The sequence below is a fragment of the Leifsonia sp. RCC_180 genome (genome assembly GCF_058138205.1).
The window spans coordinates 1,739,238-2,192,292 of sequence record NZ_CP200340.1 but is presented as its reverse complement, the minus strand read 5'-3'; the positions used below and the strand labels follow the sequence as shown (position 1 = coordinate 2,192,292).

430 protein-coding genes, 4 tRNA genes and 1 pseudogene (2 of these 435 only partly in view) are annotated in these 453,055 nt (G+C 69.2%); 264 read left to right on the top strand and 171 right to left on the bottom strand.

From position 1 onward, the window contains the following. From AB7E03_RS10810 to AB7E03_RS10800, 3 genes are all read left to right on the top strand, one after another. Positions 1-1,087, top strand: partial view of a zinc-binding dehydrogenase gene (locus AB7E03_RS10810; protein WP_489941414.1) — the 3' portion only. 77 nt of this gene lie to the left of the window's left edge; the window shows 1,087 of its 1,164 coding nt (coding positions 78-1,164); its start codon lies beyond the left edge, outside the window; the stop codon is at positions 1,085-1,087. Between the two features lie 9 nt (positions 1,088-1,096). Continuing rightward, positions 1,097-1,699, top strand: coding sequence for a uracil-DNA glycosylase (locus tag AB7E03_RS10805; protein WP_489941413.1), 603 nt, complete (start codon positions 1,097-1,099; stop codon positions 1,697-1,699). A gap of 65 nt (positions 1,700-1,764) precedes the next feature. Then, complete coding sequence (locus tag AB7E03_RS10800) at positions 1,765-2,388, top strand: TIGR00645 family protein (protein WP_489941412.1); 624 nt, start codon at positions 1,765-1,767, stop codon at positions 2,386-2,388. 24 nt (positions 2,389-2,412) lie between these two features. On the opposite strand, the gene AB7E03_RS10795 is transcribed toward AB7E03_RS10800, so the two are convergent. Continuing rightward, positions 2,413-2,934 (bottom strand): gamma carbonic anhydrase family protein, encoded by a 522-nt coding sequence (locus AB7E03_RS10795; protein ID WP_489941411.1) that lies wholly within the window; start codon positions 2,932-2,934, stop codon positions 2,413-2,415. A gap of 98 nt (positions 2,935-3,032) precedes the next feature. On the opposite strand from AB7E03_RS10795, the gene AB7E03_RS10790 reads away from it, so the two are divergent. Further along, positions 3,033-3,611 carry a PadR family transcriptional regulator gene (locus AB7E03_RS10790; RefSeq protein ID WP_441780853.1) on the top strand — a complete coding sequence of 193 codons (579 nt, stop codon included), beginning with the start codon at positions 3,033-3,035 and terminating at the stop codon, positions 3,609-3,611. An 11-nt stretch (positions 3,612-3,622) separates the two neighbouring features. Further along, the gene (locus AB7E03_RS10785; RefSeq protein WP_489941410.1) at positions 3,623-5,302 is read left to right on the top strand and encodes a DHA2 family efflux MFS transporter permease subunit; all 1,680 of its coding nucleotides are present in this window, start codon (positions 3,623-3,625) and stop codon (positions 5,300-5,302) included. A gap of 88 nt (positions 5,303-5,390) precedes the next feature. On the opposite strand, the gene AB7E03_RS10780 is transcribed toward AB7E03_RS10785, so the two are convergent. From AB7E03_RS10780 to AB7E03_RS10765, 4 genes are all read right to left on the bottom strand, one after another. After that, entirely contained in the window at positions 5,391-5,759 is a 369-nt protein-coding gene (locus AB7E03_RS10780) for a VOC family protein (RefSeq protein WP_489941409.1), read from the bottom strand. An 80-nt stretch (positions 5,760-5,839) separates the two neighbouring features. Next, entirely contained in the window at positions 5,840-6,718 is an 879-nt protein-coding gene (locus AB7E03_RS10775) for a VOC family protein (RefSeq protein ID WP_489941408.1), read from the bottom strand. A gap of 43 nt (positions 6,719-6,761) precedes the next feature. Beyond that, a complete protein-coding gene (locus AB7E03_RS10770; RefSeq protein ID WP_489941407.1) occupies positions 6,762-7,448 on the bottom strand; it encodes an RraA family protein in 687 nt (228 codons plus the stop codon). A 58-nt stretch (positions 7,449-7,506) separates the two neighbouring features. Beyond that, complete coding sequence (locus AB7E03_RS10765) at positions 7,507-8,418, bottom strand: phosphoribosylaminoimidazolesuccinocarboxamide synthase (protein ID WP_489941406.1); 912 nt, start codon at positions 8,416-8,418, stop codon at positions 7,507-7,509. Between the two features lie 79 nt (positions 8,419-8,497). Between AB7E03_RS10765 and AB7E03_RS10760 the strand changes: the two genes are divergently transcribed. Beyond that, a complete protein-coding gene (locus AB7E03_RS10760) occupies positions 8,498-9,871 on the top strand; it encodes an SGNH/GDSL hydrolase family protein (protein WP_489941405.1) in 1,374 nt (457 codons plus the stop codon). Positions 9,872-9,921: 50 nt separating this feature from the next. On the opposite strand, the gene AB7E03_RS10755 is transcribed toward AB7E03_RS10760, so the two are convergent. Continuing rightward, complete coding sequence (locus tag AB7E03_RS10755) at positions 9,922-10,236, bottom strand: SHOCT domain-containing protein (RefSeq protein ID WP_489941404.1); 315 nt, start codon at positions 10,234-10,236, stop codon at positions 9,922-9,924. Positions 10,237-10,246: 10 nt separating this feature from the next. After that, positions 10,247-10,699 (bottom strand): DUF6325 family protein, encoded by a 453-nt coding sequence (locus AB7E03_RS10750; RefSeq protein WP_489941403.1) that lies wholly within the window; start codon positions 10,697-10,699, stop codon positions 10,247-10,249. Positions 10,700-10,882: 183 nt separating this feature from the next. On the opposite strand from AB7E03_RS10750, the gene AB7E03_RS10745 reads away from it, so the two are divergent. Beyond that, on the top strand, positions 10,883-12,127 hold the full coding sequence (locus AB7E03_RS10745; protein ID WP_489941402.1) for an FAD-binding protein: 1,245 nt from the start codon (positions 10,883-10,885) through the stop codon (positions 12,125-12,127). A gap of 21 nt (positions 12,128-12,148) precedes the next feature. Here AB7E03_RS10745 and purD read toward each other — a convergent pair whose 3' ends face one another. Continuing rightward, positions 12,149-13,405 carry a phosphoribosylamine--glycine ligase gene (purD, locus tag AB7E03_RS10740; protein ID WP_489941401.1) on the bottom strand — a complete coding sequence of 419 codons (1,257 nt, stop codon included), beginning with the start codon at positions 13,403-13,405 and terminating at the stop codon, positions 12,149-12,151. A gap of 32 nt (positions 13,406-13,437) precedes the next feature. On the opposite strand from purD, the gene AB7E03_RS10735 reads away from it, so the two are divergent. From AB7E03_RS10735 to AB7E03_RS10695, 9 genes are all read left to right on the top strand, one after another. Further along, on the top strand, positions 13,438-13,794 hold the full coding sequence (locus AB7E03_RS10735) for a sterol carrier family protein (RefSeq protein WP_489941400.1): 357 nt from the start codon (positions 13,438-13,440) through the stop codon (positions 13,792-13,794). A gap of 52 nt (positions 13,795-13,846) precedes the next feature. Further along, the gene (locus tag AB7E03_RS10730; protein WP_489941399.1) at positions 13,847-14,248 is read left to right on the top strand and encodes a hypothetical protein; all 402 of its coding nucleotides are present in this window, start codon (positions 13,847-13,849) and stop codon (positions 14,246-14,248) included. Positions 14,249-14,277: 29 nt separating this feature from the next. Further along, a complete protein-coding gene (purF, locus tag AB7E03_RS10725; protein WP_489941398.1) occupies positions 14,278-15,849 on the top strand; it encodes an amidophosphoribosyltransferase in 1,572 nt (523 codons plus the stop codon). Positions 15,850-15,908: 59 nt separating this feature from the next. Continuing rightward, the gene (gene purM, locus AB7E03_RS10720; RefSeq protein WP_489941397.1) at positions 15,909-17,030 is read left to right on the top strand and encodes a phosphoribosylformylglycinamidine cyclo-ligase; all 1,122 of its coding nucleotides are present in this window, start codon (positions 15,909-15,911) and stop codon (positions 17,028-17,030) included. 60 nt (positions 17,031-17,090) lie between these two features. Then, positions 17,091-18,380 (top strand): Calx-beta domain-containing protein, encoded by a 1,290-nt coding sequence (locus tag AB7E03_RS10715; RefSeq protein ID WP_489941396.1) that lies wholly within the window; start codon positions 17,091-17,093, stop codon positions 18,378-18,380. Between the two features lie 111 nt (positions 18,381-18,491). Beyond that, positions 18,492-19,415 (top strand): ABC transporter ATP-binding protein, encoded by a 924-nt coding sequence (locus AB7E03_RS10710; protein WP_489941395.1) that lies wholly within the window; start codon positions 18,492-18,494, stop codon positions 19,413-19,415. Further along, complete coding sequence (locus AB7E03_RS10705; protein WP_489941394.1) at positions 19,412-20,155, top strand: ABC transporter permease; 744 nt, start codon at positions 19,412-19,414, stop codon at positions 20,153-20,155. The genes AB7E03_RS10710 and AB7E03_RS10705 overlap by 4 nt, the downstream gene beginning before the upstream one ends. A gap of 32 nt (positions 20,156-20,187) precedes the next feature. Continuing rightward, positions 20,188-21,381, top strand: a complete 1,194-nt coding sequence (locus AB7E03_RS10700; RefSeq protein WP_489941393.1) for a sensor histidine kinase — start codon at positions 20,188-20,190, stop codon at positions 21,379-21,381. Further along, complete coding sequence (locus AB7E03_RS10695) at positions 21,378-21,992, top strand: response regulator (RefSeq protein WP_489941392.1); 615 nt, start codon at positions 21,378-21,380, stop codon at positions 21,990-21,992. Before AB7E03_RS10700 ends, AB7E03_RS10695 begins: the two co-directional genes overlap by 4 nt. Positions 21,993-22,048: 56 nt before the next feature. Here the strand turns inward: AB7E03_RS10695 and AB7E03_RS10690 are convergent, their stop codons facing one another. Beyond that, a complete protein-coding gene (locus AB7E03_RS10690; protein ID WP_489941391.1) occupies positions 22,049-22,276 on the bottom strand; it encodes a DUF3073 domain-containing protein in 228 nt (75 codons plus the stop codon). 143 nt (positions 22,277-22,419) lie between these two features. Between AB7E03_RS10690 and AB7E03_RS10685 the strand changes: the two genes are divergently transcribed. Continuing rightward, positions 22,420-23,493 carry an NAD(P)-binding domain-containing protein gene (locus AB7E03_RS10685; RefSeq protein ID WP_489941390.1) on the top strand — a complete coding sequence of 358 codons (1,074 nt, stop codon included), beginning with the start codon at positions 22,420-22,422 and terminating at the stop codon, positions 23,491-23,493. Between the two features lie 28 nt (positions 23,494-23,521). Here the strand turns inward: AB7E03_RS10685 and AB7E03_RS10680 are convergent, their stop codons facing one another. Genes AB7E03_RS10680 through AB7E03_RS10665 form a run of 4 tightly spaced genes read right to left on the bottom strand, consistent with a single transcriptional unit; the run spans position 23,522 to position 28,994 of the window. Further along, positions 23,522-25,639, bottom strand: a complete 2,118-nt coding sequence (locus AB7E03_RS10680; RefSeq protein ID WP_489941389.1) for a glycogen debranching N-terminal domain-containing protein — start codon at positions 25,637-25,639, stop codon at positions 23,522-23,524. Further along, positions 25,636-26,553: a carbohydrate ABC transporter permease gene (locus AB7E03_RS10675; protein ID WP_489941388.1), complete on the bottom strand. Its 918-nt coding sequence runs from the start codon at positions 26,551-26,553 to the stop codon at positions 25,636-25,638. Before AB7E03_RS10675 ends, AB7E03_RS10680 begins: the two co-directional genes overlap by 4 nt. Beyond that, complete coding sequence (locus AB7E03_RS10670; protein ID WP_489941387.1) at positions 26,550-27,710, bottom strand: carbohydrate ABC transporter permease; 1,161 nt, start codon at positions 27,708-27,710, stop codon at positions 26,550-26,552. The genes AB7E03_RS10675 and AB7E03_RS10670 overlap by 4 nt, the downstream gene beginning before the upstream one ends. Before the next feature lie 30 nt (positions 27,711-27,740). Next, positions 27,741-28,994, bottom strand: coding sequence for a sugar ABC transporter substrate-binding protein (locus AB7E03_RS10665; RefSeq protein ID WP_489941386.1), 1,254 nt, complete (start codon positions 28,992-28,994; stop codon positions 27,741-27,743). Between the two features lie 326 nt (positions 28,995-29,320). On the opposite strand from AB7E03_RS10665, the gene AB7E03_RS10660 reads away from it, so the two are divergent. The 5 genes from AB7E03_RS10660 to AB7E03_RS10640 all read left to right on the top strand — a co-directional run bounded on the left by AB7E03_RS10660 (position 29,321) and on the right by AB7E03_RS10640 (position 35,071). After that, positions 29,321-30,364: a LacI family DNA-binding transcriptional regulator gene (locus AB7E03_RS10660; RefSeq protein WP_489941385.1), complete on the top strand. Its 1,044-nt coding sequence runs from the start codon at positions 29,321-29,323 to the stop codon at positions 30,362-30,364. A gap of 70 nt (positions 30,365-30,434) precedes the next feature. Beyond that, a complete protein-coding gene (locus AB7E03_RS10655) occupies positions 30,435-31,016 on the top strand; it encodes an antibiotic biosynthesis monooxygenase (RefSeq protein ID WP_489941384.1) in 582 nt (193 codons plus the stop codon). Positions 31,017-31,187: 171 nt separating this feature from the next. Then, entirely contained in the window at positions 31,188-32,021 is an 834-nt protein-coding gene (locus AB7E03_RS10650; RefSeq protein ID WP_489941383.1) for a DUF4097 family beta strand repeat-containing protein, read from the top strand. Next, positions 32,018-32,647 (top strand): PadR family transcriptional regulator, encoded by a 630-nt coding sequence (locus tag AB7E03_RS10645; protein WP_489941382.1) that lies wholly within the window; start codon positions 32,018-32,020, stop codon positions 32,645-32,647. The genes AB7E03_RS10650 and AB7E03_RS10645 overlap by 4 nt, the downstream gene beginning before the upstream one ends. A 243-nt stretch (positions 32,648-32,890) precedes the next feature. Beyond that, a complete protein-coding gene (locus tag AB7E03_RS10640; RefSeq protein WP_489942901.1) occupies positions 32,891-35,071 on the top strand; it encodes an APC family permease in 2,181 nt (726 codons plus the stop codon). Between the two features lie 34 nt (positions 35,072-35,105). Here the strand turns inward: AB7E03_RS10640 and AB7E03_RS10635 are convergent, their stop codons facing one another. Further along, entirely contained in the window at positions 35,106-35,840 is a 735-nt protein-coding gene (locus AB7E03_RS10635; RefSeq protein ID WP_489941381.1) for an MBL fold metallo-hydrolase, read from the bottom strand. 85 nt (positions 35,841-35,925) lie between these two features. Here AB7E03_RS10635 and AB7E03_RS10630 point away from each other — a divergent pair, with 85 nt between their 5' ends. Beyond that, on the top strand, positions 35,926-36,687 hold the full coding sequence (locus AB7E03_RS10630) for a MerR family transcriptional regulator (RefSeq protein ID WP_489941380.1): 762 nt from the start codon (positions 35,926-35,928) through the stop codon (positions 36,685-36,687). Positions 36,688-36,802: 115 nt separating this feature from the next. Here the strand turns inward: AB7E03_RS10630 and yczE are convergent, their stop codons facing one another. Continuing rightward, positions 36,803-37,696: a membrane protein YczE gene (yczE, locus tag AB7E03_RS10625; RefSeq protein WP_489941379.1), complete on the bottom strand. Its 894-nt coding sequence runs from the start codon at positions 37,694-37,696 to the stop codon at positions 36,803-36,805. A gap of 63 nt (positions 37,697-37,759) precedes the next feature. Here yczE and yczR point away from each other — a divergent pair, with 63 nt between their 5' ends. From yczR to AB7E03_RS10610, 3 genes are all read left to right on the top strand, one after another. Continuing rightward, a complete protein-coding gene (yczR, locus tag AB7E03_RS10620; RefSeq protein WP_489941378.1) occupies positions 37,760-39,238 on the top strand; it encodes a MocR-like transcription factor YczR in 1,479 nt (492 codons plus the stop codon). 144 nt (positions 39,239-39,382) lie between these two features. Further along, positions 39,383-42,796: an efflux RND transporter permease subunit gene (locus AB7E03_RS10615; protein ID WP_489941377.1), complete on the top strand. Its 3,414-nt coding sequence runs from the start codon at positions 39,383-39,385 to the stop codon at positions 42,794-42,796. 93 nt (positions 42,797-42,889) lie between these two features. Continuing rightward, on the top strand, positions 42,890-43,786 hold the full coding sequence (locus tag AB7E03_RS10610) for an arginase family protein (protein WP_489941376.1): 897 nt from the start codon (positions 42,890-42,892) through the stop codon (positions 43,784-43,786). Between the two features lie 108 nt (positions 43,787-43,894). On the opposite strand, the gene hutI is transcribed toward AB7E03_RS10610, so the two are convergent. From hutI to hutH, 3 genes are all read right to left on the bottom strand, one after another. Then, positions 43,895-45,052, bottom strand: a complete 1,158-nt coding sequence (gene hutI, locus AB7E03_RS10605; protein ID WP_489941375.1) for an imidazolonepropionase — start codon at positions 45,050-45,052, stop codon at positions 43,895-43,897. Next, entirely contained in the window at positions 45,049-46,731 is a 1,683-nt protein-coding gene (gene hutU, locus AB7E03_RS10600) for a urocanate hydratase (protein WP_489941374.1), read from the bottom strand. Before hutU ends, hutI begins: the two co-directional genes overlap by 4 nt. A gap of 128 nt (positions 46,732-46,859) precedes the next feature. After that, positions 46,860-48,392 carry a histidine ammonia-lyase gene (gene hutH, locus AB7E03_RS10595; protein ID WP_489941373.1) on the bottom strand — a complete coding sequence of 511 codons (1,533 nt, stop codon included), beginning with the start codon at positions 48,390-48,392 and terminating at the stop codon, positions 46,860-46,862. Positions 48,393-48,488: 96 nt separating this feature from the next. Between hutH and AB7E03_RS10590 the strand changes: the two genes are divergently transcribed. After that, a complete protein-coding gene (locus AB7E03_RS10590; RefSeq protein ID WP_489941372.1) occupies positions 48,489-49,247 on the top strand; it encodes an IclR family transcriptional regulator in 759 nt (252 codons plus the stop codon). Positions 49,248-49,259: 12 nt separating this feature from the next. On the opposite strand, the gene AB7E03_RS10585 is transcribed toward AB7E03_RS10590, so the two are convergent. After that, positions 49,260-49,739: a GNAT family N-acetyltransferase gene (locus AB7E03_RS10585; protein WP_489941371.1), complete on the bottom strand. Its 480-nt coding sequence runs from the start codon at positions 49,737-49,739 to the stop codon at positions 49,260-49,262. A gap of 34 nt (positions 49,740-49,773) precedes the next feature. Next, positions 49,774-50,361, bottom strand: a complete 588-nt coding sequence (locus tag AB7E03_RS10580; protein WP_489941370.1) for a Dps family protein — start codon at positions 50,359-50,361, stop codon at positions 49,774-49,776. Positions 50,362-50,545: 184 nt separating this feature from the next. On the opposite strand from AB7E03_RS10580, the gene AB7E03_RS10575 reads away from it, so the two are divergent. Next, positions 50,546-50,977, top strand: coding sequence for an Hsp20/alpha crystallin family protein (locus AB7E03_RS10575; RefSeq protein ID WP_441780893.1), 432 nt, complete (start codon positions 50,546-50,548; stop codon positions 50,975-50,977). Positions 50,978-51,015: 38 nt separating this feature from the next. Here the strand turns inward: AB7E03_RS10575 and AB7E03_RS10570 are convergent, their stop codons facing one another. Both AB7E03_RS10570 and AB7E03_RS10565 read right to left on the bottom strand, forming a co-directional pair. Continuing rightward, positions 51,016-51,456 (bottom strand): SRPBCC family protein, encoded by a 441-nt coding sequence (locus tag AB7E03_RS10570; RefSeq protein WP_489941369.1) that lies wholly within the window; start codon positions 51,454-51,456, stop codon positions 51,016-51,018. A gap of 4 nt (positions 51,457-51,460) precedes the next feature. After that, complete coding sequence (locus AB7E03_RS10565; RefSeq protein ID WP_489942900.1) at positions 51,461-53,002, bottom strand: phytoene desaturase family protein; 1,542 nt, start codon at positions 53,000-53,002, stop codon at positions 51,461-51,463. A gap of 265 nt (positions 53,003-53,267) precedes the next feature. Between AB7E03_RS10565 and AB7E03_RS10560 the strand changes: the two genes are divergently transcribed. The 4 genes from AB7E03_RS10560 (at position 53,268) to AB7E03_RS10545 (ending at position 56,568) form a co-directional block, all read left to right on the top strand. Beyond that, the gene (locus AB7E03_RS10560; RefSeq protein ID WP_489941368.1) at positions 53,268-55,340 is read left to right on the top strand and encodes a DEAD/DEAH box helicase; all 2,073 of its coding nucleotides are present in this window, start codon (positions 53,268-53,270) and stop codon (positions 55,338-55,340) included. 173 nt (positions 55,341-55,513) lie between these two features. Continuing rightward, entirely contained in the window at positions 55,514-55,804 is a 291-nt protein-coding gene (locus tag AB7E03_RS10555; RefSeq protein WP_489941367.1) for a WXG100 family type VII secretion target, read from the top strand. After that, on the top strand, positions 55,782-56,339 hold the full coding sequence (locus tag AB7E03_RS10550; protein ID WP_489941366.1) for a hypothetical protein: 558 nt from the start codon (positions 55,782-55,784) through the stop codon (positions 56,337-56,339). The genes AB7E03_RS10555 and AB7E03_RS10550 overlap by 23 nt, the downstream gene beginning before the upstream one ends. Further along, positions 56,320-56,568 (top strand): EsaB/YukD family protein, encoded by a 249-nt coding sequence (locus AB7E03_RS10545; RefSeq protein WP_489941365.1) that lies wholly within the window; start codon positions 56,320-56,322, stop codon positions 56,566-56,568. The genes AB7E03_RS10550 and AB7E03_RS10545 overlap by 20 nt, the downstream gene beginning before the upstream one ends. A 161-nt stretch (positions 56,569-56,729) precedes the next feature. Here the strand turns inward: AB7E03_RS10545 and esaA are convergent, their stop codons facing one another. Then, on the bottom strand, positions 56,730-59,522 hold the full coding sequence (esaA, locus tag AB7E03_RS10540) for a type VII secretion protein EsaA (protein ID WP_489941364.1): 2,793 nt from the start codon (positions 59,520-59,522) through the stop codon (positions 56,730-56,732). A 171-nt stretch (positions 59,523-59,693) separates the two neighbouring features. Between esaA and essB the strand changes: the two genes are divergently transcribed. The 11 genes from essB to AB7E03_RS10485 all read left to right on the top strand — a co-directional run bounded on the left by essB (position 59,694) and on the right by AB7E03_RS10485 (position 70,433). Further along, on the top strand, positions 59,694-60,827 hold the full coding sequence (gene essB, locus AB7E03_RS10535) for a type VII secretion protein EssB (protein ID WP_489941363.1): 1,134 nt from the start codon (positions 59,694-59,696) through the stop codon (positions 60,825-60,827). Then, positions 60,824-65,302: a type VII secretion protein EssC gene (gene essC / locus AB7E03_RS10530; protein WP_489941362.1), complete on the top strand. Its 4,479-nt coding sequence runs from the start codon at positions 60,824-60,826 to the stop codon at positions 65,300-65,302. The genes essB and essC overlap by 4 nt, the downstream gene beginning before the upstream one ends. After that, the gene (locus AB7E03_RS10525; protein ID WP_489941361.1) at positions 65,299-65,751 is read left to right on the top strand and encodes a DUF4176 domain-containing protein; all 453 of its coding nucleotides are present in this window, start codon (positions 65,299-65,301) and stop codon (positions 65,749-65,751) included. The genes essC and AB7E03_RS10525 overlap by 4 nt, the downstream gene beginning before the upstream one ends. Further along, the gene (locus AB7E03_RS10520) at positions 65,751-66,020 is read left to right on the top strand and encodes a hypothetical protein (protein WP_441780904.1); all 270 of its coding nucleotides are present in this window, start codon (positions 65,751-65,753) and stop codon (positions 66,018-66,020) included. The genes AB7E03_RS10525 and AB7E03_RS10520 overlap by 1 nt, the downstream gene beginning before the upstream one ends. Beyond that, on the top strand, positions 66,017-66,367 hold the full coding sequence (locus AB7E03_RS10515) for a hypothetical protein (RefSeq protein WP_489941360.1): 351 nt from the start codon (positions 66,017-66,019) through the stop codon (positions 66,365-66,367). The genes AB7E03_RS10520 and AB7E03_RS10515 overlap by 4 nt, the downstream gene beginning before the upstream one ends. Beyond that, on the top strand, positions 66,358-67,584 hold the full coding sequence (locus AB7E03_RS10510) for a V-type ATP synthase subunit E family protein (RefSeq protein ID WP_489941359.1): 1,227 nt from the start codon (positions 66,358-66,360) through the stop codon (positions 67,582-67,584). Before AB7E03_RS10515 ends, AB7E03_RS10510 begins: the two co-directional genes overlap by 10 nt. Then, a complete protein-coding gene (locus tag AB7E03_RS10505; RefSeq protein WP_489941358.1) occupies positions 67,581-68,390 on the top strand; it encodes a hypothetical protein in 810 nt (269 codons plus the stop codon). The genes AB7E03_RS10510 and AB7E03_RS10505 overlap by 4 nt, the downstream gene beginning before the upstream one ends. 25 nt (positions 68,391-68,415) lie before the next feature. Beyond that, positions 68,416-68,859: a hypothetical protein gene (locus AB7E03_RS10500; protein ID WP_489941357.1), complete on the top strand. Its 444-nt coding sequence runs from the start codon at positions 68,416-68,418 to the stop codon at positions 68,857-68,859. After that, entirely contained in the window at positions 68,859-69,389 is a 531-nt protein-coding gene (locus AB7E03_RS10495) for a DUF5085 family protein (protein WP_489941356.1), read from the top strand. Before AB7E03_RS10500 ends, AB7E03_RS10495 begins: the two co-directional genes overlap by 1 nt. Then, the gene (locus AB7E03_RS10490; protein ID WP_489941355.1) at positions 69,386-69,820 is read left to right on the top strand and encodes a hypothetical protein; all 435 of its coding nucleotides are present in this window, start codon (positions 69,386-69,388) and stop codon (positions 69,818-69,820) included. The genes AB7E03_RS10495 and AB7E03_RS10490 overlap by 4 nt, the downstream gene beginning before the upstream one ends. Positions 69,821-69,905: 85 nt before the next feature. Beyond that, on the top strand, positions 69,906-70,433 hold the full coding sequence (locus tag AB7E03_RS10485) for a DUF805 domain-containing protein (protein WP_489941354.1): 528 nt from the start codon (positions 69,906-69,908) through the stop codon (positions 70,431-70,433). On the opposite strand, the gene AB7E03_RS10480 is transcribed toward AB7E03_RS10485, so the two are convergent. Beyond that, the gene (locus AB7E03_RS10480) at positions 70,408-70,878 is read right to left on the bottom strand and encodes a MarR family transcriptional regulator (protein WP_489941353.1); all 471 of its coding nucleotides are present in this window, start codon (positions 70,876-70,878) and stop codon (positions 70,408-70,410) included. The genes AB7E03_RS10485 and AB7E03_RS10480 overlap by 26 nt on opposite strands. Positions 70,879-70,988: 110 nt before the next feature. Here AB7E03_RS10480 and AB7E03_RS10475 point away from each other — a divergent pair, with 110 nt between their 5' ends. After that, positions 70,989-71,219: a hypothetical protein gene (locus AB7E03_RS10475; RefSeq protein ID WP_489941352.1), complete on the top strand. Its 231-nt coding sequence runs from the start codon at positions 70,989-70,991 to the stop codon at positions 71,217-71,219. A 14-nt stretch (positions 71,220-71,233) separates the two neighbouring features. Here AB7E03_RS10475 and AB7E03_RS10470 read toward each other — a convergent pair whose 3' ends face one another. Both AB7E03_RS10470 and AB7E03_RS10465 read right to left on the bottom strand, forming a co-directional pair. Further along, entirely contained in the window at positions 71,234-73,066 is a 1,833-nt protein-coding gene (locus AB7E03_RS10470; protein ID WP_489941351.1) for a thiamine pyrophosphate-requiring protein, read from the bottom strand. A gap of 2 nt (positions 73,067-73,068) precedes the next feature. Beyond that, positions 73,069-74,415, bottom strand: a complete 1,347-nt coding sequence (locus AB7E03_RS10465; RefSeq protein WP_489941350.1) for an NAD(P)/FAD-dependent oxidoreductase — start codon at positions 74,413-74,415, stop codon at positions 73,069-73,071. 184 nt (positions 74,416-74,599) lie between these two features. Between AB7E03_RS10465 and AB7E03_RS10460 the strand changes: the two genes are divergently transcribed. The 5 genes from AB7E03_RS10460 (at position 74,600) to AB7E03_RS10440 (ending at position 78,617) form a co-directional block, all read left to right on the top strand. Further along, entirely contained in the window at positions 74,600-75,973 is a 1,374-nt protein-coding gene (locus AB7E03_RS10460; protein ID WP_489941349.1) for an NAD-dependent succinate-semialdehyde dehydrogenase, read from the top strand. A gap of 118 nt (positions 75,974-76,091) precedes the next feature. Next, positions 76,092-76,433 (top strand): hypothetical protein, encoded by a 342-nt coding sequence (locus AB7E03_RS10455; protein WP_489941348.1) that lies wholly within the window; start codon positions 76,092-76,094, stop codon positions 76,431-76,433. Positions 76,434-76,745: 312 nt separating this feature from the next. Then, complete coding sequence (locus tag AB7E03_RS10450; RefSeq protein WP_018192289.1) at positions 76,746-76,952, top strand: cold-shock protein; 207 nt, start codon at positions 76,746-76,748, stop codon at positions 76,950-76,952. Between the two features lie 167 nt (positions 76,953-77,119). Next, a complete protein-coding gene (locus tag AB7E03_RS10445) occupies positions 77,120-78,211 on the top strand; it encodes a fatty acid desaturase family protein (RefSeq protein WP_441780917.1) in 1,092 nt (363 codons plus the stop codon). Positions 78,212-78,284: 73 nt separating this feature from the next. Beyond that, positions 78,285-78,617 carry a DUF7882 family protein gene (locus AB7E03_RS10440; RefSeq protein WP_489941347.1) on the top strand — a complete coding sequence of 111 codons (333 nt, stop codon included), beginning with the start codon at positions 78,285-78,287 and terminating at the stop codon, positions 78,615-78,617. Between the two features lie 9 nt (positions 78,618-78,626). Here AB7E03_RS10440 and AB7E03_RS10435 read toward each other — a convergent pair whose 3' ends face one another. Beyond that, positions 78,627-79,502, bottom strand: a complete 876-nt coding sequence (locus AB7E03_RS10435; protein ID WP_489941346.1) for an aminoglycoside phosphotransferase family protein — start codon at positions 79,500-79,502, stop codon at positions 78,627-78,629. Between the two features lie 121 nt (positions 79,503-79,623). Here AB7E03_RS10435 and AB7E03_RS10430 point away from each other — a divergent pair, with 121 nt between their 5' ends. Continuing rightward, positions 79,624-81,021 (top strand): pyridoxal phosphate-dependent decarboxylase family protein, encoded by a 1,398-nt coding sequence (locus AB7E03_RS10430; protein WP_489941345.1) that lies wholly within the window; start codon positions 79,624-79,626, stop codon positions 81,019-81,021. A gap of 72 nt (positions 81,022-81,093) precedes the next feature. Here the strand turns inward: AB7E03_RS10430 and AB7E03_RS10425 are convergent, their stop codons facing one another. Genes AB7E03_RS10425 through AB7E03_RS10415 form a run of 3 tightly spaced genes read right to left on the bottom strand, consistent with a single transcriptional unit; the run spans position 81,094 to position 82,096 of the window. Beyond that, a complete protein-coding gene (locus tag AB7E03_RS10425) occupies positions 81,094-81,348 on the bottom strand; it encodes a DUF6458 family protein (RefSeq protein WP_441780921.1) in 255 nt (84 codons plus the stop codon). A 22-nt stretch (positions 81,349-81,370) separates the two neighbouring features. After that, on the bottom strand, positions 81,371-81,535 hold the full coding sequence (locus AB7E03_RS10420) for a hypothetical protein (RefSeq protein ID WP_167552371.1): 165 nt from the start codon (positions 81,533-81,535) through the stop codon (positions 81,371-81,373). A 51-nt stretch (positions 81,536-81,586) separates the two neighbouring features. Next, positions 81,587-82,096: a MarR family winged helix-turn-helix transcriptional regulator gene (locus tag AB7E03_RS10415; protein ID WP_489941344.1), complete on the bottom strand. Its 510-nt coding sequence runs from the start codon at positions 82,094-82,096 to the stop codon at positions 81,587-81,589. Between the two features lie 97 nt (positions 82,097-82,193). Here AB7E03_RS10415 and AB7E03_RS10410 point away from each other — a divergent pair, with 97 nt between their 5' ends. After that, positions 82,194-83,507 (top strand): serine/threonine-protein kinase, encoded by a 1,314-nt coding sequence (locus AB7E03_RS10410; protein ID WP_489941343.1) that lies wholly within the window; start codon positions 82,194-82,196, stop codon positions 83,505-83,507. Between the two features lie 74 nt (positions 83,508-83,581). After that, on the top strand, positions 83,582-84,520 hold the full coding sequence (locus AB7E03_RS10405; protein ID WP_489942899.1) for a diacylglycerol/lipid kinase family protein: 939 nt from the start codon (positions 83,582-83,584) through the stop codon (positions 84,518-84,520). A gap of 15 nt (positions 84,521-84,535) precedes the next feature. On the opposite strand, the gene gap is transcribed toward AB7E03_RS10405, so the two are convergent. From gap to AB7E03_RS10375, 6 genes are all read right to left on the bottom strand, one after another. Beyond that, entirely contained in the window at positions 84,536-85,534 is a 999-nt protein-coding gene (gene gap / locus AB7E03_RS10400; RefSeq protein WP_489941342.1) for a type I glyceraldehyde-3-phosphate dehydrogenase, read from the bottom strand. 141 nt (positions 85,535-85,675) lie between these two features. Next, positions 85,676-86,620, bottom strand: a complete 945-nt coding sequence (locus AB7E03_RS10395; RefSeq protein WP_489941341.1) for a GlxA family transcriptional regulator — start codon at positions 86,618-86,620, stop codon at positions 85,676-85,678. Beyond that, on the bottom strand, positions 86,617-87,048 hold the full coding sequence (locus AB7E03_RS10390) for a MarR family winged helix-turn-helix transcriptional regulator (protein ID WP_489941340.1): 432 nt from the start codon (positions 87,046-87,048) through the stop codon (positions 86,617-86,619). The genes AB7E03_RS10395 and AB7E03_RS10390 overlap by 4 nt, the downstream gene beginning before the upstream one ends. Before the next feature lie 45 nt (positions 87,049-87,093). Next, a complete protein-coding gene (gene argG, locus AB7E03_RS10385; RefSeq protein ID WP_489941339.1) occupies positions 87,094-88,527 on the bottom strand; it encodes an argininosuccinate synthase in 1,434 nt (477 codons plus the stop codon). Positions 88,528-88,567: 40 nt separating this feature from the next. Further along, complete coding sequence (locus tag AB7E03_RS10380; protein ID WP_489941338.1) at positions 88,568-89,158, bottom strand: M15 family metallopeptidase; 591 nt, start codon at positions 89,156-89,158, stop codon at positions 88,568-88,570. 97 nt (positions 89,159-89,255) lie between these two features. Continuing rightward, on the bottom strand, positions 89,256-89,732 hold the full coding sequence (locus tag AB7E03_RS10375) for a MarR family winged helix-turn-helix transcriptional regulator (RefSeq protein ID WP_489941337.1): 477 nt from the start codon (positions 89,730-89,732) through the stop codon (positions 89,256-89,258). Between the two features lie 59 nt (positions 89,733-89,791). On the opposite strand from AB7E03_RS10375, the gene AB7E03_RS10370 reads away from it, so the two are divergent. Then, complete coding sequence (locus AB7E03_RS10370) at positions 89,792-90,415, top strand: NAD(P)-dependent oxidoreductase (RefSeq protein ID WP_489941336.1); 624 nt, start codon at positions 89,792-89,794, stop codon at positions 90,413-90,415. Positions 90,416-90,422: 7 nt separating this feature from the next. On the opposite strand, the gene AB7E03_RS10365 is transcribed toward AB7E03_RS10370, so the two are convergent. Next, complete coding sequence (locus AB7E03_RS10365; protein ID WP_489941335.1) at positions 90,423-92,123, bottom strand: amidase; 1,701 nt, start codon at positions 92,121-92,123, stop codon at positions 90,423-90,425. Next, positions 92,120-93,160, bottom strand: coding sequence for an agmatine deiminase family protein (locus AB7E03_RS10360; protein WP_489941334.1), 1,041 nt, complete (start codon positions 93,158-93,160; stop codon positions 92,120-92,122). Before AB7E03_RS10360 ends, AB7E03_RS10365 begins: the two co-directional genes overlap by 4 nt. A 77-nt stretch (positions 93,161-93,237) precedes the next feature. On the opposite strand from AB7E03_RS10360, the gene AB7E03_RS10355 reads away from it, so the two are divergent. Next, positions 93,238-93,861 (top strand): TetR/AcrR family transcriptional regulator, encoded by a 624-nt coding sequence (locus tag AB7E03_RS10355; protein ID WP_489941333.1) that lies wholly within the window; start codon positions 93,238-93,240, stop codon positions 93,859-93,861. 54 nt (positions 93,862-93,915) lie between these two features. Here the strand turns inward: AB7E03_RS10355 and AB7E03_RS10350 are convergent, their stop codons facing one another. From AB7E03_RS10350 to AB7E03_RS10325, 6 genes are all read right to left on the bottom strand, one after another. Further along, entirely contained in the window at positions 93,916-94,968 is a 1,053-nt protein-coding gene (locus AB7E03_RS10350) for an alpha/beta fold hydrolase (protein WP_489941332.1), read from the bottom strand. Beyond that, positions 94,965-95,861: an alpha/beta fold hydrolase gene (locus tag AB7E03_RS10345; protein ID WP_489941331.1), complete on the bottom strand. Its 897-nt coding sequence runs from the start codon at positions 95,859-95,861 to the stop codon at positions 94,965-94,967. The genes AB7E03_RS10350 and AB7E03_RS10345 overlap by 4 nt, the downstream gene beginning before the upstream one ends. After that, the gene (locus AB7E03_RS10340; protein ID WP_489941330.1) at positions 95,858-96,604 is read right to left on the bottom strand and encodes a 3-hydroxybutyrate dehydrogenase; all 747 of its coding nucleotides are present in this window, start codon (positions 96,602-96,604) and stop codon (positions 95,858-95,860) included. The genes AB7E03_RS10345 and AB7E03_RS10340 overlap by 4 nt, the downstream gene beginning before the upstream one ends. An 84-nt stretch (positions 96,605-96,688) precedes the next feature. Beyond that, positions 96,689-97,669, bottom strand: coding sequence for a Gfo/Idh/MocA family protein (locus tag AB7E03_RS10335; RefSeq protein WP_489941329.1), 981 nt, complete (start codon positions 97,667-97,669; stop codon positions 96,689-96,691). Between the two features lie 63 nt (positions 97,670-97,732). Next, positions 97,733-98,218 (bottom strand): hypothetical protein, encoded by a 486-nt coding sequence (locus AB7E03_RS10330; RefSeq protein ID WP_489941328.1) that lies wholly within the window; start codon positions 98,216-98,218, stop codon positions 97,733-97,735. Between the two features lie 105 nt (positions 98,219-98,323). After that, positions 98,324-99,847, bottom strand: a complete 1,524-nt coding sequence (locus AB7E03_RS10325) for an ATP-dependent DNA ligase (protein ID WP_489941327.1) — start codon at positions 99,845-99,847, stop codon at positions 98,324-98,326. 58 nt (positions 99,848-99,905) lie between these two features. Between AB7E03_RS10325 and AB7E03_RS10320 the strand changes: the two genes are divergently transcribed. Then, positions 99,906-100,274, top strand: coding sequence for a cupin domain-containing protein (locus AB7E03_RS10320; RefSeq protein ID WP_489941326.1), 369 nt, complete (start codon positions 99,906-99,908; stop codon positions 100,272-100,274). Between the two features lie 4 nt (positions 100,275-100,278). On the opposite strand, the gene AB7E03_RS10315 is transcribed toward AB7E03_RS10320, so the two are convergent. Continuing rightward, complete coding sequence (locus tag AB7E03_RS10315) at positions 100,279-101,607, bottom strand: MFS transporter (RefSeq protein WP_489941325.1); 1,329 nt, start codon at positions 101,605-101,607, stop codon at positions 100,279-100,281. A gap of 182 nt (positions 101,608-101,789) precedes the next feature. On the opposite strand from AB7E03_RS10315, the gene AB7E03_RS10310 reads away from it, so the two are divergent. Next, complete coding sequence (locus AB7E03_RS10310; protein WP_489941324.1) at positions 101,790-102,371, top strand: TetR family transcriptional regulator; 582 nt, start codon at positions 101,790-101,792, stop codon at positions 102,369-102,371. A gap of 131 nt (positions 102,372-102,502) precedes the next feature. Here AB7E03_RS10310 and AB7E03_RS10305 read toward each other — a convergent pair whose 3' ends face one another. Together AB7E03_RS10305 and AB7E03_RS10300 are read right to left on the bottom strand one after the other, a co-directional pair. Then, entirely contained in the window at positions 102,503-103,201 is a 699-nt protein-coding gene (locus tag AB7E03_RS10305) for a DedA family protein (protein ID WP_489941323.1), read from the bottom strand. 54 nt (positions 103,202-103,255) lie between these two features. Continuing rightward, positions 103,256-104,803, bottom strand: coding sequence for a molybdopterin-dependent oxidoreductase (locus tag AB7E03_RS10300; RefSeq protein ID WP_489941322.1), 1,548 nt, complete (start codon positions 104,801-104,803; stop codon positions 103,256-103,258). A gap of 129 nt (positions 104,804-104,932) precedes the next feature. Between AB7E03_RS10300 and AB7E03_RS10295 the strand changes: the two genes are divergently transcribed. Continuing rightward, positions 104,933-105,592, top strand: a complete 660-nt coding sequence (locus tag AB7E03_RS10295; RefSeq protein WP_489941321.1) for a fasciclin domain-containing protein — start codon at positions 104,933-104,935, stop codon at positions 105,590-105,592. An 85-nt stretch (positions 105,593-105,677) separates the two neighbouring features. Then, complete coding sequence (locus AB7E03_RS10290; RefSeq protein WP_489941320.1) at positions 105,678-106,487, top strand: MBL fold metallo-hydrolase; 810 nt, start codon at positions 105,678-105,680, stop codon at positions 106,485-106,487. Between the two features lie 19 nt (positions 106,488-106,506). Here the strand turns inward: AB7E03_RS10290 and AB7E03_RS10285 are convergent, their stop codons facing one another. From AB7E03_RS10285 to AB7E03_RS10265, 5 genes are all read right to left on the bottom strand, one after another. After that, complete coding sequence (locus AB7E03_RS10285; protein ID WP_489941319.1) at positions 106,507-106,908, bottom strand: VOC family protein; 402 nt, start codon at positions 106,906-106,908, stop codon at positions 106,507-106,509. 29 nt (positions 106,909-106,937) lie between these two features. After that, positions 106,938-107,456, bottom strand: coding sequence for a hypothetical protein (locus AB7E03_RS10280; RefSeq protein WP_489941318.1), 519 nt, complete (start codon positions 107,454-107,456; stop codon positions 106,938-106,940). Positions 107,457-107,556: 100 nt separating this feature from the next. Next, entirely contained in the window at positions 107,557-108,933 is a 1,377-nt protein-coding gene (locus tag AB7E03_RS10275) for an LLM class flavin-dependent oxidoreductase (RefSeq protein WP_489941317.1), read from the bottom strand. 76 nt (positions 108,934-109,009) lie between these two features. Further along, the gene (locus tag AB7E03_RS10270; RefSeq protein ID WP_489941316.1) at positions 109,010-109,228 is read right to left on the bottom strand and encodes a hypothetical protein; all 219 of its coding nucleotides are present in this window, start codon (positions 109,226-109,228) and stop codon (positions 109,010-109,012) included. Positions 109,229-109,362: 134 nt separating this feature from the next. After that, entirely contained in the window at positions 109,363-110,292 is a 930-nt protein-coding gene (locus tag AB7E03_RS10265) for a cytochrome c oxidase assembly protein (protein ID WP_489941315.1), read from the bottom strand. 155 nt (positions 110,293-110,447) lie between these two features. On the opposite strand from AB7E03_RS10265, the gene AB7E03_RS10260 reads away from it, so the two are divergent. Beyond that, positions 110,448-111,152 carry a C40 family peptidase gene (locus AB7E03_RS10260; RefSeq protein ID WP_489941314.1) on the top strand — a complete coding sequence of 235 codons (705 nt, stop codon included), beginning with the start codon at positions 110,448-110,450 and terminating at the stop codon, positions 111,150-111,152. Positions 111,153-111,220: 68 nt separating this feature from the next. Here the strand turns inward: AB7E03_RS10260 and phoA are convergent, their stop codons facing one another. The 5 genes from phoA to AB7E03_RS10235 form a co-directional block, all read right to left on the bottom strand. Further along, positions 111,221-113,116 carry an alkaline phosphatase gene (phoA, locus tag AB7E03_RS10255; protein ID WP_489941313.1) on the bottom strand — a complete coding sequence of 632 codons (1,896 nt, stop codon included), beginning with the start codon at positions 113,114-113,116 and terminating at the stop codon, positions 111,221-111,223. Positions 113,117-113,233: 117 nt separating this feature from the next. Next, entirely contained in the window at positions 113,234-113,803 is a 570-nt protein-coding gene (locus tag AB7E03_RS10250; RefSeq protein ID WP_489941312.1) for a GNAT family N-acetyltransferase, read from the bottom strand. Positions 113,804-113,838: 35 nt separating this feature from the next. After that, a complete protein-coding gene (locus tag AB7E03_RS10245) occupies positions 113,839-114,960 on the bottom strand; it encodes an N-acetyltransferase DgcN family protein (RefSeq protein WP_489941311.1) in 1,122 nt (373 codons plus the stop codon). 208 nt (positions 114,961-115,168) lie between these two features. Continuing rightward, entirely contained in the window at positions 115,169-116,287 is a 1,119-nt protein-coding gene (locus AB7E03_RS10240; protein ID WP_489941310.1) for an endo-1,4-beta-xylanase, read from the bottom strand. 151 nt (positions 116,288-116,438) lie between these two features. Continuing rightward, on the bottom strand, positions 116,439-117,455 hold the full coding sequence (locus AB7E03_RS10235) for a nitrilase family protein (RefSeq protein WP_489941309.1): 1,017 nt from the start codon (positions 117,453-117,455) through the stop codon (positions 116,439-116,441). A 206-nt stretch (positions 117,456-117,661) separates the two neighbouring features. Between AB7E03_RS10235 and AB7E03_RS10230 the strand changes: the two genes are divergently transcribed. The 3 genes from AB7E03_RS10230 to AB7E03_RS10220 all read left to right on the top strand — a co-directional run bounded on the left by AB7E03_RS10230 (position 117,662) and on the right by AB7E03_RS10220 (position 122,627). Beyond that, positions 117,662-120,331, top strand: a complete 2,670-nt coding sequence (locus AB7E03_RS10230) for an Ig-like domain-containing protein (RefSeq protein ID WP_489941308.1) — start codon at positions 117,662-117,664, stop codon at positions 120,329-120,331. Between the two features lie 99 nt (positions 120,332-120,430). Beyond that, the gene (locus AB7E03_RS10225; protein WP_489941307.1) at positions 120,431-122,173 is read left to right on the top strand and encodes an MFS transporter; all 1,743 of its coding nucleotides are present in this window, start codon (positions 120,431-120,433) and stop codon (positions 122,171-122,173) included. Next, the gene (locus AB7E03_RS10220; protein ID WP_489941306.1) at positions 122,157-122,627 is read left to right on the top strand and encodes a MarR family winged helix-turn-helix transcriptional regulator; all 471 of its coding nucleotides are present in this window, start codon (positions 122,157-122,159) and stop codon (positions 122,625-122,627) included. Before AB7E03_RS10225 ends, AB7E03_RS10220 begins: the two co-directional genes overlap by 17 nt. Before the next feature lie 113 nt (positions 122,628-122,740). Here the strand turns inward: AB7E03_RS10220 and AB7E03_RS10215 are convergent, their stop codons facing one another. Together AB7E03_RS10215 and AB7E03_RS10210 are read right to left on the bottom strand one after the other, a co-directional pair. Further along, complete coding sequence (locus tag AB7E03_RS10215) at positions 122,741-123,607, bottom strand: EamA family transporter (protein WP_489941305.1); 867 nt, start codon at positions 123,605-123,607, stop codon at positions 122,741-122,743. Continuing rightward, entirely contained in the window at positions 123,607-124,170 is a 564-nt protein-coding gene (locus AB7E03_RS10210; RefSeq protein WP_489941304.1) for a dihydrofolate reductase family protein, read from the bottom strand. Before AB7E03_RS10210 ends, AB7E03_RS10215 begins: the two co-directional genes overlap by 1 nt. A 98-nt stretch (positions 124,171-124,268) precedes the next feature. Here AB7E03_RS10210 and recQ point away from each other — a divergent pair, with 98 nt between their 5' ends. Further along, complete coding sequence (recQ, locus tag AB7E03_RS10205) at positions 124,269-126,269, top strand: DNA helicase RecQ (protein ID WP_489941303.1); 2,001 nt, start codon at positions 124,269-124,271, stop codon at positions 126,267-126,269. 279 nt (positions 126,270-126,548) lie between these two features. On the opposite strand, the gene AB7E03_RS10200 is transcribed toward recQ, so the two are convergent. Continuing rightward, a complete protein-coding gene (locus tag AB7E03_RS10200; RefSeq protein ID WP_489941302.1) occupies positions 126,549-128,939 on the bottom strand; it encodes a lamin tail domain-containing protein in 2,391 nt (796 codons plus the stop codon). A 287-nt stretch (positions 128,940-129,226) separates the two neighbouring features. Between AB7E03_RS10200 and AB7E03_RS10195 the strand changes: the two genes are divergently transcribed. Both AB7E03_RS10195 and AB7E03_RS10190 read left to right on the top strand, forming a co-directional pair. Next, on the top strand, positions 129,227-129,709 hold the full coding sequence (locus tag AB7E03_RS10195; protein ID WP_489941301.1) for a DapH/DapD/GlmU-related protein: 483 nt from the start codon (positions 129,227-129,229) through the stop codon (positions 129,707-129,709). 249 nt (positions 129,710-129,958) lie between these two features. After that, positions 129,959-132,067, top strand: coding sequence for an acyl-CoA dehydrogenase family protein (locus AB7E03_RS10190; protein ID WP_489941300.1), 2,109 nt, complete (start codon positions 129,959-129,961; stop codon positions 132,065-132,067). Here the strand turns inward: AB7E03_RS10190 and AB7E03_RS10185 are convergent. Beyond that, positions 132,064-133,053: a malate dehydrogenase gene (locus tag AB7E03_RS10185; RefSeq protein ID WP_489941299.1), complete on the bottom strand. Its 990-nt coding sequence runs from the start codon at positions 133,051-133,053 to the stop codon at positions 132,064-132,066. The genes AB7E03_RS10190 and AB7E03_RS10185 overlap by 4 nt on opposite strands. Positions 133,054-133,118: 65 nt before the next feature. On the opposite strand from AB7E03_RS10185, the gene ypfJ reads away from it, so the two are divergent. Together ypfJ and pip are read left to right on the top strand one after the other, a co-directional pair. Continuing rightward, on the top strand, positions 133,119-134,009 hold the full coding sequence (gene ypfJ, locus AB7E03_RS10180; RefSeq protein WP_489941298.1) for a KPN_02809 family neutral zinc metallopeptidase: 891 nt from the start codon (positions 133,119-133,121) through the stop codon (positions 134,007-134,009). A 32-nt stretch (positions 134,010-134,041) separates the two neighbouring features. Continuing rightward, a complete protein-coding gene (gene pip, locus AB7E03_RS10175; RefSeq protein WP_489941297.1) occupies positions 134,042-134,998 on the top strand; it encodes a prolyl aminopeptidase in 957 nt (318 codons plus the stop codon). A gap of 56 nt (positions 134,999-135,054) precedes the next feature. On the opposite strand, the gene AB7E03_RS10170 is transcribed toward pip, so the two are convergent. From AB7E03_RS10170 to AB7E03_RS10155, 4 genes are all read right to left on the bottom strand, one after another. Further along, on the bottom strand, positions 135,055-135,354 hold the full coding sequence (locus AB7E03_RS10170) for a hypothetical protein (RefSeq protein ID WP_489941296.1): 300 nt from the start codon (positions 135,352-135,354) through the stop codon (positions 135,055-135,057). 2 nt (positions 135,355-135,356) lie between these two features. After that, positions 135,357-136,106, bottom strand: coding sequence for a hypothetical protein (locus AB7E03_RS10165; protein WP_489941295.1), 750 nt, complete (start codon positions 136,104-136,106; stop codon positions 135,357-135,359). A 205-nt stretch (positions 136,107-136,311) separates the two neighbouring features. Continuing rightward, entirely contained in the window at positions 136,312-136,734 is a 423-nt protein-coding gene (locus AB7E03_RS10160; RefSeq protein ID WP_441780969.1) for an FAD synthase family protein, read from the bottom strand. 105 nt (positions 136,735-136,839) lie between these two features. Then, on the bottom strand, positions 136,840-137,427 hold the full coding sequence (locus AB7E03_RS10155) for an arsenate reductase/protein-tyrosine-phosphatase family protein (protein ID WP_489941294.1): 588 nt from the start codon (positions 137,425-137,427) through the stop codon (positions 136,840-136,842). Positions 137,428-137,663: 236 nt separating this feature from the next. Between AB7E03_RS10155 and AB7E03_RS10150 the strand changes: the two genes are divergently transcribed. Further along, complete coding sequence (locus AB7E03_RS10150) at positions 137,664-140,312, top strand: right-handed parallel beta-helix repeat-containing protein (RefSeq protein WP_489941293.1); 2,649 nt, start codon at positions 137,664-137,666, stop codon at positions 140,310-140,312. 40 nt (positions 140,313-140,352) lie between these two features. On the opposite strand, the gene AB7E03_RS10145 is transcribed toward AB7E03_RS10150, so the two are convergent. Further along, the gene (locus AB7E03_RS10145) at positions 140,353-141,711 is read right to left on the bottom strand and encodes a lipopolysaccharide biosynthesis protein (RefSeq protein ID WP_489941292.1); all 1,359 of its coding nucleotides are present in this window, start codon (positions 141,709-141,711) and stop codon (positions 140,353-140,355) included. Then, positions 141,708-142,778, bottom strand: a complete 1,071-nt coding sequence (locus AB7E03_RS10140) for a glycosyltransferase family 4 protein (RefSeq protein WP_489941291.1) — start codon at positions 142,776-142,778, stop codon at positions 141,708-141,710. The genes AB7E03_RS10145 and AB7E03_RS10140 overlap by 4 nt, the downstream gene beginning before the upstream one ends. A 199-nt stretch (positions 142,779-142,977) precedes the next feature. On the opposite strand from AB7E03_RS10140, the gene AB7E03_RS10135 reads away from it, so the two are divergent. Next, positions 142,978-144,030: a glycosyltransferase gene (locus AB7E03_RS10135; protein WP_489941290.1), complete on the top strand. Its 1,053-nt coding sequence runs from the start codon at positions 142,978-142,980 to the stop codon at positions 144,028-144,030. On the opposite strand, the gene AB7E03_RS10130 is transcribed toward AB7E03_RS10135, so the two are convergent. Beyond that, a complete protein-coding gene (locus AB7E03_RS10130) occupies positions 144,020-144,733 on the bottom strand; it encodes a polysaccharide deacetylase family protein (protein ID WP_489941289.1) in 714 nt (237 codons plus the stop codon). The genes AB7E03_RS10135 and AB7E03_RS10130 overlap by 11 nt on opposite strands. Next, positions 144,730-145,680 carry a glycosyltransferase family 2 protein gene (locus AB7E03_RS10125; RefSeq protein ID WP_489941288.1) on the bottom strand — a complete coding sequence of 317 codons (951 nt, stop codon included), beginning with the start codon at positions 145,678-145,680 and terminating at the stop codon, positions 144,730-144,732. Before AB7E03_RS10125 ends, AB7E03_RS10130 begins: the two co-directional genes overlap by 4 nt. A 102-nt stretch (positions 145,681-145,782) precedes the next feature. Here AB7E03_RS10125 and AB7E03_RS10120 point away from each other — a divergent pair, with 102 nt between their 5' ends. From AB7E03_RS10120 to AB7E03_RS10095, 6 genes are all read left to right on the top strand, one after another. Continuing rightward, positions 145,783-146,700: a glycosyltransferase family 2 protein gene (locus AB7E03_RS10120; RefSeq protein ID WP_489941287.1), complete on the top strand. Its 918-nt coding sequence runs from the start codon at positions 145,783-145,785 to the stop codon at positions 146,698-146,700. Between the two features lie 176 nt (positions 146,701-146,876). Beyond that, the gene (locus AB7E03_RS10115; RefSeq protein WP_489941286.1) at positions 146,877-148,091 is read left to right on the top strand and encodes a DUF1972 domain-containing protein; all 1,215 of its coding nucleotides are present in this window, start codon (positions 146,877-146,879) and stop codon (positions 148,089-148,091) included. After that, complete coding sequence (locus AB7E03_RS10110) at positions 148,088-148,852, top strand: CDP-alcohol phosphatidyltransferase family protein (protein WP_489941285.1); 765 nt, start codon at positions 148,088-148,090, stop codon at positions 148,850-148,852. The genes AB7E03_RS10115 and AB7E03_RS10110 overlap by 4 nt, the downstream gene beginning before the upstream one ends. After that, complete coding sequence (locus AB7E03_RS10105) at positions 148,849-149,580, top strand: hypothetical protein (RefSeq protein ID WP_489941284.1); 732 nt, start codon at positions 148,849-148,851, stop codon at positions 149,578-149,580. Before AB7E03_RS10110 ends, AB7E03_RS10105 begins: the two co-directional genes overlap by 4 nt. A 28-nt stretch (positions 149,581-149,608) precedes the next feature. Beyond that, entirely contained in the window at positions 149,609-151,111 is a 1,503-nt protein-coding gene (locus tag AB7E03_RS10100; protein ID WP_489941283.1) for a tyrosine-protein kinase domain-containing protein, read from the top strand. 5 nt (positions 151,112-151,116) lie between these two features. Next, entirely contained in the window at positions 151,117-152,466 is a 1,350-nt protein-coding gene (locus AB7E03_RS10095; RefSeq protein ID WP_489941282.1) for a hypothetical protein, read from the top strand. 236 nt (positions 152,467-152,702) lie between these two features. Here AB7E03_RS10095 and AB7E03_RS10090 read toward each other — a convergent pair whose 3' ends face one another. From AB7E03_RS10090 to AB7E03_RS10080, 3 genes are all read right to left on the bottom strand, one after another. Next, complete coding sequence (locus tag AB7E03_RS10090) at positions 152,703-153,854, bottom strand: glycosyltransferase family 4 protein (protein WP_489941281.1); 1,152 nt, start codon at positions 153,852-153,854, stop codon at positions 152,703-152,705. Positions 153,855-153,859: 5 nt separating this feature from the next. Continuing rightward, the gene (locus AB7E03_RS10085) at positions 153,860-158,581 is read right to left on the bottom strand and encodes a PKD domain-containing protein (protein WP_489941280.1); all 4,722 of its coding nucleotides are present in this window, start codon (positions 158,579-158,581) and stop codon (positions 153,860-153,862) included. Positions 158,582-158,685: 104 nt separating this feature from the next. Then, the gene (locus tag AB7E03_RS10080; protein WP_489941279.1) at positions 158,686-160,203 is read right to left on the bottom strand and encodes a sugar transferase; all 1,518 of its coding nucleotides are present in this window, start codon (positions 160,201-160,203) and stop codon (positions 158,686-158,688) included. Positions 160,204-160,608: 405 nt separating this feature from the next. Between AB7E03_RS10080 and AB7E03_RS10075 the strand changes: the two genes are divergently transcribed. After that, positions 160,609-161,328 (top strand): SOS response-associated peptidase, encoded by a 720-nt coding sequence (locus AB7E03_RS10075; RefSeq protein ID WP_489941278.1) that lies wholly within the window; start codon positions 160,609-160,611, stop codon positions 161,326-161,328. 23 nt (positions 161,329-161,351) lie between these two features. Here the strand turns inward: AB7E03_RS10075 and AB7E03_RS10070 are convergent, their stop codons facing one another. Both AB7E03_RS10070 and mgrA read right to left on the bottom strand, forming a co-directional pair. Beyond that, complete coding sequence (locus AB7E03_RS10070) at positions 161,352-162,914, bottom strand: glycosyltransferase family 39 protein (RefSeq protein ID WP_489941277.1); 1,563 nt, start codon at positions 162,912-162,914, stop codon at positions 161,352-161,354. Positions 162,915-163,199: 285 nt separating this feature from the next. Continuing rightward, entirely contained in the window at positions 163,200-164,237 is a 1,038-nt protein-coding gene (gene mgrA / locus AB7E03_RS10065; RefSeq protein ID WP_489941276.1) for an L-glyceraldehyde 3-phosphate reductase, read from the bottom strand. Between the two features lie 102 nt (positions 164,238-164,339). Here mgrA and AB7E03_RS10060 point away from each other — a divergent pair, with 102 nt between their 5' ends. After that, positions 164,340-164,555, top strand: coding sequence for a hypothetical protein (locus AB7E03_RS10060; protein ID WP_489941275.1), 216 nt, complete (start codon positions 164,340-164,342; stop codon positions 164,553-164,555). Positions 164,556-164,789: 234 nt separating this feature from the next. Here the strand turns inward: AB7E03_RS10060 and AB7E03_RS10055 are convergent, their stop codons facing one another. From AB7E03_RS10055 to AB7E03_RS10020, 8 genes are all read right to left on the bottom strand, one after another. Then, on the bottom strand, positions 164,790-164,948 hold the full coding sequence (locus AB7E03_RS10055; RefSeq protein WP_489941274.1) for a hypothetical protein: 159 nt from the start codon (positions 164,946-164,948) through the stop codon (positions 164,790-164,792). A 58-nt stretch (positions 164,949-165,006) separates the two neighbouring features. Then, positions 165,007-166,038 (bottom strand): SIS domain-containing protein, encoded by a 1,032-nt coding sequence (locus AB7E03_RS10050; protein WP_489941273.1) that lies wholly within the window; start codon positions 166,036-166,038, stop codon positions 165,007-165,009. Positions 166,039-166,070: 32 nt separating this feature from the next. After that, positions 166,071-166,919, bottom strand: a complete 849-nt coding sequence (locus tag AB7E03_RS10045; protein ID WP_489941272.1) for a carbohydrate ABC transporter permease — start codon at positions 166,917-166,919, stop codon at positions 166,071-166,073. Next, positions 166,916-167,875 (bottom strand): carbohydrate ABC transporter permease, encoded by a 960-nt coding sequence (locus AB7E03_RS10040; RefSeq protein WP_489941271.1) that lies wholly within the window; start codon positions 167,873-167,875, stop codon positions 166,916-166,918. Before AB7E03_RS10040 ends, AB7E03_RS10045 begins: the two co-directional genes overlap by 4 nt. Further along, on the bottom strand, positions 167,872-169,173 hold the full coding sequence (locus tag AB7E03_RS10035; RefSeq protein WP_489941270.1) for an extracellular solute-binding protein: 1,302 nt from the start codon (positions 169,171-169,173) through the stop codon (positions 167,872-167,874). Before AB7E03_RS10035 ends, AB7E03_RS10040 begins: the two co-directional genes overlap by 4 nt. After that, complete coding sequence (locus AB7E03_RS10030; protein WP_489941269.1) at positions 169,170-170,108, bottom strand: N-acetylglucosamine kinase; 939 nt, start codon at positions 170,106-170,108, stop codon at positions 169,170-169,172. Before AB7E03_RS10030 ends, AB7E03_RS10035 begins: the two co-directional genes overlap by 4 nt. Before the next feature lie 119 nt (positions 170,109-170,227). After that, the gene (locus AB7E03_RS10025) at positions 170,228-171,463 is read right to left on the bottom strand and encodes an ROK family protein (protein ID WP_489941268.1); all 1,236 of its coding nucleotides are present in this window, start codon (positions 171,461-171,463) and stop codon (positions 170,228-170,230) included. Positions 171,464-171,523: 60 nt separating this feature from the next. After that, positions 171,524-172,165, bottom strand: coding sequence for a TetR/AcrR family transcriptional regulator (locus tag AB7E03_RS10020; protein WP_489941267.1), 642 nt, complete (start codon positions 172,163-172,165; stop codon positions 171,524-171,526). A gap of 63 nt (positions 172,166-172,228) precedes the next feature. Between AB7E03_RS10020 and AB7E03_RS10015 the strand changes: the two genes are divergently transcribed. From AB7E03_RS10015 to AB7E03_RS09990, 6 genes are all read left to right on the top strand, one after another. Next, positions 172,229-173,698 (top strand): MFS transporter, encoded by a 1,470-nt coding sequence (locus AB7E03_RS10015; RefSeq protein ID WP_489941266.1) that lies wholly within the window; start codon positions 172,229-172,231, stop codon positions 173,696-173,698. Positions 173,699-173,763: 65 nt separating this feature from the next. Then, entirely contained in the window at positions 173,764-174,186 is a 423-nt protein-coding gene (locus AB7E03_RS10010) for a hypothetical protein (RefSeq protein ID WP_489941265.1), read from the top strand. A gap of 103 nt (positions 174,187-174,289) precedes the next feature. After that, positions 174,290-174,679: an META domain-containing protein gene (locus tag AB7E03_RS10005; protein WP_489941264.1), complete on the top strand. Its 390-nt coding sequence runs from the start codon at positions 174,290-174,292 to the stop codon at positions 174,677-174,679. A 16-nt stretch (positions 174,680-174,695) separates the two neighbouring features. Then, entirely contained in the window at positions 174,696-175,313 is a 618-nt protein-coding gene (locus tag AB7E03_RS10000) for a TMEM175 family protein (protein WP_489941263.1), read from the top strand. 66 nt (positions 175,314-175,379) lie between these two features. Further along, positions 175,380-177,635: an FUSC family protein gene (locus tag AB7E03_RS09995; RefSeq protein WP_489941262.1), complete on the top strand. Its 2,256-nt coding sequence runs from the start codon at positions 175,380-175,382 to the stop codon at positions 177,633-177,635. 252 nt (positions 177,636-177,887) lie between these two features. After that, a complete protein-coding gene (locus AB7E03_RS09990; RefSeq protein WP_489941261.1) occupies positions 177,888-178,301 on the top strand; it encodes a hypothetical protein in 414 nt (137 codons plus the stop codon). A gap of 49 nt (positions 178,302-178,350) precedes the next feature. Here AB7E03_RS09990 and AB7E03_RS09985 read toward each other — a convergent pair whose 3' ends face one another. From AB7E03_RS09985 to AB7E03_RS09975, 3 genes are all read right to left on the bottom strand, one after another. Continuing rightward, on the bottom strand, positions 178,351-179,280 hold the full coding sequence (locus AB7E03_RS09985) for a bifunctional methylenetetrahydrofolate dehydrogenase/methenyltetrahydrofolate cyclohydrolase (RefSeq protein ID WP_489941260.1): 930 nt from the start codon (positions 179,278-179,280) through the stop codon (positions 178,351-178,353). Continuing rightward, positions 179,277-179,849 (bottom strand): cyclodeaminase/cyclohydrolase family protein, encoded by a 573-nt coding sequence (locus tag AB7E03_RS09980; RefSeq protein ID WP_489942898.1) that lies wholly within the window; start codon positions 179,847-179,849, stop codon positions 179,277-179,279. The genes AB7E03_RS09985 and AB7E03_RS09980 overlap by 4 nt, the downstream gene beginning before the upstream one ends. 64 nt (positions 179,850-179,913) lie before the next feature. Next, complete coding sequence (locus AB7E03_RS09975; protein WP_489941259.1) at positions 179,914-180,765, bottom strand: SDR family NAD(P)-dependent oxidoreductase; 852 nt, start codon at positions 180,763-180,765, stop codon at positions 179,914-179,916. A 370-nt stretch (positions 180,766-181,135) separates the two neighbouring features. On the opposite strand from AB7E03_RS09975, the gene AB7E03_RS09970 reads away from it, so the two are divergent. The 6 genes from AB7E03_RS09970 to AB7E03_RS09945 all read left to right on the top strand — a co-directional run bounded on the left by AB7E03_RS09970 (position 181,136) and on the right by AB7E03_RS09945 (position 187,319). After that, the gene (locus AB7E03_RS09970) at positions 181,136-181,417 is read left to right on the top strand and encodes a hypothetical protein (RefSeq protein WP_489941258.1); all 282 of its coding nucleotides are present in this window, start codon (positions 181,136-181,138) and stop codon (positions 181,415-181,417) included. Between the two features lie 196 nt (positions 181,418-181,613). Continuing rightward, positions 181,614-184,625, top strand: a complete 3,012-nt coding sequence (locus AB7E03_RS09965) for an FAD-binding and (Fe-S)-binding domain-containing protein (RefSeq protein WP_489941257.1) — start codon at positions 181,614-181,616, stop codon at positions 184,623-184,625. Continuing rightward, positions 184,622-185,722: an enolase C-terminal domain-like protein gene (locus tag AB7E03_RS09960; RefSeq protein ID WP_489941256.1), complete on the top strand. Its 1,101-nt coding sequence runs from the start codon at positions 184,622-184,624 to the stop codon at positions 185,720-185,722. Before AB7E03_RS09965 ends, AB7E03_RS09960 begins: the two co-directional genes overlap by 4 nt. A gap of 48 nt (positions 185,723-185,770) precedes the next feature. Further along, the gene (locus AB7E03_RS09955) at positions 185,771-186,064 is read left to right on the top strand and encodes a DUF5652 family protein (RefSeq protein WP_489941255.1); all 294 of its coding nucleotides are present in this window, start codon (positions 185,771-185,773) and stop codon (positions 186,062-186,064) included. A gap of 44 nt (positions 186,065-186,108) precedes the next feature. Continuing rightward, positions 186,109-186,960: a PHP domain-containing protein gene (locus tag AB7E03_RS09950; RefSeq protein ID WP_489941254.1), complete on the top strand. Its 852-nt coding sequence runs from the start codon at positions 186,109-186,111 to the stop codon at positions 186,958-186,960. A 110-nt stretch (positions 186,961-187,070) separates the two neighbouring features. After that, complete coding sequence (locus AB7E03_RS09945) at positions 187,071-187,319, top strand: CsbD family protein (protein WP_489941253.1); 249 nt, start codon at positions 187,071-187,073, stop codon at positions 187,317-187,319. A 41-nt stretch (positions 187,320-187,360) separates the two neighbouring features. Here AB7E03_RS09945 and AB7E03_RS09940 read toward each other — a convergent pair whose 3' ends face one another. Together AB7E03_RS09940 and AB7E03_RS09935 are read right to left on the bottom strand one after the other, a co-directional pair. Further along, entirely contained in the window at positions 187,361-189,238 is a 1,878-nt protein-coding gene (locus tag AB7E03_RS09940) for a cell wall-binding repeat-containing protein (protein ID WP_489941252.1), read from the bottom strand. A gap of 88 nt (positions 189,239-189,326) precedes the next feature. Continuing rightward, positions 189,327-189,731: a hypothetical protein gene (locus AB7E03_RS09935; protein ID WP_489941251.1), complete on the bottom strand. Its 405-nt coding sequence runs from the start codon at positions 189,729-189,731 to the stop codon at positions 189,327-189,329. Between the two features lie 336 nt (positions 189,732-190,067). Here AB7E03_RS09935 and cls (AB7E03_RS09930) point away from each other — a divergent pair, with 336 nt between their 5' ends. After that, positions 190,068-191,546 (top strand): cardiolipin synthase, encoded by a 1,479-nt coding sequence (gene cls / locus AB7E03_RS09930; protein ID WP_489941250.1) that lies wholly within the window; start codon positions 190,068-190,070, stop codon positions 191,544-191,546. Between the two features lie 100 nt (positions 191,547-191,646). Here cls (AB7E03_RS09930) and AB7E03_RS09925 read toward each other — a convergent pair whose 3' ends face one another. Then, positions 191,647-193,743, bottom strand: coding sequence for a carboxypeptidase regulatory-like domain-containing protein (locus tag AB7E03_RS09925; protein ID WP_489941249.1), 2,097 nt, complete (start codon positions 193,741-193,743; stop codon positions 191,647-191,649). 591 nt (positions 193,744-194,334) lie between these two features. Here AB7E03_RS09925 and AB7E03_RS09920 point away from each other — a divergent pair. After that, a complete protein-coding gene (locus tag AB7E03_RS09920; protein ID WP_489941248.1) occupies positions 194,335-194,547 on the top strand; it encodes an amidohydrolase family protein in 213 nt (70 codons plus the stop codon). A gap of 41 nt (positions 194,548-194,588) precedes the next feature. On the opposite strand, the gene AB7E03_RS09915 is transcribed toward AB7E03_RS09920, so the two are convergent. Then, positions 194,589-194,969, bottom strand: coding sequence for a MerR family transcriptional regulator (locus tag AB7E03_RS09915; protein ID WP_489941247.1), 381 nt, complete (start codon positions 194,967-194,969; stop codon positions 194,589-194,591). 56 nt (positions 194,970-195,025) lie between these two features. Between AB7E03_RS09915 and AB7E03_RS09910 the strand changes: the two genes are divergently transcribed. Continuing rightward, positions 195,026-196,234, top strand: a complete 1,209-nt coding sequence (locus AB7E03_RS09910; protein ID WP_489941246.1) for an MFS transporter — start codon at positions 195,026-195,028, stop codon at positions 196,232-196,234. A 154-nt stretch (positions 196,235-196,388) separates the two neighbouring features. Here the strand turns inward: AB7E03_RS09910 and AB7E03_RS09905 are convergent. The 3 genes from AB7E03_RS09905 to AB7E03_RS09895 all read right to left on the bottom strand — a co-directional run bounded on the left by AB7E03_RS09905 (position 196,389) and on the right by AB7E03_RS09895 (position 196,714). Next, positions 196,389-196,464: transfer RNA gene (locus tag AB7E03_RS09905), tRNA-Phe, on the bottom strand. Positions 196,465-196,526: 62 nt separating this feature from the next. Further along, positions 196,527-196,600 (bottom strand) — tRNA-Asp (locus tag AB7E03_RS09900). 41 nt (positions 196,601-196,641) lie between these two features. Next, positions 196,642-196,714: transfer RNA gene (locus tag AB7E03_RS09895), tRNA-Glu, on the bottom strand. Between the two features lie 450 nt (positions 196,715-197,164). Here AB7E03_RS09895 and AB7E03_RS09890 point away from each other — a divergent pair. Together AB7E03_RS09890 and AB7E03_RS09885 are read left to right on the top strand one after the other, a co-directional pair. Then, the gene (locus tag AB7E03_RS09890; RefSeq protein ID WP_489941245.1) at positions 197,165-198,340 is read left to right on the top strand and encodes a peptidoglycan DD-metalloendopeptidase family protein; all 1,176 of its coding nucleotides are present in this window, start codon (positions 197,165-197,167) and stop codon (positions 198,338-198,340) included. Continuing rightward, positions 198,333-199,649: a C40 family peptidase gene (locus AB7E03_RS09885; RefSeq protein WP_489941244.1), complete on the top strand. Its 1,317-nt coding sequence runs from the start codon at positions 198,333-198,335 to the stop codon at positions 199,647-199,649. The genes AB7E03_RS09890 and AB7E03_RS09885 overlap by 8 nt, the downstream gene beginning before the upstream one ends. A gap of 33 nt (positions 199,650-199,682) precedes the next feature. On the opposite strand, the gene AB7E03_RS09880 is transcribed toward AB7E03_RS09885, so the two are convergent. Then, positions 199,683-200,051 (bottom strand): VOC family protein, encoded by a 369-nt coding sequence (locus AB7E03_RS09880; RefSeq protein ID WP_489941243.1) that lies wholly within the window; start codon positions 200,049-200,051, stop codon positions 199,683-199,685. 61 nt (positions 200,052-200,112) lie between these two features. Here AB7E03_RS09880 and AB7E03_RS09875 point away from each other — a divergent pair, with 61 nt between their 5' ends. Beyond that, positions 200,113-200,577 (top strand): MarR family winged helix-turn-helix transcriptional regulator, encoded by a 465-nt coding sequence (locus AB7E03_RS09875; RefSeq protein ID WP_489941242.1) that lies wholly within the window; start codon positions 200,113-200,115, stop codon positions 200,575-200,577. A gap of 65 nt (positions 200,578-200,642) precedes the next feature. Here AB7E03_RS09875 and AB7E03_RS09870 read toward each other — a convergent pair whose 3' ends face one another. Further along, positions 200,643-201,131 (bottom strand): inorganic diphosphatase, encoded by a 489-nt coding sequence (locus tag AB7E03_RS09870; protein ID WP_489941241.1) that lies wholly within the window; start codon positions 201,129-201,131, stop codon positions 200,643-200,645. Positions 201,132-201,176: 45 nt separating this feature from the next. Between AB7E03_RS09870 and tilS the strand changes: the two genes are divergently transcribed. The 18 genes from tilS to AB7E03_RS09780 all read left to right on the top strand — a co-directional run bounded on the left by tilS (position 201,177) and on the right by AB7E03_RS09780 (position 216,190). After that, positions 201,177-202,268, top strand: a complete 1,092-nt coding sequence (gene tilS / locus AB7E03_RS09865; RefSeq protein ID WP_489941240.1) for a tRNA lysidine(34) synthetase TilS — start codon at positions 201,177-201,179, stop codon at positions 202,266-202,268. Positions 202,269-202,284: 16 nt separating this feature from the next. Next, entirely contained in the window at positions 202,285-202,836 is a 552-nt protein-coding gene (gene hpt / locus AB7E03_RS09860; protein WP_489941239.1) for a hypoxanthine phosphoribosyltransferase, read from the top strand. A gap of 80 nt (positions 202,837-202,916) precedes the next feature. Next, positions 202,917-204,920 (top strand): ATP-dependent zinc metalloprotease FtsH, encoded by a 2,004-nt coding sequence (ftsH, locus tag AB7E03_RS09855; RefSeq protein WP_489941238.1) that lies wholly within the window; start codon positions 202,917-202,919, stop codon positions 204,918-204,920. A 13-nt stretch (positions 204,921-204,933) separates the two neighbouring features. Continuing rightward, positions 204,934-205,512, top strand: a complete 579-nt coding sequence (gene folE, locus AB7E03_RS09850; RefSeq protein WP_489941237.1) for a GTP cyclohydrolase I FolE — start codon at positions 204,934-204,936, stop codon at positions 205,510-205,512. Next, complete coding sequence (folP, locus tag AB7E03_RS09845; protein ID WP_489941236.1) at positions 205,509-206,312, top strand: dihydropteroate synthase; 804 nt, start codon at positions 205,509-205,511, stop codon at positions 206,310-206,312. Before folE ends, folP begins: the two co-directional genes overlap by 4 nt. Beyond that, the gene (gene folB, locus AB7E03_RS09840) at positions 206,305-206,688 is read left to right on the top strand and encodes a dihydroneopterin aldolase (RefSeq protein WP_489941235.1); all 384 of its coding nucleotides are present in this window, start codon (positions 206,305-206,307) and stop codon (positions 206,686-206,688) included. Before folP ends, folB begins: the two co-directional genes overlap by 8 nt. Beyond that, positions 206,685-207,227, top strand: a complete 543-nt coding sequence (gene folK / locus AB7E03_RS09835) for a 2-amino-4-hydroxy-6-hydroxymethyldihydropteridine diphosphokinase (RefSeq protein ID WP_489941234.1) — start codon at positions 206,685-206,687, stop codon at positions 207,225-207,227. The genes folB and folK overlap by 4 nt, the downstream gene beginning before the upstream one ends. After that, positions 207,224-207,703: a DUF3180 domain-containing protein gene (locus AB7E03_RS09830; protein ID WP_441781081.1), complete on the top strand. Its 480-nt coding sequence runs from the start codon at positions 207,224-207,226 to the stop codon at positions 207,701-207,703. Before folK ends, AB7E03_RS09830 begins: the two co-directional genes overlap by 4 nt. Beyond that, positions 207,687-208,172 carry a PH domain-containing protein gene (locus tag AB7E03_RS09825; RefSeq protein WP_489941233.1) on the top strand — a complete coding sequence of 162 codons (486 nt, stop codon included), beginning with the start codon at positions 207,687-207,689 and terminating at the stop codon, positions 208,170-208,172. Before AB7E03_RS09830 ends, AB7E03_RS09825 begins: the two co-directional genes overlap by 17 nt. After that, positions 208,169-209,857 carry a PH domain-containing protein gene (locus AB7E03_RS09820; protein ID WP_489941232.1) on the top strand — a complete coding sequence of 563 codons (1,689 nt, stop codon included), beginning with the start codon at positions 208,169-208,171 and terminating at the stop codon, positions 209,855-209,857. Before AB7E03_RS09825 ends, AB7E03_RS09820 begins: the two co-directional genes overlap by 4 nt. After that, a complete protein-coding gene (locus AB7E03_RS09815; protein WP_489941231.1) occupies positions 209,857-210,696 on the top strand; it encodes a Rossmann-like and DUF2520 domain-containing protein in 840 nt (279 codons plus the stop codon). Before AB7E03_RS09820 ends, AB7E03_RS09815 begins: the two co-directional genes overlap by 1 nt. A 39-nt stretch (positions 210,697-210,735) precedes the next feature. Then, complete coding sequence (gene panC / locus AB7E03_RS09810; protein WP_489941230.1) at positions 210,736-211,608, top strand: pantoate--beta-alanine ligase; 873 nt, start codon at positions 210,736-210,738, stop codon at positions 211,606-211,608. A 41-nt stretch (positions 211,609-211,649) separates the two neighbouring features. Continuing rightward, on the top strand, positions 211,650-213,194 hold the full coding sequence (gene lysS / locus AB7E03_RS09805; protein ID WP_489941229.1) for a lysine--tRNA ligase: 1,545 nt from the start codon (positions 211,650-211,652) through the stop codon (positions 213,192-213,194). 33 nt (positions 213,195-213,227) lie between these two features. Then, on the top strand, positions 213,228-213,401 hold the full coding sequence (locus tag AB7E03_RS09800) for a hypothetical protein (protein WP_441781087.1): 174 nt from the start codon (positions 213,228-213,230) through the stop codon (positions 213,399-213,401). 62 nt (positions 213,402-213,463) lie between these two features. Then, positions 213,464-214,927, top strand: a complete 1,464-nt coding sequence (gene cls / locus AB7E03_RS09795; RefSeq protein WP_489941228.1) for a cardiolipin synthase — start codon at positions 213,464-213,466, stop codon at positions 214,925-214,927. A 275-nt stretch (positions 214,928-215,202) separates the two neighbouring features. After that, positions 215,203-215,496 (top strand): hypothetical protein, encoded by a 294-nt coding sequence (locus tag AB7E03_RS09790; RefSeq protein WP_489941227.1) that lies wholly within the window; start codon positions 215,203-215,205, stop codon positions 215,494-215,496. Further along, positions 215,493-215,951, top strand: a complete 459-nt coding sequence (locus AB7E03_RS09785) for a hypothetical protein (protein WP_489941226.1) — start codon at positions 215,493-215,495, stop codon at positions 215,949-215,951. The genes AB7E03_RS09790 and AB7E03_RS09785 overlap by 4 nt, the downstream gene beginning before the upstream one ends. Positions 215,952-215,962: 11 nt before the next feature. Further along, positions 215,963-216,190, top strand: coding sequence for a hypothetical protein (locus AB7E03_RS09780; protein ID WP_489941225.1), 228 nt, complete (start codon positions 215,963-215,965; stop codon positions 216,188-216,190). Positions 216,191-216,199: 9 nt separating this feature from the next. On the opposite strand, the gene AB7E03_RS09775 is transcribed toward AB7E03_RS09780, so the two are convergent. Then, entirely contained in the window at positions 216,200-217,174 is a 975-nt protein-coding gene (locus AB7E03_RS09775) for a pirin family protein (RefSeq protein ID WP_489941224.1), read from the bottom strand. Positions 217,175-217,223: 49 nt separating this feature from the next. Between AB7E03_RS09775 and AB7E03_RS09770 the strand changes: the two genes are divergently transcribed. The 4 genes from AB7E03_RS09770 to AB7E03_RS09755 all read left to right on the top strand — a co-directional run bounded on the left by AB7E03_RS09770 (position 217,224) and on the right by AB7E03_RS09755 (position 221,604). Further along, positions 217,224-217,655, top strand: a complete 432-nt coding sequence (locus tag AB7E03_RS09770) for a hypothetical protein (RefSeq protein WP_489941223.1) — start codon at positions 217,224-217,226, stop codon at positions 217,653-217,655. Positions 217,656-217,786: 131 nt separating this feature from the next. After that, entirely contained in the window at positions 217,787-220,309 is a 2,523-nt protein-coding gene (locus AB7E03_RS09765; protein ID WP_489941222.1) for an ATP-dependent Clp protease ATP-binding subunit, read from the top strand. Positions 220,310-220,395: 86 nt separating this feature from the next. Continuing rightward, positions 220,396-220,914, top strand: a complete 519-nt coding sequence (locus tag AB7E03_RS09760) for an amino-acid N-acetyltransferase (protein WP_489941221.1) — start codon at positions 220,396-220,398, stop codon at positions 220,912-220,914. 63 nt (positions 220,915-220,977) lie between these two features. After that, on the top strand, positions 220,978-221,604 hold the full coding sequence (locus AB7E03_RS09755) for a hypothetical protein (RefSeq protein WP_489941220.1): 627 nt from the start codon (positions 220,978-220,980) through the stop codon (positions 221,602-221,604). Here AB7E03_RS09755 and AB7E03_RS09750 read toward each other — a convergent pair. Together AB7E03_RS09750 and radA are read right to left on the bottom strand one after the other, a co-directional pair. Further along, a complete protein-coding gene (locus tag AB7E03_RS09750; protein WP_489941219.1) occupies positions 221,591-221,965 on the bottom strand; it encodes a YciI family protein in 375 nt (124 codons plus the stop codon). The genes AB7E03_RS09755 and AB7E03_RS09750 overlap by 14 nt on opposite strands. A 71-nt stretch (positions 221,966-222,036) precedes the next feature. Continuing rightward, a complete protein-coding gene (gene radA, locus AB7E03_RS09745) occupies positions 222,037-223,401 on the bottom strand; it encodes a DNA repair protein RadA (protein ID WP_489941218.1) in 1,365 nt (454 codons plus the stop codon). 139 nt (positions 223,402-223,540) lie between these two features. On the opposite strand from radA, the gene AB7E03_RS09740 reads away from it, so the two are divergent. Continuing rightward, entirely contained in the window at positions 223,541-224,470 is a 930-nt protein-coding gene (locus AB7E03_RS09740; RefSeq protein ID WP_489941217.1) for an alpha/beta hydrolase, read from the top strand. Here AB7E03_RS09740 and AB7E03_RS09735 read toward each other — a convergent pair. Beyond that, complete coding sequence (locus tag AB7E03_RS09735; RefSeq protein WP_489941216.1) at positions 224,456-225,247, bottom strand: SGNH/GDSL hydrolase family protein; 792 nt, start codon at positions 225,245-225,247, stop codon at positions 224,456-224,458. The genes AB7E03_RS09740 and AB7E03_RS09735 overlap by 15 nt on opposite strands. Positions 225,248-225,334: 87 nt before the next feature. Between AB7E03_RS09735 and AB7E03_RS09730 the strand changes: the two genes are divergently transcribed. The 4 genes from AB7E03_RS09730 to AB7E03_RS09715 all read left to right on the top strand — a co-directional run bounded on the left by AB7E03_RS09730 (position 225,335) and on the right by AB7E03_RS09715 (position 229,417). Beyond that, positions 225,335-225,424 (top strand) — tRNA-Ser (locus AB7E03_RS09730). A gap of 351 nt (positions 225,425-225,775) precedes the next feature. Beyond that, positions 225,776-226,309 (top strand): hypothetical protein, encoded by a 534-nt coding sequence (locus AB7E03_RS09725; RefSeq protein ID WP_489941215.1) that lies wholly within the window; start codon positions 225,776-225,778, stop codon positions 226,307-226,309. 282 nt (positions 226,310-226,591) lie between these two features. After that, the gene (locus tag AB7E03_RS09720) at positions 226,592-227,017 is read left to right on the top strand and encodes a VOC family protein (RefSeq protein ID WP_489941214.1); all 426 of its coding nucleotides are present in this window, start codon (positions 226,592-226,594) and stop codon (positions 227,015-227,017) included. 135 nt (positions 227,018-227,152) lie between these two features. Beyond that, a complete protein-coding gene (locus AB7E03_RS09715) occupies positions 227,153-229,417 on the top strand; it encodes a glycoside hydrolase family 3 N-terminal domain-containing protein (protein ID WP_489941213.1) in 2,265 nt (754 codons plus the stop codon). Positions 229,418-229,438: 21 nt separating this feature from the next. On the opposite strand, the gene AB7E03_RS09710 is transcribed toward AB7E03_RS09715, so the two are convergent. Next, positions 229,439-230,131 carry an ABC transporter ATP-binding protein gene (locus AB7E03_RS09710; protein ID WP_489941212.1) on the bottom strand — a complete coding sequence of 231 codons (693 nt, stop codon included), beginning with the start codon at positions 230,129-230,131 and terminating at the stop codon, positions 229,439-229,441. Beyond that, positions 230,128-231,198: an ABC transporter permease gene (locus AB7E03_RS09705; protein WP_489941211.1), complete on the bottom strand. Its 1,071-nt coding sequence runs from the start codon at positions 231,196-231,198 to the stop codon at positions 230,128-230,130. Before AB7E03_RS09705 ends, AB7E03_RS09710 begins: the two co-directional genes overlap by 4 nt. A gap of 163 nt (positions 231,199-231,361) precedes the next feature. Between AB7E03_RS09705 and AB7E03_RS09700 the strand changes: the two genes are divergently transcribed. The 3 genes from AB7E03_RS09700 (at position 231,362) to AB7E03_RS09690 (ending at position 234,565) form a co-directional block, all read left to right on the top strand. Further along, a complete protein-coding gene (locus tag AB7E03_RS09700) occupies positions 231,362-232,549 on the top strand; it encodes a sensor histidine kinase (RefSeq protein ID WP_489941210.1) in 1,188 nt (395 codons plus the stop codon). After that, positions 232,546-233,172 carry a response regulator transcription factor gene (locus AB7E03_RS09695; RefSeq protein ID WP_489941209.1) on the top strand — a complete coding sequence of 209 codons (627 nt, stop codon included), beginning with the start codon at positions 232,546-232,548 and terminating at the stop codon, positions 233,170-233,172. Before AB7E03_RS09700 ends, AB7E03_RS09695 begins: the two co-directional genes overlap by 4 nt. Before the next feature lie 139 nt (positions 233,173-233,311). Further along, complete coding sequence (locus AB7E03_RS09690) at positions 233,312-234,565, top strand: S1C family serine protease (protein WP_489941208.1); 1,254 nt, start codon at positions 233,312-233,314, stop codon at positions 234,563-234,565. Between the two features lie 7 nt (positions 234,566-234,572). On the opposite strand, the gene AB7E03_RS09685 is transcribed toward AB7E03_RS09690, so the two are convergent. Continuing rightward, positions 234,573-236,774 carry a cytochrome P450 gene (locus AB7E03_RS09685; RefSeq protein ID WP_489941207.1) on the bottom strand — a complete coding sequence of 734 codons (2,202 nt, stop codon included), beginning with the start codon at positions 236,772-236,774 and terminating at the stop codon, positions 234,573-234,575. Between the two features lie 235 nt (positions 236,775-237,009). Between AB7E03_RS09685 and AB7E03_RS09680 the strand changes: the two genes are divergently transcribed. From AB7E03_RS09680 to AB7E03_RS09645, 8 genes are all read left to right on the top strand, one after another. After that, positions 237,010-238,611 (top strand): DUF5597 domain-containing protein, encoded by a 1,602-nt coding sequence (locus tag AB7E03_RS09680; RefSeq protein WP_489941206.1) that lies wholly within the window; start codon positions 237,010-237,012, stop codon positions 238,609-238,611. Positions 238,612-238,691: 80 nt separating this feature from the next. Further along, positions 238,692-239,009 carry a hypothetical protein gene (locus AB7E03_RS09675; protein WP_441781138.1) on the top strand — a complete coding sequence of 106 codons (318 nt, stop codon included), beginning with the start codon at positions 238,692-238,694 and terminating at the stop codon, positions 239,007-239,009. A gap of 152 nt (positions 239,010-239,161) precedes the next feature. Beyond that, positions 239,162-240,655, top strand: coding sequence for an MDR family MFS transporter (locus AB7E03_RS09670; RefSeq protein WP_489941205.1), 1,494 nt, complete (start codon positions 239,162-239,164; stop codon positions 240,653-240,655). Between the two features lie 19 nt (positions 240,656-240,674). After that, positions 240,675-242,726 (top strand): C-glycoside deglycosidase beta subunit domain-containing protein, encoded by a 2,052-nt coding sequence (locus AB7E03_RS09665; protein WP_489941204.1) that lies wholly within the window; start codon positions 240,675-240,677, stop codon positions 242,724-242,726. Next, positions 242,723-243,661 carry a sugar phosphate isomerase/epimerase family protein gene (locus AB7E03_RS09660; protein WP_489941203.1) on the top strand — a complete coding sequence of 313 codons (939 nt, stop codon included), beginning with the start codon at positions 242,723-242,725 and terminating at the stop codon, positions 243,659-243,661. Before AB7E03_RS09665 ends, AB7E03_RS09660 begins: the two co-directional genes overlap by 4 nt. A gap of 3 nt (positions 243,662-243,664) precedes the next feature. Then, positions 243,665-245,146, top strand: a complete 1,482-nt coding sequence (locus AB7E03_RS09655) for a C-glycoside deglycosidase beta subunit domain-containing protein (protein ID WP_489941202.1) — start codon at positions 243,665-243,667, stop codon at positions 245,144-245,146. A 7-nt stretch (positions 245,147-245,153) separates the two neighbouring features. Continuing rightward, a complete protein-coding gene (locus AB7E03_RS09650; protein ID WP_489941201.1) occupies positions 245,154-246,068 on the top strand; it encodes an alpha/beta hydrolase in 915 nt (304 codons plus the stop codon). Further along, a complete protein-coding gene (locus AB7E03_RS09645; RefSeq protein WP_489941200.1) occupies positions 246,065-246,940 on the top strand; it encodes a nucleoside hydrolase in 876 nt (291 codons plus the stop codon). Before AB7E03_RS09650 ends, AB7E03_RS09645 begins: the two co-directional genes overlap by 4 nt. Before the next feature lies 1 nt (position 246,941). Here the strand turns inward: AB7E03_RS09645 and AB7E03_RS09640 are convergent, their stop codons facing one another. Then, the gene (locus AB7E03_RS09640) at positions 246,942-247,877 is read right to left on the bottom strand and encodes a LysR family transcriptional regulator (RefSeq protein WP_489941199.1); all 936 of its coding nucleotides are present in this window, start codon (positions 247,875-247,877) and stop codon (positions 246,942-246,944) included. A 231-nt stretch (positions 247,878-248,108) separates the two neighbouring features. Here AB7E03_RS09640 and AB7E03_RS09635 point away from each other — a divergent pair, with 231 nt between their 5' ends. The 17 genes from AB7E03_RS09635 to AB7E03_RS09555 all read left to right on the top strand — a co-directional run bounded on the left by AB7E03_RS09635 (position 248,109) and on the right by AB7E03_RS09555 (position 267,305). Continuing rightward, on the top strand, positions 248,109-249,398 hold the full coding sequence (locus tag AB7E03_RS09635) for an ABC transporter substrate-binding protein (RefSeq protein ID WP_489941198.1): 1,290 nt from the start codon (positions 248,109-248,111) through the stop codon (positions 249,396-249,398). 93 nt (positions 249,399-249,491) lie between these two features. Continuing rightward, positions 249,492-250,412, top strand: coding sequence for a carbohydrate ABC transporter permease (locus tag AB7E03_RS09630; protein WP_489941197.1), 921 nt, complete (start codon positions 249,492-249,494; stop codon positions 250,410-250,412). A 3-nt stretch (positions 250,413-250,415) separates the two neighbouring features. Then, positions 250,416-251,258, top strand: a complete 843-nt coding sequence (locus AB7E03_RS09625; RefSeq protein WP_489941196.1) for a carbohydrate ABC transporter permease — start codon at positions 250,416-250,418, stop codon at positions 251,256-251,258. A gap of 6 nt (positions 251,259-251,264) precedes the next feature. Next, positions 251,265-252,815: a family 43 glycosylhydrolase gene (locus tag AB7E03_RS09620; protein ID WP_489941195.1), complete on the top strand. Its 1,551-nt coding sequence runs from the start codon at positions 251,265-251,267 to the stop codon at positions 252,813-252,815. Beyond that, positions 252,812-254,977 carry a glycoside hydrolase family 3 N-terminal domain-containing protein gene (locus AB7E03_RS09615; RefSeq protein WP_489941194.1) on the top strand — a complete coding sequence of 722 codons (2,166 nt, stop codon included), beginning with the start codon at positions 252,812-252,814 and terminating at the stop codon, positions 254,975-254,977. The genes AB7E03_RS09620 and AB7E03_RS09615 overlap by 4 nt, the downstream gene beginning before the upstream one ends. Then, the gene (locus tag AB7E03_RS09610; protein ID WP_489941193.1) at positions 254,974-257,622 is read left to right on the top strand and encodes a glycosyl hydrolase family 2 protein; all 2,649 of its coding nucleotides are present in this window, start codon (positions 254,974-254,976) and stop codon (positions 257,620-257,622) included. Before AB7E03_RS09615 ends, AB7E03_RS09610 begins: the two co-directional genes overlap by 4 nt. Next, positions 257,619-257,990, top strand: coding sequence for a nuclear transport factor 2 family protein (locus tag AB7E03_RS09605; RefSeq protein WP_489941192.1), 372 nt, complete (start codon positions 257,619-257,621; stop codon positions 257,988-257,990). Before AB7E03_RS09610 ends, AB7E03_RS09605 begins: the two co-directional genes overlap by 4 nt. A 12-nt stretch (positions 257,991-258,002) precedes the next feature. After that, a complete protein-coding gene (locus tag AB7E03_RS09600) occupies positions 258,003-258,797 on the top strand; it encodes a TIM barrel protein (protein WP_489941191.1) in 795 nt (264 codons plus the stop codon). Next, the gene (locus AB7E03_RS09595) at positions 258,794-260,395 is read left to right on the top strand and encodes a GMC oxidoreductase (RefSeq protein ID WP_489941190.1); all 1,602 of its coding nucleotides are present in this window, start codon (positions 258,794-258,796) and stop codon (positions 260,393-260,395) included. Before AB7E03_RS09600 ends, AB7E03_RS09595 begins: the two co-directional genes overlap by 4 nt. Positions 260,396-260,425: 30 nt before the next feature. Then, positions 260,426-260,824, top strand: coding sequence for a C-glycoside deglycosidase beta subunit domain-containing protein (locus AB7E03_RS09590; RefSeq protein WP_489941189.1), 399 nt, complete (start codon positions 260,426-260,428; stop codon positions 260,822-260,824). Continuing rightward, positions 260,821-261,930: a sugar phosphate isomerase/epimerase family protein gene (locus tag AB7E03_RS09585; RefSeq protein ID WP_489941188.1), complete on the top strand. Its 1,110-nt coding sequence runs from the start codon at positions 260,821-260,823 to the stop codon at positions 261,928-261,930. Before AB7E03_RS09590 ends, AB7E03_RS09585 begins: the two co-directional genes overlap by 4 nt. Then, the gene (locus AB7E03_RS09580) at positions 261,927-262,979 is read left to right on the top strand and encodes a sugar phosphate isomerase/epimerase family protein (RefSeq protein WP_489941187.1); all 1,053 of its coding nucleotides are present in this window, start codon (positions 261,927-261,929) and stop codon (positions 262,977-262,979) included. Before AB7E03_RS09585 ends, AB7E03_RS09580 begins: the two co-directional genes overlap by 4 nt. A 16-nt stretch (positions 262,980-262,995) precedes the next feature. Then, the gene (locus AB7E03_RS09575) at positions 262,996-263,775 is read left to right on the top strand and encodes a nuclear transport factor 2 family protein (RefSeq protein WP_489941186.1); all 780 of its coding nucleotides are present in this window, start codon (positions 262,996-262,998) and stop codon (positions 263,773-263,775) included. A 12-nt stretch (positions 263,776-263,787) separates the two neighbouring features. Continuing rightward, entirely contained in the window at positions 263,788-264,204 is a 417-nt protein-coding gene (locus AB7E03_RS09570; RefSeq protein WP_441799582.1) for a C-glycoside deglycosidase beta subunit domain-containing protein, read from the top strand. Next, positions 264,201-265,385 (top strand): Gfo/Idh/MocA family protein, encoded by a 1,185-nt coding sequence (locus AB7E03_RS09565; protein WP_489941185.1) that lies wholly within the window; start codon positions 264,201-264,203, stop codon positions 265,383-265,385. Before AB7E03_RS09570 ends, AB7E03_RS09565 begins: the two co-directional genes overlap by 4 nt. Before the next feature lie 43 nt (positions 265,386-265,428). After that, a complete protein-coding gene (locus tag AB7E03_RS09560) occupies positions 265,429-266,436 on the top strand; it encodes a sugar phosphate isomerase/epimerase family protein (RefSeq protein WP_489941184.1) in 1,008 nt (335 codons plus the stop codon). Next, the gene (locus AB7E03_RS09555; protein ID WP_489941183.1) at positions 266,436-267,305 is read left to right on the top strand and encodes a ThuA domain-containing protein; all 870 of its coding nucleotides are present in this window, start codon (positions 266,436-266,438) and stop codon (positions 267,303-267,305) included. Before AB7E03_RS09560 ends, AB7E03_RS09555 begins: the two co-directional genes overlap by 1 nt. Here the strand turns inward: AB7E03_RS09555 and AB7E03_RS09550 are convergent. Together AB7E03_RS09550 and AB7E03_RS09545 are read right to left on the bottom strand one after the other, a co-directional pair. Then, a complete protein-coding gene (locus tag AB7E03_RS09550; RefSeq protein WP_489941182.1) occupies positions 267,287-268,606 on the bottom strand; it encodes a restriction endonuclease subunit R in 1,320 nt (439 codons plus the stop codon). The two genes, AB7E03_RS09555 and AB7E03_RS09550, sit on opposite strands and share 19 nt — an antisense overlap. Next, positions 268,603-269,823 (bottom strand): ROK family protein, encoded by a 1,221-nt coding sequence (locus AB7E03_RS09545; protein WP_489941181.1) that lies wholly within the window; start codon positions 269,821-269,823, stop codon positions 268,603-268,605. Before AB7E03_RS09545 ends, AB7E03_RS09550 begins: the two co-directional genes overlap by 4 nt. A gap of 272 nt (positions 269,824-270,095) precedes the next feature. Here AB7E03_RS09545 and AB7E03_RS09540 point away from each other — a divergent pair, with 272 nt between their 5' ends. The 16 genes from AB7E03_RS09540 (at position 270,096) to AB7E03_RS09465 (ending at position 285,718) form a co-directional block, all read left to right on the top strand. Further along, positions 270,096-271,115: a VOC family protein gene (locus tag AB7E03_RS09540; protein ID WP_489941180.1), complete on the top strand. Its 1,020-nt coding sequence runs from the start codon at positions 270,096-270,098 to the stop codon at positions 271,113-271,115. A 2-nt stretch (positions 271,116-271,117) separates the two neighbouring features. Then, positions 271,118-272,116 (top strand): cyclase family protein, encoded by a 999-nt coding sequence (locus AB7E03_RS09535; protein ID WP_489941179.1) that lies wholly within the window; start codon positions 271,118-271,120, stop codon positions 272,114-272,116. Between the two features lie 67 nt (positions 272,117-272,183). Continuing rightward, complete coding sequence (locus AB7E03_RS09530; RefSeq protein WP_489941178.1) at positions 272,184-273,317, top strand: FAD-dependent monooxygenase; 1,134 nt, start codon at positions 272,184-272,186, stop codon at positions 273,315-273,317. Next, complete coding sequence (locus AB7E03_RS09525; RefSeq protein ID WP_489941177.1) at positions 273,314-274,303, top strand: fumarylacetoacetate hydrolase family protein; 990 nt, start codon at positions 273,314-273,316, stop codon at positions 274,301-274,303. Before AB7E03_RS09530 ends, AB7E03_RS09525 begins: the two co-directional genes overlap by 4 nt. Continuing rightward, positions 274,300-275,100: an SDR family NAD(P)-dependent oxidoreductase gene (locus tag AB7E03_RS09520; RefSeq protein ID WP_489941176.1), complete on the top strand. Its 801-nt coding sequence runs from the start codon at positions 274,300-274,302 to the stop codon at positions 275,098-275,100. Before AB7E03_RS09525 ends, AB7E03_RS09520 begins: the two co-directional genes overlap by 4 nt. 20 nt (positions 275,101-275,120) lie before the next feature. Next, a complete protein-coding gene (locus AB7E03_RS09515; RefSeq protein ID WP_489942897.1) occupies positions 275,121-276,320 on the top strand; it encodes an alpha/beta hydrolase family protein in 1,200 nt (399 codons plus the stop codon). A gap of 16 nt (positions 276,321-276,336) precedes the next feature. After that, positions 276,337-277,500 carry a 4-hydroxybenzoate 3-monooxygenase gene (locus AB7E03_RS09510; RefSeq protein WP_489941175.1) on the top strand — a complete coding sequence of 388 codons (1,164 nt, stop codon included), beginning with the start codon at positions 276,337-276,339 and terminating at the stop codon, positions 277,498-277,500. A 9-nt stretch (positions 277,501-277,509) separates the two neighbouring features. After that, positions 277,510-278,289, top strand: a complete 780-nt coding sequence (gene pcaH / locus AB7E03_RS09505; protein WP_489941174.1) for a protocatechuate 3,4-dioxygenase subunit beta — start codon at positions 277,510-277,512, stop codon at positions 278,287-278,289. After that, positions 278,282-278,839 (top strand): protocatechuate 3,4-dioxygenase subunit alpha, encoded by a 558-nt coding sequence (pcaG, locus tag AB7E03_RS09500; protein WP_489941173.1) that lies wholly within the window; start codon positions 278,282-278,284, stop codon positions 278,837-278,839. The genes pcaH and pcaG overlap by 8 nt, the downstream gene beginning before the upstream one ends. Then, positions 278,832-279,956 carry a lyase family protein gene (locus AB7E03_RS09495; protein WP_489941172.1) on the top strand — a complete coding sequence of 375 codons (1,125 nt, stop codon included), beginning with the start codon at positions 278,832-278,834 and terminating at the stop codon, positions 279,954-279,956. The genes pcaG and AB7E03_RS09495 overlap by 8 nt, the downstream gene beginning before the upstream one ends. Then, positions 279,953-281,116 (top strand): bifunctional 3-oxoadipate enol-lactonase/4-carboxymuconolactone decarboxylase PcaDC, encoded by a 1,164-nt coding sequence (gene pcaDC, locus AB7E03_RS09490; protein ID WP_489941171.1) that lies wholly within the window; start codon positions 279,953-279,955, stop codon positions 281,114-281,116. Before AB7E03_RS09495 ends, pcaDC begins: the two co-directional genes overlap by 4 nt. After that, entirely contained in the window at positions 281,109-281,891 is a 783-nt protein-coding gene (locus AB7E03_RS09485; RefSeq protein WP_489941170.1) for a CoA transferase subunit A, read from the top strand. The genes pcaDC and AB7E03_RS09485 overlap by 8 nt, the downstream gene beginning before the upstream one ends. A 1-nt stretch (position 281,892) precedes the next feature. Next, positions 281,893-282,543, top strand: coding sequence for a CoA transferase subunit B (locus tag AB7E03_RS09480; protein WP_489941169.1), 651 nt, complete (start codon positions 281,893-281,895; stop codon positions 282,541-282,543). Further along, entirely contained in the window at positions 282,536-283,750 is a 1,215-nt protein-coding gene (locus tag AB7E03_RS09475) for an acetyl-CoA C-acetyltransferase (RefSeq protein ID WP_489941168.1), read from the top strand. Before AB7E03_RS09480 ends, AB7E03_RS09475 begins: the two co-directional genes overlap by 8 nt. A 9-nt stretch (positions 283,751-283,759) precedes the next feature. Next, a complete protein-coding gene (locus AB7E03_RS09470) occupies positions 283,760-285,562 on the top strand; it encodes a glycoside hydrolase family 3 protein (RefSeq protein WP_489941167.1) in 1,803 nt (600 codons plus the stop codon). Between the two features lie 30 nt (positions 285,563-285,592). Continuing rightward, complete coding sequence (locus tag AB7E03_RS09465; protein ID WP_489941166.1) at positions 285,593-285,718, top strand: hypothetical protein; 126 nt, start codon at positions 285,593-285,595, stop codon at positions 285,716-285,718. On the opposite strand, the gene AB7E03_RS09460 is transcribed toward AB7E03_RS09465, so the two are convergent. Further along, positions 285,719-287,098 carry an MFS transporter gene (locus AB7E03_RS09460; protein WP_489942896.1) on the bottom strand — a complete coding sequence of 460 codons (1,380 nt, stop codon included), beginning with the start codon at positions 287,096-287,098 and terminating at the stop codon, positions 285,719-285,721. Positions 287,099-287,287: 189 nt separating this feature from the next. Between AB7E03_RS09460 and AB7E03_RS09455 the strand changes: the two are divergent. From AB7E03_RS09455 to AB7E03_RS09445, 3 genes and pseudogenes are all read left to right on the top strand, one after another. Then, positions 287,288-287,482: pseudogene (locus AB7E03_RS09455) on the top strand (helix-turn-helix domain-containing protein); the annotation flags it as partial. Positions 287,483-287,525: 43 nt separating this feature from the next. Then, positions 287,526-288,197 (top strand): MmyB family transcriptional regulator, encoded by a 672-nt coding sequence (locus tag AB7E03_RS09450; RefSeq protein WP_489941165.1) that lies wholly within the window; start codon positions 287,526-287,528, stop codon positions 288,195-288,197. 74 nt (positions 288,198-288,271) lie between these two features. Beyond that, the gene (locus AB7E03_RS09445) at positions 288,272-288,820 is read left to right on the top strand and encodes a hypothetical protein (RefSeq protein ID WP_489941164.1); all 549 of its coding nucleotides are present in this window, start codon (positions 288,272-288,274) and stop codon (positions 288,818-288,820) included. Positions 288,821-288,929: 109 nt separating this feature from the next. Here AB7E03_RS09445 and AB7E03_RS09440 read toward each other — a convergent pair whose 3' ends face one another. Beyond that, entirely contained in the window at positions 288,930-289,598 is a 669-nt protein-coding gene (locus AB7E03_RS09440) for an SDR family oxidoreductase (protein ID WP_489941163.1), read from the bottom strand. Between the two features lie 80 nt (positions 289,599-289,678). Between AB7E03_RS09440 and AB7E03_RS09435 the strand changes: the two genes are divergently transcribed. Together AB7E03_RS09435 and AB7E03_RS09430 are read left to right on the top strand one after the other, a co-directional pair. After that, on the top strand, positions 289,679-290,068 hold the full coding sequence (locus AB7E03_RS09435; protein ID WP_489941162.1) for a winged helix-turn-helix transcriptional regulator: 390 nt from the start codon (positions 289,679-289,681) through the stop codon (positions 290,066-290,068). Positions 290,069-290,296: 228 nt separating this feature from the next. Then, positions 290,297-291,340 carry a lactonase family protein gene (locus tag AB7E03_RS09430; protein WP_489941161.1) on the top strand — a complete coding sequence of 348 codons (1,044 nt, stop codon included), beginning with the start codon at positions 290,297-290,299 and terminating at the stop codon, positions 291,338-291,340. Positions 291,341-291,347: 7 nt separating this feature from the next. On the opposite strand, the gene AB7E03_RS09425 is transcribed toward AB7E03_RS09430, so the two are convergent. Beyond that, positions 291,348-292,232, bottom strand: a complete 885-nt coding sequence (locus AB7E03_RS09425) for a helix-turn-helix transcriptional regulator (protein ID WP_489941160.1) — start codon at positions 292,230-292,232, stop codon at positions 291,348-291,350. A gap of 81 nt (positions 292,233-292,313) precedes the next feature. On the opposite strand from AB7E03_RS09425, the gene AB7E03_RS09420 reads away from it, so the two are divergent. Next, positions 292,314-293,258 carry an oxidoreductase gene (locus AB7E03_RS09420; protein ID WP_489941159.1) on the top strand — a complete coding sequence of 315 codons (945 nt, stop codon included), beginning with the start codon at positions 292,314-292,316 and terminating at the stop codon, positions 293,256-293,258. A gap of 65 nt (positions 293,259-293,323) precedes the next feature. Here AB7E03_RS09420 and AB7E03_RS09415 read toward each other — a convergent pair whose 3' ends face one another. Next, entirely contained in the window at positions 293,324-293,911 is a 588-nt protein-coding gene (locus AB7E03_RS09415; RefSeq protein ID WP_489941158.1) for a ClpP family protease, read from the bottom strand. Further along, entirely contained in the window at positions 293,911-294,537 is a 627-nt protein-coding gene (locus tag AB7E03_RS09410; protein WP_489942895.1) for a ClpP family protease, read from the bottom strand. The genes AB7E03_RS09415 and AB7E03_RS09410 overlap by 1 nt, the downstream gene beginning before the upstream one ends. A 244-nt stretch (positions 294,538-294,781) precedes the next feature. Between AB7E03_RS09410 and AB7E03_RS09405 the strand changes: the two genes are divergently transcribed. The 6 genes from AB7E03_RS09405 (at position 294,782) to AB7E03_RS09380 (ending at position 300,279) form a co-directional block, all read left to right on the top strand. Continuing rightward, complete coding sequence (locus AB7E03_RS09405) at positions 294,782-295,648, top strand: SDR family oxidoreductase (protein ID WP_489941157.1); 867 nt, start codon at positions 294,782-294,784, stop codon at positions 295,646-295,648. 129 nt (positions 295,649-295,777) lie between these two features. Further along, positions 295,778-295,981: a hypothetical protein gene (locus AB7E03_RS09400; RefSeq protein WP_489941156.1), complete on the top strand. Its 204-nt coding sequence runs from the start codon at positions 295,778-295,780 to the stop codon at positions 295,979-295,981. Positions 295,982-296,143: 162 nt separating this feature from the next. Beyond that, on the top strand, positions 296,144-296,857 hold the full coding sequence (locus AB7E03_RS09395; RefSeq protein ID WP_489941155.1) for a DedA family protein: 714 nt from the start codon (positions 296,144-296,146) through the stop codon (positions 296,855-296,857). After that, positions 296,854-298,098 carry a sensor histidine kinase gene (locus AB7E03_RS09390; RefSeq protein ID WP_489941154.1) on the top strand — a complete coding sequence of 415 codons (1,245 nt, stop codon included), beginning with the start codon at positions 296,854-296,856 and terminating at the stop codon, positions 298,096-298,098. Before AB7E03_RS09395 ends, AB7E03_RS09390 begins: the two co-directional genes overlap by 4 nt. After that, positions 298,095-298,766 carry a response regulator gene (locus AB7E03_RS09385; protein WP_489941153.1) on the top strand — a complete coding sequence of 224 codons (672 nt, stop codon included), beginning with the start codon at positions 298,095-298,097 and terminating at the stop codon, positions 298,764-298,766. Before AB7E03_RS09390 ends, AB7E03_RS09385 begins: the two co-directional genes overlap by 4 nt. A 139-nt stretch (positions 298,767-298,905) precedes the next feature. Further along, on the top strand, positions 298,906-300,279 hold the full coding sequence (locus AB7E03_RS09380; RefSeq protein WP_489941152.1) for an acyltransferase family protein: 1,374 nt from the start codon (positions 298,906-298,908) through the stop codon (positions 300,277-300,279). A gap of 225 nt (positions 300,280-300,504) precedes the next feature. Here the strand turns inward: AB7E03_RS09380 and AB7E03_RS09375 are convergent, their stop codons facing one another. The 4 genes from AB7E03_RS09375 to AB7E03_RS09360 all read right to left on the bottom strand — a co-directional run bounded on the left by AB7E03_RS09375 (position 300,505) and on the right by AB7E03_RS09360 (position 303,659). Next, a complete protein-coding gene (locus AB7E03_RS09375) occupies positions 300,505-301,263 on the bottom strand; it encodes an SDR family oxidoreductase (RefSeq protein WP_489941151.1) in 759 nt (252 codons plus the stop codon). A gap of 419 nt (positions 301,264-301,682) precedes the next feature. Further along, positions 301,683-302,141, bottom strand: coding sequence for a hypothetical protein (locus tag AB7E03_RS09370; protein ID WP_489941150.1), 459 nt, complete (start codon positions 302,139-302,141; stop codon positions 301,683-301,685). 157 nt (positions 302,142-302,298) lie between these two features. After that, the gene (locus AB7E03_RS09365; RefSeq protein ID WP_489941149.1) at positions 302,299-302,745 is read right to left on the bottom strand and encodes a GNAT family N-acetyltransferase; all 447 of its coding nucleotides are present in this window, start codon (positions 302,743-302,745) and stop codon (positions 302,299-302,301) included. 56 nt (positions 302,746-302,801) lie between these two features. Beyond that, the gene (locus AB7E03_RS09360; RefSeq protein WP_489941148.1) at positions 302,802-303,659 is read right to left on the bottom strand and encodes an alpha/beta fold hydrolase; all 858 of its coding nucleotides are present in this window, start codon (positions 303,657-303,659) and stop codon (positions 302,802-302,804) included. Between the two features lie 25 nt (positions 303,660-303,684). On the opposite strand from AB7E03_RS09360, the gene AB7E03_RS09355 reads away from it, so the two are divergent. Next, positions 303,685-304,308, top strand: a complete 624-nt coding sequence (locus tag AB7E03_RS09355; protein ID WP_489941147.1) for a TetR/AcrR family transcriptional regulator — start codon at positions 303,685-303,687, stop codon at positions 304,306-304,308. 71 nt (positions 304,309-304,379) lie between these two features. Here AB7E03_RS09355 and AB7E03_RS09350 read toward each other — a convergent pair whose 3' ends face one another. Further along, positions 304,380-307,262: an alkaline phosphatase family protein gene (locus AB7E03_RS09350; RefSeq protein WP_489941146.1), complete on the bottom strand. Its 2,883-nt coding sequence runs from the start codon at positions 307,260-307,262 to the stop codon at positions 304,380-304,382. A 426-nt stretch (positions 307,263-307,688) separates the two neighbouring features. Between AB7E03_RS09350 and AB7E03_RS09345 the strand changes: the two genes are divergently transcribed. Continuing rightward, positions 307,689-308,876, top strand: coding sequence for a metallophosphoesterase family protein (locus tag AB7E03_RS09345; protein ID WP_489941145.1), 1,188 nt, complete (start codon positions 307,689-307,691; stop codon positions 308,874-308,876). A gap of 19 nt (positions 308,877-308,895) precedes the next feature. Here the strand turns inward: AB7E03_RS09345 and AB7E03_RS09340 are convergent, their stop codons facing one another. From AB7E03_RS09340 to AB7E03_RS09320, 5 genes are all read right to left on the bottom strand, one after another. After that, positions 308,896-309,891 (bottom strand): LacI family DNA-binding transcriptional regulator, encoded by a 996-nt coding sequence (locus AB7E03_RS09340; RefSeq protein WP_489941144.1) that lies wholly within the window; start codon positions 309,889-309,891, stop codon positions 308,896-308,898. 123 nt (positions 309,892-310,014) lie between these two features. Next, positions 310,015-310,995: an NAD-dependent epimerase/dehydratase family protein gene (locus AB7E03_RS09335; RefSeq protein WP_489941143.1), complete on the bottom strand. Its 981-nt coding sequence runs from the start codon at positions 310,993-310,995 to the stop codon at positions 310,015-310,017. 48 nt (positions 310,996-311,043) lie between these two features. Further along, the gene (locus AB7E03_RS09330; protein WP_489941142.1) at positions 311,044-311,781 is read right to left on the bottom strand and encodes an SDR family NAD(P)-dependent oxidoreductase; all 738 of its coding nucleotides are present in this window, start codon (positions 311,779-311,781) and stop codon (positions 311,044-311,046) included. A 41-nt stretch (positions 311,782-311,822) separates the two neighbouring features. Then, positions 311,823-312,545 (bottom strand): SDR family oxidoreductase, encoded by a 723-nt coding sequence (locus AB7E03_RS09325; RefSeq protein ID WP_489941141.1) that lies wholly within the window; start codon positions 312,543-312,545, stop codon positions 311,823-311,825. Continuing rightward, positions 312,542-313,576 (bottom strand): LacI family DNA-binding transcriptional regulator, encoded by a 1,035-nt coding sequence (locus AB7E03_RS09320; RefSeq protein ID WP_489941140.1) that lies wholly within the window; start codon positions 313,574-313,576, stop codon positions 312,542-312,544. Before AB7E03_RS09320 ends, AB7E03_RS09325 begins: the two co-directional genes overlap by 4 nt. A gap of 113 nt (positions 313,577-313,689) precedes the next feature. On the opposite strand from AB7E03_RS09320, the gene AB7E03_RS09315 reads away from it, so the two are divergent. From AB7E03_RS09315 to AB7E03_RS09265, 11 genes are all read left to right on the top strand, one after another. Continuing rightward, positions 313,690-314,523, top strand: coding sequence for a sugar phosphate isomerase/epimerase family protein (locus AB7E03_RS09315; protein WP_489941139.1), 834 nt, complete (start codon positions 313,690-313,692; stop codon positions 314,521-314,523). After that, the gene (locus AB7E03_RS09310; RefSeq protein ID WP_489941138.1) at positions 314,520-315,506 is read left to right on the top strand and encodes a Gfo/Idh/MocA family protein; all 987 of its coding nucleotides are present in this window, start codon (positions 314,520-314,522) and stop codon (positions 315,504-315,506) included. The genes AB7E03_RS09315 and AB7E03_RS09310 overlap by 4 nt, the downstream gene beginning before the upstream one ends. A gap of 90 nt (positions 315,507-315,596) precedes the next feature. After that, the gene (locus AB7E03_RS09305; RefSeq protein ID WP_489941137.1) at positions 315,597-316,868 is read left to right on the top strand and encodes an ABC transporter substrate-binding protein; all 1,272 of its coding nucleotides are present in this window, start codon (positions 315,597-315,599) and stop codon (positions 316,866-316,868) included. After that, complete coding sequence (locus AB7E03_RS09300) at positions 316,865-317,824, top strand: carbohydrate ABC transporter permease (RefSeq protein ID WP_441781195.1); 960 nt, start codon at positions 316,865-316,867, stop codon at positions 317,822-317,824. Before AB7E03_RS09305 ends, AB7E03_RS09300 begins: the two co-directional genes overlap by 4 nt. After that, positions 317,817-318,686 (top strand): carbohydrate ABC transporter permease, encoded by an 870-nt coding sequence (locus AB7E03_RS09295; RefSeq protein ID WP_441781196.1) that lies wholly within the window; start codon positions 317,817-317,819, stop codon positions 318,684-318,686. The genes AB7E03_RS09300 and AB7E03_RS09295 overlap by 8 nt, the downstream gene beginning before the upstream one ends. A 20-nt stretch (positions 318,687-318,706) precedes the next feature. Continuing rightward, entirely contained in the window at positions 318,707-320,257 is a 1,551-nt protein-coding gene (locus tag AB7E03_RS09290) for an alpha-L-fucosidase (RefSeq protein WP_489941136.1), read from the top strand. Between the two features lie 20 nt (positions 320,258-320,277). Further along, positions 320,278-321,258 (top strand): zinc-binding dehydrogenase, encoded by a 981-nt coding sequence (locus AB7E03_RS09285; protein ID WP_489941135.1) that lies wholly within the window; start codon positions 320,278-320,280, stop codon positions 321,256-321,258. A 53-nt stretch (positions 321,259-321,311) separates the two neighbouring features. Continuing rightward, entirely contained in the window at positions 321,312-322,382 is a 1,071-nt protein-coding gene (locus tag AB7E03_RS09280) for an aldo/keto reductase (protein ID WP_489941134.1), read from the top strand. Next, positions 322,379-322,792, top strand: a complete 414-nt coding sequence (locus tag AB7E03_RS09275) for an RbsD/FucU family protein (RefSeq protein WP_489941133.1) — start codon at positions 322,379-322,381, stop codon at positions 322,790-322,792. Before AB7E03_RS09280 ends, AB7E03_RS09275 begins: the two co-directional genes overlap by 4 nt. A 53-nt stretch (positions 322,793-322,845) precedes the next feature. After that, positions 322,846-326,070 carry a glycoside hydrolase family 2 TIM barrel-domain containing protein gene (locus AB7E03_RS09270; protein WP_489941132.1) on the top strand — a complete coding sequence of 1,075 codons (3,225 nt, stop codon included), beginning with the start codon at positions 322,846-322,848 and terminating at the stop codon, positions 326,068-326,070. A gap of 32 nt (positions 326,071-326,102) precedes the next feature. After that, positions 326,103-327,731 (top strand): GH39 family glycosyl hydrolase, encoded by a 1,629-nt coding sequence (locus AB7E03_RS09265; RefSeq protein WP_489941131.1) that lies wholly within the window; start codon positions 326,103-326,105, stop codon positions 327,729-327,731. 16 nt (positions 327,732-327,747) lie between these two features. Here AB7E03_RS09265 and AB7E03_RS09260 read toward each other — a convergent pair whose 3' ends face one another. After that, the gene (locus AB7E03_RS09260; protein WP_489941130.1) at positions 327,748-328,320 is read right to left on the bottom strand and encodes a dihydrofolate reductase family protein; all 573 of its coding nucleotides are present in this window, start codon (positions 328,318-328,320) and stop codon (positions 327,748-327,750) included. Between the two features lie 148 nt (positions 328,321-328,468). Between AB7E03_RS09260 and AB7E03_RS09255 the strand changes: the two genes are divergently transcribed. Together AB7E03_RS09255 and AB7E03_RS09250 are read left to right on the top strand one after the other, a co-directional pair. Beyond that, positions 328,469-328,912 (top strand): YdeI/OmpD-associated family protein, encoded by a 444-nt coding sequence (locus tag AB7E03_RS09255; protein ID WP_489941129.1) that lies wholly within the window; start codon positions 328,469-328,471, stop codon positions 328,910-328,912. A 67-nt stretch (positions 328,913-328,979) separates the two neighbouring features. Next, on the top strand, positions 328,980-329,957 hold the full coding sequence (locus AB7E03_RS09250) for an alkaline phosphatase family protein (protein WP_489941128.1): 978 nt from the start codon (positions 328,980-328,982) through the stop codon (positions 329,955-329,957). A gap of 60 nt (positions 329,958-330,017) precedes the next feature. Here AB7E03_RS09250 and AB7E03_RS09245 read toward each other — a convergent pair whose 3' ends face one another. Together AB7E03_RS09245 and AB7E03_RS09240 are read right to left on the bottom strand one after the other, a co-directional pair. Beyond that, a complete protein-coding gene (locus tag AB7E03_RS09245; protein ID WP_489941127.1) occupies positions 330,018-330,710 on the bottom strand; it encodes a response regulator in 693 nt (230 codons plus the stop codon). Further along, on the bottom strand, positions 330,707-332,311 hold the full coding sequence (locus AB7E03_RS09240; protein ID WP_489941126.1) for a sensor histidine kinase: 1,605 nt from the start codon (positions 332,309-332,311) through the stop codon (positions 330,707-330,709). Before AB7E03_RS09240 ends, AB7E03_RS09245 begins: the two co-directional genes overlap by 4 nt. 161 nt (positions 332,312-332,472) lie before the next feature. Between AB7E03_RS09240 and AB7E03_RS09235 the strand changes: the two genes are divergently transcribed. From AB7E03_RS09235 to AB7E03_RS09220, 4 genes are all read left to right on the top strand, one after another. Further along, on the top strand, positions 332,473-333,324 hold the full coding sequence (locus AB7E03_RS09235) for an ABC transporter ATP-binding protein (protein ID WP_489941125.1): 852 nt from the start codon (positions 332,473-332,475) through the stop codon (positions 333,322-333,324). A 5-nt stretch (positions 333,325-333,329) separates the two neighbouring features. Next, complete coding sequence (locus tag AB7E03_RS09230; protein WP_489942894.1) at positions 333,330-334,205, top strand: ABC transporter permease; 876 nt, start codon at positions 333,330-333,332, stop codon at positions 334,203-334,205. A gap of 60 nt (positions 334,206-334,265) precedes the next feature. Next, positions 334,266-335,357, top strand: a complete 1,092-nt coding sequence (locus AB7E03_RS09225) for an ABC transporter substrate-binding protein (RefSeq protein ID WP_489941124.1) — start codon at positions 334,266-334,268, stop codon at positions 335,355-335,357. Between the two features lie 138 nt (positions 335,358-335,495). Then, the gene (locus AB7E03_RS09220) at positions 335,496-335,990 is read left to right on the top strand and encodes a DUF2127 domain-containing protein (RefSeq protein WP_489941123.1); all 495 of its coding nucleotides are present in this window, start codon (positions 335,496-335,498) and stop codon (positions 335,988-335,990) included. Positions 335,991-336,016: 26 nt separating this feature from the next. Here AB7E03_RS09220 and AB7E03_RS09215 read toward each other — a convergent pair whose 3' ends face one another. After that, a complete protein-coding gene (locus AB7E03_RS09215; RefSeq protein ID WP_489941122.1) occupies positions 336,017-336,913 on the bottom strand; it encodes a PfkB family carbohydrate kinase in 897 nt (298 codons plus the stop codon). Next, complete coding sequence (locus tag AB7E03_RS09210) at positions 336,910-337,905, bottom strand: LacI family DNA-binding transcriptional regulator (protein ID WP_489941121.1); 996 nt, start codon at positions 337,903-337,905, stop codon at positions 336,910-336,912. The genes AB7E03_RS09215 and AB7E03_RS09210 overlap by 4 nt, the downstream gene beginning before the upstream one ends. Before the next feature lie 214 nt (positions 337,906-338,119). Here AB7E03_RS09210 and AB7E03_RS09205 point away from each other — a divergent pair, with 214 nt between their 5' ends. The 6 genes from AB7E03_RS09205 to AB7E03_RS09180 all read left to right on the top strand — a co-directional run bounded on the left by AB7E03_RS09205 (position 338,120) and on the right by AB7E03_RS09180 (position 343,370). Next, complete coding sequence (locus AB7E03_RS09205; RefSeq protein WP_489942893.1) at positions 338,120-339,154, top strand: substrate-binding domain-containing protein; 1,035 nt, start codon at positions 338,120-338,122, stop codon at positions 339,152-339,154. A gap of 54 nt (positions 339,155-339,208) precedes the next feature. Then, positions 339,209-340,288, top strand: coding sequence for an ABC transporter permease (locus tag AB7E03_RS09200; protein ID WP_489941120.1), 1,080 nt, complete (start codon positions 339,209-339,211; stop codon positions 340,286-340,288). Positions 340,289-340,290: 2 nt separating this feature from the next. After that, the gene (locus AB7E03_RS09195) at positions 340,291-341,085 is read left to right on the top strand and encodes an ATP-binding cassette domain-containing protein (RefSeq protein ID WP_489942892.1); all 795 of its coding nucleotides are present in this window, start codon (positions 340,291-340,293) and stop codon (positions 341,083-341,085) included. Next, positions 341,078-341,374 carry a putative quinol monooxygenase gene (locus AB7E03_RS09190; RefSeq protein WP_489941119.1) on the top strand — a complete coding sequence of 99 codons (297 nt, stop codon included), beginning with the start codon at positions 341,078-341,080 and terminating at the stop codon, positions 341,372-341,374. Before AB7E03_RS09195 ends, AB7E03_RS09190 begins: the two co-directional genes overlap by 8 nt. A 134-nt stretch (positions 341,375-341,508) precedes the next feature. Further along, positions 341,509-341,994, top strand: a complete 486-nt coding sequence (locus AB7E03_RS09185) for a hypothetical protein (RefSeq protein ID WP_489941118.1) — start codon at positions 341,509-341,511, stop codon at positions 341,992-341,994. Positions 341,995-342,110: 116 nt separating this feature from the next. Continuing rightward, a complete protein-coding gene (locus tag AB7E03_RS09180) occupies positions 342,111-343,370 on the top strand; it encodes a DUF445 domain-containing protein (protein ID WP_489941117.1) in 1,260 nt (419 codons plus the stop codon). 45 nt (positions 343,371-343,415) lie between these two features. Here AB7E03_RS09180 and AB7E03_RS09175 read toward each other — a convergent pair whose 3' ends face one another. Next, positions 343,416-343,967, bottom strand: a complete 552-nt coding sequence (locus AB7E03_RS09175; RefSeq protein ID WP_489941116.1) for a TetR/AcrR family transcriptional regulator — start codon at positions 343,965-343,967, stop codon at positions 343,416-343,418. A gap of 80 nt (positions 343,968-344,047) precedes the next feature. On the opposite strand from AB7E03_RS09175, the gene AB7E03_RS09170 reads away from it, so the two are divergent. Then, positions 344,048-344,953 carry an alpha/beta fold hydrolase gene (locus tag AB7E03_RS09170; protein ID WP_489941115.1) on the top strand — a complete coding sequence of 302 codons (906 nt, stop codon included), beginning with the start codon at positions 344,048-344,050 and terminating at the stop codon, positions 344,951-344,953. Between the two features lie 16 nt (positions 344,954-344,969). Here the strand turns inward: AB7E03_RS09170 and AB7E03_RS09165 are convergent, their stop codons facing one another. The 7 genes from AB7E03_RS09165 to AB7E03_RS09135 form a co-directional block, all read right to left on the bottom strand. Continuing rightward, complete coding sequence (locus AB7E03_RS09165; RefSeq protein ID WP_489941114.1) at positions 344,970-345,260, bottom strand: DUF1330 domain-containing protein; 291 nt, start codon at positions 345,258-345,260, stop codon at positions 344,970-344,972. 34 nt (positions 345,261-345,294) lie between these two features. Next, positions 345,295-345,963 carry a GAP family protein gene (locus AB7E03_RS09160; protein ID WP_489941113.1) on the bottom strand — a complete coding sequence of 223 codons (669 nt, stop codon included), beginning with the start codon at positions 345,961-345,963 and terminating at the stop codon, positions 345,295-345,297. 95 nt (positions 345,964-346,058) lie between these two features. Beyond that, positions 346,059-346,823 carry an amino acid ABC transporter ATP-binding protein gene (locus AB7E03_RS09155; protein WP_489941112.1) on the bottom strand — a complete coding sequence of 255 codons (765 nt, stop codon included), beginning with the start codon at positions 346,821-346,823 and terminating at the stop codon, positions 346,059-346,061. A 62-nt stretch (positions 346,824-346,885) separates the two neighbouring features. After that, a complete protein-coding gene (locus tag AB7E03_RS09150) occupies positions 346,886-347,677 on the bottom strand; it encodes an amino acid ABC transporter permease (protein ID WP_441781215.1) in 792 nt (263 codons plus the stop codon). A 36-nt stretch (positions 347,678-347,713) separates the two neighbouring features. Further along, complete coding sequence (locus AB7E03_RS09145) at positions 347,714-348,592, bottom strand: ABC transporter substrate-binding protein (protein WP_441781216.1); 879 nt, start codon at positions 348,590-348,592, stop codon at positions 347,714-347,716. After that, entirely contained in the window at positions 348,589-349,749 is a 1,161-nt protein-coding gene (gene solA, locus AB7E03_RS09140; protein ID WP_489941111.1) for an N-methyl-L-tryptophan oxidase, read from the bottom strand. The genes AB7E03_RS09145 and solA overlap by 4 nt, the downstream gene beginning before the upstream one ends. Before the next feature lie 177 nt (positions 349,750-349,926). Then, positions 349,927-350,715 (bottom strand): DeoR/GlpR family DNA-binding transcription regulator, encoded by a 789-nt coding sequence (locus tag AB7E03_RS09135; protein ID WP_489941110.1) that lies wholly within the window; start codon positions 350,713-350,715, stop codon positions 349,927-349,929. A 143-nt stretch (positions 350,716-350,858) separates the two neighbouring features. Between AB7E03_RS09135 and AB7E03_RS09130 the strand changes: the two genes are divergently transcribed. The 5 genes from AB7E03_RS09130 (at position 350,859) to AB7E03_RS09110 (ending at position 355,732) form a co-directional block, all read left to right on the top strand. After that, positions 350,859-351,905 (top strand): 1-phosphofructokinase family hexose kinase, encoded by a 1,047-nt coding sequence (locus AB7E03_RS09130; RefSeq protein ID WP_489941109.1) that lies wholly within the window; start codon positions 350,859-350,861, stop codon positions 351,903-351,905. Continuing rightward, the gene (locus AB7E03_RS09125; protein WP_489941108.1) at positions 351,902-353,320 is read left to right on the top strand and encodes an FGGY-family carbohydrate kinase; all 1,419 of its coding nucleotides are present in this window, start codon (positions 351,902-351,904) and stop codon (positions 353,318-353,320) included. Before AB7E03_RS09130 ends, AB7E03_RS09125 begins: the two co-directional genes overlap by 4 nt. Positions 353,321-353,363: 43 nt before the next feature. Continuing rightward, positions 353,364-354,398: an aldo/keto reductase gene (locus tag AB7E03_RS09120; protein ID WP_489941107.1), complete on the top strand. Its 1,035-nt coding sequence runs from the start codon at positions 353,364-353,366 to the stop codon at positions 354,396-354,398. After that, positions 354,395-355,228, top strand: coding sequence for a class II fructose-bisphosphate aldolase (locus tag AB7E03_RS09115; RefSeq protein ID WP_489941106.1), 834 nt, complete (start codon positions 354,395-354,397; stop codon positions 355,226-355,228). Before AB7E03_RS09120 ends, AB7E03_RS09115 begins: the two co-directional genes overlap by 4 nt. A gap of 69 nt (positions 355,229-355,297) precedes the next feature. Beyond that, a complete protein-coding gene (locus tag AB7E03_RS09110; RefSeq protein WP_489941105.1) occupies positions 355,298-355,732 on the top strand; it encodes an SRPBCC family protein in 435 nt (144 codons plus the stop codon). Here AB7E03_RS09110 and AB7E03_RS09105 read toward each other — a convergent pair. Next, positions 355,729-355,941, bottom strand: coding sequence for a hypothetical protein (locus tag AB7E03_RS09105; protein ID WP_441781229.1), 213 nt, complete (start codon positions 355,939-355,941; stop codon positions 355,729-355,731). The genes AB7E03_RS09110 and AB7E03_RS09105 overlap by 4 nt on opposite strands. Then, positions 355,938-356,606, bottom strand: a complete 669-nt coding sequence (locus AB7E03_RS09100) for a sigma-70 family RNA polymerase sigma factor (protein ID WP_489941104.1) — start codon at positions 356,604-356,606, stop codon at positions 355,938-355,940. The genes AB7E03_RS09105 and AB7E03_RS09100 overlap by 4 nt, the downstream gene beginning before the upstream one ends. Positions 356,607-356,734: 128 nt before the next feature. Between AB7E03_RS09100 and AB7E03_RS09095 the strand changes: the two genes are divergently transcribed. Both AB7E03_RS09095 and AB7E03_RS09090 read left to right on the top strand, forming a co-directional pair. After that, a complete protein-coding gene (locus tag AB7E03_RS09095) occupies positions 356,735-357,883 on the top strand; it encodes a lactonase family protein (RefSeq protein ID WP_489941103.1) in 1,149 nt (382 codons plus the stop codon). Positions 357,884-358,006: 123 nt separating this feature from the next. Continuing rightward, positions 358,007-358,279 (top strand): nickel-binding protein, encoded by a 273-nt coding sequence (locus AB7E03_RS09090; RefSeq protein ID WP_489941102.1) that lies wholly within the window; start codon positions 358,007-358,009, stop codon positions 358,277-358,279. A gap of 10 nt (positions 358,280-358,289) precedes the next feature. On the opposite strand, the gene AB7E03_RS09085 is transcribed toward AB7E03_RS09090, so the two are convergent. After that, positions 358,290-361,181, bottom strand: coding sequence for a helix-turn-helix transcriptional regulator (locus tag AB7E03_RS09085; RefSeq protein ID WP_489941101.1), 2,892 nt, complete (start codon positions 361,179-361,181; stop codon positions 358,290-358,292). 174 nt (positions 361,182-361,355) lie between these two features. Here AB7E03_RS09085 and AB7E03_RS09080 point away from each other — a divergent pair, with 174 nt between their 5' ends. Both AB7E03_RS09080 and AB7E03_RS09075 read left to right on the top strand, forming a co-directional pair. Then, positions 361,356-362,441 (top strand): hypothetical protein, encoded by a 1,086-nt coding sequence (locus AB7E03_RS09080; RefSeq protein WP_489941100.1) that lies wholly within the window; start codon positions 361,356-361,358, stop codon positions 362,439-362,441. A gap of 71 nt (positions 362,442-362,512) precedes the next feature. After that, on the top strand, positions 362,513-363,925 hold the full coding sequence (locus AB7E03_RS09075; RefSeq protein ID WP_489941099.1) for an FAD-binding oxidoreductase: 1,413 nt from the start codon (positions 362,513-362,515) through the stop codon (positions 363,923-363,925). 7 nt (positions 363,926-363,932) lie between these two features. Here AB7E03_RS09075 and AB7E03_RS09070 read toward each other — a convergent pair whose 3' ends face one another. Then, a complete protein-coding gene (locus AB7E03_RS09070; protein ID WP_489941098.1) occupies positions 363,933-364,784 on the bottom strand; it encodes a G1 family glutamic endopeptidase in 852 nt (283 codons plus the stop codon). Between the two features lie 213 nt (positions 364,785-364,997). Here AB7E03_RS09070 and AB7E03_RS09065 point away from each other — a divergent pair, with 213 nt between their 5' ends. The 4 genes from AB7E03_RS09065 to AB7E03_RS09050 all read left to right on the top strand — a co-directional run bounded on the left by AB7E03_RS09065 (position 364,998) and on the right by AB7E03_RS09050 (position 368,140). Further along, positions 364,998-365,381 carry a PLDc N-terminal domain-containing protein gene (locus AB7E03_RS09065; protein WP_489941097.1) on the top strand — a complete coding sequence of 128 codons (384 nt, stop codon included), beginning with the start codon at positions 364,998-365,000 and terminating at the stop codon, positions 365,379-365,381. 11 nt (positions 365,382-365,392) lie between these two features. Next, the gene (locus tag AB7E03_RS09060) at positions 365,393-366,490 is read left to right on the top strand and encodes an FAD-dependent monooxygenase (protein WP_489941096.1); all 1,098 of its coding nucleotides are present in this window, start codon (positions 365,393-365,395) and stop codon (positions 366,488-366,490) included. Positions 366,491-366,564: 74 nt separating this feature from the next. After that, a complete protein-coding gene (locus tag AB7E03_RS09055; protein ID WP_489941095.1) occupies positions 366,565-366,885 on the top strand; it encodes a ferritin family protein in 321 nt (106 codons plus the stop codon). A gap of 112 nt (positions 366,886-366,997) precedes the next feature. Further along, positions 366,998-368,140, top strand: coding sequence for a glutathione-independent formaldehyde dehydrogenase (locus tag AB7E03_RS09050; protein WP_489941094.1), 1,143 nt, complete (start codon positions 366,998-367,000; stop codon positions 368,138-368,140). A gap of 4 nt (positions 368,141-368,144) precedes the next feature. On the opposite strand, the gene AB7E03_RS09045 is transcribed toward AB7E03_RS09050, so the two are convergent. Then, positions 368,145-368,627: a GNAT family N-acetyltransferase gene (locus tag AB7E03_RS09045; RefSeq protein WP_489941093.1), complete on the bottom strand. Its 483-nt coding sequence runs from the start codon at positions 368,625-368,627 to the stop codon at positions 368,145-368,147. A gap of 88 nt (positions 368,628-368,715) precedes the next feature. Between AB7E03_RS09045 and AB7E03_RS09040 the strand changes: the two genes are divergently transcribed. Next, positions 368,716-369,201, top strand: a complete 486-nt coding sequence (locus AB7E03_RS09040; protein ID WP_489941092.1) for a hypothetical protein — start codon at positions 368,716-368,718, stop codon at positions 369,199-369,201. 13 nt (positions 369,202-369,214) lie between these two features. Here AB7E03_RS09040 and AB7E03_RS09035 read toward each other — a convergent pair whose 3' ends face one another. The 9 genes from AB7E03_RS09035 to AB7E03_RS08995 all read right to left on the bottom strand — a co-directional run bounded on the left by AB7E03_RS09035 (position 369,215) and on the right by AB7E03_RS08995 (position 375,165). Then, the gene (locus AB7E03_RS09035) at positions 369,215-369,694 is read right to left on the bottom strand and encodes an SRPBCC domain-containing protein (RefSeq protein WP_489941091.1); all 480 of its coding nucleotides are present in this window, start codon (positions 369,692-369,694) and stop codon (positions 369,215-369,217) included. Next, complete coding sequence (locus AB7E03_RS09030) at positions 369,691-370,347, bottom strand: dihydrofolate reductase family protein (protein WP_489941090.1); 657 nt, start codon at positions 370,345-370,347, stop codon at positions 369,691-369,693. Before AB7E03_RS09030 ends, AB7E03_RS09035 begins: the two co-directional genes overlap by 4 nt. A 1-nt stretch (position 370,348) precedes the next feature. Then, the gene (locus AB7E03_RS09025) at positions 370,349-370,687 is read right to left on the bottom strand and encodes an ArsR/SmtB family transcription factor (protein ID WP_489941089.1); all 339 of its coding nucleotides are present in this window, start codon (positions 370,685-370,687) and stop codon (positions 370,349-370,351) included. 67 nt (positions 370,688-370,754) lie between these two features. Further along, a complete protein-coding gene (locus AB7E03_RS09020) occupies positions 370,755-371,372 on the bottom strand; it encodes a hypothetical protein (protein WP_489941088.1) in 618 nt (205 codons plus the stop codon). 10 nt (positions 371,373-371,382) lie between these two features. Beyond that, positions 371,383-372,207, bottom strand: coding sequence for an alpha/beta fold hydrolase (locus AB7E03_RS09015; RefSeq protein ID WP_489941087.1), 825 nt, complete (start codon positions 372,205-372,207; stop codon positions 371,383-371,385). A 108-nt stretch (positions 372,208-372,315) separates the two neighbouring features. Further along, entirely contained in the window at positions 372,316-372,690 is a 375-nt protein-coding gene (locus AB7E03_RS09010) for a cupin domain-containing protein (RefSeq protein WP_489941086.1), read from the bottom strand. After that, positions 372,690-373,418, bottom strand: a complete 729-nt coding sequence (locus tag AB7E03_RS09005; protein WP_489941085.1) for an alpha/beta fold hydrolase — start codon at positions 373,416-373,418, stop codon at positions 372,690-372,692. Before AB7E03_RS09005 ends, AB7E03_RS09010 begins: the two co-directional genes overlap by 1 nt. Positions 373,419-373,666: 248 nt before the next feature. Continuing rightward, on the bottom strand, positions 373,667-373,933 hold the full coding sequence (locus tag AB7E03_RS09000) for a LapA family protein (RefSeq protein ID WP_441781258.1): 267 nt from the start codon (positions 373,931-373,933) through the stop codon (positions 373,667-373,669). Then, entirely contained in the window at positions 373,930-375,165 is a 1,236-nt protein-coding gene (locus AB7E03_RS08995; RefSeq protein ID WP_489941084.1) for a multidrug effflux MFS transporter, read from the bottom strand. Before AB7E03_RS08995 ends, AB7E03_RS09000 begins: the two co-directional genes overlap by 4 nt. 119 nt (positions 375,166-375,284) lie before the next feature. On the opposite strand from AB7E03_RS08995, the gene AB7E03_RS08990 reads away from it, so the two are divergent. The 3 genes from AB7E03_RS08990 to AB7E03_RS08980 all read left to right on the top strand — a co-directional run bounded on the left by AB7E03_RS08990 (position 375,285) and on the right by AB7E03_RS08980 (position 378,166). After that, positions 375,285-376,352: an NAD(P)H-dependent flavin oxidoreductase gene (locus tag AB7E03_RS08990; protein ID WP_489941083.1), complete on the top strand. Its 1,068-nt coding sequence runs from the start codon at positions 375,285-375,287 to the stop codon at positions 376,350-376,352. 43 nt (positions 376,353-376,395) lie between these two features. Continuing rightward, positions 376,396-377,433, top strand: a complete 1,038-nt coding sequence (locus AB7E03_RS08985) for an alpha/beta fold hydrolase (RefSeq protein WP_489941082.1) — start codon at positions 376,396-376,398, stop codon at positions 377,431-377,433. Positions 377,434-377,500: 67 nt separating this feature from the next. Continuing rightward, positions 377,501-378,166, top strand: a complete 666-nt coding sequence (locus tag AB7E03_RS08980; protein WP_489941081.1) for a class I SAM-dependent methyltransferase — start codon at positions 377,501-377,503, stop codon at positions 378,164-378,166. An 11-nt stretch (positions 378,167-378,177) separates the two neighbouring features. Here AB7E03_RS08980 and AB7E03_RS08975 read toward each other — a convergent pair whose 3' ends face one another. The 3 genes from AB7E03_RS08975 to AB7E03_RS08965 form a co-directional block, all read right to left on the bottom strand. Then, entirely contained in the window at positions 378,178-378,351 is a 174-nt protein-coding gene (locus AB7E03_RS08975; protein WP_441781263.1) for a hypothetical protein, read from the bottom strand. A 112-nt stretch (positions 378,352-378,463) separates the two neighbouring features. After that, entirely contained in the window at positions 378,464-378,841 is a 378-nt protein-coding gene (locus tag AB7E03_RS08970) for a DUF2200 domain-containing protein (RefSeq protein ID WP_489941080.1), read from the bottom strand. A gap of 9 nt (positions 378,842-378,850) precedes the next feature. Then, on the bottom strand, positions 378,851-380,020 hold the full coding sequence (locus AB7E03_RS08965) for a toxic anion resistance protein (RefSeq protein ID WP_489941079.1): 1,170 nt from the start codon (positions 380,018-380,020) through the stop codon (positions 378,851-378,853). A gap of 172 nt (positions 380,021-380,192) precedes the next feature. On the opposite strand from AB7E03_RS08965, the gene AB7E03_RS08960 reads away from it, so the two are divergent. Further along, positions 380,193-380,705 (top strand): hypothetical protein, encoded by a 513-nt coding sequence (locus AB7E03_RS08960; protein WP_489941078.1) that lies wholly within the window; start codon positions 380,193-380,195, stop codon positions 380,703-380,705. A gap of 19 nt (positions 380,706-380,724) precedes the next feature. Here the strand turns inward: AB7E03_RS08960 and AB7E03_RS08955 are convergent, their stop codons facing one another. Further along, positions 380,725-381,210, bottom strand: coding sequence for a DUF805 domain-containing protein (locus AB7E03_RS08955; RefSeq protein WP_489941077.1), 486 nt, complete (start codon positions 381,208-381,210; stop codon positions 380,725-380,727). A 144-nt stretch (positions 381,211-381,354) separates the two neighbouring features. Beyond that, positions 381,355-382,230: a LysR substrate-binding domain-containing protein gene (locus AB7E03_RS08950; RefSeq protein WP_489941076.1), complete on the bottom strand. Its 876-nt coding sequence runs from the start codon at positions 382,228-382,230 to the stop codon at positions 381,355-381,357. Between the two features lie 165 nt (positions 382,231-382,395). On the opposite strand from AB7E03_RS08950, the gene AB7E03_RS08945 reads away from it, so the two are divergent. From AB7E03_RS08945 to AB7E03_RS08925, 5 genes are all read left to right on the top strand, one after another. Continuing rightward, entirely contained in the window at positions 382,396-387,171 is a 4,776-nt protein-coding gene (locus tag AB7E03_RS08945) for an ExeM/NucH family extracellular endonuclease (RefSeq protein ID WP_489941075.1), read from the top strand. A gap of 104 nt (positions 387,172-387,275) precedes the next feature. Continuing rightward, positions 387,276-387,896, top strand: coding sequence for a TetR/AcrR family transcriptional regulator (locus AB7E03_RS08940; protein ID WP_489941074.1), 621 nt, complete (start codon positions 387,276-387,278; stop codon positions 387,894-387,896). Between the two features lie 93 nt (positions 387,897-387,989). After that, a complete protein-coding gene (locus tag AB7E03_RS08935; protein ID WP_489941073.1) occupies positions 387,990-388,889 on the top strand; it encodes an NADP-dependent oxidoreductase in 900 nt (299 codons plus the stop codon). Positions 388,890-388,920: 31 nt separating this feature from the next. Next, positions 388,921-389,355, top strand: a complete 435-nt coding sequence (locus AB7E03_RS08930; RefSeq protein ID WP_489941072.1) for a GNAT family N-acetyltransferase — start codon at positions 388,921-388,923, stop codon at positions 389,353-389,355. Between the two features lie 2 nt (positions 389,356-389,357). Beyond that, positions 389,358-389,690, top strand: coding sequence for a hypothetical protein (locus tag AB7E03_RS08925; protein WP_489941071.1), 333 nt, complete (start codon positions 389,358-389,360; stop codon positions 389,688-389,690). A 4-nt stretch (positions 389,691-389,694) separates the two neighbouring features. Here the strand turns inward: AB7E03_RS08925 and AB7E03_RS08920 are convergent, their stop codons facing one another. Genes AB7E03_RS08920 through AB7E03_RS08905 form a run of 4 tightly spaced genes read right to left on the bottom strand, consistent with a single transcriptional unit; the run spans position 389,695 to position 391,956 of the window. Continuing rightward, the gene (locus AB7E03_RS08920; RefSeq protein WP_489941070.1) at positions 389,695-390,018 is read right to left on the bottom strand and encodes a CHY zinc finger protein; all 324 of its coding nucleotides are present in this window, start codon (positions 390,016-390,018) and stop codon (positions 389,695-389,697) included. Beyond that, positions 390,015-390,626 (bottom strand): energy-coupling factor transporter transmembrane component T, encoded by a 612-nt coding sequence (locus tag AB7E03_RS08915; RefSeq protein WP_489941069.1) that lies wholly within the window; start codon positions 390,624-390,626, stop codon positions 390,015-390,017. Before AB7E03_RS08915 ends, AB7E03_RS08920 begins: the two co-directional genes overlap by 4 nt. Next, a complete protein-coding gene (locus AB7E03_RS08910; RefSeq protein ID WP_489941068.1) occupies positions 390,620-391,309 on the bottom strand; it encodes an energy-coupling factor ABC transporter ATP-binding protein in 690 nt (229 codons plus the stop codon). Before AB7E03_RS08910 ends, AB7E03_RS08915 begins: the two co-directional genes overlap by 7 nt. Further along, positions 391,306-391,956, bottom strand: a complete 651-nt coding sequence (locus AB7E03_RS08905) for a biotin transporter BioY (RefSeq protein WP_489941067.1) — start codon at positions 391,954-391,956, stop codon at positions 391,306-391,308. The genes AB7E03_RS08910 and AB7E03_RS08905 overlap by 4 nt, the downstream gene beginning before the upstream one ends. A 102-nt stretch (positions 391,957-392,058) precedes the next feature. Between AB7E03_RS08905 and AB7E03_RS08900 the strand changes: the two genes are divergently transcribed. Continuing rightward, positions 392,059-392,625: a TetR/AcrR family transcriptional regulator C-terminal domain-containing protein gene (locus AB7E03_RS08900; protein WP_489942891.1), complete on the top strand. Its 567-nt coding sequence runs from the start codon at positions 392,059-392,061 to the stop codon at positions 392,623-392,625. On the opposite strand, the gene AB7E03_RS08895 is transcribed toward AB7E03_RS08900, so the two are convergent. After that, a complete protein-coding gene (locus AB7E03_RS08895) occupies positions 392,606-392,989 on the bottom strand; it encodes a DUF3566 domain-containing protein (protein WP_489941066.1) in 384 nt (127 codons plus the stop codon). The genes AB7E03_RS08900 and AB7E03_RS08895 overlap by 20 nt on opposite strands. 222 nt (positions 392,990-393,211) lie before the next feature. After that, positions 393,212-393,841: a ScbR family autoregulator-binding transcription factor gene (locus AB7E03_RS08890; protein ID WP_489941065.1), complete on the bottom strand. Its 630-nt coding sequence runs from the start codon at positions 393,839-393,841 to the stop codon at positions 393,212-393,214. A 104-nt stretch (positions 393,842-393,945) separates the two neighbouring features. Here AB7E03_RS08890 and poxB point away from each other — a divergent pair, with 104 nt between their 5' ends. Next, the gene (poxB, locus tag AB7E03_RS08885) at positions 393,946-395,679 is read left to right on the top strand and encodes a ubiquinone-dependent pyruvate dehydrogenase (protein ID WP_489941064.1); all 1,734 of its coding nucleotides are present in this window, start codon (positions 393,946-393,948) and stop codon (positions 395,677-395,679) included. Positions 395,680-395,691: 12 nt separating this feature from the next. On the opposite strand, the gene AB7E03_RS08880 is transcribed toward poxB, so the two are convergent. The 3 genes from AB7E03_RS08880 to AB7E03_RS08870 all read right to left on the bottom strand — a co-directional run bounded on the left by AB7E03_RS08880 (position 395,692) and on the right by AB7E03_RS08870 (position 398,656). Next, positions 395,692-397,419, bottom strand: coding sequence for an LCP family protein (locus AB7E03_RS08880; RefSeq protein ID WP_489941063.1), 1,728 nt, complete (start codon positions 397,417-397,419; stop codon positions 395,692-395,694). Between the two features lie 139 nt (positions 397,420-397,558). Further along, entirely contained in the window at positions 397,559-398,065 is a 507-nt protein-coding gene (locus tag AB7E03_RS08875; protein ID WP_489941062.1) for a MarR family winged helix-turn-helix transcriptional regulator, read from the bottom strand. A gap of 45 nt (positions 398,066-398,110) precedes the next feature. Further along, positions 398,111-398,656 carry a hypothetical protein gene (locus AB7E03_RS08870; protein ID WP_489941061.1) on the bottom strand — a complete coding sequence of 182 codons (546 nt, stop codon included), beginning with the start codon at positions 398,654-398,656 and terminating at the stop codon, positions 398,111-398,113. An 80-nt stretch (positions 398,657-398,736) separates the two neighbouring features. On the opposite strand from AB7E03_RS08870, the gene AB7E03_RS08865 reads away from it, so the two are divergent. Continuing rightward, positions 398,737-399,330, top strand: coding sequence for an NADPH-dependent FMN reductase (locus tag AB7E03_RS08865; RefSeq protein ID WP_489941060.1), 594 nt, complete (start codon positions 398,737-398,739; stop codon positions 399,328-399,330). A 58-nt stretch (positions 399,331-399,388) separates the two neighbouring features. Here AB7E03_RS08865 and AB7E03_RS08860 read toward each other — a convergent pair whose 3' ends face one another. From AB7E03_RS08860 to AB7E03_RS08850, 3 genes are all read right to left on the bottom strand, one after another. Next, positions 399,389-400,165: a DNA-formamidopyrimidine glycosylase family protein gene (locus tag AB7E03_RS08860; protein WP_489941059.1), complete on the bottom strand. Its 777-nt coding sequence runs from the start codon at positions 400,163-400,165 to the stop codon at positions 399,389-399,391. A 39-nt stretch (positions 400,166-400,204) separates the two neighbouring features. Then, a complete protein-coding gene (locus AB7E03_RS08855; RefSeq protein WP_489941058.1) occupies positions 400,205-404,935 on the bottom strand; it encodes an Lhr family ATP-dependent helicase in 4,731 nt (1,576 codons plus the stop codon). Positions 404,936-405,024: 89 nt separating this feature from the next. After that, a complete protein-coding gene (locus AB7E03_RS08850) occupies positions 405,025-405,675 on the bottom strand; it encodes an alpha/beta hydrolase (RefSeq protein ID WP_489941057.1) in 651 nt (216 codons plus the stop codon). 115 nt (positions 405,676-405,790) lie between these two features. Here AB7E03_RS08850 and AB7E03_RS08845 point away from each other — a divergent pair, with 115 nt between their 5' ends. The 3 genes from AB7E03_RS08845 (at position 405,791) to AB7E03_RS08835 (ending at position 407,890) form a co-directional block, all read left to right on the top strand. Further along, positions 405,791-406,372 carry an NUDIX hydrolase family protein gene (locus tag AB7E03_RS08845; protein WP_441781294.1) on the top strand — a complete coding sequence of 194 codons (582 nt, stop codon included), beginning with the start codon at positions 405,791-405,793 and terminating at the stop codon, positions 406,370-406,372. A 77-nt stretch (positions 406,373-406,449) separates the two neighbouring features. Next, positions 406,450-407,313: an alpha/beta fold hydrolase gene (locus AB7E03_RS08840; protein WP_489941056.1), complete on the top strand. Its 864-nt coding sequence runs from the start codon at positions 406,450-406,452 to the stop codon at positions 407,311-407,313. Beyond that, complete coding sequence (locus AB7E03_RS08835; RefSeq protein WP_489941055.1) at positions 407,306-407,890, top strand: TetR-like C-terminal domain-containing protein; 585 nt, start codon at positions 407,306-407,308, stop codon at positions 407,888-407,890. Before AB7E03_RS08840 ends, AB7E03_RS08835 begins: the two co-directional genes overlap by 8 nt. Before the next feature lie 80 nt (positions 407,891-407,970). Here the strand turns inward: AB7E03_RS08835 and AB7E03_RS08830 are convergent, their stop codons facing one another. Then, positions 407,971-409,548, bottom strand: a complete 1,578-nt coding sequence (locus AB7E03_RS08830) for a DEAD/DEAH box helicase (protein WP_489941054.1) — start codon at positions 409,546-409,548, stop codon at positions 407,971-407,973. A gap of 256 nt (positions 409,549-409,804) precedes the next feature. Between AB7E03_RS08830 and AB7E03_RS08825 the strand changes: the two genes are divergently transcribed. Beyond that, complete coding sequence (locus AB7E03_RS08825) at positions 409,805-412,036, top strand: HelD family protein (RefSeq protein ID WP_489941053.1); 2,232 nt, start codon at positions 409,805-409,807, stop codon at positions 412,034-412,036. Between the two features lie 70 nt (positions 412,037-412,106). Here the strand turns inward: AB7E03_RS08825 and AB7E03_RS08820 are convergent, their stop codons facing one another. Genes AB7E03_RS08820 through AB7E03_RS08805 form a run of 4 tightly spaced genes read right to left on the bottom strand, consistent with a single transcriptional unit; the run spans position 412,107 to position 415,040 of the window. Next, positions 412,107-412,805: a DUF1684 domain-containing protein gene (locus tag AB7E03_RS08820; RefSeq protein ID WP_489941052.1), complete on the bottom strand. Its 699-nt coding sequence runs from the start codon at positions 412,803-412,805 to the stop codon at positions 412,107-412,109. Further along, positions 412,802-413,368 (bottom strand): hypothetical protein, encoded by a 567-nt coding sequence (locus tag AB7E03_RS08815; RefSeq protein WP_489941051.1) that lies wholly within the window; start codon positions 413,366-413,368, stop codon positions 412,802-412,804. Before AB7E03_RS08815 ends, AB7E03_RS08820 begins: the two co-directional genes overlap by 4 nt. A 50-nt stretch (positions 413,369-413,418) precedes the next feature. Beyond that, positions 413,419-414,720, bottom strand: a complete 1,302-nt coding sequence (locus tag AB7E03_RS08810; RefSeq protein WP_489941050.1) for an RNA polymerase sigma factor — start codon at positions 414,718-414,720, stop codon at positions 413,419-413,421. Continuing rightward, positions 414,717-415,040 (bottom strand): YciI family protein, encoded by a 324-nt coding sequence (locus AB7E03_RS08805; protein WP_489941049.1) that lies wholly within the window; start codon positions 415,038-415,040, stop codon positions 414,717-414,719. Before AB7E03_RS08805 ends, AB7E03_RS08810 begins: the two co-directional genes overlap by 4 nt. Before the next feature lie 100 nt (positions 415,041-415,140). Here AB7E03_RS08805 and AB7E03_RS08800 point away from each other — a divergent pair, with 100 nt between their 5' ends. From AB7E03_RS08800 to AB7E03_RS08775, 6 genes are all read left to right on the top strand, one after another. After that, the gene (locus tag AB7E03_RS08800; protein ID WP_489941048.1) at positions 415,141-415,638 is read left to right on the top strand and encodes an EVE domain-containing protein; all 498 of its coding nucleotides are present in this window, start codon (positions 415,141-415,143) and stop codon (positions 415,636-415,638) included. Next, positions 415,635-416,270, top strand: coding sequence for a 2-phosphosulfolactate phosphatase (locus AB7E03_RS08795; RefSeq protein ID WP_489941047.1), 636 nt, complete (start codon positions 415,635-415,637; stop codon positions 416,268-416,270). The genes AB7E03_RS08800 and AB7E03_RS08795 overlap by 4 nt, the downstream gene beginning before the upstream one ends. A 42-nt stretch (positions 416,271-416,312) precedes the next feature. After that, positions 416,313-416,615 carry a DUF427 domain-containing protein gene (locus tag AB7E03_RS08790; protein WP_489941046.1) on the top strand — a complete coding sequence of 101 codons (303 nt, stop codon included), beginning with the start codon at positions 416,313-416,315 and terminating at the stop codon, positions 416,613-416,615. Between the two features lie 15 nt (positions 416,616-416,630). Then, positions 416,631-417,797, top strand: coding sequence for a PQQ-dependent sugar dehydrogenase (locus AB7E03_RS08785; protein ID WP_489941045.1), 1,167 nt, complete (start codon positions 416,631-416,633; stop codon positions 417,795-417,797). Between the two features lie 140 nt (positions 417,798-417,937). Next, positions 417,938-418,411 (top strand): hypothetical protein, encoded by a 474-nt coding sequence (locus AB7E03_RS08780; protein WP_489941044.1) that lies wholly within the window; start codon positions 417,938-417,940, stop codon positions 418,409-418,411. Between the two features lie 48 nt (positions 418,412-418,459). Continuing rightward, positions 418,460-418,957, top strand: a complete 498-nt coding sequence (locus AB7E03_RS08775) for a SprT-like domain-containing protein (protein WP_489941043.1) — start codon at positions 418,460-418,462, stop codon at positions 418,955-418,957. Between the two features lie 20 nt (positions 418,958-418,977). Here AB7E03_RS08775 and AB7E03_RS08770 read toward each other — a convergent pair whose 3' ends face one another. Beyond that, positions 418,978-419,586 (bottom strand): GNAT family N-acetyltransferase, encoded by a 609-nt coding sequence (locus AB7E03_RS08770; RefSeq protein ID WP_489941042.1) that lies wholly within the window; start codon positions 419,584-419,586, stop codon positions 418,978-418,980. Between the two features lie 102 nt (positions 419,587-419,688). Here AB7E03_RS08770 and AB7E03_RS08765 point away from each other — a divergent pair, with 102 nt between their 5' ends. The 4 genes from AB7E03_RS08765 to AB7E03_RS08750 are packed head-to-tail and all read left to right on the top strand — an operon-like array spanning position 419,689 to position 422,619. Further along, positions 419,689-420,306: a CGNR zinc finger domain-containing protein gene (locus AB7E03_RS08765; protein WP_489941041.1), complete on the top strand. Its 618-nt coding sequence runs from the start codon at positions 419,689-419,691 to the stop codon at positions 420,304-420,306. Positions 420,307-420,341: 35 nt separating this feature from the next. Continuing rightward, positions 420,342-421,103: a LamB/YcsF family protein gene (locus tag AB7E03_RS08760; protein ID WP_489941040.1), complete on the top strand. Its 762-nt coding sequence runs from the start codon at positions 420,342-420,344 to the stop codon at positions 421,101-421,103. After that, positions 421,100-421,717 carry a 5-oxoprolinase subunit PxpB gene (pxpB, locus tag AB7E03_RS08755; RefSeq protein WP_489941039.1) on the top strand — a complete coding sequence of 206 codons (618 nt, stop codon included), beginning with the start codon at positions 421,100-421,102 and terminating at the stop codon, positions 421,715-421,717. The genes AB7E03_RS08760 and pxpB overlap by 4 nt, the downstream gene beginning before the upstream one ends. Further along, positions 421,714-422,619 carry a 5-oxoprolinase subunit C family protein gene (locus tag AB7E03_RS08750; protein ID WP_489941038.1) on the top strand — a complete coding sequence of 302 codons (906 nt, stop codon included), beginning with the start codon at positions 421,714-421,716 and terminating at the stop codon, positions 422,617-422,619. Before pxpB ends, AB7E03_RS08750 begins: the two co-directional genes overlap by 4 nt. A 5-nt stretch (positions 422,620-422,624) precedes the next feature. On the opposite strand, the gene AB7E03_RS08745 is transcribed toward AB7E03_RS08750, so the two are convergent. After that, positions 422,625-423,506 carry a spermidine synthase gene (locus tag AB7E03_RS08745; protein WP_489941037.1) on the bottom strand — a complete coding sequence of 294 codons (882 nt, stop codon included), beginning with the start codon at positions 423,504-423,506 and terminating at the stop codon, positions 422,625-422,627. A gap of 131 nt (positions 423,507-423,637) precedes the next feature. On the opposite strand from AB7E03_RS08745, the gene AB7E03_RS08740 reads away from it, so the two are divergent. The 20 genes from AB7E03_RS08740 to AB7E03_RS08645 all read left to right on the top strand — a co-directional run bounded on the left by AB7E03_RS08740 (position 423,638) and on the right by AB7E03_RS08645 (position 449,678). After that, positions 423,638-424,156, top strand: coding sequence for a hypothetical protein (locus AB7E03_RS08740; RefSeq protein WP_489941036.1), 519 nt, complete (start codon positions 423,638-423,640; stop codon positions 424,154-424,156). A gap of 7 nt (positions 424,157-424,163) precedes the next feature. Continuing rightward, a complete protein-coding gene (locus tag AB7E03_RS08735) occupies positions 424,164-425,312 on the top strand; it encodes a sensor histidine kinase (RefSeq protein ID WP_489941035.1) in 1,149 nt (382 codons plus the stop codon). Further along, positions 425,309-425,992, top strand: a complete 684-nt coding sequence (locus AB7E03_RS08730; RefSeq protein WP_489941034.1) for a response regulator transcription factor — start codon at positions 425,309-425,311, stop codon at positions 425,990-425,992. The genes AB7E03_RS08735 and AB7E03_RS08730 overlap by 4 nt, the downstream gene beginning before the upstream one ends. 143 nt (positions 425,993-426,135) lie before the next feature. Further along, positions 426,136-427,179, top strand: a complete 1,044-nt coding sequence (locus AB7E03_RS08725; RefSeq protein WP_489941033.1) for an SDR family oxidoreductase — start codon at positions 426,136-426,138, stop codon at positions 427,177-427,179. 310 nt (positions 427,180-427,489) lie between these two features. Next, entirely contained in the window at positions 427,490-430,987 is a 3,498-nt protein-coding gene (rpoB, locus tag AB7E03_RS08720; RefSeq protein ID WP_441781316.1) for a DNA-directed RNA polymerase subunit beta, read from the top strand. Positions 430,988-431,033: 46 nt separating this feature from the next. Further along, the gene (gene rpoC / locus AB7E03_RS08715) at positions 431,034-434,909 is read left to right on the top strand and encodes a DNA-directed RNA polymerase subunit beta' (RefSeq protein WP_489941032.1); all 3,876 of its coding nucleotides are present in this window, start codon (positions 431,034-431,036) and stop codon (positions 434,907-434,909) included. A gap of 84 nt (positions 434,910-434,993) precedes the next feature. After that, complete coding sequence (locus AB7E03_RS08710; RefSeq protein WP_489941031.1) at positions 434,994-435,218, top strand: hypothetical protein; 225 nt, start codon at positions 434,994-434,996, stop codon at positions 435,216-435,218. Between the two features lie 264 nt (positions 435,219-435,482). Beyond that, positions 435,483-437,144, top strand: a complete 1,662-nt coding sequence (locus AB7E03_RS08705) for a GspE/PulE family protein (RefSeq protein ID WP_489941030.1) — start codon at positions 435,483-435,485, stop codon at positions 437,142-437,144. A gap of 8 nt (positions 437,145-437,152) precedes the next feature. After that, positions 437,153-438,733 carry a type IV pilus twitching motility protein PilT gene (locus tag AB7E03_RS08700; RefSeq protein ID WP_489941029.1) on the top strand — a complete coding sequence of 527 codons (1,581 nt, stop codon included), beginning with the start codon at positions 437,153-437,155 and terminating at the stop codon, positions 438,731-438,733. After that, positions 438,734-439,960 carry a type II secretion system F family protein gene (locus AB7E03_RS08695; RefSeq protein WP_489941028.1) on the top strand — a complete coding sequence of 409 codons (1,227 nt, stop codon included), beginning with the start codon at positions 438,734-438,736 and terminating at the stop codon, positions 439,958-439,960. 177 nt (positions 439,961-440,137) lie between these two features. After that, on the top strand, positions 440,138-440,596 hold the full coding sequence (locus AB7E03_RS08690; protein WP_489941027.1) for a type II secretion system protein: 459 nt from the start codon (positions 440,138-440,140) through the stop codon (positions 440,594-440,596). Between the two features lie 101 nt (positions 440,597-440,697). Then, entirely contained in the window at positions 440,698-442,128 is a 1,431-nt protein-coding gene (locus AB7E03_RS08685; RefSeq protein ID WP_489941026.1) for a type IV pilus modification PilV family protein, read from the top strand. Positions 442,129-442,136: 8 nt separating this feature from the next. After that, positions 442,137-442,832 carry a type IV pilus modification PilV family protein gene (locus tag AB7E03_RS08680; RefSeq protein ID WP_489941025.1) on the top strand — a complete coding sequence of 232 codons (696 nt, stop codon included), beginning with the start codon at positions 442,137-442,139 and terminating at the stop codon, positions 442,830-442,832. A 2-nt stretch (positions 442,833-442,834) separates the two neighbouring features. Beyond that, a complete protein-coding gene (locus AB7E03_RS08675; protein WP_489941024.1) occupies positions 442,835-444,613 on the top strand; it encodes a hypothetical protein in 1,779 nt (592 codons plus the stop codon). Continuing rightward, positions 444,610-445,461 (top strand): prepilin peptidase, encoded by an 852-nt coding sequence (locus tag AB7E03_RS08670; protein WP_489941022.1) that lies wholly within the window; start codon positions 444,610-444,612, stop codon positions 445,459-445,461. Before AB7E03_RS08675 ends, AB7E03_RS08670 begins: the two co-directional genes overlap by 4 nt. 14 nt (positions 445,462-445,475) lie before the next feature. Continuing rightward, positions 445,476-446,525 (top strand): type IV pilus assembly protein PilM, encoded by a 1,050-nt coding sequence (gene pilM / locus AB7E03_RS08665; RefSeq protein WP_489941020.1) that lies wholly within the window; start codon positions 445,476-445,478, stop codon positions 446,523-446,525. Continuing rightward, complete coding sequence (locus AB7E03_RS08660; protein ID WP_489941018.1) at positions 446,522-447,181, top strand: hypothetical protein; 660 nt, start codon at positions 446,522-446,524, stop codon at positions 447,179-447,181. The genes pilM and AB7E03_RS08660 overlap by 4 nt, the downstream gene beginning before the upstream one ends. A gap of 1 nt (position 447,182) precedes the next feature. Then, a complete protein-coding gene (locus tag AB7E03_RS08655; RefSeq protein WP_489941016.1) occupies positions 447,183-447,941 on the top strand; it encodes a hypothetical protein in 759 nt (252 codons plus the stop codon). A 126-nt stretch (positions 447,942-448,067) separates the two neighbouring features. After that, positions 448,068-449,171, top strand: coding sequence for a cation:proton antiporter (locus tag AB7E03_RS08650; RefSeq protein WP_489941014.1), 1,104 nt, complete (start codon positions 448,068-448,070; stop codon positions 449,169-449,171). Positions 449,172-449,183: 12 nt separating this feature from the next. Continuing rightward, on the top strand, positions 449,184-449,678 hold the full coding sequence (locus tag AB7E03_RS08645) for a DUF6121 family protein (RefSeq protein WP_489941012.1): 495 nt from the start codon (positions 449,184-449,186) through the stop codon (positions 449,676-449,678). A 45-nt stretch (positions 449,679-449,723) separates the two neighbouring features. Here AB7E03_RS08645 and AB7E03_RS08640 read toward each other — a convergent pair whose 3' ends face one another. Further along, positions 449,724-453,055, bottom strand: the 3' portion of a protein-coding gene (locus AB7E03_RS08640) for a type VII secretion EssC family protein (RefSeq protein WP_489941010.1). It continues 1,183 nt past the right edge of the window; only the last 3,332 of its 4,515 coding nucleotides appear in the window; its start codon lies off the right edge, out of view; it ends in the stop codon at positions 449,724-449,726.

Genomic DNA, 453,055 nt, shown 5'->3' with positions numbered 1-453,055 from the left:
CGCCACGGCGATGGTGTGGCCGGGCGAGGGACACGCGCACGAGGCGGTAGCGGTGCCGGGGGTCCGCCTCGCACCCGGCGATGTGCTCGTGGAAGTGGAGCTCGCGACGGTGTGCGGATCCGACATCCACACGGTGCTCGGCCACCGGCAGGCGCCCGCGCCGCTCGTGCTCGGCCACGAGCAGGTGGGCCGCGTCGTCGCGCTCGGGCGGGGCGGGGCGAAGACGACCGACGGTCACCGGGTGGCGCTGGGTGAGCGGATCGTGTGGTCCGTCGCCGTGCCGTGCGGCCGGTGCGTGCGTTGCCGGCGCGGCCTTCCACAGAAGTGCCTGAGCCTCCAGAAGTACGGCCACGAGCGGATGCGCCGCGGCTGGGAGCTGTCGGGCGGCTTCGCGACGCACGCGCACATCCTCGACGGCACGCCGCTCGTGCGGGTTCCCGATGACATCCCGGCCGAGGTGCTCGCGCCGGCGTCCTGCGCGACGGCCACGGTCGCCGCCGCGCTGGACGCAGCATCGGTGATCGTTCCCCTCGAGGGTGCGCTCGTGCTCATCGCCGGCGCCGGGATGCTCGGCCTCACCGCTTCGGCGATGGCGGTGGAGGCGGGCGCGCGCGTCGTCGTCAGCGACCCCCTGCCCGAGCGGCGTGAGGCGGCCCGCGCGTTCGGCGCCTCCGCTGTCGCAGACCCCCGTGCGGCCCCGGGCTCGCCTGCGGGGCTCGCCGCCGTGCTCGCGAAGACGGGCGGCCGTTCCCCGGCTCCGACCATCGCCCTCGAACTCTCGGGCAATCCCGCGGCCGTCCGCTCGCTGTTCAGCGCCGTGGATGTCGGCGGCGTTCTCGTGCTCGTCGGTTCGGTATCGCCCGGCCCGGAGCTCGACATCGCGCCGGAGCAGCTGGTCCGCCGGCTCCTCACCATCCGGGGCGTCCACAACTACGCTCCCCGCCACCTGGAGCAGGCGGTCCGCTTCCTGGTCGGCGCGTGGCAGCGCTATCCCTTCGCCGAGCAGGTGGGCGAGACCTTCCCGCTCGCAGAGGTGGATCGGGCGCTCGCCGCAACCGGGCATCCCCGTGTCGGTGTTCGGCCGTAGCCTGGTCGGGTGTTGGACGACTTCTTCGGCATGATCCGGGCGGTTCCGGTGCCCGACGACGCCGAGCTGCTCTACGGTGCCGACGAGCTGAGTGGGCTTCGCGAACGCAACCTCCGCCGCTACCTCGAGATCGAGCACGCGCCCATCCTGCTTCTCGGCGAGGCTCCGGGATGGCGCGGCATGACGGTCACCGGGGTGCCGTTCACGTCGGTGCGCGAGGTGGAGGCCGGGGTGCTGCCGGGGCTGGAGCTCCCGCCGCAGCCGCAGGCGCCGTGGGAGGCATCCAGCCGCGTGGTGTGGGAGACGATGCGCGACTGGCGCGGCCCGCTGCCGCTGTCGTGGCCGATCTACCCGCACCATCCCTTCATCGCCGGGCGTCCGCAGACCAACCGCACCCCGCGGTCCTCGGAGGTGCGGCAGGGCGCTCCCGTCGCGCTCGAACTGATCCGCGCTCTGGGCGTCGAGACGATCGTCGCGGTGGGTCGAAAGGCCCAGGGGGCGCTCGCCGAAGCGGGCATCGAGGCGCCGGCGGTGCGGCATCCGGCGCAGGGTGGTGCCCGGATGTTCGCCGAGCAGCTGATCGCCCTGAACCGGGCGATGCTCGACGCCTGAGCGTTCTCTCAAGAATATCTCTCTAGGCTGTGGTGGCCCCTTGCCCCCACAACGCTGAGGACACCGTGACCGAGCTCGTCGACGCACCTGCCCCGCCTTCCGCCGCCCATCCGACGCCGAGCGCACCCGCCGGCAACCGCCCGGTCCGCAGCGGGATCGCCGCGCTGATCTTCGCGAGCCGGTGGCTGCAGGCGCCGCTCTACCTCGGCCTGATCGCCGCGCAGCTGATCTACGTCTGGGTGTTCATGACCGAGTTGTGGCATCTCGCCGAGGATGTGATCGCGCATCCCGGCGCGATCAAAGAGGCGGACGTGATGCTCGCCGTGCTCGGGCTCATCGATGTCGTCATGATCGCCAACCTGCTGATCATGGTGATCATCGGCGGGTACGAGACCTTCGTGTCCCGGGTCAAGGTCGAGGGTCATCCGGACCAGCCGGAGTGGCTCTCGCACGTCAATGCGAACGTGCTCAAGGTGAAGCTGGCGATGGCGATCATCGGGATCTCGTCCATCCACCTCCTGAAGACGTTCATCGCTGTCGGCGACCTCGGGATCGCGGGTGGCGGGGCTCTCGGGTCGGAGCGCTACACCTCGGAGGGCGTGTTCTGGCAGGTCGTCATCCACACGATCTTCATCCTCTCCGCGGTCGCCCTGGCGTTCATCGACAGGATGTCGAAGCCCCGTCACTGACCGCGTGAGCAGGATTCGGCGGCGTCAGTCGAGCGCCACCGCGGCGCGGTGCTGAGCCGTCTTCTCCAGGTAGACGGCCGCGTTCAAGGCGATGCCGCGCACCTCCTCGTCGGTCAGCTCCCTGCGCACCTTCGCCGGAATGCCTGCCACGAGCGAGCGCGGCGGAATGACGGCGCCCTGCGTGACGACCGCCCCCGCGGCGACGAGCGACCCGGCTCCGATGCGGGCGCCGTTCAGGACGGTGGCGCTCATCCCGATCAGCACGTCGTCCTCGATGGTGCAGCCGTGCAACACCGCGTTGTGGCCGACGGAGACGCGTTCCCCGACGGTGAGTGGGAAGGCGGGGTCGGCGTGGGCGGACACGTTGTCCTGCAGGTTGGAGTCGCGGCCGATGACGATCGGGGCGTTGTCCGCCCGCACCACCGCGCCGTACCAGACGCTCGCGCCGGCCTGGAGTTCGACCTCCCCGACGACAGTCGCGCCCGGCGCCACCCAGGCGTCGTCGGCCACCTTGGGCGAGCGTTTCCCCGGGAGGGCGTAGAGCATGGCCGGTCCTTCCTGTCGACGACCTCACGCTACTTGACGCGGATTGGTCCGTGCCGTATATTCCTCATGGAATAATCAACACGGAAGCACGAAAAGGTATGTCCGAACCCCGCACCCTCACCCCACTCGCCGTCGCCGCGCTCGCGCTGCTCGCCGAGCGTCCGTCGCATCCGTACGAGATGTACCAGACGCTCATGCAGCGCTCCGAGGACCGGCTGGTCAAGGTGCGGCCGGGCTCGCTCTATCACACCGTCGACCGGCTGGAGGCGCACGGATTCGTGCGCGCCACCGGCACCGAGCGCGAGGGCAACCGGCCCGAGCGCACCACTTACGAGATCACCGACGCGGGCACGCGCGTGCTCGGTGAGCGCATCACCGACATCATCGGCACGCCCATCAACGAGTACCCGGAGTTCCCTCTCGGGCTCGGCGAGGCGCACAACCTGCCGATCGAGACGGTGATCGCGCTGCTCCGCAAACGCGTGTCCCTCATCCGCGCCGACACGACGGTTCTGGATGATGCCGTCACGCAGCTGACCGAGCGAGGAGTTCCCGCCAAGTACTGGCTGGATGTGCGCTACCAACGAGCCCTCGCCGCGGCCGACGCGGCACTGCTCGAATCCCTGATCGCAGACCTCGAGACCGGCGTAGTGTCCTGGTCCGAGGACAAGCACTGAGAGAAGACCTTATGGAACGCCAACTGAAGCCGTGGCCCGCCCTGTGGGCGCTGGTCATCGGATTCTTCATGATCCTGATCGACACCACCATCGTGTCGGTCGCCAACCCGTCGATCATGGAGGGCCTGAACCTCGGCACCGACTACAACGCCGTCATCTGGGTGACGAGCGCCTACCTGCTCGCCTACGCGGTGCCGCTGCTGATCACCGGCCGGCTCGGTGACCGCTTCGGACCGAAGAACCTGTACCTCATCGGCCTGGTGATCTTCACTCTGGCATCCGCCTGGTGCGGGTTCGCCGGCTCGATCGGCTTCCTCATCGCCGCCCGAGTCGTGCAGGGACTCGGCGCTGCGCTGATGACGCCACAGACGATGGCCGTCATCACCCGCATCTTCCCGCCGGAGCGCCGTGGTGCGGCCATGGGCCTCTGGGGTGCCGTCGCCGGTGTCGCTACGCTGATCGGCCCGCTGCTGGGCGGCGTGCTCGTCGACAGCCTCGGCTGGGAGTGGATCTTCTTCATCAACGTTCCGGTCGGCATCGTGGCGTTCATCCTCGCGATGCGTCTCGTGCCGAAGCTCCCGACGCACTCGCACAGCTTCGACATCCTCGGCGTGATCCTGTCGGCCGTTGGCATGTTCCTGCTCGTGTTCGGCATCCAGGAGGGCGGCACCTACGACTGGGGCGTCATCTGGGGCCCGATCTCGGTCTGGGGACTCATCATCGCCGGCATCGTGGTGCTCGCCGCGTTCGTCGTCTGGCAGGCCGTCAACAAGAAGGAGCCGCTGCTGCCGCTCCCGCTGTTCCGCGACCGCAACTTCTCGCTCTCGAACGCCGCCATCACCACGGTCGGCTTCGCGGTGACCTGCATGGCGCTGCCGCTGGTGTTCTACTTCCAGACCGTGCGCGGCCTCACCCCGACGCAGTCCGCGCTGATGCTCGCGCCGACCGCGGTCTTCTCGGGTGTGCTCGCGCCGTTCGTCGGCCGCCTGATCGACCGGGTGAACCCACGCAACATCGCCACTCCGGCGCTCGTGCTGTTCGCCTTCTCGCTGTTCCTCTACTCGCGGATGCTGTCTCCGGACGTCAACATCTTCCTGCTGCTCATCCCGAGCGCGCTGATGGGCATCGCGATGTCGGGCGTGTGGGGTCCGATCTCCACCACGACCACGCGCAACCTGCCGATGAACCAGGCGGGCGCCGGCTCCGGCGTGTTCAACACCACGCGTCAGATCGGTGCGGTGCTCGGTAGTGCCTCCATCGCCGCGCTTATCTCGGGCCGGCTCGCCGCCGACCTGCCGAAGGCGCCCGGAGGGGCCGCCAACGCCGCCGGCGCTACCTCGGGCACCGAGCTGCCCGAGTTCCTGCACGCCGGGTTCACCCAGGCCATGTCGGAGTCGCTGCTGCTGCCCGCGATCGTCGCCTTCCTCGGCGCCCTGATCGTCGTCTGGTGGGAGCGGCCCAAGCCGCCCGCGTGGGCAGGCCAGGCCGGCGCCGCTCAGGGTACGCCGGAAGGAGCGGCCGCGCCCGACGCCGTCGGCGCCTCCGCCGCCACGCATGGCGCGCATGCTGCTCCGGTCCCGGTGGATGCGACCGTGCACGGCTCGCACGCGGCCGACCTGCCGCCCGCGACGGATGCCGCCCCGGGCGAGGAGCCGCCGCACGGCGTCCACGCCGCGCCCGTCACCGACTGACGCATCCCGCAGCATCGCGCGCGTCGAACACCCGAGACGCCCCCGGCCGCCCGAACAGGGCCCGGGGGCGTTTCGCTGCGCGTCCGGTTCAGCCGGCGGGGCGACTGAACAGGTTGACCAGGTTGCCGTCCGGGTCGCGGAAGAGCGCCGACCGGTTGCCCCACGGCATGACCGTCGGCTCGAGAACGACGTCAGCGGGGCTCACGCGTGCGAACTCCGCATCCACGTCGTCCACCTCGAATTCGACGATCACGGAGGCGTTCGACGCCGGCTGCGGAGCCGCGGCACCCAGCATGGCGACCGTCTCGACCCCGCCGATGGCGATGGTGCCGCCCGGAAGTTCGAACTGGGCGAACACCGGCGCAGGGCGAAGTGGAGTGACGCCCGTCACGTCCTCGTAGAACCGTGCGAGACGGTCGACGTCGGACGTGACGATGCGGATGGATGCGAAGCGCATGTGCTCCTCCTGAGCGACGGGGGATGTGTTGTCTCGACCAGCCTGGCGGGCACCTCCGACATCGGGTCCCCAGGGAGAGGTCAGGCGACCACGCGCACTGCGTTCGCCCACGGGTCGTCGAAGGCGAGCGTCCGTCCGTCGTCGCGGGTCTGCACGCCGTAGTGCCGCATCCGCTCCTCCAGGGCGCCCACGTCGTCTGTGGAGGGCAGCCGGATCTCGACCTCCCCGAGCCCGAGGGCGAGCCGGCGACGGCCGGCGCCCCCGCTGTTCCAGGTGTTCATCGCCATGTGGTGGTGGTAGCCGCCCGCGCTGACGAAGAGCGCGGACCCGCCGAGCGCCGCCGTCGCCTCGAACCCGAGACGATCGACGTAGAACTCGCGGGCCGTGGCGACGTCGCCCACAGAGAGGTGGACGTGCCCGACGGCGGCGTCACCGAAGACGGCCGTGTCGTTCGTCGTGGAGTCGGCGAGCGCGGCCCCGCGCTCCGTGAGGTGCTCGGACAGGAATGTCTGGGGGTCGAGGAAGAGCGTGGCCATCTCGACCTGGCCGTGCGTCCAGCTCCACAGGGTCCGGTCGCGATCCCAGTACAGCTCGACGCCGTTGCCCTCGGGGTCGGTGAAGTAGAAGGCCTTGCTGACCAGGTGATCCGCGCTTCCGGTGAAGGTGCCGGGCGCGCGCCGGGCGACCGAGTACACGGCCGCCGCAAGTGCTTCTTCGCTGTCGAAGAGGATCGCGGTGTGAAACAGCCCGGCCTCGCCCGGCGCGGCGTGCTTCAGCTCCGGTGCGTGCTCCAGCACGACCGCGGGTGCGGAGCCACGGCCCAGAACCACCCGGCCGCCCTCCGAGGCGAGGACGCGCAGCGTGACCGCGTCGCGGTAGTACGCCGTCATCCGGTCGAGATCGGCGACGCGGAGGGTCACGGCACCCATCGTCGAAGCGGCGGGGAGGAGTTGGTCCATACACACTCCAACCGGCGAGCGCGCTCCGATATTTCGGGACCGATCAGGTCTCGATCGCCCCACCGGTCTCGGCGAGATAGCGGCGCAGAGTGAGGGTGGGGTCTTCTGCCTGCATCCGGCGGTAGCGCGCGAAGTCGAGCTGGTCGCGCAGGGACGCGCCGGCGCGCATCCGCTCGGCCTGGGCGCCCTCCACCGATTGGATGCGCGCGGCCTCGGCGAACAGAGCGTCGCGGTCGGCCGCGTCCAGCACCAGGACGCCGTCGTCGTCCGCGACGATCCAGTGCGCCGGGCTGACCGCGACGCCGTCCAGGAACGCCGAGCGCATCGCCGTGCCCGCCGGCGGGACGCGCCGCGGACCGAAGGGATGCGCACCCCGGCTGAACACCGGCAGCCCGATCCCGCGCAGCTGCGCGGTGTCCCGGTGCCGCCCCCAGATGACCGCGCCGGACATCCCGGCCGTCGCCGCCTCCAGCAGCATGAGGTCCCCGACGCAGGCCTCGTCGTCGCGGCCGCCGTTGTCGACCACGAGGACGGCGCCGAAAGGCGCATCGTCGATCGTCTCGAGCAGCACATCCACGCTGCCCAGATGCGTCACCGGGGCTGCCGGGCCGGCGAACGGGCGCCCGGGAAGCAGGGCGACGAGGTCGACCGGGGCCGTATGGACCGCGATGCCCAGGCGCACGGCGGCGTCCGCGATCGCGGCGGTGGCGGGAGGGGGTGCAGCGTCCATGAGGCGACGCTATACCGCGGGTCATGCGCCATGGCGCATGCGCCAAGGCGCATGCGCCCTACTCGCCGGTCAGGCGCTCCAGAAGCTCGCGGTAGCGCTCGGCCGTCCGTTCGACGATGTCGGCCGGCAGCGCGGGCGGCGTGCCCGTCTTGTCCCAGTTCGCCGCGAGCCAGTCGCGCACGATCTGCTTGTCGAAGCTCGCCATCCGCTCCTCCGGTGTGCTGCCCGCTGCGTAGGCGGCTGCATCCCAGTACCGGCTGGAGTCGCTGGTCAGCACCTCGTCCGCGAGCGTGATCTCCCCGGTCCTGCGGTCCGCGCCGAACTCGAACTTTGTATCGGCGATGATGACGCCGCGGGCTTCGGCGATGGCCGATCCACGCTCATAGACATGCAGGGATGCGCGCCGCAGCTCTTCTGCGACGTCGGCGCCCACCAGCTCCACCGTGCGCTCGAAGCTGATGTTCTCATCGTGCTGACCCAGCGGGGCCTTCCACGCGGGGGTGTAGATGGGCTCCGGCAGGCGGTCGCCGTTGCGGAGCCCCGACGGCAGGGGGATGCCGCACACGCTCTGCGATTCGCGGTACTCCGCCCAGCCGCTACCCGTGAGATAGCCGCGGACGACGCACTCGATCGGAAACATGTCGAGCGGCTTCACGAGCATCGAGCGCCCGGCGACGTCACGAGGGATGCGCTCCACCACGCGCTCACCGGCCAGGGTGTGGTCGGGGATGAGATGGTTCGGAACATCGTCGAGCTGGTCGAACCACCACAGGCTCAAGGTGGTGAGTAACTCGCCCTTACCCGGGATTCCTGGCTCGAGCGCATGGTCGAAGGCGCTGACACGGTCGCTGGCCACCACCAGCACGCTGTCGGTGTCGTCGAGGCCGTCGCTCCCGGCGGGGACGAACAGGTCGCGCACCTTGCCCGAGTAGACGTGGGACCATCCCGGAAGTTCGCTCACCCGGTCCATCGTAGAGGGATGCCGTCATGACTCCCGATCACGTCCGTCTTTCATAACGAATGGATTATGCACAACGGATGGAGGCACTGTGAAGTGCATCAGAATCATGGCGACCGCGTTCGCGGCCGTAGCACTTGTCGCGGGTGGAGTATTGGCTGCGGCGCCCGCGTCCGCCCTGTCGTCCGGGCAGCTCACCGGCTCGTATGTGGCACTGGGAGATTCGTACGCGTCGGGCAACGGTGCCGGCGGCTACCTCGCAGAGAGCGGCGAGTGCCACCGCAGCTCCAACGCGTACTCGGCGGTCTGGGCGAAACCGTACGCGGGGGTCAGCTCCACGTCGTTCGCGTGTGCGACTGCGACCACCGAGACGGTGCTGACCGCGGGCGGCACCGCGGCACAAGTGGATGCGGCGCTCGCCGGCGCGACGAAGGTCACCTTGACCGTGGGCGGTAACGACATCGGGTTCACGGACGCGCTCACCACGTGCCTCCTCTCGGCGGACGACGGATGCTCCGCCTACGTGCAGAGCACCGTGGCGGCTGCAGTCGCGGCCCTTCCCGTGAAGCTCGACACCGTATACGCGGCCGTGAAATCGAGAGCTCCCCACGCTGACGTCGAAATCGTCGGCTACCCCCGGCTGATGGAGGCGTCCATCCCGTGCACCTCGTGGTCCGTGGCCAAGCGCCAGAGCCTCAACACCATGGCGGACACGCTGTCCGACACGATCGCGGCTCGGGCCGCCGCAGCGGGCTTCACGTACAGGGATGTCCGTGCGCACTTCGCCGGACACGGCGTGTGCTCGTCCGAGCCGTGGATCAACAACGTCTTCGTGGGCGCGTCCTGGGAGTGGATGCACCCGACCGCCGCGGGCCACGCGCGCATCGCCGCGCTCGTCGCCGCACCGAGGCCGCCGGTCCAGGTGTCGGCCTCGAACGGACGGCTCATCGTCTCCCTGACGCGCCAGCTGCACGCATCGAGCAGCCGCACGGTGATCTGGGTCAATGGCCGCTACGCCGCCGAGACGTACCGAGGATCGTCGTACTACTCGTCCGCCTCCGAGTCACCCAGCACGATCGACGTCGTCCCCGGGGTCTCCGTGGCGGCCAGTGACCGGGTGCAGGTGGGGATCGTTCCCGGAGCCCCCGGCGGTGCGCTCCCGTCGTCGTCATCGCTACCGCTCCTGGTCGACACACAGGTCGATTCCCTATACAGCGCCGTCCTGACCGGTGATGGTCACCTTGCGGTACACCTCGCCACGGCGTTGTTCCGATCGAGCGGCACAGTGACGGTCATGGTGAACGGCGTCTACCGCGGCTCGACGGCCTCCGGCACGGGCTACTACCTGGGCGGCTACTCGGCGAACGACGGCATCCATTTGACGACCTCCGACGGCGGGTTCGTCCACGGCGACCACGTGACGATCACTCTGGGGTCGCAGCCGATCTACGACGGCGTGCTCTGACGGCTTCGGTCGTGCTCCTCGCCCGGGCGGGGAGCACGACCGACCGCCGATCAGGCGAGGAGCTTGGCCTTCGCGGCCGCGAACTCCTCGTCGGTGAGGACCCCTTGTGAATGCAGAGTGGCGAACTGCTGAAGCTGGGTCATGATGTCGTCGGCGGGCGGTGCGGCCGGCTGCGCTGGGGCCTGCTGGGCCATCTGCGCCTGCTGTTGCTGCTGCTCGTACTGCTGCTGCTCGTACTGGCCCTGCGCCTTCTCCTGCTGTCGGCGCTGCACGTTCCCGGACACCGCCGTGGCGGTCCCGGCAACGACCGCCGTGCGCGCTGCCATCCCGATCAGTCCCGGGCGTCCCATTCGTCTCATCGGCATGGTGTCCTCCTCAACTCTCCGCGATCTGTTCTGCTTCGTCCTCGTACGCTTCCGCAGCCACCGCGTTCACGATCGGCGCGGGGATGCGCTCGCTGTGCACGACGACGCCGCCAGACTCGAAGAACCGGCTCGCCAGCGTCTTCGCCCACAGGTGCTCGATCACGAGGACAGCGCCGGTCGATCCGGGTTCGATCGCCTCGGCGATCTGCTCCACATCCTCGTCGCCGGCGATGCCGCTGGCTTCCAGGCTGATGTCGGTGATCCCGATGTCGTCGCCGATCTCCTCCAGCTCGATGATGTCGACGCTCCCGTCGTCATGGCGTTCCACGAAGACCAGATCGAGCAGTCGGACGGTTCCGTTGTCCACGAGGTCGAGGATCGCCTCGACCACCCCCGGAGACGGCCGGTCGGTGTCGAACTGCGCGACGATGAACTCCGCTGGACCAAACTCGAATTCGGCCATGTCAGCCCCTTTCCCGCGGTCCACCCCGCGTTCACGCGCACCATACTGCGCGGCGTCGCGGCCCGGCAATGCATCATTTCGGCGCCCTCGCCCCTGGCAGGATGTGTCCGGTCACATTCCTAGAATGGGACTATCGACCGGAGCGGACCGCCGCTCTCGGAGGCCGACCGAAGGAGCACCGGCATGGGCGAGAAGAATTGGGCAGGCAACTACGAGTACCGGGCGGAACGCATCGCCCGGCCGACGTCCGTAGAGGAGCTGCGCGACCTGGTCGTCGCCTCTTCGGCGGTGCGGGCTCTCGGAAGCAGGCACTCCTTCAACGACCTCGCGGACACTCCCGGACTGCTCGTCAGTACTGCGGACCTTCCCGGACCGGTGCAGATCGACGAGGCCGCACGGACCGTTACAGTCGGCGGCGGAGTGCGTTACGGCGACCTCGCGCGCGAGCTGCAGGATGCCGGCTGGGCGCTGCACAATCTCGCCTCGCTCCCGCACATCTCGGTCGCGGGCGCCATCGCTACGGCGACGCACGGTTCGGGCGACCGCAACGGCAACCTGGCCACCGCCGTCGCGGGCCTGCGCATCCTGAACGGCTCCGGCGAGCTGGTCGAGCTCCGCCGCGGCGACGACGGATTCGAGGGAGCGGTCGTGAACCTCGGCGCCCTGGGCGTGGTGACCGAAGTCACCCTCGACATCCGTCCCACTTACGATGCCCGGCAGCGTCTCTTCGGAGGGGTGCCGTGGGATGCGGTGCTCGGCCGGTTCGATGAGGTGACCTCTGCCGCGTACAGCGTCAGCCTCTTCACCACGTGGGATGAGGAAGCCGTGTCGCTCGCCTGGCTGAAGGAGCTCGACGGGGTGGAGACGCTCATCCAGGACGACTTCTTCGGAGCCCCGGCCTTGACCGAGGCGCGCCACATGATCCCGACGATGGATGTGCGAAACACCACCGAGCAGCTGGGGGTGGTGGGCCCCTGGAGCGAGCGGCTGGCGCACTTCCGGTTCGAGTTCACTCCGTCGAACGGCGCCGAGATCCAGTCCGAGTACCTGCTTCCGCGGGCGCGCGCCGTCGAGGCCATCGAGGCGGTGCGGGCGCTTGCGCCCGTGGTCGCCCCGTTGCTGCAGGTCTCCGAGATCCGCACGATGGCGGCGGACGACCTGTGGTTGTCCGGCGCGTACGGGACGGACGCAGTCGGGCTGCACTTCACCTGGTTCCGCGACCAGGCCGGGGTGGAGGCGGTGCTTCCTCAGCTGGAGGCGGTGCTCCTCCCGCTCGGTGCCCGGCCCCACTGGGGCAAGCTGTACGTCGACCGCGACGGCGTGGTGCCGTCGCTGTATCCGCAGCTCGACGACTTCAGCGCGCTCGCGTCCCGGTTCGACCCCGTGGGCCGCTTCCGCAACCCGTTCCTCACCCGCCTGCTCGGCTGATCCTGCCGCACGGACCGCGCGTCAGACGACGCGCGCGGCGATGTCCGTGCGGTACTGGGCTCCGTCGAGGTGGATGTGCCCGAGCGCCTCGTAGGCACGGTCGCGCGCCTCGGCGAAGCCGGTGCCGCGCGCGACGACGGAGAGCACCCGGCCGCCCGTCGCGAGCAGCTCCCCGGTCGCCTCGTCGCGGGCGGTCGCCGCGTGGGCGATGGTCACCTCGGGTACGCCCGCAGCCTCCGCCAGGCCGGTGATGGGTCGCCCGGTCTGAGGCGCCTCGGGGTATCCCTCGCTGGCGAGGACGACGGTCACGGTCGTGTCGAGCGCGAACTCGGGCCGCGGCAGGCGGCCCAGCCCGCCCGTCGCGGCGGCGAAGAGCAGGGACGAGAGGGGGGTCACGAGCCGGGGGAGCACGACCTGCGTCTCGGGGTCGCCGAAACGTGCGTTGAACTCGATCACGCGGATGCCGCGCGCTGTGAGGATGAGGCCGCAGTAGAGCAGGCCGATGAAGGGCGTCTGCTCGCGCGCCATCGTGCGCACCGTCGGCAGCGCCACGGTCTCGATGACCTCGTCGACGAACCCGTCCGGCAGCCAGGGGAGCGGGGAGTAGGCGCCCATCCCGCCGGTGTTCGGGCCGGCGTCGCCGTCCAGCAGCCGCTTGTAGTCCTGTGCGGGCGAGAGGGGCAGCACGTCGTGACCGTCGCTCAGAAGGAACAGGGAGACTTCCTGCCCGTCGAGGAACTCCTCGATCAGCACACCGCCGTGGTGCAGCCAGTGGGTGGCGTGCTCGCTGGCCGCCGCACGGTCCTCCGTCACCAGCACCCCCTTGCCCGCAGCCAGGCCGTCGGCCTTCACGACGTACGGCGCTCCGAAGTCGTCGAGCGCCTTCTCCGCCTCGGCGAGCGTCTCGGCGCGGACGGCACGGCCTGTCGGAACCCCGGCCAGCTCCATGATGCGCTTGGCGAACGCCTTCGAGCCCTCGAGCTGGGCCGCCGCCCTACCGGGGCCGAACACCGCGATGCCCCGGGTGCGCAGCGGGTCGGCGACGCCCGCGACCAGCGGAGCCTCCGGTCCGATGACGACCAGTTCGATGCCGTTCTCGATCGCGTACTCGGTGACCGCCTCGCCGTCGAGCGGATCGAGGCCGAGCTCGACCCGGACATCCTGGGCGATGCCGGCGTTTCCGGGGGCGGCGACGATATCGTGCCGCTCCTCCTCGGCGAGGAGCGCGGTGATGATGGCGTGCTCGCGGGCACCGGAACCGAGGACGAGAATCTTCACGCCCCCAATGCTAGAGGGGTAAGGATAGAGGCATGGCGAGAGCGAAGATCCCGGACGAGGTGGGCCGACCGGCGACTCGGACCGCCGTCGCCGGCGGAGCGGACCGGAACACCACCGCGACGGCCGTGCGCTACCTCCTGCAACTGCTGGCGGAGCGGGCGCCGGGCAACACCGTCGAGGTGCGCGTGCCTCCCTTCGGGGCCGTCCAGTGCATCCCCGGCCCCCGCCATACGCGCGGGACACCGCCGAACGTCATCGAGACGGATGCCGAGACCTGGCTGGCTCTCGCCTCCGGCGGTCTCTCCTGGGATGAGGCCCTGGCCTCCGGCTCGGTGCACGCGTCCGGGCAGCGCGCATCCCTCGAAGGGCTCGTACCGCTGCGCTACTGACGCCCTCCTGACGCCCGACGGCCCCTCAGCTTCCGTCTGGGAGAATGAACGCATGAGCGACACTCCGGCCGACGACACCCCTCCCGAGGAGACCGTCACGCCCGCGGAGGTCCGGGTGCGGCGCTCGCCGCGCTACTTCCGCTTCATGATCACCGGCGCCGTCCTGTTCGCGATCATCGCGCTCATCCTCACCTTCGCCTTCCCGGAGAATCCCACCTACGATCGTGGATCCGTCTTCGGCTTCCTGCTGGCGATCTGCGCGACGATCGGCGTAGCCGTCGGCGCTGTCGTGGCTCTTCTGGTCGACCGAGCGACGGCCCGTCGAGCGCGGAGCGTGCAGGCGGATAGAATCGACGTGCGCATCCCCGAACCCGGCTCGTCGCCCGCGCGGCGCGAGGGTTCGAAGCCGGAGCCCGGCACGCAGAACGACAGCACGAGCGACACCCAGAGCTGAACATCCCGACTTCCTGAAAGGGGTCCGCTGTGGCCGGAGGCGACGGTCTTCTCAGTCACGATCTGCTTCCCGGCGAGAAGGGGCCGCAGGACGCCTGCGGCGTCTTCGGCGTCTGGGCCCCCGGTGAGGAGGTCGCCAAGCTCAGCTACTTCGGGCTCTACGCGCTCCAGCACCGCGGCCAGGAGTCGGCAGGCATCGCGACGAGCGACGGGGACAAGATCCTCATCTACAAAGACATGGGACTCGTGTCCCAGGTCTTCAACGAGAACGCGCTGAACTCGCTTCCCGGCCACATCGCCGTCGGTCACACGCGCTACTCCACCACCGGCGCCTCCAGCTGGCAGAATGCGCAGCCGACGCTCGGGTCCACTGCGAGCGGCACGGTCGCCCTCGGCCACAACGGCAACCTGACCAACACGGCCGAGCTGATGCAGCTCGTCCACGAGCGCTACCCGCAGCATGACGGCGAGCTCTCGCGCGGGAACACCACCGACACCGCCGTCGTGACCGCATTGCTCACCGGCGACCTCGACCACACGCTTGAGGCGACTGCGCTGGAGGTGCTCCCGCGTCTGCGCGGCGCCTACTGCCTGGTCTTCATGGACGAGCACACCCTGTATGCCGCCCGCGACCCGCAGGGCGTCCGCCCGCTGGTGCTCGGCCGCCTGGAGCGCGGCTGGGTCGTCGCCTCCGAGACCGCCGCCCTCGATATCGTCGGCGCGAGCTTCGTCCGCGAGGTCGAGCCGGGCGAGCTGATCGCCATCGACGAGAACGGCTTCCGCAGCCAGCGCTTCGCCGCAGAGATGCGTGCGGGCTGCGTCTTCGAGTACGTCTACCTGGCGCGTCCCGACACCACGATCGCCGGTCGCGGCGTCTACGAGGCACGCGTCGAGATGGGCCGCCGCCTGGCCCGGGAGCACGAGGTCGAGGCCGACCTGGTCATCCCGACGCCGGAGTCCGGCACGCCTGCCGCCATCGGCTACGCGCAGGCATCCGGCATCCCGTTCGGTCAGGGACTGGTGAAGAACTCGTACGTCGGCCGGACGTTCATCCAGCCGTCGCAGACCATCCGCCAGCGGGGTATCAAGCTGAAGCTGAACCCGCTCAAGGAGGTCATCAAGGGCAAGCGCCTGATCGTCGTCGACGACTCGATCGTCCGCGGCAACACGCAGCGCGCCCTGGTGTCGATGCTCCGTGAGGCGGGCGCCGCCGAGGTGCACGTGCGCATCTCCAGCCCGCCCATCACCTGGCCCTGCTTCTACGGCATCGACTTCGCCTCGCGCGCCGAGCTCATCGCAACGGGCCTCGGCGTGGACGAGGTGCGCCAGTCGATCGGCGCTGACAGCCTCGGCTACCTGTCGGAGGACGGGATGATCGAAGCGACCGAGCAGCCGCGCGAGCGCCTGTGCACGGCGTGCTTCACCGGCGTCTACCCGATCGAGCTCCCCGACGCCCACCACCTCGGCAAGAACCTGCTGGAGCGCCCGGTCGTCGCCCCCACCGACGACGGATCGGATGCGACCTCCGACGGTTGCGAGCCGGGCCCCGACTCCGAGCTCGAGCCGCTGCTGAGCTTCGGCGACCCCGGCCGCCAGGAGTAACCGCCCTCGCCGGGTCGGCTGCTTTTCGCCTGCCCGCGACCCGCCGATACGATGGAGCCGTGACCGACTCCACCGCCTCCTCGTCCGCCTCCTACGCCGCAGCCGGCGTCGACACCGCGGCGGGCGACCGGGCCGTGGAGCTGATGAAAGCCGCCGTCGGCCGCACGCACGGTCCGCAGGTCCTCGGCGGAGTCGGCGGCTTCGCCGGCCTGTTCGACGTGTCCTTCCTGAAGGACTTCGACCGGCCGCTGCTGGCCACGTCCACCGACGGCGTCGGCACGAAGGTCGCCATCGCCCAGGCCCTCGACAAGCACGACACCATCGGACAGGACCTGGTGGGAATGGTCGTCGACGACATCGTCGTGGTGGGCGCGCGCCCGCTCTTCATGACCGACTACATCGCGTGCGGCAGGGTGGTCCCGGAGCGGATCGCCGCGATCGTCGAGGGCATCGCGCGGGCCTGCGAGCAGACCGGCACGGCCCTGGTCGGCGGCGAGACGGCCGAGCATCCGGGTCTCCTGGGCCCGGATGACTACGACGTCGCGGGCGCTGCGGTCGGCGCCGTCGAGGCGGATGCCGTGCTGGGCGCGGAGCGCGTGCGCGACGGGGATGTCGTGCTCGCGATGGCCTCCTCCGGGCTGCACTCGAACGGTTTCTCGCTAGTCCGCCACATCCTCGCGGCCCGCGGAATCGGGTTCACCGACCACTCTGAGGAGTTCGGCGGAATCGTCGGCGAGGCGCTGCTCGAACCGACCCGGCTCTACACGGCCCCGCTGCTGCGGGTGCTTCAGGATGCGTCCCTTGCCGGCGCCATCCACTCGCTCAGCCACGTGACCGGTGGCGGCATCGCGGCCAACCTCGCTCGTGTCCTGCCCGTCGGCTCGTGGGTCGAGGTCGACCGCTCGACCTGGTCGCCGACGCCGGTGTTCCGCATCCTGAGCGACCTGGCCGGCACGTCGCTGGAATCGAGCGAGGGCACCTGGAACCTGGGCATCGGGATGTTCGCGGTCGTAGCGCCGGAGGCCGCGGAGGCGGTGGCTGCGGCGATCACGGCCGACGGCATCCCCACCTGGCGCGTCGGGACGGTGTCCACCGCATCCCGCGAGCTGACCGGCTTCGAGCAGGGCGCCAAGGGCGTCGACGGCGGCGCTGTGCGTCTCGTCGGATCGTACGCGGGCTGAGCCCACGTCACCCGTTTTGGTCGGAGCGCGGAAGGCCGGCGCCCGGCTAGAGTGACGCGTGTGAGCCGACCGAACGCCCGCCTTCGCCTGGCGTTCGCGATCACCTTCGCGGGGTTCGCGGCTCTCGCCGCCGCCCTTTCGGCCGCTCCCGCCGCCTTTGCGGCTCCGACCGCGCCGGCGGCGTCGGTCGCTACCCCGGCCGACGCGCTCACGCCCCTGGTCGACTGTGTTCAGGATGCGCCGCTCGGCGCCGTCTCCTCCCGCACGGTCGTGCTGGGGTACCGCTCGTCGGCAGCCGCCCCGATCTCCGTCGCGCCCGGATCCGGCGTCAACGACCTCACCGCGGGCGTGCCCGAGCGCGGACAGCCGTCATCGTTCGACCCGGGCGAGCACCACGGCGTGTGGCTGCTGACGGTGGATGCCGCGGCCGAGCCCGACCTCGCGTGGCGTCTCGGCAGCACCGAGGCTGGCTTCGATGCCGCACCCGCGTGCACGGCGACGACGGCTGTCACGGTCAGCGCACCGTCGACGGTTGCGGCGGGCGCCACGGCCGCGGTGACGGCGACCGTCACGCGGATGCTCCTCGCCGCGCCGAGCACCGGCGCGGTGGCCTTCGCACTCGACGGTGGCGAGCCGGCCGTGGTTCCCGTCTCCGCGGCGGGCGTCGCCCGGGCCGACCTCCCGGTCTCGAGCGCCGGTCCGCACACGGTCACGGCCACCTACCAACCGGTCTCGGGATCCGGGCTGCTTCCCGCTGCCGGCACGGCGACCTTCGGCTCCAGCGCGCCGAGCGCCCCGCTCCGCATCGCCGCGGACTCGGTCGTCGCCGGGAGCACCAGCGTGTCCATCGCGGTGGCACGCCCGTCGGCGGAGGGCGTCGCGACGGTCGACGTCGTCACCGCCGACGGCACCGCGCGTTCCGGGAACGACTACACGGCGCTTGCCACCACCGTGCGACTGGGCGAGGGACAGAGCACCGCCACCCTCCGCGTTGCGCTCCCCTCGCGGCCGCCGGGTTCGCCGGCGGCGACGTTCTTCGTGCTGCTGCAGCGCGCATCCACCGCCGTGACTTCCGCGTCGGCCACGATCTCGCTGCCGGCCGTTCCCGCCGCCTCCGCTGCAGCCGCAGCACCGGCCGGCCCCTCGACGCACGGAGGCGCTGGCGGCGCCAGCGGCGTCGCACTCGCCTCCGCACTCCCGGCGGGCGACCCGACCGCGGCGAGCACGGCCTCGGCTCTCGCCGGCGCGGACCTCGCCATGATGCTCGGCGGCATCCTGCTCACCGGCGGCGGCATCGTCGGCGTCGTCGGACTGGTGCGCGCCGCAGGCGGGCGCGCGGTCCGCGCCTGACGCTGAGAGCACTGTCGCTGAGGGCACCGTCGCCGAGGCATGACAAACGTCACACTCGGAACCTGACACCTGCTCTGGGTGCGGAACCGCGCGCCTCGCCATCCTGAAAAGGTGAACGAGACACCAGCCATCCGCCTCACCGCCCTCCGCAAGAGCTTCGGCGCGCTCACCGCCGTCGACGGTGTCGACCTGGACATCCGCGCGGGAGAGGTCGTCGCCCTCCTGGGCCCCAACGGCGCGGGCAAGTCGACCACCATCGACCTCGCGCTCGGACTTGCCCGGCCCACGTCCGGCACCGCGCAGCTCTTCGGCGGGCCGCCGCGCGACGCCATCCGCGACGGCCGCGTCGGCGCGATGCTCCAGGGCGGAGCGCTGCTGCCGACGCTCACCGTCGCCGATTCCGTCGCCCTCGTCGCTGCGGCGCACCGTCACCCGCTCTCGGTTGCCGAGGCGCTCGAACGCGCCCGGTGCACCGAGATCGCCCGCCAGCGGGTCGCGAAGCTGTCCGGCGGTCAGCTCCAGCGCGCCCGTTTCGCCGTGGCCGTCGTCTCCGACCCGGACCTCCTCTTCCTCGACGAACCGACCGCCGCGATGGATGTGGAAGCCCGCCGCACGTTCTGGCAGTCGATGCGCGAGTTCACCGAGGCCGGCCGGACGGTCGTCTTCGCAACGCACTACCTCGACGAAGCCGACGAGTACGCCGATCGCATCGTGATGATGGCGCGCGGACGGGTCGTCGCCGACGGCACGCCGACCGAGGTCAAGGCGGTCGTCTCCGGCCGGCGGATCCGCGCCACCGCCGCCTTCGCCGCCACCACTGAGACCCAGAACGCGCTGGCGAACCTCCCGGGAGTGCGCTCGGCCGACCGCCGCGGAGACCAGCTCACCCTCGTCTCCGACGACTCCGACGCCACCCTGCGTGCGCTCCTCGCGACGCATCACGACATCCACGACATCGAAGTCACCGCGCACACCATGGACGAGGCGTTCCTCGCCCTCACGGAAGCCCGCGAATCCGAAGGAGCACGCTCATGAGCATCGCCTACCTGGGGCGCGAGTCCCTCCGCCAGCTGAAGAACATGCGCTCCATGGTCTTCACCCTCGCCGTGCCGCTCGTCATGCTCGTTGCGTTCGGCGGCACGTTTGGCGGCGCCGGACAAGTGGATGCGGTGACGCACCTGCCCTGGATCGTCGTCACCACCGTGCAGGTCGCGGCGTACGGCGGCATGATGTCGGCGCTGTCTCAGGCGTTCCAGATCGTCACCGAGCGGTCGATCGGCTGGAACCGTCAGCTGCGCATCACGCCGCTGAGCGGCACCGGGTACCTGGTGTCCAAGCTGGTCGCGGCGCTCGCGCTCGCGCTGCTCAGCATCCTCGTCATCGTGGGGGTGTCCATCGCTCTGTACCACCCGGACCTCGCGGCCGGCAGCTGGGTGCTGGCGGGGCTGGCGATCTGGTGCGGCGTCATCCCGTTCGCTCTGCTCGGCATCCTGATCGGCCAGTTCGCCAAGCCGGAGTTCGCGCAGCCGATGTTCATGGCGGTGTTCATGGGCATGGCGGTGCTGGGCGGCCTGTGGATTCCGCTGCAAATCTTCCCCGCGTGGGTGGCGGATGTCGCCAAGGCGGTGCCGTCGTACTGGCTGAACCGGGTGGGTCAGCTCGGCGCGCTGCAGAGCGGCGACGCCGTCACCCCCGCGATCGTCCTCGCGGCCTGGACGCTGGCGCTGGGAGCCCTCATCGTCTGGCGGTATCGACGCGACGCCGCCCGCGGCTGAGCGACCCGGCCGCGCTGACCTAAGGTAGCAACGTGTTCTCGAGCCAGGTGCCGGACGCCCGCCCGATCGGATGGTGGGCGCGGCTCACGCATCCGTCCGCGTTCCGCTGGTACCCGGGTGCTGCGATCGGACTGCTCTACCAGATATCGGTGCTGGTCGGACTGTGGACCTCGAGCATCCCGCTTCCGGGGAAGCTGCTCGCCACGGCTCTGCTGGCTGTCGTCTATGTCGGCTTCCTGGTGCTCCCGCCTCTGCTGTGGTGGATGGACGACCGCACCCGGCTGGTCGGTGTCATCCTCTACTTCGCCCTGACGCTGACCCTCTTCCCGCTGATCGGCACCATCGCCTGCTGGACCTGGGTCTACGTCGCCTGCGTCGCCGGGATGGTGGTGGCCCGCAGCGCGATCGCCGTCACGATCATCTGCGCGCTCGGCGGGCTCCAGCTCGTCGTCTTCGCCGTCGACGGCACGGTCGCGGACTACTGGTTCATCGCGCTGGTCACCGTCTCCATCGGCGTCATGATGAGCGCCTTCGCCCGGCAGATCGACACCCTCCGCCGGCTGCGGAACGCGCAGAGCGAGATCGCGCGGCTCGCCGTCATCGAGGAGCGCGCTCGCTTCTCGCGTGACATGCACGACGTGCTCGGCCACACGCTCACCGTCGTCACCGTCAAGTCGGAGCTGGCCCGGCGACTCGTGCCGGCCGACCCTGGGCGTGCGACGGAGGAGATCGCCGACATCGAGCGGCTGAGCAGGTCGGCTCTCGCGGACCTGCGCGCGGCCGTGGCCGGATACCGCGAGATGAGCCTGTCGACCGAGCTCGCGTCCGCACAGGCCAGCCTGGCGGCGGCGGACATCCACGCCCATCTCCCGCGGAATGGGGAAGATGTCGACCCGGAACTGCGCGAGCTCTTCGGGTGGGTGCTGCGCGAAGGGGTCACGAACGTGATCCGGCACTCCGGGTCGCGCAACTGCTGGGTCACGGTGGGCCCCGACCGGTTGGAGATCGAGGACGACGGGCGTAGCGCTGGCGCCGCCGGGGACAGTGCGGCTGTGGCGAGCTGGGTCGTCCCGGCCCCGGTCGGTTCGCTCGTGAGCGCCGCGGCTGCCGCGGGAGGGTCCGGACTCGCCGGACTCACCGCCCGTGCCGCCGCAGTCGGCGCACAGCTGACCATCGGAGCGGGGCCCCGCGGTGGCACGCTGCTGAGTGTGCGGAGGTCGGCGTGACGGGCAACATCCGGCTCCTGCTGGCGGACGACCAGGCACTGGTGCGCGGGGCGCTCGCGGCCCTGCTCGACCTCGAACCCGACCTCGAGGTGGTCGCGCAGGTGGGGCGCGGCGACGAGGTCGTCGCAGCGGCCCAGTCGTCGCTGGCCGATGTCGCGCTCCTCGACGTGGAGATGCCGGGGGTCGACGGCATCGAGGCGGCCGCGGCCCTGCGGACGGCCGTTCCGCACTGCCGATCGCTGATCGTCACCACGTTCGGGCGTCCCGGCTACCTGCGACGGGCGATGGAGGCGGGCGCTTCCGGATTCGTCGTCAAGGACACACCGTCGGGTGAACTCGCCGACGCCGTCCGCCGGGTCGCCTCGGGGTTGCGGGTGGTCGATCCAGTTCTGGCCGCGGAGTCGCTGGCGTCCGGAGCGTCGCCGCTCACGGTCCGGGAGGCGGAGGTGCTGGAGGTGGCGGGCACCGGCGGATCGATCTCCGACATCGCGCGCCGGCTGCACCTGAGCGAAGGGACGGTGCGGAACCATCTCTCGAGCGCGATCGGCAAGACCGGCGCACGGAACCGTTCGGAGGCAGTGTCGATCGCCACCCGCCAGGGCTGGCTCTGAGCTGTGGCTCTGAGCTGCTGGGCCGCGGTCAGGCGGTCACAGCTGGACGGACAGCGCTACGCGCGCTTCGGAGTGCCCGTCTCCTCGTCCTCATCCTCGTACTCGTCTTCCGACTCGCTCTCGCCGTCCGCGTCGTACTCGGCCCACTTGGCGTATTGCTCGTCTTCGCCATGGGAGTGACCGGTCAGCTCACGCTCCAGGGCGTCGTAGTTCACATTGGGACTGAACGACTTCAACTGCCGCGCGATCTTGGTGTGTTTTGCCTTCTGACGGCCGCGCCCCATGCGTGACCCCCTTTTGGTCCCAGCCCGGGCGAGGGAGGCTCCCCGGGGATCGAATAAGAACAGTGAAAACTAGCATGGAGTTTAGCATGCGGACATCACCGACCCCCGAGTTCCCGCACAGCGATGAGTGATGGGATGAGCGTGTGAGCGCGAGTAGGACCGACACCCAGGTGGTGGTGATCGGCGCGGGCCAAGCGGGCCTCGCCGTCGCGTACTATCTTCGGCGGTTCGAGCTGACTCCTGGCGTCGATTTCATCGTCTACGACCGGGGTCCGCTGACCGGCGGAGCCTGGCAGCACCGGTGGGATGCGCTGAAGCTCGGCAGCGCACATCACGTCAACGACCTCCCGGGAATGGCGGAGCTCGGTTTGAGCTTCGATACGGCCGACCGCTCGCTCCCCGCACGTGACATCGTCGCCGGGTACTACCGGCGGTACGAGGAGCACTTCGGTCTCCACGTGCACCGCCCGGTGTCGGTGCACGCCGTGCGCGACCGCGGCGCCGACCTCATCGTCGAGCACAGCGCGGGTGAGACGGCCACGCGCATCGTCGTGAACGCGTCCGGCACCTGGGGCTCCCCGTTCATCCCCTACTACCCGGGGATGAACGCATTCGCCGGCCGGCATGTCCACACCTCGACCTACCAGTCGGCGGCCGAGTTCGCCGGCCAGTCGGTGGTCGTGGTCGGAGGCGGTACGAGCGCGATCGGATTCCTGCTCGAGCTGGAGGGCGTCGCCGAGTCGCTCACCTGGGCCACCCGTCGGCCGGTGGACTTCCGCGACGAGTCGGAGCTCACCATCGAGGGCGGTGTGGCGGCCGTCGCCATGCAGGATGCCGCCGCTCGCGCAGGCGAAGCGCTCCCGTCGATCGTCAGCGGGACGGGTGTGCCCCGCACGCGACGGATCGCGGCGGGCATCGAGCGCGGAGTGCTGACAGAACGACCGATGTTCACGCGCATCGAGGAGCACGGCGTCCGCTGGCCGGACGGCTCGTTCACCCGGGCCGACGCCATCATCTGGGCGACGGGCTTCCGCCCGGAGCTGCGGCACCTCGCGCCGCTCCGACTCCGCGAGAAGACGGGCGGTCTGGCGGTCGGGGCGGGAGCATCCTGGCACGATCCGCGCATATTCCTGGCCGGGTATGGCCCGCAGGCGTCGACGATCGGTGCCAACCGTGCCGGCCGCATCATCGCGCGCCAGATCATGGCACAGCTCTAGGTCCGCCCGCCGGGCGTGCCGGCATACCTCAGACCGTGACGTCGCGGGGTTCGCCCGCGAAGCGGATGCCCGAGACGTGGATGCTGCCGGTGCCGGGCTCCGGGTCCGTCGTGAAGAGGCCCCGCGGGGCGTCCGCGCGCAGACCCAGGCGCGAACTGAGAACGGCGACCGCGGCCGCCGCCGACCAGGCCTGTGGGCGGCACGCCGCCGGGTACGGCACGGGCGAGGACGTGTCCGGTGCGTTGTCGCCTGAGTGCAGCTCGGGCATGCGGTACCCGAAGCCGTCGGCGGCGGTGAGGAGGCCGTCGGCGAGCCGCCCGGCCTCCGCCCGGAACCCTTCCCGCGCCAGGCCACCGATCGCGATGGCCGTGTCGTGCGCCCAGACGCTGCCGCCGTGGTAGCTGAGCGGCCAGTAACCCGCCGAGTTCGTTGACATGGTGCGGAGGCCGAAGCCGGATGACAGCTCGGGCGAGATGAGTCGGCGTGCGACGAGTTCGGCCTGCTCGCGGTCGAGGATCCCCGTGCCGAGCAGGTGCCCGATGTTGCTGGTGACCGTGTCGACCTTGCGCTTCGCAGCGTCGAGCGCGACGGCCGGGTATGCCCCTGCCGGGTCGTCGATCCAGAACTCGGCGGCGAACCGGGTCTTTAGCTCCGCCGCCCAGGACCGCCACTCTTCGGCGCCCGGGCGCCCGAATGCCTCCAGCAGTGCCGCTCCACCGATCGCCGCTTCGTAGGCGTACCCCTGCACCTCGCAGAGCGCGATCGGGCCTTCGGCGAGCGTACCGTCGCGCCACTGGATGGAGTCGCCCGAGTCCTTCCATCCCTGGTTGGCGAGCCCGTGTCCGGTCGTGTCGATGTACTCGAGGAAGCCGTCGCCGTCGCTGTCGCCGCTGTCGCGCATCCACGCCAGTGCTGCTTCGAGGTGAGGGAGAAGTGGCTCCACCTCGTCGCGGGGCATGCCCCATTTCCAGGCATCGTGCAGCAGGCAGATCCAGAGAGCGGTCGCGTCCACGGTCCCGTAGTAGAGAGGTGGCAGCACCACCCCTTCGCCCGGGATGGTGAGGGCCGCCGGTCGCAGCTCGTGCATGATCTTCCCCGGCTGCTCGGCCGTGGCGGCGACGTTCTGCGTGCCCTGGTAGTGGGCGAGGATTCGCAGGGTGGAGGCGGCGAGCTCGTGGCCGAGCGGCAGCAGCATCCGGGCCGCCCAGATCGAGTCGCGCCCGAAGAGCGTGAAGAACCATGGTGCCCCTGCGGCGAGGAAGACGTCATCGGGATGCTCGACCGTCGACATGCGCAGGGCCTGCAGGTCGCCCACCGCCCGGCCGAGCCAGGAGGCGAGTCGCGAGTCGCCGGTGGTCGCACGGAACGCCGACCAGTTCTCCGACGGCGCTGCGCCGGCGACGACCGCGGTCGGATCGAAGACCTCGACCCGCCACGTCAGCGCGAGTTCGTCGTGCGCAGGGACCTCGATCTCCCACCGGAGGAACACGGTCTCCTCCGTCACCTCGACGTCGGCTCCCTCGGCCCTGACGCGCGCCGACACGGGTCCGCTTCGCAGCACCGCCTCTGTCGCCGAGGTCGAGGTCGCGATGACCGGATGCTCCGGACCCGCAAGACCGGCCTTGATCATCTGCATGGGGGTGAAGTCGGCGCGGAGTTCGACTTCGACCGTGGTGCGGATCGCCGTCCCCAGCGCGTTCCGCAGCACGATTCTCTCGGCCAGGGACCCGGCGTTGACCGTCCGCGTCTGGTCGACACGCACTCGCGGGTCGGCCGTCGCGTCATCGAGTCCGCGGGCCAACGCAGTGAACACCGCCGTCGCCGCATCGGGACCCGCGGTCGCGATGTGCTCGGGCACAGCGCCGCCGACGCTCAGGAGCGCCCGACCCAGCACCCGGACATCGGAGTGATAGAACCCGTGGATGCCGTGCCCATCGATCCGCCCGTCGGGCGCCGACCAGGCCTGGGAGGGAGCGGTCAGCACCACCACGCTGTCGTGGAGGAGCGGCTGGAGCGGCAGGAGCGGCTGGGTCATCGTGAGGGTCGTGCCTTCGTGTTCGTCGGTCGTGCGGGTCCGGGACAGGGTGCTGAAGCGATCGGGGTCGTGGGAGCGTTGAAGGTCGTGGGGGCGTTCGGCGCCGGTCATTCCTTCACCGCTCCTTCGCTCGAGTTCATGATCCGTCGCTGGAAGACGAAGAAGAGCACCGCCACCGGGATCGTCATGATCGCTGCCGCAGCCAGCTTCAGCGGATACTGGCTGCCCTGGCTGAGTTGTCCGCTGGCCAGCCCCGCGACGCCCTTGGTGAGCGTGGTCAGCGAGGGACTCTGCGTCGACACGATGAAGTGGGCGAGCTCGTTCCACGAGCCCTGGAACGACAGGATGATGATCGTGATGAGCGCCGGCCGCGCCATGGGAAGCACGATGGACCAGAACACCCGGAACGTCCCCGCGCCGTCGATGCGCGCTTGTTCCTCGACGCTCGCCGGAATGGACTCGAAGAAGTTCTTCATGATGAAGACGCCCGCGGCGTCCGTCAGCAGCGGCACGATCATGCCGGTGTACGAGTCGTAGATGCCGAGCTGGTTGATGACGAGGAACTTCGGGATGAGCAGCACCACCATCGGAACCGACATCACGGCGATCAGTGCGGCGAAGACCACCGTTCGCCCGCGGAAGTGCAGCCGCGCGAGCGCGTAGCCGGCGAGCGAGTCGAAGAACACGCGGCCGAGCGTGACGAGAACCGTGACGACAGCGGAATTGGCGAACCAGACAGGGAAGTCGGAGCTCAGGAAGAGCTTCGCGTACGCGGCCGTCGTGAAGGTCTGCGGGATCAGCGCCACGGGGTTGGCGCTCGCCTCGGCGTCGGTCTTGAACGATGTCGCCAATTGGATCAGGAACGGCATGATGTAGACGACGGCCAGGGCGATGAGGATCGCGTAGGTGATCGACGTCGCGACGATCGTGCCGGTCGAGCGTCGGCGCCGACGGTGGCCCGTCGGCGAGGGGGCGGGCTCCGTGGTGGCGTGAGGCCGGCCGGTTTCCACGGTGGTGGAGGTCATCGGAGCTCTCCCTTCTTCCCGGACTCGTCGCTCCCGCTCGCGGGGACGCTGCTGGGCGCCCCACCCGCGCCCGTACCCGCGGCCAGGGCCGGCTGGTACAGCCGCATCCGGCGCTGGGAGACCGCGCGTTCGCGCAACACCCAGCGCTGGAAGAGCGTGAAGACGACGATGATCACGAAGAGGATGAAGGCGATGGCTGCGCCCTGGCCCCACTCCTGGTTGACGAACGAGGTCTGGTACGACAGGTACGCGGGCGTCAGCGTGGTCTTGCCGGGAGCGCCCTGGGTGCCGGTGTAGATCTGATCGAACACCTGCCAGCAGCCGATCAGTCCGAGGGTGAGCACGGTGAACAGCGTCGGGCGCAGCTGCGGCAGCGTGACCCCCCAGAAGCGCTGCCAGCCGCTGGCGCCATCCATCATCGCGGCCTCGGTGACATCGCTGCCGAGGTTCTGCAGGGCGGCGAGGAACAGCAGCATGAAGGTGCCGCTCGTGGTGAACACGGCCATGATGATGAACGCCGTCATCGCGACGGAGGGGCCACCCAGCCAGTCCCACCACGAGACCCCGAGCGCGGTGTTCTGCGTCAGCGCGGCCGGCCCCTGGGTCACTCCGAAGGCGCTCAGCAGCCCGTGGATGATGCCGGTCGGGTCGTTGAACCAGTTCGGACCGTGGATGCCCACCCACGAGAGCACTTTGTTGACCGCGCCACTCGTACTGAAGAGGAACAGCCACAGGACGGTGATGGCCACGGAGCTCGTCACGGACGGGAAGTAGAAGGCGGTGCGGAAGAAGCCGCGCCCGCGGAGGATCGCCCGGTTGACGAGCACCGCCAGACCGAGTGCGACGGCCGTCTGGAGGGGCACGACAAGCAGCACATACCAGGCGTTGTTCTTCAGCGCCATGCCGAAGTCCTGCTCGGCGAGCCCACCCCCGGTGAGCAGTTTGGAGTAGTTGTCGAGACCGACGAAGTTCACATCGGACGCGAAGGGGCTCCCGCGCCCGCCCCAGTCGGAGAAGCTGACCCAGAGTGCCATCAGCACCGGGACGACGAGGAAGACGCCGAGCAGGAGAATGACCGGGGCGGTGAACAACCACCCCGAGGCGGTCTCGCCGCGCCGGATTCCGGTGCGACGAGACCGACTCGTGGTTGCATACATGGCGGGTGCCTTCCTCTTCTCCGGCGCCGGCTACTTCAGCAGCGCTTCGAGGTTCTTCTGCGTGGCGTCGAGGATCGTCTTCGGGTCACCGGTGGCCAGCGACTCGAGCTTGCTGTTGAGGTCGGTGACCACGTCGGCGGAGCCCTTCGCGGTCGGGACGCCCTTGGCGTAGTCCGCCGCGGCGAGGAACGGCACGAGGTCGGGGTTGGCCGACTTCCACTCGTCGGCGGCCGACTTGATCGACGGCATCGGACCGAACGCCTTCGAGAACTCGAGCTGGTCGCTCTTGCTCGTCAGCTTCTCGACGAGCTTGAGCGCGGCAGCCTGGTTGGGGCTGTCGGCGGCGATACCCCAGCAGTTGGTGAACTGCAGGGTGCCCTGGCCGGCCGAGCCCTTCGGCAGCTCGGCGATCCTGTACTTGATGTTCGGGAAATCGGACTTCAGGGCACCGGTGATCCAGTTGCCCTCGATGGTCATCGCCGCCAGGCCCTTGCCGAACGCCTCCCCGCCCCAGCCGGCGCCGAGGTCTTTCGCGTACTTCAGCTCGCCGCCGTTGAGCATCTTCTTGACGAAATCGAGCGCCTGAACGTTGGCATCACTGTTGGCCGTGGCCTTCGTGCTGTCGTCGTTCATGAGGTTGCCGCCCGCCTGCACCATGAAGGAGCCGATGCGCGCGTACTCACCCGAGATGCCGAGACCGACCTGGCTCCCGGTGGTGAGCTTCTTGGAGACCGCTTCGAGCTGGTCCCAGGTCTTCGGGACGTCGGCGTCGGTGAGTCCGGCGGCCTTCCATGCGTCGGTGTTGATGATCAGCTGCAGGGTCGAGAAGTCTTTGGGGGCGCAGTAGAACTTGCCGTCATAGGTGAACGACTTCACCAGGGTCGGGTAGAAGTCGCCCTTGTTGCTCAGCTGGTCGCCGTACGCCAGCAGCGAGCCGTTGGAGGCGTAACCGGCGAGGGCGTCGGCCGAGAGGTAGAACACGTCGGCCGGCTTCTTGGCGGCGAAGCCCTGCGCGAGCTGCTGGTTGAGGTCGCTCGCCGCGACGACGCTCGCCTTGGTGCCCGAGCTCGACGCCCAGTCGGAGACGGCCGACTTCACCGCCGCGGTCTCTGCGTCGCCCGAGGAACCGATCATGACCGTGAGGGCCTTGTCGGATGACGTCAGTTTGCCGGTGTCGTCGCCGCTGCTGCCGCCGCCGAAGCCGGAGCCGCAGGCGGTGAGGGTGAGCGCGGCCGCAGCGGCGACGGCGCCGCCTGCGAGCCAACGGTGTGTGATCTTGCGCATTCGTGTCTCTCCTTGATGTGAGTGTGCCCGGGGGAGGGGGCGCACGCGTGCAGGGATGGGTTGGTCGTGGACAACCCGTGTGGTGGTGCCGAGTGTGAGCGACTTCAGGGCAGAGCGAGGAGCGGTGCCGATGCTGCGCGGCGATGCGTGCATCCGACCTCCTCTGGTCTCCAATGGGTCCGTCACTCCGAGTTTGATCGATCAAATCAACAACGGTTACGGTACATTTGAACGATCAAACCGGGATGCCTGCCACAGTAGCCACGCGGTTACATGGGTGTCAAGCGCACCAGTAGGGTCATATCCAGTCGAGGGGAGGACACGCCATGGGGGCTCAACCGACCGTCACCGACGTCGCCGGCGCCGCCGGAGTGTCGCGCCAGACCGTCTCCAACGTGCTCAACGCTCCCGAACTCGTCCGGCCCGAGACGCGAGAGCGCGTCCAGGCGGCGATCCGCACGCTCGGCTACCGGCCACACGCGTCCGCCCGCCGGCTGCGCACGCAGAAGAGCTCCACCATCGGTATCCGGCTGGATCCGATCACCCAGGACGGCATCTCGGGCAGCATCCTCGACCGCTTCCTCCACGCGCTCACCGAGCTGGCCGACCGTCAGGGCCTGCGCGTCCTGCTGTTCACGGCCGACGATCCTGTGGGCGAGATCGAGCAGTTCCGTCGGCTCTCGGACGGCGCCGACGTGGATGCGTTCGTCCTGACCTCCACTTTCCACGGCGACACGCGCACCGAATGGCTGATCGACCACGGCCAGTCGTTCGTGACGTTCGGCCGACCGTGGGGCATCGACGACATGACCGACCCGGAGCACCTGTGGGTCGACGTGGATGGCCGCTCGGGTCTCCGGGATGCGACGGCCCACCTGCTGTCGACCGTCGGCAACCGGATCGGCTTCCTCGGCTGGCCCGCTGGATCCGGTACCGGCGACGACCGCCGCGAGGGATGGCTCGAGGCCATGCGCGACAGCGGGCTCTCCGAGTCCGAGCTCCGCAGTCTGGAGGTGACGGCCGAGGATCGCGTGCCGTTCGGCGCGGATGCCATCCGTCGGCTGGAAGCCCAGGCGAGCGGGATCGACGGAGTCGTCTGCACCTCCGATTCGCTCGCACTGGGCGTGCTGACGGCGACCGGCGGCCGCATCCCGGTGGTCGGCTACGACGACACCCCGGTCGCCGCTTCACTCGGCTTCTCCAGCGTGGCCCAGCCGCTCGACGAGGTCGCCGCAGGCGTGCTCGAGTTGCTGACCGGAGTCCACGGCGGCCGGGTGCAGCCCGGAGGCGACGTCTCCGATCCGCGGCACCGGCTGGTCGCTCCCCGGCTGGTGGTGCGCGACGGGCCGCCGCTGATCTGGTCCCGCTGACCCGGCGACCCGGCGGAAAGAGAGGAGTGCGCGAAATCCGCACGTAACGCGCCTCGGAGAAAATAGGAGCATGTCTCCACAAGAGCCCCTGCTGGATGCGTCACGAGCGCGTCGCCTCCCCGTCACCGTCTCGATCACCCGCCGCGTCGTCGGCGACCGCCTCCCGGAGGTCACCCACTGGGTTCAGGCCGGCGTGAATCTGGCGAACACGTACGAGGGGTTCCTCGGCTCGGGATGGGTGCGTGCGCACGCCGACTCGGAGGAGTGGCACATGCTGTACCGCTTCGCCGACGCGGACACTCTGGAGGCCTGGGAGGCGTCGGACGATCGCGCGGACTGGCTGTACGAGGGCCGGGAACTGGTGGAGGTGTCCCGAGTGGAGAGGCGGACCGGCATCGAGGGCTGGTTCGACCAACCGCAACCCGGCGTGCCGGCCGCCCCGCCGCGCTGGAAGCAGGCGGTGACGATCTGGCTGGGCTTCTTCCCGCTGTCGCTCGCGTTCACCTACCTGGTGACGACGTTCGTGCCCGGCTGGCACCAGCTGTGGCCACTGGCCACGGTTCTCATCACGACCCTGTGCCTGACTCCGACGATGACGTACCTGCTCCTCCCGTTCGTGACGCGCATGCTGCAGCCCTGGCTGCGCCGCTGAATCGCCGCTCTTCGGGGTTCTCCCTGAGACGACCCTGAACTTCCTCGATCTCGCCGTGAAACGGGTTGCATCCGTCACACTCGCGATATATCGTGATCTTCGTCAACAGTCGCGATATAACGCGAGTCATCGCAGGTCCCGGCACAGCCGGAAGAGTAAGGAGCAGGAAGCATGGCACAGGAGAAGTGGCTGATCCAGCCCGGTGAGAGCCGCACGATCGACCTTGAGGTCGTCCGCGCGCTCAAGGTCGGATTCATCGGCGGCCAGATCGATATCGTCGGCCACGATGAGCCGGGCGCACGGATCGAGGTGCACTCGGTCGCCGGCCGCGATCTCAAGATCGTCATCGACGGCGACCGGCTCGAGATCGACCACCCGCAGCTGCGCTGGGATAACTTCATCGAGGTGTTCAAGTCCATGCGTTCGAGTGCCCGCGCCGACGTCAGCGTTCTCGTCCCGCGCGATGTCGAGCTGAAGCTCGGCGTCATCTCGGCGACCGCGCTCATCTCGGGCCTGCACACGGATGCACGCCTCAGCACCGTCAACGGGGATGTCGTCGCCGACGGCCTGACCGGAGACATCGAGCTGAACTCCGTCACCGGCGAGCTGTCGGTCCGCGACCACACCGGCCGCATCGTCGCTCATACCGTCTCGGGGGATGTGACCGCCTCCGGCGCCCTGGACCGCTTCTCCGCCGACGGGGTGTCGGCCGCCGTCATGATCGACGTCGCGGGCACGCCCGACGAGATTGCCATCAACACCGTCTCGGGCGACACCACCATCCGCATCCCGGAGGCCATCGGCGCGCGCTACCGCGTCAACACGGTCTCCGGCCGCGTGCAGCTGGACAACATGACGATCGTCGGCGGGATGGGCAAGGGCTACACCGGCACGTCTGGTTCGCTGGACGGCCGCTGGGTCGAGATCAGTGTGAACTCGGTGTCCGGCGACGCGTCCGTGCTCCGTAGTGCGGCCGCCCAGCGGAACGCGGAGGCGTCGGCGTGACTCCCGTGTTCTCCCACGGCAGCCTCCGGCTGTACCTCTTGAGCCTGCTCGATGAGTCGCCACGGCACGGGTATGAGCTGATCCAGGCGCTCACCGAGCGTTTCGGCGGCACGTACAGCCCGAGCGCCGGCACCATCTACCCCCGGCTGGCGAAGCTGGAGGAGGAGGGGCTCGTCACGAAGAGCGCCGACGGCCGCAAGACGGTGTACGCGATCACTGATGCCGGTCGAGCCGAACTGGCCGCACGGCGGCCGGAACTCGACGCGATCGAGGATGAGGTGACGGACTCGGTGCGCCGGCTCGCCGACGAGGTGCGGGCGGGCGTCGACGACGCCATGCGCACGCTCCGCGCGGAACTCGCGTCGGCGGCCCGCGAGGCGAAGCGCAACTCGTCGCGGGTCGACCCGCGCCAGCAGGCACGGGACGCCGGACGGGATGCCCGCTCTACCGCGAATTCGGCGGCCCGCGACGCGGAAGCGGTGCTGAACGAGTTCCGTCAGGACCTCCGGACGGACCTCCGCCAGCTGGCCGCCCGCGGCATCCTCTCGACCGACGTCGTTCCTCTTCTCAGGAGTGAGCTCGAGCGGGTGCGCCGGGTGATCGTCGAGGCCACTGCCCGCCGCTGACGCACGCCGTCGGCTCGGGGAAGGCTTTTGGAAAGAGTAGGCGAATGCTCATCTCGCTCCCAGTGAGGCCGCTACTGGTCGCCCCGCCGCGCGAATCCGCGGCGGAGGCGCCACCGGCGGTGCGACCCCCAGTGTTTGCAGAAGACGTGCCGGACCCGCGCCCGACGCGCCGACTTGACAGTGCATTGCCAGCGAGTATGCTCGCACCTCGTGACAACTGAGGGGAGATCCCCGAAGCGCTGGTTGATCGGCGACCCGCTTCCGAGCGAAAAGCTCGAGGGACAACTGCTCCCGAAGCACCTTGCCCTACCCATTTTCGCTTCCGACGCGCTGTCGAGTGTCGCGTACGCTCCGCAGGAACTCCTGATGATCCTGCTGCTCGGCGGCCTGGCGTTCCTCAGCTTCGCCCCGTGGGTCGCGGCGGCCGTCGTCGTTCTGCTCGTCACGGTGGTTCTCAGTTACCGCCAGCTCGTGAAGGCCTACCCGTCCGGCGGCGGCGACTACGAGGTCGCCCATAAGAATCTCGGCGAGAAGGCCGGCCTCATTGTGGCCTCAGCCCTGCTGGTCGATTACGTCCTCACCGTCGCGGTGTCGGTCGCCTCCGGCGTCGACAACATCATCTCCGCGCTGCCCTTCCTTGCGCCCTGGCGCGTCGAGCTCGCGGTGCTCTGCGTCATCATCCTTGCCGCCGTCAACCTCCGCGGCGTGCGCGAGTCGTCGAAGGCGTTCGCACTGCCGACCTACATCTTCATCGGCAGCATCCTGCTGATGATCGTGACGGCCCTCATCCGCACCGCGTTCGGCGACGCACCCGTGGCCGAGTCTGCCGGCTATCAGGTGCAGACGACCGGCTCTCTCACCCAGGCCGCCGTGGTCCTCCTGCTGTTGCGGGCGTTCTCGAGTGGATGTTCGGCTCTGACCGGTGTGGAGGCCGTCGCCAACGGCGTCCCGGCGTTCCGCACCCCCAAGATCCGCAACGCGCGCGCGACTCTCGGCATGATGGGCGGAATCGCGATCACGCTGTTCGCCGGGCTCACGGCGACGGCGCTGATCAGCGGCGTCCACTACGCCGAGAACCCCTGCGATCTGCAGGGATGGGCGCAGTGTGCGACGGATCCGCAGCGCAGCCTCATCGCGCAGATCGCGGCCGCCACCTTCGGCAACAACACGATCCTCTTCTTCCTGATCCAGGCCGCGACCGCGATCGTCCTGCTGCTCGCGGCCAACACAGCGTTCAACGGGTTCCCGCTGCTCGGCTCGGTACTCGCCCGCGACTCGTACGCGCCCAAGGCGCTGAACACCCGCGGCGACCGGCTCGTGTACTCCAACGGCATGATCGTGCTGGCTCTCGCGGCCACCGTGCTGCTGGTCGTGTACCAGGCCAATCTGACCCAGCTCATCCAGCTCTACATCATCGGCGTGTTCGTGTCGTTCACCCTCGGTCAGTCCGGGATGGTGAAGCACTGGATCAGTCTGCTGCGCACCGGAGGACAGACGGGCCGGGAGCGCAGCGGCATCGTCCGCTCGCTCTGCATCAACGCGTTCGGCGCCTGCCTGACCGCGATCGTGCTGATCGTCGTCACGATCACCAAGTTCACGCACGGCGCGTACCTGGTCTTCATCTTCATGCCGATCCTCTGGTTCCTGATGCTCGGCGTGAACCGGTACTACCGGGATGTGGAGAAAGAGGTCGAGGTCGACCCGGTCACGACCTTCGGCAGCGTCGGCGACCACGCCGTCGTCCTCATCGGCAAGATGCAGAAGCCCGCGCTGAAGGCGCTGGACTACGCGATCGCGGCCCGGCACGACTCCATCGAGGCGGTGCACGTCTCCATCGACGAGGAAGCGACGCAGAAGTTGCAACGGCAGTGGGTGGAGCAGAACATCCACGTGCCGCTGACCATCATCGAGTCGCCCTATCGCGACTTCGGCATCCCGCTGGTCAAGTACCTGAAGCACCGGCGCGAGGAGCACGGCTCCGAGGTCGTCACCGTCTACCTGCCGCAGTACATCGTCGGCCACTGGTGGGAGGGCATCCTGCACAACCACCGCGCCCGCCGCATCAGCAAGCAGCTGATGCTGTGCCACGGCGTGACCGTTGCGCTGGTGCCGTGGCTGCTCGACTCGTCGTCGCTCATCTACGGGCGCCGCTCCCGTCCGCTGCCCGGCCAGGACCGTCGCGGCGAGCCCGTGCGCCCCGTGGCGCGCCGGCCGCTAGTGCCGGCGTCGCGGGTGCACACGCGCATCCACATCCACGAGGTCCCGATCACGATCGGCGACCCGCAGGAGAGCGCGGAGTCGGTGGCCGCGACCATCCCGGAGCCGCAGCCGCAGGGGACTGCGCCGGGGTCGGCACCGCAGGGCAGCCAGCCCGCCGCGTCCGGGACGCCGCAGAAGAAGGTGCCCGCCCGGGCGAAGCGCTAGGGCGCCGCCGTCATCCCGCCGGGTGCCTCGGGCGTCACGGGCGCGCGCTCTCCGGGAACACCACCAGCGGTCCGTGGCCCGGCAGCACGAGGGCGGCGTCGCACAGCACCAGCCGCCGAGCGCTGAGTGCGGCCTCGTCGGCGTCGTGCTGGAAGAACGCAGGCAGTTGCTGCAGTTCGCCGCTCTCGCGCAGCAGCGGGTGGCCGGTGACGATCGCGTCGCCGGTGAGCAGCGCCCGCGACTCGGGTTCCAGGAAGCACACGCTCCCTGAGGTGTGCCCCGGCGCCGGCACCATCGTCAGGGTGTGGCCGGTGCTGAGGGGCACCTCGTCGCCTTCCAGCGCAACGGCGCCAGGCACTCCCACGTCCCCGAGGCCTCCCGCGCGGATCGCCGCCGCAGCCCAGCGCACCGTGCCGCGCTTCAGGGCGGAGGGCAGCAGCTCGGCCACGGTCACCTGCTCGGTGACGTCCCTGCGAACGTTCGGCAACTCCGCCGGCGCCGCGGCGACCATCACACCGCGCTCGGCGGCGAACTGCGCGCTCGCGCCGAGGTGGTCCGAGTGGCCATGGGTGATCAGGACGCGCTTCAGGTCGGCGGGGTCGGCTCCGGCGAGGCGGATCGACTCCTCGACGAGCGGCCGGTCGGCCGGGTAGCCGCAGTCGACGAGCTCGACGGCGCCGTTCCCGTGGAACACCGTCCAATTCGAGAGCGGACCCTCGACGAAGAGGATGCCGGGGGCGACGCGGGTGGTGGACCGGATGCTGCGCACGAGGTCACTGTAGCCTCCTCGCTTGACCTTGACGTAACGTCAACTCCTAGCGTGGATGACGCACCGCACGAAAGGAGGGAACGATATGGACTGGTCCATCCAGGACATCGCGCGGATCGCCGGCACCACCAGCCGTACGCTCCGCCACTACGACGCCATCGGGCTGCTGAAGCCCAGCCGCGTCGGCGGTAACGGCTACCGGTACTACGACCGCGACTCCCTCGTGCGGCTGCAGCGCATCCTGCTTCTCCGGGAGCTCGGCCTCGGCCTCGATGCCGTCGGCCGGGTGCTCGACGACCGCACGGATGCGGCACCCGCCCTGCGCGACCACCTGGAGTGGCTGCGGGCGGAGCGGGAACGGCTGGCGCGGCAGATCGCGTCGGTCGAGTCGACGATCCACGCAGTGGAGAAAGGAGAGGAGATCGTGGCCGAGCAGATGTTCGACGGATTCGATCACACCCAGTACAAGGACGAGGTCGAGCAGCGCTGGGGGAAGGACGCCTACGCGGCGTCCGACCGCTGGTGGCGCAGCAAGACCCCGGAGGAGCGGACGGAGTGGCAGCAGCGGCAGGCGCAGCTCGCCGCCGACTGGCAGGCCGCCGCCGCGAGCGGCGTGGCGCCCGATTCGGACGAGGCGCAGGCGCTTGCCCGGCGTCACGCCGAGTGGCTGGCCGATATCCCGGGCACCCCGGGATACGGGACGGGCGCGCCGAGCGCCGCGTACCTGACCGGTCTCAGTGAGATGTACGTCGCCGACGAGCGGTTCGCCGCGAACTACGGCGGCACCTCCGGCGCCGCCTTCGTGCGCGACGCCCTCCGCACCTACGCCGCCGCCCACCTCGCCTGACCGCCCGTCCCGCCCCTCTCGATCCAAGCCGACAGCTCCTGAGTTTTTCGGACTGAATCGCACGATTCGCCCGAAAAACTCAGGAGCTGTTGGTGTGTGTGGCGGGATTCGGGCGTCAGGGGTGGCGCGGGCGGCGGGTGATGCGGTCGTCGAGCCAGTGGGCGGCGATCTGCCGGGACGGGCGCTCCTCGCGGTCCGGGACCGGCGGACGCGGCGCCCGGTCGGGCTGCGGGCCGCGCACGAAGGGGGAGTCGGCGCGTGCGCCACGGTCGTGCGCCGCACGGTCGGATTCGAGCAGGATGCCGTCGCGCACGTCGAAACGGACGGCATCCTGCTCGACCTCGAGGCCGGCCGACTGCTCGGCCGTTCCCTCGAGTTCGCTCTCCACTCCCGCCGCAGCCGTTGCAGCGTCCTGCGGCAGGCGGATCGCGAAGAAGGGGAGGGTGAGGCTGCACAGCGGACCGACGAGCAGCGCGAACGCGAGCGTCCCCACTCCGACGTTTCCACCGAGTGCCCACCCGATGATCAGCACGGTCACCTCGATGCCCGTGCGCACCATCCAGATCGGCCGGCCGGTGCGTGCGTGGAGGCCCGTCATGAGCCCGTCGCGCGGGCCCGGCCCGAGGCGCGGGCCGATATACAGGCCGGTGGCCACCGCGAGCAGCGCCAGGCCGGCCGCGAAGAACAGCACCTGCGCCCACAGCTCCGTCTGCTGCGGGAGCAGGTCGAGTCCGAGCTGGGCGCTGGGTCCGACCAGCAGCACGTTCAGGATGGTGCCAAGCCCCGGGCGCTGCCGGAGCGGGATCCAGAACGCCAGCACGACCAGCCCGATCAGGTTGGTCACGAAGCCGAACGGGATGCCGGTCTTCAGCGAGACGCCCTGCGCCAGCACATCCCACGGCGACAGGCCGATGCCGCCGCGGACCATGAGTGCGATCGCGATCCCGTAGAGGAAGAGCCCGATCAGCAGCTGCACGAGGCGGCGGGTGAGGAGAAGCGGAGCGTCCATAGCCCAATCCAATCGCGAGGATTGGACTCGCATCAAGATACCAATCTGACTAAAGTGGACTGCATGTCGGATGCGCAACTCACCGCCCGCTCGCTGGAGCACCTCCTCGGCGCCTGGCGGAACGCCGGCGCGAGCTACCAGGCGCTCGCCGACCGCATCCGGCTTCTCGTGCTGGACGGCCGCATCCCGATCGGCACCCGGCTGCCCGCCGAACGCGACCTGGCCGCGCGGCTGGAGCTCAGCCGCACCACAGTCGCGGCCGCCTACCGCCAGCTGCGCGGGGCCGGCTTCATCGACAGCATCCGCGGTTCCGGAAGCGTCACGCGCCTCCCCGGCCGTGCCCTTCCGTTGCCGGCCGTGGGCGGCGAGGGGATGCTCGACTTCACCAAGGCGTCACTCCCCGCGGCTTCCTCGCTGCCGGCGGCCGCGCGTGCCGCCGCGGAGGACCTCCCGCGCTTCCTCCCCGACCCCGGCTACGACCCGGTCGGGCTGCCGCACCTGCGGGCTGAGATCGCCGAGCGCTACACCCGCCGCGGCCTGCCGACGACGGCCGACCAGATCCTCGTGACCGTGGGCGCCCAGCAGGCGATCGCGCTGATCGCCCGGACGTTCCTGAGCCGAGGCGACCGGGTCGTCATCGAGGTGCCGACCTACCCGCACGCCATCGAGGCGATCCGGCTGGCGGGTGCGCGACTCGTCCCGATCACGGTGACCGCGCCCGAGGAGGGGCCGCACCGGCTGGGCGAGGAGACCGACGGCTGGGATATTGAGGCGATCGAGCAGACGTTCCGCCGGGCGAATCCTGCTCTTGCGTACCTCATCCCCGACTTCCACAACCCGACCGGCGCCTCGATGTCGCCGGAAACGCGGGAGCGGGTGCTCGCCGCCGCGGCCGGCCACGGGGCGATCGTCGTCGCGGACGAGACCACCGCCGAACTCGACATCGACCGGGTCGGTGAGTATCTGCCGCTGCCGCGCTACGCCGCTGCCGCCTCCGCCGGGGCTCCGCTGATCATGATCGGATCGGCCAGCAAGACGCTGTGGGGCGGTTTGCGCATCGGGTGGATCCGTGCCGAGCGGTCGCACATCCAGCGCCTGATCGCCGCGAAGCCGGCCACGGATCTCGGCACCCCGGTGCTCGAGCAGCTGGTGGTGGCGAGGATGCTGCCGCAACTGGAAGCGATCATGGAGGAGCGGCGCGAGCAGTTGCGGCAGGGCCGTGACACGGTTCGCAGGCTCGTCAGCGAGACGTTTCCCGACTGGACCGTGCCCGTGCAGCACGGCGGCCTCACCGCCTGGGTGGGGATCGGCGCGCCGGTCAGCTCGGCGTTGGCCCTCGCTGCGCGCAGTCACGGTCTGCTGATCGCTGCGGGCCCGCGGTTCGGGATCGACGGCGCCTTCGAGCGCTTCCTCCGCATCCCGATCACCTACACGCCGGAGGAGTACGCGCGGGCGTTCGACGCGCTGTCGCGGGCATGGGCGGTCGCCGCGAACGAGCCGGTGCCGTACTTCGACGCCGGGGCGCTGCCGAGCGTGGTCTGAGCGAAACCGTCCACAGGCGCACTCCCCCGGGAGTAGTGGGATGTCGTACCCAGGCATGAAGCTGCCGCCCACTCCGGAATGGGATACTTCCCCTGCGCCAGCGTCGGCGTTGTCCTGCAACCCGCCTTTCCCGAGGGGAACCCTGTGCACTTCCTCGCCGTCCTGAGCATGAAGAACCGCGCTCTGATCGCGCTCGTCACGATCGTCGCAGCGGTCTTCGGCGGGCTCGCGCTGACCAACCTCAAGCAGGAGCTCGTCCCGTCGATCTCCTTCCCGCAGCTGGTGGTGCTCTCCAGCTACCCGGGTGCCTCTCCCGAGGTCGTCAACAACGACGTCAGCACTCCGGTGGAGGCGGCGATCCAGGGGGTTCCGGACCTCGACAGCACCAGCGCGGTCAGCAGCACGAACCAGTCGATCATCACCGCGAAGTTCACGTACGGTACTGACCTCGCCACCGCCGAGCAGAAGATCGACCAGTCGATCAACCGCATCAAGTCGACGCTCCCCTCCGGGGTCGAGCCGCAGGTGCTCTCCGGCAGCATCGACGATCTGCCCGTCATCCAGCTCGCGATCAGCGGCGGGGGCGACCAGCGAGCGCTCGGCGACGACATCACCAAGCTGGTGCTGCCGGACATCAAGAACCTGAAGGGCGTCAACGACGCCCAGCTGGTCGGCGAGATCGGCCAGCGCATCACGATCACGCCGGACCCGGCGAAGCTGGCGGCCGCGGGCGTCTCGTCGTCGGCGATCAAGGATGCGCTGCAGCAGAACGGCGTGCTCATCCCGGGCGGCGCGATCACCGAGAACGGGAAGACACTGTCCATCCAGTCGGGCACGCAGCTGTCGTCGGTGGAGGGCATCGCGGGGTTGCCGCTGGTGCGGTCGGCGGGGGCCGGGGCCGGCGGTGCTGCTGGCGGTGCGGGTGCTGCTCCCGGCGCGGGTGCTGCTGCCGGCGCGGGCGCCGCTGCCGGCGCCGCCTCCGCTGCTCCTGGCGCGGCAGGGGCTCCGCCCACGATCGGCGAGGTCGCCGCGGTCGCGGAGACGGACGACCCGACCACCTCCCTCTCGCGTGTCGACGGCAAGCCCGCGCTCACCGTGGCGGTCACCAAGCTGCCCTCGGCGAACACCGTCGAGGTCTCGCACGCGGTGACCGATCTCATCCCGGACCTCAAGAAGAAGCTGGGATCGGACACCACGATCACGGTCGTGTTCGACCAGGCGCCTTTCATCACCCAGTCGATCAACGCGCTCGCCGAGGAGGGCCTGCTGGGCCTCGCGATGGCGGTGATCGTCATCCTGGTGTTCCTGATGTCGATCCGATCGACCCTCGTCACGGTCGTGTCCATCCCGACCAGCGTTCTCATCACCTTCATCGTGATGTGGGCGACCGGCTACACGCTCAATATCATCACGCTCGGCGCGCTCACGATCGCGATCGGGCGCGTGGTGGACGACTCCATCGTCGTGATCGAGAACATCAAGCGACAACTGGTCGCGGGCTCCGACCGCGCCGTCAGCATCGTGCGTGCCGTGCGGGAGGTCGCGGGCGCGATCACCGCATCCACCATCACGACGGTCGCTGTGTTCCTGCCGCTGGCATTCGTCGGGGATGTGACGGGCGAGCTGTTCCGGCCATTCGCCCTGACCGTGACGATCGCGCTGCTCTCGTCGCTGCTCGTCGCGCTGACCATCGTGCCGGTGCTGGCCTACTGGTTCCTCCGTGCGCCCAAGGCGCACAAGCACGAGGGCGGGCAGGACACCGAGACGGCGCACCTCTCCGTCGAGGAGGCGGCCGCAGCCGGCGTCGACGAGCTGGAGCACCCCTCGCGGCTGCAGGCGGGCTACCTGCCGATCATCCGGTGGACCCTCAAGCACTCCTGGCTGACCGTGGTGGCTGCGGCGATCGTCCTCGTCCTCACCGCTTTCGCCCTCCCGTTCGTGAAGACCAACTTCCTCGGTTCCAGCGGACAGAACTCACTTACCGTCACCCAGACCCTCGACCCGGGCGCCAGCCTGCAGGCGAAGGACGACGCCGCGAAGGTGGTCGAGCAGAAGCTTCTCGACACGAAGGGTGTCAAGACCGTCCAGGTCTCGATCGGTTCGAGCGGATCGTCGCTCCGCGACGCCTTCACCGGCGGCAGCGGCGGTACCACCTTCTCGATCACCACCGACCCGGATGCCAACCAGGAGAAGCTGCAGAACACCATCGAGGACGAGCTCGCCGGAATTACGGACCAGGGCGAGATCACGCTCTCGGCTTCCAGCGGCTTCGGCGGCTCCACCGACATCCAGGTGAACGTCACGGCGACCAGCAACGCCGACCTGCAGAAGGCGACGGATGCGGTGGTCGAGCAGCTGCGGAAGAAGTCGTCACTGAAGCAGGTCACCGACAACCTCAGCGCGTCCCTGCCGTATGTCGCCGTCGATGTGGACCGCAGCAAGGCCGCGGCCGCCGGGCTCAGCGAGGTCGCGGTGGGTACCCTCGTGTCGCAGGCGATGCAGCCGACACAGGCGGGCTCCGTCGCGATCGAGGACACGACGCTGAAGATCTACCTGCAGAGCGACAACCCGCCCACGACCGTGGCAGGGCTCTCGGTGCTGCCCATTCCGACCGCCGCCGGCATCGTCCCGCTCGACACGTTGGCCTCGGTGAAGGAGGTCAAGGGGCCGGCGACGGTCACGACAGAGCGCGGACTGCGGACGGCGAGCGTCACGGCGACCCCGGCGACCGACAATCTGGCCACCGCCAACGCGGACGTCACGGCCTCGCTTAAGGCCGTGGAGCTTCCGGCGGGCGCGACGGCCAAGGTCGGCGGCGTCACCTCCAGCCAGTCGGACGCGTTCAGCCAGCTGCTCATCGCGCTGCTGGCGGCCATCCTGATCGTGTACATCGTGATGGTGGCGACGTTCCGCTCGCTGCTCCAGCCGGTGCTGCTGCTCTCGTCCGTGCCGTTCGCGGCGACGGGCGCCATCCTGCTGCAGATCGCGTCGGGCATCCCGCTCGGCGTCGCATCCCTCATCGGACTGCTGATGCTCGTCGGCATCGTGGTCACCAACGCGATCGTGCTCATCGACCTCGTCAACCAGTACCGCAGGCGCGGGCTGAAGGTGGCGGACGCGGTCGCGCACGGCGCCTCCCGACGTCTGCGGCCCATCCTGATGACCGCGCTGGCGACCATCGCGGCGCTGACGCCGATGGCGATCGGCCTGACCGGGCACGGCGGGTTCATCTCGCAGCCGCTGGCGATCGTCGTCATCGGAGGTCTGATCTCGTCGACGGTGCTGACCCTCGTCGTGCTCCCGACGCTCTACAACCTCGTCGAAGGCTGGCGGGAGCGCCGGGCGCTGCGGAGGGCCGCGAAGGCGGCGGCTGCGGGCGGAGACGGACCGGACGCGGGTGGCCCGGGCGCCGGTGGGCCGGGCGGCGGCGATGGTCCCAGGGGCGATGGTCCCAGGGGCGATGGTCCGCGCGGGGACGGCTCTGCCGGCGAGGTTCCTTCGCGGGAGGTGCTCGAGCCGCCGGTGTTCACCCGGCCGGCGGGCGGTTCGCAGGTCTGAACTTCGGCGTGGGCGTCCCGCTGTCCGGGATGCCAGACGGCGGGCGCCGGCGGACCGGTCGTTCCCGGGCCTGACCTCGCTAGTGTCGCGGGTATGAGCGCCCAAACCCTCTCAGCCGATCCGTTGTGGCCGCGAGCGGGAGGCTGGCCGCCTCTTGGGCCGGACGGCGCCGATCTGACGCTGCTTGGCATTCCGACGCACGAGACGTCCCTGTCGCCGACCGGCGCCCACGAGACTCCGGCCGCCGTTCGGGATGCGCTCCGGCGGTACTCCGCGTTCGCTGCCGGGCTCGACGTGGAGGTCCTGCGGTTCGCCGACGCGGGCGACGTGGCCACACCCGACGGCCCCGCGGGACGCGAGCGCGCTCGTGCTGCCATGGCCGACGCGGTGGGCCGCTCACGCCTGACCGTCGCCGTCGGCGGCGACAACTCCCTCACAGTACCGGCGGCGCTCGGAGCCTTCGGCGACGACCTCGGCCGGGCGGGACTCATCACGCTCGATGCCCACCATGATCTGCGGGACGGGTCGTCGAACGGATCCCCGGTCCGTGAGCTGATCGAGGCCGGCCTCGACGGCCACCGGGTCGTCCAGATCGGCATCGCCGACTTCGCCAACTCCGCCGCCTACACCCGCCGCGCAGCGGAACTCGGCATCACCGTGGTCACCCGCGATGCCCTGCACACGCGCCCGCTCGACGACGTCATGGCGGAGGCGCTGGACATCGCGGGCGCCCGGCGCGGCCCAGTGCACCTGGACCTGGACGTCGACGTCTGCGACCGCTCCGTCGCGCCCGGCTGCCCCGCATCCGTCCCCGGCGGGCTCGCCGCTTGGGAGCTGCGCCGGTTCGCGCGGCTGGCGGGCGCATCCCCGCTGGTCCGCTCGATCGACATCGCCGAGGTGGATGCGACCGCCGACGCCTCCGACGCGCGCACGGTCCGCCTCGCGGCCCTGCTCATCCTCGAGGCCGCCGCCGGCCTCGCGTCCCGCTGACCCGCCCCAGCCCCATCGAGTCCGCACAGATTGCACGCCTCATGGGCGCGTCGCGTGCAATCTCTGCGGACTCGACGGCGGGACTCGACGGTGGGACTCGACGGCGGGCTAAGCGCGGAGGGTGCGCGCGACGAGCGGGACGCCGGGGCGGTAGGCGAGGTGGATGTGGCTGGGCGCGTCGAGGACGACGAGATCGGCGTGCGCGCCCGGACGCAGGTGCCCGACGTCATCGCGGCGGAGGGCCGCCGCGCCGCCCAGCGTCGCCGCCCGCAGCGCCTCGCCCGGCGTCAGCCCCATCTCGCGCACGGCCAACGCGATGCAGAACGGCATCGACGAGGTGAACGACGAGCCGGGGTTGCAGTCGCTCGCCAGCGCGACCGTGGCACCCGCCTCCAGCAGCCGCCGCCCGGACGGATACGGATGCCGCGTCGAGAACTCCACCCCGGGCAAGAGGGTCGCGACCGTCCGTGAGGCGGCCAGCTGCTCCACATCGTCGTCGCTCAGGTAGGTGCAGTGGTCGACGCTGGCCGCATCCAGCTCGACCGCCAGGGCAACGCCCTCGCCCGGCCCCAGCTGGGCGGCGTGCAGTCGCACACCGAGTCCGCGCCTGGCGCCGGCGGTGAGGATGCGGCGCGACTGCTCGACGGTGAAGGCGCCGGTCTCGCAGAAGACGTCGATCCAGCGGGACTGCGGCGCGCAGGCGTCCAGCATCGGGCCGGTGACGAGGCTCACATACGCCTCGGGGTCGTCGGCGTACTCCGCCGGAACCACATGCGCCCCCAGGTAGGTCGTCTCCTCCGTCACCTCGCGCGCCAGACGCAGCAGCCGTTCCTCGTCGGCAACCGTCAGTCCGTAGCCGCTCTTCACCTCGAACGTCGTCGTCCCCTGCGCGTGCAACTCTGCGACGAACCGCGCCAGGCGGTTACGCAGCTCGTCCTCCGTCGCGGCCCGGGTCGCCGCCACCGTGGACCGTATACCGCCCGCGGTATACGGTCGCCCCGCCATGCGCGCCTCGAACTCCGTGGCCCGGTCACCGCCGAAGACGAGGTGGGTGTGCGAGTCGACGAAACCGGGGATCACGGCCGCGCCATCGACCTCGACGATCTCGTCCGCATCCTCGCGTGGTGCCGTGGACGCCGGACCGGTCCAGGCCACGCGTCCGTCCACCGTCAGCACCGCAGCATCGCGGACGATGCCGAACGGCGCGGGATGCACGGGGTCGAACGTGACGAGCTCACCGATACCGGTGATCAGCGTGGCGGTCATCTCTCGGCGGCCGCTTGCGCAGCGGCGTTCTCGCGCATCGGGATGCGGAGCCCGCGCTCCTCCGCGACCTCGACTGCTCGGGGGTAGCCCGCATCCACATGCCGCATCACGCCGGTGCCCGGGTCGTTGATCAGCACGCGCTCGATCTTCTCCGCCGCAAGGGGCGTGCCGTCGGCGACGACCACCTGTCCGGCGTGGATGCTGCGCCCGATCCCGACGCCACCCCCGTGGTGCAGCGAGACCCAGGTCGCACCGGATGCGGTGTTCAGCAGAGCGTTGAGGAGCGGCCAGTCGGCGATGGCGTCCGAACCGTCGGCCATCGACTCGGTCTCGCGGTAGGGCGAGGCGACCGAGCCGGAGTCCAGGTGGTCGCGCCCGATGACCACCGGAGCCGAGAGCTCGCCGGAGGCGACCATCTCGTTGAACTTGAGGCCCGCGAGGTGCCGCTCCTTGTATCCCAGCCAGCAGATGCGTGCCGGCAACCCCTCGAAGTGCACCTTCTCGCCGGCCTGCGTGATCCAGCGGCGCAGGTGCTCGTCCTCCGGAAAGAGTTCCAGCACGGCACGGTCGGTCGCGGCGATGTCGGCCGGGTCGCCAGAGAGGGCCGCCCAGCGGAAAGGTCCCTTGCCCTCGGCGAAGAGCGGGCGGATGTACGCCGGGACGAACCCGGGGAAGGCGAACGCGCGGTCGTAGCCGCCGAGCTGCGCCTCGGTGCGGATCGAGTTGCCGTAGTCGAACACCTCGGCGCCCGCATCCTGGAAGCCGACCATCGCCTCCACCTGCGCGGCCATCGAGCGGCGCGCGTCATCGGTGAAGCCCTCGGGGTCGGCGGCGGCGCGCTCGCGCCACTCCTCCACCCCGTACCCGATCGGCAGGTAGCTGAGCGGGTCGTGGGCGCTCGTCTGGTCGGTGACGATGTCGATCGGGACGCCGCGGCGCAGCAGCTCGGGGAAGACCTCGGCAGCGTTGCCGACCACGCCGACCGACACGGCACGGCGCTCGTCCTTGGCGGCGAGCGACTGCGCGACGGCGTCGTCCAGGTCGTCGGCGAGCACATCCAGGTAGCCATGGTCGAGGCGGCGCTGCAGCCGGGAGCGGTCCACATCCACGATCAGCACGGCACCGCCGTTCATCGTTACCGCGAGCGGCTGTGCGCCACCCATGCCGCCGCAACCTCCGGTGAGCGTGAGGGTTCCGGCGAGGGTGCCGCCGAACCGCTTGCGAGCCACCGCGCCAAAGGTCTCGTACGTGCCCTGGAGGATGCCCTGCGAGCCGATGTAGATCCAGGAGCCGGCGGTCATCTGCCCGTACATCGTGAGCCCCAGCGCCTCCAGGCGGCGGAACTCGGGCCAGGTCGCCCAGTCGCCGACGAGGTTCGAGTTCGCGATCAGGACGCGCGGCGCCCACTCGTGCGTGCGGAAGACGCCGACGGGCTTGCCGGACTGCACCAGCAGGGTCTCGTCGGACTCCAGGTCGCGCAGGGTGCGGACGATCGCGTCGAACGCCTCCCAACTCCGAGCGGCACGGCCGGTGCCGCCGTAGACCACCAGGTCGTCGGGGCGCTCGGCGACGTCCGGGTCGAGGTTGTTCATGAGCATGCGCAGCGGGGCCTCCGTCTGCCAGCTCTTGGCGCTGAGCTCGGTGCCGTGCGCGGCGCGGACCGGTCGTGCTCCATCCATCGGTGTGATTCCTCTCTGTCGCCCAGCCATCCGTTGCTGAGTTTTTCGGGCTATCAGCGGCGATTCGGCCGAAAAAGTCAGGAGCTGTTGGCTTGGGGGCCGGGATTGGGGGTCGGAAGGGTGAGGGGTTAGGGGAGGCGGGCGGCGGCGCGCAGGGCGCCGGAGGTCACGAGGGCGTACGCGGCCTCGATCTCGGGCGCGAGGTGGCGGTCGGGGCCGGGGCCGGGCACGGTCTCGCGCAGGGCGGCGATGACGGCGCCGGTTGCGAGGCCGGGCTGCAGCGGCGCCCGCAGGTCGGTGCCGCGGGCGGCCGTCATGACCTCGATCGCGAGGACGCGGGCGAGGCCGTCGATCGCACGGCGGAGCTTCCGGGCGGCGGCCCATCCCATCGACACGTGGTCCTCCTGCATGGCAGACGACGGGATGCTGTCCACCGACGCGGGCGCGGCGAGCCGCTTGAGCTCCGAGACGATGCCGGCGGCGGTGTACTGGGCGATCATGAGTCCGGAGTCCACGCCGACCTCGTGCGCCAGGAACGGCGGCAGCCCCTGGTTGCGGGCCGGGTCGAGGAAGCGGTCGGTGCGGCGCTCCGACATGCTGGCGACGTCCGCGACGACGATGGCCAGGAAGTCGAGCACGTACGCGACGGGCGCCCCATGGAAGTTGCCGTTCGACTCGACCCGGCCATCCAGCGTGAGGACGGGGTTGTCGACGGCGGAGGCCAGCTCGCGGTCGGCGATGAGCTCTGCGTGGGCGACGGTGTCGCGGGCGGCCCCGTGCACCTGCGGCGAGCAGCGCAGCGAGTAGGCATCCTGCACACGCGTGCACTCCGGTCCCTTGTGGCTGGCGACGAGGGGGGATGCGGCGAGGAGCGCACGCAGGTTGGCGGCGGAGATCGCCTGCCCGGCTTGGGGCCGCAGTCGCTGCAGGTCGTCGGCGAAGACGGCGTCGGTGCCGAGCAGCGCCTCCACGCTCATCGCGGCGGCGATGTCGGCGTCGGTGAGCAGACCGTTGAGGTCGTGGATGGCGATCGCGAGCATCCCGAGCATCCCGTCGGTGCCGTTGATGAGGGCGAGCCCTTCCTTCTCGGCGAGCACGACCGGGCGGATGCCCGCGGCGGCCAGCGCGTCGGCCGCATCCACCAGCTCCCCGTCGACACGCACCGTTCCCTCTCCCATCGCGGCGAGTGCGCAGTGGGCGAGCGGCGCGAGGTCGCCCGAGCAGCCGAGCGACCCGTATTCGTGCACGATCGGGGTGATGTCGGCGTTGAGCAGGGCGGCGTAGGTCTCCACCGTCTCCGGCCGGGCCCCGGTGCGTCCGGTCATGAGGGTGGAGAGCCGCAGCAGCATGAGCGCCCGCACGACCTCGCGCTCGACCTCGGGTCCGGACCCAGCCGCGTGCGAACGCACGAGGCTCGCCTGCAGCTGCGCGCGGCGGTCGGCCGGGATGAACGTGGTGGCGAGCGCGCCGAAACCCGTCGAGATGCCGTAGTGCGGTTCGGTGTCGTCGGCCAGGGCTTCGACGATGGCGCGGGAGGCGGCGACGCCGTCGAGTGCGGCAGGGTCGAGCTCGATGCGGGCGTCATGCCGGGCGACGGAGACGACGTCGGCGATGGTGAGGGGTCCGGCGCCGACGGTGACGGAGGTCTGGGTCTGGAGCATGTTCCGATCCTCGCGCCGGGCGTTCTGGTGCGCCTCCGCTGTAGGCTCCTCAGTGTCCGGTATCCCAGACAAAACGAGCGGAGCGGAGGGGATGCGATGAGCAAGGTACCCGCCGCCGAGAACACTCTGCGCGTGCTCGCGTACCTCGGCGCGCAGCGCGGGCCCGCTCCCGCCGCCGCCATCGCCACCGCTCTCGGGCTCCCGCGCTCGACGGTCTACCACCTGCTCGCCGTGCTGACCGAGCACGGTTTCGTGCTGCACTTCCCGGAAGCCCGGCGCTACGGTCTGGGTGTCGCCGCCTACGAACTGTCGAGCGCGTTCTCCCGACAGCAGCCGCTGAGCCGGCTCGGCCGGCCGATCGTCGCCGCACTCGTCGACGCCATCGGCGAGTCCGGCCACGTCGCCGTGCTGCACGGCCGGGACGTCGTCTACATCGTGGAGGAGCGCGCGCCACGACGGCCGCGGCTGGTGACCGACGTCGGCGTACGGCTCCCGGCGCACCTCACCGCGAGCGGGCGGGCGCTGCTCGCGACGCTCCCACGGGAGCAGTTGCGCGCGCTGTACCCGGATTCGGACGCCTTCGAGGACCGCACCGGCTCGGGCCCGCACTCGTACGCCGAGCTCCGTCGCGTCGTCACCGAGGCGCGCGAGCGCGGCTACGCGACCGAAGACGGCGACGTCACGCCCGGCTTCGCCTCGGTCGCAGTGTCCGTCCGCGACCACGCGGGCTGGCCGGCCGCGGGAATCGCCGTCACGTTCCCGCGCGACAACGTGCCGCCAGGGGGATGGGATGCGCTCGCCGCGCGCGTGCGCGAGGCGGCCGCCGAGCTCTCCCGGCGCATCCGGGGCAGCTGACGGCCCTCCCCGTCAGTGGGTCGCGACCGCCAGCGCTTTCGCGTAGCAGACCGAGAACTCGTCGCCGACGTACGGGCCGAAGTTAGGGATGCGCGCATAGCCGGCGCGCTCGTACAGAGCGATCGCGGCGTGCTGCAGCGGGCCCGTCTCCAGACGCAGTTCGGCCACGCCTACATCCGCGGCAGCCGACTCCAGCGCACCCAGCAGCGAGCGCGCGAGCCCGCGACCGCGAGCATCCTCGTGGACGAACATCCGCTTGAGCTCGCCGCTCGGCTCGCCGTCGGCCGCGCTCACGACCAACGCGGCCATCCCGAGCGCCCGCCCGTCGGTACGCGCGACGAACACCGTGACTCCCGGCTTCTCGAGCTCTGAGACGTCGAGGAGGTAGCAGCTGTCGGCGGGATACAGCGCGAACGCGAACTCATCGCTCAGCCTCAGCAGCTCCTCCACCTCAGGCTGACGCGGAGGCTCCGGCCGGATCTCGATCGACATGCATCGATCGTATCCGCGCCGTGTTTCGCTCAGATCACGCCCGCGCGGGAGTGCGATTCTCGGCGCTGACCATCCACGCGAACTGCTCGAGCCGCTCGATGATCGCGTGCAGGAGGTCCGCCGAGGTCGGGTCCTCCTCGTCGACATCGTCGTGAACGTCGCGCATCGTCCGCACCACCGATTCGAGCCGCTCGGTGATCAGGTCGACCGTCTCGGTGGTGTCCACCTCGCCGTTCGGGAACTCCGGCAGGCTGGTCTGCTCGGCGACCGTCGCGCTGCGCCCGTCCGGCGTCGCATGCAGGGCACGGAGGCGCTCGGCGACGTCGTCGCTGAACTCGCGGGCGGCCTCGACGATCTCATCCAACTGCAGGTGGAGGTCGCGGAAGTTGCGCCCGACCACGTTCCAGTGCGCCTGCTTGCCCTGAAGGTGCAGCTCGATCAGGTCGACGTGCACGCGCTGGAGGTTCTGGGCGAGTTCGGTGGACGCGACGAAGCCGCGCTCGGCGTGCTCGCGGCGGGTGGACGCAACGCCCACGGCGGCGGTGCGGCGCACCGCAGCGGTCTTGGGTGCGCCCTTCGGCGCGGCCTTCTTGGCGCTCGTCTTCGTCTGGCTGGTGGCCACGATGGGTCCCTTCTGTTCGATGGACAACGCAGACGATAGGCCGCGGATGGCGCTTGCGGAACCGGGTTGACAGTGTCGGAAAACTCTTGGCACTCTCCGGTCAAGAGTGCTAACATCTCTGGTCGAAAAGGGAGCGCAAAGGCGCTCCCACCAGCAGTTACTCGAGAAGAGAGGGGTACATCCAATGGCCATGTCGTTCGATCCTTTCTCCCAGCTGGACCGGATCGCACAGAGCGTCTTCGACACCAGCCGCCAGCCGCGCCTCATGCCGGTCGACCTCTTCCGTGAGGGGGATCGCTACGTCCTGAACGCCGACCTGCCCGGCGCCGACCCGGCGTCGGTCGACATCGACGTCGACGGCCACCTGCTCACCATCCGTGCGGTGCGCAGCGCGGCCGACCGCGACGGGGCGCGCTGGCTCGCCCAGGAGCGCCCGTACGGTGCGTACATGCGGCAGTTCACGATCGGCGACGACGTCGACCCGGACGGCATCACCGCCTCGTACGACAACGGCGTGCTCAGCGTGATCATCCCGGTCGCCGAGCGGGCCAAGCCACGCAAGATCGCGGTGGAGTCGTCGCACGACAGCGGTGCGAAGGCGGTCTCGGCCGGCTGATAGCGCGCACCACCGGATCAGCGCACAAGGGCGCGTCGTCAGCTGGCGGCGCGCCCTCGCGCCACCCACTCCAGCCGCCGCAGCGTCTCGGCGTTGCGTACGTGCAGGAGGGCGTCGGCGATCGGGCCCGGGATCAACGTGACGAGCCCGGTGAGCGGGTACTCCTCCATCCGTACGATGCAGCCGCCCGCGCGCGGCTTGACGTCGACGATCACGCGTTCGGAGCCGAACGGGCGCGTCTTCGCCTCCAGCACCATCCGGCGCGGCGGATCCCACTCGTCGATGCGGGTCGCGTCGTTGAGGACGAGCGGCCAGACCCCGATGGAGTGGTGCAGGCGGGAGCCGACGGCCGGGTAGCGGCTGTCCGCGGCGCGCAGGCGGGACGCACCCACCACCCACGTCGGGTACACCCAGGGGTCGGCGAAGACGGCGAAGACCTGCTCTGGCGTGCAGGCCATACGGCGGACGTTGACGGACATCGGATCACTGCTCCCGGCTGGTGGGCGGATGGAGGGAATCGGGGACGAGCGGCGGCGTGGCGGAGGAGAAGGTCTGATCCGGCCCGGGTGCGAGGTCGGGCATCCGGCCGATACCGAACTCGTGACGCAGCGCGCTGCGTGCGGCGTAGTAGCCGCCGAGTCCGTGGACGCCCGGCCCCGGCGCGGCGGACGCGGAGGCCAGGTACAGGCCGCGTCCCGGCATCCGCCAGGGATCGGGGGAGAGGACGGGACGCGCGATCAGCTGCGCGAAGTCGGGCGCCCCCGCCGAGATGTCGCCCCCGATGTAGTTCGGGTTGTGCTGCTCCATCTGGACAGCGTTCATAGTCGACGTCCCGATGATCAGGTCGCGGAACCCCGGGGCGAACTGCTCGATGCGGCGGATGATCGCCTCCGTCTGGTCCTCCGTGGAGCCGCGAGGGACGTGGGTGTAGGTCCACAGCACGTGCTTGCCCGCCGGAGCCCGGGTCGCGTCGAACAGCGAAGGCTGTGAGACGAGCACATACGGAGGGTTGCTGTGGCGGCCGGCCGCGACCTCCCGCTCGGCCCGAGCGACCTCCCCCTGGGAGCCGCCGAGGTGGACGGTGCCGGTCTCGAACAGTTCCGGGTTCGTCCACGGCACCGGGCCGGACAGCGCGAAGTCGGCCTTGAAGACGCCATTGCCGTCGCGGAACCGGGACACCTTCGCCAGGTATCCGGCCGCGAGCCGATCCTCACCGAGGCGGGCCGCCGTCTTGACATGCGTGTCGAACACGACGACGCGGGATTCCGGCAGCTCCGCCAGCGAGTCGACCGGCGTATCTGTCACGATCTCGCCCCCGTGGGCCTCGATGTCGGCCACCATGGCATTCGCGATCGACTGGCTGCCGCCGACCGGGATGGGCCAGCCGCGGGCATGCGCGTACGTCGCCAGGGTCAGTCCGGCGGCGGCGCCGGCCACACTCGGCAGCGGAAGGGTCGTGTGCGCGAAGACTCCCGCGAGCAGGGCGCCGGGAGCTTCGGTGCGGAATGGGAGGTCCCACCACGGGCCGCCCAGGGCGAGCGCGCTCAACCCGAACCGGGCAGCGACGAGAGGATGCCGGGGCAGCTGCAGCAGCGCCGATCCGGTGAACTGGGCCACTGCGTCCGCCTCGCGGACCAGCGGACCGAGGAGCGCTCGCCATGCCGGTCCGTCCACTCCGAGCCCGTCGACGGTGCGCTCCAGATCGAGGTACGCCATCGCCACACGGCCGCCCTCGAGCGGATTGCCGTACGACGCCGTCGGAACCACGAAGCGCACGCGCTTGTCGAGGCCGAACCGGCGGAAGAAGCCGGATGCGAACGCCAGCGGATGCACGGCGGAGCAGATGTCGTGCCGGAACCCGGGCAATGTCAGCTCCTCGGTGCGGAGGCCGCCGCCGATCGTGGCGTTGCGCTCGTACACCCGAACGGAGAGTCCGGCGCGGGCCAGCGTCACGGCAGCGGAGAGCCCGTTCGGGCCCGAACCGATCACGACGGCGTCGAGCCGGTTCGCCGAGGATGACGTCATACCCCCTGTATACCCCGTCGCCGCATCCGCGCCGAGGGCGATGGGCAGCCCGTTCTCAGCATCCATGGAGTATCGTTGGAAGGTCGGCTCTTGACACTGCGCGATCTGCGTAGATGGGTTTGTAAGTCAAGTGGGCCGGTTCTGCACCCGATCAGCGGTGCAGATCACACAATCGTGAACGGCCCCGGACAGTGTTCGCCCGGGATTCATACGGTGCGCTTCGGCGTGCCGCCGCGCACTCGACATGAACCCAGGAAGAACATCCATGCCCGGATATAACAACGACCGACGATCGCAGCAGCCGTCCCGAGGCGGAGCGCCCAAGAACGGCAGCCGCAGCCCCAAGCACCGCGGCTACCGCGCCGAGGAGCCCGCGGACGGCAAGAAGGCCCGCTGGAGCGCGGAGGACCGCGCCGCGCGCGGCCGCACCGTCTACGGCTCGCGCGACGACAACGCCGGCCGCGCCCGCGGAGAGCGCCCCAACTGGGAGCCCCGCGGCAAGGATGCGCGCCGCACCGAGCGCGTGTGGGAAGAGCGTGCACCGCGCCAGGACCGCCCGCGCCGCGATGGCGACGAGCGTCCGCGCCGCGACTCCGACGAGCGTCCGCGCCGTTCGTTCGATGACCGTGCTGACCGTCCGCGTCGTGACTTCGGTGACCGCACGGAGCGTCCCCGTCGTGACTCCGACGACCGTCCGCGTCGTTCGTTCGACGACCGTGCTGACCGTCCGCGTCGTGACTTCGGTGACCGGACGGAGCGTCCGCGTCGTGACTCCGACGACCGTCCGCGTCGTTCGTTCGATGACCGTGCCGAGCGTCCGCGTCGTGACTTCGGTGACCGCACCGAGCGCCCCCGTCGTGACTCCGACGACCGTCCGCGTCGTTCCTTCGACGACCGTGCCGAGCGTCCTCGCCGTGACTCCGCCGACCGTCCGCGTCGCGAGTACGACGACCGCCCGCGTCGTTCGTTCGACGACCGTGCCGAGCGTCCCCGTCGTGACTTCGGTGACCGCACCGAGCGTCCGCGTCGTGACGCCGACGAGCGTCCGCGTCGTGAGTCGTCCTTCTACCCGTCCCGCGATGAGAAGCCAGCCTTCCAGCCGACCGACGATGTCGTGCTCGAGCGCCTCCAGGCCGACGCCATCCAGACGGAGGACGTCGAGGGCGTGAGCTTCGCCGACCTCGGACTCGGCGGCAACATCGTCCGGGCGCTCGCCGAGCTCGGCGCCGAGAAGCCGTTCCCCATCCAGGCGGCCACCCTCCCCGACGTTCTCGCGGGCAAGGATGTGCTCGGCCGCGGCCGCACCGGCTCCGGCAAGACCATCGCCTTCGGCGCCCCGCTCGTGGAGCGCCTCATGCAGCAGTGGGCCGAGCAGGGCAAGGCCGGCGGCAAGCGCCAGTTCGGGCGTGCGCCGCGTGCGCTCATCCTCGCTCCGACCCGCGAGCTGGCACTGCAGATCGACCGCACCGTCCAGCCGATCGCCCGCAGCGTCGGCCTCTTCACCACGCAGATCTACGGCGGTGTCCCGCAGGGCCGCCAGGTCGGCGCTCTGCAGCGCGGCGTGGACATCGTGATCGGCACTCCCGGTCGTATCGAGGACCTCGTCGAGCAGGGTCGCCTCGACCTCAGCGAGGTCATGGTCACCGTCCTCGACGAGGCCGACCACATGTGCGACCTCGGCTTCCTCGAGCCGGTGCAGCGCATCCTGCGTCAGACCTCCGAGGGCGGCCAGAAGCTGCTCTTCTCGGCCACCCTCGACTCGGGTGTGGCGCAGCTGGTGGACGAGTTCCTCGTCGACCCGGCCGTGCACGAGGTGGCGGGCGAGGACCAGGCGTCCTCGACCATCGACCACCGCGTGCTCGTGATCGAGCACCGCGACAAGGGCGCCATCATCGAGCAGCTCGCCGACCGCGAGGGCAAGACCCTGGTCTTCGCCCGCACCCGCGCCTTCGCCGAGATGCTCGCCGAGCAGCTGGACGACGCCGGCATCCCGGCCGTCAGCCTCCACGGCGACCTCAACCAGTCACGCCGTACGCGCAACCTGGCCCAGCTGACCAGCGGTCGCGTGAACGTGCTGGTGGCGACGGATGTCGCAGCCCGCGGCATCCACGTGGACGACATCGACCTGGTCATCCAGGCCGACGCCCCGGACGAGTACAAGACGTACCTGCACCGCTCCGGCCGCACCGGCCGCGCCGGCAAGCAGGGCACGGTCATCACCCTGATTCCGCGTCAGCGTCAGCGTCGCATGTCCGAGCTGCTCGGTCGCGCCGAGATCGAGGCCGACTTCGTGCCCACCGCCCCCGGCGACGACATCCGGCTGACCTTCGGGCAGTAACTTCCCTATCGGCCGTACGCCCGTCCGTGAGCGCGTTTTGCTCCGGGCGGGCGTACCGGTTTAACCGGTGTTCCGGTCGCCACTGCGGCCACCCTGCGGCCAAGCAGAAACATGCTGCCTATCGATACGATATTTCGTGTAAGAACATGAGTTCTGGATGAAAGGTGGCCCCTATGGCTGTTATTAGCGTTACCCCGGAAGAACTGAAGACCCAGGCGCAGGTGTACCTCCGCGCCAAGGAAGAGATCGATCAGGCTGTTCAGAAGGTGAACAGCATGAACAGCACCATCGCCGAAGAGTGGAAGGGCGCTGCGTTCGAGGCATACCTCGTTCAGTACGAGCAGCTGTATAAGAACGTCCAGCAGTTCGAGGAGCTCCTCAGGAGCATCAACGAGCAGCTGAACAAGTACGCCGACACGGTGCAGGACCGTGACACTCAGGATGCCCAGAGCTTCGGCTTCTGAGCCGAGCGCCGTCCGCCGGCGCCTGCGGATGTTCGGTGCGGCCGTCGCTCTTGCGCTGAGCCTCGCCGGGTTCGCAGCCGTTACTGCCCGAGCCGATGCCGACACGGGCACCGGCTCGGGCGGTGACGGGAGCCTCCAGCTGATCCCCGAGGTCATCACGAACTCGGGTCTGACCGCTGGGGGCTCGAACGATTTCCCGGTGAAGTCGGAGTTGTTCCTCCCCACGATGGATCAGCGGGTGAAGGCTCTCGAGAAGTCCGACGCTACGATCACACAGGCGGTCGGTAGCGTCAGCTTCGAGCCGCACCTGAATCCGCTCTTCGAACACGACCAATCGGCGACCCGCCGTAGCTTGTTCGCCGAATACACGCCGCAGGGGCTCCCGTCCACGAAGGTCGAGGACGCGACCACGACCACCGACAGCTGGCTGATCGTCATGCTGGTGGGTGCCGTCCCGTTGACCATTCTCGCGGTGTTCGTGGGCCGAAAGACCGCATCGAGACGAGTGAAGAGACATGGCAGATCGACACATTGACGTCAGCATCGAGCTGAACGGGAAGCAGCTCGACCTCCGGGTCCCGGCCGCCGTTACGCTCGCACGACTGACCGAACTCCTTACTCAGGTGCTCCGCGAGCACAATATCGGCATGCCGCCGATATGGAGGTTGCGGCTGAAAGACAAGCCGATCGCCCTCGGCCAGTTCGATGTGATCAGCGATTTCCCGGTCGGCGACGGAGACGTGCTGGCCGTCGTCACCCCATGAGCGGGTGCACCCGCACCACGGAGTAGAGCGTCCCGAACGGGCGACCGATCAGAGACGCAGAGATCGGTCGCCATTCGGGGTCGACGCGGGCATCGCTCGCGACCGCGCAGCTCAATCTGCCCATCCCGTCATGAAGCAACGTCGCTACCGACGGGCGCGAGTCAAGAGGTAGCTTTTGAGGCGGCGTTCTTGCGGCGGCGCGCTATCAGCCAGCAGGTCAGGGATCCGATCAGCGATCCCGCTGCGAAGACCATGAGCAATCGAAGATCGAACCAGCTGGCGACCGGACTCTCCGTCACGGGCGTCCGATCCGTGGTCGTCACGGGGTTCGCGAAGGACTCGTAGATCGCAGCCGGGTCCGCGCCGGAGGCGCGGGTGTTCGCGAGCACCGTGGCGAACCGCTTGCTGTACTCGCTGCTCACCGACACGTCGCCGGTGCCCGTGGCGATGGTGCCCTTCATCGCGTCGAGGACAGCCTGCGCGTCAGCCTGCGTCTTCGTCACGCCCTGAATCAGCGTGTCGAACTGGGCCGTGTTGTCCGTGATGATTTGGGCGCTGGCAGCGACGCCCGCGGCGCTCTGGCTGGTGGCCGCTACTAGCTGGCTGAGGCTCTGGTAAAGAGCCGGCCCAGTGCGTTCGTCCAGATAGAGCTCCGTCTTGCCCGCTTCCTGTCCGTTCCACGGGATGGTGTCGAGCTGGATGATGGTGTTGGATTTCGCCTCCCAGAGGGCGGGAGCCGCGCTCAGGCTGGCCATCGCCCGGGCATACCAGTTCTCGAGGTCAGCGACGGCAGAAGAGAAATAGGTGTTGGACAGCTGAAGGCCGTTCAGTGTGGCGATGTTGGCCTCGATGCTGTGCAGCTGACCCTCGGCGCTCCGGATCTGCGCGACGATCGCGGCGATGTTCTCCTGGCCGAGCGAGCGGTAGGCGTCGACGTCCGCGCCGCTCAAGCGGCCGGCAATGGTGGACGGGTCGATGGTCCCGTAGCGGTTGAAGACGGACTCGGTGCTGTGGTCGTCGAACTTGTCGGAGACCGTCGCCATGAACGTTTCGAGATCGTCGCTGGGATCGCCGTAGAGGAACAGCAGGAGGTTCGAAGCTGTCTGGACGTTGCCGAGGTAGGAAGTGATGGCGGCGAAGTCGTCGCCACCGATCCGCTCTTTGGCGGCGTCCGAGGGGACCAGGAGATACACGTCGGCTCCAAGGTTCAGCGGCGCCGCTTCCGCCCCGGATGCGGTGTCCTGCGCCGAGTAAGCGACCGTTGCGCTACCCGCGAGGTCCTCCAGGTCGATGACATACGTCAGCATGACGGTCAGCGGGTCGCTACCGCCGGAGTTGTCGATGGTGGCTGTCTCCTCCGTCGGGTCGATGGCAACGCATTCCGGAGTGACCGACGGGCACGTGGGCACCGCCGCACCGACGCCGACGGTGACATCGGTCAGTGGGAGGGGTTCGGGCAGGGTGACGCTCACCCGGTAGCGCGTTCCCGCGGGCACGGTCACGGGGAGGCTCTTGGTCACCGTCTGCGCGGTGGCTTGCGTAGCGGGATAGACCAGGCTCAGGTTCGGAGGGGTGATTCCGTTGGCCTGACCGTACGTGCGGATCAGGTCGAGGTACTCCAGGAACGCGGGGACATCAAAGCCGGTGTTCTCCTGCAGCGCCTCGAGCAGCCCGGTGTACTGCGCGGCGTCTGTCGGAATCGTCCTGACCAGCTCCCCCATTTTCGTCTTGTACCTCTCGACGGCCCCGGCGGTCGAACCGTCGGCGCCGAAGCTCGTGGCGACATTCTCTGCCAGAGCCTTCCTGGCCAACACGGGCGTCAATGTGCCGGGGTCGACCTCGTAGTGCCCGTCGTCGATCGACACGTCGTCGATCGTGAAGTACTCGTTGAGCAGGCTGGTCTCCAGAGACTCGAGCCGGTGCATGGCGTCCGTGACGGCGTCCCGCTGGCCCCGGAGCACGCCGCTCATGCTCGCAACGCTCGCGTTGTGGTCGAGGGCGAGCTTGTCGTAGTCCGCGACCTTGTGGACCAGCTCCGCCAGCACGCCGGTGCGGGCGCCGTTGCCGGCCGTGGACGAGAAGCCGTTTAAGCCGGTCCACGTGCCGTCGCCTGTAGCCAGCCCGTCGATGTGGTCGGAGAAGGCCTGGTCGTAGAAGCCCTTGTCCGAGGTTTCCTGGTCCGTGAGCGCCGCGTTGCCGTTGGAGACGTTCGTGCGGGCGATCTGCTCCTGAAGCGTGAAGTAGTCGGTGAGGCTGGGCTGTTGCGCGCCGAGCGACTCGCTGATCGAAGTCAACGTGCCGGTCGTGCTCGTGGTGAAGCCGTTCTGTGAGGAGATCCACGCCGAGTTCAGGGACTGCAGGATGCCGGCCAGGCTGACGCTGCTCCCGTAACTCTTGTCCGTCGTCTCGAGGTCGGGGTACAGCGAACCGGACAGTTGGCTGACGACGGCCGACTCGCTCGCGACGACGGATTGCATATTCATCTGTGCGCCCGAGATGTTGCCGGCGATGCTCGCGAAGTACATCTTCACGACGCGGATGTTGAAATCGTGCAGGATCGTGGAGACCTCGTTCTGGAGGCGCTGATGCGAGAGGTCGTCGTCATCGACGACCTTGTACTCGACGGTCGCTTTGGCCGGATTGATGTCCTGAAAGGTCAGGATGTCCCGCGTGAACGACCGAGGGAGGACGACCACCGCGTTCACCGACTTGTCCGAGTAGGCGTTCTCGGCGACCGCGCGCGAGACCACCTCCCAGTTGTACTGGTTGTCGTTGGAGACCAGGCTGACGAACTCCTTGCCGAACAGGTAGTCGTCTCCGTTGAAGGCCGCTGGCTCGTCCTCGTTGACCAGCGCGATCGTCGGCGTGGTGGATGCCCGCGCGGCGGTGTCGCCGCCGAACAGGACGGTGGAGCCGACCAGCAGGGCAGCCAGCGTCAGCGTTCCGAGGCTCACGAGAACCTTCTTGAGCATGGGCACTCTCCCGGGTGTGGTGCGACTCCGCCGGTGATGCACCGACTCTCTTCGACCGCTGTCACGTCGCAACGGCCAGAGTGTGACCCTAGCAGCACATGGCATGCAACATTTCGATAAAGTCGGTCAGACAACAATATGGAGTGAATAGGTATGAGACTGTTTGACGGACGAGACTCCCTCGAATTCGAACGAGCCGGAGAGACGGTCACGGTCATGGTGACCGGCGCCCAGATCCGGATGGCATCCATCGATGTCATCCGGCAACATGCAGCCGTCGAGGACGAAACCCCCGAGGACTACGAGGCGGTCCTGGGGTACACCGTGCCGGCCGGAGCGCGGACGCTGCGCCGAGAGACGTCCGAAGTGAAGACCCGCGTCGCGAGACTCCAAACCGCCCAGAAGCTCTCGTCATTGCGGCCGCTCGCTGGAAGGTTCCGCGTCCCCTTCCTCCATCCTGAGAACGTCTCGATCACGGGAGCAGGGGCGTCCGTGGTCCACTTCGGGCTCGTCGGCATGCTCGCGCCCATGGAGTTCGATGAGGCCCTCTTCCTCAACGGGTACCGGGCGCTCGTTCTGAGCGTCTTCCACCCCCGGTTCGCTTTCGAGAAGCTCGTGGACGGCTCCGCTGTGCTGAAAGACCCGTTCAGTCAGCGCATCGTCGAGTGCGGAACGGTGGACGAAATCGCATCGCTCATCGATACCGAACTGGCAGCCGAGACTGCCCGGGTGGCGCGCGACCTGATCTCGGTGCCGAAGTCCCGGTACCGGCTGGTCACCGTCCTCGGAGCTTGCGCGATCGTCGGTGCAGCGGTTCTGGGGTGGCTCACCTACACGTCCTATGGGCAGACGCAACCGCGCCAGGAGGCAATCGTCACCGCGCAGTCGCACTTCCTGACCAGCGATTACGCCCAGGCTCTGTCGGATCTGGAGGGCTATCGCCCGGACGACCTACCGAAGTCGGCGCGCTACGTTCTGGCGGTCAGCTCCATCAAGCTCACCGATCTCACCGGGGTGCAGAAGCAGACAGTTCTCAACAACATCTCCACGAAGACCGACGACAACACCCTGAACTATTGGATCCACCTCGCTCGCGGTGACCTGGACCGTGCTCTGAACCTGGCACAAAACCTGGGCGACGACCAGTTGACGCTGCTGGCGTACACCGACCTCTACCAGGCGACGAAGCTGAACCGCAGTATGGACGGCGCTCGCAAGCAGCAATCGTTGGAGGAGTACAGCAAGAAGATCGAGGAACTCACGGCACGTCTGGGGGCCCAGAAGTGACCGGGAGCGTGCTGAGTACCGAGTTCGGCTTGACGGAGGCCGCGGAGGCCCAGAGCGATCTGGTCGATGACCGCCTCTTTCCCGGCGCAGTGCTCTATACGGTCCACGTCCTCGGCGACGAACTCGTCACGATCGTGCTCACCCGGAATCGAGCTTCCGTCTCTTACGACGAACTGACGCTCGGTGTCATCAATGATCGATTGTTCGCCAACGGAAGCGCTGTCCCAGCCGGGGTGCAGGAGATCGACGGCCGACGGCTCTTCGTCGTCGAGGCGCGTCAGGCACGGACCCGTCACCTGCTGATCGATCACGACGAGCATTTCGTCCTCGGCAGCTCGCCCGTCGCCGGCGTGAGAACGCAGAGCGACACGATGGTGGTCGTTCGGGGTGACGACGTGGCCGTGACCCCGGGCAGAGATTTTCTGTACATCAACGACCGAAGGATCACGCACAGCGGCCTCATCGAGGGTCTCGCCGTCGGCGACCGGGTGCTGACCCCGGCATTCCTCCTGGAGAAGCGCCCATCGCTGTGGCGCGTGACCACCTTCACTGATGAGGTCGTGTTCGACTACTCGGCATTCCTCCAGCAGGAGAGGGCGGCGGAGTTTCCACCGGATTTCCCGGAGTACCGGCGGAGTCCCCGGATCACTCTTGAGACGCCGTCCGACGCAGTGCAGATCCAGAAGATCGAGGACCCGCAGAAGCCGGACAAGAACAGCATCCTCAAGGCCCTGCTGCCGCCGCTCGGTATGGTCGCGATCGGGGTGACGACCACTGTCCTCTCCGGACGCAACCCGCTGATGATGCTCGGCATGGGCATCATGAGCGTGATGACGGCCGCCTTCACGCTCTCGCAGCTCGTTGCGAAGCGACGCGAAAGCCGCAGCCAGGACGCAGCGCGTCACGAGGAGTATGAGCGCTACCTGTTGAATATCGTTTCCAGATTGACCCGTCTCGCCGCGCAGGAGAGGGAGGTGCGGGAGTACGCCCTCCCGGCCCCAGCCGCCCTGGTAGGACCGGTGAAGGACTACGACTCGCGCATCTACGAGAGGCTGGCGAACAACAAGGACTTCCTGGAGGTGTCCCTCGGCGCCGGCGACGCGCCATCCTCGCTCACGGTCACCTCCAATCTCGGCGACCGGGACGACGACGAGGACGCCCGTCGGGTCACCGACCTCGTGACGCGATTCTCGACGCAGCGGAACGCCCCGATCCCGTTGAACATCCGCGCGCAGACGTTGGGTCTGGTCGGCACCTACGACGTGGTGAGCACAGCAGCCGCGAACCTGCTGTTCCAGGTCGCCGCGTTCCACTCCTACCGAGATGTGGAGTTCATCGCGCTCGTGCCCGAGAAGTCGTACCGGGACGACTGGTTCCCGTGGCGGTTCCTTCCGCATTTCACTATGAACGGTCTGAACATCCGTGGGCTCGTGCACAACGCCAAGACGCGCGACATGATCCTGACCAGCTTCACCCAGATCCTCACCAAGCGGCGCCAGGCAGTGAAGGACGCCGGACGTGAGATACCGGTGTTCGCGCCCCACTACGTCTTCACCGTCTTCGACGATTCCTATCTCGCAGGGCACGGGATCAATGAGTTCCTCGCCGAGGACCTGAGCGGGCTGGGGGTGACCGTGGTCTGGTGCCGGGAGGACCGGAAACTGCTGCCCGAGACCGTCACTGCACTGATCGAGTACAAGAACCGCAACGCCGCCACGCTGGTGAACGATGGAGGCATCCACGTCGCCCGGGACTTCGTGCCGTATGCGAGGCCCGACGGTCTGGAGCAGGCCGTACGCAGGCTCGCCAACCTGACGCATGTGGAGGTGGAGAAGAACGCCATCCCGAAGGCAGTGACCTTCTTGGAGATGTACCAGGTGAAGGAGGTTGAGGATCTCGGCATCGGCCAGCGTTGGGCCGCCGCGGACACCTCCAAGACGCTCGCGGTCCCGCTGGGGCTGCGAGGCAAGGACGATCTCGTCGAGCTGAACCTGCACGAGCGTGCGCACGGCCCCCACGGGCTGGTGGCAGGAACGACCGGCTCGGGCAAGTCTGAGATCGTCCAGTCGTACATCCTGTCTCTCGCCGTGAACTTCGCGCCGGAGGACGTCGGCTTCCTCCCGATCGACTTCAAGGGAGGCGGCATGGCGAACCTCTTCACAGGTCTCCCGCATCTGCTCGGGTCGATCACCAACCTCGACGGTGCCGCGTCCGCCCGAGCGCTGGCGTCCATCCGCGCCGAGCTGCAGAAGCGGCAGCGCCTGTTCGGCCAGTTCGATGTGAACCACATCAACGGCTACACCCGTCTCTACAAGCTCGGGAAGGACATCGGCGAGCCGGCGGAGAAGGCGAAGTATCCGTCGAAGCCCATGCCGCACCTCTTCCTGATCTCCGACGAGTTCGCGGAACTGAAGGCCAACCAGCCGGAGTTCATGGAGGAGCTGGTCTCGACAGCGCGAATCGGCCGCTCCCTCGGCGTGCACCTGATCCTGGCCACACAGAAGCCCAGCGGTGTCGTCAACGACCAGATCTGGTCGAACAGCCGCTTCAAGCTGGCGCTCAAGGTGGCCGACGTCTCCGACTCGAACGAGATCATCAAGACGCCGGATGCCGCGAGCATCGTCGAGCCGGGCCGGGCGTATCTGCAGGTCGGCAACAACGAGATCTACGAGCTGTTCCAGTCCGCGTGGTCGGGCGCCGACTACGACCCCACCAAGACCGAGAAGCACACGGTCGACGAGCGGATCTACCTGATCAACGACTTCGGTCAGTACGACCTGTGGACCCAGGACCTCTCGGGAGATGAGGCAGCCCAGGAGATCCGCACGGAGAAGGTGAGCGAGCTGGACGCGGTCGTCGACCACATCGCCGCCATCGCGCAGGACGTGGGGGCGGTCCTGCCGGACAAGCCCTGGCTCCCTCCGCTCGAGTCTCGAATCGTGACCCCCGCGGTCGGATCGGATACTGGTATTCCGCTCGGTTTGATGGACATTCCGAGCCGACAGGCGCAGGAGAGCTACTACTTCACCATCGAGGACGCCTCGCACACGGTGGTCTTCGGGAGCCCGGGCTTCGGCGCGTCGACTCTGCTGCAGACCATCGTGCTCAATCTGGCCAGGAAGAGCACACCGGAGCAGGTGCAGTTTCACCTTCTCGACCTCGGCAACAACGGTCTGCTGCCGGTAGCAGGCCTGCCGCACGTGGCCGATATCGTCACGCTCGAAGAGGATGAGAAGTTCCGGAAGATGCTGGAGCGGATCGCCGCCGTCCTCGCCGAGCGGAAGAGTCTCCTCCGGGCTGCGGGGGTCGCCTCGCTCTCCCAGTACAGCGCGAAGACCGGAGCGGAACTGCCGGTCATCGTGAACGTCCTCGACGGCTATGACGCGCTCGCCCAGGACAAGCGGAAGGACGAAATCGACGGCCGGCTCATCCAGTTGCTCCGAGAGGGCGCCGCACTCGGCGTGTACCTGGTGATGGCCGCGAACCGCGCGAACTCCATCCGCATGAACATGAGCAGCAACATCCCAACCAAGTTCGCCCTCTATCTCAACGATGAGGCCGATCTGACCGCGGTGTTCGGCCGTGAACGGGTGATGCAGGCCGAGATCCTGGGAAGGGGCCAGCTCAGGCTCGATGCGCCCACGGCGATCCAGTTCTATCTGCCCGCTCCAGGCGAGACCGACACGGAGGTCCTCGCGAACGTGGAAGCGGAGGTCAAGCGGATCGACGCGTCCTGGACCGGTGCCCGGCCGGCAGCGATACCGATGGTCCCGGAGAAACTGACGGTGGAAGCGTTCGAGGGCTACCTATCCTGTGAGGCAACGCACAACACCCTGTTCTTGGGTGCGAACAAGAGCCGCGCTATACCGGAAAGCTTCGAGCTGTTCCGCGGAAAGGCGCTCGCAATCTTCCCTGCAACCGGGAAACAGGCTGCGGCGATGTATCCCTTCTTCATGAGCGGCCTTGTGGATGCGGTCGCCGGCGAAGACCTCGTCGTGATCGATGCTCATGACACGCTGAATCCGCTTCTCGGATCGGCGTCTCTGTACGTCGGCAAGACCACGCTGAAGGGTCATGCTGAGGCGGTCAAGAAGGCCCTCGCGCGCCTGGTGGAGGGTGGCACGCAGGCGCGGCGGTGCATCGTGATCAACGGTATGAGTGATGTGTTCGAGAAGCTCATGCTCCCTAACGATCAGGTTGCGGAGCTTCTTCGTGTCGGCGGCGAGAACATCCAGATGATCGTCCTGGATCAGGTCTCGAAGGTGAACGGCAATTTCGGCCTGGCCGGCACGTTGAAAGAGAACCTCGACCAGATTCTTTTCGGTGGCGACTTGGGCACGCAACGCTTCGTCGACAATCTGCCACTCGGAGTCAAGAAGCAGCCGCCGGGTAAAAACGTGCTGCATTCGCTCAAGGATGACGAACTCTCCGAGATCGTCATCCCCACCGTCGATGAGAGCGAGGAGGAGCGATGACTCTCGAACTGAAAGGCGCAGTCCTCGGCTTGGGCTCGATGGTCCGGCTGGACAACGAGGACGCTACTGGTCTGTTCGTCGTGCTCGCGCGAGGAGCATTCCGGCCGGATGGTGACCGGAACGAGGTGGTGCCCCGCTATCTGGTGGGGCCGCATCCCTACGGCGAAACGCCTGATAAAGAGACGTTTCCGATTCTCGCCACTGACGTCCAGGAGGTTGTCCACGAGGGGTACACGGATGCGGCCGACGCAGCGTTCCTAGAGGATCTCCTCGACCAGATGGAGAACGGGCGACGTTTGACAACGTCCGCGCAACAGTTCAAGGGATCGCTCACTGTCATTCCGGAAGTGCAAGCGATTGCGCCGGAGGACGACGGTCTTGCGGCGGGTGTCGACCCTTTTTTCGAGCTTCAGAGATTAGTTGACCAGCAATATCGAAGGGACGAGTAGTGAAGGTCGCATCAAATAGTGGTGCCGCGCAGGATGCGGTGTCCGGGTTTGCTCCGATCCACTCTGGCGGGAAAGGTCAGCGGGTGAGCCTGGGGTCGAGCAACGTCGCGGGCATGGTGGGTGGAGCACACGTGGCGAACGGGATTCTGGGGTGCATCTCGGGGCTGGTTTCTGGCGTTAAGGCCCAGGCCAAGAACGTCACGGCTCTGGCGACGGAGATCGAGGAGCGCGACCGCCAGGACGCGCAGACTCTGTGCGAAGCGCGATGAACGGGCAGGATCAGCGGCACGCTCTTGATCGGCAGATCCGTGCTCACGAGGACCAGGTGGCGGAGGATCTGTCCACGATCCGGGTGCTGGAGCAGGAGTGGGACGACTACCGGCAGGTGATGCGGGAGAACACGGCCCGGTTCGAAGAAGCCAGCATCGCGATAGGCGCAGACAACTACTTCGTGCAGAAGCAGTTGGCGGCGCGGAAAGAACTCGACAGCTATGTAGGCCGACTCGCCTACGAGCAAGAAGAGTTCTTGGCTGAGACGGCACAGAGCATCCGGTCGGAGTCTGAGGCGGAACTGGACCGGTTGCGGAACGAGAGAGCTGGTGCGTCTTGGGACTGATCTACGATTCCGGTGACTCGGCCAGCATGAAGGCCGCCCTGACCGCGAACCTGGCTACCGCTTCGTCTGTGCTCGATGCTGCACACAGCGCGTCCAACCGGCTTGTCGCCGCCCTGGGCACGGGAGAGCTCTCTGGGGAGGGCTACTCGGCGGTCGATGCGTTGTTCGCCCAGATCATTTCCCCGTGCATCGTGGCTGGGAAGAACGAACTCGGCAACATTCAGGGTGAGCTCGAAAAGTACACCTGGGCGGACTCCAAGGTCAGCCAGTACGGGGTGCTGAAAGAGGACGAGCTGAAGAAGCAGCTCACGGCGACGACAACTCAGCGGGACGCGACCAAACGCCAGATCGCGAACAACATGCGCGCCGCGAATGCCTCCACGACAGTGCCCGGATTAGCGGATGCGTTGCAGGTGAAGAACGACCAGCTGGAAATGGTGCTGGCCCAGCTGGAGAAGGACCTTCTTGAGCTGGAAGACAAGATCAGGGCGCTACAGGAATTCGTCTCCGCAACCTCGCACCTCTTCCTCGACAGTCTTGTCAAGCTCGGAGCTGCCCTGGGCGACACCGTGTCTTTGCTCAAGCAGCTAAACGACACCAAGATCGGGCTCACGTATACCGGTGTCCTCAAGGCCGGAGTCGGGACTATCGCCGAGAGGCAAGGAATCCTTGATTTCTTGGCGGGAGGGAAACTGACGGTCGATCCGTATGGCCGGGTGAAATTGGGGAATGACCCCCTCTACAAGCCGGCGACCAACCGCCTGTGGGACAAGGGCAGAGAGTTCACCGACGCTACCAATACCAAGATCAATACCTATAAGCATCCGATCAAGGCCGGTGTGCGGGCGGCGATCGCAAGTCCGGCGGAGGATTTCGCGGGATGGAAGGACGCTTCGAAATACGGCAAGTTTGCGAAGGGCGCTGGAATCGCGGGGGCGGTCCTCACCGTAGGAGGTAACGCCGACCAGTATTTCCGCGACGGTGTGCAAGGAACAGATGTCCCGGACTTCGCGGTGGATACCGGTGTTGACCTAGCAACCGCGGCGGGGGCGGCCGGGGTAGGGGCGGCGATCGGGTCCTTCATCTTGCCCCCGGCCGGCACGATTGTCGGTGCGGTCGCAGGGTTTGTGGCGGGCATAATCATCGAGTTGCCCTTGTTTGGTGGCAATTCAGCACCCGATCTCGCTAAAAGTGCGATCAAAGATGCTTACAAGTGACATCGGCGAAGAAGACGAACGAGATCGCCCACCAAACTGTTGCTGAGGCGAACCGCACTTATTTCGTGGTTCTCGGGACTACACGGGCGTCCTTGAGCGGGCTCGCGCTGCTGGCATTCCTGATCGCGTTTCTGCTGGGCCTTGTGAACTTTTCCGTATTTATGAAGCTCGAGGGGTACGGAGTCTTTTCGTATATCTCTGGCGCTCACCTGGTCATTATTTGGATCTCTGCAGCCTTGCTGATCCTGTCCGTATTCAAGAGGCTGATCTACCGGTTTCAGGTGTTCTTCTCGTCGGTTATAACAGGACTCGCGTTGGGACTGGTCTACAGCCTTTGCATGCTTGTTCTTCCCTTGGCGGTCTACCCTCCGTCGGCCGACAAGGAGCTTTTCACCACGCTGTTCAACATTGTGGGCTCCAGCACTGTGGTGTTGCTGGCTGGTGCGACGGTGGTACACGTGTTGATGTTGCGGCACCGGTTGCGGGTGGGGCATTCCCAGAGCCGAACGATCGGCAATCTTGTGGCGGTCTCCGGTTCGAACACGTCCAAGACGTTCTGGATCACGCTCGGCATGGTGTTGGTGGTGCCGAACGTGTTGACGTTGGGCCAGTACGTCCTGAACACCATTGGCGTGCTTGCGCTGGTTCTTTTTGCGTGTGTGACCACCAGCCTGCCCGTGGAGTTTGCGTATCTCGCTCACCTGAAGTCAAAGGACCGTGTCTATTGGGAGCGGCATTGGAGCACAAAGAGAAAGACCGATCAGCGGCCGCCTCGTCATGTGGCGGACGGTGTTGACGAGTCATGAGAAGTAAACGAGAGGAACCCGGACCATGAAGCTGAAGCGTCGCACGTTGAGCCTGAACAATGTTGTGAGTTATCGAATAGACCTGCGTGAGGGCGATCGCCTGTTCGAGGCAATCGACGAGACGGTGGACTACTTCCGGCAGGTGCTCGTCCACAACGGCTACTACACCACGGCCCCAATGGTGTTTCGGGGGCTTCCTGATTCGCGGGAGTTCACGATGTTGACCGCTCTGGGCAATCCGGTGAACCTTATCGGCGGAAATGATACCGGGTTCGAGTTCCATCAGCATCTGGAGGTGGAGACGGACTTCTTTTACCGGCACTGCGATATCGAGGAGCCGGTGCCGTACGCAGAGATCCAGAGCGCGGTCGCTGCGGCCGGGTCGAAGGTGCGGAACATCCATCATGTGATCCTCGATGTCTATGGCGAGACCATGCTCGACCTGTATGTCGAGGTGGGGAAGTCCTGATGGAGACCATGTTCCCCGATGTGTCGTTCGGGCAGAGACTTGCCTATCAGAACGTGGTCAGTTCTCGGCTGAAGTTCCACTACACCGAGATGGGTGAGCACTTCGACCGTTTCGCCGCAAGGATCGCCGCGAAGGGCCACAACCCCAAGGGGCCGTTGTTCTACAGCCTCAACAACGTGCCGTTGGACGAGATGGTCGATATTGAGATGTTCCTCCCCATCCATGAAGACACGTTCGCTGCCGAAGAGGGGTTCCGCTTCCATTCCTACTTCGACGTCGTCCCCCTGCTGAGGGGTGTGGTGAGAGGCGACTTCGAGGCTCAAACCGAGAGGGTCTACGCGGAACTTCTGGCGACGCTGGAAGCGAACAGCCTGGAGATCAACTCCCCGTTCTTCCACGTCGTTCACAAGGACCCGTCGCCGTACGCGTTGGTCTTCGTGGGCTATCGAGATGCGAGCCAGAGTGATGACGATCCTGCGCTGACGTCTCCGGAGTCGTTGTCGGTTTCCGTTGGAAGCGGGCTCAAATGAAGGCACTGGGGTCGCTCCCGGAGATCGTGCTCTGGGTCGGCACCTTGCTGTCGGGGGCTGCCATCCTTTTCGCGCTCTTCGATCCCCTTCCGGCTAGTGACAAGACGACGCTGGTGACGGTGCTGACCATTGCGATCGGCGTTGTCTACGCCGTGGCCTGTGATCGTCTGAAGAAGCCTCGAGAGTGGCTTGTGACCGCTGGCCTGGGCTTCCTGCTCGCGTCCGCAACCGTGGTTGCGCTGTTCCTGCGCGGTAGCGCGCCCATCGAGTTTCGGATGGCAGGCAGCAACTGGCACATCGTTGCGATCGGGTTCGAGGTTCCCTGCCTGGCGTTGATCACCATCCCTCTTGGCATCGCCTATCTCCTGGTCGGCATCATCGCCTACAACCGGTCGATACGGCAGCAGACCCAGGCACTGCTCGTTGAGTGACGCTCCTCGCGTTCGGGCCACCGCACCCGCGCCCGCTGAACGAGGCGTGCTTCATCCCAATCAATCCGTGTCCTGAAAGGACCCCGTGACGTCTCCGCACTACCCGACCGCCCCGCCTACCTTCTCGGCTGACCCTTCACCCCGCGACACCCCGCTGTGGGCTCCCATTTACGGCGCTTCCCCGGCGCAGGCCATTCAGCGCTTCTTCACGAAGTACGCGGACTTCACCGGCCGTGCGAGCCGCAGTGAGTTCTGGTGGTGGTATTTCTTCAACGCCGTCGTCCTGTGCGGGGGGATGATCGTCATCGGCATCCTTATCGCAGGCGGCGCGACGGTGAACGACGACGGCACTACGACCCCGTGGCCGTTGTCCTGGCTGCCGGCTCTGTTCGTCGTCCTCTGGGAGCTCGGCACCATCGTCCCCCAGGCGGCGCTGATGTGGCGGCGTCTTCACGACGGCAACCACTCTGGACTGTTCTTCTTGTTCGGCCTCATCCCGTCCATCGGCGGCTTTCTCCTGCTCTGCCTGGCGGCCGAGCGCTCCAAGCCCCAGGGTGCCCGCTTCGACCGCCCCGCCCCCAGCCGGCCTACGCCAGCGGCTGCTGCAGCGTGAAGCGGCCGTCCTCGGTCGGGGCCACGCCGGCGGCGGCGGCGAAGGCGGCGAAGCCGCGTGCAGCCGACTCCCGCTCGTCGGCGGGCATCGCAGCGAGCACCGCGGCGATGGCGTTCCGGCGGTGCTCGATCACCCGCTCGACCAGCCGCTCGCCCTCCCCGGTGAGGCTGAGCGTCACGAAGCGGCGGTCGGTCGGGTCCTCGCTGCGCTCAACGAGACCTGCTCGCACCAGCTTCTCGCTGATGCGCGTGGCGTTCGACGCGTGCACTCCTAGCTCGACGGCGATGTCGCCCGGGTTCTGGGGGCCGCGCGTCGCGATGAAGACGAGCACCCTGAGCTGCGGCGACGTGACGACATCGTCCACCTCCATGACCGAACGCGCGGCGACGCCCATGAGCACGTCCGCCGCGCTGAGGGCCGCCTCCACCTGTTCGTCGTCGCTCACGCGTCCTTTCTACCGCGGATCGGTTGCGTCCGTGCAACCTTTGCGCGTCCATGGCGCGACGCGGTCAGGGGTGAGATAATTGCGCTATCGCAAACAAGGAGGCGGTGACCATGGTCCAGGAGAACGAACGCGACGGACTCGAAGGCCGCTACACGCAAGCCGACCCCGAGGCCCCCGAAGCGCGGGGCGTCCACGGGCAGTACACCGAGCGTGAGGGCCTCGGCCCCAGCGCCGACGTGGCCGGCACCTACATCGGGGCCGAACGCGACGGCGAGGTGCCGCTGGTCCGCAGCACGCACCAGCGCTCGGGCAACTACCCGAAGGCCGAGCACGGCGCGTGACGATCGCCCCGGGATCACGACCGATCGTCGTCGTGGTCCCGGTGCAGCACCCCCTTCACGCGCTCGACGCCTTCGGTGACGAGCGAAGTCGCAGAGTCCTTGATGACGCCCAGCGCCTCAGGATCGCCCTTCAGCAGCGCGGTCGCCGTGTTCTTGGCGTACTCAGCCGTGATGTGCGGCGGCAGGGGAGGCACGTTCTTGCTCGTGTGCGCGTCGATCAGGGTCACTCCGCGGTTGGCGAAGGCGGCATCCCAGGCCGCGCCGACGTCGTCGTCGTTCTCCACGGTGATGCCGTTGAAGCCCAGAAGCCGGGCCCAGCCGGCGTAGTCGACCGATTCGACATCCTGCGCCGTCGGCCAGACCGGGTTGCCGTCCTCGGTGCGCATCTCCCACGACACCTGGGTGAGGTCGTCGTTGTGGAGCACGACCACGATGAAGGACGGGTCCTCCCAGCGCGACAGGTACTTCTTGAGGGTGATGAGTTCGTTCATGCCGAGCATCTGGAAGGCGCCGTCGCCGATGGTGCAGACGACCGTCCGCTCGGGATACGCGAACTTGGCCGCCTCCGCGTACGGCATGGCCGCGAGCATGGTCGCGAGCCGCCCGGAGAGGTCCCCGAGCATGCCTTCGCGGAGCCGGATGTGCTGGCCGTACCAGTCGGCCGTCGTGCCCGCGTCGGCGGTCACGACCGCCCCGGCGGGGAGTCGCTTGTTGAGCTCGTGGAAGACCCGGCGCGGATTGACGCCGTCGTCGTAGGTCTGCTCGGCCTGCGCGGTCATCTCCGCCTCCCACTCCCGCATCCCGTCAACCGCCTTCTGCTGCCAGGTGAGGTCGTCCTTCTGCTTCAGCAAGGGGATGAGACCGGCCAGCGCCGTCTTCACGTCGGCCCAGATGCTCACCTCGGTGGGATACCGCATCCCCAGCTGCTCCGGCCGCAGATCGATCTGCACAGCGCGGGCTTGGCCGTTGCCGGGCAGGAACTGCCCGTACGGATAGTTCGTGCCGAGCAGCACGAGCGTGTCGCACTCCTTCATCAGGCGGGAGCTGGGGCGCGATCCCAGCAGGCCGACCTGCTGCGTGTGGAAGGGCACGTCGGAGGACACCACATCCTTCGCCCGCAGGGTGGTGATGATGCCCGCGCCGGTCAACCGGGCCGCCTCCATCACCTCCTCGCTCGCGCCCGTGGCCCCGGCGCCGACCAGGAAGGTGACGCGCTCGCCGGCGTTGATCAGGTCCGCCGCGGCCTGCAGCTGCTCGAGCGGAGGCGCGATCGCCGTGGAGGGTGCGACGGCGCTGGACCGGGACATCCACATCGCCGGCGTCGGCTCCTCCATCTTCTGGCCCTGGATGTCGTGCGGGACGATGATGACGCACGGCTGGAGACGGGTGATCGCCGTCCGGAACGCCGTGTCGACGACGGCCTGCGCCTGTGCGGGCGACACGATCGTCTGCACGTAGGCGGCGACGTCCTGGAACGCGCGCTCGAGGTTGCTCTCCTGCTGATTGAAGGTGCCGAGGGAGTCGAGGCCCTGCTGTCCCACGATGGCGACGACCGGCTGGTTATCCATTTTGGCGTCGTACAGCCCGTTCATCATGTGGAAGCCGCCCGGGCTCGAGGTCGCGGCGCAGACCCCCACCTCTCCGGTGAACTTGGCGTGTGCGGTCGCCATCAGAGCGGCGATCTCCTCGTGCGTGGGACGGATGTACTCCAGCCCCGAGCCGGACCGCTCGGCCCGCCCGAGGGCTCCGTCGAATTCTCCGAGGCCGTCGCCCGGGTACCCGAACACGCGACGGACGCCCCACTCCTGGATGCGTCCGACCACGAAATCACTCACCGTCTGCGCCATATTCACTCTCCTCGTGCTGCTGTCTTCGACTGCGCTTCTGCGGCTTCTTGGAATCGCGCGCGCGGCTCCCGCACCGTGCCGACGGGTGCCGCATCCCTCGGCGTGAGTCCGTTGCCCACCCAACCGAGCACCAGCCGGAAGCGCCGGGACAGGCTGGGCAGCGCGATCGCGTGGTACACCTTGTCGACCGCCCAGGCCGCTGGGCCATGCAGCGGGATGCCGCGCACGACCGCCGCGCCTTTCATGCCGCCGTAGCTGGCGAGCGTGCCGAGCGTGCGGTGACGGTACTCGATCAGCTCCCGTCCGGACGCCGCGCGGCGGAGGTTCTCAGCCAGCACCCGCGCCTCGCGGATCGCGTTCTGCGCGTTCGGCGGGTAGTACGCCGGCTGCTTCTCGGCCGTCAGATCGGGAACTTGGGCATCGTCGCCCAGCGCCCAGACGCCGTCGAGCGGCGACCCGTCGTCGCGGATCGCCTGCAGGCGTGCGTTGCACTGCACGTGGCCTTTCGGGCCGCGCGGCACATCCGCGCGGTCGAGGACCGGGTTGGGGGTCACCCCGGCGACCCAGACGAGGGTGTCGGCGGGATGTGTCTCACCGTTGCTGAGCACCACGGCCCCGTGCTCGACGGTCTTCACCTCGGTCTTCAGGAGAACCCGGATGCCGCGGCGGCGGAGGAGGCGGAGGGTCCAGCCGGACAGCTGCTCGGGCAGTTCGGCGGCGATCCGGCCGGCGACCTCGATCAGCAGCCACTCCATCCGCTCGCCCTCGAGTTCGCGGTACCGGCCGATCTCGCTGGTCGCGAGCCGCTGCAGTTCGGCGATCGCCTCAACGCCCGTGTAGCCCCCGCCGACGAACACGAAGGTCAGCGCGCGTTTCCGCTCCGCCGCGTCCGACGTGCTGGCCGCGAACCGGATGCGCTCCAGCACGTGATCGCGCAGGTAGGCGGCCTCTTCGACGCTGGAGAACCCGATGGCGTTGTCGGCGAGCCCAGGGATGGGCAGGGTCTTGGTGATCGCTCCCAGGGCGAAGACCACGTGGTCGTAGTGCAGTCGCCGCTCACTCCCGTCGAGGGACCGGACGACGGCGACTTTCGCGCCGGTGTCGACCGATTCGAGCGCGCCGGCGATCACCCCGGCGTTCTTCAGCGGCCGGTGCAGGGGCACGACGGTGTCGCGCGGCTGCGTCTCGCCGCCGGCCACCTCGGGCAGCAGCGGCTTGTAGGTCAGGTAGGGCTGCGACTCGACCACCGTGAGTCGCACACGGCCCGCAGCAGCGTCGCGGCGCAGCGCGCGAGCGAGCGTGAAACCGGCGAAGCCGGCGCCCAGGATGAGGATGTGCGGTTCGGTCATCGCCCCCATTGAACGCTGCCGTCGCATAAAGGCAACGGGTGCGGCGAGGGCGTTTAGCGGTGAATTCCCTGTACGCCGTGTCGAGGGCAGGAGGTCGCTCTGGACGGTGTGGCGAGCCACCTGGTGCGCGGAGGACGTATTCTCAACGTGGGCTAGACCCGTTTCAGTGAAGAAGAGGAGCGCCATGAACTACGCCGTGACCAATCCCGCCACCGGCGAGACGGTCAAGACCTTCGACACCATCAGCGACGCCGACCTGGAGGCTGCGATCGCCTCGGCCGACAATGCCTTCCGGACGTGGTCGCGTTCGACGACCGCGCAGGAGCGGGCCGCGCTGGTCCGCCGTGTCGGCGAACTTCACGTGGAGCGCCGCCAGCAGCTCGCGGACATCATCGTGCAGGAGATGGGCAAGCCGGTCGAGCAGGCGCTCGCCGAGGTCGACTTCGCCGGTGCAATCTATGAGTACTACGCGGACAACGCGGACGAGTTCCTCAAGGACGAGCCGATCCGGCTCCTCGACGGCGACGGCTCCGCGGTCGTCCGCCGCTCGGCGCTCGGCGTGCTGCTCGGCATCATGCCGTGGAACTTCCCGTACTACCAGGTCGCCCGCTTCGCCGGGCCCAACCTCGTGATCGGCAACACCATCCTGCTCAAGCACGCCGAGCAGTGCCCGGAGTCGGCGGCCGCCATCCAGCAGATCTTCCTCGACGCCGGCTTCCCGGAGGGCGCGTACATCAACATCTACGCTAGCCATCCGCAGATCGAGACCGTGATCGCCGACCCGCGGGTCCAGGGTGTTTCGCTCACCGGATCCGAGCGGGCCGGCGCGAAGGTCGCCGAGATCGCCGGGCGCAACCTGAAGAAGGTCGTGCTGGAGCTCGGCGGGTCCGACCCGTTCATCCTGCTCTCCACCGACGACCTGGATGCTGCGGTGCAGAACGCCGTGGATGCGCGCCTGGACAACAGCGGCCAGTCCTGCAACGCTGCCAAGCGTTTCGTCGTGATCGACGAGCTGTACGAGCCGTTCCTGGAGAAGTTCACCGCGAAGCTGTCCGAGGTCGAGGCGAGCGACCCGACTGCGGAAGACTCTGCGCTCGGCCCGCTCTCGTCGCTGAAGGCGGCGGAGAACCTGGACGAGCAGGTGAAGCGCGCCGTCGAGAACGGCGCCACCCTGGTCCGTGGCGGCGGCCGCAACGGCGCCTTCTTCGACACCACGGTGCTGACCGACGTCACCCCGGACAACCCGGCCTCGAAGGAGGAGTTCTTCGGGCCGGTCGCGCAGGTGTACCGCGCTTCGGATGAGGAGGAGGCCGTCCGCATCGCCAACGACACCCCGTTCGGGCTCGGCTCCTACCTCTACACGACCGACAAGGAGCAGGCGTCTCGCGTCGCCGACCGCATCGAGGCCGGCATGGTCTTCGTGAACGTCGTCCTCGCCGACGGCGCCGAACTGCCGTTCGGCGGCGTGAAGCGCTCCGGCTCGGGCCGCGAGCTCGGCCGCTTCGGTGCCGACGAGTTCGTCAACAAGAAGCTGATCCGGGTCGGCAACGATTGGTGATGCGGGTCTGACCGGGTCGAAAAAGGAGTCCGTGGCCGGTTCGGCCACGGACTCCTTCGTTTCCGGCCTCATTCTGAAGAGGGATGCGTCCCGGCGACGCGCCTGTTCGAATGGAACCATGACTCGCACCGCGTCGACCGCGGTCCAGGCGGCACTCGCCACCGCAGTGACCGGCGGGCTCCTCGCGTCCCTTCCGCTGCTTCTCGCCTGGGAGGCTGCGGCGTACGTCGGCGCGTGGCTGGGGGTCGCATCCATCGACCCGACCTGGAACGACGGGGATGCGGCACTGGTGTTCGCGGCGGCCGCGGTCGTCGTGCTGGTGATGGCGGCGACGGGGTGTGCGGTGCTCGTGATCGCTCGCCGGAACGGCCTTCCCCAGGTGGTCTCTGCAGGCGCCGGATTGCTCGTCGCGGCCGCGGTCGCCGTGCTTCCGTCGACACTATTTCTGCACGGAAACTGAACGAACGGCAGATGTCCTGTAGTCTGGCGGGACTCCGGTCGGACGATGGTGCCCGATCCCGGAGTGATGTGAGCGCGTCGCTGAAGAATTGGCACAGCGCACCAGTACCCGCGGCACCGCCGCGAAAGGATCGATATCACCCCCTCCGTACGGCATCTGAAGCCGTCAACACCTCCGGCGAGGGACACTCCCTCACCGTCGATACGCCGCGACCGGTCCACCCGAGTCGCGTCCCACAACGTCCGCGCTGTCTGCGCGGCGAACAGGGGCTGCTCCGGCGGCCTCCAATACAAATAAGAAGGAAGAAAAACGATGGCCACAGGTACCGTCAAATGGTTCAGCACGGAGAAGGGTTACGGGTTCATCGCCCCGGATGACGGCACTGCCGACGTCTTCGCCCACTTCAGCGAGATCGCGTCGCAGGGCGAGTTCCGCAACCTGGCCGAGAATCAGAAGGTCGAGTACGAGGTGACCCGCGGCCCGAAGGGCCTCCAGGCATCCAACATCCGACCGGTCTGACCGGTCCTGATGCGGGACCGGGTATCCCGGTCCCGCATCCCCCTCTCATCGGAGCAATGCCCACCAACCTCGGTGCTGGTGCCCAGGAACGGCGCATATGCTCAAACCATCTAGGGCGTGATGCTCAACTCCTCGGCTGGGAAGTCGTCTGACACAGCGGAGGAAGCATGACCGCAACTGTTCTGGGTCCGATCCGGCCCACCAAAGCCCGCTCCAATCGGCCGTCCATGACGAGCACCTACAGCGATCTGCTGGGTCAAGTCCGGGCCGAAGGGCTGCTCGAGCGCCGCCGTGGCTTCTACATCGCCATGTTCGTCGGCATCGCCGTCGCTCTGGTCGGCGCGTTCGCCGGCCTCATCCTGCTGGGCGACTCCTGGTTCTCGCTGCTGATCGCAGCAGCCCTTGGCATCATCTTCACGCAGTTCGCCTTCTTGGCCCATGAAGCCTCCCACCGCCAGGTGTTCGCCTCCGGTCCGGCGAACGATCGGGCCGGCCGCTTCGTCGCGACCTGGCTGGTCGGCATGAGCTACCAGTGGTGGATGACGAAGCACACGCGTCACCACGCCAACCCGAACACCATCGGCAAAGACCCGGACATCGCCCGCGACACCATCTCGTTCACCGAGGCGGATGCGGCGCGCGCGACCGGCGTCCTCGGCGCGATCACCCGCAAGCAGGGTTACCTGTTCTTCCCGCTCCTCCTCCTCGAGGGCGTCAACCTCCACGTGACCTCGCTGCGTTCGCTGGTCGCCAAGGAGCCGGTCCCCGGCCGGGCGAAGGAGCTCACGGCCATCTTCGTCCGGTTCGCCCTCTACGTCGGCGCGATCTTCCTGCTCCTCCCGGTCGGTGTCGGGTTCGCGTTCCTCGGCGTGCAGCTCGCGGTCTTCGGCCTCTACATGGGTGCGTCGTTCGCCCCGAACCACAAGGGCATGCCGCAGCTGCCGGAGGGATCGCGCGTCGACTTCCTCGACAAGCAGGTCCGCACCTCCCGCAACATCACCGGCGGCTGGTGGATGAACCTCCTCATGGGCGGTCTGAACCACCAGGTCGAGCACCACCTCTTCCCGAGCATGCCGCGACCGCACCTGGCTCGGGCGCGAAAGCTCACCATGGCGCACTGCGCCGCCCACGACGTCCCGTACACCGAGACGACGCTGGTCCGCTCGTACGGGATCGTCATCCGCTACCTCAACCGCGTCGGTCTCGCTGCCCGCAACCCGTTCGACTGCCCCGTCGCCGGCACGTACCGCCGAGCCTGACCGGTCCCGCCGACCCGCTGATCGCCAGGTGCGATTACGCGTCGTTGGCGTACGGTGATCGTGGAGGTGCCCGATGGGATACATGGTCTACGACAGCAGCACACAGATCTCTTTCGACGATCGCGTCCTCGCGCACCTGGAAGTGGTGATCGTGTCGAAGCTGCGTCGCAAGGAGTCGTTCGCCCTCAGCTGGCGCGAGACGCCCGAGAACGGTGACGGCCGGACGACCGTCTGGATCGACCCGTCCATCCCGCTCCGGTTCCGGTTCAGCGGGTCACGCCCGCCGGCGCTCGACCGCGAGTGGATCGAGCACCTCGCGGCCGCCGCGGCGAGTTCGTCCGGGCTCATCGCGATCGATGAGGACGGGCAGCCGGTGACCGCCACGACGCACGAGCGCGGTCTCTAGAGCTACCGCTCAGTCGGCGAGCTGGGCGAGCGCGTGTCGAGCCAGCGAGGCCATGCGCGGGTTGTCGTCCGATGCGGTTGCCAGGGCGGACGCCATCGCGACCGCCCACCCGCGAGCGCGGAGCCAGGTCGCGGCGTCCGGCCGCACCGGGAGGGCGTCGTGGAAGCGTTCGCGCGCGTCCCCGTCGAAGGTCAGCCATCCCGTGGCCAGGTCGGTCGCCGGGTCGCCGGAGGTCACATCCCCGAAGTCGACCACTGCGGACAGCCCACCGTCCGGCGTGAGCAGGAGGTTTCCGGGATGCAGGTCTCCGTGCAGGAGCAGCGGCTCGCCCTCCCACGGGGTCGCGTCGAGCGCCTCCCGCCAGGCCTGCTCGAGGCCGGCCACCTCCATCCGGCCGCTCAGCGAGCGAAGGCGCGTCTGGACCGCGTCGTGGCGGGACGCCAGGGGGACGCCCCGGACCGGGTTCCGCGGTGCGTCCGGGGCGGACACCGCCAGTTCGCCGAGGAAGCGGGCCAGCGGCTCGGCGAGCCCGGTGCGATCGGCACCGTCGACCGAGGCGCCGTCGATCCCGTGGAACCACTCGACCACGCTCCACGGCCACGGGAAGGCGGCCGACGGCGCGCCGACGCGCACGGGGACCGGCACTCGGACGCTGACGCGTGCGGCGATCCCGGGCAGCATCAGCTGCTCGTGCTCGATGAGGTGCGCTGCCACCTCCCGCCGCGGCACGCGTACCGCGAGGCGGTCGCCGAGACGGTAGAGCTGGTTGTCCCAGCCGTCCGAGACCAGACGCAGCTCGCCTTGGAGGTCGGGATGCTGCTCTGCGAGGATGCGGGTGACGAGAGCGGTGTCGGTGCGGATGTCCTCGGGGGGTGTGTCGCTCACCGCTCGACGCTAGCAGGCCGGTCGGCGACACGCGGCCGTGCGCACAAATGTGCCAGTTCCCGAGCGCACGCGCAGTTTCCGTGCGGCAGGCGTCAAACTCGTGCGAGTTCTTTGTGAAAGCATGTCCGACGGAGGATCCATGACCCAGAAGCCCACCCCGTCCCACGACCGGATGCACGCCGTGACGCCGGAGACCCGCGAACTCGTCGACCTCGTGCTCGACTACTCGCGTCGCCGCATCCTGAGCGAGGACACGCCGCTCGACAAGCCGCTGCCGGAGTTCGAGCTCCGCCGCCTCGCGGGCCAGACCGTCTCAGAGAACGGCATGGGCGCCGAGCGCGCCCTTGCCCTGTTCGAGCACGTGCTCGCGCCCGCCTGCATCACCACCGACCACCCGCGCTACCTCTCGTTCATCCCCACCGCCCCGACGAAAGCCGCGACGGCGTTCGATCTGGTGGTCTCGGCCAGCGCCGTCTACGGCGGATCCTGGCTCGAGGGCTCGGGCGCGGTCTACGCCGAGAACCAGGTGCTGTCGTGGCTGGCGGCCGAGTTCGGGCTACCGCCGACGGCCGGCGGCGTTTTCGTTCAGGGTGGGACGCTCGGCAACCTGTCCGCCCTGGTCGCGGCCCGCGATGCCGCGCGCACCGAGCGCGGCAATCCGTCCGGTCGCTGGGTGATCGTGTGCAGCTCCGAAGCGCATTCCTCGGTCTCGTCCGCCGCCCGGGTGATGGATGTGGACGTGGTCGCGGTCTCGCCCGGCGAGACGGGCGTGCTGACGGGGGAGGCGGTTCGGCCGGCCCTCGAGGAGTACGGAGATGCCGTGTTCGCGGTCGTCGTCACCGGCGGCTCCACCAACTTCGGGATCGTCGACGACATCGCGTCCGTCGCGGCGCTGAAGTCCGAGTTCTCGTTCTGGCTGCACGTCGACGGCGCCTACGGGCTGGCCGGGATGCTGTCGCCGCTCGCACGCGACCGCTTCCAGGGCGTCGAGCACGCGGACTCGGTGATCGTCGACCCGCACAAGTGGCTGTTCGCGCCGTTCGATGCCTGCGCGCTCATCTACCGCGACCCGGAAGCAGGCCGGCGCGCCCACACGCAGCACGCCGAGTATCTGGACACGCTGACCGAGGGCAACGAATGGAGCCCGTCCGACTACGCCGCGCATCTGACGCGGCGGGCGCGCGGACTGCCGTTCTGGTTCTCGCTGGCGTCCCACGGCGCGGCCGCGTACCGCGACGCGGTCACCGCATCCATCCGGCTCGCCGAGCAGATCGCCGAGGAGATCGAGCGGCGCGAGGGGTTCCGCCTGGTGCGCCGGCCGCAGCTCTCCGTCGTGGTCTACGAGCGCGAGGGCTGGACGAAGGAGGATTACGCCGTCTGGTCGGCCCGACTGCTCGAGGAGCAGCGCGCGTTCGTCACGCCGAGCTCGCACGCTGGCCGTCCGAACACGCGGTTCGCCGTGCTGAACCCGCTGACGACGTTCGACGACCTGGTCGGGATCCTCGACACGATGGAGTGATCCTGCCGGAGACGAACAGAAGGCCCCGTGCCGCAAGCACGGGGCCTTCTGTCGTTCAAGACGGGGATGGTGTCAGACGATGTCGTCCGATTCGCCCGTCCGTCGTGTCACACGCTCGCCCGTCGCAGGATCGACGGCCGTGCGGGTGGTGGCGACGGAGGTGCGACGCCGGGTGATCAGTACGATCCCGATGATGATGCCGATGAGACCGGCGAACATCAGGATGTAACCCACCAGGTGGAGATCGATCCAAGCAACCTGGACATTGAGGGCGAACGCGAGGATCGCGCCCACCACGACCAGGAAGATGCCTGCGCCGAGACTCATATGTGCCTCCTCGGCCGGCCGACTAGACCCGTCGGCTCCCCGTGAGCAGTCGCACCAGCCAGACGATCACGGCGAGGACGAGCAGAATGATTCCCACCCACAGCAGGAAGTTCAACGACTGCACGAACCCACCGGTGAGCAGCAGGATGATCGCGATGATGGCGATGATGATGAGCAGGATGTTCATGGAGAAGTGTCCTTTCCTAGACGCCCTCCAGCCAACAACTACTTCAAATGCCTAGGAATCCCCTTGACTTGAGGTCCGTTTCGGCCTACTTGCACGCTCCGCCGCGATCCGATCGACCGTCTGGCGCATCTTGACGAGGAATTTGGTCACCGTTTCGGCCTCATCCGGGCTCAATTCGGCGGTCGCTGCGGCCAGCTGCTCCTGCGCCGCGGCCAGCAGAGGCCCGGTATCGCCCAGGGCCGCCCGCGTGGGAACCAACTCGACGGAGCGCTTGTCGGCGCGGCTCTGGCGGCGCTCGACGAAGCCGCTGCGCACCAGCCGGTCGACGAGGAGAGTCGTGGATGCGCTGGAGACACCGAGGTACGCGCTCACCTCCTTGGCGAAGGTGGTTCGGCCGGCGGCGGTGTTGTCGAGGATGAGGCGGAGCGCCAGCAGGTCGTTGTCGCCGATCCCCATGGCAGCGCCCGTGCGCCTGCGCATGGCGGCTTCAGCGGCTCGATAGACCTGCAACGCTTCGAGGACCGCCGTGTCCGGCTGCGGGGTCTCCGATTCGTCCTTCACCTTCTCCAGTCATGCCCTCGTCTCTCATGTTCGCAACGGGGGTGTACCCGACTGTCGGCGGATTCACGGCCACGGAATCGACGCGTATGCTCGCGCGGTGGACGAACGAGTGCTTCTCGACCGCTACGAGCTCCAGGACCGTCTGGGGCGCGGCGGCATGGCGACGGTGTTCCGCGCCCTCGACCGGCGGCTCGACCGGGAGGTCGCGGTGAAGGTCTTCGCACCGGGCACCGCCGTCGACGACGCGCGGCGACGTACCGAGGCCACGATGCTGGGACGCCTCAGCCATCCCAACCTCGTGGCGCTGCACGACGCCCACCTTGCCGCAGACGGCGACACCACGCCGAGCTTCCTCGTGATGGAGCTGGTGGAGGGGGAGGACCTCCGGTCGCGCCTCGAGCACGGCCCGTTGCCGGTCGAGGACGTGCTGCAGGTGGCCATCGGCATCGCCGAGGCGCTCGTGGTCGTGCATGACGCCGGGATGGTGCACCGCGATCTGAAGCCGGGCAACATCCTGCTGTCCGAGTCCAGCGTCCCGGGCGGCCGCCCGGTCGTGAAGCTGGCCGACTTCGGCATCGCGCACCTGGTCGGGTCGGAGCGGATCACCACGATCGGCACCGTGATCGGGACGGCGGGGTACCTCAGCCCGGAGCAGATCTTCGGCGGAGAGCCCGGGCCCGCCGCGGACATCTACTCCCTGGGGCTCGTCGTGCTGGAGGCGCTCACCGGTGTCCGGGAGTACCCGGGTACGGCCGTCGAGGCCGTGGCGGCGCGTGCCGCGCGGGACCCTCGCATCCCGCTGTCCCTCCCGGAGGACTGGCGAGGCCTCCTCGGGGCTATGACGTCGCGTGATCCCGAGCTGCGCCCGACCGCGCTCGAGGTGGCGATCATGGCGCGCGAGCTGGCGCCGCAGCTTGCGGGCTGGATGCCGGACCCGGCGGTGGACGACGTGACTGTTCCACTGGCAGCGGCCGAAGTGCCCGCTGCTGCGCAGGAGGACGTGCCGCCGACGCGGCTGCTGCCCGCGGCGGGGACTGCCCGCAGCGCGACCGGTAGTCGCGGCCGCAGTCGCCGGCGGGGCCTCGTGGTCTCCGGTGTGGTGGCGGGAGCGGTCGTCGCCGTCGTCTCTGCGCTCACCCTCGGCAGCCTGCTGGCGCCCGCGGAGACGCCGCGGACGGTCCCGACCACCCCCCGCCCGACGCCCAGCGTCGTCGCCCCTCCGGCGACCGTCGCGCCGGCCGATACGTCGACGGATACGACCAGCGACACGCCCGTCCCCGAGCCGGCACCGACGACGCAGACCGGGCCCGGCGAGAAGACGAAGCCCGGGCCGCCCGCCGACAAGCCCGGCAAGGGCGTCCCCGGGTCGGGCAAGGACAAGGGCAACGGGAAGGACAAAAGCAAGCCCTGAGCCCGCTTCCCCCGCCCCCGGTCCGCCGGTACTGTCGGGGGATGCCCGAGCAAACGAGGACCGCCGCGATCGTCGTGAACCCGGTGAAGGTCGATGAGCCCGCACTGCGCGAAGCGCTTCGAGCCGCGGAGGAGCGGCACGGCTGGGCGGAGACGCTCTGGATCGAGACCACGGAGGACGACCCCGGGTCGGGGCAGACCGAGCAGGCCCTGGCGCAGGGCGTGGATGTGGTGATCGCCGCCGGAGGCGACGGAACGGTCCGCACGGTCGCCGAGAAGCTGCAGGGCACCGGGGTTCCCCTGGCCCTGCTGCCGTCCGGCACCGGCAATCTGCTCGCACGCAACCTCAACCTGACCCTCGACGACGTGGGCCACGCTCTCGACTCGGCGTTCGACGGTGAGGATCGCCCCATCGACGTGGGCGTGGTGGAGCTCCGGGAGGGGACAGGCCCGGCCCGCAAGCACTCGTACCTGGTGATGGCGGGCGTCGGAATCGACGCCCAGATGATCGCCGCCACCGACGACGACCTGAAGGCGCGCCACGGATGGCTGGCCTACGTGAAGGCGATCGGAACGGTGCTGCGCGACAAGAACGAGTTGCGCATCCGCTACCAGCTCGATCAGAAGGGCGTGCGGTCGGTGCGCGCTCACACCGTCCTCATCGGAAACTGCGGCTCGCTGCCGGCGAACATCCTGCTCCTTCCGGAGGCGGCGGTCGACGACGGGGAGTTCGACATCGTGGTCCTCCGCCCGGAGGGGTTCATCGGCTGGATCCAGATCGCCGTCAAGATCTTCTGGGAGAACGGCGTTCTCCGCCGCACCACCGTCGGCCGGCGCCTGATGGGCGCCGACCGGGAGGTGCGGGCGATGAACTACCTGAAGGGCCGCGAGTTCGTCATGCGGCTGAGCCGCGCCCAGGAGGTCGACCTGGACGGCGACCTGTTCGGCCGGGCGTCCGCCCTCCGCACGTGGGTCGACCCCTCGAGCCTGAAAGTGCGGGTTCCCAGGGAGTGACGGACGCTGGTTGTCTCACGAGCGGGCGAGCAGCTCCAGCGTGTCGACGACGCGGTTGGAGAAGCCCCACTCGTTGTCGTACCAGGCGACGACCTTGACGTGCCGGCCGTCCACCCGGGTCAGGGCGGCGTCGAAGATCGACGAGGCGGGTTGGCCGGTGATGTCGCTGGATACCAGCGGCTCGTCGGCGTAGTCGAGGATGCCGTGGAGCGCACCGTCGGCTGCCGTGCGGTAGGCGGCCAGCACCTCCTCGCGGGTCACCTCGCGCTCGACGGTCGTATTCAACTCCACGATGGAGCCGACCGGGACCGGAACGCGGATGGAGTCGCCGGAGAGCTTGCCGTCGAGCTGGGGCAGTACCAGGCCGATCGCCTTGGCAGCGCCGGTCGTGGTCGGGACGATGTTCACGGCGGCGGCCCGGGCCCGGCGGAGGTCGCGGTGCGGTCCGTCCTGCAGGTTCTGCTCCTGCGTGTACGCGTGGACCGTGGTCATGAATCCGTGCTCGATGCCGGCCAGGTCATCCAGCACGGCGGCGAGCGGCGCGAGGGCGTTCGTCGTGCACGACGCGTTGGAGACGATGACGTGGTTCTCGGGGTCGAAGGCGTCGGTGTTGACGCCGTAGGCGAGCGTGACATCCGCGCCGTCGGCCGGGGCGCTGACCAGGACGCGCTTCGCGCCGGCGGTCACGTGGGCGCGGGCTGCGTCTGCCGAGGTGAAGCGTCCGGTGGACTCGAGCACGACATCCACACCGAGCTCGGCCCAGGGCAGGTCGGCGGGCTCGCGTTCGGCGAGCACGCGGATGCGGTGACCGTCGACCACGAGCGCGTCGCTGTCCACCTCGACGCTGCGGCCGAGCCGGCCGAGCGAGCTGTCGTACTTCAGGAGGTGTGCGAGGGTGGCCGGGGCGGTGAGGTCGTTGATCGCGACGACCTCGAGGTCGGAGCCGCGCTCGAGGAGGGCGCGGAGGGTGTTGCGACCGATCCGGCCGAAGCCGTTGATGGCGATGCGGGTCATGGGATTCCTTTCGTGTGCCGCATCTATGTTCCGCGGTCGCGTCGTCGCTCGACAGTGGCGTGGACGACAGGGCGGGCAAGGATCGCGCCAGACGCTGGGACACCGAGCGCAAGGATCACGCCATGGCGCTGGCGACCGCCGTTATGCCGAGAACGTGTGCCGGTACTCGGTCGGAGAGGTGCCCAGGATGCGCTGGAAGTGCAGCCGGAGGTTGGCCGCCGTCCCGAGCCCGACCCGGGCCGCGATCTGCTCGACGCCGAGGTCGGAGCGCTCCAGCAGTTCACGCGCGAGGTCGACGCGCGCCCGCAGCACCCACTGCATCGGTGTGTAGCCGGTGTCCTCCACGAACCGCCGCGAGAAGGTCCGGGCGGAGACCTTCGCATTGCGGGCCAGGGTGTCGAGCGTCAGCGGCTCGGCGAGATGCGCGAGCGCCCACTCCCGGGTGTCCGCGAAGAGGTCGCCCAGCGGCTCGGGTACGCTCCGCGGAACGAACTGCGCCTGCCCGCCGCTCCGGTACGGCGCCGCCACCAGGCGGCGCGCCACGTGGTTCGACAGCCCAACGCCGTGGTCGCGCCGCACCAGGTGCAGGCACAGGTCGATGCCGGAGGCGGCGCCCGCCGAGGTGAGGATGTCGCCCTCGTCCACGAAGAGCACGTTCTCATCCACCCGGATCAGCGGGTACCGCTTCGCCAGAGCCCGCGTGTAGTGCCAATGGGTCGTCGCGCGTCTGCCGTCGAGCAGACCGGTCGCGGCGAGGGCGAACGCGCCGGTCGAGATCGCCGCGAGGCGCGCGCCGCGGTCGTGGGCGGCGAGGAGGGCATCCACGACGGCCGGGGGCGGGTCGGTCGTGGCCGGCGTGCGGTAGCCCGGGACGAAGACGGTGTCGGCCTCGGCCAGCGCCTCCAGCCCCTCGGCGACGTGATACGACAGGCCATCTCCGCCGGTGACCAGCCCGGGAGCCGCGCCGCACACACGCACCTCGTAGGGCATGCTCGGCCGGTTCGAGAAGACCTGAGCCGGGATGCCGACGTCGAGGGGCTTCGCGCCCTCCAGTACGAGCACCGCGACGACGTGGTTGCCGGTCACGACCGGGAGGAGACGATCTGCAGAAGCGCCGTCCGCAACGCGGCCGGATCCTCCACGTCGGGAAACACCTCGTCCTCGAGCCCCCGCACACCGGCGAACGCGGAACGCCCGGCGTCCGTGATCGCGAGGACGTGGCGTCTGCGGTCGGCGGGATCCGGGGCGCGAGTGACGAGCCCTTCCCGTTCCAGCCGGTCGACGGTGCGCGACATGGTCTGCGGTTCGACCTGCGCCATCCGCGCCAGGTCCGACTGCGACGTGAAGCCCAGCTCCACGAGGTGCAGCACGATCAGGCCGGCGTGCGTCAGTCCGCGCTGCTCCAGCGCATCCGCCCAGGCGCGCTCGACGGCACGGGATGCGGCCCCGAGCAGGCGGCCGAGCGGCCAGTTCTCGGGGCGGTGCTCGTCCGCCTCCGCCGCATGCCTGTCCATAAGCTCATCGTACGTGCGGCCTGACCCGCGCGCCGAGCCGTGGCGTCAGTCGGTGCCGGAGTCGAACGCGGCTCCCTCGGAGCTGAGGTCGATGTCGCGGGAGAGTTCCGCATCCACCGGCTCGACGCCCTCGAGGATCGCCCGGGCGTGGCCCGGCTCCAGCTCGCCGACGAGGGCTCCCGTCGGCCCGCCGATGAGGCCGGACGCGGCGTACTGCTCGAGCCGTGAGCGGGAGTCCGCGATGTCGAGGTTGCGCATGGTCAGCTGGCCGATGCGGTCGCCCGGACCGAACGCCGAGTTGCCGACGCGCTCCATCGACAGCTTCTCGGGGTGGTAGCTGAGGGCGGGGCCGGTCGTGTCGAGGATCGTGTAGTCGTCGCCGCGGCGGAGGCGGACGGTGACCAAGCCCGTGATCGCGGAGCCGACCCAGCGCTGCAGCGACTCGCGCAGCATCAGCGACTGCGGGTCGAGCCAGCGGCCCTCGTACATGAGCCGGCCGAGGCGGCGACCCTCGTTATGGTAGTTCGCGACCGTGTCCTCATTGTGGATGGCGTTGAGCAGCCGCTCGTAGGCGATGTGCAGCAGGGCCATGCCCGGCGCCTCGTAGATGCCGCGGCTCTTCGCCTCGATGATGCGGTTCTCGATCTGGTCGGACGCGCCGAGGCCGTGCCGGCCGCCGATCGCGTTCGCCTCGAGCACCAGCGCCACCGGGTCGTCGAACTCGACGCCGTTGATCGCGACCGGACGCCCCGAATCGAAGCGCACGGAGACCGTCTCAGGGGTCACCGCGACATCGTCACGCCAGGCGGCGACGCCCATGATCGGGTCGACGATGTCGAGGCCCGCATCCAGCTCTTCGAGCCGCTTCGCCTCGTGGGTCGCGCCCCAGATGTTGGCGTCGGTCGAGTAGGCCTTCTCGCTCGGGTCGCGGTACGGGAAGCCGCGTTCGACGAGCCACTCGCTCATCTCGGTGCGGCCGCCGAGCTCCTCCACGAATGCGGAGTCGAGCCACGGCTTGTAGATGCGGAGCCGTGGGTTGGCGATCAGGCCGTAGCGGTAGAACCGCTCGATGTCGTTGCCCTTGTAGGTAGACCCGTCGCCCCAGATCTCGACGCCGTCGTCCATCATCGCACGCACCAGCATGACGCCGGTGACTGCACGGCCGAGGGGGGTCGTGTTGAAGTAGGTCTTGCCGGCCGAGCGGATGTGGAACGCGCCGCACTGCAGCGCGATCAGGCCCTCCTCGACCAGGGCGCGCTTGGCATCCACCAGGCGGGCGATCTCGGCGCCGTACTCCTGCGCGCGGCCGGGAACGGCGTCGATGTCGGGCTCGTCGTACTGGCCGATGTCGGCGGTGTACGTGCAGGGGATCGCGCCCTTCTCGCGCATCCAGGCGACCGCGCAGGAGGTGTCGAGACCTCCCGAGAACGCGATGCCGACTCGTTCACCGACGGGCAGACTGCTCAGAACCTTGGACACGCCCCCAGCTTACTGGGGCCGGCCGGCTGCGACATTCGGGTCAGCCGCGGCCGTCGGCGGACTGCGGCGGGCACGTTCCGCCGGGGTCCGTGCGCAGCTCGAAGTGCCACGCCTCGTTCGCGTACACCTGGCAGAGTCCCCACTCGTTGCCGAACCGGTTGAGGTAGTCCATCGCGCCGGCGTCGGCGATGTCGACGGCGTCGCCGCGCACGTGCTCGGAGTCGCTGCCGCGCTTCACCCACTTCTCCGCTTCCTCCTCGCTGCCGTATTCGGCGACCGCTTGGGCGAAGAGGTACTCCTGGTAGCGCTCCGAACGCCAGCCGTCAGCGATCGTGAGTGCGGAGCCGGCGCCTTCGGCCTTCATCGCGTCCTGGGCGTCGCGTAGTGCCGAGAGGAGGCCGGGATTCAGCCGGGTGACGGCCGGGAGGCCGGAGTCGAGGGCAAGCGAGGTGCCGTCCGGGATGTACCCATCGTCGTCGGTCAGTGAGGTGCTGCTGCGGGTGGTGCCCGGTCCGTGACCGGGCGCTCCGACGGGGTGCGCTAGAGCGCCGGCGGAGGAGCACCCCGCGAGCGAGGCCGCGAGCAGGACGGAGAGGGCGACGCCGACGAGGCGCGAGCGGTGTGCGTGCATGCTTCCACGCTCGCAGGGGGCTGCCGTCGGCTTCGTCGCCCGGGAGGTGCAATCGCATCCGCCCTGCGACGGACATGCGGCGCCTGCCGCCTCTCCGTCAGTGGCGGTCGCCCAGGCCGGGATGCACGCCGGGGCGGGCGCCCGACGCGGCTACCAGCCGGGCCAAGCTCGAGATCAGGGCCGCCCTCTCGTCGGCGTCGAGCGGTGCGAGCATCGCCTCCTCGAGCTCGTCGGCGATGCGGGCGCCGGTCGCGAGGAGCTCCCGCGCCGACGGGGTGAGGTGGATGGCGTACGCGCGACGGTCGCGCGGGTGGCGGTGCCGCTCCACCAGACCGCGCTCCTCGAGATCGTCCATCATCGCGACCATGGAGTTCCGGTGGAGGTTCAGGGCTGTTGCCAACTCTTGCTGCGTGCGGCCATCCTCGCGCGCCAGCTCGGCCAGCACGCCGAAGCGGTTGGGAGTGATTCCCAGCGGCGCAAGGGCGGCCGTGAACCGCTGCGCGCTGCTGAGGCCCAATTGCGAGAGAAGGAAGGCGGCTCTGCTTTCCAGCGGGCGGGGCGGTGACGCATCCATGGCCCGATGGTACCTGAATGTGATTGCACAGGACTGTGATTATCACTTACTATGCGGGAATGGAACTCATCGTGTTCGGCGCCAGCGGGCGCACCGGCCGGCGCATCGTCGACAAGGCGTTGGCCGACGGCCATCACGTCACCGCGGTCCTCCGGCGTCCCGTAGAGCAGGCCCCGGGCGTCGCCGTGCGGGTCGTCCCCGACCTGGCCGACACCGAAGCCGTCCACGCAGCGATCGCGGGTGCAGACGCGGTGCTCTCGGCGATCGGTCCGCGAAGCCGGAAGGATGCGCCCGTCGCCGCGCCAGCCACCCGGCACCTCCTCGACGCTGGAGCCGGCCGGCTGGTCGTCATCAGCGCGGCGCCGGTCGATCCACCCCCGGTGGACGACTCCTTCATCAGCCGCCGTATCGCATTGCCGCTCGTCGGGCGGATGCTGCGCCCGGTCTACGACGACCTCCGCGACATGGAGGAGGCGCTCGCCGCGTCGTCCAGCGCCTGGACGGCCTTCCGCCCGCCGATGCTGACCGATCGGCCCGCCACCGGCCGCTACCGCACGCGGATCGGCGGTGCCGTGCCGCGCGGATTCACCGTGTCTCGCGCCGACCTCGCCGCCGCCATGCTCGAGGCTCTCCAGCGACCCGAGACGATCCGCGCCGCCGTCGGCATCGCCGGTCCCCGCTGAGGCGGGGCTAGGGGAGGCGCGGGGTGCGCGGCGGCTCGGTGCGGCGGCGACCCGTGGACTCGAATGCGGCCGCCAGCGCCAGCAGGGCAGTGTCGTCATAGGCGCGACCGGCGAACGTGAGGCCGACCGGCATCCCGATGTCGTGCATCGTCCCCATCGGAACCGTGACGGTCGGGATGCCGAGGTGCCGCGGCACGAGATTGCCGTTCGCGACCCACACGCCGTTCCGCCAGCCGAGGTCCGCCGAGGCCGGGTTCACGTCCATGTCGGCCGGGCCGACGTCTGCGACCGCCGGGAAGACGACGGCGTCGAGTCCGAGCCCGTCCATCCACTCCTCCAGGTCGACGCGCCGTGTCTCCTCCAGTCCGCGCAGCCCCTCCTCCAGTTCGGGGATGCTCGCGAGCGTCGTTCCGGGATGCGCGCGCACCCACGCGGGGTAGTCGGCGATGTCGTCCTCGAAGCCGTCGTAGCGGTCCGGAAGCGCGCCCTCCGGCTGCGGGAAGATGCGAGCGCCGTCCACATCCGCAAGCGTGCTGAGGCCGGGGTCGCCGTTGGCGGCGAGGAAGTCGTCCCACGCCCAGGCGGACAGGTCGACGATCTCGCGGCGCAGGTAGCCGGGGCTGACGAGCCCTCGCGTCGCGACGGTCGGGGCGCCCGGCCGGTCACCCTCGTAGTTGGACACCGCAGGGAAGTCGACTTCGACGACCGTGGCGCCGGCCGCCTCCAGCTCGCGGCGAGCCGCCTCCCACAGGGCGATCACGGACGCGCGCGTCTGGATGCGCCGGCCGGTCGGTCCGCCGATCCCCGGGTGCTCCGCGGTCCCGGCCTCCGGGTCGGCATTGATGTACATGCGCGGGATGCCGAACCGGCGGCCTTCCAGAGACGCCGAGCCGGCAAGTGCCGGGTACGAGTCCGGCCGCACCTCCGACGCGCGCGGCAGCCGGATCCACGGCTGCGCACGCCAGAAGTCGCCGCGCGTCTCCGGGTCGTCCGCCACGATGACGTCGAGCACTTCGAGCAGGTCGGCCATCGTGCGCGTGTGCGGCACCACAACATCCATCGTCGGCACCAGCGGCCAGTTGCCGCGCACCGAGATGACGCCGCGGGATGGCGTGTACGCGCAGAGGGCGTTGTTGGATGCGGGGGCTCGCCCCGATGACCACGTCTCCTCGCCGAGGCCGAACGCCGCGAAGCTCGCCGCGGTCGCGGTGCCGGACCCGTTGGACGACCCCGACCCGAACGCGGCCGTCAGGTAGTCACCGTTGTACGGCGACTCGGCGCGGCCGTAGACGCCACGCTGCATGCCGCCGTTCGCCATCGGCGGCATGTTGGTCAGGCCGAGCAGGATGGCCCCGCCCGAGCGCAGGCGCTCGATCGTGAAGGCGTCCCGCTGCGCGACCAGGTGCTCGAACGCGGGGGACCCGGCTGCCGCCGTCAGCCCGCGGGCCAGGTAACTGTCCTTGGCGGTGTACGGGATGCCGTCCAGCGGTCCGAGGGTCTCACCGTGTCGGCGCCGGGCGTCGGAGGCGCTGGCCTCCGACAGCGCGTGCGGGCTGCGTACGACGACCGCGTTGAGCCGAGGACCCGCCGCATCGAAGGCATCGATGCGGGCGACATACGCGTTCACGAGCTCTTCGCTCGTTGTCTCTCCGGACTCCAGCGCTCGCCGGAGGTCGCCGATGGATGCTTCGACGACATCCACAGTCATCGACCCGCCCCCACCGCCGGCTGCTGCTGGGTGATGCAGTGGATGCCGCCGCCGCGCGCGAAGATCGGCCGCGAATCCACCATGGTCACCGTCCGCCCCGGGTAGACGGCCTCCAGGATCTCGGTCGCCGCGGCGTCCGCTCGCTCCTCGCCGAAACCGCACGCCACGATGCCGTCGTTGACCACCAGGTGGTTGACGTAGCTCCAGTCGACGAAGCCCTCCTCGTCGTGGAGCGTCGCGGGCGCCGGGAGCTCGACGATGTCCCACGAGCGGCCGCGCGCATCCGTCGTGCCCGAGAGCAGCGCGTGCAGTTCGCGCGAGACCTCGAAGTCGGGGTGCTCCCGGTTCCGCTGGGTATGAAGGAGGAGCGTGCCGGGGGACGGGATGGTCGCGACGATGTCGACGTGCCCGTTCGTGCCGAAGTCGTCGTAGTCGCGGGTGAGGCCGCGGGGCAGCCAGATCGCGTGGGTGGCGCCGATCGTGCGGGCGAGCTCTGCCTCCACGCGTGCCTTGTCGGCGTAGCGGTTGCGGCGCGGGTCGAGTTGCACGGTCTCGGTGAGGAGCACCGTCCCCTCACCGTCGACGTGGATGCCGCCGCCCTCGTTCACGAGTAGGGAACTGATGAGCTCCGCTCCGGTGCGCTCGGCGACGAAGCGGGCGATCTCGGCCGACTTCTGCCATTCGGCCCACTCGGGGTCGCCCCAGCCGTTGAAGGTCCAGTCGACCGCGCCGAGGACGCCGGGGCGCTCGTCGTCGACCACGAAAGTCGGGCCGAAGTCGCGCATCCAGAATTCGTCGAGGGGGGCCTCCACCTGCTCGATGTGGCTGCCCAGCATGCGGGCCGCACGCTCGCGCTCGCTCGGGTCGACGACCATCGTCAGCGGCTCGTAGTCGGCGACGGCGTGGGCGACGGCCGTCCAGGCGGCGTAGGCCTCTTCGGCCGATGCTGCATCGTCGCCGAGGGTGAGCCCCTCTCGCGGGAACGCCATCCAGGTGCGCTCATGGGGTGCGGTCTCGGCAGGCATGCGCCAGGTCATCGGTGTCCTCCGCGGTCGGCGACGTTTGTTGATCAAATGATCAATATGCGACCGAACGTACCTATACTGGGCGGACGATGTCAAGAGCCGCCCGCCGCCCGCCCGCCGAACGCCGCGCCGAACTGGCGATCGCGGCGCGCGACGTGGCGCTCGCCGACGGGCTCGCCGCGGTCACCCTGCGCGCCGTCGCCGGCCGCGCCGGAGTCGCCCCCGCCCTCGTCGCCCACTACCACCCGGCGATGGACGAGCTGGTCGCCTCGGCGTTCACTTCGGTCGTCGCGGCCGAGTTGGAGGAGGTGCGCACCCTCCTCGCCGCGGCGGACGGCCCGCTTGAGCGCCTCGCGGCCCTGCTGCGCACGCTGCTCGACGGCACGCGGGACGACGTCACGCTGGTCTGGGTGGAGGCGTGGGCGCTCGGCCGCCGAAACGAGGCGCTCGCCGCGGCGGTCCGCGACCAGATGGATGCGTGGCAGGCGCTCATCCTCTCGGTGGTCGACGAAGGTGTGGCCAGCGGCACCTTCCACGCTGAGGACCCGGCGCAGGCGGCCTGGCAACTGCTCGGAATGATCGACGGCCTCAACGCGCAGGCCCTCGTCCGCTGGGGTGCCGGCGGCGACCGCGGCCCGGTCCTCGCGCGTGCCGTCGAGGGCGTCTTGGGCCTCCCACGCGGCTCGCTCGCCACGGCGGCCGCCGAGACGTGAGTAGTCGCGAGAATTCGCGCCGAGTCGCGACGAGATGTCGCAACTCGGCGGCCCTCAGCTGATCCAGGCGAGCAGCTCGGCGCGGAACTCGTCCGGCTTCTCGATGTGCGGGGAGTGGCCGCAGTCCTCGAAGACGACCTCGCGCGTCGCTCCGCCCGCCTCGGCGTAGCGGGCGAGGACCTCCCGCGTCTGGGCGAGCATCGGCTGCGGCGGTGCCACCTCCTCACCCGGCCAGCCCGGGATGACGCCCGCGGCGCCGAGCTGATTGAGGTCGAAGAAGGAGGCGTCGCCGACGATCGCGTCGACGGCCCCGTGGATCCAGAGGATGGGCGGCTTGGCGAGCGCATCCACGATCCCGGCCGTGTTGAAGAACGTGGGCGCCAGCGTGTTCAGGACGCCGCGCGTTCCCGGGCCGAACCCGGGCCAGTGCTCGGACGGCCCTGCGTCTCCGGGGTAGTTGTCCGGTCCGGTCGCGGTGGAGAGCATCGACTCCACCCAGAGGTCCTCGTACTCCGAGACGAAACCGGGGGCGACGTAGGAGGAGCGGTAGACCGCTCGCGGCGAGGTCGGCGACTCTTCGCTGGTGTCGCCGGCAGCGAGCCGCGCCACGAAGTCCGGGTTCGCGCCTCCGCCGCCGGTGCCGGAGGCGTCCACGTTCAGGAGGCTCCCGTCGGCCGCCGTGCCGCCGAAGCCGTACGGCGAGACCGTGGACACCAGGGTCAGGCTCGCCACCAGGTCCGGACGGTCGAGCAGCAGCTGCATCACGACGCCTCCGCCGAGACTCCAGCCGACGATGTGGGATGTGCCGAGGCCCAGTTCGTCCACGACGGCGGCCACGTCGTCGGAGAAGTCGCGGACCCCGCGTGAGCCGTCGACGGGCAGCGTCTCGCTGTCGCCGAACCCGCGGAGGTCGACGGCGAGCGCGCGCACTCCGGCCGGCAGCGAGAGCATGAGCGGCTGCCAGAACAGGGACGACGACACGTTGCCGTGCACGAACAGCACGGTCCGGGTCGGTTCACCCTCGGCCGGGCGTTCGAGCACGTTGGCGGTGTAGCGGGAGGTGCGGACGGCGCGGGCCTCGATGCCGGGCAGCAGCGTTCCAATCATGCGGGTGTCTCCTTCGGGTCGGTGACGGGCGGCTTCAGCAACGGCACGACCTGACGCACTCCTGCGTCGGTCATGACGATCGTGTAGTGGTTGACGTCGCGCGCTTCGTGCGTGCGGATCCCGGGCAGCCGTTCGCGCCACTCGGCGACGACGGCGGGCTCGTAGAGCGGGGCTCCGTCGAGAAGGCCGCGCGGGGCGCGGATGAAGTCGATCGGCACGTCCAGCCTGGGGAGCGCGTCCGCGTACCCGGCCGATCCGTCCAGCTCCAGGGCGTTCACTGAGACGGCCTCCGGATCGGCGCTCGACCGGAGCGCCGACGGCTCGCCCGTGAGATCGTAGGCCACGTATTCGGCGATCGCCGGGTTCCACCATGGGCCGATCGCGGGATGCCGCCGCCAGAACGCCTCGTACTCCTCGGGGGAGGAGAACCGCATCCCGAGCCGTTCGAGCGCGGGTCCGAGCACGACCGCCGGTACGTCCTCGGGCGCCACGCCCTCGGGCGGCGCGATCGGCAGGCCGCCGTCGACGAGCACCAAGCGCTCGACACGCTCGGGATGCCGCTCGGCGAACCGGACGGCGACGAACGCGCCCATCGAGTGCCCGGCGACGACCGCGCGCCCAACGCCCAGCGCATCCAGGACCCGGGCAAGGTCGTCGGCGTGCTGTTCGAGTCCGAACGGCCCCGGGAGTCCTGAGCTGCGGCCGCGCCCTCGGAGGTCCGGCGCGATGATCCGCGTGCCGTACAGCGCTTCGGCCGCGAGGAGCCACGCGCGATGGCTGGCGGTGATGCCGTGCGCGGCGAGGATGGGCGTGCCGCCCGCGTCTGGACTCCAGACGCCGACAGTCAGCTCGCCGCCGTCGATCGGCGCCGTGACGCGCGCGTACGCCGTCACCGGGCGCTCCACCCGCCGTCCATCGTGTAGCTCGCGCCGGTGACCATGCCCGCGTCGTCGCCGCTGAGCCAGAGCGCCAGGCTGGCGACCTCGCCCGGTTCGACCAGCCGCTTGATCGACGCCTCGGTCAGCATCACCTTCTCGACCACCTCGTCCTCCGGGATGCCGTGCAGCCGCGCCTGGTCGGCGATCTGCTTCTCCACCAAGGGTGTGCGGACGTAGCCCGGGTTGATGCAGTTCGAGGTCACGCCGTGCGGTCCGCCCTCCAGCGCCGTCGTCTTCGAGAGCCCCTCGAGGGCGTGCTTGGCGGTGACGTAGGCCGACTTGAACTCGGAGGCACGCAATCCGTGGACGCTGGAGATGTTGACGATCCGGCCGAAACCGCGGTCGTACATCCCGGGCAGCGCGGCGCGGATGAGGAGGAACGGCGCCTCCACCATGATCCGCAGCATCAGCGAGAAGGTCTCCGGCTCGAACTCGGGGATGGCCCGGACGTGCTGGATGCCCGCGTTGTTGACCAGGATGTCGGTCTCGACCGACGCCTCAGCGAGTTCATCCGTCTTCGACAGGTCGACCTCCCACGCGTCGCCGCCGAGCCTGGCAGCGACCGCGCGGGCGCCGTCACCGTCGCGGTCGGCGATCGTGACCCGCGCGCCGGCTGCAGCGAATGCCTCCGCACAGGCCAGCCCGATACCGCTGGCGCCGCCGGTGACCAGCGCGCGCCTCCCGGTCAGATCGGTCATCGTCGACGCTCCTTCCCGCCGGGCCTGCGGCGGCCCTCGCCGCACTCTAACGCCGGGCGCGCCGCCCGGGGAAGGGCGGCGGGGTCATTCGTAGACGAGGCCGATGCGCTCCCGGATGGTGTCCAGCGTTCCCATGATCGCGACCGACTGCGAGAGCGGCAGGCGCACATCCTCTCCGCCGCCCGCGGCGATGAGCCGTTCGATCGCCCGCGCCTGGTACTGCATCCCGCGACCGTCGATGCGGGACTCGTACGTCTCGATCACGTGCCCCTTCGGGTCGACCACGCGGAACGAGGTCGGCGCGTAGAAGGTCGCGTCCAGCTCCACCCGTGCGTCCGTCCCGACGATGGTGGCGCTGTTGTCGCCGGCCGCATCCAGTTCGGTGGTCAGGGCAGCCTGGGCGCCGCTGTCATAGCCGAGCAGGATGGAGGTCTGCCGGTCGACACCGGTCGCGGTCGGCGTCGAGAGGGCGAGCACCTCGCTCGGCGCTCCCAGCACATCCCAGGCGAACGACACCGGGTAGATGCCCAGGTCGAGCAGCGCACCGCCGCCGAGGGTCGGGTCGAGCATCCGTCCGGCGGGGTCGGGATTGGTGAGCTGTGCGTGGTGCGCGACCATCGAGCGCAGCTCGCCCAGGGTGCCGTCGCTGATGATCTCCTGCAGGCGGTCCATGTGCGGCAGCCAGCGCGTCCACATCGCCTCGAGGGCGACCAGACCGCCGGCCTGGGCCGCGTCGGCGATCTGCTGGGCCTCCCGCTCGTTCATGGTGAACGGCTTCTCGACGAGGACGTGCTTGCCTGCGGCGAGGGCGAGCAGCGCGTTCGGCGCGTGCTGGGGATGCGGCGTCGCGACGTAGATCAGGTCGATGTCGGGGTCGGCGACGAGCTCCTCGTAGCTGCCGTGCGACCGGGGCAGCCCGTGCGCCGCCGCGAATCGTGCCGCGGACTCCGGGGTGCGCGAGCCGACGGCGGCGACGGCGTGACCGTCGAGCTGGAGGTCGCGCGTCATGGCGGCGGCGATCCCGCCCGTTCCGAGGATGCCCCATACGGGCGAGGAGGTCGTCATGCGGTCATCGTACCGACGGGCGTCCTCCGTGCCCGCTGCGGCTCACTCTCCGCTCAGCTTGGCTCACTCCCCGTCGCGGTCTACCCGGCGCACGACCAGCGACGCCACCATGCCGTACGCCAGGTGCGGGAGGATGTCGGCCAGCCAGTCCGCCCGGCTCCAGGTGCGGGGGTCGCTGGTCCCCATTCGGGCAAGTGGGACGTCCGAAGCGGCCATCGCCGCGGCTCCCGTCAGCACGCCGGTCAGCACCGGCCCGGCACGCAAACCCGCCCCGCGTGCCAGCGCCAGGGTCACGCCGACCCCCACGCCCGTGAGGATGCCGAGCAGCGCGCCGAGGCCGGAGACGCGGTTCGGGCGCGTCTCCTCGTCGCCGGGGATGTCGACGCCTGCGTCGTCCGCCAGTTTCTCGACCGATCGCTCGGGTGTGGTGCTGACCGGTCGCCCCCGCACCAGCATGTCGAGGTAGGTGACTGCGTTCAGTGCGGTCGTGGCCGCGGCGCCGGCGGCCAGGCCGGCGGACAGCGTCCGTCCGATGCGCAGGTGCGACATGGTGCCTCCCTTTCGGCCGGCGTCCGTCGGCCGGTTGCTGCGATGCTCCCCCCGAATCGAGCCGCGCGACACCCCTCCGCCCGGCTCGCTCGCCGCCTTGAGGCGCTATTCCCGCAGCGTCCCGCGCAGCGTCTCGATGGTGTCGGCCTCGCCCGGATCCTTGTCGTCGCGGTAGCGCTTCACCCGGGCGAAGCGCAGGGCGATGCCTCCCGGGTAGCGGCTGGAGCGCTGTACGCCGTCGATCGCGATCTCGACGACGGTGGTCGGGGCGACCCACACCGTCCCGGCCGTGCGCCGCACCTCGATCTCCTGGTAGTGCTCGGTCTGCCAGGCGAGCAGCTTGTCGGTGAGGCCCTTGAAGGTCTTGCCGACCATGACGAAGCCGCCCGGCTCGCCGTACGCACCCTCCGGGTCGCGAGCACCGAGGTGGATGTTCGACAGCAGTCCCTGGCGCCGCCCCGATCCCCACTCGACTGCGAGCACGACCAGGTCGTACGTGTGCACCGGCTTGACCTTGATCCAGCTGGAACCGCGACGGCCCGCGGCATACGGCGAGTCGATCGCCTTGACGACCACGCCCTCCTGCCCGGCCGCGAGGGCGTCATGCGACACCCGCTCCGCGACCTCGGGATCGGAGGTCACTTCGCCCGGGATGCGGTGTTCGCCGGCGACGCGCTCCAGTTCGGCCAGCCGCGTCGACAGCGGCTCGTCGAGGAGGTCGCGCCCATCCACGTGGAGAACGTCGAAGAACCAGGGATGCAGAACCGCTTCTCTCGCGGCCTCGGCGCCGAAACGGGACATCGTCTCCTGGAATGGCCGTGGCGCGCCGTCCTCGTCGAGCGACAGCGTCTCGCCGTCGAGGATGACATCGCGCACGGGCAGTCTCCGCACCACCTCGACCACCTCCGGCACCCGGTGGGTGATGTCGGCGAGGTTGCGGGTGAAGACGCGCACCTCGTCGCCGTGCCGGTGCGCCTGGATGCGCGCGCCGTCCAGCTTGTACTCGACGGAGGCGGTGCCGGTCGTCGCGAGCGCATCGGACGCGGTCGGTGCGGAGGCGGCCAGCATCGGGAGCACGGGGCGCCCCACCACAAGACCCACCGCATCGAGCTCCCCGGCGGATCCGGTCAGCGCGAGCCGTGCGGTCTCGCCCAGGTCGCCGGACAGCATCGCCGCCCGGCGGACCGCCTCGCCCGTGCGGTCGGATGCGCGGGCGATCGCATCCGTCAGTACGCCCTCGAGGGCCCCGGTGCGCATCTCGCCGAGCAGGACGCGCGCCACGAAGTCCTGCTCGCGGGATGTCGCCCGGGCGGTGAACTCCTGCAAGGCGCGGGTGCGCTCGCCGGCGGAGCCGGAGCCCGACAGTGCGGCGATCCGGTCTAGCAGCGCATCCAGATCGTCCACGGTGAGCGAGGGCTCGGCCGCCGGGGTGGCCATCGCGCCGCTCAGCCCGCGCCAGCCCACGCCGACACGGCCCTGCCGGGCCTTCCCGACGAGGAACCCGACGGCCGGGGCGATCTCCTCCGGCGCCAGCTCGCCGAGCAGCGTGGCGAGCGCGTCGACCTTCGCCAAGCGGGATCGGGTGGCCGTCACGGCCTCCGCCGTGGTCACGAGCGCGTCGAGGAGCACCACCCCATACAACCACCGGCCTCCGACGTTGAACCGACGCTGACGTTACGCTGGCGCGATGAACACCGTCCACAACCTCGATGCCGCCTTCGCCCTCGTCCCCGAGCCGTGGCAGCCGCATCGGCTCACCAGCGTCAACGACTACGACGTGAAGGTGGCGCGGCTGCGCGGCGAGTTCGTCTGGCACGCGCACCCCGACACCGACGAGCTCTTTTTGGTCTTGGAGGGGCGGCTCACCATCCAGCTGCGCGGCGGGGATGTGGAACTCGGCCCGCATGACGTCTTCGTCGTGCCGCGGGGCGTCGAGCACTGCCCGCGCGCGGACGAGGAGGTGCTCGCGGTGCTGTTCGAGCCGCAGGGCACGGTCAACACGGGCGACAACCCGGGGGAGCGGACGACGCAGGTGCGGGAGCTGCCGCAGGACTGAGGCGTCAGCGCGCCGGCGTCCCGGCACGGACGGCGGGCGCCGATCCGCTCGCCTCGCTGAGCGTCTGGCCGGTCGTCTCCGGCGCCATCACCTGCGACACCACAGCGCCGATGACGCAGACCGCCGCAGCGATGACCATGCACCAGCCCGTCCCAATCGTCGAGATCCCCACCGGCAGCAGGAAGGTGCCCGCGGCCGCACCCACGCGGCTCGCGGCGGCCGCGACGCCGACCGCCGAGCTGCGCACCTCTGTCGGCATGATCTCGATGGGGTAGACGGCCGACAGGTTGCCCTGCAGCGCGTTGAAGAAGGCGAACACGGCGAAGCACGCGATGGTGACCCAGACGGGCGCGCCCGACCAGAGGCCGACCACCGCGAGGACCGCGGCCATGATCCAGAAGGGCGGGACGAGCTGCTTGCGCCGGCCGATGTGCTCGATGGTGAGCGCGCCGACGAGTGCGCCGACCGTGGCGAGCCCGTTGACGCCGATGGTGCCCGCCGCCTCGTTGGAGATGCCCAGCGACGTCAGCACCACCGGCGCGAAGGTGAAGATGGCGAAGTAGGGGGCGACATTGCAGGCCCAGAAGACGCAAATGAACAGGAGGCGGCGCAGGTTCTGGCCGCGGAACAGTGCGCGGTAGCCGCCCGTCGCCTCCTGCTCCAGGTCCATCCCCTCCGCGGTGAAGTACTCGGTGCCGAGGTCGCGTTCGACGATGCGGTCGGCCTCCTCCTGCCGGCCGCGGCCGATCAGCCAGCGCGGGGACTCGGGGATGCCCATCCGCACCACCCACGCACCGATAGCGGGGATCACGCTCGTGGCGAGCACCCACCGCCAGTCGAGTCCGAGGCCCACCAGGATGTACGCGACCACCACAGCGACGAGGAACCCGCCGTACCAGCACACCAGCAGCGCGGAGAGCCGCCGGCCGCGGTTGCGGTTGGGCGCGAACTCGGCGAGCATCGCGGCGCCGATGGCGTACTCGGCGCCGATGGCGACGCCCAGCAGAACGCGGACGACGAACAGCTGCCACGGCTCGGTGACGAGAGCCTGGATCACGCCGAGCACGATGAAGCAGGCGATGTCGATGGTGAACATCCGCTGTCGGCCGAAGCGGTCGGTCAGGTAGCCGGCGAGCGGTGCGCCGATGAAGATGCCGATCAGCGACGACGCCCCGATCAGTCCCGCCTCCACCGGCGAGAGGTGCAGTGCCGTCGTGATGGCTGGAAGGACGACGCTCAGGATGCCGAGGTCGAACCCGTCGAGGCCTTCGCCCCAGGCGGCGCTCAGGTTGATGCGGCGGACGAGGGACCTGCGGCGTTGTTCGATGCTCACCGCGCATACGGTTGACGCGAAACCGGCCGGACGGTAGGGGTTGCCTTTTTGCTGCCGGGACGGCACGAATGGTCGTCTCCCTGTTCGTTTCCCGACGCCCGGGTGGCCGCTTTCCGCCCTCGGTGGGGGCGCTCGCGATATCGTCGTGACGACCACACCACTCCGGGAGACGGGCGACGCGGATGCCGAGACAGGAACGCGCCGAGCGCACGCGGTTCGCCATTCTCGACGCTGCGGCGGCGGAGTTCGACGAGCATGGCTACGAGGGCGCTCGGCTGGAGCGGATCGTCGAGCGCACCGGCGCGACCAAGGGTGCGGTGTACTTCCATTTCCGGTCGAAGCTGGACATCGCGCGGGCGCTGGTCGCCGAGAAGTACGGCAATTGGCCGGTGATCATCGACGACGTGATCGCGTCGGGACTCCGGGGGCTCGCCGCCGCAGAGGAGATCACTGTGCGGGTCGGGGCGGTGTTCGCGGCCGATGTCCGCGTGCGTGCAGCGATGAAGCTGACGCAGACGGTGCTGCCGCCGACGGCCGAGGACAACCCGTACGACCGCTGGGCCGCTGTGATCGCCGGGCTCCTGGCGCAGGAGGCGGAGGATAGACACCTCGAGGGCGTGGATGCTCAGGGGCTGGCGGTCGTCGCGGTGCAGACCTTCTTCGGCGCCTATCTGATCGCCGACGAGCTGGGGAGGTTGGATGCGCTTCCCGCCGACATCGCCCGACTCTGGGCGGTTCTCGGAGCCGCTGTGGGCGGCCGCTAGCGCGGACTTGCGACGAAACCGGCGAGTCCGTATGTTTTAAGCGGGGACACCCGCGACGCTCCGCGTCGCGATCCGGGGGGAGTGCGCCCCGTCTCGCTTGTGGGTCGGGGCGTTCCCCCCGCACCTCTCATTCACGACTCCGCGTCCGGCTGGTTCCGGGACGCCCGTCGGCGCAGGACGCGACGGACGACCAGCCAGCCGACCACCAGCCCCACCCCGACGTAGATGACGATGTCGAGGTACTCGGTGTAGCGCTCGACCACGTGATACTGCGTGCCGAGCGCGTATCCGGCGCCGACGAGCAGCATGTTCCAGAGCAGCGTCCCGGCCAGGGTGAACAGCGCGAACCGGCCGAACGGCATCCGCGTCGCCCCCGCGGGCAGCGAGATGAGGCTGCGCATCAGCGGAACGAGCCTCCCGAAGAACACCGCGCCGCGTCCATGGCGCTTCAGCCAGTCGGCGGATTTCGTGAAGTCGTCGGCGTCCACCAGCGGCAGCCGCGCGAGTAGACGCACAGCGCGCTCCTCGCCGAGACGGCGGCCGAGCCAGTACAGGATGGCCGCCCCGGCGAAGCTGCCGAGCGTCGCCGCGAGCACGACGAGCACCACGTTCAGCGACCCCTGGAACGCGAGGAATCCCGCGAACGGCAGGATAACCTCGCTCGGGATGGGCGGGAAGACCACCTCGGCCAGCGCGCACACCCCGACCCCGAACTCGCCCAGGGCGACCATGATGCGGGCCGCGAATCCGGCGATGCCACCGAGATCCTCCGGTGCGGCCGCCCCGGAAGATGCGGCGAGAGCGGGCAGGGCGAGCGTCTGTCCGGTCATGCGATCGACGCTACCCGCGGCGCTTGGGAGCCTCGTGGACGTCGCAGGCGACGATCAGCCGACCCGCACCAGCGTCTGCTGCCACCCGCTCGACCCGTCCGGCGCGATGGGCGCGCGCTTCCGCTCCTGCAGCCGCCCGGCGGCGTCGGTCGCGCGGACGCCCAGCGTGTGCGTGCCGGGTGTCGCATCCCAGTCGAGGGACCACTGCACCCAGGTGTCGGCGTTGATGGGCTTGGAGAGTTTCGCCTCCTGCCAGGCACCGCCGTCGATCTGCACCTCGACGCGCTGGATGCCGACCGTCTGCGCCCAGGCGACGCCGGCGATCATGGTGCGGCCTGCGGCGAGCGCCTTGTCGACGCGTGGCGTGTCGATCCGGCTGGACAGCTTGATCGGCGCCTTCGCGCTGTAGCCGCGCGGGGTCCAGTAGGCCTGGTCGGCGGCGAAGGTCGTGACCTTCAGCTCCGTCAGCCACTTGGTCGCCGAGACGTAGCCGTACAGGCCGGGCACCACCATCCGCACCGGGAAGCCGTGCTCGAGCGGCAGCGGTTCGCCGTTCATCCCGACCGCGAGGATCGCGTCGCGGTTGCGGTCGGTGAGGGCGTCGAGCGGTGTTCCGGCCGTGAACCCGTCGACGCTGCGGGAGAGGACCATGTCGGCTCCGCGCCGCGGACGGGCGAGCGCGAGGATGTCGCGGACCGGGACGCCGAGCCACCGTGCGCTGCCGACGAGGTTGCCGCCCACCTCGTTCGAGACGCAGGTGAGCGTGACCGAGTACTCGTCGAGGCCCATCCGGAGCAGGTCCTGGAAGTCGAGTTCGACCCGCTTCTCGACCAGGCCGTCGATGGTCAGCCGCCAAGTCGAGGGGTCGACCGAGGGCACGGTGAGGGCGGTATCCACCCGATAGAAGTCCTTGTTGGGCGTGAACAGGGGGCTGATGCCGGGGACATCGAGCTCCGCGCCGGCGGGAACCGTGACGCGGGAGGCGGGCGCGGGAAGCCGCAGCGCTGAGCGGACGGCCGCGATGGACGAGGTGGCAGCCGAACCGAGCCGCGAACCGACGCCGGCGACCACAGCCCCGGCCGCGGCGAGGGAGGTGAGCACCAGGAAGCGGCGACGGTCGACTCCTGCGGTCGCGGACTCCACCGAGTCATCCCGCCACCGTCGGAGTCGCGCGATGAGCAGCCGCAGCACGACCGCTCCCGCGATCGCTCCCACTGTGGCGGGCAGGAAGGCGAGCGGGCTCGCCCCGGTGCGGGTCACGGTGGCGACGACTGCAGCGATGCCCGCGACCGCGAAGAGCGCCACGCCGACCCAGCGACGCCACAGTTCCAGCATCCCGGCGACCGCCGCCGCCACGAACACGGCTGCACCCAGCGAGGCGAGCAGGAACAGCTTGTCGTTCGACCCGAAAAGCTGGATGGCGAACTCCTTCGCCCACCGCGGCACGATATCGATGACGAAGGACCCGATCGCGATGATCGGCCCGGCCTCCCGCGCCACCAGCAGTGCGACCAGTTCCGCCGCACCCAGGAAGACTCCGCCACTGACGGCGCCCGCGAGCGCCGCCCAGGCGGCCGTGCCGATTCTCTTCTTCGCTGTCACGTCTCTGAGTTCGTCGCGGAGGGCCGCCGCGGATTGGTCCAATCCGATTCGCTGCCGGGGCCGAACCCCTCATGACCGCCCCAGCAGCGGCCGAACGATCGTCACCATCCCTCGAAGGAGAAGAGAATCATGCGATCCACCGCTCGTCTTGCAGCAGCCGGCCTCCTGGCCGCGGCAGCCCTCGCCCTCACCGCCTGTTCGTCAGGCGCGGGCAACGCCTCGTCGACCGACTCCGGGTCGTCGATGAGCTCATCCAGCCCGTCGGCCTCGAAGTCGATGGATCCGGCCGCGGACCTCGTCGGCCCCGGGTGCGCCGCCTACGCCAAGCAGGTTCCGGACGGCGCCGGCTCGGTCTCCGGTATGGCGGAGGACCCGGTGGCCACCGCCGCCAGCAACAACCCCCTCCTCACGACCCTGGTCGCGGCCGTCTCCGGCAAGCTCAACCCGAACGTGAACCTGGTCGACACGCTGAACGGCGGCGACTTCACCGTGTTCGCCCCGGTCGACGATGCCTTCAAGAAGATCGACCCGGCCACCATCGAGACCCTGAAGACGGATGCGGGCGCCGCGACCCTGACCTCGGTCCTCACCTACCACGTGGTCCCCGGCCAGATCGCGCCGGCGGACATCGACGGAACGCACAAGACCGTCGAGGGCTCCGACCTCACCGTCACCGGCTCCGGCGACTCGCTGAAGGTCAACGACGCCAGCGTCATCTGCGGCGGCGTCAAGACGGCCAACGCGACCGTGTACCTCATCGACTCGGTGCTGATGCCCCCGGCCAAGTAACCCAGGCACCCGCCGATCCGGCGCGGCCGTGCAGCGATCCGCTGCGTGGCCGCGCCGGCTGCGTTTGCGCCCGTAAGCTGCGTCCATGCGAGTGGGCGAGCTACGAGTGGATGCGATCTCCGACGGCGCGTTCGTCGCCCGTCCGAGCTACTTCGGCACGCATGTGCCGGCCTCCGCCCGTCCGGACCTGTTCGACCGGGACGGCGCCGCCTGGCTGCCGATCGGGTGCTTCGTGATCCGCGACGCCGCGGGCGGAGCCGGCGATCCTGTCGTCCTCGTCGACGCCGGGCTCGGTCCAGCCCTAGACCCGATGCCCGATGGGATGTTCCTCGTCGGCGGACAGCTGCTCACCGGCCTCCACGCGCTGGGGGTGCACCCGACCGACATCACCGACGTGGTCGTGACGCACTTCCACATGGATCACGTCGGCTGGCTGTTCGACCTCGACGGCCGCCCGACGTTTCCGAATGCGCGTATCTGGTTCGGCGCGGCCGAGTGGGAGCACTTCGTGGAGGGCCCGGGGGAGATGGCCCCGCACATCCGGTCGGGATTCCGCGCGCTCGAAGGCACCGACCGGCTGCGCCCGCTCCGCTCGGATGCGGACGTCGCGCCGGGTGTCCGCGCCATCCTCGCCCCCGGTCACACACCCGGGCATCTCGCCGTGGTGGCCGAGTCGGGAAGCGAGCGCCTCATCCTTCTCGGAGATGCGATCACGACGCCCGAGCAGGTGGCGGAGGTGGGCTGGCATTCGATGGGCGACGTGGATGCGGCGCTCGCCGAACGCAGCAGGCAGGCGCTCTGGCGGTCCCTCGCCGAGGACGGCGTGCAGGGTGTCGGAGCGCATTTCCCGGCGCTGAGGGCGGGCCGGGTCGTGGACGGTCGGTGGGTGCCGTAGGCGGGAGGACCGACCAGAGTCAGTCGGAGGCTATCCACTGCTCGCCGGGACGGTACGAGCCGAAGCTCCATTCCCGTCCCCCCGGGTCGAGCACACGGGCCCGCCTGCCGCCCCATCCGCTTTCCGTGGGAGGGAGCACTGCCGTGCCGCCCGCGAAGACGGCGCGTGAGTACATCCCGTCGACGTCCTGCGTGACGAGGTAGACGCCGGCGCCGGTGGAGGAGCCGACGAGCGGCGCGATCCGGTACTCCGCGTCGTACGAGGAGAGCATGACGACCGTGTCGGCCCAGCGCAGTTCGGAATGGAGTACCGACCCGTCCGGGCCGACCTGCCGCTGAAGGGTCTCGAAGCCGAGCGCCTCCAGCCACGCGATCACGCCGGCCGCGTCGCGGTAGCTCAGGTAGATCGCTGACGAGATCATGGCGCCTCCTCGGCCGTGACGCTCACGCCTCAGTCGGGCACCGGGTCCGTCGATGGCGACGCGTGGAGGTCAGCGCGGATGCCGTCGAGCACCGCGTGGACGGAGACCCGCTTCGCCTCGGTGTCGACTACGTTCGCGGGGACGGTCACCACCAGTCCCGACTGGTAGAACGCGCGGACGCGGAATCCCCCTGGCCAGGACGTCTCGGTGGCGTTGTCGTTCTCGGTGCCGCCGGACAGCTCGAACCGCAACAGGTCCGCCCTGCTCTCGACGCGTGTGATCACCTGCGCGGCCGTCGTGCCGTCGTCGATGACCTCCGCGGCGACGACCGTGTGTTCGGTGAAGACCCCGACCCGCAGGGTGACGGTGGAGAGGGCGGATGCGGACGCTGCGCCCAGGTAGATGATCCGGTCGTCGCCGATGGCGAGCTCCAGTTGGCGCATGAGGGTCGGATACCAGCCGGGAGCTGCGTCCAAGAGCTCGGTCAGGCCGCGCTCTTCGTCCAGAAGGGCGCGCAACTGAGCCTGGATCGTCGCCGTGTCCGTCATTCGCCGTACCTTCCACGTTCTGGCCGGCGTGGATCGCTCGCCGGTCTCCGGCTCAGCATATCGCTAGCCTGGCTAGAAAACGACGCCGAGAACCACGCGATCAGCGGGATGCGTCCACTTTGTACCGCGCTCCCCGGTGCGTGTCCGGAAGGCGGTCGCCGGCGCCGTGCAGCTTGTTGCGCAGGGTGCCGGGCTCGTACTCCTCGGGGTAGGCGCCGCGCTTCCTCAGCTCGGGGATGACGAACTCGACGATGTCCTCGAAGGTGCCGGGGGTGATGGCGTACGCGAGGTTGAACCCGTCCACGTCGGTGTCCTCCACCCACTCCTGCAGCTGGTCGGCGATCTCCACCGCCGAGCCGACGATGAACGGCCCGAGGCCGCCGATCGCGCCGTTCCGGCCGATATCGCGCACCGTCCACTCGCCGCCATCCGCGTTGGGGAGCTGGAAGTTGGCCACAGCCGACTGGATGGCGTTGCTCTCGACGTTTCCGATGGGCTCGTCGAGGTCGTACTTCGAGAGGTCCACGCCCATCCATCCGGACATGAACACGAGTGCGCCCTCGTCGCTGGTGTACTGCAGGAAGTCCTCGAACTTCGCATGCGCCTTCTCACTGGTCTCGTCGGTGATGATCGTCAGCAGCGTGTAGATGCGCGCCGAGTAGCGGTCGCGGCCCGCCGCCTCCAGCGCGTCGCGGAGCTTGCCGACCGTCGCCTTCAGGCCCTCCTTGGTGGAGGCGGCGACGAAGATCGCCTCGGCGTTCTCGGCCGCGAACGAGATGCCGCGCTTCGACGCGCCCGCCTGGTAGATCACGGGAGTGCGCTGGGGGCTCGGCTCGGAGAGGTGGATGCCCGGCACGGTGAAGTGCTTGCCCTGGTGGCCGATCTCGTGCACCTTCGACGGATCCGTGAAGACGCCGGATTCGCGGTCGCGGATGACCGCGTCGTCCTCCCACGACCCCTCCCACAGCTTGTAGAGCACCTCGAGGTACTCGTCGGCGTGGTCGTAGCGGTCGTCGTGCTGCAGCTGGTCGTCGTGGCCCATGTTGCGTGCGGCGGAAGGCAGGTAGCCGGTGACCACGTTCCAGCCGACCCGGCCGTTCGTCAGGTGGTCGAGCGTCGACATGCGCCGGGCGAACGGGTATGGATGCTCGTAGGCGGTGCCTGCGGTGATCCCGAAGCCCAGGTTCTCGGTCACCAGCGCCATCGCGGAGACCAGCAGGACGGGATCGTTGACCGGAACCTGAGCGCCGTGACGGATGGCGGCCTCGTTGCTGCCGCCGTACACGTCGTAGGTGCCGAGGACATCCGCGATGAAGATGCCGTCGAAGGTGCCGCGCTCGAGGAGCTTCGCCAGCTCCGTCCAGTACGTGAGGTCCTTGTACCGCCACGCTTGGTCCTCCGGGTGACGCCACATGCCGGACGACTGGTGGGCGACGCAGTTCATGTCGAACGCGTTGAAGCGGATCTGCCTGGTCATGGCTCCAGGATGGGCGAAGCCCGACGGCGACGCACGGCGGCCGTCATGGTGCGTAATGAGCGCCGGCCGCAACTGGTCACGGCTGGAAGGGCGCCCACGTGTCCATGTCGTACTCGAGCTCGATGCCGTCGTAGAGGCGGACTCGCCAGGCATGCACATCGCCGCTGACGAACTGGCCCCGTACGACCTCCGTCGTCCACTCGCCCTGGTCGGTCAAGCTCCAGTGGATCAATCCGATGTGCTCGCGCGCCCGCGGCTGATGCGGCGGGTGGATGTAGCTGTCGTCCTGCGCCATGGTCGGCCCCTCCCCGCCAGCAGGTTCGCGTGTTCGTATAGCGCACAGTCTGGCCAATGATGCGCCGCGGGCGGCTAGGGGTCATTCTGAAAATCGACACAGGCTCGCTTGCCCTTGCATAACGACCTGGATTCTCACAAGCGGCCCTGCCGCAGGTGTTGCCGGGTGAGCTCGGCCATCTCGTCGTCACTCAACTCGTCGAGCCTCCTCCCTTCGCGGCGGTCCAGGCGCATCCACCGCACGAAGAGGAGGACGAGGACCGGCACGTCGGCGACCTCGGCGATGAACCAGAGCAGGTCGCCCGAGAGGTGCTGGTCGTGCAGCGGCGTCGGGAACCAGAACGGCAGGCGCGCCGTGATCGCGGGCGCGTGGTCGAGGATGCCGTCGTTGAGTCGCAGGAGCAGGCCCGGGATGGCGTCCAGCAGCAGCTCCACGAAGGCGAGCAGGAACTCGACTGTGACGAAGAAGCCCGTGCGGAGGACCGAGTGCGCGGCGATCGGCAGCACGAGCACCAGGCCGGCCAACGGCGTCACGACCGAGATCGTCCACTCCGACCACGGCGAGTCGCGCAGGATCGCCGCGACCGGCGTGAGGAACACGAGGAAGACCGCGCACGCGATCACGGGTGCGGCGATGGCGTTGCCGAAGGCCCGAACCGGCCAGGAGCGCATCGCCCGCTCGGTGCGGCGACGTCCGTCCGCGCTCAGGGCGGCGCGCGCAAGAGCGATCGGACGGCCCAGGGAGACGAGGGCCGGCACGACGAAGAGCAGCAGCGCGATGCGGGTGGTGAACGCCCAGCGCAGGTCCGTGCTCTCGGCGCCCAGGAACCCGAACGAGACCACGGCGTACGAGCCGAGTCCCAGCAGAAGGTAGACCGCCGTCAGCCGGAGCGGCCAGCGGTGGCCACGCCGACGCAGCCGCAGCACACCACCGAGGTACAGCACCACGGCCGCGAGCAACAGCGCGGCGGCGGCCGGGTCGAACGACCAGGTCGTGAGGAAGACGGCGAGGGGCGGCGTGATCGGCTCCGGATCGAGGGTGGGCGCCTCATTCTCGCCCCGCACGCAGGCGTCGGCCGGACGGATCCGCCTTCCCTGAGAGGAGCATCAGGCCGACACAGAGGACTCCCCGTCTGCGTCGCCGAACCCGCCCTAGGCTCGTCTTCGGTCGCGCGGGCATCGGGCGATGGGGTGCGGGTCGCGAGACGGACGAGGTCTGCATGTCGGGCGACGAACGACGGCGAGCACTGGAGCGGGAGCGTGCCGCCTCCCTGCGTGTCCGGCGGAGGCGACCGCGGCGTGGAGCGGCACTCGGAGCCTCCGGCGCGACGATCGCACTCCTGCTCGGGATCGCGATGGCCCCGCCGGCGTCCGCGGCGCCCCTGGAAGTTGTGACGGCGGCGGCCTCCGGCCATGCGGTCGCGCAGCATCTCACCGTCTCCGCGATCGTCGCAGCGGCACGGATCGACCGCGACGATCCGGTCGCGTCCGCGGTCGCCGGGATCATCGCGGACCACGGCGGAGCGGCAGGTGAGCGCGCGGCCGGTGCGATCGTCTCGGCGCTCGCAGCCGGTGGCGCACGTGCGCAGATCGTGGCGACAGCGATGAGCTACCTCGGCGATCCGTATGTTCTCGATGGAGCCGACCATTCAGGCATCGACTGCTCGGGACTCGTCATGGTGTCCTACGCTGCGGTCGGCATCCCGCTCGGCCACCTCGTGCACCTGCAGGACGACGCCGGCCGGCGGATCGACGAGGCGGACGCCGAGCCGGGCGACCTGGTGGTGTTCGACGACGACGAGCACATCGCCCTCTATTTGGGCGACGGGATGATCATCCAAGCGCCCGAGGAAGGGCGCCCCGTCGAGGTCACCACCGTGTGGTCGGGCGTCCCCCACCACTTCACGCGCATCCTGCCGGGATGAGCAGGGCCGGAAAGACCAGGGGGGAGGGGTCCGCGGACCCCTCCCCCCTGGTCATTCGTGGCCGTCGGTCAGACCTGCGGTGCGCTGCCCGGACGACGGCGACCGCGGGTGACGAACAGGTAGCCCGCGATCAGCAGGGCCAGCGCGATCACCACGATCAGCGGGGTGAGGACCGAGCCGGTGGAGGCAAGGGAACCGGCCGCGGAAGTCGAGCCTGCGCCGACCGAACCGTTGCCGCCGCCCGCCGCATCGCCGGGCAGGGCGCCGGAGGGCTGCCCGTCGGCGGTGACCTCGAAATTCACGGTCACCGACTTCCCGCTCTGGGCGCCCGTGACGGTGATCGTGTGGGCACCCAGATCGGTCGGAGCGGTGGCCGAGAGGGCTGCCGAACCGTCCAGCACGTCCGTGCGGGGCAGGTCGACCGGGTCGGACTGCATGACCCCGGTGACCTGCCGGTCGCCGCCGAAGCCCGCGAGCGTCGCGGTGATCGGATCGCCCGGCTTCACCGACGTCGCGCTGAGCGTGACGGTCGCACTGGCGCTCAGCGCGGCGACGTCCCGGTTCAGCTCCAGGGCACGGGCGATGGTGAAGAAGGTGTCGGACTGGTCGGTGAGGCCGACGACGTCGGCTGCACCCGGGCCGTAGCCGGCGATGCGGAGCTGCGCGCCGGTGTGCTGCTGCGAGCCACCCGCCGCGGCAGTTCCGTACGCCACCTTCATGACGGTTCCATCGGCCGTGGTCAGCGCGGTCGAGAGCGTCGCCGGCGGCGTACTGTCCACGATCTGGCTGGTGTGGGCGTGGTCCGCGGTCACGATGACGAGGGTGTTGCCGTCCTTCTTGGCGAACGCGAGCGCGGCCTGCACCGCCTCATCCAGGTCCACGGTCTCGCCGATCTGCCCACAGGCGTCCGCCGAGTGGTCGCGCTTGTCGATGCTGGCGCCCTCCACCTGGAGGAAGAACCCGTCGCCGCCCGGCTTGTCGAGCAGCGAGATCGCCTTGCTGGTCAGCGACGAGAGCGACAGGTCGGTCGCCAGCCGGTCCGGATTGGCGGAGCAGGTGACCGGTGCCTGGTCAGCACCCCCGACGGCCGCGGTCGTCGCAGCGTAGCGGGTGGGGAAGTTGCCGGGGGTGAAGAGCCCGAGCACCGGCTTCTGCTGGTTCGCCTCGGTCACCCCGGCAAGCCCTGCGGCGTCGCCGACGACCTGGTATCCGCGCTCGCCGGCCTGGGCGAACAGCGTCTTGTCCTTCCACTGCCCGGCCTTCGCCGTCTGCTGGAACGATGCGGAACCTCCGCCGAGTGTCACGTCGGGGCGCGCGTCCAGCAGCTGCTCGCTGATCGAGCCGCGGCCGCCGTTCTGCAGGGCGTCGCTTCCGCAGGAGGCGGTGTCCGGTCCGTAGCACGAGCGGGCGCCGACGTGGGCGACCTCGACCGCGGGCGTCGCATCCTGGATCTCGGCGGTGCTGACGTTGCCGGTGCGCAGCCCGTTGGCGCGTGCGAGCTCCAGGAGGGTCGCCTGCGGCTTGCCGTCGATGTCGACCGAGATGGCGTTGTCGTACGTCTTGGTGCCCGTCGCCCAGGCCGAGCCGGTCGCCGCCGAGTCCGGGACGTAGTCGGGCTTGCCCTTGTTCGCGCCGTCCTTGTAGACGGAGTAGGTCGTGTACTGGCCGGTGAGCGGCAGGGCGTCGATGCCGGGCAGCATCCCGCCCGCCCCGTACTGGTAGTTGCGGGCGACGGTGATCTCGCTGTCGCCCATCCCGTCGCCGATCAGCAGGATGACGTTCTTGGCCGGGCCGTTGACGATCGACTGGCGGAGCGCTGCGGTCGAGTCGTCGGGGTTGCGGGCAGCTCCGCCGTTGTCGGAGGTCGCGGCCAGTGCGGGGGCCGGCAGCAGCGCGGCGGCCAGCACGCCGGCAGTGGCGGCGAGCACGGCGCCGGCCTTCCAGCGCGAGGGGGTTCGGAACATGCGGGCAGGTCCTTTCGGTCGGTGTGACCGGACCATCCGACAGGGCCGCGATGACGCGCGGATGAACCTGAGAGAGCGTTCATGTGAACTCTCACAGGGACGCGCGAACTCCTGTTCTCAGGAGCGGAGTTCGCGCCGCATCAGCCAGCGGACCCGGCCGCCAGAATGCGCGTCGGTCGCGAGGACTCGCGAGAAGCCGTGCTTCTCGAACAGCTCGACGGTCCCGACGTAACCGCTGATCACATCCACCCGCTCGCCGGCGGTGTCGACAGGATAGCCCTCGACCAGCGCGGCACCGGAGACGCGGGCGTGCTCGACGGCCCCATCCAGAAGATCGTGCATCAGGCCACGCTTGCGGAAGCCGCCACGCACCACGAAGCAGACGATCGACCACGGGTCGCGGTCCTCATCCACGTGCGGGATGGTGCGGGAGTTCATCAGCCGCCGGTACGTCGACTTCGGCGCGACCGAGCACCAGCCGGCGACGTCGCCGTCGATGTAGGCGAGCACGCCGGGGCCGGGTTCCGTCGAGCACTCGGTGTGCATGTACTCGATCCGCGCGGGCATGTCGAGGCGGGAGTCGCGGTACGACATGCACACGCACCCGCCGCCACCGGGCTTCCGCGGCACCATGAACGTCGCGAAGTCGTCGAAACGACCGGTGGCGGGGAGCACCTCGACGGCCATGGCCACAGCGTAGCGACGACCTCCGACAGAGGGCCCTAGTGCGTGCGCGTGGCCGCTCCGGCGGCACCAGCCAGTGCTGCCCCCGTGCCGAGGCCCAGCTCCGGGAAGGCGAGCAGGACCATGTCGACCAGTTCCTCCCGCGGACGGGTCAGCGGGTCGGTCACCGGCAGGCCCAGCTGCGCCTCGTGTTCGGCGATGGTCTCGTCGAGTTCGGTCGCCGTCAGGCCTTCGTGGTTGATGGTGACGCCGATGACGCGGGTATCGCTGAACGCCTGGATCAGGGCGATCTCGCTGGCCGCGGTCGGGACCGGCATCATCGGGAAGTCGCCCAGCATCACCCGCCCGGGTGCGTGCTGCACGATGACGCCCTCCGGCCGGCTCCCACGCAGGATGGCGCCGGAGCTGAGGTAGGCAGGATGACTCAGCGCACCCTGGCCTTCGACGATGATCACGTCCGGGTCCTCCTCCTCGAACGCGGCGACGACCTGCGCCTCCACCTCGCCGGAGCAGAACTGCGGGATGGTCGCATCCAGCGCGACCGCGTACCGGGCGCCCTGGATCAGCGACGTCTGCCCGGTTCCGACCAGCACGGCCCGGATACCCACCGCGTTGAGCGCCTGCGTGAGCAGGGTCGCCGTCGTGCGCTTACCCACCGACCCGTCTGTGCCGAGCACCGCGATCCGCGGGCAGGTCACGTCGAAGATGCGACCGCTGAACAGCTTCAGGTCCTTGATCTCCTTGGGGCGGCGCACGTCGACGATGGTCACCCCGGCCACCAGGGCGGCGGCGACGAACTCGGCGTCGTCATTGAGGTACTCGTGCAGTCCGTTGACCAGGTTCATCCCGCGATCGATCCCATCCAGCAGCACCGCCCGGTGATCGGCGGTGAGCAGGCCGTCGGTGGGGGCCATCCCGAAGATGAGCGTGTCCGGCACGAAACCGGCCCGTCCGATGGAGTCGTCGAGGCTAGCGAGCACGGGGATGCCGTTGGGCACCCCATCCAGGACCATCCCCGCGTCCTGACCAGCGCACGAGCTGTCGACGATGCTCAGGATGTCGTACTTCTCGGAATGACGGACCAGACCGTTGGCGGTCTTCCCGTCGAGCCTTCCGAACAGCCCTTCGCAGTAGACGACGGCTTTCACGGACGCGGACATGGCGCTCCTCTTGTAAGCACAGAGGAGGCGACGGGATCGTGGCCGGATCCGAAGGATCCTTCTGTCAACGAGGCGTCTTCCCTGAAGCCGGCACAGTACCGGCCGGTGAACCGTAGCAGCGCAACCTGTGCGTCGGTGTCCTCGCCCGTCACGCGGGGCCGCACGAACTCAGTCGTACGGCCCCCGCGTGACGCGGGCGTGCGCCGGATCAGCGCCGCGGGTCGTTGCGCCCCGGCGTGCCCGCCCCGAGGGCGAGCGTCTGCTGCACCGCGGTGTACTCCGGCTTCGGCTGGAGGTTCTCGTCGTAGATGGTCGCCGCTCCCTCACCGGGGAAGACGCCGGGCACCCACGAGTACGCGTCGCCGACGCCCCACACGGTGTACGACAGGCACGCCCGCACCGCGAGGCACGCCTGGAGGGTGGTGGTGTACCCCGCGATCTGGGCGTTCTGCTCGACGGGAGTCACCGGCAGGGTGGTGCGCACATCCACCTCGGTCTCCGCCACCTTCAGCCCCAGCTTCGCGAACCGCTGGAGGTTGTTCTGCAGGTCCGGCAGCGGGTACTGGGTGTCGAGGTGCGTCTGGAAGCCGACGCCGTCGATCGGGACACCCTGCGCCTTGAGGTCCTGGACGAGCTGGTAGACCGCGTTGCTCTTGGGTCCGGTGAACTCGATGTTGTAGTCGTTGTAGAACAGCAGCGCCCGCGGGTCGGCCTGGTGCGCCCAGCGGAAGGCGTCGGCGATGTAGCTCGGGCCGAGCTTCTGCAGCCAGATGCTGTCGCGCAGGGTTCCGTCGTCGTTGAACGCCTCGTTGACGACATCCCACTGCCAGATCTTGCCCTTGAAATGAGTGACCTCATCGGTGACGTGCTTCTTGAGGATCGCGCGCAGCTGGTCGGGCGTCATCGACGGCGCGGCGGCGGTCAGCCAGGCGGGCAGCTGGCTGTGCCAGACCAGCGTGTGCCCGCGCACGAGCTGGTCGTTCTGCTGCGCGAAGGCGACGAGCTTGTCGGCTGCCGACCAGTCGTACGTGCCCTGCGTAGGCTCGACGACCTCCCACTTCATGACGTTCTCCGGCGTGACCGTCGAGAACTGCGAGGCGACGATCGCCCGGTAGTCGCTGTTCTGCGCCAGAACGTCGGTGTTGACGGCGGTGCCGATGCGGAGGCCGGACTGCGAGGCGAGCGCGCGGAGGGAGTCCGCCGGGGCGGGACTGTGGTGGGACGGGGCTGCCGGCGGGGCCGCGAAGGCGGCTCCCTGGGCGAGGATGACGGCTCCGGCCCCGATCACTGCGGTGGTGATGAGACCGGCTCGAAGGCGAATCGACACGCTGCTACTCCTTTGTATGCGTCGGGCGTCGCGGCATCGCGGCGTCCTCGTGGATTTGTTGCGTCATCCAGCTAATTCCGCCCCCGTATGGGTGTCAAAAGTTTTGGAAAAGCCGTATTCGCCGCCGGAACGGCCGGGTATCACCCGGTTCTCAGTCGTCGTCCGGCTCAGCGGACGGAGGACCGACGCGGAAGGATGCCGGCACCTCCTCCGAGGAGTGCCGCGCGGTGCGGGCGTCCCGTTCGAGTCCCGAACGCTGCGTGAGCACCCCGTAGAGCTCCGGCCGCCGCCCCAGCAGCCACCGCCGCCCGGTGGCGAGGGGCAGCAGCTCGAGGTCCAGGTCGGCGGTCACCACCGCCTCGGCCGGCGCGGGCGTCTCGGCCACGATCCGGCCGTACGGGTCGAGGATCATGGCGTTGCCGGTGCGGATCTCGTCGTCGTCGGGTCCGATGCCATTCGCGAAGAGCACGAAGATCCCGTTGTCGTGCGCGCGCGACGGGAGCCAGCGCATCAGCCACTCGCGGCCGGACGGGCCGTTGACGGCGGCCTCCAGCGCTGCCGGGTCCTCGTGCCGGTTGTGCCACAGCTCCGCGGGGATCACCTTCATGCCGTGCGGGCTGCGCGAATTCGTCCCGCCGGTCTGATGCGGCGCGATCAGCACGGTGGCTCCGAGCAGTGCGGTGGCGCGCACGTTCTCGACGAGGTTGTTGTCCCAGCAGATCAGGATGCCCATCCGCACGCCCCACGGGGAGTCGAACACCGTGTATTGCCCGCCGCTTGCGATGGCCTCGTGCTCGAACGCGTGCAGCTTGCGATGGATGTGCGTGGCGCCGTCGGGAAAGCAGACCGCGTACGAGTTGTAGAGGGTTCCGTCGGCGGATTCGAGGAAGCCGGCCCCGATGCCGGCCCCGAGCTCCTGCGACAACTCCCGCAGCCGCGTGACGAGAGGGCCGTCGGCGGCTTCGGCGAGCCCGCGCAGCTCGTCGGCCGGCAGCTTCGTCAGGTGCCAGTATCCGAGCAGGCACATCTCGGGGAAGATGACCAGCTGGCTGCCGTCCGCTGCGGCGACGGACGCCAGACGCCGGATCGTCTCCAGGTTGGCGGCCGGATCGGAGGGTGCTGCCTCGAACTGGACGACGGACACGCGCAGCGGACGCTCTTCACTCATTCGGGGCTCCTCGGGACGACGGACGGCCGGCGCGCGGGCTCGCGATCCAGCCGCATCAGCAATCTATCGAGTTCGTCCTCCCGCCGATCGCTCCCCGTCGTGACGGTCGAGCTCCCTCTTCTCATCCGCCGGGCCGACGGGCACACTGGAGCCGATGTGAAGGAGCCGATACGGCAAACAAGCGCGCTCTCCGCCACCTGGCCGCCATGGCGGCCTGCGTCTGCGCGCTCGCTGCGCCGCTCCTCGTCGCGTCGGCCGCGCCTCCTGCGGCCGCCGCCTTCGCCGACCAGTGCGCATCGCCCGACCGCACGCTCGGCCCGACCACAGCGACGATCGTGGTCCTCCCGGGAGAGACGGTGCTGCTCACCGCTGGCGCATTCCTCGGCGGCATCGACGCGCTACCGGCGGGCGGCACCCTGTGCGTGGGCCCGGGCGCCACCCTCGCTCCTCCGTACATGAACAACGCAGGAGGGGCGCTGGTGGTCGCCGCGGGTGCCGACCTCGCCCTGCCGTTCGTGTCCGTGGGGACAGGGTTCTCGCTCACGGTAGAGGGGACCGCCGTGGTCGCGGGGCTCAATATCAACTCCGCCGCCCTGATCGAGGTGGCGTCCGGCGGCCGGCTCACGATCTCCCAGGCGTTCTCGCCCTCCGCCGGGACTATCGACAACGCCGGGGCCCTGCACATCGCCGCGACCATGAACGAGAACAGCGCGGTCCGCATCCTGAATTCAGGAGTCCTCACCGTCGCCGGTGATGCGACGGTGAACGGGCGGCTGGTGAACACGGGCCTGATGGAGGTCACCGGCAACGTGATCGTGAACGGTTCCGGGGTGGTGCAGAACGACTGCGCACTGGCAGCGACCGGCGACCTGACCAACGACGGGCCGTCGTCGAGCAACCAGGGACTCGTGCTGGTCGGAGGGCGCTTCACCGACAACGGCACCTGGGCGCAGTCCCTGGCCGGGACGCTCGACGCGGCGACCCTCGTCGCCGACGGTCACGTGACGGGATACGGCCGGTACCGCTTCAGCGGCTCCACCAGTGTGCAGGGGAGCTTCACCGGCCTCTCCGCGACGTCGCCGATCGTCGTCGACAGCACGGCGCCTCCCGGACAGATCTTCGACGTGCAGACGGGCACCGTCGTCAATGTCGTGCGCGGGACGGTCGGCCGGTTCACCGCTGGTTCGTATCCGGCCCCGGACTGCGCGCAGCAGCGCCCCTCAGCGGATGTCGTCGTCGGCAAGACCGGTCCGGCGACGGTGACCCAGAACTCCGCGCTCAGCTACGCGATCTCGGTGGCGAACGCCGGCCCGGCAGCCGCAGAGGGCGTCGTCGTAACCGACGCCCTACCGCAGGGCATCAGCGGCGTGACGGCCTCGAACGGCGGCACGGTGGGTACGACGGCGGTCACGTGGAACCTCGGGACGGTCCCGGGCGGAAGCACTGTGACGCTCACCGTCACCGGGACGGTGGTCTCCGGCCCGGGCACTCTGCTCACGGATGTGGCGAGCGCCGTCTCCACGACACCCGACCCCGACCCGGAAAACAACGACGGCTCGTCCGCGTCCAGCCGGTCCACCACCCTGGTCGTCCCCGTCGTGCTCCCGAACACGCCTCCGACCGCCGAGGACACGGCGGTGCAGGGGGTCACCGGTGCGCTGGTCATCGGAAGGGCCACCGCCGCAGACCCGCAGGCAGGCCAAGCACTCACCTTCACCGTCGTGTCGGGGCCGGCGAACGGACGGCTCAGGATGCTGCCCGGCGGCGTGTTCGAGTACCGGAGCGGACCGGAATTCACCGGTGTGGACACCGCGACGTTCCAGGTCTGCGACAACGGGACACCGTCGTTGTGCGACGAGGGGACGATCACCATCACCGTGTTCCCGGTCGCGACGGACGTCGCCGCCCAGACCTTCCAGGGCCGCCCGGTCGTGGTGCCGCTCGTCCCCGACAGCGCGACGCCCGGGGCGGTACTGGCCGACACTCCCGTCAGTGTGCCGAGCAACGGCACGGTGGTGCTCGACACGACCGAAGGCACCGCGACCTACACACCGGACGCCGGTTTCATCGGGACGGACTCCTTCATCTTCCGGGTCTGCTCGCCCACCGCGCCCACCGTCTGCGACGATGCGACGGTCCTGGTCACGGTCATCCCGCGCAACCTGCCACCCGTGATCCGGGACCTTGTGATGCGGACGACGGCCCGGGTTCCAGTGCAGGACCGATTGGTCATCGTCGACCCCGAGGGAGATCCCTTCGTGGCCGCACGCGGCATCCCGCCCCGGTCGGGGACCGCCAGCGTCGCCAGTGACGGCCTGACCGAGTACCGGCCTCTCGGCCCGTTCGCCGGCCGCGACCAGTACTCGGTGTTCGCGTGCGACGCCGGAACCCCCGAGCTCTGCTCGACCGGTCTGGTCACCGTCGAGATCCTGCCCCGTGCCTTCGACGACGAGGTGACGACCACTGAGGCGACCGCCGTGACCCTGGACGTCACCGCCAACGACATCGGCACCATCGATCCTCCCGCGGTCCTGACGCAGCCGGTCCACGGCACAGCGACGGCGGCGGGCCGGGCGTTCACGTACGTCCCCGCCCGCGGCTTCACGGGCACCGACCGCTTCACCTACCGGATCTGTGCGATCGCCGCCGCCGATCTCTGCGCGGACGCGACCGTCTCCATCACCGTGACGGCGGCTCCGGTGCCGCCGACTCCCGGCCCGGCCCCTCCCGCGACGTCGGGCGAGGGTGAGGATGCCGCGGGCGGTCCGCTCGCCGGGACCGGATCGCAGGTCGGAGACTGGGGCACGGCGGGTCTGCTGGCCATCTGCGCAGGGGTGGCGATGCTCGTCATCCGTCGTCGGGGTCATCGAGCCTGAGCCGACGGCCACGTGCGGCAGTCGTGACGCGGTTATATAGTTGACGCATATAAACAACTACGTTTCCACGTATTAGCGCGCACTCTGACAAGGACTCCCGTGGCCCGCACCGGCATCTACACCAAAGACCACCCGCACTACCGCTGGGTGGCGCTGTCCAACACCACCCTCGGCATGCTGATGGCGACGATCAACTCGTCGATCGTGATCATCTCGCTCCCGGCCATCTTCACGGGCGTCAAGCTCAACCCGCTCGAGCCGGGCAACGTCTCCTACCTGCTCTGGATGCTGATGGGCTACATGCTCGTCACCGCCGTGCTCGTCGTGATGTTCGGACGGATGGGCGACCAGTTCGGCCGCGTCCGCATCTACAACCTCGGCTTCGTCATCTTCACCCTCGCCGCCATCGCGCTGTGCCTCGACCCGTTCAGCGGTGGGCCCGGCGCGCTCTGGCTGATCGTCTGGCGATTCGTGCAGGGCGTCGGTGGAGCCATGCTGTTCGCCAACTCGACCGCGATCCTCACGGACGCCTTCCCGGCGAACAAGCGCGGCTTCGCGCTCGGCCTCAACCAGGTCGCGGCGATCGCCGGAAGCTTCATCGGGCTCATCCTCGGCGGCATCCTCGCCGAGATCGACTGGCGCGCCGTGTTCTTCGTCTCCGTGCCGTTCGGTGTCATCGGCACCATCTGGTCCATCAAGTCGCTGCACGAGGTCGGCCAGAAGAACCCCGGGCGCATCGACTGGCTCGGCAACGCCACCTTCGGCATCGGCCTGATCGCACTGCTCACCGGCATCACGTACGGCATCCAGCCCTACGGCGGCTCCTCGCAGGGCTGGGGGAACCCGTGGGTGCTCGGCTCGATCATCGGCGGCATCCTGCTTCTCGTCGCCTTCGTCTTCGTCGAGCTGCGGGTGCCCGCGCCGATGTTCGACATGCGGCTGTTCCGCATCCGGGCGTTCTCCTCCGGGATCTTCGCCGGCTTCCTCGCCGCCATCAGCCGCGGCGGTCTCCAGTTCATGCTGATCATCTGGCTGCAGGGGATCTGGCTGCCGCTGCACGGCTACAGCTACGAGTCGACGCCGCTCTGGGCGGGCATCTACATGCTCCCGATCACGATCGGCTTCCTGATCGCCGGCCCGATCTCGGGGGCGCTCTCCGACCGGTTCGGCTCGCGCGGGTTCGCCACCGTCGGCCTGCTGATCGTCGCGGCCACATTCGTCGGGCTGCTGCTCATCCCGGTGAACTTCGAGTACTGGCAGTTCGCGGTGCTGACCGGGCTCAACGGCATCGGTTCCGGTCTGTTCTCGTCGCCGAACCGCACGGCGATCATGAACAGCGTGCCCGCGAACGAACGCGGCGCCGCCTCAGGCATGGCCGGCGTCGCCCTCAACGCGGGGAGCTCGCTCTCGATCGGCATCTTCTTCTCCCTGATGATCGCCGGTCTGTCGGTCGCGCTGCCGTCCGCGCTCACCAACGGGCTCACCTCGCACGGCGTCCCCTCGAACGTCGCCGCGCAGGTCGGCAACACCCCGCCGGTCGGGAGTCTGTTCGCCGCCTTCCTCGGCTACAACCCCATCCAGAGCCTCCTCGGCCCGACCGGGATCCTCACCGCGCCGCATGTGGACGGCGCCACGCTGACGGGCAAGGAGTTCTTCCCGCAGCTGATCTCCGGGCCCTTCCACGACGGGTTGGTGGTCGTCTTCATCGCCGCCGCCATCATGAGCGTCATCGGTGCTGTTGCCTCGTTCCTCGGCGGGGCAAAGTATGTTCATGAGGAGGCCGCCGCACCCGAGCGGCAGGCCAGCGAGGAAGGCGAGGAAGTCGGTGCCCAGCGCGCATGAAGCTGACGATCGGCCGGCGGCCGGACGAGACGACGATGTCCCCGGCCGCCTGGCCCTGGCCGTCGGGCGGCTGAACCGCCGCATCCGCTCCTCCACCGGGGGGCTCAGTCACGGACAGCTGTCCGCTCTCTCCACCATCGTCCGCCGCGGACCGATCCGCCCGAGTGAGATCGCCGCCATCGAGGTGGCGGCCGCGCCGACGATCACGCGGATCGTCGCCGAGCTCGAATCCCGAGGCCTCGTGGAGCGCACGCCAGACCCCGAGGACCGCCGCTCGCTGTTCGTCTCCGGGACGGAGGCGGGCACGGAGCTGTTGCTCGAGGCGCGCTCGGACCGTGCGCGTGCGGTCGCGGAGGTCCTCGGCGAGCTGACGCCCGAGCAGGTGGAGGCGGTGCGCGCCGCCCTGCCCGCGCTGGAGCAGGTCGCCCAGCTCGCACCGCCGTCCCCGTACTGAATACAGGACCGCCCTTGCGCGAGTGGTGACATCTCGTCGCCACTGGGCGCGAATTGGAGCAACGACTCACCATTCGGCGGTGGCGGGGGGTGTGGCGGAGGGCGGCGCGGAGGTCAGCTGACGGCGAGCAGGGCCGCGGCGAGCACCGCGAGCACCAGGCCGGCCCACTGAACGGGCGCGACCCGCTCCCGCAGGACGATCGCCGCGAGCATGATGGTGCCGGCCGGGTAGAGCGCGACGAGCACCGACATCGTCGTCAGATCGCCGAGGCGCAGCCCGATCAGGATGATGAGGTTGGCGGAGGCGTCCAGCGCGCCACCGGCCGCCGCGATCCCCGACCCGCGCGCGTCGAGGCGCATCCCTCCCTCGCCGCGGGCTCGGCGCCGTCCGATCAGGACCAGCGTCCCGACGAGCGCCCACATCACCGCGCCGTTCACGGTTCGGTTGGCGAGGAGCGGGACGACGCCCGAATCGGCGGGAGTCTGATCCAGCACGATCAGGAAGACGCCGATCATCGCTCCGGCGGCCACCGCCATCAGCAGCGCTCGCCCGCTCGGTCGCACCGCCCCCTTCTCGGGAACGAATCCGACCAGCACCACCGCGACCAGCGCCAGCCCCAGCGCGAGGTAGCCGACCACGCCGAAGCGGTCGCCACCGAGGAGCCCCCACGTCATCGGGACCAGGGCGGACACCACCGCGGTCAGCGGCGACAGGATGCTCATCGGGCCGATCGCGAGGCACGCGTACAAGAGGGCGACAGCCACCGTGCCGACCAGGCCCGACAGCGCTCCCCAGCCGAGCGCAGCGGCCGACCACACCCCTCCCACCGGGGGATAGGAGAGCAGCAGGAGGACGAGGCCGCTGACAGCTCCGACCGCCGTCGTTCGTAGCGGGCCGATGCGCCGGGCCGCCACCCCGCCGAGGAAGTCGGCGGAACCGTAGACGACGGCGCCCAGCAGCCCGAGGACTGCGGCGGGCATCAGCTCCCGGCCAGTCGATACGTGTGAAGGACCGCGCCGGACTCGAACCGCGTCAGATCGGCGAGCTCGAACGTCCACTTCTCGCGGTCGTCGGGGAAGATCCGCAAGCCGCCGCCGATCATCACCGGGTAGACCAGCAGCCGCAGCTCATCGACGAGGCCCCAGACCAGAAGCGAGCGGACGAGGGAGGCGCTGCCCGCGACGAGGATCGGGCCCCCGTCGCCGTCTTTCAGCGACTGCACCGAACTGCGCACGGGGGGTTCGAGCGCGGTGGCGTTCCAGACGAGTTCGCGAGGCCGCGAGGTGGCGACGTGCTTGGCCATGCCGTTCATGGCGTCCGCGAACTCGCCCTCGCGGGGAGGCCAGGCGTCGGCGAACTGCTCGTACGTACGCCGGCCGAGCAGCAGCGACTCCGCCTCGAGCACTTCGCTGAGCTTGAAGGCGCGGAGGTCGTCAGAGCTGAACGGGATGGTCCAGCCGGAGTGCCGGTGGGTGGGCTCGCCGCCTGGCGCCTCGACGACGCCGTCGAGGGTCATGAACTCTGTCACGATGAGCCGGCGCATGTGGGCGATGGTACCGGAGGGGCCGTCGGGGGTGCGCGGGTTATCCACAGATCGTGCTCGTCCGGCCGGTGGTCAGCGGCCGCCGATACGATCGAGGAATGAGCTTCACCGACGGCTGGATCCCCGATGACCGGGACGCGCCTCCTCTCGACGAGGAGCCGCCGCTGCCCGAGTTCGGCGACCCGTACGCCGGGCCTTCCCGGGCCGCCGGCCCTGCGGTTGGTGCGGCGACGCCCGCCCAGCCGATGGCGTCCGCAGAGCCTGCGGTCACGCCCGCGCGGTTCGGCTCGGCAGCCGAGGCACTGAAGACGGTCTTCGGGTACGACGAGTTCCGCGGGCAGCAGCAGGCAGTCATCGAGCGGGTGGCGGCCGGGGGCGATGCGGTCGTCCTCATGCCGACCGGCGCGGGCAAGAGCCTCTGCTACCAGATCCCGTCGCTGCTTCGCGAGGGCACAGGGGTCGTTGTCTCGCCGCTGATCGCCCTGATGCAGGACCAGGTGGATGCGCTGACCGCGGTCGGCGTGCGTGCCGCGTTCCTCAACTCCACGCAGGATGGCGCGGCGCGGAGCGCGGTCGAGCGGGCGTACCTCGCGGGCGAGCTCGACATCCTCTACGTGGCACCCGAGCGGCTGTCGTCGGAGGCGACCAAGCGGTTCCTGGAGCGCGGGCGCGTCGCGCTCTTCGCCATCGACGAGGCGCACTGCGTCTCGCAGTGGGGGCACGACTTCCGTCCCGACTACCTCGCGCTGTCCGAGCTGGCCGACCGTTGGCCCGACGTCCCGCGCATCGCGCTCACGGCGACGGCCACCGAAGCGACCCACCGCGAGCTCACTGCGCGGCTGCGGCTGGAGGGTGCCGAGCACTTCGTCTCCGACTTCGACCGTCCCAACATCCAATACCGGATCGTTCCGAAGGCCGAGCCGCGGAAGCAGCTGCTCGACTTCATCACCAGCGAGCACCCGGGGGATGCCGGAATCGTCTACGCCCTCTCGCGGGCGTCGGTGGAGAAGACGGCGGAGTTCCTGTCGGCCCGGGGTCTCACGGCGCTCCCGTACCACGCAGGGCTCGAAGCGACACAGCGCGCGGCGACGCAGTCGCGCTTCCTGCGCGAGGAGGGCGTGATCGTCGTCGCCACCATCGCGTTCGGCATGGGCATCGACAAGCCGGATGTGCGCTTCGTCGCCCACATCGACCTCCCGAAGTCCGTCGAGGGGTATTACCAGGAGACTGGCCGCGCGGGTCGCGACGGGCTGCCGTCGACCGCCTGGCTCGCCTACGGCCTGCAGGATGTGGTGCAGCAGCGGCGGATGATCGACGACTCCCCGGGCGACCTGGCACACCGGCGGCGCCTGACGCAGCATCTGGATGCGATGCTCGCGCTCTGTGAGACCGTCCAGTGCCGTCGGGTCAACCTGCTCGGCTACTTCGGTCAGGCCTCCACCCCCTGCGGCAACTGCGACACCTGCCTCACCCCGCCAGAGAGCTGGGACGGCACCGTCCCGGCGCAGAAGCTCCTCTCGACGGTGGTGCGACTCCAGCGCGAGCGCAACCAGCGGTTCGGCGCGGGGCACCTGGTCGACATCCTGCGCGGCAAGCGCACCCCGAGGGTCGAGCAGTACGGTCACGATGGGCTGACCACCTGGGGCATCGGCGACGACCTGAGCGAGAGCCAGTGGCGCGGCGTTGTGCGTCAGCTGATTGCGCAGGAGTTGCTGAAGCCGGAGGGGGAGTACGGCGTGCTGACGATCACCCCCGCGAGCGCCGAAGTGCTCACGGGCGGCCGGACGGTGGTGCTCCGGCGCGAGCCCGACAGGCCGGAACGCAGTCTGCGCTCGACGCGCAGCACGGCGGCGGCCGACCTGGCCCCGGCCGACCAGCCGCTCTTCGAGGCGCTGCGCAGCTGGCGAGCGGCGCAGGCGCGCGAGCAGGGCGTCCCCGCGTACATCGTCTTCGGCGATGCGACGCTGCGCGCCGTCGCCTCCGCCCGTCCCGCCTCGCTCGCCGACCTCGACGGCATCTCGGGGATCGGCGCCAAGAAGCGCGAGGCGTACGGCGAAGCGCTCCTGGGCGTCGTGGCCTCCGCCACCGCCGCCGTCTGACGCCCCGCCCCGCCCCGCCTCCCTCTGCCCCGGCCTCCGTCTGCCCCCGGCCTCCGTCTGCCCCCGCCTCCGCCCGGTCGCTCCGGCTATCGAAGGAGATCCGGGCCTCGAACCGCCCGAATCTCCTTCAGTACTGCCAATCGAAGGAGATTCGGGACAGTTTCTCCGACGTTGGCGGCCGGGGCGGGTCGGAGATCTGGAGCGGTTTCTCCGACGCAAGCAGGCCGTCCCGAAATGGCGAAGGGCCCGGCCGCACACGCGACCGGGCCCTCGTCGGACTCAGGCCGAGCGGCGGCGGGCGACGCCCCGCGCCAGGAGGAGGCCGCTGCCGACCGCTCCGAGGAGGAGCGCGGCGCCCAGCGGCACGGTCACATCCGATCCCGTCGAGGCCAGGCCGGCCCTCTCCCCGTTCGCGGCGGCGATCGCGGTGACCGTGAGGGCGACCGTGGCCGTCGCGCCGGACGTCCGTCCGAGCAGCACCAGCGCGTGTGCACCGGCGGGCACCGTCGATGGGATGGTGACCGTCGCGGTCACCGCGCCTGTCGGGCCGGCCGTCACCACGGCCAGCAGCACCGGGTCGGAGTGCAGCCAGATCTCCACCTGCTCGCCTGCGGCGAACCCGGTCGCCGAGACGGTGACCGTGCCGCCGAGCCCGACCGACCTCGCTGACACCTGTGCGGTCGGCGCTGCCGGCGAGCCCCCGCCGCCATTGCCGCCGCCGCCGGTACCCCCACCGTTGCCGCCGCCACCGGTGCCCCCACCGTTTCCGCCACCACCGTTCCCACCGCCGGGAAGCACCGTGCACGCGACCGTTCCCTGGCGCAGCGCGTGCCCTCCGTCGGCTGTGTCATCCGCCCAGATCGCGGGCTTCAGCCCGTTCACGCACTCGGCCTGCGGCGCAACCGTGAAGCCCTCGTTGTTGTAGTCGGGCATCCCGCTCGGCCGCGCGAAAGCCTGCGCGACCTGGAACGTCCCGGCATTTGCGCCCGAGGGCGTGACGGTCAAGAGCTCGTGCTGTCCGTGGCAGGTGTCGTCGCAGACCGCCCAGATCGCCTGGCGCTCGGTGTCGAACTGCAGGTCCATCACTCCGGGCATCCCGGTCGAGATGGTCGCGACGCGGGTGTACGAGCCGGATGCATCGAGCGCGTACGCGTACACGTTCCCGTTGGCCTCGAGCCCGGCGAAGAACAGTCCGTCGCCGTGACCGGGATAAGTGGCGGGGTCGTAGGCGTGGCCTGTCTTCTGGTCCACGAAGCCGTGGGCGGTGAGGTACGCGTCCGGAACCCACGTGACCGCCTCGAGCCCGAGGTTCGGGCCGACCACGGGAAGGTCGGTGGTGAGGTTCCAGTCGGCCGTCGCCGTCAGCGAGGTTCCGGCCTGTGCGGGGTCGAAGCGCAGGATGGCCGGGCGGCTGACCGTGTTCGCGGAGTTGTTGCGCTCGGTGGAGACGTAGATCCCGCCGCTCGGACCGGCGCCCGTGATGGTGACGCCCTCGGAGTCGGGGTCGCCCGTCCCGTCGGTGTAGTGCAGCGCCTTGCCGGAGGACCAGCCGTTCGCCGTGTCCGGCGTCCAGACGGTGCCGTTCCACAGCAGGCGGTACAGCGTCCCCGGTCCGTTCTTCACGGCCCAGAGCACGCCGGTCGCGGCGGTGCCGGAGGGCTCGTAGTACAGGCCGCTCAGGTTGCCGCCGAGCACGTTCGCGTCGTCGACGGTGCGGATGTCGGTGCCGCCCGGCCAGGTCCCCAGCTGGATGTCGCCCGGGCATGCGTTCGGAGCGTTCTTCGTGGACGCGCTGGTGGTCGCGAAGGCACCGGTGCCGTTCGGGCACCGGCCGTAGGTGGTGGTCGCGTGGGCCGTCCAGGCGTAGGAGTCGACCAGCGTGGTGCCGTCGGGCGCGAAGAGTCGAGCCTGGTCGGCGCTCCCCAGCCCGAACAAGGCGGAGACGTCGGCGGTGTAGTAGCCGCCCGCCGCGACCGAGGTGCCGGCCGGGATGACGAACGCGTCGGCATCCTTGTCGTCGCGCAGGATGTACCCGCTGAGGTCGGCCGCCGCGCTCCCGTTGTTGATGAGCTCGATCCAGTCGGACGCGTCGCCGTCCGACTCCACCTCGTTGATCTTCACCTGCACGGCCGGGACGCTGCAGTCGTTGACGGCCCCCTGCGTGGAGGAGGTCGTGTTGCGGAACGCGCCGGTGCCGTCGGGGCAGCGGCCGTACGTGACGGCGGCGTGCGAGGTCCACGAGTAGGTGTCGACGAGGGTGGCGGCCGGGTCGTACAGGCGGGCGGAGTCGCCGCTGCCGAGGCCGAAGCCGAGCGTGCTCTCGTCGATGACGAAGTATCCACCGGCGGGGATGATCGAGCCGGCGGGCAGCGGAACCCGCGTGTGGGTGTCGTCGTTGTCGAGGACCGACCAGCCGGCCAGGTCGGCAGCGCTGGCGCCGGTGTTCTTCAGCTCCACCCAGTCCGGGCCGCCGTTCGGTGCGCTCGACTCGACCTCGTTGATCACGATCGAGGGGTCGGCGGCGGCGGCGGCAGTGGCGGCGGTGGCAGCAGTGGTGTCGGCGGTCGCGGCAGTCGCCGGGACGGCCGCAGCGAGGCCAGCGGTGGCGCACAGGCCGACGGCCGCGAGGGCCGCCCAGGTCCGTGGACGCGCGGTCGAGTGGATGCGCAAGCGTGTTCTCCTTCGGGTGGAAGCGCCGGTGTCGCCTCAGCGGACACCGAGACGAGGCTCAGCCGCAGCATCCGGCACCCGGGCGAAGCGAGGGTGAACGCCGGGCGACGCGCAGGTGACCTGCCGCGGGCGACGGTTCCGTGGTCGTGAAGACTCTGCCCCCTTTGCAGGCGCGCAACGGCGGCGTACCGTCCGTCGTTCCGGCGGGGGACCAGGGAATCTTTTCCGGCCGCCCGGCGTTATGACATTGAACGATTACTGCGGCGATCTCGAAGGAGGAACGGTAGATGGCACGAATGATCGAAGAGCTCGAGGATGAGACCGGCGCCGTCATCAAGTACAAGCGTCACGCGAACGGCAGGGGACTCGTCTCGCCGACCGCGCGAGTGGCCGAGTCGGCCTACATCGAGCCGACCGCGTACGTGGAGGCCGACGCGCGCGTCGGCATGGAGGCGTACATCGGCGCCGGAAGCTGGATCGACAAGCGCGCGACGGTAGGCGACCGCGCCTTCGTCGGCGCGAACGTCCACGTCGGCGCGGGATGCGTCGTCGGCAGCGGTGTGAAGCTCGGCAGCGGTGTGAAGCTCGGCGAGAACGCCATGGTCGGCAACGGTGCGCGCGTCGAGCGCGACACCCAGGTGCCCGCCGGCGCCGTCATCGAGCTGCGCGGAGCGGCGGCCGCCCGTGCGGCCCTGACCACCCCGCTGCGTCCGCCCCGCCCGCAGCAGCGCGACACTCGCGCTCCGCGGACGTCGCGCCGCGCGGCCTAGCGGCTGCAACGCTGCCACCAGCGAAGCGAAAGCGTCGCCCCGACCTCCGGGGCGGCGCTTTTTCGCGCGTTCCGGCCGACGGCGGCGTTGTGCGCGATGTCACGCCCCAGGGCACCGCATTTGGAGGTTCCCACAAACAGAAGGTCGGGCGTCCGACCCGCCCTTTGTAGGCGGCGCACCGACGTTTTCCGGTTCCCTAGGGCCGGGTCGTAGCGTGGCGGCATTCCACGATTTTCGTTAGGAGAGGTCATGGTCGACACTGCCGAACGCGTCCCCAGCGCGACCCCCGCATCCACCTCCGCCGCTTCCCCCGCGCCCGCATCCACTCGGACGACTCCGCCCGCCGGCGCAGCGCCGCGCGTCGACGTGGAGGCGCTCGGCCGTCAGCTGCTCGGCGACTGGGCCGAGGCTCGCCTCGCCTCGCGGGAGCTCTCCTCGCGTCCTGAGATGCAAAAGCAGGAGGGGCTGTCGGTCGCCGACCACCGCACGCGCGTGTTCGGGCAGCTGAAACTGCTGGTGGAGAACGGCCAGGTGCACCGCGCCTTCCCGAAGTCGGTGGGCGGCCAGGAGGACAACGGCGGCAACATCGCCGCGTTCGAGGAGCTGGTGGCAGCCGACCCGTCGGTGCAGATCAAGTCGGGCGTGCAGTGGGGCCTGTTCGGCTCCGCGGTGATGCACCTCGGCACCGAGCGCCACCACCAGAAGTACCTCCCCGCGATCATGTCGCTGGAGGTTCCCGGCGCTTTCGCCATGACGGAGACGGGGCACGGTTCCGACGTCGCGAGCGTCGGCACGACCGCGACGTACGACCCGGAGACGCAGGAGTTCGTCATCGACACTCCGTTCCGTGGAGCCTGGAAGGACTACCTCGGCAACGCGGCGGTCGACGCCACGGCAGCCGTGGTCTTCGCCCAACTGATCACGAAGAACGTCAACCACGGCGTGCACGCCTTCTACGTCCCGATCCGCGATGCGAACGGCGACTTCCTGCCCGGCATCGGCGGCGAGGACGACGGCCAGAAGGGTGGCCTGAACGGCATCGACAACGGCCGCCTGCACTTCACCGGCGTCCGCATCCCGCGCACGGACCTGCTCAACAAGTACGGGGATGTGGCGGAGGACGGCACCTACACCTCGCCGATCGAGAGCCCCGGCCGCCGCTTCTTCACGATGCTCGGGACGCTGGTGCAGGGTCGCGTGTCGCTCGACGGCTCCGCGGTGATCGCCTCCAAGATCGGCCTGAAGATCGCGATCACGTACGCGGACCAGCGCCGGCAGTTCACGGCGGGGAGCCCCACCGACGAGGAGGTCATCCTCGACTACCAGCGGCACCAGCGCAGGCTGCTGCCCCTGCTCGCCACCACGTACGCGGCGAGCTTCGCCCACGAGGTCTTCCTGCGCAAGTTCGACGACGTGTTCAGCGGCCGGACCGACACGGACACCGACCGGCAGGACCTCGAGACCATCGCTGCGGCGCTGAAGCCGCTCAGCACCTGGCACGCGCTCGACACGCTGCAGGAGGCGCGCGAGGCGTGCGGCGGCTCCGGGTTCCTCACCGAGAACCGGCTCACGTCGCTCCGCCAGGACCTCGACATCTGGGTCACCTTCGAGGGCGACAACAACGTCCTATTGCAGCTCGTCGCCAAGCGCCTGCTGACCGACTACAGCCGCAAGTTCGCCAAGGCGGACGCCGGCGCCCTCGCCCGGTACGTCGTCACCCAGGCGGCCGGGAAGGCGTACCACGGGTCGGGGCTGCGGAGTGTCGCCCAGACGGTCCGCGACTTCGGGTCGACCGCGCGTGCGGTCAACTGGCTGCAGGAGCCGGCGACGCAGCGCGAGCTGCTCACCGACCGGGTCGCGACGATGATCGCGCAGATCGCGGGCCGCCTCCGTCCCGCCTCGAAGCTGGGCAAGAAGGCCGCGGCCGACCTGTTCAACTCGCAGCAGAACGAGCTGATCGAGGCGGCGCGCGCCCACGCCGAACTGTTGCAGTGGGAGGCGTTCACCGACGCCCTGGAGCAGGCTCCCGACGCCGGCACGAAGCAGGTGCTCACGTGGCTGCGCGACCTGTTCGGCTTCGGCCTGATCGAGAAGCACCTCGCCTGGTACCTGATGAACGGACGCCTCTCGCCGCAGCGCGCGCAGGCCGTCGAGGCGTACATCGACCGGCTGCTGACGCGCATCCGTCCGCACGCCGTCGACCTGGTGGATGCGTTCGGCTACGGCCCGGAGCTCGTCCGGGCGAAGATCGCGTCCGGCGCGGAGGCGGAGCGTCAGGCCGAGGCCCGCGCGTACTACGCCGAGCGCCGCGCCGCCGGCACCCTCCCCGAGCAGGAGAAGTCCCAGAAGAAGCGCTAGATCAGTCCCAGGGCGCGGACGGCGTCGCGCTCGGCCACGAGCTCGGCGACGGAGGCGTCGATGCGCTCGCGCGAGAACGCGTCGATGGCGAGGTCCGGCACGATCTCCCACGAGCCGTCGGCCGAACGCACCGGGAACGACGACACCAGCCCCTCGGGCACCCCGTACGAGCCGTCCGAGACCACGCCCGCACTGGTCCAGCGGCCCCCGGTGCCGTTGATCCAGTCGTGCACGTGGTCGATGGCCGCGCTCGCCGCCGAGGCCGCCGAGGACGAGCCGCGAACCTCGATGATCTCTGCGCCGCGCTTGGCGACCCGCGGGATGTACTCCTCGGCCAGCCACCGCTCGTCCACCAGGTCAATGGCTGGGCGCCCATCCACCGTCGCATGCGTCAGGTCGGGATACTGGCTGGCCGAGTGGTTGCCCCACACGATGACCCCGCCGATCGAGCGCACGCGCACGTGCAGGTGACGCGCGAGCTGCGCGACGGCGCGGTTGTGGTCGAGGCGGGTCATCGCCGTGAACCGTTCCGGCGGAACGTCCGGTGCGTGCGCTGCGGCGATGAGCGCGTTGGTGTTGGCCGGGTTGCCGACGACGAGTACGCGCACATCGGATGCCGCACCCGCGTTGATCGCCTCGCCCTGCGGACCGAAGATGGCACCGTTGGCCTCCAGCAGGTCGCTGCGTTCCATCCCTGGTCCGCGCGGACGCGCCCCGACGAGCAGTGCGACGTTCACGCCGTCGAACGCGGCGCGGGCGTCGTCGGTCACATCGATGCCGTGGAGCAGCGGGTACGCGCCGTCCTCGAGCTCCAGCGCCGTGCCCTCCGCCGACCGAAGCCCGGCGGGGATCTCGAGCAGCCGGAGGTGGACGGGGGTGTCCCGCCCGAGCAGTTGTCCGGAGGCGATGCGGAAGAGCAGCGCGTAGCCGATCTGCCCGCCCGCGCCGGTCACGGTGACGTTCACAGGGGTGGTGGATGCGCTCACGCCGCCGAGCCTAGACCGCGCCGTCCGCCCGAGGACCACCCCGATCGCGGCGTACGGTGTGCGGCATGACGTTCGATCCGAATGCCGACATCAGCGGCGGCCGGGTGCGCCGCCGCGGCCGCACCGCAGGAATCGCGACCGGTGGGGTGGGGCTGGGCGCCGTCGCCATCTTCTTGGTCGCCCAGTTGCTCGGAGTGGACCTCACGGGCCTGGTCGGGGGACAGGACGCGAGCGGCAGCAGCCAGCAGATCGGCACGCGCGACCAGGCCGTGGACTGCAAGACCGGCGCCGAGGCGAACGCTAGCGTCGACTGCCGCATGCAGGGCGCAGCGGCGTCGCTGGAGACCTACTGGTCGAAGGAGCTCCCACAGCTCGGCGGTAACTACTCGTCGCCGGAGTTCGTGCTGTTCACCGACCAGACGGGCACGGCCTGCGGTTCGGCGACGAGCGCTGTCGGCCCGTTCTATTGCCCGCCCGACCGCACGCTGTACGTCGACACCGGCTTCTTCGACGAGCTGCGGTCCCGGTTCGGTGCGAGCGGCGGTCCGCTCGCGGAGATGTACGTGGTCGCGCACGAGTGGGGGCACCACATCCAGAACATCGGCGGGATCATGGAGCAGCACTCGGGTCGCGAGACCGGTCCGACCTCCGACAGCGTGCGCACCGAGCTTCAGGCCGACTGCTTCGCCGGCAGTTGGGCGGGGGCGGCATCCACGACGGCGGACGAGAACGGGCGGCCGTTCCTCGAGCCGATCACCGACGCGCAGATCAAAGATGCTCTGAGCGCCGCCGCCGCGGTCGGCGACGACCGCATCCAGCAGGCATCGACCGGCAGCGTCGACCCCGAAGGATGGACGCACGGGTCGGCCGAGCAGCGGCAGCGCTGGTTCACGACGGGCTACCGTCAGGGCGCCGGCGCGTGCGACACGTTCTCGGTCGCAGGCTCACGTCTGTGATGTCCGGCCCCGTCTGACGCTAGCCTCAACCCATGCGGACCCTGTATCCCGAGATCGAGCCCTACGACAGCGGCATGCTGGACGTGGGCGACGGCCAGCAGTTGTACTGGGAGACCAGCGGAAACCCGGAGGGGAAACCGGTCGTCTTCCTGCACGGCGGCCCGGGCGGCGCGACCGCCCCGGCGCACCGCCGGCTGTTCGATCCGGAGCGCTACCGCATCGTGCTGTTCGATCAGCGAATGTGCGGGCGCAGCCTCCCGCACGCCAGCGAGCCCGAGGCCGATCTGTCGGTGAACACGACGTGGCACCTGGTGGAGGACATCGAGCGTCTCCGCGAGCACCTGGGCGTGGAGCGCTGGCAGGTGTTCGGCGGTTCCTGGGGCAGCACGCTGGCGCTCGCCTACGCGGAGACGCACCCGGAGACGGTGACCGAGCTGGTGCTGCGCGGCATCTTCACGCTCCGGGCACAGGAGCTGGACTGGTTCTACGAGGGCGGCGCGTCCGCCCTCTTCCCCGACCTCTGGGAGGGCTTCCTGGAGCCGGTCCCCACGGAGGAGCGCTCGCACCTGATGCGCGCGTACCACCGGCTGCTGACCGACCCCGACCCCGCGGTGCACGAGCCGGCCGCGGTGGCCTGGTCGCGCTGGGAGTCCTCGACGATCACGCTGCTCCCTCGCCCTGACCTGGTGGAGACGTTCACGCAGGGCTCGTACGCTGTCGCGTTCGCGCGCATCGAGAACCACTTCTTCATCAACGGCGGCTGGTTCGAGGAGGGGCAGCTGATCCGTGATGCGCCCACGCTCGCCGGCATCCCGACGGTCATCGTGCAGGGGCGCTACGACGTCTGCACGCCGCCGATGACGGCCTGGGACCTCCACAGGGCGCTGCCGGAGGCGGAGCTGCGCATGATCCCGGATGCGGGGCACGCGTTCGACGAGCCGGGCATCCTGGATGCGCTGGTCGAGGCGACGGACCGGTTCGCCGAGTAGCCGTTCAGCCGGCGAGGACCGCGAGCTGGGGAGTACGGGCGTGAGTCATCGGCGGACTATCCGCCCGGGGTGAGGGTCACGTTCCCTGTGCCCGAATCGGAAACAGTGGCGGCAGCGATGCCGATTCCCAGTGCAATGACGATCGACAAACTGAGCACGATAATCGAGGTCGTCAGCAGCGCCACGGAACGAGGCCGTTGACGGGCCAAGCGCACGGATACCCAGACCAAGAGACCGACCGCACCGATGAGAGCAATTGGCGCGAACACGGCCATCCCGCTAACGACGACGGAGGCGACCAGTAGCCATCGGTCGGTTGCGCTACTACGGCTGTGAGGTTCGGCAGGCGCGGTCATGGCTAGATGTTCTTCAGGGTCGCACTGGTGAGCCTGGTGCCCTTGTACTGGAGCTGCTGCTGCTTGTTGGCCGAGAAGAAACTCCCCTTGAAGGCCAACGACATCCGGTAGTTGACCGTGCAGACACCCGTGCCGCCCGAGATGTAGTTGCTTTGGCTCGTACCGATGTTCCAGATTCCGGCTGCCCCGGTGAACCAGCCGGTGCACTCCAGGTTGCGGGTGACGGCAGTTGAGGTGGCTTCGAAGACGTATCGCATGGTGAAGGTGCCGGTGGTGATCCCGAACAGGCTCGCGTTCACCGGGTAAGTGGCGGTGTACCGAGGGTTGGATGCGACAGTCTGAATGTGGAGTCCGCTGGCAACGTTTGGTGCCGTCGGCTTCGCTGCAGCAGTCGCAATGCTTCGTGTTGCCCGCTTGGCCGAGGTGGCGTTCTCGGGCGCCAGCGCCGGTTCGGCGGCGGTTGCCGTGCCGGAGGTCAGTTTCGGCTCGCCGGCTGTGAGGTCGAGCACGGACAGCGGGTTCTCCTCGATCGCGTCCGCAAGCCGCTCCTGTTCAGCGTCGGGCAGCCGGTTGAACTTCTGCGTGAGCGCAGCGTCCGTGGCTTCGTTGACCTTCAGCGCTTCCACGAACTCGTCGAACACGACCTCAGCCGAGTCGGGTCCTTCATCGGCGTTCGCCGCGGCAACCCCAGCTCCGAGTGCCAAGGAGAGTGCGATACCGCTTGTGGCGGTCACTTTCGCCAGTCGGTGCATGTGGACATCTCCTTCGATTGTTGCGCCGCCGTATGGGCGGTAGACGGCAACGTATACGACATAGAAATGTCGGTATTTCAGGAGGCTTGCAGGACTATGAGGTAGCCGCGGCTGCGCATGATCCCGGATGCGGGGCACGCGTTCGACGAGCCGGGCATCCTGGATGCGCTGGTGGAGGCGACGGACCGGTTCGCCGAGTAGCCGTTCAGCCGGCGAGGACCGCGAGCGCCTTCCGTAGCTGGGTGGATGACGTGGTCATCGTGTAGGGGAAGTACACGACTTCGACGCCCACGGCCGCGAACTCGCGCTCGAGGCGGAGGCCCTTCTCGGTGCCGCGCCAGTCGTCGCCTTTGAAGAAGACGTCGAACTGCAGCTCCCGCCAGGTGTCCAGCTTGTCCGGGACCGTCTCGGCGACCGCCTCGTCGACGTACTCGATGCTGCTCACGATCTCGAGGCGCTCCGCCAGGGGGATGACCGGGCTGATGCCCTTGGTGAGCTCCAGCATCTCGTCGGAGACGACGCCCGCGATCAGGTAGTCGCACTGGCTCTTGGCGTGCTTCAGGATGTTCAGGTGTCCGATATGGAACAGATCGAACGCTCCTGCGGCGTAGCCGACACGTCGGGTCACGGGCTTCCCCCCTCGGGTTGAGTTATCCTCACCTATTCTGTCGGATTAGTGAGGATTTGTCACCACGAGGTTTCGGGGAACGTGCCGGCCGCCCGGAGCGGCCCGTCAGGCCGCCTGCGGCGCCCCCAAAAGAAGGGGCGCTATGCGTCCCACCAGGGGTTCTATCTGACCGAGCGCAGCGCGATAGGCGGCATCGCCCCGGCCGTACGGGTCGAGGATGTCGCCTTCGTCGTAGCCGCGCCGGGTCGCTGCGCCGAGCGAGCGGACGCGTAGCGCGGGCCGGTGCGCCGCCGCCCACGCCACCAGCTCCCGGAGCTCCAGGCCCGCCGGTGCGCCGGCGATCGCGTCCGCGAACTCGGTCATCGTGAACGCTCGCCGCACCAGCCGCGGCTCGTGCTCGGTGACCCACGCCAGATGCTGCTGCGTGGCCGTCAGAACGAGGTCCGCTTCGGCCAGAATCCCTCTGTTCGCCTGGCGAGCGGCGAAATCGGCGACGTCGATGCCGCGATCTTCCAGCAGCACGTCCATCGGGGGGTTCACCGGCCAGCCGACCTCGGCGTGCGTGCCGACGGATCGGACCTCGAACCGGCCGTCGGGGCGGAGCGCGTCGGCGAGCAGGAACTCCATCGCGGGTGATCGGCAGATGTTGCCGGTGCACACGGTGAGGATGCGGAAGGGGCCGGATTCGGGCATGGAACCATTCTCCCGGAAACCTCACAACCTCATCCGGGAGTTCGCCGCTGGGGCGCTGGGCCACCCGAATGGGGGGTGTTCGATCCATGGAGAAGATCAGGTACGTGAGGTAAACTCAGTGATTTTGTTCGCCATTCCGCCGAACCTCGTGTTAGCGTCTCTCCAATCCGCGCAGAAGGCCTGGTCTCACCTCTGTGTTTTTCTGTTCGCGAACTATCAGTATTGGAAGACAGTCCATGGTCCGCAAGGCCAGACACCGCCTCACCAACACCGCAAAATCCCCCGCCCCCCGAATCTCACCCCGCAACATCCTGGTCGCCTCGACCTCGACACTGGCCATCGCCGGTCTCGCGGTCGTCGGCCTGCCGGCGATCACTGCGTCTGCTGCACCCTCCAACTACGTCGTCGGGAGCCCCCTGGTCTCCGACGACTTCTCGCGCGTCATGGCGAGTGGATGGGGCAGCGCACCGATCGGCGGCGCCTACAAGACGTCGGGCGCTTCGGCCTTCTCGGCCACCGGAAGCGCAGGCAGCATGGCGCTACCGCGTCCGGGCACGTCGCTGACCGCGGCCCTGCCGTCGGTCACGGCGGCCGATGTCACCACCTCGGCGACGATCGACATTCCGCGCCTGCCCACCGGCGGGAACGGCCTCTTCGCCGGCGTCCAGACCCGCGTCTCCGGCGGCTCCTATTACCAGGCCAACGTCCGCGTGAACGCGGCCGGTGCCCTGACGCTGACGATCCTCCGGATCAACGGCTCCACCGCCGACCAGACGACGGTCGGCAAGGAGATCCGCGTCGCGACCGGCCTGAAGCCGGGCGCCTCCGTGCGCCTCGAGTTCCAGGCGACCGGGTCCAACCCCGTCCACCTGCAGGCGCGTGCCTGGCTCGACGGCCAGAGCACTCCCAACTGGCAGGCCGTCGCGGACGACTCCAGCGCGAAGCGTCTCACCGCGTCGGGCACGCTCGCTGCGTGGTCGTACGTCTCCGGGTCGACGGCCGCAGAGCCGGTCGCGTTCGACTCGCTGACCGGGGCGACGCTGAAGCCGGTCGACCAGACGCCGACGCCGACGCCGACCCCCACGACGACGCCGACGCAGACGCCCACCCCGACGCCGACGCCGAGCCAGCCGGCAGAGCCGACTCAGCCGACTCAGCCGACGCCGCCGGTCACCGACCCGACGCCGGCCGATCCGGCCCCCGCAGGCGACCCGAGCATCGACACCTCCGGTACGCGGTTCGCGACCGGGGCTGCCGCTATCGGCACGACCTCGTACCCGGTGCCCTCTGGCGCCATCGTGGTCGCTCCGAACGGTTCGGACAGCGCGGCCGGCAACGCGTCGGCCCCGTTCCGCACCGTCCAGCACGCGATCGACGCAGCCCCGAGCGGCGCGACCATCGTGCTGCGAGAAGGCAACTACCACGAGTCGCTGACGGTCCCCGGTAACAAGAAGCTGACCATCCAGTCGTACCCGAAGGAGGCCGCCTACCTCGACGGCAGCTCCGTCGTGAGCGGCTGGGCGCAGAGCGGCTCGACCTGGGTCGCCGGCAACTGGAACCACGTCTTCGACTCGAGCCCCACGTACGACCGGGGATCGGGCGACAGCACGACTCCGGGTTGGCAGTGGCTGAACTCGTCGTACCCGATGGCCGCCCACCCCGACCAGGTGTGGATCGGCTCGGCTGCGCAGCAGCAGGTGGCGAGCCGTTCGCAGGTTCGCGCTGGCACGTTCTTCTACGACACCGGCGCCAAGCAGCTCGTGCTCGGCACCAACCCGGGCGGCCAGCAGGTGCGCGCCAGTGACCTCCAGAAGGCCATCAGCGTCGGCTCCGCCGGCTTCACGCTGAAGGGCGTCGGCGTCCGCCGCTACGCTCCCTCGGTGCCCGACATGGGCACGGTCACGGCGTACAAGGGCGGCGCGCTGTTCGAGAACGTCGCGTTCACGGACAACGCCACGACCGGCGTCTCGCTCGGTGGTGACGGCAACACGCTGCGTTCGGTCACGGCCGCCCGCAACGGTCTGCTCGGTGTGCACGCCAACGGCTCCGACCACCTGACCCTCGACCACGTGCTGGCCGCGGGGAACAACGCGGAGCACTTCAACACCTCGCCCGTCTCGGGAGGCGTGAAGATCACCCGGTCGCGCATCATCGATGTCCGCAACAGCGCGTTCGTTCGCAACCAGTCGCACGGCCTGTGGATGGACGAGTCGGTGTACGGCATGACCATCTCGCACAACGACTCCATCGGCAACGCCGGCAACGGCATCGTGCTGGAGATCTCGGCGAACGCGTCCCTCGTGGACAACGTCTCGTCGCGCAACACCTCCGCCGGCATCAAGCTGAACGACATCAGTAACGCCAAGGTCTGGAACAACACGCTGAGCGACAACGCCCGGAACCTGGACATCACCCAGGACTCGCGGCGCGGGAACAACGCGTCGGACGCCGGCCACGACCCGCGGCAGGCATTCCCGGACCCGACGATGACCTGGATCACCGGTCCCACCACGATCCGGAACAACATCATCTCCGGTGGCTCGGGCAACTGCCTGCTCTGCGTCGAGGACTACTCGCACCAGTACTCGGCCGAGCGCCTGCAGGTGTCCAGCGACTACAACGTGTACCGCCGCACCTCCGCATCCTCGCCCAGCTGGGCGGTGATCTGGTCCCGCGGAGCCGGCGACCCGGCCGTGTACTCGACCTTCTCGGCGTTCACCGCGGCCACCGGCCAGGAGGCGCACTCGACGGTCAACGAGAACGCACCGTCGCTCGCACCCTCCCAGCTGCTGGCGTCTGTGACGGGCGCGGCCACCGGGCTCCCGGCGGACCTCGCGTCGCTCATCGGCAAGCCGGCCGGATCCGTCCACGTCGGCGCCTGGTGATCACGCGCTGATCACCGGGTGACTGGAACTCCGGTCGTCTCTACAGCACGTCCCCTCGGCCGTCGCCGGGCACTTCAGCCCGGCGGCGGCCGAGGTCGTGTGTGACGTACCAGAGGTTGGGGATCACCTGGCAGAGGGCAACGCTTATGGCGGAGCCGACGATGGGTCCGCCCGCGCCGATGACGCCGATCAGCCACCACGACAGCACGAGGTTGAGCGGCACGCTGGCGAGGATCGGCCACACCTGGAACGTGAGCCCGCGCTTGTCGGTCATGTACATGCCGGCCGGGTACTTCGCGGCCTGCAGGGCGACGAACACGACGAACCCGCCGACCAGCCACGGGTCGAGGGTGAAGCGGTCGCCCGCGATGAAGTGCGTGAGGTACGGCGAGATCGCCGCGAGCGCGAGGCCGAGGCCCAGGCCGCCGGCGAGGAACCACAGCGTCGGCTTCATCGGCGACTCGATGCGCGACTCCGAGCGCGCCTTCGCGTAGATCGGCCAGAGCGCGATGCCCGCCGCGGCGATCGTCTGAACGACCAGGCCGAACAACTGGGATGCGAGGTTGTACTGCGCGAGCTCGGTGCCGGTGGTGAGGTGGCTGAGCAGGAGCCGGTCGGTCTGCATCGCGATCGGGAGGGCGATCATCTGCACGAGCATCGGCCAGGCGACGCCCATGGCCGGGACCCCGGGATAGCGCCGTGGGAACGGCACCTCGCGGAGCGCCTTCCCGATCTGCGGGCGGATCATGCGCGCTGCGAGCAGGAGGCAGATGAACGACGCCAGTCCGTTCGCGATGTAGGAGAGCACCGCGAGGAAGCTCCCGGCCGGCGCCGACAGGGCGACGAGGGTGGCGAGGCCGAGGAACATCGCGGGCGCGACGACCGCCTGGCTGGCGGTCTGCAGACTGGTGCGGCCGAGGCCGACGAGCACGCGCGAGCCGACCGTCAGGGGCAGGACGAGCGCGAACGTCCCCAGGCAGAGGAACGCCGCGAGGCTGCCGCCGTCGGGCAGCAGGGCGCCGCCCAGGATGACCGGCCACCAGCCGAGGACAGAGATCACGATGCCGACGCCGACGATCGCGGCAGCGGAGGTGAGCAGGATGCGGAACGCCGTCACGATGGTGCTGCGCACCAGGCGGTCGGACGCCGGCTTGTCGGATCCCGCGACGGCGTTGATGACGACCGCCGCGATCCCGAGATCGGCGAACGGCAGCAGCGCGGGCAGTGCGGCCAGCAGGCCGTACTGCGCGTAGGCGTCGGTGCCGAAGTTCTGGATGATGAGCCGGCTGTTGACGATGCCGATCAGGCCCGACAGACCCATGACAACGACTTTGATGACGGCCGTCGAGCCGACGGCGCGCACCATCCCGTGCTTGCGCGGGGCCTTGACGGTGGTCATGCGGTCGGCCGGTCGTCGAAGAGCGCGCGGCCGGCAGCGATGCGACCGTCGACTCGCGGCAGCGCCGAACGGATGTCCGCCGTGCTGCGGTGACGGCCGAGGGCGGCGTCCACCCCGTCGGCGATCCGCGCGGCGTCGGCGTCACCGGGGAGGACGAGGTGGCCGGCATCGATGAGGAACTCGGCGATGCCGGTCTCGGAGGTCGTGACCACCTCGCAGCCGTGAGCGAGCGCCTCCACCAGCGGCAGGCCGATCTGCTCCCGCCAGCCGCCGACGCGGCGAGAGGGCAGCACGAGCACGTGCGCGCGCAACAGTTCGGTGTGGATGACGTCGCGGGGCGGGTCGACGATCAGCCGGATGGACGGGTCCTCCGCTGCGGCGGCCTCCGCCTGCTCCAGCATCCCGCCCGACCCGATGAGGGTCAGCGTGGCGCCCCCCCGCCGGGAGCGGATCGCCGGCCAGGCGGCGAGCACGTCGCCGAAGCCCTTTCGCGGTGAGAACGAGCCGAGGAAGACGACGCCGTCGGGGTCGCGCAGCACCGTCCGTCCCTCGTCGCAGTGGCACGGGCTGGGCAGCGCTTCGACCGTCAGCTGGCGCCGGGGCCGGCGGGCGAACCGCTCGCCGTAGAGGTCGCGGGCGCCCGGCGTGCCGTAGACCACGGTGTCGAGCCGGTGCCAGATGTAGGAGGAGAGCATCCGCTCGAGGGTGCGACGGATGCGGCTGCGCAGGCGCGGCGGCCGGGCGGCGAACGGGTCTAGGTTCTCGATCGCGTAGGTCGCGACCTGGGCACGCGGGGCGCCGAAGAGACGCTTCAGTCCGAGCGCGGCGAGCATCGCCGCCGTGCGGGGCAGGGAATCCAGGTACAGCGGCTCGTCCACCTCGACGCGGGTGATCCGGCTGCGCAGCGCGATCCGCGCCGCGCCGAGGGTGCCCGCCTGGGCGAGCTCGATGCCGGTGGCGAGCTGCGGGTCGAAGTCGTACCGCTTGACGCGGTACACGATGGCCGCGGGGTCGAGCTCGTGGGCACGTTCGAGGTGCACGCTGCGCACCTGGTCGTACAGTCGCACGTGCTGGTGGTGAAGGGTTGGCGCTTCAGTCGCCACGGGCCGCTCCGGGTCTGCTCGGGGCCGTCGAGTCGGGTGTCGGGCCTCTTGAGCCGAGTTTAGGGAGCCCGGCGTCAAATAACGAGACATTCTCACAAATGCACCCAGTCTTGGGGGTGAGTGCTGGCTCTGGATGCGTACCGCCCCTAAAGTTGGTCGCACCATGACCGAGCCCGAGCGAATCGTCGTCCAGCAGTCCTTCCCCGATCCGAGGCCCACGACCAACCCGTACATCGTGATGCTGCGTGACGCCCTCGCGGCCACCCCCGGGCTCGAAGTGCGCACGTTCTCCTGGAAGCGCGCCCTCCTCGGCCGGTACGACGTGTTCCACGCGCACTGGCCCGAGATCCTGGTCGCGGGGCAGAGCCCGCTGAAGGCCCTGGTCCGGCAGGGGTTGACGGCCGTGCTCCTCCTCAAGCTGCGACTGACGCGGACCCCGATCGTGCGGACCGTGCACAACCTTCACCTGCCCGAGGGCATCTCGCGACGGGAACGCGCGCTGCTCCGCTGGTTCGACCGGTGGACGGCACTGCGCATCCGGCTCAACCCGACGACGCCCTTCGCGGCGGACGCGGCGTACGAGACGATCCTCCACGGCGACTACCGGGAATGGTTCGGCCGCTATCCGAGGCCCGGACGCGAGCGCGGCCGACTCGGCTACTTCGGCCTCATCCGCCGGTATAAGGGAGTGGAGCAGCTGCTCGAAGTCTTCGCGCAGACGCCGGGGGACGACCTGCGGCTGACCGTCGCGGGCAAGCCGTCCAGCGACGAGCTGGCGGCCACCGTCCGCGAGCTCGCAGACCTCGACCCGCGGGTGCGCGTGCAGCTGGCTTTCCTGCAGGATGCGGAACTCGCCGACGTCGTCGGCCGCAGCGAGCTGATCGTGCTGCCGTACCGCGACATGCATAACTCCGGCGGCGTTCTGACCGCGCTGTCGCTCGACCGGCCGGTGCTCGTGCCGGACAACGAGACGACCGCCGCGCTCGCCGACGAGGTCGGACAGCAGTGGGTGCAGCGCTATGCGGAGCTGACGCCCGAGGTGCTCCGGGATGCGGTGGCGCGGGCGGCCGGCGTGGACGGGCATCCGGACCTGAGCGCCCGGTCGTGGTCGGACACCGGACCGCAGCACGAGGCGGCGTACCGGCGGGCGATCTCGCTGGTACGGCGCGGACGCACCGCCGGACAGCGAGCCGCGCGCGAGCCGATCAGCTCCTGAAGCTCGCCTCCCGGACGAGCCGTCCCTTCGCCGCGGCTTCTCCGAGCGAGGTGAAGCGGAGGCCGCGGGCCGCGTAGCCGGCGGTCACCTCGGACAGCAGAGCGCCGTGGTCGAGCCGCGGAGCCGGTCCGTCGTCGACGCCGTCGACCGCGTCGGCGTGACCGTCGTGGCCGAGGATGATCGCGCCCCGGTCGGCGGCCAGCGCCAGGCGCATCCGCTCGTCGTGCGGGGCATCGCGCCAGTCGGCGAGGGTGGGTCCCCACAACACCGGCTCCATGCCTGCCGCCTTCACTGCGCGCCAGGAGCGGAGGCTCTGTGCGCCGTACGGCGGACGGAACCAGCGGATGTGCCGCCCCGTCAGGTCTTCGAGCTCTGCTCGGGAGTCGCGCATCCGGCCGGAGAGGGTCTCCGGCGGGACGGTCGTCAGCCGGCGATGATCGGGTCCGTGCAGGGCGACCTCGTGACCCGCCCCGAGGATGTCGTCGAGCAGTCCCGGGTCGCGCCGGGTCCGCGTCAGCAGGACGAAGAACGTCGCTGTCGCGCCGGCATCCGCCAGCGCTTGAAGCACACCGGCCGTGCGGAAGGACGGTCCGTCATCGAACGTCGCTACGACGACCGGCTCCTCGGTGCGGACGCGCATCACCGAACCGAACGGGCCGCCGACACGACGGACGAAGGCGACCGCCCGGTTTCTCGCGCTCACGCCTCAGACCCGTCGGTCGGGCGGGCGTACTCCTGGTAGACACCGCCGAACGCCGCCCACACCATCCCGGCGCCGCGGTACGCCGCACGGGAGCCGCGGGCCTGATGGCCGGGGGAGCGGAGCACGATTCCGACTGCTGTGCGGGCGACGCCGAGCACGATGCGACCCGCGCCTCCGACCGCGGCGCGGACGCGCGCGAGCAGGGTGCCGATAGGGCCGGACGCCAGCCGGACGGTGACGACGGCGGCCGAGTTGCCGTGGCTCCAGGCGCGGCGGAGCACCCAGCGGCGGCTGATGCGCGCGGCCGGGACGAGGTCGGTGATCACGGACTCGTTGCACCACACCATCCGGTAGCCGGCGCGGGCGAGCTGCCTGCTGAACAGGGTGTCCTCGCCGCCGCTCAGCCCGAGGTCGAGCGCGAACCGCAGACCGCTCTCGCGCACCTGGTCGAGATCGAGGAGCAGGTTGCCGGCGGCGGCGACGCTCAGCGGCGTGCCGGTCGGCAGGGAGCGGCGCACGAAGAAGCGCCCCTCCTCGATCCACCGGCCGGGTGGACGCTCGAACTCGGCGACGACGCGGCCTGCGACCAGTGCGGGCTCCGAGATGCGCCAGACGCGGATCAGCTCGCGCAGCCAGCCGGGATGCGGGTGCTCGTCATCGTCGATGAAGGCCAGGAGACGTGAGTCCGCGCTCTCGTCGAGCGCACGGTTGCGGGCAGCGGCGATGCCGGGATGCGGCTCGACGACGTACCGGACGCCCGCCTCCTCGGCCGCGACTCGACCGCTCGCGCCCGGGTCGTTGTCGATCACCAGGACCGAGGTCTCCGTCGCGCCCGCCGCATCCACCTCGTCCGCCTGGGCGCGCAGCATCGGCAGCAGGACGCGTAGCTCGTCGGGACGGTGGAACGTCGGCACGGCGATCGTCACGGGCAGGCGCTGGTCGGTCATCGAGTACCGGTCCTCGGGTCGGGTGGCGGAGTCACCATGCTCACACAGGTATAGGCTTCACGCCAGCGCCCGGACGGGGGCGGCCGGACGAGGGGGAGCAGGATGACGTTCGACGGGCTCGCCGTGATCGTCGTCGGCTACGGCTCGTCGCGCCTGCTCGAACAGAACCTCGCGCCGCTGACCCGCCGGCTTGACGGCGCGCGCACCATCGTCGTCGACAACCGGACCACCGACGAGGAGCGTCAGACGATGCGCCGCCTCTCCGCCGCGGAGGGCTGGGAGCTCGTCGAGCCGGACGGCAACCTAGGCTTCGGGCTCGGGATGAACGCCGGCGCCGAACGTGCGCTGGCGGAAGGCGCCACCCACCTGCTCCTGCTCAACCCGGACGCCACCATCGAACCGGCCGACGTCGAGACGCTGCGGGCCACCGCAGGCGACGAGCCGCTCGCGCTGCTGGCTCCCCGCATTCTGCGCCCCGATGGCACGGTCTGGTTCGACGGATCCGACCTGCACCTGGCGGATGGACGCATCACGGCGTCCCGCAAGCGCGAGCAGCTCGGGCTGACCGACGTCGAGCAGTGGCTGAGCGGCGCCTGCCTGCTCGTCACCGCGGAGCTGTGGCGAGCGATCGACGGCTTCTGCGACGGCTACTTCCTGTACTGGGAGGATGTCGAGCTCTCGTACCGCGCACGTCGCGCCGGTGGCCGAGTCGAGGTCGTGCCAGAGGCGACGGCGGTGCATGCCGAAGGCGGCACGCAGGGCGACGGGCACGCGACGAGCGGCGAGGCGAAGTCGAGCACCTACTATTACTTCAACATTCGCAACCGCTTGGTGTTCGCATCCCGAAACCTCGACCGGGATGCCGTGAAGCGCTGGAGACGTGCCTCGCTGCCGATCGCGTGGGAGGTGCTGCTGCAGGGTGGGAGGCGCCAATTCCTGCGCTCGCCGGCGCCGCTGTGGGCGGCCTTCCGGGGTGTCCGCGACGGTCTCCGGGCCGCGCGAAACAGCACGTCTCGGTGAACGCCCCCCGAAAAGGGGAGCAACAATTGAGGATTTCTCGTCATAGACTGTGAGGGCAACAGAGACCCGACCCTGGTGCACACCGAAACCGAGATACGCGGAGACTCGCCCGCTGCCACGGTTCCGTTTCCGTCGTCGGGAATCGCCGTACCGACCGACGCGAACGAGAGAAGCCGATGCACACCAGGGGGAAGCGCTCAGGGGATGTGCTCAGCATCGCCATGGTGGGGACGCGCGGCGTTCCCGCCCGCTACGGCGGGTTCGAGACGGCCGTCGAAGAAGTCGGCTCCCGCCTCGCCGAACGCGGGCATCGCGTGGTCGTGTACTGCCGTCCCACGGATGCTGACGGCGCTGGCGATCGCCCCGCGGAGTACCGCGGAATGGAACTCGTCCACAAGGGCGCGCTGCGCCGCCGGTCGCTCGAGACCCTCAGCCACACCGGCCTCTCCGTCGCCCACCTGCTGCGTCACCGGACGGACGCCGCCCTCGTCTTCAACGCCGCCAACTCCCCGTACCTCCCGCTGATCCGTGCAGCGCGCATCCCGGTCGCCACTCACGTCGACGGCCTCGAATGGAAGCGCGACAAGTGGAAGGGCACCGGTCGCCGCTACTACCGGCTCGCGGAGTCGGCCGCCGTGCGCTGGTCCGACGGCCTGATCGCCGACGCCCAGGGGATCGCCGACTACTACCGCGACGAATTCCACGCGGACACCCGGCTGATCGCCTACGGGGCGCCGCGGGTCGCCGACGAGTCGGACCTTCTCGAGGGCCTCGGGCTGCGGCCGCAGGGATACCACCTGCTGGTCGCCCGCTTCGAGCCCGAGAACCATGTCCACACCATCGTCGACGGGTACCGCCGCAGCGGCGCGACCCTTCCCCTGATCGTCGTCGGCTCCGCGCCCTACGCCGACGCGTACACCGCCCAGGTGCACGCGCTCGCCGACGACCGCGTCCGCTTCCTCGGCGGCGTGTGGGACCAGCGCCTGCTCGACCAGCTCTACGCGAACGCCTTCAGCTACCTGCACGGACATTCGGTCGGCGGCACCAACCCGTCCCTCCTCCGCGCGATCGGGGCGGGAGCGCCGACGCTCGCCTACGACGTGGTCTTCAACCGCGAGGTGCTGGGAGCCGCAGGCGGCTACTTCACCACGGAGGGCGACGCCGCGCGCGTGATCGAGACGGCCGAGGCCGACCCGGCCGGGCATCCCGGCCGCCGCGAGGCCACCCGGCAGCGCGCCGCCGCCTACGACTGGGACGACGTGGCCGACAAGTACGAAGCCCTCTGCCGAGACCTCGCCGACGGCGTGCAGGTCCGCACCAGGCGCCCGTTCACGGCGCAGCGCATCGGCGCCGAGCGACCGCGGCTGACCGGAGAGGCGGTGGAGTCATGACCGGCGGCACCCTCGACGGCGGGAGCGCCCGCGAGTCCTACGGCTCTGTGCTGCGACGGCTCGCCGCCGCCCAGAAGCCCGCCGCCCGCAGCGCCCCCGCGTACTCCCGGTTCGTCAACAGGCGGCTCGGGCGCTACCTCACCGCGTGGGCGTTCCGCGCCGGACTCACTCCCAACGGCGTCACCGCCATCAGCGCGGTGTGGACGTTTGCTGCGCTCATCCTGCTCGTCGTCTTCCCGCCGTCGTGGATCCTCGGCATCGGTGTGGCGATCATGCTGCTCGTCGGCTACGCCTTCGACAGCGCCGACGGTCAGCTCTCCCGCCTTACCGGGCGCAGCAGCCCGGCAGGGGAGTGGCTCGACCACATGGTGGATGCCACCAAGGTCGTCAGCATGCCGCTGGCGCTCGGTCTCGGCTTCTACCTCCACTCATCCACCCCGGTGGCGTGGCTGATCGTCCCGCTGATCTCGACCATCGTCTCGTCGGTGCTGTTCTTCGGCATGATCCTCACGGAGCAGCTCCGCCGGCAGCACGGCCGGGTCTCGCTCGCCACCGACGCCCCCGGGCGCCCGTCGTGGATGCGCGCCGTGCTCGTCCTCCCGATGGACTACGGCGTGCTGTGCCTGTCCTTCGTCCTGCTGGGCTGGCTGCCCGGTTTCCTCGTTCTGTACACCCTCATCGTCCTTGCGACGACGCTCTTCCTGTTCGCCGCAGCAGTCAGCTGGTTCCGCGAACTCCGCTCCGAAGGAGACCGGCCATGACATCCGACGACCCGACCCAGAAGCTGCCCACCCCGGACGAGACGCCGGAGAAGAAGAGCGGATGGTCGCGCAAGCGCATCGGCCTCGTCGCGCTCGCCACGGTCGGCGGTCTCGCGATCATCGCCGCGATCGTCATCGCGTCCGTCTACACGTTCTCCCGCCCGGCCGGCGGCCCCGTCGCGAACGCGCTGAAGCCGGCCGCCTCGCAGCTGCCGCACCCCAGCGACAGCGGAACGGCCGGCGCAACGCCTGGCGCAACGCCCTCGGCCGGAGCGACCGACGCTCCGTCGTCACCCGCTCCGGCGAAACCCGGCGAGCTGGATGCGCGCTTCGGCGGCGTCGTCGCCCAGACGGCCGAGGTGAAGAAGGACGTCAAGACGCCGTCCGGGCTCACCGCGAACGTCGTCTCGGTCGAGTCGTACACCGCAACCGCGAAGCGCGCTGGCGAGGTCAGCGGACCCGCCGTCAAGGTGACGCTGCGGCTCACCAACGGCACCGGCAGCGCATTTCCCGTCTCGACGGCGGGCGTGAACGCCTACTACGGTTCGGGTACGACGCCCGCATCGCCGGTCGCGAACGACCCGGCCGCGAAGCCGTTCACCGGATCGCTTGCGCCGGGCGCATCCACGACCGCTGTGTACGTCTTCACCGTTCCTGCTGACCAGGATGCGAAGGTCACCGTAACCTTGAGCGATCAGGCGGGCGCACAGCTCGTGGTGTTCCAGTGATCGCTCCGGCGACCGGCGAGGAGATCCGATGAACTCGAAGCAGTACGCGCAGGCGTTCCGCCGGTTCTGGTACGTCGTCGTCATCGCCACGATCGCGGGGGCGCTCCTCGGTTTCGGACTCTCGCAGCTCGCCACCAAGAGCTACACGGCGACCTCCGGTCTCTACTTCTCGCTCAACTTCGGCGGCTCGGCCAACGACCTGAGCCAGGGCTCCACCTACACGCAGAACCAGATGCTGTCCTTCGCGCAGCTGGCCGAATCCCCCGTGGTGCTGAAGCCCGTCGTCGACCAGCTCGACCTGTCCATCTCGCCCGGCCAGCTCGCCGACGCGATCTCGGTGAGCACGCCGCAGAACACGGTCATCCTCGAACTCGCGGTGACGGACACGAACCCCAAAAAAGCCGCAGACATCGCGAACGCGGTGGCAGCGAGCCTGTCGAGCACGGTGGAGCAGATCGCGCCGAAGACCGCGCAGGGCGCTGCGACCGTCTCCGTCCGCGTGATCGAGCACGCCTCGCCGCCGAAGTTCGCGTCGTCGCCGAACACCCGCCTCAACGTCCTCTCCGGTCTGCTGCTCGGCCTCATCGCCGGCGCGCTCATCGTCGTCCTCCGGGCGACCTTCGACACCGGCGTGCACAACGCCGAGACGGCCACAGAGGTCGCGAAGGCCCCGCTGGTCGGATCCATCCAGCGCGAACGCAACAAGGACGGCGTCCCTGTGCTCGTCTCCGCACCGCTCTCGAATGCGGCGGAGGCCTACCGGCAGCTGCGGTCCAATCTGGAGTTCGTGACCCTCGGCTCTCCGACGCGGTCGTTCGTGATCACGTCGTCGATCCCCTCAGAGGGCAAGTCGCTGATCTCCTCCAACCTGGCGCTGGCCCTGTCGGAGACCGGTCAGCGCGTGCTCCTCATCGACGCCGACCTGCGGCGCCCGACCATCGCGACGTACACGACGCTGCCCGGCAACGCGGGACTGACCTCGGTGCTCGCCGGGCGAGCGGACTTCGAGGATGTCGTGCAGCGCTGGGGTGCGGGCGACCTCGATGTGCTGGCCGCCGGTCCCATCCCGCCCAACCCGAGCGAGCTGCTCTCGTCGCGTGCGATGAGCGACCTGCTGGAGAAGCTGCGCGCGCGGTACGACGTGATCGTGATCGACACCGCGCCGCTCGGCTCGGTCGCCGACGCATCCATCCTCGCCCGCCAGGTCGACGGTGCGCTCGTCGTCGTCGACCGCACCCGGGTGCGCAAGCAGCAGCTCGCGCAGACCGTGGACTCCCTGCAGAAGTCGGGAGCGGCCGTCCTCGGCATCGTGCTCAACCGGGTCGCCGCGGGCAAGGAGCGCAACGCGTACTACGTCGCCGAGCCGACGCAGCGGCGCCTCGGGCTTCCTGGGCGTAAGGGTGCGGCGGACGGCGACAAGCCCTCGACCGGCACCGAGGGCGCCGAAGCGACCGGTACCGCTGAAGCGACCAGTGCCGCCGGCGACACCGGCACCGCCGGCGACGCGGCCCACACGCACTCCGCATCCTGACCCTCATGGACTTCCTGAGCGGCGCCCTCGTCGACCGGATGCTACTGCTGGCGGTGGCGGTGGGCGTCGCGGCGCTCGGCTTCCTGGTCCTCCGCCGCTCGCCGAAGCTCGCCGTCGCCACCTGGATCGTCGTGCTGTGCTTCGCGCCGATCTGGGCTGGCTTCGGCATCGGCTTCAACGGCAACTACTACCTGCCGCCTGCATCCGCCGCCGCCTTCCTCGTGGTCGCAGCGCTGCTGCCGATCCGCCGCTTCCGGCTGAGTTGGATGGACGCGCTGATGACGCTCGTCGTCGTCGCCGCGCTGTGCTCCATCCTGGTCGGCAATGCGGGCATCGCGCTGGGCGCCGCGATCATCGTGGTCACCTACTTCGTCGCCGGCTACATCGTCGGCCGGGTAGCTCCGCTGCGTGTCGACCCGGCGTGGGTGCACGGCGCGATCGCCGTGACCTTCACGATTGTGGCCGTGCTGGCGATCATCGAAGGCCTGACGCACTGGAACCCGTTCGTGCTGCTGAAGACCGGCAACTCCCTCTACTCGATCTGGGGAACCATCCAGGAGCGTGGTGGCGTGCCGCGCGCGGAGGGCGCCTTCGGCCACTCCATCGCCCTCGGTGCGAGCCTCGCCATGGCGGTGCCGCTGACGCTGGCGTCGCCGTTCCGGCTCTGGGTGCGCTGCCTCATGGTGCTGACCATGGTCGTGGCCACTGTCTACACCTTCAGCCGCATCGGCATGATCTCGGCCCTCCTCGGCGTCGCGCTGTCCGTGCTGTTCATGCGTGATGCGATCTCGCGCCGCGCGCGCATCGCGATCACGACGGCCGTCGTCATCGTGTCCGCCGTGCTGTTCCCGCTGGTGTCGGCGGTCTTCGACGACGCCGGTTCGGAGGCGACCGAGAGCGCGGACTACCGCGGCGACCTGACCTCCCTGTTCGGGACGATGAACCTGGTCGGAGTCGCCCAGTCGGCGCAGAAGAACTCGGCGGGGTCGCTGTACTTCGGCAACTTCCGTTCGATCGACAGCCAGCTCATCCTCACCGGACTGACGAACGGGTTGATCGTGCTGATCGCCGTCGTCGTCGCGCTGGCGTTCGGCATCCTGCTCGTCGTCCGCGGCAAGGCGTCGCCCGCGACGATCGCGCTGGTGGCGCAGATCCCGGCGTTCGCGACGGTGGCGCTGATCACCCAGTACTCGATCTTCGTGTGGTTCATCGCCGGGCTGGCGGCGACCACGCAGCTCGCGCCCGACTCGAGCCGCCTGCTCGTGCTCGGCCGCCCGCACCGGCGGCTGGAGCCGGCGGCGGCGGGCGCCGCTGGCGCCTCCGGCGCGTCGGCGCCCGCGCCCGACCGCCCCTGACGCGCCCCCGCTCCTGAATACAGGCCCCCGCATCGTAGGAAACCGGCCTCGTCACTCCCGCGTCCGAATCTCCTCCACAACGCATCCCACCCTCCTGAATTCAGGACCGGACGGGACCTGTATTCAGGACGAGGCGGAAGCCGTAAGCGATCGAGTGGTGACAGTATGTCGCCACTCGACGGGCGAAGCAGCAACGAGTCACCACTCGAGGGGCGGCGACGCGGAGCGACGCAGCGTCAGCTGCGGCGCGCGACCCCGCCCACGATCTCCGCGATGCGCTGCCGGTACGACTCGGGGCTGTGCTTGCGCTGGGCATGCTCCACATCCTCCTCGAGGAGGGCGGCGGCGGTGTCCCAGTCGGCGATGGTGCGCTCGAGCGCGTCCGCCAGCGAGGCGACGTCGCCCGGCTCGACGGTGACGGCCGTGTGGTATCCGTCCGTCGCTTCCAGGAGCCCGCTGGTGGCGCTCGCGATGACAGGGCGTCCGCTCAGGATGCCCTCCACCGCCGTGTTGCCGAACGGCTCGTCGGCGACCGAGGGGACGAGCACGACATCCCCCTTGCTGAGGTAGTCCCACACCGAGGGCTGGAACCCGCGGAAGGACACCCGTGACTGGAGGCGCTTCGCCTCCACCTTGTCGCGGAGGTCGCGCTCGTACCATTCGTAACCGGGGAAGACCGCGCCGACCAGGTCGAGGCGGGCCGGGACTCCGCGCGCTTCGAGCTCGGCGATCGCGTCGATCGCGACGTCGACGCCCTTGCGGGGCGACAGTCGGCCGACGTAGGTGACGCGCAGGTCGCCGTCGAGCTCCGTACGGGCCGGGTTGCGGCTCTCGGGTCCGGGGACGGCGTTGTAGACGATCTGGGTGCGCCGGCCGAGCGACGCGAACGCGCTCTCCAGCACGCCGACGCTGAAGCGGCTGTTGGCGATGACGCCCTGCGCGAGCAGCAGCGGGGCCGAGAGGATGCGCTTCACGAGCCGCGAGGCCGTCGCCTCGCCCTCGTGCACGTGGGCGACGACGGGCACGCCCGCCAGCCGGGCCAGTCCGATCCACAGGGGGATGGTGACCGTGTTCACGTACACCGCCGCCGGACGCTCGCGGCGCAGCAGGGCGGCCCCTGCGACGATGCCCCGCGCGGTCGTCGCGGCGAACCGGGCGAAGCCGCGGGGCCGCAGGACGCTCTTGCGGAGCACCGGGGTGACGCACAGCTCGACCCGTGCCCCCCTCCGCCGGAGTTCGGCGACGAGGGGGCCGTCGGCCGGGACGGCCACGAGGACGTCCCAGCCGTGGTCGAGCAGTCCGGTCACCGACTCGAGGAGCACCCGGTCGGAGCCGTACAGCTCCGAACCGGGGTGCGCCACGAGGATGGTGCGGCGAGACCTCCGCACCTGGGTCACGGTACCGGGACCACCGCGAAGTTGTCCCAGCGGGTGGTGACCGGGATGTCGGTCGCCGTGCCGGAGACGTACGTCCGCAGGCCTGTCGTACCGGCCACCTGGAGGGCGGCGGTGCTGTCGGTCGCGCTGAGCGTCCAGTTCGCCGGCTCCGTACCGCTGGCGAGCCAGACCTTGGCGCGGACGGTGGTGGGCGAGGTGCCGAACACCTGGACCCGCACCTTCAGCTGGTCGCCTGCGTTGGCGGTGAGCCCGGCGATGTTGGCCGCCGTGAGGGTGGTGGAGCCCTGCAGCAGCTGGAGCTGCACGGCGCCTCCCGCCTTCACCCAGACCCGGCCCTCGTAGTCGGCCGAGCCGACCATGCGGCCGATCGCCGAGTAGTAGATGCCGCCGCCGGTCGCCGCCTTGTCCGCGGAGATCGTCACCGTCACATCCGACCTCGTCGAGGTCACCGTGTTCAGCGTCGCGGTCTTCGTGGTGCCGGCCGCCGCCACCTGCTGGCCGAGGCCGTTGGTGGTGTTGAAGCTGGTGGCGCCGCCCGAGAGCGTCCACGCCCCGCCGATGTCGGCTGTGCCCCAGCCGTTCGCGGTGGTCCGCTCGAAGCCGTCCTGCGCGATCGCATTGGGTGCCGGTGCGGTGGCGGTGACGGGCTTGGTGGCCGTCCCGGTGCCGCCGCGGTTGTCCGTCACCGTCAGCGTGATCGTGTAGTTGCCGGCCGCTGCGTAGGTGTGGCTGGCCGTGGCCCCGGTGCCGGTGGATCCGTCACCGAAGTTCCAGGCGTAGGAGGCGATGGTGCCGTCCGGGTCGGACGACGCACCTCCGTTGACTGCAACCGCCAGGTTGGTGACCGTGGCTGTGAAGGACGCGGTCGGCAGCTGGTTCGGCGGGACGGTGGTCGTGACCGGGTGCTGGACCGAGGTGGTCAGACCCTTGTTGTCGGTCACGGTCAGCGTCACGGTGAACGTGTCACCGGTGGCGTAGGCGTGGGTCGTCGTCGCACCCGTTCCCGTCGCTCCGTCTCCGAAGTCCCAGGCGTAGGAGGCGATGGTGCCGTCCGGGTCGTTGGAGGCCGTGCCGTCGAACGAGGCCGACAGGTTGGTCACCGACGGGGTGAACGCGGCCACCGGGGCCTGGTTCGGCGGCGGAGCCTGCACGGTGATGTCGTGCGTGATGCTCACCGGGGTGCCCTTGTCGTCGGTCACCGTCAGCTTCACCGTGTACGGTCCCGCGGCTGCGTAGCTGTGGGTCGCGGTCACGCCGGTCCCCGTCGCTCCGTCTCCGAAGTCCCAGGCGTAGGACGCGATGGTTCCGTCAGGGTCGGACGAGCCGGAGGCGTCGAACGAGGCATCCAGGAAGGTCGCGTTCGAGGTGAATGCGGCCACCGGGGGCTGGTTCGGCGGCGGTGCGGTCACCCCGACGTTCTGGGTGGTCGCGTTGGTCGCGCCCTGGTTGTCCGTCACCGTCAGCGTCACGGCGTAGACGCCGGTGCCGCCGTAGGTGTGGGATGCGGTCGCGCCGCTCCCCGTCGTGCCGTCTCCGAAGTCCCAGGCGTAGGAGGCGATGGTGCCGTCCGCGTCCGTGGAGGCCGAGGCGTCCACGTTCACCGTGAGCACCGAGGTGTTCTGGGTGAACGAGGCGACCGGGGTCTGGTTCGGCAGGGTGCCGGTGGTCGCCAGGCTGTAGTGGTTGGCCACATCCTGAGCCGACAGCACCGTGGAGTAGACAGCCGCCTCATCCAGCGTGCCGCTGAAGTACGGGCTGGTCGAACCCCAGGTGTTGTCCCCGCCGATGCGCCAGTAGCCGTTGTAGGCCTGAGCGCCGGTCTGCGGGTTGGTGCCCACGAGCGCGCCGTCGATGTACAGCTTCATGCCGTCGGCGCCCTGCGAGGCGACCGCCTGGTGCCACTGGTTGTTGTTCAGCGGGTTCGGGGTGGTGATGGTGTTCGTCTGGCCGGTCCAGGTGCCGAACACGAGCCGTCCGTCGTCCTGCATGTAGACGTGACGGTCGTAGCTGCCCGACAGCCCGGTCTTGGCGTCGCCGAATCCGATCAGCTTGCCGCCCTTGGTGGTGCTGGTCTTGAACCAGATCTCCTCGGTGTAGGTGGTCGGATTGGAGAACTGCTGGTTGCTCGTCACGAGGCTTCCGCCAGAACCGAAGAGCGGAGTGTTGAACTTCACCGCTTTGTCCGCGGTTCCAGGGAGCACTCCGGTCTGGTTCTTGGTGGTCGCGGTGCCCGAGTAGGTGCCGTTGTTCGTGTACGCGTCGGCGCTGTTGGCCGTCGATCCGCTGGTCTCGTCGAGACGCCAGAAGATGTCCGGGTTGCCGTTGTACACCGCGGCGCCGTAGGCGTCGGCGGGTGCCGGCGCCAGAGGCGACGGGCGTCCGGAGGCGACGTACTGGTTCACGACCACACTGCGGTCGAGGACCGTCGGGTAGATCGCGACCTGCCCGATGCTGCCGGAGAAGAAGTTGCTCGCCGGCTGGCTGGTCCAGCCGCCGATGTTGTCTCCGCCGACCCGCCAGTAGCCGGTGTAGCCCTGACCGCTGGTGACATCGGTGCGGGAGCCGACCTGCTTGCCGTCGATGTACAGCCGCATGCCGTTCGCGCCGAGGGAGGCGGTCACCTGGTGCCATTGCCCGTCGTTGAGGCCGGCGGCACTGTTCAGCGTCTGGACCGATCCCGGGTACACACCGAAGTAGATGCGTCCGTTGTTGTCCATGTAGACGTGACGGTCGTAGCTGCCCGAGTTACCGGTGTTGGCGTTGCCGAAGCCGATGATCTTGCCGCCGCTGGTGGTCGTGGTGTTGAACCACGCCGAGACGGTGAACGTGTCGGGCCCGGTGATCGCGGTGGGCGTGACGGCCAGGCTGGTGCTGCCGTTGAACGTGCTCGCCGTCACTCCGGCGATCGGTCCTGCAGCGCTCGGGGTGACCGCGGTCTCCTGCAGGTCGTTGAAGCCGATGTGGTCGAACGCGGTGGTGCCGCTCGCCTCATCCAGCGGCCAGTAGGAGGATGCGCCCGCCTGCGTCACCGAGTCGGCGTACGGGCCGCCGCTGTTGGTGGCCGCGACCGTAACCGCGTTGGTGTCACGCGAGGTGGTGTTGTTGAACGGGTCGTAGACCTTCACGTGGTAGATCGGGTGGCTGCCGGGCGTGAGGCCCTTGTCCGTGAAGCCGATCATGGGCCGCGTGTAGAAGTTGGAGCGCACGGTCGTCTGGTACACCGGCGTGGTGCCGGCGTCGCGGTACACCTTGTAGGTCAGGTAGCCGTTGTCCATGTCGTAGGTGGCTGCGAAGCTGACGCGCACCTCACCGGCGTTGAACGACGCTGCGGTGGGGGTGAGCGGGATGCCCTGCGGGCCGACCTTGTTGGGAGCTGCGGACGGGACCGCGAACCGGGCGAGGCCCTGCGACGCGATGCCGTTCACGGTCGGGAACTCGCCGCCGTAGACGACGTACTTCGAGTTGCCCGAGACGCTCCAGGTGGCCTGGCTCTGCCCGGTGAAGGTGCCGACGGTCCACTTCGGGAACCAGTCGAGCAGCGACGGGGACGGGGTGCCCGCCCAGTTGTAGTAGCCGTACGGGTCAGCGGTGATGGTGCCGGTCGCAGCCTTGCTGAACGCGATGGAGTTGTAGAACGTCCAGGTCGGGCTGGTCTGCGGGAAGCCGCCGATGTTGCCGCAGTAGTGCGGGTGGCCGGCCACGTACAGCGGGCCGTTGTCGCCCTGCGGGTAGATCGAGTACGTGTCGCCGTGGCAGTCCTCGACCCAGTTGATCGCTCCCGTGTTCGGGTCGGCCGAGAAGCTGCCCTCGAGGTTGCCGCCTGCGCCGAAGACGTAGCCGGAGCCGTAGATGCGGTCGCTGGTGGCGTACAGGGCGGTGATGCTCGCCTGCGTGCCGGCGTTGCGCACCGTCTGGTTGGCCGCGAACGGCAGGATGGCCGCCGTGTTCGCGTCGACCGCAGCGAGGCCGTAGTTGGCGACGCCGCCGATGTTCTGGAAGCGGCCGCCGACGATCAGCTTGGAGCCGTCCTTGGTCAGCGTGAGCGCATCCACTGCGGCGTCCGCGTCGGCCTGCCAGTTGAGGGTCGAGCCGTCGGTCGCGCTCACCGCTCCGACGTACTTGCGTGCGACGCCGTTGATGGTGGACGCGTCGCCGCCGGTGTAGACCACCGTGTTGGATGCGGCGACCGCGCGGGTCTGCGACTCCATGATCGGCTTGAACGAGCTGACGATGGTGTTCGTAGCCGTCGAGAACGCCGCGAGCCGGTAATAGCCCTTGCTGTCGATGGAGGTGAAGTCACCGACCACGTACACGCGGGTTCCGTCCGGCGACGCTGTGATCCCGAGCGCCTGTGCGTTCAGGTTCGGCGCGAAGGGGAGCAGCGTGCCCGTGGTGATGTCGTAGGCGAGGAGGTTGTTGCGCGCGACCTCGTTCGTGCCTGCCGGCGACCCTGCCGGGCGGGCGGAGGTGAACTTGCCGGCGACGTACACCGTGTTGCCGACGACGGTCTGCGCCCAGACCACGCCGTTGACCTGCGGCGTCGGGAGCACGTCGTCGCTGACGGTCACCGGCGTCGCAGGGTTGGTGGGATCGGGTGGCGCCGTGTCCGCAGCTGCGGGCTGAGCGATCGCAAGGCCGCCGAACACGAGGCTTGCGCCCACGAGTGCGGAGGTCAGGATGCCCAGCGAGCGAGAGCGAGGGCGGTGTGGTGTGCGCATGACAACCTCGGTGTCTGTGTGGTCGGGAAGACGGTGGTCGGGGAGGGGGTGGTCGGGGCGGTGCTGGTGGAGCGGTTCGTTGCCGGGGGTGGGGCGGGGGCGCATCAGTACGCCCCCACGGGATGTGTCAGAACCTTGACGGTGCGCCACATGATGACGAGGTCGCCGGTGAGCGACCAGTTCTCCACGTAGTAGAGGTCGAGGCGGACGCTCTCCTCCCATGAGAGGTCGGAGCGGCCGTTCACCTGCCACATGCCGGTGAGGCCCGGCTTGATGTACAGGCGACGGTGGACGTGGTTCTCGTACACCTCCACTTCGGAGGGGAGCGGCGGGCGCGGGCCGACGAGGCTCATGTCGCCGAGGAAGACGTTGACCAGCTGCGGGAGCTCGTCGAGCGAGAACTTGCGCAGCGTCCGACCGACGCGGGTCACCCGCGGGTCGTGCTTCATCTTGAAGAGGAGGCCCTGGCCGTCGTTGTTCTCGCGCAGGGCGGCGAGCCGCGACTCCGCGTCGATGACCATGGAGCGGAACTTGTACATCGTGAAGCGCTCGCCGTTGCGGCCGACGCGCTCCTGCGCGAAGATGACCGGCCCGTTGTCGTCGAGCTTCACGGCGATCGCGACGGCGAGGAACAGGGGAGAGAGGATCAGGAGCGCGAGCCCCGACGCGAAGAAGTCGAAGGCCCGCTTGAGCACGTGCTTGCCGCCCTCGAACTGCGGGATCTCCACGTGGATGAGCGGGAGCCCTTCCACCGGACGGAAGTGGATGCGGGGACCCGCGACGTCGGTCAGCGGGGAGGCGAGCACGAGCTCCGTCGCCGTCCCTTCCAGCTTCCAGGCCAGCTTGCGCACGAAATCGCCGCTGCTGAGGGCGCGGCCGGCCACGATCACCGTGTCCGCGCCCAGCCGCGCCGCAGCGTCCGCGACCCCCGACAGGTCGGAGACGATTGGGATTTCGCGCTCGGGGGCGGCGATGTGGCGCCGGAGCTCGGCGTCCTTCTTCGCCCCCTTGCGCTTTCCGGTATCGAGAGCAGCGCCCACGACCTTGTAGGCCGCTCCCGAGTTCTGGTGGATCTGGTTCACGACGTAGTCGACGTCGTCGAAGCGGCCGACCACGAGCGCTCGCGAGAGGTAGTGGTCGAACGTGCGCTGGCGGATCAGCCAGTGCCGCCACAGCCAGCGCGAGAAGAGCACCCCGGTCATCCCGACCGGGAGAGCGACGATGAAGTAGCCGCGGGCGATGTCGACCTTCGCGACCAGGAAGAAGATGGCGAGAACGCCGAAGGTGATGGCGCTCGCCGAGACGACCCGGCGGTACTCGGAGACGCCGAGGCCGACGACCCGCGGATCGCGGGTGTGGTAGACGGACAGCGTGAACAGCCAGGTCGCGGCGATGAGCAGCGACAGGTAGAGGTAGTCGATGTGGAAGCCGGACGTCGGTGCGGCCGCGTCGTCGAAGCCGAAGCGGACGAACACCGCCCCGATGGTGGCCACCAGGATGATGGCCGTGTCCGTTGCGAGGAGACGATAGCGGTACAGGCGGGCCCAGGTGCGTCCCGAGATCAGCCCGGCCAGTTCGGCGGGTGCGACGGGTGCGTGGAGGCGGGGGCGGATGACGGTCATGCGGCCGCCTCCGTCTGCTGGGCCACCGGGGAGCCGACGGCGGCTGGGGGGAAACCGTGGTCTCGAACGGCTTCACCGCCGCCGACTCCGCTCAGGGGGTGACGTCCGTGGCTTTGCGCGCGCCGAGCGCTCCCCAGACGGATGGGGTTGAGTGCGGGAAGCGCTCGGCGCGGCAGAATCGGGTACACGGGTGTCACCTGCGGGTCGGGTTGGTGTTGCATCGGGTGGTGTGATCGGGTGTGGTCGAGAGACTTAAAGTGACTGTTCCTCACCAATGCACAAAAGTGAGAATACATCGCTTTCACAGGTTCGCGTCACCCGCTTTTGGGGGTGAAAATTGCTCATTTTCGCTCGGCGAAGCTGCTCACGACGTTCGTGTCGGTCGTCACGCCTATGCTGGGGCGCATGTGCGGCAGGTTCGCGATGGACGACAGGGTCAACGCCGAGATCACCGAATTCGTTGAGGCGACCGGGCGGCGGCCCGAGGAATGGACGGCCGACTGGGAGGCCGATTACAACATCGCGCCGACCGACGACATCCCCGTGCTGATCGACTCGGCGAAGACCCGCGAACTCCGGTTCGAGCGCGCGCACTGGTCATTGGTGCCTTCGTGGTCCGACACCCTGAAGCTGAAGTTCCCCACCTTCAACGCGCGGGCGGAGGAGATCGCCGAGAAGTCGACCTGGAGGAAGCCGGTCCAATCGCACCGCGCCATCGTGCTCGCCCGCGGCTACTACGAGTGGCAGGGTGAGAAAGGTCACAAGACGCCGTACTTCATCCGCTATCCCGAAGGGCGGCTGATGGGCTTCGCCGGCCTCTACTCGTGGTGGCGCGACCACAGCAAGGAAGAGGACGACCCGGAGCGCTGGGTGCTGACGGCGACCATCCTCACCTCGGATGCTGTGCAGACCCTCGCCGACATCCACGACCGCAACCCGGTCATCCTGCCCGAGGAGCTGTGGCAGCACTGGATCGACCCGTCGATCGTCGGCGACCAGGCGCTCGTCGACGAAGCCGTGCGCGCGGGTGTCGCCGAGGCGCAGACGCTGCACTTCGACCAGGTCGCACCGTTCAAGACGAGCGACGACGGGCCGCAGCTCATCCAGCCGGTCGAAGCCGCCTGAGCCCGCTCACCGGGTGATGCCGCTCACCGCGTGAGCTCGATGATGTCGCTGCGGTGGGTCTCGATGTGTCGGCCCGTCTCGGCGAACCCGAGTGTGTGCAGGTCGCGGAGGCCCCAGGTGTCTTCGACGCCCTCGATGTCCAGTTCGATGAGCCAGACCCGCTCGATACCGTCGAACCGTCCGCGATGGTCGGCCTGAGCGACCGAGTACTGGCGGTCTGCCCATCCGTCATTGCGGTAGTACGGCACACGGAGCGTCGGGTCCTTCAGTCCGGCGAACCCCGCCGGGTAGGTGCGCATCGCCAGGCGAGGGCGCTGCGACGGCTTCGCCGACTGGTCGAACACCACGGCGTCGCCGGGAGCCGCATTGGTTGCCATAGCTGCGCTGACCTCCGCCCAGTCGCTGTCGTTCTTGGCGTAGGGCCCGCGCTGCAGCACGTAGACCGGCGCGCACAGGGCGACGAAGACGAGGGTCGCGGTGACGGTCGCGCCCACCACGCGTCGAGGGTCACGGCCGAGGCGCCGCCCGAGCACCAAGATGCCCTCGGCGACCAGGAGGGCCGCCGCCGGCGCCGCGAATGTCGAGTACCGGCCGGTGTACAGCGGAAACGCCGCATTGACCAGCAGCAGCACGCCCGTCGGGAGGAACAGCCAGGTGGATGCGACCAGCACCGTCGAGACGGGACGCGACCCTGGAGCGACCGGGCGGTTTGCGCGCAGCCGCCACGCCCGCCAGGCCGGCCACAGCGCCACACCGATCAGCGCCCAGGCGGCGATGGCGACCCACGGCATCCCGAACCAGAGGAAGTAGTACCAGATGGACGGGTCGTCCGGTGTCTCGCCCAGGTACGCGATTTGATTGCGCTCGAGATAGGCGAGCACCGCGAGCGGCACCAGGGTGAGTACGGCGGCTGACGAGGCCAGTGCCCAGCAGCGCGCGGTCGCCCGCGACGCCCGCGAGGCCAGCAACGTGACTCCATGGGCGACGAGCAGTGTCGCCGTGTAGAGAAAGAGGTACGAGGTCAGCGCCATCCCCGCGCCGTACAGCACCCAGGCGAGCCTGCGCGCGCCCGGCGTCAGCCGCCGGCCGCCTCCGTCGATCAGCCACAGCAGCAGGAGGGTGAGCCACGCGGCCGCGGCAGCGGTGAAGGCGTACGAGCGCGCCTCCTCGCCGGCGTAGGTCAGACGGGGGAGTACGCACGCGACGACCCCGGCCACGAGTGCTGCGCGCCTGCCGCCGCGACGACCGGCGATCAGTGTCACGGCTGCGACGGCCGCCCCGACCGCCAGCGCGCTCGGCAGGCGCAAGGCGAACGCGCTCTCCCCGGCCAGCCGGATCCACCCGTGCATGCCGAGGTAGTAGAGGCCGTGCACCGCATCCACGTGGAGCAGCATCCCGAGCAGGCTGCCGACCGGGCGTTTCGCCGACAGGAGGGTCGCCGCCTCGTCGCCCCACAGCGACGGGACCCAACTGAACGCGGCGGACAGCACCGTCGCCGCCAGCCCGAATGCGAGCGCGATCGTCCACGGCCCGAGCCTGCGCGGCGGCCGGACGGCTCGGGTGTCCGGCTCGACGAGGACGGTCATATCTCAGCTTCTAGACGTCGGACGGGAACACTGTCGAGACAACCAGCAAACCCTGGGCTACGAATGGGCGAGCGCTACCGAAACTCACAGGCGGCGGGTAACCGGATCCCGGGCAGCCCTGCTGCTCACGCCGGGTGCCCGGGATCCGCCCCACACACGCCGGGAACACTCCGGCGCCGTGCGGCGCCGTCGTCACATCCAGCGTGCTCATTCTCAACGCTAAGCGGGCACACCGAAAGGCGGCAGGGGATGACGGCCGTCAGCGGAAGTGGTACCCGCGGGCGCTCACACCTCGCCGCGCCGGGCGCCGGCCCACAGGTCCACACCGGCGTCGACGGCGTGCTCGTCGATCGCAGCCAGCTCGGCATCCGTGAACGACGTCGCGCCCAGCGCGGCAACGTTCTGCTCCAGCTGGCCGACGCTGCTCGCTCCGATGACGAGGGAAGTGACGCGGTCGTCGCGCAGGGCCCACGCCAGGGCGAGCTGCGCGAGCGTTTGACCTCGCGGGCCGGCGATGTCGTTCAGCGCCCGCAGGTGCCCGATCGCCTCGTCGGTGAGCCAGCCGGTGTCGAAGGAGTCGCCCCGGGTCGCCCGCGACCCCTCGGGCACGCCCTCGAGGTACTTGTCGGTCAGCATCCCCTGAGCCAGCGGGGTGAAGCCGATGACGCCCACGCCGAGCTCGTCCACGGTGTCGAGCAGTCCCTCGGACTCGATCCAGCGGTTCAGCATCGAGTACGACGGCTGATGGATGAGGAGCGGCGTGCCGAGGTCGTCCAGGATCTCGGCGGCTCGCCTGGTCTCCTCCGGGCTGTAGGAGGAGATGCCGACGTAGAGCGCCTTGCCTGAGCGGACCGCGGTGTCGAGCGCCTGCATGGTCTCCTCCAGCGGCGTCGAGGGGTCGGGCCGGTGCGAGTAGAAGATGTCGACGTAGTCGAGGCCCAGGCGTTTCAGCGACTGATCGAGGCTGGCGAGCACGTACTTGCGGCCGCCGCCTCCCTGGCCGTACGGGCCGGGCCACATGTCCCAGCCGGCCTTGCTCGACACGATGATCTCGTCGCGGTACGGCGCCAGGTCCTCGCTGAGGATGCGGCCGAAGTTGATCTCGGCGGCGCCGTAGGGCGGGCCGTAGTTGTTGGCCAGGTCGAAGTGGGTGACGCCGAGGTCGAACGCCCGCCGCACGATCGCCCGCTGCGTCTCGAACGGCCGGTCGTCGCCGAAGTTGTGCCAGAGGCCGAGGGACAGCGCGGGCAGGTCGAGGCCGCTTCGTCCGGTGCGGCGGTAGAGCATGTCGTCGTATCGGGAGGGGTTCGCAACGTAGGCCATGCGTCCACATTCGTCCCTGCGCCGTGGGAAGTCCAACCGCTGCGGGTGATCGGATTCATCGACCCCCTTGCTACATCCGCCGGTCGGGGCGTGACTGGGGCCATGACCGACGAACTGACCCCCAGCGACGACTCCACGACGCCGGGCGCTCCGCAGGGCGCCCCCGCACCGTCCGACACCCCCGTGCACGACCAGCCCACGGCCGCCGGCCAGGCGCCCTCGGGAGGAGCGTTCGACCCCACCCCGGAGCTCCCGGCCGACGAGGAGAACGCCGACACCCTGCAGACGGACGCGCTCGCCGACGAAGAGCAGCCCTGACGTTCCCTTGCCGACCGCCGGCCGCCTCCGCCCTCCGCCGCCCTCCGCCCTCCGCCCTCCGCCCCTCCGCCCTCCGGCTATCGAAGGAGATTCGGCCGTTTCGCCGCCGAATCTCCTTCACTACTGCCAATCGAAGGAGATGGGAGCGGTTACATCCTTCGATAGCACCCCCGAAAACGACAGCGGCGGCCGTGCTCGAGGTGAGCACGGCCGCCGCTGCGGTCGAAGGAGTGATCAGGTCCGGTTGGCGCCTCTCCTCATCCAGCCGACGATCGCAGTGATCACGAAGAACACCAGGCCGAGGATGGCGAGCCACAGCAGTCCCTTGATGGCGAAGCCGAGGATGGCGAGGACCAGCCAGATCACCAGCAGAATCACGATGAGAGCTATCATGCCTTCATCTGACTCCCGCTGAGCCGTCTCGTCAACAGGCTCTGCGGCCCGGGCGTGCCTAACGCACCGGCAGCTTGGTGTCGTCCTGGTGGTACAGGAACTCCTCCAACGGGTACGGCTTGTGCTCGATGGCTGCGGCGATCGCGAGCTGTCCGATCACCGTCTCGACGACCGCGCGCTCGAAGATGCCCAGCCCGGACGGAAGTTGTACGACCGTCAGGTTGGCGTGGCCGGCTCCCGGCACCGCCGACGCGTCGGCGGCCGTCACGAGCACGACCGGCACTCCCGCATCCAGAACCGACCAGGGGATGCTGAGCTCCCGCCCGTCGCCGAAGATCACCAGGGCGTCGTCGTCCGACAGCACCTCCATCGGCCCGTGCAGGTACTGGAACGTCTCGAACGCGGAGCTCGGCGTGCGCAGTCCCTCCCGCACCATGAGCGACAGCTCGGCCGCCGCGGTCAGCGAGCCGCCCCGGCCGACGACGTCGATCGTCTTCGCCGCCGCGAGCACGCGGCCGACCGTCTCCGCCACGTCGGCGTAGTCCCGGAGCGCGTCGGCGGCCCGCGACGGGATGCGAGCGCCCTCCGCGCCCGAATCGAGCGCACCGACATGGTCGAGCAGCAGCGCGTACGCCAGAATCGTCGCGGTGAATCCGCTGGTGTAGACGGGCGAGTCGGGGAACCCGCCGAAGCCGAGCACCGCACCCACCTCGTCCTTGATCGGCTGACCGGGGAAGTTGCTGAGGCCGATTCGCGTGCCCGCAGCGAGCGTGCGCGCGGCCGCGAGCGGTTCGGGGCTGCGGCCCGACTCGGAGACGACGATGCTGTGGTCGGCGCGCACGCGCTGCAACCCGTCGGCGACGTCCGACGCGACGAAGGCGGCGGCCGGGCGGCCGATGGCTCCGAGCGCGGCGACCAGCGTGTGCGACGAGTTGAGGGATGCGCCCATCGCGACGACCGCGACGCTGTCGTCGGCGCCCCAGTGCGGCAGCGAGGCGGCGGCGAGGTCGCGCAGCAGCGTCTCGTGGGCGAGGGCGAGGTTCTCGGGCTGAGCGCGCATGGCGTCGACGAATGAAGCTGTGGGTTCCATGGAGATCTTTCTGTGAGGGGAGGGGTGGTCGCTCAGCCCTTGACGGCGCCGGCGGCCATGCCGCTGACGACGTAGCGCTGGAAGATGAGGGCGACGACGATCGGCGGGATAGCGGCGAGGATGCCGCCCGCTGCGACGAGGCCGAAGTCGGTGGTGTACCGGCCGGCGAACTCGCTGATCGCGACCGGCAGGGTCTTCGCCGCGTTCGACGAGGTGAAGATGAGCGCGTACATGAATTCGTCCCACGCGAGCAGGAACGCGAACATGATGGCCGCGAAGATGCCGGGCCGGGCGGCCGGGAGGACGACGCGGAACAGGGCGCCGAGCCGGGTCGCGCCGTCGATGCGCGCGGCCTCCTCCAGCTCCTCGGGGATCGTCAGGAAGTAGTTGCTGAGGATCCACAGCACGAACGGCACGACCAGCGAGCAGTCCACGATGATCAGGCCGATCACGCTGTCGAGGAGGCCGAGCGAGTTCAGGATGAGGTACAGCGGGATCAGCAGTGCGATCTGCGGCAGCATGTACGTCGCCAGAAAGAGGATGAGCACCGCCTGACGGAAGCGGAACCGCAGCCGCGCGAACGCGTACGCACCCAGGATGCCGACGACCATCGAGACAGCGACGGTCCCGACCGCGACGATGGTGGTGTTGGCCAGTGCCGCGCGGAAGGTCGCGCCGACGCTCTCCCCGCCGCCGCGGAAGATCAGCTCGTACCGACTCCAGTCGAGCGTGTCCGGTATCCACTGAAGCGGTGTGGAGATGAGGATGCGCTGCGGCGTCACGCTGGCGGCCACCATCCAGCCGAACGGCAGCAGGATGATGATCGAGACGACAACCGCGGCCGCGTGGATGAGGATCGAGTTGCGGGTGGTCCGTTTCACAGCAGGCTCATCTCGGATCGGCGCAGCATGCGGAGGTAGATGAAGGTCAGCACCAGGATGACCAGCACGATGATGTACGACAGTGCAGCCCCGACCCCGAAGTTCTGGTCGGAGAAGGCCGTCGTGTACGCGTAGTACGCGACGGTCTGCGTGCCGTTCACGGGCCCGCCGCGGGTCATCGCGTAGATGATGTCGAACACCTTGAACGCCTCCACCGTGCGCAGCACCAGGACGATCGAGATCGACGGCACCAGCATCGGCAGCACGATGGAGCGGAAGATCCGCGGCCAGCTGGCCCGGTCGACCTTGGCCGCCTCGTACATCTCTGTCGGGATGGACGTGAGTCCGGCGAGCAGGAAGAAGGCGACCAGCGGGGTGGTCTTCCAGACGTCGGCGATGATCACCATGTTCAGGGCGAGCGTCGGATCGCCGAGCCACGCCTGGTACTGATCGATGATGCCGAGCTGGGTGAGCGCGGCGTTCAGCGACCCGTACTGCGCATTGAAGATGCCCTTCCACATCGCCGCGTTGACGATGGTGGGGATCGCCCACGGGATGATGACTATCGCGCGGAACAGCCAGCGCGCCCGCAGCTTCGCGTTCAGCAGCCCCGCGACGATCAGGCCGAAGACCAGCTCCAGGGCGGTGGAGACGAGCGTGAAGTACAGCGTCCGTCCCATCGCCGCCCAGAACCCGGATGACGTGAGGACGTCGACGTAGTTCTGAAGCCCGACGAACGGGGTGTCGGTCGCCAGGGCCGAATTCACCTCGAAGAACGAGATGAGGAGGGTGCGGAGGATGGGGTAGACGATCACCCCGAACACCGCGAGCGCGGCCGGGAGAAGCAGCCAGAAGGCGAGCCTCCCCTGGTTGTCGCGCTTGCGGCGGTTACGGCGACCCTCGGCGGTGGGGGTGCGTCGCTCCGTCTCGACTCCGGCGACCGACACGCCGGTCATCCGAGGGTCTCGTTCGCGGCCTTGACCGCGTCGTCGAGGGCCTGCTGCGGGGACTTCTTGCCGAGCAGCGCGTTCTGCAGCTCCACCTGGATGGCCTGCGAGACCGAGTTGTAGTTCGCCACCGGCGGCCGGAGGATCATCGAGTCGTACGCCTTGCCGGCGGCCGCGAAGACCTCGGGGTTGGTCTTGGTGATGTCCTCCTTGGTGTAGCTCGACTTCCAGTTCGTCATCGAGCTCTTCACGTACTTGTCCTGCACGGCCTCGCTGGTCATGTACTCGACGAACTTCCACGCGGCCAGCTGGTGCTTCGACTTGGCTCCGATGGAGAGGGCCATGGAGCCGTTGACGCCCGGGTTGTCGCCGTTCGGGCCCGCCGGCGGCGGGGTGACCGCGATCTGGCCGACGACCTTCGAGATCGACGGGTCGTTCTGGTCGCGGAAGGTCGACTCCCAGTTCAGCTCCATCGCCGTCTTGCCGGAGGCCATGGACTTGTCGGTGTCGTCTTCGAGGAAGGTGGTCGACGCCGGGTCGGTGAGTCCCTCATCCAGCGACTTCTTCATGAACTCGAGCGCCTGCACGCCCGCACCCTTGTTGATGGCGAGCTTGCCGCTGGAGTCGGTGAACTGCCCGCCGTAGGCGCCGAGCAGTTCGGCGTAGTCGCAGACCAGCGCTTCGGCCTGTGCCCAGCTCCAGGCGATGGGATACTGCACGACGCCCGCGTCCTTCAGCTTCTTCGCGACCGTGAGGACGCCGTCCCAGGTCTTCACGTCGTCGGCCGAGGCACCCACCTTGGCGAGCATGTCCTTGTTGTAGAAGAACAACTTGGTGGAGGGTCCCCACGGCACGCCGTAGTACTTGCCCTTGTACTCGGCGCTGGAGAGCGCCCCGCCGAGCATGTCGCTCTTCCACGAGTCCGGGAAGCGCTTGGTCACATCCGTGATGATGCCCTTGGATGCGAACTCGGCCGGCCAGATCACGTCGAGGTGGACCACGTCGTAGGTGCCGGCGGGGGCCGAGGTGACGATCTTGTCGTGCAGGGCCTCGTAGGCGACGAAGGTCGGCTTGACCGTGATCTTCGGGTTCTTCGCCTCGAACGCCTTGATCATCGAGTTGACGTCCGACTCCGAGTAGCCGGCCTGCTTCATGAACAGGGCGTTGATGGTCCCGGTGCCGTCGCCCTCGCCTCCCGACGAGTTGCCGGCGCCGGTGACGCTGCACGCGCTGAGCGCGAGAGCGGCGGTCGCCGCGAGCGCGAGGCCCGCGAGGCCGCGGCGGCGCCCGGTGGATGTGATTCTCATGACTTCCTCCGTGATGGTGTTGTTGGTGCGAAGGGGACAGCGGTGGCCGCCTCCGTGAGCCGCCGGGCGAGCGCGAGCGCGCCGCGGACCGGCGGGACGTCCAGCAGGTGGATGGAGTGGGTGAGGCCGCGGGCGCGGAGGCGCTCGCCGAGCGCGTCGAAGAGCCGCGGTTGGTGGCTGATCACGCCGCCCGCGCAGACCACGTCGGTGCCCGCGGCACCGCGCCTGTGCACGAGTTCGACGCTGTGCGCGAGCTCGTCCGCTGCGGCATCGATCACCCGGGTCGCGCGGGCGCTTCCCGCCTCGGCGGCGGCGAAGACGAGCGGAGCTGCGGCGCCCCACACCGTGACCCGGGGCCGCACCGTGAGCGCGTTCGAGAGGCCGACGATCTCGTGCACCCCGAAGTGCGCGTAGAGGGCGTCGGCCAGGGCGTCGCGCGGCTCGTCCTCATCCACCGCGTCGAAGAGGGTGCGGACGGCGTCGCGGACCAGCGCCGGCGCGCTTCCCGGGTCGTTCAGGATGTAGCCGTAGCCGCCGGCGCTCACCAGCGTCCCGTCGGCGCGGCGGCCGACGACCTTGCTGCCGGTGCCGGCGATGACCGCGATCGCTTCGTCGAAGCCCGCGGCCGGGCCGACCAGTTCGACGTCGTTGACCGCGAGGGCGGGGCCGTCGTGGAGCTCGGCGAGGGTTTCGGAGAAGGCGAGGGTCTGCGCCTCGCTGTCGAGTCCGTGGGCGCCGACGACGAGGGGAGCGGTGTCTGCGCCGGACACGTCGGCGAGCAGGTCGAGGAGGCCGCGGACGTTGTCCTCCGCGTGGAGGTCGCCGCCGTGCTGCCAGTCGGCGGTCTTCACCGACCGGTCGAGGAGCGCGCCGCCGGCGTCGTCCTCGACGCACAGGTGCGTCTTGGTGCCGCCGATGTCGATTCCGACGATCACGTCTGCTCCTCTGCGTCGCTGTAGGGAAGGCTTCTTCTTTCCTATCGGAGTGAGAAGAAGTAGCCCAAACCTAGAGCCCCGCCCGCGGACCTGTCAAGAGTGCGGAAGGAGGGAACGGGTCAGAACGCGAGGTAGGCGAAGCCGTTGACCTCGGCGGCGGCGAGTTCCGCCGCGCCCAGGAGCACCGCATCCTCACGGTGGGTGGCCGGTTCGATGCGGGGGACGCGGATGATGCGCCCGCGCAGCCGCTCTTGAATACCGGGGATGACCGTGTCCGAGCTGCCGACGAAGCTGCTGCCGACCACGACGAGCTCCGGATCGAGCACGATCACGAGCGCGGCCACTGCGATCGCCACCATGTCGAGGATCTCGTCGGCGAGCTCCTTGGCGTCGGGGTTGCCGTCGCGGGCGAGCTCGAACACGTCCTCCGCGGTGAGGGATCCGGTAGCCGGGATGGGCATCCCGCGCTCCCGCGCTCGCTGCGTCAATGCAAGCGAGCCGATGCGGTCCTCGAGGTCGCCTCGCGCGTCGTACGAGCGCTCCAGGGAGGACCGCTCCATCAGCAGGTAGCCGATCTCGCCGGCCTCCGCCCGGGCGCCGCGGTGCAGTTCGCCGTTGGCGACGATGCCGGCGCCGAGCCCGTTTTCGAGGAAAAGGGCCACCAGGCTCGAGAGCCCGCGGCCGGCGCCGGTGTGCAGCTCCCCGAAGGCGAGTGCGTTGGCGTCGTTCTCGACGACCACCGGAAGGTGCGTGCGCTCACGCAGCAGCGTCCCGAACGGCACGCCGGTCCAGCCGAATTCGGGCATGGTGCCGACCACGCCCTCCGGTTGCTGCACCACGCCGGGCACGGCGATGCCGACGGCGAGGCAGGGTGTGCCCATCGAGTCGGCGGTCGAGATCAGATCGTCGAACAGCCGGAACACCTTGCGGAGCTCGCGGTCCTGGTCGGGTGCGCGCTGCGCGTCGCCGGCACCGGCGTCGGCGCCCTCGTTGGCGGTCCGCGGCCCGAGCGGGACCGAGCGCCGGAAGACGACCTTGCCGTCGAAGTCGACGAGGATGCCGGTCACCGTCTCTGCGCGCAGTTGGATCGCTGCGACGAGTCGCGAGCTCCCGGCGTAGCGCAGCAGCACCGACGGCCGGCCGCCGGTCGACGGCTCCTGCCCCGCGGCGACCACCAGGCCGTCCTCGATGAGGGATGCGGTGAGCCGGTTGATGGTGGCAGGGCTGAGGCCGGTCTTCACGCCGAGCTGCTGGCGGGAGAGGGCGCCGGATTCCCGGAGCGCCTCGATGATCGCCGTCTGGTTGACGCGCGCGAGCGTGCTCGTTGTGGCGGTCGCTCGCGTCCGTTTCGCCACCGGCTCCTCCTCGTCCGTGCCCAGTGCAGTCGGTCGCCGGAGCGGCCTGGGGAAACTTTACTATCGCAGTGGACGGATCCGGTTGTCCGATCCGGCCGCCCCGAACCCGCCGCGCAGCACCTCGAACAGGTCATCGAGCCGCGCCCGCTGGTCCGCTTCGAGCGATTCCGCGGGATCGCCGGCGACGAGGCGACGCGCGGCCTGCACCAGCACGGTCTCGTACCCGGCCGTGAAGAGGGCGGCGAGCAGCGCGGCATCGCCCTCGAACGCCGGATCGCGCGCGAGCTCGCTTTCGAGCGTCCCCCTCAACTCGGCACCGAGTTCCCTGGCGCGGGCCGTGAGCGCGGCCGAACCGGCGACGGTGCGGAAGAAGGGGATGGAGCGTTCGTCGATGCCGGAGAGGGGATGCCGTTCCTCGAGCAGGCGAAGCGCTGTCGCCCGCAGTGAGTCGAGCACGTCCGTCCCGTCCGGGCGGTCGCGGACGGCCGCACGGAGCAGCTCTTCCGCGTCGGCGGAGCGGTCGAGGTAAAGGTCCTCTTTGCGCGGGAAGTGTTTGAAGACGGTGACGCTGGAGACGCCGGCCGCGCGGGCGACATCGGCGACCGTCACGGCGTCGAACCCGTGTTGCACGAACAGCCCTGACGCGATCCCGGCGATGCGGGCGCGCGTCTCCGGACCGCCGCGTTCACTTGTCCTGGGCATGCTCTCCCGCTTCCCTCCCACGTAAGGGTTGTGCGACTAAGTTTAGTGACATAACCTTCACTCATGTCCGCCGAACGAACCGCTCCCATCATCCCCGACCCGAAGGCGTCCCCCGCGCGCCGCACCCCTGCTTCTCTGGGGGAGGCGTGGATCGCGCTCGCCGGGCTCTCCGCCGTCTTCCTCTTCGAGATGCTCGACAACTCCATCCTGAACGTGGCGCTGCCGACGATCGGCCGCGAGCTTCACGCGTCGACGACCGGACTGCAATGGGTGACCGGTGCGTATGCCGTCGTCTTCGGCGGGTCGATGCTGGCCTTCGGCGCGATCGCCGACCGGTACGGCCGTCGACGCGTGATGCTGGTGGGCCTCCTGCTGCTGGGGCTCGCCAGCCTCGCGACGGCGTTCGTGACGACCGCCGAGGAACTCATCGCCGTCCGTGTCGCCATGGGCCTGGCCGCGGCGATGACCACTCCCGGCTCGATGGCCCTCGCCTTCCGGTTGTTCGCCGCCGACGAGCTCCGGGTGAAGGCGATGACCCTGATTTCGACGGTCGGACTGGTCGGGCTGGCGATCGGACCGACCGTCGGGGGTCTCGTTCTCGCCGTCGCACCGTGGCAGGTGCTGCTGCTGGTGAACGTACCGATCGCGGCGCTGGCCATCGTCGGCGTGCGCCTCGGCATCCCGGCGGACGACCCGTCCGGGCTCCACCGCGAGCCGGTCGACCTCGCCGGCGCCGCGCTCGGCACGGCCACGATCGTGCTCGCGCTGATCGCGCCCACGTTGTTCGTGGAGGCGGGAGCCCGGTCCTGGGAGCCGTGGGTCGTCGTCTGCCTCGCGCTGGCGTCGGGCGTGCTGTTCGTGATCCGCGAGCGATCGGCGCGGCATCCGCTGCTCGATCTCGCACTGCTCGCGCATCCCCTCGTCGCAAGCGGGCTGGCGTTCAAGGCAGCCGCCTCGCTCGCAACCGCCGGGCTCGCGTACCTGGTCACTCTGCAACTCCAACTCGACTGGGGCTGGCCACCTGCGCTCGCGGCCGTCGGGATGCTGCCGCAGGTCGTCGTGCTGATCGCCGGCGGAGCGGTGATCGGTCCGTTCGTGCGGAAGGTGGGGCTCGAACGTGCGGCCGGGATGAGCGCTGTCGCCGTGGTCGCGGGCCTCGCGGTGTACGCCACGCTGGGCCGGCTCGGCTACGTCTGGGTCGCCCTCGCGCTCGCGCTCGTGGCGGCGGGCATCCGGGTGGTCGGTGTGGTGGCCGGGACCAACGTTCTTCGGGGACTGCCGGAGAGCAGGACCACCACGGGTGCGGCCCTCACCGACACGGCGTCCGAGGTCGCGTCCGGTGTCGGTCTCGCCGTGGCCGGCACCATCCTGGCCGCGCTGTTCCTGGGCGACCTCGCACACGCGGGGTGGTCGGTGCAGCAGACCGGCGAGTTCCGTGCGGCCGTCACCGTGGCCGGCCTCGCGCTCACCGCCGCCACCGGTGCGCTGGTCGCGTTCGGCTTCGTGCGGGCTCGGCATGGGGATGCGGGGTGACCGCTCCGGGGGCCACTCGAAGTGGGGCGAGCCCGGCCTTGGCCCGGAGGCCTACCGTGGGTGGCATGTTCCCGTTCACTCGCGACGCGACGCGCCGGCGGCGGCCCGACCCCGCTGTCGGCTCGTTGCTCGCGGGCGCCATGGCGGGCGGGATCCGCGACATCTACGGCCACACCGTGACCTACGCCCCGGAGGACCTGGTCTACGTCGAGCGTCTGTTCACCGACCTCGCCGGCGATGACGGCTTCGTCGGGGACGAGTTCACGCTGCAGAGCCTGGGCTGCCTGATCGGCGAGATCCTGGTGCGGACGGACGGCGGCCACTGGTCCCGCGTCGCCCACCGCCGCGGCGCGCCGGATGATGCGGGACTGGAGGTCGTGCTCCCCAACGGCCGCGCGGTGAACCCCATCCGCGCCGCCTACGACCGTGCGGATGGACGCGAAGACTCGTCCGTCATCCGGTTCCGGCAGCTGGCGCTCGCGTCCTGAGCGCCGTAGGGACGGGCTAGCGCGCATCCCCTGACCGCGCCCATACTGTGGCCCAGATCGGCCGCAGCGTGGTCCGGCCGGCGAGCAGACGAGGGGGTCGTCGATGGATGCGATGACGGCAGACAGGCGCGGACGCACCGGCCGTCGACTGGTGGCGATGGCCTCAGGCGGCCTTCTGATCGCGGCGTTGGCCGGCTGCGCGTCGCCCAATCCCTCGGACTTCACCGGGACCTGGACCTCCGACCACCCGTCCGGGACCACCCTCGATCTGAAGGACGGCGGCCAACTCTCTGGCAACGACGGCTGCAACACCCTGACCGGCACCTGGACCGAGTCGAAGAACGCGATCACCTTCAGCAAGCTGGCGACCACGCAGATGGCGTGCGAAGGTGTGGACGCGTGGCTCGGCAAGGCGGCGAGTGCCCGGACAGACGGCGACACGCTGAACGTCTACGACTCGGCCGGGACGCAGATCGGAGTCCTCGACCGCTGACGAAGGGGTGACCACGATGTCCAAGACGCGGCTCGAGGCTTTCAGCGACGGCGTCCTCGCGGTCGCGATCACGCTGCTGGTCCTCGACCTCCGCGTCGAACCGGGGGAGCCCGGGGGACTGCTCGCGCAGCTGCTGGCCGCCTGGCCGTCGTTCGCCGCCTACGTGGTCAGCTTCCTGGTGATCGGGGTGATCTGGGTCAACCATCACGCGGTCGTGCGTCTGGTGGAGGTGGTGGACCGGATGCTGCTGTTCTGGAACCTGATGCTCCTCATGTTCGTCACGACCATCCCGTTCACGACGGCCACGCTCGCCGGGGCTCTCGCGGACGGCGACGCGGCGGACATCCGGGTCGCCGCCGTCCTGTACGGCGGAGCGATGACCGGGATGGCCGTCATGTTCACCCTGCTGTACGGCCGCATCTCGGCGGTGCTCGTCACGACGGGGGAGATGGATGCGGCGGCGCGCAGGCGCTCGATGCTGCGCTTCGGCGCCGGCACCGTCCTCTACCCCCTTATCACCCTCGTCGGGCTCGTGAGCGCTCCCGCGATGCTGCTCGCGGCCGCCGCGCTCAGCCTGTACTACCTGTTCAACCAGACCGGGGCGTCCGAGCGGGAGCCGCGACCGGCCGCCTAGCGCCCCTCCTACGCCGAGCCGCGGACAGCTAGTGTGTGGCGTGCGAACTCACGGGGAGGAGGCTGCGTGCGGGTGGTTACCTGGCTCGGTCGGCACGACCCGGGCTTCAGCGCCCTGCGCCGGGCCGGACGTGCGGCGATCGTCGTGCCGTTGCTGTTCCTCGTCGGCAGCCAGGTGCTGCGGAATCCCGAGGTCGCGCTCTTCGGTGCCTTCGGGTCGTTCGCCATGCTGCTCTTCGTCGACTTCAGCGGGCCGCTGAGGGAGCGGATCCAAGCGCAGCTCGCCCTCGCGGCGGCCGGAGCCGCGCTCGTCACCCTGGGGACGTTGGCGTCCTCGCCGGTGTGGCTGTCAGCGGTCGCGATGGCCGTCGTGGCGTTCGGTGTCCTGTTCGCCGGGTCGGTGAGCTCGGTGATCGCGTCGGCGTCGACGTCCCTCCTGCTCGCCTTCATCCTCCCGGTGACCCTGTCGGGCACGGCCGCATCCATCGGTCCCCGCCTGCTCGGCTGGGGTCTCGCCGCGGTGGTCAGCGTCGTGGCGATCTCCGTGCTGTGGCCGGCGCCCGTGCGCGAGCCGCTGCGCGGTCCGGCGGTGGAGGCGTGCCGCGCCCTGGCCGCCCGTCTCCGCACCGCGGTCGAGCCGCCCTCGGGCACTGAACCCGCGGCAGCCGATCCCGGAGGCGATGCTGCTGTGGCGACGCTGCAGCGGGTGTTCCTCGCCACCCCCTACCGACCGACCGGCCTGAGCGCGCCGGCGCGCACCGTCGTCCGGCTGGTCGACGAGCTCACCTGGCTGGATGCGGTGATCGGCCAGTTCCTCCGGCACGGGCGAGGGGCGGCGACAGCACCGGACGCGGCGGGCTCTCCATCCGCGGCGGACTCGGCCGCCTGGAGCCTGGGCGCCACCGCGGCGGACGTACTGGAGGAGGGCGCCGCGCTCCTCGCGCAGCACGGCGGCGACCCGGCGGCGGTGGAGGCCGCGCTCGGCCGCCTCGCCGACGAGCGCAGCAGGGTGGAGGTCGTGACGCTCGCCCCCGCGCCCATGCCCTCCGGGCTCGTCGGCCTCGGCGCGGCCGAGCAGTTCGCGGCGGCCCTCGGCCCGGGTTTCCGGGCGCAGGAGCTCGCGTACGCCGTGGCGACCGTCGCCGGCAACATCGTCCTCACCGCCCGGGCGGAACGCCGGACCTGGTGGCAGAGGATGCTGGGCCGGCAGCCGGGCGGATTGAGCGGCCCGCTCGCCGCCGCGACCGAGCGGGCCACCGGCTTCGTCGGGAAGACGTCGGTGTGGCTGCGCAACAGCATCCGCGGCGGCATCGGCCTCGGGATCGCCGTCCTGGTGGCGAAGCTCACCGGCGTCCAGCACTCGTTCTGGGTGGTGCTTGGCACGATGTCGGTGCTCCGGTCGAGTGCCCTGAGCACCGGCCAGACCGCTCTGCGCGGTGTCGTGGGCACGGTGGTGGGAGTGGTCGTCGGGGCCGCGGCCCTGTTCGTGATCGGGGCGCATCCTGTCGTGCTGTGGCTGGTGCTGCCGCTCGCGATCCTCGTCGCCGGTGTCGCGCCTGCGGCGATCTCGTTCGCGGCCGGGCAGGCGGCGTTCACCATCGTCATCGTCCTGCTGTTCAACGTGATCGCGCCGACGGGTTGGACCGTCGGCTTGATCCGGATCGAGGATGTGGCGCTCGGCTGCGCGGTGAGCCTCGGCGTCGGCGCCCTGTTCTGGCCGCGCGGCGCGTCGGCGTCACTGCGGTCCGCGATCGGCGACGCCTACCTGGCCAGCGTCGACTACCTGCGCGCCGCGGTCGACTACGGGATGACGCGCTGCGATGAGACGGCATCCGATCATCCCGAGCCCCGGCAGCAGTCGATGCGGGCCGCTGCGGCCTCCCGTCGTCTCGATGACGCGTTCCGCACCTACCTGACGGAGCGCGGGTCCAAGCAACGTCCCCTCGCGGAGGTGTCGGCGCTGATCACGGGGGTGGCCGGCGTGCGCCTCGCCGCCGACGCCATTGTGGAGCTCTGGCGCGGGCAGGCAGCCGGCGATGGCGATCGGAGCGCCGCTCGGGAGGCCCTCGACGGCCGGGTGGAGCGCCTCGTGTCCTGGTACGGCGGGCTGACGACCGCGCTCGTCGCACGGGAGGAGCTGCCGGGCCCTGCCGGCTCGGACCCGTCGGCCAACGGCGTGCTGGCGGCCGCCGTGCTCGGCGAAGCGGGTGACATGACGCCGACCGCCACCGCGGTGCGCATCATCTGGACGGCGGACTACCTGGAGGTCGTCCGCCGCCTGGAGGCTGCGATCGTGGCGCCGGGTGCGCCCGCCGACACCTGATCGCCCCCATTTTGACCCCCAAGTTGGGGTCCGCACTTTGGTGGACAGAACGGTATTGTCGTACCAACCCCAGCGGCCCCGAACCAATGGGGGGATGCACCGTCGTCGAGCGATCGGCGATGGAAAACCCGATCATCCGTTACCGTCGACGCTGATGCCTGCGCGTCATCACATCAACGTTTGCGCTTTTTATGGAAAGTACCCGAAGCTTCCATGCTGCGAAACATCGACCCCATTATTCATGGTCCCCTTTTGACTGCCATCGAGGCGGTGAAGCCGGGACGCTGGATCGCGATCACCTCCGTAGGAGGTCCGGCCGCCGTTCCCACGATCGACGTGGACACTCCCCTCGACCGGATGGCGCCCGCGCTGTTCCAGGTCGTCCCGCTGAGCGCACAGGCCGAGCCGATCATCGGCTGGCTGGCCGACGCCGCCGACGATGACGCCCTCGACGCGTTCTTCACGGTTCAGGGCTCGGCGCGGGATGCGGAGCGACGATCCTTCGAGATGGGCCGCCTCCTCGAGGTGCCCGCCCACGCCTGGGACAACGTCGCGCTGACGATCACGGTGGAGTCGCCGGCCGCGTTCACGTTCTTCGTGTGCACGGGCGGCAGCCAGCATGAGCTGGTCGACCTCCTCGCTCCGCGCCAGCGCCAGGCCGCCTGAGCCCTCCTTCGCGCTGCGGTTCCCGTGGCGCCCGGTCGTCGACCTCGGTCTACGACTGGTCGCCGCGGAGCCGGAGCAGGCGTGGCAGGTTCCGCGCGGCCATCGCGACGGTCAGCGGCCCTACTCGCGGTACGAAGACGCTCGCGCGCTCCAGCACGGACGGGTCGAAGTTCGTGAACTCGGCGACGTCTACGCAGATCGCGTTCTCGCGGATCTCGTCGCCGCGGATCAGTTCGAACTCCCGTGACGGCACCGCGGAGATGACGACGTCGGCATCCCGGAGGGCCGCGGCGCGGTCGAGTCCGGAATCTCTGACGTCGAACGCGCGTCGCCCGATCGCGGGCTCGAATGTCATCGTCCCGTCGACATCGAGCGAGTGCACGAGCGCTCCGTCGTTCGCCAGCATCGCCGCGAGCGGCCGGCCGACCAGTTCGCTGCGGTTGATGACGCAGGCGGTGATCCGCGCCAGCGGCGGCTCGTCACCGACCCGTTCGGTCGGAAGGCCGGCACGCTGCAGGAGCTTGATGATCGCCAACGGCGTGCACGGGAGGATGGCGCGAAGCTCGCCTCCCGCATCCACGTGCCGCTGGTTCTCGTAGAGCAGCCGCGCCCAGAACGAATGCATGCCCTCCACATCCTTGCGGGGGTCGACGAGTTCGCGCAGCCAGTGGTCGTTCGCGCGGTCCATCAGCGGGTAATAGAGGAAGATCCCGTCGATCGTGGGATCGGTGTTCGCCACGGCGATGCGCGCTTCCACCTCCGACGGCTCGACCTGCTCCACGTCGAGCTGGATGCCGGCCGCCTCGCACCCGCGCCGGGCGTAGCGCGCGTACGTCGCCGCCGGACCTTCCTCCTGGCCGAGCAGGCCGAGGATGCGCGGCCGCCGGCGGCCGCCCTTGACGAGAGCGGTGACGTCGCGGCGCACCTCCTCGAGGTACTCCTTCGCGATCGGAGACGGGTTGAGCACGGTGGCGGTCATGCGGCATCCTCCACGGACTGCGCCAGCTCGTCCCTGCGGGCGCGGAGTCCGGGCGCTGCGGGGGAGGAGAGGCGTTCGAGCTGGGCGAGGTTGATGTCGGCGGTGCGGAGCGCCGCGCGGGCGGCGCCGGCGATCACGTCGCGTCCGGCGAGCACATCGCTGACGACGTTCCGTTTCACGCCGGGTTCCAGTTCATGGGACAGCGTGAGCGCGTCGAGGAGCGCTGCCGCGAGGTCGAGCGGCCCCTCGGTCGCGGGGATGCTGGCCTGCTCGATGGCCTTCGCGCGCGCATCCCGCTCCGTGTCATCCTCGGCGGGCATCCGGTACGCCGACATCACGGCTTCGAAGTCGCGCGTGTCCGCATCCGCTGCACGAGCGACCCGGTCGCGCAGGTCGTCGAGCGCCGGTCGGTGTCGTCCGGCCCCTTCACCGTCGGCGGTGATGGCGACGGCCATCGTCAAGAGTCCGACGCCGAAGGCGCCGACCACGGCTGCCACGGAACCGCCTCCGGGGGTCGGATCGGCGGACGCGGTCCTCTCCAGAAGGTCTCCCGCACGGGCAGCCCACACACTTTCGCTCACGCCACACAACAGTACCGGGCTCGCGCCGTGCCCGATTCCGGTCGGGTGCCGCCTACGCGCCTGCCGGTGTCACCCAGCCCGAGGTGACGGCCTGCACCCGCGAGCCGTCGAGGTCGGCGAGCTTCACACCCGCGAAATGGGACGCGTTCTCCGAGGTCTGGATGCGCGCCGGCGGTTCCGCCGCCTCCAGCACACCGACGATCACCTCGGCGACGCTCTCGGGGGCCTGCGCCACGCCGGGGTCGAACGCCCGCGCCGTGCGCGCGAGATAGGAGCGCAGCGCATCCTCGTAGGGTGTCCCGAACGCCGCCGGCGTCTCGCCCAGCCCGACGTTCGCGACGAACTCCGTGCTCACAGCCCCCGGCTCAACGATGGTGACCCGCACCCCGAGCGACGCGGCGACGGGCGTCAGCGACTCCAGAAACCCTTCGACGGCGAACTTCGCCGCACAGTACGCCTCGTTGAACGGCTGGCCGACCACTCCGCCGACGCTCGAGACGGTCACGAGGCGCCCCTGGCTCTCGCGCAACAGCGGCAGCGCCGCCTGCGTCACCGCCACGACCCCGAAGAAGTTGACCTCCAGCACAGCCCGGATCTCCTCCAGGCTCTCGAGCTCCACAGTTCCCACGTGCCCGGCTCCCGCGTTGTTCAGAAGGGCGTCGAGGCGTCCGTAGGTGTCCCGGATGTGCCGGAAACAGGCCGCGACCGACTCCTGATCGGTCACATCCAAGCGCTGGATGTCGAGCTCGACCCCGGCCTCCCGGCAGGCGTCCTGAAGAGCTCCGGACTTGGCGGGATCGCGCATCGTCGCGACGACCCGGAAACCGCGGCGGGCTGCGGCGACGGCGGAGGCCAGCCCGATGCCTGACGACGAGCCGGTGATGAGGAGTACGGGGGCAGTCATGCGCACAGTCTGGCACCGGGTTGGACGATGGTTTACCCCTGGGCCGGATCGCGATCATCCCTCGCGGCGTTCTCCCTCGTCCGCTCACGGGTCGACGCTACCCGCGACAGGACACCCCGGAACAGAGTCACTACCTCGGGCGGGAACGGTTCGAGTATCGTCAGACGCAATCGGGGGAGCCGGACGATGAGGACACAGTCGAATCGGGTGGTGACGCGAATCGCTCACGCACTGAGCGTCGTCGCGGCGCGAGTGGTGGCTGTTCTCATGGTCGTCGGCAGCTCACTGAACGGGTCGCGATCGGGAGACCAGCAAGCGCGCGCATTGTACGAACGCCGAAATTGCGACTACCGGCCGTGAGAGGGGAATCATGATCGAGCTCCGCGAGGACGAGGACGGAATCTTCCGCGCCGACAGGCCGGGGAGGCCGCTGCCCTACGGGCTGCATGAAGACCCGCAAGAGCCGTTCGTGGCGACGGTGGCTCCGAACATCGACAAGATCTCCGCCCTGTCGTTCGATCGCAGCACCCTGGCGGGCAGGCGATCCCGCCGCGGCCTGATCGCCTTCAGTGCGTCGGTCGGAGGGTGTGCGCTGGTGATCGGCATCGTCGTGGCGGCGCAATCATTGATGAGCTTCCTGGGCGCCGAGTAGGCTCGGCCGTCGCTATCCGACCCCGTGCCGTCGGATGAGCGACGGCGGTCCAACGCGGCCTTTTCTGGCAGTTTTCGCAGGAGCTGCGGCGCGCTGGCCCTTTGCGCGCCACCGTCAGAAGGGTACGTTCCGCGACATGGTTACCCTCGTGCAATGCCGCCTCGAGGAGCGCGGCTCGAACGGCTGAGCATCTGCGATGAGCACGATCACCTCAGGAGGAATCGACCTCCACGCCTTGGCGGACGGACTCCGGTCGCGGGTCGACGGCGAGGTGCGATTCGATGACGGGTCGCGAGGCGCCTACTCGACGGATTCCTCCAACTACCGCCAGATACCGATCGGAGTCGTCGTCCCGCACACCGTCCAGGCGGCCATCAACACGGTGGCCGTGTGCCAGGAGCTCGGTGTGCCCCTGCTGAGTCGTGGCGGCGGAACGAGTCTCGCGGGCGAGTGCACGAATAATGCGGTGGTCATCGACTGGAGCAAGTACTGCAACCACCTCGTTTCCGTCGACCCCGAAGCGCGACGTGCCGTCGTCGAGCCCGGGATCGCGCTGGACGACCTGAACGCCGAGCTCGCGCCACACCAGTTGATGGTCGGCCCCAAACCTGCCACGCACTCGCATTGCACCATCGGCGGGATGATCGGCAACAATTCCTGCGGATCGACCGCGCAGGCCTACGGAAAGATGGCCGATAGCGTCCGGCGTCTGGAGGTGCTGACCTACGACGGTGTGCGCATGTGGGTGGGCCGCACCGCCGAGGAGGAGCTGGAGCGGATCCGCGCGGAAGGCGGCAGGCGGGCCGAACTATACGAGGGGATGCGTGCCCTCGCCGCCGACTACGGCGACGACATCCGCGCGCGGTTCCCGGACATCCCTCGTCGCGTGTCCGGCTACAACCTCGACTCGCTGCTGCCGGAGGCGGGCTTCGACGTCGCCCGAGCGCTTGTGGGGTCGGAGTCGACGCTCGTCACCGTGCTGCATGCCGAGCTCGAACTCGTGCCTGTCCCGCCCGAGAAGACGCTGCTCGTGCTGGGCTTCCCGTCCATCCACGAGGCGGCGGACGCCGCCCCCGCCATCGCGCCGTACGGTCCGACGATGATCGAAGGCCTCGACGACGTCCTGGTGGGCAACGAGAAGATCAAACGCGAGAACGCCGAGGCGCTTCACCTGCTGCCGGAGGGGCGAGGGTGGCTCGTCGTGGAGCTTCCCGGGCAGACGGAGGAGGAGGTGCGGGACAAGGCCGAGCGCCTCCGCGCCGACCTGGAGAAGCGGGATCCGGCACCAGCGGTCCGCGAGTTCGACGACCCCGCGCATCAGCGCGAGATCGTGGAGGTCCGCGAGGCGGGGCTCGGAGCGACGGCCTGGATCCCGGGCCGTCCCGACACCTGGCCGGGCTGGGAGGATGCGGCGGTGCCGCCGGACCGGCTGGGCGACTACCTCCGCGACTTCGGCGACCTGCTGCGCGAGTTCGACTATGACCAGGTGTCCTTGTACGGGCATTTCGGTCACGGCTGTGTACACTGCCGCATCCCCTTCGAGCTCACCACCGAACAGGGTATCGCCCACTACCGGGCCTTCATCGAGCGCGCAGCCCATCTGGTCGCCGAGTACGGCGGTTCCTTCTCGGGCGAGCACGGGGACGGGCAGGCGCGGGGCGAGCTGCTGCCGATCATGTTCGGCGAGCGGGTGATGGAGGCGTTCGAACGGCTGAAGGAACTGTTCGATCCCGACGACCGGATGAATCCCGGCAAGGTGGTCACACCGTACCGGCCGACGGAGAACCTGCGGCTCGGCGCCGACTACCGGCCGAAGGTCGACGTACAGCTGCACTTCTCCTATCCGAACGACCAGGGCCGGTTCGACAGGGCGGCGCTGCGCTGCGTCGGCGTCGGCAACTGCCGCAGCCACTCCGGCAATGTGATGTGCCCGTCATTCCGGGCGACGAACGAGGAGGAGCATTCGACGCGCGGCCGCTCCCGGCTCCTGTTCGAGATGCTCGACGGGCAATACCGACCGGGACCCATCGAGGACGGCTGGCGCTCGACCGAGGTGCTCGACGCCCTCGACCTCTGCCTGGCATGCAAGGGCTGTCGCTCCGACTGTCCGGTGGATGTGGACATGGCCACCTACAAGGCGGAGTTCCTCTCGCACCACTACGAGGGCAGGCTCCGCCCGGCCGCCCACTACACGATGGGCTGGCTACCTCTGCTCGCGCGCCTGGTTCGCGTCGCCCCCGCCCTGGTCAACCGGGCGGGACGGCTGCCCGGGCTCTCCCGGCTCGGCAAGCGCCTCGGCGGGATCTCCCCCGACCGCCCGGTCCCCCGGTTCGCGCCGGAGCGGTTCACCGACTGGTTCGCGAAGCGGCCGCCGCGGCCGCCGGCGCCGCTGGGCGACGCGATGATCTGGCCGGACACCTTCACCGACAACTTCCACCCCTCGATAGGACGAGCGGCGGTGACGGTGCTAGAGGATGCCGGCTATCGCGTCATCCTGCCGCCCGGCCACCTCTGCTGCGGCCTCACCTGGATCTCTACCGGGCAGCTGGGTGTCGCCGAACGGATGCTGTCGCACACCGCCGAACAGCTCGCCTCTGCACTCGGGGACGACGTCCCGCTGGTCGGCCTCGAGCCGAGCTGCCTCGCGGTCTTCCGCGCGGATGCACCGGAACTGTTGCCGGATGACCCGGCCGTCGCACTCGTCGCCTCGCGGGCCACGTCGTTCGCGGAGCTGCTCGAGCGCACACCGGACTGGTCCGTCCCGCACGTCGGAGGCTCCGCCGTCGTTCAGCCGCACTGCCACCAGCACGCGATCGGCGGGTTCGCCGCAGACCAACGGATCCTGGACGCCGCGGGCATCGAGACGACGACGGTGGAGGGATGCTGCGGCCTGGCCGGCAACTTCGGATTCGAGGACGGGCATCTCGACGTGTCCGTCGCGGCGGCCGAGCATGCGCTGCTCCCGGCGATCCGCGACGCCGGAGCGGGCGCACGGGTGATCGCAGACGGTTTCAGTTGCCGCACGCAGACGGAGCAGCTTTCGGACGCCGCTCGCCCGCTGCACCTGGCCGAGGTGCTGGCCATGCAGCTGCGCACCCGCCGAGGGGAGCCGACCGGGGTCGATCGTCCCGGCCGGCATGCCGACCGTATCCCGGCGGAGGCGGTCGATCGTGCCCTCGGTTCTGGCCGCGTGCGCCAGCGGTCATGACCGGGCGGGGCGCGACCCTCCCGAGCATCGACCGGGTAGAGACGCGGGTCTTCCGCATCCCGACCGATGCGCCGGAGGCCGACGGTACGGCATCCTGGGATTCCACCACAGCAGTGATCGCACTGGTGCATGCGGGAGACATCGCGGGACTCGGCTACACGTACACTTCGGCCGCAGCACAGCAGGTGATCGATGACGAGCTCGCGCCGCTCGCTGTCGGCCGCCGGCTCGGCGACCGGGCCGCCGTCGTGGTCGATCTTGCCCGCGCCTTGCGGAACGCCGGCCTTCCCGGCATCGGGGCATGCGCCCTCTCCGCCCTCGATATCGCCCTCTGGGACGCCGAAGCGCGGGCCTTGGGGATCTCCCTCGTCGACCTGATCGGGCCGGTGCGGGCCTCGGCGCCGGCTTACGGCAGCGGAGGCTTCACCACGTACGACGACGAGCGGATGATGGCCCAGCTCACCGGGTTCGTCGAGGCGGGATGCCGTGCGGTCAAGATCAAGATCGGAGAGGACCGTGGCGGGCGCGTCGACCGTGACCTCGAGCGTGTCCGGGTGGCTCGCGACGCGGTCGGCCCGGGCATTGCGCTCTTCGTCGACGCGAACGGCGCGTACGACGTGGGACAGGCTCGCCGGGTCGAGCGCGAGCTCCGTGGCTCACAGGTGGTGTGGTTCGAGGAGCCGGTGAGCTCCGACGACCCGAAGGGGCTGGCTGCCGTTCGCACCTCCAGCCTGGCCGACATCGCTGCGGGGGAGTACGTGTACCGAGCAGCCGACGCCGCCGCGCTGCTCGACGCCGTGGACGTCCTTCAGCTGGATGTGACGCGCTGCGGCGGGATAACCGGCTGGATGCGGCTCGCCGCACTCGCCCACGCGCACGGCATCCCGGTGTCGGCGCACTGCGCGCCCCAGCTCTCGGCGCACGTCGGATGCTGCGCTCCCGCCTTCCGGCACCTGGAGTACTTCCACGACCACGCCCGAGGAGAGCCGATGCTCTTCGACGGCACGCTTCCCGTGCGCCGAGGCGAACTGACGCCGGATCGCTCGAAGCCGGGACACGGTCTCACCTTGAAAGCGGAACCCCTTGCCACCCGGTGAGCGACCGCAGTGCAATGGGGCATGAGAAACGACACAGGACCCTTCACCATGCGTATGCCGGACATCCCTCCGGCTCGACGTGCCCTCCTCGTAGCGGCGATCGCCTGGACCGTCGCCTGGAAGGGCGCATCGCTCTGGCGCGCGGCCAGGAACAGCAGCAAGCCGTGGTTCGTCGCGCTGCTGCTGACGAACACGCTGGGCGTGCTCGACGCCGTCTACCTCTTCGCCGTCGACCGCCGTCGAGCGAGCTCCGCGCTGGTCGAGGAGACCATCCTCACCGTGACGGGCGAGCCGGAGCAGGGCGGCCACTGGGACGAACCTCGCGGCCCCGTCGGGCCCTGAACCGCGGGTCGGCGCGAGAAGCGGGCGGGTCTACCATCGCCCGCATGGTTCTCCCCGCTGACAGCCACGTCCACAGCGAATGGTCCTGGGATACCGGTGGTCCGAACTCCGCTGCGTCTGGTCGCATGAGGGCGACCTGCGAGCGGGCCCTTCGAATCGGCCTCCCCGCCCTCTTCTTCACGGAGCACCTGGACATCCCGGGCACGTGGCGAGCTGAACCAGGAGATCTGCTTCCGCACCAGCGGCACTATGTGCAGCCGGACGGGCGGATGGTGTTTGAGCCGCTCGACGCCGATGGGTACTTCGACAGCATCGACCGGGCGCGCCATGAGTTTCCAGGACTGCGCATCCTGACCGGAGTGGAGTTCGGTCAGCCTCACCTGTTCGAGGCGGAGGCTCGCGCGCTGGTAGACCTGAGCCGGTTCGATCGCATCAACGGGTCGCTGCACACTCTCGACATGGGTGGCGGGCGCGCGGAACCGAGCCGGCTGCTTCACGAGCATCCGCCTGGCGAGGTGATCTCGGCGTACCTCCAGGAGATTCCGGCAATGGTGGCCGAATCGGACGTATTCGAGGTCTTCACACACATCGACTACCCCCTCCGTCATTGGCCGACCGACCAGAGCGGCCCGTTCGACCCCCGGCAGTTCGAGGACGAGATCCGGCTTGCCATGCGCGCCATCGCCGAGGGCGGTCGTGCTCTGGAGGTGAACACCCGCCGGCTCTGGTCATGGGTGGTCCAGTGGTGGGCGGAGGAGGGCGGGCAGGCGATCAGCTTCGCAAGCGACGCTCACACCCCTGACGCCATCGCGAGCCACTTCCCGGAAGCGGTGATCCTGGCGGAGGCGTTCGGCTTCCGGCCCGGGGCGAGTGCGGTCGACCTGTGGAGGCGATGAAGGCCGAGAAATCGCCGAAACGGGCTGCTCTGACGGGTTAACCGCCCGTTCGGACCCGCGTACCGTGCGACCGAACACACCAATGGATGCGGACCGATGAGGAGGTCGTCATGGGTATCGAGGACAAGGCCGACGCGACCGGCGACAAGGTGAAGGGCAAGGTCGACGAGGTCATCGGCAAGATCACCGACGACGAGTCGCGCGTCGTGAAAGGCAAGGCCGAGCAGGCGAAAGGCAGCGTCAAGGACACGGTCGCCGATGTGAAGGCGCACGTGAAGGACAGCGCCGACAAGCGCGACGACCGCCGCGATGACACGGACGTGCCGTACGACGGCGCCGACCGGGGCAACCTGGAGTAGCGCGTGGTCGCGGAGAACCGTCCCCGCGACCACGGTTCACGTCACAATCCGCAGGGTTTGAGTGCCGCCACGTCGGTGCCGAGCACTGCAGGCCCTCCGATGAGGACCACCTTTGTCACGCGCATGGCGTAGATGGCTTGCAGCGTGCTCTGGGGAACGCACTCGGGGCGGGCCAGAAGCAGCGGAGACTTCCCTTTTCCGGTGAATCCGGAGGCGGTGAGTCCATCCGGGTAGTTCAGTCCAGAAACCAGGTACGCGGTCGAAGCAGTCCCGTAGGTGTTCTTGGCGACGATCTCTGCTGTTCCGAACCTGTCGGCCCCATAAATCCGCGCGGTATTCGGCACGATTGCCGCAAACTTGCTCACGAGGGCGTCGGAGACGGAATTCGGACCGCCGACCACGCGAATCGTCGCCGTCTTGAGATCGCGGAGGAGCGTTGCATCTGCGGGATCGACAGTCGTTGTCGGACCGTTGACGATCATCACCGGCTCGCTGTTGAACGCGGCGGTGTTCCCAGCCGCGATGGCATCGGTCCACGAATTGGAATCGACGATGAAGACGACGGGAGCGGCCGTGAAGGTCGACCGGATCGCATTGCGTGCCGTCTCGAACCTGTCTGCTCCGTTCACCCGGGAAACGGTGGCGGTCGGCAGGATCCCCTTCGCTTCGGTGAGCCGAGCGTCCGGGATGGCCGTAACTCCACCGACGAAGACGACTCGTTGTGGGTTCAGCCGCTTGAGCTCGTTCTGAGTCGCTCCGGGAAGTCCGCCGGCGTCGGTGAGAAGCAGCGGTCCGCCCGCTTTCGCCGCGACTGCGCCCGTGTAGCCGGCATCGACTGGGCTGGCAGCGCTCACGATGTACACGACGGGGGCGCCGGTCGGGAACGCGGCTTTCGATACTTCAGCAGCTCCGTCGTATCGGGTCGCTCCGTAGATCCGCGCCACTCCAATAGCGGCGCCGACGACGGTCACATTCCGCTCTCCGAGTCCTTGCTTCGCTCCTGTTGTCGAGTCGAGAGCGTTGATTCCTACCTTGTGCACACCAGGAGTCGTGGTCACCGTCGTACTGAAGCCGTGGTTTCCTGGCACGCCTCGTGCGGCGTTGACGTCCGGTCGGGGTGTGTTGGCCGAGACGAGAGCGAGCCGCGTTCCATCGACCCAGACCTCGATCTGGATCGACGCCGCCGGAGCGTCCGGGTCATAGGCCCATCCCGTCACCGCGAGGGCACCGGCCGAGGGGCTGGAGGCCGAATCGAAGACTCCGACAGGAGCGGCTTCGGAGTTGGTCACTCGGAGCTGGCCGTTTCCGGCAAGTCCGAAGTCGACGTGAAGATGGTTGTTGGAGTCGCTGAATTCGTTGTTGAGGTTCGTGAGTCCCTGCGACGGTAGCGAGGCAGGGCGCCACTGGACCTGCCCGACGTGCATGTTCGGGGGCTCGAACGAATTGAGCAAGCGGAGAAGGTCGTAGGTTTGTGCATTCGAACCGTCCAGCCTGTTCCCATTGATCGCCCCGAAATCGATCGCGACGGCCGGCCGTTTACAGTGCCACGGGCTCGGATGCGCGTTCGTGCACGTGTTCTTGCCGTCGTGCGCACACCAACGACTGAGGTCCGTGAGCTGGACTTTTGTATAGGTCCGCACGGTGACCACAAGCGTCTGGAGAACTCGGGTGTCGATGTTGCACTCCGGAAAACTGCCGATGCTCCCATTCGCGATCCGGCCGATCTCGTTGTCGAAGATGCTGCCGTGCGTGATGGTGGCCTCAGTGAGCTTTCCGGCGCCGCGGGCCTGCATGAGCTCGGTCGCAAGAACACTGGGGTTGGATGAGACGTTGGTACACGCAGCGCCGCATCCGGCGTCTGCCCGGGCCGGAGAGGCATTCCCGGCTGGGACGGCAAGGCCCACCGCGAGGGCGATCACAGCTGCGATGGCGAGGCGCACCTTCATGGGCGAGCGCTCTCTGCGCCACCATCCACGCCACGACGCGAGGATGCCGATGGTTTCGGATCTACTTCTCATCAGCACCGACCCCCACCGCATCGCAGTCCGCAGCAAGTGCATCCTGTGCCTCAGCGAACTCGATGTCCCCGCCGGTCCAGCCGCTGTCCCGGAAGGCGGAATACCTGGCGATATACGTGTCCAGGTGATCGGCGAACGGCCGCCACGCGGCTCCGGCCTTCGTCGCGTCGCTCGCAGCCTGCTGCGCCGGGGCGAAGGAGTCGACATCGGCGACATCTGGCGTGCTCGTGAAAATCACGTTGCAGGCCGCCACGACGGAACTCGTGCCCGCCACGTCAGCAGCCACCGTCACGGCGCCCGCCTGAGGTGGATGCGAGAGCGCGGGCCTTGCCGCGCCGATCAAGCCCGTCGCTGCGGCGACGGCAAGCGCGGCACCACCCATCCACATCACCATGTGCTTTCTCATTCGCTCTTCCTCCGGGAGGTCCGTTCTGCATCGCTTGCAGAGGTCACCCGCCCAATCTTTGGAAGACGCTACTTCTCAGGAAGGCTCGGCGTGAACTGATACGAAGAATGAGACGCATCACATCTAAGCACCGAGGCGGCGCTCGCTGCACGGTAACGCTTCCGACAGTTTTCGGAGTCAGCAAGCGGGCCAGATAGCGGACAGCGCATGCGAGGGGTTCGCTCGATGGTCGCAAAGGCGTGGCTAGCCGCGGGCCACCGTCGTGTGCTTCAGTCGGCTACGGTCGGCGATCGATGCCCACCTGGTAAACAGACGGGCATTCGCATGGACGGCTCACTTCTCGCCAATCTGATCTGGCTCGTGAGCCTTGCCGTGCACGTGGTGGTCATCGTGCTGGCGCTGATCTACATCCCGCGCGATCGGAAGCCCACGGCAGCTATGGCGTGGCTGCTCCTGATCATCCTGTTCCCCTTCTTCGGGATCGTGCTCTACCTGCTGATCGGCAACTTCACGCTGCCCAAGAAGCGGCGCGAGGAGCAGGCGCGGATCGACACCCTCATCAAGGGCAGGGCGGCCAGAGCAGGCAAGCTGGTGGCCGATGAGAGCAGCTGGCCGCGATGGTTCCAGCGGATCGCGCAGCAGAACGAGCGACTGACCGCGCTGCCTGCACTCCCCGGCAACAACGCGACGCTCTACGACGACTATCAGGCCTCCATCGACGCGATGACAGCGGAGATCGACCGTGCGCAGCAGTGGGTGCATGTCGAGTTCTTCATCGTGGGATGGGATGACACAACCCGCGGCTTCTTCTCGGCCATGGAACGCGCCGTGGCACGCGGCGTCGAAGTGAAGCTGCTGGCGGACCACATCTCGTCGAAGAAAGTCGCGCACTCGAAGGAGACGTTCGCCGAGCTCGACCGCATCGGCGTGAAGTGGGCGTGGATGCTCCCCGTCATGCCGTTCAAAGGCAAGTACCAGCGCCCCGACCTGCGCAACCACCGCAAGATCGTCGTCGTCGACGGCCGGGTCGCGTTCATGGGCTCGCAGAACCTCATCTCGCGCGACTACGACTCCGAGAAGAACATCAAGCGCGGGCTCAAGTGGCAGGAGCTCGTGACGCGGCTCACCGGGCCGGTCGTCGCATCCGTGAACGCGGTGTTCCTCTCGGACTGGCTCATCGAGACGGACGAGGACCTGGCCGACTCCGAGCACGTCCGAGTGTCGGACCTCCCCGTCGACACGTCGCCCGACGCGGTGGTCTGCCAGGTGGTGCCTTCAGGGCCGGGCTATCAGACCGAGAACAACCTGCGGCTGTTCCTGTCGCTCATCTATGGTGCCACCGAGAGGATCATCCTCACGTCGCCGTACTTCGTCCCCGACGAAGCCATGGTCTACGCGATCACCACCGCCTGTCAGCGAGGGCTCGAAGTGCAGCTCTTCGTGTCGGAGATCGGCGACCAGGGGCTGGTGTATCACGCCCAGCGCTCGTACTACGACGCGCTGCTCGAAGCCGGCGTCAAGATCTTCCTCTACCCGGCGCCGTTCATCCTGCACTCCAAGCATTTCTCCATCGACGACAACATCGCCGTGATCGGATCGTCCAACATGGACATCCGCTCGTTCAGCCTCAACATGGAGGTGTCGCTGCTGGTGCTCGGCGAGTCGTTCGTCGCCGACATGCGTGAAGTGGAGCAGGCCTACCGGGATGCCGGCCGCCAGCTCACCCTCGAGGAGTGGAAGCACGAACCCGGGAAGGCGACCTTCCTCGACGGCGTCGCCCGCCTCACCTCGGCCGTCAACTGATCGGGTCTCGGGCCCGGGGTGCTCAGTGCACGAGGAATGCGATTCCGACCGGGTGGCGATGATGTCGGGTATCCGTCGCCGTTGACGTCCGTCAGCGCTTTTACCCCAACCAATTCATAACGTTCCAGCCCGTGCCGACCCGGTACGCGTACCCCCAGTCGGTGAAGCCCTTTCGCGGGTACACGTAGAGGTTCCCGGTGCCGTCACGGGCGAGCAGGTCGTTGTATCCGTCGCCTGTCGCGTCGCCGACGCTGACGATCGACGTCATGATGTTCCAGCCGGTTCCGATCTTCCGGGGCGGGTTCCACTGCCTCGCGGCGGGACCCCAGTAGTGCTGGTACCACCACAGGTTGCCCGCTGCATCCCGCGCGAGCAGATCGGGCTCGCGGTCGCCATCCCAGTCGCCGACGGGGATGATCGCCGTCATGCCGTTCCAGCCGCTTCCGATGAGCGAGCGGGCCTTGAAGCCGCTGTGCCCGTCGCCCGGGTAGAGCCAGAGACCGCCTGTGCCGTCGACCGCGGCAAGGTCTGCGTTGCCGTCGCCGTCGAAATCGCCGACGCCGAGGATCGACTTCATCCCGCCCCAGCCGGACCCGATCAGGGAGCGGCCGCCCCATCCGTTCGCGCCGTTGCCCGGGTAGAGCCACAGCAGTCCTCCCGCGTCGGCAGCGATGACGTCGGGTTTGCTGTCGCCGGTGAAGTCACCCGGGGTGACGACGACGCGCATCCCGTTCCAGCCGCTCCCGACCTGGACTGCGGCCGGGCTCTTCCAGCTTCCCTGACCGTTGAGCCGGTAGGCGAACAGTGCTCCAGAGGCGCTGCGGGCGAGGAGCTCCGGTGGGGCGGCCGTCGCGTAGTCGTGCGGCACGGAAAGCGCCGTGTATGACCGCAAATCGTCGTCGATGTCCGTGACGACGGTCTGAGCAGCCACCGGGATGGGCGACGCTTGGGACGCGGTCGGCGCACCTGGCCAATACTGCTGGGCGAAGGGAAGGCCGGGCATCGGCAGGAACTCGATACGGTAGGTCGCGGCGGAGAGGCCGCCGACCTCGTAGTGTCCCGAGGCATCGGTGAACTCGTCGGCGGCCCACGTGTAGGCGCCGGTCGCCGGGTTGAGCACCCAGGCGGCGACTTCTGCACCCATCTTGTCCGGGAGCGGCTTGCCGAGATAGGTCAGTGTGCCCGAAATGCCCGAATCCGGAGATAGTGCGGCGCTGGCGACCGCCTCCTGCCCTGCGGTGATGGTCAGACGCTGGGAGGGCCACGCGGTGCCGCCGAGATACTGGCTTCCGAACCCGGTGGCAGCGAATTGGATCGTGTAATCGCCGGGGAACACATCGCGGATGAGGTAGTTCCCATTGTCGTCCGTGGTCGCCCAATTGATCGGGTTGTGCGTGGAGTCGGTCAGTTCGACCGATGCTCCCCGGAGCGTCTTGGTCACTCCATTCGCGTCGGTGCCCGTGATCGTGCCGCGTATCGACGCCTTCGGCAGCATGCGGATGTCGATGCCGGTGATCGCCTTCCCCGCACCGACCGGGATCGGAGTCGCATCCGGCTGCTGGTAAGTGTCCTTCCAGAAGACCGGGAAGACGTCGGACTCGGAGACCGCCTGGACGGTGTAGGTTCCCGGCCACAAGCCCGCCACGGTCCATGCCCCCGGGGCAACGGGAAAGGATTCACTCGGCATGCCGGGAACGACCGTCGAAGTTCCGCTGGTCGCCATCAGTCGCAGCCGCGGGTTCGCCACGGCCGTCCCATCCGTCTGGGCGATGCTGCCGGAGATCGACGCGCCCGGAGGGACGGCCACCCGAGGGAGTACGAGTGTCTGACCTGCGGCCACGTGCACCACCGGGGCCGTAGCGGCCGATCCGGCCCCCGACCAGTATGGCGTCAGAGCGTTGATCGCCCCGTACGGGTGGTCGTATTCGATCTTGTAATCGCCGGGCGAGAGCTGGTCGAACGTGAATGACCCGTCGGCCGCGGCGGAGACCTCGCTGATCTCCGTACCGGCGCTGTTCAATAGCCGCACGAGAAACGAGACGTTCGCCCCTGGCGCGCTCTGGGCGGAGGCGGACCCACTGATCGTGCTCGGCGTCGAGGCTTCGGCAGGGGCGATCGCCCCAACCGACACCAGGGCGATGGTCACCGCAGCCGTGGCGGAGACACGCAGAAGTCGGGTGGATGCGCTCACGAGCATGGCTGGATCCGATCGTTTCTACACGGAGCACAGTGATGCTCTGGCGAGATGCTAGCAGCGGGCGCGCACCCTCGATCCCCCGCTTTCGCGTGACAGGGCGGCCGTTCACGCGGTCGGGCTGCCGGGAGCCGCCGCGCCAGCACGTCGACGCACTGCACGAGGTCGGCCCTCAGGATCGCCCGGCAGTCGCATCCTGCCGAGTCGCTCGTTTCGACCCGATCGGTCCGGCCGTCTCCTTCTGTCCCGCTTGCCACGTCCCTCCCTCCGGGTGCGACGGCGGCGCCAGGTCACAGACGCGGCTGCGCGCGCAGCAGCAATCGTGACAAACGACCGCACACGGCCGGCGATGCTTGCGGCGGCGTTCCACCGCACGGCGATCTTGACAAGCAGTGCCGCCTGCGTGGACCGGATCCTCGCCGATGACATGAACACACCTGACTCGGCCCAGGCCCACGAGGGCGACGAATCGCGAGGAGCGGTGCGGCTGCTCCTTGACCTCAGTTCTTGGTTCTGAAAGAGATGTCGGACTGTTTGGCCCAGTGGACTTCGGCGGGTTGGCACACGGTGCGAGCGTTCACCACGAGCTCCAGAGTGTTCGTGCGCGCCGGCCTCGCACCGATCGAGGCGCTCAGGGCGGCGACCTCGACTCCGGCGAGACGCTTCGGCCTCAGCGACCGCGGTCGCGTCGCCGTGGGGACGAGAGCGGACCTGCTCCTGGTCGACGGAAATCCGACGCAGACCATCAGTGACACGCTCAACATCCGTGCGGTCTGGCGACGCGGAACCATGCATGCCGGTGACTGAGGCACGCAGGCGCGGTGTCGTTCGGTGTCGACGACGTGCAACTACGCGCGCTGCGGCACCAGTTCGGGATAGCCGGCGGTGGTCAGCCATTCACGCATTGTGCTGCGGCTCTGCGACAGGCAGCGCAGGCGCTCTTCGACCCGGGCGAGCTCCTCGGCCACTTCTCCGGCGACGGTGCGAGTGCACTGGGCTGCCGTCACTGTGCCGCGCACGCCCTCCATATCGAGGAGCATGCGGATGAGCCGGGTCGTCAGGCCGGCGGAGAGCAGACCGCGCACCTGCAGCACCGTTTCGACATCCGCTTCGGCGTAGTCCCGATAGCCGTTCAGCGATCGCGTGGATGCCAGTAGCCCCTGCTCCTCGTAGTAGCGCAAGAGGCGGGTGGCGACGCCGGTGCGTCGAGAAAGCTCGCCGATCTTCATGCCGTCCCCATCCATCCCTTGACCTTCACATTGATGTCAATGTTTACGGTACGAGCATGACCGCATCCCAGGCAACCACCGATTCCCCTCCCGTGAGCGCACGAGCTCGCACGTTGCTCTTGCTCACTCTCGGGCTCACCCTGTTCGCGTCGGTGAGCACGGAACTCCTCCCTCCCGCGCTGATCCTCGGGATGTCATCGACCCTCGACGTGAGCCCGGCTGCCATCGGCGTTCTCGTGTCGGTGTGGGCGGTGACCATCGTGGTCGGGACCGTGCCTGCCGTGCGGGCCACCAGCGCGGTCTCGCGGAGGTCGCTGCTGATCGGTTCTCTGCTGGTGTTCGCGGCGGCGACACTGGTCGTCGCGGCGGTGCCCGTCTTCGCCGTGGTGCTCATGGCGCGGGTCGTATCGGCGCTGGCTGCGGCGGTCTCCTGGTCGGTGGTCTTCGCGTACGTGCCGACCCTGGTCCCCGCGGACAGACTCGGACGCGCCATGGCCGTGGTCCTCGGCGGTGGAACGCTCGCGTCGGTGCTCGGCGTGCCGATCGGCGCGGCGCTGGCTGCAGCGGGCGCCTGGCAATGGGCATTCGTCGGAGCCGCCGGCGTTTTGCTCCTGTCCGCGCTGGCCCTCGCGAGGAGCCTCCCTCGCCTCGCAGGCACCCGCGGGGACGCGCCGACCCGGCAGCTCGACCGCACGGCGATCCCGGTGGGGGCGCTCCTGGCCGCTGGAGCGCTGCTCCTCACCGGGTACATGACTCTCTACGCCTACATCGTTCCGGCGCTCGGGGCGGCCCGGATCGATCAGGGCTCGGCCAGCGGAGTGCTCCTGGCCGCCGGGATCGCCGGTGCCCTCGCCCTGCTCCTGGGCGGGGCGCTCAGCGACCGCTACCCGGTCGTCGCACTGATTGTGCTGGTCGCTGTGGTGCCGGCGGGCGTGTTGCTGCTCACCATGGCGCCCGAGGCCGGACACCCCGAGCCCCCTGCGGTCGTCGGCGCGGCCCTGCTCGGCTTCGGGATCGGCGGGCTGCCTCCCGTGCTCCAGGCGCGCGTCGCGCGGACGGCGTCAGCGGGGTTCCGCCCGCTGGCGACAAGTCTGTTCGTCGTCGTCCTCAACATCGGAATCGCCGCCGGCTCCGCGCTGGGCGGCATCCTCATGGCGAATGCGGGCCTCCGCGCCGTCGGTCCGGTCGCCCTCGTGCTCACGGCTGCCGCGCTGATAGCGTTCGCGGCGCTTGTCATCCGTCGTCCGTCGCCCGCCGGGTCGTGAATTGGTCAGGGATGGATGCCGCCCGCGAGGTTTTGGTCGGTGTCGCGGCTCGTGGGGCCGGGCAGGATCGCGACGATAGAGGGTGGCGAGTGCGACGTCACTCACGGGAACGGAAAAACCCCCGGACACCGCAAAGCGGACCGGGGGTTTTCTGTGGTGGCTCCGACCGGCGTCGATCCGGTGACCTTTCGATTTTCAGTCGAACGCTCTACCAACTGAGCTACAGAGCCGAAGACGCTTTCGCGTCGACCTAGACGGAAGCCCTTCCGATTGGAAGGGCTTGTCGCCGTAGCGACCCTGACGGGACTTGAACCCGCGACCTCCGCCGTGACAGGGCGGCACGCTAACCAACTGCGCTACAGGGCCTAACTTGTGGTGCTTTTTGAATTGTAGTGGACCGTTGGACGTGACCCCAACGGGATTCGAACCCGTGCTACCGCCGTGAAAGGGCGGCGTCCTAGGCCGCTAAACGATGGGGCCGGATCGTCCGGACAGCTTTCACTTTCCGAGGACCACCGACGAACAAGCATACGGAAGACCTCGGGAGAATGCGAATCGGTCCCGGATCCCGGGCGGGTCGGCTTGGTCGAGGATGTCTCGGTTCCCGCAACGCCACCACCAAATCCCCCGGCCCGGCGTCCGATCCCCATAGTCTGCGGCCCAGGTGGTCCCCCGGCCACCCGTGCGAGCGCACGCCGATCCGACCCCAATTCCGGCCACCCCTCGGGGCTGCGCTGGGGCATGTTGCTAAAGTTGTGCATGTTGACCCTGGGGCCCATGTGGCTCGTGTGACCAATGTGACGCGAAGTGAGCGGGCCGAGAAACTCTATGAAGCGCGAGACAAGCAGCCGAACGGTTCCCCCGACCAGGCCTAGCGGCCCCCGCCGCCGGGCACTTCGAGGCGCCCTCGCTGCCCTCACGATCGCCGTCGTGACGACGGTCGGAGCGGTCGCCGCGCCCGCCTACGCGGACAACTACCCCAGCTGGCAGGACGTCCAGAATGCGAAGGCCAACGAAGGCGCCGCCGCAGCGCAGGTCACCCGCATCAATGGGCTGATCGCGCAGTTGAAGCAGGAGGTCGCCGATACGCAGGCGGCCGCGGTGAAGCGCGGTGAAGAGTTGGAGGCGGCCCAGGCCGACCTCGACAAGGCCACGATGAAGGCCCTCGATCTCGAGTCGCAGGCCGCGGCCAGCCAGAAGAAGGCGGACGACGCGAGCGCTCAGGCGGGCAAGCTCGCGGCCCAGCTGTACCGCACCGGTGGCCGTAATCTGACCGCGAATCTCTTCCTCAGCGGCAACAACGCCACCTCGACGAGCCCCGAGCAGCTCCTCTCCGACCTCGGCAGCATGTCGAAGCTGGTCGAGAGCTCCAACAAGGTCTATACCGACGCGAAGGCCGCCCAGAACACGGCGAAGGCGCTGTCGGCGTCGGCGGCCGAGGCGAAGGCCGAGCGCGAGCGTCTCCGGGTCATCGCCGAGGCGGCGATGCAGGCGGCCATCCAGGCGGCGAAGGCCGCTCAGGCCAAGCTGGCCGAGCAGCAGAAGCAGATCGTCGTGATGCAGGCGCAGCTGGCCGCGCTCAAGGACGCCACCGCGAAGACGGTCGCGGGCTACGAGGCGGGCGTCGCTGCTGCGGCAGCCGCGGCCGCAGCACGCGGCTCGGGCGGGCTCCCAGGCGGTTACGTCGGCCCGCAGGGCTGGGCGGTCCCCGCAGCCGGCCCTATCACCGACGGGTTCGGCGCACGCCCCTCGCCCGGTGGTGGCATCGGCAGCACCTACCACCTGGGCATCGACATCGGCGCCTCGTGCAACGCCCCGATCTACGCGGCCCATTCGGGCACCGTCATCTACGCCGGTCCCAACGGCTCCTACGGCAACTTCGTACTCATCGACAACGGGGGCGGCGTCGACACCGGCTACGCCCACATCCGCAACGGGGGCATCCTCGTCGGCATGGGCCAGAACGTCGGCGCAGGCCAGCCCATCGCCCGTGTCGGGACGACCGGCGCATCCACCGGCTGCCACCTCCACTACGAGGTGCGCATCGACGGGACCAAGATCGACGGCATCCCGTTCATGAGAGACAGGCAGGCACCCCTTGGCTAACGAGAACACGAAGAGCGGCCGGGTGCGCCCGGGCCTCGCCATCGGTGCGGGCGTCATGGGAGCGGTCACCGCATCCATCGGCATCGTCACTCCCGCCCAGGCGGTCGACTACCCGTCGTGGAACGACGTGCAGCAGGCGAAGAACAACGTCGCCAACCAGAAGGCCATGGTCGACAACATCACGGCGCTGATCGGCAACCTGCAGACGAATGTGGATGCGGCGCGCATCGCGTCCGAGAAGGCGGCAGAGGCGTACTTCCAGGCGAAGAACGCGCTCGAGGCGGCGACCGCCAAGGCGGCGGACCTGCAGAAGCAGGCGAGCGCCGCGGCCGACAAGGCGAAGACCTCGAAGATGCGCGCGGGCCTGCTGGCCTCCCACCTCGCCAAGTCGGGCGGGGGAGACGTCACCACCGACCTCATGCTGAAGGGTGGCGGCTCGGGCTCCGCCGCCGACAAGCTGCTCTTCCAGCTGGGCACGATGAGCAAACTGACGGAGCAGTCCAAAGCCGTCTACGAGCAGGCGACCAAGGACAAGAACACCGCTGACGCGCTCACCTCCCAGGCCAAGGCCGCGAAGACGGAACGTGAGTCGCTGGCCGTCGAAGCGGACAAGGCGCTGGCGGCGGCCCAGTCGGCCCAGCAGCAGGCCCAGGCCGCGCTCGCGACGCAGCAGCAGAAGTCGACCGAACTGGTGGCGCAGCTCGCCACCCTCAAGAACACGTCGGCCCAGACCGAGGCGGCCTACCTGCAGGGCGAGCAGATCAAGGCCCAGCAGGAGGCCGCGCGCAAGGCCAAGGAGGCCGCCGACGCTGCCGCTGCCGCCGCCGCGGCAGCAGCGCAAACGCGTCCGCCGTCGGGCGGCTCCGGGTCCTCGGGCGGCGGCGGCGGAGGCTCCGCCCCCAGCGCCCCCGCGGCACCGGCCCCGCCGAACGGCAACGTCGTCCAGACCGCGCTCGCCTACGCGAGCGCCCAGCTCGGCAAGCCCTACATCTTCGGTGGCGAGGGTCCGGTCGGCTACGACTGCTCCGGCCTGACGATGAAGGCCTACGCCTACGCGGGCGTCTACATCGGCTCGCACTCGGTGAACGATCAGTACTACCACGCGGCGAACCGGGGGCAGCTCGTCTCGTACGGCGCAAAGCAGCCCGGCGACCTGATCTTCTGGGGCGACGGGCCCGGCGGCTTCTACCACGTCGGTATCTACATCGGGAACGGCCGGATGATCGCGGCACCCACCGAGGGGGATGTCGTCAAGACCCAGTCGGTGTGGGGCAGCCCCTGGCGAATGGTCGCACGGCCCAGCGCCTGAACGAGCCCATCCGTGCCGAGGCGCGCAGCGCGGTCACGCGCGGTCGTGCAGAGTGACGTGGTAGCCGTCCGGGTCGGCGAAGGTGAAGGTCCGGCCGAAGGGGCCGTCGATCGGCGCTGACACGATCGTGTGCCCGTCGGTCGCGAGCGAATCGTGGATGCTCTGAACCTCCGTCGCGTGCAGCCAGATCGCCGCACCGATGCCGGGCTGCGGAACGGAGGCGAGGTCTGTGCCGGGGAGGATGTCCCTCAAGGCGAACGCGATCGGCGTGGTCTGAAAGACGACGGCGTGTGGCGGCCCGGCCGGGGAGCGGACGAGGCCGAGGTACTGCTCGTAGAACGCCTGCGACGCATCGAGGTCGCGCACCTGCAGGGAGAGGAAGTCGGGGCCGGTTGCGGGCATGATTGCTCCTTCGATTTGTGTCAGTTTTCTGACACACATCAACCTATGTCAGAATGCTGACATGAGTCAAGACGGCGTCGATCTCGAAACGTCCCTGGGCTACCTGCTGAAGGAGGCATCCAGTGCCCTCCGCGCCGCCATGGAGGAGGTGCTGCGACCGCTCGGAATGAGTGTGACCCACTACTCCTGCCTCGAACTGCTGGCTCAACGTCCCGGGCTCTCGAACTCCGAACTCGCGCGGGGCACGTTCGTGACGCGGCAGTCGATGAATGTTCTGCTTCAGGCGCTGGAGCGGGACGGCTCGGTGACAAGGCCCGCGGAGGCTCCCGTCGGCAAGGCCCTTCCCGCCCAGCTGACGGATCGCGGCCGGCAGAGCCTCGCGAAAGCGACCGCAGCAGTCCGCTCGGTAGAGGTCAGGATGCTCGCCGGCCTCACCGAGACTCAGCAGTCGGAAGCGCGACGCATCCTGCGCAGCATGGTCCGTTCCCTGCGCGAGGGCGCAGCCCGCGGGGACGACACTGCCTAGGGCACAAAAAAGACTGCACGCGACCCGGTCGGATCGCGTGCAGTCTTCGTGCGTGAGAGGCGGCCTCAGTGCTGCTCGGCCAGCTTGGCGATCGCCTTCTGGATGAGCCCGTCGGCCTCCGCTGCGTCGCCCCAGCCGTCGATGTTGACGAACTTGCCCGGCTCGAGGTCCTTGTAGCGGGCGAAGAAGTGCTCGATCTCCTTGCGGGTCTGCTCCGGGATGTCATTGACGTCCTGGATGTGCAGCCAGCGCGGGTCCTTGTACGGCACGGCGATGACCTTGGCGTCGCCGCCCGCCTCGTCGCTCATGTTGAGCACGCCGACCGGCCGCACCTTGACGCCGACGCCCGGGAACAGCGGGTACTCGAGCAGCACGAGGGCGTCCAGCGGGTCGCCGTCGTCGCCGAGCGTGTTCTCGAAGAAGCCGTAGTCGGTCGGGTAGACGAAGCTGGTGAAGAGAACGCGGTCGAGGTACACGCGACCGGTCTCGTGGTCGACCTCGTACTTGTTGCGGCTTCCCTTGGGGATCTCGATGACGACGTCGTATTCGGCCATGCCGTACTCCTTAAACTCGTTGCAAACCTGCACTAACGTTACTGGATGCACCTCGACGGATCGGAGGCCGGACAGGCCTCGCCGGACCCCCGGCGCCGTCCGCGCCTCACTCCGCCGATCGCCGACGCACGGCGCGCTGTTCGTTCGGCGCTCGTCGCCGCAGCCGCTCTCGCACCCCTCGATCCGCATGACGATCACGGTCCCGCGCGCCCCGCGCCGCTTGCTCCCGGCGCGCTCGTGCTGGTGGGGCTGAGCGGGGGAGCGGACTCGCTCGCACTCGCCGCAGCGACGGCATTCGAGGCGCCGCGGAACGGCTACCGGGCCGGCGCGGTGATCGTCGACCACGCTCTCCAGCCCGGGTCCGATGTCGTCGCCGCACGCGCCGCTGAGCAGGCCACGGCGCTGGGCCTCGCCCCCGTGCTCGTCGAGCGCGTGGCGGTCGACTCCCCGGGCGGACCCGAGGCCGCGGCCCGCGCCGCCCGTCATGCGGCCTTCGACCGGGCGCTGGCGGAGACGGGCGCCCAGCGCATCCTGCTCGGCCACACCCTCGACGATCAGGCCGAGACCGTCCTGCTCGGGCTCGCGCGCGGCTCCGGGCCGTCGAGTCTCCAGGGGATGCTGCCCGACACCGGGCGCCTGCTGCGACCCTTCCTTGGACTCCGGCGCTCGCAGACCCGGGCGTTCTGCGACGACAGCGGCCTGAAGGTCTGGGACGACCCTCACAACGACGACCCCTCTTACACGCGCGTGCGCGTGCGGGGATCCGTGCTGCCGGTACTGGAGCGGGAACTCGGGCCGGGTGTCGCGGAGGCGCTCGCCCGCACGGCCGAGCAGCTGCGCGAAGACGACGAGGCGCTCGATGGGCTGGCACTGGAGTGGGCGCAGGAGCTGGTCAGCCAGACCGCGGAGGGCGCCGTCGCGCTGGACGTCCGCGGACTCGCCGCCGACCCCGCGGCGCTCCGCCAGCGCATCATCCGGCTGGTGGTCTCCGCCGAGTTCGGCGTCTCTCTGACGCGCGCGCAGACCCTGGCCGTCGCAGCACTCATCACCGACTGGCACGGCCAGGGTGCGGTGGACCTGCCAGGCGTTAGAGTTGTCAGGCAGAACGGCCTGCTCACGTTTCAGCCCACCACGTAAGGACAGCGCCACCCCCATGGAACTCACGGACGTTCAGAACGACCTGACCGAGATTCTGATCACCGAGGAGCAGATCCGCTCCCGCATCGCCGAGCTGGCACGGGAGGTGGAGCGGGACTACGCCGGAAAGGACGTCCTGCTGATCGGCGTGCTGAAGGGCGCCGTCATGGTCATGGCCGACCTGTCGCGTGAGCTGCGCATCCCCGTCACGATGGACTGGATGGCCGTCAGCTCCTACGGCAGCGGGACGCAGTCGAGCGGCGTCGTACGCATCCTCAAAGACCTCGACACCGACCTCAGCGGCAAGACCGTGCTCATCGTCGAGGACATCATCGACTCGGGCCTCACGCTCTCCTGGCTGCTGTCGAACCTGCGCAGCCGCGGGCCGGAGTCGATCGAGATCTTCACCCTGCTGCGCAAGCCCGAGGCGGCGCGGGTCGAGATCGACGTCAAGTACGTCGGATTCGACATCCCCAACCAGTTCGTCGTCGGCTACGGTCTGGACTACGACGAGCGGTACCGGACGCTCCGCGGAGTGGGCATCCTCGCCCCTGCCGTCTACAGCTAGACCGGCCCCACCCGCGTGGAGAGTGCCCAGAGCGAACACGCAGGCGGCCCACAGCGCCCAGGCGGTACTGTGGTCGCACCATGAACGTCAAGAAGATCTTCCGCGGCCCGATCCTGTATGTCGTGCTCGCGATCATCGTGGTCTGGATCGGTTCCAGCCTGATCACGATGTCGGGATTCAAGAGTGTCTCCACCCAGAAGGGCATGGAGTACCTCGCCCAGGACAAGGTGTCGAGCGCGAAGATCGTCGACGGTGAGAACCGTGTCGACCTGACCCTGAAGCAGCCGGACGGCAACCTCGGCGACCAGGTGCAGTTCTACTACGTCACCCCGCGCGGCCAGGACGTCGTGAAGGCGGTCGACGACGCGAACCTGCCCAAGGGCTACGACGACGAGGTGCCGCAGCCGAACTGGTTCGTCAACATCCTCGGCTTCCTCATCCCGGCGCTGCTGATCGGCGTGTTCTTCTGGATCATGATCTCCGGCATGCAGGGCGGCGGCAACAAGGTCATGCAGTTCGGCAAGTCGCGGGCGAAGCTCGTCACCAAGGAGACGCCGAAGGTCACCTTCGACGACGTCGCCGGGTCCGACGAGGCCATCGAGGAGCTGCAGGAGATCAAGGACTTCCTGAAGGAGCCGGCCAAGTTCCAGGCGGTCGGCGCCCGCATCCCGAAGGGCGTGCTGCTGTACGGCCCTCCCGGTACCGGCAAGACCCTGCTGGCCCGCGCTGTCGCGGGCGAGGCGGGCGTGCCCTTCTACTCGATCTCGGGTTCCGACTTCGTCGAGATGTTCGTCGGTGTCGGTGCGAGCCGTGTCCGTGACCTGTTCCAGCAGGCCAAGGAAAACTCGCCTGCCATCATCTTCATCGACGAGATCGACGCGGTCGGCCGTCACCGTGGCGCCGGGCTCGGCGGCGGGCACGACGAGCGCGAGCAGACGCTGAACCAGCTCCTCGTGGAGATGGACGGCTTCGACCCGAAGACCAACGTCATCCTGATCGCGGCGACGAACCGTCCCGACATCCTCGACCCCGCGCTGCTGCGTCCTGGCCGCTTCGACCGTCAGATCGGTGTGGATGCGCCCGACATGCTCGGCCGCAAGAAGATCCTCGAGGTGCACGGCCGCGGCAAGCCGCTCGCGGGCTCCGTCGACCTCGAAGTTCTGGCACGCAAGACGCCGGGCTTCACCGGTGCCGACCTGGCGAACGTCCTCAACGAGGCCGCCCTGCTGACCGCACGCTCCAACGCCCAGCTGATCGACAACCGCGCCCTCGACGAGGCCGTGGACCGCGTCATCGCCGGCCCGCAGAAGCGCACCAGGGTCATGAAGGACCAGGAGAAGCTGATCACGGCGTACCACGAGGGCGGCCACGCTCTCGCGGCAGCCGCGATGCGGCACACCGACCCGGTGACCAAGATCACGATCCTGCCGCGCGGACGCGCCCTCGGCTACACGATGGTGCTGCCGCTGGAGGACAAGTACTCGATCACCCGTAACGAGCTGCTCGACCAGCTCGCCTACGCCATGGGCGGTCGTGTCGCGGAGGAGATCGTCTTCCACGACCCGACGACCGGTGCCTCGAACGACATCGAGAAGGCGACCTCCATCGCCCGCAAGATGGTCACCGAGTACGGCATGAGCGCCGACATCGGCTCGGTCAAGCTCGGTCAGGCCAACGGCGAGATGTTCCTCGGCCGCGACATGGGCCACCAGCGCGACTACTCGGAGCGGATCGCCGAGCGGGTCGACGCGGAGGTGCGCGGTCTCATCGAGAAGGCACACGACGAGGCGTGGGAGGTGCTCAACGAGAACCGCGCGATCCTGGATCGCCTGGCCGCATCCCTGCTGGAGCACGAGACCCTCGATCACAACCAGATCGCCGAGATCTTCGCTGACGTGAAGAAGCTGCCGGAGCGCCCGCAGTGGCTCTCCAGCGACAAGCGTCCGATCTCGGACGTCCCGCCCATCCCGTTCCCGAAGGCTCCGATCGACGCGGGTGCTGTCGACGGCGGCGTCGACTCCGAGCCGCCGGCGGCGAAGCCGAAGCGCGCGCCCGCCATCAAGCCGCGGCCGGCGACCGCCTAAGGCCGTCGCGGGCATGACCGGCATCGATCGTCCGCGCATCGAAGCGGCCGTCGCCGAGATCCTCGCCGCCATCGGCGAGGATCCGTCGCGTCCGGGCCTGGAGAGAACGCCGTCGCGTGTGGCGGACGCGTACGCCGAGTTCTTCGACGGAATCGGTCGTGACGCCGCCGCCGAACTCGGCGCTCCGGTCCCGCTCGAGGAGGGCAGGCGGGCCGAGACGGTGCTGATGCGCGACATCGAGTTCCGCTCGGTGTGCGAGCACCACCTGCTGCCCTTCGTGGGCGTCGCCCACGTCGCGTACCTGCCGGGGGACACCGTGGTCGGCCTTGGCCGCATCCCCAAGGTCATCGAGACACTCGCCGCGCGCCCGCAGATCCAGGAACGGCTCACCGAGCAGATCGCGGACACCCTCGAGCGCGGTGCGGACGCCCGCGGCGTACTCGTCGTGCTGGACGCCGCCCACACCTGCGTGACCACCCGCGGTGCCCGCCAGACCGGCAGCACGACGGTGACGGTCGCCGCTCGCGGCGCCTACACCGACCCCACAGTGCGGGCCGAACTGATGGCCCTGATCGGACGCGGCGGCGAGTGACGCTCATCATGGGCGTCCTCAACGTGACGCCGGATTCATTCAGCGACGGCGGCCTCTGGCTCGAGCCCGAAGCCGCCATCGCCCACGGCCTGGAGCTTGTCGCGCAGGGCGCCGACGTGGTCGATGTGGGCGGCGAATCCACTCGCCCTGGGGCCAGCCAGGTCGAACCTGCCGAGGAGCAGAGCCGCGTCGTCCCGGTCATCCGGGAGTTGGCGGCACGGGGGGTTTCGGTCAGCGTCGACACGCTGAACGCGGACACCGCCCGCGCGGCAGTGGAGGCCGGCGCCGTGATCGTCAACGACGTCTCCGGCGGCCTGGCGGACGAACGGATGCCCGAGGTGCTGCTCGAGACCGGTGCGCAGTACGTCGTCATGCACTGGCGAGGCCGACTCGACGCGGCGGACTCGAAAGCGGTCTACCGCAACACCGTCGCCGAGGTGCGGTCCGAGCTGTCCGCGCGCGTGACCGACCTGTTGAACCGCGGCGTCGATCCGGCGAAGCTCATCCTCGATCCCGGGCTCGGCTTCTCCAAGAACGCGCACCACAACTGGCAGGTGCTTGGCGGGCTGCACGACATCGAGACGCTGGGCTACCCCGTCCTGATCGGCGCCTCGCGCAAGCGGTTCCTCGGCGCCCTGCTGCCGGAGGGTGCGCCCGCCGAGGACCGCGACGCGCCCACGGCCGTGATCTCGGCGCTCGCTGCACAGGCCGGGGCATGGGCCGTCCGCGTGCACGACGTGCCGTCGACGCGGATCGCCCTCGACGTGGTGCGGGCATGGCAAGCTGGACGCGATGAGTAGCATCCAGTCGCGGCCGGCCGATTCGATCGTGCTGACCGGCCTGCGCGTTCAGGCGAACCATGGCGTGTTCGACTTCGAGCGCGCCGAGGGGCAGGAGTTCGTCGTCGATGTGACGGCCTGGCTAGACCTCTCCCTGGCGGCGTCCGGCGACGACCTGACGGCCACCGTGCACTATGGCGAGCTGGCCGAGGAGGTCGTCGCGGCCGTCGAGCGCGACCCGGTCGACCTGATCGAGACGGTCGCCGAGCGGGTGGCCGCAACCGTGCTCGCGCATGAGCCGGTGGATGCGGTCGAGGTCACCATCCACAAGCCGCAGGCACCCATCAGCGTCCCGTTCGGCGATGTCGCCGTGCGCATCACCCGGAGTCGGCCGTGAACGCCGCGCCGCTCGGGAAGCCGGTCCGCATGCGGGTCGGCGAGCACGCCGTGCTGGCGCTGGGGAGCAACCTCGGCGACCGGGCAGGCACCATCCAGGCCGCAGTGGATGCGCTGCGCGCCGAGCCCGGGATCGACGTGCGCGCCGTCTCCCCACTGTACGAGACGCCGGCCCTGAGGCCGGAGGGCATCGACGAGGAGGCGCCGGCGTACGTGAACGCCGTCGCCCTCGTGCACACGCTCCTGGAGCCGTTGGCCCTGCTGGGCGTCGCCAACGCGGTCGAGGACCGCCTGGGCCGGGTCCGCGAGGAGCACTGGGGCGACCGTACGATCGACATCGACGTCGTCGACTACGGCGGGATCGTCTCGGACGACGACCCACGGATCGTTCTTCCGCACCCGCGCGCCCACGAGCGGGCGTTCGTGCTGGTGCCGTGGGCCGCCGTCGACCCGGACGCGCAGCTGCCGGGCTACGGTGCGGTGGCCGACCTCGCGGCGCGCGCGACCGATCCGGTCCGGCTGTGGGAGGACCGCTCGTGAAGCGCACGCGGGCAAGCTCGCTCATCGGCTTAGGGGTCGCGGGACTTGTCGTCGGCTTCCTCGCCGAACTGGCGTTCGCGGGGATGGGGCTTGCCGTCTTCATCCCGCCGCTCACGCTCCCGATCACGCTTGTGGCCGTCGCGATCATCGTCATCGCGTTCGCCGTGCCGATCCGCCGCGCGGTCCGCGGTCGTAGCGTCCGCCGCATCGACCCGTTCCAGGCGACGCGCATCGTGGTGCTGGCCAAGGCGTGCGCGCTGAGCGGCGCACTGCTCACCGGCATCGGCGTAGGCGTTGGCGCGTACCTGCTCTCGCGCGACGTGCTCCCGGCCGGGAACGCCATCCTCCTCACAGCGGTCGCGACGGCTGCTTCGGTGATCCTGCTGATCGCCGGGCTCGTGGCCGAGCTGTTCTGCACGCTGCCCCCGGGCGACGACGACGAGCGTACGGAGAGCGTCCATGCCGGAACGGATTGACCTGACCGTCGGCGAGTGGCGCCGCGTCTCGCCGAAGTACGTGCTGGTCGTCATCGCCAGCACGGTGATCACCGGGCTGCTGCTCTCTGGCGCATCCGTCTTCCTGTGGCTGGTCGGTGGGTGGGCCTTCGGCTGGGTCGCCCTCGCCGTCGTGGTGATCATCTCGATCGTGGCGCTCATCATCGCCCCGCGTCGCGCGCGTTCGATCGGGTATCGTCTGCGCGACGACGACCTGCTGTTCCGCCGCGGGATCATGTTCCAGCGGTTCGTCTCCGTGCCGTACGGGCGCATGCAGCTGATCGACATCAACCGCGGCCCGGTAAGCCGGATGCTCGGGCTCGCCGACCTGAAGTTCGTCACGGCCGCCGCATCCACCGGTGTCATGGTGCCCGGACTCCCGGAGCCGGAGGCGGCGGAGCTGCGCGATCGGCTCGTCGAATTGGCGGAGAGCAGACGGGCGGGGCTGTGACCAGGCCGGACGGCCGTGCGCCGGCGGGTCCGCCGCTCACCCGGGCGGAGCGGGCGGCCGAGCGCTACACCGACGGCGAGTGGCATCGGCTCCACCCGGCGACGCCCTTGCTGCGTGGCGGCATCGTCTTCATCGCGATCTTCGGGTTCGTGCTGTCGAATCTGCGCGAGAGGCTCATCGGCTTCTTCGTCGGCACGCCGCAGTACGCCGGCGACCCGCTCGACGCCATCTACGATCACGGCTGGGAGGGCTGGGCGCTGCTCGGCGTCGCCGTCATCCTCCTGCTCTGCTTCGGCGCCTTTTACCTGTCGTGGCGGATGCACAGCTTCCGGATCACGGGCGACGCGGTCGAGGTGCGCAGCGGCATCCTGTTCCGGACGCAGCGCAAGGCCCGGCTCGACCGCATCCAGGGCATCAATGTCGTCCGACCGGTGATCGCGCGGATCTTCGGCGCGGCCAAGCTGGATGTGTCGGTCGCCGGGCACGACGCGAACGTGCAGCTCGCGTACCTCGGGTCGTCGCTGGCCGACGGCCTGCGCGGGGACGTGCTGCGGCTGGCGTCGGGGGTCCGGGCGGCGGAGGCGGAGGCGGCGGCCGAGCAGTCGTCGGCGGCGCCCGGCGAGGTGTCGGGACAGGCGGCTTCCCGCACGGCGGTCGTGGGCGACCTCGTCGGCCGCCGGGTGAACGAGTTCCTCGCCCCCGAGCTCGATCCGAACGCCGCGCCGCCGGAGTCCGTCGTGAAGATCCCGCCGCTGCGCCTGCTCGGGTCGCTGCTCCTCAGCGGGTTCACCGTGTTTGTCGTGATCGTCGTCGCTGTGCTCATCTGGGGCGCGACGAGCGGAGCGATGTGGCTGCTCATCGTGGTGCTGCCGGGCCTCATCGGGTCGGCGAGCTTCTACATCAACCGCTTCACCAAGTCGCTGCGGTACTCCATCGCGGGCACAGCGGACGGCGTGCGCGTCGGCTTCGGCCTCCTGAGCACGAGCAACGAGACGCTTCCGCCGGGTCGGATCCACGCCGTCGAGGTGCTGCAGCCGCTGCTGTGGAGGCCCTTCGGCTGGTGGCAGATCCGCATCGACACCGCCGGTCACTCCCGCGAGAAGGGCGCGGCCGGTCAGCCCAACACGACCATGCTGCCGGTCGGCGACGCCACCGACGTCTCGCGCGTCCTGTCCCTGGTCCTCCCTGGCTTCGTGACGGAGGAGCACCGCGAGATCATCGAGGCCGGGATGGTGTCGCGCGGTCGCGACCTGTTCACCGGCAGCCCGCGCCGCGCGGCGTGGATCCGGCCGCTGTCCTGGCAGCGCACGGGCTACCGCCTGGTCGACGACGCCATCCTGCTGCGACGCGGACTCATCTGGCGCAGTCTCGCGATCGTGCCGCTCGCGCGACTGCAGAGCCTCGAACTGCAGCAGGGGCCACTGGATGCGGCTCTCGCGCTCGCCGAGGCACGCTTCCACACCGTCTCCGGCCCGGTGCGGCCACGCCTGGCGGCGATCGACGCGCCGAATGGCGTCCGGTTGTTCGAGGAGGTCTCCGCCCGTGCGGTGGCGGCGGCGGACGCCGACCGCAGTCACCGCTGGGGGCGGATCGCTCCGGATGAGCCACACACCGCGCCGGCTGCATCCCGAACCTCAGTGGATGCGCCGATCCCACTCGACGCGCCCCGAACCGAGGAGTCCTGATGCAGCCGTCCGCCCGTCCGCCGTCGCAGCGATCCGGACGACTGGGGCTCGGCATCGTCGGCGCCGGCCGGGTCGGCCCCGTGCTGGGCCTGGCGCTCGCCGGAGCCGGCCATGCGATCGTCGGCGTCTCGGCCGTCTCCGAGCCCAGCCGGGAGCGGGCGGAGGGGATGCTGCCCGGCGTGCCCATCCTCGACGTGCCGACCGTGGTGGAGCGCAGCGAACTGGTCATCCTCGCCGTGCCCGACGCCGAGCTGCCGGGCCTCGTCGCGGGGCTCGCTGCGACCGGCACCTGGCAGCCCGGGCAGATCGTGCTGCACACGGCGCCCGGGTTCGGGATCGACGTGCTGCAGCCTGCCGCCGCGGCCGGCGCCATCCCGCTGGCCGTGCATCCCGCGCTCGAGTTCACCGGGACGAGCCTCGACCTCGCCCGGCTCGGCGAGAGCTACTTCGCCGTGACCGCGCCCGCCGCCGTCCTCCCGATCGCGCAGGCGCTGGTCGTGGAGATGGGAGGCGAGCCGGTGGTCGTGGCGGAGGCAGACCGCGCCGCCTACGCGGAGGCCATCGCCACGGCCACCTCATTCTCGCGGTCGATCGTCGAGCAGTCGACGGGACTCCTGCACACCATCGGCGTGGAGAATCCCGGCTCCTTCTTGAGCTCGCTGATCCGTTCGGCGGTCGACAACGCCCTCACCCGGGCGGGGGCTCCCACCCGGCTCGACCTGGATGCTGTGATCGACGCGCTGCAGGCCGATGGCGCGGACGGGACGGGACAGGGCAACCCGGGCGACCCGGGCGATCCCGGCGACGACGGACGCGGCTGGTTCCTCCGCGGCGAGTAGCCTGGTTCGGGCCGGACGACACCGGCTGAAGGGACGCGCATGCCAGAGATCATCACCACCATCGCCGAGCTGAGGGCGCGGGTCGCCGACGCGCGCCGTCTCGCGCGCCAGGACGGCCCGGCGGACGCCCCGACCGGACGCGTGGTGCTGGTGCCGACGATGGGCGCTCTGCACGAGGGGCACCTGCGGCTGGTGTCGCAGGCGCGCGACCTCGGGGGCGTCGTGGTGGTCTCGATCTTCGTGAACCCGCTGCAGTTCGGGCCGGGCGAGGATCTCGACCGCTACCCGCGCACGCTGGAGGCCGATGCGGTGGCTCTGGAGGGACTGGCGGACATCGTCTTCGCGCCCTCCGCTGCCGAGATGTACCCGTACGGCCCCTCCCAGACGCGGGTGACCGCGGGCGAGTCCGGGACACGGTTCGAGGGCGCCTCCCGCCCGGGGCATTTCGACGGGGTGCTCACCGTCGTCAGCAAGCTCTTCAACATCGTGCAACCCGATGTCGCGGTCTTCGGCCAGAAGGACGCGCAGCAGGTGCACGTGATCGGCCGGATGGTCGACGACCTGAATCTGCCGGTCGCGATCGCCGTTGTGGACACGGTCCGCGAGACGGATGGGCTGGCCCTGTCGAGCCGCAATCGGTACCTCGCCGACGACGACCGGCTCGCGGCCGTGACGCTCTCCCAGGCGCTCGCCGCGGGCGCCGACTCGGCAGAAGGCGGCGTGGAAGCCGTGCTTGCGGCCGCCCGGGCGCGCATCCAGGCCGAGCCAGCGGTTAAGCTGGACTATCTCGCGATCGTCGACCCGGAAACCTTCCGCGAAGCGTCGCCTGACCACCACGGTCCCGCCCTGATGCTGATCGCCGCCCGCGTCGGAACGACCCGGCTGATCGACAACCAGCGCCTCACGACGTGACCGCGGAGCACCGCCCGCCTTCAATCAAGGAAAAGACAGCGATGACCGACGCGCAGACCACCGCGGCCGCCCCCGGAGCCGACCAGCTCCGCGAGGGCGAGATCACCGACGACGAGATCAGCGAGCAGAAGGCGGTCCGGCTCGGGAAGCGCGAGCGACTGCTGGCCGAGGCGGAGGGTCCGGGCGGCGGCGCGTACCCCGTCGAGGTGCCCGTGACCAGCACGATCCCGGCGGTTCGCGCGAAGTGGGAGCAGTTGCAGGCCGACGAGCGCTCCGGCGAGGTCGTCGGCATCGCCGGCCGCGTCGTGCACCTGCGGAACACCGGCAAGCTCTGCTTCGCCGTGCTGCAGGCGGGCGACGGGTCGCGCATCCAGGTCATGGTGTCCCTCGGCGAGGTCGGCGAGGAGTCGCTGGCGGCATGGAAGGAACTGGTCGACCTCGGCGACCACGTCTTCGTCTCGGGCGAGGTCATCTCCAGCCGCCGTGGCGAGCTGTCGGTCATGGCGCAGGAGTGGCGGATCGCCGCGAAGGCCCTGCTGCCCCTCCCGAACCTGCACAGCGAGCTGAGCGAGGAGACGCGCGTCCGCGCCCGCTACCTCGACCTGATCGCCCGCGACCAGGCGCGCAAGACCGTGGTCGACCGCGCCAAGGCCGTGGCAAGCCTGCGCCGGACCTTCACCGAGCGCGACTTCCTCGAGGTCGAGACGCCCATGCTGCAGGTCATCCACGGTGGGGCGTCGGCCCGGCCGTTCGTGACCCACTCGAACGCCTTCGACACCGAGCTGTTCCTGCGCATCGCTCCCGAGCTGTACCTGAAGCGTGCGGTGGTCGGCGGCATCGACCGCGTCTTCGAGATCAACCGCAACTTCCGCAACGAGGGCGCCGACTCCACGCACTCTCCGGAGTTCGCCATGCTGGAGGCCTACCAGGCGTACGGCGACTACAACTCCATCGCCGACCTCACCCAGACCCTGATCCAGGATGCGGCGGTCGCCGTCTCGGGATCGCACGTCGTGACCTGGGCCGACGGCACCGAGTACGACCTGGGCGGGCAGTGGGACCGCATCCGGATGTACGACAGCCTCTCCGACGCCATCGGCGAGCAGATCACGCCGGAGACCCCGATCGAGCGTCTGCGTGAGCTCGCAGCCCTCGCCGGCATCGAGATCGAGCACCCGCTCCCCGGCAAGTACGTCGAAGAGCTGTGGGAGCACTACGTCAAGACCGACCTGGTGCGCCCCACCTTCGTCATGGACTTCCCGGTCGACACCAGCCCGCTGGTGCGCGCACACCGCTCGCGTGATGGCGTCGTCGAGAAGTGGGACCTCTACACACGCGGCTTCGAGCTGGCGACCGGCTACTCCGAGCTCGTCGACCCGGTCGTGCAGCGCGAGCGGTTCGTCGAGCAGGCGAAGCTCGCGGCCGCCGGCGACAACGAGGCGATGCGGCTCGACGAGGAGTTCCTGCGGGCGCTCGAGTTCGGGATGCCACCGACCGGCGGTATGGGCATGGGCATCGACCGGCTGCTGATGGCTCTGACCGGCCTCGGCATCCGCGAGACCATCCTCTTCCCGCTGGTGAAGTAGCCTCCCAGGGCGCGGCAGTACGATGGAGGCGTTATGAACGACGTCATCAGCGGTATCGTCTGGGCCCTCGCCCCGACCGTCCTGGTCGGGCTGCTGTTCTGGGCGATCATGCGCTCGATCGTGCGGGCCGACCGCAACGAGCGCAAGGCGTACAACCGCCTGGAGGCGCAGGAGCGCGCGCGCCGGGGCCTCGCGCCCAAGGCCTGACCCGCTACGGTATCTCCGGGGGACGCGTCCGCGTCCCCGACTGCTGACGGACGGGTGCGTGCATGGAGACGGGTTTCTGGGTCTCCCTCTCCATCGTTCTCGCCCTGCTCGTCGATTTCGTCATCCGCGTTCTCGCGATCATCTTCGTCCCGCGCAACCGCAAGCCCACGTCGGCGACCGCCTGGCTGCTGGCGATCTTCCTCATCCCGTACATCGGCATCCTCTTCTTCCTGCTCATCGGCAGTTACAAGCTGCCGAAGCGCCGCAGGGAGAAGCAGGAGGAGATCAACCGCTTCATCATCGAGAGCACCGAGGGCATCGAGCGGGTGCGCCGTGATCACCCGTGGCCGCCATGGCTGGAAGGCGTCGTCGAGCTCAACCGGAAGCTTGGCGCGATGCCACTCGTCGGTGGCAACAAGGCGACGCTGAACGGCGACTACCAGGGCTCACTCGACTCGATGGCGGAAGAGATCCGCAAAGCACGACGCTACGTGCACGTCGAGTTCTACATCCTGACGCTCGATCACACCACGGCGCCGCTGTTCGACGCGCTCGAAGGCGCGGTGAAGCGCGGCGTGACCGTGCGCGTCCTACTCGACCACATCGCGTCCCTCCGCACCCCCGACTACAAGCGCACCCTGCGGCGGCTGACTGCCATGGGAGCGAAGTGGCACCTGATGCTGCCCGTGCAGCCCTTCAAGGGCAAGTACCAGCGGCCCGACCTCCGCAACCACCGCAAGCTGCTGGTGGTCGACGGGCGCGTCGCGTTCATGGGCTCGCAGAACATCATCGACCGCAGCTACAACAAGAAGTCGAACATCCGGCGCGGGCTCAAATGGAAGGAGCTCATCGTCCGGCTCGAAGGCCCGATCGTCGCCGGTCTGAACGCGATCTTCATCACCGACTGGTACAGCGAGACAGACGAGCTCCTCCGCCGCGAGACGGAGCCGATCACCGACGACATCGACGACAACCAGCTGGATGCGCAGGTCGTGCCGTCCGGCCCCGGGTTCGCCGGCGAGAACAACCTCCGGCTCTTCCTCGCCCTGCTCTACTACGCGCAGGAGCGCATCGTGATCACTTCGCCCTACTTCGTGCCGGACGAGTCGATGCTGATGGCGATTACCTCCGCGGTGCAGCGCGGGATCAAGGTCGACCTCTTCGTCTCCGAGATCGGCGACCAGGCGCTCGTCTACCACGCGCAGCGCTCCTACTACGAGGCCCTGCTGCGGGCGGGCGTCCGGATCTGGATGTACAAATCGCCGTACATCCTGCACGCCAAGCACTTCACGATCGACGACGACGTCGCCGTGATCGGGTCGAGCAACATGGACATGCGCTCCTTCCAGCTCAACATGGAGGTCTCGCTGATGGTGCGCGGCCGCCCCTTCGTCGAGGAGATGCGGAAAGTCGAGGACGGCTACCGCCAGGACAGTCGCGAGCTGACCCTCGACGAGTGGATGAAGCAGCCGCTCCGTTCGACGGTGCTCGACAACATAGCGCGGCTGACCTCCGCGCTGCAGTAGGGCTGACCGCGCAGCGATAGTCGCGGGGCCGCAGGGCGCGCACGCTTGGGCGGAGAGCGGCCGCATGTCCTCAATAGGCCATGACAAATACAAACGAAGTATTCTGCATGGCTATGACTGCCGGCCTACCTGGGATCACATCCGCAAAACGAATTCGGGTGACGGTAGGAGTAGTCCGGGCGTGCTGGGTGACGGTCCGAAAGCTCGCCATCGCGCTCACAATCACCACCGCAGTGCTGGCGGGATCTAGCGGATGTTCGTTGATAGGAGACACGTTGCAGCAGAAGACGACCACAAAACAGAACCTGGAAAACCAGAAGTACGTGGCTTTCCGATTCATCAAGTTTCAGCCTGACGTGGAAGTGATCACCTTCACCCAAGAGGGAAGTATCGACGGGTCAGGTGAATGGGCGGTCAACGCCGTCGTCACAATCGGGGGCAAGGAATACAAGCAGATCCTTGGAATGAGCGTCGGTGGAGGCGATCCGTTGCCAGACACCCCAGCGACGCACGCGCCAGCGCCGGTGACAGTGAACTACAGCGACGGCACGATGGAGGTCCTCGGATGACCACCGCCGAAGACTATGAGACCATCGCCAATTTCGTGTACAAGGTCGACCCGATGATGCGGAAGCCCCCTGTGAATGTCAAAGAGAGGTTCTACACAGACTACGACCAGACCAAGCAGCAGTGGGAAGTCGTCGAAGTGTCCCCGAACGCGGGGAATGGGTTCCAGGCGATGGCGGTGGCTCCGGTGGCGAACAACCTGGTGGACCTGTCGCATATCGAGATCGCGTATGCGGGAACGAACTTCACCGATGGCCATGATGTTGCCGCGGATGTGGGCGTGTTTTTGGCGACGCAGTCGGCGCAGTTGGAAGCGGCGATGAGGTTCGCTGAGAAGGTGGAACGTAAGCATCCTGGGTCGATGTTCTCGACGGTGGGTCACTCGACCTGGAGGACGCCCAGCAGCAGTCCGTCGCGACCGCGCGACGGCGGATCGAGGACGCGGAGGAGTATCTGAACCACTACCGGTTGCAGATCAGCCGGATACAGGAAACCTTCCACCAACATGCCACCTACCGCGACATCGTCACCGAACCCGCCATCCAGGCCGGCCTTCGAAACGTCTCCGAAGAAGCTGACGAGAACACCCGCACCGCATCCCAGGCGATCGCCGACCTCGGAGACGACCTCGCCGCCATGCGCGCCCGGCACGTCGAGGAACGCGAAGACTTCCTGGCCGAGCAGCGTCAGATGTAGTGCGGCTGGTCAATCGCGGGGGCGCAGCCGCACGCTCGGGAGCTCGGGGGCGGGGAGCGGCATCCCGTCGTAGCCCTCGACGGTGCCGAACCGGCCGTCCGGGTCCGCTCCGGCGATGACCTCGCCCTGCCAGTCGGCGCGGAACGAGACGATGTCGTCGTGGCTGCGGCCGATGAAGTTCCACCACATGACGATCTGCTCGCCCAGCGGTTCGCCGCCGAGGAGGACGATGCGGGCCGCGGTCTCGGCGTGCAGCCGGATGCTCGTGCGACCGGGGGAGAGGTAGGCGAGGTGCGCGAGGGGCACGTCGACCGCGTCGATGGTCAGCTCGCCCGCATCCACGAGGACACCGTGCTCGAAGGACGGGTCGAGCGGCACCTCGATCGTCTCACCCGCCGGAATGAGCAGCTCGGCGCCGACCAGCGGCGAGAAGACGGTCGCGGTAGTGCCACTTCGGGCGAGAGAACCGACGAAGGTGCGAACGGTCGCCCCGCCGATGCTGCCCTGCACGGGCGTGTGGTGCTCGAAGAACGGGGCGACATCCCGGGATGCGGAGGGCAGCGCCACCCACAGCTGGACGCCGTGCAGACGGTTGGTCTCCGGCGTGGACACCTCCGAGTGGCTGATGCCGCGCCCGGCCGTCATCAGGTTGAGTTCGCCCGGGCGCACCAGTGCGTGACTCCCGACGCTGTCGCGGTGGTCGATCTCGCCCTCGAAGAGCCAGCTGACGGTCTGCAGGCCGGTGTGCGGATGGGGCGGGACGCGCATCCCACCCGTCGCCGACACGTCGTCCGGGCCGTAGTGGTCGATGAAGCACCAGCCGCCGATCAAGGAGCGACGCCGTTGCGGAAGCGTGCGGCGCACGGTCATGGCGCGCGGGCCGCCGAGTGGCACATCCCGTGGCTCGAGGATTTCCACGCGCGCGTCGGTGAGCACCGCGGACTCCGCCACCAGCTCGGCCGGGTCGCGCTCCACGTTGCTCATAGCGGCATCCTAAGCGTCGGCCAGACCGCTCGGAGCAGCGCTTCCTAGAATGGTGGCCGTGCCCCGTACCGCCGCCCGACTCCTGACCACCGTCGCCGCTCTCGCAGCCGCCGCGACGCTCGCCGGCTGCACCTCCGCACCCGGCCGGCCCCTCGAGGACTATGCGGGCGAGCCGAAGGGCGTCGAGGCGCCCGCGAGCAGTGCGGGCGGCGCCTCGTGGGTGGCCTGGCTCGAAGACGGCGCGAAGGTCGCGATCGTGCTCTACGGCAGCTCCTCGTGCCCGCCGAAGGTCGCGAACATCTCCGCGACCGCCTCCGACACGATCACGGCGACCCTCGCACCGGCTCCCGGTGGGATCTGCACCCGCGACTACGTGCCGCACACGACGGTCTTCACCACGCCCGAGCGCATCGGGAAGGCGGGCGAGGTGACGGTCGTCCTGCCCGACTCGACGCTCACGCTGCCCGCCCGCCAGGGCTGAGCGAACACAATCCGCAACGTCTGCTGAGACCTGTCACGCCCACGGCGAACAGGGCCACGCGAGACGGGGAGCGGTGGTTACTCTCTTTGTATCGACGCCGAACCTGCAACGGTGTCGTAAGAGGAGTAGACATGTTCGAGAGATTCACCGACCGCGCCCGCCGTGTCGTCGTCCTGGCCCAGGAAGAGGCCAAGATGCTCAACCACAACTACATCGGGACGGAGCACATCCTGCTCGGCCTGATCCACGAGGGCGAGGGTGTGGCCGCGAAGGCGCTCGAGTCCCTCGGCATCTCCCTGGACGCCGTCCGCGAGCAGGTCCAGGACATCATCGGCCAGGGCCAGCAGCAGCCGACCGGGCACATCCCGTTCACGCCGCGCGCCAAGAAGGTGCTCGAGCTGAGCCTCCGCGAGGCCCTCCAGCTCGGCCACAACTACATCGGCACCGAGCACATCCTGCTCGGCCTGATCCGCGAGGGCGAGGGCGTCGCCGCCCAGGTCCTCGTCAAGCTGGGCGCCGACCTCAACCGCGTCCGCCAGCAGGTCATCCAGCTCCTCTCCGGCTACCAGGGCAAGGAGCAGGTCCAGGTGGGCGGCAACGATCAGACCACCGCGCAGGCCGGTAGCCAGATCCTCGACCAGTTCGGCCGAAACCTCACGCAGGCCGCGCGCGACAACAAGCTCGACCCGGTGATCGGGCGCGAGAAGGAGATCGAGCGCGTCATGCAGATCCTGTCGCGCCGCTCCAAGAACAACCCGGTCCTGATCGGTGAGCCCGGCGTCGGAAAGACCGCCGTCGTCGAGGGACTCGCCCAGGCGATCGTCCGCGGTGACGTGCCCGAGACGCTGAAGGACAAGCAGCTCTACACGCTCGACCTCGGTTCGCTCATCGCCGGTTCCCGCTACCGCGGCGACTTCGAGGAGCGCCTGAAGAAGGTCACCAAGGAGATCCGCACCCGCGGCGACATCATCACCTTCATCGACGAGATCCACACCCTCGTCGGCGCGGGTGCCGCCGAGGGCGCGATCGACGCGGCCAGCATCCTGAAGCCGCTGCTCGCCCGCGGTGAGCTGCAGACCATCGGTGCGACCACCCTCGACGAGTACCGCAAGCACTTCGAGAAGGATGCCGCGCTCGAGCGCAGGTTCCAGCCCATCCAGGTGGCCGAGCCGTCGCTGCCCCACGCGATCAACATCCTGAAGGGTCTGCGCGACCGCTACGAGGCGCACCACAAGGTGTCGATCACCGACGGTGCGATCGTCGCAGCGGCGAACCTCGCCGACCGCTACATCCAGGACCGCTTCCTCCCGGACAAGGCCATCGACCTGATCGACGAGGCCGGCGCACGCCTCCGCCTGTCGATCCTGTCCGCCCCGCCGGAGCTGCGCGAGTTCGACGACAAGATCGCCGCCGTCCGCTCCCAGAAGGAGGGCGCGATCGAGGACCAGGACTTCGAGAAGGCCGCCAGCCTCCGCGACGAGGAGAAGAACCTCCTCGGCGAGCGGCTCCGCCTCGAGAAGCAGTGGCGTTCGGGTGAGGTCAAGACCACGGCAGAGGTCGACGAGGGCCTCATCGCCGAGGTGCTGGCCCAGGCGACCGGCATCCCGGTCTTCAAGCTCACCGAAGAGGAGTCCGCGCGACTCGTCTACATGGAGAAGGCGCTGCACCAGCGCGTCATCGGTCAGGAGGAGGCCATCTCGGCTCTCTCCAAGACCATCCGGCGCACCCGTGCGGGCCTCAAGGACCCGAAGCGTCCCTCCGGCTCGTTCATCTTCGCCGGCCCCACCGGTGTCGGTAAGACCGAGCTCGCGAAGGCGCTCGCCGAGTTCCTGTTCGACGACGAGTCGGCGATGATCTCGCTCGACATGTCGGAGTACGGCGAGAAGCACACCGTCTCCCGCCTGTTCGGTGCCCCTCCCGGGTTCGTCGGCTTCGAAGAGGGCGGCCAGCTCACCGAGAAGGTCCGCCGCAAGCCGTTCAGCGTCGTGCTGTTCGACGAGATCGAGAAGGCGCACCCGGACATCTTCAACTCGCTCCTCCAGATCCTGGAAGAGGGACGTCTGACGGATGGTCAGGGTCGCGTGGTTGACTTCAAGAACACGGTGATCATCATGACCACCAACCTCGGCACGAAGGACATCTCGGGCGGCCCCGTCGGGTTCGTCATCGAGGGTGACTCGCAGACCGGCTACGACCGGATGCGCGGCAAGGTGTACGAGGAGCTGAAAAAGAACTTCAAGCCCGAGTTCCTGAACCGTGTCGACGAGATCATCGTCTTCCCGCAGCTGGACAAGGCCGAGCTCCTGCAGATCGTCGACCTGTTCATCAAGCGCCTGTCGACCCGTCTGCTCGACCGCGACATGACCATCGAGCTGACCGTCCCGGCCAAGGAGCGGCTGATCGAGGTCGGGTTCGACCCGACACTCGGCGCCCGTCCGCTCCGCCGCGCGGTGCAGCACGAGATCGAGGACCGGCTGAGCGAGCGGATCCTGCACGGCGAGCTCAACTCGGGCGACCACGTCCACGTCGACTTCGCCGACGGCGAGTTCGTCTTCACGACGAGCGCGCGCAAGGAGCCGATCGGAGCGGGCATCAACGCGACCGCCGCCATCGGCACCGGCCCGGCGACGCCGGACCTCGCCGCGAACGACTGACACTCGGTTTCACCGTTTCACCGTTTCACCGTCAGGGCCGGTCTCTTCGGAGGCCGGCCCTTTCGCCGTCTCGATAGGGTGGGATGGTGAACGGCGAGAGCGGATCAGGGTTCAGCATCCGGCGCGCGCGGACGAGTGACGTTCCGCGCATCCAGGAGCTCGTGGAGCCTCTCGTGCAGCGACGCATCCTGCTCGGCAAAGAGATGGTGACGCTGTACGAGGCCGTGCAGGAGTTCCGGGTCGCCCAGGATGCGTCCGGCGAGCTGATCGGCTGCGGGGCGCTGCACGTGATGTGGAGCGATCTCGGCGAGGTGCGCACGCTTGCGGTCTCCGACGAGTGGCTCGGCAAGGGCATCGGTCACGCTCTGCTCGACCGGCTCGAAGGGGATGCACGAGAACTCGGCCTCGACCGCCTGTTCTGCCTGACGTTCGAGGTGGACTTCTTCGCCAGGAACGGCTTCGTGGACATGGGGGCGGAGACCGTCGATCCGCTGGTCTACACCCAGCTGCTGCGCTCCCACGACGAGGGCGTCGCAGAGTTCTTGGATCTGGCCCGGGTGAAGCCGAACACCCTGGGGAACACCCGGATGCTGAAGCGTCTCTGAGCGCTGATACGGGCGACCGCGCGCCTGCCCGGCGCACGGTCGGACGCTGGTTATAGTGCGGGCATGTCGACGTTCAAGAATCCGGTCGGCCCCCAGTCCAGCAGCGTGTACTGGCGCCGCAGGCTCATCGTCCTGCTCGGCGTGATCGCCGTCGTCGTCATCATCGTGCTCATCTTCGTCCGGCCCGGAGCCTCGAACGGGGAACCGTCGAAGAAGCAGCCCGCGAGCACGAACACGCCGGCCGCGGCGACGAGCATCCCGACCAGCAGCGCCTCGGCCGACGGCCAGCCGTGCAAGCCGGGCGACGTGAAGGTCGAGGCGGTCACCGACAAGGACGTCTATGCGGCGGGGGAGCTGCCGCAGCTGTCGGTGGCGCTGACCAACACCGGGTCGAAGGCGTGCACGATCGACGCCGGCACCGCGCAGCAGTTGTTCACGATCACCAGCGGCGCCGAGGTGTACTGGAAGTCGACGGACTGCCAGAGCGACAAGGTGGATGCCGAGGTGCTGCTCCAGCCGGCCAAGACGATTTCGTCGAAGGCGCCGATCACGTGGGACCGCACGCGCTCAGACCCGTCGACGTGTCAGGGGAACCGGGAGCAGGTTCCGGCGGCCGGGGCGTCGTACCACCTCGAGACGACCGTCTCGGGTATCAAGAGTTCCGCGACGAAGCAGTTCATCCTGCAGTGACGTCGGTGGCGTGGTCCGCGGCGCCCGTGCCTCGGACGTAGGCGCCTTCGATCTCGCGCACCTCGACGCCCGCGCCGTGGCGGGTGGCCGGGTTGCGGCTCGCGAGGGCGAGCGCCGCATCCAGGTCGGGCGCTTCGATGATCCCGATGCCGGCGATCAGCTCTTTGCTCTCGGTGTAGGGGCCGTCGGTGATGCCGCTTCCGCGGATGGAGCGGGCGGCTGCGGGGCTTCGGAGCGCGTAGGCGGCGGTGAGGGCGCCCGAGCGGATCAGGTCGTCCGCGTGCTCGTCGTGTTCGGCGAGTTCTGCGGCGTCGTGTTCGGCGGTGGTGTCGCTGAAGATGAGGATGGCGTACTGCGGCATGGCTGTTCCTTCCGATCTGAGGATGTCGTCATCAGGTCGTCGTCTGGCGCGACTGTATTTCGACTAGCTGTTCAGAAGGCGGCGTCGAGTTCGCGTTCACGCTCGGTCGTGCCCGCGGAGAAAGCCAGCCGGAGTGCTTCGCGCACCGACGCGCTGCGGTCGTCGACACGCGTGACGAATCCGAGTCGTGCGGCCTCCGCCGTGCGCTGCTTGCCGCTGACGACCGGCCGGATCTCGCCGGCGAGGCTGATCTCCCCGAAGGCGGCGAGGGTGTGCGGGATGGCCCGCTCGGTCGCCGCCGATGCGATGGCGAGAGCGATGGCGAGGTCGGCGCCGGGCTCGGTCAGTCGTACGCCGCCGACGGTCGACACGTACACATCCTTGTCGCCCAGCCGGATGCCGGCGCGGCGTTCGAGGACGGCCAGCAGCATGGCGACGCGGGACGCATCCACACCGTTGGTGACGCGCCGTGGGTTGGGCGCGGTGGTGCCCACGACGAGTGCCTGCACCTCGACCGGCAGCGGCCGCCGTCCCTCCATCGCCACGGTGACGCAGGTGCCGGAGACCGGCGTGGTGTTGCGGCTGAGGAAGAGTCCGCTGGGGTCGGGCACCTCGGCGATGCCGTCGCCGGCCATCTCGAAGCAGCCGACCTCGTCGGTCGGGCCGAAGCGGTTCTTGAGCGCCCGGATGAACCGCAGCGCGGTCTGCCGGTCGCCTTCGAACTGGCACACCACATCCACCAAGTGCTCCAGCAGCCGGGGGCCGGCGATCGAGCCGTCCTTCGTCACGTGCCCGACGATGAGCACAGGGAGGTCGCGTTCTTTCGCGATCCGGATCAAGGCGCTGGCGACCTCGCGCACCTGGCTCGGACCGCCCGCCAGACCTTCGCTCGCGCTGTTGGAGACGGTCTGCACCGAGTCGACGATCACGAGAGAGGGATCGACCGCGTCGATCTGCGCGATGATCGTCGCCAGATCCGTCTCGGAAGCAAGGAAGAGCTCGTCGTGCACCGCTCCGGTCCGTTCGGCGCGCATCCGCACCTGGCTCACCGACTCTTCGGCGCTGACGTAGAGAACCCGGTTGCGTGCTTTCGCCGCCCGCGAGGCCACTTCGAGCAGCAGGGTCGACTTGCCGACCCCGGGCTCGCCGCTCAGCAGGATGGCTGCTCCCGGCACGATCCCGCCGCCCAGCACCCGGTCGAACTCGCCGATTCCGCTGGGCCGTCGGTGGGCGCCGTCGGTGGGCTGGATGTCCGTGATCGCCCGAGCCTCGCGGCCCGCAGCGATCGTCACCGGCTTGAGCGCGCGGAGGACACCCGTCGGCTGCGCCGTCTCGGCGACCGTGCCCCACGCCTGGCATTCCGGGCAGCGGCCCACCCATTTGGCAGTGGACCACCCGCAGTCGGAACAGCGGTAGTTGACAGACGCTTTCGGCACGGCACCTCCTCGATCGGGCTCAACATTACGGGGAGCCACCGTCATCGGAGGGAGGATCGCGGCGCACTGTGGAGATCCTGCGCGGCGGCCGAGCGGTGAGCACTTCTGCGCGTCGGCGGTCACGTGCAGAATGGGCCGCATGGCTGACCGCACCTTCACTCTTCGCTCCGGCCGCGTGCTCGGGCTCACCGGTCTCGGCGACCCGGACGCCGAGCGTCTCGTCGTCTTCTGCCACCCGGCACCGGGCTCGTCCGTGTTCGATCCGGACCCCGACGCCTCCGCCGACCGCCGGGCGCACATCGTCGCCATCGACAGGCCGGGCTACGGCTCCAGCGACCCGTGGCCGGCGGGCAGCTGGCCGAGCATCGTGCAGGCGGCCGACGACATCGCCGATTACATCCGTTCGGTGGTCGTCGCGGAGAGCGTGATCGGCGTGACGCGGCCGCGGACGGTCGGGGTCGCGGGCTGGTCGGCCGGCGGACGGGTCGCGCTCGCCGTCGCAGCGCGGCATCCACAGCTCGTCGACCGCGTCGCCATCGTCGGAACGCCGGCGCCGAACGAGGCGGTCCCGTGGATCGATCCGGAACTGCAGGCGCTCTCCGACCAGTTGGGCGCGATGGCGCCGGACGAGGCGATGAGCCGCTTGGGCGCGATGTTGCAGCCGCAGGCCGACGCCGTCCGCGCGGCCTCCGAGCCGGACGAGGTCCCGCTCGAGGCGCTGGGCGCGGGCCTGGTGGATGAGCAGGTCCTGGCCCGACCGGGCGTTCGCGATCGCCTGGGCCGGATGCTCACCGACGCGTTCCGTCAGGGCACGGGCGGTGTCGCCGGCGACATCCTGAGTTACACCGCGCGCCCGTGGGGGTTCGAGTTGGGGGACGTGACGGCGAAGACCCTGATCATCGCCGGTCAGGCCGATGCCCTCGCCGGCCACGCGCACGCGGCCTGGTATCAGAGGGCCCTGCCGGATGCCCGGATGGAGGTGGTCCCGGGCGTCGGTCATCTCGCGGTCGTGCCCGCGTGGGGGCGGATGCTCTCGCACCTGGCGCCGCGCACGTCAGGCGCTGAGTGACTCCTGCTCCACGGCCTCGCCGTGCCGCGGGAAGAGTTCGCGTGCACGTGCGGTGACGGCGGGAAGGAAGGCCGACGCCCACACCCGGTAGCCGTGGTCGTTCGGGTGGAACAGGTCTTCGGCGAACTGCGTGAAAGCCCCGCGGATGCCTTGGCGCCGCATGGTGGCGTGCAGCGGCGCCACCTCCAGCCCGCGCGCCGCCGCCTCCTCGCGCAGGATGCGGTTGCCCTCGGCGACGAGCCGCTCGTTCCAGGGAAGGTAGAAGTAGGGCAGGTCGGCCACGATCGCATGGTCGGGGACCGCCGCGAACACCGCTCGCAGCCCCGCCCGGAAGCGCTCAGGGTCGAAGGACGCGATGTCGTTGGCGCCGATGGAGACCGTCACGATGTCGGGCTGCAGGGTCGCGAAGCGGGGGAGCTGGTCGGCCACCGCCAGGGCGACCGTCGCGCCGGAGACGGACAGGTTGACCACGCGCACCGAGCGGCCGGTCACCGCGCGCAGGTGGTCGGCGATGACGCCGACGTAACTGTTCTTCGGGGCGGACGCGCCGATCCCCTGCGCCGCGCTGTCGCCGAGCGCGACATACAGCAGCTCGCCCGGGTCTTTCGCAGCATCCCGCCACCACTTCGAGTGCACCGGAAGCAACTCGTTCAGGCGCACGCGTCCCTCCGCGACCGAGGTCCGCTTCGCCTGAATGCGCCGCCACCCGACGGCCGCGAGGACGGCGCTGACGGCGACACCCACGGTGGCGGCGAGGATGCGTCGGAGAGCTTTCATGGAGGGAACAGTACCCCGGACGACCGACCCCGCCACGGCCTCCCAGCCGATTGGAGACGACCGGACGAATCGCGTACGATAGTCCGCGGTACCGTGTCCGAGCGGCCGAAGGTGCAACTCTCGAAAAGTTGTGTGGGTGAAAGCCCACCGTGGGTTCAAATCCCACCGGTACCGCCACGTGCAAGCCCCCGCGATCCCAGCATTTAGAAGGAATCCGGGGGCTTTCGCTCGTCGGAACAAGCGCTTGACCACATTTTGACTACATTCGCTGGACTAGTCGATTCGGTGGGAAGCGGCTTGCACATCGACTCGACGACAAACGCAGCGCTGGGAGCTTCACTACCGATTGGTCCGACAGGAGCGCAATCAAGGCGAGCCGTCTAGCGATGGCCCACTGCCGCTCGCTCGCAGGCTTCTTTGTTCGATACCTTTCTGGGGTCGGAGGAGAGCCGCGATGGACCCGGTGTTGGATTGGTTTCAGGGAGATGGTTCGATCACCCTGAATACTCCTTTCAGTGGGTTCGCCTAGTGACAACACCAATCGAACCGTATGACCGAGTCCGGTTCATTTCCGATCAGTACCGATCGAGCGGTGCGCCGATCGACACGATTGCTTACGTGCTCGAGGTCTACCCGGATGGTGGGCTGGAGGTTGAAGTTTCTGAGCCTGCCAGCGGGGTCACGCAGGCCCTGATTTCGGTGAGGCTAGGTGACGTCGAACCCGCGGATGAGCTGTTGGTCAGGCTCACAGACTCTGTTCGCGCCCTCGCTGCGAGCCCTACTGTTCAGCTCGCGGTTCTCGCATCGATGGGGCCGGACGCGGGTGCAGACGATCTTGCGATCGAGTTCGACCGACTGTTTCGACCTGCGATGGTTCTCCTCTCGAGTTCGTCGAGGGACAGGAACTTCATGCTCAGGCTGGCCGATCTCGATGACTGGCTTGCGATGCTGCGCGACAGGAGCGATCAGTCTCAATGGACTCTCGACGCGATCACGCGTTCTAGTGACTGGGCCAAGATCCGCGAGCTAGCAGGCGCGGTCTTGCGTGAGCGCGATGAATAGGGTCGAAACGCACTGAATGGGCGGTGAGTGTGACGGGGAGTACGACACGGGAATGCCTGATCGCTGTGCAACCTACCTGACTCGATTGATGGCAGATGGAACCTGGACTTGAAGAGGATGGCTACTAGGGCCGACGCTGTGAGCCGTCGGCTGGTCCGCGCTACGAATGTCCTAGCCGGATCAGGTCGGCGCTACTGCTCCGGGCTCGTGGTCGTCATGGACACCTCCCGTCGTCAGGCGCATGATCGGACCACCGCCACTCGCCCCGAGAGGATTCAGTTCATGGCCACACTCGGCAACATCGTCTTCTACGCCAACGACCCGCAGGCGCTGTCCGACTTCTGGGCGGCGGTGTTCCGCTACCCGCCGCAACGAATTGAGGGCGAGTTCCGTGAGTCGCTGCTGGCCGGCGGGCTCACCGAGGAGCAGCTCGCCAAGCGCGCGTTGGCGGAGAGTGAGGACCGGAGCGGCCCGCGGCTGTACTTCCACCACGCCGACCGCCCGAAGGAGGGGCGCAACCGCATCCACCTCGACGTGCAGGCGGTTCAGGGACGCCCACCGACGGATGAGGAGCTGGACGCCGAGAAGGACCGTCTCGTAGCCCTCGGCGCAACGGTCGTGCGCTTGATCCACCAGCAGTGGGGCCCGGTGACGGAGCACTATTACCAGATGCAAGATCCGGAGGGGAACGAGTTCGACCTGCAGTAGGGCCGACCGCACGTCCGCTACGCGACGGCTCAGGCGCTCGTGCCCCTTCCACGCGACGGGCCCTGCCTGCTAACGTCGCGCCCAATCCGGCAAAGGCGCTGAGTACACGATTGTCGATCCTCAGAGGAGCCGAACGTGAACATCCGGATGCATCCCCGAACCGTCGCGGCCATGGCTGCCGCTCTCGTCGGCGCCGCCGTGTTCGTCGGCGTTCCCACGGCGGCGAACGCTGCGCCCCTGCCGTACCAGGATCCCAGCAAGAGCGTCGCGACGCGGGTGGCCGACCTCCTGGGCCGTATGACACTCGACGAGAAGATCGGCCAGATGACGCTCATCGAGCGCCGCTGGCTGTCGGATGACGGACTCGCGAGCGGTATGGTCGGTGCCGGGTTCTCGGCGGGCACGTCTGCGCCGGCGAGCAATACCGTGGCCGGCTGGGAGAACATGTACGACGGCTTCCAGAAGGCCGCCCTGCGTAACCGCCTGGGCATCCCGATGCTCTACGCGATGGATGCTGTGCACGGCGCGGGCAACGTGTACGGCGCGACGATCTTTCCGCACAACATCGGTCTCGGGGCGACGCACGACCCGGCGCTCGCCCAGCGGATCGGCCATGCCGTCGCCCAGGAGGTGAGCGCGTTCGGCATCGACATGAACTTCGCGCCGACGGTTGCCGTGGTCCGGAACGACCGGTGGGGCCGCTCGTACGAGTCGTTCGGCGAGGATCCGGCCCTCGTCTCCTCTATGACGACCATGGTGACGGGCGAGCAGGGTTCGTCGCTGTCGGCACCGGACTCGATCATGGCGTTGACCAAGCACTTCGTCGGCGACGGCGGGACGACCGGTGGCGACGACCGCGGCAACACGCAGCTGAGCGAGGCCGGCCTGCGGGCCATCCACCTGCCTCCCTTCAGCGAGGCGGTGCGCCGTGGAGTCTCGGCCGTGATGGTGAGCTACTCGAGCTGGAACGGTGCGCGGCTCCACGGGGACAAGTATCTGCTGACCGATGTCCTGAAGAAGGAGCTCGGCTTTTCGGGCATCCTCGTCTCCGACTACGGCGGCGTGGACTATCTGGATGGCGACAAGACCACGCTCTCGGCCTACGACGTCCGCACGGCCGTCAACGCCGGCATCGACCTCATCATGGTGCCCGACGAGTACGCGCAGTTCCACGCCGAGCTGGTGGCCGAGGTGCACGCCGGGCGCGTCTCGAGGGCACGCATCGACGACGCCGTCTCGCGCATCCTCACCAAGAAGTTCGAGAAGGGGCTGTTCGAGCATCCCTACGCCGATCGCTCCCTCGCGAACCAGGTCGGGTCGGCTGCGCACCGCGCGCTCGCACGACAGGCCGTCGCCGAGTCGACGGTCGTACTCAAGAACGACCGAGGACTCCTGCCGTTGCCGAGGAGCGCGAGCAAGGTGTTCGTCGCGGGCAGCGGGGCCAACGACATCGGCCAGCAGTCCGGGGGATGGACGATGGGATGGCAGGGCTCGCTCGGTCCGATCGAGCCGGGAACCACGATCCTCGGCGGCATCCGCGCGGCGGTGGCCCCCGGCACCACGGTCACCTACTCGCCCGACGGGTCGGGCATCGACGACAGCTATCACGATGCCGTCGTCGTGGTCGGCGAGAGACCGTACGCGGAGTACGAAGGCGACGACACCGGTGACATGCGGTTGAGTGCGTCGGACCGGGCGCTCATCGATCGCGTCGCCGCATCCGGTGTGCCCGTGACGCTCGTGCTGCTGAGCGGACGCCCGCTGGACATCGATGAGCAGCTCGGCTCCGTCCGCGCTGCGGTCGAGGCGTGGCTGCCCGGCACGGAAGGCGCCGGCGTCGCGGACATCCTGTACGGCGGCGTTCGGGCGACCGGGACGCTGCCCGTCACGTGGATGCACGACGCCGGACAGCAACCCATCAACGCGGGCGACGGGCAGAACGCCCTCTTCTCTGCGGGCTATGGGCTTCATCCCACGACCGGTCAGTCGGCGTACGACACGATAGGCGCCGTCTACTACGACGATCAGCGCGGCACGTCGACGGAGAGCTGCACCGACACGGACTGCGGGCGCGCGCTCGCCCACCTTGCCGATGGCGACTTCGCCGGGTGGTTCGACGTGGACTTCGGAGGCACGGCCCCCAAGACGGTTTCGGTTCGGCTCGCATCCGGTGCGACCGCGACCGGAACGATCGAGGTGCGCACGGGCACCCCGGCTGGGCCGGTGCTTGCCCGTATCCCCGTCGCCTCGACGGGCGGATGGCAGCGCTGGGTGACGAAGAGCGTCCCGCTCGCCCTCGCGCCGACCGGCACCGACCGCGTGTACCTGCGCTTCGTCGGCACCGGGACCGGCGCCGCGAACGAGTTCGTCAACGTCAACTGGCTGGTGTTCTCGCGCTAGCTCCGCCGGCCACCGCCGAGATCACGCGGTGGCCGGCAGGCTGTCCCGCCGCTTCCCGTCGACGAGGTGGATCACTCCATGCATCCTCGGGAGGTGGGCGGTGTCGTGGGTGACCAGCAGCGTGGACGTGTCGAGCTCGTCGGTCAGTCTCAGGATGAGGTCGATGATGCTGGCACCCCGCTCCTGGTCGAGGGCGCTGGTGGGTTCGTCGACCAGCAGAGCGCTCGGCCCGTTCATGAGGGCGCGCGCGATGTTCACCCGCTGGCGCTGCCCGCCCGACAGTTGGTGCGGTCGCTTGTCCCGGTGATCACCCAGTCCCACCGCGCCGAGCAGCTCGTCGGCGCGCTCTTTCACCTCGGGACGGCGGCGGGTCGACCGGCCGCCGAGCTCGTTCATGACCTCCAGCTGCTCGCGGGCGGTGAGGGACGGGATCAGGTTGGACTGCTGGAAGACGATGCCGATCTTCTCCCGCCGCAGGGTCGTCGCCTCCGCGGGTGTGAGACGGCCCACGTCGATGTCGTCGATGAGGACGCTCCCGGAGTCCGGCCGGATCAGGGTGGCCGCGACGGCGAGGAGGGTGGACTTGCCCGAGCCGCTCGGTCCGGTGATCGCGGTGACGGTTCCCGGCCGGGAGGTCAGGCTGACGTGGTCGACGGCGGTGATGCGGCTGTCGCCGTCGGGAAAGGTGAGGGTGACGTTGCTGAGCTGGATCATCGGTTGCTCCCGAGTGCGGTGAGGGGATCGGCGGAGGTGACCGAACGGAGTGCGAAGGCGGCGCCGGCGAGGCCGAGCGCGATCATGATCAGGCCGGGGACCACCGTGGTGAGCGGGCTCAGAAGGAACGGCAGAGCGGTCCCGGCGAGGGCGCCGAAGAGGCTGACCACGCCGATCCCGAGGCCGATCCCGAGTACGAGCACGATGAGCGCCTGACCGAGGGCATCCCGGACGAGCGAGCGGGTGCTGGCACCGAGTGCTTTGAGCACGGCGATGTCACCCTTCCGCTGCATGGTCCAGACGGTGAAGAAGGCGCCGATGACCAGGCCGGAGATTCCGAACAGGAGAGCGACGATCAGCAGCAGGGAGCCGATCTCCGAGCGGAAGGCGCTGAGGGCGGTCAGTGATCCGAGGATGCTGGTGGACACGGTCGTGGTGCGCGACTCCACGGCGCTCCAGTCGGGTGAACCGCGGACGGCGAGCACGGTGGCGTAGGCGTCCGAGCCGGAGGCGGCTGCGACGCGTTGCTGCCAATCCTGGAGAGTCATCGCGACCACCGGGGTGTGGCTGTACCAGGCGTCGCCGTGCACGGCCGCGACCGTGAACTCCGTGCCCGCGATGGTCACGGTGTCGCCCGCTCGCACGTCAAGGCTCGTGGCCGCCGCCGTGGACAGGCTGACGGATCCGTTCTGCGACGGAGAGCCGCGGTCGAAGCCCGGCTTCACTCCGAACACCGCGATCGCGGTCCGGGAGTCGCCGGCCTCGGCCCGGGTCTGGGTGATCCCGATCGGCTGAACGGAGGTGACACCCTCCGTCGCCGCCCAGGTCTCGGCCTGCCGCTCGGTGACGGTCGAGTCTGCGAACGTCGGCCCGTCGCCTCCCGTGGGCGGAGCGGAGAAGACGAGACGATCGGCCGGAAGCTGCACGACTGCGGAGATGTTCTGCGTGGCCAGTCCTCCAGTGAGGCCGCTGAGGAAGCCGACCAGGACGGTGATCAGCGCGACCACCGTGCCGATGAGGGCGAACCGGCCCCGGGCGAAGCGGAGGTCGCGGAGCGCGACGAACATGACGTGTCCTTTCTTGCCGCCGAAGCGGCGACAGCCTCCACTGTTCCGTCTCGGTGCGCCGCGGACATCGGCCGCGAGCACGGCCCCTGGCGGCCGAAAGGCGGCCGGCGGACTCGTCCTTTCGGACGATGACGCCCTCGGGGGGCGGCCGTAGAGTTCGGCTATGGCTCACACCGCGCTCACCCCTGTGTTCGTGGGCCTGCGCCTCGGCCTCCACGTGCTGTTCGTCGGCCTCGCCGGTCTGGTCATCGTCCGCGCCGTCGTAGCGCCGACCTCCACCTCCGGAGCCGCCATCGAGCTCTCGGTGCTGCTCGTCGCGACCTATGCGGCGGGAGCGCTCTTCGCGCGCAGGGCACGGCGCGGCGGACGACTGCCCGCTCTGATCTGGTTGGCCGTCCTCACCATCGAATGGGCGGCGCTCCTCTGGCTCACCCCTGATGCGGCTTACCTCGTGTTCCCGCTGTTCTTCCTCTACCTCCACCTGCTGGGTCGCTGGTGGGGGTCTCTGGCGGTCGTCGCTGCGACCGTCATCGCCATTTGCGCCCTCGGAGTCCACGGCGGATGGTCGGTGGGCGGCATCGTGGGTCCCGTCATCGGAGCCGCCGTGGCCCTCCTCATCGGGCTCGGCTACGAGGCGCTCGCGCGAGAAGCCGCGCAGCGCGACGACCTCGTCCGTCAGCTCCTCGCCACGCGTGACCAGCTGGCGGCGACGGAGCACGAATCGGGCGTCCTCGCCGAGCGTGCCCGCCTCGCTCGCGAGATCCACGACACCCTCGCGCAGGGGCTCTCCAGCATCCAGATGCTGCTCTACGCCGCGGAGCGGGCCGACGCCGGGCGACCCGGTGTCGAGCACATCCGCCTGGCGCGCGAGACCGCGGCGTCCAACCTGGCCGATGCCCGCCGCTTCATCAGGGAGCTCACGCCGCCGGAGCTCGACGACCGCGGGCTGGGGGCTGCGCTCACCCGCCTCGCCGCCGAGCAATGGGCCGCGCAAGGACTGCCGGTGAAGGTGAGGGTCTCGGACGCCGTGCCATTGCCCATGCACATCCAGACGGCGCTTCTGCGGATCGCGCAGGGAGCGGTCGCCAACATCGTCCAGCACGCGCAGGCGACCGTCGCGACGATCACCTTGGCCTCCGATCCCTCGGGCGAAGTGGTCTTCACCATCACCGACGACGGCAGAGGTTTCGATCCCGAGCACCCGGGGGAGCGGAGGGGCCGGTCCGATTCGTTCGGCTTGCAGGCGACCCGGGAGCGGGTCGAGCAGCTCGGCGGCACCCTCGAGGTCCGCTCCCGGCCCGGAGACGGAACGACCCTCACCGTGCGGCTGATGCCGGCGTCTGTCGCATGATCAGGGTCGTCATCGCCGACGACCATCCCGTCGTGCGCGCCGGCCTCGCCGCGCTCTTCGCTCTCGAAGCGGACTTCGCGGTGGTGGCCGAAGCGTCGACGCCGGACGAGGCAGTGGGCGCTGCACTCCGCGAGAATCCGGACGTCGTGCTCATGGACCTCCAGTTCGGCAACCAGTCGACGAGCACGGGAGCCGACGCGACCCGCCGGATCCGTGCCCTCGACGCCGCACCGTACGTCCTGGTCCTCACCAACTACGACTCGGACGCGGACATCCTCGGAGCGGTGGAGGCGGGAGCGAGCGGGTATCTCCTGAAGGACGCCCCGCCTCACGAATTGATCGCTGCGGTCCGTGCGGCGGCCGCTGGCGAAAGCGCGCTCGCACCCGTCATCGCGACCCGTCTCCTGGATCGCATGCGCGCCCCGCAGACGAGCCTCAGCTCCCGGGAGATGCAGGTGCTCGAACTGGTCGCCGCCGGTCGATCGAACACCGAGGTCGCGGCGGAGCTGTTCGTCAGTGAAACGACCGTGAAGTCGCATCTCGCCCACATCTTCACGAAGCTCGGAGTCGCCTCCCGGACCGCTGCCGTGTCTGCCGCCCGGCGCCAGGGGATCCTCCGGTAGGGACGCCTCCTCAGCGGGCGCACCGGCTCTTCATAGCCAACTCCGGCTTTCTTGCAGACCTGTCATAGGGAGTTCATGACCGCCCGGCAATCGCGTGCCGTGTGCTGAGCACATCACCGATGCCGAGAGGACACGAGCCATGCAGAACATCGACGCAAACCCCACCGCGGGCGACCAGGGCGACAGCGGAGCGCAGCTCCAGCCGCCGACACGGGGTGCGTGGGGACGGCGACGCGGAGGGGTGATCGCCGTGTCGACGGCCCTTGCGGTGGCGATCGTCACCGGTTCGGCCTTCGGGCTCGCGGCGACCGGCGTGACCTCCGGTGCGGCCGCCGCAGCGCCCTCCGTCAGCAGCTCGGCCCACGTCAGCACCGCGCTGGGGCGCTCGGGATACGGGTACGGCTACGGATATGGAACCGGCGACGGCTCGGTCGGCAGCCAGTCGACCGGCGGGACGACCTCCACCCTGGCGAGCGCCACCGCCGCCCAGGAGGTGGGCGTCGTCGACATCACCTCCGAACTCGCCTACGCGCAGGCGGAGAGCGCTGGCACGGGCATCGTGCTGACGGCGAACGGCGAGATCCTGACCAACAACCACGTCGTCGAAGGCGCGACCAGCATCAGTGTGACCGTCGTGGCGACCGGCGCCGTCTACACGGCCACCGTCGTCGGCACGGATGCGACCGACGACATCGCCGTCCTCCAGCTGAGGGGCGCATCCGGGCTCACCACCGCATCCATCGACACGGCGGCGGACACCTCCGTCGGCGAGGCCGTCACCGGTGTCGGGAACGCGGGAGGGGTGGGCGGCACGCCGTCCGCGTCGCCCGGAACCGTGACAGCGCTGGAGCAGACCATCACGACGCAGGCCGAGCAGACTGCGGCGTCCGAGACGCTGGATGGACTGATCGAGACCGATGCCGACATCCAGGCCGGGGACTCCGGCGGACCTCTGTTCAACGCGGCGGATCAGGTCATCGGAATCGACACCGCCGCAGCGCAGGGCGGCTCGACCGTGGCCGGCTACGCCATCCCCATCGAGGACGCCCTGAGCATCGCCGCCGAGATCGAGTCCGGACAAGCGTCGTCCACGGTGACCATCGGCAACCCTGCCTTCCTCGGAGTGGAGATCGGCTCCACGGATGCGACCGGTTCCACCGTCGAGGGCGCGGCCATCGCGGGAGTGATCGACGGCGGCCCCGCAGCGACCGGCGGGCTCGCCGCAGGCGACACGATCGTCGCCCTGAACGGCGCCCCGATCGCCTCCGCCGAGACGCTCACCCAGGCGCTGAGCGCATTCGCACCCGGGCAGACGGTCAGCGTGAGCTGGATGGACTCCACCGGCGTCTCTCATACCGCCGACATCGCCCTGGGCACCGGCCCCGCCGCGTAGCCGAGCCCTAGAGGTCGAGCACCAGCTTCTCGCCGACGCAGCGCGAGACGCAGGTCATCATCGTGTCGCCCGCCAGCCGTTCCTCCAGCCCCAGCACGGAGTCGCGGTGTTCCGGGACGCCCGCCAGCACCCGCACCTCGCAGGTGCCGCAGGTGCCCTCGCGGCAGGTCGACAGCACGTTGGCTCCGGCCCGGTTGACGGCATCCAGAGCGGACTCTCCCACCGCGACCCGCACGGTGGTCCCGGTGCGGCGGAGTTCGATGTCGAACGGACGATCGGGCAGGGTCGACACCGCACGGGGTGCGAAGCGCTCGACCACCACGCTGTCCGAGCGGCCCGCTCGGCGCGCCGACTCTTCGACGGCCAGGAGGAGCTCCTCCGGGCCGCAGGCGTAGACGCGTCCACCGGCGGGGAGCCGCATCCACAGGTCGTCGAGGTCGTAGCGTCCGCGCTCGCCGCTGGGCCAGAGGTAGACGTTGGCGCCGTACCGCTCCTGAAGCTCGTCGGCGTAGGCCATCGTCTCGCGTGAGTGTCCCAGGTACAGCAAGCGCCACGGGACGCCGGCGCTCTCGGCCTCTGCCGCCATGGGGAGCAGCGGCGTGATGCCGATCCCGCCGGCGAGGAAGAGCGAGAACGGTGCGGGCTGCGGCGCGAAGTGATTGCGAGGTCCGCGGATGCGCAGCCGGTCGCCGACCGCGACGCCGTCGTGCACGGCCCGGGATCCGCCGCGGCCGGCGTCCTCGCGGAGCACCGCGACCCGGTACTCGTGCTCGCTCGGGGCTCCCGTGAGCGAGTACTGGCGTACGAGCCCACCGGGGAGGTCCAGGTCGATGTGAGCGCCGGGTCGCCACGCCGGGAGGCTGCCGCCGTCGGCGGTCAGCGTGAGCTCGACGACGCCGGGCACCACGTCGCGGCGGCCGCTGACGACGACGGGCACGGACTCCGGCATCGCGGTGTCGGTTGATACGGGGCTCGAGCGCCGGGGCGCGGCCGTGGGTGTCCACGCCAGGGGAAGCGACACGAGGCCGCGCCCCTCCGAGACGACGGTGTGCCGCAACTCCGGCGCCGGCACCGCGAGCCGGAGGCCGGGCAGCCGCTCGTGGAGAACCCCGAGTTCGACGCGGAGAAGGAGCCGCGCGAGCGGTGCGCCGAGGCACGCGTGGACTCCTTGGCCGAATCCCAGATGCGCGGACTCCCAGGTGCGCTCGACGTTGATCCGCTCGGGATGCGCGAAACGGCTCGGATCGCGGGATCCCGCGGCGTACGCGAGGAAGACCTCGTCGCCTTCCCGCAACGACACCCCGCCCAGCTGCGTGTCACGAGTGACGAGTCGCTTCATTCCGGTGATGGCTGACTCGAAACGGAAGATCTCCTCCAGCGCCTGAGCGCGGGAGGCGTCGTCGTGTTGCACCCGGGCGTAAAGGGCCGGGTCGGCGAGGAAGTGCGAGAGGGCGACGCAGATCAGATTGGACGAGGTCTCGTGCCCGGCGAGCATCAGCCCGGGGAACATCGACAGCATCTCGAAGTCGGTCAGCTCGACCGCGCCGCTGTCGCGCTGATCCCAGATGTGGCTGATCAGATCGTCGCGGCGGTCGCCGCGGCGCAACTCCATCAGTTCGCGAAGGTGGTCGTGGAGGTCGAGCAGTTTGGCCGCCTTCTCGTCGGGCGTGCCCGGGTGGTAGATGTCTCGCGGCCCCAGGAAGAAGCCGAGCGCCGCGCCGACCCACTCGGCGCGCTCCGGGTCGATCCCGACGATGCGGCTGATGACCCGCAGCGGCAGCGGCAGGGCGAAGGCGGTCTTGAGGTCGACCTCTCCGTGCTCGGCGAAGCCGTCCACCAGCCGGTGCGCCTCCTCGCGGATCCACGGCTCGAACCGGGCGAGCTTGCGGGGCATGAAGAAGGTGTTGACGCTCGACCGGAGCCGGTCGTGGTCCGGGTTGTCGATGCCGATCAGAGTGCCACGGCTGGGCACGCGGCCCTCGAACTGTTCACGCCAGGGGGACGGCACGGTGCCGACCGTGGGCTGCGACGAGAAGGTCTCCGGGTCGTGGAGGGCTGCGACGATGTCGTCGTAGTCGGTGAAGACCCGTGCGCCGCCGAACGTTTCGGACTGTGGCGGATCGTCTGACTGGCGGGCTGCCTCGAGGTCGGCGAAGAGCCGCTCGGGATCGGTGAAGGGACACGCCGACGACGTGGTGAAGGTGGTCATTCGTGGGCTCCAGGAGTGCTGGCGGCCCGCCGGAGGCATGCACAAGCGGGACGCGATGGGTCCTCGTGCTCGCCCGGCGCGCTGGAGGCGCCGAGGGGGATTATTCGCTCCGGCCGTGATACCGGGCGCCCTCACCCCGCCTGTGTAAGCGTCGAGGGTACACGCCCGAGGTTCCTATTGTCAAGAATCGAGTGACTTACGCAGCTTTGACGCGGAAGTCTGCGATACTCGCAGAATGGACACCGCGGTCACCCAGAACTCCTCGCTCATCGTCGACGGTCGGCCCTTCCTCGCCATCGGCGGCGAGTTGCACAATTCGAGCTCGTCGGACCCCGCTTACCTGGCCGCGGAGTGGGACCGGCTCGGCAGCGTCGGCATCAACACGGTCCTGGTGTCGGTCGCCTGGGCGGAGGTCGAACGAACCGAGGGCGCCTTCGACTTCCGTATCGTGGATGAACTGGTCCAGCAGGCGCGCGGTGCCGGACTCAAGCTGGGCGTGATCTGGTTCGGCGCCTTCAAGAACGCACTGTCGACCTACGCGCCGACCTGGGTCCGCGCCGACACCGCGAGGTTCCCGCGAGCGGTGCTGCAGGACGAGCCGCTGCCGACGCCGTTCAGCTACGCGGGCTCGATGGCGAAGCCCGCGCTCTCCGTGTTCTCGCCCGAGCTCGTCGCGGCAGACGCGCGCGCCTTCGCGGCCTTCGTCGGGCATCTGGCGGAGATCGATGACGCCGGGACCGTGATCATGGTGCAGGTCGAGAACGAGATCGGCCTCCTCGGCTCGGCCCGAGACCACTCCGCGCCGGCTCTCGCCGCGTGGAACGCCGCCGTGCCGGACGTCGTTACGGAGCTCGCACGGACCGACGCGGACGCGCTCCCCGCAGGTTTCGCGGAGGCTGTGCTCGCCGCGCCCGCTGGGTCAGCCTGGTCGCAGCTCGCCGGGAACGCCGACGACATCCAAGAGACCTTCATGGCGTGGGGATTCGCGTCGTACGTGGAGAGCGTCGCGGCTCCGGTTCGTTCGGTGGCGCGCATCCCGTTCTTCGCCAATGCCTGGCTCGGTCCGCAGCCCGGGCAGGACAAGCCGGGGCAGTACCCGAGCGGCGGACCGACCGCACGGATGCTCGGGCTGTGGCAGGCGGTGGCGCCGTCGCTCGACTGGCTGTCGCCCGACATCTACATCGACGACTCCCGGCCGGTGCTCGAGGCGTATGCGCGGCGGGGGAACCCGCTCTTCGTGCCGGAGTCGCGCTTCTCCGCCGGTGACCTGTTCCTCGCGGTCGGGGCGCTGGATGCGATCGGCTACTGCGCGTTCGGGCTGGAGGACGGCCGGGAGGGTGCCCTCTTCTTCGAGGCGGCCCGCAGCCTGCTGGCGTTGGCGGACCGCATCCTGGAGCAGCGCTCCCTCGGGAACGTGTGGGGATTCGCGCTGGGGGCCCAGGAGGAAGCGGCATCGCATCGCTTCGGCGACCTCACCCTGACCGTGCGCAACGGACCCGGCCTGTTCGCCCGAATGCTCCTGGATGTCGGCGTGCAACTCCCCGAGCCGGAACCGTCGCCGTCGGAGACGCGACCCGGCGCCATCCCGTCTCCGGGGGACGACCGCCCCTTCGGCATCGTCATCCGCACGGGCCCGGAGCGATTCATCGTCGCGGGCCAGGCGGCGCTGTTCGACTTCGCGGCTGACGATACGACGGTCGAGATCGACGAGGTGCTCGAGCTCGTGCTCGACGGAGGGGGGCTGCGACCGGCCCGGTTCCTCAACGGTGACGAGCGCCTCGCGATCGTGCCGCAGCGCGGAATCGGCATCGCCGAGGTCACGCTGCTGCGCGTGTGATCCGCACCCTGGGATCCATTGCGGCTGCCCGTAGAGAGGCCTACCCTGACCACCCGAAAGCGTCTGAGTAGGAGTCGATAATGACCGATAACGGTGGTGCCAAGTACAACGACCCTCGGGTCGTGCGCGGTGAAAGCATCGTGTTGCAGCTCGTACCCTCGGACCTCGTGGACGAGCCGCCGAGGGGCGCCGACTTCGTGGGTGTCCTGATGTCGACGAGCGAGGGCCGGTCCTCTTATTTCGCGGGAGAACGGATCGATGGCGAAGCCTACGACCGCGTGACCATGGATCTGGGCGACCGAGTGCGCGTCTGGACGAAAGTAGCCGATTCGGGAGCCGAGGTCACCTACCGCCTGACGACCGCGAATACGTTCACGACCAGCCGTCCGATGAGATAAGGCAACGAGTGAAGATGCTCCCCTTAGGTTGAAAACAGACCTAAGTTTGTCATATACTAACTATGACGTCGGGGCCCCGGCCCGTTCCTCACCGTGACGTTGCGGCGAGGGCACAAACCGTCGCGTCGATCACCCGATCGTTCGGGTTTCGTATGCCGCTCTCGCCACTCAGGTTCCGCCTCCTCGTCACCTCCCTCCTGGCCGTGTCCTTCCTCGGCGCCCTCGACAACACTGTCGTCAGCACTGCCATCGCGACCGTCGCCGGCCAGCTCGGTGCGCTCGAGCACATGAGCTGGATCGTCGTCGGGTACACGCTTGCCAGCACCGTCCTGCTGCCCGTTCTCGGGAAGCTCGGCGACCGGATCGGGCCGCGCGCCGTGTTCCTCAGCTCCGTCGCAGTGTTCATCCTCAGCTCGGTCGCCTGCGGCTTCGCGAACGGGATCGTCTGGCTGATCGTCGCGCGCGTGATCCAGGGGATGAGCTCGGCCGGCCTCCAGCTGATGTCGCAGACGATCATCGCCGAGGTGACCACCCCGCGGCAGCGGCCGAAGTTCATGGCGATCATCGGGGCGGCCTTCCCGATCGCGATCCTCATCGGGCCCGTGCTCGGCGGCATCATCACGGACACCTGGGGATGGCCGTGGGTGTTCTGGATCAACGCCCCTGTGGGGATCCTCGCGTTCGCGCTGGCGATCGTGGCCATCCCGCACATCGAACCCGGAAGGATCGGGAGGTTCGACGTCGCCGGCGCGATCGCCCTCACGATCGGACTGGTCGCCCTTGTTCTCGCCGTGTCGTGGGTGGGTGACCCTGCGCAGACGATCGCCACGACCGTCGCGTTCGTGATCGCAGCCGTCGCCATCGTCGTCTTCTTCGTCATCGAACTGCGCGTCGAGGAGCCGTTGGTGCCCCTCAGCCACTTCCGCGACCGCACGGTCGCCTCCGGCACGGTCATCTCGGCCATCGTCGGCATCGGCCTGTTCTCGATCACGTCGTATCTGCCCACGTACTTCCAGATGGCGTACCGCACGAGCGCCACGGTCTCAGGTCTCGTGCCGATCGCGACGGTGTTCGGGATGCTGGTCAGCAACCTCGCCTCCGGCTGGCTGGTGAGCCGCACCGGCCACTACCGCGTCTATCCGCTCGTCGGAACGGTGCTCGGCGCCGCCGGCCTCGGCGCTATGGCGCTGCTGCCCGCCGGTGCACCGCTGTGGGCGCCCGCTGTCGCGATGGCCGTGGTCGGCCTCGGGACCGGCGCCTTCATGAGCCTCATCGTCGCGGTCGTCCAGAGCGCCGTACCGCGTGAAGAGACCGGCGCCATCACGGCGAGCGTGAACCTGGTGAGGCAGGTGGGGGCGACCGTTGCAACGGCCCTCATCGGCGGCATCATCGGGGCGAGTGTCGCGGTCCTGCTGCCGACCGGCCTCGACGCGGCCACGCTCACGCCCGCCCTCGTTCACGGATACGACCCCGCGACGCAGCAGCAGGTCGCCCACGTCTACCAGAGCGTGTTCGTCCCGATCTTCGTGGCGCTCGCTGCCACCTACGTCGTCGGCATCGTGGCGTCGATCCTGCTGCCGAACCGCCGCCTGTCCGACGACACCGACCCGCTGCGCGCGGCATCGACCGCGTCCATCCCCGCCTGAGCACGACCAGGAGACCATCATGACCCCCATCCCGACCCGCACACCGTTCCACGCCATCGCTGTCGTCGGCAGCGGTCCCATCGGATCCGCCTACGCCCGGCTGCTGCTCGAGGCGCTCCCCGACGCGCACGTCGTCATGTTCGAGGCCGGCCCGCAGCTGACCGCCATCGCCGGTGAGAACGTGCGCAACATCCCCGACCCGGATGAGAAGGAGCGGGCCCGCGAGCTGTCGCAGGGTCCGCAGGCCGGGGCGTTCCGCGAGTCCCTCGGCATCCCGTCGTCCGTCGTCGTCGAGGGGATGTTCACGGCGCGCGGCGGGACGCACCTCCTCGATTTCGGCGGCGCGGGCTCGGCGCACGCATCGAGCTTCCCGGCGGGCGCAGCGTCCACCAACGTCGGCGGGATGGGCGCCCACTGGACGTGCGCCACGCCGAGCCCGTCGTTCAGCGAGCGCATCCCCTTCATCGCGGACCCGGAATGGGAGGAGCTCGTCGCGGAGGCGGAGCGGCTCCTGCACGTGCAGACCTCGGCCTTCGCCGACTCGGAGATCGGCGCGGCCATCCGCTCGCTGCTGGCCGAGGAGTTCGGCTCCGAGCTGCCCGACGGCTACGGGCCGTCGACCCTGCCCGTGTCCGGCGACCCCCAGCCGGACGGCACGATGCGCTGGGCCGGAGCCGATGTGGTCCTCGGGCCGCTGCTCGAGCCCGGGACCGACCTCTCGGAGCGATTCGAGCTGCGGGACCTCTCCCTGGTGCGCCGCGTCGAGCACGCTGGCGGCCGGGTCACCGGCGTCCTTGTGGAGGACCTGCGCAGTCAGGAGGTGTACTCGTTCGACGCCGACCTCGTCGTCGTGGCCGCCGACGCCTTCCGCTCGCCGCAGCTGCTGTGGGCGTCCGGGATCCGTCCCCAGGCCCTCGGTCACTACCTCACCGAGCATCCCGTCGTCATCTCCACCGTCGCCCTCGATGCCGAGAGCATGGGCCGGTTCGCGACGGAGGAGGAGCTGGATGCGGAGCTCGCCCGCAGGGCGACCAACCCGGCCGACCCGGTCGCGGCCGTCAACCGCATCCCCTTCTCCGAACCGGGCCACCCGTTCTCGCTGCAGGTGATGTACGCGGAGAGGCCGCCGTTCCAGCTCGACCCGGCGCATCCGGCTGCCGGCAACCGCTGGGGGTACGTCAACATGGGCTACGGGATGCGTAAGCAGCCGCGGTACGACGACGGCGTGACGTTCGCCGATGACGAGCTCGACTATCGCGGCTTCCCCAACATGACCGTCTCGTACGAGCTCACCGAGCGGGAGCAGCGCGAGATCGCCGAGGCGACTGAGCGGCTCCGTCGCGCGGGCAACGCCCTCGGCACGTTCGTCGCCGAGCCGCGGCTGCTGCCGAACGGCTCCAGCCTGCACTACCAGGGAACCCTGCGCATGGGCGCGGAGGACGACGGCACCTCGGTCGCCGATCCGTACTCGCGGGTGTGGGGCTACGAGAACCTCGTCGTCGGCGGAAACGCCCTCATCCCGACGGCCACGAGCATGAACCCCACGCTCATGAGCGTCGCGATCGCCGTTCGCGGCGCACGGGAGGCCGCCTCCCGGCTGGCTGCCACGACGAGCGCATCCGCAGACGCCCGCAGCAGACACGCATCCATCGATCCGAAGGAGAATCCGATGCTCGAAGAACAACTGATACAGACGGCGGGCTTCCGCAACGTCGGCCCGCAGGAGGCGCCCACGGGATTCCAGCTCCGCGTGCGCAGCCCGTACTACCGGGGGCTCTGGGCGAACCTGATCGAAAAGCCGACGGTGACCGTCGACGGTGAGCGCTTCGACGGCGACACCATCCGCTGGACCCTCCCGGCCGGCGAGTTCTCCTTCGACGAGCTCCAGCAGTCGGCCGACGCCCGGTGGCCCCTCGGTCACGCCGCCGTGCTGACCATCCCGCGCGACGGCGGCCTCGCCCGCGGCATCCACGACGTCAGCCTGGAGCTGCGGCTGCGGATGTCGTACATCCCCGAGGAGCTGCAGCCGTCGATCTGGACCGCAGCGCGGAAGGCGGTGATCGTGAAATGAGCGATCGAACTGGAACCACGGACGACCTCCCGTTCGGCCTCGGCGTCTCGCTGTACAGCTACACCGACGACATCGGCGTCACCATGACCGTCGAAGACTGCATCGCCGATGTGGCCGACCTCGGCGCCACCGGCCTGGAGATCCTCGGCGAGGGTCACATCCAGGACTACCCGGACCCCTCCACCGAGTGGATCGACGCATGGTTCGCCCGCAACGAGCGGCTTGGGCTGACTCCGACCCTGTACGGGTCGTGGATCGACACGCGCCGCTTCCCGGGACGCGGCATGACGGCGGCCGAGGGCGCCCAGCAACTGGAGCTCGACCTGCGGCTGGCCTCGACGCTCGGCTTCTCGTTCGTGCGCCCCAAGATCGGCGTCATCTCGGAGGATCTGATGGTCGACCCGATCTGGCAGGAGGCGGTGGAGCGCAACCTCCAGCTGGCCGCCGACCTCGGCATCGTGATCTGCCCGGAGATCCACTGGCCGACCGTCATCACGTCGCCGGTGGTGGAGGAGTACCTGGAGTTCAAGGAGCGCACCGGCTCCGAGCACTTCGGACTCCTCATCGACACCGGCGTCTTCGAGCTGTCGTCGTACCCGCGGCGCGGAGGCAGCGCCTCCTTCCGCATGGGCGACGGCTCGGCCCGGCCGCCGGTGGTGCCGTTCGTGCCGGTCTCCGACCTGGTCGACGTGATGGAGCACACCGTCTACTTCCAGGCCAAGTTCTACGAGGTGGACGACGACCTCGTCGACCACTACATCCCGTGGAGGGACATCATCGACGTGGTCCTGGACTCCGGCTACACCGGGTGGCTGTCGAGCGAGTACGAGGGCCATCACGAGCCGTACCGCGCGCCCGACCAGCTCCGGCGGCAGCACGCCCTCATCCGCACCATCGCCGCCGAACGTGCGGCGGCGCACCCAGACAGGAACTGAACCATGCCCAACGGACTCATCGACGACGCGAGCCTGCGCGTCCACCCGGAGGGCTTCGCCCTCGCCCTGACCATCCCCTGGTACCGCAGCCTGTGGCTGTCCTCCGTCACGACCCTCCGGCTCACGTTCGACGGCGTGGAGGTGCCGGAGGAGGAGCTCGCCTTCGAGCTGGACGGCGTTCGCTATAGCATCGCCGACCTCCCGCAGCAGAGCGACGTGCTCTGGTACCTGCAGTCGCATCCACTGCTCATCGTGCGGCGCGAGCCGGCCGTGGAGCTCGGCGAGACGCACGAGGTCGAGCTGCACGGGGAGCTGCGGCTGCCGTACATGCAGATCCGGCCGGGGGAGGACGGCGGCCCCGGGCTCTACGTGCCGAACATCGTGCACCAGCGTCTGACGCTCACCGCGACCGACCACGATGCCGCGCCACCTGTGCTCGTCACCGATGTCCCTCCGGCTCCGGAGGCGACCGACGCCGACCCGTTCAAGCTGGGGCTGACGCTCTACTCGGCCAGCGCGGAGTTCCGGGCGCGCTGGTTCGACTTCGACGGACTCCTCGACCGGGTCGGCGAACTCGGCATCGGCCCGGGCATCGAAATCGTGGCCTCCCAGGTGCTGCCGACGTATCCCGTCGTCTCCGACGAGTTCGTGACGACCTGGCGGGAGGCGTTCGACCGGCACGGCTTCGACGCCAGCTCGTTCGGGGCGAACCTCGACATGGGCAAGCGGCGCGATCGCGACATGACGCCCGACGAGGAGTTCGAGGTCAGCGAGCTGCTGTTCCGCGGCGCCAAGAAGCTCGGCTTCCCGCTGGTGCGCATCCAGTCGGCCAAGCCCGACCTGCTGCGCCGCCTGCTGCCGGTGGCCGAAGAGCTCGACCTCAAGCTCGCCTACGAGATTCACGCGCCGATGGGACCGAACGCGCCCGAGATCGTCAAGGTGCGCGACCTCTACGCCGAACTGGACTCGCCCCTGCTGGGCTTCGTCGCCGACTTCTCCTCGACCATGCACAGCATGTCGCCGACCCTGCTGCGCGCGGTGCGCCGGGCGGGCCTGGGCGACGAAGAGGTGCAGCGGCTCCAGGAGATCTGGGCGACCGACGCGTCGATGCGCGAACGCCAGGAGGAGTTCATCGGCTACCTGAACAGCCGCGGCTTCGACCCGGGCCGGCTCGGTTCGTTCGCGCACCTCGCCTTCAACATGCACGGGCACGTCGACCCGCACGAGTGGGCGGACATCATGCCGCAGATCCTCCACGTCCACGCCAAGTTCTACGACATCGACGAGAACGGCCAGGAGCCCGCCATCGACTATCCGGAACTGGTGAGGATCTTCGTCGAGGGCGGCTACCGCGGCTACTGGTCGAGCGAATGGGAGGGGCACGCGTTCGCCGAGCTCGCCGAGGTCGACCCGCTCCTGCTCGTGCGCAAGCAGCACGACCTCATCCGGGCGAGCATGCGTTCGCTGCAGCCGGCTGCGGGCTAGGGCCGCGATGACCGACACCCAGCCCGACCTTCGCGCCCTGCCGCTGCCCGACGCCATCGCGTGGCTGCGTGAGTACGGCGAGCCGGCCGACCCGCGGCCGGACATCGACACGGCGTCGCTGGTGCGGCGGTTCCCGCGCCTTGCGAACGTGCGAACGCGCGACCTGGTGATGGATGCGCCGAGCGGCCCCCAGCCGGCGCGGCTGTACCGGGACGACACGGTCGAGCACGCGGGCGCTGCGCTCGTCTGGGTGCACGGCGGCGGGTTCATCGGCGGGCACCTCGACATGCCCGAGTCGAACTGGGTGGCGCTCGAGTTCGCAGCCCGGGGCATCCCGGTGCTCGCGGTCGACTACGTCAAGTGCCTGGGTGACGTGCACTTCCCGGCGCCGTCGGATGACGTGCTGGCCGCGTGGCGGTACGTCCGTAGCCGCAGCGCGGACCTGTTGGGCGTGGAGGCGGACGCGCTCGTTCTCGGCGGCGCGAGCGCGGGAGGAAACCTCGCCGCGGGCGCGGTGGCGCGACTGCGGGATGCCGGGGAGTCGCTCCCCGGCGCCCTCGTGCTCGTGTACCCGGCGCTCGATCCGGACGGCGCACATCCCGGTGGCATCCCGGACCCGGCGTCGCCGTACGCGAAGCTTTCGCTCAACTTCGTGGGCTCGCCCGAGGCGCTGCACAACCCGCACGCGTTCCCCGGGCTCGGGTCGGTCGGCGGATTCCCGCCGACCCTCGTGGTCGTGTGCGAGCACGACAGCCTGCGACCGTCGGGGGAGGCGTTCGCCACCCGACTCGGGGCAGCCGGACGCGACGCCACGCTCTACCTCGAGGCGGGCGCCGACCATGCCCACATCGACGAGCCGTCGCATCCCGGGGCGGCCCGCACCCTGGCCGCGATCGGCGAGTGGATCGGGGAGCGCCGATGAGCCATCGTCGCATCCCCGTCACGCCCCAGGTGCGCGTGATCGTCGACAACGATTTCGCCGGCGACCCCGACGGGCTCGTGGCGCTCGCGCACCACCTGCTTGCCGACGCCGCGGAGATCCGGGGCATCACCTGCACGTCGATCGCGCTGGAGGGCATGCCGTACGCGCCCGGGCATCCCGCGAAGGCGATCGCCGAGGAGCTCGTCGCGCGCCTCGGGCGCAGCCCGGCCCCTCCGATCTCCGACGACGTGCAGGTCGGCTTCGCGGAGCTCGACGGCCCGACGGCGGGCGCGCTGCTCATCCTCGAGGAGTCACGCCGTGACGACCCGCTGCCGCTCGTCATCGCGTGTGGCGGACCGCTCACCAACGTCGCATCGGCCCTGCGGGAGGACCCGACCCTCGCCGACCGCGCGGAGCTCATCTGGATCGGCGGCGGGCGGTATCCCGAGGGCTCCTGGGAGTACAACCTCGCCCTCGACATCCCGGCGGCACAGGTGGTGTTCAACGAGAGCAGGATGCGCATCGCGCAAGTGCCGCAGCATGTCTACCGGCAGTGCGCCGTGTCGGTGGCCGAGCTGGAGCTCGGCCTGCGGTCGGCCGGTCCGTTCGGGGAGTGGCTCTACGACTGCTTCACTTCGCCTCCCGACTTCGTCCGGATCGGCGGCAACTGGCCGATGGGCGACAGCCCGCCGGTCCTGTTCACGGCGATCACGACCGAGTCGAGCGTGTCACGGATCGTGGATGCGCCGTGGATCGACGACGGCGGGAACTACGCGGTGCATCCCGAACCCCGGGCGTTGACGCTCTACGACACAGTCGACACGCGCGTGATGTTCGCCGACTTCTGGGCCCGCGTGGCGCTGCTCGCGTAGGTCAGGTGTGCTCGCCCGCGGCGACGATGCGGCCGGCCTCCTCGAAGAGCGAGCGCATCCACGTGTGCTCGGGGTCGTGGGTGTGGACCTGATGCCACCACAGCGCGTTGACGATCGGGGTCGGCGGGAAGGGGAGCTGGACGACGCGCACCGCGGCGGCCCGCTTGGCCAGCGGCACGAGAGCCGAGTGGATGATGCCGACGCGGTTCGTGCCGGCAATGAAATGCGGGATGGCCAGGAAGCTCTCCACGACGACCTCGACGTCGGGCTCGATCCCGAGCTGCTGCACCTGCCGTTCCGCAGAGGTGAAGGCAGAGCGCGACTGGTAGTTCATGACCCAGGGAAGCTGCGACAACTCCTCGCGCGACAGGGTGTCTCCGACGCGGTCGTTCGCCTCGGCGACGATCGCGACCCAGTCGTCCTGCCACAGGTCGACGAAGGGCAGCTCGGTGAGGAAGCCGTGCGGGATGACCATCCCGTCCACCGACCGGAGGCGGTTCGCGGCGTCCTCGACCACCGTCGGGTTGTGGAGCATGAACCGGAAGTGGACGCCGGGGGCCTGCGCGGCCGCAAGCTCGGAGACGACGCGTCCGATGGTGGTGAACCCGTAGTCGGAGCCGAAGATCGAGAACTGGCGCACCGACTCGGACGGGTCCCAGGTCGCCTGGCTCTCGAAGACGCGGCGTGCCGCCTCCAGCGCGATCGTCGTGTGGTCGGCGAGCCGCAGGGCCAGCGGTGTCAGCTCGTAGGCGTTGCCGCGGCGGGCGAGGATCGGATCGCCGAAGTGGACGCGCAGCCTCGACAGCGAGGCGCTCAGCGCGGGTTGGCTGAGCCGCAGCCGCTCGGCTGCACGGGTCACACTGCGCTCGGTGAGGAGGGCGTCGAGCGCGATCAACAGGTTGAGATCGAGCCGCGACATAAGGGGGAGATCGGTCACGACGATGTGATCCTTCCTGCCCGGCGGTGGGCGTCTTCACTATAACGAGGCGAGCTTCAGGGGGAGTGGGCCGCCGCGTATCGATCGGGTATCGACCCAGCTTATGTCTGGGATAAGCAGAAGTAGCGTTGTTTATCTGCTTTAGCGCTGCGAAACTCGAAACGCCCCCAGAGGAGACAGCGACACAGCCGCCGCCTCACCGACAACGAAGTCTAAAAAGAGGTCAATCCGATGAAGCACACACGCAGGAGCCGCACCAGCCGGCTTGCCTGGCTCGCCATCCCCGCCGCCGCAGGCCTTGCGCTCGCGGGCTGCTCCGGCAGCGGTTCCACGGGTAAGGAGCCGCAGACCATCACCTTCGCCTACGGCGCGACGAACGACCAGGACAAGGCCGCGTACGACGGCCTCGCGAAGGCGTTCGAAGCCGAGAACAAGGGGGTCACGATCACGACCCAGAACCTTCCCGTCCAGAGCTACGGCACGACGATCGCGACGCGGGTCCAGGGCGGCAACGCCCCCGACACGTTCTTCGCCGAGGGCGGCACCGGCCAGGCCCAGTCGATCCTGCCGTGGGCGAAGTCCGGACTCGTGCTCCCGCTCGACGACGCGTCGATCAGGAAGAACATGCCCGACTCCGCCAAGAGCCTCTACACCTACAACGGCAAGATCTACGGCGTTCCCCTCGGCACCCAGCTGAACGGCGTCATCTACAACGACGAACTCGCCCAGTCCATCGGTGTGAAGATCGACGCCACCACGAGCCTCGACGACATCATCGCCCAATGCGGCAAGGCACGCGACGCGGGCAAGACGGTCTACGGCCTCGCCGGATCGACCTTCCAGAACAACGGCATCCTCGCGGTCGCCCTCGCCACGTCCACCGTGTATGGCAAGGACAAGGACTGGAACGCCAAGCGCGCCCAGAACAAGGTCACCTTCGCAGGCACCAAGGGCTGGACGACCGCCCTCGAGTCGATCAAGAAGATGTTCGACGCGGGCTGCTTCCAGGACGGCGCCACCAGCGCCGGCTTCGACGCCCTGACGAACGGCGCCTCCTCTGGCAAGATCCTCGGCTTCTTCGCTCCGAGCGGCGCAGCCCAGCAGATCATGCAGGCCGCCGGCGGCCACGTGAAGCTCATCGCGCTCCCGGTCGGAGCCCCCGACGGCACGAAGACCTACCTGTCGCTGAGCGCCGACCAGGGCGTGACGGCGAGCGCCAAGACGAAGAGCCCGAAGCTCGCGACCGACTTCCTGAGCTACATCATCTCGGACAAGGGTCAGGAGGCGTACTCCAAGGAGGTCGGCTCGATCCCCGTGAACGTGAAGAACGACTCGACCCTGCTGCCGCAGTACGCCGCCATCAAGGACGAGATCGCCAAGGACGACACCCGCGGCTACGCGCCGACCGAGTGGCCGAACGCCAAGATCTACACAGACCTCGGCAACGGCGTCCAGGGGATCCTGACCGGTCAGATGACCGTCAAGCAGGTGCTTCAGCAGATGGACACCGACTGGGGTTGATCCGGTCACCCGGGCGGCCGGTCCTACACGGACCGGCCGCCCGAACCGGTTGAAAGGAACGAATCGATGACGACGCAGTCAGAGGTGCGGAGAATGACGAAGCTCGAGACGCAGGTGCAGGCGCCGCGCCGCGCGCCACACAAGAAGGCCTATCAGGTCCGGCTCGGCAGCTGGTGGTGGGCCCTCCCCGCACTCGTCCTGATGGTGGTCGTCATCTATGTCACCACCATCGCGGGCGGGTTCTTCGCCTTCACGAACTGGTCGGGCCTCGGTGCGTTCGACTTCGTCGGCCTCGCGAACTTCGTCAAGATCTTCCAGACGCCCGAGCTCATCGGGTCGCTGTGGAACACCCTCCTCCTCGCCTTCGGCTTCCTGATCTTCACCAACGTCCTCGGGCTGCTCTTCGCCCTGGCGCTCAACCGCACGCTGAAGTCGCGGTACGTGCTGCGCACGCTGATCTTCATGCCGGTGGTCGTCAGCCCGATCGCCGTCTCGTACATCTGGAAGTTCATCTTCGACTACAACGGCCCGCTCAACCAGGCGCTGGCCGGCGTCGGTCTCCCGAAGCAGAACTGGCTCGCCGACCCGGGGCTCGCGATCTGGTGCGTGCTCGTCGTGATGGTCTGGCAGAACATCGGCTTCGTGATGGTCATCTACCTGGCCGGTCTCGCGACAGTGCCGGAGGAGATGGAGGAGGCCGCTGCGCTGGACGGGGCCAGCACCTTCTACCGGTTCCGCTACGTCGTGCTGCCGATGATCCAGCCGTCGGTCGCGATCGCCACGACGCTGACACTCATCCAGGGCCTGCGGGTGTTCGACCAGGTCGTCGCACTGACCGGCGGAGGCCCGGCCGGCGCCACACAGACGCTCGCGCTGGAGGTCTACCAGCAGGCGTTCACCTACCAGCAGTTCGGATTCGGAGCCGCGCTGGCGCTCGTGCTCAGCCTGCTCATCCTGCTCTTCTCCATCGCGCAGCAGTACGCGACGCGCGACCGCTCGGCCAAGGAGGCGTGAGCCATGTTCCGGTACACGAAGAAGACCCTCGCCATCGAGATCATCGTGCTGATCGCTGCCGCGATCCTGCTGCTGCCGTTCTGGATCCTGCTGGTCGGGTCGCTCAAGACGCTCCCCGACATCCTGAGCTCCGCAGCGATCGCCCCGCCCACGAGTCCGACCTTCGACAACTTCATCACGCTGCTCTCGCCGGCCTCCACCTCGTCGGGCAACATCTGGGCGGGTCTCGGATCGAGCCTGATCATCACGACCGGCAGCATCGTCCTGCTGATCGGGCTCGGCTCCATCGCCGCGTACGGCATCGCGCGCTCGACGAGCAAGTGGAGCCGACGCTCCTTCTACCTGTTCCTCGTCGCCATCATCCTTCCGACGCAGCTCGGGACGCTGCCGCTGTACATCGGCGCCCGCGACGTGGGCCTCGTCGGCAACCCGTGGGGCATGATCCTGATCTACACGGGGATGCTGCTGCCGCTGTCCGTGTTCCTCTACGCGAACTTCTTCCGCAACCTGACCCCGGAGTACGAGGAAGCCGCGATCATCGACGGCGCCAACCGCTACCAGGTGTTCTGGAAGGTCGTCCTCCCGCTGATGTCGCCGGCGACCGGCACGGTGGCGATCCTCGCCGGCCTGATCGTGTGGAACGACTTCTTCACCTCGCTGATCTTCCTCAACGGCACGCCCTGGCAGACCCTCCCCGTCGTGATGTACAGCTACGTCGGCTCGCTGGTCTCGCAGTGGAACCTGATCTTCTCGGTCGTCATCGTCTCGATGATCCCGATCCTGGCGTTCTACGCCTTCGCGCAGAAGAAGTTCATCCAGGGCTACGCCGGCGGGCTCAAGGGCTGACATCGCATGACCGTCGCCCCGCGTTCCGCTCCCGACCTGGGGGACGGGACCTTCCTCAACCCCGTGCTGCCCGGAGACCGGCCCGACCCGGCGGTGCTGCGCGTCGGCGAGGACTACTACCTGACGTACTCGTCGTTCGACGCTTCGCCGGGGCTGACGATCTGGCGCTCGCCGGATCTGGTCAACTGGACGTTCGTGACCTGCGCGCTCGAGAAGCCCGCGACGACGGTTTTCGCCCCTGACTTCATCGAGCACGATGGACGGTTCTACCTCTATATCCCGTTCATTCCGAGCGCCTGGTCCGACCGGATCCAGCAGCCGGAGATCTGGGTCACCCAGGCGGACAGCCCGGAGGGGCCGTGGAGTGAGCCGACCTTCACCGGCGTCTCCGGCGTGATCGACCCCGGGCACGTCGTGGGGGAGGACGGCGAGCGGTACCTCTTCGTCAGCGGCATCCGTCGCTGCCGCCTGAGCGCGGACGGGCTGACAGCGGTGACTCCGCTCGAGCACGTCTACGACGGCTGGCGGTATCCCGACGAGTGGATCACCGAGGCGTACGCGCTGGAGGGGCCGAAGCTGTTCCGCCGAGGCGAATGGTTCTACCTGGTCAGCGCCGTCGGCGGCACCGGGGGACCGGCGACCGGCCACATGGTGATCGTCGCCCGCTCGCGGTCGGTGCACGGCCCGTGGGAGAACGCTCCGGGCAACCCGATCGCCCGCACCTGGTCGGCCGAGGAAGCGTGGTGGTCGCGCGGGCACGCGACGATCCTCGACGCGCCGGACGGCTCCTGGTGGATGGTGTCGCACGGCTATGCCAACGGCTACCGGACGCTCGGCCGTCAGGCACTGCTGGAGCCGATCGAGTGGACGGCGGACGGCTGGCCGGTCGCCGCCGCGAGCGATATCGGCGCGCCACTCGCCAAGCCCGCCGCATCCCGTAGCGCGTCGGTCCCCGTCGCGATTCCCGCACCCTCCGACGATTTCACCGCCCCGGCCTGGGGTGAACGCTGGGTCTTCGACAACCCCGGGCCCGACGAGCAGGGCCGCGCGCAGTTCGGCGACGGGCTGGTGCTCGCCGCGAAGGGCTCGGTCCCCGCGGATTCCTCCCCTCTCACCACGTGGGCGATGGATGAGGCGTACGAGGTCGAGGTGAGCATCGAGGTTCGCGGAGGCGCGACCGGCGGCCTGCTCCTCTACTTCAACGACCGCATGTTCTTCGGGATGGGCTGGGACGGCGAAGGGCTCCCCAGCTATGCCGGCGGCATCCTCACGCACTGGCGGGAGCCCGCAGAACCCGGCGCGACGATCGAGCTGCGCCTGAGGAACGACCACCACATCGTGACCGGCTGGCACCGTCGCCCTGGCGAGGACTGGACGCGGCACGGCGTCCGCTATGACACCTCCGGGGCGCACTCGGCGACGATGAACGATCTGAAGAGCCTGCGGCCGGCGCTCTTCTCGGCAGGCGAGGGCGAGGTCGTGTTCCGGGACTTCCGCTACCGCCCGCTCGCCGAGGACGCCGCGGACGCCAAGGACGCCGAGGAGGGCGAGCGATGACCGTCGACATCGAGTCCCTGCTCGCGCGCATGACCTGGGAGCAGAAGCTCCTGCAGCTGCAGATCGTGTGGAGGCCCTCCGCCCCTGAGCGGGAGGCCCTCATCCGCCGCGGCATCGGGTCCACCTTCTGGCCCCCGAGCGCCGAGGAGACGAACGCAGCCCAGCGGATCGCCGTGGAGGAGACCGAGCTGGGCATCCCCCTTCTCGTCGGCCTCGACGTCATCCACGGCCAGTTCACGATCTTCCCGACGCCGCTCGCGCAGGCGGGCGCTTTCGACCCGGCGGTCGCCGAACTCGACGCCCGCGTTTCGGCGACGGAGGCGCGCTCGGCCGGCGTCAACTGGACCTTCTCGCCGATGGTCGACGTCACCCGCGACCCGCGCTGGGGACGGGTGGTCGAGGGCTTCGGCGAGGACCCGTACCTGTCCTCCGTCCTCACCGTCGCAAAGGTTGCCGGCTATCAGGGCAGGGCACTCGACACAGGTGACGCGCTCGCCGCCTGCCTCAAGCACTTCGTCGCCTACGGCGCCGCCGAGGCGGGCCGTGACTACAACACCACGGACGTCTCCGACCGCCGCCTCCGCGAGACGTACCTCGAGACGTTCCGTGCCGGCGTCGAGGCCGGAGCCGCGACGGTCATGGCCGCGTTCAACGCGCTGAACGGCATCCCGATGCACGCCCACCGCGCCCTGCTGACCGGGGTGCTCAAGGAGGAGTGGGGATTCGACGGCGTGGTCGTCGGCGACGCGGAGGGCGTCGCCCAGCTCGTGGACCATGGCGTGGTGGCCGACGAGCGTGCGGCCGTCGCCGCGGCGATCGAGGCCGGTGTCGACATCGTCATGGGCGGGTCGCTGCTGGTGGATACGGACGGAGTCGCGTTCGTCTCGCCGGATGACCTATCGGTCGCCCGGGTCGACGATGCCGTTCGTCGTGTCCTCCGCCTCAAGAAGCGGCTCGGGCTGTTCGAGCGCCCGTATGTGGACGCCTCGACCGCCTCCACGGACGCCACCGAGCGGTATCGCGAACTCTCGCGTCAGGCGGCGGAGCGGTGCACGGTGCTGCTGACGAACGGCGGCGCGCTGCCCATGCCTCGCACGGGCCGGGTCGTGCTCGCGGGGCCGTACGCGCGCAGCCTCGACCACCTCGGCACCTGGGTGCAGCACTTCGCCTCGCCCGTGACCGAGTCGTTGGCGGATGCGCTGGCGGGCGAGCTCCCTGGAGTCGACTGGGACGTCGTCGAGGGGTGCGGCTTCTTCGAGGCGACCGACGCCTCCATCGCCGAGGCGGTCGAGCGTGCCGCGGACGCCGACCTGGTCGTCCTCGCCGTCGGCGAACCGAGCCGGATCTCCGGCGAGGCGAGCTCGCGGGCGGACATCACCCTCCCGGAGGCGCAACGGCGCCTCATCCACGCGCTCGCGGACGCCGGTGCACGCATCGTCGTCGTTCTCGCCACCGGCCGGCCACTCGTCGTGGAGGACTGGATCGAGCGCGTGGACGCCACTCTGTGCGTGTGGCACCTCGGCTCGGAGGCGCCGGCTGCGATCGCCAGGACCCTGTCGGGCCGGGTGAGTCCGGGAGGCCGCGTCCCGATGACGTTCCCGCGCGCGGTCGGCCAGGTGCCCATCCACTACGACCACGAGCGCACCGGCCGTCCGCCGCGCACCGGCGGCGCACTGCTGCCCGAGACGATCGCCGGCTTCACCGGCCCGAACAACACCGACGACTACTACACGTCGAAGTTCCTGGACCTCCCGCTCGGTCCGCGCTTCGATTTCGGCCACGGTCTCGCCTACACGACGTTCTCCCTCGACGGGTGCGAGGTGTCGCGCAACGTCGTCGATGGCGAGAACGCGGAGGCCGGCATCCACGTCACGGTGACGGTCACGAACACCGGCGACCGCGCGGGCGACGACGTCGTCATGCTCTTCGTCACGGACGAGGTCGCGTCGGTGGCGCAGCCGGTGCGACGGCTGCGCGGCTTCACCCGAGTCGGCCTCGAACCGGGCGAGTCGGTCACGGTCGCCTTCCGGCTCGACGACGACGACCTCCGCTTCTGGGCCGACGGGCAGCACCGCGTGCTGGAGCCCGGGGATTTCACCCTCACCATCAGCGACGGCACCGTCGAGCACCGGCTCGGCGTACGCCTGGAGGAGGCAGCATGACTCTCGAGCGCCTCCGCGAGGTCGTGTCCGGCACGGTCCCCAACGCGATCATGCCGCTGTTCTGGCAGAAGGGCGGCCCGGTCGAGGTCGTGCGCGAGGAGATGGAACGCATCGCCGACGCCGGTATCGGTGCGGTCATCCTGGAGGCGCGGCCGCATCCCGAGTACCTCGGCGACGGCTGGTGGCGCGACGTCGATGCCGTGCTCGAGATCGCCCGGCGCCGCGGCATGAAGGTCTGGTTCTTCGACGACGACACCTTCCCGACCGGTCACGCCGGCGGTGCGGTGGAGACTGCGCCCGCGGAGTTGCGCCGTCGTTTCGTCAGCGAGCGGCACACCGACGCCGTCGGCCCTGCGCGTGGCGCCTCCTTCATCGTGGAGCGTCGCGCACTGTGGGGACCAGAGGCCGCGAAAGAGCCCGGGGACCTGCTTCGGGTGCTCGCCTTCCCGCGGGCCGAGGACTCCGACGAGCTCATCGGCGACCCCGTCGATCTCACCGACCGGATCGTGGACGGCGTACTGCACTGGGACATCCCCGACGGCTGGTGGCGGGTCTTCTTCCTCGCTCTCGGCGACGGCGGCAGCGAACGGCACGCACAGCACATCGACTACCTGAACGCCGCCTCCACCCAGCTGCTCCTCGACACGGTCTATGAGCGCATCCACGAACGCTATGCCGACGACTTCGGCGCGAGCATCGCGGGCTTCTTCAGTGACGAGCCGGGGCTCTACAACGACCCGGACACCTTCGATTTCGACTCCCGGCTCGGCAAGGAGGTGCCGCTGCCGTGGAACGACGAGCTCGCCGCACGGCTCTCCGAGCGGCTCGGACGCGATGCGGTCCCGCTCCTCCCCCTCCTGTGGATGCCGGCCGGCGGGCGTGAGCGCGAAGTGCGGTACGCCTTCATGGACACCGTGTCGTGGTTGTACTCGGAGAACTTCAGCCGGCGGCTCGGCGACTGGTGCCGCGCGCACGGCGTGGAGTACATCGGCCACGTCATCGAGGACAACGGGTCGCACGCGCGGCTCGGCCCTGGCGCCGGGCACTACTTCCGGGCGATGGCCGGTCAGGACATGGCGGGTGTCGACATCATCGGCGGCCAGGTCGTCCCCGGGTTCTCCCGCGGACCGTTCGGCAACGTCAGCGGGGCCGCCGACGGCGAATTCTTCCACTTCGGGCTCGCCAAGCTCGCGTCGTCGGCCGCGCACCTCGACCCGCTGAAGCAGGGCAGGGCCATGTGCGAGACGATCGGCGCCTACGGCTGGTACGCCGGGCTGCGGCTGTTCACCTGGCTGACGAACCACCTGCTGGTGCGCGGAGTCACGCACGTGGTGCCGCACGCGTTCTCGCCTGCGGCCTTCCCCGACCCCGACTGCCCTCCGCACTTCTACGCGCGTGGCAACAATCCGCAGTATCCGCTGCAGCACCTCCTCAGCGCCTACACGAACCGCCTCAGCCACCTGCTCCAGAGCGGCACGCATGTCGCCCCGTTCGCGGTGCTCTACCACGCGGACGCCGAGTGGCTGGGTGAGGCGATGCCGTTCGAGCGGCCGCTGCGATCGCTGATGGAGGCTCAACTCGACGCCGACGTCGTCCCGGCCGATGCCCTCCCGGATGCCGGGGTGGGCGGCTCGCACCTGACGCTCGGCGCCGAGACGTACGACGCGCTGATCGTTCCCGGCAGCGCCTACCTGCCCGCCCACGTCGCACACGAGCTGCTGCGGCTGGATGACGCGGGGGTGCCGGTCGTCTTCGTCGATTCGGTCCCGGAGGTCGCGGGCCCCGGAGCCGACGCGCACGACCTGAACCTGCGGTTCCGGCCGGTGTCCGTTACGGGACTGGTGGATGCGGTCCGAGGGATGAGCGACCGCGCCGTGCGCCTCGATCCACCGGCCGCGTCGGTGCGGGTGCTGCGCCGCGACGCCGGCGACGTGGACGTGATCATGCTGGTCAACGAGTCGGTGCGGGATGCCGTGCGCACGACGGCGATCGTCCCGCGCGCCGGGGAGATCGTCGCTCTCGATGCCGCGACGGGAACGCTCACGGAAATGCCCGGCGGGAGCGGCGGGCGGTCGGCGTCGGCTGGCCTGGAGCTCGGGCCAGGAGAGGCAGTCGTGCTGCTCGTCGGCTCGCCGACGGCCTGGGAGGGCCTTCCGGTCCGGCCGGCCGCCGAACGCGGCGACGCCGTCGAGCTCTCGCCGACCTGGGCGGTCGCCACAGCGACGGCGACCGAGCCCGCGTTCTCCGACTGGCGCGAGCTCGACGATCTGCGCCCGCTCAGCGATCCCGACCTCCTGCCGCGGTTCAGCGGCACGGCGCGATACACGGCGTCGTTCGACTCTGCGGGCGACGTGGTCGAGCACGCCCTCGACCTCGGGGAGGTCTTCGAACTCGCCAGCGTGCGCCTCAACGGCGTCGACCTCGGCAGCCGGATCGCGCCTCCCTACGTCTTCGACGTACCGGCGGGGGTCCTGGCCGACAGCAACACCCTCGAGATCGAGGTGACGAACACGCTCGCGAAGGCGCAGCCCGACTTCTTCTCCGCGTTCGCGCAGCAGGAGCCGAGCGGGCTGCTCGGCCCGGTCACCATCGCAGCGCGGACGCCGCTGCCCGGAAAGGCCCGAACTCGGGAGGACGGCGCATGAGCGACAACCGGGCGGCGTTCGAGCGCTTCTGCGACCTCTTCTACACGCAGAAGCGCGTCGCCGACGCCTTCGCCCTCCTCATCTCCGACGACTACCGGCAGCACAATCCGAACATCCCCGACGGCCCCGCCGCCGCTGTGGAGGCCCTGACGCCGAAGTTCGACGGCAGCCCGGATGCGCGGTTCGAGATCCAGCGCATCCTCGTCGACGGCGACCTCGCGATGGTGCACGTCAAGGCTTCCCGACCGGGCGTCCCCGACGCCGCGGTCGCGGACATCTACCGATTCGAGAGCGGCCGGATCGTCGAGCACTGGGACGTGCTGCAGCAGGTTCCCGTGCATGCCGCCCACGACCATCCGATGTTCTGAACAGGAGAACCCATGTACCAGCTCGCACCCAACATCGAACTGCTCTTCACCGAGGCCGGCGACTACCACGACCGTGTGCGCGCGGCAGCCGCTGCGGGCTTCGACGCCGTGGAGATGTGGGGTCCGACCGGCGTCGACGCACCGACGACGCCGAAGGACCTCCCCGCGCTCAAGGCCGCACTGCAGGAGACCGGCACGACGCTCACCGCCCAACTTTCGGAACCGCGCACCCAGTTCATGATCCCGCCGTGGGACCACTCGGAGTTCTACCGCAAGCTCGACGACGGCGTCGCCATCGCGCAGGACCTCGGCTGCCCGCGCATCGTCGTCGGGAGCGGGACGGGCTTCGGCGGCTGGAAGCGGCAGGTCCAGCTCGACAAACTGATCGAGATCTACCAGAAGGCGATCGCGCAGATCGAGGGATCGGGGATCACTCTCGCGCTGGAGCCGGTCAACATCCGTGTCGACCACCCGGGCTCGCTGCTCGATCGGACAGCCGAGGCGGTCTACGTCGCGCGCGGCGTCGGCTCCCCGTACTTCGGCGTGCTCTACGACATCTACCACTCGGCTGTCGAGGGCGAAGACATGGCGGCCGAGCTCGCCAATGCGGGCGACCTGATCGCGTACGTGCAGCTCGCCGACGCTCCCGGGCGCGGTGAGCCGGGCTCAGGCGAACTCGACTGGGCGGAGCGCCTCAACATCCTCCGTTCCTCCGGCTACGACGGGCCGATCGGTCTCGAGTACTACCCGACGCAGGAGTCGGCGGCGTCCGTCGCGCTGATCCGCGAACTGGCGGTGACCGCATGAGCCGCTATCCGGAATCCGTCGACGTCGCCATCGTCGGCAGCGGTCCCGCCGGCGCCACCTACGCGCGCATCCTCAGCGAGGAGGCGCCCGGCGCCACCATCGCGCTGTTCGAGGTCGGGCCCACGGTGTCGGATCCTCCCGGCGCGCACGTCAAGAACATCGAGGACCCCGTCGCGCGCGCCGAGGCGCAGGAGCGCTCCGAAGGCCCGGGCGCAGGCGCCGATACCGTCAGCTCGCCGGGGGCGGTCACAGCGGGCCAACGTCGGGGGCGCCCCGGCACGTACCTGCTCGACGAGGGGTATCAGCAGCCGGGCGAGGATGGCATGCCCGTCGTCGCGTTCTCCAGCAATGTCGGAGGGATGGCCGCCCACTGGACAGGAGCGTGCCCACGCCCGGGCGACAGCGAGCGCATCCCGTTCCTCCCCGACCTCGACGCTCTGCTCGATGAGGGCGACCGGTTGCTCGGCGTCACGACGGACGCGTTCGACGGAGCGCCGTTCACCGCCCTCGTACGCGAGCGGCTCGCCGAGGCCGTGGACGGCGGCCGGCCCCCGGCCCAGCGGGTGCAGCGGATGCCGCTGGCGGTCCACAGGCGCGACGACGGCCGGCTGGTCTGGTCCGGTTCGGATGTGGTGTTCGGCGACGTGACGCGTGCCAACGAGCACTTCACGCTGTACGACGAGTCGCTCGTCACCCGGGTGCTGCTCGAAGACGGCCGCGCCGCGGGCGTGGAGGTCCGCGATCGCCGCACGGGCGAGCTGTACACGGTGCGGGCGCGTTTCGTCGTCGTGGCCGCCGACGCCCTGCGCACACCGCAGGTGCTCTGGGCCAGCGGCATCCGTCCAGCTGCCCTCGGCCGCATGCTCAACGACCAGACGCAGGTGGTCTACGCCACGCGCATCCGGGGTGCAGCATCCGTGGCGAAGGACGCGGCCACGCGCACCGGCACCGGCGGCACCGGTGACGTCGGAGCCGACGAGGTGATCGACGGAGCCATCAGCGAGCGCAGCGGCGTGAGCTGGGTGCCGTACACCGACGCGGTGCCGTTCCACGGCCAGGTGATGCAGCTGGACGCCTCGCCGATCCCGCTCGCCGACGACGATCCGGTCGTGCCGGGCTCGATCGTCGGGCTCGGCCTGTTCTGTGCCAAGGATCTGCAGTGGGACGACCGGGTGGCGTTCAGCGACGACGAGCGCGACTGGTACGGGATGCCCGCGATGCGCATCCACTACACGCTCACCGACCGCGACCGCGCAGTGATCGCGCGCGCCCAGGACGAGATCGTCCAGCTCGCGAAAGCGGTGGGGGAGCCGATCGGCGATCGGCCGTTCACCATGCCGCTCGGGGCATCCCTCCACTACCAGGGCAGCGTCCGGATGGGGGAGACCGACGACGGCCGCAGCGTGTGCGGGCCGGACAGCGAGGTGTGGACGGCGCCCGGGGTGTTCGTCGCGGGCAACGGGGTCATCCCGACGGGAACGGCGTGCAACCCGACGCTGACCTCCGTCGCGCTCGCAGTGAAGGGCGCTCGCCGCATCACGAGTGAGCTCGCCGGCGACATAGCCTTGCTTATGCAGCAAACCGACATTAGTCTGTAGAAACGTGGAAAAAGTAGTCAAGGAGGACTCGTGATCCCCGATCGCATCATCGAGCAGGGAACGCTCAAGACCAGCGGCACGCGTGCCGCGGTCGACGTGCGCATCCCCTGGTACCGTGCACTCCCGGCGTCGTGCATCGCAGGCGCCTCGCTGTCCGTGGATGGCGTGCCCGCTCCGGCCGAGACGCTCCGCTGGGAGCTCAACGGCCGCGAGCGCACCTTCGCCGAGATGGTCGACGACACCGAGTCGTGGTGGTTCCCCCTCGACTCGGCCGTGCTCTCCGGCGACGTGCCGGTCGCCGCGGACGGCGGCGAGCATGAGGTCTCCGTGGAACTCACGCTCTACATCCCGTACATCGTGATCGGCGAGAACGAAGTGCTCCACATCGAGGAGCGCGACACCAAGACCATGAAGGCGGCGACGGCATGACCGGCGACCTCGGATCCCCGATCCAGGGCGTGACGCTGTACAGCTTCACGCGTGCATTCCACGCCCGCGAGTACGACCTCGAGGGCCTCATCCGCAAGGTCGCCGCCGACGGCTACGGCCCGGGGCTGGAGATCATCGGCTTCTCCAGCTTCCGCGGGTTCCCCGCCATCGACGACGGCTACGCCGGCTGGTTCCGCGACCTGATCGCCGAGGTCGGGCTGGTCCCGACGTCGCTCGCGATCAACGCCGACATCGGCATCCACCGCGACCGGCTGCTGAACCAGGACGAGCTCATCGAGTACATGCGCCGCCAGATCGAGGCCGCCGCGAAGCTCGGCTTCCCGATCGCCCGCGTGCAGATCTCGATCACTCCCGACTCGATGGCGGCGCTCGCGCCGATCGCCGAGCAGTACGGCGTCACGCTGGCGCTGGAGGTGCACGCCGACCAGTACGCGTCGCACCCGCGCATCCTCGCGCTGCGGGATCGCTTCGAGGAGGTCGGCTCGCCGTTCCTGGGCTTCACCGCCGACTGGGGCGCGACGACCGTGGGCTTCGCGCCGTCGCTGCTGGAGGCCTACCGCCGCCGCGGCGCCACGGACGAGCTGCTCGGTCAGGTGGTCGACCTCTGGAACGAGTTCTACCAGGCCGGGCCGCCTGCGGACCAGGCCGACCACGGCCAGCGCTTCGGCCGCTTCATCGGCCTCGCCGCCCAGCACGGCCGGCCCGACCTCGGCATCGACTTCGCCATCAACGGCACCGGCCTCTTCGGCCCGGCGCGCGTCGACGACTGGCTGGAGATCATGCCGTGGATCAAGCATGTGCACGGCAAGTTCTTCGGCATCGACGACACCCACGAGGAGCCGTCGGTGCCGGTGCGCGACCTCATCGCGCTGCTCGTGGAGAACGCCTACAACGGCGCGATCTCGAGCGAGTACGAGGGCTGGCACTGGAACTATTGGCAGTCGCCGTTCGAGATCATCCGCGACGAGCAGGCCGTGCAGCGGTCGGCCGCGCAGAACGCGGGAAGCCGCATGGTCACCGACGCCGCCGAGGCTCGCATCCAGCTGTCCGAGTGGCTGCCGAGCATCGAAGGAGCGAACCGATGACGGCGAACGACAACGCCGAAGCCGGCGGCATCGCCGGCACCGGCATCGAACTCGGCACGACCCTCTACTCGATGACGAGCGAGTTCGCGGCCGGCGTCTACACGCCGGAGACCCTCATCGCCGCCGTCGCCGAGAACGGCATCGGGCCGGGCGTGGAGTTCAACATCGCCCAGCTCCTGCGGACCTACCCCGACGTCGACGCCGAGTTCGAGAAGCTCTGGTTCGACTCGCTCGAGAAGTACGGCCTCGAGCCGAGCGCGGTCGGCACGAACCTCGACATGGGGCGCCGCAAGGACCGCGACATGACCCCCGAGGAGGAGCACGGCTTCCTCGCCCGCCAGCTGAAGACCGCGCACACGCTCGGGTTCAAGCGGGTCGTCATCCGCTCGGCCGGCCGTGAGCTGCTGCGCAGCCTCCTGCCGCTCGCCGAGAAGTACGACCAGCGGCTCGGCTACGAGATCCACGCGCCGCAGGGGCCGAACGACCCCAAGGTGCTCGGGATCCGCGAGCTGTACGAGGAGCTCGGCAGCGACCGGCTCGGCTTCACCGCCGACTTCTCCTCCACCATGCACAGCCTGTCGCCGACGCTGCTGTCGCAGCTGGCCAAGATGGGCCTCGACGAGAAGCACTTCCCGGTGATGGACGAGATCTGGCACGAGCCGACACCCATGCACGTGCGCAACCAGAAGTTCGAGGACTACCTCACCGGCGAAGGCGTCGACCCCGCTCGATTCGGCCCGTTCACCCGGCTCGCGTTCAACATGCACGGCCTGGTGCCGCCGGAGGAGTGGCTCGACATCATGCCGCAGATCTTCCACGTGCACGCCAAGTTCTATGACATCGACGCGGAGGGCCAGGAGCCCGCCATGGACATCCCGCGCATCGTCCGGCAGTTCGTCGAGGGCGGCTACCGCGGGTACCTCTCCAGCGAGTGGGAGGGCCACGCCTTCTCCGACCTCGGCGAGGCCGACCCGATCGACCTCGTCAAGAAGCAGCACGCGCTCATGCGCCGCACCATAGAAGACGCCGTCGCCGGCGTCCCGGCCTGATCGAGGAGCACACGCCATGTCAGACGCCATCGCCGAGTCCACCGCCCTCCGGGAGGAGTTGGCCGCGCTGCGCGAGGAGCTCGCCCAGACCCGTTCCCTCGCCCGCCGTGCGGCCGATCGCGGGGACATCGAGAACCTGTTCAGCCGCTACATGTACCTCCACAACGCGTTCCAGGACGAGCGGATCATCCCGCTCTGGGTCAAGGAAGGCACTGAGGGCGTCCGCGCCCGGTACACGAACGCGGGTCAGTACACGACGTACGAGAGCGTCGTCCGGTACCACAAGGGACGCCCCGCCCCAGTGGGCAAGCTCATCCTGCACGCCACGACCACGCCGGTGATCGAGGTGGCCGGGGACGGCGAGACCGCCAAGGGCGTCTGGCTGATGGCGGGAACGGAGTCGGGTCTCACGGACCCCGAGGTCGCCAAGGACAGCCCCGACTTCATGTACTCGCCAGGCGAGGTGCAGGGGAACAAGGTCTGGGCGCACTGGGTCTGGTGCAAGTACGCCATCGACTTCCTGCGTCAGGACGGCGAGTGGAAGATCTGGAAGTTCCGCTGCTACGAGCTCGCCCGAGCGCCGTTCGAGGAGAACTGGGTCAGCTTCGGCGAGAAGAACCAGGACGCCTTCGACCTCGACCTGATGTACTTCGGCGACGACGGCAAGCCCGTTTTCATGCCGCCGGCAGACGAGCCGGTGCCGAGCGAGAACCACCCGTACAGCCCGTCGACGGTGCAGAAGCTCGAGCCCGAGCCTCCTGTGCCGCACGACACGTTCGCCGACACGTTCAAGTAAGGGATTCGGATCATGGCAACCCACAATTCGCTCTTCGCCGAGCAGGACGTCCGGCGCACCGCCGATGGCATCGCCGTCTCGGTGCAGCTGCCCTGGTACCGCAGCCTCTGGCTGTCCGCCGTCGACGACGTCGCGGCGAGCGTCAACGGGGTCCCGATCCCGCGCGACGACCTCCGCTTCGAGCTGAACGGTCGCAGCTACCGCATCGAGGAGCTGCCCGAGCAGTCCGAGACGCTGTGGTTCGTCGCCGACCGGCCCGACGTCGTTATCCCGCTGGGCCACGCGCCGGAAGCCGGGGAGAAGCTCACCGTGGAGGTCGTGCTCACGATGCGCCTGCTGTACATGCAGATCATGCCGGGCGTCGACGGCGGCCCCGGCCGTTACGTGACCAACCGCGTCCCCGTCGAGCGGGAGCTGGTGCTGGCATGACGCTGCGGGTGGCGATGATCGGCTATGGGTTCATGGGGTCGGCGCACTCGGTGGGCTGGCGCCAAGCACCGGCCATGTTCTCTCTGCCCCAGAAGGTGGAAATGGCCGTCGTGGTCGGACGGGACGCGGATGCTGTCGCCCAGGCCGCCGAGCAGTGGGGCTGGGCCGAATCGGCGACCGACTGGCGGGAGGTGATCGCCCGTGACGACATCGACCTGGTCGACATCGTCACTCCCGGCGACTCTCACGCCGAGATCGCGATCGCCGCTCTCGAAGCGGGCAAGCATGTGCTGTGCGAGAAGCCCCTCGCCAACTCCGTCGCGGAGGCCGAGGCCATGGCGGAGGCCGCCAACCGTGCTGCCGAGCGCGGGGTCGTCGCCATGGTGGGCTTCACCTACCGCCGGGTGCCGGCGGTCACGCTGCTCCGCGACCTGATCGCGCAGGGCGCGATCGGCGAGGTGCAGCAGGTCCGCGCCTCCTACCGGCAGGACTGGCTGGTCGACCCGCAGATGCCCCTGGCCTGGCGGCTGCAGAAGGAGCACGCGGGCTCCGGAGCACTCGGAGACATCGGCGCCCACATCCTGGACATGACCCAGTTCGTCACCGGTCAGACGGTCGATGCCGTCACCGGTGTGCTCGACACCATCGTGAAGCAGCGACCGCTGCAGGCGACGGGGTCCGGACTGTCGGGCAGCGCAGGCGAGGGCTATGGCGAGGTGACGGTCGACGATGTCGCGATCTTCACCGGCCGGCTCTCCGGTGGTGCGCTGGCCTCGTTCGAGGCCACCCGGTTCGCGACCGGGCGCAAGAACGCGCTGTCGATCGAGGTCTCGGGCACCGCAGGTGCCCTCCGCTTCGACCTGGAAGACCTCAACACCCTCCAGTTCTACGACCGCACCGCGCCGGAGGAGCTCCAGGGCTTCGCGAAGATCCTCGTCACCGAGCCGACGCATCCCTATGTCTCCGCCTGGTGGCCCGCCGGCCACCTGCTCGGCTACGAGCACGGCTTCAGTCACCAGGTCGTCGACCTGGTGAGGGCCATCGCCGAAGGCACCCATCCGCATCCCACCTTCGCCGAGGGCCTGAGCGTGCAGCGCGCGCTCGCCGCCGTCGAGGAGAGCGCGGCGAACGATTCCGCCTGGGTCCGCGTCGCCGCGAGCGACCCGGTTTCCGCATACTGAAGGTCTCCGCAGACCGAATTTGCACACCGAAGAGGAGTCAACGATGACGCGACCGATCACCCTGTTCACCGGCCAGTGGGCCGACCTGCCCTTCGAGGAGGTGGCGCGGCTCGCCGGGGAGTGGGGCTACGACGGCCTCGAGATCGCCTGCTGGGGCGACCACCTCGACGTGTCCCGGTGGGATGACGCCGCCTACGTGCAGTCGCGCCGCGACATCCTCGACCGTAACGGCCTGACGGTGTGGACGATCTCCAACCACCTCGCCGGGCAGGCCGTCTGCGACGACCCGATCGACGCGCGGCACCGCGACATCCTGAACGATCGGGTGTGGGGCGACGGCGACCCGGAAGGGGTGCGGCAGCGCGCCGCCGAGGAGCTGAAGCTGACCGCCCGGATGGCCGCAGCACTCGGGGTGAAGACGGTGACCGGATTCACGGGCTCGTCGATCTGGAAGGCGGTCGCCATGTTCCCGCCCGCCTCCGACGAGTGGATCGCCGCGGGCTACCAGGACTTCGCGGACCGCTTCCATCCGATCCTCGACGTCTTCGAGGAGGTCGGCGTACGGTTCGCGCTCGAGGTGCACCCCTCCGAGATCGCCTACGACTACTGGACAGCGAAGGCCACGCTGGAAGCGATCGGCCATCGTAAGAGCTTCGGCATCAACTTCGACCCGTCGCACTTCATGTGGCAGCAACTGGACCCGGTGGCGTTCGTTCTCGACTTCGCCGACCACATCTTCCACGTTCACGTGAAGGAGTCGATCACCAACCTCGACGGCCGCAACGGCGTGCTCGGCTCGCACCTGCCGTGGGCGAACCCGCGACGCGGCTGGACGTTCGTCTCCACCGCGCACGGCGAGGTGCCGTGGGAGCCGATTTTCCGCGCCCTGAACTTCATCGGGTACACCGGCCCGACCTCGGTCGAGTGGGAGGACGCCGGGATGGACCGCCTCCAGGGCGCTCCGGAGGCCATCGCCTTCGTCCGCGAGCTCAACTCGATCACCCCTCCTGATGCCGCGTTCGACGCCGCCTTCTCGACGAAAGCAGACTGATGCCCGATCCACTGGATGTGCTCATCCTGTCGGGCCACATGACCCGCGAACATGACAACGAGCACCGCAGCTTCCGCTTGCACAACCAGTGGATCACGACCCTGCTGGAGGACACCGGCCGGTTCCGTGTGCGGGTCGTGGAGGACCCGCGGGGGCTCGGTGCGGCGATCATCGACAAGTACGACGTGGTCATCGTCGTGTTCGAGGGCCGGGACGGCTACCACGAGAAGGCGACCGGCTTCGGGGCAGAGACGGATGCGGCTCTGCTGAAGTTCGTCCACGACGACGGCAAGGGGATCGTCTGGTTTCACGGCTCGGCCGCACAGGAGGACGACTGGGGCTATCCGGACGAGTACAACTTCATGCGCGGTTCCCGGCTTACGGTGGCAGGAGGACTCCGGCCCCGGCCATGGGGCGAAGCGCAATTGGACACCGCCGAGCCGCGGCACCCGATCACCGAGGGCATCAGCGCACGGTGGACGGTGACCGGTGACGACATCCTCACCGGCGTGGAGATCCTGGACGGTGCCCAGGTGCTGGTCACGACCTTCGACGACCTGGAGTCGTACGAGAACGCGCCGGTCTGGCCCATGTCGCACTACCCTGTCGCGATCCCGCCGGAGGGCGTCGCGGCCCTCCCCGGCATGAACACCGACCAGCCGATCGCGTGGATCAACGAATACGGAGCGGGCCGCTCGTTCACCATCACCATCGGCCACGACATCGACACGTTTCGCCGCATCGAGTTCATCCGGATATTCCCGCGCGGCGTCGAGTGGGCCGCCACCGGTGAGGTCGAACTCAGCGGTCCCGACCGTCGCGGCGAGCGGCGTTTCCTGCCCTGGCCGTACTACAACCGCGAGGGCTGAAGGGCGGCCCGGACGAGCGACAGGTGCGCACGCGTCTGTCCCGTGGGGCTGGCGTCGAGCCATTCGTGGCCTCCCCACTCGCTGCACAGCGTGCCCGCGAAGCCGGGCGCGACGTCGCGAAGCAGTGTGCCCAGATCGCGGAGCGGCTGCGAGACACGACCGTCGGAGTCGTCGAGGTCCCAGAACTTGAGGTGGAACGCTCCGACGAGCGGGAGGATGCCGCGCACGGCGTCGACTGGAGACCGACCGAACCGCACGAGCAGGTTCATGTAGAGCGCGTGAGCGGAGGGAGGCACCGTACCCGAGCGGAGGTGGGTCACCACCGCTTCCATCGTCTCCGGCTCCAGCCAGGCGTCCGTCAGCCGCTGCAGCAGCGGCCCCGGGATGCTCGGCGCCAGCGCCGCGAGATACGTCACCGGCAGCGCCGGCATGAACATGCTGGTGTCGACGAGCAGCCGGATCCGCGAGTCGTCGAGCGAAGCGACGTCGTCGATGGCGCGCGCGACCGGCGCCGTGTCGGGCGTCTGCTGGCCCTGCAACTCCTCGTAGAGGGTCAGGTCCAGTTCGTGCAGCGCGGGCTGCAGTCTGCGCAGCAGCGCGGGTCCGGCCTGCCCGATCGGCAGCCGCACGCCCACCGCGCCGAGATCGTGTGCCGTGCGCAACTGCGGCAGGAGGAATTCGAGCCGCTGGTCGTCGTCGCGCCGTCGAGTCGGGCTCAGCCAGTCGTCGAGGCTCGCTCCGACGACGCTGACCCGGCCACCGGCGGCCTCGAGCTGCTCGCGCAGCTCCGCTGCCTCCGCCGTAGAGGTGGACGGGAACGATCGCCACAGCTGCCCGGGCTCGAGCTCGACGACGGACGACACTCCTGAGCTCACGATCCCGACCGCGATGTCGGTCGACGGGCGATCGGCGCGGATCACCTCCGGCGTCCAGTTGAAAGCGCTCGCCGCGAGGATCCATGGCGTCGCGCCGACGGCCTCCACCCGTCGCTCGGCCTCGAAGTCGAGCTCCAGCGGTGCGTCCGGTCCGCCCGGCAGATACGGGATCAGCAACCGGAAGGACGCCCGGATCGTGTGCACCCCGGACGCGAGCGGGCGGCGGACGCGCAGCGCGAGCCGGTCCTGCACGAACCACCAGCCGTCGCCGCCCGGCACCTCGACGGAGCACTCGTCACCGTCGAGGTGGACCCGCACTCCCGAAACGCTCGACAGCGGCAGGGATCGGATCCACGGCAAGCGCAGACGGACGTCGAACCCGTCGGCGGTGGCCACCAGGGCGTCGTCGCCCAGGATCGGGATCATGCCGCCGCCGCTTTGATCCCCTCGATGCTCGGGCGGCCGTCCGCGAACCATCGCGGGAAGGTCACCTCGAACAGTTCCTCGATCGCCAGTTCGGCGCCGCCTCGCAGCGGCTCCCGCTCGTCGCCTACCGACCGCACGATCGACAGGTCGCGGGTCGCCAACGGAAGCGAGAGCTCGTAGACGCGCTGGCGCACCTCCGCCAGGAAGAGCTCGCCGGCCGCCGACAAGGCGCCGCCGACCACGATCACGCCCGGATTGAACATGTTCACGAGTGCGGCGATCGACTCGCCGATCAGCCGGGCCGAGCGCTGTACGAGGGAGATGGCCAGGGCATCGCCATCCTGGGCAGCGATGGACACGGCCTCCGGGGTGATCGGCTCGCCGCGGGCGACCACGTTCGCGAGAACGCCCGTAGCGCCCTCCTGGAGCGCCCGCTCGGCATCCCGCACGATGGCCCAGCCGGAGGCCTCCGCCTCCAGGCAGCCCACCTTGCCGCACCGGCACGGCGTCGCCGAGTCGCGGACCCTCACGTGCCCGATGTCGCCGGCGGCCCCGTTGACGCCGCGGTGGATGCGGCCGCGCGAGAGGAGGCCCGCGCCGATGCCGCTGCCGACCTTGCAGTAGATCAGGTCGACGTTGTCGTCGCGGCGATGAGCTCGCTCGGTGAGCGCCAGCAGGTTCACGTCGTTGTCCACCCAGACCGGCGCGTCGAAGCGCTGCTCGAAGCGGCGGCGCACGTCGAACCCGTTCCAGCCCGGCATGATCGGCGGCGCCACCGGTGACCCCGTCTCGAAGTCGACCGGACCGGGAACCCCGACGGCCACGGCCCACACCGGGCGTTCCGGCTGGGATGCGAGGAGCTCGTCGAGCATCCCGAGGGCGGTGTCGATCGTCTCGGCAGGTCCGCGACCGATGTCCCACGCGCGGTGTCCCTCTGCGATGACCTCGCCGTCGAGGGTGGCGAGGCCCACCCGGATGTGGAGGGCGCCGAGCGCGCAGACGACGATCATGGCCTGGTCGGCGCGGAAGCGGAGCGTGCGGGGCGCGCGGCCGCCGGAGGAGGGGCCGTACTCGCCGTCCTCCAGGAAGCCCATCTCGATCGCGGCCTCGACGCGCTGGGCGACGACGCCCCGGCCGAGCCCCGTGAGCCTGCCGATCTCGGGTCGTGTGTCGGCTTCGCCCGTGCGGACGAGGTTGATCACGCGAAGAAGGCTCATGGCTTCGTCGGTCTGAGCGCCGAACCTGAGTGCGGAATCCCTAGCCATGCTTGATTCTGACACAACGGGACGCCCAAAACAGCGAAACCGGGCGTACTTGAGTCGAACGCGCTGAATCTTGTGCCGCTGTGAGACCGAAGATCTCACGATGCCGACCAAGGAAATCAGTCTCAGTGATCCCCGGCATAGCCGATACGCGGTTCCCTGATCCGGACGCTGCCGTGAAAGTAGAGACCGGGCATCACATTCGGCCCGTCTGGAAAGGATCAAGGATGATCAAGCTTCTCTCCCACTTGTCTTACGTGGAGATCACGTCCCCGGATGTCGAGGCGTCCGTGAAGTTCTACGAGGAACAGGTCGGTCTGACCGTCGTGGATCGCGTCGACGGAGCCGTGTACCTCCGCTGCTGGGGCGACTACTACGCGTACTCGGTCGTCGTTTCGCCGGGCACCGAGCCGACGCTCGCGACCATGGCCTGGCGCACGTCGAGCGCCGAGGCGCTCGAGGAGGCGGCCAAGCGCATCGAGGCCGCCGGTATCGAGGGCGAATGGCTCGACGACGTGCCCGCCATCGGCCGCGCGTACCGCTTCACCGGACCCTGGGGCCATTCGATGACCCTGCACTGGGACGTCACCCGCCACCAGGCTCCCGGCCACGTCGCGTCCACCTACCCGGACCGTCCCGAGAAGCGCAGCAAGGTCGCCGGCGCCCCTCGCCAGCTCGACCACGTCACGATCGCGACCAGCGACGTGGATGCGTTCGCCGCCTGGTACAACGAGGTGCTCGGCTTCCGCATCATGGCCCGGACGGTGCTCGACGAGGCGCCCATCTCGGTCTTCTCGGTGCTCACCACGAACGAGAAGTCGCACGACCTCGGCGTCGTCCTCGACGGCTCGACCCGCGCCGGACGCGTCAACCACTACGCGTTCTGGGTCGACACCTACGAGGAGCTGCTCATCGCGGCCGACACCCTGCTGGAGGACGGCGTGCCGATCGAGTACGGCCCCTCCATCCACGGGATCGGGGAGCAGACGTTCCTCTACTACCGGGAGCCGTCGTCGCTGCGCATCGAGCTGAACACCGGCGGATACCGGAACTACGTGCCCGACTGGCAGCCCAACACGTGGAAGCCGTCGCTCGGGTCGAACAACTTCTACCGCAACGGCGCCATGCCGATGTCGATGACCGAGTCGTTCCCGGCCGCCGACGGACCGAGCGCGACGGAGGAGGGCGTGCCCGACGAGATCAAGGAGGCGCTGCTCAACCCGTACGCCGTCCAGGGTCGCGGCTGACCATGGCGGCACCGAGCGAGAACCCGGCGGACCTGAACCGTCAGGATCCGGAAGCCGAGATCGCCGCGCGGGCGGAGGCGTACCGCAACTGGGGCCGGTGGGGTGAGGATGACGTGCTCGGCACGCTCAACCTCATCGACGCCGCCAAGCGCACGGAGGCCGCCGCCCTCGTCCGCGAGGGCTCGGCGATCTCCCTGGCGCAGTCGTTCGATATGAACGGCCCGCAGAAAGGCTGGCGCCGGCGCACGAATCCGGTCCACACGATGCTCGACACCGGCACGGATGCGGAGCGTGGCACCCAGGGGTTCCCGCACGGGCTCGGTGGCGCCGACGACGTGATCGCGATGCCGTTGCAGTGCTCCACGCAGTGGGACGGGCTGGGTCACATCTTCGACCACGGCTACGCCTGGAACGGCCGGCGAGCGGGAGACGTCGTCACGAGCGACGGCGACCTGGTCACCGGGATCGAGCACGCGGCCTCCGCGATCGTCTCGCGCGGCGTGCTGCTCGACCTCGGGCGGCACCTGCGGCCAGAGTCCGGCGAGTTGGAGGACGGCTACGCGGTCACGGCCGCCGACCTCCGCTCGTGCGTGGATGCGCAGGGCGCGACGAGCGCGGTGGACACCGGCGACATCGTCCTCGTGCGCACCGGTCAGCTCGCCCGCGTGCGTCGCGACGGCTGGGGCGAGTACGCCGGAGGACCGGCACCCGGCCTCTCGCTGACCACGGCCGGCTGGCTGCACGACACCGGGATCGCCGCGATCGCGACCGACACCTGGGGCTTCGAGGTGCGGCCGAACGAGTTCGACGTGCCGGCGTTCCAGCCGCTCCACCAGGTCGTCATCCCGAACCTCGGGCTCACCATCGGCGAGATGTGGGACCTGGAGGAACTCGCGTCGGAGTGCACCCGGCTCGGGAGATACGATTTCCTCCTCTCGGCCCCGCCGCTGCCGATCACGGCGGCCGTCGGGTCGCCGATCAACCCCATCGCTCTGCTGTAGCGGAGACTCCGCCCAGCGGAGCATCCGGAAGCACAGCAGAGAATCCAGAAGAACAGAGAGGTTCTTTATGACCGCCGTCACGAAGGTCGCCATCGCCGGGAGCGGCGTCGCAGGGCTCGCCACCGCCATCCAGCTCGCCAAGGCCGGTGTCGAGGTCGACGTCTTCGAGTCGAAACTCGAGCTGAGCGCGCTCGGCTCGGGCATCACCCTGCAAGGGAACGCGTTGCGTGCGTTTGCGGCGCTCGGCGTCTGGGACGACGTGCAGGCAAAGGGCTACTTCTTCGAAGGACTGACGCTGCGGGCGCCGGGTCCGGACGCGCCGGTCGTCGCCGAGCTGCCCGAGGTGAAGACGGGCGGTCCCGACTTCCCGGCGACGGGCGGCATGTACCGCCCGGACCTCGCGCGCATCCTGCTCGACCACGCGGTCGCGGCGGGTGCGAACGTCCGGTTCGGCACGAAGGTCACCGGCGTCGCGGAGACCGCCGGCGGCGTCGCGGTGGAGGTCGACGGTTCGCCTGCGGGCACCTACGACCTCCTGGTCGGCGCCGACGGGCTCAACTCGGTCGTCCGCGAGCTGATCGGCATCACCACCAAGCCGCAGCCGACCGGCATGGGCATCTGGCGGTCGTTCGTCTCGCGCCCCGCCTCGGTCGAGCACAGCGAGCTGTACTACGGCGGTCCGGTGTACATCGCGGGCTACACGCCCACCGGAGAAGACACCATGTACGCGTTCCTCGTCGAGCCGGCGCAGGAGCGGGTCGGGCTCACCGATGAGGAGGCGGTCGCCCTCATGCTCGCCGAGTCGCAGGCCTACGGCGGTCCGTGGAACGACATCCGCGCCGACCTGCAGGCGGGCGCGAAGGTCAACTACACCTGGTTCACGCAGCACATCGTGCCTGCCCCGTGGAACCGCGGGCACTCAGTGGTGATCGGCGATGCCGCGCACACCTGCCCGCCCACGATCGCGCAGGGCGCGGCGCAGGCGCTGGAGGATGCGGTCGTGCTGACCGAGCTGCTGCTCGCGGCCGACACGGTGGACGACGCCCTCTGGGACGAATTCCACGCCCGTCGCCTGCCGCGCGCACAGGCCGTGGTCGACGCCTCCGTGCAGCTCGGCCAATGGCAGATCGACCACAACCGTGAGGCCGACGCCGCCGGACTCATCTTCGGCATCTCGCACAGGATGGCGGAGCCGGCATGAGGGTCGCGCGCTGGGCGGCCGATGGCGTTGCCGGCGAGGGCTTCGTGATCGGGGATCGTGTGGTCCCTTTCCCGGATTCCCTGACCGTGAGCGACGTCCTCGCGCAGGGGCTGGCGGGAGCGCATGCCCTGTTCGCGCGCGTGAGTGACTCCCACGGGACCGCGCTCGCCGACGTCCGGCTGCTCGCGCCGCTCGTCCCCGCGTCGATCCGCGACTTCGTCGCCTTCGAGGAGCACGTGGAGGGTGTCAGCGCCTCCGTCGACGGCAAGAGTGAGGTCGTGCCCGAGTGGTACCAGGCGCCGACCTTCTACTTCACCAACCCGCACACGGTGCTCGGTCCCGGCGAGCAGTTGCGACCTCCCGTCAGCGCACGGCTCGACTTCGAACTGGAGGTCGCGGCGGTCATCGGCGGCGCACCCGGTGTCGACGGAGCGAACCTGACCGCTGGTGGAGCGGCCGGGGTGATCTTCGGCTACACGATCATGAACGACTGGTCGGCCCGCGACCTGCAGTCGCGTGAGATGAAGGTGCGGCTGGGCCCCGCGAAGGGCAAGGACTTCGGGATGAGCCTGGGCCCGTGGATCGTGACCGCCGACGAGTTCGAGCCGTACCTCGACGAGGACGGGTTCCTCGCGATTTGCGCCGAGGTGTACGTCAACGACGAGCGGATCGGGCACGACCTCGTGTCGAACATGGGGTGGCCGTTCCCCGAGCTGGTTGCCTACGCCTCGCGCAACTCGCGGGTCGTTCCCGGCGATGTGCTCGGCTCCGGAACGACGGGAAACGGCGGCTGCCTGGCCGAGCTGTGGGGCCGCCGCGGCGAGCTCACTCCGCCCCCGCTGACCGACGGCGACACGGTACGGATGGTGGTGGAGGGCATCGGCGAGCTGGTCGGGCCGGTCGGCGCGCCCATCTCTTCGCCCGAGCTGCCCGCAGCGCGCGAACGTTCGCGACACCGCAGCCGCGAGGAGCAGGTCGCGCGATGAGCTCCACCTTGCTCGACACGTTCGCCCGGCTCGACGGCACGACCGTCGTCGTCACCGGCGCCGCCCGGGGTCAGGGCGCTGCCGAGGCGCGGATGCTCGCCGAGCTCGGTGCCCGGGTGATCGCGACCGACGTCGTGCACCCCGACGGCCCGCTGGACGACCGCATCGCTTTCCGCCACCTCGACGTGACGGACGAGGAGGCGTGGGCACAACTCGGCGGCGAGCTCGACCGGACCCTGGGCCGAACCCCGCTCCGCGGCCTCATCAACAACGCAGGCGTCACCCACCGCGCCGGGATCGGCCAGACCGAGCGCGCCGACTGGGATCGGGTGCTCGCCGTCAACCTGACGGGTCCGATGCTCGGGATGCGCGCCCTCGCGCCGCTCATGGCCGACGGCTCCTCGATCGTCAACGTCGGCTCGGTCGCCGGACTCACCGGTCACTACACCGCGGCGTACACCGCCTCCAAGTGGGGTCTTCGCGGGCTGTCCCGCGTCGCGGCCACGGAGTACGGCCCGCGCGGCATCCGGGTGAACACCATCCATCCCGGCTTCATCGAGACCGATATGACCGCCAACGCGCCAGCGGCGATGCGGGAGGCGCAGCTCGAACTGACCCCGCTCGGACGCCTCGGGGAGGCCGACGACGTCGCCGGGCTCGCCGTCTTCCTGATCTCGGATGCGTCCCGCTACCTCTCCGGCGCCGACCTCCCCGTCGATGGAGGATTCGTCTCCTCCGCCGGGGCCAAGTACCTCGCCGACCGCATCGCGGCCGGCGCGCACCACGTTTCGCAGTAAGTAAGGAGCCCCTCGTGTTCATGTACTTCCCGACCAATTACGTCTGGAGCCTGGCCGTCGTCGCCACCCTCAACAACGGCGGCTTCATCGACGAGGTCGACCGGGCGTGCAAGCCGGTGCTGCTCGCCTCCCAGAACGGCGACGACGCCGGCACCGCCGAGCTGTACGCCTCGTGGGAGACCGTCGCCGACCGCCTGGTGGCGAAGGCGCAGGCCGATGAGGCCGCGGGCCGACGGATCGGCGCGGGGGAGACGTACTACCGGGCGTCGCTGTACACCTCGCAGGCCGAGCGTCTGCAGTCGCCGCGGTGGGAGGGACGCAACGCCGCGTACCAGAAGTCGATCGACCTGCTGCTCAAGCACGTGGAGCTCAGCGACATCCCGCTGACTCGGGTCGAGGTCCCTTACGAGGGCTCGTCCCTGCCGGGCTACTTTTACCGCGCTCCGGGCGACGGGCCGCATCCCGTGATCATCCAGTGGAACGGCCTCGACTCCACCAAGGAGATGATGTTCTACTCCGGGTTCCCGAAGATGCTGGCCGAGCGCGGCATCTCCACCCTCATGATCGACACTCCCGGTTCGGGGGAGGCGCTGCGGCTGCGGGGTCTGACGGCACGCTACGACACGGAGGTGTGGGCGGCGGCGATCATCGACTGGATCGAGGCGAACGCGCAGGAGCTCGGCGCCGATGCCGAACAGATCGGCATCGTCGGCTGGTCGCTCGGCGGCTACTACGCCCCGCGGGCGGCGGCCTTCGAGAAGCGCCTCGCGCTCGCGGTGGCCTGGGGGGCCAACCACAACTGGGCGGCGGTGCAGGAGGCTCGGCGCAACCGTGAAGGCGAGAACCCCGTGCCGCACTACTGGGACCACGTGTTCTGGGTGTGGGGCGTGCGAGACATGGACGAGTTCATCGAGAAGACCCGCGGGATGCACCTGAACGGCGTCGCCGAGAAGATCACCGCGCCGCTGCTGATCACGCACGGCGCCGGCGATCGGCAGATCCCCGTGCGCTATGCCCACGAGACCTACGACCAGGCGGTGAACAGCCCCCGGCGCGAGCTGCGGATCTTCGACGATCCCGAGGGCGGCACCGAGCACATCTCCATCGACAACATGCCGTACGTCGCGGGGATCATCGCCGACTGGGTCGCCGAGACCTTCGCCGCCCTCGAGCCGTCCGCCGCCGGCGCGGCGCCCGCTGTCGACGCCGACGCCCGCTGACCGGAACCGGAGAACCATGCGCACCCAGGTCGCCATCATCGGGGCGGGCCCCGCGGGGCTCCTCCTCGGCCACATCCTGCAGCGGGCCGGCATCGCCTTCGTCATCCTGGAGCAGAAGAGCCGGGAGTACGTGCTCGGCCGCATCCGGGCGGGAGTGCTGGAGCAGGGGTCGGTCGACATCCTGCGCGACCTCGGTCTCGACTCCGACCTGGCTGCGCGCGGGCTGACCCACCACGGCATCTACCTGCAGTACGAAGGACAGCGCCGCCACCTCGACTTCGTCGACCTGGTCGGGCGCACGGTCACGGTGTACGGGCAGCAGGCGCTCGTGAAGCACCTGCTGGCCGAGCACGACCGCCTCGGCTCCGACGTCCGCTTCGAGGTCGAGGGCGTCGCTCCGCACGGCATCGACTCGGACGCCCCCTACGTCACCACCGTCTCCGGCGAGCGGATCGACTGCGACTTCATCGTCGGCGCCGACGGCTACCACGGGGTGTGCCGGCCGGCCATCCCAGGCGTGACGGCGCTCGAGCGGAGTTACCCGTACGCCTGGCTCGGCATCCTCGCCGACGTGGCCCCGTCCACCGACGACCTGATCTACGCGCTCCACCCCGAGGGCTTCGCGATGCACTCGATGCGCTCGCCTGAGGTATCGCGGCTGTACCTCCAGGTCGACCCGTCCGAGTCGATCGACGAGTGGTCCGACGCCCGGATCTGGGAGCAGTTGCAGACCCGGCTCGGCGTCGACGGCTGGACGCTGCACGAGGGCACGATCACCGAGAAGTCCATCACGCCGATGCGCAGCTTCGTTGCGTCGACCCTGGAGCGCGGCCGGCTCTTCCTGGTCGGCGACGCCGGACACATCGTGCCGCCGACCGGCGCCAAGGGACTCAACTCGGCGATCGCCGACGTCGCGCTGCTCGGCCGCTCGCTCGCCCTGCGGTATCGCGGTGACGACTCCCCGCTCACCCGCTACAGCGCGTCGGCGCTCGCCCGGCAGTGGAAGGTGCAGCAGTTCTCGCAGTGGATGACCGAGATGCTGCACGTGCACCGCGAGATCTCCGACGAGTCGACCCGCGCCTTCCGCTACCGCAGCCAGGTCGGCCAGCTCGAGTACACGACCGGGTCCCGGCACGCACAGGCGGCGCTCGCCGAGCAGTACGCCGGCCTTCCCTTCTGAGGAGGAACGATGACCGAACTCAGCCAGGAGCAGATCAGCGCGGAGATCGCGGAGACGCAGGCGGCGGCGGCGCACGCCGCGGCCGCCGCAGCTGGACACCTTCCGACGCACCCGCTGCGCGACTTCGCGCCCTATCGCAGCTCGACCCTGCGTCATCCCACCCACGAGCTGGTGCGCGCCGACCCGGAGGAGATCGAGCTCGTCTCGCCCGCGTTCGGGCACTCGGACGTGTCGCCGGAGGAGAGCGATCTGACCATCCAGCACAGCGGAGAGCCGCTGGGGGAGCGGATCATCGTGGCCGGCCGGGTGCTCGACGGCGAGGGCCGCCCGGTGCACGGGCAGCTCATCGAGGTGTGGCAGGCGAACTCGTCTGGCCGGTACGTGCACAAGCGCGACCAGCACCCCGCGCCGCTCGACCCGAACTTCACCGGCGTCGGACGGGCGATCACCGGCGACGACGGGTCGTACCGGTTCGTGACCATCAAGCCGGGCCCCTACCCGTGGAAGAACCATCGCAACGCGTGGCGGCCGGCGCACATCCACTTCTCGCTGTTCGGTTCGCAGTTCACGCAGCGGCTGATCACGCAGATGTACTTCCCGACCGACCCGCTGTTCGCACTCGATCCGATCTACCAGTCCATCGTCGATCCGGCCGCCCGCGACCGCCTGAAAGCGAGTTACGATCACGACCTCAGCGTGCCGGAGTGGGCGATGGGATACCGCTGGAACATCGTGCTGACCGGCGCCAAGGCGACGTGGATGGAGCCGGAGGAGGGCGAACATGCCTGAGGCTGAGTACCTGCAGACGCCGTCGCAGACCGTCGGTCCGTTCTTCGGCTACGCGCTTCCGTACGAGGGCGACTCCGAGGTGACGCCTCGCGCCGATCCGGAGTCGATCCGCCTGCACGGCATCGTGTACGACGGTGCCGGCGTGCCGGTGCCGGACGCGATCCTGGAGATCTGGGGCCCGGATGCGTCGGGCGCCGTGATCGCCGAGCGCGGCAGCCTCCACCGCGATGGCTACACCGTGACGGGCTTCGGCCGCACAGCCGTCGACCGCGCGGGGCACTACACGTTCACGACCGTCCGGCCGGGTGCGACCGCCGACGGTCGCGCGCCGTATCTCCTGGTGACCGTGTTCGCCCGCGGGCTGCTGCACCACCTGTTCACGCGCGCATACTTCTCGGCCGACGACCCCTTTCTCGCGACCGTGCCCGAGGACCGCCGCGGCACGCTCGTGGTGGAGCAGGATGGGGAGCGCAGCTACCGCTTCGACATCCGGCTGCAGGGGGAGGGCGAGACGGTGTTCCTCGACTTCATGGGGGACGGACGTGGCTGACGCGTTCGACTGGGGGCTGCTCGAACCAGCGGCCGCCGACGGCATGGCCGCCTCGGACGACCGGGTGCTGGACGCGATGGTCGCCGTCGAGAGCGCGCACCTGGAGGTCTGGAGCGAACTCCTCGGCGTCGCCGTGCGGACGACGCTCGACCCGTCGCGGGTCGACAAGGATGAGCTGCTCACCGCGACCCGCCTGGCCGGCGTCCCCGTCGTGGGGCTGGTGCAGGCGCTGCGTGCCCAGGTCTGGAAGTCCAGCGGACTCGTGCACCAAGGGCTGACCAGTCAAGACGTCGTGGACAGCGCGCTCATGATGGTGTCGCGCGAGGCGCTGGGCAGCGCGCGCGGGAGTCTGGCCGCAGCGGCGCAGACGCTCGTCGCCCTGTCACGCGAGCACGCGCGCACGCCCCTGATGGCGCGGACGCTGATGCAAGATGCCGAGCCCAGCACCCTCGGAGCCGTGTTCGCATCCTGGCTCGACGGGGTCGTCTCGGCGATGGAGGCGGTCGACGCGACAGCATTCCCGGTGCAGGTCGGCGGTGCCGTCGGGACCGGTGAGGCGTTCCCGCGCATCTCAGGGCGCCCCGACGCGGTCTCGGTCCTGCGCTCGCAGCTCGCCGCACGTCTCTCGCTGGCCGACCCCGGGCGGTCCTGGCACACGGAGCGGACGCCCGTGCTCGCGGTGGTGGATGCGGCCGCGCGCGTGTGCGCCGCAGCCGGACGGATCGGCCGCGACCTGGCGCTGCTCGCGCGCGACGGTGTCGTGAAGCCGCTGCAGGGAGGAGCGTCTTCGGCGATGCCGCACAAGCGCAACCCAGTCGACGCCGTCATCCTGACGGCTAACGGCATCCGCGTCGGCGGCATGGTCTCAACCGTGCACACCGCGGCGCTGGGCTACGACGCGCGTCCGGCGGGCGAATGGCACGCGGAGTGGCAGGACTGGCGCGGGAGCCTCCGGCTGGCCGGGGAGAGCGCAGCCGTTCTGGCTCACGCCGTCTCGCATGCCCGCATCGACCCCCCGGCCGCCGCGGCCGTCGCGGCGCCGTCGTCGGCGATCGATGCCGCCGTCGTGGCCGTCGACGCGGCGACCGCCCGTTTCGAGAGGATCACGACCTCATGACGGAGCTCCGACTTCGGGGTGCGATGACTCCTGCGGCACCCTCGGCGGCGGCTGCGCCGCTGCTCGTGCTGCTCCCGTCCCTGGGGACGACCACCGAGCTGTGGGACGGCGTCGTAGCTCAGCTGGCCCAGGATGCCGCGCGGCCGCGCATCCTGCGGGTCGACCTCCCCGGTCATGGCGCGTCGCCCGTCGCCCGCGCCTCCTTCACCGTCGCGGACCTGGCGCGAGCGGTGCTCACCGTCGTCGACGAGGTCGGCGGGGGAGCGTTCCACGTGGCCGGCGACTCCCTCGGCGGTGCGGTCGCGCTCGAGCTGGCGATCACGGCGCCCGAACGGGTGCTGAGCCTGGCGATGTTCTGTTCGGGCGCGGCCATCGGCACCCCGGACGGCTGGGCGGAGCGGGCGGCGCAGGTCCGCGCCTCCGGCACCGCGTCGGTGGTGGCGGGGAGCGCGCAGCGCTGGTTCGCTCCCAGGTACCTGGACGCCCATCCGGATGGTCCCGGCGGCCACGCGCTGAAGACGCTGATCGACGTGGACGACGAGTCGTACGCCCTGTGCTGCGAGGCGCTCGCCGCCTTCGACCGGCGCCCCGACCTCGGCACGGTGCGTGCTCCCTCCCTCGTCGTCGCAGGCTCCCACGACCAGGTCACAACCCCCGCGCTCATGCGCGAGCTGGCCGACGGCATCCCCGGGGCGCGGTTCGTGGAACTCCCGGACGCGGCCCATCTCGTCCCGCTGGAGGACCCGGCCCAGACCGCTGAGCTGCTTGTCACCGCCAATGGTTCAGGCGGGGCCAGGGAGGACGGGATGCGCGTGCGCCGGGAGGTCCTCGGCGACGCGCATGTGGACCGGGCGACGGCGGCGATCACGCCCGAAACCGCCGACTTCCAGGACTTCATCACCCGCTACGCCTGGGGCGAGGTGTGGGCGCGTCCTCAGCTCAACCGGCAGCAGCGTTCCATCGCGACGCTGGCGAGCCTCGTCACCGGCGGGCACGAGAACGAGATCCGCATGCACGTGCGCGCGGCACTGCGGAACGGCCTGACGCGCACCGAGATCGCCGAGGTCATTCACCACACGGCCATCTACGCGGGCCTGCCCGCCGCGAACAGCGCGCTCGCGATCATGCGCGACGTCTTCACGGAGGAACCCCTTGGATAAGACCTATGCATCCGCCGCCGAGGCGGTCGCCGACATCCCGGAGGGCGCCTCCCTCGCCGTCGGCGGCTTCGGCCTCTCCGGCGTCCCGATCGTCACGATCCGGGCGCTGCTCGCGCGCGGCGTCGGAGGTCTCCAGGTCGTCAGCAACAACTGCGGCGTCGACGGGTGGGGGCTCGGCGAGCTGCTCGCCGCCGGCCGCATCCGCCGCGTGATCGCGAGTTACATCGGCGAGAACAAGGAGTTCGCGCGGCAGTACCTCGGCGGCGAGGTGGAGGTCGAGCTCACCCCGCAGGGCACGTTGGCCGAGCGCTTGCGGGCAGGCGGCGTCGGCATCCCGGCCTTCTTCACCGCGACCGGGGCGGGCACAGCGGTGTCCGACGGCGGGATGCCGATCCGGTACGCGCCGGACGGCTCGGTCGCCGAGGCGAGCGGGCCGAAAGAGCTGCGTCCGTTCGACGTGTTCGGCGCCTCCCGCGAGTACGTCCTGGAGACCGCGATCCGCACCGACTACGGCCTGGTGCGCGCCGCCGTCGGCGACCGGCATGGCAACCTGCGCTTCGAGAAGTCCACCCGCAACTTCAACCCGCTGGCCGCGATGGCGGGCCGGATCACGATCGCCGAGGTGGATGAGCTGGTCGAGCCCGGCGTGCTCGGCCCGGACGACATCCACTTGCCCGGCATCTACGTGGACCGCGTGGTCGCGCTGACGCCCGAGCAGTCCGCCGACCTGCCGATCGAGAAGACCACCGTCCGCGTCCGCCCCGAAGGAGCCTGACATGCCGCGCACCCGTGACGAGATGGCCGCCCGCGCCGCGCAGGAGCTGGAGGACGGCTCCTACGTGAACCTGGGGATCGGCCTGCCCACGCTCATCCCGAATCACCTCCCGGACGGCGTGCACGTCGTCCTGCATTCCGAGAACGGCATCCTCGGCGTCGGGCCGTACCCGTGGGAGGGCGAAGAGGATCCGAAGCTCATCAACGCGGGCAAGGAGACGGTCACCGTGCTCCCCGGCGCGAGCTACTTCGACTCAGCGATGAGCTTCGGGATGATCCGGGGCGGACGCATCGCGACCGCCGTCCTCGGCGCCATGCAGGTCTCCGCGTCCGGCGACATCGCCAACTGGGCCGTGCCCGGCAAGATGGTCAAGGGGATGGGCGGCGCCATGGACCTGGTCAACGGCGCCGAGCGCGTGATCGTCGTGATGGAGCACGTCGCCAAGGACGGCACACCGAAGCTGGTGGAGCAGTGCACCCTCCCGCTCACCGGCCGGGGGTGCGTGGACCGGATCATCACCGACCTCGCCGTCATGGATGTCACCGACGACGGCTTGGTACTGCGAGAACTCGCTCCCGGCACCACCGAAGAACAGGTGGTCGCGGCGACCGGCGCGCCGCTCACGATCGCGCTGGAGCGCATCCATGCCTGAGTTGCGCGAAGTCGTGATCTGCTCGCCCCTGCGGACGCCCGTCGGCCGGATGGTAGGCGCCCTGGCCCCCGTGCCGGCGCTCGCGCTCGCCGAGACGGTGCTGTCGGCCCTGCTGGAGCGCACGGGGATCGATCCGGCCGTCGTGGAGGGCGTGATCGGGTCCCAGGGGTATCCCACGATGGAGGCGCCCGCCTTCGGCCGCGTCGCCGCCCTGAACGCGGGCTTCCCGGTGACGACGACCGGCTACCAGCTCGACCGCCGGTGCGGGTCCGGACTCCAGGCCGTGATCAACGCGGCGATGGAGGTGCAGACCGGTGCGAGCGATGTGCTGGTCGCGCTGGGCGCGGAGTCCATGTCGAACGCCCCTCTCTATACGGAGCAGGGTCGCCGCGGGCTGCCGCCCGGCGGGCTGATGCTGCACGACGCGCTGGCCCGCGGTCGGGAGACCGTCGGTGGCCGGAACTTCCCGACGCCGGAGGGCAACGTCGGTTCGGCCGAGACGCTGCGCCGCGAGTACGGCATCCCGCGCGAGGCTCAGGATGCGCTGGCCCTGCGGTCCCACCAGCGCGCCGTCGCGGCCCAGGAGTCCGGTGCGTTCGACGCGGAGCTGGTACCCGTGACGGTGCCCGGCCGGCGCGGCGACGTCGTGGTCGCCCGCGACGAGCATCCCCGCGCCGACACGACGCTCGAGGCGCTCGCCGGTCTCCGCCCCATCCTCGGCCGCGACGATCCGGACGCCACGGTCACCGCGGGCAACTCCAGCGGCCAGAACGACGCGGCCGCCGCGGCGATCGTCACGACGCCCGAGCGCGCCGCGGAGCTCGGCCTCACCCCGATGCTGCGGCTGCGGTCGTGGGCCGTCGCCGGCAACGACCCGCGCATGTTCGGCGTCGCCCCCGTCCCCGCCGCGAACCGCGCTCTGCAACGCGCCGGGCTCGGCTGGTCCGACATCGACGTGATCGAGCTCAACGAGGCGTTCGCCGTGCAGGTTCTCGCCTGTCTCGCCGACTGGGCCATCGACGCCGAGGACCCGCGCCTCAACCCGCGCGGCAGCGGCATCTCGATCGGGCACCCGATCGGGGCGACCGGCCTGCGGATGCTGGCGACCCTCGCGCACGAGCTCCCCGCCCTCGACGGCACCCTCGCCGTCGAGACCATGTGCATCGGGGGCGGCCAAGCGCTCGCCGCCGTCTTCGAGCGACTGTGAAGGACTGACATGACGTCGACCGAACCGACCGGCGATCGGCCCTGGCTGAACGCCGACCTCCCGACCAGCGAACGGATCGATCTGCTTCTGAACGCGATGACGCTCGAGGAGAAGGCCGGTCTCTTCTTTCACACCATGATCGGCGTGGGTGCGCTCACGGAGCCGAATCCGGTCTTCGGGACCCCCGCTCCCGTCGAATTCGTCGAGGGGCGGCGGCTGTCGCACTTCAACGTGGTGGGTGGCGGTGACGCCACCGCCCGGGAGCTGGCCGAGTGGCACAACGCCCTGCAGGAGGTCGCAGCCTCCACCCGCCTCGGCATCCCGGTGACCCTGTCCAGCGATCCGCGGCACTCGTTCACCGACAATCCCGGAACCGCGATGCTGGCTGGGCCCTTCTCGCAATGGCCGGAGCCGCTCGGGCTGGCGGCGATCGGCGACGAGGAGCTCGTGGAGCGGTTCGGCGACATCGCCCGGCAGGAGTACGTGGCCGTCGGACTGCGGGTCGCCCTGCATCCCCAGATCGATCTGGCCACCGAACCGCGCTGGTCGCGCCAGCTGGCGACCTTCGGTGAGGATGCGGAACTCACCGGCCGCTTGGGTTCGGCGTACGTCCGCGGGTTCCAGGGCACCTCGTTCGGTTCCGGATCCGTCTCGACGATGACGAAGCACTTCCCGGGCGGGGGCCCGCAGAAGGACGGCGAAGACCCCCACTTCGCCCACGGTCGAGAACAGGTCTACCCGGGCGGCGCCTTCGAACTGCACCTCAAACCCTTCGAGGCCCTCATCGCCGCCGGGACCCGTCAGATGATGCCCTACTACGGGATGCCCGTCGGAACCGATTACGAGGAGGTCGGATTCGGGTTCAACAAGTCGGTCATCACCGGGCTGCTGCGCCAGCGGTTCGGATTCGACGGAATCGTCTGCACCGACTGGGGGCTCCTGAGCGACCACGAGATCTTCGGCGACCCGTTCCCGGCCCGTGCGTGGGGAGTCGAGCACCTGAGCCCGCGCGAGCGGATGAAGAAGGTCATCGACGCCGGCGCCGATCAGTTCGGCGGCGAAGCCTGTCCCGAGCTGCTGGTCGACCTCGTCGTCTCGGGCGAGGTCACGGAGTCCCGCCTCGACGAGTCCGTACGTCGCATGCTGCGCGAGAAGTTCGAGCTCGGCCTGTTCGACCGCCCGTACGTCGACGCGGCTGCGGCGGATGAGATCGTAGGGAATCAGGAGTTCCGTGCCGCCGGGGAGCGAGCGCAGCGCGCATCCATCACCGTGCTGACCAACGGGTCCGCCGATTCGCCGGCGCTGCCCCTGGCCGCTGCCTCCCGGTTGTACGTCGAGGGCATCGACCCGGAGCGTCTCGCCGGGTACGGGGAGTTCGTGCCGACGCCGGAGGAGGCGGACGCGATCATCGTGCGACTGCACGCCCCGTACGAGCAGCGGCCCACCACCTTCGAGAGCATGTTCCATTCGGGCTCACTGGAGTTCCCGGACGAGCTCATCGATCACGTTCGCGAGCTCGCGAAGCATGCGCCCACCATCGTCGACGTCTTCGCCGACCGGCCGGCCATCCTCGCACCGATCGTCGAGGTCGCGGCCGCCGTCACGGTGAACTGGGGAGCGAGCGCCGAGGCGCTCCTCGACGTGCTGACCGGACGATTCGCTCCCCAGGGTCACCTTCCGTTCGACCTCCCGCGGTCGATGGACGCGGTCGAGGCGGCGCGGCCCGATGTGCCGTTCGACACCGCCGGTCCGCTGTTCCGCTTCGGTCACGGCATCACCGAGCTGGGCGCTCTTTGTCGTCAGAACGGGTAACGAGGGTGCCGCGCGGGCGATGCGGAGAACTTGGACATCGACGTCGCGCTTTCTACGGAGGAGTTGCGGAAGATCGACGCCATGAAGCGGTGCCGCCACCTGTCGGTGGCGCTGTCGCGGAAGATCTATGACTCGGCGACCTCACTGCGGTTGTGACTACTGGGTGCGTCGACGGAGGAACAGCGCCACCGTGATAGCAGCGGCGATGCAGAGTCCGCCATTGACCCAGATGGCGGTCGACACTCCAGCGAGTACCGTTTCGGTGAGCGGTGCGCTGCTGCCCACGACGGCGGCGGTGACCACAGCGCTCATGATGGGCGTTCCCAGGGTGATGCCGACCTGCTGGCTCATGGTGGTGAGCCCGGTGACGAGTCCTTGCTCATCCTTGCCCAGACCGGAAGTCGCGGTGACCATGAATCCGACGATGACCACCAGATTTGCGATGCCGCCGACGAAGGTCGCTACAAGCAGCAGCCAGATGGATCCCGGCTCCTCTGACAACAGCACGAGCGGCAGCGTCGCGAGGCCCTGAACGAGGAACCCGCCCACGATCGCCGCCTTGCTACCGACCCGGGCGATCACCTTGGGACCGAGGAGACCGCCGATCACGGTCCCGGCGCCGAGTACCGCGAAGGAAAGGCCTGCCGCGAGGGGTGAGTAGCCGAGCACTTTCTGCAGGTACAGGGTGAGGAGGAACACGAGCGAGGTCTCCGTGGCAAAGGCGAGCAGCCCCGACACGTTGCCCCATGAGACATTCGAGCGAGCGAGGATCCCCAGCGGCACGAGAGGAAATGCCGCTTTGCGTTCGACCAGCACGAACGAGGCGAGCAGCACGATCGCTGCCGCGAAAGACGTCAGTGTGGTCGGATCGGTCCAGGACCCTTCCGCCGCTGAGGTGAGGCCGAAGACGAGGGCGAGTAGCCCTAGTGTCACGGTGATCGCCCCCGGAACGTCGAGCTTCGTGCGCTCAGCCGCGCGACCTTCACGAAGCACGATCGGCGCGACGATCAGCACTGCTACGGCGATGGGCACGTTGATGAGGAAGGCCCAGCGCCACGAGAGCAAGTCCGTCAGCAGTCCGCCGAGGATGGCTCCGGTGGTGAAGCCGGCGGCCATGAGCGAGCCGTTGAGTCCGAGCGCTTTGTCCCGTGCCCGGCCCTCCGCAAAGGTCCCCAAGAGTAGCGCGAGCGCTGAGGGCACGACGATGGCCGTGGCGAAACCCTGTGCCACCCGGGCGATCAGCAGCAGTTCCGGCGTCGTGGCCAAGCCGCCGGCAAGCGAACCGATCCCGAGCAAGGCCATGCCGATCACGAACATCCGGCGACGCCCGGCAAGGTCCGCGACACGGCCCATCAGGAGTGTGAACCCGGCGGAGCAGAGAGCGAACGCTGTGGCGATCCACTGAAGATTCTCGATCGCGAAGCCGACGTCGGCGCCGATGGTCGGAAGTGCGACGTTGAGGATGGAGAAGTCCACCGCGAGCGTGAAGCTCGCCGTGAGCAGCACGGTCAGCGCGACCCGCTGTCTTCCGGTCATGGCGGGCGGGTTGTCTCCCTTCTGGCTGTCGGAGACAGCGGCTTGGGTTCCGGTGGTGGTCATGCGGTGCCTTCTTTCTGGTGATGACGTGGGCAACGATGCCGCTGCCTGGACTTCTCAACCACACCCGCTCGTGCCTACCACTGGCAGGGACAGGCACCTCGAGGCGAGAGACACCAGAATGGTGGGATGACGAGCCCGAGTGAGCTGGGAGATTTCCTCCGCCTGCGACGCGCTGCACTGCAGCCCGAGGACGTCGGGCTGGTGGGTTACGGCATCCGTCGGGTGCCCGGGCTGCGCCGGGAGGAACTCGCGATGCTCGCCGGGGTGAGCTCCACTTACTACACGCGTCTCGAGCAAGGGTTGAGCGTCAACGCCTCAGAGTCGGTGATCGACTCCATCGCCCGGGCCCTCAACCTGACGACGGATGAGCGCGCCCACCTTTTCGATCTGGCGCGGCCGCAAACCCGCCGGGCGGCGCAAGCCGGCGATGAAGCCGGATCATGCCCGGCCGGGCACGCTGCGACTGATCCACTCGCTACCCGACACGCCTGTCGTGATCATCGGCAGACGCAGTGAGGTTCTCGGCTGGAACACGCTGGGTCACCGCCTGGTCGCCGGGCATCTCGATATAGACAGTCCGGCGCGCCCTCAAGACCGGCCCAACACGACGCGCATGATCTTCCTCGACGGCTACACACGGGAGCTCTACGGACGTTGGCAGGAGGAAGCGGAACGGGCGGTGTCGTCGTTGCGTGTTCTCGCTGCCAAGAATCCCGATGACGCGGAACTGACCGCCCTGGTCGGTGATTTGAGCCTGAAGAGCACGGAGTTCGGCAAGCTGTGGGCCAAGCACCCGGTCGCGGCCTGCGTGTCCGGCGTCAAACTCTTCCACCATCCCGATGTCGGCGATTTCGAACTCGCCTTCGAGGTCCTCACCCCGCCCGACGACTCGATGCACCGACTGCTCATTTTCACCGCCGAGCCTGGATCGCCCGCCGAACAGGCGGTACAGCTCCTGGCTCGAGAGCTCGACGACCCGGCCACGCCCGCCAGCAGCGGCCAGCGCGGGCCTGCTGCGGTGCCCGCGCGCTTCTAGCGATCTGCCTGCATTATGCGGGTGGAACTCGCGCCGATCGCCCTGTACAGACCGCCACACTGAAGGAGCGCACCGTGATTCTGATCGCCATCATCGCGTGCGAGATCGCGTTCTGGGTGGCGATCCTGGCGGGATTGACCACGCGGTACCTGCTGCGACGCCCGCGAGTCGGGGCAGGGCTGCTCATCGCAGCGCCGCTGATCGACGTGGTTCTCCTGATCCTCGTGGCCGCGGACCTGGTCGGGGGCGGCGTCGCATCCTGGCACCACGGACTGGCAGCGATCTATATCGGAGTGTCGATCGCTTACGGAAAGAGCATGGTCGCATGGGCGGACGTTCGTTTCACTCATCGCTTCGCCGGGGGCCCCGCGCCGGTCCGGCTCGACGGCAGGAAATACACCGCCAAGTGCTGGGTGGACGTGGTCAGGACCGCCATCGCGGCGGGTATCGCGGCGGCGATACTCGGCGGGCTCATCCTCCTGGTCGATGACCCGCATCGTTCAGAGGCCCTACAGGCCTTCATTCCGATCCTCGGCTTCGTGCTCGGGATCGACGTCCTCTGGGCGGTCAGCTACACGGTCTGGCCACGGAAATCATTGAAGAACGCGACCGATCGGACCTGAACCGACTACTCAGCTACGAAATCCTGGACGGGGCCGAGTAGATCCGTTCGCAAGGCGCCCACGCCTGTTCCCAGGGCTATGCCGACACCCATGTTGCCGAGCGCTGCGGTCAGCCTCGCCCGCCGTCGACCCGCAGCGTCTCGCCGGTGACGAAGGGAGCGGACAGCAGCCAGAGCACCGCGTCGACGATGTCGCCGACAGTTCCGGTCCTTCTCACGAGCGTCCGGGATGCGGCGGCACTGAGGAACTCTGCCTTCTCGGCGCCGCGGCCGTCCCACAGTCCTGAGTCGATGATCCCGGGGGAGATCGCGTTCACGCGTACCGGGGCGAGTTCTGCGGCCAGATGCTGCGCCGCGAACGCGACGGCGCCGTTCGTGATTCCGGTCGTGTACGTTCCGGATCCTGGACGCCAGGCGACCTGACCGGAGAAGAGGGTGAGCGACTTCCGGATTTGGAAGTGCTTCGCGAGGAGGAGGGGGCCGGTGAGCTTCGCCGCTATCGCCTCCTGCACCCGTGTCAACTCCATGTCGCCGATCGGCGCGCTGTAGGTCATGCTCGCGGTCGAGATCACGTGGTCGATGGGGCCGACCTGCTCCGCAGCCGCAGCCACGGATGCCTCGTCGAGCAGATCGATCCGCAGCATCGTCTCGTCCCGTGGTGCGTGCGAGGAGGCGGTCACGTGCGCGCCCTCGGCATGTGCGGCCGCAGCGATGGCCGCGCCCAGGCGTTGGGCTCCGCCGACGACGAGGACGGTGCTGTTGGCGAGTCGTTCAGTCATGTTTCTTCTCCGATCGGTGCTGATGCACCCGACACTATGGAAAGGTAACTGGTGACTTCAAGGTAACCGGAGGGCCCTCTGTGACGTACAACATCATGTCGGCAACCTGCCCGTCGCGCGTCGTGCTGCACCGAATCGGCGCACGCTGGACAGTATTCATCGTCAACGCCCTCGAGCACGGGCCACTGCGATTCACCGCCCTTGCCACTCGTATCCAGGGCATCACACCGAAGGTTCTCGCAGAGACCCTGCGATCGCTGGAAGAGGACGGTCTGATCTCTCGAACCGTATTCGACGAGAACCCGCCTCACGTCGAGTACGAACTCACAGAGCTCGGCAGCTCCCTCCTCGTGCCTCTGCGCGCCGTGAGGGAATGGGCAGAGGCGCACGTCCCCGAGGTGCTCGCGGCCCGCGCCGCCCTCAACCCTGAACATCGGCAACCTGCGACCGCGCCGACGGGTGGACGGTGATCATCGGCACGACTGCGATGTCAGCGAGACGGTCGCTCGATCGAGTAGCGGCGCTCGATGCCCGCTGTCACGCGCCCCCACTCACTCCCTACGACCCGGTCCTGATGAGCCTGGAACGCGACGCACGCTGCACATGACTCAAACGTTATCGGCAGCCCCGACGATTGGTCGTGAGGGGAATGAGGCGGACCCTGTCGCATCGATCGCGCCTACCGCGAGGATGGGGTGATGACGAGCGGACTCCTGATCGGCGCATACACACAGAGCGTCCCCGATGTCGACGGTCACGCCGACGGCATCGTGAGCGCGGTCTTCGACGGGGAGAAGGTCACCGGAGCGGAGGTCGCGGCTCGCCTGGCGAACCCGTCGTGGCTGACCGCCAGTACAGACGGATCGCGAGTCTATTCGGTGATGGAGACGGCGCCGGATGGTGGCGTCGCCGCTTTCGCCCGCGACTCCTCGGGCTCGCTCACCCTGCTCGGCGCGGCGCCGGCGGGTGGTGCCGAGCCCGACCACCTCACACTCGACCCGAGCGAACGGTTCCTCGTCGTCGGCACCTACGGCGGCGGCTCGATCTCGGTGATCGCGCTCGACGACGACGGTGCTCTCGGCGAGCGGGTGGCGTTCGTGCAGCATCATGGCAGAGGCCCGGATGCAGGACGCCAGGAGAGCCCCCACGTTCACCACCTGGTCTTCGACGACGTCACCGGAGACCTCGTCGTGGTCGACTTGGGGCTCGGTCAGGTGGTCTTCTACGGATTCGGCGACGACGGGCAGCTGACCCTGCGCCCGAACGCGACGATTTCCTCCGGAGCCGCGGGACCCCGGCATCTTGCGTTCCACCCCGATGGGCAGCATGCCTTCGTCGTCAACGAGCTGGGCAACACCATCGACGTTCTGCGGCGCGACGGCGATCGGTTCGAGCGGGCCGGTACCGCATCCACTCGGCCGGTGGATGCGGTCGGCGAGAGTGCGACCGCAGCTGTGCGGGTGTCGCCCACCGGCAGCACCGTCTTTGCCACGAACCGGGGAGACGACACGATCGCGGTGTTCTCGTTCGACCCGGTGACCGGTCTGACGCTGGTGGCGAGCGAGCCTAGCCGTGGAAAGGCGCCCCGAGACCTCATCCTGTCTCAGGACGCACGCCGCGTCATCGTGGCAAACCAGGACAGTGACAGCGTGGCCGTCTTCGCCTTCGATGAAGGGACGCGGAGGCTGGAGTTCCTCTCGCTGGCATCCGTGCCGACGCCAACCTGCCTGCGGCTCGTGTAGGCGGCCATCAACCCCCTGCGGTTCGAACGGGTGGGCTCACCGAACGGACTCGTGGAGGGCGGCGGTCCGCCGCGAGGGTGGACAAGAGCTGCAGCCGGTCTTCGTGACCGGGGCGGGGAGTCATGACGATCATGGTGGCTCCGCCGGCGAGGCCGTACGCGTCCCACTCGACGTCGATGTCGCCGACGCGGGGGTGGCGTATGGTCTTGCCTCCTTGGACACGGTCGCGGACATCGTGTCGAGCCCACAGGGTCCGGAACTCGGCGCTACGAACGGACAGCGCACCGACGATGGCGATGGCGCGGGGGTGCTCCGGATCGTGGGCGATAGCGGTCCGAAGCATCCCGATGTATTCGATAGCCATCGCACGGCAGTCGGGGAACCGCAGTTGCGCCTCGTCGCGGAAGAGGGTGAGCAGCACATTCCGTTCCGCGGGAGAAACGTCTTCCTGGTCGCCCAGAAGTTCGGCGGCGAGCGGATTCCAGGCGAGGACATCGAGGTGTTCGCTGATGATGAACGCCGGCAGCGATGTCGCGCCGAGGAGGGCTCGGGCGTTTCGGGGAACGACAGCAGGGCGCCGGCGCGGTGTTGCGGGTGGGTTCCGGGCGGCTTGGGCGAGGCGCATCAGGTGGGAGCGTTCCACATCGTCGAAATCGAGGGCCTCGGCGATGGAGTCGAGGATTGCGTCGGACGGGTGGGCGTTGCGGCCCTGTTCGAGCCTTTGGTAGTAGTCCGTGCTGAGGCTGGCCAGGGCGGCGACCTCTTCGCGCCGCAGACCCGCGACGCGCCGACGCCCGCCCGGCTCGAGTCCGAGCTGTTCCGGGGTCGTCTGCTCCCGTCGAGACCGCAGGAACAGACCGAGTTCGCGTGCCGGCGACGTTTCGGTAGGCATTGCATCATTGTCACGCACGACGGCTCCGGCAGGGTCGTCCTGGCAGACCTAGGCACGTCAGGGCGACGGAGATCCAACGGAATGTTCGTAGCGTCAGGAAGTATGACCCCCTGGACCGCAGCAGACATCCCCGACCAGACCGGACGCATCGCCATCGTGACCGGTGCGAACTCCGGCCTGGGCCTCGTCACCGCCACCGAACTCGCCCGGCACGGAGCGCAGGTGATCCTCGCTGTCCGGAAGCCGGCATCCGGCCAGACTGCCGCTGACGGCATTCATGCGGCGGTGCCGCGAGCCAAGCTCGACGTTCGGACCCTCGACGTCGCTTCGCTGGCATCGGTGCGAACTTTCGCCTCCGAGATCAGCGCCGACTTCGACAGCATCGAGCTTCTGGTGAACAATGCCGGCGCGGAGAACCTCGCCGGTCGACGGAGCACGGTCGATGGGTTCGAGTTCCACCTCGGAACCAACATGCTTGGCCACTTCGCGCTGACCGGGCTGCTGCTCGACGCGATCACTCGAGGCGCCGGGCCACGCATCGTCTCCCTCAGTTCGATCACGCACAAGAGAGCCCATCTCGACTTCGACGACCTGCAATGGGAGAAACGCTTCGACGCCAACCGGGCCTACGGAGCCTCGAAACTCGCCACGACGACGTTCGGCATCGAACTCGACCGCCGCCTCCGAAAGGCAGGCTCACCGATCATCAGCACCATCGCCCACCCCGGCCTGTCCCGATCGAACTTCATCGACAGCGCCTGGAAGGACCGCAGCGTGGCGGCACAGCTGCTGGGCCGGATGTTCTCCGCCATCGCCACCCAGCCCACCGAACAAGGTGCCCTGAACCAACTCCACGCCGCAACGGCGCCGGGAGTGCACGGCGGTGACTTCTTCGGCCCCGGCGGGAGGGGTGAACGCACAGGCGAAGTGACTCGCGTTGTTGCCTCGAAGGAGGCGCAAGACCCAACCGTCGGCCAACGCCTGTGGAGTGCTGCCGAAGTCCTCACCGGCGTCACCTACCTGTAGCTGCGCCTAAAAACCAAGGGTGAGGGAGAGCTCTCTCCGCGTGCGGCTCATCGCCGTAAACGCCGTCAGCGTCGTTCGATCACATGATCCAGGAGCCCGTAGTCGCGTGCTGAGGCGGCGGTGAAGACTCGGTCGTGGTCGGTGTCTGCCCGCAGGGTCTCGACGGATTGCCCGGTGTGACGCGTCAGGACGCTCTCGATGTCGGCTCGCATGCGCACCACTTCGTCCGCTTGGAGGATGAGATCCGGGATGGCTCCGCGGCCCTGCGCGGCGGGCTGATGAAGGACGATGCGTGCATGCGGCAGCGCGGCGCGCTTACCCTCAGCGCCCGCGGCGAGCAGAACCGCCCCGACCGAGACGGCCTGGCCAACGCACGTCGTCGCCACGTGCGGGCGGATGAACCGCATCGTGTCGTAGATCGCCAGCATGGCGCTCGGGTCGCCGCCTTCGCAGTTGATGTAGAGCTGGATGTCGCTGTCAGCGCTGCTGGATTCGAGGTGCAGCAGCTGGGCGATGAGAGCGTTCGCGACGCCGGCATCGATCGCCGTGCCGAGATAGACGATCCGCTCGGTGAGCAGGTGCGAGTAGACGTCCATGATCCGCTCACCGCGCGGATGCTGGGCGATGACGTTGGGGATGGTGTAGCTGCTCATCAGAGACCTTGTCCGATCGGGCCGACGGAACCGGCCGGATCACCGGCGCGGGGGTTGATCTCACTGAAGGACCGCACGATCGTGTCGACGAATCCGTAGTCTCGTGCTTCTTCGGCGGTGTACCAGTGGTCGTGCAGGGAGTCCTCGAAGATGCGGGGAACCGGCTGGCCGGTGTCCTCGGCGATCAGAGCGAGAACGGTGTCGCGGGTATGGCGCAGATCGTCGGCCTGCAATTCGATATCGACAGCAGTGCCGGCGATTCCCGCCGAACCTTGGTGCATGAGCACCCGGGAGTTCGGAAACGCTTTGCGCTTTCCCTTCGTCCCGGCCGAGAGCAGGAATTGTCCGGCGCTGTAGGCGATCCCGAAGACGAGGGTCGAGACGTCGTTGGGGATCGTGTGCATGACGTCTCGGATCGCCAGCATCGCCGGCACTGAGCCTCCCGGTGAGTGGATCCACAGCGAGATGTCGGCTGTCTCGTCCTCCGCCGCCAAGCTGATGAGCTGCGTTGCCAGAAGCGTTCCATTGTCGTCGTCCAGTGGGCCGTCCAAAACCAGAACCCGGCGCTCGTAGAGTTGGCGTCGGACGGTCTCGGTGAACGTCGGCATTTTCGGTGAATCGCTCATGACGCTCACACTGCACGCCCAACGGCCGATGCCACAGCAGGCTCTGCCCTGAGCAGACCTGCTCACAGCAGAACCGGCTTGGGGCGAGCAGGAAAGGTCGGGATCGTCCCCGGCTCCATCGACTCGTCGTTGGCACGTTGTCCCATCGCAGCGGGACTCGGTATGGTCGATTTCATGCAGTGCTTCTGAACCCTCATCGATTCCCATCTGTGCGCTCGTCTTGGGCGCGATCGAAAGGTTCACCATGTCCGCACTCCTTCCGTTGCACGGTAAGACGGCCCTTGTCACCGGCGTCTCACGGCGTCGGGGCATCGGCTTCGCTATCGCCGCCAAGCTCGCCTCTCTTGGCGCGAACATCGTCATCCACCACTACCGACCGCATGACCTCGAACTCCCCTGGGGTGGCGACGACCTGGATGCGGTTCGCCGCGAGCTTCGTCCCTATCTTGCGGAGGATGCGGTGCTCACCGACGTCTCAGCGGACCTTTCCGACCCGCGGACGGTACCCGAGCTCGTCGGATCTGCCGTCGCCCTCACGGGACGGCTCGACGTTCTTGTGTGCAACCACGCCAAGAGCGGGGACGACGGCAGCATTCTCGACATGACCCCCGAACGACTCAGCGCATTCTGGGAGGTCAACACTCGCGCTACGGTGCTACTCACCGCCGAGTTCGCGCGCCTCCATGCACCGCAGAGTGAAGGTCCACGGCGGCCCGGGGACCGCATCGTCGGGAGCGGGCCGTACGCCAGTGCGCAAGGGCACGTGTTCTGGATGACCTCGGGCCAGGTCCACGGAGCCATGCGGGGAGAGGTCGCTTATGCCGCCAGCAAGGCGGCCCTTGCCGGCGTCACCGCCACGGTCGCCGCTGAACTCCTGGAACTTGGGATCATCCTCAACACCATCAACCCTGGGCCGGTCAATACCGGATATATGGATCCGGAGACAACGGACCGTTCGCTCGACGACCTCAACGACTACATCGCGCGCACCCCCTTCGGACGGGTCGGCACGCCACAGGACCCAGCGGAACTCATCGGCTGGCTGGCGACAGAGGCAGGGAGTTGGGTCGTGGGCCAGGTCATCACCACGGACGGCGGTTTCGGGTTGTAACGCCGAGTCGAAGGTGCGAACGGAACGTCTCCGTCCGGTTCACCGCGACCTGTACCCTCGTGCAAGGTGCGGGCGACTGCGTTTTCCAACTTCCACGGCTCCAGCCGCGAACTCCGGATAAGGAGAAAGATGCGACTCGACAACCTTCACGGCCCGACGATCGACGACTTTCCGGGAATCTTCACCTCGCGGCTTGTTCTGGCTGTCTATGTGGCACTGGTCGTGACTTCGTTCGCTGTGACGATCGGAGTCGTCGTCTGGGCTCTGCTGGAAAGGCGGCGACGGACCGACGGCGACCACAGCGTCGGGACGCGCGTGGGCCACAGTTCCTAGAGTCCCGGGTCTGCGGGGTGTGACTCCGGGTGGAGGGATGTAACAGCGGCGGCGGATGGGATTCGCGCCACCGCTCCCAGTTCGGAATCCCCCCTGGGTAGGGGGTGGACCGGTACCCGCGAGTGACGCGCAGGCACCGGTCCCGTTTCTAAGGTCGGGCACATGGACGCAATCAACGACCTCATCGCCACCGCGGCCGCATCCCCGTGGGTCTACCTCGTCGTGTTCGCGGTCGTTCTGGTGGATGCGTTCTTCCCGCCCGTGCCGAGCGAGTCGGTGGTCATCGGTGCCGCCGCAGCCGCTGTCGCGGTCGGCGTCCCGAACCTGCCGCTGGTGCTCGCCTGCGCCGCGGCGGGCGCTGTCGCCGGAGACAACCTGACCTTCCTGATCGGGCGGACCGTCGGCCTCGACCGATTCCGGATGCTGCGCGGTCCGCGGATGACTGCCGCCATCGTTCGCGCCCGCCGCAGCATCCACGACCGGGCGGGGGTGCTGATCCTCTCGGCACGCTACGTGCCGGTCGGCCGCGTGGCGGTGAACCTGGTGGCCGGCGCCTCCGGGCTGGCGTGGCGTCGGTTCCTCGGGCTGTCGGTGCTGGCCGGCGTCTCGTGGGCGGTCTACTCCGTTACAGTGGGGGTGGTCGCAGCCAACTGGCTGCACGGCAACGCGTTTGTGGCCATGGTCGTCGGGATCGCCGTCGGGATCGGGACGGGTCTGGTCGTGGACGCGCTTCTGCGGCGCTCCGCTCGGCGGCCTGCAGCAGCCGCGACAGGAGAAGCGGCATCTCTGCACGACCGTCAGGGCGCCGACCCGAACGATGGTCCCACCGAGCGTGCGGCGATGGATCGCATCACTGCGAACGGAGGACGGGAGTGACCGCCCACAGTCTTTCGACCCGCAGGCTTCCGACCACAGCCCAGGTCGATCGGTGGTTGCTGGTCCTCTGGGTGGTCGCGTCCATCGCCTCGATCGCCGTGCTGGCGGTCGCCGCTTCTCTAGGTGCGACGGTCTACGGCGTGCCCGTTGCGCTGGCGCTCGTGCTGGGCCTGCTGCAGGGCGCATCCATCGTCGGCGCGCTCCTCTGGCCGCGCAGCGCCGCGGCCGCCGCAGTCGTCGCGTTGGTCGGCTTCGCCCTCGCTTCGCCGGTCACGGCGACCGCCCCGTGGCCCGTTGCCGCGACGTCCATCGTCGCGTTCTCTCTCACTGTCGCCCTGGTCGTGTCGCGCGGAGCATGGCGCCCGGGGCTGATTGCATGGGCAGCGGCTGTGCTCGTCGCGGTGGCGATCGGTTTCGTCGGGCTCGTCGGCGAAGCGAAGCTCGCCGCTGAGGCGACCGTGACCGCCGACCTGATCGTGTTCGCCTCCGTGACAGGGGCGGCCCTGATCGCGGCGCTGCTCGCCGCGCGGTGGCAGGACGTCCGGCGCCAGCTGATGCGCGAGCGGGAGACGTCGGCGACTGAGCTCGCACGGCGGGAGGTGGCCGAGGATCGAACCAGGATCGCCCGGGAACTGCACGACATCGTCGCGCACGGCATGTCGGCCATCCAGGTCCAGGCATCGAGTGCGCGGTACCGCATCCCGGATCTCCCCGCAGAAGCAGCCGCCGAATTCGACGATCTTGCGGCGACGGCTCGCACGGCGATGGGAGAGATGCGTCGACTGCTCGGGGTGCTGCGCAGCGACGACGCCGGGACGGAAACCGCCCCGCAGCCCGGTCTCGAAGACGTGCCGGCGCTGATCGCGGACGCAGCCCGCCGTGGACGCGTCGAGTTCGTCGACGAGGCCGCGGAAGTGCCGGGGATCGACCCGATCACGTCGTTGGCGGCCTACCGGATCGTCCAGGAGTCGCTGAGCAACGTCGCGCGACACGCGACCGACGCCCCGATCGTCGTCCGCCTGGACCGAGCGGAACGCTCACTGCTGATCGAGGTGCGTAACGCCGCGGCGCCAGGCCGTCCCGCGGCGGCACCGGCACCGGATGGCGGCGGGCACGGCATCCGGGGGATGCGCGAACGCGCCGAACTTCTCGGCGGCACCCTGACGGCGGAGCCGCAGCCGGACGGCGGGTTCCTCGTGCGTGCCGTGCTGCCGCTCGCGGAGGGAGGCACCGCCCTGTGACGATCTCCGTGCTCGTGGTCGACGATCAGGCGATGGTCCGTGCCGGTTTCGCCGCCATCCTCGGCGCGCAGGACGGCATCCAGGTTCTCGGCCAGGCCGCTGACGGCGCCGAAGGCATCGAGCTGGCGCGGCGACTGCGGCCCGACGTCGTCCTTATGGACATCCGGATGCCCGGGACGAACGGCATCGACGCGACGCGCGAGCTGGTCCACCCCTCCCGCGGCGAACCGCACCGGCCGCTCGTCCTCGTGCTGACGACCTTCGACGCGGACGAGTACGTGTACGACGCCCTCGCCGCGGGAGCGAGCGGGTTCCTGCTCAAGGACGCGCCGCCGGACGACCTCGTCCACGCCGTTCGCGTCGTCGCCGCGGGTGATGCCCTGCTCGCTCCCCGGGTGACCAAGCGCCTCCTGGAACGGTTCACCTCGCAGCGGCCCGCCACCTCATCCAGAGCACTGCTGCTCGCGGACCTCACCGACCGGGAGCGTGAGATCCTCGTGCTGATCGGGCGCGGACGGTCGAACTCCGAGATCGCGGGGGAGCTCTTCATCGCCGAACAGACGGTGAAGACCCACGTGAGCCGGATCTTCACCAAGCTCGGGCTGCGCGACCGCGTGCAGGCGGTCATTCTGGCGTTCGACGCCGGGCTGGTCGAACCCGCCCCGTAGGGTCCGGCGACCCACCGCCGCGGCCCGTGCCCTACCCGGGCGGTAGCGCGGTATGGCTCCGCAGGGGGACGCAGCCCACCACACCCCGTCGAGATGCTCTTCCCGACCGGTCACCGCGACCGGACGGAAGGAACGCCCGATGTCTCTCGCAGTCGCCCCGCCCCTCCCCGGCTTCGATGCCTCGCCGGCGCACGCACCGCTGGCGCGCACCGCCTCGACAGTGCGACGGGATGCCGCGGTGGATGTCGCACGCGCGTGGTGCCTCACCGTTGTGGTCGCGCTGCACGCCCTCATGGTCGGCGTCTCGGCGACCGCGGACGGACCGGTGCTCGAGAACGCGCTGGAGCGGTGGGATGGCTTCGCCGCGCTGACCTGGGTCCTCCAGGTGATGCCCCTCTTCTTCCTCCTCGGCGGATTCTCCGGCATCCTCCAGTGGGAACGCGCGCGAAGCCGCGGTGTCGGGTACGGCGAGCACCTCGCGGGCCGGATGCGGCGTCTGCTGATTCCGGCAGGGGCGGCTCTTCTGGCGGTCGTCGTGGTGCTGACCGGCCTCCAGCTCGCCGGCGTTCCGGCCGACCTGGTCGCGACGGCCGGCTTCCGCATCAGCCAGCCGTTGTGGTTCCTCGGGGTCTACATCCTCTGCACGGCGGCACTCCCGGCGCTCGCCTCCGCTCATCGACGCCGGCCGGCCGCGACCATCGCGGCCCTCGCCGCCACGGTGGTGGCTGTGGATGCGGTCCGCGCATCCACAGGGGTCACCGCAGTGGGCTTCCTGAACCTGCTCTTCGTGTGGATGCTCGTGCAGCAGCTGGGCTTCGTGCTCGCCTCGCCCGCATTCGAGCAGTGGAGTGGCTGGCGGATGGCCACGCTCGCCGCCGGTTCCTTCGGGGCGCTGGCGATCTTCTGCGCGTCGGGCGTCTACTCGTTCGACCTCTACGCCAACCTCAACCCGCCGACTGGCGCGCTCGTGCTGCTGGGTGCCGGGCAGCTGGCGCTGTTCTCCCTGGTACGACCGCGACTCGTGCGGGCGGCGGAATGGCGGCCGCTCGGCCGCTACGTCGGCGCGATCAATCGCCGCGCTATGACCGTGTACTCGTGGCACATGGTGGTCCTCGTGCTGGCCGCGGGCGCTGTGCTCCTGGTCGGCGGCGAGTCGCTGCCGCATCCGCTGTCCGGCGACTGGTGGTTGACGCGGCCTCTGTGGCTGGCCGCCGTCGGAGGCGTCGTCGCGGGGGTCGCGCTGATGGGCGGCCGGCTGGAGACCGCTCGGAGCGGCGCCTGGCGGGCCGCCAGGACCGGCCGCGTCCTCTGCTCGGCGGCGAGCGGCGCGAGCGGCGTGCTGCTCATCCTGACGCACGGATCGACGCTCGCGGGCTGGGTGGGCGGGGCGATGCTCGTAGCCGGTGCCCTCATCCTGCTGAGCGAGGGGTGCACGTGGGATACGCGACGCAGCCGGGCTATTTCTCCTTTAGATGGCCTAAGCGGGAAAGAGTGGAGCACGTGCGGCGGCTAGCCATGCGTCAGTAGTGCCGACGGCACGATGCGTCCGGGGGCGGGTGGGACCAGCCGCGGTCTGCTTGGCGCAACCTCTGTGGGGAGAAGGGCCGCCTGAAACCCAGTCTTCCCGCTCTTACCTCACGGCTCGACCGGACGCATCGCAAGCTCCGACCGCCGACGTGCCTAGTCTGTGACGAGATTGTCCGAACAGGCAACGTCTGTGCAATCCCGACAGGAACGGTCAGCGGGCCGGGCGCCGATGGTCCTCGCTTCGCAGCCACTCGTCGAACGTGATCTTCGACTCCAGGCGATCGGCGGTGCCTCGGAGCAACCCGGATGCCAGTCCTCGACCGTACGAGCCGGGAAGCCTGACCTCCCAGACGGCGCGGCGGATGCCGTCGAATGCCAACTGGCGGCGGGCGAGATCGGCCAGGATCTCGTCCTTCGGGCCGACCAGATCCTGTGCCCGAGTCGCCGGACCGGCTTCGGCGACCGTGACGAGATACTCGCCGACCTCTCTGGCAGCGACCGGCCGCACGGGTGCTTTCGACAGGAGTGCGATGGGGCCTCTCATTCCTGCGAGCAGTTGTCCGGCGAACTCGTGGAACTGCGCAGCCCGGGCGATCGTGTACGGAACAGCTCCCGCCGCGACAGCCCTCTCCTGCGCGAGTTTCCCTGCGTAGTAGGAAGCGTCGATGTCGTCGATGCCGACGATCGAGAGGGCTACGTGGTGGCCGATGCCAGCCTCGAGTTCCGCGGTCAGCAACTGCCGGGTGGCGGACTCGAAGAATTCGCGAGCAGTTCCGGCAGACAGCGTCGTCTTGTTCGTCACGTCGATGACGGTGTCCAGTCCCTCCAAAGCCGCGGCCAGCCCGTGCCCCGTGGTGACTTCGACGCCTGTCGCCCTGCTGAGCACGGAGACCTCGTGTCCGCGAGCCAACGCCGCCTCCGCGACGTAACGCCCAACCGTGCCTGTGCCTCCTGCGACTGCGATCTTCACGTCTACTCCTCCTGTACGAGCCAGCTCGATGTCTCAGACAAGCAGACAGGCGACGACCGGGATTTGTGACAGGGACCGTGTACTTCTTGGGATCGGTCGGCGACTGCTACGACATCGCGATGATGGGATCCTTCGCGTGGACGAGCCTGAAGATGGCATATTCCACGACGTGGGCCTGGTTCGTGATTGTGCTTGGCGATGCCTACGACGAAGAGTGCTAGGCCCGCATGGCCGGTACCAGCGAGGTCGGGTTCGCCGTCATCCTCGGTGTTGTGCCGCTTGTGCTTCTGAGCGCGGGTGCCCTCGTTGCTCTGGTCGTCACTCGGAGTCTTCGTCGCGGCGACAGCGGCCGGTGTCCTTTTCGGCGGGAGGTTCAGCGGCTGGACGCTGTTCACCCACTTCGCGATCGGCTCGAACTGCTACGCCGGACTCCCGGCGGTGTCCGCGGGGGTTGGGACGATGATGCGCCCGTCGTCGGCGCCGCCCACCTGAATCTGTCCGTCCGTTCCGATGAGGACTTGGCGGCTCCACTGGTCGGGCATCGGACAGGCTGCACCCTTCTGCCCCGGAACCAGCTCGAGCGCCATCGGCACGCTCTGAGTCGTCGTGCCCGTCTGGTCGGTCAGCGTGACCGCAAGGTCGTGCTTCTTCGCCAGGTCCACTTCCCTGGGGACCAGGACCTCGAACGACGGCCTGGATCCGTCGTCCTGGTCGCACGAGCCGGTGTAGCAGGCATGAACCGTCCCGCCGGGATGCAGACGCAGCCAGATCGTCGCATCGACAGCGATGTGGGGCGGTTGGATGTCGGGCATGGAGCACGCGGGGAACAGAGAGGCGCAACCGGCGAGGAGAGCCCCGGCCAGGACGCCGATCGCCACGGCTACCCCGCGCCGGCCACGCGCTGCGAGATGCACCCGGTCAGTGTTGTGGGACGTGCGGCCCGTGGCGCCCAGGAGAAGCACGCCCGCCAGCGCCGCTGCGGCACGTCGCCGTGACATGGCCCCCCAATCGTCGACGACGCCAGTGTAGGGCTCGCTACGCCAGCTCACCCGCGTACCGCATCAGCATCGAGTCGCGGCGCTGGAAACCCACCGCCTCGTAGAGACGGATGGCAGATTCGCGGCTCGGCCGTGATGTCAGATCGAGCGTCCGCAACCGTCGCTCGCGAGCGAGTTCGATCACCGCCTCGAGCAACAAGCGAGCGATGCCGCGGCCCCGGAGCTCCTGATCCACGACGACATCGTCGAGATGACCGCGCACCCCCGTCGGGAGGGGGAACGACGCGAGCGTCGCCATGCCGATGAGCCGGCCGTCCTCCCGGGCCACGATGAGGTCGGTGCCGTCGTGATCGAGCATCGACTCGACGCGAGCTCGGTCGAACGTCGCCGTCGATGACAGTTGAGGCAGCAGCCGCGCGATGGCGGTGAGGTCTTCGTCGGAGAGGGTTTCGGCGATATGGATGCTGATCTGGTCGAACGCCATGCCGATCAGGCTACCGAGGTCGGCCAGCCGGAGGAGCGTTCCCGGCTCAGGCCGGCTTACACAGAGGCATCGACTGCATCCCAGAAGGCCAGCAGCTCGGTCGCCAGCGCTTCGGGCCGTTCGAGAGGGATGAGGGTCCGCGCCGCCGTGATGGTGACGGCCCGCGCGAGCGGTCCCGCCGCGGCCGCTGCACGCTCCGCGTCAGCGGGGCTCCAGTCGCCGCGGTCGTCGGACGCCACGAACAGGCTCGGCACGGTGATCTGCGGCAGCAGCATCGAGACGTCCACCCGGTTGAGGATGAATGATCGCAAAGCCAGACTCATGCTGGCTCTCCCCGGGCGTTCGAGGCTTTCGACGACGAGGTTCCGGATGCGTGGGTCGGCAGCGGAGGCGTCGGTCAGCATCGCCTGGATCACCGCCGAGCGCACCGGTCCCACAGGTCCCGCCAGCCGCAAGACCGGTGCGAGCACCAGGATCTTCGCTCGAAGCGCAGGCGCGATCGGCTCCACCGGCGCGCTGATGGCCGCGAACGAGCGCAGCACGCCGGGCTGCGCGGCCAGCTCGTAGCCGACGTGGCCTCCGAACGCGTTGCCCACCCAGTCGACCGGAGCGTCGGCGCCCAACTGCTCGAGCGCATCCTGAGCCGCCCCGGCCGCCTCGCTGATGCTACTGGGCCGGTGAAGGTGCTCGCTCCGGCCGAGGCCGGGCGGGTCGATGAGCACGTAGCTGCGGTCGGGCCGCGCACGGCGGAGGAGGGGAAGCACGCGGTCCCAGGTGTGGCTGTCGACGAACATCGACGACCAGAACACCGTCAGCGGACCTCCGCCGCTGGAGCTGATGTACCGCGCGTTGAGTGTGCCGAGGCGAGTGGGGACGGCCCGCAGGCGATCATTTGATGTGAATGAGATTGACATGAAAGTTGATGTTAGTCTGATTTACATGAAAGCGCCAGAGCCCTCCGCCAAACGCGAGTACCGCATGTCGGCTCGGGCGGCGTCCGCGGGGGCTACGGCCGAACGCATCATCGACGCCATGCTCGCGCGCTTTGCCACGACACCCTATGAACACATCCGACTCGACGATGTCGCTGCGGATGCGGGGGTCACGGTGCAAACCCTCATCCGCCGGTTCGGGGGCAAGGGGCCGTTGATGGTCGCGGTCGTCGATCGCGAGCTGGGCCGGATCGTCGCCGCGCGCGAGTCCGCCCAGGGAGACGCGGCCGGCGCGGCCGGCACGATAGCTGCACTGGTGGCGCACTACGAGGTCTACGGTGCCCTCATTCTCAAGATGTACTCCGAGGCCCCGCTCGTGCCAGGGCTCGATGAACGAGCTGCCCGAGGCCGCGCCTATCACGTGGACTGGTGCCGTCGAACCTTCGAGCGCTACCTCGATCGCGGACTCGACGACGAGACCCGCAATATCCGGCTCGCTCAGATCGTGGTGATCTGCGACGCCACCGCATGGCGGATCCTGCGTTTCGATGGCAAGCTCACTCCGGCCGGAACCGAGCGGGCCGTCGCTGACCTGCTGCGCCCGCTCCTCGCCGCCGCCCCGACCCCGTAGCTTCGCGCAAAGAACCGGACCCGGCAGGAAGTCGTCCTGCCGGGCCCGGTGCCGTTGTCAGCGCTGAGGCTTCACTCGTCGTCGTGGTCGGTCGACCCCGGAGCGATCCCCGGCACGTCGTCCGGACCGTAGATCTTCGCGTCGCCCGGGTACGGCGACGTCCAGTGGTGGGTCTGGTACCAGGTCCACCGGTTCATGAGGTCCGGGTTGTCGTAGTCCGGGATGGCCGGGTGGCCTGCGGTGCCGGTGAAGTGCTGCTTTCCGGCCCACTTCTGCCACTTGGCCGCGGTCGACTGCTCGGCAGCCGGAACCTCGGCGGCCTTGGCGGCATCCGCGTTGACCTGCTTCGCCGCTTCGCCGGTCGTGCCAAGGGTGTCGTAGCCGCACGACGGAGCGGTGACGACGCCCTCGGTGAGCGGCACCTGGTTGAGGACCGCGTTGTAGGGCGTGAGGTCGGGCTTGTCGGTGAAGGCGTCCGTCATCGGGGTCGCCGCCGCGAGCTTCTGGTTCATCGGCTGTGCGCCGAGGACCTGCTCGATGGTGCGCACCAGGTTGATCTGCGAGTAGTACGTGCTCACGGTCTTCCCGTGGGCGGCGTACGGGCTGATCACCTGGATCGGCGCGCGGTGGCCGTCGACGTGGTCGGCCCCATCCTGGGTGTCGTCCTCTGCGACGAAGATCGCCGAGTCCTTCCAGTACTGGGAGTGCGAGATCTCGTCCACGATCTTGCCGACGGCGAGGTCGTTGTCCGCAACCTGCGCTTCCGGGTCCGCCGTGCCGCCGGTGTGGTCGCTGGACAGCCACACCATGTTGAGGTTCGACGGCCCGTTCTTCTCGAAGTCCTGCTTCCAGGTCTCGTACCGGTAGATGTCCGGCACCGCCAGGTCGAACGGCGCGGCATTCGGGTCTGTGATGGCGTTGAGCGACGGGATGGCCGAGCTCGCATGCAGCTGGATGGACGGGTCGAACAGCTTCGACGGAGCGCCGCCGGCCATCACATCCTTCGCCGTGCAGTAGTACTGCTGCCAGGTGGCGCCGGCCGGCTTGCCCTCGCCGTACTCGAACTCGCCGAAGTTCTTCGCCGTCTTGCCCGCGGCCTGGATGGACGTCCACAAGAAGCCGGAGCGCTGGTGGCCCAGCACATCCTCTTCGGTGTCGTACGAGCGGGTGTACTCGCCGGCGCTGGTCTCGGTGTACGCGGGGTTGTCGCCCTGCATCAGCCAGTTGTGGCCTTCGGCCGAGTTCGTCCCGATGTCGTACGTGTTGTCGTACAGGCCGAACTGCGTCGCAAGCGCGTGCTGGTTGGGGGTGACCTTGGCTCCGAACTGGGTCAGCGTCGCGTCGCCGTTGCCCTGCTTCATGTCCCCGTAGAGCTGGTCGTAGCTGCGGTTCTCCTTGACGAGGAGGAACACGTGCTTGATCGGCGACGGCTCTCCGATCCGCTTGGGGATCGCGCTCGCCCCACCGTTCACGCCCTCCTCGCCTTCGGCGGGCTTGACGGACTTGCCGTCCCAGCCGTTCTGAGCGAACACGGTGGCCGTGTACTTCTGGATCTGCTTGTCGCTCGGAAGAGTGAACTTCGTGAGCGACGCCGTGGTGGCGTGGGTGGCGTGACCGGTCGCCGGAGTCGTTCCCTGGCCCTTGTTGAAGGTCAGCGCCGGTCCCCGGGCGTCGATTCCGCGCGTGTTCGTGACCACGATGGAGCCCTTTACCGCCGTGACGTTCTCCGGGTAGTAGTCGGTCGGCAGCAGGCCGATGTAGCTGGCCGGGTCGCGCGGGTCCTTCCGGTCGACGGTGTAGACGGCGATGGCGTTGGCGCGGCCCAGCGACACCAGCAGGTGGTCGCCCTGCTGGGTGATCGCGGTCGGCTGGTAGCCGGTCTGCGACGATGCCCACGGCTGGGTCGCGAAGGTCTGGACGACCTTGTTCGAGCGGGTGTCGATCACCGAGACGGTGTCGCTGTTGGTGTTGGCCACGTACAGCGTCGTGCCGTCGAGGTGCATCGCGGTCGGGTGCAGCTGGACCGGGATGGTGGCGGCCGGCGCCGACGGAGCGCTCGTGTCGATGACGCTCACCGAGCCGGTCGTGGTGGTGCCGAGGGTGGTGTCGGCGGGCACCGCGGTGCCGTACGAGTCCATCGTCGCCTCACCGGGGAGCGCCTGACGGCCGCCCTCGTTCGAGACGTACAGGTGCGACCCGACGAATGTCAGCTGACGCGGCGCGATCCCCACCGCGAACGTCTGCGTGATGGTGCCGGCGACCGGGTCGATGGCGACGACCGTGTTCTGCCCGTTGACCGCGGCGTAGAGAGTCGACCCGTCGGGCGAGAACGTCATCCCGGCGGTCAGTGCTTCTTGGCCACCGGCCGAGTTGGGGATGCTGATCTTCGTGCCGGCGCCGAGTGAACCGTCCGCGTTGAACGGGTAGCGCACGATGCCGGTCGCGACCGGCTCGAAAAGGAACGTGCCGTCGGGGGAGAAGACCGGTCCCTCCTGGCCGACGGTGCCGTCGGAGATCTTGAGGTACTTCATCGCGCCGTAGCCGGCGTTCGTGGCGGCCGTGGCGAACGAGGTCGCGGCCAGGGTGCCGGCGGCGGCGACAGGCTTGTAGGTGTTGAGGTCGAAGACCTGCAGGTCGACCGAGCGGTCGGTGCTCGTGCCCACGAGGAAGCGGCCATCTGGGCTGACTGTTGACCCCATCAGCTTGCCGAAGGGGGTGGTGAGGCGAGACCCCACCGGCTGGATCACCTGGTTGTCGGAGACCTGCTCGCCGTTGGGGTAATCGCTGCCGACCTGGTGGTTGCCGAAGGCGAGGGTGGAGGCGGTGGCGATACCGCCACCGAGGAGGGCGAGCGCGCAGGTGGTCGCGGTGACCGCGAGGACGCGCTGCCCCCTGGTGAGGGTGGAGAAGCGACGCGGGCCGGACCGTTTGCGTCGTGGAGTATTGCCGGGCATCTGGAGAGACCTTTCCCGAATTGGATGTGCTCAGAAGCGAGCCGAGGGCACAGTGCGAGTACGTGCCGATCGGCTCAGCGGCCTCAAGGGGAGGCCACAGACACGACACTGTTCTGACCCTCGTGAGGGGGTCAAACGAACGGTTCCTTAATGCGCGGTAACTAACGGAAACTGCGCCCGGCGTGTCGGTGGCCGCATGCCAGCGAGCGCGCGGAAACCGCGCACACGGTCGCGCGTCGCCGCGAGGCCGAGTCTGTCTGCTTTCTCAGAGTGCGGGCGTCCACCGACGGATGCGGTGAACCTGCGAGGAATCGAAGGCGCCGTTCGCTGACGAGTCACCGACCGTTCATGTAAGCGTCGCCTGGCGGTTCAAGGCTTGCTCCGGCCCACGCGGCCGCTCTCGCTGGCTGAACCGGAGGATTCCGCATGCCCATGCGCACTCGCAAGATCACACTCCTCGTCGGAAGTGTTGTCGCGGCAACGCTTCTGGGCGCGGCCGCCGCCGTCGCCGCTCCCGCGATCGACAACGGCTGGCCGTACGCGTCGCCGGTCAAAGCCGACGACAACAAGACGTACACGCTCGCTGCTGTCGGCGATATCGCCTGCGAGCCCGACGATGACGACAACGCCGGCACCCCCTCCACTCTGAAATGCGGCAGCCCGAGCCTCGGCGGCTACACGGCCGAGTTCGCGACGGCGAAGCAGGCGACCGCTATGAAGCCGGATGCTGTCGCGCTGCTCGGCGACGAGCAATACCAGGTCGGCAAGCTGAGCGACTTCGAGGCATCATTCGAGCAGGCGTGGGGCGGCCTCAAGTTCCTCGAGCGCCCTGCCCCGGGCAATCACGAGTACTACCCCTACACGAAGAAGGGCGACAACGAGACCGGCCAGAACGGCTCCGGCTACTTCGCGTACTTCAACGGACACGACCAGACCGGAACGCCCAACACCGAAGGTCAGGCCGGCGACGACACCGACGCCAACCAGGGCTGGTACTCGTACAACCTCGGCAACTGGCACATCGTCTCGCTGAACGTGGAATGCAACTCCGCCGCATTCAACAACGACTGCTCGACCACCGACGGCGGCCTCCTTTCGCAGGAGACCCAGTGGCTGGCGAATGACCTGAAGAACAGCCAGCAGCAGTGCACCATCGCCTACTGGCACCAGCCCACCTTCAGCGCGACTACCGGCTCGACCGCGACCGTCCCGGCTGCCGCCGCCGGTGCGGGCGGGCAGGAAGGCCAGGTCGCCGACGCCTGGTGGAAGCTGCTCTACGCCAAGCACGCGACCCTGGTTCTGAACGGACACGAGCACGCGTATGCGCGTCTCAAGCCGATGGACCCGTCCGGCGCCTACGACCCGAAGAACGGCATCCCGGAGTTCATCATCGGAACCGGCGGCGAAGCACTCGACTCACTGGCCAAGAACACCGACGGGACCTACGCCAACCAGAACGTGGTCACCGGCTACGACCAGGGTTTCGGGACCATGAAGTTCACGCTCAAACAGCACAGCTACTCGTACTCGTACACCCCGGCGCTTGCTGGTCCCGGCCTGGGAGCGGCGGCGCTGAACTACTCGGACTCGGGCTCCGGCAGCTGCAAGGGCTGACCTGGCGTGCCGCCCTGCCTCACTCCTCCAGGCGCGTCACGGAGCCGCCCGGGATGAGGCGTGCTTCGAGGTATTCGATTGTCGGTGCAGGACGCTCGCCCCGCGACTCGATGTGATCGGCGATCAGGCGGGCAGCATGCTTGGCGATCTTGCGGGTCGGCTGCACGATGACCGTCAGTTTGGGCACGAGTGCCTGGGCGAGTTCCCGGCTGTCGAACCCGACCACCGAGATGTCCCGGCCGATGCGGAGCCCGGAATCGTTCACGGCGGTCACGGCGCCGAGGGTGAGCTCATAGTTCGCGGTGAACAGCCCGGTGGGCCGCGGCCACAGGGCGAGAAGCTCCTGAGCGGCACGGTAGCCCGCTTCGACCGTCAGCGGCACGAGACGCTCCAGCGCCGGGTCCACCGGGACTCCGTCCGAGGCCAGCGCGCGCTCGAACCCCTCGGTGCGCAGGCGCATCGAGGAGATCACCGGTTCACCGCCGACGAATCCGATGCGGCGGTGGCCGTGATCGAGGAGGTGCCGGGCGCCGAGCGCTCCCGCCGCCGCATTGTCGATGAAGACACCGTCGGCCTGGACGTCGTCGATGTACCAGTCGACCATCACGACCGGCACGCGCTCGGCCGCGGCGCGCAGCGCGGGCACGTCGTGCGGCGGGGTGACCGCGACGATTCCATCCACCATACGGTCCATCAGTAGGTTGACGGGATCGTCGTTCGGATCGGGGCTGGCCGCCACGATGACGCTGAATCCACGCGGGCGGAGGGCTTCCTCGACCCCGGCGATGATCGTGAGGTGGAAGTCGTTGTCGAGCGCCGGTAGCAGCACCCCGACCGTCCGTGACCGTCGCGAACGCAAGGTCCGAGCGTGCTGATTCGGCCGGAAGTCGAGGTCGCGCGCCGCCGCCTCGATGGCTTCGCGATTGGCTTCCAGAACGTTTCGCCCGTTGTAGTACTTGGAGATCGTGGCGAGCGAGAGTCCCGTGGCCCGCTGGATGTCCTTGTATGTTGTCACAGCCCCGTCTTTCCTGGTGTTGCCGCCCACACCCTCACGGTTGCCGATGTCTGGGAGTCGCGTCCGCTCAGCATAATCCCGCGTTAGCGCGGTGCGAATCGTTTCGACTGAGCGAGTCCCGTCTCAACCGAATCGGACAGGCGGAACGCCGTCGCCCAGACGACCGGCTTGACGGAGCCATTCCACCGACTCCGCCACAGCCGCGAGCGACGAGTACGCCGGCGCGTAGCCCAGCAGTCGGCGCCCCTTCTCGATGCTCATCGAATGGCTGCGGGCGATGTGCTGGAAGGCTGCATCGCGGTGCTCCTCGGGAAGGGAGGCGCTGAACTCCTCGAACGGCACGAAGCGCACGTTCGCCTCCTGCCCGAACCACGCGGCCGCCTCCTCCGCGAATCCGCGCAGCGTGAGCGCCCGCTCGGAGACAGCATGGAACGCCTCCCCGTTCGCCTCGTCCGGGTGTTCGAGGCAGAGCCGGATGAGCTGCGCGACGTCGTCGGCGTGCACGTGATGCACGGTCTCGAGCCCGAATCCCGGCAGCAGGAGCTCGCGCCCGCTCGCCAGCGTCCGCCAGACGTCGAGGTCGGTGGTGCCTTGCGGGGTGACGATGGGCCAGCCCGGGCCGGAGATGTGCCCCGGGTGCACGATCGCCACCGGGACGCCGTCCTCGCATCGGGACTCGGCCAGCAGCAGACGTTCGATCGCCTCCTTCTGGATGCCGTACTCGCCCCAGGGCCGTTTGACGGCGGCCTCGGGAGCCGGCACCTCCGTGAGGGTGCCGTGTGTCCAGATCGTGCCGACGTGAACCAGTTGGTGCGTCCGTCCGCGGAGGGCATCGGCGAGCTGCCGTGCGGACTCCGGGGTGAAGCAGATCAGGTCGACCACCGCGTCTGCTCCGAGCCCGGCGACGCGGGAGCCGAAGGTGCCCGCCGCATCCTCCGCCTCGCGGTCGGCGATCACGCGTTCGACGCTCTGCCAGGCCGGGTCGTCGCGATACGGGGCCGATGTGCCGCGTGTGATCGCGACCACGTCGTGCCCGTCGGCCACGAGGCGTGGCACGAGATAGCCGCCCACGTGCCCTGTTGCTCCGATGACGACGATGCGCATGTCTGCTCTCTCTCCACGTATTCGTCGGCGGTACGGTGGTCGCTTCGCTCAGTGGAAGGCGGCGGCGCCGTTGACCGCGATGACGGTTCCCGAAGCGAAGCCGCCCGCCTCCGAGGCAAGGTACACCGTCGCCGCGGCGACGTCGGTGGGTGTCCCGGCACGCCCGAGCGGGGTGGCGGCGATGCTCGCGCGCTGGTCGGCCTCCGGGGTGAAGCGCTCGTGGAACGGTGTCTCGAGGATGAGCCCGGGGGCGACGGCGGAAACGGCGATCCCGCGTGGTCCGAGCTCTTTCGCCAGAGCGCGGGTGAGGCCCTCGACGCCGGCCTTGGCCGCGGCGTACGCGCCGGCTCCCTGGCCGCCGCCGTTGTGCGCCGCAAGCGAGGAGATGTTCACGATGCGGCCGCCCTCGGCCATCAGGGGGAGGGCCGCGCGCACGACGTAGAAGACGCTCGAGAGGTTGAGGTCGATGACGTGCTGCCAATGCGCGTCGTCCGCCGCGTCGATCGGACGGCGGGCCACGAGGCCACCGGCATTGTTGACCAGCACGTCGATCCTGCCCCCGACCGCCTCGCCGATCCGCGCGACGGTCGCCGTCACGGCAGCGCTGTCGGTGACATCCATCCGCTCGGCGATCACCCGGTCGGCCACGTGCTCGGGCACAGGCGAGGCGTTCGTCGTGATCGCCACGCGGTCGCCCGCGTTCAGGAACGCCTCGGCGATGCCGAGCCCGATGCCGGTCGCGCCTCCGGTGATCAGGACGGTTCGTGCGGGGGAGGGTGCGGTCATGGAGATCTCCGTCTCGGTCGGAACAAGGGAAGCGGCTTCGATCAACGCCCGCTCGGCCGCATGACGATCTCGCTGACGGTCGCGCGAGCGGGCAAGCTGATGACGGCGAGACACATCTCGGCGACGTCCTCGGGGCGCAGCGCTCCCGCCAGTTCCTCGGGCGTGGGCGCCGTCGGGCGGTGGCGGACGAAGTCGGTGTCGATGAGGCCGGGTGAGATGGTGGTGACCCGCACGCCGGCACTACCGGCCTCGAGGGCTGTGGCGCGCGCGAGCGCGGCCAGTCCCGCTTTGCTGGCCTGGTAGGCGGCCCCCGACATGTCGGGAGCGAGCGCGGCGACGGAGGAGATGTGGATGAGCAGTCCGCCACCGTCGGCGCGGAAGCCGAGAAGCGCCGCCCGGGTGAGGAAGAAGGCCGCGGTCAGGTTGGTGTCCAGGACCGAGCGCCAGCCGGCCTCGTCGAGCTCGTCGAGGCGGCGGGCTTTGAGGTTGACGCCGACGGCGTTGACGACGACGTCGATGCCGCCCGCCTCGCGCCGCAGGGCCGCGACGGCGCTGTCGACCTCCGCCGCCGAGGTCGCATCGGCGACCGCGATGTGCGCGGTCCCGCCGGCCGCGACCACCTCCGCTCGCACGGGCTCGAGCCTGTTCCGATCGCGTCCGAGCAGCAGGACGGTCGCGCCTTCTGAGGCAGCAGCCAGTGCGACAGCGCGGCCGACCCCACCGGCGGCTCCTGCGATGAGCACTCGGGCTCCGGATGCGGTCATGCGATCCTCCGTTCGGTCGAGGCCCGCACCACGAGGGTCGGCGGGAACACGAGCGAGGGCCTCGGCTCTCCGTCGCCGGCCTCGTTCTCCGTGAGTCGGACGACCGCCTCGGCCATCTCGCTCAGTGGCTGCTGAACCGTGGTCAGCGCGGGCGAGATGAGGCTCCCGACCGGGATGTCGTCGAACCCGACGACAGCGATGTCGGCGATGTCGCGGCCCGCATCCCGGATGGCAGCGGATGCACTCAGAGCGAACATGTCATTGACGGCGACCAGAGCGGTGGGCTGGTCCTCGAGCGCCAACAGGGCATGCACCGCCGTGCGGGCGAGGGGTCCGCTGTCCGCGTCGCCGAACTCGGACGAGCGGGGGACGAGTGCGTCGTCGAGTGGGATGCCGTTCTCGGCGAGCGCCCGGCAGTAGCCCGCGAAGCGTCGCTGCCTGCTGATCGTGCGCATCGCCCCGGACACGAACGCGATGCGCCGGTGGCCTCGCTCGATGAGGTGCTGAGTGGCCATCCATGCGCCGGCTTCGTTGTCGATGCTGACGTTCAGCAATTCCGGCGGGTCCGTGTCCTGGTGCTCGCGGTCGAACGCGATGATCTGCACGCCGGCGTCCATGGCCGGGCGCAGATGTTCGAGCGACGGCAGCGAGGTGGAGAGGACGATGTGCTCGATGCCGTCAGCCCAGAGCTGCTCCACGTAAGCGCGCTCGCGCTCCGGATCGCGCTCGCTGTTGCAGAGGTAGATCTGCCGCCCGTGCGCATGGAACGCCGCCTCGAGCTGGGCCGCCCACGATCCCCAGAACGGATTGGCCACGGAGGGGACGATGAGCCCCAGCGTGGGGTTCGGGGCGCCGCGCAATTGCTGGGCCACCCGGCTCGGGCGGTAGGAGAGCGACTCCATGGCCTCGAGCACGCGTCTCCGCGTCTCCGGCTGCATGAGGTGTTCGCGTGCGTTGAGCAAGTTCGAAACGGTGGAGGGCGAGACTCCGGCGGCCTGAGCAACATCCCTGATGGTCGCGATCGCTCTCACCCCTTCTCTGGTTGACGCGTTTCCGGCTACTGTATCGTTGCACAAGCTACTGCATCGTTGCACTAGATTTCCCGACGCCCTGATTTTCCGACGCCCTGAACGAGGAGTCCGCCATGCCGAACGTAGATGCCGCGACGACGTGGAGCGTCTTCACCAAACCGTGGCGAGACCCGGGGGTCGGTGCTCTCGGCGAGCTGGTGGCGTCCATGGGATTCGACGCCGTCGAGCTCCCGGTGCGGCCCGGCTACCAGGTGATGCCGGACGACGTCTCGACCGCCCTGCCGGCGGCCGTACGTGAACTCGCGCGAGCCGGCATCGCGGTCACCAGCATCGCCTCGGGGACGGACGAGGCCACGTTCGCGGCCTGCGCGGACGCAGGAGTGCCGTTGATCCGGATCATGGTGCCCATCGGGTCAGGCGGGTACGCGGCGACCGGCGCGGAGATGCGGCGGACTCTCGCCGGCCTCTCCGACAGGGCCGAACGCCATGGAGTCCGAGTCGCTGTCCAGCCGCACTACGACGACTACATCGCCGACTCCTCGGAGCTCTTCGCGCTCCTCCAGGACGTCGATCCCCGATTCGTGGCGGCGATCTGGGACGCAGCGCACGACGGCCTCGCGCGCAAGCGGCCCGAGCACGGCCTGGAACTGCTGTGGCCGTGGCTCGGCATGGTCAACCTCAAGAGCGCGTACTACGAGCGAGTCGACGATTCCGCGTCCTCACAGGGGGATCCGGTCTGGGAGCCGGTCTTCACCGACGCTCGCAGCGGTATGGCGGAGTGGGATCGCGCGATCCGTTACCTCGTGGAACGTGAGTTCGCCGGTCCGATCTGCCTCACGGCGGAATACACCGACGAAAGCGACCTCGTGGCGAAGGTGACTCGAGATCTCGAATACGCGCGCAGCCTGCGAGCCGCGGCTCAGGGCGTCGCGGGAGCGGTCCGATGAGTGCCGCGGAGCGCGGGCCGGTGCGGGTCGCCGTCATCGGCGCCGGAGCGATGGCGAACCTCGTCCACTACCCGTCGTTGTCCTCGCTGCCCGATGCGGAGATCGTCGGCATCTGCGACCTCTCGCCGGAGCGCCTCCGGGCGACCGGCGAGCGATGGGGGGTCACGGCGTTGTTCAGCGACTGGGCAGCGATGCTCGACGAAACGCACCCGGACGCCGTCTATGTCATCGGGCCGCCGGAGCTCATGTTCGGCATCTGGTGCGCGTGCCTCCAGCGCGGCCTCGATCTCTTCGTCGAGAAGCCGCTCGGCCTCACGGTCCATCAAGCGCGCACGCTCGCTCGCCTCGCCAACGAGAACGGCTGTATCACGCAGGTCGGCTTCCAGCGGCGCTCGTCCCCACTGCTGGAGCGGATGGTCGGACGGGTTCACGAGCGTGGCCAGGTCGTCCATGCGGTCTGCCGGTTCTACAAGAACGATCCGACCCCGATGGTGTCGGCGCGCGACCGGATGATGGATGACGGCGTCCACGTGATCGACACCCTCCGGCACCTCTGCGGCGGCGAGGTCATCGCCGTGTCGGATGTGACGCGCCGGGTCATCGTCGACGACATCACCTTCATCACGGCGACGCTCGAATTCGACACCGGCGCCGTCGGGGTCATGATCACGAACTGGACCAGCGGCCGGAGGACGTTCGGGGTGGAAGTCCACGGTCCCGGGATCATGGCGGAAGGCGACCTCGAGATCGGCGGCACCGTCTGGGACGCCGATGGGCGCGAGGAGCTGGGTGCCGCCGAAGTGGCGGGTTCGCCGGACCTCTACGTGCTCGGAGGCTTCCGCGCCAAGAGCGCCGAATTCATCGAGGCGGTGCGTACGCGTCGTCTTCCGTCGTCGCACTTCGGCGATGCGCTGAAAACGATGATCGTCGCCGAGACCATTCTGGCGCACGATCTGCTGAGGGAGACCGCACGAAACGTTTAGTGTCCGCCGAAAACTCTTGACTTCGCATGTTCGTCCTCCTAGCCTTCCCTAAGGTCGTAACGTTTCGCCCTAGTACTCAAGGAGGAGTTCATGAAGTCACGGTGGAAAAACACGAGGGGCCCGGGACGCGTCGGCGTCTCCGTCGTGGTCGCGGGAGTGCTCGCCCTCGGCCTCGCTGCCTGTTCCGGAGGCGGTGGTGGAACGTCGGGCCTCGACGGCAGCACACTCAAGATGTACACGTGGATCGGCGGTAAGGCCGACAAGCAGCAGTGGAGCGACTACATCGCGGGAGGCAAGCACGCCGACCCGAAGATGGCGGTGAGCTTCTCCGGTCCGCCGATCGGCGACTACTACACGAAGCTCCCCACGGTGATGAAGAGCAGCAGCGCCCCCTGCCTGGTCACGTTCCAGAACGGCCGGGTGGGCCAATACGTGCAGGGGCTGGAGCCGCTGGACGACCTCGCGAAGAAGAACAAGCTCGACCTGTCGGCCTACAGCTCCGCGATGCTCGAGCAGCTCAGCGTCGACGGCAAGCTCTACTCCATCCCGTTCAACGCGGGGCCCACGGTCGTCCTCTACAACAAGAAGATGTTCAAGGACGCGGGCGTGGCCGAACCCACCAACAACTGGACGACGGACGACTTCATCGCGGCAGCGAAGGCGACCACGAGGAACGGCGTGTACGGCTTCGCGATCCCCCAGGCGTCGAATCCCATCAGCACCCTCATGGCGGCCGACGGCCACCCGTGGGCGGACAAGAACGGTCCGAAGCTCGACGACCCGAACTTCCGCGACGCGCTGCAGCTGCTCGTCGACCTGTCCAACAAGTACAAGGTCGCGAAGCCGCTCGAGGCGGCCGCGGGCGGCACTTTCCCCGACATCGATGCGTTCAACACCGGCCAGTCGGCCATGGAGATGCAGGGGCTGTGGGATCTGCAGCACGCACAGCAGAGTCTCGGCAAGGACAATGTCGGCATCGCCGTCATCCCGAGCAAGAGCGGCACCTCGAAGGGATTCATCGGCGGATCGGGCTTCGGCATCACGAAGACCTGCGGCGACAAGCAGAAGGCATTCAAGGCCATCGAGGCGATGACGAGCAAGAGCGGACTCGAGTTCGTCACGAAATCGCAGGCCTCCGTGCCGGCGCGGCTCGACGCGCTGGACGCCTGGTCCAAGAACGTCGGATCGCCGGAGTTCACCGCGGTCATCAAGCAGATGACCGGTGACGCGACGCCCTCGCCCGTGCCGTCGAATCAGGCGCAGCTCGACACGCTCCTGACGCAGTACGAGGTGGATGCGTTCTCGGGTAAGAGCACTGTGTCCGAGGTGCTGCAGCAGGTGAAGGCCGGCCTCGGACAATGACCTTCGTGCGTCTGGACCGTGCGGAGGAAGAGGTTTCCGCCGGGTCGGTCGCCCCACCGGAGCGCCCGAGGGGCAGGCTTCGTCGCCGGCTCCTCGGGGGCCCCCGCTGGGTGGGGTGGGCCTTCGTGCTCCCCGGGCTCATCGGGCTGGCGCTGTTCATCGTCATCCCGCAGATCGCCTCGCTGATCCTGGGATTCTCCGACTCGACCCTGCTCGGCGGCATCCAATTCACGGGCACGGAGAACTACGCCCGGCTGCTGCGCGACCCGCAGTTCCTCAACAGCGTCATGGTGACGGCGATCTTCGTGCTCGTCTACGTGCCGGCGAATATCGCGATCTCGATGGCGATGGCGCTCTGGCTGAAGACGCGCATCGCGGGTCGCAACTGGCTCCGGGTGATCTTCCTGATCCCGGCACTGTCACCGATGGTGGCGAACGCCGCGGTCTTCCGTCTGCTGTTCCAGAAGGACGGGGCCGTCAACCAGGCGCTCGCGGGGATCGGGCTCGGCCCGATCCCGTGGCTCAGCGACGGGAACTGGGCGCTGGCCGTCGTGATCGGCGTCTCGCTCTGGCAGTCGTTCGGGTACAACATGATCGTGCTCGGCGCAGGTATCGACTCGATCAGCCCCGATGTCATCGCGGCGTCGCGGATCGACGGGGCCGGCCGGTTCCGCCGCTTCTTCTCGATCACCCTGCCGCTGGTCAGCCCTGCGCTGTTCTTCACCACGGTGCTGACCGTGATCGGCGCCTGGCAGACCTTCGCACAGGCCTACGTGATCACGGGCGGGGGCCCGGGCAACAGCACGATGACGATCATGCTGTACCTCTATCAGACCGCCTTCACGAACAACCAGCTCGGCTATGCGTCGGCCATCGCCACCGTGCTGTTCGTGATCATCGCGATCTTCACGCTGTTCCAACTCTGGGGGCAGAGGAAGTGGGTCCACTATGACTGAGCACCAGCTACCGGCCTCGGGTTCCCGCTGGCGTCGCCGGGGACGGACCATCGGTTCCGCTGCCAACACCACCGCGGCGTGGCTGTTCGCGCTCGTGTTCTCGTTCCCGCTGATCTGGACCTTCTTCACGGCGCTGAAGCCGGCGAACGAGGTGTTCGCCGCGCAGATCACCTTCATCGGCTCGAAGGTCCTCTGGTCCAACTTCGTGGATGCGTGGACCGAGGTCGACTTCGGGCGCCTGCTCCTGAACAGCCTGGTCGTCGCCGCCATCTCGACCGTGCTCACCCTGGTCGTCGCGACCCTCACGGCGTTCGCGTTCGCGAGGCTGCGGTTCCCGGGCCGGAGCGCCGTCTTCCTGCTGTTCGTCATCACGCTGACCCTGCCGAGCGAGGTCGCCGTCGTGCCCCTGTTCCTCGGTTTCGACCAGGCGGGGCTCGCCGACACCTGGTTCGCGCTCATCATCCCGGGCCTCTTCGGGGCTTTCGGGGCGTTCCTGCTCCGTCAGTTCATGCTGCAGATCCCCGCGGAGCTGGAGGAGGCTGCCCGGCTCGACGGAGCGTCCACCTGGCGCATCCTGATCAGTGTCATCGTCCCGCTGGTGCGGCCGGCCCTGTCGGTGCTGGCGATCTTCGCCTTCCTGGGCAGCTGGAACAGCTTCCTGTGGCCGCTGATCATCCTCAACAGCTCGGAGAAGTGGACGATCCCCATCGGGATCGCCGGGTTCACGACACAGACCGGAACGCAGTGGCAGCTGCTGATGGCGGCGTGCGTGATGACGATCGCCCCCGTGGTGATCGTGGTCGCCTTCGCCCAGAGACAACTGGTGGCCGCGATCGGCGCGGGCGCCTTCGGCGGCCGTTGAGCCCGGAAAGACGGAGACCTGTGAACCTCGAACCCCTCGACCCCACGACCCTGCCGGCGCCGGTCGACGTGTCGGACAACCGTCCGGCGCTCGCGATGGTGGATGCCGTCATCGACGCCGGGCCGTACGACGCCACGTGGGAGTCACTGTCCCGCTATCGCGCTCCGCAGTGGTACCGCGACGCCAAGTTCGGCATCTTCCTGCACTGGGGAGCCTTCTCGGTGCCGGCGTTCGGCAACGAGTGGTATCCGCGCACCATGTACCGGCGCGGCACGCCCGCGTTCGACCACCACGTGGCGACGTACGGACCGCATGACCGTTTCGGGTACAAGGATTTCCTTCCGCACTTCCGGATGGAGCGCTACGACCCCGAGGAGTGGGTCGCCCTGTTCAAGCGAGCCGGCGCGCAGTTCGTGGTGCCGGTCGCCGAGCACCACGACGGTTACGCGATGTACGACACCGCACGCTCGCGCTGGAAGGTGACCCAGGTGGGACCCGAGCGCGACGTGATGGGAGACCTCCTCTCGGCCGTCGACCAGGCCTGGCTGATCGCCGGTGCATCGACGCACAGGGCGGAGCACTGGTTCTTCATGAACGGGGGAGCGGAGTTCGACTCGGACGTCCGCGACCCCGCCTACGCCGACCTGTACGGGCCGGCGCTGCGCAAGGAGATGAACCCCACCGAGCGGTTCCTGGAGGACTGGCTGCTGCGAACGGTCGAGATCATCGACTCCTACCGGCCGCAGATCCTCTACTTCGACACCGGGATCGAGGAGCCGTCGTTCGAGCCCTACATCCGCAGACTCGCCGCGTACTACTACAACCGGGCGGCGGAGTGGGGCCGAGAGGTGGTCATCAACTACAAGTGGGACTCGTTCGCGCCCGGATCGGCGGTGCTGGACATCGAGCGCGGCACGATGGGCGGCATCCGGCCCGACGTCTGGCAGAACGACACGTCGGTGTCGCGGACATCGTGGAGCTGGGTGGAGGGCCACGACTACAAGGACGCCTCCGAGCTCATCCAGGAGCTCGTCGACGTGGTCGCGAAGAACGGGAACCTCCTGCTCAACATCGGCCCCCGACCTGACGGGACCATCCCCGAGGAGGAGGCCGCGCTGCTGGAGGCGGTCGGCGACTGGCTGGCCGTGCACGGCGAAGCGATCTACGGCTCCAGCCCCTGGGTCGTGTTCGGCGAGGGCCCGACGGCCCCGGCCGCCGGCTCGTTCACCGACGCCGCGGCAGCCGTCTACACCGCGGAGGACCTCCGCTTCACGAGGATGACCGAGGTCGGCCACGACTACGTCTACGGGATCGGACTCGTCCGCCCGGAGGACGGCCGCATGCGGATCCGCAGCTTCGGCTCGGACAGCCGGTTCATCGACCGGCCGATCATCGACGTGCGGGTGCTGGGGTCGCGTGAGCAGCCGGAATGGACCCGCACGGGCGAGCACCTGGAGGTCGTGCTGCCCGACTCCGAGCTGGCTGGCCCCGGCGGCGCCGTCGTGCGGATCGAGTTGGCGCCGGCGGCTGCCGAGTCACGCATCGACTTCTTCCACGGCCTGAACATCTAGCGACGATGCGAGCCTTCGTGATGGACGGACCCAACCGCGCCTCGGTCGTCGAGGTGCCCGATCCGCGGATCGGCGACTACGACGCTGAAGTCGAGATGCTCTGGTGCGGGGTGTGCTCGAGCACGGACAAGATGCTGCGCGCCGGCACCTTCCGCGGCGGCGTCTCGTACCCCAGCATCCTCGGCCACGAGTCCGTGGGCCGCGTGACGGCGGTCGGTTCGGGCGTGCGAACGCTCGCCGTCGGCGACCTCGTGACGCGGCCCGCTGCCTACCGCGCCGAGTCGGCGCCGCTCGCGATGCACTGGGGCGGGTTCGCCGAACGCGGCGTGATCCACGACATCCGGTCGGAGGCCGAGGATCGGGGGATGACGCCGGGCACAGCGCCCTGGGTGCGGCTGGAGTCCGGCTCGGACCCGCTGTCCGCCGCCCTCGCGATCAGCCTCAGCGAAACTTTCAGCGTCGCCTGCCGAGAGAACCTGCTGGATGCGACTGTCGTCGTGGTCGGCACCGGCGTCGCGGGGCTCTCCCTCATGCGATACGCGTCGCTCCTGGGCGCCGCCCGGGTCATCGCCGTGGGCCGCCGGGCCGAACGACTCGAACAGGCCGCTGATGCCGGAGCGACCGAGACGCTGCTCGCCGACGATGCCGCCGGTGAGCTCAGGCGGCGACACGACGCCGACATCGTGTTCGAAGCCTCCGGCCAGGCATCGATGGTCGACATCGAGTACGGCTGGCTCCGTCCGGGCGGCCGGCTCGTCGTTTACAGCGCCCCCGCGGGCACCGCCGAGCTGGACCTCATGGCGGCACCGCGCGACGTGCGTCTGAGCGTCGCTTCGACCCAGGAGACCGCCGTACTGCCCGGCATCCTGCGGCTCGTGCAGTCGGGCTATCTCGACGTCGATTCGTTCGTGACGCTACGCGTCGACCTTCCCGACATCGGCGTCGCTTTCGACGCCATCGATCGTGGCGAGGTCGTCAAGGCGATGGTGCGACTCACCTGAAGCGTCGCCCGCCGACGCACACCCCAGAACCTATGGAAACGGAGAACATACACATGATCACGATCGACAGCGTGCCGACTCGGCGACTCGCGAGCGGGGCAGTGATGCCCGCAATAGGGGTGGGGACCTTCGGGTCCGACCACTACCGGGCGGAGCAGGTCGCGGCTGCGGTCGGTGGCGCGATCCGGGCCGGCTACCGCCTGATCGACTGCGCGTCGGTGTACGGCAACGAGGCCGAGGTCGGCGCCGTTCTTCAGGAGGCCATCGCCGGCGGTGTGCCCCGCGATGAGCTCTTCGTCATGTCGAAGGTGTGGAACGATGCGCACGAGCCGGACGCGGCGATCGCCTCGGTCCGCCGGTCGCTGAGCGACCTCCGATTGGACGTGCTCGACGCGGTGTTCGTGCACTGGCCGTTCCCGAACCACCACGCACCGTTCGCCGACGCGGCCGACCGCGACCCGGACGCGCGCCCGTACATCCACGAGGAGTACATGGCGCTCTGGCACGCGCTGGAGGGGCTCGTCGACGAGGGAGTCGTGCGGCACCTCGGGACCTCGAACGTCACCGTCCCGAAGCTCACGGCGATCCTCGCCAATGCGCGGATCGCGCCGGCGCTGAACGAGATGGAACTGCACCCGTGCTTCCAGCAGCCCGAGCTCTTCCGGTTCTGCCTCGATCACGGAATCCAGCCGGTGGGCTATTCGCCCCTGGGATCGCCGTCGCGACCCGAACGCGACCGCATCGTCTCGGACGTCTCGGACATGGAGCATCCCGTCGTCGTGTCGATCGCCCGCGCGCACGGCGTGCATCCGGCTTTGATCTGCCTGAAGTGGGCGGTGCAGCGCGGGCAGGTCCCGATCCCGTTCTCGGTGAAGGAACCGCAGTTCGTCGCCAACCTGCGGGCCGTGACCGAGGACCCGCTGACCCCCGCCGAACTCGAGAAGCTGCGATCGGCGGAACAGAACAACCGCCTCATCAAGGGCCAGGTGTTCCTGTGGCCCGGCGCCGACAGCTGGCTCGACCTGTGGGATGTCGACGGCACGATCCCCGGCTGGGACGGCTACGCCGCAGATCGCGCAGCCGGCCACGCAGCCGGCCGTGCAGCAGTGGACGTGACCGCATGATCACCGGCCCGCTCGTCCATCCGCCGCTCCTTGAGGCGCTCGCCTCGTCGGGTCACGGCTCCGGTGTGCTGATCGCCGACGGGAACTATCCGTATCTGACCGCCACCGGACCGGGGGTGCGTTTGATCCACCTCAACCTCCGTCCCGGCCTGCTCGACGTCACGTCGGTGCTGGACGCCGTGCTCACCGTCGTCAACATCGAATCGGCGACCGTCATGCAGACCCCTCCCGGTGTCCCGGCTCCGGCGCAGGACGACTACGCACGCACCCTTGGCGGGGATGTGCCCATGGAGAAGGTCGACAGGTTCGCGTTCTACGACCGGGTGCGCTCGCCCGACGTCGGTGTCGTCATCGCCACCGGCGACGAGCGCCTGTACGGCAACCTGCTGCTCACGGTCGGTCTGCGCTGACGCGGTCGGCCCGAGCAGCCACACCTGAACACGTGACCGGATTCGAGGAGAGAATGACAGCGACGCCCGAGTGGAACGACCCCGCGGTTTACGAGTGGGGGAGTGAACCCGCTCATGCCACTCTCGTGACCTACGACACGCTCGCGGCCGCGCTGAGGGCTGACCGCTCCGCGTCGCCCTTCCGGGTCAGTCTCGACGGGGAGTGGAAGTTCCGGTGGTCACCGAACCCGGAATCGCGGCTGCCTGATTTCGCAGACGAGGACGCCGACGATTCGGGATGGGACCTCCTCCCGGTCCCCTCGAGTTGGCAACTGCACGGGTACGACTTCCCGATCGGGGTCAACACGGTCCTGCCGTGGACCGGCGAGAACGGCAAGAACGAACAACCTGCTCCCACCGGCGACTACCCGCACGCCCCGACGCGCTACAACCCGGTCGGGCAGTACCGGACGACATTCGAGCTCCCTGACGGCTGGGCGGGCCGCCGAACGTTCCTCCAATTCGAGGGCGTGGAATCGGCGTACTACGTCTGGATCAACGGCCGGCGCATCGGCTACCGCGAGGACAGCTACACCCGCGGCGAATTCGAGCTGACCCCGTACGTGCACAGCGGACGGAATGTGCTGGCCGTCGAGGTGTACCGGTGGTCCACAGGGTCCTACCTGGAGAACCAGGACAACGTGCGGCTTTCGGGCATCTTCCGCAGTGTGCTTCTGGTCTCTCGCCCGCCGGTCCTGATTCGGGATTTCACCGTCAGGACTCCGCTCGCTGACGACTTCTCGTCGGCGACTCTCGAGCTGAGCGTCGCGGTGCGCGACGACGCCGGCGCGCGCACGAGCGAGGACTTCGAGGTGCGGGCGACGCTCTTCGATGGAACGGATGCGGGGGCTGTCGAACTCTGGTCACGGTCCGCGCCGGTTGAACTGGTGGGTCCCGGCCAGGATGCATCTGCGGCATTGGCGGAGCCAGTCGTGTCGCCCCGGCTCTGGTCGGCTGAGCATCCAGAGCTCTACACGCTGGTCGTGGAGCTCTGCGACTCGAACGGGTCGGTCGTGGATCGCGTATCCACCCGGGTCGGCTTCCGCCGGGTCGAGATCGTTGACGGCCTGTACCGGATCAATGGGCAGCCGATCTCCCTGAGGGGCGTCAACCGCCACGAGTGGAATCCACGGACCGGTCGCACCCTCAGCGCGGCTGACATGGTCGCCGACATCCGCCTGATGAAGCAGAACAACATCAACGCCGTCCGCACCTCGCACTATCCGAACGACCCGCGGTGGTACGAACTCGCCGACGAGTACGGACTGTACGTGTTCGACGAGGCCAACAACGAGACCCACATCAACCGCGTCGACGCGGAAGGGCGACCGAACATCCCAGGCGATCGGCCGGAACTTCGGGCGCCCCTGCTGTGGCGGATGCGGAACCTGGTCGACCGGGACAAGAACCTCGCGTGCGTGATCGCCTGGTCGATCGGCAACGAGTCGGGAGTCGGCTCGAACCTGAAGGCCATGTACGACTGGGCCAAGGGGTACGACCCGACCCGTCCGGTGAGCTATCAGGATTCGACCGGCTCCGGCTTGGCCGTAGTTCCCTCGGACATTTCCGACTTCGACGGTGACTTCTATCCGCCGGTGTCCGAGCTGATCGACCGGGCCGGCCGCGATCCGAGGCCCTACGTGCTCATCGAGTACGCGTTCAGCCAGGGGAACGCCTCCGGCTTCTTGGCTGAAAGCTGGGCAGCCATCCGCGAGAATCCAGGTCGGGTTCAGGGCGGCTTCCTGTGGGACTGGGCCGACAAGGGCCTGTGGTGGGGAATCCCGGGACGGCCGGGTGAGGAGTTCCTCGCCTACGGAGGCGATTGGGGCGACGATCCGAACGAAGAAGGCGCACACATGAGTGGCCTGCTGCTCTCCGATCGAACTCCGACACCCAAGGTGGAGGAGGCCAAGCTGGCCTACCAACCAGTGAGCATCACCCTGTTGGACCCGGACACCTGGACCATACGGATCACGAACGAGTACCTGTTCACGAGCCTCGACGGTCACAGGCTGCGGTGGGCGGTCACCGAGGACGGAAGAGCCATCGGAAGCGGGAGCATTCCCGGTTCGCAGCTTTCCATAGGGCCGCTGGGAAGCGCGGACGTCACACTTCCGGGCTCGCTGCCGGAACAGCTGCGGGCCGGCTCCGAGTACCGGCTGGAGCTCTCGATCGTTCTCGACGCTCCTACGTCGTGGGCGGAAACGGGACACCTCGTAGCAAGGGCACAATTCGCACTTCCCGCCGTTGCTCCCACCGTCTCGCTCCTTCCGTCGGCCGAGCTGGCCTCGCCGCAACTCCGCCAGACGGAGGAGCTGATCGAGGTCGCAGGCGAAGGCTTCGCGATGGTGATCGACCGCTCCACCGGCCGGCTGACGTCATTGCGATATGACGGCCGCGAAATGCTTTCCAGCGACCTGATGCCGAACTACTGGCGCGCCCCGAACGATCCGGAGCTGTCGATCCCTGAATTCAGGACGTCCCTCCCGGAGCCGTCTCAGCCGTGGCGCGGCGTCGGTGAGGACTGGGCCATCGACGAGATCGAGTCGTCCTCGGTTCCGGGTGGCGTTCGGGTGACGGTGCGTGGCACCGTCACCACCGCGGTGCCGTTCCGTCCCAGCAACCGCATCACGACGTCGCCGCAGTCGATCGTGTACACGATCTACGGCAACGGGCAGGTGGATGTGCTGTCGACATTCGAGCCGGTCCCCGATACCCCCAACCCGCAGGTGATCGGGACGACATTCGGGCTCCGGCCTGAGCTTGCAACCGTCGAATGGTATGGCCGCGGCCCGTGGGAGTCGACCGCCGACCGACACGCGGCGGCCTTCTTCGGCCGCTACTCGGGATCGGTCGCAGATCAGATCACCCGCTACAGCCGACCGCAGGACAGCGCCAACAAAGCTGACACCCGCTGGGCCGCCCTCACCGATGAGGCGGGAAGGGGAGTCCTGCTTGTAGCTGGGGGGAGCATGTACCTGAACGTCCAGCCGAACAGCCCGGACGAGCTGGCCGGGCACCGTCACTGGCACGAGGTGCCGGAATCGTGGCGGACCGTCGTACGTGTGGACGCTGCGCAGGAAGGCCTCCAAGGCGGCAATTGGGACCTGCTGACGCGCCCGGAAGAGTACAGCAACACGCCGGCCAAAGGGCCATACAGCCTGCTCTACCGCATCCTCCCCCTTCGCGAAGGCCAGGATCCGGCAGCTGTGGCAGCGCGAATCCACACATTCGGTTGACCACCGGACACCACCTATCTGGAGATCACCCCATGGCATCCGCCTCGCTCCCCGTCATCACCATCGACGACCGCGTCACCGAATCGACCGGTCTCCCACACGTCTGGAGCCTCTGCGCGGGGGCGGGCCGCGCCAATGAAGCGCTTCGAGCCGATTGGCAGCAGCAGTTCCGCGAGGCGGTGGATCGCCTCGGGTTCCGTTACCTGCGCTTCCACGGCGTGTTCCACGACGACATGTTCGTGTATCGCGGCTCCTACGGCGGAGGCTTCGGGCCGGACGTGCCCCTCGAGACCCCGGTGCACACCTTCTCCTACGTGGACAAGGTGTTCGACTTCCTGATCGATCTAGGCGTGCGCCCGTTCGTGGAGCTCGGCTTCATGCCGCGCGAGCTGGCCACCCAGACCGAGACCGTGTTCTGGTGGGGTGCGCACGCCAGCCCGCCGAACGACATGGGTCGGTGGGTGGAGTTGGTGGAGCGCTCGGTGGAGCACTGGATCGAGCGCTACGGTCTGGCCGAGGTGCGGGAGTGGCGGTTCGAGGTCTGGAACGAGCCCAACCTGGTTCCGCACTTCTGGACCGGTACGAAGACCGAGTACTTCGAGCTGTACGGCCGAACCGTGCAGGCGATCAAGGCGATCGACCCGGAACTCAAGGTCGGCGGCCCGTCGACCAGCGTCTTCGTGCCAGACGACCGCTACGCGGGCGAGACCGAGGACCGCTCGGCTGAGCACGCCACGGCCGCGGCATCCGACCCGGATGCGCTCGACTGGCGACCGGTCTGGATCGAGGACTTCCTCGTCTGGTGCGCGGAGCGGGACCTGCCGGTCGATTTCATCTCGACGCACCTCTATCCCACCGACTTCGCCTTCGGAGCCAACGGCGAGGCCGTCAGCCTCACCCGGTACGCGGATGCGACGCCGGACGACTTGACGGTGCTGCGGCGGCTGATCGGCGAGAGCGCCTATCCGGATGCGGAGGTGCACATCACCGAGTGGTCGAGCTCCCCGTCGAGCCGCGACCATATCCACGACACCGTATTCGCCGCCACCTACATCACGCGGGCCTATCTCCGTTCCGCAGCTCTAGCCGACTCCATCTCCTACTGGACCTTCACCGACATCTTCGAGGAGGGCGGCGCCGGCCTCGGACCGTTCCACGGCGGATTCGGCCTGGTGAACGAGCAGGGAATCCACAAGCCGACCTTCCACGCCTTCGCGATGCTGAACCGGCTGGGCGACCGGCTGATCGCCTCCACTGCGCGAGGCGTGGTCTCGCAGCACAGCGCAACGGGAGAACTGGCCGCGCTGTTCTACAACTACCCCGACGACATGAGCAACCGTTCGGTCGGCTCGCGCAACACTTATCAGGCAACGCGCGACCTGATCGGTATGGGACCCGAGCAGCGCGTTCGCCACACCATCGGCGGGCTGGAGCCGGGCGCGGTCTTCGCGGTCGAGATCCTCGCGCCCGGACACGGCGACGCGGCCGAGGCGTGGAGCGCCATCGGTCAGCCCCTCAACCTCTCGCGCGGCCAGACCGCGTACCTGCGCGAGCAGGGCGACGCCCTTCAGCGCCATACTCTGGTCGCCTCGGAGAACGGCACCCTCGAGATCGACCTGGCCCTCGCCCCCTGGGCGGTGGCGTCGGTCTTCGCGCTCTGAGCGCCGCGATGAGTGCTCACCGCAGGTTCGGTGGCGGGCCGTCGCCCAGGTGTGTCGGCACGCCCTCGAACAGCTGCAGCCGGCCGTCGAAGCTTCGGAGCGACGTCGTCTGGAAGAGGACATCGGGCCAGCCGTCATAGATCCGGTCGCTTCCGGTGGCGCCGTTGACGACAGGGAACAGCACCACCCGGTACCGGTCCACCAGGCCGGCGCTGAGCAGCGCCCGGCACAAGCTCGGGCTGCCGAGCGTTCGAAGTGGCGTATCACCCTCTTTGAGCTGTCGCACGAACTCCACAGAATCGCCGTCGACCAGGGTCGTATTCGGCCAGTCCAGTGGTTCGCGGAGGCTGCGGGAGAACACCACCTTCTCCCGGCTGGTGAGCGGTGAAACGTCCTCCTCGCCCGTCTCTGCGAAGCCGGTGAATAGCCGGTACGTGCGAGCACCCATGAGCAGGGTGAACGGCTGTGTGCTGTCTTCGCGCAAGAACTCGTCATACTCCGGGCCGCCCATGCCCCACAGTCCCGGCCACCCTTCGGCCGACCCGTACCCGTCCAGCGACGTGATGTAGTCGATCATCAACTCGGCCATGCGCTGCCTCCATCCTCGTGCGACGAAGGCTAGTGGCCGGCTCCCGGCGCGAATAGGGCCCGGCTCACTCGATGCGGTTGGGCGACAGCAGCTTCCCGCGGAGTGTGCCAGGCTGAGGGAGACGCTCCGCGCCGAGCAAAGGACACTCATGCCATCGTTTCGTGCCACCATCCGCCAGGCAGGCAAGACGGCTACCGGCATACCGGTTCCGGCGGCGGTCGTCGAGGAGTTGGGCTCCGGGAAGAAGCCGGCCGTCGTCGTGCGGATCGGGTCGTACGAGTACCGGTCGACGGTGGCCAGCATGGGCGGGGAGTTCCTGATCCCGCTCAGCGCCGAGCACCGAGCCGCTTCGGGAGTCGCCGGAGGCGACGAGGTCGAGGTGACGCTGACCCTGGACGACGTGCCGCGGGAGGTGCCGCTGCCGCCCGAAGTGCGGGAGGCGCTGGATGCGTCTCCGGCGCTCGCCGCCGCCTACGCCGCCCTCTCGTACAGCAGGCAACGGGCGCTGATCGAGCCGATCGACCAGGCGAAGACCGCAGAGACGCGGGATCGCCGTGTGGAGAAGGCGCTCGCGGTTCTCGCCGACGGGTGAGCGGCGCCGGGCGTGCACGGGCTGAGCTGGCTGCTCTTATTGGCTGCACCATGCCGATAATGGGGTGATGAGGGCACGGAGCTTCGTGACCGCCGTGGCGGCTCTCGCCACCACCGCAGCGGTTGTACTTGTGCTTGGCGGCTGCACCGGGGTGGGGAGCGGGTCCGTACATTCGGCCTCCGCGCACGCCGAACCGACCGGTACCGCATCGGGGTCGACGGCCGTACCCAGCACCAGCGCACCGGTGGCGTCGGGTGCGCTGCAGCACGTCGTCGTGATCCTTGAGGAGAACAAGCCCCCATCCCGCATCGTGGGGAACGCTGACGCGCCGTACTTCAACCAGTTGCTGACGCAGTACGCGCATGCGACGCAGTACAGCGCCATCACGCATCCCAGCCTCCCGAACTATCTGGCGCTCACCAGCGGCACCACCGGAGGCATCACCTCCGACTGCAACCCGCCGGGAGGCTCCTGCCTGGTCACCTCCCGGAACCTCGCCGACTCTCTCCGCGCGGCAGACCGGAGCTGGCGGATGTACGCGGAAGGAATGCCCGCGCCTTGCTCGGCCCCCAATACAGACCGGTACGCGGTCAAGCACAACCCCTTCCTCTACTACCCGAGCGTGACGGCGTCCCCGGAGTACTGCCGCCAGCATGATGTGCCGTTCGATGCGTTCTCGGCGGACCTCGCCACCACGTCGTCGCTTCCCGCGTTCTCGTTCGTGAGTCCGGACCTCTGCAACGACATGCACAACTGTCCGATCGCCACCGGGGATGCATGGCTCTCTGGAGTCGTTCCCGAGATCCTGGAATCCCCGGCCTTCACATCGCAGCGGTCGCTGCTCGTCGTGACGTTCGACGAGGGCGACAGCAGCGACAACGTCGTCGCGTGCGTCTTCGCCGGGCCGGCCGCGCGGCGCGGAGCCGTCTCGAACGTCCCCTATTCGCACTATTCCCTGTTACGGACGATCGAAGACGGGCTCGGCCTCCCGCCTGTGGGGGAGAGCGCGGGAGCGACGCCGATGACGGACCTGCTCGGCGGCTGACGTCCCGGGGAACTGATCGCAGGCGGCTTGCCCACCACCGCCCTCGGCGTGGCGGGCGGATCACCCCCGCTTGACCGCATAGCGGTGCTCGGGACGGCCGGTCGCCCCATACCGCAACTCCAGGCGGAGGACGCCGCTCTGCTCCAGCTGTGTCAGCGCGCGCTGCGCCGTCGTCCGGCTGACACCGACCGCCGCGGCCACATCGGACGCGGAGATGCTCGAGGCGCTGCCGGAGACCGCATCGAATACGGCTTGCAGGGTCGGGGCGAGCCGGCGGATCGCATCGGCCTGGGCGGCCGTCGCCGGTCGCAGCAGGTCGAAGATCCGGTCGATGTCCTGCTGGGTCGCCACCGCCGGAAACCGGGCGAGGTCGTCCTGCGCCCGCCTGAACGCGCTGAGCCGTTCCGCCAGCTCAGCGAAGCCGAACGGTTTCACGAGGTAGTGGAGGGCGCCGAGCTGGACCGCACGACGCACCGTTCCGACGTCGTTCGCGGCGGAAATCATCAGGACGGCCGGGGGAGCCGGGTCGGCAAGGAGGCTGCGCACCACGTCGAGGCCGTCCTCATCGGGAAGGTACACATCCATCAGCACCAACTCGGGGCGAAGCGACGCCGCCAGAGCGCGGGCGTCCGTCCCCGTGTGCGCGGTGCCCACTACCTGGAAGCCCGGCACCGCCTCGACGAAACCGACGTGCACCCCGGCCACCCGGAAATCGTCGTCGACCACCAGGACGGTAATGGGGTGCTCGCTCACCGTGTCACCTCCCCGGGCTGGGCGCCGGCGCGGGGGAGGACGACGGTGAAGGCGGCACCCGGGCCTTCCGACACGCTGACGGTGCCCCCGAGTTTCGCCACCGTCGACTGGACGAGAGACAGGCCGAGCCCGCTATGGCGCACTGCAGAGCCTTGCTTTGTCGTATAGCCGTTGGTGAAGATCCGCGGGACCTCCGTGCTCTGGACGCCCGGACCGCTGTCCGAGACGCGTACGGTGAGCGAGTGGGGCGACTCGACGATGCTCACGACCGTCCGACGCGGCGCCGGTGCACCCGTCAGAGCGTCGAAGGCGTTGTCGATGAGATTGCCCAGGATGGTCGTCAGCGCCTGGACCCGGTCGGGTGCCTCGCCGAGGTCGGTGTCGGGCGCGATGACCAGGTCGATGCCCCGCTCGTTGGCTTCCGCGGCTTTCCCGAGGAGGAGTCCGATGATCATCGGAGCGCCGATGTGGGTGCGCAGCGTGCTGTCGAGGTCGGCGGTCGTGCCGCGGATCTCATTCAGGTACTGCAGAGCCTCGTCCGGACGGCCGAGTTCGAGCAGCCCGGAGAGCGCGTGCATCCGATTGGAGAACTCGTGCTGCTGCGCGCGGATGGATTCGGCGAAGCTGCGCTCGCCGTCAAGCTGTCGGGTCAGGGCTGTCAATTCCGTTCGGTCCTGCAGGGTGACGACGGCGCCGTGCTCTCGGCCCCCGATGGTCACCGGCATGCGGTTGATAACCAGGACGTAGTCGTCGGTGATCGCAATCGCGTCCGTGATCGCCGTCGTTCCCGTCAGGGTGTCGCGGATGGGAGTCGCAGCGAGGACCTCGTCCAGGAACCGTCCTCCCGCGCCGTCAGGGAGGTGGAGCAGCCGCCGAGCCTCATCGTTGACGACGGTGATCCGGCCGGCCGGGTCGATGGCGATGACGCCCTCGCGGATGCCGTGCAGCGTCGCCTCCCGTTCTTGCAGGAGCCGGGCGATCTCATCCAGCTCCAGACCGAACGTGCGCCGCTTCAGGAGACTCGCCAGCGCGAACGAGGCGAGCGCTCCGACAGCGAGCACGAGCACGAACCACGCCGCGTACGTCGGGAGTTCGGCGAGAAGTTCGCTGCTGACACTGCTCTCCCGGATGCCGACGGAGACTTCGCCGACCACGGTCGTGCCCTTCCCGAACAGCGGAACGCGGGCATTGGCGTTCACCCCGGTCGCTCCCGAGTCCACTCCGAGGTGCACCCGGCCGTCTGCCGCGACCAGCGGCTCGGACACCTTCTGTCCGATGAGGGACGGGTCGGGGTGCGAGTGCCGCACCCGGTTGCGGTCGATCACGACGACGTAGCCGGCGCCCGTGCGCGCTGCCGTCTCTGAGGCAAGAGTCTGCACCGTCTCTGCGCAGTCCGGGCCGGGCGACGTCATACACGTGCGGATCTCGGGAATGCCCGCGAAGGTCTGGGCGATCCCCGCCGCCCTCGCTTGGTAGTCGGCGTCGAGGTTGCTGCGCGCGGTCTGCGCGAAGAGGACGAAGCCGATCACCAGCGAGGCGGTGAGGATCGCCACCTGAGCCAGCAGGATCTGGCTCGACAGTCGCCTGATCCGTCGTCGCATCCCGGAAAGTCTTTCATCCGGACCTTCGCATTGCACGCGCGCAGAACGCGCAGAACCTTCGGCAACGCTCAGATCCCACCCAATGGACCACAAGCGCGACACCGGGGCGGCGACTGACGGAGCATCGTCCTCACACACCGAAAGACAGAGAGGTCTTCGAGATGGTTGGACAACGACCCCGTGACAGCGTCACGACCCCAGCGTCCGAGTCGGCGCGCATCGACATCGTCGGACTGACCAAGCGATTCTTGACCCCCAAGGGCGAGACATTCACGGCCATCCGCGACGTCACCTTCACGGTGGAGCCCGGAAGCTTCTGCGCGATCGTCGGGCCGACCGGCTGCGGCAAATCCACGACACTGGCTCAAGTCTCCGGGCTGGAGCAGCCCAGCGCCGGCACGGTGAGTGTGGGCAGCCGCATCGTCGAGGGCATCACCTCAGGAGTGAGCTACATGTTCCAGGCGGATTCCCTCTTCCCCTGGAAGACAGTCCTCAACAACGTGATGATCGGCCCCATCCTGATGGGCACTCCCAAGCGGGAGGCGACCGCACTCGCCCTGGACTGGCTGCGCCGCGTCGGTCTCTCCGGATTCGAGGATCGCTACCCGCACCAGCTCTCCGGTGGCATGCGCAAGCGTGTCGCCATGGCGGCGGCGCTGATCAACAACCCGCGCATCCTGCTCATGGACGAGCCGTTCGGGGCACTCGACGTGCAGACCAAGGCGATCATGCAGACCGAGCTGCTGCAGCTCTGGGAGCAGTTGCGCCCCACCGTGCTCTTCATCACCCACGACCTCGACGAAGCGGTTGCGCTCGCCGACCAGGTCGTGATCATGACCAGCAGCCCGGGCACGGTCAAGGACGTCTTCGATGTCGACCTCCCTCGCCCGCGCGGCGATGTGCAGCAAATCCGCCACGAGGAGCGCTTCCTCGAGATCCAGGGCCGGATCTGGGAGTCGCTGCGCGACGAAGTCACCCGGGCCTACCAGCAGACATCAGGAGCGGCAGCGTGACCACCATGACCGCAACCGGAACACCCCCGTCCGGTCTCGCCGACACCCGTGAGACCGATCTGCAACTCGCGGGCCGCCGGGCCATCAAACGGCGAACCACCGCAGTGTGGTTCGGACGTATCGCCGTCGCCGTGATCGTCGTCGGGGGGTGGCAGTGGTTCACCTCAGCGGGCTGGGTCGACAAGTTCTTCTATGGACAGCCTTCGGGCATCTGGGACAGCCTCGTGCGGCTGTTCACCCAAGGGACCGCCTTCGGCACCATCTGGGAGAACCTCTGGATCACCGTCCAGGAGGCGTTCCTCGGCTTCGTCGTGGGCACCATCGCCGGCGTGGTGATCGGTATCCTCCTCGGGTCCAACCGCTATCTCGCGTCGGTGTTCGGCCCGTACATCAAAATCGTCAACTCCATCCCTCGCATCGTGCTCGGCTCGATCTTCATCGTCGCCTTCGGGCTGGGGGTGGTACCCAAGGTGCTGCTGGCCGCTGTGCTGGTCTTCTTCGTGGTGTTCTTCAATGCGTTCCAAGGCGTCCGCGAGGTCGATCCCAACCTCGTCGCCAACGTCCGCGTCCTCGGAGCTTCGCCCTCACAGGTCGCGCGGCACGTGACCATCCCCTCTGCCATGACGTGGATCATCGCCAGCCTGCACACTGCGTTCGGCTTTGCGATCATCGGCGCGCTGGTCGCCGAAGTGCTGGGCGCCCAGCACGGCATCGGACTGATCATCAGCCAGTCGCAAGGAAACTTCGATCCCGACACTGTCTTCGCCTGCATGGTCATCGTCGCGGTCGTGACGCTGGTCGCCGAATACCTCATCACCCTCCTCGAGAAGGCGCTGCTGAAGTGGCGGCCACCGAGCCGCTCTGAAGCCCAGGCCATCTGAGCTGTGAAGACCTGCAATGACGCAGAACGCCGGCACGCCGGCACCACGAAAGGAACCCCAATGAACAAGCGCACCATCGGTGTCATCGCAGCCGCGGGCATCGTTGCTCTCGGACTCGCCGCCTGCAGTTCTGGCGGCACAGGATCTGGCGGGGGCGGTTCATCCGCCGCGTCGATGCCGACCGTCAAGATGATGGTCGGCGGGATCGACAAGCAGATCTACCTGCCCTATCAGCTCGCCCAGAGCCTCGGCTATTACAAGAAGTACGGGGTCAACATGGAACTCTCGACCGAGCAGAACGGCGGTGTCGGCGCCGAGGAGGCGATGGCGTCCGGACAGGTCGACATGGCCGGAGCCTGGTACATCCACGCGGTCGACTTCCAAGCCAAGGGCAAGGATGTCGTCAACCTCGTCCAGTTGTCCGGTGCCCCGGGTGAGCGCGAGATGTGCAGCGCGAAAAGCGGTGTGAAGTCCGCCGCCGACTTCGCGGGCAAGAACCTCGGAGTCACCGACCTCGGCTCGGGCACCGACGAGCTGACGCAGTTCCTCGCCGCCAAGCATGGCATCGACAAGAAGCAGTACAACACGATCGCGGTCCACGCCGGATCAACGGCAATCGCTGCCATCCAACGCAACAGTGCCGACTGCGTGATGACCACACAGCCGACTGTGGGTGCCCTCACCTCCCAGAAGCTCGCGACCACCGCCGTTGACCTGGCGACTACCGCCGGGGCGACCAAGGCCCTAGGGGGCGCATGGCCCGCAGCCGGACTGCTCGCAAACGCCAGCTGGGTGAAGGCACACGAGGACGCCGCGCAGAAAACTGTCGACGCCCTCGTCGCCACGATGCACTGGATCGCCACTCACAGCGCGAAGGACATCGCCGACAAGCTGCCGCAGGATTTCGTGCAGAACAGCACCATCAGCAAGCAGCAGTACATCGATGGACTCACCTCCGACAAAGGACAGTTCCTCCCGGACGGCATCATGCCCGCCGGTGGCCCCAAGGTGATCTTCAACATGGAGAAGACGTTGGGCCTCGACACGTCCAAGGTGTCGTACGCCAGCACCTTCACCAACAAGTACGCTGACGCCGCGAACAAGCTCGAGGGCTTCACACCCACGACGAAGCCCGCAGGCGCCAACGGCTGACCCGTGGGCAGTAGGGCGCAGGTCCGCTGCCGCACGAACCGAAAGACCCGCCGGGTGCTGCCCGGCGGGTCTTCCGGCGCGCCACGTCACCCTGGCAAGCGGACCGGCTGCGTAGGGAGCGAGCGTAACGTCGGTCGCATGAAGGCAAGCCGTGGACATACGGTGCTGGATCGGACCTTCCTCATCAGCCTGATCCTCAAGGGGCTGGATGGCGTGATCGAACTGATCGGCGGCGTCGCCCTCCTTGTTATCACGCCGGAACAGATTGCGGCGGTGGTGCAGTCGCTCACCCGGCCTGAACTCAGCGAGGATCCGAACGATCCCCTCGCGAACTGGATCGTCCGCTACGCCGACTCACTCGACGTCTCCACCACTCTGTTCGGCGCCGTGTACCTGCTCGTCCACGGCGTGGTGAAGATCTTCCTCGTGGTGGCGGTCCTGCGGGTCAAGCTCTGGGCCTACCCCTGGCTGATCGGCTTCCTCGTCCTCTTCATCGGTTATCAGGGCTTCGAGTTGATCGTGCACTTCAGTTGGGGATTGCTTCTGCTGACAGCGTTCGACATCTTCATCGTCATCCTCACCGTTCGCGAATACCGTCTCCGCAGGCACGACCCGGCCGGAGCCGGCCGGTGATCGACGCAGCCGACGCAGCTCCAGAGCTACGCCGCGTGCTCGCCCGGCAGTCGCAGCAACGCCCCCGGTATGCGGCACGTCGCGGCGGCGATGGACATGGCCTCGTCGAGCATGCGGGTCGTCTCTTGGGCCGTATCCGGCAAGCCGGCGCGGGCGAGCGTCGCGGTGATCGAGGCGAGGGTGGCGTCTCCGGCGCCCATGGTGTCCACGATGGGGGCGGTCATCGGGTGGACGGGCCGGTGAACGGTGACGCCGGACGTCAGCAGAAGAGTTGCCCCGGCCGCGCCCTCGGTGGCCAGCACCGCGGACGGGCCCAGCCCGAGCAGTCGGCGCGCCACGATGGCGAGGGGCTCCCCGTACAGGAGTCCTGCATCTTCGTCGCCGATCTTCACGAGAAGGCTTCGCCGGGCGAGATCCTCGAAGCCGGTTCGGAACGCATCCACGTCAGAGATCAGGTGCTCACGCGGATTGGGGTCCAGTACGAGCCGTGACGGTGAAGCGTGGACCGCCTCGGACAGGAGCTCCGCTTGTCCGGCATCGTCGAACGGGAAGGAGCTCACGACGATGAGGGCGGAGTCGTCGAGCGCGGCCCGCTGGCTGCTGTCGAAAGCAAGTCGCCGTGCACGCGCTGCGTCGTTGAAGACGTAACGCGGTTCGCCTGCGCTGCGGTCGGAGACTGCGCGCGCTGAGACCGTGGCCCCGGTGGCCAGGAGGCGGACGCCGAACGACGCCAGATGCGCACGAATGTCGTCGCCGGCCCGATCATCGCCCACCATGGCCAGCAGTGAAGCGGAGACTCCGAGCCGAGCGAGCCCCACCGCGACGTTCAGGCCCGCACCACCGACGTGTTCCTCGACGGCGGTGGGCGAGCGGAGTTCGTCGATCAGCGCATCGCCGATGACGGAGATCGCCGGCGTGGTCACGATGGCCGGATCTCGCCGGAACCGCGGCGGATCAGGGTGGTGGGCACGACGAACGTCTGAGATTCCAGTTCGGCCCCGTCGAGCCGGCCGAAGATGCGGTCGGCGGCACGGTGCCCGATCTGGGCTGCGTCCTGGGCCACGACCGTGAGGCCGGGCTCCAGGAGGTCGGCCAGTTCGACGTCATCGAAGCCGACCAGCGCGACCCTGCGGTGGGCCCCGAGGCGCCGGAGGGCGCGGAGAGCGCCCATCGTGATCAGGTTCTGCGCGCTGAAGATGGCGGTCGGAGGGGTGGATGCGGTGAAGAGCGATGCGACCGCGGCCTCCGCCTGCGCTTCGTCGGTCAGGCCCTCGACGATCGTCACTTCTCCTGTGGCGATGCCGGCCCGGCCGAGCTCCTCCATGAAGCCCCGTTTGCGTTCGCGGGCGGTCTGGATCTCGGGCCGGTCACCGAGGTAGGCGATGTGCCGGTGGCCGTACCCGATGAGATGGCGCGTTGCTTCGGCCGCGCCGTCGGCGTTGCTGGACACGACGGCGTCGGCCTCCAACCCGGTCGGTTCGCGGTCGATGAACACCAGCGGTGTGCCGTGCCTCTGTTCCGCCAGGAGATAGGCCTGGCTGGGTTTGATGGTCGTGAGGATCAGGCCGTCGACCCGGCGCTTCAGGAAAGCGTCGACCGCCTTCTCCTCCTGGTTGGGATCATCGTCGAGGCTGGAGGCGAAGACCGCGACTCCGCGCTGCGCAGCTCTGTCCTCGACGGCGCGATGCAGCGCGCCGGAGAACGGGTTCGAGACACTTCCGACCAGAAGCCCGATCGTGCCGGTGCGTCGGTCCGTTCGGCGGAGATTGCCCGCGTGCAGGTCGGGCTGGAAATTCAGGTCGGCGACGGCTCTCTGGACCCGTTCGATCGTCGCCGCGGACACGTGCGGCTCGCCGTTGATGACGCGGCTGACCGTCTTGACGCCTACGCCGGCCAGAGTGGCGACATCGCGCATCGTCGACCGTCTGGGGGAACCTGACACCGATGTCACGTTTTTGTCTCCAATTGAGTGATGTTGCTTGACTATAGCCTCCTCCATGGCCTAAACCTAACCATGACACCGTTGTCAACCGACGGCGGGTCCACGCACCTAGAGGAGTTCACCGTTGAATCTCACAGCACCTCACTCCGCCGGCAAGCGCATTCTCGCCGCTACCGCGATCGCCTCGATGGCCGCCCTCGGTCTCGCGGGCTGCTCCGGCTCCGGCTCCGGCTCCGGCTCTGACAAAGTGGGCGTCTCCCTCATCGTGAAGACGACCACCAACCCGTACTTCGTCTCCATGGAAGACGCCGCCAAGGCCGACGCCAAGAAGGCGGGCGTCAACCTCACCCTCGCGGCAGGCAAGCAGGACGGAGACGTCTCCACTCAGGTGCAGGCCATCGAATCCGCCATCGGCCGCGGCGACAAAGGCATCCTCATCACCCCCAACGGGCCCGGCGTTCAGAACGCCATCGACAAGGCCCGTAAGGCAGGCCTCTTCGTCATCGCGCTCGACACGGTTCCGACGCCGCCGTCCTCGGTCGACATCACTTTCGCCACCGACAACTTCGCCGCAGGCGAAGCCATCGGGAAGTGGGCCGCCGGGCAGCTGAACGGCAAGTCCGCCGACATCGCCATGCTCGACCTGTTCAACACCCAGGTCGTCTCCGTCGACCTCAACCGCGACCAGGGCTTCCTCAAGGGGATGGGGATCACCGTCCCCGACACCAAGAAGAACGGCAGCGAGGCCAAGAGCGGCAACTACACGGGCGGCAAGGGCGGCTCGTACACGATCGCCGGCCACCAGCCGACGAACGGTGATGCAGCCGACGGCCGAACGGCCATGGAGACCATCCTCGCCAAGGACCCCAACGTCAACGTGGTCTACACGATCAACGAGCCGGCGGCGTACGGCGCCTACCAGGCGCTCCAGGCGGCCGGTAAGACCAAGGACGTCATCCTGGTCTCGATCGACGGCGGATGCACCGGCGTCAGCCAGGTGAAGTCGGGCATCATCGGCGCGACCAGCCAGCAGTACCCGTCCAAGATGGCGTCGCTCGGCATGGAGGCCATCGTCAAGCTCGCGAAGACCGGGGAGAAGCCGAAGACCTCATCCGGCCTCGACTTCTACAACACCGGCTCCCGGCTGGTGACCAACACGCCCGTGGCGAACCTGACCAGCATCACGCCCGACGACGCCAGCAAGATCTGCTGGGGCAAGTAGCCACTCCGCCCGGGCCGGGCATCCGGCCCGGGAAACACAGACCAGGAGACCATCGTGAGTCAACCAACCGCCAATAGACCTGCGCCGCAGACCAAGCCTGCGTCGCAGACGAGCCCGCCCACCTCGGAGCTCGACCTCGCCCAGGAGTTCCTCCACCGGACGACTCCGCTGACGCGACTCCGGGGCCTGCTGCACCGGTACCCGGCGCTGAGCCCGGCGATCGTGCTCGTGCTTTCCATCATCGTTTTCGGAGCGATCAACCCGCGGTTCCTCAACCCCGGCAACCTGTCGCTGATCACACAGCAGGTTGCGGTGGTCGGCACGATCGGCATCGCCCAGACGCTGATCATCCTGACCTCCGGAATCGACCTCTCGGTGGGCGCTGCAACCACTCTCGCCGGGCTGGTCATCGCCCAGACAGCGTCGTCCAATCACGTCCCGGCTGTACTCGCCCTGCTGCTGGGTCTGGTCGTCGGCATCGCGACGGGACTGCTGAACGGGCTCCTCGTGACGCGGCTGAAGCTGCCTCCGTTCATCGTGACGCTCGGCACGCTGAGCATCTTCACCGCCATCCTGCTCCTCTACTCGAACAGCGCATCCGTGCAGGGTCAGAACCTGCCGCCGCTGATCACCTCGCTCGGCACCACCTTCAACATCGGCGGGGTGCAGATCACCTATGGCGTCGTGGTGATGGTCGTGCTGTACGCGATCGTGGCGACCATCCTCGGCCGCACAGCCTGGGGACGTCACGTCTACGCAGTCGGCGACGACGCCGAGTCGGCGCGCCTCGCAGGCATCCGGGTCAATCGTGTGCTGCTCAGCGTGTACCTCGCGGCAGGCGCCATCCTGGCCGTCGGTGCGTGGGTGCTGATCGGCCGCGTCGACGGAATCGGACCCAACGACGGCATCTCGACCAACCTCGAATCGATCACCGCTGTGGTAATCGGTGGAACCAGCCTCTTCGGCGGTCGTGGCACCGTCTGGGGAACCCTTCTCGGAGCCCTCATCGTCGGGGTGTTCGAGGAAGGCCTCGCGGTCGCCGGACTCGATGTGCTCTATCAGGTGCTCGCAGTGGGCATCCTCGTCATCGTCGCCGTCGCGGTCGACCAGTGGATCAGGAAGGCACGAAAGTGACTATCGCAACGGACAACCCGTCATCGGCCCCCACGGAGACCCGCACCCCCGTGCTGCAGGCCCGCCGCCTCGTCAAGACCTTCGGGAGAGTCGTCGGCCTCGACGGCGTCAGCCTGGAGCTCTACCCAGGCGAGGTCCTCGCCATCATCGGAGACAACGGTGCCGGCAAGTCCACCCTCGTCAAGTGCCTCACGGGCGCCGAGATCCCCGACGAGGGCGAGATCCTCCTCGACGGGCAGCCCATCCACTTCCGCCGTCCGCAGGACGCGCGCGGAGCCGGCATCGAGACGGTCTACCAGAACCTCGCCGTGTCTCCTGCTCTGGATGTCGCGTCCAACCTGTTCCTCGGCCGCGAACTGCGGCGGAAGGGCATTCTCGGTTCGGTGTTCCGGATCATGGACACCAAGAAGATGCGCAAGCAGGCGAAGGACGAGCTCACCACTCTGGGGATCACGACGCTGCAGGATGTCACCGTCCCGGTCGAGAACCTGTCCGGTGGTCAGCGGCAGGCGGTCGCGGTCGCCCGTGCCGCTGCGTTTGGATCCAAGGTCGTCGTCCTGGACGAGCCGACCGCCGCCCTGGGCGTCCGCGAGTCCCAACAGGTCTTGGAGCTCGTGAAGAACCTCCGTGACCGGGGCATCCCGGTGATCCTCATCAGTCACAACATGCCCCAGGTGTTCGAGGTCGCCGACCGGATCCACATCCAGCGACTCGGCAAGCGCGCGGCGACCATCACACCGCAGTCCCACTCGATGACGGATGCCGTCGCGATCATGACCGGGGCCAAGGTTGGGTGAGGCCAGGGCCCTGTACGCCCAGTTCACGGCGCGGCCGGGCCACGAGGATGAGGTCAAGCGCCTCGTGGCCGGTCTCGCCGAGAAGGTCCGGCGGGAGCCGGGCAACGTGACGTTCGCCGCCCACCGCCTGGTCGATGACCCCGCCGCCTTCTTCGTGTACGAAGAGTATGTGGATGCCGACGCTTTCTCCGCACACGTGAGCGCCCAGCACGGCATCGCGTTCAACGCTGCGCTCGCGGAGCATATCGTCGAGGAGGGCTCTCGGCTGACCTGGCTCGACCGCGTCTGACGCCGGGGCGGAGAGGGGACGAAACGATGCCCTTCTTCCGCCGGCGTCCGCGACGCGTCGCGATGCGCCCCTTCGACGAGGCTGGCCTCGGGGAGGCGGAGCCGGTCTCCCTGGAGCGGGCCCTCGAGGAGGGCATGCTCCTCACCGACTTCGCGGTACGGATGACCATTCGGAACGCTATCGTCACGGCGATGCTGACCGAACCGGGCGCGGTCTTCACACCGGAACTGTTCGTCGGAGCCGCCCGCCAGGCTCTGCTCGACCTCGCCGAGGAAGCAGATAGCGCGGAAGGGCGGATGGCGGCGGAACGCCGACTGGCCACGGTCCTCGAGGGTGAGCCGGAACATTCGCACGATTACCGCCCGGCCGACGCGATCAACCTGGGTCGCAGGGAAGCGCTCGCGCGAGCGACCGCCGCTGCGCTGAGGTGGCGGTCGGAGGACGCCGCCTTCCTCGCCGCGGTGGTCGAAGCGGCCCGCGCCGAGGCGTGGGCTGAGGTCTCCCGGGAGATCGAGCTTCGGATCGACCGCACGTTCACCTCACCGGACCCGATGGGGATGGACCAGCGGCTGCAGGAATTGCGTGCGGACTTGCGCCTGCTGATGCCGCCCGAGAGCTGAGGGCCGTATGCCGCAGCCTCCCCGCGTAGTCTGCAGGGCGGGGACCCGACGGAGGAGGAACACGACGTGTGCGCAATCGTGAAGTGGGTGCGGCGGGCCGGCTTTGAGGCGGTCGCATGACCGCGCTCCCGACCGACGCGGAACGCCGTGTCGCCCTGCGGCGGATGAAGGTGCTCGCGACGAGTCTGCTCGCCCTAGCCGCCGTGGTGTTCGCCGTGGCCTTCGCGCTGCAGGACCGCTACCCCTGGCTCGGATACGTGCGCGCCGCCGCCGAGGGGGCGATGGTCGGCGCGCTCGCGGACTGGTTCGCGGTGACCGCGCTGTTCCGGCATCCTCTCGGGCTGCGCATCCCGCACACCGCGATCATCCCGAACCGAAAGGATGAGATCGGGGCGAGCCTGGGTGAGTTCGTGGAGACGAACTTCCTTTCCGACGAGGTGGTCGCCGGCAAGCTGGGCACGATCGACCTCGCCGGTGCTGCCGCCGACTGGCTCACCCAGCCGCGGAACGCCCGCCGGGTGGTGGCGGAGTCCGCGCGGGGCGTGACGGGGCTCGTCGCCCTGCTGGACGACGACCGGATGCGGGAGGCGGTGGAGGCGGTCGTGCGCACGCACCTCGTCACCCCGCTGTGGGGTCCGCCGCTCGGGCGGCTCGGCGCGCGAGTGCTCGAGTCGGGCGGCCATCGTGAGGCGATCGACCTGCTTCTGGACCGGCTGGACGAGTGGCTCGCGGCGAACCCGGAGGCTTTCGGGCCGATCGTGTCGCGACGCCTCCCGTCGTGGCTGCCGTCGATCGTGGACCGCGTGATCGACGAGCGCCTCCACGCCGAGGCGCGCCGCTTCGTCCGGGACGTGCGCGAGGACCCGGACCACCGCCTGCGCCGCTCGCTCGACGCGTACCTCACCGAGTTCGCCGACCGGCTGCAGCACGACGACGCGACCATCGAGCGGCTGGAGGTGGCGAAAGGACGCGCGTTCGACGATCCGCGGATCCGCGAGCTGGCCGCCTCAGCCTGGGGCGCCGCGCGCACCGCCGCGATCGACGCGCTCTCCGACGAGGACGGTGAGCTGCGGCAGCGCGCGGAGGCGTTCGTCGCCGACGTCGCCCGGCGCATCCTCGCGGACGACGAGCTGCGGGCGTCCCTCAACACTCGCCTGACCGACGCCGCGCTGCACCTCGTGACGAGCTACCGCAGCGACATCTCGCACGTCATCACCGAGACCGTGCAGTCGTGGGACCCGGCTGAGACCACCGACAAGATCGAGACCCAGGTGGGGCGCGACCTCCAGTTCATCCGCATCAACGGGACGGTTGTGGGCGCGCTGGCCGGGCTCGCGATCTACAGCGTGGCGACGGGCGTCGCTGCCCTGCTCTGAGTCGCCCAGCTCAGTTCGCCTACGCGCTTGAGCGTCGGATGATGGTTACGCCTGCGCGAGTGCGCGCACGGTCCGCTCGATGATCGGTCTCAACTCGAGTCCGGGGTCGACGGTGAGACGGTGCAGCATCAGCCCGTCGCCAAGTGCCATCAGCGCACGGGCGGCGGGGACAGGGTCGGGGATGCCAGCCGCGCTCACCAGCTGGTCCGTCCAGCGTTCGAACTCGTGCCGCTGCCGTCGCAGCGGCGCCGTGAGCTCTGGGTCGGAGGCGAGTTCGACGAAGAGGGCGTAGCGCGCTCTGGTGCGCACCGCGAAGGCCCCCGACTGCAGTTCGACCATCGCACAGAGGCCATCGATCAAACCGTCCGCGCCGGGCGCGACGGAGACACCGGAGGGGTCGAAGTCGGCACGCTCGCTCTCGGCCACCCAGTCGACGATGCCTGCGAGCAGCGATCGGCGAGTTCGGAACCAGTTCGAGGTGGAACCGGCCGGCAGTCCCGCGCGGGCGTCGACGCGCGTGTGGCTGAGCGCTCGGACTCCCTCCGTCCCGAGCACCTCCACGGCCGCGCTGAGCGCGCGTTCCTTCGTCGTGGGCATTTACACCTCTCGCTCGTTCGCCTACTATGAACATAGTGGTACTACGAACATAGTATTCGCATCGTGCGCAAGGAGGCGTCATGGACACACCCGAGGTCCCGGAGGTGGCTACCCGATCATCGAGCTGGTTCCCGCCCATGTTGGACGCACCTGGTTTCGAGCACCTCGTCGTCGAGTCGCACGGGGTGCGCATCCACGTCGCCACGATCGGCGAGGGCGATCCTGTCGTGCTCCTGCACGGGTTCCCCGCGCACTGGTGGCAGTGGCGCGACATCGCTCCGGTCATCGCCCGCGCCGGCTATCGGGTCATCTGCCCCGACCTGCGCGGAACCGGATGGACGGCGGCCGACGATCCGCGCATCGAGCGCGAGACCCACCATCAGGACCTGCTCACACTGCTCGATGTGCTCCGAATAGAGCGCGTGCGCATCGTCGCCCACGACCTGGGTGCCATCAGCGCGAACCAGCTCGCGTACGCGCATCCCGAACGCGTCCGTTCGCTTGTCCAGCTCTCGGTTCCGCCGATGTTCATGCCGTTCAGCCTGAAACTCGTCGGCGGCTTCCGCCACATGCCTGCGCTCCTCTGGCACCGCCGCGGCCGCTCGCTCGCGGGGCTGTTCGATCCCAGCCACATCGCTCACCCGCTGCCGGACGAGACGATCGCTGCCTACCTCTCACCGATGGCCCGTCCCGAGGTCGACGGCGCCGTTCGACGGCTCTTCCGCCACATCGCCATTCCGGTTTCGATGCAGCTCGCGCGAGGGACCTTCGCCCGGCAGCGACTCCTTCCGCCGACCCTCGCGGTGTTCGGCCGGCGCGACCATCCGTGGGACGAGCCGTTGATCCGCCGCCTCTGCGGCGACCTCTCGCGCCACGCTGAGCGTTACGAACTGGCGTTCGTCGACGATGCCGCCCACTTCATCACGGACGATGCGCCGAGCGAGGTCACCGCGCTGGTGCTCGACTGGTTCGAACGGACGGCGTGACTGCCGGTGTATGCATTCACACGATCGTCTCGACGGTCAAGAGTTCTGTCCGTGCAACGGCCGTGCGATGCACGTCGGCCAGCGCAAGACGTTCGGGGTCGTGCATGTAAGCCTGCAACGCTGACTCATCGGGGAGGTGGATGACCTGCACCTCCAGCGGCCCGTCGCCCTCGCCGACACGGCGGACCCTGCTCATCACGGTGCCGCCGTGCTTGGGAACCAGGGCGAGCACCGTGTCCTCGTATGCTGTGAGCGCGTCATCCTGGCCCGGGGATGCCCACAGCAGGACGCACAGTTCGAGAGTCATAGGACGCACACTATCCACTGGTGACAGGGCGGGTTCAGAACCGGGTGAGCCCGTTCCCGATGATCACCGTGCCGATGACCGCCGCGACGATGATCGCGATCGTCGTGTCGTTCCGGAGGAGCCACTGCTGGGTGGAGGCGAGGGCCGGGCGGGCCTTGTCGGGCCGGATCAGCGCGAACAGTGCTGGCGCGCCGACGGTGCTGCCGCCGATCAGGACGTACACAGCGATGGCGATGACATCCTCCGACACGGGAAGCTTCGCCGGCCCGATCACAAGGCCCGCCGCGACGGCGAGCAGGATGGACTTGGGCCGGATGTTCAGGGCGAGGCCCAGCCCGAGCGCGGGCAGCGAGCGCATCCTGCCCACGGCCGACATCCAGCGGGGGACCGACTCGCTTTCCGCCGCCTGCGGGTGACGGCGCACCTCGATCACCGCGTACACGAGAAGGGCCACACCGATGATGATCTCCAGCACGCCGACGACCGGTTCCGGTCCGGTGGAGGTGTTCGCCGGGATGGCATGCAGGAAGATCGCGAAGAGCGACGTGATCACGACCAGCCCGGCGACGTAGCCCACGACGAAGAGAGTGGGCACCAGCGGCCGCGTCGACTCCAGGAGCAGCACCAGCACGGCGAGGATCGGGACAGAACTGAGCGCGACCGCGACGGCCAGCGGCAGCAGTTCCCCGATCACGGTCAGCATGCGACTCCTTTCGCCCGAGAGTCGGCGTCGCACAGCCGAGGCTACGGCAGTGACGCCGCCGCGGACAGCCTGGGATCGGCGAAGGGCCCGCTGCCCTACAGCACCTGCGAAAGGAAGCGGCGCAGCCGCTCCGACCGAGGGTTGTCGAACAGATCGTCCGGGGCGCCCTGCTCGACGATGACGCCGCCATCCATGAAGACCACGCGGTCCGCGACCCGGCGGGCGAAGCCCATCTCGTGCGTGACCACGACCATCGTCATTCCGGCCTTCGCCAGGTTGGTCATCACATCCAGGACGCCCTTCACGAGCTCCGGGTCGAGGGCAGAGGTGACCTCGTCGAACAGCATCAGCTCGGGGTCCATCGCGAGCGCACGGGCGATCGCCACCCGCTGCTGCTGGCCGCCCGAGAGCTGGGCGGGACGCGACTGCGCCTTGTGCTCGAGGCCCACGTCGGCGAGACGTTCCAGGGCGATCCGGTCCGCCTCCTGCCTGCTGATGCGCTTCACCTTGCGGAGGGAGATGGTCACGTTCTCCAGCACGGTCATGTGCGGGAACAGGTTGAAGCTCTGGAAGACCATCCCCATCCGGCTGCGCACCGCGTCGATGTTCGTCTTCGGCGACGTGATCACCTCGTCATCGACGATCACGCGGCCGGCGGTGGGCTCCTCCAGCCGGTTGAGCAGCCGCAGGAGGGTCGACTTGCCCGAGCCGGAGGGGCCGATGATGCAGACCACCTCGCCCGGTTCGATGCTGAGGTCGATGCCCTTGAGCACCTCCACCGGGCCGAACTGCTTGTGGATGCCCTCCACGGTGACGCGTCCGGCTTTCACTGCCGCTGGTGCCGTCGTCTGCTGTTGCATGTCGTTCGTCCTCGGTCGTCGTGTCTGAGTGGTCGTCGGGTCGGGCCGGAGCTCCGTCTGCGTCATCGCTGCGCCCCCTGCACCGGTTCGGCGGGCGTCGCCGCGACGGCACCGGTCGTCAGGTTGGCGGCGTCGTGTTCGCCGGTCATGGCGTTCTCGGGACGTCGGCCTGTCTTGAAGCGCCTGTCCATGTAGTTGACGACGTAGGTCAGCGGGATGGTGATGATGAGGTACATGATCCCGGCGGCCACCAGCGGCGAGAGGTTGCCGGTCTGCTGGGCGGCATCCTGCCCGATCCGGTACAGCTCGCGCTCGGAGACGGTGAAGCCGAGCAGGTAGACGAGGCTCGAGTCCTTGATCGTGGCGATGAACTGGTTGGTCAGCGCCGGGAGCACGTTGCGGATGCCCTGCGGGATGACGATGAGCCGCATCGCCATGCCGTGCGGCATCCCGAGCGCCCGGGCCGCCTCCAACTGCCCGGCGGGGAGCGCCTGGATGCCCGAGCGGAAGATCTCGGCGATGTACGCGCCGGCGATCAAAGCGAGCGTGAGGATGCCGTACGGGTACGAGCTGTCCCCGAAGATCCGGACGCCCATCAGCGGGAGTCCCTGCCCGAGCAGGAAGATCGTCAGGATGACGGGGAGACCTCGGAGGAGGTCGACGTACACCCGGGCCGGGATCCGCAGGATCGCACGCTTCGACATGCTCGCCAGGGCGACGAGGATCCCGACGAGGCTCCCCAGGATCATCGCACCGATCGCGAGGATCAGGGTGTTGGGCAAGCCCACGAGGATGAGGTCGGGCAGGATCGCCGTGATCTGGTCCCAGTTGAAGAAGCTGTCGATGATGTTCATGATCGTTCCCTTGGTCGGCCCGGGTGTTCGGCGGGACTACTCGACGGAGTACTTGTCGGACGGGTGGGCGGCGTAGTACTTCTTCAGCCAGTCGATGACGGGCTGGCTCGGGTCCGCGGGGTTCCACTTGTCGAGGATCTTCTGGGTGGTGCCGTCCTTGAGGAATCCGCGCAACTGCTCGTTGAGCGCGACCCGCAGGTTGGTGGCCTTCTTGTTGAGGATCCAGGCGCCGCCGCGGTCCTCCGGGTTGACCGCCGAGAGCGCGATCTTCATCGGGAACTGCTCGGTGTACGCCTTCGCCGACTGCGGGTCGACGAGGATGGCGTCGAGCCCGCCGCCGGAGAGGGCGAGACGTGCGGCGTTGTTCGAGGGGAACGTGACGATGTTCGACTTCGTCCAGTACTTCTGGGCGTACTCGAGCGCCTGGCTGGACTGCAGGATGCCGATCTTCTTGCCGGCGACGTCATCCTCCGTCTTGATCTTGGATCCCTTGGGCACGACGAGCGCGTTGTTGCCGATGATGTCGGGCAGCGTGAAGTCGACGGTCTTGCGACGGACGTCTGTGTCCGCGATGGACCCCATGGTGAGGTCGGCCTGGCCGCTGGCGACCAGCGGGATGAGGGTGTCGAAGTCGTGCGCCGTGATCTCGACCTTCAGACCGAGGTTGTCGGCCGCCTCGGTGACCAGCGCCACATCCACACCGGCCCACTTCTTGTCCTTGATGTAGGCGAACGGGGTGAGGTCGCTGCTCGTGACGATGGTGAGGACGCCCGGCTTGACCGTCTCGTACTTCGAAGTCTTGCTGTCGGCGGACGCGGAGGATCCCGCGCCGGAGCCGCTCGAGCACGCGGTGGTGGCGAGCAGTGCGCCGGCCAGGACGGCCGCCGCGAACGACGCCTTCGTGAGTCGCTTCATTTCGTTGCTCCAATGCTGATGGTTTCGTTGGCGAATCGATCGGGGGAGAAGATGCTGAGGTCGGCTTCGGAGGTCCCGGTCAGCGCAAGCTCGGCGCCGACGTCGCCGACCGCAGCCGACATCTTGAAGCCGCGACCCGAGCAGGCAGAGAGGACGACCAGGCGCGGGTGCTCGGCGGGGATGCCGATGGTGAACTCCTCGTCGGGCGTCATGGTGATCATGCAGCCGCCGGAGTGGACGGGGACGGGGTCGAGGTCGGGGAGCGTCTCGGCGACGAACGCCCGCACCCGGGCGAGCTCCCAGTCCTCCACCTCCTTCTTGTTGGCGGAGGGGTCGACGATCTCGTAGCCCTCGGTGAAGTCGAGACCGATCTTGACGCGGTACTCGTCGAACTCCGGCAGGCCCCAGCCGGTCTCGCCGACGGCCTCATGCGTGAAGGCGGGGAAGGCCTCCGGCGTGAACAGCGCCTCCTTGCCGGGTTTCGGCGCGAACCAGGAGAGCGTCGCCCGTCGCGGCGTGAGCTCAAGGGGCAGGAAGGGGAGCAGCTGACGCTGCCACGCGCCGGCCGCGACGATCGCCGTGCCGACCTCGTAGGTGCGGTCGGCGGTGACGATCAGCACGGAGTCGTCCTGGGGGATGACCTCCAGCACTGCCGCATCCACCACCCGGGCGCCGTGCGCCTGAGCGAGCTTCCACTCGGTGCGGATGGCCAGCTCCGGCTGGATGTAGCCGCTCGCCGGGTCGATCACGGCGATGTCGCCGGCGGTCACAACGTGCTGGGGGAAGCGGCGGCGCACTTCGTCCTCGTCGAGGTACTCGAGGGGAAGCCCGGTCTCGGCGGCGACCTTCTCCAGCCCGGCGATGAGCGGGCTGTCCGGCTTTCCGATGGAGAGGCCGCCGGTCATGTGTAGGACGGACTCTCCGCTCTCCTCCTCCAGTTCACGCCAGAGGCCGGCGGCGCGCTGCGCGAGCGCCGACTCCTGCGGGCCCTGCGGGGTGACCGACTTGAACACCCGCGAGTACCCGTGGGAGGAACCGCGGTCGTGGCCGGAGCCGAACTGCTCGAAGCCGATCACCTCCGCGCCGCGGGCTGCCGTCCGCCAGAGCGCAGCGCTCCCTGCGGCTCCCAATCCGATTACGCCTACCTGCGCGTCCACTTCGCTCCTCACTGAAAACGACCCGGTTCTGCTTCGGGTCGAGCCCCCGATGAAGGGGGTCGGCCGCGAAGTAACGGAAGTCAATCACAGCAAAGCGGAAGCGGTCAAGCGGAAATAAATGGGTAACCAGAGCGTAACAAAGCATTCCGCGACACGCGGATGCGATGCGGGCGTCGGTCAGACGCGGACGACCCGACCGATCGCCGACTCGAGCTCCGCCGCCTGCTGTGCGGAGAGGCCGGTGTCCGTGATCAGCAGGTTGATGTCGCTCGGGTCGCCGTAGCGGCAGAAGGAGACGCGGCCGACCTTGCTGTGATCGGCGAGCAGCACGCGGCGATTCGAGCAGCTGAGCGCGGCGCGCTTCGTCTCCGCCTCCGCGATATCGGGCGTGGTGAGCCCGCGCTCCAGGCTCAGGCCGTTGGTGCCCAGGAACGCCACATCCACATAGAGGTCCTGAAGGTTCCGGATGGCCAGCGCATCCACGCTGCCGAGAGTCACCGAGCGGACCCGGCCGCCCAGGATGACCACGGTCGCGGCGGTCGAACGAGTCGCCAGTTGCTGGGCGATCGGGAGCGAGTTCGTGACCACTGTCACCGGCAGATCCGCGGGAATCAGCTCCGCGAAGTGGGCGGTGGTCGTGCCGGCCTCGATGAAGATGACGCCTCCGACGGGGATCTCGTCGAGCGCCGCGCGGCCGATCCGCTCCTTCTCGGCGGTCCACTCGGTGCGCGCTGCGATGCCGGGCTCGAACACCGGAGTCTCGACCGGGATGCCCCCGCCGTGGACGCGCTGGATGAGGCCGTCGGACTGCAGGGCGGCGAGGTCTTTCCGCACGGTCTCAGGCGTCACCGACAGGGACTTCGCCGCGGCGTTCACCCGCACGCGTCCCTGCTGGCGCGCCGTCTCCAGCAGCAGTCGCTGCCGCTCCGGGCCCGAAAGTCGCTCGCCGTCGTCCTCGGCCGCCATGTCGCCTCCCTCATCCGCCGCCGCCTCAATGGCAGCGTGCGGAACACATCTTACGGTTTTGGTTCGTCCTTGACGGTTCTGCTCGATCTGTGCTTTGCTTTGTTTGCTTTGGAAAACGGATGGGCGCTGCAGGGAGGCGAGGCATGACGGATTTCGATCGGCACGACGCGACGGAGAGTGCCGGCGACCGCGACCGTCTGCACCCGGCGATCCTCGTCGTCGGCCCCAACCCCGCGATGGACCGCACGGAGGAGATCGAGGACTTCCGTCCCCACGAGGTGAACCGCGCAACAGTCAGCAGCCCGCGGGCCGGCGGGAAGAGCTTCATCGTCGCCCGTGCCTTGCGCCGGCTCGGCAACCCGGTCAGCGCCTACGGCTTCCTCGGAGGCGCGACCGGGCAGTACCTGCGCGACGAGTGCGCGAAGCTCGGGATCCGCGACCGCCACACCGAGATCGACGACGACACGCGCATCAACACCATCCTCGTGGATGAGCGCACGCGCCTCTCGACCGTCATCAACGAGCCGGGGCCCGTCGTCTCGCCCGCCGAGACCGCCGCCCTGACCGCCGCGGTCGCGGACGACCTGCGGGCGGGAGACCTCCTCATCCTCACCGGCAGCCTCCCGCGAGGAACCGGCGACGACCTCTACGCCCGGCTGATCGAGCTCGGTCGTTCGCGCGGAGCGAGGGTGATCGTTGACGCGGAGAGAGCGGCGCTCGTGAGTGCCGTGGCCGCACGGCCCTGGGCCGTGAAGTGCAACCTTCACGAGTTCCACGGCATCGTGCCGGACGCACCCCGTGACCTGTTCGACGATACGGATCGGGCGCGACTCGTCGCCGCCATGCGGTCGACCGTCGATGCGGGCGTCGCGCTTGTCGTGGTCACCCTGGGCGCGGAAGGGCTGGTGGCCGTGACGGCGACCGACGTCCTCCACGTCGAGGCAGCGATCGTGGAGACGAAGAACGCCACCGGGTCCGGGGACACCTTCCTGGCCGGATTCGCCTCGGCGTTGTCTGCCGGTGCCGACCTGCCCGAGGCTCTTCGCTTCGGGGCGGCCGCTGCAAGTGCGAACGCGGCCGTGCTCATCCCGGACATCGGGCCGGACCCGCAACTCGACGACCTGCTGGCGCGCACGCTCGTTCGGTCGGAGCAGCTCGGAAACGTCGAGAAGCTGGGTGTGCGTCGATGATCTTCCTGGGCGTCGACATCGGGACGACGCGTACGAAGGTGCTGCTCTATGACGCCGAAACGGGGGAGCGCCGTGTCGTGGCGCGGCCCACGCCGGTCACGACGTCCGCGGACGGCGACCTCCGCGACGCCGATGAGACGCTCGCTGCGGTCGTCGACGGCATCGGGGAGGTGGTCTCCGCGCTGAGCAGCGCAGAACGTGCGCGCATCACCGGCATCGGCGTGACGTCGCTCAGCGAGGAGATGGTGCTGCTGGATACGGCGGGCGCCTCCCTCGGGCCCATGCCGACCTGGTACAACCAGTCGCTCGGCGGTGCAGCTGCCGCCGCAGCGGGGCTCGATCCCTCGTTCTCGTGGGCGAAGCTGCACTGGGCGTTCGAGCGTATCGCGGGCAGCGCATCCCAACCCTTCGGTGATGTCGGTCCCGCGGAGGTCGCGACGGTGACCACCCTCAACGGCTACGTCGCCGATCGCCTCGCCGCTGCCGGCCGCTTCGCCGTGGACCACTCGCACGCCTCGCGCACCGGCTTCTTCGACGTGCGCACCGCACAGTGGCAGCCCGAGGTCTTCCGCCGGACCGGGTGGTCGGAGTCGCTCCTCCCGGAGCTCGTGCCCACCGCGACCTCGATCGGGGTGCTGGCCTCGGGCCTCGCTGAGCAGTGGGGCCTTCCGGGCTCGGTCCCGATCACCCTCGCCGGGCACGATCACTTCTGCGGCGCCTACGGGATCGGCGTGCGCGGCGACGGTGAACTGTACGTGTCCGCCGGCACCTCCGAGGCGCACTGTCTGATCGTCGACCGGCTGCCCGACGGCCCACTCCCTACCGACCTGGGGGTCGGCCGGTTCGTGGATGGGACGCGCTTCTACCTGCACCGCCAGCTGCCGTCCGGCCACCTCTACCGGCACTGGCGCAGGCTGCTCGGGCTCGAACAGGAGACGGCCGAGCAGGAGGCGACCGCGATCGCCGCCCGCCCGGTCGGCTCCGACGGGGCGGTGCTCGTGCCGGGGTTCGGCACGGACACCCGCAGCTGGTTGCTGGGGGTGCCGGCGGATGCGGATGAGCACACGATTCTGCGGGCGCTGTTCGAAGGCCTCGCATCCGCCGCCCTGCACGTCGACCGCGCCCTGACCGGCATTTCGGGGGCGGAGGTGACCGCCGTGCTCGCGGCCGGCGTCCCGTGCCAGAGCCCTGCTTGGCAACAGGTGCGGGCCCACCTCACCGACGCACCTCTCTCCATCAGCCACGAGGCCGAGGCGCCTGCCCTCGGCGCCGCGCTGATCGCCCAGTCGGCCGTGTCCGGGACGCCCGCCCCAGTACAGCCGTCGACCCTCGTAGACCCCGACCCTGCGCTGCTTCCGGCCTACCGGAGCGTCTACGACCGGTTCGAGCGTGCGCTCTCCGGCGTCGCGGGCTGAGCACCGCATCCACCCCGCACCACCACCTCCGAAGGGAACCGCCATGCCATTTTCACGCCCAGCCCCGCTGCCGACGCGCCGCCTCGGCACCACTGACCTCGAGATCACCCGCGTGGGTTTCGGCTCGCTTGCGATGGGCGGAGCGCAGTGGGTGTCCGGCCGCGGTGAGCAGAGCGAGGCCGACTCCGTGGCCAGCGCCCGAGCCGCCGTCGAGGCGGGCATCAACTGGATCGACACGGCTCCGGTCTACGGCCGTGGACTCGCCGAGGAGCTGGTGGGCGGAGTCCTCCGCGACTTCGCAGCAGCGGACCGGCCCCTGATCTTCACGAAGGCCGGTCTCGGTTGGGACGATGACGACCCGCGCGGCGAGCCCGTCCGCACCGGCGACCCGCTGCGCATCCGTCGAGAGGTCGAGGACTCCCTGCGCCGGCTGGGCGTCGAGCACATCGATCTCTACCAGATGCACTGGCCGCCGCTCGATCACTACACGGTCGAGGACTACTGGCCGGTCTTCGCCGAGCTACGCGACTCCGGGAAGGTTCGCGCGATCGGCCTGTCGAACCACAGCGTCGCCGAGCTCGAGGCGGCCGAACGGATCGCGCACGCGGACTCGATGCAGCCCCCGTTCTCGGCGCTGAGCCGGGGAGCCGCCGCGGACGTCATTCCCGCCTCCCTCGCCAACGGCACGGGTGTCCTCGCCTACGCTCCGATGGAGTCGGGTCTCCTGACCGGCGCCTTCACGGCAGAACGGGCGGCCTCGCTGTCCGACACCGACTGGCGCCGCACCAGCCCGGAGCACACGGGGGAAGGCCTGGCGCGCAACTTGCAGGTGGTGGATGCGCTCGCCGCGGTCGGCGCGCAGCGTGACGTCTCCACGAGTGCGGTCGCCGTGGCCTGGGCGCTCTCGTTCGAGGGCGTCACCGGTGCGATCGTCGGTGCCAGGAAGCCGGAACAGATCGACGACTGGATCGTCGCCGCATCCCTCGACCTCACCCCCGACGAGCTGGATGCGATCGACCGGGCGATCGAGGCGTCCGGCGCCGGAACGGGGCCGGTCCGGGCGCGGGTGCGCGCATGAGCCTGGTCACGCCGCACGAGCTGCTGCTGGGTTCGCCGGAGCCGACGGCCGTCGCCGCCTTCAACGTCATCCTCCTGGAGCACGTCGAGGCGTTCCTGGCGGCGGCCGAAGAGCGGTCGACGGGCCTCATCCTGCAGCTCTCCCAGAACGCGGTCCGCTATCACGGTTCGCTGGCGCCGTTCGGCCGGGCCCTCCTCGAGGCCGCGCGGCGCTCGTCGGTCCCCGTCGCGGTGCAGCTCGACCACGCGGACGACATCGACCTCATCCGGGAGGCTGCCGCCCTCGGCTTCACCTCGATCATGTTCGACGGCTCCCGGCTGGACTTTGCCGACAACGTCGCGCAGACCGCCGCGCTGACGACGGAACTTCACCGCTCAGGGATCTGGGTGGAGGCCGAGCTGGGCGAGGTCGGCGGCAAGGACGGCGTCCACTCGGCGACGGCGCGCACCGACCCCACCGAGGCGGCCGCGTTCGTCGCGCAGACGGGTGTCGACGGTCTCGCCGTCGCGGTCGGCAGCTCCCACGCGATGACCGAGCAGTCCGCATCCCTCGACCTCGAACTGCTGAGGGTGCTGCGTGACCGTGTCCCCGTTCCGCTCGTGCTGCACGGGTCGTCGGGCGTGGGCGACGAGGTGGTGCGCGGGGCCTGCCGGGCCGGCATCCGCAAGGTGAATCTGGGCACGCGGTTCAACGTGGTGTTCACCGCGGCGGTGCGCGATGCCCTGGCCGCAGACGCGTCGGTCGTCGACCCGCGTCGCTACCTCGACCGCGGTCGGCGGGCCATGGCGACCGAGGCCGCGCGGGTGCTCGATCTCCTGAACCAGGGATGAGCGGCGCGGCGGCGGATAGGGAGAGAAGGAGGCTGCGCCGCAGCCGTGCGCAGGTGTAGGACTGGTCCCATGGTCCGGATCACCAACAGCATCGACATCGATGCGCCGGCACACGAGGTGTATGCCGCACTCCGCGCCGTCGACGCGTTCCCGACCTGGCTGGGCCGCTCGATTGTCTACCACGGGACGCGGACGGCGGGTCCGGTCGCAGATTCGTCTGGCCGCTACGAAGACTCGACGATGCTCGGACGGATGCGCGGAGAACTCATCGAGGACGTGCCCGATCAGGCGCTCCAGTTCCACCAGCGGCGCCCGTCAGGCAGCCTCGACGCCTTCATCCGGTACGACATCGACGACACCGGCACCGGAACGCATCTCACGCGCGTCGGCGAACTGACCACTCACGGCATGCTCCGCGCGGTGCAGCCGATGCTCGTGCGGATGGCCGCGGCGGAGAGCGCGCGAACGATGACGGCGCTGAAAACGCACGTCGAGGCACACTAACGCGAGAGCGCCGCCAGCAGCCCCGTGAAGTCCTCGTTGCACGCGTCGCAGCCCGCGAGGTGCGCGGCGATCCGGGGGTAGCGAGCTGCCGCATCCACGCCGGAGAGGACGAGTTCGGCGAACACGTGCATGAGCGACATGGTCTCCGCGCAGCCCGAATCGGCTGGGTCGGTGTGCAGGAAACGCTCGAGGCGTTCTCGTGCGCTCATGTCGTCTCCTTCCCGCCGTCGTCCAGATAATGATTAGTGACAAGGTAGCCCCGCAACTTCCGTCGCGCGTCGAAGAGCGTCTTGTAGAGGGCGCCACGGGTGGTCTTGCGTGCCACGGCCAGCGCGTCGAGTGGGATGCCCTGCACCACCACCGCGAGGAGCACCTCGCGTTGCCGTCGGGTGAGGACCGTCTGGATGGCGGTGCGGAGCGCAGTGAGCAACTCGTCGGCGATGCCCGCCTCCTCCGGCGAGATGCCGAGGCGGTCCGGAAGCCGATCCCATCCGGTGGAGTCGAGTGACACGGCGGGATGCTGCCAGAAGTGGCGGCCGACCTTGCTCGACACTTCGAAGACGGCGAACGTGTAGGCCCACGTGGTGAAGCGGCTCTCGCCCCGGAACTCGTGGAGGCGTCGGAGCACCCCGATGACAGCGTCGGCCGCTGCCTGGTGCGCGATGTCATCCAGCTCCGGTCCGGAGAACGGAAGCGACACGGACCGTCGCCGGACCTCGCCCTGCGCGACCCGGAGCAGGAGCGCATACAGGCGGCCCTCGGCATCCCGCTGCTCTGCACCGCCCGCCGTGAGCGTGCGCCGCCAGTGGTCGGTCTCCGCACGGACGTCGCTGGACGGCTGCCACCGCTCGGGGCGCACGTCACCGTCATCCATGAAGCCGATGCTACGGCCAGTTCGGTAAGCATCCCCGACGGCCTGTCACTAACCGAGGGAGCGCCACTGCGCACGAGGCGCTCGGCAACCGATGTCCCATCGGAGACCGAACGATCGAAGGAAGAATCATGAGAACCGAATTCCGTCTCGCTGTCGCGGCGGCAGCCGCCCTCGCAGCGACCGCGCTCTTCGCCGGACCGGCGATCGCGGCACCGGCGCAGTCGAACGCCGAACCGTTGAACGCGAACCATTCCACGTCAGCCGTCTTCGTGCAGACCGATGGCCTCGCCGGCAACGCCGTGGTCGCCTACGACCGGGCGCCCGACGGGACTCTGCATCAGGCCGGCACCTACTCCACCGGTGGACTCGGCGGCGCCCTCACGGGGTCGGTCGTCGACCACCTGGCCTCGCAGGGATCCCTCGTCTACGACCGGGGGCTGCTTTACGCGGTGAACGCGGGCAGTAACACCGTCACCGTCTTCGCCGTCGATGGGGACCGGCTGTTCCGGCTCGAAGTGCTGCCCTCCGGCGGTTCCTTCCCGGTGAGCGTGACGTCGCACGGCGGCCTCGTCTACGTGCTGAACGCCCGCGCGGGCGGAACGGTCCAGGGCTACCTGCGCGTCGGAGACTTCCTCGTCCGCGTTCCGTCCTGGAACCGGTCGCTCGGACTCGACCCGACGCAGACGCCCGAATTCACCCACACGCCGGGACAAGTGGCGTTCACGCCGAGCGGATCCCAGCTCGTGGTGACCACCAAGGGCAACGGAAGCGCGATCGACGTTTTCGCGGTCAACCGGTTCGGCGGCGTTTCGCAGACCCCGGTGGTGACTCCGGAGCCCGGCGCGGTGCCCTTCGCCGTGGCCTTCGACGCCGCCGGCCACCTGGTCGTCGCCGAGGCGGGAACCAATGCGGTCGCGACCTTCGCCATCCAGCCCACAGGTACTGTGACCCCGATCGCCGTGGCCCCGACCGGGCAGGCGGCCACCTGCTGGATCGTCGCGGACGGCGCACACTTCTACGCCTCCAACGCCGGCAGTGCGACCCTCTCCGGGTACACGGATGCGGGCAGCGGCGCGTTGACGGCGCTCGGCACGAACCCGACCGGACCGGGCACGGTCGACGCGGCGACCTCCTCGGACGGCCGCTACCTCTACGCCCAGACCGGTGCGAACGGAGGCGTCGACGCCTTCCGGATCAACGCCGACGGCAGCCTGACCTCGGTCGGCTCGGTCGTCGTTCCCGGCGCGGTCGGCGGGGAGGGCATCGCAGCGCTCTGAGCTGCTCCGCTCTGACGACACAACGCCCCGCGAGCTGATGGGCTCGCGGGGCGTCTGCGGTCCGGTAGCCGCGAAACGGCCCATGGAGACTATCGTGGCGGCAAGCACTAAGGGGGTGCGGTCATGCCGTTCTTCGTGATCGAACGGAACTACGCCGAGCGGGTCGACATCCCGATCGAGGCCGCTCCTGGCATCAACCTGATCAACGACGAGGAAGACGTGCGGTGGCTGTACTCGTTCCTCTCGGTCGACCATCGCAAGAGCTACTGCCTTTACGAGGCGCCGTCGATCGAAGCGATCCGCGCGGCGGCAGCGCGGGCGGGGATGCCGGCCGACTCGGTCGTCGAAGTGGAGGGCACGGTCATGCCCAGCGGACAGCTGATCCCGTTGCGCTAGCCGCGACCGGCTAGAGCAGACCGCGTTCCCGGGCCAGCATGGCCGCCGCGGTCCGGTTGCTCGATCCGGTCTTCGAGAGGATGCTGCGCACGTGGTTGGCGGCGGTGTTCTCGGTGATGACCAGGTGTGCCGCGATCTCCTTGTTGCTGCGTCCTTCTGCCACCAGCCGCAGGACTTCGACCTCGCGCAGCGTCAGCCCGTGGGTTCGCGGCACGTGGTCTGGATGCGCCGGGCCAAGGACGCGCAGGACGCGCCGGAGCCGCGCGGGCTCGGCGATCGACCGTGCGCGCGAGACCAATTCGGCGGCCGTCGCTGAGGCCGGATCGTCGCGCCGAAGCCACGTGGCTTCCGCCGCCAGCGCGTACGCCGTATGCAGGGGCGCGCCCATTCGCTCGTTCATCTCGAGGGCCGCGCCGAATCGGTTGAGGGGCGCACCGAAGCGGCAGAGGGACTCGACCTCGCCGAGGTAGCAATCGGTGCTTCCGAACACCGCGACGAAGTAGCCGGCCATCAGGTTCAGTCCCTGGTACTCGAGCAGCCAGGGATGAAGCGGGGCGGCGAGCGCCGGATCCTCGAGCCACACGGCGGCCTCGGTCATGAAAGCGAGGCACGCCGGCCAGTCGGAGGAATGGTGCGCGTCGGGATGGTCGTGGTCGAGCATCCACGTGAGGAGGCGCCGCGTCGGCTCCGCCAACCCGAGCTCCGTGTAGAGGGCGAGGAGGCCGGGTGCCCACCGCGTCTCGGGGGACTCGTCGCCGGTCACGAAGGGGCGCACCGTTTCCAGGACGCCGCTCTCACGCCGGAGCATGAAGCCCTGCAATGCGCCGGCTCCGGATGTGGCGTCCGACCGGAATTCGCGCTCCGCCCGCTGGATGCCCAGGATCGCCGCCCGGGTCCCGTCGAGTTCGCCGCCCGCGAGCGAGCGCCCGAACCGCACGCAACTCGCGAAGTATGCCCAATACGAACCCCAGTGGCGCGCGGTCTCCGCCAGATCGAGCTCGCATTGATCGAGCTCCGCGCGCTCGCCGGCGACATAGGAGGTCGCGCTGCGCACATACGCGGCTGCGCCGAAGGCCTCGTCGTGTGCGCCGCCCGCGAGGCGGGCCAGCTCCCTGCTCCGCGCGAGCCGCGCGCCGATGTCTCGCGGGCCCAAGGTCTGCGACACGGTCACGCGCAGCGCTTCCGCCAGGACCCCGCGGTCGCCGAGTCGGCGGGCGGCGGCTATCGAACGGTCGCCCAGTGCGGCCGCTTCGTCGAGGTCGCCGGTGAACGCCGTGGCGCGCCCGAGGGCCGCCAGCCCGCGGACGTGCAGCGGATCGCCTTCGACGGCCGGGATCGCCGACAACGCCGAGGTGAGCAGTCCGCGTGCCTCGTCGCCGTGCAGTCCCGGTCGCCAGGATGCCTCCTCGAACTCGATCGCCGCATGGAGGCGGGAACGGGGGTCGCCCTCCCCGATGACCCGGAGGGCCGTCGACCGCGCGTGAGCGAAGTCGGAGGCCAGGATCCAGCTGTGCACCGCTCGGAGCCGGAGACGATCCCGGGCCGACGGGTCCGTGACCAGCTCTGCCGCACGGTCGAACGAACGCGCGGCGTCGTCGTGCGCCAGCCGCGCGTCCGCGGCCTCGGCCGCCCTCGTCAGGTAGGTGGCCGCACGTTCGCCGTACCCGAGAGCCCGTGCCTCGGTGTAGTGGTGGGCGAGTCTCTGCACGAGGCGGGGAGCGGTCGGGAAGCCGGCCTCGAGCGTGTGGGCGACCAGCGCGTTCATCGCCATGACCTCTGCACGCGAGCACTGCTGCAAGAGCGCCTGCCGAGCGATCGCGTGCGGAAAGCGGAGCGTCTCGCGCGACGGCTGCGGTGCTTCGAGGAGACCGGATGCGACAGCGACGTCGATGGCGGACAGCGTGACCTCCAGCGTCGAACAGCTGACCGCCACGAGTTCGGCGATATCGAACTCCTGGCCCAGAACCGCCGCCAGTTCCAGGACGTCTCGCTGTGGTCCCGTCAGGGCGGCGATCCGGGAGCGCAGGAGGTCGGGGGTCGCACTCGGCAGTTCGAGGACCACGGTGTCCTCGGAGCCGAGGGAGTCTGACGAGTCGACGACGCGTTGCCACGTCGCGCGCACCAGGAACGGGTTGCCGCCCGTCAGGGCGCGGAGGACCACGGCCGACCCGGATGCGACGTCGGCCGTCACCCCGCCTGCCACGCTGACGAATTGGGCGATCTCGGCGACGGTGAACGGGGCGAGTTCACATCGCCTCACCCCCTCCAGTCCACCGAGGTCGGCGAGGACATCGGCCAGCTGATCCGACCGGTCCGGACGGGTCGAACGCAGGGTGCCGATGACGAGCAGCCGGGCGTCGACCGTGTTCGCGACGATCCGGGAGAGCAGACGCAACGCGCTCGGCGCCGCCCAGTGGAGGTCCTCGGCGACCAGGATCAGCGGGCGCACGTCGGCGACCGCGAGCAGCAGTTCGCTGACCGCCTGGAAGAGACGCGCCTGCCCGCCCTCCATACCGTCCGCCGACACCGGCTGCGCGAATGCCCGTTCGAGCAGGTCGACGGAGCGCGCGAGGTCGCGGTCGCCGTCCGGGACGTGGACCATCGTCAGAAGGTCGCGGATAGGGCCGTCGAACGGCTCGAACGGCGCGGCGAGGTCTTGTACGCACGCGCCGGTGAGAACGACCGCGCCGTCGGCCTCGTGCAGAGCGGTGCACACCGTGCTGACCAGGCGGGACTTTCCGATGCCCGGAGCGCCACTGATGAAGACAGCGCGGCCGGCGCCCAGTTGGACGTCTGACCACGCGATCTCGAGTTCCGCGACCTCTTCAGTTCGGGCGACGAACGGCGGCTGACCGGGCGTTCCCCACCGTGGCGGAAGGGTCGTGGCGGACCGGTCCCGCATGGCCCCAGGGTAGCGCGACGACACTGCGCGGGTCCATGGCGCGAAATGACTAGACGATGCGAGGCAAGGATGGTCAGTTCTGGTCAGGTCGAGGGTGGGGATGCGGTCCTAGCCTGTGGCCTGAGCGGCCCGATGGACCATCGCGCCGAATCGCGCCCATCCCTGGAGGACATCATGACCGTGACGACGAGCCAACCGGAGCCGTCCGCCCAGGGCTACGAGTCCGGGCGGCGATCATTCGAGGCGTTCCTTCTCGACGGCGAGCGGAACCTCGCCAACGGCGAGTTGGACGAGGTCGGCGATTTCGCCGCCTTCTTCCGGGCTGTCCCCGGCGACCTTCGCCCGGCCATCGCGGAGTCGTTGCGCCGGGGGCCCGGCGGACGCGCAGTGCGACCGCCTATCCCCGCCACAGTCGCGGACGCCGGGACGGATGGGATGATCCGCGCGTCACAGGTGTCACCGACCGGGGAGCCGGACTCGATCGTCCGGGACCCGGGAGGGGCAGCGACAGGTCACCTGGCTCGCGTCGAGCTCCTCCTCGAGGAGCTCACGATCGACCCGTGCCCCGCCCGGAGGACCAGCCGACGCGATTCCGTCTTCTTCGATGTGACGACCCTCGACGCGACGGGAGCCGTCGCGACGACGACCACCCGAGCGTGCCGTCGGCGGGCGTGCTTACCTGCGGCCTTCTGCGATCGGGTGCTGGCGGCGGTCGAGCTCGACCAGGCGGACGGCGACTGGCCCCGCACGATCTCGTTCGAGGTCGCTACCGCCGAGGGCGCCGAGGATCGCCTGGCGGACCTGATCGAGGCGGGACGCGGCTACCTCCGTCACGAGCTCGACGCCATCCTGGCGGCGCGTGGTGCAGGGTGGACCCGGAACGGCATCCTCCCACCGGAGCTCGCGGCTCTCATCGACGCGCACGTGCGCGCGTGGCTGGACGGTCTGATCGCCTGGTCGAGCGAGCTGCTCCCGGGCGCAGGGAGGAAGGCGGAGGTCCGCCTCGGCGACGAGGCGCAGTTCACTGCGACCCTCACAGGGCCGGACCTCGACTACGTCTACCGGAACGCGCACACTGGCCGGCTGATCGAGATCACCGGCCCCTCCCTGGTCCGCACCAGGCCGATGGTTCACACCTTCTCGGCAGGAGGCGAGGAGTTGCGGGCCCGGTTCAGGATGGGCCTCCGCGGCTCGGCCACGCCGACCAGTGCTTCGGTGGTGGGCGCGCATCCCCGTGTGTTGCAGACAGTGGGTAGTTAACCTCCGGCGCGACGCTGCGATAGTGGCTTCACGCCCTGGCATCGAATTTCCGAGTCCAAGGGAGAACGACGATGATCACGAACACACCCGGCGCCGTCGCGGCGCCGTTCGAAGAACTGGCAACGCAGTTGAGCGGGACGCTGACGACCCGTCACGATCCGGGATTCGACGAGGCCCGTTCCGTCTACAACGCGATGATCGACAAACGGCCGGCTGCGATCGCCGCCTGCCGAGATGCGGCCGACGTGGTCGCGTGCGTCCGCTTCGGCCGCGAGCACGGGCTCGACATCGCAGTACGAGGCGGCGGGCACAATGCCGGCGGTCTGGGGATCTGGGACGACGCCCTCGTGATCGATCTCGCACCGATGCGAGAGATCACCGTCGAGCCTGACGCCCACACCATCCGGGTCGGTGGCGGATGCACGTGGGGCGAGGTCGACCGGGCGACGGTCGCCGCCGGCATGGGAACTCCCGCGGGGATCGTCTCGACCACCGGCGTCGGCGGACTGGCCCTCGGAGGCGGCATCGGCTACCTCGCCCGCCGCTTCGGCCTCACCGTCGACAACCTCCTGGCCGCGGACGTGGTGCTGGCCGACGGCTCCACCGTGACGGCGGACGAGAACACCCACAGCGACCTGTTCTGGACCCTGCGCGGCGGCGGGGGCAACTTCGGGGTCGTCACGTCGTTCACCTTCCGGTGCCACGACATCGGCGACCACGGCACGATCATCGGCGGCCCGGTGCTCTACGACTTCGCCGACACCGCCGAGGTTATGCGCTGGTACCGCGAGACGTTGCCGAGACTCCCGGAGGAGCTGAACGGTTGGTTCGGCATCCTCTCGATACCGGCGGGACCGCCTTTCCCCGAAGAGTTGTGGGAGCGGAAGGCCTGTGCAATCGTCTGGTGCTACACCGGAGCACCGGAGCGGGCGGATGAGGTGCTCGAACCGGTCAGAACATTCGGATCGCCCTTGCTCGTCGGCCTTCAGCCCATGCCGTACTCCGCGTTGCAGGGCGCCTTCGACGCCATCTACCCTCCGGGGCTGCAGTGGTACTGGCGGGCGGACTTCTTCACCGAGATCCCGGACGCGGCCATCGACGTGCATGTCGAGTATGGCGCGAAGCTGCCGACTCCGAAGTCGACCATGCACCTCTATCCGATCGACGGCGCGGTGAGCCGGGTCGCGCCGGACGCCACTGCTTTCGCGTACCGCGACGGTGGCTGGGCCGGCGTCATCGTCGGAGTGGACCCCGACCCGGCGAACGCGGAGCGTATCGCGCAATGGGCACGCGACTACTGGCAGGCGCTGCACCCGAGCTCGGCCGGCGGCGGGTACATCAACTTCTTGATGAACGAAGGTGCCGACCGCATCAGGGCCTCCTATCGCGGAAACTACCGGCGGCTCGCGGCCATCAAGGCGAAGTACGACCCGGACAACGTCTTCCACGTCAACCAGAACATCCCGCCCGAGGCCGAGGGGTGACCGGCGCTCAGCGCCCGCTGACCACCTTGAAGGTGTAGTCGGTGAGCTTGTACGGGGTGGCGAGCACGGTTCCGCCGTCCGTCATCGTGATCGCCTGACCGAACAGGAGCGACTGGTGACCGGCCGAGTTGTAGGCGCTGATCTCGTCGAAGTAGACGGTGCCGAATCGGGCGAGACTCTGACCGGGCCGGAGGACGCCGTCCCGGGTCACCCCAGCGTCCACCGTGACCGCCGGTGGGAATCCGGTGTCGACGCTGAAGCTCATCGTCCGCGCGGTCGTCTCGTTCGTGAAGAAGTATGCGGCGGTCCCGGCCGCATTCGTGTTCAGGCAGAGGGAGGCGCTGATCACATCGCCCGGGCGCACCGCCAGCCCGACCGTGCCGACGCCCTGCGCCCACAGCGAGCAGGTGACGGACTGGGCCGCGTTCACCGTGAGCTGGGTGTGCACGTCGAGGAACCCGAGGCCCGCGAACGTGTGCAGGCTGTTGATGCCGAACGGGTCGGCGTCGAAAAGCAAATCGGGCACCGTCCAGGTGAGGAAGAGGGCGGTGAAGGGCCCGGAGCTGCTGGTGAGCGAGTAGCCGGCCGAGTCGATCGCGTCGGGTCCGAGTGCCGGGCCGACGGCTGGGGGCACGGGCCCGGGGTCGAGGACGACCGGGTGCATGTGCTCGAAGTCCCGGTATTGCGCTGCCTTCCGCTCCCAGAGTTTGGCGAGGTCGGGCTCGCTAGCCACCTCGGGCCGCCGGGGGAGTCCATGCCCGGCCAGCTGATGCGGTGTCGCCTCGAAGGGGTCGAATCCTGCGGGTGCCGGAGGGTGCAGCCGAATGCGACCCGGCTGTGCCTCGTTTTTGTCGTCCATGGCTATCCGCCTTCCCCCATCGGCCACAAGGTACTCCTGCGCCTGGGCGGCGGGCAGACACCAATACGCCAGGAGCCCGCGGCTCGCGTCCGTCCCAACGCGCTCCGTGCGGTGTTCCGGCCGTAAGAAGGGGGTTACCGCAGACCGTATCCAGGAAGTAGCTTCAGGCCACGCGAGGTGGATGGCCGCTTTCGCGAAGTGAATGGAGTTGTCATGACTTTCTGGGATTTCATTGTCTGGTCCTTCTGGTTCTACATCGTCGTCGTGTGCATCTCGATCTTCATCAGGGTCATCATCGACGTCTTCCGTGACCCGGAGCTCAACGGCTGGATGAAAGCGCTGTGGGTGCTGTTCCTCGTGTTCGTGCCGTTCCTTGCGGCCTTCATCTACCTGATCGCGCGTGGTGGGCGCATGGCTCAGAGGGCGGCTGCCGGGTCGGCGCAGGCGCAGTCGAACACCGACCAGTACATCCGTTCCGTGGCGGGCACCAGCTCGCCGTCTGCCGAGATCGAACAGGGCAAGCAGCTCCTCGACAGCGGGGCGATCACGCCGGCCGAGTTCGCCACGCTGAAGGCCAAAGCACTGGCGGCCGCCTGACCAAGCGGGCGTTGATCAGCGGAGCGGGGGTCGCGGGGGCGACCCTCGCCTTCTGGTTGGCGCGCGACGGATGGGAGCTCACGCTCGTCGAGAAGGCCGACACCGACCGCTCCAGCGGCAGCCCGGTCGACGTGCGCGGGCCTGCTGTGGAGATCGTGCGGGCGATGGGGATCGTCGGACGCCTCCGCTCCGCGGACACCGGGGCGGATCAAGCGGCCTTCGTGAATCGCCGGGGGATTGTCACGGCGGTCATCCGCACCCGATCGGCGGCGGCGGCGACCGCCGGGCGCAGTTTCGAGGTGCCGCGCGCGGAGTTGGCCTCAGCGCTGGTAGAGGCGGTAACCGCCGAAACCCGGGTGCTGAGGGGCGATTCGATCACGGCCCTCGCAGAAGACCGGCACGGAGTGACGGCCGAATTCGAACGTGCCGGAGCCGAACGATTCGACCTCGTCTTCGGCGCCGACGGTCTGCACTCCGCCGTACGACGAATAGCGTTCGGTCCGGAGCGCAGCTTTGCGCGGCCGTTCGGGATGTTCATCGCCACGATGCGCACGTCGATCCACATCCGGGATCCCCGCCAGGTGCTGCTCTACAACGAACCGAACCGCCTGGTGGCGGTTCACCCGGCTGGCGGCGACCCCGGGGTCGCCTTCATCTTCCGGAGCAGCGCCGACTACGATCACCACGACCCCGAAGCCGGACGGAGACTTGTCGCCAACACGTACGCCCGCTCGGGATGGCTGACCGCCGAGTTCCTCGACAGCTGGCGATCGGCGGAGGACATCTACTTCGATGCCGTGACCCGAATCGCCACGGACACCTGGAGTCGCGGACGGGTAGCGCTTCTCGGTGACGCGGCGAGCTGTCTCTCGGTCTTCGGGGAGGGCTCGAGCAACGCCATCATCGCGGGGAAGGCCCTCGCCGATGCCCTCCGCTCGCATCCCGGCGATCATGCAGCCGCCTTCGAAGCGTACGAACGGTCTCACCGCCCCCGAGTCCGGCGGACGCAGCGCGGCGCGTGGGCAACATCCCACTTCCTGGTCCCGGCGACCGGTGCGGGGATCCGATGGCGGAACCGGTCGGTCAGGCTCCTCTCGCATCTCCGCTGACCGCGAGGACAGAATCCCGTGGGCGTACGGTGCCGGCAGAGGCGTCGCCCGGCGCCGGGAAGGACGGTGCATCGATGTCCACCGACCAGTATCACGAGCCACCGAACGAACTGCCCGAGGAGACCCGGACCTTCGCCCGGATGTGCGCAAGCCTGTCGGAGGAGGCGGAGGCGATCGGCTGGTATGAACAGCGCATCGCCGTCGAGAAGGATGCGACGGCTCAGGCGATCATGCGGGACTCGCTCGCGGAGGAGTACAAGCACTTCAGCATGGAGCTCGAATTCCTGCTGAGGGCGAAGCCGCAGTGGCGGACCACCGCTCGCGGCATCCTGTTCACCGAAGGCGACATCGTCGACCACGGTGAGCAAGCCGAGGAGGCCGCCGAAGAAGAGTGACCCGGCCTCCCCGGTCCGGCAGGACTACTCGGATCGATCCGCCAGCACAACCCGCTGACGACGGCTGATGCGCGCGTACGTTCCGCTGTAGCCGACGCAAGGAGGATGGATCATGAAGGCTGTCGTTTACAGAGGTCCGCGTGAGGTCGCGGTGGAGCAGGTCGACGACCCGAAAATCGAGTCGCCACTGGATGCGATCATCCGGATCACGAGTGCGAACATCTGCGGCTCCGACCTGCATCCCTATGAGGGCCGGGCGGAGATGGACGAGGGGATGGTGTACGGCCACGAGAACATGGGCGTCGTGGTCGACGTCGGGTCGGGCGTGAACCGTATCCACGTCGGCGACCGGGTGTCCGTTCCGTTCAACCTTGCGTGCGGCACCTGCCGCAACTGCAACAACGGCTTCACCTCCGCGTGCCTGAGGGCGAATCCGTCCGGTAACCCGGGCGCCGGGTACGGCTATCCGAAGATGGGTCCGTACTGGGGCGGACAGGCCGAATTCCTGCGTGTGCCGTGGGCCGACTTCAACCTGCTCGAACTGCCGGAGGGCACGGAATGGGAGACGGACTTCACGATGCTGTCCGACATCTTCCCGACCGGTTACCACGGTGTCGAGATGTCTGGGCTGAAACCGGGGGAGACGATCGCCATCTTCGGCGCCGGCCCGGTGGGGCTGATGGCCGCGCACAGTGCGGCACTACGCGGAGCATCCCAGATCTTCGTCGTCGACAAGGAGCCCGACCGTCTCCGGCTGGCGGAGTCGTTCGGAGCCACCGCCGTCTCACTCGCCGACGGCGACCCGATCCAGGCGATCATGGATCTGACGGACGGTTTCGGCGTCGACCGTGGAGTCGAGGCGGTCGGCTTCCAGGCGCACGATCCGGCGGGAGAGGAGCACCCCGAGCTCGCGCTGGACGGACTGGTGAGTGTCGTGCGAGCCACGGGCGGCCTGGGTGTGGTCGGCGTCTACGTTCCGCAGGACCCAGGCGCCCCGAACGAGGAGGCGAAGGAGGGGCGCGTCGGATTCGACTGGGGAGCCGCGTGGGAGAAGGGGCTGTCGATCGGCACAGGTCAGTGCCCCGTGAAGCGCTACAACCGCGAGCTGCGCGACCTCATCATCCGCGGCAAGGCGCACCCGGGAACGATCGTGTCCCACGAACTGCCCCTCGACGCCGCGCCGGACGCTTTCGCGCGCTTCGACGCCCGAGAAGACGGGTGGACCAAGGTCATCCTGCACCCCGAGGCGGCGTAGCGAGCTACGCCGATCTCTGAAGAGTCAGCGTCATGAACGTGCTGTTCGGGTCCTCGATGTACGAGCCGTACGGGGGACAGGGCGTGAAGCCGGCGCGGGCGTAGAGGCGACGGGCCGGGGCGAAGAACTCCATCGATCCCGTCTCCAGCGAGACCCGCTCGATTCCGCGTGAGCGGGCGTCGTCGAGCACGAAGGCGAGCAGGGATGCGGCGATGCCTTCGCCGCGCCGGGCCGGATCGGTGCGCATGCTCTTGAGCTCTTCGTGGCCGGGTTCCCCGAGTTCGGCGAGGGCGGCCATGCCGACGATCGCCGGTCCGTCGTTCGCGACCCAGAGCCGGACCCCGGGGGACTGCAGCGACTCGGCGCCGAGGGCGTGCCTGCTCTCGGCGGGAGCCGTCGGCTCCAGGTCGTCGAGGTGCGACTGCACGAAGTCGTGAAGTGCGGCGGAGCGGAAGTCGGCGCGCCGGATGGTGAACGTCGGAGGCATAGGAACACGTTACGGGTCGGAGCACCCTCTGGATGCACGGCACCCCTCCTCGATAGGGTCGTTGCAGTCGAGGACGCTAGGGGGCGCAATGCGGACGACGGGGGCCACTACGGTCGAGACCGGAGAGCTTTCGGCGCTCCCCGCCGGACCCATCCTGATCCGGCTGCGGCGCGTGCTGATCACGACGGCGGGCGCCGCCGTGGTCTACACGATCCTCAGCACCGGGAGCGCCGGCAGCTGCTCGGACAACGGTGGCGAGGTGGGCTCGGGCGAAGCGGTCCAGACCACGTGCGCCAACCTCGTCCTCCGGCCCAGCTGGATCGTGTACGCCGCGTTCGGGGCGATCCTGTTCATCGCGATCGGCCGGATCGCCCGACGGTCGGCGACGGTAGCGGATGCGCTCCGCATCCTGGATCGCGCGGCCACCGCGATCGTGATCATCGCGCTCGTCTGCGGCCTCATCGGCCTGGTGTGGATGATGCTCGTGCCGATGAGCGCGCTCACCTCCGGAGGCACGGTCGTCTTCCCGTTCCCCTTCAGCGCGCCCGAGCTGACGATCACGCACCAGCCGTGACCCCGCGCTCGCATCAACTGAGAACCGCACCAGCTCCGAGGTTGCGGCCCAGCGCGTCGAGGAGGCCTGCGGTGCCCCGTTCGCGTCCCGGTCCGTCGGCCCAGAACCGGTCGAAGAACACGCCGTGCTCCACGTGGGTGAACCGGGTGCCCTCCTCGATCGTTTCGAACTCGAGCGACGCCACGGACGTGGACATGTGGTCCCCGTCGATCCACATGTCGTACGTCGTGACGATGCGCACGTTCGTGACGATGTCGGTATACGTGGCCTCGTAGCGCGACACCGGTCCGTCGTGGAACTTCCCCTCCGCGACATCGCGCCCGCCGACACGGAAGTCGAACGCCCACTCCCGCGGCTCGATGGCGTCGCCGGCTCCCCACCAGGAGAGCTTCTGACTCTCGTCGGCGAACGCATCCCAGACGCGCTCGATCGGTGCCGGGTAGTCGCGGGTCAGGGTGAACCCGGCGCGGGCGAGGCGGCGTTCGGCGCTCATGCGCGCTCCTTTCGGCTGAACGTGACGTGGATAGTGCCGCTCTCGGCCACCTGCGACGTCACCTCGTGGGTGAGGTCGAGGCCGGGCAGGCCGTCCCACAGCCGCGTGCCCCGGCCGAGGATGATCGGTGCGACCTGCAGGTGCAGTTCGTCGACGAGCCCGGCGCGCAGGAACTCGCGCGCCGTGCCCACACCGCCACCGATCCGTACGTCCTGACCGTCCGCGGCGGCGGCCGCCTCCGCGAGGACGTCCTCGACGGAGCCGCTGCGGAAGTGGAACGTCGTCCCTCCCTCCATCGGGATGGGCGGACGCGGGGCGGTGCCGGTGAGGACGTACACCGGGGTTCCGAACGGGGGCCGGTCGCCCCACCAGCCCTTCCAGTCGGGGTCGTCGGGATACGTGTGCAGCCCGAACATCCCCGCCCCCATGATCTCGGCGCCGACGCCCTCGAAGAACCCAGCGGCGTAGGCGTCGTCCACGCCGGTGGTCCCGGCGCCGCTGCTGTCGCCGAAGACGCGCTCGTGGAACGTGCGGGTCTTCGCGTAGGCGGCTGTCAGGCGACCCCAGTCGGCTCCCATCGGGTTGTCGGGTTCCGGGTCGGAGGCGGTGTAGCCGTCCAGTGAGACGAACATGTCGAGGCGGACGCGAGTCATTTCAGGTCTCCTTCGTGGTGGTGCGGACCAGGTGGATGCCCAGTCGGTCGGCGTGGTGCTCGGCGGGCGTGCGCTGCTCGCCGAGCCACAGGTGCAGGATGTCGAGGGCGCCGGGTCGCAGGCTGACGGTACGGACCCGACCGTGCTTCTCGGAGGTGACCACTCCCGCGTTCTCGAGGATCTGCAGATGCTGCATCAGTGAGGGCAACGCCATCGAGAAGGGAGCGGCGAGCTCGGAGACGACTGCCGGGGACTTCGCCAGCCTTTCCACGACGGCGCGGCGCGTCGGATCCGCAAGGGCGCGGAGCACGGCGTCGAGCTCGTCGCGATACTTAGGCACGTGCCTAAGTATTACGACAAAGAAGGCATCGGTCAAGAGGCGCCGGGCGCCGTCCGGGGCCGCCCGACTACCGTCTGTGTGGGCGCAGCGACGAGAACACCGCGGCCGTCGTCGTCCCATAGACGAGGTGCGCCGCCAGGTCCTTTCCGAGGGTCTTCGCGTCGTACTCGGTGATCGGTTTGTACAGGCCCAGCGGGGGCAGGATCACGTAGCCGGAGAGGAACATCCCCACGCCGAGCAGGAGGCCGTAGCCCGTCCGGGGACGCCGCAGGGAGCCGGCGACCACGCCGTACGCCACGGCGCCGGAAAGGCCGTAAGCCCAGTGGGCGACGTTGTTCATGGAGGCGGCGCGTTCGTCCGGCAGCTCCGCCTCGAACAGGCCGCCGACGATCCGCCGCCCGACCTGTGCGGGCGCCGGGGCCGTGTCCCAGCCGGTCACATCGGCGGAGAACTCCCAATCCGGGAACGGCTCCTTCCCGCGACCCCTCCGGTACTGCAGGTACAGCCAGAGGTCGAATGCGAGCGTGCCGACGACGCCGGCCGCTGTGCCGCGGGCGATCGCGCCGACCGGCGTCATCCGCTCCCCGGGTGTCTTCCTGCCCGTGGATGCGACGCCGGCGGCCGTGATCGCCGCAGCGAGGACGGCGACGATCCCCGTCGCCGTCCGCCGCGAACGTGAGGACATGAGCCCCTCCCTACGACCGGAGCCACTCCAGCAGGTCGGCATTGATCGTGTCCGCCTGGGTGGTCGGCATGCCGTGCGGGAAGCCCGGATACGACTTGAGCGTGCCGTTCTGCACGAGCTTCGCCGAGAGCGGGCCGGAGTCGGCGTAGGGGACGATCTGGTCGTCCTCGCCGTGCATCACCAGCACCGGCACCGAGATCTTCTTCAGGTCTTCGGTGAAGTCGGTCTGCGAGAAGGCGACGATGCCGTCGTAGTGCGCCTTGGCGCCGCCCATCATGCCCTGTCTCCACCAGTTCTGGATGATGGCCTCCGATGGTTCCGCGCCCGGCCGGTTGTACCCGTAGAACGGACCCGTCGGGAGGGCGCGGTAGAACTCCGACCGGTTCTTCGCCAGCTGCGCCTGCAGGTCGTCGAAGACGCTCTTCGGCAGGCCACCCGGGTTGCTGTCGGTCTGCACCATGATCGGGGGTACGGCGCTGATCAGCACGGCGCGGGCCACGCGGTCCTCGCCGTACGTGCCGATGTAGTGCGCGACCTCGCCTCCACCGGTGGAATGCCCGACGTGGATGGCGTCGTGCAGGTCGAGCTCTTCGACCACGGCTCGCAGGTCGGCGGCGTAGTGGTCCATGTCGTGGCCGTCGCTGGTCTGGGTGGAGCGGCCGTGGCCGCGACGGTCCGCAGCGACGACGCGGTACCCGTGCTGCAGGAAGAACAGCAGCTGCGTGTCCCAGTCATCGGCCGAGAGCGGCCAGCCGTGGCTGAAGACGATCGGCTGACCGGTTCCCCAGTCCTTGTAATAGATTTCGGTGCCATCCGATGTGGTGACGGTGCCCATGCTTTCCTCCGGGTCTCGACAAGTGTGTGAAGGGAGACGTGCTGCGGAACGGTGGCGCACGGTCACCGTAACCCGGCGCAAGCGCGCCACGCCAGAGGCGAATCCGGCTCAGCCGGCCGGCTCGACGAAGCTCGCCAGCGGGGCCTCCGGCGACACGATGTAGGTCGACAGCATGTGTCCGACGCCCGGGCCGAGGTCGCGGGCGTTGTGCGGGGTGTCGGGAGGGATGAGGAAGCCGTTACCGGCGTGGAGCAGCAGCGTGTCCGATCCGTGGATGCGCATCTCGACCGTGCCCGCGACGATGTATCCGACCTCCTCGCCCGGGTGCGTGTGCCATCCCGATTCGACGCCCTCGGGGATCTCGGTGAGCACCTGCACGATGATGCGACCAGGGATGGAGGACTCCCGCCGCTGCACCTCGGTGCGTTTCAGCGTGCCCGCCAGGGCGTCCGGCGGGTGCGGCTTCGCCGGCCCGTCGGCCATCAGGCGACCGCCCGGATCGCTTCCAGGATGACGTCGGCCACACGCTGCGGCTGCGACACCATGATCAGGTGCGAGCCCTCGAGGGTGGTGATCTGCGCGCCCGCGTGCTCGGCCAGCTCCAGCAGCACATCCGACCCGGCGGCCTTGTCGCCGGTGGCGACGACGGCCCACGACGGCAACGACTTCCACGCCGGAACACCGTTCTTCTCCTCGAAGGCGGCCGCGGCCACCGGGCGCTGGGATGCGGCGAGCACCTTCGCCAGCGCGTCGGGGAGGTCGGCGGCGAACACACGGGGGAACTCTGCCTCGGCGACGTACAGCTCGACGGCGGTCGTGCCGTCGCCGACCGGATAGTTCTTCTGCACGAGTGCGGGCGCCAGGGCGCTGTCGCGGGAGGTTCCCTCTACTTCCCCGAGCGTCTGCCCCTCCTCCGGTGCGAACCCGGAGACGAAGACGAGTCCCTTGACCTGGTCGAGCCCGGTCGCGGCGTTCGTGATGATGGCGCCGCCGTACGAGTGACCGACCGCGAGCAGCGGTCCGTCGACCTGCGAGAAGACGCTCCGGATGTAGTCGGAGTCGAAGGCGATGCCGCGCAGCGGCAGGGCGGGCGCCAGCACGGCGACTCCCTCTCGCTGGAGGATCTCGGCCAGGGGAGCCCAGCTTCCGGCGTCGGCGAACGCCCCGTGCACCAGCACCACGGTCACGCCACTGTTTCGAGCATCGGTCATCATGTCATCCATTCACCAGGGGTTCAGCGGTTCGGCTCGCTGACGGGTCGCCGCTGAACGCCCGCCGGTGCCGGTCATCCGGACGACGATGCGGTCAGTGTAGGTGCAGGAAAGCTAGACGGGCTAGGGACGGCTGCAAACGGCTGACCGCGTAACGAAGGATGCAACCGCTCTCATCTCCTTCGAATGGCAGTGGTGACGGAGATTCGCCGGTGAGACGACCGGATCTCCTTCGATTGCCGGGCAGCTCAGCGCCGGGCTCTGCGCGCGGCGCGGTTGCGCGCGAGGATCCAGCCGGTGATGCCGCCGATCAGGAACACGATCAGGACGAGCAGCCACGTCGGCATCTGCACCTGGGTCCAGAGCACGTAGATGGTCGCCTGGTCGTTCCCGACCCCGTTCTGGATGGCCACGATCACGAGCAGAGCGATCAGCACGATCGCCAGCCACTTCCGTTTCAGGAATCGCACGAACGCGCTCTCGTCAGTGGCCCGGCCGGTTCCCCTGTCGCTCATGCGCTCAGTATGGCGGCGTCCTCGCGCCGAGGGGAGGGTCGTCGTGCGAGCACGAGGAACGCTGCGCCGGCGAGCACGACCGACACCGTGGTGACGATGCCGAGCGGCAGGATGCTGAGCGCGCCGGCGACCCCGACCAGCGGTGCGGAGATGCCTCCGAATCCGAAGCGCACCATCCCGAGGAGGGAGGATGCCGTCCCGGCGATGCGCGGATACTCGGCGAGCGCGAGGGTGGTGGCGGGCGGGGACGAGATCGCGACACCGCTCGCCAGGGCGAAGAGCGAGACGATCACGACCCAGAGCGGCAGGGGTGTGATGCCCGAGGCGAGGAGTCCCAGACCGCCGAAGCCCGCGACGACGGTGCCCACGGCGAGGGTGCCCGGGATGCTCCAGCGCTCCGCAGCGCGCCCGCCCAGGTAGCCGAAGACCATGAACCCGGCGGAGTTCAGACCGAAGGCGAGGGCGTAGCCCTGCGGGGAGAGCCCGTAGATGTCCTGAAGCACGAACGTGGCGCCGGAGAGGTACGCGAACAGCGCGGCGTAGAGCAACCCCTGGCTGAGGACCGCGCCGAGGAACACCCGGTCGGCGAGCAGCGTCCGGTAGTCGCGGAGCGTGTGCGACCATCCGCCGGTCACCCGCTGCGCGACCGGCAGCGTCTCGCGGAACACCACCAGGGTGACGAGCAGGATGGCGGCCCCGGCCACAGCGAGGAAGACGAACAGCCCGCGCCAGTCGACGACCGTGTTGAGCGCGCCGCCGAGCAGCGGACCGACGATCGCGGCGAATCCGCCCACGACGGTGAGGCGTCCGTAGAACCGGATGAGGGCACCTCCCGAGTAGATGTCGCGGCCGGCGGCCTGTGCGACGACGATGCCGACCCCGCCCGCGAGACCCTGCGCGAGCCGTGCGGCGATGAGGAGGCCGACCGTCGGGCTGGCGGCGCAGAGCGCGGAGACGACGATATACGCGACGATGCCGATCAGCAGGATCCCGCGTCGCCCGAACCGGTCGGACAACGGACCGGCGACCAGCTGGCCGATCGCCAGCCCGACGAGGCACGCGGTCACCGTCAGCTGGGCGACGGAGGTCGCCGCGCCCAGCTCCCGGGTCAGCGCGGGGAGCGCGGGGAGGTACAGGTCCATCGAGATCGGACCGAAGACCGTCAGCAGGAGAAGCAGCGACGGGAGCAGGCGGCTGCTCCCGGTGCGAGAAGGGGCCATGGATGCGGACATGCCTCCAGCCTCCCGGCCCGTTCGATCGGGAGGGAGCCCCTGATGAGAGGTGTACCGGCAGGGAACCTTTGGCGGTGCCCGACTTATACTGAGGGCCGCGAACGGTGGGAGGCTCCTGGATGGATCTACGCAGTCTGGTGGCGATCGAGACGCCCGTCGTACTCGGCCCCTTCGGCGGGATGTCGTCGGTCGCGCTGACCGCGGCCGTGAGCGAAGCGGGAGGGCTCGGCTCGTTCGGGCTCTACGGCCTGAGCGGCGAACGGATTTCCGCCATCGCGAGCAAAGTGAGAGCCCTTACCTCGCGTCCCTTCGCGCTGAACCTCTGGCTGCCGTTCCAGGCACCGGAGGAGCACGCTCCGGCCGACCGCTTCGACCGCGCCGAGTTCGACCGGGCGATCGCGGGCCTCGCCGACCTCTTCGCCGAAGCGGGCGTGGAGCCGCCGGAGTGGCCGGTCGCCCCGCTGCCCGACTTCGCCGAGCAGCTGGAGGCGGCGCTCGCCGCCGAGCCCGCGGTGCTCAGCTTCATCTTCGGCGTTCCTCCGGCGGAGGTCGTCGAGGACGCGCACAGCCGCGGCATCCGCGTGATCGGTACGGCGACGACCGTTCCGGAGGCGCGGGCGCTGGAGGTCGGCGGAGTGGACGCGATCGTCGCGTCCGGCATGGAGGCCGCGGGGCACCGTCCCTCCTTCCTCAGCACCCCGGAGGCGAGTCTCGTCGGCGGGCTGTCGCTCATCCCTCAGGTGGTGGATGCCGTGGATGTTCCGGTGATCGCCGCGGGGGGCATCGCCGACCGGCGCGGAGTCGCGGCGGCGTTCGCGCTCGGAGCCGCCGGAGTCCAGGTCGGCTCCGCGTTCCTTGCGACGCGGCAGTCGGTCGCGCCGGCGGTGCATCGCGACCGCATCCGCACAGCGGACGCGCACGAGACGGTGCTCACCCGGGCGATGAGCGGCCGGGCCGCGCGTGGTCTGCCCAACCACGCGGTGCGCACCATCGAGGAGCGCGGCGGGTCCGCCTCGTTCCCGCTGCAGAACATCCTCACCGGCGTCTTCCGCCGCCGGGCAGCGCAAGAGGGCCGCGCCGAACTGCTGTCGCTCTGGATGGGGCAGAGCGCCGGCCTGTCGCGGTTCGACGACGCGAGCGACGTCTTCGCCGAACTCGCGGCGGGTGTGCCAGAGGGACTCGGCTGAGCCGACCGGGCCGCCCGCACCGCCTGCGCGCAACAATGGAGCCGTGCAGCAGCACTTGACCAGGGTCACCACCGCCGACGGCACCGAGCTCGCCGTCGCGTCGGTCGGCGAGGGCCGGCCGGTGGTCTACGTCTCGGGATGGCTCAGTCACCTCGAGCTCGGCTGGCAGCTCCCAGAAGAGCGCGCCTTCTACGAGAGCCTCGCCGAGGGATGCCGCCTGGTCCGCTACGACCGTGCGGGATGCGGTCTCTCCGGCCCTCTCCGCCGTCCGCCCTCACTCGAGTTCGAACTCGAGCAGCTCGCCGCGGTCATCGCGTCGGCCGGCGACGGACCGGTCGACCTGATCGGCACCTCGCTCGGAGCCCTGGTCGCCGTCGCCTGGGCGGCTGCCCATCCCGAGACCGTGCGCCGGCTGGTGGTCTACGGCGGCTGGGTGTCGGGGGAGAACATTTCGCCACCCGACGCGCGCGAGCACGTGCTCGCTCTGGTCGGGTCGCACTGGGGCCTCGGATCGGACGTGCTCACCGACATCTTCGCGCCCGATGCGCCGGCCGCCGCGCGGTCCGCGTTCGGGCGCTACCAGCGGGCGTCCTCCGATGCCGCTACGGCGCAGGCGCTGCTCGGGCTCAGCTACCGGCTCGACATCACCGGCCTCCTGCCGCAGGTGCGCATCCCGACGCTCGTCGTTCACAGGACCGACGACCGCGCCGCTCCCGTCGCCCAGGCGGTCGCGCTCGCAGAGGCGATCGAGGGTGCTCGGCTGGTCGTGCTCCCCGGGCGCTCGCATCTGCCGTGGGCGGGGGACGTGCACGAGCTGTCGGCGACGATCCGGCGGTTCCTGGGGCTGCGCGTCGCACGGACCGGCCCGGGGATGCTGACGCCGCGTCAGCGGGAGGTCGCCGCGCTCGTCAGCGCGGGACGCACCAACCGGGAGATCGCCGAGCGGCTCGGCATCGACGAGCGGTCGGCGGAGGGACACGTGGAGCGCATCCGGCTCCGCCTCGGATTCCGCTCGCGCGCGCAGATCGCGGCCTGGTACGCGGGCAGGGAGGAGCCGCCGGGGCACGGCCAAGTGGGGTAGTTCCACGCCTGACCGGCCGCCCGCCGCGCGACACAGTGGACACATGACACACCAGGCAGGGTCAGACGTGAGCGAAACAACCATCGGCGATCCGGCAGCGACCGGCTTCGAACTGCACCGCGGACGCGGACGGTTCAACGCGGCGTTCTTCGCCGCGATGGGCCCGTACCTCGACTCCGCCATGCGGCCACGCAAAGAGCGGGTCTTCGCCGGGCTCACCGGCACGGTCGTGGAACTGGGTCCAGGAGTCGGCGCCAATCTCCCGTATGTGCCGGCCGGTGCGACCCTGGTCGGGATCGAGCCCAACCGCTACATGCACGACCGGTTGCGCGCCGCCGCCACCCAGTGGGGGATCTCCCTCGACCTCCGAGAGCGCACGGCGGAGCAGACCGGCCTCCCCGACCAGAGCGTCGACGCGGTCATCTCCTCGCTGGTGCTGTGCTCGGTGGGCGACGTGGATGCGGTGCTGGCGGAGGTCCGCCGCATCCTGCGTCCCGGCGGCACGTTCCGCTTCGTCGAGCACGTGGTCGCGCCGAGCGGGACCCCGACCCGCACGAGCCAGCGGATGCTCCGCCGGCCGTGGGCGTGGACGTTCGAGGGCTGCTCGTGCGAGCGCGACCTCGAAGGCGCCGTGCGATCAGCCGGTTTCGCCGACGTCGAGGTGGAGCAATACCGCATCCACACGCCGTTCCTCCCGTTCAACACCCACATCGCGGGCGTGGCGCGGGCCTGAGCGCGATGCGTTCAGTAGTCCTCGCGGCGGTCCTGTTCGGCGTCGACGACGGGTTCCACCTCGGCCAGCTCCTGCAGTGTCGACCGCAGGTGGCGCGCGAGCCATTCGTTCGAGGCCTCACCGCTCGCCGTGATCTCGTCGAGCTGCGTGAGCCGGTCTGCTGCTGATCCGCGAAGGTCGTCCACGATGTCCTCCCACCCTGTCGCTGCCGTCCCGTCGCTGCCGTCCGTTGGGGCTGCGGGGCTGCGTTGTGCTGAGGCTAACCGCCGAACTCGTGGATGGCTACAGGCGACCTGATCAGCTTCGCGAAGACCGGGCCGCCTCGCCGCCGCGCAGGATGGACGACATCTTCTTTCCGCGCGCCACCTCGTCCACCAGCTTGTCCATGTAGCGGATCTGCTGCAGCAGGGGGTCGTCGATCTCTTCGACCCGGATCCCGCAGATCATGCCGGTGATCAGGGAGGCGTCCGGGTTCATCCCCGGGGCGGAGGCGAAGAACGACGTGAGGTCCCTGCCGTCGGCGATCGCCGCATCCAGCCCGTCGCGGTCATACCCGGTGAGCCAGCAGATGACGGTGTCGAGGTCCTCCCTGCTCTGACCCTTCCGCTCCACCTTCGCGACGTACAGCGGGTAGATGGAGGCGAAACTCATGCCGAAGAGTCGTGACTGAGCCATCGGTTCAGCCTAATTTCCCTGCTCGCTCGGGCGGGAGCGCTTCAGGTAGTCGCGCGACCGGGCGACCTGCTGGTCGAGGGCGTCCACCGTCTTCGCCATGCTCGCGATGGCGCCGGTGCGGTAGGTGTCGATGCTGTCCATCGTCGCGAAGACGTTGTCGAACGCGCGCTGCAGCACCTCGACATCCACTGCGGAGGACGTCTGCTCCTTCTGGACCTGCTCGGTCTGCGTCCGCAGCACCTCGCCCGTCCGGCCGATGAGCGCGTTCGTGCTCTGGTGCAGGGAGGCCAGCTGGTCGATCACGAGTCGCTGGTTCTCGAGTGCCTGCGCGACGACGACCGCCGTCCGCAGGGCCGACACCGTCGTCGTCTTGGCCCGCTCGACGCCCTTGATCAGTTCGACGTTGTTCTTCTTGATCACATCGAGCGCGAGGTACGCCTGCACGGAGACGGCGATCTGAGCCGTGAGGTCCTGGCGCCTCTGCCGGATGGGGAACAGCGCCTCCTTCTCGAGCAGCGTCGCGCGCTCGGGATCGGTCATGCGCAGGTCGGCGGCGGCATCCACCGTCGCCCGGTCGAGGGCGGCGGTGAGCACGACGTACTCGTTCAGCCGTTCGGTGGTCTTCCAGAGCGACGCCCGCTCCTTCTCGATCTCCACGTTGTCGCGCCCGAGCCACTCCTGGCCGTGGTCGAGGGCGGCCACGATGCCGTCGAGTTGCTTCTGGGCCGACTCGAAGCGCTGCACGTACTGGCGGAGGCGTCGGCCGCCGGGAAGGCGCGCCAGCATCCGGTTGTGGCCGGTCAGGTGCTGCGGGTCGAAATCGGTGACCGTCGCCCGGAGGTCTTGCAGCGTGCGGATGACGCCGTACTGCGGGTCGGACCGCACGGCCTTGCCGCGCGCGGCGGCGAGAGAGGAGGCGGGCCGGCTGAGCAGCTGCCGGGAGGCGTCGCTGGAAGCGCGCATCTCCGCGTCGCCGAGGTGCGAGAACCCCGTGATCTTGCGCGTGAACGCGTCGCTTCCGGGTTCCGCAGCCGCGAGCTCGCGTATGAAATCGCGCGCCCGGGTCTCGAGTTCGGCCTCGCGTTCGGCCGAGACGGCGACCATGCCGACAGCCTGCTCTTCTGGCAGCTCGGGGACGGCGTCCGGGGGCCGCAGGTCTTCTTCGCGCGTGTCATGCATGAAACTGTTCCTCCCACCTGGTGACAGTCGATGGTGACACGATATATCGCGAGAGGGAAGAGGTGGAGGGGGTCGCAGGGAACGCTCAGGGGAGGTCGCCGGGCGAGGATGCCGGAATCGGAGCCGGGCGCGTAGCGTTCACTCTGGTGGGGACGAAGGAAGGGACTTCAGGATGACCGACGCCAGCAAGGCGGATGCATCGAACGTGGATGCGGCGAGCATGGAGGTGCAGACCCGCGACTTCTACGCCGGGCTTGCGGCCGAGTTCCTGCAGCACTACACGCGAGGCCCCCGGTTCGTCGCGGTCACCGGCGTCCCTGAGGCCGATCCGGCTCGCGTGGCCGAACTCTTCGCGGCGGCCCTGCGCGACGCGGGCCAGACGGCCGAGCGCGCGAGCGTTGCAGCCGGGACGACGCCCGATGCCTTCCGCGCGGAGGTGGTGACGCCGTTCCGTTCGCATGACGGCGTCCTCGTGGTGGACGGTCCGGGCCTCCTCGGCGCGGACTTCCGGGGTTTCTGGAACTTCTCCCTCTGGGTCGAGCACGACCCGGAGCGAAGCCCCGACTGGTCGTTCGTGACCACCGGGCAGAAGGATCCGGTGGGCGCGCCGCGCGAGGTCGCATCCGTCCTACTGGACGACACCGACCCCGAGCGGCCGCGCCGGCTGTGGGCCGACTCCTGCTGAGGAGCCGGCCCGGCTCCCGCTAAGCGCGGGGGCGGTCGAAGCGTGCACCCTCGGGCTTCGAGGGCAGGATCGTCAGCACGAGCACGATGATGCTGCCGACGAACGGGATGAAGCCCAGGAAGAAGAACGGGCCGGCGAAGTTTGCGTCGTGAAGCCGGCGCCAGGTCAGCGCGAGGTGCGGGACGACGGTGCCCAGGCCCCAGACGATGATCAGCAGGGCGGGCAACCAGAACAGCGGGCCGGGCGTCGAGGTGCCGTCGCCGTTGGAGGTCGCACCTGCGGTGCCGAGCGTCAGCGCGATGACTTCGAGCACGATGCCGACGACGATCGAGACGAGAGCCCACCACCAGTACTCACTGCGGCTGGCGCGGCCGGTGAAGTCCGCATACTTCTTGAAGAAGCGCTGGACGGCCTGCCCCAGGGACGCGCCGTAGAGCGGGGCCCACAGCGGGGCTTCGCCGTTGGGCGAAGCGGCGGGGGCGGTCGGGTACTGCGGAGACGTCACGAGGAGTCCTTTCCAAGACACGTGTTCTGGGTTATCGGGCGGGCATAGTCAACCGCATGTAAGACCCCTGTGCGTCTTACGTGACGCGGCGTGTCCTGCGTGGCCCACCGGGAATTCACCCCAGTTCACCGACCTCACCCCAACTCACCCGAGCGAGTCGAGCTCCTCGTGCACGAAGCGGGCGAACTGCTCGGCCGCGGCGGACTGCGAGCGCGTGCGGTTGCGGGCCAGCCCGATGATGCGCGTGGCCTCATCGCGCAGCGGGACGGCGACGATGCCGGGCTCTGCGGGGGTGTCCGGGATGAGCGCGGCTCCGACGCCGTCGCGCACCAGCCCGCGCAGGGTCGACAGCTCGGTCACCTCGATCACGGGGTTCATGACGACGCCGTGCGCGGCGAAGTAGGCGTCGGCGATGTGCCGCAGGCCCGATCCCGTCCGCAGGGCGACCAGGTCGAACGGTTCGAGGTCCGGCACGCTCACCGCATCCCGGCCGGCGAGGGGATGCCCCTCCGGCACCCCGAGCACGAGCCGCTCGGCGGTCAGCGGCTGCCAGTCGATCTCCGGATCGCGCGGGTCGGGGCTGAGGAAGGCGAGGTCTGCCGCGCCGTCGCGGAGCGCGTCGAGCACCGTGTCCGCTGTCCCGCCGTTCAGCACGAAGCGGATGTCGGGGAACAGCCCGCGGTATTCGCTGATCACCCGGGGGATGAGCCAGCCGCCGAATGAGGAGACGTACGCGAGCGAGACGGTCCCTCCGGAGGGGTCGCGCAGCGCGTCGATGCGGGCACGCGCGTTCTCCAGTTCCGACTCGGCGCGCACGGCGTGGGCCAGCAGGATCTCGCCGTACTGGTTCAGTTCGAGGTGCCCGCGGCGGCGGTCGAAGAGCTCGACGCCCATCTCCTGCTCGAGGCGGGCGAGGGAGCGGGTCAGCGTCGACTGGGAGACGCCGAGGGTTTCGGCGGCGAGGGCGGGATGGCCCTCCGCGGCCAGGGCCCGGAAGTGGGCGATCTCGTCGATCCGCATGCCTCTCATCATGGCGCATTCCGAATATCCCCCGGGCGGTGCTCAAATGAGCGGTCTACCCCACAACGAGTTTTCTGTACGTTCACACACGAGAAACAGTCCCGTTCCATGCCGTCTCTAGCGTGAGCGCGGACTCATCCCGCACCTCACCGACCGAGGAGAACAATGTCAATCAGATTCGGCAGGCTGGCGCGCGTCGCTGCCGCCGCCATTGCGGGAGCCGGCCTCGCTGCCGGTGCGCTCGTCGCGACCCCCGCGTACGCCAGCACGGACGGCAGCGGTGTCGTCATCAACGAGGCCTACCTCTCCGGCGGGAGCGCCGGTGCGGCTTTCACGAACAAGTTCGTCGAGCTCTACAACCCGGGCGACAGTGCGGTCAGCCTCGCCGGGTGGAGCATCCAGTACCGGCCGGCCACCGGGACGGGCGCCTCGACGGGCGTCGTCCCGCTGACCGGATCGATCGGCGCCAAGGGCTACTACCTGGTCGGTGGCGGTTCCAACGGCACCAACGGGCAGGCGCTGCCGGCCCCGGATGTCGCGAGCAACGCCCTGAACCCCAGTGGGACGACGGGGACGCTGATCCTCGCGAAGAGCGCGTCGGCGATCACCCTCCCGGCCGGCTCGGTCACCGGGAACCCGAGTGTCGCCGACCTCCTCGGCTACGGCACCTCCAACACGTTCGAGAAGGCGAAGGCCACGGCGCCGACCGGCAACACCGACGTCAAGTCGCTCGTGCGCACGACCTTCGCCGACAGCGACGACAACAGCGCAGACTTCACGCTCAGCGCCACGATCACCCCGCAGAACGCTGCATCGGCCCCCGGCGACCCCGGGACGGGCGACCCGGGCACCGGTGACCCGGGAACGCCGGGAGACGGTACCACGACGCCGATCGCCGAGATCCAGGGCACGGGGGACGCCAGCCCGAAGGCCGGCACCACCGTCACCACGGCCGGAATCGTCACCGCGCAGTACGCGACCGGCGGCTTCAACGGCTTCTACATCCAGACCCCGGGCACCGGTGGCGCCGTCGACCTCGCGACGCACACGGCGTCCGACGCGGTCTTCGTCTACGGCTCGTCCTTCGCGGGAACGGTCGCCGTCGGCGACTACGTGAAGGTCACCGGCGCGGTCAGCGAGTTCGCCGGTCTCACCGAGGTCACGGCGACCGGAGTGACCAAGCTCGACGCCTCCACCGTCACCGCTCCGGTGCCGGTCACGGTCGGGCTCCCGGCCACGGCGGCCCAGCGCGAGAGCCTCGAGGGGATGCTGCTCGCACCGCAGGGCGCGTTCACCGTCACCGACGTCTACGCGTCCAACCAGTACGGCGAGATCGCCCTCGCGGCCGGCGACAAGCCGCTCGTCCAGCCGACCGAAGCCGCGCGTCCCGGTTCGCCCGAGTACGCCGCGGTCGTCGCCGACAACGCCGCCCGCGCGGTCACGCTCGACGACGGTGCCTCGACCAACTTCCTGAGCGCCGCGAACAAGTCGAAGCCGCTGCCGTACCTGTCGCTGAGCGACCCGGTCCGGGTCGGCGAGCCGGTCGCGTTCACCAAGCCGGTCGTCCTCGACTACCGCAACAACACGTGGAAGTTCCAGCCCACCGCTGAGCTCACCCCGGCGAACGCCGCCTCGGTGCAGCCGGTCACGTTCACCAACACCCGCACCGCGGCCCCCGAGAACGTCGGAGGCGACCTCCGCCTCGCCACGTTCAACGTGCTGAACTACTTCACCACGACGGGCGACCAGCTGAGCGGCTGCACCTTCTACACCGACCGCGACGGCAACCCCATCACGGTCAACAGTGGATGCGACGCCCGCGGCGCCGCCGACGCCGCCAACCTGAAGCGCCAGCAAGACAAGATCGTCGCGGCCATCAACGGACTGACGGCGGATGTCGTCTCGCTGGAGGAGATCGAGAACTCGGCCCGCTTCGGCGAGAACCGCGACTCGGCCCTCGCGACCCTGGTCGGAGCGCTCAACGCCGCGGCCGGCTCCGAGGTGTGGGCGTACGTGAAGTCTCCGTCGGCGCTTCCGGCGACGGAGGACGTCATCCGTACCGCCTTCATCTACAAGAAGGCGAATGCGGTCCCGGTCGGCGACGCGAAGATCCTCGACGACCCGGCGTTCTCGAACGCCCGGCAGCCGCTCGCGCAGGCCTTCAAGAAGGTCGGAGCGAAAGACACCTCGGCGTTCCTCGCGATCGTCAACCACTTCAAGTCGAAGGGCTCCGGCTCGGGCGAGGACGCCGACCAGGGCGACGGGCAGGGCGCATCCAACGCCTCCCGCGTCAAGCAGGCGCACGCTCTGGTCGCGTTCGCGGACGAGCGGAAGGCCGCACTGAAGACCGACAAGGTCCTCCTCATCGGCGACTTCAACGCCTACCTGCAGGAGGACCCGATCAAGGTCCTGACCGACGCCGGATATGTCGACCAGGTCAGCACGCGCACGACGAAGGCGACATACTCCTTCGGCGGAACGGTCGGATCGCTCGACCACGTGCTCGCCTCGCCGTCGTTGAACGCGGCGATCACCGGCGCGGACGTCTGGAACATCAACTCGGGCGAGTCCGTGGCGCTGGAGTACAGCCGCTACAACTACAACGTCACCAACTTCTACGCGCCCGACCAGTACCGGTCGAGCGACCACGACCCGATCGTGGTGGGCCTCGGTCTCGCGGCCAAGCCGGTGACGCTCAACCTGCTGAACATCAACGACTTCCACGGCAGGATCGACGCCAACACGGTGAAGTTCGCCGGGACGATCGAGAAGCTGCGCGCGGAGGGCGGCGACGCGAACTCGCTGTTCCTCTCCAGCGGCGACAACATCGGCGCCTCGCTTTTCGCCTCGGCGACGGCGGGTGACATCCCGACGATCGATGTGCTGAACGCTCTCGAGCTGAAGACCAGCGCAGTGGGCAACCACGAGTTCGACAAGGGGTACGCGGACCTCACCGGACGGGTGAAGGATGCGGCCGACTTCTCCTACCTCGGAGCGAACGTCTACGAGAAGGGCACGAAGACGCCCGCGCTGCCGCAGTACGCCACCTTCACGGTGGACGGCCTGAAGGTCGGCGTCATCGGAGCGGTCACCCAGGAGACCCCGACGCTCGTCTCGCCGGGCGGCGTCTCGTCGCTCGACTTCGGCGACCCGGTGGAGGCGGTCAACCGCGTCGCCGGTGAGCTCACCGACGGCGACCCCGCCAACGGCGAGGCCGACGTGCTGATCGCTGAGTACCACGAGGGCGCCGGCTTCGGCACGCCGGAGGGTGCCACGCTGGAGCAGGAGGTCGCGGCGGGCGGTGCGTTCGCCGACATCGTCACCAAGACGAGCGCGAAGGTCGCGGCGATCTTCACCGGCCACACCCACAAGCAGTACGCGTGGGACGGCCCGGTGCCGGGAGTCGCGGGCAAGACGCGCCCGATCCTCCAGACCGGCAGCTACGGCGAGAACATCGGCCAGGTGAAGCTGACGGTGGACCCGGAGACCGACACGGTCACCGCGTACACCGCCCGCAACGTCGCCCGGACGACCGACGCCGACGACGCACTCGTCGCCGCGTACCCGCGGGTCGCTGCGGTCAAGACCATCGTCGACAAGGCGCTCGCCGACGCTGCGGTGATCGGCAACCAGAAGGTCGGCTCGGTGACGAAGGACATCACCACGGCCTACCTCAACGGTGCGCGCGATGACCGGATGAGCGAATCCACCCTCGGCAACCTGGTCGCGGACTCGCTGCTGTCGTCCCTCTCCTCGCAGGAGCTGGGCGGCGCCGAGATCGGCGTGGTCAACCCCGGCGGACTCCGGGCCGAACTGCTCTACGGAACGGACGGCTCCGTCACCTACGCCCAGGCCAACGCGGTGCTGCCGTTCGTGAACAACCTGTGGACCACGTCCCTCACCGGGGCGCAGTTCAAGCAGGCGCTCGAGCAGCAGTGGCAGCGGAATGCCGACGGAACCGTGCCGAGCCGCCCGTTCCTGAACCTGGGACTGTCGAAGAACGTCAGCTACACGTACGACGCCACCCGGCCGGAGGGCGACCGCATCACGAGCATCACCGTGAACGGTCAGCCGATCGACCCGGCGAAGTCGTACCGCATCGGCTCGTTCTCGTTCCTCCTCCAGGGCGGTGACAACTTCCGGGCCTTCGCCGCCGGATCCAACACCAAGGACTCGGGTCTCATCGACCGAGATGCGTGGATCAGTTACATCCAGAAGAACAGCCCGCTGTCTCCGAGCTTCGAGAAGCGCGGCGTCGGCGTCAGCGGAGTGCCCACCGGCACCCTGCAGCGCGGCCAGCAGGTCACCCTCCAGGTGTCCAAGCTGAACCTGACCTCGCTGGGCAGCCCGGCGAACACCACGCTGACCCTCTCCTGGAACGGATCGGCCCCGCTCGGCTCGGTGCCGGTGGATGCCGCGGGCAACGCCACCGTCGCCTTCACCGTCCCGGCGAATGCGGCCGGTGCCAGCACCCTCGTGCTGACCGCTCCCGACTCCGGCACGACGGTGCGCGTCCCGCTCACCGTGGCGGACGCTCCCTCGAACCCGAAGCCGGGAACCGACCCGAAGGCGGCCAAGGAGTCGGCGCTCACAAAGGCGCTCGAGGACAAGGTCACCGTCGACAAGGACACTTACCGCCCCGGTGAGGCCGTACTCGTCACCGTCGGTAAGCAGCACGCCGGCGAGTGGGTGTCGGTCTGGCTGTACTCGAAGCCGCAGAACATCAGTGGCGGCTGGGTGCAGGTGCCGGCCGATGGCGTGCTGAAGCTGGCCCTCCCGAGGGATGCGGGCAACGGGCAGCACAAGCTGTCGGTGCAGAACGCCTCCAACGGGGTGGTCGGCTGGACGACGCTGAAGGTCAAGGCGGAGAAGCCGCACACCGGCAACCCCCTGCTCGACTGGCTGATCGACCTGCTTGACCGCGTCTTCGGCTGGTTCTAGCGGACTGATGGACGGAACCCCGGGCGCACACCTCGCGCCCGGGGTTCCGTGCGTCCGGGTTACCCGCCGTTGCCCGATCGACGACGTACCATGAGGGGGTGTCCGTGACCGCCGAAACGACCGCCACGCGCCTGACCGCGCGCGGCGCGAAGACTCGTGAGCGGATCGTCACGGCGGCGGCGGACCTGATGTACGCCCGCGGCGTCGGAGCGACCACTCTCGACGACGTGCTGGCAGCCAGCGGGGTCAGCAAGTCGCAGCTGTACCGCCACTTCGCGAACAAGGACGAAATCGTTCGCGCTGTCATCGAGCTCATGGGCGAGCGCGTGATCTTGCGCGAGCAGAACGCTCTCGGCCGAGTTTCGACCATGGCCGGTCTACGGCGCTGGCGGGATGCGCTGGTGCAGAACAATGCGCTGCGCCACGGCGCCTACGGCTGCGCTCTCGGATCATTCGCCTCCGAGGTCGCCGACCACGATGACGTCGCCCGCCGGGCACTCCTGGCGCTCTTCGCCGAATGGAAGGACCTCCTCGCGGGGGCGATTCGTCGGCTCCAGGAGAACGGCGCCCTTCCCGCCGATGCGCCGGTCGACGAACTCGCCGTGGGACTCCTCGCCGCGGTGCAGGGCGGGTATCTGCTGGCTCAGACGGCTCGCGATGTGACCCCCATGGCCACCTCGATCGACATGGCCCTCACGCACATCGAAAGCCTGCGACCTGCCTAAAGTGGACCAAATAGTCCCGTTTTGAATTAGGATGTTCCCAAGGACGACCACGAGGTCGACCATGGATGGAGGAGCCCTATGAAGGCGATAGTCGTGACCGATCAGGCACACGGAACGGCCGGGATGCAGCTGGTGGATCGTCCCGAACCGACACCGGCCATCAACGACGTCCTCGTCGAGGTGCACGCTGCGGCCTACGTTCCGACCGAGGTCGACTGGCCGTCCACCTGGGCCGACCGCGCGGGCAAAGACCGCGCGCCCTCGATCCTCGGCCACGATCTCGCCGGGGTCGTCAGCGCGCTGGGCTACGGCACCACCGGCCTGACGGTCGGACAGCGCGTGTTCGGCATCTCGGACTGGCACCGCGATGGGACGCTCGCCGAGTACGTGGCGGTCGAGTCCCGCAACCTCGCGCCGCTTCCCGGCGATGTGGACTTCGCCGTCGGCGCGAGCCTTCCGATCTCCGGCCTCACCGCGTGGCAGGGCCTGTTCCAGCACGGCCGTCTGCGGTCCGGGCAGACGGTGCTCGCGCATGGTGCGGCCGGCGCCGTCGGCACGATGGTGACCCAGCTCGCCCGTGAAGCCGGCGCGTATGTCATCGGCACCGGACGTGCCACCGACCGGGAGAAGGCACTCGACTACGGCGCGCACGAGTTCGTCGACCTCGAGAACGACGACCTCGGTGAGGTCGGCGGCGTCGACCTGGTGTTCGATGTCGTTGGCGGGCACATCCAAGAGAAATCTGCGCTCCTCATCCGCCCGGGCGGCACGCTCGTGACCGTCACCGGGCTGGGCGACGTGCGACCGGATGGCCTCTCCGTCGACTTCGTCGTCGAGTCCGTGCCGTCGCAGCTCACGGAGATCGTCCAGCGCGTCCGGGATGGCCGGCTCCGCACGAACATCGACGAGGTCACCCCGCTCGCCGATGCCGTCGCCGCGCTCAATCCGACGCAGCGACGCAAGGGCAAGACCGTGATCAGTGTCCGCTCCTGACGCCCCACCCCGAACGCACGAAGGAACCAACATGGCCAACACAGACTTCGAGTACCCCGACGAGGCCGGCTATCCGGACGGGGTCGGCACCCTGACCCAGGATCAAGTGGTCCTCATCGACGAGGTGAGCGACGACCACGCGCCCGGCATCACATTCTTCGTCAACGACAACGACGCGATCTCCACCTACGAGGCGATTTCCGGTGACACGGTGATCGGCGGCCTGACCTACAACGTCGCCACCGACTCCCGGCTGGTGCTGGTCGCAGCCGCCGTTTTCCCCGAGTACCGCGGCCAGGGCGTCGCCACGGAACTGATCCGGCGCGTCCTCGAAGATGTGCGCACACGCGGCAAGACGGTCACGATCCTGTGCCCGATCGTCTGGGCCTTCATCGATCGCAACCCCGGGTACGCCGACCTGGTCGACCCCGGACTCCCTGGGATGCGGAAGTCCGACAGGAGGTAATCATGAATGACAAGAAGCGCAGGGATCCGCCGCACTTCCCGGTGATGGATGGCGCACAGCCAGCGCCTCGCGAGGACCAGATAGCGGGCATCGTCCAACGTGTCTGGGCTGACTCCCGCGTCTATCACCAGGATGTGGAAGTCTTGCTGCGCGAATGGCTGACCACCGACCAGTGCGTCGTGACCGAAGCCGAGTTCACCATTCTGCTCGACAAGGCTCGCGGCGAGTTCGACCGCATCGCCGTCTCCGACGGCTCCGGCGCTCGGACGTGCCCTGCGCACTCGCTCGTCGAATGCGTCTATTGGGACGTGCAGCAGCTGGAGCGCGCGACGTAGCCCCTCACACCTCGAAGTACAGCTCCGTGTGCAGGCGGCATCCCGGATTGAACGCGGCGCCACACTCCGGGCAGGCGTCGGCCACGAAGTACTCGGCGATCGTCAGCTCGTGCCCGCAGACGCCACAGAGCACCGCCCTCTCAGCGCGCGCGTCCACGGGCCATTGCTGGGCGGGGTGCCCTGCGGACTCGGCGTGGCAGAGGTGGCACGGGTAGTACTCGCCGCAGCACGCGAAGCGGATCGCGATGACATCCAGCGACGAGCGGTAGTGGATGCAGCGTGTCTCGTCGTCGACGACCGGACCGAGCACCTGGGGCCGCGCGCTCACCGCACACCCCGTGCGGCCAGCGCTTCGCCGAGCTGGTCGGCGTGCTTCAGCGACAGGATGAGGAACGGCACGGCGAAGAACCGCAGCCCGGGCCGCCCTCCGCGTGCGCGCTGCGCTTCGCGCACCTCCCGTGCCAGGCGGGCGAGCACCGGGACGGTCGTGAACGTGACGGTCAGCAGCACGGCGGCGCGCTCCGAGTCGAAGCCGAGCCGACCGAGTGGATGCAGTCCGCGCTCGACCGCATCCAGCAGCGCGGTGACGCGGGTGGTGAGCACGAGCAGACCCGCCAGGAGCACCGCGGCGGTCACCCGGGCGGTGTTGGAGACGGCCGCCTCGGGGCCCAGGAAGATCAGCTGCGCCGCGAGGGTCACCACGATGAGCCAGCGCAGCGCGATCGTCGCGCGGGCGAGCTCGCGCATCCCGAGCATCCCGTCCCGAAGTCCGGCGACGGCGTAGGCGAGGACGGCGGCCGCTGCTGCGACGACCGCGGCCCACCACTGCGAGGGCAGCAGGGAGACGGCGAGCACCGCCACCAGCACCAGGAGCAGCTTCGGGCCCGCGGGCATGCGGTGCAGGATGCCGTCGCCCGGCCGGTACAGACTCAGCATGCGAGTGCCGCCTCGTACTCGGCGATCACCTCGGCGGGGCGTCCGACCGCCTGGACCCGGCCGCCCGCGAAGAGCACCGCGGCCTCGCATCGCTCGGCTAGCGCGAGGTCGTGGGTGACCAGGACGAGGCGATGGCCGGCGTCCTCCAGCAGATACTCCGCGACGCGTCGCGCGTTGCGGGCGTCAAGGAACGTGGTCGGCTCGTCTGCGACCACCAGCTCGGGGCGACGGACGAAGGCGCCCGCGAGAGCGAGCAGCTGCTTCTGTCCTCCCGACAGGTCGTACGAGGGCCGGTCGCGCAGCGACTCCAGGCCGAATCGCTCCAGCGTCTCGTCGACCCGGCGTCGCTGCTCGTCGCGTCCCAGGCGGTCCGGTCGCAGAGAGAAGGCGACATCCTCGGCGACCGTCGGCATGACCACCTGCGCGTCCGGGTTGCTGAACACCACGGCGACCCTGCGCCGCAGCATTGCGGCATCCCGCACCGGGTCGAGCCCGAGCACCCGTGCCGAGCCGGCCGTCGGAGGAAGGAGCCCCGCGACCAGGCGGGCGAACGTCGACTTGCCCGATCCGTTGTCGCCGATGACGGCCACCGTGCGGGCGTCCAGCGCAAGGCTGACGTCGTGCAGCGCGTCCACCTCGCCGAGGCGGACGACTACCGCATCCAGCTGGAGCGCGGCGGTCACGGCACCCGGGGCTCGGCCGGTGCGGGCGTCGCTGCCTCGGCCGGAGCCTCCGTCCGCCCGGTCGTCCAGGTGCGCCGGAACGCGCGCGGGTATGCCCGCACCAGGGTCATCACGATGGCGGTCGCGATGACGGCCTTGACGAGGTCGCCCGGGATGAAGACCAGACTCATGGCCGCGGTCGCGTCGAGCGGCAGCCGGGTGACGAGGCTCTGGACGGGCACACCGAAGACGTAGACGACGAGGATGCCGCCGACGATCATCCCGAGGAAGGTGCGCCACCACACCGGCTTGCGACCCGCCGCGTGCACGATGAGTCCGATGACGAAGGCTCCGGCGATCCAGCCGAACAGGTAGCCGGCGGACGGTCCGACGAAGACGCCGATGCCGCCCGAGCCGCCGTACAGCAGGGGGAGTCCGACCGCGACGAGGGCGAGGAGCACGGCCATCGACAGTGCGCCGAGCCAGGGTCCGAGGATGGCGCCGGCGAGCATCACGCCGAGAGTCTGCGCGGTGATCGGAACCGATCCGAAGACGGAGAGGCCGCCGGGGAGGCCGAGCACGGCGACCAGGGCCGCGAACACGGCGACCCGGGCGAGGTCGGTCGCGTCGAGCCGGCGGCGGGGGATCGTGAGAGCGGGGTGGGTCATGAGCGCATCCTTTACCTGAACACTGTTCACCTGAACGGTGTTCACTATAGTGAGAAGGTGGCAGGGAACGAAAACGGTCGACGGCATTCGCGAGACGACGTGGTGGAGGCAGCACTCCGCATCCTCGACGACCTCGGGCTGCCGGACCTGACCATGAGACGCCTGGCAGCGGCGCTCGACGTGCAGCCGAGCGCCCTCTACTGGCACTTCCCGAACAAGCAGACCCTCCTCGCCGAGCTGGCAGACCGCATCGTCGCGGTGCGCCCGGCGGGCTGGGCCCGTACGGACGGTCTCGACGATTGGCGGGATGCGGTGCGCGCCGAGGCGGCAGCCTTGCGGGACGCGCTCCTCGCCTACCGCGACGGCGCCGAGGTGGTCTCCAGCACGCTCGCGCTCGGACTCGGGTCGCCCGAGACGCTCGATCGGCTCGCCCGCGCGGTCGCCCGCGGCGGCTTCGACGCCGAGACTTCGCGGCGCTCCGCGACGGCGCTCCTCCACTTCGTGCTCGGCCACGTCTCGCACGAGCAGCAGCGGCTGCAGTACGACTCGCTCGGGGTGCTCGCCGGCGGGGAGAGCTCACCACTGGACGAGGACGACCCTGCTGCGGCGTTCGCCTTCGGCGTCGACCTGCTGGTGGGCGGACTGGAACTCAGTCGCTCCCGAAGGTGACCTTCCAGCCGCCGACGACGTGCACGGCCAGGTTGAACAGCGCCGCGAAGATCGCTCCGAGTGCCGACACCACGATCACTTCGAGCAGCGCGACGACCAGGGTGAACGTCATGACGTTCGGGAAGGTGAGCCCGGACACGAGGTCGGCGCCCTGCACACCGGCGATGTCCTCGAGGAAGCTGCTGGCCGTGGCGACCACTCCGAATCGCTCGAGCGCAGCCCAGAGGGCCAAGCCGATGACGACGGTGATGGCGGCCACGATGATGCTCACCAGGAACGACATCTTGAGTGCGGACCAGAAGTCGACGTAGACCAGCCGCATCGTCGCGCGCTTCTTCTTCTGCTTGCTGCCCCGAGACGGCATGCGGCCCCTCCCCATGTTGCTTCCGCCGTCGCCGGCGCTCCCCGGGGGCCAAGTCTACGGGACGGGATCGCGCCGCCCTCGCCGATGGCGCTGGATGTCCGCCGAGAGTCCATACCGATCGTCCGGTTCTAGCATAGAATGCCTCCATACCCCCGGCGCGGCCGTAGCGGATTGGGGGCGCTGCGGCCGGGTCGGTTCGGGTGCGATCGGGTCGCGCAGCGATCAGCGGATCAGTTCAGGCAGGTCCCGCAGCCGCTCCCACTCGGACGGCGGCACGATCCCCGGCAGCAGGACCGTCCACAGGTCGCGCACGCGCTCCAGCAGATCCGCCCGGTTCGTCATCGTCTCCGAGAGGAGCTGCACGCCGGTGTAGGCGGGCACGACGACGCTCGCGAGCATCCCCGGGTCGAGGTCCGCGCGCAGGTCGCCCTCGTCCACCGCCTGGCGGAACAGCGCCTCCGATGTACTGAGCCAGTCCTGATACGGCTCGGTGACCGGCGGGTCGAAGAGCGAGACGTCCGTCGTCAGCCGGATTCCCGCCTGCACCACCGGATCGGTCAGCAGCTGGCGCGCGAGCACGGCGCTCAGCAGCACCATGGTCTCCAGCCCCGGGCGTCCCTCCTCGATCGCCTCGGCCGCTGCGGCCATCGTCCGGCGGTGCTGCTCGGCGATCACTGCCCGGGCGAGTTCGTCCTTCGACGGGAAGTGGAAGTACAGTGCGCCCTTCGTCATTCCGGACTCGGTGGCGATGTCCGCGATGGAGGCGAGACCGTATCCGCGGCGGCCGAAGACCGCGGCCGCACCGGCCACGATCGACTCCCGCGTCACCTGCGCTCGCTCCTGCTTGACCATGATGCGCTCACGTTAACGCACACTTGCCATGCGGTGGCTGAACAGTTCACGTGGCGGGCGTAGCGTTGGCCCAGAACGAACCGCCGTGCCGAGGGGAGACGCCCATGCCCACTGTCGCCGACACCACCGTCGAGATCCTGCGGGATGCGGGGGTCACCCGCGTGTACGGCATCCCGGGGGACTCGCTGAACGGCTTCACCGACGCGATCCGGCGCAACGACGGCGTCACCTGGGAGCACGTGCGGCACGAGGAGGCGGCCGCGTTCGCCGCGTCAGCGGAGGCAGCCCTCACGGGCCAGCTGGCGGTGTGCGCCGGAAGCTGCGGCCCGGGCAACACCCACCTCATCAACGGCCTGTACGACGCGAACCGCAGTCGCGTGCCCGTTCTCGCCATCGCGGCCCAGATCCCGGGCGCCGAGATCGGCAGCGGGTACTTCCAGGAGACGCACCCGCAGGAGCTCTTCCGCGAGGCCAGCGTCTACACCGAGCTGGTCAGCCAGGCCGACCAGATGCCGCGCATCCTCGAGATCGCGATGCGCACCGCGGTCGAGCGCCGGGGCGTCGCCGTGGTCGTCGTCCCGGGCGAGATCTTCCTCGCCGACAGCGCCGGCCGTCGGAAGTCCGCGCCGATCGCCTTTTCTCCGCGCGTGACGCGCCCCACCGACCCCGAGCTTCAGGCGGCCGCCGACATCCTCAACACCGCGAAGCGGGTCACCATCCTGTCCGGCGCCGGAGCCGAGGGCGCGCACCCGCAGCTGGTCTCGATCGCGTCAGCGCTGCAGGCGCCGATCGTCCACGCGATGCGCGGCAAGGAGTTCATCGAGTACGACAACCCGTACGACGTCGGGATGACCGGCCTGCTCGGCTTCTCGTCCGGGTATCGCGCGATGGAGTCGTGCGACGCGCTGCTGATGCTGGGCACCGACTTCCCGTACCAGCAGTTCTATCCGTCGAAGGCGAAGATCATCCAGGTCGACCTCCGCGGTGAGAATCTGGGGCGCCGCGTCCCGCTCGATCTCGGGCTCGTCGGCAGCGTGAAGGACACCGTCGAAGCCCTGCTGCCGCTCCTGAGCGAGCGCAAGGACCGGAAGCACCTCGAGTCGTCGCTCTCGCACTACTCCAAGGCGCGCAAGAGCCTCGACGACCTCGCGGTGAACGACCGGAACCGCACGCCCATCCACCCCCAGTACGTCGCCCGGCTGATCAGCGAGCTGGCGTCCGACGACGCCGTGTTCATCCCGGATGTCGGATCGCCGGTCGTGTGGGCCGCCCGCTACCTGCGCATGAACGGACGCCGGCGCCTGATCGGCTCGTTCACGCACGGCAGCATGGCCAACGCGCTGCCGCAGGCGATCGGTGCTCAGACAGCGTTCCCGCAGCGTCAGGTGGTCGCCCTCGCGGGTGACGGCGGCCTCGCCATGCTGCTCGGCGAGCTGCTGACACTGCGCCAGAACAAGCTCCCGGTGAAGATCATCGTCTTCAACAACTCGTCGCTCAACTTCGTCGAGGTCGAGATGAAGGCCGCTGGGTTCGTGAACTTCGGCACAGGGCTCGAGAACCCCGATTTCGCGCAGATCGCACAGGCCGCGGGCCTGCACGGGCAGCGGGTGGAGAAGCCGGATGAGCTGGAGAGTGCGCTGCGGACCGCCTTCGCCCACGACGGACCGGCGCTGGTGGATGTGGTGACCGCGCGTCAGGAGCTGAGCATCCCGCCGGCGATCACGGCGAAGCAGGTCGCCGGCTTCACGCTGTACGCGCTGCGCACCATCATGAACGGCCGTGGCGACGAGCTCATCGACCTGGCCGACACCAACGTGTTCCGCCGGCTGTTCGACTGATGGCGGCCGCGGTCAGTTGATGCAAACCGTGGCGCTGTAGTTCGTCGCCGGGCCGCTCGGCGTCGGTGCGGGAGCCGGGTTCGGCTTCGGGGCGGTCCCTGCGGCGGCGGGCGCGGCCGGCATGATGCCGTCGTCACCAAGAACCACCGTCACGGTGCTGACCGAGCTGGTCTCCTGAACGGAGGCACCCGGGAGGAAGGCGGCGACCGCTTTCGCCTGCGCCTCCTGCCCGGAGGGGTACTGGATGACCGTGGTCGTCCGCGTGTCGGCGTCGCCGGGCGTGCCCGTCTTGAAGCCGGCGGCCGCGAGGGTCTGGGTCGCCGTCGTGGCCGCGCCGTTAGCGCTGCCTCCGTTCAGGACGGTGACCGACGTGTCGGCCGGCTTCGCCGCGGTCGCGTTCTCATACGCGGTCGGCGTGCCCATCAGGCCCTGGATGAACGCGGGCATCGCGGCGGTGTCCACCTCGACGATGGAGATCTCATCCCCGTCGACGTCGATCGTCGGAGTGCCCGAGATCGGGATGGTCGCCGACTGGATCTTGCCTCCGGTCAGCCCCTGCAGCTGGGCGCCCAGCTGCAGGAAGTTGAGGCCCGGGTCCGTCTCCAGGGAGCCGCTCACCGCATCCAGTACCTTCGTCAGCTTCGCCGGATTCAGCAGCGTGCCCGCGGAGAGGAACTTGTGCGCCTCGACCGAGAGGAAGTACTGCTGGCGCACCACCCGGTCGAGGTCCCCGCGGGGGAGACCGTGACGCTGACGGACGAACGACAGCGCTTGCTTGGCGTCGAGCGTCGAAACTCCGGCCGGGAAGTTCGCGCCGGAATACGGGTCGTCGACGGCGTTGTTGAGACACACCTGCACCGGGCCGAGCGCCTGAGCGATCGTGTAGAAGCCGAGCAGCGAGACGCGCACGTAGTGGTCGATGCTCAGACCGGTCAGGTTCTGCACCGTCTGGATCAGCAGCTTGGCGCCGCTCGCCGCATCCGACCCGCCGCCGCCCAGCGAGAATGCGGCGTTGAGCTTGTTCATGCCGTGACCCGGCACATCCACCCACGAATCGCGGGGAAGCGAGATGAGCGTCGCCGACTTCCCGTTGGCGGGGACGTGCAGGATCATCATCGTGTCGGTGTTGGTCCCGCCGCCGTCGTCGGTGGTGCTCAGCTGGTCGAGCTCGGCCTGGCTCGCTCCGTCCGGTCGGTGGTCATCGCCGACCAGCAGGATGTTCTGGTCCTGCCCGTCGACGTCGTTCGCGGGCTTCGAGATGACATCGACGTGCTTCACCCCGCCGACGAAACGGAAGTAGCTGTACGCGGCGTACCCACCGACGACCACGAGCAGCACCGCGAGGGCGGCGGCGGTCCAGCCGACGATGCGCTTGGCGCGGCGACGCGAGCGCGGGGACTTGCCGCCTCGACGGCCGGGGGTACCGGGCGTCTCGGGGGTGTCGCCGCCGTTGCCGTTGCCGCCGTTGCCGCCACCTCCGCCGTTGCCGCCGCGTCCGTTTCCGTTGCCGCCACGTCGCCCTGCGCCGCCGCCGCCCAGCCCTGGAGCGTCGCCGCCGAGGCCGAACGGGTCGAGGGGCGCCGCCGCACCACCGCTGGGCACGCCGGAAGCCGGCCGGGTGGCACGCACCGGGCGTCGCGGGTCGGCGGACGGCGCGCGTCCGAAGACCTCGGTCGGGGGCAGCTGCTGATCGCTGCTGCCTCGACCGGGCTCTGAGGCGGGGAAGTTCGGGCGTCGCACACGGAAACGCTAGGGGGCGTCGCCTTAGAACAGCCTGGTTTCGCGCGGTGTTCCCGACGAATCGCCAGCATTTCCGCCCGCGCCTCTCAGCAGGATCAGCCGGAAGGCGGATGCACTGGCCTCGCTCCTGCGAGAACGCTCAGTCGTCGGACTCCTCCGGCGGCGCGAGCTCCTCGCTGTCGATGGCCGCTTTCATGGCGTACGCGATCCCGAGCAGTCGCTCCTGCTGGTCAGGTGAGAGAGCGTCGAACAGGACGCGCCGGATCGTCGCCGAGTGCTTCGGCAGCGCCCGCACCACCACGCGCCGCCCCTCGCCGGTGAGGTGGATCCAGCTCGCCCGGCGGTCCTCGACGCACTCCTGGCGCTCGACGAAACCGCGCGCGGCCATCCGTGTCACCTGATGCGACACGCGGCTCTTCTCCCACCCGGTCGAGTCCACGAGGTCCCGGATGCGAAGGCGCCTCCCGGGCGAGCGGACAAGCGCCATGAGCACCTCCAGTTCGGAGATCGAGATGCCGTCGTCGCGCTGCAGCTGCGCATCCAGTGCCCGATCGAACCCCCGGCGCATGAGGTAGAAGGCATGGAACAGCTCGAGCTCGTCGTCCGTCAGCTTCCGCGGGTCGGGACGGGTGCGCGCGGTGGCCATAGATCATCCTGACATGCGCGGCGTGGCAGGCACGAGGCGAAGCGCTCAGTGCACCAGCGCTTCGAGGAACACGACCAGCACGCCGAGGGCGACGAGCGCGCCGAGGACGGCGAGCTGCCGCCAGCCGGAGAGGCCGGTGCGGGCTACAGCGATCCGCGCGATGACCGCAAGCGAGATGATCAGCGCGGTGATGGCGACGACGAGACCGGTGCGGTCCGGGATGACGTCGAAGACGGCCAGCCCGACGGCGATCAGCGGCACGACGATCACGCCGAGGGCGCGCGAGGACACCGCGAGCATGTGCCGGAACTCGGCCGCCGAGGGGAGGGTGTTGTGCACGATCATGTGTGAGACGAGATCCGAGGCCAGGCCCGCCAGTGCCACGCCGACGACCGAGATGACCAGGGTCCAGAGCACCGTGGGGGAGTCGAGGGCCTCGCCGTGCGAGTTGATGGCCATGAGAAGGGCGAGTGCGGTGAAGGTTACGTAGATGCGCTCTCGCAGCCGGTCGCCGGCCTGGCGGCGCGCATCCTCACTGGCGTCGGCAGGGAGGTGGATGTCGTCGCTGCGGTGCGCGCGCTCGTCGGACATGTGCGTGAGCCTAGCGGGAATGAACCGGAGCAGGACGTGGTTCGCGTTGGATGACACGTCATCAACATGGAAAGGCTGACATGACGAAGATCGCCATCATCATCGGTAGCACCCGTCCCGGACGCAACGGCGAGGCCGTCGCCCGCTGGGTCTATGAGAACGCCGCACAGCGCTCCGGCGTGGAGTACGAGCTGGTCGACCTGAAGGACTGGGACCTCCCGCACCTCGACGAGGCCATGCCTGCCGCCATGGGGCAGTACGCCGGCGAGCACACGAAGGCCTGGGCGGCCAAGATCGCCGAGTTCGACGGCTTCGTGTTCGTCACCCCCGAGTACAACCACAGCACCTCCGGTGCCCTCAAGAACGCGATCGACTACGTCGGCGCCGAGTGGTACAACAAGGCCGCCGGGTTCGTCAGCTACGGCGTCTTCGGCGGTGCCCGCGCGGTCGAGCACCTCCGCCTTGTGCTCTCGCAGCTTCAGGTAGCCACGGTCAGCGCCCATGTCGGCCTGAGCCTCGCCCACGACTTCGAGAACTGGCAGCTGAAGCCGACCGACCAGCAGACCGCCGCACTGACCCCACTGTTCGACCAGGTCGAGTCCTGGTCCTCGGCGCTGGAGACGGTGCGCGCCGGTGCCGGCGCCGAGCAGGACGAGGACGAGGTCGCGGCCTAAGCCCCGACTCGCCCTTCGCGCCTCGCTTCTGCCCGGTCTGCTATTTCTGCCGGGTCTGTTATTTCTGGCAGACCGGGCAGAAGTATGTCACCCGCTCTTCGAGCTCCGTCCGCCCCAGTGAGCCGCTCTGGATCGGCGTCCCGCACCGGCGGCACGGCTGACCGCGCCTGCCGTAGACCCAGGTGTTCCGTCCCCGGTGCGTGTCGCCGGTGGTGACGCGGACGGTGCGGTCGCGATTCGCCGTGATGAGCCGGTGTCCCAGGTCGACGGCCGCAGGCAGGTCGGCCTCGCTCACCGGTCGTGTGGGCAGCATCCCGCGCAGGAAGCAGAGTTCGTTGGCGTAGACGTTTCCGAGCCCCGCCAGGTTGCGCTGGTCGAGCAGGGCGACGGCGACGGGCACCTCGGGATGGGCGGCGAGGCGCCGCAGCGCTTCCTCCGGGTCCCAGTCGGGGCCGAGTAGGTCGGGGCCGAGGTGCCCGACCACGTCTTCTTCGCGGTCGCGCGGGAGCACCTCCAGCACGCCGAGCTGGAACCCGACGGCCTGGACGTCTTCCGTCGTGAGCACCGCACGGGCCTGGTAGGCGGGATGTCGCCAGCGTCCCTGCGGCGCGTACACCTCCCAGCTCCCCTCCATCTTGAGGTGACTGTGGATGGTGTGCTCGCCCACATGCATGAGCAGATGCTTTCCCCGGCTGACCACTTCGTCCATGCGCTGCCCGGAGAGGTCGACCGTCGCGTACGCGGGCACCCGGAAGTCCGTCTGCGTGAGGACCTTCCCGCCGAGTGCGCGGTCGAGCCGGCGGGCGGCCTGGTAGACGGTGTCGCCCTCAGGCATGCGCGCCCCTGGATGCCGCCGGCGTGGGTTGTTCCCGCCTCATCCGCGGAGCCGCAATCCGCGCGGAGTGGCGAGGAATCCGGCCTCGGCGAGAGCCGCGCCGACCGGTGAGCCGAGCACGAAGCCCCCGTTGACCGTCTCCACCGCGAGCTTGTCGACGCGGCGCGAGGTGACGAGGGCCGCGAGCGCCTGTGCCGCCGCCGCGAGGACCCGCCGTGCGTCCTCCTCGCCCGGCTGCACGGTGTCGGCCGCAGCAGCTGCCTCGGCCTCGGATCCGGTCGCGCCCGCCACGAAACAGAGCAGGCTCTTTCCGCCGCGCTCGACGTACAGCGCGAGTTCGCCATCGACCAGGACGACCAGCGCGCCGGCCTTCCGGCCCGGACGGTGTCCGGTGCCGCTCTCTGCCGGCGCGGCCGGCCACGGCAGCGCTGCGCCGTAGGCGTTCGCGGGGTCGGTCGCGGCGAGGGCGACGGCCTCGTAGGGCCGTTCCTGCGTGTGGTCTCGTGCGAACGAGCGCAGCCGGTCAACCGTCGCTCCGCTGGCGAACTGCGCCGCGCCAAGGGTCTCGATGAAGTAGCCCCGGCGCGCCCGACCGGTCTCCTCGAACCCGCTGAGGACCTTGTAGGCGAGGGCGAATCCACCGGGCGTGCCTTCGTTCATCACCGAGCCCCGGGTGACGACGCCGTACCGATCGAGCAGCGTCTCGGCCTGCCCGTGAGCGCGCACCGTCGAGTCCAGGTCGCGTTCGGGAAGCACGGACCATCTCCCGGCGACGGTCGGCGGGCCCATCCGGGTGACCATCGCCGAGCGCGTCGTGGTGCGGCCCCGGTACATCCGCGCACGGGTGGGCTGTCGCGGACGCTTGTGGGCGCCGGAACCGCCCGCGGTGAGCGTGCGGAGCGGGGCGAGGGTGTCGTTGGTGATGCGGCCGGCCCAGACCAGATCCCATAGGGCTGTCACCAGCTCGGAGTCGTCGATCGCCGTACCGCGCTCGGCGCCCAACGTGTCGGAGAGCTGGCGGAAGAAGTAGCCACCACCACGCGCGAGCGCCTCGAGGACGCCGCGCTGCAACTCGTCGGGCTCATGGTCCGACGGTGGTGCCAGGGTGAGGGGAGCGGAGTCGGCCAGGTGGAGGCTGATCCAGCCGTCGTCGCCGGGGAGGCTGCCGTCCCCGGCCCAGATCACTTCGCCGGTCGCCGTGAGCTCGTCAAGCATCGCGGGGCTGTAGTCGGCGACGCGGCTCGGCAGGATGAGCGACTCCCACGCCGACGCCGGGATGCGAGCGCCGGCCAGCTGCTCGATCACGGACGCGACGGCGTCCACGCCACGCAGCGTCGAGCCGACGTGCTGCCACTCGGGCAGGAACCGGCCGAACGTGACGGTGTCGACGGGCTCCACCTCGTGCCGGAGCGCGGCGAGCGACATGCGGCGGAGGCGTCGCAGCACCTCGGCGTCGCTCCACTCGCTGCCGTGCGCGTGCGGCCGGAACTCGCCCTCCACGACCCGCCCGTCGCGCGCGAGGCGACGCAGCGCGTCGTGCACGATCGCCGGTCCCAGACCGAGCCGCGTGGAGATGTCGGCCGTCTCGAACGGACCGTGCGTCCGTGCGAAGCGGCTGACCAGGTCGCCGAGGGGATCGTCGACGGGCTCGATGAAGGCGACCGGCACGCCGATCGGCAGCGGGACGCCCAGCGCGTCGCGCAGGCGGGCGGCATCCTCGATCGCGGCGAATCGCTCGGTGCCGGCGATGTTCACGGCCAGCGCTCGGTGCGTGTCCACCAGTGTCGCGAGGTGCGCTCCGGCCGTCGCGCGGTCGGCGTGCGGCGCAGAAGCGAGCGACTCATCGGTCGGCTCGGTCGCCGCACCGGTCTGGTCGGCGGCGCTCGCAGCCGGGGCCTCGCCTTCCAGCCGCTCGGCGACTTCGTCCACCGACAGCGGTCCGAGGAGCCGCAGCAGGTCGGCGACCCCTTCGACACCGCGCACACGGCGATCGGGCGCCAGCCGCTGGAGCTGCAGTTCGACCCGCTCGATGACAGCCGGATCGAGCAGCTCCCGTAGTTCTGCGCGGCCCAGGAGCTCCGCAAGGAGTCCCGCGTCGAGCGACAGCGCCGCGGCTCTGCGCTCGGCGAGCGGACTGTCGCCCTCGTACATGAACGCAGCGACATATCCGAACAGCAGTGACCGCGCGAAGGGCGACGCCGTCTCGGTCGCCGCCTCGACGATGCGGATGCTGCGCTGCTGGATCTGGGTGGCCACCTCGGTCAGAGCCCCGAGATCGTAGACGTCCTGCAGCACCTCGCGGATGGTCTCCAGGATGATCGGGAAGCTCGGGTACTTGCGTGCCACATCCAGCAGCTGCGCCGCCTTCTGCCGCTGCTGCCAGAGCGGCGAGCGCTTGCCCGGGTTGTACTTCGGGAGCAGCAGGGCCCGTGCGGCCGACTCACGGAACCGCGAGGCGAAGAGCGCCGAGCCCCCGACCTCCGCCGTCACCAGTTCGTCGAGCTCCTGTGGCTCGAAAACGAAAAGCTCGCCGCCGGGAGGCTGCGCCTCGGTGTCCGGGATGCGCACCACGATCCCATCGTCGGCCGCCATCGCCCCCGCATCGATCCCGTACCGTTCGCGTACCCGTGCCTGGACGGCCAGTGCCCAGGGCGAGTGCACTTGCATGCCGTACGGGGAATGGAGCACGACCCGCCAGTCCCCGAGTTCGTCGCGGAAGCGCTCGACGACGAGCGTGCGGTCGGTCGGAACGTGCCCGGTCGCCTCTTTCTGTTCGCGCAGGAACGCCAGCAGATTGGCCGTAGCCCAGGCGTCGAGCCCGGCTTCGACGCACCGGAGCTCCGCATCCGCCGGGGAGGCGCTGCTCAGTTCGCGCGTGAACGCCCCGACTGCCTTGCCGAGTTCTGCCGGGCGGCCCAGACCGTCGCCCTTCCAGAACGGCAGGCGGCCGGGTTCGCCGAAGGCGGGCGTGACGAGCACCCGGTCGTGGGTGATCTCCTGGATGCGCCAGCTGGTCGAACCGAGGGCGAAGACGTCGCCGACGCGCGACTCGTACACCATCTCCTCGTCGAGCTCGCCGACCCGGCTGGCCTTCTCTCCCACCATGTAGACGCCGAACATGCCCCTGTCGGGGATGGTGCCACCGCTCGTTACCGCCAGTCGCTGCGCTCCGGGCCGGCCGGTGATCACACCCGTGTCGCGATCCCACACGACGCGCGGGCGCAACTCGGCGAACTCGTCCGACGGGTAGCGGCCGGCGAGGAGGTCGAGGGTGGCGTCGTAGGCGCTCCGCGGCAGGGTGGAGAAGGGCGCGCTGCGCCGCACGGTGTCGAACCAGTCGTCCGCGTCGATCGGTTCGAGGGCTGTGGCGGCCACCGTCTGCTGGGCGAGGATGTCGAGCGGGTTGGCGGGGACCTTGATCGACTCGATGAGCCCCGCCGTCATCCGTTCGGTGGCTACGGCCGAGTGGATGAGGTCTGCCCGGTGTTTGGGGAACACCACCCCTCGGGAGATCTCTCCGACCTGGTGACCGGCGCGTCCGACGCGCTGCAGACCGCTCGCGACCGACGGCGGCGCCTCGACCTGGACGACCAGGTCGACGGCGCCCATGTCGATGCCGAGTTCGAGGCTGGAGGTCGCGACCACGCACCGCAGCCGCCCGGACTTGAGGTCGTCTTCGATGAGCGCCCGCTGCTCTTTGCTCACGGAACCGTGGTGGGCGCGGGCGAGCACCAGCGTCTCGGCGTCGGCGACGGCCTGCGACCCATGGGTCTGCCCAGAACCGCCCATGAGCTCGGCCGGTGCGCGACGCGGAGGATCGCCCGCGGAGCCGCCCAGCACGCGCTCCTCGTAGATCTCATTGAACCGCGCGGTGAGGCGCTCGGCCAGGCGCCGCGAGTTCGCGAACACGATGGTCGACCGGTTCTCGAGCACCCGGTCGACGATGGCCTCCTCGACGTGCGGCCAGATCGAGCCCGCCTGCGGTGGCGAGCCGTCACCCGGGTTCTCGCTGGCGTACGTCGAGGTGCCGAGTTCGCTCATGTCTTCGACCGGCACGACGACCCGGAGGTCGAAACGCTTGCCGGCCGGCGGCGCCACGACCTCCACCGGTGCCTGACCGGCGAGGAAGCGCGCCACCTCTTCTGGCGGCCGGACGGTCGCCGACAACCCGATGCGCTGCGCCGGTCGTTGGAGAAGCGCATCCAGCCGCTCCAGCGACAGCGCCAGGTGCGCTCCACGCTTGGTGGCCGCGACGGCGTGCACCTCGTCGACGATGACCGTCTCGACGGAGGTCAGGGTTTCGCGCGCCTGCGAGGTGAGCATGAGGAACAGCGACTCGGGCGTGGTGATCAGGATGTCCGGCGGGTTCGACACGAGGGCCCGCCGGTCGGAGGCCGGAGTGTCGCCGGAACGAACGCCGACGCTCACGTGCGGCGGCTCGGACCCGAGCCGTTTGGCGGTCTGCGTGACGCCGACGAGCGGAGCGCGAAGGTTGCGCTCCACATCCACGCCGAGCGCCTTCAGCGGCGAGATGTAGAGGACGCGCGTGCCGGGCTTGCCATCCGCCGGCCGTGGCTCGCTCGCGAGCCGATCGATCGCCCACAGGAACGACGCCAGCGTCTTGCCCGAACCGGTCGGCGCGATCACCAGCGCGTGCTTGCCGTGCGAGATCGCTTCCCACGCGCCCTCCTGCGCGGGGGTGGGCGCGGCGAACGCCCCGCGGAACCACTCTCGGGTCGCGGGGGAGAATCGATCGAGGACGTCGCCCATCCCTCCATCCTGCACCCGGCCGCCGACAGTGGCAGCGGCTGGGCGAGGACCGGTGGATAACGCTCAGCGAGCGCATCCTGTGCACGGTCTCAGCGCGGAAGGTTTCCGCGGATGAAGGACGAGATGTCGCCCAGTTCCAGGGGCGAGATGGCGTGACCCATCCCCTCATAGATTCGGGCGTCGAGGGATGCGTGGCCCGGCAGCCACTCGCTGGTCCGATCGAGGGATGCCGTCGGGATCGTGTCGTCGAGCGTTCCGCGTCCCCAGAAGACGGGCACGCGGGACTCGGCGAGCTCGGCATCCCCCGGCTGGCTGCCTTTGACGACGAAGCCAGACAGCTGCACCGCATAATTGAAGCGTTCGGGGGCGAGGCGGAGCAGTTGCAGCGCCATCGCGCCGCCCTGCGAGAAGCCGAGCAGGCCGGTCGGCACGCGCGGCTGCTCGTCGAGCCACTCGAGGACGGCGCGCGCCGCCGCGTCCGCATTGCCGGCGAGCGGGTCGCCGGCGACATTCGTGAACCGGGAGAACCACGCGAAACCGGAGCCCTCGGGAATCGGGGCGCGAAGTGAGGCGATCACCGGCTCGAGCGGGAGATAGGCCGCGATGCCGAACAGGTCGGCCTCGTCGGATGCATAACCGTGCAGGAGGATCAGCAGTGGACGCCCGGCCCGGTCGCGTTCGGAGGCGGACCACAGGACGGCGTCGCGGTCGATGCGCAGGTCGGGAGTGGGAAACGGCACCCTCCATTGTCTGCCCCCGCGGGGATTCGTCCACAGCCCCCGTCGGAGTGCCGCTCATCCACAGGAAGTTCTGTCCCTCGTAGGCCGGGGCTGCGCACGTCCGTAGGATTCATGCATGAGCGTACGCACCCCGGATCCGGACCCCACGCCCGACCCGCTGCCCGGCGACGGCCCGCGTCCGGGCCCCGCCTGGCTGTCCGACATCGAGCTGGAGCAGGTCCGCCGCCGGCTCCCGCTGCTGTACGTCGAGGCGGTGCCCGTGAGGGTGGACGGCCTCGGCCAGGTGACGGAGGTCGGCATCCTGCTGCGGGCGAATGCGGTGGGACAGATGACCCGCACCCTCGTCTCCGGGCGCGTGATGTACGGCGAGACGCTGCGGGAGGCGCTCTTCCGTCACCTCGAGAAAGACCTCGGGCCCATGGCGTTCCCGCAGCTTCCGGCGAGCCCTGTGCCATTCCAGGTGGCCGAGTACTTCCCGATGCCGGGGGTGTCGCCGTACACCGACGAACGGCAGCACGCCGTCTCCCTTGCGTACGTCGTGCCCGTCACCGGGACGTGCGAGCCACGCCAGGATGCTCTGGAGCTGACGTGGATGACGCCGGAGGAGGCGACGTCCGTGACGGTGTCAGAGGAGCTGGAGGGCGGTCGGAGCGCGTTGGTGAAGGCGGCCATGGCGTCCCTCGGTCGCATCGCCTGACGCCCGTCGACACCGACCGTTGGGCCGGGGCGGAAAAGGTCTTGTGCTTTCCGGCTAATGGTATTAGCTTTGCGGCTATGAACACTTCCGTCGAATCGCAGGTCCGCTACCTGCAGCGCCCCGAGGGACGCGTGAGCTACACCGTCGAGGGCGAAGGTCCTCTCGTGGTGGCGGTCCCCGGCATGGGCGACCTCCGCTCCAGCTTCCGAGAGCTCGTCGCGCCGCTGCTCGAAGCGGGCTACCGGGTCGCGGTCACCGACCTCCGGGCACACGGCGACTCCGACACGACGTTCGACGAGTTCGGCGACATCGCGACGGCCCGAGACCTGATCGCGTTGATCGACGAGCTGGGCGGCCCCGCCGTCGTGCTCGGCAACTCGATGGGCGCCGCCGCTGCCGCGTGGGCGGCGGCCGAGCGCCCCGACCTCGTCGCAGGCCTCGTCTTCTACGGCCCGCTGCTCCGCGAGCCCGCGATGAGCGGAGCCGCCACCGGGCTGATCCACGTGATGTACCGCATCCTGTTCGCCCGGCCCTGGGGCGCCGCTGTGTGGGCGGGCTACTACCGCCGCATCCTGAACCGGGGCCGCACGGCGCCCTGGCTGGAGGCGCACACCGCCGACATCCGCGCGTCTCTGTCGGAGCCGGGCCGGCTGCGCGCCTTCCGCCGGCTCACCCTGCAACTCACCCACTCGGTCGTCGAGCCCCGGCTGCCGGAGGTTCAGGCGCCGATGCTGGCGTACGTCGGCGACCGCGATCCTGACTTCCGCGATGTCGCGGCGGAGTGCGAGTGGATGGAGTCCATCGGCGCGCAGGTCGTCCGCGTGCCGGACGCGGCGCACTACCCGCACGCACAGCGTCCCGACATCACGGTGCCGGGGACGCTGGCCTTCCTCGCCCAGCGGCGGACGGCCGACGGCTCGGGGTGGACGAGCGGTGCCTAGGGCCGGCCTGACCCGCGCGGCCGTCGCCGCGGTGGCCGTCGACCTGGTCGACGAGGGGGGCGCCGACGGCTTCGATCGCCTCACCCTGGCGGCCGTGGCGGGGCGCGCGGGCGTCGCTGTCCCGAGCCTGTACAAGCATGTGGCTTCGCTCGGCGACGTGCGCCGGCTGGTGGCGATCGAGTCGGTGAGCGAACTCACCCGCGTCCTCGCCGGTGCGACGATCGGCCGGGCCGGTCCCGAGGCGGTGCTCGCCGCAGCCGATGCGATGCGCGCGTTCGCCCACCGGCATCCCGGCCGGTACGCCGCCGCCCAGGTGGCGCCGAACGGGGCCGATCCGGCGGACACGGAGCTGGTCGCGCGCGCCGAGGAGACCGTGACCGTCATGGCCGGTGTGTTGCGCGGCTTCGGCCTCCCGGAGGACGAGCTGGTGGATGCGATCCGGATGCTCCGCAGTGCCATCCACGGCTTCGTCACGCTCGAACTGGGTGGCGGCTTCGGCCTGCCGGACGACCTCGACCGCAGCTACGCCGTGCTCATCGAGGGCGTCATCGCGGGCGTCGAGCGGCTCGCGGCGTAAGACTCGCACCCCAGCCCCCAGTCCGTAACGCAACGAGCGCCCGACCCCGAAGGGCCGGGCGCTCGCCGAAGTGTCGGGACTCAGCCCTGGGCGCGGCGCGAGCCGTTGCCGCGACGCACGGAGGCCTCGCCGCCGCGTGCCGCGGTCGCGCGGGGTGCGCCGCCGGAGCGGGATCCGCCGTCACGCTGGCCCCCGGTGCGCGGGGCGCCGCTCTGCTGAGCGCCCGCCGGACGCTGGCCTCCGCGACGGCGCGAACCGCCCGCAGTGCCTGCCGCCGCAGCGTCGCCCTGGCCGGAGCCGCCGCCCTGGCGACCGCCACGGCCGCCGCCGTTGCCGCCACGGCCGCCGCCGTTTCCGGCGCCGCCGTTCGCAGCTCCGCCGTTGCCCTGACCGCCTGCGCGCCGTGCGCGCTTGCGCTGGGCGTTCGCGCCCTGCGACGTTCCGCCGCCGGCGGGCCGCTGCTCGTGCAGCGACGGCGCCACGCGGGGCGCGACGTCGCCGACGAGGGTGACGACCGCGGGGGAGGATGCGGTGACCCGCTGCGGGGTCGCCGCGATCGCGGCCTTCTTGAGGAGCGTCTTCACATCTGCCGCCTGCGACGACATCATGACGGTGACGACGTCACCGGCGCTGCCGGCGCGGGCCGTGCGGCCGGAGCGGTGCAGGTACGCCTTGTGCTCGGCCGGCGGGTCGACGTGCACGACGAGCTCAACGTTGTCGACGTGGACACCGCGCGCGGCGACGTCGGTCGCGACGAGCACCTTGACGCTGCCGTCACCGAATGCGGCGAGGTTGCGGTCGCGGGCGCCCTGGGCGAGGTTGCCGTGGAGGTCGACGGCCGGGATGCCGGACGCGGTCAGCTGCTTGGCGAGCTTCTTCGCCTGGTGCTTGGTGCGGGTGAAGAGGATGCGACGGCCGGTGCCCGAGGCGAGCGCCTCCACGAGGTCCTTTTTCTCGTCGGTCGAGTCGACCTGGAGCACGTGGTGGGTCATCGCCTCGACCGGGCTGTTCTCGTCGTCGACGGAGTGCAGCACGGGGGAATGCAGGAAGCGGGTGACCAGCTTGTCCACGCCGTTGTCGAGCGTGGCGGAGAACAGCAGGCGCTGCCCGTCCTTCGGCGTGGCGGTCATGATGCGGGTGACGACCGGCAGGAAGCCGAGGTCGGCCATGTGGTCCGCCTCGTCGAGCACGGTGATCTCGACCGCGTCGAGGGAGACGAAGCCCTGCTTCATGAGGTCTTCGAGGCGGCCGGGGCAGGCGACGAGCACGTCGACGCCGGCCTTCAGCTCGGCGACCTGCTTGTTCTGCGAGACGCCGCCGAAGACGGTGGAGACCCGCATCCCGTAGGCGTCGGCCAGCGGGCGGAAGGTCGCGGCGATCTGGGTGGCCAGTTCGCGGGTCGGGGCGAGCACCAGCGCGAGCGGGCGTCCTGGCCGGCGGCGGCCGCCGGCGAGCACGGTGCCGAGGCGGGCGACGAGCGGCAGGGAGAAGGCGATCGTCTTGCCGGAGCCGGTCTTGCCGCGGCCCAGCACATCCTTGCCCGCGAGGGCGTCGGGAAGGGTGTCGGCCTGGATGGGGAACGCGTCGGTCTTGCCGTCGGCCGCGAGAACGGCGACGAGGGGAGCGGGTACGCCGAGTTCGGCGAAAGTCTGAGTCAAGGGGTGTGCCTTTCGGGCATCGTCCCGGTCGGCATACGGCGGACCGGGCTGGGTGGCGAGCGCACCGAGCGGCGCGATCGTTCGCCGTATGAAGAGAAGCGTGCGGGGCGGTGGCCCGGCGCGACGCGAAGCGTTCTACGACGCAGCGGGCAACATGGCCCGCAACCTCCAGTCTAGGGCATACGGCCGAACGAGTGCTGGGAGCGCGTTCACATCGGAAGGTCGTAGACTGTCGGCCCGGAATCGAGAGGTGGCCATGGGCGTGCTGGAGTCGGAGCTCGAACGCGAACGCGTCGTGGTCTCGGGGCTGTATCAGAGGCTGGATGAGCTGCGTGCCGAGACCGAGGAACGGCTGGCCCGCGTGCGCCGCGACAGCGTCGGCAGCAACCATCAGGCGCGCAGCGAGCGGGACGCTTTCGCGCGCCTCTATGAGGATCAACTCACGCAGCTCCGCGACGTGGATGCGCGACTCGTGTTCGGCCGGCTGCTGCTGCAGGAGCCGGTGGACGGCTCCGACCACCGATACATCGGGCGCGTGGGCCTGCGCGACGACGACCAGCGCTCGCTGCTCGTGGATTGGCGTGCCCAGCTGGCGGGTGCCTTCTACCAGGCGACCGGGAACGAGCCGATGGGCGTCCGCGCCCGCCGCCACCTCACGATGACGGGTCGTCAGGTCACCCGCATCGACGACGAGGTGTTCGACGAGGCGTTGCTCAATGGCGACCGCGCCGGGGAGCAGGTGCAGGGAGAGGGTGCTCTGCTCGCCGCGCTCACCGCACAGCGGACCGGCCGGATGCACGACATCGTCGCCACGATCCAGGCCGAGCAGGACCGCATCATCCGCTCCGACCTGCGCGGTGCGCTCGTCGTCCAGGGCGGCCCCGGCACCGGCAAGACCGCTGTGGCGCTGCACCGCGCCGCCTACCTGCTCTATGCGAACCGCCAACGGCTGAGCACGTCCGGGGTCCTGGTGGTCGGGCCGTCGACCGCCTTCCTGCGCTACATCGAGGCCGTGCTGCCGTCGCTGGGCGAGACGGGCGTGGTCATGTCCACGCTCGGTGAGCTCTTCCCGGGCGTGGAGGCGACGGCCGAGGATGCGCCGGAGGCCGCCATCCTGAAGGGGTCGGCGCAGATGGCCCGGCTGCTCGCTCGCGCGGTGAAGTCGCGGCAGAAGGCTCCAGATCAGGAGCAGACCATCGTCGTCGACAACGAACGCCTGGTGGTGGCGCCCGACCTCATCCAGCGCGCCATGGCGAAGGCGCAGCGCACCGGGAAGCCGCACAACTTGGCCCGCGTGACGTTCGTGAAGCATGCCCTGGCGGAGCTGACCGATCAGCTGGCAGCGCAGCTGCGCGCATCCGGCTCGACCATCGACGATGCCGACGTGGCCGTGCTCCGGGAGGATCTCCGCACCTCGTACGACGTGCGGGTCCTGCTGAACACGGCCTGGCTGCCGTTGACCCCGCAGAAGCTGCTCCAGGACCTCTACGCGCGACCCGCATGGCTCGCGGAGCTGGCGCCGCGCTGGTCCCCGCAGCAACGGGACGCCCTGCGCCGCGAGCGCACCGCGCCGTTCACGGTCTCCGACGTGCCGCTGCTCGACGAGGCGGCCGAACTGCTAGGCGACTTCCCCGGGCGGCAGGATGCGGTGGACCGCGAGCGCGACAGGCAGCGCAAGCGCGACCTGGAGAACGCGAAGGCGGCCATCCGCAACATGGGCGTGCAGGGGCTCGTCAGCCCCGAGCAGCTGGCCGACGGCTTCGCCGAGCAGGCCGAGCGCGGCACGACGGCGGAGCGGGCGGCAGCCGACCGCAGCTGGACGTACGGCCACGTGGTCGTCGACGAGGCGCAGGAGCTCTCGCCGATGCAGTGGCGCGTGCTCGTGCGGCGCTGCCCGATGAAGTCGTTCACGATCGTCGGCGACATCGCTCAAGTCGCCTCCGCGGCCGGCGCATCCAGCTGGCGGGAGGCACTGAATCCGGTGTTCAAGGATGCGTGGCGCCTGGAGGAGCTGACGGTCAACTACCGGACGCCCGCGCAGATCACCCGCGAGGCCGAGCGGATCGCGACGCAGGCGGGCCTCCCGATCACGCCGACGCGCGCGGTCCGCGAGGGCGACTGGCCGATCCTGCGCGTGCAGGCCGCGAGCCGGGCGCCCGACGCGCTCGCCGCCGCCGTGGCCGAGGCGGTGGCCGGCGACCGCGCGATCGACGGAGGAGGAACGCTGGCCGTGATCACGACTCAAGCCGACCTTCCGGTGGTGTCCGCCGCCGTGCTGGAGCGCTTCGGCGACGCAGCCGGTCGCGGCGCGTCCGGGCTCGGACGCCCGATCGCGGTGCTCACCGGCTACGAGGCGAAGGGTCTCGAGTTCGACGCCGTCGTACTGGCCGACCCGGATGCGCTCGCAGCCGAGTCGCCGCGCGGCGCCGCATCCCTCTACGTGGCGATGACCCGCCCCACCCAGCGCCTCACCCTCGTCTCACGCTGACGCCCACTCCCGGCTCCCGCCATCTGCTCCTGACTTTTTCGCGCGACACGCCGTCGCCGGCGCGAAAGACTCAGGAGCTGTACGCGTCGGTGCCGGCGTAGCGCTCGCCGACGGGCACCTCGACGGAGAGCGTGTTCCCGGCCTGCGCCAGCGGGCACGCCCACGCCGGGTCGTACGCGCACGACGGGTTGTACGCGAAGTTGAAGTCGAGCACGAGCGATGCCTCGCCGTCGTCCGCGTCGAGCCCGAGGTCGGCGCCCTTGATCGTGTCGATCAGGTAGCGCCCGCCCCCGTAGGTGCCGCCGGGGCGGCCGGCGAGCGCATCCTTCACCGGCACGAACAGGCCGCCGCCGTAGGAGGAGAGCCGCCACACGTCGAGCGACCCCGCGAAGGGGATGCGGACGGTGCCGAGCAGCTGGAACGGCACGACGCCGTCGGTGCCGGTCTCCACATCCATTCGCACGGCCTCGGCCGCCGGATGGATCGGGAGCTCGAACCGCCATTCGGGGTCGTAGGAGGCGACGGGGAGCCCGGTGAAGCGCTCGCGGTCCTCCGGCAGCAGCGGCGACGCGGGATGCGAGGAGAACAGGTCGTTGCGACAGGAGACCCAGTGCGCGTGCGCCTCGGCCGGGTCGTGCGCGGCCAGACGGCGGACGGAGGCGTACAGCGCGAAGACGCGACGGCGCCAGTCGGCGGTCTGCACCGCGGTGACGGCGCGCGCGGGGCGGTCGTCCGTCTCTCCGGCGGTCGCCGGTTCTGCGTTCGTCATGGCTGCTCCACCTTTGTCTGGTCGATTGCGGGGACGGTCTCATCCGGCTCCCGCACTTCGGGATCGTAAGCCCACGTAGGCGCCAGCTTGCGGAGGCGCACTCCCCGCCACTGCCAGAACGCCCAGAACGCGTACCAGGCGAACGGCGTGAGCACCCCGGCCCGCACGATCAGCTGGTCGCGGTACAGCGTCCGCACCCGCCCTTCCTCGTCCGGCCCGGCCGGATCGGGGGCGATGGCCATGCGATGGTCGAGGTGCGGGATCGCGGCTAGCGCTCCGCCTGTCCCTCCGCCGCTGTCGTGGAGGATGCGCGTCGCCTGCTCGCGCGGATCGGCCGATCTCAGCGTGTCGAGCCGGATCGCCTGGGTTCCGACGGTGAACGCGCCGAGCGCCTTCACGCGCACCCGGTGGTCCGAGCCCCAGGTCGTGGGGAATCCTCCCGGCTCGTCCGACCGGAAGTCGAGCCACGGCATCGCGACCTCGCGGAAGGCGGTCGGGCTCTGCAGGGCACGCCAGGCGGCATCGGGGTCGCAGTCGAGCGTCAGCTTGAGGAGCACGCGCATGGTCCCAGTGTCACCCCTCCGACGGCGTCGGGGGCTTCAGGATGTTCGACTCAGAGGCATTCTTCGGCTCGCGCCAACAGCAGCTCCCGCTCGCGTGCGTTGCCGGTCATCGCCGCGGCCCGCCGGAACTCCTGCCCGGCCTCAGCGGTGCGACCCAGCCGCAGCAGCAGGTCGGCGCGGACCGACGGGAGCAGGTGGTACGACTCCAGCGCACCGTCGATGGCGAGCCGGTCGACCACCTCGAGGCCCGCCTCCGGGCCGTAGGCCATGGAGAGCGCGACCGCCCGATTGAGCTCGACGACCGCCGACGGCCGCAGCTCCGCGAGTGCGCCGTAGAGCGCCACGATCTCCTCCCATTCGGTCGCCTCGGGGGTCGGCGCGGTCGCGTGCCGGGCGGCGATCGCCGCCTGGAGCGCGTACGGTCCCCGGCTGACAGCGGGTCGCCTGCTCAGCCGGAGGGCGTCGGAGCGTTCGAGCGCCGCGATGCCGCGGCCGATCAGGAGGCGATCCCAGCGGGACCGGTCCTGGTCCTGCAGCAGCACGGGCGAGCCGTCGGACGCGGTCCGCGCTCCGAGCCGGGACGCCTGGAACTCCATCAGCGCGACCAGCCCGTGCACCTCGGGCTCGCGCGGGGTGAGCTCGGCGAGCACGCGGCCGAGCCGGAGCGCTTCGCGGCAGAGGTCGGGACGCATCCAATCGTCGCCCGCCGTCGCCGAGTACCCCTCGTTGAAGATCAGGTAGATCACCTCGAGCACCGACGCCAGGCGCTCGGCGAACTCCGCCCGCTCCGGCACCTCGAACGGCACGCCGGCCGCGCTGAGGGTCCGCTTGGCCCGCACGATCCGCTGAGCCATGGTGGCGGGCGGGACGAGGAACGCCCGAGCGATCTCCTCGGTCGACAGTCCGCCCAGCAGTTTGAGAGTGAGCGCGACCCGCGACGCCTGGGCCAGGACGGGGTGGCAGGCGACGAAGACGAGCCGGAGCAGGTCGTCGCCGATCGGCTCCTGGGTGACCCGGGCGGGGTCGTCGGCGCCCAGTTCCTGCTCCAGGTCGTGCGCGATGGCGGCGTACCGGTCGTCGAGCCGCTCCCGGCGGCGCCAGCCGTCCACGGCGCGGCGTTTGGCGACGGTGGTGAGCCAGGCGCCGGGATTCCGCGGTACACCGGTCTCCGGCCACTGCTCCAGGGCGGCGACCAGCGCATCCTGAGCAAGCTCCTCGGCCAGGCCGACGTCGCCGGTCACCCGTGCCAGCCCCGCGATCAGCCGTCCCGACTCGATGCGCCAGACCGACTCGACGGTCCGCCGCGCCTCCTCGGCGGAGGCCGCGCGCTCGGGCTGCTCCTCGTCCGTCATCGGCTCGCGTCGCCCGCCACCCGGCGCACCTCCACCGTCCCGCGGGTGAGCGGAAGCCGCCGCGCCCATTCCAGGGCCTCGTCCTCGCCTGCGGTGTGCAGCGTCCAGATCGCCGTCACCGCGTCGTCGGCGGGTTGGGCGCCGGAGGGGATGCGGCTCAGGATGCGGTCCTCCCCGTCGAACCGGATGCGCGCACCGGTCCCCGCGGGCTCCAGCGGCTCAGCGGCGAGCAGCACTCCCGCGCGCACCAGCTCCTGCTCGTAGGAGTCGAGCGCCGTCGCCTCGCCATCGCAGGCGAGCGCCATCAGCACGAAACGCATGGTCACATCCTCTCGTCGAAACGGCCGTCCGTCACGGATACGTCGAACCGCACGCCGTGGTTTCGACACGAGTGACGGTGGTGTGCGCTACAACGGGAGCATGGCGATCCGTTACTGGCTGGGCGTGGTGCAGCTCGACCACGTCCTCCGCGGGGTGGCCGGCGGCTTCGCCCAGGTCAATCACGGGGCGCGTGCTCCGCTCGAACGGATGGGGGAGTCCGACGGGTTCGTCTTCTATTCGCCGCGCGCGTCCTACCCGGACGGGGAGCCCTTGAAGCAGTTCACTGCGGTCGGACGGCTGGCCGACGACAACGTGTTCCAGGTGACGCAGGGTGCGATGATGCGCGGTCCGCAGGGCGACTTCCTGCCCTGGCGGCGCCTGGTCGAGTGGGACCACGACGCGGTTGCAACGCCCATCCGGCCCCTGCTCGGCGCGCTCGACTTCACGCGCGACCGCCCCGACTGGGGTTACCAGTTGCGTCGAGGTCTGATCGAACTGTCGCGTCACGACTTCGAGCTGATCCGTCGGCAGATGCGGCCGTCACCGGGCGAAACACGGCGAGGCGGCCCGGACGCCCGCATTACGATGGCCCGGTGACCCAGCCGACCGCTCCCCAGCTCGCTCCTGAGCTCACCACTGAGCTCACCCCCGAGTTCGCCGACATCCCTGCCGCGCACCGCCAGACCAAGTACCAGGTGCGCTTCGACTGGGCCGCCGACGGCGCCGCAGCGGTGGCCGCCGACGCCGACATCGTCGTCTGGGTGGATGCGCTCGGCGCCGAGACTGCGGAGGTTCCCGAGTTTCCCGGCGACGGAGCAGTGCTGGCCGCCGGGCTCACCGACGCCGCAGCGGTGGCGCGCTGGATCCTCGACGAGCAGGTCCGGCTGGGCCGGCGCGCGATGATCGCGGTGGTCGCCGCAGGGGATACGACCCCCGCAGGCTCCACCCGCTTCGCCGTCGAAGACCTGCTGGCCGCCGGCGCCGTCGTCGACGCGCTCGCCGCGGCGGGCATCGACTTCTCCTCGCCGGAGGCCGCGGCCGCGTGCGCCGCCTTCACGGGGCTCCGCGGCGCCGTGGCGCATCTCCTGACGGCCTCCGTCTCGGGCCAGGAGCGCATCGCAGAGGGCGCGACCCCGGCCGACATATCCGCATCCGGCCGCCTCGGCACCTCCGACGCTGTGACCGTGCTCCGAGCTGCCCGGCAGAACCGTGCACCCGCGGCGGAATGATCGCCGGCCGGCGTACGTTGCGCAGCACAGGAGGTTTTATCGATGAAAGCTGTACTGAACGACACCGTGATCGCCGAGGCGCCGCAGGAGGACCTCATCCGTATCGAGGGCAACTGGTATTTCCCGCCCGCGAGCGTGAAGTCCGAATACCTGGTCGAGAGCGCCACCCCGTACACCTGTCCGTGGAAGGGCGAGTGCCAGTACTTCTCGGTGAAGTCCGATAGCGGCGTGCTGCAGGACCGTGCCTGGAGCTACCCGACCCCGTACCCGAGCTCGTTCGACCGTGTCGGCAAGGATTACAGCAACTACGTCGCGTTCTGGAAGGACGTCCGCGTCGTCGACTGACGGCCGGAGGCCACGATGATGCGATTCGGCCGCCGCCTGGGCCTCACGGCCTTGGCGGCGGCCGCGCTCGTTCTGGCCGGATGCTCCGCTCCGCCGCCGACACCGACCGCGACCCGCACGCCGACCTCGACACCGCGGCCGACCGGCAGCTCAGCAGCCGTCGCCGCCGTGCCGTGGCAGCCGAGCGACCAGACGACGGTGCTCGAAACGGGGCTCGACGCCCCGTGGTCGGTGGTGCCGTTGCCGAGCGGCTCGGCGCTCATCAGCGAGCGCGACTCCGGAACCATCCGTGAGCGTCTCCCCGGTGGCGGATTGCGTGAGGTGGGGACCGTGCCCGGCGTCGTCCACAACGGTGAGAGCGGTCTGCTGGGACTGGCGGTGCAGCCCGTCTCCGCCCCACCCTCCCTCTACGCCTACCTGACGACCGCCGACGACAACCGCGTCGTGCGGATGCCGCTCAGCGGCGTCCCCGGAAGCTACGCCATCGGCGCACCCGAGCCCGTGATCACGGGCATCCCCAAGGCATCGAACCATGACGGTGGGCGACTCGCCTTCGGTCCAGACGGGATGCTGTACATCACCGCGGGTGACGCATCCAATCCCGCGAACGCGCAGGACGTCGCCTCTCTCGGCGGCAAGATCCTGCGCATCACGCCGGAGGGTCAGGTGCCGGGTGACAACCCGTTCCCGGGCTCGCCGGTGTGGTCGTACGGCCACCGCAATCCTCAGGGCATCGGCTGGGACTCCCGCGGCACGATGTGGGCGAGCGAGTTCGGCCAGAACACCTGGGACGAGCTGAACATCATCCACGCCGGGTCGAACTACGGCTGGCCGAACGTGGAGGGCGTCGGCGGCGACCCGAAGTACACCGACCCCGTGTACCAGTGGCCCACCGACGCCGCGAGCCCGAGCGGCCTCGCCGTGGTGGGCGACACCGTGTTCCTCGCGGCGCTTCGCGGCGAGCGGCTGTGGACCGCCTGGGCGACCAACGGAGCCGCCCCGGTGACCGCTGCGCCATTCTTCGAGGGACAGTTCGGGCGACTCCGGGATGTGGTGGCCGTCGGTGACCGCTTGTGGCTGCTCACGAACAATACGGACGGCCGCGGCTCGCCGCGCACAGGCGACGATCGGCTGATCGAGGTGGCACTGACTCCGGCGCAGGCGGTCAAGCGCCCGGGGTGAGCCCCTCCTGCGGGTAGTCTGGGGGAGAATCACCGATCGGGAGCAGAACCCTGAGCATCATCCTCGGATACGATCCGACCACCCTGCGCGAACGCGTCGATCTGCGCGCTGCCGGCGAGCGTCTGGATGAGCTCGGCAGCTTGCGGAGCCTCAGCGCGCTCAATGAGAAGACCGTGCTGCTGCGGCTGCTGGGCCGGCTGGACGAGGCGATCGAGATCGCGAACGAGGCGGTCCGCCAGGCGCGTTTCACCGGCGACCGCGAGCAACTGCTCGGCGCGCGCATCCGCCGGGGGCAGGTGCTGCAATACCAGGGCAAGACCGACGAAGCGGTCGTGGAGCTCGCGGGATGCGTCGACGAGGCCCGCGGCCGGGAGTGGACGGCGCTCGAGGCGTTCGCCATCCAGAACCGGGGCAAGGTCTACTTCGACACCGGCGACTACGAGAACGCGCTCGCCGACATGACGGCCGCGGTGTTCCTGCGTGAGAAGCTGGGCGCGTCGCCGGCGGAGATCCAGGCGGCGCTCACCGCGGTGGCCGTCGTGCAGTCGGCCCTCGACGCTCAGCGCGGCACGTCGCCCACGCCGCACGGTGAGAGCGACGCCGATCACGCGTAGGATGCACGGCATGGAGGACCGGAGCGGCCCGGACGGGACTCGTCGCTGATGGCCGAACTCGACCGCGTGCGCCGCTGGGCGGAGGCGCTGATCGCCCTCCACCTCGACCCGTCCGTCTGGAGCTTCGGCTTCGACAACGCGAAGACCCGCGCAGGGCTCTGCAACTACACGTCCAAGCGGATCACCGTCTCCCGCTACCTCGCCGCGCGCTACGAGGACGACGAGATCCACCAGATCCTGCTGCACGAGGTCGCGCACGCGCTGGCCGGCTCACGAGCCGGGCACGGACCGCGCTGGCGCGCCATCGCGCTCGACCTCGGGTACGAAGGCAAACGCCTCCACGGCGGCGCGATCGCGGACGACCTCGCGCCCTGGGTGGGCACCTGCCCGAACGGCCACACGCACTACCGGTACCGCAAACCCGCCCGGGCGCTCGCCTGCGGCGCGTGCAGCCGCCGGTTCGACGCAGCGAACCTCATCTCGTGGCAGCACCGCGAGGTGTCGTCGTCGCAGCGCCGGGTGGCTGCGGCGGCCGCGACGGAGTAGGCAGCGGTCGGTAGCGTCGCTTAGGCGTGCGCGACGCCGAGGCGTGCGTCGAGCCCATCCCGTACGCCCGGCCACTCCTCGCGCAGGATCGAGTACACGGCCGTGTCGCGCCAGGTGCCGTCCGCGCGCAACTGCGTGTGCCGCAGGACTCCCTCGAAGTGCGCGCCGAGCCGCAGGATGGCCGCCCGCGAGCGCTCGTTCATCATGTCCGCCTGCAGCTTGACCCGCTCGAAGCCGTGGTCGAACGCCGTGCCGAGCAGCAGCCGTTTCGTCTCGGCGTTGACGCGGCCGCCCCAGGCTTCGGGTGCGTACGCGGTCCAGCCGATGTGGGCGGAGCCGTTCACCAGGTCGAAGTCGCCGAGCGTCGTGGTGCCGACTAGCCGATCCCCCTCGCGGAGCACGACGGCGGTCACGTTGCCGGTCTCCCAAGCCAGGTAGCCGAGCAGGAACTCGCGCCACTCCTCGTACGTGTCGCGGTAGGCCGCCGGTCCGCCTCCCCAGCCTCCGGCGAACACCTCCGGGCGCCCGATCGCGTCGAACAGGTCGGGCAGGTCGTCGAGGGTGAGGGCGCGCAGGCGCACCGTCGCTCCCTCGAGCTGCGCGTGCGGGTCCGGGCGCGTCGCGATCATCCGCTCAGTATGCCAGCGGGCCGGCCGCCGCTCGTCGGATAGGGTTTGGGAGGCCCTGCGGCGGCGCGCTGAGCGCGAGAGGTAACCGACTATATTGGTTACATGGCGACCGAAGCGATACTCACCCGAGGCACCGGCCAGTGGATCGAACCGGGCGACGGACAACGCTGGTGGTTCGACTCCGGCGCACTCGCCCTCGACTTCGCGTACACCGGCGGACTCGACGAGCCCGACGTTGCGGAGTGGCACTCGGTGCGCGACGCGGCGGCACTGAACGCCTGGCTCGTGGAGCGGTTCCCGGAGGTGGCGCCGAGCGCGGGCGCCCGCGAGTTCCAGGACGCCGACGCGCTGCGCTCCGCGATCGGCCGCCTCGCCCGCCAGGCGAGCCTGGGCGAACCCCTCTCGCCCGACGACGTGGATGTGGTCAACCTCTTCGCCGCGACGCCCGACATCCCGCCGGTGCTCGCTGGCGGCGGCCGTCAGGCGGGCCGCACGAACGCGCGCCCGCACCAGGCGCTCGGGACGATCGCCCGCGACGCCGTGCGCCTCTTCGGACCGGACGTCGACGGCCGCATCCGTGAGTGCTCGGCGGAGGACTGCCGGCTGGTCTACCTCGACACGTCGCGCAGCGGCACCCGCCGCTGGTGCTCGATGCAGCGCTGCGGCAACCGGGCGAAGGTCCGGGCGCACCGGGCGCGTGCGGCGCGGGCCGCGCGGTAGGCCCAGTAAGCGGGCGGGCACGCCACAATAGGGGGATGGCGCGTTCCGTCGACCTCAACAGCGACCTGGGCGAGTCCTTCGGCGCGTGGACCCTGGGCGACGACGCCGCGTTGCTGCGGATCGTCTCCAGCGCCAACGTGGCGTGTGGGTTCCACGCGGGGGACGCATCCACCATGCTGGCCACCTGCCGTGAGGCCGCGGCCAACGGTGTGACCGTCGGCGCACACGTGTCGTACCGCGATCTGGCCGGCTTCGGCCGGCGGGCCATGGACCTGCCGCCCGGCGAGTTGCGGGACGAGGTGCTCTACCAGCTCGCAGCGCTGACCGGGTTGGCCCGCGTGGCGGGCACCGCCGTGCGGTATGTGAAGCCGCACGGCGCGCTCTACAACCGGATCGTCACCGACGAGACGCAGGCACGCGCCGTCGTGGATGCGGTTGCCGCGTTCGATCCGGGCCTCGCGCTCCTGGGGCTGGCCGGCTCGGCGGTCGAGCGTGCGGCCGACGAGGCCGGACTGCGCTTCGTCCGCGAGGCCTTCGTGGATCGCGGGTACCGCTCCGACGGCAGCCTCGTTCCGCGCACGGAGCCGGGCGCCCTGCTGTCGGATGTGCGCGAGATCGCCGGGCGCGCTGTCCGCATGGTGACCGCAGAAACGGTGGAGGCTGCCGACGGCAGCGTCATCGATGTGACCGTCGACTCCCTCTGCGTGCACGGGGATACGCCCGGCGCGGTCGCGATGGCGCAGGCCGTGCGCGACGCACTCACGCAGGCGCGCATCGAGGTGGGGCCGTTCGCATGAGCCGCCGCATCCTCCCGTACGGCGACCATGCCCTGCTCGTGGAGTTGGACGACCTGGATGCGGTGCTCGCCCTGTTCCGTGGGCTCGCTGCGACGCGTCCGTCCGGCGTGGTCGAGCTGGTGCCCGCCGCCCGGACCGTCGCGGTCGTCGTCGACCCGCGCATCCTGTCGCTCAGCACTGCCCGCGGGTGGATCGAGCGGTCCGAGCCGCTCGACGCGAACGACGTCGAGGAGCGGGAGGTCGTCCTCGACGTCCGCTACGACGGCGAGGATCTGGCCGAGGTGGCCCGGCTGACCGGTCTCACCGAGAGCGATGTGGTGGCGTTCCACACCGAGACGCCGTGGCGGGTCGCCTTCGGCGGCTTCGCCCCAGGGTTCGCCTACCTCGTCGGCGACGGTGCAACGCTCGACGTGCCGCGTCGTGAGACCCCGCGCACCGCCGTGCCATCGGGTTCGGTGGGGCTGGCGGGTGTGTTCAGCGGTGTCTACCCGCGGTCGAGTCCCGGGGGCTGGCAGCTGATCGGACGCACGGATGCCGCGCTCTGGGACGAGACGGCCGACCCTCCCGCGCTGCTCCGTCCGGGCACAGTGGTGCGGTTCCGGGAGGCGCGATGAACGTCCTCCACGTCCTGAATACAGGACCGCTCGCGCTCGTACAGGACCTCGGGCGGCCGGGCCTCGCCGCTCTCGGGGTTGGCCGATCGGGCGCCCTCGACCGCGGAGCCTTGCGCCTCGGCAACCGGCTCGTCGGCAACGACGAGGGGGAGGCCGGGGTGGAGGTGCTGTTCGGCGGGTTCGAAGCGCGCTTCGAGCACGACACGTGGTTCGCCGTGACCGGTGCAACGGGTCCGCTGCTGCTGGACGACCGCGAGGTGGATGCGCACCTCGCCGTCCGCGCGAGCCCCGGCCAGCTGCTGCGCATCGGGATGGCGACCTCCGGCGCTCGGTGGTACCTCGCCGTCCGCGGGGGTGTCGCCGTGCCTCCCGTGCTCGGGTCCCGCTCGCGGGACACTCTCGCGGGGCTGGGCCCCTCGCCGTTGCGTGTGGGCGACATGCTGCCGCTCGGCGAGCATCCCGGAAGCGACCTCCCCCTGCTCGACTTCGTGCCCGTCGCCGACCCGGTGCAGGGTGCCGTCGAGGTGCGGGCGCACCTCGGGCCGCGGGCCGACTGGTTCACTCCGGCCGCTCTGGACGCCTTCTTCACGGTCGAGTGGCGGGTCGCCGCCGAGAGCGACCGCATCGGCGTGCGGCTCGAGGCGGCGCGCGCGTCAGCGCATGCGGCCGGTGTGCGGCCGCATCCCGTGCCGCTCCTCGAACGGGCCGTCACCCACGAGCTGCCGAGCGAGCCGATGGTCGCCGGCGCCGTGCAGGTGTCGCCCGACGGCCGGCCGACCGTGCTGCTCGCCGACCATCCCGTCACCGGCGGCTACCCCGTGATCGCCGTCGTCAGCGACGCGTCCCTCGACACCTTCGCCCAGCTCCGCCCCGGTCAGCCCGTGACGTTCCGCCACGCCTGAGGGACTCAGTCGCGTCGGGTGCCCGACTGGAAGATGCTGCGGGCGGGCGGAGGCGACGGCACGCTGGTTGCATCCGTGACGATCGGCGCGCCCGCTGCGAAGGTCCGGAGCTCGGCCCCGGCGACGGCCTTGGCCGGATGCGGACCGCTTGCCAGCAGGCGCGGCAGCCAGTCGAGGGGGAGCGGCGAGTTCGATCCGACCAGCACCACGTTCCCGAAGCGCCGGCCCTTCAGCACCTGCGTCTCCGCGAGCGCCGCCACGTTATCCACCACCGCGCCGAGCGTCGACACCTGGCTGCGGCCGAACGTCAGCGGCGGACCGTCGGCCACATTGACCAGAACGATGCCGTCCGGCTTGAGCAGCGACACGGCCGACCGATAGAACTCCACACTGGTCACATGCGCGGGCGTGCGCGACCCGCTGAAGATGTCCACCACCAGCAGGTCGACCGACCCGCGCAGGCCGGCGGGCAGCTTGCCGACGACCTCCCGGGCGTCGCCATGACGGATACGGATCTGCGCGTAACGGGGGAGCGGCAGCTGCTCCCGCACGAGGTCCACCAGCCGGCTCTCCAGCTCCACCACCTGCTGGCGCGAGCCCGGCCGCGTGTAGGCGATGTACCGCGGCAGCGTCAGAGCGCCGGCGCCGAGATGCACCGCGGTGATCGGCTCGCCCGGGTCGCCGATCAGGTCGATCACGTTCCCCATCCGCTGCACGTACTCGAAGAACAGCTGAGACGGGTCGTCGAGGTTCACGTGGGACTGCGGGGTGCCGTCGACGATCAGCTGGTACGACCCGGGGACGTACCGGTCCGGCTCCACCGTCGCCAGGTAGCCGCTCTCTGACAGGACGACCGAAGGGAGCGGCGAGGGCGGATTTGGGGACACAACCGGCAGCCTAGCCGGGCGCCCGGGACAGAGCTTCACAGGAGCTCCCCTCACGTGTCCACTCACATCTCCACCCACGTCTCCACCCGCGGGTGGTGCCGGTCGCGGGCCGTCGACGCGACGCTGAAGGCATGACGCTTCAGACCCTCGGCAACGCGATCCTCATTCTCGTGCTCATCGGCTGGATCGGCGTGAGGCAGATGACGTGGCGACCGGTGGTCGTCTCGCGCATGTGGCGCGCACCCGTGATCCTCGCCGTCGTGGGCGCCGTGCTGCTGGTGCAGCAGGTGAAGCCGGCGACCATCACACCGCTCGACATCGCGGTGCTAGCAGGCGAGTTGGTCCTCTCTCTCGGTGTGGGCGCATGGATGGGACGGATCGCCCACTTCCGCCGTTACCCGCAGCCAGTGGCGGCCGGGAGGGACGGCCGCGACCTCGCCGCATACGAGTCGCGCACCAGCGCGTGGGGGCTCGCCCTGTGGCTGCTCGTCATCGCCGTGCGCGTGGGGGTGGATGCGGTGGCCGTGCACGCGGGCTCGCATCTGGCCGCCGCGACCGGCGTCATCCTGCTGGTCTTCGCCGCCAACCGCATCGCCCGGACCGCCGTCTTCGCGGCGCGCCTCGATCGGCACGCGGCGCTCGCCGCATGATGGTGGGGTGAACCTCTCCGTCCGGCCCAGCTGGCTGGCCCTCGCGCTGACTGCCGTGGGGACCGGAGCCATCGGCTTCTCCCTCATCCAGACCCACACCGCGCATCGGCCGGTGTGGGTGCTGGTCGTGGGGCTGGCCTCCACCGCCCTGTGGCTGCTGCGCAGTGTGCTGGCCAAGGCGGAACTCGGCACGGCCGCGCTGGTGTGCGCGGTCGCGTGCGTGGTCACCGGGTCCCTCGTCGCCGCTCCGACCGAGGGGCTGACCGTCGTGCCCGCTGCGGTCGGAGTGCTCGCGGTCGTGGGCGACCTCACTTATCCGGTCTGGGTGGGCGCCGGACTCGGAGCGGTCGGCGTCGTGCTCATCGCCGTGGGCGCGGTCCCGGCCCATGCGCAGGTGCCGGCCGTGCTCGCGATGATCGGCGGGCTCGTGCTAGGCGGGTTCGCGGGCCTCAGCCGGCGCCAGTTCCGCCGCGCCGAGGAGCAGGCGGCGCTGCTGCGCGAACGCGACCTGCAGATGCGGGAGGAGGCGTCGCGCGTCGCGATCGCCCGGGACCTCCACGACGTGCTCGCCCACAGCCTGGGCGGACTCGTCATCCAGCTGGATGCGGTGGAGGCCCTGCTCGAGTCCGGCGACGACGCGGCGGCGCACTCCCGCGTGTCGGAGGCCCGGCGTCTCGCGGGTGACGGGCTCGCCGAGGCGCGCCGGGCCGTCGCAGCCCTCCGCGATCCGGCCGCCGCAGGCGCGAAACCCGTGGCCGCAGCAGACGTCGAGGCGTCGCTGCGGGACCTGGTCGCCGCGCACCGGACTCTGGGCGGGGATGCCGAGCTCGCGGTCCGCGGCGACGGCCCCGCGGTCGGGCGGACGCAGGCGGTCGCCCTGCAGCGGGCGCTGCAGGAGGCGTTGAGCAATGCACGCAAGCACGCGCCGGGCGAGGCGGTGCACGCCGAGCTCGTCTGGGAGGATGACCGCGTGCGCCTCACCGTGTCCAATCCGCTCGCCGGCGTTCCGGCCTCGTCGGCTCTCGCGGCCTCCGGCGGCGGCCATGGGCTCGAGGGGATGCGCGAGCGCTTCGCCGCCCTGCCGCTGGGCGGCACGGCCGCAGCCGCGCGCGACGGGGACATGTTCACCCTGACCGCGGAGGCGAGACTCGCATGACCGGACCCGACGATCCCGCCGAGGCCCGCATCCTGGTCGCGGTCGCCGACGATCAGGCGATCATCCGGGACGGACTGGTGACCGTGCTGGGGCTGCTGCCCGACATCGAGGTGGTGGGGGAGGCCGCCGACGGCGAGGCAGCGGTCGCGCTGGCGGTCGCCGAGCATCCGGACGTCCTGCTCATGGACCTCCGGATGCCGGTGCTGGACGGTGCCGCCGCCACCGCGCGCATCGCATCCGAGGCGCCCGGAACGGCGGTCCTCGTGCTGACCACGTACGCGGACGACGAGTCGATCCTGGGTGCGCTGCGGGCCGGCGCCCGCGGCTACTTGACGAAGGACGCGGGTCGCGCTGAACTCGCGGCGGCCGTCCGCGCCGTGGCGCGCGGGCAGGCGACGTTCGCGCCGGAGGTCGGCGCTCGCATCGTCAGCTCGCTGACCGCGGGCGTGGCGAGCGCTCCTGTCGCCGTGGATGCCGCATCTACTCTGCTCGCCCGCTTCCCTGCACTGACGCGTCGTGAGGCGGAGGTGCTTGCCCTCATCGCCGAGGGCCTCAGCAACGGAGAGATCGCCCGGAGCCTCTTCGTCAGCGTGGCCACCGTCAAGACGCACATCAACGCGATCTTCGCGAAGCTGGCCGTCCGCGACCGGGCGCAGGCGATCGCTCTCGTCCGCACCTGATCCCGCGCCTGCCGCTTGCCCGCTGCCGTTTGTCACGTTCGCCGGTGCTCGCGCAGCGTCGAACGTGACAAACGGCAGCGCTCACCGCGGCGGCGGCGGCCGCGGCGGTAGCGGGATGGGCGCTCCGGGGGAAGGATGGGGCCGTGAACCCCGACCTCGTCCTCGTCACCGGCGGCTCCGGCTTCCTTGGGGCGCACTGCGTCCTCGCACTGCTCAACGCCGGCTACCGGGTGCGCACGACCATCCGCTCCCCAGCCCGGGCGGCGGATGTGCGCGCGCAGCTCGCCGCCGGAGGGGTGGATGACCCGGGCGACCGCCTGGAGTTCGCGATCGCCGACCTCACGGCCGACGAGGGTTGGGTGGATGCCGTGGCCGGCTGCCGCTTCGTCCTCCACGTCGCCTCGCCGTTCCCCTCCCGGCAGCCGAAGGATCCGGACGAGCTGATCGTCCCCGCCCGCGACGGTGCCCTCCGTGTGCTGAGGGCCGCCCGCGACGCCGGCGTCGAGCGCGTCGTGCTCACCTCGTCCTTCGCGGCCATCGGCTACGGGCACGCGCCCACCGACCGGCCGTTCACCGAAGAGGACTGGACCGAGCTCGAGAGCGGACGCCGTATCAGCCCCTACGTGCGCTCGAAGACGATCGCCGAGCGCGCCGCCTGGCGGTTCGTCCACGACGAGGGCGGAGCGCTGCAACTCGCCACGGTGAATCCGGTCGGCATCCTCGGCCCGGTGCTCGGCCCGGACGTGTCGGCATCCGTCGAGCTGGTGCGCCTGCTCAAGGAGGGACGCCTCCCGAGGCTCCCGGACGTCCGTTTCGGCATCGTCGACGTGCGCGATGTCGCGGCTCTGCACCTGCTCGCCATGACGCGTCCCGAGGCGGCAGGGCAGCGCTTCCTCGCCATCGCGGGGGAGGTGATGAGCGCTCAGGAGGTCGCCCTCCTCATCCGCGGGCACCTCGGCGAAGCCGCCGGCCGACGGGTCAGCACCAAACTCATGGCGCCGTGGATGCTGAAGGCCGCCGCCCCGTTCAGCCGGCGCGTGCGCGACTCGCTGCCCGACCTGGGGACGGTCCGCCGCGCCTCCGCCCAGAAGGCGATCTCGCTGCTCGGCTGGTCTCCGCGGTCGCGCGAGGAGGCGGTCATCGCGACCGTCGACACCCTCCCGACCTACCACCCGCGGCAGCCCTGAACCGGCCCTTGATCGGCCCGGAAACATCACCGGACCGGCGGGAATACCCGCGTCGACCTCGCGTTATACATCAGGACGCGTCCCGGGTCAAGAAAAGAGTGGACATGGCGCGTCTGTTTGACATATAGTGGTTCTTTGCGCTCCCAGTCAAACTTCTGCCTTCATATTGCGGTCGGCTCTGACTTTCTCCGCGTGCCTGGTCCCGTCGTTTCGGGTCAAATACGGCAACGCGATGCGACTGGGAGTTCTCGTCCCGATAACTACACGACCGACAATAACTGGCCCTCACCAGGCCGCGGAGGTTATTTCCTTGGCTGCTGCGCGCAACGCAACCAACACTGACAAGACACCCAAGAACGGACGAGCCGCATCTCGTCTTTCGTTCGCCAAGATCACGGACACTCTCACGGTTCCCGATCTGCTCGCACTGCAGACGGAGAGCTTCGACTGGCTGGTCGGCAACGACGCGTGGAAGGCACGCGTCGCCGAGGCCGAGGAGCAGGGTCGCCAGGATCTTCCCGCCAACACGGGCCTCGAGGAGATCTTCGAGGAGATCTCTCCCATCGAGGACCTCGGCGAGACCATGCAGCTCTCGTTCACGAACCCGTTCCTCGAGGAGAAGAAGTACTCGATCGACGAGTGCAAGGAGAAGGGCAAGACATACGCTGCCCCGCTCTACGTCGAGGCCGAGTTCATGAATCACCTCACCGGTGAGATCAAGACGCAGACGGTCTTCATGGGCGACTTCCCGCTCATGACCGAGCGCGGAACGTTCATCATCAACGGCACCGAGCGTGTCGTCGTCTCGCAGCTCGTCCGCTCGCCGGGCGTGTACTTCGAGGCCACCGCCGACAAGACGTCCGACAAGGACATCTACTCGGCACGCGTGATCCCGAGCCGTGGTGCGTGGCTCGAGTTCGAGATCGACAAGCGCGATCAGGTCGGTGTCCGCATCGACCGCAAGCGCAAGCAGTCGGTCACCGTGTTCCTCAAGGCCCTGGGGCTCACGAGCGAGGAGATCCTCTCCGAGTTCGCCGGCTACCAGTCCATCGAGCTGACCCTCGAGAAGGACGCCATCCTCACCAAGGAGGAGGCCCTCAAGGACATCTACCGCAAGCTCCGTCCGGGCGAGCAGGTCGCTGCCGAGGCTGCGCGTGCGCTGCTCGACAACTTCTACTTCAACCCGAAGCGCTACGACCTCGCCAAGGTCGGCCGTTACAAGATCAACCGCAAGCTCGGCCTCGAGGCCCCGCTGTCGGACTCGGTGCTGACCGTCCAGGACATCATCGCGACGATCAAGTACCTGGTCGCCCTGCACGACGGCCAGACCACGTTCAAGGGCCTCCGGAACGGTGTCGAGACCGACATCCGTCTCGACGTCGACGACATCGACCACTTCGGCAACCGTCGTATCCGCGCCGTCGGCGAGCTCATCCAGAACCAGGTCCGCACCGGTCTGTCCCGTATGGAGCGCGTCGTCCGCGAGCGCATGACCACGCAGGACATCGAGGCGATCACGCCGCAGACCCTGATCAACGTGCGCCCCGTCGTCGCCGCGATCAAGGAGTTCTTCGGAACGTCGCAGCTGTCGCAGTTCATGGACCAGAACAACCCGCTCGCGGGTCTGACCCACAAGCGCCGCCTGTCGGCGCTGGGCCCCGGTGGTCTGAGCCGTGAGCGCGCAGGCGTCGAGGTCCGTGACGTCCACCCGTCGCACTACGGCCGCATGTGCCCGATCGAGACCCCGGAAGGCCCGAACATCGGCCTCATCGGCTCGCTCGCATCGTTCGCGCGGATCAACTCGTTCGGCTTCATCGAGACGCCGTACCGCAAGGTCGTCGCGGGCCGGGTCACCGACCAGATCGACTACCTGACCGCTTCCGAGGAGGACGACTTCGTCGTCGCGCAGGCCAACGCCCCGCTCGACCCGAACGGCCACTTCGTCGAGGAGCGCGTGCTCGCCCGCCAGAAGGGCGGCGAGGTCGACCTGATCCCCGCCGACGAGATCGGCTACATGGACGTCTCCCCGCGCCAGATGGTGTCGGTCGGTACGTCGCTGATCCCGTTCCTCGAGCACGACGACGCCAACCGAGCCCTCATGGGTGCGAACATGCAGCGCCAGGCGGTGCCGCTGCTCCGCTCGGAGAGCCCGGTCGTCGGAACCGGTATGGAGGGCTACGCGGCCATCGACGCCGGTGACGTGGTCACGGCCGACAAGGCCGGAGTCGTCACCGAGGTCTCGGCCGACGCTGTCACCGTCCAGGCGGACGACGGCACGATCAACACCTACTACCTGCGCAAGTTCGACCGCTCCAACCAGGGCACGTCCTACAACCACCGTGTTGTCGTGGACGAGGGCGACCGCATCGAGCAGGGTGAGGTCGTCGCCGACGGTCCCGCGACCGAGAACGGCGAGCTCGCGCTCGGCAAGAACCTGCTGGTCGCGTTCATGCCGTGGGAGGGCCACAACTTCGAGGATGCGATCATCCTCAGCCAGAACCTGGTGAAGGACGACACCCTCTCCTCGATCCACATCGAGGAGTACGAGGTCGACGCCCGCGACACCAAGCTCGGCAAGGAGGAGATCACCCGCGACCTCCCGAACGTCAGCCCGGACCTCCTGGCCGACCTCGACGAGCGCGGCATCATCCGCATCGGCGCCGAGGTGCGCCCCGGCGACATCCTCGTCGGCAAGGTCACGCCGAAGGGCGAGACCGAGCTGTCGGCCGAGGAGCGCCTGCTTCGCGCGATCTTCAACGAGAAGAGCCGCGAGGTGCGCGACACCTCCCTCAAGGTCCCGCACGGCGAGGAGGGCACCGTCATCGGTGTCAAGGTCTTCGACTCGCAGGACGGCGACGACGAGCTCGGCTCCGGCGTGAACCAGCGCGTGGTGGTCTACATCGCCCAGAAGCGAAAGATCACCGCGGGCGACAAGCTCGCCGGCCGTCACGGCAACAAGGGCGTCATCTCCAAGATCCTTCCGGTCGAGGACATGCCGTTCCTCGCCGACGGGACGCCGGTCGATGTCATCCTGAACCCGCTGGGTGTCCCCGGTCGCATGAACTTCGGTCAGGTCCTGGAGATCCACCTCGGGTGGATCGCCCAGAACGGCTGGGAGATCAAGGGCAAGCCGAAGTGGGCCGCAGAGCTCCCCGAGGCCGCCTTCAGCGCCGCTCCTGGCACCAAGGTCGCGACCCCCGTGTTCGACGGTGCGAAGGAGGAGGAGATCGCAGGTCTGCTCGACTCGACGCTCCCGACGCGCGACGGCGACCGCCTGATCGGGTCCTCCGGTAAGACGCAGCTGTTCGACGGGCGCTCCGGCGAGCCGTACCCGGACCCTGTGTCGGTCGGCTACATGTACATCCTGAAGCTGCACCACCTGGTCGACGACAAGATCCACGCCCGTTCGACCGGTCCGTACTCGATGATCACCCAGCAGCCGCTCGGTGGTAAGGCGCAGTTCGGTGGTCAGCGGTTCGGTGAGATGGAGGTGTGGGCCCTCGAGGCCTACGGTGCCGCGTACGCGCTGCAGGAGCTCCTGACCATCAAGTCGGATGACATCCTCGGCCGCGTCAAGGTCTACGAGGCCATCGTCAAGGGTGAGAACATCCAGGAGCCGGGCATCCCGGAGTCCTTCAAGGTCCTCATCAAGGAGATGCAGTCCCTCTGCCTGAACGTGGAGGTGCTCTCGGCCGACGGCCAGACGGTCAGTCTGCGCGACTCGGACGACGAGGCCTTCCGTGCTGCGGAAGAGCTGGGCATCAACATCTCCTCCCGCTTTGAGTCGTCGTCGATCGACGAGATCTAAGCGGCCACGGACACACTGACGAATCTTCCACAGGAGAGAAGGAACATTGCTCGAGTCAACAACTTTTGACGAGCTGCGTATCGGCCTGGCCACCGCTGACGACATCCGTCGGTGGAGCTACGGCGAGGTCAAGAAGCCGGAGACCATCAACTACCGGACCCTGAAGCCCGAGAAGGACGGCCTGTTCGGAGAGCAGATCTTCGGACCGTCCCGCGACTGGGAGTGCTCGTGCGGCAAGTACAAGCGCGTCCGGTTCAAGGGCATCGTCTGCGAGCGCTGCGGCGTGGAGGTCACCAAGTCTTCCGTCCGTCGTGAGCGCATGGGCCACATCGAGCTCGCCGCCCCGGTCACGCACATCTGGTACTTCAAGGGTGTGCCGAGCCGCCTCGGCTACCTGCTCGACATGGCGCCGAAGGACCTCGAGAAGGTCATCTACTTCGCTGCGTACATGGTGATCGAGGTGGATGAGGACGGCCGTCACGCCGACCTCCCGGGCCTTGAGAACGAGCTGCGTCTGGAGATCAAGACGCTGTCCGACCAGCGCGACGCCCGCGTCGCCGAGCGTCTGCAGCGCCTCGAGACCGACCTCGCCGCACTGGAGGAGGAGGGCGCGAAGGCCGACCAGAAGCGTCGTGTCAAGGACACGGCCGAGAAGGAAATGGGCCAGATCCGCAAGTCCTTCGACGAGGACATCGCCCGTCTGGAGCGCGTGTGGGAGTCGTTCCGCACCCTCAAGGTCGGCGACCTCAAGCCGGAGGACGCGGACTTCAACGAGCTCCTCGACCGGTACGGCCTCTACTTCGAGGCGTACATGGGCGCCGAGGCGATCAAGCGTCGCCTGCAGGCCTTCGACCTGGCCGCCGAGGCCGAGCTGCTGCGCGATCAGATCGCCAACGGCAAGGGTCAGAAGAAGATCCGCGCGATCAAGCGTCTGCGCGTGGTGTCGTCGTTCCTGGCGACCGGCAACTCGCCGGCCGCGATGGTCCTCGACGTCGTCCCGGTGATCCCGCCGGAGCTGCGCCCGATGGTCCAGCTCGACGGTGGCCGTTTCGCCACCAGCGACCTGAACGACCTGTACCGCCGCGTGATCAACCGCAACAACCGTCTCCGTCGTCTGCTCGATCTCGGCGCCCCCGAGATCATCGTGAACAACGAGAAGCGGATGCTGCAGGAGGCCGTCGACGCACTGTTCGACAACGGCCGCCGCGGTCGTCCCGTCACCGGTACCGGCAACCGCGCCCTCAAGTCCCTCAGCGACATGCTGAAGGGCAAGCAGGGACGCTTCCGCCAGAACCTGCTCGGAAAGCGCGTCGACTACTCGGGCCGTTCGGTCATCATCGTGGGTCCGCAGCTCAAGCTGCACCAGTGCGGTCTGCCCAAGCAGATGGCGCTGGAGCTGTTCAAGCCGTTCGTCATCAAGCGCCTGATCGACCTGAGCCACGCTCAGAACATCAAGGCCGCGAAGCGGATGGTGGAGCGTTCGCGCCCGCAGGTGTGGGACGTGCTCGAGGAGATCATCCGCGAGCGCCCCGTGCTGCTGAACCGTGCGCCCACCCTGCACCGTCTGGGCATCCAGGCGTTCGAGCCGCAGCTCGTCGAGGGCAAGGCCATCCAGCTCCACCCGCTCGTCTGCGCCGCGTTCAACGCGGACTTCGACGGCGACCAGATGGCTGTGCACCTGCCGCTGTCGGTGGAGGCTCAGGCCGAGGCCCGCATCCTGATGCTCGCCTCGAACAACATCCTGAAGCCGTCGGACGGCCGCCCGGTCACCCTGCCTTCGCAGGACATGATCATCGGTCTGCACCACCTCACCACCGTCCGCGAGGGCGCTGTGGGCGAGGGTCGCGCGTTCTCCTCGGTCTCCGAGGCGATCCTCGCGAAGGACCAGGGCTCGCTGCACCTGAACGCCAAGGTCAAGATTCGTCTGGACAACTACGTGCCGTCGGATGCCGCCGACACGGGTGCCACCCCGATCACCGCCATCGTGGAGACCACCCTCGGTCGCGCTCTCTTCAACGAGACGCTCCCGGCGGACTACCCCTACGTGGAGGAAGTCGCCGACAAGGGCACAATCTCGTCGATCGTGAACGCGCTGGCGGAGCGGTACCCGAAGGTGGAGGTCGCTGCTGCGCTCGATCGGATCAAGGACGCCGGCTTCTACTGGGGCACCCGCTCGGGCGTCACGGTGTCGCTGAGCGACATCCTGACCCCGCCGAACAAGGCGCAGATCGTGGCCGGCTACGAGAAGAAGGCCGCCAAGATCACCTCCGAGTTCGAGAAGGGTCTGACGACCGACCTCGAGCGTCGCCAGGAACTGGTGAAGATCTGGACCGAGGCCACCAACGAGGTCGCCGAGGCCATGCGCGCCAACTTCCCGGCGGACAACACCATCAACCGCATGGTCACCTCCGGTGCCCGTGGTAACTGGCTGCAGGTCCGCAACATCGCCGGTATGCGCGGTCTGGTGAACAACCCGAAGGGTGAGATCATCCCCCGTCCGATCATCTCCTCGTACCGCGAGGGGCTGTCGGTGGCGGAGTACTTCATCGCGACGCACGGTGCCCGTAAGGGTCTGGCCGACACGGCCCTCCGTACGGCCGACTCGGGGTACCTGACCCGTCGTCTGGTGGACGTCTCGCAGGATGTCATCATCCGTGAGGACGACTGCGGCACGACCAAGGGTCTCGACCTTCCGATCGCCACGGTCGGTGCGGACGGCACCCTGACCCGCGACCCGAACGTCGAGAACTCGGTGTTCGCTCGTACCCTGGCCGCGGATGCGGTGGGCACGGACGGCTCCGTGGTCGCGAAGGCGGGCGAGGACGTGGGCGACGTGCTCATCGACAAGCTGGTCGCCGCCGGCGTCACCGACATCAAGGTCCGCTCCGTGCTGACCTGCGAGTCGGCGGTCGGCGTCTGCGCCGCCTGCTACGGTCGGTCGCTCGCGACCGGCAAGCTGGTGGACATCGGCGAGGCGGTCGGCATCATCGCCGCCCAGTCGATCGGCGAGCCCGGAACGCAGCTCACCATGCGTACGTTCCACACCGGTGGTTCGGCCTCTGCGGACGACATCACCCAGGGTCTGCCGCGCGTCCAGGAGCTGTTCGAGGCCCGTACCCCCAAGGGTGCGTCCCCGATCGCCGAGGCCGCCGGACGGATCACCATCGAGGAGACCGACAAGTCCCGCAAGGTGATCCTGACCCCGGACAGCGGCGACGAGCCGCACGTCTACCCGGTGCTGCGCCGTTCGACCCTCCTGGTGGAGGACGGACAGCGCGTCGAGCTCGGCCAGCAGCTGATCGTCGGCACCGTCGACCCGAAGGAAGTCCTTCGCGTCAAGGGTGTCCGCGAGGTGCAGAAGCACCTCGTGGGCGGCGTGCAGGGCGTCTACCGCTCGCAGGGTGTGCCGATCCACGACAAGCACATCGAGGTCATCGTCCGCCAGATGCTCCGCAAGGTCACCGTCGTCGACCACGGCGACACCGACCTGCTGCCGGGCGAGCTGGTCGACCGGTCGAAGTACAACGAGATCAACCGCGCTCACCTGCAGGAGGGCAAGAAGACCGCCTCCGCACGTCAGGAGGTCATGGGTATCACCAAGGCCTCGCTGGCGACCGAGTCGTGGCTGTCGGCCGCGTCCTTCCAGGAGACCACCCGCGTCCTGACGCAGGCGGCCATGGAGGGCAAGTCCGACCCGCTGATCGGCCTGAAGGAGAACGTCATCATCGGTAAGCTCATCCCGGCCGGTACCGGCCTGGCGCGCTACCGGAACGTCTCCGTCGAGGCGACCGAGGAGGCAAAGGCGGAGCGGTACCCCAACCGCATCTTCGCCGATGACTCCGCGTTCAGCGAGAGCGACCTGAGCTTCGTCGACTTCGACAGCTTCAGCTCGGACGACTACACCCCGGGCACCTACAACTAAGGTTCCCGTACCAGGAAGGCCCCCGGCTCGCGCCGGGGGCCTTCCTCGTTTCCGGGGCCTTTACGTTTCTGGGAGGATGTACGCATGTGGCGTCAGCTCCTCCAGTACACCGACACCGCGGGGCGGGCGATGGTCGGCTTCGCGGCCGTGCTGCTGGTCGTCGCCGTGGTGAGCTTCGCCGTCGGGATCGCGCAGGCCTCGTTCGGGCACGCGTCGGCGACCCTCCCGTTCTGGCTGACGACGATGGGATGCGCGGTTGTGGCGGGCGTGCTGGTGTTCCTGGCGAGCCGCCGGGGCAAGCTGCGCTGAGGCGCGCCCGGTCGGCTGTCCGGTTCGCAGGCATTGCCGCGCGTCGGCGCTCTGGCGACCCGCCGAGTCTTCACGCGACGATGGACTCACACCCCGCGAGAGGGTGCCCCCCACCACGGTGGCACCCTCTCGCGGGTCTGTTGTCCTGATCCGCCGCTGCATAGGGTGACAACGCCCAGCCGACCAGGGATTTCTCGCCCCTGAGCTGCCGGGTCTGCCGTCCACCCGACCCGTCGGCAGCCGCGTACCCGTAGGAGGTCCCCCGTGGCGTCCATGACCGAGATCCTCATCCTCCACGGCCACCTCCCGATCGAGTACCTCGATCGGGTGGCCACGGAGCCGACAGCCGACGAATCCGTCGTGCGCGAACTCATGTCGCGCGGCGCCATCACGTCCTCGCAACTGGCGCGCGCCCGCGCCACACAGGCCGGCCTCCCGTTCGTGGAGCTCTCCGACTACCCGGTCGACCGTACGGCGGTCGCCCTGATTCCGGGCTCCATCTGCCGCCGCCACACCGTCCTCCCGATCGGCACGGCCGACGGCATGATCATCGTGGCGATGGCCGACCCTGGCAACGTGTTCGCCATCGACGACGTCCGTGCCGCCTCCCGGCTCACCGTCGCGGCGGCTGTGGCCGAAGAGTCCGACCTCCAAGCGGCGATCGACCGGTACATCCGCGCCGACGACGAACTGAGCGACCTGACCTCCACCCTCGAGGAGGAGACCGGGCCGTCGGAGGACACGGCGGTGTCGGAGTCGTCCGACGACGACGCGCCGATCGTCCGGTTCGTGAACCTGCTCGTGAGCCAGGCGATCCAGGATCACGCGTCCGACATCCACATCGAGCCGGCCGAGCACGACGTGCGTGTACGGTACCGCATCGACGGCGTGCTCCACGCCATGCAGTCGGCGCCGAAGAGCATCCAGAACGGTGTCATCTCGCGCCTGAAGATCATGTCGGACATCGACATCGCCGAGCGGCGGAAGCCGCAGGACGGCCGCATGTCGGTCGTCCACGGCGGCCGTCAGATCGACCTCCGTGTCGCCACCCTTCCGACGGTGTGGGGCGAGAAGGTCGTCATGCGCATCCTGGACAACACCAACACGGGCATGACGCTGAACGACCTCAACCTGCTGGAGCACAACTTCGAGGTCTACCGCGACTCCTACTCGAAGCCCTACGGGATGATCCTCGTGACCGGTCCCACCGGCTCCGGCAAGTCGACCACCCTCTACACGACACTGAACGCCGTCGCCCGACCCGAGATCAACGTGATCACCGTGGAGGACCCGGTCGAGTACCGGATGCCGGGCATCAACCAGGTGCAGGTCAACCCGAAGGCGGGGCTCACCTTCGCGAGCGCCCTGCGCAGCATCCTGCGCTCGGACCCGGACGTGGTGCTCCTGGGTGAGATCCGCGACCACGAGACAGCGCAGATCGCCATCGAGGCGTCGCTCACCGGCCACCTCGTGCTCTCCACGCTGCACACCAACGACGCGCCGAGCGCCGTCACCCGGCTGACGGAGATGGACATCGAGCCCTTCCTCGTCGGCTCAGCCCTCGACTGCGTCGTCGCCCAGCGCCTGGCCCGCCGGCTCTGCGACCGCTGCAAGCAGCCGGGCGTCTACTCGGCCGACGACCTGCGGCGGCTGCGGTTCACCATTCCCGAGGAGACGCAGCCGCTGATGTTCGTACCCGTCGGCTGCCCCGCCTGCTCGAACACCGGCTACCGCGGCCGCATCGCGGTGCACGAAGTGATGGCGGTGACCGAAGATATCGAGCGCCTCGCCGTCGAACGCGCATCGAGCGCCGAGATCGGCCGTGCCGCGCGCGAGCAGGGGATGCTCACGCTGCGCGAGGACGGCTGGGAGAAGGTCAAGCTCGGCCTGACATCCGTCGAAGAGATCCTGAGAGTGGTCGCCTAGGAGGGCACATGACGAACGACGACAGCTGGGGCGGATTCCCGCCCCCGACGGCCAAGCCGGTCTACGAGATCCCGGTGACCCCACCGGGAGCTGCGGCCGGTGGATGGACGCCGGGGCCGGGGACGCCGCTGAGCGCGCCGCCGGTCTGGGCGCCGCCAGCGGATGCGGTGCCGGTGGCAGCTGAGCCTGTGGCGCCTGCTGTTGCTCCGCCCGTCTGGTCGCCCGACCCCGAAACGGCTCAGACTGTCGCGCCGGGTCCGCAGGCTTACAGTCCGGGTCAGGACCAGTATTCGGCGCCAGCCGCCCGTCTGGTGCCGGAGGGGCGTCGTGCGGCTCAGCAGTTGATTGCGGCCGCCGAACAAGGAAGGACCGCCGCGGCACGCACCTTCGACGAGGACACCACCACCCTTACCCCGGTCGAGCGCGAGGCGCTGCAGCGGGCGGATGCCGAGCTCGTGGCCGCGCTCCGCGAAGTGGTCCTCCAGCGGGCATCCGACCTGCATGTCACTGTCGGGGCTCCGCCGATGGTCCGGATCGACGGTTCGCTCACTCCGGCCGGCGCGAGCGCGCCATGGGGTGCCGAGCGCACACTCTCGGCCCTGACGAGCCTCCTCACAGAACGCCAAGAGGAGGTCTTCAGGCGCGAGCTCGAGCTCGACTTCGCGTTTACGATCTCGGCCAACTCCCGCTTCCGCGTGAATCTCTATCAGCAGCGCGGGTCTGTCGGTGCTGCGTTCCGTCTCATCCCCACCGAGATCAAGCAGCTCAAAGAGCTGGGCGTGCCCGAGCAGATCGGCCGTTTCGCGGGGCTGCCCCGTGGTCTGGTGCTTGTCACCGGCCCGACCGGTTCCGGGAAGTCGACCACGCTCGCCGCCCTGGTCGACCTCGTCAACTCGACTCGCGCGGATCACATCGTGACGGTCGAGGACCCGATCGAGTTCATGCACACGCACAAGAAGTCGATCGTCAACCAGCGTGAGGTCGGCCACGACACCCACAGCTTCAACAACGCTCTGAAGCACGTTCTCCGGCAGGACCCCGACGTGATCCTGATCGGCGAACTGCGCGACCTCGAGACCATTTCCGTCGCGCTCACCGCCGCTGAGACCGGGCACCTGGTGTTCGCCACCCTGCACACCCAGGACGCCCCGCAGACGATCGACCGTGTCATCGACGTGTTCCCGCCGCACCAGCAGGGCCAGGTACGCGCTCAGCTCGCCGCCACCCTCCAGGGAGTCGTCTGCCAGACGCTCGTCAAGCGTGCATCAGGGCGGGGCCGAGCGGTGGCGACCGAGGTGCTCATGATGACCCCGGCAATCGCCAACCTCATCCGCGAAGGCAAGACCTATCAGATCGCGTCAGCCATGCAGGCCGGCGCGGGGGACGGCATGCACACCATGGACCAACACCTCGCTGACCTCGTCGACAGCGGCGTGATCTCACGGGTGGCGGCTCTGGAGAAGGCGCACGACCTCGAGAGCATCACACGGCTCATCCAGCGGGCGGAGCCGGCCGGTGGCGCCGCCTCGGCGGCCGTCGCGGCGAGCGGCCCGGACTTCGGCGACAACTTCTCGGGGATGGTGAGGTAGGTGGCCACCACGTCCACGTTCGCGTACAAGGGGCGGAATGCCGACGGCAAGATCGTCAAGGGCAAGCTCGACGCACCCGGGGAAGGCTCGGTGGCCTCTCGTCTCAAGACCATGGGGCTTTCGCCCGTCTCGATCGAGGAGGCGCAGGAGGGCACCGGGCTCGATCGCGAGATCAATCTTGGCTTTGGCAGCGGCGTCAAACTGAAAGACCTCGCGATCATGAGCCGCCAGATGGCGACCATGATCGGATCAGGGCTTTCGATCCTCCGCACCCTGAACATCGTGGCGGAGCAGACCGAGAACAAAAAGCTGGCCGCCATCATGGCCAAGGTGCGCGACGACGTCGAGTCGGGCGTCGCCATCTCCGACGCCATGAAGCGGAGCTCCGACGCCTTCCCACCTCTGATGATCAACATGATCAGGGCCGGCGAGACTGGAGGCTTCCTCGACAGCTCACTCGAATCGATCGCAGGGAACTTCGAGAAAGAGGTGAAGCTGCGAGGCACCATCAAGTCGGCGCTCACCTACCCGGTAATCGTCCTGTGCTTATCGATCGTGGCGGTCATCGCCATGTTGCTGTTCATCGTTCCGGTGTTCGAGAACATGTTCAAAGGCCTCGGAGGCCAGCTCCCGCTGCCGACGCAGATCCTGGTCGATCTTTCGCACGCCATGGTCTGGCTCGTCCCTCTGCTCGTCGTCGTCGGCATCGTCGGGGCGATCTGGTGGTCGCGGAATAAGAACAGCGAAAAGGTCCGGATGCGGATCGACCCGATGAAACTCAAGCTGCCGGTCTTCGGGCCACTGATGAAGAAGATCGCCGTCGCGCGTTTCAGTCGCAACTTCTCAAACATGATCAGTGCCGGCGTCCCGATTCTTCATGCTCTCAAGATCGTCGGGGAGACCTCCGGCAACTGGGTCATCGAGAACGCGCTGGTCAAAGTAGCGGAATCGGTGAGACAGGGCGAGTCGATCTCGGCCCCGCTCGCGGCCCAGCCGGTGTTTCCGAGCATGGTCACCCAGATGATCGCAGTGGGGGAGGATTCCGGGTCACTGGAGACCATGCTGAGCAAGATCGCCGACTTCTACGACCAGGAGGTCGAAGCTGCCACCGAGCAGCTCACGGCGATGATCGAGCCCCTCATGATCGCCTTCCTCGGCGTTGTCATCGGAGGCATGGTGGTGGCGCTCTACATGCCCATCTTCCAGATCTCCAGCCTGGTCAAATGACGTTCGCATCGCCCCTGTCACTCGAATGGGGAATCCCCTCTACTGGGGTGCGATATCAGGCCAATTGCCCCCATTTGCGGGATTCTGCCGTGAATTTTCTGGGAAATACCATCAAGCAGCCGGACGGGACTCGCTCCGATCGGCGTCCCGCAATCACCCGACCGATTGGACACTGAAATGTACTTCCGACTCATGGGCAAGCTGAACGCTCGCCGCAAGGGCCTGCTCGAAGAGAACGACAAGGGCTTCACCCTGATCGAGCTCCTGGTCGTCGTCATCATCATCGGCATCCTCGCCGCGATCGCCATCCCGGTTTACCTGGGCATCCAGAACAGCTCGAAGGACTCCGGCGTGAAGTCGGACCTCACGAACGCGAAGACTGCCGTGATCGCGTACCAGACGGACAACGGTTCGTTCCCCGCCTCCACCTTGCTCACCCCGGGTGACTCGGGCCTCGGCAAGTACGGCTTCACGCAGGGCACCAACACGACCTCGATCGCGTACAGCCCGAGCGCTCCTGGAACGACGGCCACGTCGTTCTGCCTGGTGGCCCCGTCCGCCAGCGACCCGACCAACAAGAAGTTCTATGTAACCGATGCGTCGGGCGTGACGGAGACCAAGCCCTCCGGCTGCTGACAGCCACACTCCACAAGCGAGCGGTGCGGAACCGGCAGACGGATTCCGCACCGCTCCTTCCGCTCCACCATCAACCCCGACCCGACGAGGGAGGTGAACCCGTGAACATATTCCGCACCCTGTGCCGACGCCTCTCTCCGCTGCGCCGCTCCGAGGACGGCCTCACCCTCATCGAGATCCTGGTCGCCATGACGATTTTCGGGATCATCTCCGTCGGAATCGCCGCAGGCGTCACCGCCAGCCTCGTCAACGTTCGCGACTCCCAGAACCGCGAGACCGCCCTCAACCTCGCCGCGTCGCAGATCGACCTTCTGCGCTCCGTGACCGACGTGTTCCAAGTCAACGACACTCCCGGCCCCACCAATGTCGTCGTCGGTGGAGTCACGTTCCACGTCAGCCGCACCACGAACTGGGAGGCCTTCACAGGCGGCGATGGCGACTGCGGGTCGAACGCTGCCGGCAGTACGCTCCAGTACAAGCGTGTCAAAGTGACAGTCAGCTGGGACGGCATGCGCAACACGGCCGTCCCAGCCGTCGCAGACACACTGATCGCCCCGAACAGCCGGATCAACGACCCGCAGAAGGGCACAATCCTGGTCCACGTGTTCGGACCGGACGGAACGGACCGGTCGGGGGTCGCCGTGAGCGCGGTGCCGACACCCGGAGTGACCGGCAACACAGCCGCAGCTCTCACAGTGACCCCGAGCAACACCGACATCCAGGGCTGCAGTTACATCCTCAAGGTGACGCCCGGGACGTACGACGTGACGGTGAGCAAGGCCGGATACATCGCGGACGACAACAAGACCCTCGGCTCCTCCACGAAGACGATCGGAGTCAGCCAGGGCACCTCCGCATCGATCGCCTTCCAGTTCGACAACGCCGGGCTCTTCGGCAGCGTGCTCGCGGTCAACGCCGGAGCCACGCCGAACATCTTGGTGCCCACGAATCTCGATCTCTCGTATCTGAGCACCTACGGCAACTTCGTGCGCGCCTACACCGGTTCGGCGGTCTCGCTCCACCCGTTCGGTGACGGCTACACGGTCATCGCGGGCAAGTACGTGGATGCCGCCGTGTCGTCGCTGACGTGTCCCGCCATCGACCCAGAGGCCTGGCCCGACAAGACCGTGGGTGCCGTCACCTACTCCGGGAATCGTCCGATTGCCGCCACCGCTCTGCCGGGTCAGTCCGCGCTGCCCCTGGCGGGCGTGACGATGGGCGTCATGACGGTCACCCTGAACAACGCAAAGGGCACCTTCATCAATGCCGTCGCCCAATCGGCCGCTACGGCCAGCGGCAACCCGGGATGTCCAGTCGCGATGACCTATTCGTTCGGCAGCAAGGTCACCTCTTCTACCGACAAGCCGTTCACCCTTGCGCTGCCCTGGGGCACCTGGAAGCTCTATCAGGGCTCCAGCGCCACCGCGCTCACAAGCCAGATCGGAAACAGCGGTATGACGGCCGTGCTTGGCACGACGATCGTCAAGGAGAGTTCGAACGCCGTAACGTTCGATCCGCGGGTCGCATCATGATGGCCGGGATGCTGCGCCGACTGCGCCACGACGACCAGGGCATCACGCTCGCCGAGCTCATCGTCGCGATCGGCCTGCTGGGCATCTTCGTCACGGTGGTCTCGGCGTTGTACACGAGCTCGATGCAAGCGATGTCGATCGGACGCGACGTCCACGTCAACAGCGCCCAGGCGTCCAATGCGATCAACGAGGTCGCCCGCGTCATCCGGGCGGCAACCGACAACCCCGTGCAGAATCAGTCGCTGAACAATCCCGCGTTCGAGGTCGCCATGGCCGACAAAGTGCGGATCTACGCCTACATCAACCTCAACGGGTCGTCGGAGCTCCCCGTCATGATCGAACTGTCCGTCTCAGGCGGTTCTCTCATCGAGAAGCGCTGGCCCGCGTCGCAGAATGCGGCAGGGTACTGGTTGTTCCCGGCCGCCACCACCACGCCGGCGTCCACTAGAACCATCGCCTCGTATGTTGTCCCCTCGGCGGCGTCTGGTGGCACCCAGCTCTTCACCTTCCTCAAGACCGACAACACCACGATCCCCATCCCGGCGGGCCCCAGCGGGATCACCGACGCGACGACGCTGCGCTCGATCGCAGCGGTCCAGGTCTCGCTGACCGTCCGGGGGAGTGCGACCGACGCGTCACAGCAGGTGACCATCCAGAACACCGTCGGGATCCCCAACCTCGGCCTCGCACGGACGTTGAGCTGACCATGGCAGATCCGACGTTGAAGGGACTCGGGCGGTGGCGCAGCCTGCGCCGCGATGACCGTGGAATCGCCATGGTCATGGTCATCGGCATCGGCGCTGTGCTGATGGTCCTGGTCGCTACCGCTCTCGCCTACTCGGTCGGGGGCGTCGTCAAGGCGCGGACCGACCAGAACTGGAACGATGCGATGGCCGCCGCGTACGCGGGCGTCGAGGAGTACGAGAGCCGGCTCGCCAACGACAACACCTATCAGCAGTACGGCAACCCGCTGTCGACGTTCAGCGCTGGGAGCGTCGTCTCCCTCCCGACGGGCTCGCAACTGAATCCGGCTTTCGGGGTCGGGAAGGGCGGAAGCTGGGCGCAGGTCTACGGCAGCACCAACGCTCTGTACCGCTATGAAGTGGACAACTCCAAGTACGCGTCCACCGGCGTTCTCCGTGTGCGTTCGACCGGCATGGTGGGGAACGAGGTGCGAAGCATCGTTGTGAACCTGAAGCAGGAGGGGTTCATCGATTTCCTCTACTTCACGGATTACGAGATCCAGGACCCTGACCTGAGCGGCGACCCAACGACGTGCGTGAAGTACTACTGGGCGGGGCGTGGCTCGGGATGCTCCGAGATCGCGTTCGGCAACGGCGACGTGGTCAACGGTCCGGTCCACTCGAACGATGCCATCAGGATCTGCGACGCCGAGTTCACCCAGTCTGTGACGACCGCCTACAACCCCACCTCCGGCAAGCGCTACATCGCCAAGGATTCCACAGGAAGCACCTGTACCGGCCAGAAGTTCGACGATCCGACGGCACCGACGTACTCGCCGGTCGTCGGGATGCCGCCGACGAACGCGGCCATGAAGAACGAGGTACGCACGGACCTTCCGGTCGACGTCCCCCGGCCCGGGTGCCTGTACACCGGCCCGACGTCGATCGTCTACAACGCCGACGGCACCATGACGATCCGATCCCCGTGGACCAAGTCGACGCGCGTGTCCGGCTCGCCCCCGACCGGTTCGCCGCAGACGCCGGCGGCGTGCGGTCTGCCTGGCACCGCGACGGGTCAGCTCGGGTCGACAGCGGGCGCAACGATCCCCGTCGTCACGCAGAACCTCCTCTTCGTCCAGAACGTGCCCAGCACGGCGACGGATCCCAACTACTGGGCAGCCACCGCTTTCCCCGCCCTGCTCCCCTGCAGCGTGACGAGCGGAGCTGTCGCGTGCAAGGGCGACGGTGGGCAGTCGAACGGCAACGGCATCGGCTACCCCATGGTCAACGAGGTCGCGCCGAGCACCACCTCGTACAAGCCTCGCGTCGGCGATGTCTTCATCAAAGGGACGCTCAAAGGCGCGGAGACGGTCTACGCCGACAACTACGTGTACGTGACGGGCGACATCAACTACAAGGACGCCAACTCCGACATCCTCGGGCTGGTAGGCAACAACGCCGTTTTTGTCTACAACCCGATGAATTCGACGAACACACCGCTCTTGACCGCAAAGAATCGCACGATCAGCGCGGCGATCATCTCGGTGGCCCATACCTTCCAGGTCCAGAACTACGACGTGGGAGGCGGGCGTGGCACCCTCACGGTAATGGGCGCGATCGCCCAGAAGTTCCGTGGGATCGTCACCCGAGGCAGCAACGGCTACACCAAGAACTACGTGTACGACCCACGCTTCCGTTATGTGGCGCCACCGAAGTTCCTCTCGCCGGTTTCCACCAGCTACGGAGTCAGTGTGCTCGTCGAAGTGAAGACCGCTTTCGCCATCGATGGGACAGCCCAGTGACCGCCGCGGTGCAGGCCGTGTGGGTGGGCGCGCTTCTCCTCGCAGGTGTCGGTGTCTTCGGCATGCTCATCGGATCCTTCCTCAACGTCGTGGCGTACCGGGTCCCCGCGGGCCTCAGCATCGTGTCGCCGCCGAGTGCCTGCCCTGGATGCGGTTCGCCCATCCGTCCTAAGGACAACATCCCCGTCCTCTCGTGGCTGCTCCTCCGCGGGCGCTGCCGTGACTGCACGTCGCCGATCTCGTGGCGTTACCCGTTGGTCGAGACTCTCACCGGTGTACTTTTCGTGTTCGTCGCGATGCGGTTCTTGCCCGACCTCTTCGTTGCAGCTGACGCGCGGCAGCTCATCGCGGCCACTTTGCAGCTCCTAGCCTTCGTCTATCTGGCGGCGATCAGTGTCGCACTGGCCCTCATCGACCTCGACACGCACCGACTGCCCAACAGCATCGTGCTGCCGTCGTACATCGTCGGCGCCGTGCTGCTGGGCGGAAGTGCCGCAGCTGCAGGCGACCTGGCGGCCACCATCACGGCGGCAACGGGGATGGCCGGATTGTTCCTGCTGTACCTCGTGGTCGCCCTGATTTCGCCGCGGGGGATGGGTTTCGGCGACGTGAAGCTCGCCGGCGTGCTGGGCCTCTTCCTCGGCTTCCTCGGCCTCGGTCCCCTCCTCGTCGGCGCGTTTGCTGCGTTCGTCCTCGGTGGAGTGTTCGGGATCGTTCTGATCTTCGGCGGCCGGGACCGCAGACGAGGCATCGCTTTCGGCCCGTGGATGTTCGCGGGCGCCTGGGTGGGCGTGTTCTTCGGAGCCGCCGTCTGGCAGTCGTATCTGGCGCTCGTCGCGCCGGCTTGAGTAAGGAGACAGAAATGGCATCCACCGTCGTCGGAGTCGACATCGGCAGCGCCTCTGTGCGTGCCGTCGAATTGCGAGATGCGGCGAAGGCGCGCCCGACGCTCCTGCGGTATCACGAGATGGCGCTCCCGGAGGGTGCGGCAAGCCGCGGAGAGGTGCTCGAGCCGAACACGGTGGCAACCACCCTCAAGCGCCTCTGGAAGGAGGCGGGCTTCACCACCAAGAACATCGTGCTCGGCATGGGCAACCAACGTGTGCTCGCTCGTGACCTCACCGTTCCGAAGATGTCGCTGCAGCGCATCCGGGAGTCGCTGCCGTTCACGGTTCAGGACATGCTGCCGGTTCCGGCGGCTGACGCGCTCCTGGACTTCTATCCGGTGTCCGAGTCGGTCACCGACTCCGGGCCCGTGGTGAACGGACTCCTGGTGGCCGCGATCAAGGAGGCGGTCCTGTCGAACGTCAAGGCGGCACGGCTCGCGGGGCTCACCACGGTCGACGTCGACTTGATCCCGTTCGCGCTGAGCCGCGCGATACTCACCAGGCAGAAGGTGCCGGGAACCGTTGCTCTCATCGAGATCGGGGCCGACACGACGTGCGTGCTCATCGCCCGGGGCGGCGTTCCCCAGTTCGTTCGCATCATCCCCACTGGCGGCGCGGACCTGACCAGAGCGCTGCGCGCCGAACTCGAGGTGGACGACGTGACCGCCGATCGCATCAAGATCGGCCTCGGACTCGCGCCGGCCGTTTCGAGCCCGGAGGAACAGCGGGCGGTCGAGACGATCTATCGAGTGACGAGTGAGCTCCTGACCAGCCTCCGGAACACCATCAACTACTACGTGAACACCCGCCAGCCGGAGATCGTGGACAGGATCGTGGTCACCGGAGGGGGCGCGTCGCTGCTCGGACTGCCCGAGGCCCTCTCGGAGATGACGCGACTGCCGGTCACCGTGGGCGACCCTCTCGCCTCACTAGCCCTCTCGCGCAAGCTCCAGGCGGACGACCTGCGTGAGCGGCGATCGCGTCTCAGCGTCGCGCTCGGTCTGGCATTGGGGAGCGCAGCATGAGCAAGCAGCAGGAAATGCTGGTCATCGGCGGGGAACCGCGGGTCGACCTGCTTCCCGACGAAATAAGGGCGCTACGTCGCGGTTCGTCGACTCGTCGTGCCTTGGGCCTCGGTGTCGTCGGCGTCTTGGTGCTCACTCTCGGCGGTATCGCCGGTTCGAGCTTCCTCGCGTCCTCCGCCGCCTCCGACCTAACGACGGCGCAGAACGACACCACCGAGCTGCTCGCCCAGCAGGGCAAGTACATCGAGGTGCGCAAGGTACAGGACCAGATGAAGACCGTCGAGGCGGCGCAGCAGGTCGGCGCGTCGACCGAGATCGACTGGCGCGACTACCTCCTCCGGGTGCAGGCGACGCTCCCTCCGAACGTCGCCCTCCAGACCATCACCATCGATTCCTCATCGCCGCTGGCCGCGTACGCGCAGGCCACCGCGCCGCTTCAGGGCCTGCGCGTCGCGACCTTGAGCTTCACCGCGCAGAGCCCGACGTTGCCGCAGGTCCCGTCCTGGCTGGATTCCCTTGCATCCTTGCCCGGTTTCGTCGATGCGGTGCCCGGCTCCGTCACGCTCGATCAGCAGTCGAATCTGTACACCGTGAACATCACGATGCACATCAACCAGGACGCGTATAGCAAGCGCTTCGCGCCCAAGGAGAAGTGACATGAACACCAACAGACTCTGGGTGATCGGCTCCGTGCTGGCGATGGCCGTGATCCTCGTCCTCGGCTGGATTGTGGGAGTGCAGCCACAACTTGCGACCGCTGCATCGGCGACGATTCAGCGTGTGACAGTCGAGCAGACGAACGCCCGCTACGGAGCCGTGCTGGCGAAGCTGAAGGCGGAGCATGACAAGCTGCCCGAACTGAAGCAGCAGCTCGCCGCCCTCGCCTCGTCCGTCCCAGCCGACGCGCAATCCGCGGGGTTCGTCAAAGAGCTGAACGGTGTCGCGGCCGAGAAGAGCGTCATCATCCGCTCTCTGACCTTCTCCGACGCGGTCGCCTACAAGCCGCCGGTGGCGCCCGCCGCGCCCGTGGCATCCGCCGATTCGACAGCGACACCCAGCCCCTCGCCGTCACCCACACCTGCTCCCGCGGCGCCGGCGACTCCAGCAGCGCCTCCAACGGTGACAAACGCGCTCATCACGCCGACCAACTTCTTTGCCTCTCCGGTACAGGTCGGTGTGCGCGGCTCCTTGGCGCAGGTGCTCGACTTCCTCGATGGAGCGCAGAAGGGCCAGCGCCTGTTCTTGGTCACCTCGCTCTCGTCCAGCCCCTCGACCGATGAAGGAGTGCCGCCCGGAACGGTGGATGCGACGATCGGGGGATTCATCTACTCCGTCACCACCGCCTCGGCCGCCGCTCAGGCCGCCGGTGACTCTGCCCTGACCGGCACGACGGCGGAGGCGAACGCATCGAAGTGAACTCCTAGCCGCAGCGACGGCACTTCCTCCGAGCCCCCGCTCCTCCGGTCCCGCCTCCCTGGACACGGCGGTCCCCGTTGCTACAGTGGGGCGCGACGGGCCCGCCGGGCCGATGGAGGAGCCACGATGAGCGACACGCCGGACGCGCCGAAGCGCGCGACCTACGAGCCGGGGCCGGAAGCCGATGGAACGGACACCGGGCCGCAGGTCGTGGAGCCGCCGTCGAACCCTGTCTCCGCTCGCGGCCACATCAACAGCCCGGCCGAGGATGAGCAGGCGCCCGCCGCCGTGCCCGCCGCTACAGCCGAGCCGGCGCGTCCGGCCGCCATCGCCGAGCCGGAGCCGGTTGTCTCCAGCGAGGACGACGTTGCCGCTGCGGTCGCGCGGTCGAGCGCCGAGCCTGGCGCGACCGCTGGCGGCGACGCGACGGTCGACACGGCGTCCCCTGTCGAGTCCGCCACGCCCGTCATCGTTGCGGCCGAGGCAGCCAACCTGAGCCAGGCGAACACCGCCACCACCGCGTACGGCACCGCACCGGCAGGCGACGGAAACGCGACCGCGGCCACCGCGACTGCGGCCACCGCAGGCGCCGCCACCGCTGCCGCCGTCCCAGCTCCGGGTCCGCAGGCGGTCACGCCGATCTACCTGCAGCGGCCCGAGCCGCCCAAGAAGAAGAGCAACCGCGGTGTCGGCATCCTGATCGCCCTCGTCGGCACGGTCGCGTTCGCGCTCCTGTGGGCGGCGGCGGTGCTGATCGTCGGCTCGCTCCTGACGCCGAGCGACGAGTTCCTGCCCGCACTGCAGCAGTTCTTCACCGGAGGCGTCGCGTTCGGTCTCCGGGGCTGGGCGCCCATCCTGGCGTTCTTCATCGGGATGGTCGTGCTCATCCAGATCCTGAACCGGGCCCGCTGGTGGGCGTACATCCTCGGCGGACTGTTCGTCGCGGTCTTCGTCTACTTCGTCTACATCGGCGCCAACCTGGTCGACGCCGAGTACTGGCGGCGCACGCCGGACGAGTTCGCTGTGCTGCTGCGCAGCGCCTGGGTGAACCCGTTCGCAGTTCTCGCCGGGGTGATCGCCCGCGAGATCTCGATCTGGACGGGCGCGTGGCTGGCCGCCCGCGGCCGCAAGCTGAAGGCGCGCAACGCCGAAGCCCAGGCGGACTACGAGCAGCAGGTGGCCGACGCCCAGAACCAGGCCGTCACCGCCTACACGCAACAGGGATACTGACCGGCGGCACCCATGCGTGATGAGCGCGCGTACGCCACCGTCGTCGCTTTCTTCGCGGCGGGGCTGTACGCCGCGCTCGTCGTCGCCGCCTTCGGGCTGATCTCTCTCGCGGCGGAGACGGATGTTGTGACCGACCCCGCCGTCGGCCCTCTGGTGGGACCGGTGATGGTCGTCGCGGCGACCCTGATGCTGCTCGTCTTCCTCATCGTGCTCGGGACGCGGGTCCCCGGCGATCGTCAGAAGGTGTCGCCGGGCGTGGCGTTCGGCGTCGGCGTCGCCTGCTACGCGGTGTTCATCGCCGCCGGCGGGATCGCCGGAGCGTTCGGTCACCCCGGCGACCCGTTCCACTATGTCCTGTTCGCGCTCGGGGAGCTCCTCCGCTGGCCGGCGATCACGGCCGGGGTGCTGGCGTTCCTCGTCACCCTGCTCTACCAGCTGGTGCTGGTCGGGCGGTTCCGTCAGCGCGGCCGCCCCCGCTGGCCGTGGGAGCAGGAGGACGGCGAGTAGACGGACGGCGAGCAGGAGGACGGCGAGTAGGCGCCGCCGCCCGACTCAGACCCGCACGCGGGCCGGCAGCGACGCATCCACCAGCGGCACCTGCACCCGGGTGAAGCCGCCCTTCTGGATGAACACCCCGCGCCCGGGAGGGAACTCCGACCGGTTGAGACGCGGCAGCGGCGTCTTGAGCAGCAGGTCCCCCTCGATGGAGTCGGGCTGCAGCAGCAGGCCACGACGGCCGTTCTTGACCTCGCCGAGCAGCGGCCACGACGTGCCCCAGGCGCTCGACTCGGCCTCGGCGACCAGCAGGTGGTCGCTGCGCCGCACGGCCCGGACCAGCTCCACGATCGCGGAGTCGGCGGGCGTCTGCAGGAAGTCGCCGATGCTCTCCACGAACACGGCGATCCGTCCCTCCGTGTCGGGGTCCGCGACCGCGACCGCGAGGTCCTTCGCCAGTGCTGCGGCGTCCGCCGGGTTCAGGGCACGGTCGGTCCACAACGCCGACGACGACAGCGGCGAGCGTGCGCTTCCGACGTAGTACAGGCGGGTCTCCGCGTCGAACCGAGACACGGCGTTCGCGATCGCGGCGAGGGCGGTGGTCCGCCCGCTGGCGGGTGGGCCGGCGACGAGCAGCGTGCCGGACGGCTCGAACGCGAGCGGCCCCAGATCCACGTCGCCGATCCCGAGCACGGGAAGCCCCGACACCTCGTCGGGCAGCGACGCCGGCGCGAGTTCCTTCGGCATCGACCCGACGGCGGGAGCGTGGGCGATCCCTGCGCGCTCCATCGCCTCGGCGAGCCGCCGCACCGCCTCCGACTGGTCGGCGACCGCACGGGACCCGCCCAGTACCGCGACCTGCGTCTCGTAGCCGTCGACGATGGCGCGGCCGGGGGGAGAGGTGGGCGAGAGGATGTCGCTCGGCACATCGAGCATCCCGTAGCCGTCGTCGGCGAGGCGCAGCACGACGCGCCGTTGGACCAGGGACCCGATGGCGGTCGGCACGGCGCCTGCGCGGTCCCCGGTGAGGGCGATGTGCATCCCGAGCCGCCGGCCGTCGGCGAGCAGGTCGCGGAAGACGTCGTACCACTGCGAGCGTCCGGCCGGGATCTCGAAGTCCTCCCGGAAGCTGGGGAACCCATCGACGAGAAGCAGGATGCGCGGCTCGTCCTGCCGCCCAGTGAGCGACCGGTACTCGGTGATGTTGGAGGCGTTGGCCTCGGCGAAGCGCGGCCCGCGGTCCTCCAGCGTCTCCTTCAGCATCCGGAACAGCCGGATGATCCGCTCCGGATCGTCGCCCGCGATGATCGAGCCGACGTGCGGCAGCTTTTCGAGCATCCGGAGGCTGCCGGCGCCGAAGTCGAGGCCGTAGACGTGCACCGGCCCGCCCCGCGGCGTGATCGCCGCGGCCGACGCCAGTGTGCGGAGCACGGTCGACTTCCCGGAACCGCCGGTGCCGTACACGGCGATGTTGCCGTCGACGTCCGGCTGGAAGTAGACAGGGCGCTGCTCCTGCCGGTCGGGGATGTCGGAGACGCCGAGCAGGAGCTCGGCATCCGTCCGCTGCCGGAGCAGCCCCAGGTCGTAGGCAGCCGCGAGTTCGTCGAGCCACGGGCGCCGGGGAGCCGGGATGTGCGCGGCGGCCTGCGCCCGCACGATGGAGGCGACCATCCGCTGCTGGTCGGTCGGCCCGAGGTCGCGCTCCGGCTCCTCGGCAGGGCGCTCCTCCTCCCAGCGGACTTCGCCGCCGAACCGCAGTTCGGCGACCTCGACGCCGGCGCGCTCCGGTTCGCGGGTGGTCCATCCGCCGGCGTAGGCGGACTGGAAGCGCACCAGACGCCCGGGGCCCGTCTTGGCCATTCCGCGACCGGGGATGCTCGGATCGAAGTGGGCGGCATCCGCGACGCCGACGACGTCCTGGCTGTCGGACTCGTCGGCCATCCGCAGCGCGATGCGGAGGTTGGTGTTGGCGCGCAGGTTGTCCTTGATGACGCCCGCAGGCCGCTGCGTGGCCATGATGAGGTGGATGCCGAGCGATCGTCCGCGCTGGGCGATGTCGACCACGCCATCCACGAACTCGGGCACCTCGCCGACCAGCGCGGCGAACTCGTCGATCACGAGCACCAGGGCGGGCGGGCTGTCCGGGTCGCCGCGCTTCTCCAGCTCCAGGAGGTCTTTGGCCTTCTTCCGGTTGAGCAGGTGCTCGCGGTAGTGCAGCTCGGCCCGGAGGCTGGTCAGCGCGCGACGGACCAGGTGCGGGCTGAGGTCGGTCACCAGTCCGACGCAGTGGGGGAGGGCGACGCAGTCCGCGAACGCCGAGCCGCCCTTGTAGTCGACGAAGAGGAAGGTGACGCGGTCCGGGCTGTACTCGGCGGCCATCCCGAGCACCCACGCCTGCAGGAATTCGCTCTTGCCCGCACCGGTGGTGCCACCGACCAGGGCGTGCGGTCCTTGCGTGCGGAGGTCCAGGTGCATGGCGTCGACGCCGGCCGACCCGATGGTTGCGCGGAGGGTGCCCGGGCGACGGCGTGCCGGCTTCGCACCGGCAGCGCGGTCGTGGATGGACGCGTTCTGCCGCCAACGGTCGACCACCGCGCTCGACGACTCGGCCAGCTCGTGGCCGAGGAGGGTCACGAGCGAGACCGAACGCGGAAGGTCGGACGCGTCAGCGACGAGCGCGCCGGCGTCGATGACCGGCGCCATCCGCTTGGCGTAGTCGAGCGCGGTCGCGGCGGTGACCGGTTCGGTGACGACGTCCTCGATCGTCTCGCCGATTCGGACGAAACCGGCCCGCGCCCGGTGCGGCTGGTCGGTGTGCTGGAGGAACGTCCGGCAGACGGCGGGCAGCCGGTCGACGTCGTCCGAGAGCCAGACCGGGAAGATGCCGGCGTCGGCGGCCGCCTCCGCCAGCTGCACCAGCCGGGCGCGATCGACGGCGACGTCGTCGGAGATGACCACGACGACGGCTGGAACAGGTGAGGGCGTGCCGTCGGTGGTCTGGGAGCGGCCGACGTCGGCGCCGCGTTCGAGGGCCGCGCGCTCCTGCTCCATCGCGCCGCGCCGCTGCGGACCGGCCTTCGCCGCGGCGAGGCGCTCCTCGACCAGGCCCTCGAGGGCGCTGAGCACCCCGGCGGCGCTAGAAGCGCTGTCCGCGAGGTGCCCGCCGGCGAGCGGGCTGTGCGGGGATGACGTGTGCGGCATCCACTTCAGCCACCCGAGCTCGCGCGACCAGCGCGGCGAGACGAGGGCGGCCACGGCCAGCTCCGAGGGGGAATGCAGCGCGGTGAGCTGCACCAGGACGGAATTGACCGAGCCCGCGATGAGGTCGGCGGGGCCCGCGATGCCGAGCGCCCCGGATTCGTAGAGGTTGTCGAGCACGGGCACGTCGT

Excerpts from the sequence above, each read along its gene's own strand:
- AB7E03_RS09405 (WP_489941157.1), top strand. The coding sequence starts at position 294,782 with ATGTCCGCACTCCTTCCGTTGCACGGTAAGACGGCCCTTGTCACCGGC.
- AB7E03_RS10570 (WP_489941369.1), bottom strand. The coding sequence starts at position 51,456 with ATGTCCGTCAACGTCCGCCGTATGGCCTGCACGCCAGAGCAGGTCTTC.
- AB7E03_RS09335 (WP_489941143.1), bottom strand. The coding sequence starts at position 310,995 with ATGCGCATCGTCGTCATCGGAGCAACAGGGCACGTGGGCGGCTATCTC.
- AB7E03_RS09700 (WP_489941210.1), top strand. The coding sequence starts at position 231,362 with ATGGCTCACACCGCGCTCACCCCTGTGTTCGTGGGCCTGCGCCTCGGC.
- AB7E03_RS09230 (WP_489942894.1), top strand. The coding sequence starts at position 333,330 with ATGACCGCAACCGGAACACCCCCGTCCGGTCTCGCCGACACCCGTGAG.
- AB7E03_RS10465 (WP_489941350.1), bottom strand. The coding sequence starts at position 74,415 with ATGACCGAACCGCACATCCTCATCCTGGGCGCCGGCTTCGCCGGTTTC.
- AB7E03_RS10420 (WP_167552371.1), bottom strand. The coding sequence starts at position 81,535 with ATGAACATCCTGCTCATCATCATCGCCATCATCGCGATCATCCTGCTG.
- AB7E03_RS09525 (WP_489941177.1), top strand. The coding sequence starts at position 273,314 with ATGAGGGTCGCGCGCTGGGCGGCCGATGGCGTTGCCGGCGAGGGCTTC.
- AB7E03_RS10765 (WP_489941406.1), bottom strand. The coding sequence starts at position 8,418 with ATGGACCGGGTGAGCGAACTTCCGGGATGGTCCCACGTCTACTCGGGC.
- AB7E03_RS09625 (WP_489941196.1), top strand. The coding sequence starts at position 250,416 with ATGTTCCGGTACACGAAGAAGACCCTCGCCATCGAGATCATCGTGCTG.
- AB7E03_RS08690 (WP_489941027.1), top strand. The coding sequence starts at position 440,138 with ATGTACTTCCGACTCATGGGCAAGCTGAACGCTCGCCGCAAGGGCCTG.
- AB7E03_RS09530 (WP_489941178.1), top strand. The coding sequence starts at position 272,184 with ATGACCGCCGTCACGAAGGTCGCCATCGCCGGGAGCGGCGTCGCAGGG.
- AB7E03_RS10440 (WP_489941347.1), top strand. The coding sequence starts at position 78,285 with ATGGGATACATGGTCTACGACAGCAGCACACAGATCTCTTTCGACGAT.
- AB7E03_RS09460 (WP_489942896.1), bottom strand. The coding sequence starts at position 287,098 with ATGACCGGAAGACAGCGGGTCGCGCTGACCGTGCTGCTCACGGCGAGC.
- AB7E03_RS10630 (WP_489941380.1), top strand. The coding sequence starts at position 35,926 with ATGGACTGGTCCATCCAGGACATCGCGCGGATCGCCGGCACCACCAGC.
- AB7E03_RS09605 (WP_489941192.1), top strand. The coding sequence starts at position 257,619 with ATGAGCGACAACCGGGCGGCGTTCGAGCGCTTCTGCGACCTCTTCTAC.
- pcaDC (WP_489941171.1), top strand. The coding sequence starts at position 279,953 with ATGACGGAGCTCCGACTTCGGGGTGCGATGACTCCTGCGGCACCCTCG.
- AB7E03_RS09560 (WP_489941184.1), top strand. The coding sequence starts at position 265,429 with ATGACGCGACCGATCACCCTGTTCACCGGCCAGTGGGCCGACCTGCCC.
- AB7E03_RS10690 (WP_489941391.1), bottom strand. The coding sequence starts at position 22,276 with ATGGGGCGCGGCCGTCAGAAGGCAAAACACACCAAGATCGCGCGGCAG.
- AB7E03_RS10750 (WP_489941403.1), bottom strand. The coding sequence starts at position 10,699 with ATGGCCGAATTCGAGTTTGGTCCAGCGGAGTTCATCGTCGCGCAGTTC.
- AB7E03_RS10515 (WP_489941360.1), top strand. The coding sequence starts at position 66,017 with ATGAACGGGCAGGATCAGCGGCACGCTCTTGATCGGCAGATCCGTGCT.
- AB7E03_RS09755 (WP_489941220.1), top strand. The coding sequence starts at position 220,978 with ATGTCGACGTTCAAGAATCCGGTCGGCCCCCAGTCCAGCAGCGTGTAC.
- AB7E03_RS10460 (WP_489941349.1), top strand. The coding sequence starts at position 74,600 with ATGAACTACGCCGTGACCAATCCCGCCACCGGCGAGACGGTCAAGACC.
- AB7E03_RS09515 (WP_489942897.1), top strand. The coding sequence starts at position 275,121 with ATGTACTTCCCGACCAATTACGTCTGGAGCCTGGCCGTCGTCGCCACC.
- AB7E03_RS09280 (WP_489941134.1), top strand. The coding sequence starts at position 321,312 with ATGATCACGATCGACAGCGTGCCGACTCGGCGACTCGCGAGCGGGGCA.
- AB7E03_RS09100 (WP_489941104.1), bottom strand. The coding sequence starts at position 356,606 with ATGGATGACGGTGACGTGCGCCCCGAGCGGTGGCAGCCGTCCAGCGAC.
- AB7E03_RS08870 (WP_489941061.1), bottom strand. The coding sequence starts at position 398,656 with ATGTCCGACGAGCGCGCGCACCGCAGCGACGACATCCACCTCCCTGCC.
- AB7E03_RS10125 (WP_489941288.1), bottom strand. The coding sequence starts at position 145,680 with ATGACCGACCAGCGCCTGCCCGTGACGATCGCCGTGCCGACGTTCCAC.
- AB7E03_RS09965 (WP_489941257.1), top strand. The coding sequence starts at position 181,614 with ATGAGCACGATCACCTCAGGAGGAATCGACCTCCACGCCTTGGCGGAC.
- AB7E03_RS08800 (WP_489941048.1), top strand. The coding sequence starts at position 415,141 with ATGGCGATCCGTTACTGGCTGGGCGTGGTGCAGCTCGACCACGTCCTC.
- AB7E03_RS09000 (WP_441781258.1), bottom strand. The coding sequence starts at position 373,933 with ATGAGCGACAGGGGAACCGGCCGGGCCACTGACGAGAGCGCGTTCGTG.
- AB7E03_RS09670 (WP_489941205.1), top strand. The coding sequence starts at position 239,162 with ATGCCGCTCTCGCCACTCAGGTTCCGCCTCCTCGTCACCTCCCTCCTG.
- AB7E03_RS08760 (WP_489941040.1), top strand. The coding sequence starts at position 420,342 with ATGGCGCGTTCCGTCGACCTCAACAGCGACCTGGGCGAGTCCTTCGGC.
- AB7E03_RS09735 (WP_489941216.1), bottom strand. The coding sequence starts at position 225,247 with ATGAAAGCTCTCCGACGCATCCTCGCCGCCACCGTGGGTGTCGCCGTC.
- AB7E03_RS09740 (WP_489941217.1), top strand. The coding sequence starts at position 223,541 with ATGGCTGACCGCACCTTCACTCTTCGCTCCGGCCGCGTGCTCGGGCTC.
- AB7E03_RS10785 (WP_489941410.1), top strand. The coding sequence starts at position 3,623 with ATGGAACGCCAACTGAAGCCGTGGCCCGCCCTGTGGGCGCTGGTCATC.
- AB7E03_RS10660 (WP_489941385.1), top strand. The coding sequence starts at position 29,321 with ATGGGGGCTCAACCGACCGTCACCGACGTCGCCGGCGCCGCCGGAGTG.
- AB7E03_RS10490 (WP_489941355.1), top strand. The coding sequence starts at position 69,386 with ATGAAGGCACTGGGGTCGCTCCCGGAGATCGTGCTCTGGGTCGGCACC.
- AB7E03_RS09160 (WP_489941113.1), bottom strand. The coding sequence starts at position 345,963 with ATGCTGACCGTGATCGGGGAACTGCTGCCGCTGGCCGTCGCGGTCGCG.
- AB7E03_RS09270 (WP_489941132.1), top strand. The coding sequence starts at position 322,846 with ATGACAGCGACGCCCGAGTGGAACGACCCCGCGGTTTACGAGTGGGGG.
- AB7E03_RS09870 (WP_489941241.1), bottom strand. The coding sequence starts at position 201,131 with ATGGCCGAATACGACGTCGTCATCGAGATCCCCAAGGGAAGCCGCAAC.
- recQ (WP_489941303.1), top strand. The coding sequence starts at position 124,269 with ATGAGCTTCACCGACGGCTGGATCCCCGATGACCGGGACGCGCCTCCT.
- AB7E03_RS10050 (WP_489941273.1), bottom strand. The coding sequence starts at position 166,038 with ATGGAACCCACAGCTTCATTCGTCGACGCCATGCGCGCTCAGCCCGAG.
- AB7E03_RS10450 (WP_018192289.1), top strand. The coding sequence starts at position 76,746 with ATGGCCACAGGTACCGTCAAATGGTTCAGCACGGAGAAGGGTTACGGG.
- AB7E03_RS09305 (WP_489941137.1), top strand. The coding sequence starts at position 315,597 with ATGAAGTCACGGTGGAAAAACACGAGGGGCCCGGGACGCGTCGGCGTC.
- AB7E03_RS08750 (WP_489941038.1), top strand. The coding sequence starts at position 421,714 with ATGAACGTCCTCCACGTCCTGAATACAGGACCGCTCGCGCTCGTACAG.
- AB7E03_RS10445 (WP_441780917.1), top strand. The coding sequence starts at position 77,120 with ATGACCGCAACTGTTCTGGGTCCGATCCGGCCCACCAAAGCCCGCTCC.
- AB7E03_RS09225 (WP_489941124.1), top strand. The coding sequence starts at position 334,266 with ATGAACAAGCGCACCATCGGTGTCATCGCAGCCGCGGGCATCGTTGCT.
- AB7E03_RS08645 (WP_489941012.1), top strand. The coding sequence starts at position 449,184 with ATGCGTGATGAGCGCGCGTACGCCACCGTCGTCGCTTTCTTCGCGGCG.
- AB7E03_RS09645 (WP_489941200.1), top strand. The coding sequence starts at position 246,065 with ATGAGCCATCGTCGCATCCCCGTCACGCCCCAGGTGCGCGTGATCGTC.
- AB7E03_RS10790 (WP_441780853.1), top strand. The coding sequence starts at position 3,033 with ATGTCCGAACCCCGCACCCTCACCCCACTCGCCGTCGCCGCGCTCGCG.
- AB7E03_RS09260 (WP_489941130.1), bottom strand. The coding sequence starts at position 328,320 with ATGGCCGAGTTGATGATCGACTACATCACGTCGCTGGACGGGTACGGG.
- AB7E03_RS08770 (WP_489941042.1), bottom strand. The coding sequence starts at position 419,586 with ATGATCGCGACGCGCCCGGACCCGCACGCGCAGCTCGAGGGAGCGACG.
- AB7E03_RS10280 (WP_489941318.1), bottom strand. The coding sequence starts at position 107,456 with ATGACGGACACGGCGACGATCCAGGCTCAGTTGCGCGCCCTTCTGGAC.
- AB7E03_RS09415 (WP_489941158.1), bottom strand. The coding sequence starts at position 293,911 with ATGAGCAGCTACACCATCCCCAACGTCATCGCCCAGCATCCGCGCGGT.
- AB7E03_RS09040 (WP_489941092.1), top strand. The coding sequence starts at position 368,716 with ATGCGGACGACGGGGGCCACTACGGTCGAGACCGGAGAGCTTTCGGCG.
- AB7E03_RS10780 (WP_489941409.1), bottom strand. The coding sequence starts at position 5,759 with ATGCGCTTCGCATCCATCCGCATCGTCACGTCCGACGTCGACCGTCTC.
- AB7E03_RS09135 (WP_489941110.1), bottom strand. The coding sequence starts at position 350,715 with ATGGCGGCCGAGGACGACGGCGAGCGACTTTCGGGCCCGGAGCGGCAG.
- AB7E03_RS09630 (WP_489941197.1), top strand. The coding sequence starts at position 249,492 with ATGACGAAGCTCGAGACGCAGGTGCAGGCGCCGCGCCGCGCGCCACAC.
- AB7E03_RS09985 (WP_489941260.1), bottom strand. The coding sequence starts at position 179,280 with ATGACCGCCACCGTGCTCAACCCGTCTCCGATCGCGAAGGAGTACCTC.
- essB (WP_489941363.1), top strand. The coding sequence starts at position 59,694 with ATGAGACTGTTTGACGGACGAGACTCCCTCGAATTCGAACGAGCCGGA.
- AB7E03_RS10305 (WP_489941323.1), bottom strand. The coding sequence starts at position 103,201 with ATGACCGGACAGACGCTCGCCCTGCCCGCTCTCGCCGCATCTTCCGGG.
- AB7E03_RS09950 (WP_489941254.1), top strand. The coding sequence starts at position 186,109 with ATGGTTCTCCCCGCTGACAGCCACGTCCACAGCGAATGGTCCTGGGAT.
- AB7E03_RS09690 (WP_489941208.1), top strand. The coding sequence starts at position 233,312 with ATGCAGAACATCGACGCAAACCCCACCGCGGGCGACCAGGGCGACAGC.
- AB7E03_RS09235 (WP_489941125.1), top strand. The coding sequence starts at position 332,473 with ATGGTTGGACAACGACCCCGTGACAGCGTCACGACCCCAGCGTCCGAG.
- AB7E03_RS09345 (WP_489941145.1), top strand. The coding sequence starts at position 307,689 with ATGCCCATGCGCACTCGCAAGATCACACTCCTCGTCGGAAGTGTTGTC.
- AB7E03_RS10230 (WP_489941308.1), top strand. The coding sequence starts at position 117,662 with ATGGCGGCCTGCGTCTGCGCGCTCGCTGCGCCGCTCCTCGTCGCGTCG.
- AB7E03_RS08710 (WP_489941031.1), top strand. The coding sequence starts at position 434,994 with ATGTGGCGTCAGCTCCTCCAGTACACCGACACCGCGGGGCGGGCGATG.
- AB7E03_RS09285 (WP_489941135.1), top strand. The coding sequence starts at position 320,278 with ATGGACGGACCCAACCGCGCCTCGGTCGTCGAGGTGCCCGATCCGCGG.
- AB7E03_RS09080 (WP_489941100.1), top strand. The coding sequence starts at position 361,356 with ATGACCGTGACGACGAGCCAACCGGAGCCGTCCGCCCAGGGCTACGAG.
- AB7E03_RS09710 (WP_489941212.1), bottom strand. The coding sequence starts at position 230,131 with ATGATCCAGCTCAGCAACGTCACCCTCACCTTTCCCGACGGCGACAGC.
- AB7E03_RS09680 (WP_489941206.1), top strand. The coding sequence starts at position 237,010 with ATGGACACCGCGGTCACCCAGAACTCCTCGCTCATCGTCGACGGTCGG.
- AB7E03_RS09875 (WP_489941242.1), top strand. The coding sequence starts at position 200,113 with ATGAGTCAAGACGGCGTCGATCTCGAAACGTCCCTGGGCTACCTGCTG.
- AB7E03_RS10670 (WP_489941387.1), bottom strand. The coding sequence starts at position 27,710 with ATGTATGCAACCACGAGTCGGTCTCGTCGCACCGGAATCCGGCGCGGC.
- AB7E03_RS10155 (WP_489941294.1), bottom strand. The coding sequence starts at position 137,427 with ATGCCCGAATCCGGCCCCTTCCGCATCCTCACCGTGTGCACCGGCAAC.
- AB7E03_RS08890 (WP_489941065.1), bottom strand. The coding sequence starts at position 393,841 with ATGGTCAAGCAGGAGCGAGCGCAGGTGACGCGGGAGTCGATCGTGGCC.
- ftsH (WP_489941238.1), top strand. The coding sequence starts at position 202,917 with ATGAACGTCAAGAAGATCTTCCGCGGCCCGATCCTGTATGTCGTGCTC.
- AB7E03_RS08775 (WP_489941043.1), top strand. The coding sequence starts at position 418,460 with ATGGCCGAACTCGACCGCGTGCGCCGCTGGGCGGAGGCGCTGATCGCC.
- AB7E03_RS09555 (WP_489941183.1), top strand. The coding sequence starts at position 266,436 with ATGCCCGATCCACTGGATGTGCTCATCCTGTCGGGCCACATGACCCGC.
- AB7E03_RS09775 (WP_489941224.1), bottom strand. The coding sequence starts at position 217,174 with ATGAGCAACGTGGAGCGCGACCCGGCCGAGCTGGTGGCGGAGTCCGCG.
- AB7E03_RS09705 (WP_489941211.1), bottom strand. The coding sequence starts at position 231,198 with ATGTTCGTCGCGCTCCGCGACCTCCGCTTCGCCCGGGGCCGGTTCGCC.
- gap (WP_489941342.1), bottom strand. The coding sequence starts at position 85,534 with ATGACCCGCATCGCCATCAACGGCTTCGGCCGGATCGGTCGCAACACC.
- AB7E03_RS10575 (WP_441780893.1), top strand. The coding sequence starts at position 50,546 with ATGGCCATGTCGTTCGATCCTTTCTCCCAGCTGGACCGGATCGCACAG.
- phoA (WP_489941313.1), bottom strand. The coding sequence starts at position 113,116 with ATGTTCCGAACCCCCTCGCGCTGGAAGGCCGGCGCCGTGCTCGCCGCC.
- AB7E03_RS10585 (WP_489941371.1), bottom strand. The coding sequence starts at position 49,739 with ATGTCGATCGAGATCCGGCCGGAGCCTCCGCGTCAGCCTGAGGTGGAG.
- AB7E03_RS09550 (WP_489941182.1), bottom strand. The coding sequence starts at position 268,606 with ATGATCCCGATCCTGGGCGACGACGCCCTGGTGGCCACCGCCGACGGG.
- folE (WP_489941237.1), top strand. The coding sequence starts at position 204,934 with ATGACCGGCATCGATCGTCCGCGCATCGAAGCGGCCGTCGCCGAGATC.
- AB7E03_RS09110 (WP_489941105.1), top strand. The coding sequence starts at position 355,298 with ATGGTCCGGATCACCAACAGCATCGACATCGATGCGCCGGCACACGAG.
- cls (WP_489941250.1), top strand. The coding sequence starts at position 190,068 with ATGGACGGCTCACTTCTCGCCAATCTGATCTGGCTCGTGAGCCTTGCC.
- AB7E03_RS09955 (WP_489941255.1), top strand. The coding sequence starts at position 185,771 with ATGCGTATGCCGGACATCCCTCCGGCTCGACGTGCCCTCCTCGTAGCG.
- yczR (WP_489941378.1), top strand. The coding sequence starts at position 37,760 with ATGTCGGATGCGCAACTCACCGCCCGCTCGCTGGAGCACCTCCTCGGC.
- AB7E03_RS10110 (WP_489941285.1), top strand. The coding sequence starts at position 148,088 with ATGACCGGCGGCACCCTCGACGGCGGGAGCGCCCGCGAGTCCTACGGC.
- AB7E03_RS08700 (WP_489941029.1), top strand. The coding sequence starts at position 437,153 with ATGACGAACGACGACAGCTGGGGCGGATTCCCGCCCCCGACGGCCAAG.
- AB7E03_RS09430 (WP_489941161.1), top strand. The coding sequence starts at position 290,297 with ATGACGAGCGGACTCCTGATCGGCGCATACACACAGAGCGTCCCCGAT.
- AB7E03_RS10755 (WP_489941404.1), bottom strand. The coding sequence starts at position 10,236 with ATGCCGATGAGACGAATGGGACGCCCGGGACTGATCGGGATGGCAGCG.
- AB7E03_RS09770 (WP_489941223.1), top strand. The coding sequence starts at position 217,224 with ATGGTGGCCGTGCCCCGTACCGCCGCCCGACTCCTGACCACCGTCGCC.
- pcaG (WP_489941173.1), top strand. The coding sequence starts at position 278,282 with ATGCCTGAGGCTGAGTACCTGCAGACGCCGTCGCAGACCGTCGGTCCG.
- AB7E03_RS09660 (WP_489941203.1), top strand. The coding sequence starts at position 242,723 with ATGAGCGATCGAACTGGAACCACGGACGACCTCCCGTTCGGCCTCGGC.
- AB7E03_RS10290 (WP_489941320.1), top strand. The coding sequence starts at position 105,678 with ATGCGAGTGGGCGAGCTACGAGTGGATGCGATCTCCGACGGCGCGTTC.
- AB7E03_RS09085 (WP_489941101.1), bottom strand. The coding sequence starts at position 361,181 with ATGCGGGACCGGTCCGCCACGACCCTTCCGCCACGGTGGGGAACGCCC.
- AB7E03_RS10020 (WP_489941267.1), bottom strand. The coding sequence starts at position 172,165 with ATGCCCAGGACAAGTGAACGCGGCGGTCCGGAGACGCGCGCCCGCATC.
- AB7E03_RS10260 (WP_489941314.1), top strand. The coding sequence starts at position 110,448 with ATGTCGGGCGACGAACGACGGCGAGCACTGGAGCGGGAGCGTGCCGCC.
- AB7E03_RS10555 (WP_489941367.1), top strand. The coding sequence starts at position 55,514 with ATGGCTGTTATTAGCGTTACCCCGGAAGAACTGAAGACCCAGGCGCAG.
- AB7E03_RS08820 (WP_489941052.1), bottom strand. The coding sequence starts at position 412,805 with ATGACGAACGCAGAACCGGCGACCGCCGGAGAGACGGACGACCGCCCC.
- AB7E03_RS10495 (WP_489941356.1), top strand. The coding sequence starts at position 68,859 with ATGGAGACCATGTTCCCCGATGTGTCGTTCGGGCAGAGACTTGCCTAT.
- AB7E03_RS09365 (WP_489941149.1), bottom strand. The coding sequence starts at position 302,745 with ATGGCGTTCGACCAGATCAGCATCCATATCGCCGAAACCCTCTCCGAC.
- hpt (WP_489941239.1), top strand. The coding sequence starts at position 202,285 with ATGGAACTCACGGACGTTCAGAACGACCTGACCGAGATTCTGATCACC.
- AB7E03_RS10105 (WP_489941284.1), top strand. The coding sequence starts at position 148,849 with ATGACATCCGACGACCCGACCCAGAAGCTGCCCACCCCGGACGAGACG.
- AB7E03_RS09315 (WP_489941139.1), top strand. The coding sequence starts at position 313,690 with ATGCCGAACGTAGATGCCGCGACGACGTGGAGCGTCTTCACCAAACCG.
- AB7E03_RS09070 (WP_489941098.1), bottom strand. The coding sequence starts at position 364,784 with ATGGACGACAAAAACGAGGCACAGCCGGGTCGCATTCGGCTGCACCCT.
- AB7E03_RS09265 (WP_489941131.1), top strand. The coding sequence starts at position 326,103 with ATGGCATCCGCCTCGCTCCCCGTCATCACCATCGACGACCGCGTCACC.
- AB7E03_RS10675 (WP_489941388.1), bottom strand. The coding sequence starts at position 26,553 with ATGACCTCCACCACCGTGGAAACCGGCCGGCCTCACGCCACCACGGAG.
- AB7E03_RS09295 (WP_441781196.1), top strand. The coding sequence starts at position 317,817 with ATGACTGAGCACCAGCTACCGGCCTCGGGTTCCCGCTGGCGTCGCCGG.
- AB7E03_RS09075 (WP_489941099.1), top strand. The coding sequence starts at position 362,513 with ATGATCACGAACACACCCGGCGCCGTCGCGGCGCCGTTCGAAGAACTG.
- AB7E03_RS08845 (WP_441781294.1), top strand. The coding sequence starts at position 405,791 with ATGAGCGTACGCACCCCGGATCCGGACCCCACGCCCGACCCGCTGCCC.
- AB7E03_RS09170 (WP_489941115.1), top strand. The coding sequence starts at position 344,048 with ATGGACACACCCGAGGTCCCGGAGGTGGCTACCCGATCATCGAGCTGG.
- AB7E03_RS10055 (WP_489941274.1), bottom strand. The coding sequence starts at position 164,948 with ATGATAGCTCTCATCGTGATTCTGCTGGTGATCTGGCTGGTCCTCGCC.
- AB7E03_RS08965 (WP_489941079.1), bottom strand. The coding sequence starts at position 380,020 with ATGCATGACACGCGCGAAGAAGACCTGCGGCCCCCGGACGCCGTCCCC.
- AB7E03_RS10370 (WP_489941336.1), top strand. The coding sequence starts at position 89,792 with ATGGAACTCATCGTGTTCGGCGCCAGCGGGCGCACCGGCCGGCGCATC.
- AB7E03_RS08765 (WP_489941041.1), top strand. The coding sequence starts at position 419,689 with ATGGCGACCGAAGCGATACTCACCCGAGGCACCGGCCAGTGGATCGAA.
- AB7E03_RS10195 (WP_489941301.1), top strand. The coding sequence starts at position 129,227 with ATGGCACGAATGATCGAAGAGCTCGAGGATGAGACCGGCGCCGTCATC.
- AB7E03_RS08925 (WP_489941071.1), top strand. The coding sequence starts at position 389,358 with ATGAATGACAAGAAGCGCAGGGATCCGCCGCACTTCCCGGTGATGGAT.
- AB7E03_RS10775 (WP_489941408.1), bottom strand. The coding sequence starts at position 6,718 with ATGGACCAACTCCTCCCCGCCGCTTCGACGATGGGTGCCGTGACCCTC.
- AB7E03_RS10070 (WP_489941277.1), bottom strand. The coding sequence starts at position 162,914 with ATGACCGTCCTCGTCGAGCCGGACACCCGAGCCGTCCGGCCGCCGCGC.
- AB7E03_RS09275 (WP_489941133.1), top strand. The coding sequence starts at position 322,379 with ATGATCACCGGCCCGCTCGTCCATCCGCCGCTCCTTGAGGCGCTCGCC.
- poxB (WP_489941064.1), top strand. The coding sequence starts at position 393,946 with ATGCCCACTGTCGCCGACACCACCGTCGAGATCCTGCGGGATGCGGGG.
- AB7E03_RS09150 (WP_441781215.1), bottom strand. The coding sequence starts at position 347,677 with ATGAACATCATCGACAGCTTCTTCAACTGGGACCAGATCACGGCGATC.
- AB7E03_RS10330 (WP_489941328.1), bottom strand. The coding sequence starts at position 98,218 with ATGTCGCACCTGCGCATCGGACGGACGCTGTCCGCCGGCCTGGCCGCC.
- AB7E03_RS10000 (WP_489941263.1), top strand. The coding sequence starts at position 174,696 with ATGTCCAAGACGCGGCTCGAGGCTTTCAGCGACGGCGTCCTCGCGGTC.
- AB7E03_RS10730 (WP_489941399.1), top strand. The coding sequence starts at position 13,847 with ATGAGCGACACTCCGGCCGACGACACCCCTCCCGAGGAGACCGTCACG.
- AB7E03_RS09510 (WP_489941175.1), top strand. The coding sequence starts at position 276,337 with ATGCGCACCCAGGTCGCCATCATCGGGGCGGGCCCCGCGGGGCTCCTC.
- AB7E03_RS10680 (WP_489941389.1), bottom strand. The coding sequence starts at position 25,639 with ATGACCGGCGCCGAACGCCCCCACGACCTTCAACGCTCCCACGACCCC.
- panC (WP_489941230.1), top strand. The coding sequence starts at position 210,736 with ATGCCAGAGATCATCACCACCATCGCCGAGCTGAGGGCGCGGGTCGCC.
- AB7E03_RS09960 (WP_489941256.1), top strand. The coding sequence starts at position 184,622 with ATGACCGGGCGGGGCGCGACCCTCCCGAGCATCGACCGGGTAGAGACG.
- AB7E03_RS10665 (WP_489941386.1), bottom strand. The coding sequence starts at position 28,994 with ATGCGCAAGATCACACACCGTTGGCTCGCAGGCGGCGCCGTCGCCGCT.
- AB7E03_RS09665 (WP_489941204.1), top strand. The coding sequence starts at position 240,675 with ATGACCCCCATCCCGACCCGCACACCGTTCCACGCCATCGCTGTCGTC.
- AB7E03_RS08990 (WP_489941083.1), top strand. The coding sequence starts at position 375,285 with ATGGATCTACGCAGTCTGGTGGCGATCGAGACGCCCGTCGTACTCGGC.
- AB7E03_RS10085 (WP_489941280.1), bottom strand. The coding sequence starts at position 158,581 with ATGCGCACACCACACCGCCCTCGCTCTCGCTCGCTGGGCATCCTGACC.
- AB7E03_RS09045 (WP_489941093.1), bottom strand. The coding sequence starts at position 368,627 with ATGCCTCCGACGTTCACCATCCGGCGCGCCGACTTCCGCTCCGCCGCA.
- AB7E03_RS08675 (WP_489941024.1), top strand. The coding sequence starts at position 442,835 with ATGGCAGATCCGACGTTGAAGGGACTCGGGCGGTGGCGCAGCCTGCGC.
- AB7E03_RS09520 (WP_489941176.1), top strand. The coding sequence starts at position 274,300 with ATGAGCTCCACCTTGCTCGACACGTTCGCCCGGCTCGACGGCACGACC.
- AB7E03_RS09250 (WP_489941128.1), top strand. The coding sequence starts at position 328,980 with ATGAGGGCACGGAGCTTCGTGACCGCCGTGGCGGCTCTCGCCACCACC.
- AB7E03_RS09360 (WP_489941148.1), bottom strand. The coding sequence starts at position 303,659 with ATGTCAATCTCATTCACATCAAATGATCGCCTGCGGGCCGTCCCCACT.
- AB7E03_RS09130 (WP_489941109.1), top strand. The coding sequence starts at position 350,859 with ATGACGGATTTCGATCGGCACGACGCGACGGAGAGTGCCGGCGACCGC.
- AB7E03_RS09145 (WP_441781216.1), bottom strand. The coding sequence starts at position 348,592 with ATGAAGCGACTCACGAAGGCGTCGTTCGCGGCGGCCGTCCTGGCCGGC.
- AB7E03_RS08855 (WP_489941058.1), bottom strand. The coding sequence starts at position 404,935 with ATGGGCGACGTCCTCGATCGATTCTCCCCCGCGACCCGAGAGTGGTTC.
- AB7E03_RS10350 (WP_489941332.1), bottom strand. The coding sequence starts at position 94,968 with ATGATTGGAACGCTGCTGCCCGGCATCGAGGCCCGCGCCGTCCGCACC.
- AB7E03_RS09255 (WP_489941129.1), top strand. The coding sequence starts at position 328,469 with ATGCCATCGTTTCGTGCCACCATCCGCCAGGCAGGCAAGACGGCTACC.
- AB7E03_RS09565 (WP_489941185.1), top strand. The coding sequence starts at position 264,201 with ATGACGCTGCGGGTGGCGATGATCGGCTATGGGTTCATGGGGTCGGCG.
- AB7E03_RS09450 (WP_489941165.1), top strand. The coding sequence starts at position 287,526 with ATGAGCGCGCCCACCTTTTCGATCTGGCGCGGCCGCAAACCCGCCGGG.
- AB7E03_RS09380 (WP_489941152.1), top strand. The coding sequence starts at position 298,906 with ATGTCTCTCGCAGTCGCCCCGCCCCTCCCCGGCTTCGATGCCTCGCCG.
- AB7E03_RS10010 (WP_489941265.1), top strand. The coding sequence starts at position 173,764 with ATGTTCCCGTTCACTCGCGACGCGACGCGCCGGCGGCGGCCCGACCCC.
- AB7E03_RS10525 (WP_489941361.1), top strand. The coding sequence starts at position 65,299 with ATGACTCTCGAACTGAAAGGCGCAGTCCTCGGCTTGGGCTCGATGGTC.
- AB7E03_RS10705 (WP_489941394.1), top strand. The coding sequence starts at position 19,412 with ATGAGCATCGCCTACCTGGGGCGCGAGTCCCTCCGCCAGCTGAAGAAC.
- AB7E03_RS10475 (WP_489941352.1), top strand. The coding sequence starts at position 70,989 with ATGGTCCAGGAGAACGAACGCGACGGACTCGAAGGCCGCTACACGCAA.
- AB7E03_RS10250 (WP_489941312.1), bottom strand. The coding sequence starts at position 113,803 with ATGGCCGTCGAGGTGCTCCCCGCCACCGGTCGTTTCGACGACTTCGCG.
- AB7E03_RS08950 (WP_489941076.1), bottom strand. The coding sequence starts at position 382,230 with ATGCGGATCGACGAGATCGCCCACTTCCGGGCCCTGGCCGCGGAGGGC.
- AB7E03_RS09600 (WP_489941191.1), top strand. The coding sequence starts at position 258,003 with ATGTACCAGCTCGCACCCAACATCGAACTGCTCTTCACCGAGGCCGGC.
- AB7E03_RS10165 (WP_489941295.1), bottom strand. The coding sequence starts at position 136,106 with ATGCACCGACTGGCGAAAGTGACCGCCACAAGCGGTATCGCACTCTCC.
- AB7E03_RS09030 (WP_489941090.1), bottom strand. The coding sequence starts at position 370,347 with ATGACTCGCGTCCGCCTCGACATGTTCGTCTCACTGGACGGCTACACC.
- AB7E03_RS09180 (WP_489941117.1), top strand. The coding sequence starts at position 342,111 with ATGACCGCGCTCCCGACCGACGCGGAACGCCGTGTCGCCCTGCGGCGG.
- AB7E03_RS09155 (WP_489941112.1), bottom strand. The coding sequence starts at position 346,823 with ATGCAACAGCAGACGACGGCACCAGCGGCAGTGAAAGCCGGACGCGTC.
- AB7E03_RS10550 (WP_489941366.1), top strand. The coding sequence starts at position 55,782 with ATGCCCAGAGCTTCGGCTTCTGAGCCGAGCGCCGTCCGCCGGCGCCTG.
- AB7E03_RS10035 (WP_489941270.1), bottom strand. The coding sequence starts at position 169,173 with ATGAGAATCACATCCACCGGGCGCCGCCGCGGCCTCGCGGGCCTCGCG.
- AB7E03_RS09545 (WP_489941181.1), bottom strand. The coding sequence starts at position 269,823 with ATGAGCCTTCTTCGCGTGATCAACCTCGTCCGCACGGGCGAAGCCGAC.
- AB7E03_RS09800 (WP_441781087.1), top strand. The coding sequence starts at position 213,228 with ATGAACGACGTCATCAGCGGTATCGTCTGGGCCCTCGCCCCGACCGTC.
- AB7E03_RS09095 (WP_489941103.1), top strand. The coding sequence starts at position 356,735 with ATGAGAACCGAATTCCGTCTCGCTGTCGCGGCGGCAGCCGCCCTCGCA.
- AB7E03_RS08805 (WP_489941049.1), bottom strand. The coding sequence starts at position 415,040 with ATGCGTTTCGTGCTGATGGCGCTCGCCTGCGATGGCGAGGCGACGGCG.
- AB7E03_RS09355 (WP_489941147.1), top strand. The coding sequence starts at position 303,685 with ATGAAAGCGCCAGAGCCCTCCGCCAAACGCGAGTACCGCATGTCGGCT.
- AB7E03_RS10795 (WP_489941411.1), bottom strand. The coding sequence starts at position 2,934 with ATGCTCTACGCCCTCCCGGGGAAACGCTCGCCCAAGGTGGCCGACGAC.
- AB7E03_RS09535 (WP_489941179.1), top strand. The coding sequence starts at position 271,118 with ATGGCGGCACCGAGCGAGAACCCGGCGGACCTGAACCGTCAGGATCCG.
- AB7E03_RS09440 (WP_489941163.1), bottom strand. The coding sequence starts at position 289,598 with ATGACTGAACGACTCGCCAACAGCACCGTCCTCGTCGTCGGCGGAGCC.
- AB7E03_RS10295 (WP_489941321.1), top strand. The coding sequence starts at position 104,933 with ATGCGATCCACCGCTCGTCTTGCAGCAGCCGGCCTCCTGGCCGCGGCA.
- AB7E03_RS09205 (WP_489942893.1), top strand. The coding sequence starts at position 338,120 with ATGGCCGCCCTCGGTCTCGCGGGCTGCTCCGGCTCCGGCTCCGGCTCC.
- AB7E03_RS09350 (WP_489941146.1), bottom strand. The coding sequence starts at position 307,262 with ATGCCCGGCAATACTCCACGACGCAAACGGTCCGGCCCGCGTCGCTTC.
- AB7E03_RS10650 (WP_489941383.1), top strand. The coding sequence starts at position 31,188 with ATGGCACAGGAGAAGTGGCTGATCCAGCCCGGTGAGAGCCGCACGATC.
- AB7E03_RS10215 (WP_489941305.1), bottom strand. The coding sequence starts at position 123,607 with ATGCCCGCCGCAGTCCTCGGGCTGCTGGGCGCCGTCGTCTACGGTTCC.
- AB7E03_RS09785 (WP_489941226.1), top strand. The coding sequence starts at position 215,493 with ATGACCACCGCCGAAGACTATGAGACCATCGCCAATTTCGTGTACAAG.
- AB7E03_RS08785 (WP_489941045.1), top strand. The coding sequence starts at position 416,631 with ATGATGCGATTCGGCCGCCGCCTGGGCCTCACGGCCTTGGCGGCGGCC.
- AB7E03_RS09970 (WP_489941258.1), top strand. The coding sequence starts at position 181,136 with ATGATCGAGCTCCGCGAGGACGAGGACGGAATCTTCCGCGCCGACAGG.
- AB7E03_RS10235 (WP_489941309.1), bottom strand. The coding sequence starts at position 117,455 with ATGAGTGAAGAGCGTCCGCTGCGCGTGTCCGTCGTCCAGTTCGAGGCA.
- AB7E03_RS09330 (WP_489941142.1), bottom strand. The coding sequence starts at position 311,781 with ATGACCGCACCCTCCCCCGCACGAACCGTCCTGATCACCGGAGGCGCG.
- AB7E03_RS10430 (WP_489941345.1), top strand. The coding sequence starts at position 79,624 with ATGTCCGACGGAGGATCCATGACCCAGAAGCCCACCCCGTCCCACGAC.
- AB7E03_RS10245 (WP_489941311.1), bottom strand. The coding sequence starts at position 114,960 with ATGTCCGCGTCCGTGAAAGCCGTCGTCTACTGCGAAGGGCTGTTCGGA.
- pcaH (WP_489941174.1), top strand. The coding sequence starts at position 277,510 with ATGACCGAACTCAGCCAGGAGCAGATCAGCGCGGAGATCGCGGAGACG.
- AB7E03_RS10285 (WP_489941319.1), bottom strand. The coding sequence starts at position 106,908 with ATGATCTCGTCAGCGATCTACCTGAGCTACCGCGACGCGGCCGGCGTG.
- AB7E03_RS10610 (WP_489941376.1), top strand. The coding sequence starts at position 42,890 with ATGAGCGCCCAAACCCTCTCAGCCGATCCGTTGTGGCCGCGAGCGGGA.
- AB7E03_RS09220 (WP_489941123.1), top strand. The coding sequence starts at position 335,496 with ATGAAGGCAAGCCGTGGACATACGGTGCTGGATCGGACCTTCCTCATC.
- AB7E03_RS08995 (WP_489941084.1), bottom strand. The coding sequence starts at position 375,165 with ATGTCCGCATCCATGGCCCCTTCTCGCACCGGGAGCAGCCGCCTGCTC.
- AB7E03_RS10365 (WP_489941335.1), bottom strand. The coding sequence starts at position 92,123 with ATGACTGTGGATGTCGTCGAAGCATCCATCGGCGACCTCCGGCGAGCG.
- AB7E03_RS10560 (WP_489941368.1), top strand. The coding sequence starts at position 53,268 with ATGCCCGGATATAACAACGACCGACGATCGCAGCAGCCGTCCCGAGGC.
- AB7E03_RS09695 (WP_489941209.1), top strand. The coding sequence starts at position 232,546 with ATGATCAGGGTCGTCATCGCCGACGACCATCCCGTCGTGCGCGCCGGC.
- AB7E03_RS09945 (WP_489941253.1), top strand. The coding sequence starts at position 187,071 with ATGGGTATCGAGGACAAGGCCGACGCGACCGGCGACAAGGTGAAGGGC.
- AB7E03_RS09185 (WP_489941118.1), top strand. The coding sequence starts at position 341,509 with ATGCTCCTCACCGACTTCGCGGTACGGATGACCATTCGGAACGCTATC.
- AB7E03_RS10455 (WP_489941348.1), top strand. The coding sequence starts at position 76,092 with ATGACTCGCACCGCGTCGACCGCGGTCCAGGCGGCACTCGCCACCGCA.
- AB7E03_RS08825 (WP_489941053.1), top strand. The coding sequence starts at position 409,805 with ATGGGCGTGCTGGAGTCGGAGCTCGAACGCGAACGCGTCGTGGTCTCG.
- AB7E03_RS09395 (WP_489941155.1), top strand. The coding sequence starts at position 296,144 with ATGGACGCAATCAACGACCTCATCGCCACCGCGGCCGCATCCCCGTGG.
- AB7E03_RS09655 (WP_489941202.1), top strand. The coding sequence starts at position 243,665 with ATGCCCAACGGACTCATCGACGACGCGAGCCTGCGCGTCCACCCGGAG.
- folB (WP_489941235.1), top strand. The coding sequence starts at position 206,305 with ATGAGTAGCATCCAGTCGCGGCCGGCCGATTCGATCGTGCTGACCGGC.
- AB7E03_RS10190 (WP_489941300.1), top strand. The coding sequence starts at position 129,959 with ATGGTCGACACTGCCGAACGCGTCCCCAGCGCGACCCCCGCATCCACC.
- AB7E03_RS09310 (WP_489941138.1), top strand. The coding sequence starts at position 314,520 with ATGAGTGCCGCGGAGCGCGGGCCGGTGCGGGTCGCCGTCATCGGCGCC.
- pilM (WP_489941020.1), top strand. The coding sequence starts at position 445,476 with ATGGCATCCACCGTCGTCGGAGTCGACATCGGCAGCGCCTCTGTGCGT.
- AB7E03_RS09120 (WP_489941107.1), top strand. The coding sequence starts at position 353,364 with ATGCCATTTTCACGCCCAGCCCCGCTGCCGACGCGCCGCCTCGGCACC.
- AB7E03_RS10590 (WP_489941372.1), top strand. The coding sequence starts at position 48,489 with ATGAGCAAGGTACCCGCCGCCGAGAACACTCTGCGCGTGCTCGCGTAC.
- AB7E03_RS09750 (WP_489941219.1), bottom strand. The coding sequence starts at position 221,965 with ATGCCGCAGTACGCCATCCTCATCTTCAGCGACACCACCGCCGAACAC.
- AB7E03_RS09475 (WP_489941168.1), top strand. The coding sequence starts at position 282,536 with ATGCCTGAGTTGCGCGAAGTCGTGATCTGCTCGCCCCTGCGGACGCCC.
- AB7E03_RS10335 (WP_489941329.1), bottom strand. The coding sequence starts at position 97,669 with ATGACGACCTCCTCGCCCGTATGGGGCATCCTCGGAACGGGCGGGATC.
- AB7E03_RS09050 (WP_489941094.1), top strand. The coding sequence starts at position 366,998 with ATGAAGGCTGTCGTTTACAGAGGTCCGCGTGAGGTCGCGGTGGAGCAG.
- AB7E03_RS10390 (WP_489941340.1), bottom strand. The coding sequence starts at position 87,048 with ATGGACAGGCATGCGGCGGAGGCGGACGAGCACCGCCCCGAGAACTGG.
- AB7E03_RS09020 (WP_489941088.1), bottom strand. The coding sequence starts at position 371,372 with ATGTCCTCACGTTCGCGGCGGACGGCGACGGGGATCGTCGCCGTCCTC.
- AB7E03_RS08810 (WP_489941050.1), bottom strand. The coding sequence starts at position 414,720 with ATGACGGACGAGGAGCAGCCCGAGCGCGCGGCCTCCGCCGAGGAGGCG.
- AB7E03_RS10120 (WP_489941287.1), top strand. The coding sequence starts at position 145,783 with ATGACGTTCGACGGGCTCGCCGTGATCGTCGTCGGCTACGGCTCGTCG.
- AB7E03_RS09595 (WP_489941190.1), top strand. The coding sequence starts at position 258,794 with ATGAGCCGCTATCCGGAATCCGTCGACGTCGCCATCGTCGGCAGCGGT.
- pip (WP_489941297.1), top strand. The coding sequence starts at position 134,042 with ATGCGGACCCTGTATCCCGAGATCGAGCCCTACGACAGCGGCATGCTG.
- AB7E03_RS10500 (WP_489941357.1), top strand. The coding sequence starts at position 68,416 with ATGAAGCTGAAGCGTCGCACGTTGAGCCTGAACAATGTTGTGAGTTAT.
- AB7E03_RS10655 (WP_489941384.1), top strand. The coding sequence starts at position 30,435 with ATGTCTCCACAAGAGCCCCTGCTGGATGCGTCACGAGCGCGTCGCCTC.
- AB7E03_RS09575 (WP_489941186.1), top strand. The coding sequence starts at position 262,996 with ATGTCAGACGCCATCGCCGAGTCCACCGCCCTCCGGGAGGAGTTGGCC.
- AB7E03_RS10075 (WP_489941278.1), top strand. The coding sequence starts at position 160,609 with ATGTGCGGCAGGTTCGCGATGGACGACAGGGTCAACGCCGAGATCACC.
- AB7E03_RS10210 (WP_489941304.1), bottom strand. The coding sequence starts at position 124,170 with ATGCGCCGGCTCATCGTGACAGAGTTCATGACCCTCGACGGCGTCGTC.
- AB7E03_RS09165 (WP_489941114.1), bottom strand. The coding sequence starts at position 345,260 with ATGACTCTCGAACTGTGCGTCCTGCTGTGGGCATCCCCGGGCCAGGAT.
- hutU (WP_489941374.1), bottom strand. The coding sequence starts at position 46,731 with ATGGATGGAGCACGACCGGTCCGCGCCGCGCACGGCACCGAGCTCAGC.
- AB7E03_RS09635 (WP_489941198.1), top strand. The coding sequence starts at position 248,109 with ATGAAGCACACACGCAGGAGCCGCACCAGCCGGCTTGCCTGGCTCGCC.
- AB7E03_RS10565 (WP_489942900.1), bottom strand. The coding sequence starts at position 53,002 with ATGACGTCATCCTCGGCGAACCGGCTCGACGCCGTCGTGATCGGTTCG.
- AB7E03_RS09915 (WP_489941247.1), bottom strand. The coding sequence starts at position 194,969 with ATGAAGATCGGCGAGCTTTCTCGACGCACCGGCGTCGCCACCCGCCTC.
- AB7E03_RS09620 (WP_489941195.1), top strand. The coding sequence starts at position 251,265 with ATGACCGTCGCCCCGCGTTCCGCTCCCGACCTGGGGGACGGGACCTTC.
- AB7E03_RS09035 (WP_489941091.1), bottom strand. The coding sequence starts at position 369,694 with ATGAGCGCCGAACGCCGCCTCGCCCGCGCCGGGTTCACCCTGACCCGC.
- AB7E03_RS10005 (WP_489941264.1), top strand. The coding sequence starts at position 174,290 with ATGGATGCGATGACGGCAGACAGGCGCGGACGCACCGGCCGTCGACTG.
- AB7E03_RS09910 (WP_489941246.1), top strand. The coding sequence starts at position 195,026 with ATGACCGCATCCCAGGCAACCACCGATTCCCCTCCCGTGAGCGCACGA.
- AB7E03_RS08790 (WP_489941046.1), top strand. The coding sequence starts at position 416,313 with ATGAAAGCTGTACTGAACGACACCGTGATCGCCGAGGCGCCGCAGGAG.
- AB7E03_RS10275 (WP_489941317.1), bottom strand. The coding sequence starts at position 108,933 with ATGACCAGGCAGATCCGCTTCAACGCGTTCGACATGAACTGCGTCGCC.
- AB7E03_RS08865 (WP_489941060.1), top strand. The coding sequence starts at position 398,737 with ATGACGAAGATCGCCATCATCATCGGTAGCACCCGTCCCGGACGCAAC.
- AB7E03_RS10770 (WP_489941407.1), bottom strand. The coding sequence starts at position 7,448 with ATGGACGCTGCACCCCCTCCCGCCACCGCCGCGATCGCGGACGCCGCC.
- AB7E03_RS09010 (WP_489941086.1), bottom strand. The coding sequence starts at position 372,690 with ATGGCCGACGGGCCGGCGAAGCCGCACCCGCCGGACGCCCTGGCGGGC.
- AB7E03_RS09175 (WP_489941116.1), bottom strand. The coding sequence starts at position 343,967 with ATGCCCACGACGAAGGAACGCGCGCTCAGCGCGGCCGTGGAGGTGCTC.
- AB7E03_RS10270 (WP_489941316.1), bottom strand. The coding sequence starts at position 109,228 with ATGGCGCAGGACGACAGCTACATCCACCCGCCGCATCAGCCGCGGGCG.
- AB7E03_RS10340 (WP_489941330.1), bottom strand. The coding sequence starts at position 96,604 with ATGACCGATCTGACCGGGAGGCGCGCGCTGGTCACCGGCGGCGCCAGC.
- mgrA (WP_489941276.1), bottom strand. The coding sequence starts at position 164,237 with ATGGCCTACGTTGCGAACCCCTCCCGATACGACGACATGCTCTACCGC.
- AB7E03_RS10355 (WP_489941333.1), top strand. The coding sequence starts at position 93,238 with ATGTCAAGAGCCGCCCGCCGCCCGCCCGCCGAACGCCGCGCCGAACTG.
- AB7E03_RS09880 (WP_489941243.1), bottom strand. The coding sequence starts at position 200,051 with ATGCCCGCAACCGGCCCCGACTTCCTCTCCCTGCAGGTGCGCGACCTC.
- ypfJ (WP_489941298.1), top strand. The coding sequence starts at position 133,119 with ATGACGTTCGATCCGAATGCCGACATCAGCGGCGGCCGGGTGCGCCGC.
- AB7E03_RS10060 (WP_489941275.1), top strand. The coding sequence starts at position 164,340 with ATGACCGACGAACTGACCCCCAGCGACGACTCCACGACGCCGGGCGCT.
- AB7E03_RS08895 (WP_489941066.1), bottom strand. The coding sequence starts at position 392,989 with ATGCCGTCTCGGGGCAGCAAGCAGAAGAAGAAGCGCGCGACGATGCGG.
- AB7E03_RS10135 (WP_489941290.1), top strand. The coding sequence starts at position 142,978 with ATGACCGAGCCCGAGCGAATCGTCGTCCAGCAGTCCTTCCCCGATCCG.
- AB7E03_RS09420 (WP_489941159.1), top strand. The coding sequence starts at position 292,314 with ATGTTCGTAGCGTCAGGAAGTATGACCCCCTGGACCGCAGCAGACATC.
- AB7E03_RS08680 (WP_489941025.1), top strand. The coding sequence starts at position 442,137 with ATGCTGCGCCGACTGCGCCACGACGACCAGGGCATCACGCTCGCCGAG.
- AB7E03_RS09115 (WP_489941106.1), top strand. The coding sequence starts at position 354,395 with ATGAGCCTGGTCACGCCGCACGAGCTGCTGCTGGGTTCGCCGGAGCCG.
- AB7E03_RS09090 (WP_489941102.1), top strand. The coding sequence starts at position 358,007 with ATGCCGTTCTTCGTGATCGAACGGAACTACGCCGAGCGGGTCGACATC.
- AB7E03_RS08915 (WP_489941069.1), bottom strand. The coding sequence starts at position 390,626 with ATGCTGAGTCTGTACCGGCCGGGCGACGGCATCCTGCACCGCATGCCC.
- AB7E03_RS09585 (WP_489941188.1), top strand. The coding sequence starts at position 260,821 with ATGACCGGCGACCTCGGATCCCCGATCCAGGGCGTGACGCTGTACAGC.
- AB7E03_RS10015 (WP_489941266.1), top strand. The coding sequence starts at position 172,229 with ATGTCCGCCGAACGAACCGCTCCCATCATCCCCGACCCGAAGGCGTCC.
- AB7E03_RS08740 (WP_489941036.1), top strand. The coding sequence starts at position 423,638 with ATGACGCTTCAGACCCTCGGCAACGCGATCCTCATTCTCGTGCTCATC.
- AB7E03_RS09825 (WP_489941233.1), top strand. The coding sequence starts at position 207,687 with ATGCCGGAACGGATTGACCTGACCGTCGGCGAGTGGCGCCGCGTCTCG.
- AB7E03_RS10545 (WP_489941365.1), top strand. The coding sequence starts at position 56,320 with ATGGCAGATCGACACATTGACGTCAGCATCGAGCTGAACGGGAAGCAG.
- AB7E03_RS08970 (WP_489941080.1), bottom strand. The coding sequence starts at position 378,841 with ATGGCTCAGTCACGACTCTTCGGCATGAGTTTCGCCTCCATCTACCCG.
- AB7E03_RS09720 (WP_489941214.1), top strand. The coding sequence starts at position 226,592 with ATGGCCACACTCGGCAACATCGTCTTCTACGCCAACGACCCGCAGGCG.
- AB7E03_RS08875 (WP_489941062.1), bottom strand. The coding sequence starts at position 398,065 with ATGGCCACCGCGCGCACCCGTCCCGACCCGCGGAAGCTGACGGACGAC.
- AB7E03_RS09580 (WP_489941187.1), top strand. The coding sequence starts at position 261,927 with ATGACGGCGAACGACAACGCCGAAGCCGGCGGCATCGCCGGCACCGGC.
- AB7E03_RS09005 (WP_489941085.1), bottom strand. The coding sequence starts at position 373,418 with ATGACCGATGCTCGAAACAGTGGCGTGACCGTGGTGCTGGTGCACGGG.
- AB7E03_RS08960 (WP_489941078.1), top strand. The coding sequence starts at position 380,193 with ATGACCGACGCCAGCAAGGCGGATGCATCGAACGTGGATGCGGCGAGC.
- AB7E03_RS08650 (WP_489941014.1), top strand. The coding sequence starts at position 448,068 with ATGAGCGACACGCCGGACGCGCCGAAGCGCGCGACCTACGAGCCGGGG.
- AB7E03_RS10320 (WP_489941326.1), top strand. The coding sequence starts at position 99,906 with ATGAACACCGTCCACAACCTCGATGCCGCCTTCGCCCTCGTCCCCGAG.
- AB7E03_RS10170 (WP_489941296.1), bottom strand. The coding sequence starts at position 135,354 with ATGACCGCGCCTGCCGAACCTCACAGCCGTAGTAGCGCAACCGACCGA.
- AB7E03_RS09105 (WP_441781229.1), bottom strand. The coding sequence starts at position 355,941 with ATGAGCGCACGAGAACGCCTCGAGCGTTTCCTGCACACCGACCCAGCC.
- AB7E03_RS08840 (WP_489941056.1), top strand. The coding sequence starts at position 406,450 with ATGAACACTTCCGTCGAATCGCAGGTCCGCTACCTGCAGCGCCCCGAG.
- AB7E03_RS09425 (WP_489941160.1), bottom strand. The coding sequence starts at position 292,232 with ATGCCTACCGAAACGTCGCCGGCACGCGAACTCGGTCTGTTCCTGCGG.
- AB7E03_RS09975 (WP_489941259.1), bottom strand. The coding sequence starts at position 180,765 with ATGACTGCCCCCGTACTCCTCATCACCGGCTCGTCGTCAGGCATCGGG.
- AB7E03_RS10425 (WP_441780921.1), bottom strand. The coding sequence starts at position 81,348 with ATGAGTCTCGGCGCAGGCATCTTCCTGGTCGTGGTGGGCGCGATCCTC.
- AB7E03_RS08655 (WP_489941016.1), top strand. The coding sequence starts at position 447,183 with ATGAACACCAACAGACTCTGGGTGATCGGCTCCGTGCTGGCGATGGCC.
- AB7E03_RS08860 (WP_489941059.1), bottom strand. The coding sequence starts at position 400,165 with ATGCCTGAGGGCGACACCGTCTACCAGGCCGCCCGCCGGCTCGACCGC.
- AB7E03_RS09480 (WP_489941169.1), top strand. The coding sequence starts at position 281,893 with ATGCCGCGCACCCGTGACGAGATGGCCGCCCGCGCCGCGCAGGAGCTG.
- cls (WP_489941228.1), top strand. The coding sequence starts at position 213,464 with ATGGAGACGGGTTTCTGGGTCTCCCTCTCCATCGTTCTCGCCCTGCTC.
- AB7E03_RS10150 (WP_489941293.1), top strand. The coding sequence starts at position 137,664 with ATGGTCCGCAAGGCCAGACACCGCCTCACCAACACCGCAAAATCCCCC.
- AB7E03_RS09325 (WP_489941141.1), bottom strand. The coding sequence starts at position 312,545 with ATGACCGCATCCGGAGCCCGAGTGCTCATCGCAGGAGCCGCCGGTGGG.
- AB7E03_RS09540 (WP_489941180.1), top strand. The coding sequence starts at position 270,096 with ATGATCAAGCTTCTCTCCCACTTGTCTTACGTGGAGATCACGTCCCCG.
- AB7E03_RS09065 (WP_489941097.1), top strand. The coding sequence starts at position 364,998 with ATGACTTTCTGGGATTTCATTGTCTGGTCCTTCTGGTTCTACATCGTC.
- AB7E03_RS09300 (WP_441781195.1), top strand. The coding sequence starts at position 316,865 with ATGACCTTCGTGCGTCTGGACCGTGCGGAGGAAGAGGTTTCCGCCGGG.
- AB7E03_RS09925 (WP_489941249.1), bottom strand. The coding sequence starts at position 193,743 with ATGCTCGTGAGCGCATCCACCCGACTTCTGCGTGTCTCCGCCACGGCT.
- AB7E03_RS08945 (WP_489941075.1), top strand. The coding sequence starts at position 382,396 with ATGTCAATCAGATTCGGCAGGCTGGCGCGCGTCGCTGCCGCCGCCATT.
- AB7E03_RS09815 (WP_489941231.1), top strand. The coding sequence starts at position 209,857 with ATGCAGCCGTCCGCCCGTCCGCCGTCGCAGCGATCCGGACGACTGGGG.
- AB7E03_RS10095 (WP_489941282.1), top strand. The coding sequence starts at position 151,117 with ATGGACTTCCTGAGCGGCGCCCTCGTCGACCGGATGCTACTGCTGGCG.
- AB7E03_RS09240 (WP_489941126.1), bottom strand. The coding sequence starts at position 332,311 with ATGCGACGACGGATCAGGCGACTGTCGAGCCAGATCCTGCTGGCTCAG.
- AB7E03_RS10310 (WP_489941324.1), top strand. The coding sequence starts at position 101,790 with ATGCCGAGACAGGAACGCGCCGAGCGCACGCGGTTCGCCATTCTCGAC.
- AB7E03_RS10100 (WP_489941283.1), top strand. The coding sequence starts at position 149,609 with ATGAACTCGAAGCAGTACGCGCAGGCGTTCCGCCGGTTCTGGTACGTC.
- AB7E03_RS09015 (WP_489941087.1), bottom strand. The coding sequence starts at position 372,207 with ATGGGCACCGTCACCACATCGGATGGCACCGAAATCTATTACAAGGAC.
- AB7E03_RS10745 (WP_489941402.1), top strand. The coding sequence starts at position 10,883 with ATGGGCGAGAAGAATTGGGCAGGCAACTACGAGTACCGGGCGGAACGC.
- AB7E03_RS09765 (WP_489941222.1), top strand. The coding sequence starts at position 217,787 with ATGTTCGAGAGATTCACCGACCGCGCCCGCCGTGTCGTCGTCCTGGCC.
- AB7E03_RS10375 (WP_489941337.1), bottom strand. The coding sequence starts at position 89,732 with ATGGATGCGTCACCGCCCCGCCCGCTGGAAAGCAGAGCCGCCTTCCTT.
- lysS (WP_489941229.1), top strand. The coding sequence starts at position 211,650 with ATGACCGACGCGCAGACCACCGCGGCCGCCCCCGGAGCCGACCAGCTC.
- AB7E03_RS08930 (WP_489941072.1), top strand. The coding sequence starts at position 388,921 with ATGGCCAACACAGACTTCGAGTACCCCGACGAGGCCGGCTATCCGGAC.
- yczE (WP_489941379.1), bottom strand. The coding sequence starts at position 37,696 with ATGGACGCTCCGCTTCTCCTCACCCGCCGCCTCGTGCAGCTGCTGATC.
- AB7E03_RS09610 (WP_489941193.1), top strand. The coding sequence starts at position 254,974 with ATGACTCTCGAGCGCCTCCGCGAGGTCGTGTCCGGCACGGTCCCCAAC.
- AB7E03_RS09400 (WP_489941156.1), top strand. The coding sequence starts at position 295,778 with ATGCGACTCGACAACCTTCACGGCCCGACGATCGACGACTTTCCGGGA.
- hutI (WP_489941375.1), bottom strand. The coding sequence starts at position 45,052 with ATGACCGCCACGCTGATCACCGGTATCGGTGAGCTCGTCACGTTCGAC.
- AB7E03_RS08905 (WP_489941067.1), bottom strand. The coding sequence starts at position 391,956 with ATGACCCACCCCGCTCTCACGATCCCCCGCCGCCGGCTCGACGCGACC.
- AB7E03_RS10040 (WP_489941271.1), bottom strand. The coding sequence starts at position 167,875 with ATGACCGGCGTGTCGGTCGCCGGAGTCGAGACGGAGCGACGCACCCCC.
- AB7E03_RS09615 (WP_489941194.1), top strand. The coding sequence starts at position 252,812 with ATGACCGTCGACATCGAGTCCCTGCTCGCGCGCATGACCTGGGAGCAG.
- hutH (WP_489941373.1), bottom strand. The coding sequence starts at position 48,392 with ATGCTCCAGACCCAGACCTCCGTCACCGTCGGCGCCGGACCCCTCACC.
- tilS (WP_489941240.1), top strand. The coding sequence starts at position 201,177 with ATGCACCTCGACGGATCGGAGGCCGGACAGGCCTCGCCGGACCCCCGG.
- AB7E03_RS08815 (WP_489941051.1), bottom strand. The coding sequence starts at position 413,368 with ATGCGCGTGCTCCTCAAGCTGACGCTCGACTGCGACCCCGATGCCGCC.
- AB7E03_RS09470 (WP_489941167.1), top strand. The coding sequence starts at position 283,760 with ATGACGTCGACCGAACCGACCGGCGATCGGCCCTGGCTGAACGCCGAC.
- AB7E03_RS10735 (WP_489941400.1), top strand. The coding sequence starts at position 13,438 with ATGGCGAGAGCGAAGATCCCGGACGAGGTGGGCCGACCGGCGACTCGG.
- AB7E03_RS09125 (WP_489941108.1), top strand. The coding sequence starts at position 351,902 with ATGATCTTCCTGGGCGTCGACATCGGGACGACGCGTACGAAGGTGCTG.
- AB7E03_RS09210 (WP_489941121.1), bottom strand. The coding sequence starts at position 337,905 with ATGCGCGATGTCGCCACTCTGGCCGGCGTAGGCGTCAAGACGGTCAGC.
- AB7E03_RS10080 (WP_489941279.1), bottom strand. The coding sequence starts at position 160,203 with ATGACCGTCATCCGCCCCCGCCTCCACGCACCCGTCGCACCCGCCGAA.
- AB7E03_RS10145 (WP_489941292.1), bottom strand. The coding sequence starts at position 141,711 with ATGACCACCGTCAAGGCCCCGCGCAAGCACGGGATGGTGCGCGCCGTC.
- AB7E03_RS09685 (WP_489941207.1), bottom strand. The coding sequence starts at position 236,774 with ATGACCACCTTCACCACGTCGTCGGCGTGTCCCTTCACCGATCCCGAG.
- AB7E03_RS10380 (WP_489941338.1), bottom strand. The coding sequence starts at position 89,158 with ATGCACGCACACCGCTCGCGCCTCGTCGGCGTCGCCCTCTCCGTCCTG.
- AB7E03_RS09055 (WP_489941095.1), top strand. The coding sequence starts at position 366,565 with ATGTCCACCGACCAGTATCACGAGCCACCGAACGAACTGCCCGAGGAG.
- pxpB (WP_489941039.1), top strand. The coding sequence starts at position 421,100 with ATGAGCCGCCGCATCCTCCCGTACGGCGACCATGCCCTGCTCGTGGAG.
- AB7E03_RS09410 (WP_489942895.1), bottom strand. The coding sequence starts at position 294,537 with ATGAGCGATTCACCGAAAATGCCGACGTTCACCGAGACCGTCCGACGC.
- AB7E03_RS08730 (WP_489941034.1), top strand. The coding sequence starts at position 425,309 with ATGACCGGACCCGACGATCCCGCCGAGGCCCGCATCCTGGTCGCGGTC.
- AB7E03_RS10115 (WP_489941286.1), top strand. The coding sequence starts at position 146,877 with ATGCACACCAGGGGGAAGCGCTCAGGGGATGTGCTCAGCATCGCCATG.
- AB7E03_RS08660 (WP_489941018.1), top strand. The coding sequence starts at position 446,522 with ATGAGCAAGCAGCAGGAAATGCTGGTCATCGGCGGGGAACCGCGGGTC.
- AB7E03_RS10470 (WP_489941351.1), bottom strand. The coding sequence starts at position 73,066 with ATGGCGCAGACGGTGAGTGATTTCGTGGTCGGACGCATCCAGGAGTGG.
- AB7E03_RS09650 (WP_489941201.1), top strand. The coding sequence starts at position 245,154 with ATGACCGACACCCAGCCCGACCTTCGCGCCCTGCCGCTGCCCGACGCC.
- AB7E03_RS09935 (WP_489941251.1), bottom strand. The coding sequence starts at position 189,731 with ATGGTGATGTGGATGGGTGGTGCCGCGCTTGCCGTCGCCGCAGCGACG.
- AB7E03_RS09570 (WP_441799582.1), top strand. The coding sequence starts at position 263,788 with ATGGCAACCCACAATTCGCTCTTCGCCGAGCAGGACGTCCGGCGCACC.
- AB7E03_RS10360 (WP_489941334.1), bottom strand. The coding sequence starts at position 93,160 with ATGACCTGGCGCATGCCTGCCGAGACCGCACCCCATGAGCGCACCTGG.
- AB7E03_RS09675 (WP_441781138.1), top strand. The coding sequence starts at position 238,692 with ATGACCGATAACGGTGGTGCCAAGTACAACGACCCTCGGGTCGTGCGC.